Source organism: Pseudoglutamicibacter albus (assembly GCF_031458175.1).
GTDB classification, from domain to species: domain Bacteria; phylum Actinomycetota; class Actinomycetes; order Actinomycetales; family Micrococcaceae; genus Pseudoglutamicibacter; species Pseudoglutamicibacter albus.
The window spans coordinates 1,268,771-1,730,143 of sequence record NZ_JAVDXX010000001.1; the positions used below are offsets into that span (position 1 = coordinate 1,268,771).

Annotated in this window: 410 protein-coding genes, 5 tRNA genes and 10 pseudogenes (2 of these 425 only partly in view); 134 read left to right on the plus strand and 291 right to left on the minus strand. The window is 60.2% G+C overall.

The window, feature by feature from the left end; genetic code table 11:
- A protein-coding gene (gene glnA / locus J2S67_RS05530) for a type I glutamate--ammonia ligase (protein WP_310247037.1) crosses the window boundary here: on the plus strand, window positions 1-1,407 show its 3' portion. 18 nt of this gene lie to the left of the window's left edge; the window shows 1,407 of its 1,425 coding nt (coding positions 19-1,425); its start codon lies off the left edge, out of view; its stop codon occupies window positions 1,405-1,407.
- 101 nt (window positions 1,408-1,508) lie between these two features.
- Here glnA (J2S67_RS05530) and J2S67_RS05535 read toward each other — a convergent pair whose 3' ends face one another.
- The 3 genes from J2S67_RS05535 to J2S67_RS05545 all read right to left on the minus strand — a co-directional run bounded on the left by J2S67_RS05535 (window position 1,509) and on the right by J2S67_RS05545 (window position 6,281).
- The gene (locus tag J2S67_RS05535; protein WP_310247040.1) at window positions 1,509-4,646 is read right to left on the minus strand and encodes a bifunctional [glutamine synthetase] adenylyltransferase/[glutamine synthetase]-adenylyl-L-tyrosine phosphorylase; all 3,138 of its coding nucleotides are present in this window, start codon (window positions 4,644-4,646) and stop codon (window positions 1,509-1,511) included.
- An 8-nt stretch (window positions 4,647-4,654) separates the two neighbouring features.
- On the minus strand, window positions 4,655-5,995 hold the full coding sequence (gene glnA, locus J2S67_RS05540; protein WP_035754497.1) for a type I glutamate--ammonia ligase: 1,341 nt from the start codon (window positions 5,993-5,995) through the stop codon (window positions 4,655-4,657).
- Window positions 5,996-6,098: 103 nt separating this feature from the next.
- Complete coding sequence (locus J2S67_RS05545; protein ID WP_035754496.1) at window positions 6,099-6,281, minus strand: hypothetical protein; 183 nt, start codon at window positions 6,279-6,281, stop codon at window positions 6,099-6,101.
- 135 nt (window positions 6,282-6,416) lie between these two features.
- Between J2S67_RS05545 and map (J2S67_RS05550) the strand changes: the two genes are divergently transcribed.
- A complete protein-coding gene (map, locus tag J2S67_RS05550; RefSeq protein WP_083285389.1) occupies window positions 6,417-7,334 on the plus strand; it encodes a type I methionyl aminopeptidase in 918 nt (305 codons plus the stop codon).
- An 80-nt stretch (window positions 7,335-7,414) separates the two neighbouring features.
- Here map (J2S67_RS05550) and nrdR read toward each other — a convergent pair whose 3' ends face one another.
- The 23 genes from nrdR to mraZ form a co-directional block, all read right to left on the minus strand.
- Window positions 7,415-7,903, minus strand: coding sequence for a transcriptional regulator NrdR (gene nrdR / locus J2S67_RS05555; RefSeq protein WP_035754495.1), 489 nt, complete (start codon window positions 7,901-7,903; stop codon window positions 7,415-7,417).
- Window positions 7,904-8,145: 242 nt separating this feature from the next.
- Window positions 8,146-9,492, minus strand: coding sequence for a histidinol dehydrogenase (hisD, locus tag J2S67_RS05560; protein WP_035754493.1), 1,347 nt, complete (start codon window positions 9,490-9,492; stop codon window positions 8,146-8,148).
- A gap of 67 nt (window positions 9,493-9,559) precedes the next feature.
- On the minus strand, window positions 9,560-13,123 hold the full coding sequence (gene dnaE, locus J2S67_RS05565) for a DNA polymerase III subunit alpha (RefSeq protein ID WP_310247048.1): 3,564 nt from the start codon (window positions 13,121-13,123) through the stop codon (window positions 9,560-9,562).
- Between the two features lie 130 nt (window positions 13,124-13,253).
- Window positions 13,254-14,171, minus strand: coding sequence for an RluA family pseudouridine synthase (locus J2S67_RS05570; protein WP_407682066.1), 918 nt, complete (start codon window positions 14,169-14,171; stop codon window positions 13,254-13,256).
- The gene (gene lspA / locus J2S67_RS05575; protein ID WP_070490518.1) at window positions 14,168-14,764 is read right to left on the minus strand and encodes a signal peptidase II; all 597 of its coding nucleotides are present in this window, start codon (window positions 14,762-14,764) and stop codon (window positions 14,168-14,170) included. The genes J2S67_RS05570 and lspA overlap by 4 nt, the downstream gene beginning before the upstream one ends.
- A 196-nt stretch (window positions 14,765-14,960) precedes the next feature.
- Complete coding sequence (locus J2S67_RS05580; RefSeq protein ID WP_035754490.1) at window positions 14,961-15,599, minus strand: DivIVA domain-containing protein; 639 nt, start codon at window positions 15,597-15,599, stop codon at window positions 14,961-14,963.
- A 167-nt stretch (window positions 15,600-15,766) separates the two neighbouring features.
- Complete coding sequence (locus J2S67_RS05585) at window positions 15,767-16,060, minus strand: YggT family protein (RefSeq protein ID WP_052048220.1); 294 nt, start codon at window positions 16,058-16,060, stop codon at window positions 15,767-15,769.
- Between the two features lie 148 nt (window positions 16,061-16,208).
- Complete coding sequence (locus J2S67_RS05590) at window positions 16,209-16,769, minus strand: cell division protein SepF (RefSeq protein ID WP_035754487.1); 561 nt, start codon at window positions 16,767-16,769, stop codon at window positions 16,209-16,211.
- A 56-nt stretch (window positions 16,770-16,825) separates the two neighbouring features.
- Window positions 16,826-17,599, minus strand: a complete 774-nt coding sequence (locus tag J2S67_RS05595; RefSeq protein WP_239446418.1) for a YggS family pyridoxal phosphate-dependent enzyme — start codon at window positions 17,597-17,599, stop codon at window positions 16,826-16,828.
- A 19-nt stretch (window positions 17,600-17,618) separates the two neighbouring features.
- The gene (locus tag J2S67_RS05600; RefSeq protein ID WP_310247055.1) at window positions 17,619-18,374 is read right to left on the minus strand and encodes a polyphenol oxidase family protein; all 756 of its coding nucleotides are present in this window, start codon (window positions 18,372-18,374) and stop codon (window positions 17,619-17,621) included.
- A 4-nt stretch (window positions 18,375-18,378) separates the two neighbouring features.
- Window positions 18,379-19,581 (minus strand): cell division protein FtsZ, encoded by a 1,203-nt coding sequence (gene ftsZ / locus J2S67_RS05605; RefSeq protein WP_035754483.1) that lies wholly within the window; start codon window positions 19,579-19,581, stop codon window positions 18,379-18,381.
- A gap of 276 nt (window positions 19,582-19,857) precedes the next feature.
- Window positions 19,858-20,865 carry a cell division protein FtsQ/DivIB gene (locus tag J2S67_RS05610; protein ID WP_035754481.1) on the minus strand — a complete coding sequence of 336 codons (1,008 nt, stop codon included), beginning with the start codon at window positions 20,863-20,865 and terminating at the stop codon, window positions 19,858-19,860.
- Window positions 20,862-22,328 carry a UDP-N-acetylmuramate--L-alanine ligase gene (murC, locus tag J2S67_RS05615; RefSeq protein ID WP_083285391.1) on the minus strand — a complete coding sequence of 489 codons (1,467 nt, stop codon included), beginning with the start codon at window positions 22,326-22,328 and terminating at the stop codon, window positions 20,862-20,864. Before murC ends, J2S67_RS05610 begins: the two co-directional genes overlap by 4 nt.
- 76 nt (window positions 22,329-22,404) lie before the next feature.
- Window positions 22,405-23,520: an undecaprenyldiphospho-muramoylpentapeptide beta-N-acetylglucosaminyltransferase gene (murG, locus tag J2S67_RS05620; RefSeq protein WP_035754479.1), complete on the minus strand. Its 1,116-nt coding sequence runs from the start codon at window positions 23,518-23,520 to the stop codon at window positions 22,405-22,407.
- A gap of 23 nt (window positions 23,521-23,543) precedes the next feature.
- The gene (ftsW, locus tag J2S67_RS05625; RefSeq protein ID WP_070490524.1) at window positions 23,544-24,821 is read right to left on the minus strand and encodes a putative lipid II flippase FtsW; all 1,278 of its coding nucleotides are present in this window, start codon (window positions 24,819-24,821) and stop codon (window positions 23,544-23,546) included.
- Between the two features lie 103 nt (window positions 24,822-24,924).
- Entirely contained in the window at window positions 24,925-26,463 is a 1,539-nt protein-coding gene (gene murD, locus J2S67_RS05630; RefSeq protein WP_083285393.1) for a UDP-N-acetylmuramoyl-L-alanine--D-glutamate ligase, read from the minus strand.
- Window positions 26,460-27,569, minus strand: a complete 1,110-nt coding sequence (gene mraY / locus J2S67_RS05635; RefSeq protein WP_035754478.1) for a phospho-N-acetylmuramoyl-pentapeptide-transferase — start codon at window positions 27,567-27,569, stop codon at window positions 26,460-26,462. Before mraY ends, murD begins: the two co-directional genes overlap by 4 nt.
- A 3-nt stretch (window positions 27,570-27,572) precedes the next feature.
- Window positions 27,573-29,063, minus strand: coding sequence for a UDP-N-acetylmuramoyl-tripeptide--D-alanyl-D-alanine ligase (locus J2S67_RS05640; protein WP_070490526.1), 1,491 nt, complete (start codon window positions 29,061-29,063; stop codon window positions 27,573-27,575).
- Between the two features lie 17 nt (window positions 29,064-29,080).
- Window positions 29,081-30,727, minus strand: a complete 1,647-nt coding sequence (locus J2S67_RS05645; protein WP_310247065.1) for a UDP-N-acetylmuramoyl-L-alanyl-D-glutamate--2,6-diaminopimelate ligase — start codon at window positions 30,725-30,727, stop codon at window positions 29,081-29,083.
- 8 nt (window positions 30,728-30,735) lie between these two features.
- Window positions 30,736-32,538, minus strand: a complete 1,803-nt coding sequence (locus J2S67_RS05650; protein WP_052048215.1) for a peptidoglycan D,D-transpeptidase FtsI family protein — start codon at window positions 32,536-32,538, stop codon at window positions 30,736-30,738.
- A 27-nt stretch (window positions 32,539-32,565) separates the two neighbouring features.
- Window positions 32,566-33,402 carry a hypothetical protein gene (locus J2S67_RS05655; RefSeq protein ID WP_070507111.1) on the minus strand — a complete coding sequence of 279 codons (837 nt, stop codon included), beginning with the start codon at window positions 33,400-33,402 and terminating at the stop codon, window positions 32,566-32,568.
- Window positions 33,399-34,418, minus strand: coding sequence for a 16S rRNA (cytosine(1402)-N(4))-methyltransferase RsmH (gene rsmH, locus J2S67_RS05660; protein ID WP_052048254.1), 1,020 nt, complete (start codon window positions 34,416-34,418; stop codon window positions 33,399-33,401). The genes J2S67_RS05655 and rsmH overlap by 4 nt, the downstream gene beginning before the upstream one ends.
- 345 nt (window positions 34,419-34,763) lie before the next feature.
- Entirely contained in the window at window positions 34,764-35,195 is a 432-nt protein-coding gene (mraZ, locus tag J2S67_RS05665) for a division/cell wall cluster transcriptional repressor MraZ (protein WP_035754472.1), read from the minus strand.
- 508 nt (window positions 35,196-35,703) lie between these two features.
- On the opposite strand from mraZ, the gene J2S67_RS05670 reads away from it, so the two are divergent.
- Together J2S67_RS05670 and J2S67_RS05675 are read left to right on the plus strand one after the other, a co-directional pair.
- Window positions 35,704-38,031, plus strand: a complete 2,328-nt coding sequence (locus J2S67_RS05670) for an adhesin domain containing protein (RefSeq protein ID WP_310247069.1) — start codon at window positions 35,704-35,706, stop codon at window positions 38,029-38,031.
- Window positions 38,032-38,098: 67 nt separating this feature from the next.
- Window positions 38,099-39,589 (plus strand): G5 domain-containing protein, encoded by a 1,491-nt coding sequence (locus J2S67_RS05675; protein WP_310247071.1) that lies wholly within the window; start codon window positions 38,099-38,101, stop codon window positions 39,587-39,589.
- Between the two features lie 21 nt (window positions 39,590-39,610).
- Here the strand turns inward: J2S67_RS05675 and J2S67_RS05680 are convergent, their stop codons facing one another.
- The 3 genes from J2S67_RS05680 to J2S67_RS05690 all read right to left on the minus strand — a co-directional run bounded on the left by J2S67_RS05680 (window position 39,611) and on the right by J2S67_RS05690 (window position 43,768).
- Window positions 39,611-41,500, minus strand: coding sequence for an ABC transporter ATP-binding protein/permease (locus J2S67_RS05680; RefSeq protein ID WP_310247074.1), 1,890 nt, complete (start codon window positions 41,498-41,500; stop codon window positions 39,611-39,613).
- 23 nt (window positions 41,501-41,523) lie between these two features.
- Complete coding sequence (locus J2S67_RS05685) at window positions 41,524-42,801, minus strand: hypothetical protein (protein WP_310247076.1); 1,278 nt, start codon at window positions 42,799-42,801, stop codon at window positions 41,524-41,526.
- A gap of 91 nt (window positions 42,802-42,892) precedes the next feature.
- Window positions 42,893-43,768 (minus strand): hypothetical protein, encoded by an 876-nt coding sequence (locus J2S67_RS05690; RefSeq protein ID WP_310247079.1) that lies wholly within the window; start codon window positions 43,766-43,768, stop codon window positions 42,893-42,895.
- Between the two features lie 743 nt (window positions 43,769-44,511).
- Here J2S67_RS05690 and J2S67_RS05695 point away from each other — a divergent pair.
- Window positions 44,512-45,318 (plus strand): DDE-type integrase/transposase/recombinase, encoded by an 807-nt coding sequence (locus tag J2S67_RS05695; RefSeq protein WP_310247082.1) that lies wholly within the window; start codon window positions 44,512-44,514, stop codon window positions 45,316-45,318.
- A gap of 183 nt (window positions 45,319-45,501) precedes the next feature.
- On the opposite strand, the gene J2S67_RS05700 is transcribed toward J2S67_RS05695, so the two are convergent.
- Both J2S67_RS05700 and dinB read right to left on the minus strand, forming a co-directional pair.
- Window positions 45,502-45,888 carry a DUF3040 domain-containing protein gene (locus J2S67_RS05700; RefSeq protein ID WP_070507117.1) on the minus strand — a complete coding sequence of 129 codons (387 nt, stop codon included), beginning with the start codon at window positions 45,886-45,888 and terminating at the stop codon, window positions 45,502-45,504.
- A 74-nt stretch (window positions 45,889-45,962) separates the two neighbouring features.
- On the minus strand, window positions 45,963-47,279 hold the full coding sequence (gene dinB / locus J2S67_RS05705) for a DNA polymerase IV (RefSeq protein WP_310247087.1): 1,317 nt from the start codon (window positions 47,277-47,279) through the stop codon (window positions 45,963-45,965).
- 108 nt (window positions 47,280-47,387) lie between these two features.
- Here dinB and J2S67_RS05710 point away from each other — a divergent pair, with 108 nt between their 5' ends.
- The gene (locus J2S67_RS05710; protein WP_035754461.1) at window positions 47,388-48,503 is read left to right on the plus strand and encodes a polyprenyl synthetase family protein; all 1,116 of its coding nucleotides are present in this window, start codon (window positions 47,388-47,390) and stop codon (window positions 48,501-48,503) included.
- A gap of 92 nt (window positions 48,504-48,595) precedes the next feature.
- Here J2S67_RS05710 and J2S67_RS05715 read toward each other — a convergent pair whose 3' ends face one another.
- Window positions 48,596-48,988, minus strand: a complete 393-nt coding sequence (locus J2S67_RS05715; RefSeq protein ID WP_310247091.1) for an Rv2175c family DNA-binding protein — start codon at window positions 48,986-48,988, stop codon at window positions 48,596-48,598.
- Between the two features lie 405 nt (window positions 48,989-49,393).
- Between J2S67_RS05715 and J2S67_RS05720 the strand changes: the two genes are divergently transcribed.
- Window positions 49,394-50,545, plus strand: a complete 1,152-nt coding sequence (locus J2S67_RS05720) for a LysM peptidoglycan-binding domain-containing protein (protein WP_310247094.1) — start codon at window positions 49,394-49,396, stop codon at window positions 50,543-50,545.
- Between the two features lie 185 nt (window positions 50,546-50,730).
- On the opposite strand, the gene J2S67_RS05725 is transcribed toward J2S67_RS05720, so the two are convergent.
- From J2S67_RS05725 to J2S67_RS05750, 6 genes are all read right to left on the minus strand, one after another.
- Entirely contained in the window at window positions 50,731-55,686 is a 4,956-nt protein-coding gene (locus J2S67_RS05725) for an NAD-glutamate dehydrogenase (RefSeq protein WP_310247097.1), read from the minus strand.
- A 54-nt stretch (window positions 55,687-55,740) separates the two neighbouring features.
- Window positions 55,741-57,504: a hypothetical protein gene (locus J2S67_RS05730; RefSeq protein ID WP_310247099.1), complete on the minus strand. Its 1,764-nt coding sequence runs from the start codon at window positions 57,502-57,504 to the stop codon at window positions 55,741-55,743.
- 9 nt (window positions 57,505-57,513) lie between these two features.
- Window positions 57,514-57,876 (minus strand): hypothetical protein, encoded by a 363-nt coding sequence (locus J2S67_RS05735; protein WP_310247104.1) that lies wholly within the window; start codon window positions 57,874-57,876, stop codon window positions 57,514-57,516.
- A gap of 11 nt (window positions 57,877-57,887) precedes the next feature.
- Window positions 57,888-58,856: an IS481 family transposase gene (locus J2S67_RS05740; protein WP_310247107.1), complete on the minus strand. Its 969-nt coding sequence runs from the start codon at window positions 58,854-58,856 to the stop codon at window positions 57,888-57,890.
- Window positions 58,857-58,910: 54 nt separating this feature from the next.
- On the minus strand, window positions 58,911-59,222 hold the full coding sequence (locus J2S67_RS05745) for an SAF domain-containing protein (RefSeq protein WP_310247110.1): 312 nt from the start codon (window positions 59,220-59,222) through the stop codon (window positions 58,911-58,913).
- A gap of 262 nt (window positions 59,223-59,484) precedes the next feature.
- Complete coding sequence (locus J2S67_RS05750) at window positions 59,485-60,027, minus strand: hypothetical protein (RefSeq protein ID WP_070507125.1); 543 nt, start codon at window positions 60,025-60,027, stop codon at window positions 59,485-59,487.
- A gap of 159 nt (window positions 60,028-60,186) precedes the next feature.
- On the opposite strand from J2S67_RS05750, the gene J2S67_RS05755 reads away from it, so the two are divergent.
- Together J2S67_RS05755 and J2S67_RS09855 are read left to right on the plus strand one after the other, a co-directional pair.
- Window positions 60,187-60,885 (plus strand): LysM peptidoglycan-binding domain-containing protein, encoded by a 699-nt coding sequence (locus J2S67_RS05755; RefSeq protein WP_310247113.1) that lies wholly within the window; start codon window positions 60,187-60,189, stop codon window positions 60,883-60,885.
- Window positions 60,886-61,229: 344 nt separating this feature from the next.
- Complete coding sequence (locus J2S67_RS09855) at window positions 61,230-61,439, plus strand: hypothetical protein (RefSeq protein ID WP_377648800.1); 210 nt, start codon at window positions 61,230-61,232, stop codon at window positions 61,437-61,439.
- A 170-nt stretch (window positions 61,440-61,609) separates the two neighbouring features.
- Here J2S67_RS09855 and secA read toward each other — a convergent pair whose 3' ends face one another.
- The 9 genes from secA to J2S67_RS05805 form a co-directional block, all read right to left on the minus strand.
- Window positions 61,610-64,300, minus strand: a complete 2,691-nt coding sequence (gene secA, locus J2S67_RS05765) for a preprotein translocase subunit SecA (protein WP_035754450.1) — start codon at window positions 64,298-64,300, stop codon at window positions 61,610-61,612.
- Between the two features lie 186 nt (window positions 64,301-64,486).
- Entirely contained in the window at window positions 64,487-65,131 is a 645-nt protein-coding gene (hpf, locus tag J2S67_RS05770; RefSeq protein WP_035754448.1) for a ribosome hibernation-promoting factor, HPF/YfiA family, read from the minus strand.
- 1,203 nt (window positions 65,132-66,334) lie between these two features.
- Complete coding sequence (locus J2S67_RS05775) at window positions 66,335-68,074, minus strand: LpqB family beta-propeller domain-containing protein (RefSeq protein ID WP_070490543.1); 1,740 nt, start codon at window positions 68,072-68,074, stop codon at window positions 66,335-66,337.
- Entirely contained in the window at window positions 68,071-69,882 is a 1,812-nt protein-coding gene (mtrB, locus tag J2S67_RS05780) for an MtrAB system histidine kinase MtrB (protein ID WP_310247121.1), read from the minus strand. Before mtrB ends, J2S67_RS05775 begins: the two co-directional genes overlap by 4 nt.
- A gap of 67 nt (window positions 69,883-69,949) precedes the next feature.
- Entirely contained in the window at window positions 69,950-70,630 is a 681-nt protein-coding gene (gene mtrA, locus J2S67_RS05785) for an MtrAB system response regulator MtrA (protein ID WP_035754442.1), read from the minus strand.
- 96 nt (window positions 70,631-70,726) lie between these two features.
- On the minus strand, window positions 70,727-72,007 hold the full coding sequence (locus J2S67_RS05790) for a hypothetical protein (RefSeq protein WP_310247123.1): 1,281 nt from the start codon (window positions 72,005-72,007) through the stop codon (window positions 70,727-70,729).
- Between the two features lie 22 nt (window positions 72,008-72,029).
- Window positions 72,030-72,395, minus strand: coding sequence for a chorismate mutase (locus tag J2S67_RS05795; protein ID WP_052048209.1), 366 nt, complete (start codon window positions 72,393-72,395; stop codon window positions 72,030-72,032).
- Between the two features lie 9 nt (window positions 72,396-72,404).
- Entirely contained in the window at window positions 72,405-73,544 is a 1,140-nt protein-coding gene (gene mnmA / locus J2S67_RS05800; RefSeq protein WP_070490546.1) for a tRNA 2-thiouridine(34) synthase MnmA, read from the minus strand.
- Between the two features lie 139 nt (window positions 73,545-73,683).
- Complete coding sequence (locus tag J2S67_RS05805) at window positions 73,684-74,922, minus strand: cysteine desulfurase family protein (protein WP_310247126.1); 1,239 nt, start codon at window positions 74,920-74,922, stop codon at window positions 73,684-73,686.
- 142 nt (window positions 74,923-75,064) lie between these two features.
- Here J2S67_RS05805 and J2S67_RS05810 point away from each other — a divergent pair, with 142 nt between their 5' ends.
- From J2S67_RS05810 to J2S67_RS05820, 3 genes are read left to right on the plus strand one after another with little or no spacing between them, the layout of a single operon-like run.
- On the plus strand, window positions 75,065-76,066 hold the full coding sequence (locus tag J2S67_RS05810; protein ID WP_310247128.1) for a J domain-containing protein: 1,002 nt from the start codon (window positions 75,065-75,067) through the stop codon (window positions 76,064-76,066).
- A 30-nt stretch (window positions 76,067-76,096) separates the two neighbouring features.
- Entirely contained in the window at window positions 76,097-76,603 is a 507-nt protein-coding gene (locus J2S67_RS05815; protein WP_052048208.1) for a tRNA (cytidine(34)-2'-O)-methyltransferase, read from the plus strand.
- 16 nt (window positions 76,604-76,619) lie between these two features.
- Window positions 76,620-77,189: an anti-sigma factor domain-containing protein gene (locus J2S67_RS05820; protein ID WP_310247131.1), complete on the plus strand. Its 570-nt coding sequence runs from the start codon at window positions 76,620-76,622 to the stop codon at window positions 77,187-77,189.
- Between the two features lie 114 nt (window positions 77,190-77,303).
- Here the strand turns inward: J2S67_RS05820 and J2S67_RS05825 are convergent, their stop codons facing one another.
- The 4 genes from J2S67_RS05825 to J2S67_RS05840 all read right to left on the minus strand — a co-directional run bounded on the left by J2S67_RS05825 (window position 77,304) and on the right by J2S67_RS05840 (window position 81,692).
- Complete coding sequence (locus tag J2S67_RS05825) at window positions 77,304-78,179, minus strand: PIG-L deacetylase family protein (RefSeq protein WP_310247133.1); 876 nt, start codon at window positions 78,177-78,179, stop codon at window positions 77,304-77,306.
- A gap of 12 nt (window positions 78,180-78,191) precedes the next feature.
- Complete coding sequence (locus tag J2S67_RS05830) at window positions 78,192-79,163, minus strand: electron transfer flavoprotein subunit alpha/FixB family protein (RefSeq protein WP_310247136.1); 972 nt, start codon at window positions 79,161-79,163, stop codon at window positions 78,192-78,194.
- A gap of 79 nt (window positions 79,164-79,242) precedes the next feature.
- Window positions 79,243-80,049, minus strand: a complete 807-nt coding sequence (locus J2S67_RS05835; RefSeq protein ID WP_310247138.1) for an electron transfer flavoprotein subunit beta/FixA family protein — start codon at window positions 80,047-80,049, stop codon at window positions 79,243-79,245.
- Window positions 80,050-80,219: 170 nt separating this feature from the next.
- On the minus strand, window positions 80,220-81,692 hold the full coding sequence (locus J2S67_RS05840) for a S1C family serine protease (RefSeq protein ID WP_310247141.1): 1,473 nt from the start codon (window positions 81,690-81,692) through the stop codon (window positions 80,220-80,222).
- 129 nt (window positions 81,693-81,821) lie between these two features.
- On the opposite strand from J2S67_RS05840, the gene J2S67_RS05845 reads away from it, so the two are divergent.
- From J2S67_RS05845 to J2S67_RS05880, 8 genes are all read left to right on the plus strand, one after another.
- Window positions 81,822-83,456 carry a coiled-coil domain-containing protein gene (locus tag J2S67_RS05845; RefSeq protein ID WP_310247144.1) on the plus strand — a complete coding sequence of 545 codons (1,635 nt, stop codon included), beginning with the start codon at window positions 81,822-81,824 and terminating at the stop codon, window positions 83,454-83,456.
- A 193-nt stretch (window positions 83,457-83,649) separates the two neighbouring features.
- Window positions 83,650-84,483, plus strand: coding sequence for a PspA/IM30 family protein (locus J2S67_RS05850; RefSeq protein ID WP_052048207.1), 834 nt, complete (start codon window positions 83,650-83,652; stop codon window positions 84,481-84,483).
- 149 nt (window positions 84,484-84,632) lie between these two features.
- Complete coding sequence (locus tag J2S67_RS05855; RefSeq protein WP_083285395.1) at window positions 84,633-85,601, plus strand: ABC transporter ATP-binding protein; 969 nt, start codon at window positions 84,633-84,635, stop codon at window positions 85,599-85,601.
- A gap of 4 nt (window positions 85,602-85,605) precedes the next feature.
- On the plus strand, window positions 85,606-86,370 hold the full coding sequence (locus J2S67_RS05860) for an ABC transporter permease (RefSeq protein ID WP_310247150.1): 765 nt from the start codon (window positions 85,606-85,608) through the stop codon (window positions 86,368-86,370).
- Window positions 86,307-87,500, plus strand: a complete 1,194-nt coding sequence (locus J2S67_RS05865; protein ID WP_310247153.1) for a sensor histidine kinase — start codon at window positions 86,307-86,309, stop codon at window positions 87,498-87,500. The genes J2S67_RS05860 and J2S67_RS05865 overlap by 64 nt, the downstream gene beginning before the upstream one ends.
- Window positions 87,497-88,102: a response regulator transcription factor gene (locus tag J2S67_RS05870; RefSeq protein ID WP_310247156.1), complete on the plus strand. Its 606-nt coding sequence runs from the start codon at window positions 87,497-87,499 to the stop codon at window positions 88,100-88,102. The genes J2S67_RS05865 and J2S67_RS05870 overlap by 4 nt, the downstream gene beginning before the upstream one ends.
- Window positions 88,103-88,209: 107 nt before the next feature.
- On the plus strand, window positions 88,210-89,835 hold the full coding sequence (locus J2S67_RS05875; RefSeq protein WP_310247159.1) for an inorganic phosphate transporter: 1,626 nt from the start codon (window positions 88,210-88,212) through the stop codon (window positions 89,833-89,835).
- 176 nt (window positions 89,836-90,011) lie between these two features.
- Window positions 90,012-91,049, plus strand: a complete 1,038-nt coding sequence (locus tag J2S67_RS05880) for an ankyrin repeat domain-containing protein (RefSeq protein ID WP_310247162.1) — start codon at window positions 90,012-90,014, stop codon at window positions 91,047-91,049.
- Between the two features lie 116 nt (window positions 91,050-91,165).
- Here J2S67_RS05880 and J2S67_RS05885 read toward each other — a convergent pair whose 3' ends face one another.
- Together J2S67_RS05885 and J2S67_RS05890 are read right to left on the minus strand one after the other, a co-directional pair.
- Complete coding sequence (locus J2S67_RS05885) at window positions 91,166-91,549, minus strand: VOC family protein (protein WP_310247165.1); 384 nt, start codon at window positions 91,547-91,549, stop codon at window positions 91,166-91,168.
- Window positions 91,550-91,613: 64 nt separating this feature from the next.
- Window positions 91,614-92,639 carry a DUF4272 domain-containing protein gene (locus J2S67_RS05890; protein ID WP_310247167.1) on the minus strand — a complete coding sequence of 342 codons (1,026 nt, stop codon included), beginning with the start codon at window positions 92,637-92,639 and terminating at the stop codon, window positions 91,614-91,616.
- A 115-nt stretch (window positions 92,640-92,754) separates the two neighbouring features.
- On the opposite strand from J2S67_RS05890, the gene J2S67_RS05895 reads away from it, so the two are divergent.
- The 3 genes from J2S67_RS05895 (at window position 92,755) to J2S67_RS05905 (ending at window position 99,332) form a co-directional block, all read left to right on the plus strand.
- Complete coding sequence (locus tag J2S67_RS05895) at window positions 92,755-93,651, plus strand: DUF4132 domain-containing protein (RefSeq protein WP_035754413.1); 897 nt, start codon at window positions 92,755-92,757, stop codon at window positions 93,649-93,651.
- Window positions 93,644-98,221: a hypothetical protein gene (locus J2S67_RS05900; protein ID WP_310247174.1), complete on the plus strand. Its 4,578-nt coding sequence runs from the start codon at window positions 93,644-93,646 to the stop codon at window positions 98,219-98,221. Before J2S67_RS05895 ends, J2S67_RS05900 begins: the two co-directional genes overlap by 8 nt.
- Window positions 98,222-98,732: 511 nt before the next feature.
- Complete coding sequence (locus tag J2S67_RS05905) at window positions 98,733-99,332, plus strand: hypothetical protein (RefSeq protein WP_310247176.1); 600 nt, start codon at window positions 98,733-98,735, stop codon at window positions 99,330-99,332.
- A gap of 295 nt (window positions 99,333-99,627) precedes the next feature.
- Here the strand turns inward: J2S67_RS05905 and J2S67_RS05910 are convergent, their stop codons facing one another.
- Together J2S67_RS05910 and J2S67_RS05915 are read right to left on the minus strand one after the other, a co-directional pair.
- A complete protein-coding gene (locus tag J2S67_RS05910; protein WP_310248749.1) occupies window positions 99,628-99,912 on the minus strand; it encodes a type IIL restriction-modification enzyme MmeI in 285 nt (94 codons plus the stop codon).
- A pseudogene (locus tag J2S67_RS05915) lies at window positions 99,895-99,999 on the minus strand (type IIL restriction-modification enzyme MmeI); the annotation flags it as partial. The gene J2S67_RS05910 and the pseudogene J2S67_RS05915, both read right to left, overlap by 18 nt.
- Before the next feature lie 61 nt (window positions 100,000-100,060).
- Between J2S67_RS05915 and J2S67_RS05920 the strand changes: the two are divergent.
- Window positions 100,061-101,286 (plus strand): annotated as a pseudogene (locus tag J2S67_RS05920) (IS3 family transposase).
- A gap of 11 nt (window positions 101,287-101,297) precedes the next feature.
- On the opposite strand, the gene J2S67_RS05925 reads toward J2S67_RS05920, so the two are convergent.
- The 4 genes and pseudogenes from J2S67_RS05925 to J2S67_RS05940 all read right to left on the minus strand — a co-directional run.
- On the minus strand, window positions 101,298-102,347 hold the full coding sequence (locus J2S67_RS05925; RefSeq protein WP_310247178.1) for a DNA methyltransferase: 1,050 nt from the start codon (window positions 102,345-102,347) through the stop codon (window positions 101,298-101,300).
- Window positions 102,316-102,813 carry an aminotransferase class III-fold pyridoxal phosphate-dependent enzyme gene (locus tag J2S67_RS05930; protein ID WP_310247182.1) on the minus strand — a complete coding sequence of 166 codons (498 nt, stop codon included), beginning with the start codon at window positions 102,811-102,813 and terminating at the stop codon, window positions 102,316-102,318. The genes J2S67_RS05925 and J2S67_RS05930 overlap by 32 nt, the downstream gene beginning before the upstream one ends.
- A 203-nt stretch (window positions 102,814-103,016) precedes the next feature.
- The gene (locus tag J2S67_RS05935; protein WP_035755400.1) at window positions 103,017-104,096 is read right to left on the minus strand and encodes a 2,3-butanediol dehydrogenase; all 1,080 of its coding nucleotides are present in this window, start codon (window positions 104,094-104,096) and stop codon (window positions 103,017-103,019) included.
- Window positions 104,097-104,259: 163 nt separating this feature from the next.
- Window positions 104,260-104,451: pseudogene (locus J2S67_RS05940) on the minus strand (FAD-binding oxidoreductase); the annotation flags it as partial.
- Here J2S67_RS05940 and J2S67_RS05945 point away from each other — a divergent pair.
- A complete protein-coding gene (locus J2S67_RS05945; RefSeq protein ID WP_310247187.1) occupies window positions 104,445-104,669 on the plus strand; it encodes a hypothetical protein in 225 nt (74 codons plus the stop codon). The pseudogene J2S67_RS05940 and the gene J2S67_RS05945 sit on opposite strands and share 7 nt — an antisense overlap.
- A 371-nt stretch (window positions 104,670-105,040) precedes the next feature.
- Here the strand turns inward: J2S67_RS05945 and J2S67_RS05950 are convergent, their stop codons facing one another.
- The gene (locus J2S67_RS05950) at window positions 105,041-106,054 is read right to left on the minus strand and encodes a type IIL restriction-modification enzyme MmeI (RefSeq protein ID WP_310247191.1); all 1,014 of its coding nucleotides are present in this window, start codon (window positions 106,052-106,054) and stop codon (window positions 105,041-105,043) included.
- 231 nt (window positions 106,055-106,285) lie between these two features.
- Here J2S67_RS05950 and J2S67_RS05955 point away from each other — a divergent pair, with 231 nt between their 5' ends.
- The 7 genes from J2S67_RS05955 to J2S67_RS05985 all read left to right on the plus strand — a co-directional run bounded on the left by J2S67_RS05955 (window position 106,286) and on the right by J2S67_RS05985 (window position 112,636).
- Complete coding sequence (locus tag J2S67_RS05955) at window positions 106,286-107,233, plus strand: ABC transporter ATP-binding protein (protein ID WP_310247194.1); 948 nt, start codon at window positions 106,286-106,288, stop codon at window positions 107,231-107,233.
- 17 nt (window positions 107,234-107,250) lie between these two features.
- The gene (locus tag J2S67_RS05960; RefSeq protein WP_035755410.1) at window positions 107,251-108,021 is read left to right on the plus strand and encodes an ABC transporter permease; all 771 of its coding nucleotides are present in this window, start codon (window positions 107,251-107,253) and stop codon (window positions 108,019-108,021) included.
- A gap of 15 nt (window positions 108,022-108,036) precedes the next feature.
- Window positions 108,037-109,197, plus strand: coding sequence for a sensor histidine kinase (locus J2S67_RS05965; RefSeq protein WP_310247197.1), 1,161 nt, complete (start codon window positions 108,037-108,039; stop codon window positions 109,195-109,197).
- A gap of 128 nt (window positions 109,198-109,325) precedes the next feature.
- Entirely contained in the window at window positions 109,326-109,928 is a 603-nt protein-coding gene (locus J2S67_RS05970) for a response regulator transcription factor (RefSeq protein ID WP_310247202.1), read from the plus strand.
- Window positions 109,929-109,985: 57 nt separating this feature from the next.
- Window positions 109,986-110,339: a cupin domain-containing protein gene (locus J2S67_RS05975; RefSeq protein WP_070507173.1), complete on the plus strand. Its 354-nt coding sequence runs from the start codon at window positions 109,986-109,988 to the stop codon at window positions 110,337-110,339.
- A gap of 70 nt (window positions 110,340-110,409) precedes the next feature.
- The gene (locus tag J2S67_RS05980) at window positions 110,410-111,351 is read left to right on the plus strand and encodes a hypothetical protein (protein WP_310247207.1); all 942 of its coding nucleotides are present in this window, start codon (window positions 110,410-110,412) and stop codon (window positions 111,349-111,351) included.
- Window positions 111,352-112,183: 832 nt separating this feature from the next.
- Window positions 112,184-112,636, plus strand: coding sequence for a trypsin-like serine peptidase (locus J2S67_RS05985; RefSeq protein ID WP_141742490.1), 453 nt, complete (start codon window positions 112,184-112,186; stop codon window positions 112,634-112,636).
- A 76-nt stretch (window positions 112,637-112,712) separates the two neighbouring features.
- Here J2S67_RS05985 and J2S67_RS05990 read toward each other — a convergent pair.
- The 3 genes from J2S67_RS05990 to J2S67_RS06000 all read right to left on the minus strand — a co-directional run bounded on the left by J2S67_RS05990 (window position 112,713) and on the right by J2S67_RS06000 (window position 117,424).
- Window positions 112,713-112,786, minus strand: a tRNA-Met gene (locus tag J2S67_RS05990).
- Between the two features lie 209 nt (window positions 112,787-112,995).
- Window positions 112,996-116,061 (minus strand): UPF0182 family membrane protein, encoded by a 3,066-nt coding sequence (locus J2S67_RS05995; protein ID WP_083289476.1) that lies wholly within the window; start codon window positions 116,059-116,061, stop codon window positions 112,996-112,998.
- A gap of 127 nt (window positions 116,062-116,188) precedes the next feature.
- Complete coding sequence (locus tag J2S67_RS06000; protein WP_310247212.1) at window positions 116,189-117,424, minus strand: YlbL family protein; 1,236 nt, start codon at window positions 117,422-117,424, stop codon at window positions 116,189-116,191.
- Between the two features lie 136 nt (window positions 117,425-117,560).
- Here J2S67_RS06000 and J2S67_RS06005 point away from each other — a divergent pair, with 136 nt between their 5' ends.
- Window positions 117,561-119,198 carry a zinc-dependent metalloprotease gene (locus J2S67_RS06005; protein ID WP_083285605.1) on the plus strand — a complete coding sequence of 546 codons (1,638 nt, stop codon included), beginning with the start codon at window positions 117,561-117,563 and terminating at the stop codon, window positions 119,196-119,198.
- Window positions 119,199-119,212: 14 nt separating this feature from the next.
- On the opposite strand, the gene J2S67_RS06010 is transcribed toward J2S67_RS06005, so the two are convergent.
- The gene (locus J2S67_RS06010; RefSeq protein ID WP_052048337.1) at window positions 119,213-119,791 is read right to left on the minus strand and encodes a M48 metallopeptidase family protein; all 579 of its coding nucleotides are present in this window, start codon (window positions 119,789-119,791) and stop codon (window positions 119,213-119,215) included.
- Between the two features lie 164 nt (window positions 119,792-119,955).
- Between J2S67_RS06010 and J2S67_RS06015 the strand changes: the two genes are divergently transcribed.
- On the plus strand, window positions 119,956-120,957 hold the full coding sequence (locus J2S67_RS06015) for a hypothetical protein (protein ID WP_035755415.1): 1,002 nt from the start codon (window positions 119,956-119,958) through the stop codon (window positions 120,955-120,957).
- A 29-nt stretch (window positions 120,958-120,986) separates the two neighbouring features.
- Here J2S67_RS06015 and J2S67_RS06020 read toward each other — a convergent pair whose 3' ends face one another.
- Window positions 120,987-123,095 (minus strand): ATP-dependent DNA helicase UvrD2, encoded by a 2,109-nt coding sequence (locus J2S67_RS06020; RefSeq protein ID WP_310247221.1) that lies wholly within the window; start codon window positions 123,093-123,095, stop codon window positions 120,987-120,989.
- Window positions 123,088-124,122 (minus strand): NAD(+) diphosphatase, encoded by a 1,035-nt coding sequence (nudC, locus tag J2S67_RS06025; RefSeq protein WP_310247223.1) that lies wholly within the window; start codon window positions 124,120-124,122, stop codon window positions 123,088-123,090. Before nudC ends, J2S67_RS06020 begins: the two co-directional genes overlap by 8 nt.
- A 106-nt stretch (window positions 124,123-124,228) precedes the next feature.
- Between nudC and J2S67_RS06030 the strand changes: the two genes are divergently transcribed.
- Window positions 124,229-125,440, plus strand: a complete 1,212-nt coding sequence (locus tag J2S67_RS06030; protein WP_310247226.1) for a phosphotransferase — start codon at window positions 124,229-124,231, stop codon at window positions 125,438-125,440.
- A gap of 37 nt (window positions 125,441-125,477) precedes the next feature.
- Here the strand turns inward: J2S67_RS06030 and J2S67_RS06035 are convergent, their stop codons facing one another.
- Genes J2S67_RS06035 through J2S67_RS06045 form a run of 3 tightly spaced genes read right to left on the minus strand, consistent with a single transcriptional unit; the run spans window position 125,478 to window position 133,008 of the window.
- Complete coding sequence (locus tag J2S67_RS06035; RefSeq protein WP_310247228.1) at window positions 125,478-129,167, minus strand: ATP-dependent DNA helicase; 3,690 nt, start codon at window positions 129,165-129,167, stop codon at window positions 125,478-125,480.
- Window positions 129,164-132,472 (minus strand): ATP-dependent DNA helicase, encoded by a 3,309-nt coding sequence (locus J2S67_RS06040; RefSeq protein WP_310247231.1) that lies wholly within the window; start codon window positions 132,470-132,472, stop codon window positions 129,164-129,166. Before J2S67_RS06040 ends, J2S67_RS06035 begins: the two co-directional genes overlap by 4 nt.
- A complete protein-coding gene (locus J2S67_RS06045) occupies window positions 132,466-133,008 on the minus strand; it encodes an MGMT family protein (protein WP_310247233.1) in 543 nt (180 codons plus the stop codon). Before J2S67_RS06045 ends, J2S67_RS06040 begins: the two co-directional genes overlap by 7 nt.
- A gap of 153 nt (window positions 133,009-133,161) precedes the next feature.
- Here J2S67_RS06045 and J2S67_RS06050 point away from each other — a divergent pair, with 153 nt between their 5' ends.
- Window positions 133,162-133,884, plus strand: a complete 723-nt coding sequence (locus J2S67_RS06050) for a 3'-5' exonuclease (RefSeq protein ID WP_310247235.1) — start codon at window positions 133,162-133,164, stop codon at window positions 133,882-133,884.
- On the opposite strand, the gene J2S67_RS06055 is transcribed toward J2S67_RS06050, so the two are convergent.
- On the minus strand, window positions 133,881-134,615 hold the full coding sequence (locus J2S67_RS06055) for a hypothetical protein (protein WP_310247238.1): 735 nt from the start codon (window positions 134,613-134,615) through the stop codon (window positions 133,881-133,883). The genes J2S67_RS06050 and J2S67_RS06055 overlap by 4 nt on opposite strands.
- A 242-nt stretch (window positions 134,616-134,857) precedes the next feature.
- Here J2S67_RS06055 and J2S67_RS06060 point away from each other — a divergent pair, with 242 nt between their 5' ends.
- The 3 genes from J2S67_RS06060 to J2S67_RS06070 all read left to right on the plus strand — a co-directional run bounded on the left by J2S67_RS06060 (window position 134,858) and on the right by J2S67_RS06070 (window position 137,468).
- A complete protein-coding gene (locus tag J2S67_RS06060; protein ID WP_070508087.1) occupies window positions 134,858-135,475 on the plus strand; it encodes a TetR/AcrR family transcriptional regulator in 618 nt (205 codons plus the stop codon).
- Window positions 135,476-135,577: 102 nt separating this feature from the next.
- A complete protein-coding gene (locus tag J2S67_RS06065; protein ID WP_035755427.1) occupies window positions 135,578-135,805 on the plus strand; it encodes a DUF3107 domain-containing protein in 228 nt (75 codons plus the stop codon).
- A gap of 13 nt (window positions 135,806-135,818) precedes the next feature.
- Complete coding sequence (locus tag J2S67_RS06070; protein WP_310247245.1) at window positions 135,819-137,468, plus strand: DEAD/DEAH box helicase; 1,650 nt, start codon at window positions 135,819-135,821, stop codon at window positions 137,466-137,468.
- Between the two features lie 22 nt (window positions 137,469-137,490).
- Here J2S67_RS06070 and J2S67_RS06075 read toward each other — a convergent pair whose 3' ends face one another.
- Window positions 137,491-138,372 carry a PHP domain-containing protein gene (locus J2S67_RS06075; RefSeq protein WP_310247248.1) on the minus strand — a complete coding sequence of 294 codons (882 nt, stop codon included), beginning with the start codon at window positions 138,370-138,372 and terminating at the stop codon, window positions 137,491-137,493.
- A gap of 71 nt (window positions 138,373-138,443) precedes the next feature.
- Between J2S67_RS06075 and J2S67_RS06080 the strand changes: the two genes are divergently transcribed.
- The gene (locus J2S67_RS06080) at window positions 138,444-140,042 is read left to right on the plus strand and encodes an aminopeptidase P family protein (RefSeq protein WP_377648879.1); all 1,599 of its coding nucleotides are present in this window, start codon (window positions 138,444-138,446) and stop codon (window positions 140,040-140,042) included.
- 109 nt (window positions 140,043-140,151) lie between these two features.
- Here J2S67_RS06080 and J2S67_RS06085 read toward each other — a convergent pair whose 3' ends face one another.
- Window positions 140,152-141,132 (minus strand): general stress protein, encoded by a 981-nt coding sequence (locus tag J2S67_RS06085; RefSeq protein WP_310247251.1) that lies wholly within the window; start codon window positions 141,130-141,132, stop codon window positions 140,152-140,154.
- A gap of 54 nt (window positions 141,133-141,186) precedes the next feature.
- On the opposite strand from J2S67_RS06085, the gene J2S67_RS06090 reads away from it, so the two are divergent.
- A complete protein-coding gene (locus J2S67_RS06090) occupies window positions 141,187-142,341 on the plus strand; it encodes an Mrp/NBP35 family ATP-binding protein (protein ID WP_310247253.1) in 1,155 nt (384 codons plus the stop codon).
- Between the two features lie 96 nt (window positions 142,342-142,437).
- Here J2S67_RS06090 and J2S67_RS06095 read toward each other — a convergent pair whose 3' ends face one another.
- Both J2S67_RS06095 and J2S67_RS06100 read right to left on the minus strand, forming a co-directional pair.
- On the minus strand, window positions 142,438-142,836 hold the full coding sequence (locus tag J2S67_RS06095) for a twin-arginine translocase TatA/TatE family subunit (protein ID WP_070508083.1): 399 nt from the start codon (window positions 142,834-142,836) through the stop codon (window positions 142,438-142,440).
- A gap of 59 nt (window positions 142,837-142,895) precedes the next feature.
- On the minus strand, window positions 142,896-143,588 hold the full coding sequence (locus J2S67_RS06100; RefSeq protein WP_141739897.1) for a hypothetical protein: 693 nt from the start codon (window positions 143,586-143,588) through the stop codon (window positions 142,896-142,898).
- Between the two features lie 236 nt (window positions 143,589-143,824).
- On the opposite strand from J2S67_RS06100, the gene J2S67_RS06105 reads away from it, so the two are divergent.
- Complete coding sequence (locus tag J2S67_RS06105; protein WP_035755433.1) at window positions 143,825-144,460, plus strand: O-methyltransferase; 636 nt, start codon at window positions 143,825-143,827, stop codon at window positions 144,458-144,460.
- Window positions 144,461-144,663: 203 nt separating this feature from the next.
- On the opposite strand, the gene J2S67_RS06110 is transcribed toward J2S67_RS06105, so the two are convergent.
- From J2S67_RS06110 to J2S67_RS06120, 3 genes are all read right to left on the minus strand, one after another.
- Window positions 144,664-144,831, minus strand: coding sequence for a DUF3117 domain-containing protein (locus tag J2S67_RS06110; RefSeq protein ID WP_070491469.1), 168 nt, complete (start codon window positions 144,829-144,831; stop codon window positions 144,664-144,666).
- Window positions 144,832-144,986: 155 nt separating this feature from the next.
- Window positions 144,987-145,328 carry a DivIVA domain-containing protein gene (locus tag J2S67_RS06115; RefSeq protein ID WP_310247259.1) on the minus strand — a complete coding sequence of 114 codons (342 nt, stop codon included), beginning with the start codon at window positions 145,326-145,328 and terminating at the stop codon, window positions 144,987-144,989.
- Window positions 145,329-145,435: 107 nt separating this feature from the next.
- Window positions 145,436-146,137, minus strand: coding sequence for an LOG family protein (locus tag J2S67_RS06120; RefSeq protein ID WP_310247262.1), 702 nt, complete (start codon window positions 146,135-146,137; stop codon window positions 145,436-145,438).
- Window positions 146,138-146,366: 229 nt separating this feature from the next.
- Here J2S67_RS06120 and J2S67_RS06125 point away from each other — a divergent pair, with 229 nt between their 5' ends.
- The 5 genes from J2S67_RS06125 to J2S67_RS06145 all read left to right on the plus strand — a co-directional run bounded on the left by J2S67_RS06125 (window position 146,367) and on the right by J2S67_RS06145 (window position 151,345).
- Window positions 146,367-147,128 carry an amino acid ABC transporter ATP-binding protein gene (locus J2S67_RS06125; protein WP_035755444.1) on the plus strand — a complete coding sequence of 254 codons (762 nt, stop codon included), beginning with the start codon at window positions 146,367-146,369 and terminating at the stop codon, window positions 147,126-147,128.
- A gap of 33 nt (window positions 147,129-147,161) precedes the next feature.
- A complete protein-coding gene (locus tag J2S67_RS06130; RefSeq protein WP_141742494.1) occupies window positions 147,162-148,067 on the plus strand; it encodes a glutamate ABC transporter substrate-binding protein in 906 nt (301 codons plus the stop codon).
- Window positions 148,068-148,254: 187 nt separating this feature from the next.
- Window positions 148,255-148,938 carry an amino acid ABC transporter permease gene (locus J2S67_RS06135; protein ID WP_070491473.1) on the plus strand — a complete coding sequence of 228 codons (684 nt, stop codon included), beginning with the start codon at window positions 148,255-148,257 and terminating at the stop codon, window positions 148,936-148,938.
- 2 nt (window positions 148,939-148,940) lie between these two features.
- Window positions 148,941-149,795: an amino acid ABC transporter permease gene (locus J2S67_RS06140; RefSeq protein WP_052048345.1), complete on the plus strand. Its 855-nt coding sequence runs from the start codon at window positions 148,941-148,943 to the stop codon at window positions 149,793-149,795.
- A gap of 56 nt (window positions 149,796-149,851) precedes the next feature.
- Window positions 149,852-151,345 (plus strand): MFS transporter, encoded by a 1,494-nt coding sequence (locus J2S67_RS06145; protein WP_310247269.1) that lies wholly within the window; start codon window positions 149,852-149,854, stop codon window positions 151,343-151,345.
- Between the two features lie 104 nt (window positions 151,346-151,449).
- Here J2S67_RS06145 and J2S67_RS06150 read toward each other — a convergent pair whose 3' ends face one another.
- The 4 genes from J2S67_RS06150 to J2S67_RS06165 all read right to left on the minus strand — a co-directional run bounded on the left by J2S67_RS06150 (window position 151,450) and on the right by J2S67_RS06165 (window position 155,697).
- Window positions 151,450-152,727, minus strand: a complete 1,278-nt coding sequence (locus tag J2S67_RS06150) for a citrate synthase (RefSeq protein ID WP_310247272.1) — start codon at window positions 152,725-152,727, stop codon at window positions 151,450-151,452.
- A gap of 242 nt (window positions 152,728-152,969) precedes the next feature.
- Window positions 152,970-154,169 carry a succinyldiaminopimelate transaminase gene (gene dapC, locus J2S67_RS06155; RefSeq protein ID WP_310247275.1) on the minus strand — a complete coding sequence of 400 codons (1,200 nt, stop codon included), beginning with the start codon at window positions 154,167-154,169 and terminating at the stop codon, window positions 152,970-152,972.
- 21 nt (window positions 154,170-154,190) lie between these two features.
- On the minus strand, window positions 154,191-154,514 hold the full coding sequence (gene fdxA / locus J2S67_RS06160) for a ferredoxin (protein ID WP_035755451.1): 324 nt from the start codon (window positions 154,512-154,514) through the stop codon (window positions 154,191-154,193).
- Between the two features lie 109 nt (window positions 154,515-154,623).
- Window positions 154,624-155,697: a DUF2332 domain-containing protein gene (locus J2S67_RS06165; RefSeq protein WP_310247282.1), complete on the minus strand. Its 1,074-nt coding sequence runs from the start codon at window positions 155,695-155,697 to the stop codon at window positions 154,624-154,626.
- A 209-nt stretch (window positions 155,698-155,906) separates the two neighbouring features.
- Here J2S67_RS06165 and J2S67_RS06170 point away from each other — a divergent pair, with 209 nt between their 5' ends.
- Window positions 155,907-156,254, plus strand: a complete 348-nt coding sequence (locus J2S67_RS06170) for a hypothetical protein (RefSeq protein WP_141739895.1) — start codon at window positions 155,907-155,909, stop codon at window positions 156,252-156,254.
- On the opposite strand, the gene J2S67_RS06175 is transcribed toward J2S67_RS06170, so the two are convergent.
- Window positions 156,199-156,654, minus strand: coding sequence for a hypothetical protein (locus J2S67_RS06175; RefSeq protein ID WP_141739894.1), 456 nt, complete (start codon window positions 156,652-156,654; stop codon window positions 156,199-156,201). The genes J2S67_RS06170 and J2S67_RS06175 overlap by 56 nt on opposite strands.
- Before the next feature lie 43 nt (window positions 156,655-156,697).
- Window positions 156,698-158,596 (minus strand): translational GTPase TypA, encoded by a 1,899-nt coding sequence (gene typA, locus J2S67_RS06180; protein WP_310247285.1) that lies wholly within the window; start codon window positions 158,594-158,596, stop codon window positions 156,698-156,700.
- A gap of 124 nt (window positions 158,597-158,720) precedes the next feature.
- On the opposite strand from typA, the gene J2S67_RS06185 reads away from it, so the two are divergent.
- The gene (locus tag J2S67_RS06185; protein ID WP_310247288.1) at window positions 158,721-159,353 is read left to right on the plus strand and encodes a hypothetical protein; all 633 of its coding nucleotides are present in this window, start codon (window positions 158,721-158,723) and stop codon (window positions 159,351-159,353) included.
- Between the two features lie 87 nt (window positions 159,354-159,440).
- On the opposite strand, the gene J2S67_RS06190 is transcribed toward J2S67_RS06185, so the two are convergent.
- The 10 genes from J2S67_RS06190 to J2S67_RS06235 form a co-directional block, all read right to left on the minus strand.
- Window positions 159,441-161,186 (minus strand): dipeptide ABC transporter ATP-binding protein, encoded by a 1,746-nt coding sequence (locus tag J2S67_RS06190; RefSeq protein ID WP_070491485.1) that lies wholly within the window; start codon window positions 161,184-161,186, stop codon window positions 159,441-159,443.
- Window positions 161,183-162,115, minus strand: a complete 933-nt coding sequence (locus J2S67_RS06195; protein WP_070491487.1) for an ABC transporter permease — start codon at window positions 162,113-162,115, stop codon at window positions 161,183-161,185. The genes J2S67_RS06190 and J2S67_RS06195 overlap by 4 nt, the downstream gene beginning before the upstream one ends.
- Before the next feature lie 6 nt (window positions 162,116-162,121).
- Window positions 162,122-163,051, minus strand: coding sequence for an ABC transporter permease (locus J2S67_RS06200; RefSeq protein WP_310247292.1), 930 nt, complete (start codon window positions 163,049-163,051; stop codon window positions 162,122-162,124).
- Window positions 163,052-163,187: 136 nt separating this feature from the next.
- On the minus strand, window positions 163,188-164,831 hold the full coding sequence (locus tag J2S67_RS06205; protein WP_310247295.1) for a peptide ABC transporter substrate-binding protein: 1,644 nt from the start codon (window positions 164,829-164,831) through the stop codon (window positions 163,188-163,190).
- Between the two features lie 328 nt (window positions 164,832-165,159).
- Window positions 165,160-166,989 carry an ABC transporter ATP-binding protein gene (locus tag J2S67_RS06210; protein WP_407682067.1) on the minus strand — a complete coding sequence of 610 codons (1,830 nt, stop codon included), beginning with the start codon at window positions 166,987-166,989 and terminating at the stop codon, window positions 165,160-165,162.
- Complete coding sequence (locus tag J2S67_RS06215; protein WP_310247298.1) at window positions 166,986-168,194, minus strand: ABC transporter permease; 1,209 nt, start codon at window positions 168,192-168,194, stop codon at window positions 166,986-166,988. Before J2S67_RS06215 ends, J2S67_RS06210 begins: the two co-directional genes overlap by 4 nt.
- Window positions 168,195-168,273: 79 nt before the next feature.
- Window positions 168,274-169,806, minus strand: coding sequence for an ABC transporter permease (locus tag J2S67_RS06220; RefSeq protein ID WP_070491494.1), 1,533 nt, complete (start codon window positions 169,804-169,806; stop codon window positions 168,274-168,276).
- A gap of 197 nt (window positions 169,807-170,003) precedes the next feature.
- Window positions 170,004-171,851, minus strand: coding sequence for an ABC transporter family substrate-binding protein (locus tag J2S67_RS06225; RefSeq protein WP_310247303.1), 1,848 nt, complete (start codon window positions 171,849-171,851; stop codon window positions 170,004-170,006).
- A 228-nt stretch (window positions 171,852-172,079) separates the two neighbouring features.
- A complete protein-coding gene (locus tag J2S67_RS06230; protein WP_070492334.1) occupies window positions 172,080-172,985 on the minus strand; it encodes an alpha/beta fold hydrolase in 906 nt (301 codons plus the stop codon).
- A 39-nt stretch (window positions 172,986-173,024) separates the two neighbouring features.
- Window positions 173,025-175,421 carry a hypothetical protein gene (locus J2S67_RS06235; protein WP_310247307.1) on the minus strand — a complete coding sequence of 799 codons (2,397 nt, stop codon included), beginning with the start codon at window positions 175,419-175,421 and terminating at the stop codon, window positions 173,025-173,027.
- A 511-nt stretch (window positions 175,422-175,932) separates the two neighbouring features.
- On the opposite strand from J2S67_RS06235, the gene J2S67_RS06240 reads away from it, so the two are divergent.
- The gene (locus J2S67_RS06240) at window positions 175,933-176,910 is read left to right on the plus strand and encodes a potassium channel beta subunit family protein (protein ID WP_310247310.1); all 978 of its coding nucleotides are present in this window, start codon (window positions 175,933-175,935) and stop codon (window positions 176,908-176,910) included.
- Between the two features lie 110 nt (window positions 176,911-177,020).
- Window positions 177,021-178,691 carry an APC family permease gene (locus J2S67_RS06245; RefSeq protein ID WP_310247313.1) on the plus strand — a complete coding sequence of 557 codons (1,671 nt, stop codon included), beginning with the start codon at window positions 177,021-177,023 and terminating at the stop codon, window positions 178,689-178,691.
- Between the two features lie 63 nt (window positions 178,692-178,754).
- Here J2S67_RS06245 and J2S67_RS06250 read toward each other — a convergent pair whose 3' ends face one another.
- Window positions 178,755-179,558, minus strand: coding sequence for a patatin-like phospholipase family protein (locus J2S67_RS06250; RefSeq protein WP_035755469.1), 804 nt, complete (start codon window positions 179,556-179,558; stop codon window positions 178,755-178,757).
- Between the two features lie 289 nt (window positions 179,559-179,847).
- Between J2S67_RS06250 and J2S67_RS06255 the strand changes: the two genes are divergently transcribed.
- Window positions 179,848-180,042 (plus strand): ZIP family metal transporter, encoded by a 195-nt coding sequence (locus tag J2S67_RS06255; protein WP_141739867.1) that lies wholly within the window; start codon window positions 179,848-179,850, stop codon window positions 180,040-180,042.
- 46 nt (window positions 180,043-180,088) lie between these two features.
- Here J2S67_RS06255 and J2S67_RS06260 read toward each other — a convergent pair whose 3' ends face one another.
- From J2S67_RS06260 to J2S67_RS06320, 13 genes are all read right to left on the minus strand, one after another.
- A complete protein-coding gene (locus J2S67_RS06260) occupies window positions 180,089-181,303 on the minus strand; it encodes a multidrug effflux MFS transporter (RefSeq protein WP_083289558.1) in 1,215 nt (404 codons plus the stop codon).
- A gap of 69 nt (window positions 181,304-181,372) precedes the next feature.
- Window positions 181,373-182,377 (minus strand): sensor histidine kinase, encoded by a 1,005-nt coding sequence (locus tag J2S67_RS06265; protein WP_083285517.1) that lies wholly within the window; start codon window positions 182,375-182,377, stop codon window positions 181,373-181,375.
- Complete coding sequence (locus J2S67_RS06270) at window positions 182,374-183,096, minus strand: response regulator transcription factor (protein ID WP_070492340.1); 723 nt, start codon at window positions 183,094-183,096, stop codon at window positions 182,374-182,376. The genes J2S67_RS06265 and J2S67_RS06270 overlap by 4 nt, the downstream gene beginning before the upstream one ends.
- A gap of 75 nt (window positions 183,097-183,171) precedes the next feature.
- Window positions 183,172-183,669: an OmpA family protein gene (locus J2S67_RS06275; protein WP_310247327.1), complete on the minus strand. Its 498-nt coding sequence runs from the start codon at window positions 183,667-183,669 to the stop codon at window positions 183,172-183,174.
- Window positions 183,670-183,713: 44 nt separating this feature from the next.
- Window positions 183,714-184,391, minus strand: a complete 678-nt coding sequence (locus tag J2S67_RS06280; protein ID WP_310247330.1) for a hypothetical protein — start codon at window positions 184,389-184,391, stop codon at window positions 183,714-183,716.
- A gap of 200 nt (window positions 184,392-184,591) precedes the next feature.
- Window positions 184,592-185,929 carry an NAD(P)/FAD-dependent oxidoreductase gene (locus J2S67_RS06285; protein WP_310247331.1) on the minus strand — a complete coding sequence of 446 codons (1,338 nt, stop codon included), beginning with the start codon at window positions 185,927-185,929 and terminating at the stop codon, window positions 184,592-184,594.
- Window positions 185,929-186,273, minus strand: a complete 345-nt coding sequence (locus J2S67_RS06290; RefSeq protein ID WP_070492347.1) for a bifunctional 3-phenylpropionate/cinnamic acid dioxygenase ferredoxin subunit — start codon at window positions 186,271-186,273, stop codon at window positions 185,929-185,931. Before J2S67_RS06290 ends, J2S67_RS06285 begins: the two co-directional genes overlap by 1 nt.
- A 139-nt stretch (window positions 186,274-186,412) precedes the next feature.
- A complete protein-coding gene (locus J2S67_RS06295) occupies window positions 186,413-187,051 on the minus strand; it encodes an ATP-binding cassette domain-containing protein (protein ID WP_070507727.1) in 639 nt (212 codons plus the stop codon).
- An 8-nt stretch (window positions 187,052-187,059) separates the two neighbouring features.
- Complete coding sequence (locus tag J2S67_RS06300; RefSeq protein WP_256174136.1) at window positions 187,060-188,364, minus strand: ABC transporter permease; 1,305 nt, start codon at window positions 188,362-188,364, stop codon at window positions 187,060-187,062.
- Window positions 188,361-189,728 carry an ABC transporter permease gene (locus J2S67_RS06305; protein WP_070507729.1) on the minus strand — a complete coding sequence of 456 codons (1,368 nt, stop codon included), beginning with the start codon at window positions 189,726-189,728 and terminating at the stop codon, window positions 188,361-188,363. Before J2S67_RS06305 ends, J2S67_RS06300 begins: the two co-directional genes overlap by 4 nt.
- Window positions 189,729-189,939: 211 nt before the next feature.
- Window positions 189,940-190,446: a 2'-5' RNA ligase family protein gene (locus J2S67_RS06310; RefSeq protein ID WP_035755487.1), complete on the minus strand. Its 507-nt coding sequence runs from the start codon at window positions 190,444-190,446 to the stop codon at window positions 189,940-189,942.
- A gap of 102 nt (window positions 190,447-190,548) precedes the next feature.
- Window positions 190,549-190,947 carry a GNAT family N-acetyltransferase gene (locus tag J2S67_RS06315; RefSeq protein WP_070492356.1) on the minus strand — a complete coding sequence of 133 codons (399 nt, stop codon included), beginning with the start codon at window positions 190,945-190,947 and terminating at the stop codon, window positions 190,549-190,551.
- A 36-nt stretch (window positions 190,948-190,983) separates the two neighbouring features.
- The gene (locus J2S67_RS06320; RefSeq protein ID WP_035755491.1) at window positions 190,984-191,352 is read right to left on the minus strand and encodes a DUF488 domain-containing protein; all 369 of its coding nucleotides are present in this window, start codon (window positions 191,350-191,352) and stop codon (window positions 190,984-190,986) included.
- Window positions 191,353-191,571: 219 nt separating this feature from the next.
- Between J2S67_RS06320 and J2S67_RS06325 the strand changes: the two genes are divergently transcribed.
- Both J2S67_RS06325 and J2S67_RS06330 read left to right on the plus strand, forming a co-directional pair.
- Window positions 191,572-191,943 (plus strand): hypothetical protein, encoded by a 372-nt coding sequence (locus tag J2S67_RS06325; RefSeq protein WP_052048352.1) that lies wholly within the window; start codon window positions 191,572-191,574, stop codon window positions 191,941-191,943.
- On the plus strand, window positions 191,927-192,223 hold the full coding sequence (locus J2S67_RS06330; protein ID WP_052048353.1) for an aspartate dehydrogenase domain-containing protein: 297 nt from the start codon (window positions 191,927-191,929) through the stop codon (window positions 192,221-192,223). Before J2S67_RS06325 ends, J2S67_RS06330 begins: the two co-directional genes overlap by 17 nt.
- Before the next feature lie 25 nt (window positions 192,224-192,248).
- On the opposite strand, the gene J2S67_RS06335 is transcribed toward J2S67_RS06330, so the two are convergent.
- From J2S67_RS06335 to J2S67_RS06385, 11 genes and pseudogenes are all read right to left on the minus strand, one after another.
- Complete coding sequence (locus J2S67_RS06335; protein WP_084590374.1) at window positions 192,249-194,210, minus strand: heavy metal translocating P-type ATPase; 1,962 nt, start codon at window positions 194,208-194,210, stop codon at window positions 192,249-192,251.
- 249 nt (window positions 194,211-194,459) lie between these two features.
- Window positions 194,460-194,726 carry a Txe/YoeB family addiction module toxin gene (locus J2S67_RS06340; protein WP_035755496.1) on the minus strand — a complete coding sequence of 89 codons (267 nt, stop codon included), beginning with the start codon at window positions 194,724-194,726 and terminating at the stop codon, window positions 194,460-194,462.
- Window positions 194,723-194,965, minus strand: a complete 243-nt coding sequence (locus J2S67_RS06345) for a type II toxin-antitoxin system Phd/YefM family antitoxin (RefSeq protein WP_035755498.1) — start codon at window positions 194,963-194,965, stop codon at window positions 194,723-194,725. Before J2S67_RS06345 ends, J2S67_RS06340 begins: the two co-directional genes overlap by 4 nt.
- A 366-nt stretch (window positions 194,966-195,331) precedes the next feature.
- Window positions 195,332-195,874, minus strand: a complete 543-nt coding sequence (locus J2S67_RS06350; protein WP_035755505.1) for a hypothetical protein — start codon at window positions 195,872-195,874, stop codon at window positions 195,332-195,334.
- A gap of 186 nt (window positions 195,875-196,060) precedes the next feature.
- Window positions 196,061-196,366 (minus strand): annotated as a pseudogene (locus J2S67_RS09900) (transposase); the annotation flags it as partial.
- Window positions 196,367-196,423: 57 nt separating this feature from the next.
- The gene (locus J2S67_RS06360) at window positions 196,424-196,684 is read right to left on the minus strand and encodes a transposase (protein WP_141742532.1); all 261 of its coding nucleotides are present in this window, start codon (window positions 196,682-196,684) and stop codon (window positions 196,424-196,426) included.
- Between the two features lie 384 nt (window positions 196,685-197,068).
- The gene (locus tag J2S67_RS06365; RefSeq protein WP_035755506.1) at window positions 197,069-197,323 is read right to left on the minus strand and encodes a Txe/YoeB family addiction module toxin; all 255 of its coding nucleotides are present in this window, start codon (window positions 197,321-197,323) and stop codon (window positions 197,069-197,071) included.
- Entirely contained in the window at window positions 197,324-197,584 is a 261-nt protein-coding gene (locus J2S67_RS06370) for a type II toxin-antitoxin system Phd/YefM family antitoxin (RefSeq protein WP_035755507.1), read from the minus strand.
- Between the two features lie 245 nt (window positions 197,585-197,829).
- Window positions 197,830-198,147: an Abi family protein gene (locus tag J2S67_RS06375; protein ID WP_070507741.1), complete on the minus strand. Its 318-nt coding sequence runs from the start codon at window positions 198,145-198,147 to the stop codon at window positions 197,830-197,832.
- A gap of 419 nt (window positions 198,148-198,566) precedes the next feature.
- Window positions 198,567-199,118, minus strand: coding sequence for a GNAT family N-acetyltransferase (locus J2S67_RS06380; RefSeq protein WP_310247351.1), 552 nt, complete (start codon window positions 199,116-199,118; stop codon window positions 198,567-198,569).
- 49 nt (window positions 199,119-199,167) lie between these two features.
- The gene (locus J2S67_RS06385; protein WP_070491079.1) at window positions 199,168-199,401 is read right to left on the minus strand and encodes a FitA-like ribbon-helix-helix domain-containing protein; all 234 of its coding nucleotides are present in this window, start codon (window positions 199,399-199,401) and stop codon (window positions 199,168-199,170) included.
- 135 nt (window positions 199,402-199,536) lie between these two features.
- Here J2S67_RS06385 and J2S67_RS06390 point away from each other — a divergent pair, with 135 nt between their 5' ends.
- Window positions 199,537-199,782, plus strand: coding sequence for a ribbon-helix-helix domain-containing protein (locus J2S67_RS06390; RefSeq protein ID WP_035755593.1), 246 nt, complete (start codon window positions 199,537-199,539; stop codon window positions 199,780-199,782).
- A gap of 105 nt (window positions 199,783-199,887) precedes the next feature.
- On the opposite strand, the gene J2S67_RS06395 is transcribed toward J2S67_RS06390, so the two are convergent.
- The 8 genes and pseudogenes from J2S67_RS06395 to J2S67_RS06430 form a co-directional block, all read right to left on the minus strand.
- Complete coding sequence (locus tag J2S67_RS06395; protein WP_310247354.1) at window positions 199,888-200,175, minus strand: HigA family addiction module antitoxin; 288 nt, start codon at window positions 200,173-200,175, stop codon at window positions 199,888-199,890.
- Window positions 200,172-200,471, minus strand: coding sequence for a HigA family addiction module antitoxin (locus J2S67_RS06400; RefSeq protein ID WP_035755514.1), 300 nt, complete (start codon window positions 200,469-200,471; stop codon window positions 200,172-200,174). Before J2S67_RS06400 ends, J2S67_RS06395 begins: the two co-directional genes overlap by 4 nt.
- A gap of 8 nt (window positions 200,472-200,479) precedes the next feature.
- Window positions 200,480-200,761 (minus strand): type II toxin-antitoxin system RelE/ParE family toxin, encoded by a 282-nt coding sequence (locus tag J2S67_RS06405; protein WP_239446555.1) that lies wholly within the window; start codon window positions 200,759-200,761, stop codon window positions 200,480-200,482.
- A gap of 501 nt (window positions 200,762-201,262) precedes the next feature.
- Complete coding sequence (locus tag J2S67_RS06410) at window positions 201,263-201,880, minus strand: DUF305 domain-containing protein (protein ID WP_310247361.1); 618 nt, start codon at window positions 201,878-201,880, stop codon at window positions 201,263-201,265.
- A gap of 48 nt (window positions 201,881-201,928) precedes the next feature.
- On the minus strand, window positions 201,929-204,163 hold the full coding sequence (locus tag J2S67_RS06415) for a copper-translocating P-type ATPase (RefSeq protein ID WP_407682068.1): 2,235 nt from the start codon (window positions 204,161-204,163) through the stop codon (window positions 201,929-201,931).
- A gap of 51 nt (window positions 204,164-204,214) precedes the next feature.
- Complete coding sequence (locus J2S67_RS06420; RefSeq protein ID WP_070507752.1) at window positions 204,215-204,541, minus strand: heavy-metal-associated domain-containing protein; 327 nt, start codon at window positions 204,539-204,541, stop codon at window positions 204,215-204,217.
- A 114-nt stretch (window positions 204,542-204,655) separates the two neighbouring features.
- Window positions 204,656-205,365: pseudogene (locus J2S67_RS06425) on the minus strand (sensor histidine kinase).
- Window positions 205,362-206,083 (minus strand): annotated as a pseudogene (locus tag J2S67_RS06430) (response regulator transcription factor). The pseudogenes J2S67_RS06425 and J2S67_RS06430 overlap by 4 nt, the downstream one beginning before the upstream one ends.
- Window positions 206,084-206,487: 404 nt before the next feature.
- On the opposite strand from J2S67_RS06430, the gene J2S67_RS06435 reads away from it, so the two are divergent.
- Window positions 206,488-207,063 (plus strand): CueP family metal-binding protein, encoded by a 576-nt coding sequence (locus J2S67_RS06435; RefSeq protein ID WP_310247366.1) that lies wholly within the window; start codon window positions 206,488-206,490, stop codon window positions 207,061-207,063.
- A 198-nt stretch (window positions 207,064-207,261) separates the two neighbouring features.
- On the opposite strand, the gene J2S67_RS06440 is transcribed toward J2S67_RS06435, so the two are convergent.
- Window positions 207,262-207,609, minus strand: coding sequence for a hypothetical protein (locus tag J2S67_RS06440; protein WP_310247369.1), 348 nt, complete (start codon window positions 207,607-207,609; stop codon window positions 207,262-207,264).
- Window positions 207,610-207,660: 51 nt separating this feature from the next.
- The gene (gene merA / locus J2S67_RS06445; RefSeq protein WP_310247371.1) at window positions 207,661-209,085 is read right to left on the minus strand and encodes a mercury(II) reductase; all 1,425 of its coding nucleotides are present in this window, start codon (window positions 209,083-209,085) and stop codon (window positions 207,661-207,663) included.
- A gap of 107 nt (window positions 209,086-209,192) precedes the next feature.
- On the opposite strand from merA, the gene J2S67_RS06450 reads away from it, so the two are divergent.
- The 4 genes from J2S67_RS06450 to J2S67_RS06465 all read left to right on the plus strand — a co-directional run bounded on the left by J2S67_RS06450 (window position 209,193) and on the right by J2S67_RS06465 (window position 212,464).
- The gene (locus J2S67_RS06450; protein WP_070507759.1) at window positions 209,193-209,582 is read left to right on the plus strand and encodes a heavy metal-responsive transcriptional regulator; all 390 of its coding nucleotides are present in this window, start codon (window positions 209,193-209,195) and stop codon (window positions 209,580-209,582) included.
- A 44-nt stretch (window positions 209,583-209,626) separates the two neighbouring features.
- Complete coding sequence (locus J2S67_RS06455; protein WP_310247375.1) at window positions 209,627-210,133, plus strand: flavin-dependent oxidoreductase; 507 nt, start codon at window positions 209,627-209,629, stop codon at window positions 210,131-210,133.
- Window positions 210,134-210,215: 82 nt separating this feature from the next.
- Complete coding sequence (cmtR, locus tag J2S67_RS06460; protein ID WP_310247378.1) at window positions 210,216-210,575, plus strand: Cd(II)/Pb(II)-sensing metalloregulatory transcriptional regulator CmtR; 360 nt, start codon at window positions 210,216-210,218, stop codon at window positions 210,573-210,575.
- A complete protein-coding gene (locus J2S67_RS06465) occupies window positions 210,572-212,464 on the plus strand; it encodes a heavy metal translocating P-type ATPase (protein WP_310247381.1) in 1,893 nt (630 codons plus the stop codon). Before cmtR ends, J2S67_RS06465 begins: the two co-directional genes overlap by 4 nt.
- Window positions 212,465-212,814: 350 nt before the next feature.
- Here J2S67_RS06465 and J2S67_RS06470 read toward each other — a convergent pair whose 3' ends face one another.
- Both J2S67_RS06470 and ychF read right to left on the minus strand, forming a co-directional pair.
- Window positions 212,815-213,303, minus strand: a complete 489-nt coding sequence (locus J2S67_RS06470) for an HXXEE domain-containing protein (protein ID WP_310247384.1) — start codon at window positions 213,301-213,303, stop codon at window positions 212,815-212,817.
- A 128-nt stretch (window positions 213,304-213,431) separates the two neighbouring features.
- Window positions 213,432-214,511: a redox-regulated ATPase YchF gene (gene ychF / locus J2S67_RS06475; RefSeq protein ID WP_239446572.1), complete on the minus strand. Its 1,080-nt coding sequence runs from the start codon at window positions 214,509-214,511 to the stop codon at window positions 213,432-213,434.
- Window positions 214,512-214,760: 249 nt separating this feature from the next.
- On the opposite strand from ychF, the gene J2S67_RS06480 reads away from it, so the two are divergent.
- Together J2S67_RS06480 and J2S67_RS06485 are read left to right on the plus strand one after the other, a co-directional pair.
- Window positions 214,761-219,521 (plus strand): lamin tail domain-containing protein, encoded by a 4,761-nt coding sequence (locus tag J2S67_RS06480; RefSeq protein WP_310247389.1) that lies wholly within the window; start codon window positions 214,761-214,763, stop codon window positions 219,519-219,521.
- Window positions 219,522-219,708: 187 nt separating this feature from the next.
- Window positions 219,709-220,920 (plus strand): DNA recombination protein RmuC, encoded by a 1,212-nt coding sequence (locus J2S67_RS06485; protein WP_310247391.1) that lies wholly within the window; start codon window positions 219,709-219,711, stop codon window positions 220,918-220,920.
- A gap of 16 nt (window positions 220,921-220,936) precedes the next feature.
- On the opposite strand, the gene J2S67_RS06490 is transcribed toward J2S67_RS06485, so the two are convergent.
- Window positions 220,937-222,022, minus strand: a complete 1,086-nt coding sequence (locus J2S67_RS06490) for a 4-hydroxy-3-methylbut-2-enyl diphosphate reductase (RefSeq protein ID WP_310247394.1) — start codon at window positions 222,020-222,022, stop codon at window positions 220,937-220,939.
- 3 nt (window positions 222,023-222,025) lie between these two features.
- Window positions 222,026-222,925 carry a hypothetical protein gene (locus J2S67_RS06495; RefSeq protein WP_035754325.1) on the minus strand — a complete coding sequence of 300 codons (900 nt, stop codon included), beginning with the start codon at window positions 222,923-222,925 and terminating at the stop codon, window positions 222,026-222,028.
- 126 nt (window positions 222,926-223,051) lie between these two features.
- On the opposite strand from J2S67_RS06495, the gene xseA reads away from it, so the two are divergent.
- A complete protein-coding gene (xseA, locus tag J2S67_RS06500; RefSeq protein WP_310247399.1) occupies window positions 223,052-224,425 on the plus strand; it encodes an exodeoxyribonuclease VII large subunit in 1,374 nt (457 codons plus the stop codon).
- 34 nt (window positions 224,426-224,459) lie between these two features.
- Window positions 224,460-224,738, plus strand: a complete 279-nt coding sequence (locus tag J2S67_RS06505) for an exodeoxyribonuclease VII small subunit (protein ID WP_035754326.1) — start codon at window positions 224,460-224,462, stop codon at window positions 224,736-224,738.
- Window positions 224,739-224,747: 9 nt separating this feature from the next.
- Here J2S67_RS06505 and J2S67_RS06510 read toward each other — a convergent pair whose 3' ends face one another.
- Both J2S67_RS06510 and J2S67_RS06515 read right to left on the minus strand, forming a co-directional pair.
- Window positions 224,748-225,977, minus strand: a complete 1,230-nt coding sequence (locus J2S67_RS06510) for a pyridoxal phosphate-dependent aminotransferase (RefSeq protein ID WP_070507771.1) — start codon at window positions 225,975-225,977, stop codon at window positions 224,748-224,750.
- A 112-nt stretch (window positions 225,978-226,089) separates the two neighbouring features.
- Window positions 226,090-227,049 carry a UbiA family prenyltransferase gene (locus tag J2S67_RS06515; RefSeq protein ID WP_070507772.1) on the minus strand — a complete coding sequence of 320 codons (960 nt, stop codon included), beginning with the start codon at window positions 227,047-227,049 and terminating at the stop codon, window positions 226,090-226,092.
- A 203-nt stretch (window positions 227,050-227,252) separates the two neighbouring features.
- Here J2S67_RS06515 and J2S67_RS06520 point away from each other — a divergent pair, with 203 nt between their 5' ends.
- Window positions 227,253-227,834: a 5-formyltetrahydrofolate cyclo-ligase gene (locus J2S67_RS06520; protein WP_310247405.1), complete on the plus strand. Its 582-nt coding sequence runs from the start codon at window positions 227,253-227,255 to the stop codon at window positions 227,832-227,834.
- 170 nt (window positions 227,835-228,004) lie between these two features.
- Window positions 228,005-228,742: a Flp pilus assembly protein CpaB gene (gene cpaB, locus J2S67_RS06525; RefSeq protein ID WP_239446604.1), complete on the plus strand. Its 738-nt coding sequence runs from the start codon at window positions 228,005-228,007 to the stop codon at window positions 228,740-228,742.
- Between the two features lie 352 nt (window positions 228,743-229,094).
- Here the strand turns inward: cpaB and J2S67_RS06530 are convergent, their stop codons facing one another.
- The 4 genes from J2S67_RS06530 to J2S67_RS06545 all read right to left on the minus strand — a co-directional run bounded on the left by J2S67_RS06530 (window position 229,095) and on the right by J2S67_RS06545 (window position 236,261).
- Window positions 229,095-233,042, minus strand: a complete 3,948-nt coding sequence (locus J2S67_RS06530; RefSeq protein ID WP_310247408.1) for a DUF4011 domain-containing protein — start codon at window positions 233,040-233,042, stop codon at window positions 229,095-229,097.
- Window positions 233,043-233,213: 171 nt separating this feature from the next.
- A complete protein-coding gene (gene guaA / locus J2S67_RS06535; protein ID WP_407682069.1) occupies window positions 233,214-234,803 on the minus strand; it encodes a glutamine-hydrolyzing GMP synthase in 1,590 nt (529 codons plus the stop codon).
- 34 nt (window positions 234,804-234,837) lie between these two features.
- A complete protein-coding gene (locus J2S67_RS06540; protein WP_083285529.1) occupies window positions 234,838-235,350 on the minus strand; it encodes a DUF3817 domain-containing protein in 513 nt (170 codons plus the stop codon).
- 2 nt (window positions 235,351-235,352) lie between these two features.
- Window positions 235,353-236,261 (minus strand): SURF1 family protein, encoded by a 909-nt coding sequence (locus tag J2S67_RS06545; protein WP_070491049.1) that lies wholly within the window; start codon window positions 236,259-236,261, stop codon window positions 235,353-235,355.
- 113 nt (window positions 236,262-236,374) lie between these two features.
- Between J2S67_RS06545 and J2S67_RS06550 the strand changes: the two genes are divergently transcribed.
- On the plus strand, window positions 236,375-236,611 hold the full coding sequence (locus tag J2S67_RS06550) for a YoaK family protein (protein WP_310247418.1): 237 nt from the start codon (window positions 236,375-236,377) through the stop codon (window positions 236,609-236,611).
- A 106-nt stretch (window positions 236,612-236,717) separates the two neighbouring features.
- Here the strand turns inward: J2S67_RS06550 and J2S67_RS06555 are convergent, their stop codons facing one another.
- The 4 genes from J2S67_RS06555 to groES form a co-directional block, all read right to left on the minus strand.
- Window positions 236,718-237,860 (minus strand): GuaB3 family IMP dehydrogenase-related protein, encoded by a 1,143-nt coding sequence (locus tag J2S67_RS06555; protein ID WP_070491053.1) that lies wholly within the window; start codon window positions 237,858-237,860, stop codon window positions 236,718-236,720.
- A 122-nt stretch (window positions 237,861-237,982) separates the two neighbouring features.
- Window positions 237,983-239,497, minus strand: a complete 1,515-nt coding sequence (guaB, locus tag J2S67_RS06560; RefSeq protein WP_370977523.1) for an IMP dehydrogenase — start codon at window positions 239,495-239,497, stop codon at window positions 237,983-237,985.
- Between the two features lie 205 nt (window positions 239,498-239,702).
- Window positions 239,703-241,298 (minus strand): chaperonin GroEL, encoded by a 1,596-nt coding sequence (gene groL / locus J2S67_RS06565; protein WP_035754340.1) that lies wholly within the window; start codon window positions 241,296-241,298, stop codon window positions 239,703-239,705.
- A gap of 75 nt (window positions 241,299-241,373) precedes the next feature.
- Window positions 241,374-241,670: a co-chaperone GroES gene (groES, locus tag J2S67_RS06570; protein WP_035754342.1), complete on the minus strand. Its 297-nt coding sequence runs from the start codon at window positions 241,668-241,670 to the stop codon at window positions 241,374-241,376.
- Between the two features lie 329 nt (window positions 241,671-241,999).
- Between groES and J2S67_RS06575 the strand changes: the two genes are divergently transcribed.
- Together J2S67_RS06575 and J2S67_RS06580 are read left to right on the plus strand one after the other, a co-directional pair.
- Complete coding sequence (locus tag J2S67_RS06575; protein WP_070508139.1) at window positions 242,000-243,331, plus strand: class I SAM-dependent methyltransferase; 1,332 nt, start codon at window positions 242,000-242,002, stop codon at window positions 243,329-243,331.
- A 35-nt stretch (window positions 243,332-243,366) separates the two neighbouring features.
- Window positions 243,367-244,515 carry a glutamate--cysteine ligase gene (locus J2S67_RS06580; protein ID WP_310247425.1) on the plus strand — a complete coding sequence of 383 codons (1,149 nt, stop codon included), beginning with the start codon at window positions 243,367-243,369 and terminating at the stop codon, window positions 244,513-244,515.
- 31 nt (window positions 244,516-244,546) lie between these two features.
- On the opposite strand, the gene tsaD is transcribed toward J2S67_RS06580, so the two are convergent.
- The 4 genes from tsaD to alr are packed head-to-tail and all read right to left on the minus strand — an operon-like array spanning window position 244,547 to window position 249,102.
- Window positions 244,547-245,755, minus strand: a complete 1,209-nt coding sequence (gene tsaD / locus J2S67_RS06585; RefSeq protein WP_310247428.1) for a tRNA (adenosine(37)-N6)-threonylcarbamoyltransferase complex transferase subunit TsaD — start codon at window positions 245,753-245,755, stop codon at window positions 244,547-244,549.
- Window positions 245,752-246,306: a ribosomal protein S18-alanine N-acetyltransferase gene (rimI, locus tag J2S67_RS06590; protein ID WP_310247432.1), complete on the minus strand. Its 555-nt coding sequence runs from the start codon at window positions 246,304-246,306 to the stop codon at window positions 245,752-245,754. Before rimI ends, tsaD begins: the two co-directional genes overlap by 4 nt.
- Entirely contained in the window at window positions 246,303-247,163 is an 861-nt protein-coding gene (tsaB, locus tag J2S67_RS06595; protein WP_310247435.1) for a tRNA (adenosine(37)-N6)-threonylcarbamoyltransferase complex dimerization subunit type 1 TsaB, read from the minus strand. The genes rimI and tsaB overlap by 4 nt, the downstream gene beginning before the upstream one ends.
- Window position 247,164: 1 nt before the next feature.
- Entirely contained in the window at window positions 247,165-249,102 is a 1,938-nt protein-coding gene (alr, locus tag J2S67_RS06600) for an alanine racemase (protein ID WP_310247437.1), read from the minus strand.
- A gap of 89 nt (window positions 249,103-249,191) precedes the next feature.
- Here alr and J2S67_RS06605 point away from each other — a divergent pair, with 89 nt between their 5' ends.
- From J2S67_RS06605 to sufU, 3 genes are read left to right on the plus strand one after another with little or no spacing between them, the layout of a single operon-like run.
- Window positions 249,192-250,550 (plus strand): UDP-glucose dehydrogenase family protein, encoded by a 1,359-nt coding sequence (locus J2S67_RS06605; protein WP_310247440.1) that lies wholly within the window; start codon window positions 249,192-249,194, stop codon window positions 250,548-250,550.
- A 17-nt stretch (window positions 250,551-250,567) separates the two neighbouring features.
- On the plus strand, window positions 250,568-251,929 hold the full coding sequence (locus J2S67_RS06610; RefSeq protein ID WP_310247444.1) for an aminotransferase class V-fold PLP-dependent enzyme: 1,362 nt from the start codon (window positions 250,568-250,570) through the stop codon (window positions 251,927-251,929).
- Between the two features lie 2 nt (window positions 251,930-251,931).
- Window positions 251,932-252,384 (plus strand): Fe-S cluster assembly sulfur transfer protein SufU, encoded by a 453-nt coding sequence (gene sufU / locus J2S67_RS06615; RefSeq protein ID WP_035754349.1) that lies wholly within the window; start codon window positions 251,932-251,934, stop codon window positions 252,382-252,384.
- Window positions 252,385-252,437: 53 nt separating this feature from the next.
- Here the strand turns inward: sufU and J2S67_RS06620 are convergent, their stop codons facing one another.
- On the minus strand, window positions 252,438-254,123 hold the full coding sequence (locus J2S67_RS06620; protein WP_310247448.1) for a bifunctional ADP-dependent NAD(P)H-hydrate dehydratase/NAD(P)H-hydrate epimerase: 1,686 nt from the start codon (window positions 254,121-254,123) through the stop codon (window positions 252,438-252,440).
- 58 nt (window positions 254,124-254,181) lie between these two features.
- Window positions 254,182-254,532 carry a holo-ACP synthase gene (locus tag J2S67_RS06625; protein ID WP_310247450.1) on the minus strand — a complete coding sequence of 117 codons (351 nt, stop codon included), beginning with the start codon at window positions 254,530-254,532 and terminating at the stop codon, window positions 254,182-254,184.
- A 161-nt stretch (window positions 254,533-254,693) separates the two neighbouring features.
- Between J2S67_RS06625 and galU the strand changes: the two genes are divergently transcribed.
- Window positions 254,694-255,587: a UTP--glucose-1-phosphate uridylyltransferase GalU gene (gene galU / locus J2S67_RS06630; RefSeq protein WP_141742476.1), complete on the plus strand. Its 894-nt coding sequence runs from the start codon at window positions 254,694-254,696 to the stop codon at window positions 255,585-255,587.
- 73 nt (window positions 255,588-255,660) lie between these two features.
- Here galU and glmS read toward each other — a convergent pair whose 3' ends face one another.
- Window positions 255,661-257,535, minus strand: a complete 1,875-nt coding sequence (glmS, locus tag J2S67_RS06635) for a glutamine--fructose-6-phosphate transaminase (isomerizing) (protein ID WP_310247454.1) — start codon at window positions 257,533-257,535, stop codon at window positions 255,661-255,663.
- A 173-nt stretch (window positions 257,536-257,708) separates the two neighbouring features.
- Between glmS and coaA the strand changes: the two genes are divergently transcribed.
- Both coaA and mscL read left to right on the plus strand, forming a co-directional pair.
- Entirely contained in the window at window positions 257,709-258,737 is a 1,029-nt protein-coding gene (gene coaA, locus J2S67_RS06640; RefSeq protein ID WP_310247457.1) for a type I pantothenate kinase, read from the plus strand.
- Window positions 258,738-258,814: 77 nt separating this feature from the next.
- Window positions 258,815-259,225 carry a large conductance mechanosensitive channel protein MscL gene (mscL, locus tag J2S67_RS06645; protein WP_035754357.1) on the plus strand — a complete coding sequence of 137 codons (411 nt, stop codon included), beginning with the start codon at window positions 258,815-258,817 and terminating at the stop codon, window positions 259,223-259,225.
- 121 nt (window positions 259,226-259,346) lie between these two features.
- Here mscL and glmM read toward each other — a convergent pair whose 3' ends face one another.
- The 42 genes from glmM to rpoB all read right to left on the minus strand — a co-directional run bounded on the left by glmM (window position 259,347) and on the right by rpoB (window position 297,344).
- The gene (gene glmM / locus J2S67_RS06650; RefSeq protein WP_310247462.1) at window positions 259,347-260,696 is read right to left on the minus strand and encodes a phosphoglucosamine mutase; all 1,350 of its coding nucleotides are present in this window, start codon (window positions 260,694-260,696) and stop codon (window positions 259,347-259,349) included.
- Between the two features lie 133 nt (window positions 260,697-260,829).
- Window positions 260,830-261,990: a polyphosphate kinase 2 gene (ppk2, locus tag J2S67_RS06655; RefSeq protein ID WP_239446712.1), complete on the minus strand. Its 1,161-nt coding sequence runs from the start codon at window positions 261,988-261,990 to the stop codon at window positions 260,830-260,832.
- A gap of 308 nt (window positions 261,991-262,298) precedes the next feature.
- Entirely contained in the window at window positions 262,299-262,790 is a 492-nt protein-coding gene (gene rpsI, locus J2S67_RS06660; protein ID WP_035758105.1) for a 30S ribosomal protein S9, read from the minus strand.
- A gap of 42 nt (window positions 262,791-262,832) precedes the next feature.
- Window positions 262,833-263,276, minus strand: a complete 444-nt coding sequence (gene rplM / locus J2S67_RS06665) for a 50S ribosomal protein L13 (protein ID WP_035758103.1) — start codon at window positions 263,274-263,276, stop codon at window positions 262,833-262,835.
- Window positions 263,277-263,594: 318 nt separating this feature from the next.
- Window positions 263,595-264,446 (minus strand): tRNA pseudouridine(38-40) synthase TruA, encoded by an 852-nt coding sequence (gene truA, locus J2S67_RS06670; protein ID WP_310247466.1) that lies wholly within the window; start codon window positions 264,444-264,446, stop codon window positions 263,595-263,597.
- 98 nt (window positions 264,447-264,544) lie between these two features.
- Window positions 264,545-265,888 carry a hypothetical protein gene (locus J2S67_RS06675; protein ID WP_310247469.1) on the minus strand — a complete coding sequence of 448 codons (1,344 nt, stop codon included), beginning with the start codon at window positions 265,886-265,888 and terminating at the stop codon, window positions 264,545-264,547.
- A 7-nt stretch (window positions 265,889-265,895) separates the two neighbouring features.
- Window positions 265,896-267,896, minus strand: coding sequence for a hypothetical protein (locus J2S67_RS06680; RefSeq protein WP_310247472.1), 2,001 nt, complete (start codon window positions 267,894-267,896; stop codon window positions 265,896-265,898).
- A 214-nt stretch (window positions 267,897-268,110) separates the two neighbouring features.
- The gene (rplQ, locus tag J2S67_RS06685) at window positions 268,111-268,683 is read right to left on the minus strand and encodes a 50S ribosomal protein L17 (protein ID WP_070490805.1); all 573 of its coding nucleotides are present in this window, start codon (window positions 268,681-268,683) and stop codon (window positions 268,111-268,113) included.
- A gap of 75 nt (window positions 268,684-268,758) precedes the next feature.
- Window positions 268,759-269,748, minus strand: a complete 990-nt coding sequence (locus J2S67_RS06690; protein ID WP_035758089.1) for a DNA-directed RNA polymerase subunit alpha — start codon at window positions 269,746-269,748, stop codon at window positions 268,759-268,761.
- A 167-nt stretch (window positions 269,749-269,915) separates the two neighbouring features.
- Window positions 269,916-270,323, minus strand: coding sequence for a 30S ribosomal protein S11 (gene rpsK, locus J2S67_RS06695; RefSeq protein WP_035758087.1), 408 nt, complete (start codon window positions 270,321-270,323; stop codon window positions 269,916-269,918).
- 52 nt (window positions 270,324-270,375) lie between these two features.
- Complete coding sequence (gene rpsM / locus J2S67_RS06700) at window positions 270,376-270,750, minus strand: 30S ribosomal protein S13 (protein ID WP_035758086.1); 375 nt, start codon at window positions 270,748-270,750, stop codon at window positions 270,376-270,378.
- Window positions 270,751-270,912: 162 nt separating this feature from the next.
- Window positions 270,913-271,026, minus strand: a complete 114-nt coding sequence (rpmJ, locus tag J2S67_RS06705) for a 50S ribosomal protein L36 (RefSeq protein ID WP_083285170.1) — start codon at window positions 271,024-271,026, stop codon at window positions 270,913-270,915.
- Window positions 271,027-271,161: 135 nt separating this feature from the next.
- On the minus strand, window positions 271,162-271,383 hold the full coding sequence (gene infA / locus J2S67_RS06710; protein ID WP_035758084.1) for a translation initiation factor IF-1: 222 nt from the start codon (window positions 271,381-271,383) through the stop codon (window positions 271,162-271,164).
- A 192-nt stretch (window positions 271,384-271,575) separates the two neighbouring features.
- Entirely contained in the window at window positions 271,576-272,394 is an 819-nt protein-coding gene (gene map, locus J2S67_RS06715; RefSeq protein ID WP_256173680.1) for a type I methionyl aminopeptidase, read from the minus strand.
- Between the two features lie 121 nt (window positions 272,395-272,515).
- On the minus strand, window positions 272,516-273,085 hold the full coding sequence (locus J2S67_RS06720) for an adenylate kinase (RefSeq protein ID WP_310247481.1): 570 nt from the start codon (window positions 273,083-273,085) through the stop codon (window positions 272,516-272,518).
- Window positions 273,082-274,389 (minus strand): preprotein translocase subunit SecY, encoded by a 1,308-nt coding sequence (secY, locus tag J2S67_RS06725; RefSeq protein WP_035758078.1) that lies wholly within the window; start codon window positions 274,387-274,389, stop codon window positions 273,082-273,084. The genes J2S67_RS06720 and secY overlap by 4 nt, the downstream gene beginning before the upstream one ends.
- 285 nt (window positions 274,390-274,674) lie before the next feature.
- The gene (gene rplO / locus J2S67_RS06730) at window positions 274,675-275,133 is read right to left on the minus strand and encodes a 50S ribosomal protein L15 (RefSeq protein ID WP_035758076.1); all 459 of its coding nucleotides are present in this window, start codon (window positions 275,131-275,133) and stop codon (window positions 274,675-274,677) included.
- Between the two features lie 2 nt (window positions 275,134-275,135).
- A complete protein-coding gene (rpmD, locus tag J2S67_RS06735; RefSeq protein ID WP_035758073.1) occupies window positions 275,136-275,342 on the minus strand; it encodes a 50S ribosomal protein L30 in 207 nt (68 codons plus the stop codon).
- The gene (rpsE, locus tag J2S67_RS06740) at window positions 275,342-276,031 is read right to left on the minus strand and encodes a 30S ribosomal protein S5 (RefSeq protein WP_070490819.1); all 690 of its coding nucleotides are present in this window, start codon (window positions 276,029-276,031) and stop codon (window positions 275,342-275,344) included. Before rpsE ends, rpmD begins: the two co-directional genes overlap by 1 nt.
- A gap of 8 nt (window positions 276,032-276,039) precedes the next feature.
- The gene (rplR, locus tag J2S67_RS06745; protein WP_035758070.1) at window positions 276,040-276,411 is read right to left on the minus strand and encodes a 50S ribosomal protein L18; all 372 of its coding nucleotides are present in this window, start codon (window positions 276,409-276,411) and stop codon (window positions 276,040-276,042) included.
- Window positions 276,412-276,413: 2 nt separating this feature from the next.
- Window positions 276,414-276,950 (minus strand): 50S ribosomal protein L6, encoded by a 537-nt coding sequence (gene rplF, locus J2S67_RS06750; RefSeq protein WP_035758067.1) that lies wholly within the window; start codon window positions 276,948-276,950, stop codon window positions 276,414-276,416.
- A 17-nt stretch (window positions 276,951-276,967) separates the two neighbouring features.
- The gene (rpsH, locus tag J2S67_RS06755; protein ID WP_035758064.1) at window positions 276,968-277,366 is read right to left on the minus strand and encodes a 30S ribosomal protein S8; all 399 of its coding nucleotides are present in this window, start codon (window positions 277,364-277,366) and stop codon (window positions 276,968-276,970) included.
- A gap of 79 nt (window positions 277,367-277,445) precedes the next feature.
- Window positions 277,446-278,015 carry a 50S ribosomal protein L5 gene (gene rplE / locus J2S67_RS06760; RefSeq protein ID WP_035758061.1) on the minus strand — a complete coding sequence of 190 codons (570 nt, stop codon included), beginning with the start codon at window positions 278,013-278,015 and terminating at the stop codon, window positions 277,446-277,448.
- On the minus strand, window positions 278,015-278,359 hold the full coding sequence (gene rplX / locus J2S67_RS06765) for a 50S ribosomal protein L24 (protein WP_035758058.1): 345 nt from the start codon (window positions 278,357-278,359) through the stop codon (window positions 278,015-278,017). Before rplX ends, rplE begins: the two co-directional genes overlap by 1 nt.
- Window positions 278,360-278,362: 3 nt before the next feature.
- Entirely contained in the window at window positions 278,363-278,731 is a 369-nt protein-coding gene (gene rplN, locus J2S67_RS06770) for a 50S ribosomal protein L14 (protein WP_035758055.1), read from the minus strand.
- 437 nt (window positions 278,732-279,168) lie between these two features.
- Complete coding sequence (rpsQ, locus tag J2S67_RS06775; RefSeq protein ID WP_035758053.1) at window positions 279,169-279,459, minus strand: 30S ribosomal protein S17; 291 nt, start codon at window positions 279,457-279,459, stop codon at window positions 279,169-279,171.
- Window positions 279,459-279,752 (minus strand): 50S ribosomal protein L29, encoded by a 294-nt coding sequence (gene rpmC / locus J2S67_RS06780; protein ID WP_035758050.1) that lies wholly within the window; start codon window positions 279,750-279,752, stop codon window positions 279,459-279,461. Before rpmC ends, rpsQ begins: the two co-directional genes overlap by 1 nt.
- Window positions 279,753-279,757: 5 nt before the next feature.
- The gene (rplP, locus tag J2S67_RS06785; protein WP_035758047.1) at window positions 279,758-280,174 is read right to left on the minus strand and encodes a 50S ribosomal protein L16; all 417 of its coding nucleotides are present in this window, start codon (window positions 280,172-280,174) and stop codon (window positions 279,758-279,760) included.
- Window positions 280,174-280,956 (minus strand): 30S ribosomal protein S3, encoded by a 783-nt coding sequence (gene rpsC / locus J2S67_RS06790; protein WP_035758044.1) that lies wholly within the window; start codon window positions 280,954-280,956, stop codon window positions 280,174-280,176. Before rpsC ends, rplP begins: the two co-directional genes overlap by 1 nt.
- Entirely contained in the window at window positions 280,957-281,322 is a 366-nt protein-coding gene (gene rplV / locus J2S67_RS06795) for a 50S ribosomal protein L22 (protein WP_310247496.1), read from the minus strand.
- Between the two features lie 44 nt (window positions 281,323-281,366).
- On the minus strand, window positions 281,367-281,648 hold the full coding sequence (rpsS, locus tag J2S67_RS06800) for a 30S ribosomal protein S19 (RefSeq protein WP_035758039.1): 282 nt from the start codon (window positions 281,646-281,648) through the stop codon (window positions 281,367-281,369).
- Between the two features lie 10 nt (window positions 281,649-281,658).
- The gene (rplB, locus tag J2S67_RS06805) at window positions 281,659-282,498 is read right to left on the minus strand and encodes a 50S ribosomal protein L2 (protein WP_035758037.1); all 840 of its coding nucleotides are present in this window, start codon (window positions 282,496-282,498) and stop codon (window positions 281,659-281,661) included.
- 34 nt (window positions 282,499-282,532) lie between these two features.
- Window positions 282,533-282,841 carry a 50S ribosomal protein L23 gene (gene rplW / locus J2S67_RS06810; RefSeq protein WP_035758034.1) on the minus strand — a complete coding sequence of 103 codons (309 nt, stop codon included), beginning with the start codon at window positions 282,839-282,841 and terminating at the stop codon, window positions 282,533-282,535.
- The gene (rplD, locus tag J2S67_RS06815) at window positions 282,838-283,443 is read right to left on the minus strand and encodes a 50S ribosomal protein L4 (protein WP_035758031.1); all 606 of its coding nucleotides are present in this window, start codon (window positions 283,441-283,443) and stop codon (window positions 282,838-282,840) included. Before rplD ends, rplW begins: the two co-directional genes overlap by 4 nt.
- Before the next feature lie 3 nt (window positions 283,444-283,446).
- On the minus strand, window positions 283,447-284,097 hold the full coding sequence (gene rplC, locus J2S67_RS06820; RefSeq protein ID WP_035758030.1) for a 50S ribosomal protein L3: 651 nt from the start codon (window positions 284,095-284,097) through the stop codon (window positions 283,447-283,449).
- Window positions 284,098-284,118: 21 nt separating this feature from the next.
- Window positions 284,119-284,427: a 30S ribosomal protein S10 gene (gene rpsJ / locus J2S67_RS06825; RefSeq protein WP_035758027.1), complete on the minus strand. Its 309-nt coding sequence runs from the start codon at window positions 284,425-284,427 to the stop codon at window positions 284,119-284,121.
- Window positions 284,428-284,902: 475 nt separating this feature from the next.
- Window positions 284,903-286,096 carry an elongation factor Tu gene (gene tuf, locus J2S67_RS06830; RefSeq protein ID WP_070506333.1) on the minus strand — a complete coding sequence of 398 codons (1,194 nt, stop codon included), beginning with the start codon at window positions 286,094-286,096 and terminating at the stop codon, window positions 284,903-284,905.
- 242 nt (window positions 286,097-286,338) lie between these two features.
- On the minus strand, window positions 286,339-288,453 hold the full coding sequence (fusA, locus tag J2S67_RS06835) for an elongation factor G (RefSeq protein ID WP_035758022.1): 2,115 nt from the start codon (window positions 288,451-288,453) through the stop codon (window positions 286,339-286,341).
- A 66-nt stretch (window positions 288,454-288,519) separates the two neighbouring features.
- A complete protein-coding gene (gene rpsG, locus J2S67_RS06840; protein ID WP_035758019.1) occupies window positions 288,520-288,990 on the minus strand; it encodes a 30S ribosomal protein S7 in 471 nt (156 codons plus the stop codon).
- Window positions 288,990-289,364 (minus strand): 30S ribosomal protein S12, encoded by a 375-nt coding sequence (gene rpsL, locus J2S67_RS06845; protein ID WP_035758017.1) that lies wholly within the window; start codon window positions 289,362-289,364, stop codon window positions 288,990-288,992. The genes rpsG and rpsL overlap by 1 nt, the downstream gene beginning before the upstream one ends.
- Before the next feature lie 451 nt (window positions 289,365-289,815).
- Entirely contained in the window at window positions 289,816-293,703 is a 3,888-nt protein-coding gene (locus tag J2S67_RS06850) for a DNA-directed RNA polymerase subunit beta' (RefSeq protein WP_239447246.1), read from the minus strand.
- A gap of 134 nt (window positions 293,704-293,837) precedes the next feature.
- The gene (gene rpoB / locus J2S67_RS06855) at window positions 293,838-297,344 is read right to left on the minus strand and encodes a DNA-directed RNA polymerase subunit beta (RefSeq protein WP_070490817.1); all 3,507 of its coding nucleotides are present in this window, start codon (window positions 297,342-297,344) and stop codon (window positions 293,838-293,840) included.
- A 393-nt stretch (window positions 297,345-297,737) separates the two neighbouring features.
- Here rpoB and J2S67_RS06860 point away from each other — a divergent pair, with 393 nt between their 5' ends.
- A complete protein-coding gene (locus J2S67_RS06860; protein WP_310248769.1) occupies window positions 297,738-298,928 on the plus strand; it encodes an acetyl-CoA C-acyltransferase in 1,191 nt (396 codons plus the stop codon).
- Window positions 298,929-299,064: 136 nt separating this feature from the next.
- On the opposite strand, the gene rplL is transcribed toward J2S67_RS06860, so the two are convergent.
- Together rplL and rplJ are read right to left on the minus strand one after the other, a co-directional pair.
- Window positions 299,065-299,439, minus strand: a complete 375-nt coding sequence (gene rplL / locus J2S67_RS06865) for a 50S ribosomal protein L7/L12 (protein ID WP_035758013.1) — start codon at window positions 299,437-299,439, stop codon at window positions 299,065-299,067.
- A gap of 125 nt (window positions 299,440-299,564) precedes the next feature.
- Window positions 299,565-300,080: a 50S ribosomal protein L10 gene (gene rplJ / locus J2S67_RS06870; protein WP_035758011.1), complete on the minus strand. Its 516-nt coding sequence runs from the start codon at window positions 300,078-300,080 to the stop codon at window positions 299,565-299,567.
- Between the two features lie 352 nt (window positions 300,081-300,432).
- Here rplJ and J2S67_RS06875 point away from each other — a divergent pair, with 352 nt between their 5' ends.
- The gene (locus J2S67_RS06875) at window positions 300,433-301,689 is read left to right on the plus strand and encodes an integrase catalytic domain-containing protein (RefSeq protein ID WP_176744705.1); all 1,257 of its coding nucleotides are present in this window, start codon (window positions 300,433-300,435) and stop codon (window positions 301,687-301,689) included.
- 253 nt (window positions 301,690-301,942) lie between these two features.
- Here J2S67_RS06875 and rplA read toward each other — a convergent pair whose 3' ends face one another.
- The 5 genes from rplA to J2S67_RS06900 all read right to left on the minus strand — a co-directional run bounded on the left by rplA (window position 301,943) and on the right by J2S67_RS06900 (window position 304,664).
- Window positions 301,943-302,647, minus strand: a complete 705-nt coding sequence (gene rplA, locus J2S67_RS06880) for a 50S ribosomal protein L1 (RefSeq protein WP_035758009.1) — start codon at window positions 302,645-302,647, stop codon at window positions 301,943-301,945.
- A 177-nt stretch (window positions 302,648-302,824) separates the two neighbouring features.
- On the minus strand, window positions 302,825-303,256 hold the full coding sequence (rplK, locus tag J2S67_RS06885) for a 50S ribosomal protein L11 (protein ID WP_035758007.1): 432 nt from the start codon (window positions 303,254-303,256) through the stop codon (window positions 302,825-302,827).
- 163 nt (window positions 303,257-303,419) lie between these two features.
- Window positions 303,420-304,154, minus strand: a complete 735-nt coding sequence (gene nusG / locus J2S67_RS06890) for a transcription termination/antitermination protein NusG (protein WP_310247516.1) — start codon at window positions 304,152-304,154, stop codon at window positions 303,420-303,422.
- A 72-nt stretch (window positions 304,155-304,226) separates the two neighbouring features.
- On the minus strand, window positions 304,227-304,451 hold the full coding sequence (gene secE / locus J2S67_RS06895; RefSeq protein ID WP_035758003.1) for a preprotein translocase subunit SecE: 225 nt from the start codon (window positions 304,449-304,451) through the stop codon (window positions 304,227-304,229).
- Window positions 304,452-304,591: 140 nt separating this feature from the next.
- Window positions 304,592-304,664 (minus strand) — tRNA-Trp (locus J2S67_RS06900).
- Window positions 304,665-305,120: 456 nt separating this feature from the next.
- Here J2S67_RS06900 and J2S67_RS06905 point away from each other — a divergent pair.
- Complete coding sequence (locus J2S67_RS06905; protein WP_310247519.1) at window positions 305,121-307,184, plus strand: S8 family peptidase; 2,064 nt, start codon at window positions 305,121-305,123, stop codon at window positions 307,182-307,184.
- A gap of 118 nt (window positions 307,185-307,302) precedes the next feature.
- On the opposite strand, the gene J2S67_RS06910 is transcribed toward J2S67_RS06905, so the two are convergent.
- Complete coding sequence (locus J2S67_RS06910) at window positions 307,303-307,680, minus strand: hypothetical protein (protein ID WP_141739754.1); 378 nt, start codon at window positions 307,678-307,680, stop codon at window positions 307,303-307,305.
- On the opposite strand from J2S67_RS06910, the gene J2S67_RS06915 reads away from it, so the two are divergent.
- The 3 genes from J2S67_RS06915 to J2S67_RS06925 all read left to right on the plus strand — a co-directional run bounded on the left by J2S67_RS06915 (window position 307,679) and on the right by J2S67_RS06925 (window position 309,678).
- Complete coding sequence (locus J2S67_RS06915; RefSeq protein ID WP_310247523.1) at window positions 307,679-307,909, plus strand: hypothetical protein; 231 nt, start codon at window positions 307,679-307,681, stop codon at window positions 307,907-307,909. The genes J2S67_RS06910 and J2S67_RS06915 overlap by 2 nt on opposite strands.
- A gap of 137 nt (window positions 307,910-308,046) precedes the next feature.
- Complete coding sequence (locus tag J2S67_RS06920; RefSeq protein WP_310247526.1) at window positions 308,047-309,246, plus strand: pyridoxal phosphate-dependent aminotransferase; 1,200 nt, start codon at window positions 308,047-308,049, stop codon at window positions 309,244-309,246.
- A gap of 135 nt (window positions 309,247-309,381) precedes the next feature.
- On the plus strand, window positions 309,382-309,678 hold the full coding sequence (locus J2S67_RS06925; RefSeq protein ID WP_070490196.1) for a PspC domain-containing protein: 297 nt from the start codon (window positions 309,382-309,384) through the stop codon (window positions 309,676-309,678).
- Window positions 309,679-309,824: 146 nt separating this feature from the next.
- On the opposite strand, the gene J2S67_RS06930 is transcribed toward J2S67_RS06925, so the two are convergent.
- From J2S67_RS06930 to J2S67_RS06955, 6 genes and pseudogenes are all read right to left on the minus strand, one after another.
- A complete protein-coding gene (locus J2S67_RS06930) occupies window positions 309,825-310,493 on the minus strand; it encodes an aminotransferase class I/II-fold pyridoxal phosphate-dependent enzyme (protein WP_310248772.1) in 669 nt (222 codons plus the stop codon).
- Window positions 310,494-310,812: 319 nt separating this feature from the next.
- Window positions 310,813-312,040, minus strand: a pseudogene (locus tag J2S67_RS06935) (IS256 family transposase).
- A gap of 273 nt (window positions 312,041-312,313) precedes the next feature.
- Entirely contained in the window at window positions 312,314-314,056 is a 1,743-nt protein-coding gene (locus tag J2S67_RS06940; RefSeq protein ID WP_065247003.1) for an ABC transporter ATP-binding protein, read from the minus strand.
- A 14-nt stretch (window positions 314,057-314,070) separates the two neighbouring features.
- Window positions 314,071-315,852, minus strand: coding sequence for an ABC transporter ATP-binding protein (locus J2S67_RS06945; protein ID WP_310248775.1), 1,782 nt, complete (start codon window positions 315,850-315,852; stop codon window positions 314,071-314,073).
- Complete coding sequence (locus J2S67_RS06950) at window positions 315,849-318,131, minus strand: ATP-binding cassette domain-containing protein (protein WP_310247533.1); 2,283 nt, start codon at window positions 318,129-318,131, stop codon at window positions 315,849-315,851. The genes J2S67_RS06945 and J2S67_RS06950 overlap by 4 nt, the downstream gene beginning before the upstream one ends.
- A gap of 37 nt (window positions 318,132-318,168) precedes the next feature.
- Window positions 318,169-318,690: an ECF transporter S component gene (locus J2S67_RS06955; protein WP_310247535.1), complete on the minus strand. Its 522-nt coding sequence runs from the start codon at window positions 318,688-318,690 to the stop codon at window positions 318,169-318,171.
- A gap of 238 nt (window positions 318,691-318,928) precedes the next feature.
- On the opposite strand from J2S67_RS06955, the gene J2S67_RS06960 reads away from it, so the two are divergent.
- Both J2S67_RS06960 and J2S67_RS06965 read left to right on the plus strand, forming a co-directional pair.
- On the plus strand, window positions 318,929-320,185 hold the full coding sequence (locus J2S67_RS06960; RefSeq protein WP_176744705.1) for an integrase catalytic domain-containing protein: 1,257 nt from the start codon (window positions 318,929-318,931) through the stop codon (window positions 320,183-320,185).
- Window positions 320,186-320,318: 133 nt separating this feature from the next.
- On the plus strand, window positions 320,319-321,287 hold the full coding sequence (locus J2S67_RS06965; RefSeq protein WP_310247537.1) for an IS481 family transposase: 969 nt from the start codon (window positions 320,319-320,321) through the stop codon (window positions 321,285-321,287).
- A gap of 34 nt (window positions 321,288-321,321) precedes the next feature.
- Here the strand turns inward: J2S67_RS06965 and J2S67_RS06970 are convergent.
- The 5 genes and pseudogenes from J2S67_RS06970 to J2S67_RS06990 all read right to left on the minus strand — a co-directional run.
- A pseudogene (locus J2S67_RS06970) lies at window positions 321,322-321,897 on the minus strand (aminotransferase class I/II-fold pyridoxal phosphate-dependent enzyme); the annotation flags it as partial.
- An 82-nt stretch (window positions 321,898-321,979) separates the two neighbouring features.
- Window positions 321,980-323,025 (minus strand): annotated as a pseudogene (tdh, locus tag J2S67_RS06975) (L-threonine 3-dehydrogenase).
- 143 nt (window positions 323,026-323,168) lie between these two features.
- Window positions 323,169-324,425 carry a CAF17-like 4Fe-4S cluster assembly/insertion protein YgfZ gene (ygfZ, locus tag J2S67_RS06980; RefSeq protein ID WP_310247540.1) on the minus strand — a complete coding sequence of 419 codons (1,257 nt, stop codon included), beginning with the start codon at window positions 324,423-324,425 and terminating at the stop codon, window positions 323,169-323,171.
- A gap of 66 nt (window positions 324,426-324,491) precedes the next feature.
- Window positions 324,492-325,199: a nitrobindin family protein gene (locus tag J2S67_RS06985; protein ID WP_070506346.1), complete on the minus strand. Its 708-nt coding sequence runs from the start codon at window positions 325,197-325,199 to the stop codon at window positions 324,492-324,494.
- Between the two features lie 179 nt (window positions 325,200-325,378).
- Window positions 325,379-326,023, minus strand: coding sequence for a hypothetical protein (locus J2S67_RS06990; protein ID WP_070506349.1), 645 nt, complete (start codon window positions 326,021-326,023; stop codon window positions 325,379-325,381).
- A 276-nt stretch (window positions 326,024-326,299) separates the two neighbouring features.
- Between J2S67_RS06990 and mshD the strand changes: the two genes are divergently transcribed.
- The 9 genes from mshD (at window position 326,300) to asd (ending at window position 336,188) form a co-directional block, all read left to right on the plus strand.
- Complete coding sequence (gene mshD, locus J2S67_RS06995) at window positions 326,300-327,277, plus strand: mycothiol synthase (protein ID WP_407682073.1); 978 nt, start codon at window positions 326,300-326,302, stop codon at window positions 327,275-327,277.
- Window positions 327,278-327,450: 173 nt separating this feature from the next.
- Entirely contained in the window at window positions 327,451-329,691 is a 2,241-nt protein-coding gene (locus J2S67_RS07000) for an RNA degradosome polyphosphate kinase (protein ID WP_070506354.1), read from the plus strand.
- Window positions 329,692-329,714: 23 nt separating this feature from the next.
- Window positions 329,715-330,686, plus strand: coding sequence for an NUDIX hydrolase (locus J2S67_RS07005; protein WP_256173696.1), 972 nt, complete (start codon window positions 329,715-329,717; stop codon window positions 330,684-330,686).
- Between the two features lie 121 nt (window positions 330,687-330,807).
- Window positions 330,808-331,116, plus strand: coding sequence for a GNAT family N-acetyltransferase (locus J2S67_RS07010; protein WP_035757991.1), 309 nt, complete (start codon window positions 330,808-330,810; stop codon window positions 331,114-331,116).
- A gap of 86 nt (window positions 331,117-331,202) precedes the next feature.
- On the plus strand, window positions 331,203-332,009 hold the full coding sequence (locus J2S67_RS07015) for a thymidylate synthase (protein WP_070490205.1): 807 nt from the start codon (window positions 331,203-331,205) through the stop codon (window positions 332,007-332,009).
- Between the two features lie 64 nt (window positions 332,010-332,073).
- A complete protein-coding gene (locus J2S67_RS07020) occupies window positions 332,074-332,646 on the plus strand; it encodes a dihydrofolate reductase (RefSeq protein ID WP_310247549.1) in 573 nt (190 codons plus the stop codon).
- Between the two features lies 1 nt (window position 332,647).
- Window positions 332,648-333,112 (plus strand): NF038396 family protein, encoded by a 465-nt coding sequence (locus tag J2S67_RS07025; RefSeq protein ID WP_070490209.1) that lies wholly within the window; start codon window positions 332,648-332,650, stop codon window positions 333,110-333,112.
- Between the two features lie 117 nt (window positions 333,113-333,229).
- Complete coding sequence (locus J2S67_RS07030; protein ID WP_070506359.1) at window positions 333,230-335,014, plus strand: choline/carnitine O-acyltransferase; 1,785 nt, start codon at window positions 333,230-333,232, stop codon at window positions 335,012-335,014.
- A 49-nt stretch (window positions 335,015-335,063) separates the two neighbouring features.
- On the plus strand, window positions 335,064-336,188 hold the full coding sequence (asd, locus tag J2S67_RS07035; RefSeq protein WP_310247554.1) for an aspartate-semialdehyde dehydrogenase: 1,125 nt from the start codon (window positions 335,064-335,066) through the stop codon (window positions 336,186-336,188).
- Window positions 336,189-336,315: 127 nt separating this feature from the next.
- Here the strand turns inward: asd and J2S67_RS07040 are convergent, their stop codons facing one another.
- From J2S67_RS07040 to J2S67_RS07090, 11 genes are all read right to left on the minus strand, one after another.
- Window positions 336,316-337,530, minus strand: coding sequence for a UDP-N-acetylmuramate dehydrogenase (locus J2S67_RS07040; RefSeq protein ID WP_310247556.1), 1,215 nt, complete (start codon window positions 337,528-337,530; stop codon window positions 336,316-336,318).
- Entirely contained in the window at window positions 337,527-337,976 is a 450-nt protein-coding gene (locus J2S67_RS07045; RefSeq protein ID WP_310247560.1) for a MaoC family dehydratase, read from the minus strand. Before J2S67_RS07045 ends, J2S67_RS07040 begins: the two co-directional genes overlap by 4 nt.
- Window positions 337,977-337,978: 2 nt before the next feature.
- Window positions 337,979-338,428 (minus strand): FAS1-like dehydratase domain-containing protein, encoded by a 450-nt coding sequence (locus J2S67_RS07050; RefSeq protein ID WP_310247564.1) that lies wholly within the window; start codon window positions 338,426-338,428, stop codon window positions 337,979-337,981.
- A 5-nt stretch (window positions 338,429-338,433) separates the two neighbouring features.
- Window positions 338,434-338,685: a hypothetical protein gene (locus tag J2S67_RS07055; RefSeq protein WP_310247567.1), complete on the minus strand. Its 252-nt coding sequence runs from the start codon at window positions 338,683-338,685 to the stop codon at window positions 338,434-338,436.
- A gap of 87 nt (window positions 338,686-338,772) precedes the next feature.
- Window positions 338,773-339,135 (minus strand): amphi-Trp domain-containing protein, encoded by a 363-nt coding sequence (locus J2S67_RS07060; protein WP_310247570.1) that lies wholly within the window; start codon window positions 339,133-339,135, stop codon window positions 338,773-338,775.
- A 66-nt stretch (window positions 339,136-339,201) separates the two neighbouring features.
- A tRNA-Met gene (locus J2S67_RS07065) sits at window positions 339,202-339,275 on the minus strand.
- 65 nt (window positions 339,276-339,340) lie between these two features.
- A tRNA-Thr gene (locus J2S67_RS07070) sits at window positions 339,341-339,412 on the minus strand.
- Between the two features lie 73 nt (window positions 339,413-339,485).
- On the minus strand, window positions 339,486-341,543 hold the full coding sequence (locus tag J2S67_RS07075; protein WP_377649026.1) for a DEAD/DEAH box helicase: 2,058 nt from the start codon (window positions 341,541-341,543) through the stop codon (window positions 339,486-339,488).
- 276 nt (window positions 341,544-341,819) lie between these two features.
- Window positions 341,820-342,323 carry a hypothetical protein gene (locus tag J2S67_RS07080; RefSeq protein WP_141739775.1) on the minus strand — a complete coding sequence of 168 codons (504 nt, stop codon included), beginning with the start codon at window positions 342,321-342,323 and terminating at the stop codon, window positions 341,820-341,822.
- A 180-nt stretch (window positions 342,324-342,503) separates the two neighbouring features.
- Window positions 342,504-343,793: a cystathionine gamma-synthase gene (locus tag J2S67_RS07085; RefSeq protein WP_310247573.1), complete on the minus strand. Its 1,290-nt coding sequence runs from the start codon at window positions 343,791-343,793 to the stop codon at window positions 342,504-342,506.
- A 31-nt stretch (window positions 343,794-343,824) separates the two neighbouring features.
- On the minus strand, window positions 343,825-345,156 hold the full coding sequence (locus tag J2S67_RS07090; protein WP_070506595.1) for a cystathionine beta-synthase: 1,332 nt from the start codon (window positions 345,154-345,156) through the stop codon (window positions 343,825-343,827).
- 66 nt (window positions 345,157-345,222) lie between these two features.
- On the opposite strand from J2S67_RS07090, the gene J2S67_RS07095 reads away from it, so the two are divergent.
- Window positions 345,223-346,290: a DNA-3-methyladenine glycosylase family protein gene (locus J2S67_RS07095; RefSeq protein ID WP_310247575.1), complete on the plus strand. Its 1,068-nt coding sequence runs from the start codon at window positions 345,223-345,225 to the stop codon at window positions 346,288-346,290.
- 44 nt (window positions 346,291-346,334) lie between these two features.
- Here J2S67_RS07095 and J2S67_RS07100 read toward each other — a convergent pair whose 3' ends face one another.
- From J2S67_RS07100 to J2S67_RS07115, 4 genes are all read right to left on the minus strand, one after another.
- Window positions 346,335-348,707 carry a PEP/pyruvate-binding domain-containing protein gene (locus J2S67_RS07100; protein WP_310247579.1) on the minus strand — a complete coding sequence of 791 codons (2,373 nt, stop codon included), beginning with the start codon at window positions 348,705-348,707 and terminating at the stop codon, window positions 346,335-346,337.
- On the minus strand, window positions 348,704-349,309 hold the full coding sequence (locus tag J2S67_RS07105) for a TetR/AcrR family transcriptional regulator (protein ID WP_310247582.1): 606 nt from the start codon (window positions 349,307-349,309) through the stop codon (window positions 348,704-348,706). The genes J2S67_RS07100 and J2S67_RS07105 overlap by 4 nt, the downstream gene beginning before the upstream one ends.
- A 211-nt stretch (window positions 349,310-349,520) precedes the next feature.
- Window positions 349,521-349,712: a hypothetical protein gene (locus J2S67_RS07110; RefSeq protein WP_310247584.1), complete on the minus strand. Its 192-nt coding sequence runs from the start codon at window positions 349,710-349,712 to the stop codon at window positions 349,521-349,523.
- A gap of 566 nt (window positions 349,713-350,278) precedes the next feature.
- Window positions 350,279-350,360 (minus strand) — tRNA-Tyr (locus J2S67_RS07115).
- A 266-nt stretch (window positions 350,361-350,626) separates the two neighbouring features.
- On the opposite strand from J2S67_RS07115, the gene J2S67_RS07120 reads away from it, so the two are divergent.
- Entirely contained in the window at window positions 350,627-351,118 is a 492-nt protein-coding gene (locus tag J2S67_RS07120) for a YajQ family cyclic di-GMP-binding protein (protein ID WP_070506601.1), read from the plus strand.
- A gap of 146 nt (window positions 351,119-351,264) precedes the next feature.
- Here the strand turns inward: J2S67_RS07120 and J2S67_RS07125 are convergent, their stop codons facing one another.
- The 5 genes from J2S67_RS07125 to J2S67_RS07145 all read right to left on the minus strand — a co-directional run bounded on the left by J2S67_RS07125 (window position 351,265) and on the right by J2S67_RS07145 (window position 356,176).
- Complete coding sequence (locus tag J2S67_RS07125) at window positions 351,265-351,477, minus strand: hypothetical protein (protein WP_035757955.1); 213 nt, start codon at window positions 351,475-351,477, stop codon at window positions 351,265-351,267.
- Between the two features lie 113 nt (window positions 351,478-351,590).
- Window positions 351,591-352,469 carry a zinc metalloprotease HtpX gene (htpX, locus tag J2S67_RS07130; RefSeq protein WP_035757953.1) on the minus strand — a complete coding sequence of 293 codons (879 nt, stop codon included), beginning with the start codon at window positions 352,467-352,469 and terminating at the stop codon, window positions 351,591-351,593.
- A 181-nt stretch (window positions 352,470-352,650) separates the two neighbouring features.
- The gene (locus J2S67_RS07135; RefSeq protein ID WP_176744675.1) at window positions 352,651-354,060 is read right to left on the minus strand and encodes an FAD-dependent oxidoreductase; all 1,410 of its coding nucleotides are present in this window, start codon (window positions 354,058-354,060) and stop codon (window positions 352,651-352,653) included.
- Between the two features lie 299 nt (window positions 354,061-354,359).
- Window positions 354,360-354,479: a methionine/alanine import family NSS transporter small subunit gene (locus tag J2S67_RS07140; RefSeq protein WP_070490250.1), complete on the minus strand. Its 120-nt coding sequence runs from the start codon at window positions 354,477-354,479 to the stop codon at window positions 354,360-354,362.
- Complete coding sequence (locus J2S67_RS07145; RefSeq protein WP_310247593.1) at window positions 354,476-356,176, minus strand: sodium-dependent transporter; 1,701 nt, start codon at window positions 356,174-356,176, stop codon at window positions 354,476-354,478. Before J2S67_RS07145 ends, J2S67_RS07140 begins: the two co-directional genes overlap by 4 nt.
- A gap of 138 nt (window positions 356,177-356,314) precedes the next feature.
- Here J2S67_RS07145 and J2S67_RS07150 point away from each other — a divergent pair, with 138 nt between their 5' ends.
- Window positions 356,315-356,758 carry a hypothetical protein gene (locus tag J2S67_RS07150; protein WP_035757947.1) on the plus strand — a complete coding sequence of 148 codons (444 nt, stop codon included), beginning with the start codon at window positions 356,315-356,317 and terminating at the stop codon, window positions 356,756-356,758.
- Window positions 356,755-357,300 (plus strand): HIT family protein, encoded by a 546-nt coding sequence (locus tag J2S67_RS07155; protein ID WP_070490254.1) that lies wholly within the window; start codon window positions 356,755-356,757, stop codon window positions 357,298-357,300. Before J2S67_RS07150 ends, J2S67_RS07155 begins: the two co-directional genes overlap by 4 nt.
- Window positions 357,301-357,362: 62 nt before the next feature.
- Here J2S67_RS07155 and J2S67_RS07160 read toward each other — a convergent pair whose 3' ends face one another.
- Genes J2S67_RS07160 through J2S67_RS07170 form a run of 3 tightly spaced genes read right to left on the minus strand, consistent with a single transcriptional unit; the run spans window position 357,363 to window position 360,546 of the window.
- A complete protein-coding gene (locus J2S67_RS07160) occupies window positions 357,363-358,460 on the minus strand; it encodes a polyprenyl synthetase family protein (RefSeq protein WP_035757941.1) in 1,098 nt (365 codons plus the stop codon).
- The gene (locus J2S67_RS07165; protein ID WP_310247599.1) at window positions 358,457-359,845 is read right to left on the minus strand and encodes a geranylgeranyl reductase family protein; all 1,389 of its coding nucleotides are present in this window, start codon (window positions 359,843-359,845) and stop codon (window positions 358,457-358,459) included. The genes J2S67_RS07160 and J2S67_RS07165 overlap by 4 nt, the downstream gene beginning before the upstream one ends.
- Entirely contained in the window at window positions 359,842-360,546 is a 705-nt protein-coding gene (locus tag J2S67_RS07170; protein WP_310247602.1) for a demethylmenaquinone methyltransferase, read from the minus strand. The genes J2S67_RS07165 and J2S67_RS07170 overlap by 4 nt, the downstream gene beginning before the upstream one ends.
- Window positions 360,547-360,719: 173 nt before the next feature.
- On the opposite strand from J2S67_RS07170, the gene J2S67_RS07175 reads away from it, so the two are divergent.
- A complete protein-coding gene (locus tag J2S67_RS07175; protein ID WP_310247604.1) occupies window positions 360,720-362,222 on the plus strand; it encodes an isochorismate synthase in 1,503 nt (500 codons plus the stop codon).
- Here the strand turns inward: J2S67_RS07175 and menD are convergent.
- The 3 genes from menD to J2S67_RS07190 are packed head-to-tail and all read right to left on the minus strand — an operon-like array spanning window position 362,219 to window position 365,866.
- A complete protein-coding gene (menD, locus tag J2S67_RS07180) occupies window positions 362,219-364,096 on the minus strand; it encodes a 2-succinyl-5-enolpyruvyl-6-hydroxy-3-cyclohexene-1-carboxylic-acid synthase (RefSeq protein WP_310247607.1) in 1,878 nt (625 codons plus the stop codon). The two genes, J2S67_RS07175 and menD, sit on opposite strands and share 4 nt — an antisense overlap.
- A gap of 21 nt (window positions 364,097-364,117) precedes the next feature.
- Entirely contained in the window at window positions 364,118-364,777 is a 660-nt protein-coding gene (locus tag J2S67_RS07185; protein WP_239446061.1) for a hypothetical protein, read from the minus strand.
- A 60-nt stretch (window positions 364,778-364,837) separates the two neighbouring features.
- Entirely contained in the window at window positions 364,838-365,866 is a 1,029-nt protein-coding gene (locus J2S67_RS07190; RefSeq protein WP_310247610.1) for an o-succinylbenzoate synthase, read from the minus strand.
- Between the two features lie 163 nt (window positions 365,867-366,029).
- Between J2S67_RS07190 and J2S67_RS07195 the strand changes: the two genes are divergently transcribed.
- Complete coding sequence (locus J2S67_RS07195) at window positions 366,030-366,908, plus strand: phosphatase PAP2 family protein (RefSeq protein ID WP_141739778.1); 879 nt, start codon at window positions 366,030-366,032, stop codon at window positions 366,906-366,908.
- A 128-nt stretch (window positions 366,909-367,036) separates the two neighbouring features.
- Here the strand turns inward: J2S67_RS07195 and J2S67_RS07200 are convergent, their stop codons facing one another.
- From J2S67_RS07200 to pdhA, 3 genes are all read right to left on the minus strand, one after another.
- Complete coding sequence (locus tag J2S67_RS07200) at window positions 367,037-368,650, minus strand: dihydrolipoamide acetyltransferase family protein (protein ID WP_310247615.1); 1,614 nt, start codon at window positions 368,648-368,650, stop codon at window positions 367,037-367,039.
- Complete coding sequence (locus tag J2S67_RS07205; RefSeq protein WP_239446102.1) at window positions 368,650-369,603, minus strand: alpha-ketoacid dehydrogenase subunit beta; 954 nt, start codon at window positions 369,601-369,603, stop codon at window positions 368,650-368,652. Before J2S67_RS07205 ends, J2S67_RS07200 begins: the two co-directional genes overlap by 1 nt.
- A gap of 161 nt (window positions 369,604-369,764) precedes the next feature.
- Window positions 369,765-371,003, minus strand: a complete 1,239-nt coding sequence (pdhA, locus tag J2S67_RS07210; protein WP_310247620.1) for a pyruvate dehydrogenase (acetyl-transferring) E1 component subunit alpha — start codon at window positions 371,001-371,003, stop codon at window positions 369,765-369,767.
- Between the two features lie 149 nt (window positions 371,004-371,152).
- On the opposite strand from pdhA, the gene J2S67_RS07215 reads away from it, so the two are divergent.
- Both J2S67_RS07215 and J2S67_RS07220 read left to right on the plus strand, forming a co-directional pair.
- Complete coding sequence (locus J2S67_RS07215) at window positions 371,153-371,623, plus strand: Lrp/AsnC family transcriptional regulator (protein WP_035757919.1); 471 nt, start codon at window positions 371,153-371,155, stop codon at window positions 371,621-371,623.
- A complete protein-coding gene (locus J2S67_RS07220) occupies window positions 371,620-372,081 on the plus strand; it encodes a MarR family winged helix-turn-helix transcriptional regulator (protein WP_310247623.1) in 462 nt (153 codons plus the stop codon). Before J2S67_RS07215 ends, J2S67_RS07220 begins: the two co-directional genes overlap by 4 nt.
- A gap of 9 nt (window positions 372,082-372,090) precedes the next feature.
- Here J2S67_RS07220 and J2S67_RS07225 read toward each other — a convergent pair whose 3' ends face one another.
- From J2S67_RS07225 to J2S67_RS07260, 8 genes are all read right to left on the minus strand, one after another.
- Window positions 372,091-372,900: an enoyl-CoA hydratase/isomerase family protein gene (locus tag J2S67_RS07225; RefSeq protein ID WP_370977347.1), complete on the minus strand. Its 810-nt coding sequence runs from the start codon at window positions 372,898-372,900 to the stop codon at window positions 372,091-372,093.
- A gap of 80 nt (window positions 372,901-372,980) precedes the next feature.
- Window positions 372,981-374,117, minus strand: coding sequence for a 1,2-phenylacetyl-CoA epoxidase subunit PaaE (gene paaE / locus J2S67_RS07230; protein ID WP_035757917.1), 1,137 nt, complete (start codon window positions 374,115-374,117; stop codon window positions 372,981-372,983).
- 1 nt (window position 374,118) lies between these two features.
- Window positions 374,119-374,646, minus strand: a complete 528-nt coding sequence (paaD, locus tag J2S67_RS07235; RefSeq protein WP_377649063.1) for a 1,2-phenylacetyl-CoA epoxidase subunit PaaD — start codon at window positions 374,644-374,646, stop codon at window positions 374,119-374,121.
- Complete coding sequence (gene paaC, locus J2S67_RS07240) at window positions 374,643-375,509, minus strand: 1,2-phenylacetyl-CoA epoxidase subunit PaaC (protein ID WP_310247627.1); 867 nt, start codon at window positions 375,507-375,509, stop codon at window positions 374,643-374,645. The genes paaD and paaC overlap by 4 nt, the downstream gene beginning before the upstream one ends.
- Window positions 375,506-375,835 (minus strand): 1,2-phenylacetyl-CoA epoxidase subunit PaaB, encoded by a 330-nt coding sequence (paaB, locus tag J2S67_RS07245; RefSeq protein ID WP_035757913.1) that lies wholly within the window; start codon window positions 375,833-375,835, stop codon window positions 375,506-375,508. Before paaB ends, paaC begins: the two co-directional genes overlap by 4 nt.
- Window positions 375,835-376,806: a 1,2-phenylacetyl-CoA epoxidase subunit PaaA gene (paaA, locus tag J2S67_RS07250; protein WP_070490274.1), complete on the minus strand. Its 972-nt coding sequence runs from the start codon at window positions 376,804-376,806 to the stop codon at window positions 375,835-375,837. Before paaA ends, paaB begins: the two co-directional genes overlap by 1 nt.
- A 258-nt stretch (window positions 376,807-377,064) precedes the next feature.
- Window positions 377,065-377,811: an amino acid ABC transporter ATP-binding protein gene (locus tag J2S67_RS07255; protein ID WP_310248783.1), complete on the minus strand. Its 747-nt coding sequence runs from the start codon at window positions 377,809-377,811 to the stop codon at window positions 377,065-377,067.
- 110 nt (window positions 377,812-377,921) lie between these two features.
- On the minus strand, window positions 377,922-379,478 hold the full coding sequence (locus J2S67_RS07260) for an ABC transporter substrate-binding protein/permease (RefSeq protein WP_310247634.1): 1,557 nt from the start codon (window positions 379,476-379,478) through the stop codon (window positions 377,922-377,924).
- Between the two features lie 397 nt (window positions 379,479-379,875).
- Here J2S67_RS07260 and J2S67_RS07265 point away from each other — a divergent pair, with 397 nt between their 5' ends.
- From J2S67_RS07265 to J2S67_RS07300, 8 genes are all read left to right on the plus strand, one after another.
- Window positions 379,876-381,369, plus strand: coding sequence for a hypothetical protein (locus J2S67_RS07265; protein WP_310247636.1), 1,494 nt, complete (start codon window positions 379,876-379,878; stop codon window positions 381,367-381,369).
- A 65-nt stretch (window positions 381,370-381,434) separates the two neighbouring features.
- Window positions 381,435-383,657: a S9 family peptidase gene (locus tag J2S67_RS07270; protein WP_310247638.1), complete on the plus strand. Its 2,223-nt coding sequence runs from the start codon at window positions 381,435-381,437 to the stop codon at window positions 383,655-383,657.
- A gap of 265 nt (window positions 383,658-383,922) precedes the next feature.
- Window positions 383,923-384,387: a hotdog fold thioesterase gene (locus tag J2S67_RS07275; RefSeq protein WP_070490278.1), complete on the plus strand. Its 465-nt coding sequence runs from the start codon at window positions 383,923-383,925 to the stop codon at window positions 384,385-384,387.
- Between the two features lie 78 nt (window positions 384,388-384,465).
- Window positions 384,466-385,779, plus strand: coding sequence for an AMP-binding protein (locus J2S67_RS07280; RefSeq protein WP_310247640.1), 1,314 nt, complete (start codon window positions 384,466-384,468; stop codon window positions 385,777-385,779).
- A gap of 144 nt (window positions 385,780-385,923) precedes the next feature.
- Window positions 385,924-386,613, plus strand: coding sequence for a TetR/AcrR family transcriptional regulator (locus tag J2S67_RS07285; RefSeq protein WP_310247643.1), 690 nt, complete (start codon window positions 385,924-385,926; stop codon window positions 386,611-386,613).
- Between the two features lie 23 nt (window positions 386,614-386,636).
- Window positions 386,637-387,347 (plus strand): hypothetical protein, encoded by a 711-nt coding sequence (locus J2S67_RS07290; RefSeq protein WP_310247645.1) that lies wholly within the window; start codon window positions 386,637-386,639, stop codon window positions 387,345-387,347.
- Between the two features lie 113 nt (window positions 387,348-387,460).
- Window positions 387,461-388,429, plus strand: coding sequence for an IS481 family transposase (locus J2S67_RS07295; RefSeq protein WP_310247107.1), 969 nt, complete (start codon window positions 387,461-387,463; stop codon window positions 388,427-388,429).
- Window positions 388,430-388,648: 219 nt separating this feature from the next.
- Window positions 388,649-390,295, plus strand: a complete 1,647-nt coding sequence (locus J2S67_RS07300) for a thiamine pyrophosphate-dependent enzyme (RefSeq protein WP_070490283.1) — start codon at window positions 388,649-388,651, stop codon at window positions 390,293-390,295.
- Between the two features lie 118 nt (window positions 390,296-390,413).
- Here J2S67_RS07300 and paaZ read toward each other — a convergent pair whose 3' ends face one another.
- The 4 genes from paaZ to J2S67_RS07320 all read right to left on the minus strand — a co-directional run bounded on the left by paaZ (window position 390,414) and on the right by J2S67_RS07320 (window position 395,657).
- Window positions 390,414-392,537, minus strand: a complete 2,124-nt coding sequence (gene paaZ / locus J2S67_RS07305; RefSeq protein ID WP_310247648.1) for a phenylacetic acid degradation bifunctional protein PaaZ — start codon at window positions 392,535-392,537, stop codon at window positions 390,414-390,416.
- Between the two features lie 218 nt (window positions 392,538-392,755).
- Window positions 392,756-393,610, minus strand: coding sequence for a 3-hydroxyacyl-CoA dehydrogenase family protein (locus tag J2S67_RS07310; protein ID WP_310247651.1), 855 nt, complete (start codon window positions 393,608-393,610; stop codon window positions 392,756-392,758).
- Between the two features lie 31 nt (window positions 393,611-393,641).
- Window positions 393,642-394,424 (minus strand): enoyl-CoA hydratase/isomerase family protein, encoded by a 783-nt coding sequence (locus J2S67_RS07315; RefSeq protein WP_239446046.1) that lies wholly within the window; start codon window positions 394,422-394,424, stop codon window positions 393,642-393,644.
- Between the two features lie 3 nt (window positions 394,425-394,427).
- Complete coding sequence (locus tag J2S67_RS07320; protein WP_310247654.1) at window positions 394,428-395,657, minus strand: thiolase family protein; 1,230 nt, start codon at window positions 395,655-395,657, stop codon at window positions 394,428-394,430.
- Between the two features lie 177 nt (window positions 395,658-395,834).
- Here J2S67_RS07320 and J2S67_RS07325 point away from each other — a divergent pair, with 177 nt between their 5' ends.
- The 6 genes from J2S67_RS07325 to J2S67_RS07350 all read left to right on the plus strand — a co-directional run bounded on the left by J2S67_RS07325 (window position 395,835) and on the right by J2S67_RS07350 (window position 401,636).
- The gene (locus J2S67_RS07325) at window positions 395,835-397,121 is read left to right on the plus strand and encodes a dicarboxylate/amino acid:cation symporter (protein ID WP_310247656.1); all 1,287 of its coding nucleotides are present in this window, start codon (window positions 395,835-395,837) and stop codon (window positions 397,119-397,121) included.
- Window positions 397,122-397,203: 82 nt separating this feature from the next.
- Window positions 397,204-397,668, plus strand: a complete 465-nt coding sequence (locus J2S67_RS07330; RefSeq protein WP_052048764.1) for a PaaI family thioesterase — start codon at window positions 397,204-397,206, stop codon at window positions 397,666-397,668.
- A gap of 11 nt (window positions 397,669-397,679) precedes the next feature.
- Window positions 397,680-398,390, plus strand: coding sequence for a lysoplasmalogenase family protein (locus tag J2S67_RS07335; protein WP_310247660.1), 711 nt, complete (start codon window positions 397,680-397,682; stop codon window positions 398,388-398,390).
- A 58-nt stretch (window positions 398,391-398,448) separates the two neighbouring features.
- Window positions 398,449-399,408, plus strand: a complete 960-nt coding sequence (locus J2S67_RS07340) for a 1,4-dihydroxy-2-naphthoyl-CoA synthase (protein ID WP_310247663.1) — start codon at window positions 398,449-398,451, stop codon at window positions 399,406-399,408.
- 4 nt (window positions 399,409-399,412) lie between these two features.
- Window positions 399,413-400,690, plus strand: a complete 1,278-nt coding sequence (locus J2S67_RS07345; RefSeq protein ID WP_310247665.1) for an AMP-binding protein — start codon at window positions 399,413-399,415, stop codon at window positions 400,688-400,690.
- 52 nt (window positions 400,691-400,742) lie between these two features.
- Window positions 400,743-401,636, plus strand: coding sequence for a 1,4-dihydroxy-2-naphthoate polyprenyltransferase (locus tag J2S67_RS07350; protein ID WP_310247667.1), 894 nt, complete (start codon window positions 400,743-400,745; stop codon window positions 401,634-401,636).
- 81 nt (window positions 401,637-401,717) lie between these two features.
- Here J2S67_RS07350 and J2S67_RS07355 read toward each other — a convergent pair whose 3' ends face one another.
- Window positions 401,718-402,158 (minus strand): hypothetical protein, encoded by a 441-nt coding sequence (locus tag J2S67_RS07355; RefSeq protein ID WP_310247669.1) that lies wholly within the window; start codon window positions 402,156-402,158, stop codon window positions 401,718-401,720.
- 61 nt (window positions 402,159-402,219) lie between these two features.
- Between J2S67_RS07355 and J2S67_RS07360 the strand changes: the two genes are divergently transcribed.
- From J2S67_RS07360 to J2S67_RS07375, 4 genes are all read left to right on the plus strand, one after another.
- Window positions 402,220-402,708 (plus strand): PLD nuclease N-terminal domain-containing protein, encoded by a 489-nt coding sequence (locus J2S67_RS07360; RefSeq protein ID WP_310247673.1) that lies wholly within the window; start codon window positions 402,220-402,222, stop codon window positions 402,706-402,708.
- An 11-nt stretch (window positions 402,709-402,719) separates the two neighbouring features.
- A complete protein-coding gene (locus J2S67_RS07365; protein WP_310247676.1) occupies window positions 402,720-403,004 on the plus strand; it encodes a hypothetical protein in 285 nt (94 codons plus the stop codon).
- A 192-nt stretch (window positions 403,005-403,196) separates the two neighbouring features.
- Window positions 403,197-404,168 (plus strand): phospholipase A2, encoded by a 972-nt coding sequence (locus tag J2S67_RS07370; protein WP_310247679.1) that lies wholly within the window; start codon window positions 403,197-403,199, stop codon window positions 404,166-404,168.
- Complete coding sequence (locus J2S67_RS07375) at window positions 404,169-404,531, plus strand: hypothetical protein (protein WP_310247680.1); 363 nt, start codon at window positions 404,169-404,171, stop codon at window positions 404,529-404,531. It begins immediately after the preceding gene.
- Window positions 404,532-404,656: 125 nt separating this feature from the next.
- On the opposite strand, the gene ccsB is transcribed toward J2S67_RS07375, so the two are convergent.
- The 5 genes from ccsB to J2S67_RS07400 form a co-directional block, all read right to left on the minus strand.
- On the minus strand, window positions 404,657-405,763 hold the full coding sequence (gene ccsB / locus J2S67_RS07380; RefSeq protein ID WP_052048785.1) for a c-type cytochrome biogenesis protein CcsB: 1,107 nt from the start codon (window positions 405,761-405,763) through the stop codon (window positions 404,657-404,659).
- A 73-nt stretch (window positions 405,764-405,836) separates the two neighbouring features.
- Complete coding sequence (resB, locus tag J2S67_RS07385) at window positions 405,837-407,504, minus strand: cytochrome c biogenesis protein ResB (protein ID WP_310247682.1); 1,668 nt, start codon at window positions 407,502-407,504, stop codon at window positions 405,837-405,839.
- On the minus strand, window positions 407,501-408,325 hold the full coding sequence (locus tag J2S67_RS07390) for a cytochrome c biogenesis CcdA family protein (RefSeq protein WP_239446037.1): 825 nt from the start codon (window positions 408,323-408,325) through the stop codon (window positions 407,501-407,503). The genes resB and J2S67_RS07390 overlap by 4 nt, the downstream gene beginning before the upstream one ends.
- Window positions 408,322-408,957: a TlpA family protein disulfide reductase gene (locus J2S67_RS07395; RefSeq protein WP_310247683.1), complete on the minus strand. Its 636-nt coding sequence runs from the start codon at window positions 408,955-408,957 to the stop codon at window positions 408,322-408,324. The genes J2S67_RS07390 and J2S67_RS07395 overlap by 4 nt, the downstream gene beginning before the upstream one ends.
- A gap of 18 nt (window positions 408,958-408,975) precedes the next feature.
- Window positions 408,976-409,644 (minus strand): histidine phosphatase family protein, encoded by a 669-nt coding sequence (locus tag J2S67_RS07400; protein ID WP_310247684.1) that lies wholly within the window; start codon window positions 409,642-409,644, stop codon window positions 408,976-408,978.
- Between the two features lie 200 nt (window positions 409,645-409,844).
- On the opposite strand from J2S67_RS07400, the gene J2S67_RS07405 reads away from it, so the two are divergent.
- From J2S67_RS07405 to J2S67_RS07415, 3 genes are all read left to right on the plus strand, one after another.
- Entirely contained in the window at window positions 409,845-410,396 is a 552-nt protein-coding gene (locus J2S67_RS07405) for a YceI family protein (protein WP_239446035.1), read from the plus strand.
- Window positions 410,397-410,490: 94 nt separating this feature from the next.
- Window positions 410,491-411,270, plus strand: a complete 780-nt coding sequence (locus J2S67_RS07410) for a hypothetical protein (RefSeq protein ID WP_310247686.1) — start codon at window positions 410,491-410,493, stop codon at window positions 411,268-411,270.
- 34 nt (window positions 411,271-411,304) lie between these two features.
- Window positions 411,305-411,988 carry a hypothetical protein gene (locus tag J2S67_RS07415; protein ID WP_310247688.1) on the plus strand — a complete coding sequence of 228 codons (684 nt, stop codon included), beginning with the start codon at window positions 411,305-411,307 and terminating at the stop codon, window positions 411,986-411,988.
- 80 nt (window positions 411,989-412,068) lie between these two features.
- Here J2S67_RS07415 and J2S67_RS07420 read toward each other — a convergent pair whose 3' ends face one another.
- The 4 genes and pseudogenes from J2S67_RS07420 to J2S67_RS07430 all read right to left on the minus strand — a co-directional run bounded on the left by J2S67_RS07420 (window position 412,069) and on the right by J2S67_RS07430 (window position 416,994).
- A complete protein-coding gene (locus J2S67_RS07420) occupies window positions 412,069-414,495 on the minus strand; it encodes an ABC transporter permease (protein ID WP_239446032.1) in 2,427 nt (808 codons plus the stop codon).
- A 4-nt stretch (window positions 414,496-414,499) separates the two neighbouring features.
- Complete coding sequence (locus tag J2S67_RS07425) at window positions 414,500-415,177, minus strand: ABC transporter ATP-binding protein (protein ID WP_239446030.1); 678 nt, start codon at window positions 415,175-415,177, stop codon at window positions 414,500-414,502.
- A 73-nt stretch (window positions 415,178-415,250) separates the two neighbouring features.
- Window positions 415,251-415,610: a peptidase inhibitor family I36 protein gene (locus tag J2S67_RS09870; RefSeq protein ID WP_377649102.1), complete on the minus strand. Its 360-nt coding sequence runs from the start codon at window positions 415,608-415,610 to the stop codon at window positions 415,251-415,253.
- Between the two features lie 234 nt (window positions 415,611-415,844).
- Window positions 415,845-416,994, minus strand: a pseudogene (locus J2S67_RS07430) (IS3 family transposase).
- Between the two features lie 141 nt (window positions 416,995-417,135).
- Here J2S67_RS07430 and J2S67_RS07435 point away from each other — a divergent pair.
- Window positions 417,136-417,831 (plus strand): DUF805 domain-containing protein, encoded by a 696-nt coding sequence (locus tag J2S67_RS07435; protein WP_310247690.1) that lies wholly within the window; start codon window positions 417,136-417,138, stop codon window positions 417,829-417,831.
- 79 nt (window positions 417,832-417,910) lie between these two features.
- On the opposite strand, the gene J2S67_RS07440 is transcribed toward J2S67_RS07435, so the two are convergent.
- From J2S67_RS07440 to J2S67_RS07475, 9 genes are all read right to left on the minus strand, one after another.
- Window positions 417,911-420,382, minus strand: coding sequence for a hypothetical protein (locus J2S67_RS07440; protein WP_070492027.1), 2,472 nt, complete (start codon window positions 420,380-420,382; stop codon window positions 417,911-417,913).
- Window positions 420,345-421,034 (minus strand): ABC transporter ATP-binding protein, encoded by a 690-nt coding sequence (locus J2S67_RS07445; protein ID WP_218078913.1) that lies wholly within the window; start codon window positions 421,032-421,034, stop codon window positions 420,345-420,347. The genes J2S67_RS07440 and J2S67_RS07445 overlap by 38 nt, the downstream gene beginning before the upstream one ends.
- A gap of 61 nt (window positions 421,035-421,095) precedes the next feature.
- The gene (locus J2S67_RS09875) at window positions 421,096-421,467 is read right to left on the minus strand and encodes a peptidase inhibitor family I36 protein (RefSeq protein ID WP_083285449.1); all 372 of its coding nucleotides are present in this window, start codon (window positions 421,465-421,467) and stop codon (window positions 421,096-421,098) included.
- Between the two features lie 235 nt (window positions 421,468-421,702).
- Complete coding sequence (locus tag J2S67_RS07450; RefSeq protein ID WP_070492021.1) at window positions 421,703-422,155, minus strand: hypothetical protein; 453 nt, start codon at window positions 422,153-422,155, stop codon at window positions 421,703-421,705.
- A 76-nt stretch (window positions 422,156-422,231) separates the two neighbouring features.
- The gene (locus J2S67_RS07455; RefSeq protein WP_070492018.1) at window positions 422,232-422,465 is read right to left on the minus strand and encodes a glutaredoxin family protein; all 234 of its coding nucleotides are present in this window, start codon (window positions 422,463-422,465) and stop codon (window positions 422,232-422,234) included.
- A gap of 117 nt (window positions 422,466-422,582) precedes the next feature.
- Complete coding sequence (locus tag J2S67_RS07460) at window positions 422,583-422,681, minus strand: 30S ribosomal protein bS22 (RefSeq protein ID WP_009882927.1); 99 nt, start codon at window positions 422,679-422,681, stop codon at window positions 422,583-422,585.
- Window positions 422,682-422,826: 145 nt separating this feature from the next.
- Complete coding sequence (locus tag J2S67_RS07465) at window positions 422,827-423,054, minus strand: helix-turn-helix domain-containing protein (RefSeq protein ID WP_070492015.1); 228 nt, start codon at window positions 423,052-423,054, stop codon at window positions 422,827-422,829.
- 217 nt (window positions 423,055-423,271) lie between these two features.
- Window positions 423,272-423,817: an ArsR/SmtB family transcription factor gene (locus J2S67_RS07470; protein ID WP_310247704.1), complete on the minus strand. Its 546-nt coding sequence runs from the start codon at window positions 423,815-423,817 to the stop codon at window positions 423,272-423,274.
- A 104-nt stretch (window positions 423,818-423,921) separates the two neighbouring features.
- On the minus strand, window positions 423,922-425,118 hold the full coding sequence (locus J2S67_RS07475; RefSeq protein WP_256173948.1) for an acetoin utilization protein AcuC: 1,197 nt from the start codon (window positions 425,116-425,118) through the stop codon (window positions 423,922-423,924).
- Between the two features lie 96 nt (window positions 425,119-425,214).
- Here J2S67_RS07475 and J2S67_RS07480 point away from each other — a divergent pair, with 96 nt between their 5' ends.
- Both J2S67_RS07480 and J2S67_RS07485 read left to right on the plus strand, forming a co-directional pair.
- Window positions 425,215-426,639: a TrkH family potassium uptake protein gene (locus J2S67_RS07480; RefSeq protein WP_310247709.1), complete on the plus strand. Its 1,425-nt coding sequence runs from the start codon at window positions 425,215-425,217 to the stop codon at window positions 426,637-426,639.
- Window positions 426,640-426,664: 25 nt separating this feature from the next.
- Window positions 426,665-427,303, plus strand: coding sequence for a potassium channel family protein (locus J2S67_RS07485; protein ID WP_310248788.1), 639 nt, complete (start codon window positions 426,665-426,667; stop codon window positions 427,301-427,303).
- Between the two features lie 13 nt (window positions 427,304-427,316).
- On the opposite strand, the gene proC is transcribed toward J2S67_RS07485, so the two are convergent.
- The 6 genes from proC to J2S67_RS07515 all read right to left on the minus strand — a co-directional run bounded on the left by proC (window position 427,317) and on the right by J2S67_RS07515 (window position 435,660).
- Entirely contained in the window at window positions 427,317-428,141 is an 825-nt protein-coding gene (gene proC / locus J2S67_RS07490; protein WP_310247711.1) for a pyrroline-5-carboxylate reductase, read from the minus strand.
- A complete protein-coding gene (locus tag J2S67_RS07495; RefSeq protein WP_239446019.1) occupies window positions 428,138-428,977 on the minus strand; it encodes a sugar phosphate isomerase/epimerase family protein in 840 nt (279 codons plus the stop codon). The genes proC and J2S67_RS07495 overlap by 4 nt, the downstream gene beginning before the upstream one ends.
- 8 nt (window positions 428,978-428,985) lie before the next feature.
- Window positions 428,986-430,002: a Ppx/GppA phosphatase family protein gene (locus J2S67_RS07500; protein ID WP_239446018.1), complete on the minus strand. Its 1,017-nt coding sequence runs from the start codon at window positions 430,000-430,002 to the stop codon at window positions 428,986-428,988.
- Window positions 430,003-430,010: 8 nt separating this feature from the next.
- Window positions 430,011-432,848: a type I DNA topoisomerase gene (gene topA / locus J2S67_RS07505; RefSeq protein WP_310247720.1), complete on the minus strand. Its 2,838-nt coding sequence runs from the start codon at window positions 432,846-432,848 to the stop codon at window positions 430,011-430,013.
- A gap of 226 nt (window positions 432,849-433,074) precedes the next feature.
- Window positions 433,075-433,899 carry a winged helix-turn-helix domain-containing protein gene (locus tag J2S67_RS07510; protein WP_310247722.1) on the minus strand — a complete coding sequence of 275 codons (825 nt, stop codon included), beginning with the start codon at window positions 433,897-433,899 and terminating at the stop codon, window positions 433,075-433,077.
- A gap of 129 nt (window positions 433,900-434,028) precedes the next feature.
- On the minus strand, window positions 434,029-435,660 hold the full coding sequence (locus tag J2S67_RS07515) for a DUF7059 domain-containing protein (RefSeq protein WP_310247724.1): 1,632 nt from the start codon (window positions 435,658-435,660) through the stop codon (window positions 434,029-434,031).
- 98 nt (window positions 435,661-435,758) lie between these two features.
- On the opposite strand from J2S67_RS07515, the gene J2S67_RS07520 reads away from it, so the two are divergent.
- Window positions 435,759-436,457: a GNAT family N-acetyltransferase gene (locus J2S67_RS07520; protein ID WP_052048754.1), complete on the plus strand. Its 699-nt coding sequence runs from the start codon at window positions 435,759-435,761 to the stop codon at window positions 436,455-436,457.
- A 206-nt stretch (window positions 436,458-436,663) separates the two neighbouring features.
- Window positions 436,664-439,063, plus strand: coding sequence for a DEAD/DEAH box helicase (locus J2S67_RS07525; protein WP_310247728.1), 2,400 nt, complete (start codon window positions 436,664-436,666; stop codon window positions 439,061-439,063).
- A 36-nt stretch (window positions 439,064-439,099) separates the two neighbouring features.
- On the opposite strand, the gene J2S67_RS07530 is transcribed toward J2S67_RS07525, so the two are convergent.
- From J2S67_RS07530 to nth, 9 genes are all read right to left on the minus strand, one after another.
- Window positions 439,100-439,561: an Rv3654c family TadE-like protein gene (locus tag J2S67_RS07530; RefSeq protein WP_052048752.1), complete on the minus strand. Its 462-nt coding sequence runs from the start codon at window positions 439,559-439,561 to the stop codon at window positions 439,100-439,102.
- On the minus strand, window positions 439,548-440,111 hold the full coding sequence (locus J2S67_RS07535) for a TadE family type IV pilus minor pilin (RefSeq protein ID WP_310247732.1): 564 nt from the start codon (window positions 440,109-440,111) through the stop codon (window positions 439,548-439,550). The genes J2S67_RS07530 and J2S67_RS07535 overlap by 14 nt, the downstream gene beginning before the upstream one ends.
- A gap of 32 nt (window positions 440,112-440,143) precedes the next feature.
- Window positions 440,144-440,389: a DUF4244 domain-containing protein gene (locus J2S67_RS07540; protein WP_035757832.1), complete on the minus strand. Its 246-nt coding sequence runs from the start codon at window positions 440,387-440,389 to the stop codon at window positions 440,144-440,146.
- Window positions 440,390-440,645: 256 nt separating this feature from the next.
- Window positions 440,646-441,296, minus strand: coding sequence for a type II secretion system F family protein (locus J2S67_RS07545; RefSeq protein ID WP_310247737.1), 651 nt, complete (start codon window positions 441,294-441,296; stop codon window positions 440,646-440,648).
- Window positions 441,293-441,973 (minus strand): hypothetical protein, encoded by a 681-nt coding sequence (locus J2S67_RS07550; protein ID WP_310247739.1) that lies wholly within the window; start codon window positions 441,971-441,973, stop codon window positions 441,293-441,295. Before J2S67_RS07550 ends, J2S67_RS07545 begins: the two co-directional genes overlap by 4 nt.
- Before the next feature lie 188 nt (window positions 441,974-442,161).
- Window positions 442,162-443,370: a CpaF family protein gene (locus tag J2S67_RS07555; protein WP_052048742.1), complete on the minus strand. Its 1,209-nt coding sequence runs from the start codon at window positions 443,368-443,370 to the stop codon at window positions 442,162-442,164.
- A complete protein-coding gene (locus J2S67_RS07560) occupies window positions 443,370-444,377 on the minus strand; it encodes a hypothetical protein (protein ID WP_035757829.1) in 1,008 nt (335 codons plus the stop codon). The genes J2S67_RS07555 and J2S67_RS07560 overlap by 1 nt, the downstream gene beginning before the upstream one ends.
- A 433-nt stretch (window positions 444,378-444,810) precedes the next feature.
- Entirely contained in the window at window positions 444,811-445,557 is a 747-nt protein-coding gene (locus tag J2S67_RS07565; protein WP_310247745.1) for an NUDIX hydrolase, read from the minus strand.
- Window positions 445,554-446,378, minus strand: coding sequence for an endonuclease III (gene nth / locus J2S67_RS07570; RefSeq protein WP_370991866.1), 825 nt, complete (start codon window positions 446,376-446,378; stop codon window positions 445,554-445,556). The genes J2S67_RS07565 and nth overlap by 4 nt, the downstream gene beginning before the upstream one ends.
- Before the next feature lie 335 nt (window positions 446,379-446,713).
- Here nth and acs point away from each other — a divergent pair, with 335 nt between their 5' ends.
- The gene (acs, locus tag J2S67_RS07575) at window positions 446,714-448,720 is read left to right on the plus strand and encodes an acetate--CoA ligase (RefSeq protein ID WP_310247747.1); all 2,007 of its coding nucleotides are present in this window, start codon (window positions 446,714-446,716) and stop codon (window positions 448,718-448,720) included.
- 175 nt (window positions 448,721-448,895) lie between these two features.
- Here the strand turns inward: acs and J2S67_RS07580 are convergent, their stop codons facing one another.
- Window positions 448,896-450,116, minus strand: coding sequence for a MarP family serine protease (locus J2S67_RS07580; protein WP_052048739.1), 1,221 nt, complete (start codon window positions 450,114-450,116; stop codon window positions 448,896-448,898).
- A gap of 270 nt (window positions 450,117-450,386) precedes the next feature.
- On the opposite strand from J2S67_RS07580, the gene J2S67_RS07585 reads away from it, so the two are divergent.
- On the plus strand, window positions 450,387-451,064 hold the full coding sequence (locus J2S67_RS07585; protein WP_070491989.1) for a Crp/Fnr family transcriptional regulator: 678 nt from the start codon (window positions 450,387-450,389) through the stop codon (window positions 451,062-451,064).
- 13 nt (window positions 451,065-451,077) lie between these two features.
- Here J2S67_RS07585 and J2S67_RS07590 read toward each other — a convergent pair whose 3' ends face one another.
- Genes J2S67_RS07590 through J2S67_RS07600 form a run of 3 tightly spaced genes read right to left on the minus strand, consistent with a single transcriptional unit; the run spans window position 451,078 to window position 452,847 of the window.
- Entirely contained in the window at window positions 451,078-452,088 is a 1,011-nt protein-coding gene (locus tag J2S67_RS07590; RefSeq protein ID WP_156961829.1) for an NUDIX hydrolase, read from the minus strand.
- Entirely contained in the window at window positions 452,085-452,579 is a 495-nt protein-coding gene (locus J2S67_RS07595) for a RidA family protein (RefSeq protein ID WP_052048736.1), read from the minus strand. Before J2S67_RS07595 ends, J2S67_RS07590 begins: the two co-directional genes overlap by 4 nt.
- Before the next feature lie 58 nt (window positions 452,580-452,637).
- Window positions 452,638-452,847: a hypothetical protein gene (locus J2S67_RS07600; RefSeq protein ID WP_035757824.1), complete on the minus strand. Its 210-nt coding sequence runs from the start codon at window positions 452,845-452,847 to the stop codon at window positions 452,638-452,640.
- A gap of 132 nt (window positions 452,848-452,979) precedes the next feature.
- Here J2S67_RS07600 and J2S67_RS07605 point away from each other — a divergent pair, with 132 nt between their 5' ends.
- Complete coding sequence (locus J2S67_RS07605) at window positions 452,980-455,406, plus strand: transglycosylase domain-containing protein (protein ID WP_310247756.1); 2,427 nt, start codon at window positions 452,980-452,982, stop codon at window positions 455,404-455,406.
- A 4-nt stretch (window positions 455,407-455,410) separates the two neighbouring features.
- Window positions 455,411-456,430 carry a metallophosphoesterase gene (locus J2S67_RS07610; RefSeq protein ID WP_052048733.1) on the plus strand — a complete coding sequence of 340 codons (1,020 nt, stop codon included), beginning with the start codon at window positions 455,411-455,413 and terminating at the stop codon, window positions 456,428-456,430.
- 9 nt (window positions 456,431-456,439) lie between these two features.
- Here the strand turns inward: J2S67_RS07610 and J2S67_RS07615 are convergent, their stop codons facing one another.
- Window positions 456,440-457,387, minus strand: a complete 948-nt coding sequence (locus J2S67_RS07615) for a phosphoribosylaminoimidazolesuccinocarboxamide synthase (RefSeq protein WP_310247763.1) — start codon at window positions 457,385-457,387, stop codon at window positions 456,440-456,442.
- Window positions 457,384-458,703: a phosphoribosylamine--glycine ligase gene (gene purD, locus J2S67_RS07620; RefSeq protein WP_052048731.1), complete on the minus strand. Its 1,320-nt coding sequence runs from the start codon at window positions 458,701-458,703 to the stop codon at window positions 457,384-457,386. The genes J2S67_RS07615 and purD overlap by 4 nt, the downstream gene beginning before the upstream one ends.
- A 131-nt stretch (window positions 458,704-458,834) precedes the next feature.
- Between purD and J2S67_RS07625 the strand changes: the two genes are divergently transcribed.
- From J2S67_RS07625 to purF, 4 genes are all read left to right on the plus strand, one after another.
- Entirely contained in the window at window positions 458,835-459,902 is a 1,068-nt protein-coding gene (locus J2S67_RS07625) for an asparaginase (protein ID WP_310247769.1), read from the plus strand.
- 127 nt (window positions 459,903-460,029) lie between these two features.
- Entirely contained in the window at window positions 460,030-460,410 is a 381-nt protein-coding gene (locus tag J2S67_RS07630) for a sterol carrier family protein (protein ID WP_310247771.1), read from the plus strand.
- Between the two features lie 75 nt (window positions 460,411-460,485).
- Window positions 460,486-460,875, plus strand: coding sequence for a hypothetical protein (locus J2S67_RS07635; protein WP_310247775.1), 390 nt, complete (start codon window positions 460,486-460,488; stop codon window positions 460,873-460,875).
- 5 nt (window positions 460,876-460,880) lie between these two features.
- A protein-coding gene (purF, locus tag J2S67_RS07640) for an amidophosphoribosyltransferase (protein WP_310247777.1) crosses the window boundary here: on the plus strand, window positions 460,881-461,373 show its beginning. It continues 1,025 nt past the right edge of the window; the window shows 493 of its 1,518 coding nt (coding positions 1-493); its start codon is at window positions 460,881-460,883; the stop codon falls past the right edge of the window.

The following is a 461,373-nucleotide window of genomic DNA, read 5'->3' on the forward strand; positions in this document are numbered from 1 at the left end:
GAAGTACTGACCTTCATCGAACAAGAGGAGGTGCAGTTCGTCGACATTCGGTTTACAGACCTGCCTGGCATGCAGCACCACTTCAACGTGCCGGCCTCGACGGTTGACGAAGACTTCTTCGTCAACGGCCAGCTGTTCGATGCGTCCTCGATCCGCGGTTTCGAAGGGATCGCGAACTCGGACATGCAGCTGATCCCGGACATCAAGACCGCGTTCGTTGACCCGTTCCGTGCGGCGAAGACCCTCGTCATGACCTTCTCGGTGGTCAATCCACGCACGGGCGAGCCGTACGGCCGTGACCCACGCGGCGTCGCGGAACGGGCTGAAGCCTACCTCGCATCGACCGGTATCGCTGACACCGCCTTCTTCGCATCCGAAGCCGAATTCTTCATCTTCGATGACGTCACCTACTCGACTGAACCGCACAACACCGGGTTCAGCGTCGACTCCGTAGAAGCTGCTTGGAACACCTCCGCTTTGGAAGAGGGCGGAAACCTTGGCCACAAGATGCGCACCAAGGGCGGCTACTTCCCGGTCTCCCCTAACGATAAGCAAGCTGACCTGCGGGATGACATCTCGCTCAAGCTCACCGATGTGGGTCTCAAGGTTGAGCGTGCACACCACGAAGTCGGTGCGGCAGGCCAAGCAGAGATCAACTACGAGTTCAACACGCTCGTGCATGCGGCAGATGACCTCATGAAGTTCAAATACGTGGTCAAAAACGTCGCTCAAGAGTGGGGTAAGACCGCAACGTTCATGCCGAAGCCGCTACAGAACGACAACGGTTCCGGCATGCACTGCCACCAGTCCCTCTGGAGTGACGGCAAGCCGCTGTTCTACGATGAGCTCGGCTACGCGAACCTCTCCGACACGGCCCGCTGGTACATCGGCGGCCTGCTACACCACGCATCGGCGGTCATGGCGTTCACGAACCCGACCGTGAACTCCTACCGACGCCTCGTCAAAGGCTTCGAAGCGCCAGTGAACATGGTGTACTCGCAAGGCAACCGCTCCGCCGGTATCCGCATCCCGATCACCGGATCCAACCCGAAGGCCAAGCGCCTCGAGTTCCGTGCACCGGATGCCTCCTCCAACCCATACCTCGCTTTCGCGGCCCAGCTCATGGCGGGCTTGGACGGTATCCGTAACCGCATCGAACCGGCAGACCCGATCGATAAGGACCTCTACGAGCTCCCACCAGAGGAAGCCGCAGACATCCAGAAGGCACCAGAGACCCTCTCCGAGGCGCTCGAAGCGTTGCGTGAAGACCACGAATTCCTGCTCGCAGGCGACGTCTTCACCGAAGACCTCATCGAAACCTGGATCGAGGATAAATACGAAAACGAAGTACGCCCTATGATGGCTGCCATCACGGCGCTGGAATACGAGCTCTACTACTCGCTCTAAACCAGGCATGTTGAGGGGCTAGGAACCATGTGGTTCCTAGCCCCTCAACAGTTAACCGCTGTGCTCGGCGCTGCTCGCCGCGGCGCTGTTTACCATGGCTTTCACCGTGGCTGTTCGCCGTAGAACAGCTCCTCGAAGACTTGCCGGGCCCGCCGCGCAACACGTAGCCACGCTTCTTCCAGTTCAGGCCCGGCGTCTTTGCCCCAGCCGATCCACGTCGCTACTGCAGAGATCTCCGAGCGGCTCGAGGGGAAAGAGTCCGAGGCCCGGCCCGTGCATGCCATGTTGGCAGCACGCACGTCAGTCGCTAACTTCCAGGCGGTCTCGAGGCTCTCGGCGTCCTCTTGGCTGATGAGCCCGGCCTGATGGCCTGCACGCAACGCCTCCAACGTGTTCGTGGTCTGTAAGCCCGGGTAGCGTTTAGCGAAACGTAGCTGCATCGACTGAACCAGCCACTCGACATCGCTCAAACCGCCTGGCCCCAACTTCACGTGCCGGCGTGGATTCACTCCGCGCGGCAACCGCTCTCCCTCAACACGTGCTTTGACTCGCCGGATCTCCTGGAGTTCCTTTTCTGAGAGGCCGTGCTGATACCGCACCGGGTCGATCAGTTCAACGAACTTAGCTCCAACTTCCTCATCGCCTGCGAACGGGCGGGCACGCAACAAAGCCTGCCGTTCCCAGGTTTCTGCCCACTTCTCGTAATAGTCGGCATAGGAGTCCAGCGAGCGCACGAGCGGACCGTTTTTACCTTCAGGGCGTAGATCGACGTCGATCTTCAGCCGGTGCTCTGCCAGGATCGGTGGCGTCAACGAACCCGAAAGCAGATGCCCCAAAGCTGAAGCCATACGGTTGGCCTGTTGTTTAGCCGCCTCAGGGTCACCCCCCTCGACAGGCTCGTACACGTACATCGCATCCAGGTCAGAGCCGTAACCGATCTCCGCGCCACCTTGCCGGCCCATCGCAATCACTGCGAACTGAGCGAGTTCGCCATGCTCGGCTACCTCTTGCCGCCGAGCAACATGCCAAGCCCCCATCACGGCGGCCTGATCCACGTTTGACAGCGCCCTGCCTAATTCTTCAACGTCGATCAGCCCAGAACCGTGAGCCAAAGCAACACGCAACAACTCCCGCCGCCGCGCAGTCCTCACCAACTGCATACCGCCATCGGCGGCGTCCTCATGCCTATCCAGCTTGGCTGAAACCTGCTTCCACAACCGCTCCCAGCTACGCGGTTGCAAATCAGAGTCGTTGCCGAGCCACGCGGTCGCCTCCGGCGATACCTCCAACAGATCCACAACCATCCGCGACGTCGACAAGATGCGGCACAACCGTTCCGCACCCGCCGGGGAGTCACGCAGCATAGACATGAACCACGGGGTTGAGCCCAACGCGTCAGAAAGCCGCCGGAAACCAAGCAGGCCGGCATCCGGGCTCACGCCATCGGCAAACCATTCCAACATGACCGGCAGCAAGTGCCGTTGCAGTGCTGCGGTACGCGAGATCCCGCCGGTCAGCGCTTCGATGTGGCGCATCGCTTGCTTCGGATCCGCATAGCCCAAAACCTTCAGACGCGCTTGAGCGGCCCCCGGGGTGAGCCGCACTTCATCATCCTGTAGGCCGGCGGCTGCGGCCAGCAACGGCCTGAAGAAAATCTTCTGATGCAGGCCACGGACACGTGCTTTGATCTTCCGCCACGCCGTCAGCATGTTCTCGGCAGTCACAACCTGCCGCTCATCAGGCGAGGCGACACCGCGGGCGAGCGCCCTCTGCTCGGCCTCCGATTTCGGCATCGCGTGTGTACGCCGCAACCGAACCAGCTGAATCCGGTGCTCCAAGCTACGCAAATACCTGTAGTCCGCGCTGAACTGGCGGGCATCATCGCGCGAGATATAGGCAGCGCTTGCTAACGCATCGAGCGCCTCCAACGTGCCACGCACCCGTAACCCCTCGTCCACGCGGCCATGCACAAGCTGCAGCAGCTGCACCGTGAACTCGACGTCACGCAGCCCGCCCGGTCCGAGCTTGATCTGCCTCTCAACCTCGGCTTGCGGAATGTTATCTGTGACTCGCTGGCGCATCTTCTGCACTGCTTCAACAAAGCCGTCGCGGCGAGAGGCTTCCCACACCATCGGCCAGATCGCCTCGATGTACTCGTCTCCGAGCGCGGTATCGCCTGCAATCGGCCGGGCTTTCAGCAGCGCCTGGAACTCCCAGTGCTCCGCCCAGCGCTTGTAGTAGTTCAGGTGCGAGGCCAGCGTGCGTGACATCGCGCCGTCTTGACCCTCAGGCCGAAGGTTGGCATCCAGCTCCCATAACGCAGGTTCCTTGCCGGTGGAACCCACGATGTGTCCCATCGCCTTCGTGAGGTTAGCCGCGATGTCCTCGGCGCGTTCAACGGCCTGCGTCTCAGCGCCTTCCTTTACCGAATGCACATAGATGACATCAACGTCAGAGACGTAGTTCAATTCTCTCGCGCCGCATTTACCCATCCCGATCACGGCCAACCGCACCTGGGTCACATCGGTGTCCGGATACGTGTCAGCCACGTGCCGGTAGGCGATCGCAAGCGCCCCGTCAACGGCCGCGGCCGCGAGGTCTGCAAGTTCAGCCGCAACCATCCGCACCGACTCTGCGGCGTCATCGGCGCACACGTCTTTCATCGCGGTGTCCAGAAGCTCCGCTCGATACGCCACGCGCAGTGCTGCGACGGTGGCGTCGTCGGCTACAGCGGCGATCGGAACATCGGATTGCGGGTCAGCGCCGACGGCGGTGAGCATCTTGGCGCGCAACCCACTGGGATCCGATGGCTCGTATTCACTTGGCCGGGCAATACTGAACGCTTCGGCTTGGTCGGGGTGGCGCAGCACGAAGTCGATGAGTGCCTCTGAGGCGCCAGCGAGCATGAACAGAGGCTGATTCCGTTGCGGATCTTCCACTGTCTCTGCCAGCGAGGGCACCCGCTCAAGTAACCGGATCACGTTCAGCAAGGCCATGTCCGGGTCAGCGGTAGCCCGTAGCGCTTCAAGCACCCTCACGTGATCGATATTCGTGAGCTCTTTAGACCTCAACAGTGCCCGCGCACGCTTCGAATCGTTGAATCCGGCGGCGCGAACCGCGCGGTCAATGGTAGAAGAGTCAATGCCGGGAGAGTCAACGGTCGACGAGCCAATCGCGGGAGAGGCAACGCTGGATGCCTCGACGGTGGATGGATGTTTATCCTCTTGTGGATGGGTCATGGATTCTTCTACAGCATCCCCAAGTAACGGCGCAGTTCAAACGGGGAAATGTCTTGGCGGTATTCGTCCCATTCGGCTCGTTTATTGCGCAGCAGCGCATCGAAAACCCACTCGCCCAGGATGTCAGCAACCAGCTCGGAATTCTCCATCACGTGGATCGCTTCATGCAGCGTGGAGGGCAACGGATCCAAGCCAAGCACGCGGCGTTCTCGGCTTGTGAGCGAGAAAATGTCTTCCTCGGTTGGGTCGCCGAGGTCGTATCGATCGCGGATACCTTTGAGTCCAGCACCCAGGATGCATGCGTAGGCCAGATACGGGTTCGCGGCCGAATCGATGCCGCGGTACTCGACGCGGGCGGATTGGCCCTTGTCTGGCTTATACAGCGGGACGCGCACGAGGGCGGAGCGGTTGTTGTGGCCCCACGAGATGTGGCTTGGCGCTTCTCCCCCGCCCCACAAGCGTTTATAGGAGTTCACAAACTGGTTGGTGACCGCAGTGAATTCCGGCGCGTGAGTTAATACGCCGGCGATGAACTGGCGTGCCGTGGTGGAGAGTTGATATTCCCGGCCACCTTCAAAGAATGCGTTACGTTCACCCTCAAACAACGAAAAATGGGTGTGCATACCGGAACCGGGGTGTTGTGAGAACGGTTTAGGCATGAACGTCGCATAGATACCTTGCAGTAGCGCGACTTCTTTAATGATGGTGCGGAAGGTCATGAGGTTATCCGCGGTGGTCAGCACATCGGTGTAGCGCAGGTCGATCTCGTTTTGTCCCGGCCCCGATTCGTGGTGGGAGAACTCAACGGAAATACCGACTTCTTCGAGCGTGGTCACGGCCTTGCGGCGGAAGTCTTGTGCGATGCCGCCGGCAACGTGGTCGAAGTAGCTCGCCGAATCGACCGGTTGAGGATGCCCGTTGGCGTCCATCTCATCGCTGCGCAGCAGGTAGAACTCGACTTCCGGATGCGTATAGCACGTGAACCCCATGTCTGCGGCCTCTTCAACCTGTCGCTTCAAGACGTGGCGCGGATCCGCCAACGATGGCTCGCCATCGGGGGTCAAGATGTCACAGAACATGCGGGAGGTCGGCTCGATGTTGCCTCTCCACGGCAACAATTGAAACGTTGTAGCGTCCGGTTGCAGGAGCATATCGGACTCAAAAATCCGGGAAAGCCCTTCGATCGAAGAACCGTCGAAACCCAGCCCTTCACGAAACGCGCCTTCGACCTCCGCTGGGGCGAGCGCTACAGATTTAAGCGAGCCCACAACGTCGGTAAACCACAACCTGACGAATCGGACATCGCGCTCCTCAATGGTTCTGAGGACGAAGTCTTGCTGACGGTTCACTCAATGCTCCTTCATTGCATGCCTGCTGCCGTGGCTGGCTTTCTAGGGTCTTCCCGGGCTTCGCGGACCTAGCGGGCTATTTCGCGGGTCTGGCTCCCCATTACTAGTCTTCGTCTTCTTCGTCCCATTCGCGAGTGCGTTCTGCCGCGATCTCGTAGGCGCGTGATGCTTCTTCCGCGCTACGGTAGGGGCCCATCCGCTGGGACCCGATGGACTGCGGGCCTTTCTCCACCTCACCGGTTGAGGTGTTGAACCAGTATTCGCCTTCCGGTGCGTTCTGTGTCATGATCTTCCCCTTCTCTTATGAGCCGCGCGGCCCCTTCCGGGACCACTTCACCGCAACATGGTTGATGCCGCGGCCTTGACCTTCCCTCTTCACATTACGCGGTTCTGCCCCACAGGTGGGTCCTAAACTGGTGACATGACTGATTCTTCTGCTGCACCGTCTTCGTCCGCTTCCTCCTCGCGCGCAACCGCGCCCATCGGGAATCTGACGAAAGGCCGGGTTTCTGCGCTCCGAAAGGTCCCAGGGAACATTCAGCGCCCTCCCTACGTGGGTAAGCCGGGGCCTGAAACCTGGGACGGCGGAGATGTTTATTCCCCGGAGGAAGTCGAACGGATTCGCGCGGCGGGCCGTATTGCCGCTGATGCCCTGCAACTGATCGGTGAGACGGTCAAGCCTGGCATGACCACGGATGAGGTCGATGCGATCGGTCACGAGTTCCTCATCAAGAACGGCGCGTACCCTTCAACGCTTGAATATCAGGGCTTCCCTAAGTCCACGTGCACCTCGCTCAACGAGGTTATTTGTCACGGCATCCCTGATGACACGGTCATCCAGGACGGTGACATCATCAACGTGGACATCACCGCATATAAAGACGGCATGCACGGCGACACCAACGCGACATTCCTTGTGGGAGATGTGGATCAGGAATCCCGCGACCTCGTTGAGCGCACACGCGAGGCCATGATGCGCGGTATTCGCGCGGTCAAGCCGGGGCGCCAGATCAATGTGATCGGCCGGACCATCGAGGTCTATGCCAAGCGGTTCGGGTTAGCTGTGATCCGGGACTTCACCGGCCACGGTGTAGGTGGCGCGTTCCACTCCGGACTGATTGTTCCGCATTACGATGCCGCACCCGCTTATGACACGGAGATGGTGCCTGGCATGGTTATCACGATCGAGCCGATGCTGGCGCTCGGTACGCACCGCTGGCAACAATGGGATGACGGCTGGACCGTGGTGACAGCCGACCGTAAACGCACAGCCCAGTTTGAACACACGCTGGTTGTTACCGAAGACGGCGCCGATATCCTCACGCTACCGACGCCGTAGTTCGGCCGTGTTTTAGGGAGCCGTGTTTTAAGAGAGCCGGCGGCGGTTCGGGCTTCCCCTCCCGAACCACCGCCGGAGATTTATGTGGCGGAGAGCGTACGTTGATGTGGAGGCAACGTTGTCTCTGGGTTTTCCCGCAACGCTTTGATCGCGTCTTCAAAATCTTCGAGGGTTTCAAAGCCTTGATACACGGATGCAAACCGCAGGTAGGCGACCTGATCGAGCCGGCGTAGCGGGCGAAGGATCGCAAGACCTACATGGTGCGCATCGACTTCCGCCCGGCCTTCCGCACGTATTGTCTCTTCGACTTCTTGGGCGAGCATCGCCAGGTCGTCTTCCGATACTGGCCGGCCTTGGCAGGCTTTCGAAACACCAGAGACGATCTTGGCGCGGCTGAAAGGTTCAGCAACCCCTGAGCGTTTCACAACCGAAAGGCTCGCGGTCTCTACCGTGGTGAAGCGGCGCCCACACGAACTGCATTGGCGGCGACGACGAATCGAATAGCCGTCTTCGGTTGCGCGGGAGTCAACAACACGCGATTCAGCATGCCTGCAGAACGGACAAAACACGCGGCTGACCTCCCTTCACAACAGTGCTCAGGCTGTCACCTCAACGGTCTGCACAGTCCAGACACTCGTTTCACACACGCAACGTGCATCACAATCATAACCGGCATTACGTGAATCACCAACATGTAATTACTACATCTAGTAATCCGCTACAAACACACCCACGGGACTTAGGGTTCTCATAGCGAAGCTGTTGGGGGTCACTGAGCTCCACCGCGGGCCCAGCGCTTCTCTATCGCTACTCAGAGCTCGCGGGCCGTGACAGCTTCGCCGTGTGCCGGTAGATCTTCTGCGGAAGAGAGCGCCAGAACATGCTCGGCCACTTCAGCAAGTCCTGCACGGTCATAGCGAATCTCTTGAATGGCCTTGAGGAAGGTCGTGACGTTCAGCCCGGACGCGTGACGAGCCGTCCCCATGGTTGGTAGAACGTGGTTGGAACCGGCCGCGTAATCCCCGAGGCTCACCGGCGAATAGGTTCCCAAGAACACCGCACCAGCCTGAGTGATGAGTGCGGCGTCTGCTTCTGGGTCTTCTGTAAGCAGTTCAAGGTGCTCGGCGGCATAGTGATTCGCGGCAGCGATCGCCGCATCGTGGTCATCCACAAGCACGATGCCGGACTGTGGGCCGGAGAGCGCCGTCAACACACGCTCGGCGTGCTTTGTTTTTTGCGCTCGTTCTCGCGTCTCGGTGCGGAATACATCCACCAGCTGCGGATCCCACGTGATGATGACGCTGGCCGCGTTCGGATCATGCTCAGCCTGGGAGATCGCATCAGCTGCAACGATCTTCGGATCGGCGGAGGCGTCCGCGACGATCGCGATCTCGGTCGGGCCGGCCTCAGAATCGATACCGACCTCGCCTTTGACCATCGCTTTCGCAGTCGCGACGAAAACATTGCCCGGCCCGGTGATCAAATCGACCGGCTCGAGCGGAGCATCCAGACCGGCGTCGGCCTCAGCTTCTAGGCCATAAGCCAACACACCGATCGCTTGCGCGCCACCCACCGCATACACTTCCTGGATCCCTAGAAGCTGCGCGGCAGCAAGAATCGTGGGGTGCGGCAACCCCGTTCCGTCTTTAGCCGGCGGGCTCACGAGCGCGATCGAACCAACACCTGCCTCTTGCGCAGGCACCACATTCATGACAACCGAGGACGGATAGACCGCCAAACCACCTGGAACATAGAGCCCGACGCGCTGCACCGGCTCCCACCGCATCGTGACACTCGCGCCAGGGCCAAAGTTGGTTGTGGTCGGGCCCGGCTTGTGATCAGCGGCGAACGTGCGGGCGCGCTCGATCGCGACCTCGAGACCGCGGCGGACTTTCTCATCGAGTCCAGCCAACGCGTTTGCCATCGCCTCAGCTGGAACGCGAAGGGAAGGCACGGCGACCCCATCGAACTGTTCGGTCAGTGCCGTGACAGCTGTAGCGCCGCCTTCGCGCACCATCTTGAGGATGTTTTCGACAACGCTCTGATGCTCCATGCTCGTGCTGGCCTCCAAACGGGGCAGGCCAGCGCGGATGCCGGCATCATCGGCTCCACGCAGATCGATCAGTGGGAGGACATCAGTTTCTTCTACGTTGCTCACCCTCCCAGTCTAGGAGCCGAAGCATGCGGTGCGCCCATGTGTCACACCGTGTGACACTTCCGCTGAGCTAGATGAGACAGTCCGGCCCTAGGAGCACCTTGAGGTCGCCGAACAGTGCTGCGTTCGGGGTGACCTTGTATTGGGAACCCAACCGCATCGTTTCAATCGTGGCGCTACCGATGAGTTTGACCCGCACTTCGGATTTACCGGGGTGGGTTCGCAGGACGTCACCGAGTTGGCGGATCACCGGCTCGGTGGCCTGGTGTGTTGGGATCTGAACCAGCAAAGGGCCTGAGCCGCCGTCAGCGGTGATGTCTGGGATCTTGAGCTCTTGCGCAGAGATCGAGATCGCCCCGTCATCGCGGCGCTGGAAGCGGCCCTTGACGGTCACGATGAGGTCCTCTGCCAACAAGGTCGCGATCGGCTGGTACGCCTGCCCAAAGAACATGACCTCGATCGAACCCGAGAGGTCTTCAATCTCACATTTGGCGTACGGGTTGCCCGAGTTCTTCGCAACACGCCGCTCAAGGTTGGTGATCATCCCGGCGATCGTGATGGTGTGCCCGTCTTGCGGGCCACGGTCGGAGACCACGGTTGCGATCGGCATGTCAGCGAGCCTGCCGAGCGCATCCCCCAGCCCCTGCAGCGGGTGGTCGGATACGTAGAGGCCCAACATTTCACGCTCGAGGCTGAGCTTTTCCTTCTTATCCCATTCAGGAATGTCAGGGATTTCAACATCGAGCGCGTTCGCCAGGCTCTCATCCCCGGACATGCTGAATAAGTCGAATTGATGTGCGGCCTCGTGGCGTTTGAGCGCCATCGCTTGATCCACAGCATCTTCGTGGATAGCGGTCAATGCACGGCGATGGTGGCCGAGGTCGTCAAAAGCGCCTGCTTTGATGAGGGATTCGATGGTGCGCTTGTTGAGCGCTTGCGGGCCGACTTTGTTGAGGAAATCGGAGAAGGACTCGAAACGTCCCTTTTCTTCGCGGGCCTCCACGATGGCTTCCACAACGTGGCTACCGACGTTACGGACCGCACCGAGCCCGAAGCGGATGTCACTTCCGACTGGGGCGAAGTTATTTTGGGATTCATTGACGTCAGGCTGCAGAACCTTGATGCCCATCCGGTGGCATTCGTTGAGGTAGAGCGCCATCTTGTCTTTATCTGTACCGACCGAGGTCAACAGCGCGGCCATGTATTCGGCCGGATAGTTGGCTTTGAAGTAGGCGGTCCAATAGGACACGAGTCCGTAGGCGGCGGAGTGCGCTTTGTTGAACGCATAGTCAGAGAACGGGAGCAGGATGTTCCACAGCGAGGTGATCGCCTCCTCGGAGAAGCCACGTTCGACCATGCCGTCATGGAATCCCTGATACTGGCGATCCAACTCTTCTTTCTTCTTTTTACCCATCGCACGCCGCAAGAGGTCTGCCTGGCCCAGCGAATAGCCTGCGACTTTCTGCGCGATCGCCATAACCTGTTCCTGGTAGACGATCAAACCGTAGGTGGTATCCAGGATTTCTGCGAGCGGTTCAGCCAGTTCCGGGTGGATCGGGGTGATCTCCTGCTGCCCGTTTTTACGCAACGCATAATTCGTGTGGGAGTTAGCGCCCATCGGGCCTGGACGGTACAGCGCGATGACCGCGGAAATGTCTTCGAAGTTGTCTGGACGCATGAGGCGCAGCAGAGAGCGCATCGGCCCGCCATCGAGCTGGAAAACACCGAGTGTGTCGCCTCGAGCCAGCAGCTCATAGGCCGCCTTGTTGTGGGTGTCGAGCCGTTCAAGGTCCGGGACCTCTCCCCCGTTGAGGCGGATGTTCTCCATCGCATCAGAGATGATCGTGAGGTTACGCAGACCCAAGAAGTCCATCTTGATCAGGCCGAGGGATTCACAAATCGGGTAGTCCCACTGCGTGATGACCTGTCCGTCTTGGAGGCGACGCATGATCGGCACAACATCGATGATCGGTTCCGAAGACATGATGACCCCGGCCGCGTGCACACCCCACTGGCGTTTGAGGCCTTCCAAGCCTTTCGCGGTTTCGAAAACCTTGCGGGCTTCCGGGTCAGATTCGAGCAGTTCGCGGAATTCGCCGGCCTCGCCGTAGCGCGCGGCATCTGGGTTCTCTACGTCCCACAGCGAAATGTCTTTAGCCATCACCGCTGGCGGCAAAGCCTTAGTCAGGGTCTCGCCCATCGCGAACGGGTGACCCAGCACGCGGGAGGCATCCTTGAGTGCCTGCTTTGTTTTGATCGAACCGTAGGTCACGATCATCGAGACCTTATCGGCACCGTATTTTTCGATCACATACTGGATGGTTTCGCCGCGGCGGCGATCGTCAAAGTCGACGTCGAAGTCCGGCATCGAGACACGTTCTGGGTTGAGGAAACGCTCAAAGATCAAGCCGTGCTCAAGCGGGTCCAGGTCAGTAATACGCAACGCGTAAGCGACCATCGAGCCCGCACCCGAACCACGCCCAGGCCCCACACGGATGTCGTGGTCCTTGGACCAGTTGATGAAGTCCGCGACCACCAGGAAGTAGCCGGGGAAACCCATACGCTCGATAATCCCGAGCTCGTATTCGGCCTGCTTCTGGGATTCTTCCGGAACTCCATCCGGATAACGGTAGTGCAGGCCGCGCTGAACCTCCTTGACCAGCCACGTGTGCTCCGTCTCCCCTTCCGGGACCGGGAACTGTGGCATGTATTTGCCGATCGATGGCTCAAAATCGACCTTGCACCGTTCAGCGATCATCAGCGTGTTATCGCACGCTTCAGGCAGCTCGCTGAAAAGCTCACGCATTTCACGCGGTGACTTCAAGTAGTAGCTGGAACCGTTGAACGCGAAACGTTTACCGCCCTGATCATACGAGGGCTCCAACAGGGTTGAGCCGGACTGGATCGCCAAGAGCGCTTCGTGTGCTTTCGCGTCTTCTTCGTGCGTGTAGTGAAGGTCGTTAGTCGCAACCAGCGGCAGGTTGAGGTCTTTAGCTAGACGCATCAGATCGCCACGCACGCGGTGCTCGATTTCGAGCTCGTGGTCCATGAGCTCGAGGAAATAATTCCCCTCACCGAAAATGTCTTTGTACTCCCCGGCCGCACGCAGCGCCTCATCGTATTGACCCAGCCGCAAGCGAGTCTGAATCTCACCCGATGGGCAACCCGTTGTTGCGATAACACCCTTGGAGTATTGGGAGATCAGTTCACGGTCCAGGCGCGGCCAACGCGAGAAAACCTGATCCAGCGACGCCTTCGAGACCGCCTTGTTGAGGTTGTACCAGCCTTCGTTATTCTCCGCCCACAGCGTCATGTGGGTATAAGCGCCACCACCGGAGACGTCATCGCCCTTTTGATCACGCGTACCCCACTGCACACGCGTGCGGTCGCTACGTGCAGTACCTGGAGTCACATACGCTTCAACACCCAAGATGGGGTTGATGCCTTTGTCTTTAGCCTTCCGATAGAAATCGTAGGCACCGAAAAGATAGCCGTGATCGGTGATCGCCATCGAATCCATGCCCAACCGTTGGGCTTCATCGAAAAGATCAGTAACACGGGCCGCACCATCCAACATCGAATATTCGGTGTGGGTGTGCAGGTGAACAAAACCATCGTCAAGACTTCCAGCCACACCACCATGGTAGCCAGCACTACGGCCCTTACCGGGGACGGCTCGGCATCAACCCACAAGTATCACCGAACAGTGTGGCGCGGCTCCCCTAGCGCTGTTCCTTCTACGCTCTGTTTCTTCTACGCGGCGTTCACTCTTCACGCAGAAGCTCGAGTGCATCCACAAGATCCTGCGGATACGGGGCATCCAGGTACATCTCTTCCCCGGTGACTGGATGTGTGAAACCTAACTCTTTGGCGTGCAGCCACTGGCGCGTCAGGCCCAGTTTTGCCGCCACGGTCGGGTCAGCTCCGTACTGCTGATCCCCCACGAGTGGGTGGCCCATCGCGGAGAAATGCACACGGATCTGGTGGGTGCGCCCAGTCTCAAGTTTGACCCGCAACAGCGAGGCGATCCCGAATGCCTCTTCAAGCTTGTAATGGGTCACGGCGTTGCGGCCATCCGTGACTACAGCGAAACGCCACGTCGCGTTCGGGTGCCGGCCAATCGGTGCATCGATGGTGCCTTCCATCGGATCAGGTAGCCCTTGGACCACGGCGTGATAGATCTTGGTCGGCGTGCGGTCTTTGAACGCTTGCTTGAGCCCGGCATAGGCGGGTTCGGATTTCGCAACAACCATGAGCCCCGATGTGCCCACATCGAGGCGCTGTACGATACCGGCACGCTCTTGCGCTCCTGAAGTTGCGATCGCAATACCCTGGCGTGCCAGCTGTCCCGTGACAGTCGGCCCCGCCCATCCCGGGGAGGGGTGCGCGGCGACCCCGACCGGTTTGTTGATCACCACAAGGTCGGCGTCTTGATACACAATCGGGATGTCCTGCACGGGTTCCTCCACTTCTTCAGCCGCTTCGATCCTCACCGTAATCTCAGAACCGGCGTCCGGGCGCATCGACTTCAAGCCACGCTGCCCATCCACGCTCACCTGTCCGTCTTGGATCATCTGAGCCGCGAGCGTTCGCGAGACGTCTGCGGCTTTAGCGACCACCACATCGAGCCGTTGTCCCGTACCTGCCACCGTGATGATGCGCGCATCAGATTCGTAACTCACGCGTCCTCCTGAGCGACTGTTTCCCCGCGTTCGCTGGGGCTTGCTCCGCTGGAGCTTCCCCCGCTAGAGCTGCTTTCGCTCAAGCTCTGTTCTTTCAGCTCCTTCAACGGCACGTTGCACCAGATCAACAACACGATCGCGACCACGCTGCATGTGATCAGGGAGTCTGCGATGTTGAAGATCGCGAAATTGCCAACCGAAATGAAGTCCACCACGTGGCCGTGTCCGAAAGCTGGTGGGCGGAAAAGCCGGTCCGTCAGGTTACCGAGCGTTCCGGCGAGCAACGAAGCAAGAGCGATGGTCCACAAACGCGAGCGTGTCTTGAACAACGTGATCACTACCGCCACGGAAACCACCGCCATGAAGACGGTGAAGACCCATGTGAAGTCCTCACCCATCGAAAACGCCGCACCCGGGTTCCGGATCGAATACCACTTAAACCACGGCTCGATGACCCAACGGATCTCGCCGATTCTCATCTGCGTTTCAACCCAATACTTGGTCAGCTGATCAAAGCCGTAACCGATCACCAGAATGATGCCCGCGATGATCGCGAGACCTCCACGGGATGCGGTGCTCTTCGACGTTGTCATAGGTACCCTTCTGGTGCCGGAAATCAAATGGATTCAAAAGCTCGATAGTTATAGAGCTACAGCCACAGGTATAAGGCTACAGATACAGTTCAAGGCGGTGACCCTGATCAGGGTCACCGCCTTGAAGCTGGCTTAGAACTAGATCAGAACAGTGTCCTTAGAACTGTGCCGATGCTGAGAACTGTCGTGCCGATGTTTAGATCTGTGCCGAGATTGGGGTCTGGCCGTCAAGATCAGATAGCTGGTCTGCGATGTAGTTACGCAGACGGCCGCGGTAATCGGCTTCGAAGGCCTTGAGGTCTTCGATCTCGTCTTCGAGCATGCTCTTCTTCTGTGCAAGATCATCGAGCGTGCGACGCTTGGTTTCTTCGGCGTCGTCGGTGGTCTTCTTAGCTGCTGCTTCAGCGTCAGAGACAAGCGACTGCGCCTGAGCCTGTGCCTCGGAAACGATGCGATCGCGTTCCTGAGCGCCCTGGTTGACGTATTCGTCGTGGAGGCGCTGGGCCATCTGCAGAACGCCTGCGGCCTCGTCTGCGGTGCCACCGCCAGACGTAGATACCGGGAACGTTGCCTCGGTTGCCGCAGAGACTGGCATGACAGGCTCTGGAACATCGTGGTCTGCGGTCTCCGAGGTTGCGGAGACTGGTGCAGGAACAACGTTTCCTTCCTGGCATTCAGCCAGCTGGCGGCGCAGCTCGGCGTTCTCATCATTCAGGCGACGAAGTTCTTCTACAACCTCATCCAGGAAGTCATCGACTTCGTCCTGGTCGTAGCCTTCACGGAACTTCGTTGGCTGGAAGCGTTTGTTGACTACATCATCCGGCGTGAGGGCCATCTGATCTCCTCGATTACTCGGGTACGGTCACCAGCGATACTTTCGCCAGTCACGATGAATAAAGACTTAGAAACGCCTGTGCTGCGGATCAGCTCGACGCTTGCTTGATAACAACTATATAACGATTTTCGCTTTTTTGCGATGTTGACCGCTATTAGCGTCACAGCCTACACAAATCCTACACCCATTTGGAACACAAGTCCCTTCACAATGGACACCACGAAGAACACGAGAATGAACGAAAGGTCCAGCTGGACGCCGCCGAAATTCACCGGAGGCATCGCCTTGCGAACCCACCCGAGCAGGGGTTCTGTGGTGCGGTTGACAGTGCTCGCGAATACAAGAGCGGCGCCCCGCGGGCGCCAGTCACGAACAAAAGAGTCGATGAAACTCACGACAATGCGCGCCATTAGCAGATACATAAACACGCTCAACGCCAGATAAATCACGCCAAAGATCACGCCGATTGCCTCCGATTATCTTTCGATCTCGTCCCTTGCGAGCCGTATCGCCCCACAAGCGCCACTGCGTAGCCACCGAGCGATTCGGCGGCTACTGACAAAATCGGTAGCTACCGAACAAGTCAGTAGCTACCGAGAAAGGTGAAACTTAGCTTTGGTTGAAAAACGCTGACTGGCTATCCCCAGTGAGTTCTTCACCCAAAATTTCAACGCCATGCGGAGTGAGCAAGAAGACCTTATTGGTTACACGCTCAATATTGCCGCGTAGAGCGAACACGAGTCCAGCCGAGAAATCAACAAGACGCTTGGCCTCAGACTCCCCCATGTCAGTGACGTTCATGATCACCGGAATACCATCACGGAAGCTCTCACCGATCGTCTTGGCATCGTTGTAAGAGCGCGGGTGAACAGTCGTAATCTGACGCAACTCAGTGTCCTCCTCCGGCGCGGACGCCGCGCGCTTGATGGGCGTCACCGGAGCGCGGAATTCTTCCGCAGCTTTCGGCGCCGTCTCGGGCTGTGCAACTTCTACCAGTTGCGGTTTAGCCGGTTCTGGCTTCACCTCTACTGGCTTGGATTTTACCTCTTGGCGCACCTGCTCCGAAACGGCGGGCTTAACGGTCTTCGCCGGCTCAGGACGCTTGAGGTCTTCATCCTCCGCCTCAGCCAGGCCTAGGTAGATCATGGTTTTGCGGAGGGCTCCTGCCATCGGATTCTCCTTAAGTAGATGCGTAGGTGCCTATGAAATTCAGGCACCTTTCAAAGCTAACGCACAGGTGAGCGAGAACCCAGCACATCCGACCCGATGCGTAGGTGTGTCGCCCCTGCAAAAATTGCTTGCTCTAGATCATGACTCATACCGGCCGAGATTCCACTCGCATCCGGGTGTGTTTCTTGAATTCGATGGGCCAGTTCACCTATCCGCTGAAAAGCTATCTCTGGCGCCTCATCTAGGGGTGCAACAGTCATAACACCACGCAACTGAAGACCCGGATTTTCAGCGATACTGTCGGCCAATTCGGGCGCATTATTAATACTTACGCCGCCGCGGCCATCATCGGGCTGGTCCTTCCGCACATCGACCTGAACGTAGCAACCAAGCGGTTCGAAACCTTCGTCCACCCGACGTTGCCCAGCCCTAGCCAGCGCCTTCACAAGTGAGGCACGATCAACCGAATGAATTTCCTGTGCATACCGGACCACACGATTAACTTTGTTGCTTTGCAACTGGCCGATGAAGTGCCAACGCAAATCCGGTGCATATTCGGCTAGTGCTGCGGCTTTAGGTGTAGCTTCTTGCTCGCGGTTCTCCCCCACGTTGCGTACCCCGAGGTCATACAGGGCAGCGACATCCGATGGTGGGAAGAACTTTGTGACCACAATGAGCGTGGGTTCCTCGGTTCGCCCCGCCTCCTTGGTTGCTCGCGTGATGCGCTCTTTGACTGCGCTGAGGCGGGTTGCAAGTTCTTCGCGGCGGGAATCGGTTGCGTTGAGGCTTGGTGTCTGCAGGTCCTGGGGTTGCCCGTGGGTGTTGCTCACTGTCTACCTCTTTTTATTCCTATTGAATGTTTCGCTGATAGATGATGGTCGCGTTGCGCTCGTGCTTGTTTTCTCCGCGGTAGGAGTACCAAGCGGAGTTCTCGAGTGTGCATTCGTCTGCCTCATGCACCAAGACTCCGTATTCTTCTAAGATGGCGCGGCTTGCTCGCGGCAGATCTAAAGATGGTGTTCCCCAGCTGGTGGTGGAAGCGATAACTTCCGATGCGGCCCCTGGCAGTGCGGCGACCGCATCGGTAACCATCGTTTGGGGCACTTCATAGCACCGCCCACAGATCGCCGGCCCGATCCACGCTTCAAGCTCGGCTGCATGTTGGTCGGTCAACGCTTTCAGGGTGTTCTGAATAACTCCGTCGATAAGACCTGTACGCCCGGCGTGAACTACTGCCGTAGCGGTGCGGCCTGCCGGGAGGCTCGCCGCGATCGCAATCGGTATGCAGTCTGCTGTCAACACGGCGGGGGCATACCGTGCACTGACATCGACCAACGCATCAGCTGTTGGCACATTGTGCTCTCGCTGGCACGTGTCAGCCCAAGCACCATCGGAATCAATGACCGCTACGAACGGGCTATGCACTTGCGACATGAAAGCCAGCGAACCCGGCTTCATACCAAGACGCTGTTCAACACGTGTCCGCGCGTGCAACACAAGCGCAACGGAGGGGCCCTCTACCGTATGTACGGCGAGGTTCCCCTCCGTGCGGCCTGTGAACGCTACGGCAACGTCCGGGTGAAGTGTGAACGTTTCGCAGCGCATTGGTTTACTTCAAGAAATCCGGGACATCCAGTGCGTCGCGCCCCGGTGGCATGACCGGTTCCACAACCTCTGGAACGTCGTTCTCTTCGTCTTCTTCTTCGATGCTGGCAGGAACCGGCAGGTCCTGTTCCTGTGTTGGGACCGGATGAGGCACCGCAGCGAGCGTCGGTGTTCCCGATGCCTGTTCATCAACGCGAGGTGGAACAGGCTGTTGGTTCGACTGGCTCACCTGGCTAGGCTGAGCCGGGCGGGAGGTCTTATCAACCTGGTCGAATCCGGCAGCGATGACGGTGATGCGCACCTGGTCGCCCATCGATTCGTCGATTGCGGAGCCAACGATGATGTTGGCTTCTGGGTGAACGACTTCCTGGACCAAGCGTGCCGCATCGTTGATCTCGAACAGGCCCAGATCCGAGCCGCCCTGGAAGGACAACAGAACGCCCTGCGCGCCTTCGATGCTTGCTTCCAAAAGTGGGGAGGCAATAGCCTGCTCGGCTGCCTCGAGTGCACGGTTCTCCCCGCTTGCGGCACCGATACCCATGAGCGCGGAGCCCGCGCCTTCCATGACAGTCTTGACGTCTGCAAAGTCGAGGTTGATCACGCCTGGGGTTGTGATGAGGTCCGTGATGCCCTGCACTCCTGAGAGCAAAACCTGGTCTGCGGCCTTGAACGCATCCAGCATGGTGATGCGTTCGTCAGAGATGGCAAGCAGGCGGTCGTTCGGAATCACGATGAGGGTGTCAACCTCATCACGCAACGCGTCGATGCCAGCTTCTGCCGAGTTCGCACGGCGGCGGCCTTCGAACGTGAACGGGCGGGTCACAACACCGATAGTCAAAGCACCCAGCGAGCGAGCGATGCGAGCGACGACAGGGGCCGCGCCCGTGCCGGTGCCGCCGCCTTCACCTGCGGTCACGAAAACCATGTCAGCGCCAGTGAGAAGATCGTTGATTTCTTCTTCGTGATCTTCTGCAGCCTGACGGCCAACATCCGGATTAGCGCCGGCGCCGAGGCCGCGGGTCAGTTCGCGACCAATTTCAAGGGTCACATCCGCTTCAGAGAGCATGAGCGCCTGAAGGTCAGTGTTGATGGCAATGAATTCGACGCCACGGAGGCCTTCCTCGATCATACGGTTGACTGCGTTGACGCCACCGCCGCCAACACCGACCACCTTGATGACGGCGATGTTTTCTTGTCCAACTGCCACGTTTTGGGTCCCTTGCTCGTAGGTATGTGCTCGTAAAAATAAGCTGACGCCGGAGCATCATGCGGTCCATGTGTATTGCATGGTGCTGAAGCGATCTCCGAGCCTATATATCGAGTAAACCGCCCACGCTAGGCCGCTTCAAACCTTGCGTGCGGCGTGTCGTTATGCCGGAGGGGAATTCATCCCTCAAGCGTCCATTTTGGCCGCTTTTCATTCCATATCTTTCAACCGTTGGTTGAAGCTCTTGGTTCTCGCCAGGCTACGCCACTCGTGCGATTATTCATTGCTCGTGACGGGTCGCTGAGGCGTTGAGACATCAATGACCTTGTCTTTGACGTCTTTTTGGTTGAGGAACGTTTCAACCAACGCGGCCTTCATAGGCCCGTCCTCAGGTCCGCCCCACACAATCTTACGCCCGTCACGCAACTTGAACGTCACGGTGTCCACTGATTTCGCTTCTGCCTGCTTCAACGTAGCCAAAACGCCACCGGGAAGTTCCGCAAGCGCCTGGACTACACCGTCGAAAATCTGATGCCCAGGGTCTTTCTCCGGAACACGCACCAGAGGCAGCTTATCGGCCTCATCACCAGATACTTCCTTGAGCGCCACGCCGTTATCGCCAACGATCATCTTCTTACCGTCGCGTTCCATGACAGCAACCTGTCGATGCTCAACAACCTCAACGCGCAGATCATGCGGACCATCCAGCTGGATACGGACATCCTGAATAGCGGGGAACTTCTTCAGAAGACCCGTGATCTCCCGGTTGTTAAGACTGCCGACCGGTTTCCCCTCCAGCGGCTTAAGCGCCTCAACGATCTTGGCGCTATCGGCAAGTTTCGAACCGGAAACGCTGACCTTTTCAACCTTGGCTAGCGGGCTGAACGACAACGCAACCATGCCGCCCACAAACAGCAAGCACGCCCCAACACCAGCCATCCGGCGCCACTTCTTCCGTTTGCGAGCCTGATCCTTCTTATGAGGCCGAATCGGCGTCGGAGCAGGTAACGGCGCCTCGCTCTGAGACTCTGGAACGAGCTCAGAGTCCACATCAGGCTGAGAGTCCGCCTCTGGCTGCGGTTCAGGTGGCGGCGGTTCAAACTGGGACACCGGAGCAACGCCGTCTGCCGCCGTGCTGTCTTGCGCTGTGCTTTCTTGCTCCGTGCTGTCTTGCCTAGCTCCGGGCTGCTCAGCGCTGTCTTGTTTAGCGCTGTCTTGCTCAGCGCTGCCTGTTTCCTTGGGACGGGCTACCGCGCTGAACTCAAGCTCGTCATCGGATTTCATCCTGTGTATGTTTCACCGCCCTCGGAATCTTCGTAGCCGTCCTCCTCGATGGCTTCCACGATCTGTGTGCCAAGAGCTGTGACATCACCGGCACCGAGCGTTAGAACCACGTCCCCTGGACGGGCAAGCTCCGCAAGCCGTTCGGCAACATCCTCGGGATCAACCAGCGCATACTCAACACCCACGTGGTCAGCGATCAACTGGGTGGTTACCCCCGGGATGGGGTCTTCACGGGCAGGATAGATGGGAAGCAACGTGACCGTGTCAGCAAGGGAGACCGCATCAGCGAAGCCGTGCGCGAAATCTCGCGTCCGGGAGAATAGATGCGGCTGGAACACAGCGTGCACGCGCCCCTCGCCTGCAACATCGCGGGCCGCGCCAAGGGCCGCGGTCACCTCCGTTGGGTGATGCGCGTAATCGTCATACACGCGAACGCCTCGCGCCTGTCCCTTGTAATCGAAACGGCGAGAGGCCCCCTGGAACTCTGAAAGCGCATCCGCGCACGCCTGCGGTTCGAAGCCGAGCAGAACACCCACCGAGATCGCGGCCACCGCATTCAAAACATTGTGCGCGCCAGGAAACGGTAGATCCAGCTGGGCCACACCACTTGGCGTTGTGACCTTAGCCGTGGCACCAATCCCGTGAGGTTGCATGCGGGAAACACGCACATCGGCGTCAGAGGTGAAACCGTAGCCAACCACTTTCGGGCCATGTCCAGAAGCCGAAACCTTAGCCGCAAGCTCGGCGCCGCCAGCGTCATCCAGGCACACCACCACAGCGCCGCCTTCCGGAACGCGCTGAACATGCTTTTCGAAAGCCTCCGCAACAGCCTCAGCGGTCCCATAATGGTCCAGGTGATCCGGCTCAATATTTGTCACCACAGCGATGCGCGGCTCATAGTTCAAGAAAGAGCCATCCGACTCATCAGCCTCAGCAACGAAAATATCGCTGCCTCCGGCGGCCGCGTTCGTTCCCAAACCACCCACCGTGGCACCCACCGCAAAAGAAGGGTCAGCGCCCAACGTGGACAGCATCGTCGTGATCATCGAGCTCGTGGTGGTCTTACCGTGCGTACCGGCAACCGTGACCGACCTGCGGCCCTTCATAACCAACGCGAGCCCCTCGGAACGATGCAGAACGCGCACGCCAGCCTCACGCGCGGCAACCAGCTCAGGGTTATCCTCACGAATCGCAGAGGACATCACGATCGTGTCCACACCATCAACGTGCTTGGGCTTGAAACCAACGAACGTACGAGCACCGGCGGCCTCAAGCTCATCCAGAACCGGCAGATCCTTCGCATCCGTCCCGGAAACCTCCACGCCCGCAGCAAGATACAGCCGCGCAACCGCAGAAACCCCCACACCTCCAATGCCCAAGAAGTGAACCCGACCCAAATCAGACAGATTCAGCTCGTCAACAGTTCGCTGTGTGGAACGGGTATCAGAACCCGAAGCATTCATGGTGTGGTTCCTCCACTCACGGCCCCTCAATCCACAATGGCTAAGAGGCCTCGAAACAATTTTGAGATGCCTAACTTCACTGAGAAGAACGCTGGGAAGCGTGCTGTGAAGCAATATCGACAATGGTTCTCGCCATCGTCTGCGCCGCGTCAGTAATACCAACGGTAGCCGCCGCGATACCCATCCGCTCAAGACGCACCGGATCATCGAACAGAGCCATCACGTTCTCAATCAGCCAGCCGCTAGTGAGCTCGGCATCCTCAACCATGAGAGCCGCATGGGCATCAACTAGAACTTTACCGTTGAGCGCCTGCTCACCGTTACCCACCGGCAACGGAACCAAAATACCCGGCAATCCCGCGGCCGCGACCTCACTCACCGTGCCAGCGCCGGCACGGCACACGATCACATCCGCGGCCTCATACGCCCGCTCCATCGCATCCACGTAAGCGAGCTGAACGTACGCGGCACCATCAGTGGCGCCTTGAGCCTCAATACCCTTACCCACACCAGTGATGTGCAGAACCTGCACCCCACGGCGCGTCAGCTCCTCAACAGCACCAGCCAAAGCCCTATTGAGATTCACAGCCCCCAAAGACCCGCCGGTAACCAACAGCGTTGGCGCCTCCGGATCCAAACCGAAACCACGCCGAGCCTCAGCCGCGCCCCCTGCACGGTCCAGATTCGCGATCGCCTCCCGCATCGGCATCCCCACATGCCTAGCGTCAGCGATCTTCGTCTCAGCGAAAGCCGTACCAACAAACGCGGCCTTCTTCGCGCCCATCTTATTGGCCATCCCCGCACGAATATTCGCCTCGTGGATCACCACCGGAACCTTAGCCTTGAACGCAGCCTTATACATCGGCGGGCACACATACCCACCCACACCGACCACCACATCGGCATCAACGCGACGCAGAATCTCCGCGGCACGGCGGCCAGCATCAAGATACTTACGCGGAAACTGCAGTGCCGCCTTATTCAGCCGCCGCGGCATCGGAGCCTTAGGGATCAACTCCAATTCGAAACCCGCATCGGGAACCAAGCGGCTCTCGAGCCCCTCCTCGGTACCCACTACCGTGATCCGTGCATCAGGGTGCATCCGGCGAACCGCACGAGCCATCGCCAACAACGGCGAAACATGGCCGGCAGAACCGCCACCCGCAAACACAATAGAAAGCTCAGAACTCACGCCTGACCCCTTCTCGCCCAACGCTAAACTCCGTCCTTCTCACTAGCGTCAGTTACAGCAACGCTATGTACAACAGCCTCACTACCGTCAGCGTCTTCCTCAGCCGCTGAGGCAGCTACAAACTTTGCACGCTGAGAAGCCATAATCTCAGTCCGTGCAATGTTCAACACCAATCCCACGCCAATCAACGTAGACAAAAGTGCCGAACCACCATAAGAAATAAACGGCAACGGGACACCGATCACCGGAAGCATCCCAGAAACCATCCCGATATTCACGAAAGCCTGGAAGCCGATCCACGCCATCACGCCGCCACACACAACCCGCGAAAACAGCGAATCCCCCCGGAAACCGATCCGGTAGATACACACGATCATCACCATGAACGCCGCGATAATCGTGAGCGTGCCCCACAAACCGATCTCTTCACCGATGATCGCCACAATGAAGTCATTCTGCGCTTCCGGGATGTAGCTCCACTTCAAACGCGACTGGCCTAAGCCCACGCCCGTCCAGCCGCCAGAAGCCAACGCGAAACGGCCCTGCAACGCCTGGAACCCAATCCCCTGCGCATCGTCCTCTGCGCCCTGACCCGCGAAAGACAAGATGCGCATCATACGGTTTGGGCTAGCAAAAACAGCGACCACCGTCATCGCAAGCCCCGCAGCCCCAAGCAAACCCATGACACGCCACGGAGCGCCCGAAACCAGGTACATCACCGCGAGGATCCCGGCGAGCACCAGTACCTGCCCGAGGTCCCGCCCCAGCAGCACCAAAGCAATCGCCATGCCCACCACCACAGCAACCGGAACCAGTGCATGCATCGGCTGATCCATCACACGACGTTTACGCTCAAACATCGTGCCGGCGAACAGAACCATGACAGGTTTGAGCATCTCAGACGGTTGCAAGGTCACCGGACCAAACTGGAGCCAGTTCTTATTACCGTTGACATTGACACCGATCACCAGAACCAACGCCAGCAACCCGAGCATCCCGATCATCGCAATCCACGCCAGACGCTTGAGCCACGCGGTCGGCATCGCCATCATCACGAACATGCCCACGATGCCCATCACACCGAAGGTCGCCTGTTTGATGAACAGCGAATACGGGTCGCGGTCAGCGGACACGAACTCGACGGCCGAGGAGGACAGCACCATCACGAAACCGAACGCCGTCAGCAACAGTGTGGAAGCGATCAAGACATAGACCGTGGTGCGCAGGCCCGCGGCGTCTGTGAGTTCGATGCGGCGCATCTGGCGGCGAAGGAACCCTCTACGTGGCTTAGCGGTGGCCATGGGTACCTCCTGCAGTTCTCCGGTATGGTGCCTCATCCGATGGTTGCTGTGCACGGCCGGTGGCCTTGCTCAGCTGGTTGCCTGTGTGTCAGCGCTCGGCGGTTTATTCGGGTGATTTACCGAGTGCCTCAGCGACAGCCTTCGCGAACGCGTGGCCGCGGGCCGCATAGGAGGCGAACTGATCCATGGACGCCGATGCTGGCGCGAGCAGGACGGTGTCGCCTTCCTGTGCAACGCTGAGCGCGTGGCTGACAGCTTGCTTCATGACGGCCTCACCAAGTTCTGGTGTGACCTTATTAGGCTTACCAGTTTCTCCCACCTGGGTCCGAAGAACGGGGACGTTGGGCGCGTGTTGAGTGAGAGCTTCCTCAAGTGCGCTCGTATCAGTGCCGATCAACACCACTGCCCGAAGGTGGTGGCTGTGCTGCTGAACAAGTTCGTGGTACTCAACGCCCTTGGCTAATCCGCCAGCTACCCACACCACGCTCGGATACGCAGCCAGTGCCGCATGAGCTGCATGCGGATTGGTTGCTTTAGAGTCATCGATCCACGTGACACCATCAGCTTCGGCGATCGTCTGGATGCGGTGCTCACCACGGTCATAGGCCCTCAAGCCAGCGGCAACACCTTCGGCGTTGATACCGGCAGCACGCGTCAGTGCCGCGGCAGCCAACGCGTTCGCGACAGTGTGATGGGCTGGACGCGGCCCCAGATCAGATAGCTGCGCAAGCTCTTGGGCCTGCGTGCGGCGCTCCGCGATATAGGCGCGGTCCACCAGCAGGTCCTCAACCACACCAAGCATCGAAACGGCCGGGCTCTGAGTTGTGAAGCCAATCCCCCGGCACCCTTCAACCACATCGGCTTCTTCAACCATCGCAAGCGTGACCGGATCTTCCGCGTTGAAGATCGCCGCGATCTTGGTGCGCTCATAGATTTTGGCTTTATCGGCCTTGTACTGTTCAAAACCGCCGTGCCAATCGACGTGATCCTCAGCGATGTTGAGCACCGTGGATGCCAGCGGAGAGATCGAATACGTATGGTGTAGCTGGAAGCTGGAAAGCTCAACCACCAAAACGTCATAGCCTTGCGGGTCCCGGATTGCATCCAAGACCGGCGTTCCAACGTTGCCGACCGCGATCGCACGGAAGCCGTCCTGACGTAGCATCTCCGCTGCCATCGTCACGGTCGTGGTCTTACCGTTGGTGCCGGTCACGCACAACCATTCCGCTGGTTCGGCCAACTCGCGGCCATCGCGTACACGCCACGCAAGCTCAATCTCGCTCCACACAGGAACCCCGGCTTCGCGCGCCTGAACCAGCAACGGGTGGCTCGGCCGCCAACCTGGGGAAACAATCACAAGATCAGGTTGTTCACCATCGACCGCAGGCATGGCCTCGACGTGCTCGGTACCGAGTTCAACCGATACCGCACCAACAATTTCCAAGGTCTGTTTGCGTTCGCGGTTGTATTCGTTATCAACACCATCGACGACAGCGACCTTCGCGCCGAGCTCAACCAAAGTGTCAGCGGCTGCGAAACCACTCGCGCCGATGCCGGCTACAACAACACGCAGCCCGCCCCAATCAGCACCCCACGAATCGAGGTGTTCAAGTCCTCCCAGCATGGGTAGCTGCTTGGTCATACTCTCACCAGCCAGTCCAGATAGAACAAGCACAAGCCCGCGATCACGAACAGGCCGCCCAAGATCCAGAAACGCACCACAACGGTGACCTCTTGCCACCCCTTGAGCTCAAAGTGGTGCTGGAGTGGAGCCATGAGGAACACGCGTTTGCCACCGGAGAGTTTGAAGTAGCCGACCTGGATGATCACGGACAGTGAGATCAGCACGAACATGCCCGCAATCACGATCAGTAGCAACTGGGTGCGGCCCAGGATCGCGAACGCCGCTACAGCGCCACCGAGCGCGAGCGAGCCGGTGTCGCCCATGAAGATGCGTGCGGGTTTGGTGTTCCACCACAAGAAACCAACGAGCGCACCGATCAGGATCACAGCCCAGATCGCAAGATCCATAGGGTCGCGGACTTCGTAGCATCCCCCCGCCATGGCACGATGCGTGCCGCAGCTTTGGGTTTCCTGCCACAACCCGATGAGGGCGTACGCTGAGAACACGAAGATCGAAATACCTGTCGCCAAGCCGTCGAGGCCATCAGTCAGGTTTACGCCGTTGGTGGTTGCGGTTGCGATCAAGTTAGCCCAGATCACGAACAGGACCCCGCCGAAGATAGGGCCTGCAAAGCTCAAATCAAGCCACGGGATATCGCGTGCCGCGGAGATCATCATGGAGCCAGGCGTGCGGCCCTGCTCATCCGGGAACATGAGCGCAAGCACCGCGAAAGACACGCCCACGATGCCCTGGCCGAGGATCTTCTGCCACGGGGTTAGCCCGAGCGAACGTTCCTGCCGGATCTTCGCGTAATCGTCAAAGAAACCGACCATGCCCATCCCGGCCATAAGCAACAGCAGCAAGAGGCCCGATGCGGTTGGTCCCGCGGTCGGCGAACCCAACAGCGCCAGAATCAGGTGAGTCAGGAAGTACGCGAGGATCGCGGCCGTCACGAACACGGCGCCGCCCATCGTGGGGGTTCCGCGTTTGGACATGTGGCTTTGCGGGCCGTCTTCGCGCACGAACTGCCCATAGCCGCGGCGAGTCAGCAAACGGATGAACAGCGGGGTGCCTGCGAAGGAAATGATGAGGGCTATGACGCCACCGAGTACGAGTCCGAGCATGTATCAGCCCTCCCGTGTCTGCTCAGCGTTAGCGAATTTTTCACCGAACCAGCGTAGTCCTGCCCCGTTCGAGGATTTGAAGAGCACGACGTCGCCTGGCTGGACGTTATCGTTGAGGAAAGTTTCGGCTTCCTCAGTGGTTTCGAACCAGTATGCCTCTTCACCCCACGAGCCTTCCTGGACCGCTGCGGAGTGGATCGGTTTAGCGCCGCGGCCCACAACCACCGTTTTAGAGATGTTGAGGCGTACCGCCATGCGGCCGAGCCGGTCGTGTTCGGTGATGGAGTCTTCGCCGAGTTCGAGCATCTCCCCCAGCACGGCCCATGTGCGGCGGGGCTCGCTGTGCGGGTTTCCACGTTCGATCTCAGCGAGCAGCTGGAGGGCTGCCATCATGGATTCCGGGTTGGCGTTGTAGGCGTCGTTGATGACGGTGACGCCGTCTGCGCGGTCAGTGCGTTCCATCCGGTGCCGTGAGATTGCCCCGAGTCCGGAGAGAGTGTCTGCGATCAGCCCGGATTCGATCCCGGCTGCGCTGGCCGCGGTCGCCGCGGCCAAAACGTTGGCTACGTGGTGGCGGCCAACTAGGCCAGAGGTGACTTGCCGGACGGAGCCGTCTGGGAACGTGAGGGCGACGACGGGGTGGCCGCTCCCATCCAGGTGCACGTTGGTTCCGTAGACGGCACCAGCGATGTTGTCCTCGCTGTCTCCAGCAGCGCCGAGGGATGCGGTTGCTGGGTCGCTTTCGGTGAAAGCCCAGACGGGTGCGTGTGCGGCTTCGCGCATGTTCCACACCGTGGAATCGTCCTTATTGAGCACCACAGCGCCCTCAGGGCCGACCGCTTCAACGAGCTCACGTTTGGTGAGAGCGATGTTTTCGATGCCGCCGAACTCGCCCACGTGGGCGGTGCCGACCATGAGGACCACGCCGATATCTGGTTTGACGATGTCGGCGAGGTAGGCGATGTTCCCGCGCTGGGTGGCCCCCATTTCGGCGACCAGGTACCGGGTATCTTCCGTCATCTCGAAGACGGTGAGCGGCAAACCTACCTCGCCGTTATAGGAGCCTTGCGGAACCACGGTGGGTCCTTTATGGCTCAAAATAGCGCCTAGGAGGTCTTTAGTGGTGGTTTTGCCTGCGGAGCCGGTGATACCGATCACGGTGAGCTCACCGTGATCGCGGACCGTTTCAACCACGTGGCGGGCAAGCACACCCATCGCGTCAACAACGTTGTTGACGATGACCATCGGCAGCGGCTGACCTGCGGCGTCGGTGACTTCGCGTTCCCCGAGGACCGCTACCGCGCCGTCGCCGATGGCGCTTGCAGCGAATTCGTGTCCGTCGGTCCTCTCCCCTGGCTTCGCTACGAACAGCGCGCCGGGGGTGACCTCGCGGGAATCGGTGGTGACTGAACTGACGTGCGCGTCAGTATTCACCGGGCCGTACAGGCGGCCTCCAGTGACTTCGGCAAGTTGGGAAATGGTGAGAGTGATCATTGTTCTGTGGACTGACTCTACTCGGTCTTGCTGGTTTGTTGCACGAGTGCGGCTCTTGCCTCTTCACGGTCGTCGATGGGGACCATGATTCCGCTGACTTCCTGGGCGGTTTCATGCCCGCGGCCGGCAAGCAACACAACGTCGTTTTCGTGGGCCATCTGGATGGCCTGGTGAATGGCTGTGGCACGTGGCGCGGCTTCAATGACCGTCGCGCCGGTGCGTGCGGCCGCTTGTTGCGCTCCTTCGATGACGGCGGCGCGGATGGTTGCCGGGTCTTCATCGTGCGGATCGTCATCGCTGACGACCACGATGTCAGCGTTTTCTGCTGCGATGCGGCCCATGATGGGGCGTTTGAGTTGATCGCGTTCCCCGGTTGCACCGAAGATTACGATCACTCGGCCTTCTTGCGTACGCACGGATGCGAGCGCTCGTTCAAGCGCGTCAGGGTTGTGAGCGAAATCGACGATTACAGCGGGGCGAGTTGATACGACCTCCATGCGCCCAGGGACGCTCGGGGTCAGCGGGGATGGCTCGGCAGCTATTGCTTCTTGTAGCTTGGCCGCCGGAACGCCAGAGGCGATAACCATAACCAACGCGAGCGCTGCGTTGGCGACGTTGAATTCACCTGGCATGTCCACGTGGGCGTCCAGGGTTTGGGACACACCGGCGCTGTCGGCTGGGCCTGTGAGCGTGAAACGGTAGCCGAGGTGCTCACGGCGGATATTTGTCACGTTCCAGTCGGCTTCCGCACCGTCCTTGGTTTCAGTAGCGTTCACCGAGAGGGTTTGCACCGGGATGCTCGCGGTTTCAGCGAGTTTCTTACCCCACTCATCGTCTACGAGCACAACCCCGCGACGCGCGTGTTGGGGGGTGAACAGCTCGGCTTTGACGTTGAAGTATTCCTCCATGGAGCCGTGTAAGTCCAGGTGGTCTTGGGTGAGGTTGGTGAACCCCACAACGTCGTAGAGCAGCCCACTGATGCGGTGAAAATCGATCGCGTGGGAAGAGACCTCCATCGCGATGGTGTCCACACCGGATTCGCCCATACGGGCCCGCAAAGAATGCAGCTGGGTCGCTTCTGGAGTGGTGAGTTTAGCCTCGATGGTCTCGGTTCCGGACTGGATTTCGATGGTCCCGATGAGCCCGGTGTGGTGCCCAAGTGCGGTGAGGAGGGAGCGCACCATGTAGGTTGTGGTGGTTTTGCCGTTGGTTCCGGTAACACCGATGAGGGCTGGCAGCGGCGCTGGGCTCTCACCTGAGCTGTTGGTGGATGAACTGTAGATGCTTGCGGCGAGATCCCCCAGCTGGGTGCGCAAGTTTTCGGTCACCACAACGGGTGTGCTCGTCGCGCTTGTCTGTTCAGCGCCAGCCTGCCCCGAAGCAATGATGTCTGCACCGGCGGCGTCGGTCACGATCGCGGCAGCACCGGCCTCGATTGCTTGGGCTGCGAAGCGTGCCCCGTGGGTTTTCGCCCCAGGTAGAGCCGCATAGAGGTCGGACTCCTGGACGGCACGGGAGTCAAGCGTTATCCCGGTGACTAGGGTTTCAGCTTCGGTGCTGCCGAGGGTGGCGTGTGGGAAGAGCTGTGCAAGCGTCACACCGGCTGTGTGGTTTGGCCGGAAGGCTCGTTCAGCTTGCGCCGCACTGGTGGGGGTCTCAGACACGGGTTTCCTTACCATGGATAGTTTTGTCGTTCGCCGGAGAATACTTTATATGCTTGCGACTTCGATTCCGTTGGCGCGAGCCCTCGGCTACGTACGGTGGCTTCCATGATGCGCGTGAATGTGTCCCCGACCGACCAGTCTTTCCAATTACCTTTCGGGTGGTGCATGGTCACGAGTACAAGGTACTGGGGGTCTTCGGCTGGTACCAGCCCGCCGAAGGCTTGCGAGTGTTGATCGAACTTTCCGCTGGGGCCCTGGGCCTGTGCGGTACCGGTTTTACCGGCTACCCGGTAGCCCGGCATCTTCATTGCGTACGCGGTGCCGTTGTCAACCACCGATTCCATGGTCCGCATCATGGTTTTCGAGGTTTCCGGGCTGATAACGCGGCGTTTGTCGCCGGTCGGCGCTTTAGTCTTATTACCTTCCGCGTCGACGTAATTTTCGACGATGGTCGGCGTGATTTGTTCGCCTCCGTTGGCGATGCCTTGGAACATGGATGCGGTGTTCATGGGTGAGAGCGAATAGCCTTGCCCGAACATTGTGGTGAGGCGTTGACGTTGGTCCCAGTTCTCTGAGTTCAGGAGGATCCCGGGGTTGCCGGGGCCGAGGCCTACGTCGAGGGAAGAGCCGATGCCGAGGTTCTTCATGAACTCGTAACGATCCTGATCGGTGAGCCGTTCGCCGATCATGACGGTTCCGGTGTTATAGGAGCGAGCGAAGATGCCGGCTCCAGTCATGTTAAAGGTTGCGTGCGGCATCGAGTCAGAGATGACTTCGGTACCGAACTTTTTCTTATTCGGCACTTTGAAGTTTTCCTCGGGTTTGAGTTTGCCTTGCTCATAAGCGAGCGCGAACGTCGGGACTTTACCCGTGGATCCCGGCTCGATCGCTTGGGAGATCGCCGTGGATGTACGGTAGTCGGCTTCGGTGTCGGCGGGATCGTTGGGGTCCATCGGTGTCGAGTCAGCCAACGCCAGAATGCGCCCGGTTTTAACGTCCATCACGATCGCGTTGACCCAGAGGGCGTTGAACTGCTTGCGTTTGGCCATCACGGCTTCTTGGGCGGCCCACTGGATGTCTTGGTCGATTGAGAGCTGCACGTCTTGGCCGTCAACGGCCTCTTTTTCGGCTAGTGCCGCACCGGGGATGCGGACCCCGTCTGCGGAGCGTTCATAGACGCGTTCCCCTGGGATGCCTTCGAGGTATTTCTGTTGTGAAAGCTCGATGCCGCTGGCACCTACGCCTTCCGCGTTGGTGAAGCCAAGCACTTGACCTGCGATGGGCCCGTTGGGGTATTCGCGGTGGGCGCGTTGTTCGCTGGTCATCCACGGGAACCCGACCCGTAGGACGGCTTCCCTGACTTTAGGGGTCACATTTTTCGCGATGACCGAGTACCCGTTCTTGGGTTGCCCCTCAACACCGAGCATGAGGTCACGAACTTTATCGGGGTCTTTGCCGAGCTCGTATGCGACTTCTTCCGCGGCCTGCTGCGCGGTGATCGTTTCCCTCTTCCCCGTTTCTGGGTCTTTGCGGGTGAACTCTTCGGTGACGAGGTTCTGGTTGACGATCAGGTCGTAGCGCACTACGGACATCGCGAGGACTTCGCCCTTGCTGTCGAGGATGCGGCCGCGGACCGGGTGCAACTCCTCAGTGGTTGTGCGTGAGGAGAGCGCGTCTGCTGCGGCCTGTTTGGAGTCGATTCCTTGAACCCAGATCATGCGCCCAGCAAGCACGAGCATGAGCAAGAGGACAAGCATGAGCAGCGTCCGCATGCGGTAGACGGAGCGAACCTCGGCCGTGCTGCGTGCCATGGATGACTCCCCTCGTGTGATTAGTGTCTAGTCACCAGCGTTATCTGAGCTGGTCTGCGGACCTGGAATGCTTCCGCCATTGAGGTCCTTACCGGAAAACGGCTTGGTGTTCTTTTTATTATCCCCGGCAGCTTCTTTGGCTTTCCCCTTCTTGGAAGGGGTGTCGCTGACCTTGCCGCGCTCCCCTTTCGCATCATCACGAGCGCCCTTCTCCGCCGCGCCGCTCTGAGGCGAACCCGCTTTCTCAGAGCCAGCCGCATCCGGGCTTGTCGGTGCGGGAGCCTGTGCGCCCTGGGCGGTGTTCTGTTTAGCCTTTAGTTCTTGTTGGGCGCGGGCGAGTTCGCGCTCGTTATAGTCAGGTTCGCGCGGGGCCTTGACGTGCGGGCCTTTGGCGAGATCGTTGCCCTGTTTCTTGGCTTCGGTCGCTTTGCCGTAGATCTCCTTTTTATCCACATCGATCGTGGCAGCACTTCCGGATGCGGTCATTCCCAGCTGTGCCGCGCGTGCCGCGAGGTTCTGCGGGGACTTCTTGTTGAACAGTTCACTGCTGCGTGCTTCATTGTCTTGCGTGAGCTTCTGCTCCTGCTTTTGCAGCTGCACGAGTTCGTATTGCCCTTTGGCTACCTTGACGTTGATGCCCAGAGCCGTCGCTACCGTCGCCGCCATGATCACAAGGCACAACAGGATGAAGCTCAACACTTTCTTGCGGGGCTTGTACTCGATAACCGAGAGCGGTTTCCGCGTTTCAGTGCGAACGCCCTGAGGGGTTTCGGCTACGCGAAGCTGACTCGCGGTTCCGCTGAATTCCTCGGTTTGCGGTTCCGCGTGGGCGGGTTCGGCCCTGAGCAGTGGTTGCGCGCTCATGAGTTCCTCCTAGAGCGATGGCTAAAGCGGTCTGTGTAGTGGTGGCGGCTGAGGGGTTCGCGGATGCGTTCGACCGCTCGTAGTCTTGCTGCGGCGGCACGGGAGTTTTCTTCGACTTCCCTTTCCGTCGGTTTCTCGTTGCCGCGGGTTATGAGCCGATATTGGGCTTTGTGTTCTTCGGGTTCGATGGGTAGCCCTACCGGCGCGGATGAGGTCGTTGCTTGCGCGAAGGCGTATTTAACGAGCCGGTCTTCGAGGGATTGATAGCTCATGACCACGATGCGGCCTCCGTTAGCGACGGCATCGAGGGCTGCAGGTAGCGCGGATTCAAGGACGGCCAGTTCGTTGTTGACTTCAACGCGGAGCGCTTGGAAGGTCCGTTTGGCGGGGTGTCCGCCCTTGGTTCCGCGCGGGTAGGCGTCGATGATGAGCTGGGCGAGTTGCCCGGTCGTCGTGAACGGCTCAGTTTCGCGTGTGCGCAGGATCGCGTCGATGATGCGGCGTGCATGGCGTTCTTCGCCGTAAGCCTTGAGCACGCGGGTTAGCTGCTGATGCGTGTAGGTATTGACGACCTCGGCCGCGGTGAGTTCCGCGGTGGTGTCCATGCGCATATCGAGCGGGGCGTCGTAAGAATAGGCGAATCCGCGTTCACGTTCGTCGAGTTGATACGAGGAGACACCGAGGTCGAACAGGATGCCATCGACGGCTTCGATGCCAGCGGTTTCGAGTGCCTCGTCGATGTTGTCGTAGGTGGTGTGGCACGGCACTAGCCGGTCGCTGTATTCGGTGAGGCGCTCTGATGCCATGACGAGCGCATTGGTGTCGCGGTCGATACCGATCACGTGGACGTCCGGGTTGCGTGCAAGCAACTGGTAGGTGTGGCCACCCATGCCTAGGGTTGCATCGATAACCCACGGTGTGCGGCCGGCGTCACGCGCGGCGTCGATTCCGGGTTGCAACAGATCGAGGCAGCGCTCAAGTAACACTGGGACGTGGCGCTCAGCTGCCGACTGCACGCGGCCTGATGCTGCGCCATCGAAAGCGTGGGCATTAACTGCCTGACTTCCTGCCGCGCGCTTGTTCTTTGTCACTGTATTGCCACCTCCCTACGGGGTCTGTTGCTTGTGCTGATGGTTTAGGTAGAAGTCTTGGTGTTAAAGGCCTGGTGTTGGCAATTCGCTGGTGAACATTCGTTGGTGAAGATGCTCCGAGGGGCTCGTTCCCCCACCGCGTCCCTGGCGGCTGGCCCGGCTCAGGGGAAGTTGAGTCGGGATATCCACTGGGTTTCGCGGGAGGAGAGCGCGCCCCTCGGTTTTCCGGTGTTTCTGATGCGTTGACTGGCTGGCGTGCCGGCAGGTGGATCAGAAGAATCCGGGTATCACTTCTTCATTTGTGTCTGAGAAGGAATCTTCCTGCTCAGCGAGGTAGGAGTTCCAGGCCTCGGTGTCCCAGATCTCCGCGCGGCTACCGGCGCCGATCACGGTCACGTCGCGATCGAGACCTGCGTAGGTCCGTAGCGGTTGCGGGATGGTCACGCGGCCCTGCTTGTCTGGCACCTCATCAGAGGCACCGGAGAGGAACACGCGAATGTAGTCCCGCGCTTGCTTGGAAGACATCGGGGCGGCCCGCAACTGCTCGTGGACCGCCTCGAATTCCTTCACGCTGAAAACGTAGATGCATCTTTCTTGGCCTCGGGTCAAGACGAGCCCTTTGCCCAACTCGTCACGAAACTTGGCCGGAAGAATGATGCGCCCCTTCTCATCAAGACGTGGCGTATACGTCCCAAGGAACATAACGCCACCCCTTTCCGAAAGTGGTGAGGTTCAGGGGGTCTGACTCCCTGAACTCCAGCTCGCTCCAACGCCCTCCACTTTACTCCACATCCCTCCCCCGTCAAGTGGTTTCTGGGTGTTTCATATATTTTCTGTGAATTGTCTATGCCTATTTTCCCGCGAGATTACGCGGTTTTTAGCGGCAGGGGTGAAAGTGGAGGATTAAAGGACGCCCAATCTACGCTGCAAGCGATAACCCCCAGTTTCACGCACAAAGAGCGGCTAAAGGTCGATCACGGGGGCGGCGGTGGATGGAAGTGGAGGAGGCCCCATTTGGGACTTGGGTAACACTTCAACCAACCTCCATGAGGGTTGGGTGACACCTCAACTAACCTCGCGGCAGATAGCGTCACTTTCCGGAAAGTGTTCATATCCACATGCGCCTTGTGAACGTATATGATGATTCATAGCTAAATCACAGCTTGAGGGTGTCGCGAGCACCGAAGAAGATTTCAATAAGGATTCATTGATGCGTACTCCACACAACACACGTGGGCTCAAACGTTCTGCGCGCTCGTCGTTAACTGCGCTATCTGTCATTGCTTTGACAGGTAGCTCGCTAGCGATTGCCCCTAGCTTCTTCTCCGCTGAGCCAGCCGCCGCAGCGTCTGCACTCTCGGGCGGAATCCGAGACAAAGCCGGCGCTGTGGAGCAGGAGCAACAGAAGCCCTCGGACCTGTTAGCCGGCTCGTGTGAAGTTTTCGGTGGCGGCTCATCTGGCAGTCAGGCCGGTTTCACATGGACAACCCTAGAGCCAAGCCAGCACAGCGCTGATAAGACCATATGGGGCTTGAGCCTCGCATTCGACAATTCGAAGGATCGAACGTTCGCAGCCTGGGGTTTTAGTAATTCTGGGCTCCTTAGTGGTGTCCTGGACCCCGGAACCATTTCCTCTATGGACGTCGGCCAGACTCTTTTTGGCGCTGAGGGACCGGTGACTGCTAAGGCCGATGAACAACTCGAGATCAAAGCCAGTCGTTCCCAAAGGAATCTGATCCTCAGCTCAGAACTGACCGGGGATAAGGTCAAGCAGTATGCACAGGCCGATGCTGGAAACCCCGTGCGTTATGCCTGGCAAGGAAAGTACACAAAAGATAACATTGACGGCCGCAAAGCGACTCAGGGCCAAAACGCTGGATTTACGGCTGTTGTGAATCCGTGGCCAAGCGAGAATGACAACTGCTCGCCTATTTCCGTGTCCTGGGAAAACCGGGAAAAGCTTGTGGTCACCCCGGGTGAAAAACTCAAGGTAGGCCGCATCAGTGCCGACGCCCCATCGATGCCGCGCATGGTTGTTGAAGCCTATGACTCTCAGGGCAAGTTTATCGGCACCAGCAACACTGAAGCTTCCGGTGGCCAAGCACGTTTGCGCGTCGAAGATAACGGAGACGTGTACTTCACAGTGCCTGAATACAAGGGCACGGAGCTCAACGCCCAACAGGGTGTCCGCTTCAGCGTTCTCGCCCTGCCACGCTCCGTTGAACAGCTGCAGGCTGCGATCGATGCGGACGCGGATAGTTACGGGCAGGCTTTCCAGGAATCCAATGCTCTGCCCCGATACAACAAAGCCAACGTCATCGACTCACACCAGTGGAGCCTCGACGATACCCAGTTCCATGACCCGAAATATGACAAGCGTGATGCCTCGATCATCTCTGGTGTTGAAAGTCCTCAAGGCCCGCTGGCTAAAGATCGCCAGTCAGTGACCTTCACCCAGGTACCGGACCTGATCAAGGACCTGGTGAAGAAGAAAGAAGACGGCGGTTTCGAAGCCGATGTCGAGCTTGATGAGAAGTACGTTTATGAAGGCTGGGACGCAACCCTGGACCCAGAAACCTATAACGTCACCGTCACAGCACCGAAGAACCCAACCCCAGGCACGTTCGCGCAGCCGCGGGTTGTGATCACATACTCCAACGGTTCCAAAGACGAGCTTCCGTTGCTGGTAGTTGTTGACCCGAACAACACGCAGGTAACGGACCTGGTCAAGCCTGCTATTGCACAAGGTAAGCCGAACCAGGACATCGATTCCCAGATCAAGACCAAGGCCATCATGAAGGGCCACAAGGCTGTGGCGCCGGCCAAGTACGAGGTCGATGATTCCTCTGTGCCTTCGGGCTGGACCGTGACCGTGGACAAGAACGGCAAGGTCACTGCGAAAGCTGACGACACCGTCCCGCTGGGAACCGTGATCTCCCCGAAGGTCAAGGCCACCTACCCGGACCACACCACCGACGAGGTCGAGGTGCAGTTCCAGGTTGTCAACGACATCAAGGTCCCGACCTACGGCACGGAAACCAAGAAGCCTGGCGAGAAAGCCAGCTTGAAGCCAACCCTGCCTGAGAAGGGTCTGAGCGGTAAGGAAAGCGACGAGGCACCAAGCCGTTACACCTTCGAAGACGGCACAACCACGCTCTCCAAGGACGGTTGGACCGTCACGATCGATGAGAACACGGGCGAGATCAGCACCGAGGTCCCGAGGGACGCAGAGCCAGGCGACCAGCTGGACATCCCTGTTCTGGCCCACTACGCATCGGGCGCTAAGCCTCAGGAAGCAACCGCTACGGTCTTTGTCATCAAGGGTGATGACATCCCGACCTACACCGTGGAATCCACCGGCCCCGGTAACTCTGTGGACCACCAGGTCAGCAACGCGCCGAAGGGCTCGACGTTCTCCTTCGGTAAGGACGGGGACCAGCCGATCCTCGAACAAGAAGTTGACGGCTGGAAGTACACGATCAACCCGGACACAGGAGTGGTCACCGCGACCCCCCCCTGCCGATTCCAAGCCAGGTGATCAGAAGACCATTAACGTCACCGTTGAGGCCCCAGACGGCTCTTCCCCGAAAGTGCCAGTCACCACGGTGGTCAATTTGAGCAACAACTGGGAAGCTGAACCGTCATATCCGGCGGAGACGGTCTACCCGGGCGGTACCGCGAAGCTGCCGGTCACGATTGATAAGCCGGAAAACGTCAAGGTTGCCGAGGACAACCCGTTCACGGTGGGTGATGTTCCTGCAGGCTGGACTGTAACGGTTGATGATAACGGCACGATCACCGCGACCGCGCCGGAGGATGCGAAGGCCGGAGACGAGGCGAAGATCCCCGTCACGGTGACCTACGCGGATGGCTCGAGGGACACCGCGGTTGCCGTGGTCAAGGTTGTGAACGTGCCGACGCGTGAGGTTCCGTTCAAGGTCGAATACAAATACGACGACACACTGCCTGCTGGCGAGTACAAGGTTGATACCGAGGGCAAGCCGGGTAAGGAAAAACAGAACAAGGACGGCACGTGGGAGCGCATTGAAGAACCTGTCAACGAGGTTGTTCGCGTGGGCACTAAGCCTGCCGAAAGCGCGAAGGACGTGACGTGGACCGTACCGATCCCGTTCCCTACTGAGGTTCGTGAGAACCCTGACCTGGCGCCGGGGGAAACCAAGGTTGTCCAGGAAGGTGAGGACGGCGAGAAGACGTTCACCGCTAAGTTCACCGCTAAGGGTGATCAGGCCGAGGTGGTCGAGGAGAAGACCACTAAGGAACCTGTCCCCCGCATTATCGAATACGGGCCTCGCCTGGGTACCCAGGAGTTGGTCACCACGGTGAAGAAGCCGGTTCCGTTCGAGACGGAGGTCGTGCTCGATGACGCCCTCGAAGCCGGCAAGCAAGTGGTCGAGCAAGAAGGCAAGCTCGGCGAGGACACCGTGACCTCGACGCAGAAGCTGGTTGACGGTAAACCATCCGGTGAACCTGTTGTTGAAACCAAGCGCACCGCGGAGCCGGTCAAACAGATCATCCGTGTAGGCACCAAATGCGATTGCGAGGACCCGTCGGACGGACCAACCGAGGAACCGAGTGAAAAGCCGAGCGATACGCCAACTGAGGAACCAAGCGAGGACCCGTCGGACGAGCCAACCGAGGAACCGACTGAGGGCCCGACTGAGGCCCCGAGCGATACGCCAACTGAGGAACCAAGCGAGGCCCCTTCCGAGGACCCAAGCGAGGCTCCAAGCGCGGCGCCGAGTGAATCGCCAAGCGAATCTCCTTCTGAGAAGCCGAGCGAGACTCCGAGCGACGGTCCAAGCGAAGGCCCTAGCGCCCCGGGCGGTGGAGACGGCGGTGACGGCGGTAAGCCGGGCCAGCCAGACAACCCAGCTCAGCCAGACAACCCAGCTCAACCAGAGACGCCGGGCCAGCCTGATGCGCCGGGACAGCCTGATAACCCGGGTGAGTCTGATGCGCCGGGTGGTTCGTCGTTGGCGCGTACCGGTATCGGCGCTGAAGGGGCGCTGGCTTCGGTTGCTCTACTGATGCTGGGTGGTGTCAGCCTGCTGGTTTTGCGTCGGCGCGCATCGTAGCGGTGAGATGCCCTGGCGCGCTTAGAGGGCGTTGCTTGGTGGCTGTTTGCTCGCGATGAAGGCTGGGACTACGGAGGATACGAGTCCGGCTACAACCCCGAGGCCTAAGCCTACGGGTACAAGCCACGGCTCTACTTGTGGTTTCCAGCCTTGCGCGGCAGACACCGCCACTACCCCGAGGACGCCTGCGAGTGCGCCTACCGCCCCGCCGATGAAACCGATCATCACTCCTTCGGTTACGAACCGTGCCGCGATTCCTTTTCGTGTGGTGCCTAGAGCTCGCCGCAGAGCGATTTCTGGGGCTCGGGAGAGCACGGTGAGGTACATCGAGGTTGATGCGCTCACAGCTGCGAGAATCAGTAGGGTGGCCGCCATGATCCCGACCAGCGCATCGAGGTCTGTTGAGACGCCCATGCGGAGGTTTCGTAGGTCTGCGACGGTCTGGACTCTGTAGCTGCCTGGGTCTGCGGCGTTCAACTGCATCGGTACGGCTTCTGCGAGCGCGGCTGGGAAGCCTTTATCTGTACGCATCACTAATTGCGGTTGCCCCAGGTGCAGTTGCGGTGCCAGAGACAACGGAACCAGCACGGCGTTGTTCAAGCCTGGGCGGCGTTCACCGGTTGTGAAGGAATCCACGACGGTCAAACGGTGGCCTCCCACCACCACCGTGCCGCCGGCTTCGCTGCCGGGCAGTTGCAGGGCTTCATGCGCATCGGGCCCTACGACCGCCACCGAGGTCACAGCAGGCATCCCGAAAAGATCAGCCGTGTGTTCCTTACCTAGGGTGAGGTCTTGGGTTTCGAAGAATTGGTCGTCAACGGCGATGATCTGCAGTCCCCCGCTGACGTTCACGTCTCCTGGTTCCATTCGGTATAGGCCGGTGGATTCGGTGGGTAGCTGGATCATGCGGGTCACCCTCTGCACGTGAGGGAGCTGCCTGAGCCGATGTTGATCCTGTGCGAGGTTCTTCTCTAGTTCCTCGCGTGCGTAGTCTGGGGTAGAGATCCACACTTCGTCGAACGCTGCGGCTTCGAGGCGTTCGTTGATCTGTACTGCGGCTGTCTGGCTGATCCCGACTGATGCGATCAATCCGCCGATGCCTAGAGCGAAAGCCAACACCAGGAACGCTGTGCGGATCCCGCGTAGCAGCACTTCGGTGAGGGATTCGGCCAGCACGTCAGCGACGCGTGTTCGTAGTGGCCCCTTGCGTGGTTTGGTTACAGGTTCGTTAGCGGCGGCTGGTGTGGTCTCGGAGAGGCCGGTGTCTTCAGCGATCCGGCCGTCCACGATGCGGATAACGCGGTGGGCGCGGGCCGCTACGTCTTCGTCGTGGGTGATGACGATGAGCGTGGCGCCCTGTTCCCGCGCGCGCTCAAGGTCTGCGAGCACCGCCATGCCTGATGCGGTATCGAGTGCGCCTGTCGGTTCGTCAGCGAGCACCAGTTCCGGCTGGGATGCCAGGGCGCGCGCAACGGCGAGACGCTGCCTTTCACCGCCTGAGAGCACACCCGCTTTATAGGTTGCGCGGTCTGCAATGCCGAGGCTGTTCATCGCTTCATATGCGATCTCTGACCGTTCCTGCAGGGGTACTGCGTGTGGAACCATCCCTAGGGCGGCGTTGGATAGCGCGTCCAAGTGAGGCAGCACGTGTGAGGCTTGGAAAACGAAGCCGATGCTTTCGGCACGTAGCTGGTCGCGGTCTTTTTCCGTTGCACTTGTGAGGTCCTTGCCTGCGAAGGTGTAGGAGCCTTTATTCGGGGCATCGAGCAAGCCGAGGATCTGCAGGAGCGTGCTCTTACCTGCCCCGGAAGGGCCCACGATGGCGACGTATTCGCCCGCGTCAATGTCTAGGTCTACGTCGAAGATACCGGCGGTGCTGTCCGGGCCGTATTGGCGGGTTACCCCGCGCATCTGAATGAGTCTTTGGCGTTCCATCAAAGCACCACGGTGTCACCAACGGCCAGGTCGTCTGATTCAACCGCGGCCCATCCGGCGGCGGTCCTCCCCACTGTGACCTTAACGCGGCGCGGCTCCCCCTTGTTGTCTGAGGCCTGTTTGACGGTTCCTTCCTTGTCAGTGTTTGCCTTGTTGGAGTCCTGTCCTCCAGAGCCCTGTTTATCAGAGCCTTGAGCGTTTTTGTGTTTCGTCCTTGAGCCCGATCCCGTGCTTTGGACGAGGACATAGTCTCCGTCGGCATCGTGGCGTAACGCGGTGACTGGCACAGCTTTTTGCGGTTTCACTTTGGTTTTCAGGCCTACGCGAACTTGGGTTCCGTTCTGGACTTTGTCGAAGGCCTCATCTTTGGTTGTGAAGATCACGTTATGCCCGGGGGTGCGGCCTTCTGAACCGGCTTGGAACTCTCCGACGTTCTCGACTGTTCCTGCGAACGTATCAGCGCCGGCGGTTATGTGGACTTCCGTGCCTTTGCTGAGCTGTTCGGCTTCTACAGCGTTGACGTGTGCGCTGATGGTCCGCCTGCCAACCCGCACCTTCGCCAGCGGCTGCTCAGGCCCTACAGTGGATGCGACAGCGGCGACACTCAGGACTGTTCCGCCTTTACCGTCGATGGCAGCGAAAGCTGAGACCGGGATATAGGGTTGCGTGCGCGGCGCGGGGGGCGCGTTCGTTTCGTCTTCTTCTGAGGAGCCCTCACCGGAGGCGCCATCTGAGCCAGGTTCTGCCGGGTTAGATTCCGGTGGTGGCTCAATCTCGCGTTGCGGCAGTGCATAACCGGCGCGTTGGAACATACCAGTTACGGCTTGGATAGTCGCGGAGTCCACGACGCCCGTGATCCGTACCGTGTAGCCGGAGTTTTGGAGGGATTCTTGGAACGCTACGACGTCGTCGCCCCTGTCTCCAGCGGCTAGGTCACGGTAGAGAGGTAGCTTCCCCTGCATCGCGAACACGGGCGTTCCAGCCACGGATCCAAGGAGCTGGCCGGCAACAACATCGTCGCCTTTCTTCAATGCTTGCTTGGTGACGGTGGCAGTTTCAGGAAGGACGGAAGGCACAATATTCTTCGTTTTGCCTTCGCCTACCGTTCCCAAGATAACCGTGTCAGGCACGATTGCCCGCTGTTCAACCACCGCGGTGGCCTGGATTCTTTCATCCGAGACTGTGGCCACCGAGTTTTTCGGGGCCGTAAGCGTACCGATGAAAAACGCAACAACAACCGCACCGATCACCACCGCGGTGATGATCAGGGTACGCACGGGGAAAGCCACCCGTGAAAGATGTGGTGCTCCCGCTTTCCTCATGCGTAAACACCTTTCTACTGTGGGGCTAACCTACTGTGGGCTAGTGCTAACCATTCCGTGCAATATATTCGCGGGCCGCAGACAAGATGCGGTCCTTCGCTTCTTTAGCTGGTTTAAGTTCAGCCTCATGTTTGTCGATGAGCGGCTGCTGATAAGAGGCCACAAGATCACCTAGGCGTTGGCTTGTTGAGGTCTGGTTGTTGCAGCGGGCCTCAATGCTGGCAAGCCGGATACTTTCCTTCGAAGTTTGAGCGCCTTCGGACTCTAGAAGTTTCTTAGTTTCAACGGATGCCCACTCTTCAGAGTTCTTCGGAGCCGTGAGCCCCGCATCCGTGACGCACTGAGACCACTCGTCATGGACTCGCTTCCACTCCTCATCCTTAACCGCAGCGTTGAAAGCCTGAGTGCTCAGCTCCTCAGCCCGCGCGGAGGATTCTTGGTCTATCTCTCTGAGCGCTTCCGTTTCTGCGTCTGCGTCAAAGTCCGTTTGGCATTCCTCGTAGGCTTCCTCCCAGGCCTCACCTCCCGCTGTCTCCTCTTGCTCCCAGGTCATGTCTACACTGCTGGGCATGGAACCCCACCCGTATTGGGCCGCGAATTTCTCATCCCACATGCCGAATGTGCGGTCATCGATGATCGCGTTTTCAGGACCAACAGCCGAAAACTTTTGACCCTTCTTAGCCATGCATTTCGAGGTGAAGATACGTTTAGCTTGATCTACCAAGGCTTGATCTGCAGGGTCGTCGTTCTGCAGATATGCAGAAAACGGTGTGAGGATCTGGGAAGACTGTCGGTCAAGTTTTGCCCGCGCGTCCGGATCCCTACCTTCGGTACTAGCTTCCGGCCCGCCGCACGCCGCAAGCGATACGCCTAAGAACACAGTAGCGAAACCGACCAACAGCCTTTGCCCAGATTTCATCATTACTGTTCCGCCTTATCGTAGAGCAGAAATTCGGTCACTCGAGGTTTCACCGAAGTGCAGATTTGTACTAAGCGCGCGCAGGTCGCTGTAATCATGATTTAGAGGCACGGTTCACCCGTAGCAACCAACGTTCTCACACATGAGACGAGACTTACCTCGTTTAATGGAGCTTGCGCGGTCGTTCGCCCACTTTGGAAGATTCCCTGATTTCCAGCTTCCCATCTTATTCCCATAATTAATGTGGTCATACAGAGTGGCTGCCTGAGTTGCAGTGACGCTAGTCCCCAAAGCCATCAGGTCAGAGCACCGACCGCAATACTGCGCATAAGAAATCTCGATGAAGGCTTCTTGTTCATTATGACTACCTCACAATTCGTAGAGCGATACCGATAAAGCACTGTCCTTTGTAAACCCCTTTGACAATGTAAGTTGATCGTAGACCAAGAAGTGGCGTGAGGCAAGTCACACAAGACTCTTTTTTGCCATGTCGTCGAATGGCGTTTAGCAAAATCTCTTACTCGTCTTGCGAGAGGGGTTTGAACATAGAAAAGGTGGGCTCGAAGGCTATGTTTGGTTTCACGACATCGTTCGCCCCTAACCACCCCAACCCACCCACAGATGTGCCACGACACCCTTCCAGGCATGTCTCACGACATCCTTCACCCATCTGTCACGACATCGTTCCCACCAGGGAGGGTGGGCCGGCATGCTGAGGTATGACATACACACGCAACAGAGCGATCGTGCTAGCAATCAATGACGGCGGGATGAGCGTCAAAGACGCAGCCACACATTTTGGTGTCAGCACCCGTTGGATCAGGACCTTGCTCAAACGCTTCCGTATCGGCGGGATTGAAGCACTCCACCCACATTCCAAACGCCCGCACACCAACCCCAACCAGACACCAGAAAAACTACGCGAAACTATCCTCGCGCTACGCCACCAACTCCTTCGAGACGGCCTCGACGCAGGCGCCGCAACGATCTATGACCTGCTACCCGAGCAGACTCGCCCCTCAACCAGCACCATCTTCCGGATCCTGAAAACAGCCGGGACAATCCAACCTCAACCACAAAAACGGCCCCGCTCCTCGTGGCAACGATTCCAAGCCCCCGCACCCAACAGCCTGTGGCAGTCCGACGTCACCCACTGGCCGCTAGCCGATGGTACCGACACCGAAATCATCTCCTGGCTCGATGACCACTCCCGCTACCTCACCCACATCAGCGTCCACCCCAGAATCACCGGCCACATCGTGGTCAACACCTTCCTAGAAGCCACCGAGACACACGGACTGCCAGCAGCAACCCTGACCGATAACGGACTCGTTTACACCCTCCGCTACGCCGGAAAACTCCGCCTCCTCGGCATCGGCCACGCCCACAACAGACAACGCATCATCCTGCTCGTCAACGGCCCCGAAGCCCCTCGCCATCAACAAAGCAACAGGCGAAATCATTGGCGCCTACACCATCGACCCCACCAAAAACTACCAACCCAAAAAACGGAACGATGTCCTGACACATCCACCAAAAAACCGGAACGATGACCCGACACATCAATACAGTCGCGACACATCAACGCTCCAGAACATAAAAAATGTCGGGACATCGTATGAACGATGTCCCGACACATTACAGTGGGTTCGAAGGCTATGTTCGAACCCACCTGAGAGTCTCTGGCGTGTGTGTCGGGGGCCTGCCGCCTAGCTCCTGACGTTGAGAGTTGGCGCTTAGTTTTGGTTGTGGCGGTTGTCCCAGTCTTTTTCAAGCCGCGCCATCAGGCTTTCGCCTCGCCGTTTAGTTGGCTGGCTGGGGCTTTCTGTGGTGACTTCTTGTTCAGTCTTTCGCATTGCGAGTGCGGCACCGGCGACCATGATCCCGAACCCTGCGATCCCCATGATCACGGTCACGATCAGCCCTGCGCTGATGCCGATACCGAGCAGGAGGAGGCCCAAGCCAGCGAATGCGATCAGCGCACCGAGCGCGATGTTGCGGGTGCTCAGCTTATTCTGCGGCGTCTGTTCAACGCGGCGCATTGTGCTCGAAAACTGTGGATCTGCGTGGAGTTGTTTCTCCATCTCAGCGAGCATGCGACGCTCACTCTCAGATAAACCCACGGCTTCCCCCTTCTTCGGACCACTCCTGGATTCCCATTGTACGCAGGCGGGCGCTAACAGTTCGAGCCGACTTCCTATCCGCCACTACGCTTTTCTTCACCTTCACCCCCTCTCAATAACGATGCGGGACGCACACTGTCCTTGAAACGCGCGTTAATCGCGTCCATCGTTTTCTCCGCTTGCGAACCCGCAGCCCGTGCCGCAGGTCCCGCATGCTCTCTCCCGCTACGTTGTTGTATCCCACTGCGTCCGGTCGCGTTGCCTTCGCTACCACCGTGTTCACGCCCGCTGTGGTCGCTGAATGCTTCTTCCCATTCGAACATGAGTTGCTCACCTTCCCATTCCGAGGCGAACTCCCCCGCCCGCACCCCGATCAAGCGGACGGGTTTCAACGGGCGTGGCAAAGCGGAAAGCAAGGATAGCGCCACTTCGCTCATAACTGAGGAAGAGTCAGTCGGGTCACTGAGGCGGCGTTGCCTCGAAACGGTCGTGAAATCATCCCATCGGACCTTCAAACCCACAACATAGAAACGATGCCCGGCAGCCCGGACACGCTCACCGACTTTGAAGGACAACTCCTTGATCCAGGTACGCAAGTGCGCTTCATCCGTGACATCAACATCGAACGTGTGTTCATGAGAAATCGACTTCTCGACCCTCTCGGTCACCACTGGGCGCGGATCGATCCCCTGCGCGAGCTTGATCAGATCCGGCCCATGCTTACCTAGCACGCGCATCATCCGGCGCGGATCAGCCTGAGCAACATCGCCGGCGGTCATGAGCCCTTGCGAATGCAGCTTCTGCTCAGTGGCTTTACCTACCCCAAACAGCTCACCCACCGGTAACGCTTGCATGAAACCTTCAACATCTGCAGGCGTGATCGCATACACGCCGTCCGGCTTCGCTTTATCGCTAGCCATCTTCGCCAGAAACTTATTCGGCGCAAGCCCCACCGAAGCCGGCAAACCCACCGCCTGTTTGATGCGCTCCCGCGCCACCTGCGCACAATGAAACGGGTTGGCATAGTGGCGCATAACCCCGGTGATGTCCATAAACGCCTCATCCACGCTCACCTGCTCAACCAACGGGGTCAGATCCTTTAGAACCTCCATGACGCGCGCCGACGCTTCACCATAGGCAGAGCGTGTGGGCGGGACAATCAACGCGTGCGGAGCCATGTTTTTGGCCTGCGCTACCGGCTGCCCCGAATGCACCCCATAGGCCCGCACATCATACGAAGCAGATAGCACCACGGCTCGCGGACTGTCTTGAGACACGATGATCGGGCGGTTCTGCAAGGTAGGGTCAAGGATCCGCTCGACCGAAACAAAGAACGCATCGATATCAACGTGAGCGATCACCCGCTCCGGCCTACGCCTCGCTTCACTCACCCGGCAACCACCTCCCATCAGTTCAGTACCTCACCTGGCCGCCCCGCTCCGCCTCGACAGGCGGCGGGACAGGCCCGCGTAAGAACCGCGCGTCGCTAGAATGGTGACATGACTGATTCTACGAAGGCATCCCTGGCAGGCTTGAGCCCAGACACCTCGCCCGAGCGCATCAGCGCGCTCTTCCGCGACGCCATCGAAGAACACGTCAAAACCTTCTTTGAACAGCAACGCCAAGACCTCACCCGCGTGAGCCCCCGCACTAACGATTTGATCGATGCGATCAGCGCTCTCAGCTCAGGCGGTAAGCGGCTCCGCCCCATTTTCGCGCTGTGGGGGGCACTCGCTGCGGGAGGCAGCCCAGATGATGAACGCCTCCTCACCCTAGGCACCTCACTTGAGCTGTTCCAGGCCGCCGCGCTCATCCATGACGACATCATCGACCATTCAGACACCCGCCGCGGCCAGCCCGCGGTGCATCGCAAACTTGAGGCGCTACACCGGGACAACGGATGGAATCGGTCTGCTTCAGAGTTCGGTATTGCAGGCGCGATCCTCGCAGGTGACATCGCGCTGGCCTTGAGCGAAACCCTCTTCAACCGCGCAGAAGCCGGGCCTACTGCTCGTGAGCTCTTCGACGAGATGCGCACCCAGGTCATGGCGGGACAATACCTTGACGTCTTAGCTGAGCAAACCGGCTCCCAGCTCTCCCCGGATGAGGCGGCGGAGAACTCCTGGACGATCGTGACGTATAAAGCGGCCCGCTATTCGGCCGAAAAGCCAACCCTGCTCGGTGCCGCACTGGCCGGTGCGGATCAAGAGCTCCTCGACGGGCTGTCCGATTTCTCCCTGCCGGCAGGGCAAGCGTTCCAGTTGCGCGACGACGAACTCGGCGTATTCGGCGACCCAGCCCAAACCGGTAAGCCTGCCGGAGACGATATCCGCGAAGGCAAACGCACTCTGCTCATCGCGTTGACCCGCCAACGGATCAATACCGAACAGCAAGCCTGGCTCGAATCCGTCCTGGGCCGCGATGACCTTGATGACGCCACGATCGAGAAGGTGCGCGAACTGATCCGTGACTCCGGTGCAGCAGAAGAACACGCCAGCCAGATCGATGCGCTCTACAACCAAGCGATGAACGCACTCGATGGCCTTGACATCCCAGCCCAAGCCCGCGAAGGGCTACGCTCGGTCGCATCCGCGGCAGTCCGCCGCCACGCCTAACAGCGCCGCTGCGCGCTTCAGTTCTACGAGTCAGCGATCCACGAGTCAGCTCAGCGTCACTGCTCAACTCAGCCGTTGCTGACCGGTGGCTACTACCAGGCCAGGGCTGATGCGCGGCGGCGAATCTCGCTCTTGCGCCCTGCTTCCAGCGTATCCATGGGGCTGCCTGGCAGGGTCTCGTCCTCCGTGAAGAGCCACGCGATGAGCTCTTCGTCGCTGTACCCGGCATCGGTGAGCACCTGAATGGTGCCCTTGAGCGAATCTAGGGGCACTCCATCGCGGAAAAAGCGTGCCGGAATCTTCTTCACGCCACGCTCTCCGATGGGAACAGCGAGGATCGCGCGAACATCGAGCAAGCGACGCAGCTCGCGCACATCAAGATCGGTGGACTCGACAAGGTCTGGGACGGTCGTCCACTCGCCTACCAGCGTTTCAAGGTCCTGTTCGCCATACGGCGCCTGATGATTCTGTACTGAATTCTGCACACCACCACTGTGGCACACACTCGCCCAAGAAGTGTTGTTTTCCACGATCCGGGCCCTGTGTTGCCGTGGCGAAGCCTGAGATGTCGTGGCGAAGCCTGTGTTGCCGCAGTCGATCGTGCCTCACCATTACACATGAGTCACAACAGTCACATTTGCCCCAGTCGCCACTTTTCTAACTTCTGTCACAGGTGCCTCTTGAGAAACTTTTACAACTTGGGTTTACATTAGGAACTTTGTTCTTGTATATTCACAGATGTCACATTTGCATCACGGTGTTGTCTGCGGGATAACAGAACAGCAACTGCTGAACCCGGGAGCTGCCCCTCCTGGCTTCTCACGGACACCACCTGCACGATGCAGAGAACAGTGCAGTAAGTAAGTCCCCACAACGTGAGGTCAGCAATCATGGCTCCAACGCCTCCGCGCCGCACAGCCGTCAATGGCGCTATCGCCACGGCGGCCCTGCCCATCATCACCCTCTCGACCCTCGGCTCCCTCGCGGGAACCGCTCACGCAAGCAACACCCCGGCATTCAAGCCGACGGTGCGTCCCGCAGCAGTCCCAACGCCAGCCAACGTCGCAGAAGCAAAGGCGCGCACCGCAACACTGGTTGCGGCGGCCAAGCCGAAAGCCAAGACCGTCACTGTTAAGGCCGGCGACACCGTGTGGGGCCTTGCATCCCGGCACGGCGTACCCGTGGAGCAGGTTCTGCGCCTGAACAAGCTCAAGGCCTCGTCTTTGATCTTCCCAGGCCAGAAGTTGACCATCAGCCGAGGTGCGAGCCTCCCTAAGCCAGGCGTTCAGAAGTCAAAGCCAGCAGGTAAGAAGCAGGCCACTCGCAAGGCACGGTCAACACGCGCCGGCTCTGCAGTTAAGACCTACACGGTGCGGGCGGGCGACACCCTCTCAGCCATCGCTTCCAAGAGCGGCGTGAGCCTCGCCACCATCTTCCGCGCCAACAACATGGGCGCCTCCACAATCATCTACCCGGGCCAGAAGATCAAGCTCAGCGGCACCGCGTCCGCCCCAAAGACCGCCGCGAGGACCGCGTCGAAGACCACCAAGCGGGCGGCAAACAACTCGTTGGTCTCCAATAAGTTCCTGCACTACACCTACGATGCGCAGACGCACGCCAACGCCAACGCATCCAAGCGCACACTGCTTGCGCGCCAGGTGCCTTCCCGCGCTCAGATGCGGCAGATCGTCGCCGACACGGCAGTCCGCTATGGCGTGGACCCACGATTGGCCCTGGCACATGCACAAATCGAATCCGGCTTTGATGCCCGCGCTGTGTCCCCTGCTAACGCTGTCGGCACCATGCAGGTTCTGCCATCCACCGCTAAATGGATGGGCAACACGATCGGCCGTCAGCTGGATCCGCTCGACCCGCACGACAACGTCACCGCCGGGGTCCTGTTCATCAAGTACCTGCACAACAATGCGGACAACCGCGACCAAGCCATCGGCGCCTACTACCAGGGCCTCGCCGGCATCAAGCGGTACGGAATGTACGCAGACACCAGGGACTACGTCCGCAAAGTCCGCGCGTTCATGTAACAAGCACGGGGCTCATGACTCGGCGTCTATGGAACGGACGCAAGCATGGGGCCCCACCAAGCCAACTGGGGCGGTAGATCCGGGGAAGATCAACCGCCCCAGTTGCCTTAACGGGCACAATATAACTGGGCGTGGCCAGCGAATACTCGCTGGCCACACCCAACACACGCCTGCCGGAACTAGCTTCAGCGGCCGATCATCGAACGCAAAGTTCGTGTAGCCACCAACAACGGAGCCATCTGGCCGCCGCCTACCTCACGCACCGCATCAAGCTGCTCGTGCGCCCGCTCAATCCGGCCAGCATCACGCTGCTCCCACGCAACCACACGAGCCTGCGCGGCAGACAGCTCCACGCCATCCGCATCGCTAACGTCCGGTGATTCGGTGCCCTCCGTCTCTTCTAGAACCGCGCGGGTCAAACCAAGCACCGCGGCATAAAGGTCATCACGCAGTGAGCTGCGCGCCAACGCTTCCCACCGTGAAGAGCGCGGCAACTGGCTGATCTGCGAGAGCAGATCGTCCACTCCGTAACGCTCATACACCGCGTAATAGACCTCAGCGGCTTCCTCAAGCTCCCACTCGCCCGTTGACGCCAACGCGGTGATATCCAGCAACGTGTAGGACTCAAAGTCCAAGCTATGCCGCTGCGCGAGCTCCTCAGGAAGCCCCGCCTCAACATCACGTTCAAACCATGCACGCGTGCGTTGGGCATCCACGCCACACACCATGCCCGGCAGACCCTCACGCAACCGAGCCACAGGATCAGCGAACTTCGCAAGGATCTCATCAACTGAACTATCCAGAGCCTCGTGCTCCAGAACCCACCGCGTCACACGATCCAGAAGCCGCCGCAAATCCACGTGCAACTGCAGCCACAGTTCATCATCGATCGTTGCCGGCAACTGGGCGATCGCCTCAACCTGCTCAGCGATGCCGTAAACCTCGTCCATCGCTAAGAAAGCCCGAGCCAGACGCGCCGCGTCCGCACCCGTCTCCTCCATCGCACGGAACGCATACGTCACGCCACCGATGTTCACGATGCGGTTAGCGACCATCGTCGCGATGATCTCACGGCGCAACGGATGCGCGGCGAGCGCTTCAGGGAAACGTTCAACCAGCTGAGGAGGGAAATACGCTTCCAGGACCTTCTGCATGGCAGGATCCTCCGGCAGATCAGAATCCACCAGAGCATCGATCAGCTGCATCTTGGTGTAGGCAACCACCACGGATGTTTCAGGGGTCGTTAGTCCCTCGCCCGCCTGCCTGCGAGCAGCGAACTCATCCGAGCTCGGCAGGTCTTCAAGCGCACGGTCAAGATCAACCGATTCTTCAAGGAAGCCCATCAGACGTTCATAGGCCGGCGCGAATTCAACCGCGACACCCCGCTCAGCAGCGAGCAAAACATTCTGCGCCTTATTCGTAGCCAACACGGTGTCGGCGACATTGTCAGTCATCTCTGCCAACAACGCCGGCCGGTCCTCAAACGCAAGACGACCATCACGGACCGCGCCGTCCATCAGAATCTTGATGTTAACCTCGCGGTCCGAAGACTCAACACCGCCCGAGTTATCGATCGCGTCAGTGTTATTGACCGTCCCCGCGAGTTGCGCGGCCTCAACGCGGCCTGCCTGAGTGAAACCGAGGTTACCGCCCTCAACCACCACGCGAGCCCGCAGTTGCGAACCATCGACACGGATCGCATCGTTAGCGCGATCCCCCACGTCAGCGTTCGTCTCCGATTCGGCCTTCACGTACGTGCCAACGCCACCGTTATAGATCAAATCAACCGGGGCCATCAGCACGGCCCGAATCAGTTCCTGCGGAGTGAGCTCCCGCACATCGGAAGCAAGACCGAGTACCTCACGCATCTGCTCGGTGACCGAAACCGACTTAGCGGAACGCGAGAACACGCCACCGCCTGAGCTGATCAAGTCAGGGTTATAGTCCTGCCACGAAGAACGAGGCGTGTTATACAGACGCACCCGCTCCTCAAACGAAACTTTCGGATCCGGATTCGGGTCAATGAACACGTCACGGTGATCAAACGCGGCAACCAACTTCGCGTGCTCGGTACGCATCAAGCCGTTACCGAACACGTCCCCCGACATGTCACCGATACCGATCATCGTGAAGTCCTCAGACTGCACATCCGTACCCAGCGTCTTGAAATGACGCTTAGCCGACTCCCACGCGCCACGGGCCGTAATACCCATCGCCTTGTGGTCATAACCAACCGAACCGCCAGATGCGAACGCATCGCCGAGCCAGAAACCACGCTCAGCGGAAATCTCGTTAGCGGTATCCGAAAACGCCGCCGTCCCCTTATCCGCGGCGACCACCAGATACGGGTCATCCCCATCGTGAGCAACAACCCGTTCAGGGTGAACCACCGAACGCGAGCCATCATCGGCGTACTCATAGTTATCCGTAATATCCAACAAGCTACGGATGAACTCCTGATACGCCGCCCGGCCAGCCTCAACCCAAGCACCACGATCCACAGCAGGATCAGGCAACTGTTTAGCGAAGAAACCGCCCTTAGCACCCGCAGGCACGATCACGGCGTTCTTGACAGCTTGGGCCTTCACCAGACCGAGAACCTCCGTACGGAAATCCTCCTCACGGTCCGACCAACGCAAGCCACCCCGGGCGACCTCACCAAAACGCAAATGCACACCCGCAACACGCGGGGAATCAACCCAGATCTCACGGAACGGACGCGGCATCGGAGCGAAACCCAACTCACCCGTTGCGATCTTCAGCGCGACAGTAGGTTTGCCCTGATACGCGTTCGTGCGCAACGTGGCACCCATCGCATCACGCATACGTCGAATCCACGTATCCGCATCCAAGGTCGCAACATCATCCAACGCCGATGCCAACGCATCGCGGGCATCCTGCTGGCCCTGCTCACGATCACCCGCTAAGTCCGGGTCAAAACGCGCCTCAAACAAGCCCAATAGCGCAGCCGTCACCGCCGGATACCGCAGCAAAGTGGTGGCCGCGAAGTCAACACTGTTCATCGAGCCGCACTGGCGCAGATACTGGACATAAGCACGGAAAATCGCGACCTGATGCCAGGTGAGGCCCTGTGCCGTGACCAAACCCTCCAACGCATCAGACTCCGTGCGCCCAGCAGCAACCGCCCGGTAGGCATCTTCAACCAACGGAGCGATCCGGGCAATATCAATCTCAGGGGCCAATGCGACCGTGAGGATATAGAGATAACGTTCCCGGGCACCCAAAGGCTCCACAACGTAAGGACGCTCCTGAATCACGCGGATCCCCAACGCCTCAAGATGCGGCATGATCGAGGACAACGGAGCCTGCTCGCTCAAGTACAGACGCAACTTAGCGATCGTTACGCCATCCGCCTCAACATCGAGCTCTTCCGGGTTATCAATCGTGTCCAAGCGCAGACCGATACCGGCAGAATCCTCATCATCTTCAACCCGCTCAAAAGCACGGACATCATCAAGGGCATCTTCAACCTCATACCGCACCCGGTAATCAGCCGGGAACGCCTCAGCCCACTGCTGCGCATGCTGCAGACCCTCCTGCGAACCATGCTCCTGCGTGAACACCTCAAGGATGCCCTCGCTCCACGAACGCACCGCCCGTGTTAGGCGAGCCTCAAGTGCCTGCTCATCAATCTCTACCGTGTCAACGCCTTCGCCAGCCTTGATCCGGTACGTCAACCGAACCACCGTGGACGGGGAATTCCAGACATCCAGATCCATCGCCTCAGCCGCGAAAGTCTCTTTAAGCTCTTCTTCAACACGCAACCGGACCGTAGTGTTGTAACGATCACGCGGCAAATACACCATGACCGTCACAAACCGGCCGAAAGCATCCCCCCGCACGAACGCACGCGTACGGCGCTGCTCACCCAACCGGGCAATCTTCGCCACAATCTCAGTGAGCTCATCCGTGCTCGATTGGATGAGCTCCTCACGCGGATACGACTCAAGAATCCGCAGAATCGACTTACCCGTGTGCGAGGTAGCCAAGAACCCCATTCGCGAAAGCACGCGCCGCACCTTAGAACGCACCACAGGAACATCAGTGACCGGTTGACGCAGAGCCTCAAACGTGTACAAACCAATGAAACGGTGCTCCCCGATCACCGAACCATCAGCCGCGAACTCTTTGACCCCCACATAGTCCAAATACACGCGACGATGCACCGTGGAACGGCGGTTAGCGGTAGTCAAAACCAGTGGATGCGGCTCGCGCGCCTTCTGAGCGGCCTTACCACTCAACGGACGGGAAACAGCATCCGTACGCCGCATCAGACCCAACGCCGAATCAACATCGCCACGCAAAACCTCACGGCCCTGGTCTTGTTCAAGTTCGTAATAGCGGTAGCCCAAGAACGTGAACGAATCATCATCCATCCACCGCAAAAACGCCGCGGCCTCACGCCGTTCCTTCTCAGGAACCGAAGGGATATCCCCCTCAAGCGCATCAGCTAGACGGCGGGCCTGCACACGCATCGGCTCCCAGTCCTCAACCGCGCTACGAACATCCTTCAAAACCGAGTCGACAGCTTGCTGCAGCTGCGCGCGCTGATCAGCATCCAGTTCCTCAGTCACCAACACCGCAGTCCACGACTCAATGACAGCTCGGGCGCCCTCAGGTGCCGCCAACATACCCAACGCGGGCAACGCCGCAGTGCTCTCAGACGCCGGCGCCGCATCCGAAAGCGGAACCTTCTTCAAACCAACCAGCGTGCCATCCTCAACCGAACGGTGCGCCATATAGGTCGGGTGGAAAACGAAACCAATCTTATTTGAGAACTCCACCACGCAGTTACTCACCGAATCAACGATGAACGGCATGTCATCTGCAACCAAGAAAACAACGGTGCCCCGCTCATGCGGCTCAACACTGACCACCGCAGAACCCGGCTGCCGAACCCGCCCCACTGACGCGTGCCGCTCCAGCAGTTCCCTCACCCGATCAAGACCGAACGCCTCACGTTCTTGCGCATCAATATCCGCGCCATAACGCTCAACAACATCATCGCCAAGCCAGCTTGTTTGAGGAACCGAGTCAGGCCGCACAGACGAGCCAGCCTGAGAAGATGAGCCAGACTGCGCAGATGAGCCGGACTGAGGAACTGACTGCGTGTTCGACACGCAACCCACCGCCTTCACATGTTTAGACGCACGGCCGTACGCAACGGCCTATTTTTATGTGCCCCGGGTCACAGATGGAGCCGTATTTAGCCTAGCCTTAAACCGCCTGCCACGGACCTGTTTTAAGGGAGTTTCCAGATTCTCTTCACACTCACACAAGCTCTGCGCAAACTCCCGTATCACTGCGCGCACCGGCGAGCGCGGCGCCGAGTGGCTCAACGCGGTCGCGGCCTCCAGTGCATGCTCTACCGCCTCGGCATCTTTCGGGATGAAAACCTCCGGTTGCATCGTCTTAGGCCCGAAGCGTTCCCACGCGCGTTTGACCCCTCGGACGGCCCCCTTGGACACCTGGTTCACCACAACAGAAATCCGTGCTTGCGTGAGCTCGGGCGCGTATGCGGCCGCCCGCATCAAACGCGGCAAACCTACCGCGTCCGCAGTACCGACCACCACCACGTCATCGGCGACTTCAAGGGCCGTAAGTGTGGCGTCATCACGTTGCGGGGCGAACGTGTCGAAGCTGACGTCGTGATCGTTATCCGCCGGTGCGGCGACATCCACAATCACAACCTCGGAAGCCTGACGCAGCGCCTCGAGGCTACGCTTGAGCGCGGCCTTACCGACCTCTTGCCAGCGGCTGGGCCGCGGAAGTCCCGTGGTGACGCGGAGTACAGCCTTCCCGATGCGGATGCGGGCATGCGCATCCGTGTCAGCGGTGGGTGAAAACGTGCCCGCTTCGACCGAACGACACAAACGCACGATCCCGGAGGTCTCCCCCAGCATCCCTAGGCGTGCGGCGATACTCGAGGCGCGCGTATCCGCGTCCACGAGCGTGACTTTCTTCCCGGCTAGCGCGGCTTCCGTTGCTAGCTCGATCGCTAGAAAGCTGCGGCCTGGCGCGCCTGCACCGCTCCATACCACGATGATGCGGCCCCGTTTATGCCCAGCCGCATGCTGTGAGTCGGCTTGATCTGTTTGGGTCTCTGGCTGGTTCAGCATTCCTGTACGCGGATCAACCACGTACAGCTGCGAAAGATCGTCCGGGATTCCAGCCACCAACTCATCGAATGACTTCTCTTCTAGTGGTGCGCGTGGTTTCAGCTCTTTCAGGCCGGCAGGTTTCGATTCTTCCGAGCTACTTGACGGTTGCGGAGAGGCTGATTCCTGTTGGGACGGAGCTGGCTCCTGTTCTGTAGAGGTTGGCTCCGGTTTCGTAGACACGGACTCCGGTTCCGACGGGGCTGGCTCCGGTTTCGTAGGCACGGGCTCCGGTCGCGACGGGGCTGGCTCCACTTTCGGCGGGACCGAATCCGATTGCGGAGAGGCCGAGTCTGGTTTCGACGTCACCGGTTCCGATTTCGAGGGGGCCGCGCTTTGGACTCCGAAACCTTTAAGGTCGACAACCTTAGGGGTCTTCAGCTTAGGTTCGATATGCCGCAGGCCCCGCCGTTTAGGTAAGGAACGGGGCTGTTCCGGTACAAGCCCGCCGGCACGCGATAGCGCTTCTGCGATCACTTCTGCCGAAGACGAGCGGCTCACCGAGCCGACACCAAGCCGGAGCAATCGCGAGGCCACCGCCGCATCGTTGGTGACCGCAACAGCACGGCCGCCGGCAGCGTGGACGGAATCGACCAGACCGCTATCGACCTCATCGAACTGGTCCACAAAAATCACATACCGTGCCAAGCCGGCCGCTAGGGTCGCTAAAAGCTCTGCCCCGTCAGTGCAGACCCGCACCACGGTAACCAGTCCGACCTCTGACTCCAAGCGGGCAAATACTTCAGGGGACTCGCCAAACAAAACAACGGAAGAACTCACAGCCGACCCCTATTCCTTGCCTGAAAGCGGGGCAGAAACCACGCTCACTACGTTTTCGCGCGCAACATGACCAACCATCGTGGCAACATCCTCACGCGGAATCAGGACTTCCAAGACGTGCCCCTGAGTGACACCGAAACCGGAATCAGCGCGATCAACTTTCACAACTCGCACACCAGAAAGCACGCGCTTCGGCTCGGCGTCCTCCTCAGCGTCCTTCGGGGTCACATACACATCCACCCCGCTACCGACCTTCACCCCCGCGGGGAGAGCGCCTTCCAACGTCAACGAAAACGAACGCAAATCAGCGGGGGCCTCCGATTCGATGGTGCGGCGAGGCAGCAACTCACCTTTCGAAACGAAATCACTCACCACCACACCGCCTAGCTGTAGTTCCCCGTGAGGTTGTGAACGCGTTGGGCGGGGGTTTGGCCTCCGATTCCGGTGTGGGGTCGGTGGTGATTATAGTGATGTAGCCAGGCTTCGTAGGTCGCTGCTCGGGCTTCGTCACTGTAATAGGTCTTAGCGTAGGCCCATTCTTGGGTCAGAGTACGGTTGAAGCGTTCGACTTTGCCGTTGGTCTGAGGCCGGTAGGGCTTGGTGAACTGGTGTTTAATCTTTGTCCCGAGCGTGTTGTTGAACAGGCGTGAGCGGTAGCAGGCGCCGTTATCGGTCATCACTGCCTGTACGGTGATCCCAGCTTGAGCGAAAAACTCCTGAGCGCGTTGCCAGAACCCGGCCGCGGTCTGTTTCTTCTCATCGGTAAGGATCTCTGAATACGCGAGTCTCGAATAGTCATCGATGGCGTGATGTAAGAAGGCATAGCCCCTGCCGTGTTTTCCATACCCACCGTTCTTGCGCGCCTCGGGTCCAAGCATACGGTGGCCACCACCATCGGGGATCCGCCCAAGTTTCTTGATATCAACATGCACCAGCTCACCTGGGGCTTGTTTCTCATACCGCGCGATGTGCGGTGTCCTGATGGGCAGTCCTGTTCCTCGATCGATATGGGCCAGTAACGGCATCTGGTACCGGGCCAAGACTCTACCAACCGTGGACCGTGGGATACCCAAGTGGTAACTGATCCGGTGTGGGCCCCACTGGCGGGTGAACCGCAGCGCAATAATCCGGCGTTCTCGGCGAACAGACAACCGGTTAGGACAGCGACGTGGCCTGCAGGACCGATCCGTCAGTGGGGCGCCGACGAGGTAGCGTTTGGCCCATTTCGATGCGGTAGCCGGTGAGACTTGGAAACGTTCGGCGGCTCGACGAATCGTCCAGCCTTCCTCGACGATAAGCACGGCAAGACGCCGGCGACCCTCAGCAGTCAAGGGTGCATTAGGGTGAGACATGAAGACCTCCGGGTCAGGCAGGAGTTGTGGTAACCCCATACTGCCCGGAGGTCTTCACCTACCGCGAACGTTCACAACCTCCCGAGGAACTACACCTAGCTTGGTGTCGCTTGGAACATACCGCTCACCCGGGCCAGCAAGCCGAACCTCAACCGGGACCACGTCCTTCTCAGTCAGGACGGTCCCCGGGGCAAGATCATGTGCTGCGACCATGTAGGTGTCCGTGCGGGTTACCGAACGCACCAGCAAGACGACGCCCAGAATAGATGCGACAACCAGGACGATGCCGATAACAAGCCTAGGGTCACGCCAACTAGCTGGTTGCCAGCGCATCACTGACGAACTATTGCCACTGCGGTCAGTCATTGTTCACCTCAAGCTCTTTACACCTGCGTGCTCGCGAGGACCGTGCGCGATGGACAGCCGCGCATCGCTTGGTAGCCATGCACGATGCTCCGCCGCGTGGTTCGATGCCTCGCGGTTCGATGCCTCGCGAGGTCGCTTACAAGCATGCTTAGACGATAACCAGCACGATGAACTACAACAACTACTGACAAGTAGTGCTATCCGGCATCTCGGACACAGGTCTCACACAGGTTCTCCTTGAGTAGGGTTCGACGGGATGCGTTTAGCTAGTCGATACCGCAGATACCGCCACGAGCGCCACCAACGGAACCAGCACAAGCGAGCGGGCCGCGGTCCCACCCACCTGGGCTTGCAGACGGATAAAGTCCGCCCCCACAGCAACGATGAGGCCACTGCCCACCACCCCGTCAGACAAGATGAAACGAACGCTCTGACGGTCCCTACCTATCGCACGTAGAGCCGACTTCCATGGAGCTTTGGTGCGGCGACACGAACCCTTCATGTCACGCTCGCGCACACCAGCGTTAGGCATAAGAACCTCTACCCAGGCACCGCCCTGATCCGGGAACATCCACGACTCGGTTGCAGTCTCAACACCGAACCACCCCACACCCACTGCCGCGACCGCGCCTGTAAACGAGTGCCCACTCGCATGAACTTTCACATGTGCGCCGGCGATCTCGGTGAGGAACCCTCGCCTCGCGTACTCCGCCCGCGCCAGCTCGCCAGCTTCGGCACGCATCTCTTGCCATTGCCCAGCCTGCAGCTCATGGGCCATGTCCTCGAATAGATCGTCAAAACGCATGTTCACAGGCTACTGAAAAAATTACCTCTTGACACCAACGCGAAACATCAAACAGAATCAAAGCACAACAAATTGGCGCCCATAGGGAGGCACCTCCCTACAGCACTCAATAGGCGCTGAGAAACACACAGTTCTCGAGTCTCAAAAGAGGGCAACGACATGAATCAGAAAGCCTCACGCATTCACATCACAGCCGCTTGGATCGCCCCAGTTTTAGGCCTCATCATCGGAGCTACCGGCCTTGCCTTACTCAACCCGTGGTTCCCAGCCGCAGAGTCAGCGGACACCCTCATTGCCCGCATCGGGGCCTGGGCCCTATGCCTCATCAGCGCTTGGCTTCTGTTCACCCACACGCTCGCCCTCCTCCTACGCGGCCTCAGCTCACTCGGCGTGAGCACCGAACGTTGGAGCCGCTGGGTCCCCCGCGCATCAGCTGTTGCCGCAGGCCTGATCCTCGCAGCTCCGGCAACATCCCACGCGGCACCCACGCCTGACACAACCGTGGTCACAACCGAAACCACCACGCACACCTCTCCCACACCCTTCAGCGCCGCCTTCCCGATCGACGACCAAGAGCAACAAGCACCATCAACGAAACAGCAGCAAGAGACCTTCACAATCAAGAAATCCGACCCCGTCCCCCTACCCCGCAACATGGGTACACCAGCTCGAAACGACACCGTGGTAGTCACATCGGGCGACACACTCTGGGACATCGCGGCACGCCACCTAGGACCCGGCGCAACACCACAACAAATCGCAACCGAAACCAACCGATGGCACCATGCTAACCGCGATCTCCTCGGAGACAATCCCCACCTGATCATGCCCGGCCAAGAGCTACACATCCCCGTCTAAACAGCGCAGCGCCCTGTACTAGCAATCCAGCCCTGTACTAGCAATGCATCCCTGCAGTCATCCCACTGCCCTCTACTGACACATCACAGCAAGGAAACAAAGGACTTCCCATGACCACCGCACCCCTTTGCGAACCAACCACAGCTGCCGCACTTGCAACCGCATCAACAGGTGCACCCGTGCCAGCACCACCATTATCAGCACAGCCATTAAGCACGGCACAGTCTTCAGTGCGGGCGGGTGCTCCGGCGCATCAGCATCTGGCACGAACGGTAGCTCAAGCGATCGCCGATGTACTCTCCGGGCGTCGCCCCTCCCTCGCTTTGGCCGGGTGGTTTGAACTCATGCCACTCAACAAAGTCCAAAACCGTGCCGGTTGGGAACGCGAAGCATCCCAAGCGAACGCAACCCCGTGGCCGTGGCGGACACTTTCACTCATCTCATGCCACGTCCAAGCCCAATACAAACACGAAGACACCCGCGCACTCCCCACGCTTGAATGTTGCGCGAGCATCCTCACCCCGCGCGGGGTAGCGCCATCGCCTTCACCCTGAAACCACACGGCCGCAGGTTGCGTTGCACCGACGTACACATCGGGTGAAAGCAAAGCTAAATCAACAGTGGGGTTTGCACACCAGGCTGGTGTGCAAACCCCACTGCATCAGAACCGCTACCTAGGTCAACGCTCTAACTCTGCGCCCTAGTTCGCTCATCCGTTTGGAAGCTAGTGGCGCTTGCGTGAACGCTTCTTAGCCTTACGTGCTTGTTTACCGGTCATCCTCGGCCCTTCCTTGGCAGCGCGAGTCCGGCGAGTACGCGCCTCCCCGCTTTCATCCGGCGCCGAATACTCGAGATCTTCCTGGCTCGTCTGGGCATCCATCAGGCCAGCACCGCGAGCCTCACCGGCGTCATGGCCCGGCTCCACCTCGGCATGGAACAAGAGGGAAACCGAATCCTCACGGATCGCTTCCATCATGGCCTCGAACATTTCATAGCCTTCGCGCTGATACTCAACCAGCGGGTCACGCTGAGCCATCGCACGCAAACCGATGCCCTCCTTGAGGTAATCCATCTCGTAGAGGTGTTCTTGCCACTTACGGCCGATCGAAGACAACACAACACGGCGCTCAAGGTCACGCATCGTGCTCGAACCCAAGTACTCCTCGCGGCGTTCATAAGCGACCATCGCATCAGAGACAATCTCTTCTTTGAGCATCTCCGCGGTCAAGCCACCCTTATCGCCGCCGGCTTCCTCAATGAGGTCCTCCGGGCTCAGCGTTACCGGGTAGAGAACCCGCAGGTTGCTCCACAACGCGTCGAGGTCCCAATCATACGGCTCACCGGCCAGAGTGGTTTCGGTGACCATCGCACCCACGGCGTCTTCGATGAACTGCTTGATCCGCTCACCCAAGTCTTCGCCTTCGAGGATCTGGCGGCGGTCAGCATAGATCGCTTCACGCTGACGGTTCATCACATCGTCATACTTCAGAACGTTCTTACGCTGCTCCGTGTTGACAGACTCAACCTGGCGCTGAGCGGACTCGATGGCACGCGAAACCATCTTCGATTCAAGCGCCATATCATCCGGCATGTTTGGCGAGTTCATGATGCGTTCTGCCATACCGGCATTGAACCGACGCATGAGCTCATCCGACATCGACAGATAGAAACGAGACTCACCAGGGTCACCCTGACGGCCGGAACGACCACGCAACTGGTTATCGATACGGCGGGATTCGTGGCGTTCGGTACCCAAAACGTAGAGGCCACCCAGCTCGCGCACTTCGTCGCCTTCGGCTTCGCATTCAGCCTGGATATGGTCAAAGACCTCATCCCAGACCGCTTGGTAGCCCTCAGGATCATTCTCTGCATCCAAGCCACGGTTCTTCATCTCCGTGACGGCGAGGAACTCAGCGTTACCGCCGAGCATGATGTCAGTACCACGGCCAGCCATGTTCGTAGCGACCGTGACAGCGCCTTTCTTACCGGCCTGAGCAACAACCGCGGCTTCGCGTTCGTGCTGCTTAGCGTTCAAAACCTCGTGGCGGATACCGCGCTTGGCAAGCTTTTGCGATAAGTATTCGGACTTCTCAACCGATGTTGTACCGACCAGCACCGGCTGGCCCAGGCGGTGGCGGTCCTCAATATCTTGAGCTACCGCCTCAAACTTTGAGATCTCGTTCTTATAGATCAAGTCCGGCTTATCCACGCGCTGCATCGGCTTATTCGTTGGGATCGGGACCACGCCGAGCTTATACGTGTTGTTGAACTCCGCAGCCTCAGTCTCAGCTGTACCGGTCATGCCGGAGAGCTTGTCATAGAGACGGAAATAGTTCTGCAACGTCACCGTTGCCAAGGTCTGGTTCTCGGCCTTGATCTCAACGTTTTCTTTAGCCTCGATCGCCTGGTGCATGCCTTCCGAATAGCGGCGGCCAGGCAGTGAACGGCCCGTGTGCTCATCGACGATCATGATCTCGCCGTTCATGACCACATAGTCTTTATCCCGCTTGAACAGTTCTTTAGCTTTGATCGCGTTATTCAAGAAACCGATCAGCGGAGTATTCGCGGACTCATACAGGTTGTCGATACCCAGGTAGTCCTCAACCTTGTCGATACCCGATTCCTTAACGCCCACCGTGCGCTTCTTGATATCGACTTCATAATCTTCATCCAGCTTCATGCCACGCACGAGCTTGGAGAACTCGCTGTACCAACGGTTCACATCCCCCTGCGCGGGGCCGGAAATGATGAGTGGAGTACGGGCCTCATCAATCAGAATCGAGTCGACCTCATCGACGATCGCGAAGTTGTGGCCGCGCTGAACCAGCTCATCCTTGGACCAAGCCATGTTGTCACGCAGATAGTCGAAACCGAACTCGTTATTGGTTCCGTACGTGATGTCCGCGGCGTACTGTTCACGACGCACCGCAGGCTTCTGATTCGAAACGATCACGCCCGTGCTCATTCCTAAGAAACGGTAGAGGCGCGACATCAGCTCGCCCTGATAGTTGGCGAGGAAGTCGTTGGTCGTCACGACGTGGACGCCCTTACCGGAGATCGCGTTGAGATACGCGGCCGCGGTAGCCACGAGCGTCTTACCTTCACCGGTCTTCATCTCAGCGATATTGCCCAGGTGTAGGGCGGCCGCACCCATCATCTGAACATCAAAGTGGCGCATACCCAGTGTGCGTTGTGAGGCTTCTCGAACCACCGCGAACGCTTCCGGGAGCATGTCATCGAGGCTCTCGCCCGCCGCGTAACGCTCACGGAACTGATCCGTCATGGAATGCAGCTCGTCATCCGTGAGTTCCATGATGGAGTCTTCGAGTGCGTTGATCTGTGAAACGTATGAACGCAGTCGCTTCAGAATGCGTTTATCGCCAGCTCGCAGAATACGTTCGAACAGATTGGCCACGTGTGTTCTCCCCCATGACAAAGCAACCGGAATCTACCGGCCTTTCGCCATCTTACGCGTTGAATATGTTTTAACCCCAAGCCAATGGCGGGAGATTCATGAAAAATCTCCCGCCACTGACTCAGGCGACAGTTATTAAAACTCTAGTTCCCCACTGCCACGGGAAGGCTAGACACGATGCTTGTGTTAGCTGCGGTAGGTCTTGCTTCCGTCCCGGGTTGCTTCCGTAAGGTTCTCATCCAGGGAAATAACACCGTAAGACCAACCGCGGCGACGATAAACCAGCGATGGCAGGCCGGTTTCGGAGTCAAGGAACAAATAGAACGGGTGGCCCACCAGCTCCATGTTGTCCACGGCATCGTCTTCAGTCATGGGGATGGCTGGGAAACGCTTGCGGCGGATCTCAACCGGAACATCGCCAACCTCTTCCTTACGCTGAGCTTCCTGCACCTGTTCAACCAGGGACTTATCACTTGCAGGAACAGCTTCCGGATCGATCGGCGGGTTCAACGCACGGTCATTGCGGCGGTGGTCCTTTGCTTTGTCGCGTGCACGGCGCAAACGCTCAAGCAACTTAGCGAATGCGAGGTCAAAAGCCGAGAACTTCTCGGACGAGTGCGCTTCAGCACGGACCGCCGGGCCAGGCCCGATCACGGTGACTTCGACAGTCATTTCAGAATCAGAGACGCGTGCGTTCGGTTGGCGTGAGACCTTGATATCGATGTTGTGGGCCCGCGGTGAAAGCTGTTCAACCTTCGCGGCACGGTCCTCGACGTATTCGCGGAACCGGTCAGTAACGCTGACGTTGCGGCCAATTACGTTGACATCCATGAGAGGTCCTCCCTCAATTCCGAAACAACACCCGGTGACGGTCTGACGGGAAGATTATGAACTCATCACCGCCGTTGACGCCAGGTGATGGGTTTGGCTGGAGGCTCATCCTCGAACTCAAGCCCATGCTTAAAGTTACCCCGGTCACACCCTGGAGCGCATCCCATGTGCTCGTGTTGTGGATCAGTTAAGCGGGTGGCTTATTTCTGACACTACGTTTGCCCCTCCCGGTGGACGCACCCAGGCGACACAGAAAGCCCCTTTGACGTTGAAGCCGTGAGCACGCAAGACGCGGGAAGCCTCGGCAAGCGTGGCACCGGTCGTTACTACGTCATCGAACAGAACCACATGCCTGGGAACCTTTCTGTAGGGACTGCGATGTTTCACGTGGGCCACGGCACGGTAATCGACAGCGAACTGTCCTTTCACTGCGTTCGCTCGGCCACTTCTACCCCGGGACTTCTGCGGACCCTGGTTGGCCAGCCCCAGGCTCGTCAACGTCCGCACCCGCAAGAGGTTCATGACGGGACCCACGTGAGAAGCACGTAAGAGCTCTTCAACCGGAGAGAACCCACGGGATCGCACCGAAGAAGCTTTCGAGGGTATCGGAACAACCGCAACAGGTCCCGCAACCGATTGCAAAAGGTTCCACGTCCGCTCAACGGCAGGCCCAAATCGTTCGATCAACCCCAGCCCACCACGCGTCTTTGCCGCCAGCAAAACATTAGAGACGATCCCGGAGTACGGTGCCGCACACACCACCGGGGCCGGAGAGCTCGGGGCTAGAACATCAAATTCGCGTAGATCATCAACTACCGCAGGGTGCAACAGAGCCTTGCCTAAGCGCGAGGAGCATTCCGGACACAGCGGGCCGGCATCGCTGGTACATCCCACGCACCGAGCAGGCAGAATCGCACGTGCTGCCTCACTCACTGCCTGGCGCATCGTGGTTCCGGCAGGCCCAAACCATACGGCATCAGCGGCCTCCCGCCACCGCGCTACACGACCGCCAGGGCTGTTGTTGAGTCGCCGCCTGCCGGTTGTTCCGCGCTTGTCGGTTCCACCGGTTCCGTCTAAGCGCCTGCTTGGTGCCGCCATGTACTCAGCATCGCGCACCGCACGCCGCACTCAACCGCGAGAAGGAAAAGATGTGGACAGAACACCGGGAAACCAGACCTGTGAATAGGCAAACGCAGCAACTACTTAGCCTGCGTAGGAAAGCTGGCTTCCGTCTCTGCGAACCTGCCGCCATCCGTTAGAGGTGCGCTGATAGAGGCCGTCAGCGTTCTCTGCATACACATCCTCGGGGCCCACACCCACCGTCAGGTGCGTTAGCCCCAGCAACGGTTGCCGCCACATGCTCGTTTCGTCGTTGAGGCCGATCTGCTCAACATCCACCCGGGCCGTGGAATCGGGTTTATACACAACCAGGTCGGCCGCCCCGATCCACTGCACGCGTGTCGGGTTCACGGTGGTCTTTAACCTCAGCGGGCTCGCTAAAGCTACCGGACGGTCAGTCTTGGTGCGTTGAATACCGGATACCTGCAAGCGTTCGCCATCAGCGTCCGTGAGCGTAAACGCAAGCCGTGCTCCGTCCGGAGAAACCCGCACCGAGGTCACAGAGGTGTTAGGTTTCATGTCCAGCTTCATGCGGACCGTTTTCCCGTTCGAGGAATCGTAGGCCACCACGCCCTCAGGGTCCGATGTCCACACCCACCCGAAGCTATCCATCGACGGCGCGGTCATGACCGGGCCGCTGGCGAGCTCCTTGTACGTTCTTTTCTCACCGTCCACGGCCAGAAGCCGGGTCTGTTGGGCCGCTAAGACCGCGTATTTGGTGTCATCTTCTGGCTGCATCGTCGGAGACGACAGCCCCGGGCCTAAAGTCGAATCCGTCTCAATGAGTGTGCTGTTGGAATCACGCACACGCACCAAAAGGTCGTTCTGAAGCCCCACAAGCTTATCCGATACCTCAGCTTCTACAACAGGTGGATTGCGTTCAGCATCAGCGGAAACCTTCAGCTCTTGCTGATCCACCGACATTGAGACCTGATTGACCGAGGACAATTCGTTCAAACTCAAGTCCAGTTGCCGCATCATGAGGCTACGTTGCCGGTCATCAGCGCCAGCAACAACACCCTCCGGAACATCAACCTGAGCCATGCCGTCCTGCACGGGCACAGCCTGCCGGGCAAGTTTCGCATCGCGCGGGAACGCGCTCGAGACCGACCCCTCAAGATAGGGCGCAGGGCCGTGCAGTAGCGCGGTCACTACAGCGGTAGCCATACCTTGACGGCGCGCGAACCACCGAACATCCGGCACCACGGCGGTGAACTGCGGGTTATAGAACGCGAGCTCTACAGGTTCGTAGGCGCGTTGGAACAGCTGCGATTCAACCACTACGCCATCGGGCACCTTCGAGATGCGCCATTCCCCGTTTTCTTTCAAAACCTCAAATTTGAGGTTACGTGGTTTAGGGTTCTCAGCATCGGTTTTCACACCGTAGGCGTCGATCGTGCGCAGCACGCGAGGGTTCGCTTCCAGAGCGCTTGCGCCCTCCCCGGAACGCTTCACCTCAGGTGTTGAGTCAGTGACGATGACTTCATGGGTCGGGTTCCATTCAGGCGCCTTCTCTGCAGTCAGGAAGCTGCGGGCCACCGCCCAGTCATCCTGTGAAGAGACACCCGCGGCGAGGAAACCCCTCACGATGGTTTCTGGTGAATCCCCCGGGGACGGGCCAGGCACATCGAAGGTATAGCTTTGTTCCCCGCCACTGCGTTCGCTCGGCTCCAACGTTCCGACAGGCCCCGCGGTGGGGATGCTCCCGCACCCAGCCAGGACGGTAGCGAGCACAACGCTCAGCACGGACATCAGCACGATGCGCCAGCCACGCGAGCCTGTGTTGCAGCTTGCGTTGTGGCTGGGTGAAATCAGCGAGGTCATGGCGCGTCACTCCCCTCAGGCGATGCCGGCTTCGTCGATGCTGCTGTGTGCTGGGCTGCTGTGTTCTGAGTTGGCGTGTTCTGTGTCGCTGTGTTCTGCGCGGTCGTCTTCTGTTCCGTCGCTTTCGCCTCCGCTGCTTTCTCCTCCGCAGCGGGCAGTTGGATCGGGTTGGTGTTGGTGTTGACTGCGGCTTCGATAGCGCCAATCCTCTTACCGTAGGGTCCCAGCGGCAGCGGGGAGACGGTGATTTTCTCGCCGAGGGTTTTAGGCAGTGTCAGGCGGAAGGTCGAGCCTACGCCAGGTTTACCCCATGCCTCGAGCGCACCGCCATGCAAGCGTGCGTCCGCCCGCGCAATGGATAGGCCAAGCCCCGAGCCGCCGGTCGTGCGTGCACGGGCTGGGTCTTTACGCCAGAACCGTTCGAAGACCCGCACCGCATCTTCTTCGCTCAGGCCAATGCCGTGGTCTCGTACGGCGACTGCAACCGCATCGGAGTTCTCAGCGATCAGCACCTCGATCGGGTTGCCTTCGCCGTGTTCGACCGCGTTGAGGATCAGGTTACGGATGATGCGTTCGATGCGGCGTGGATCCATTGACGCATAGACCCCACGCTTGTTTTTATCAGCACCCACGATGGTGACTTTGACGGGCGAGCCAGCTTTGTCTGCCCACGGTTGGGCTGTGGCCATCGCGCGGGAAACGACTGCTTCGACATCGGTTTTCGTCTCCGCCAGTTGCGCGGCGCCGGCGTCGAAGCGGGAGATTTCGAGCAGGTCATTCAGCAGGCCTTGGAAGCGTTCAACCTGGTCATAGAGCAGTTCGGTTGAGCGGGCGTTGACGGTGCTGAATTCGTCGCGGCTGAGGTAGAGGACCTCAGCGGCCATACGTACCGTGGTCAGTGGTGTGCGCAACTCGTGAGACACGTCAGATACGAAGCGTTGCTGCATCTGTGAGAGCGCTTCAAGCTGCACGATCTGTTCGGCGAGTGAATCCGCCATCCGGTTGAAGGACGTAGACAAACGCGCAAGCTCGTCTTGGCCTTGTACTTCCATGCGTTCATCGAGCCTACCGGCCGCGACCTTCTCGGCGGTTTGAGCGGCTTCCGCGACAGGCTGCAGCGAACGACGGGCCACATACCAAGAAATACCGGTGATGATGAGCAACAGAACCGCGCCGCCACCGAGCAGCACGCGTTGAACCAACACGAGGGTGTCAGCTACTTGCGAGAAGTCATAGACGAGGAATAGCGCGTAGTCGCGGCCCGGCGGGACGGTGACGCGTTTACCGAACGCAACCCCGGGTTTGATCTCGCCTTTTTCCCCGGTCAGCTCGACCGATTGCCAGTAGATGTCGGAGCCGCTGGAGACCTGGTTCTGTAGATCATCGGTGATAGCCGCCGATGCGACTGATGAGGTGTCCTGGCCTGGAACCCAGTAGGCGGAAGCACCTGGCAGGAGCCGGAACACGACGTCGCGGCGCACCGCGACACCGTCGCCTTGCATGCCGCGCAGAGTGTCCATCACGAGGGTGGATGCGGCGTTGGCGTTGGTGGTCGATGCGGAAGAGAACGCGGAGTCCGCTTGTGCGAGCCCGCGGGTCGCTTCAGCGGAAACCTGCTCAAGACGTTCTTCGAACAGGCCCTTGGAGATCTGGGCGCTCAGGAACCCGCCCACAAGAATCTCGGCAAGACCCACCAGGACCACAGTGATTCCCACGGTTCGGAACTGGACGGAACGCCGCCACAACCGCAAACCGAGGCCAAACCATCTGCGTGGATCCCATTTGGAGTGCGCGCTCGGATCGGGCACCACCGTGCTTCGGCGGCGCCTGCGCACTAAATAACGGTTGGGTAGGGCTGCTCGCCTACCCTTCGGTTTAGTTCTGGCCAGTCTTATAACCTACCCCTCGGACGGTCAGAACGATCTCTGGGTTTTCCGGGTCACGCTCAACCTTGGAACGCAGACGCTGAACGTGCACGTTCACAAGCCGCGTGTCTGCGCTTTCGCGGTAACCCCACACCTCATTGAGCAGGTCTTCGCGCGTGAAAACCTCGCCCGGCTTGCGGGCCATGGTGGTCAAGAGATCAAACTCCAGTGGGGTCAGTTGCAACTGCTCGTCCCCACGGAAAACCGTGTGACGTGCAACGTCGATCGTGATGTCTTTGACCGTGAGTTTGCTACCGTCGTGGCGTTGCCCGCCGCCACGCAAGCGTGCACGGACGCGCGCGAGCAGCTCCGCCGGTTTGAAGGGCTTAGGGATGTAGTCATCAGCGCCCGCCTCGAGCCCGCGCACCACGTCTTGCGTGTCTGATTTGGCGGTGAGCATGATGATGGGGACGTCGGATTCTTCACGGATTTCACGGCAAATCTGGATGCCGTCTTTCCCGGGAAGCATCAGATCCAGCAACACAAGGTCTGGTTCGCTGCGGCGGAACATCTCGACAGCTTGCATGCCGTGATGGCAGAAAACCGGCTCATGTTCATCGTTCTTCAAAACGATGCCGATCATTTCCGCCAATGCTTCATCATCATCAACGACGAGGACGTGTCCCTTCATCTCCCGCATTCCCTCACATCTGACGCATCGAATCCACCGAACCGTGGCCTATGTATCTCTTATCCTATGTGATCAGCACACAGAAACTCGGTTGGGTCAACCATGCGCGATGTCGCTAAATTTTTGCGCTAGATCGTTCAACCTGGTGAGCCCGCGGCCAAGCTGCAGGTCGGTGAGCTCGGGCGCCGGTCTTCCTTGGGCGGCACCGGGCTTGGTTGCCGCCGATGCGGGCGCCGCGGAACGGAAACCGTAGCTGGCTTGCAGGGTTATGCCAAGCAGGTGGCGGGGTTCCAGCCCGGCTTGCCGCAGCGGCTCCAACAGCTCGTCTGCTGTACGGGTGAAGGGCCGGGCCTTTCCATCGGCTAGCGGTTCATTCACGGCACTCTCGGGTAGAGGCACAAGCACGCGGCTACCGGTGTGTTCCCCATCGGCGAGCGCTTCGATGGTTTCCAGTAGGTTTTCCGCCGCGTGGGCATCCTCCGGCCATGAAACGGTTTCGAACCCGACCGTGACGCCGCCGTTGTTTGTCTCCACAGCCTTCGCAATGGTTTGCGCGCGCCCTCGCGCAGCCTCAGGAAGCCACACGGTCACCGTGTTCTCGCGAGCTAGGGTTTGCGTTTCGCTGCCGGTGGTCCGCGCTGCAGTTAGTGCCGCTGCCGCATCGGCCATGAGGGATTCCCACCATTGCTGGTCCAGGTGCGCAAGCCTGCGGTAGCGGGAGCTGGAACGCCACGAGCCTGCGAACGCGTGGTGCGCATCGGGATCGATGATCCGCACCACCGGCGTGGTGCCGGGCAGTGAAGCGAGTTGCGGCACTAGCTCCGTGATGCCTTCGCACCAGGCTTGCGCGATGTCGGTGCGGGCAGCGTGGTCGGAAGCTATGGGCTCGCCGTTCGGTAACGCCAGCCGGTGCATCACGGTGGCTGGCCCCATCACGGTGACGCTGCGATGCCCGAGCGGAGCGTCTTGGGCGTCATCCGCGGTGAGCTGGATGAGCTCACGCAAACCGTTACTCGCCCGGCGCATCGCGATCCCAGCTTGAGCGCGGGTTCCGGTCAGCCGCCATCCGTGCGCTGTGAGGTCCACCGGCAACCCGGACAGATGCGTGATGGTGCGCTCCCAGGCGGTGTCTGCCGGGGACTCCGGAAGAGGCAGAACGTGTGGGCCGGATTCGAGTCCGCCGAACACCTCGTTGAGTAGCTGTGTTGCCCGCAATGGTGTTGCACGTAGCGGGGTGTGAGTTTGTGCCTGGCCCGGTGTGCGTGCCTGGGCGCGCGCCTGGGTACGAACCTGCGGCGTGCACACAACACCCTGCCACGCAATGCCCTGCTCGGTGTCCGCTGAACGCTCGGGAGCCGTCGAAGTAGAAGAAGTCATGTTCACAATCAAGCCTGCCGGCTCAGTTGCGTTGTTCGGAGATCGCTTCGTGATGGCGGATCACTTCAGCGATGATGAAGTTCAGGAATTTTTCGGCGAATTCCGGGTCTAGCTGCGCGTCTTTGGCTAGCGAGTGTAGCCGGGCGATCTGGGCGGCTTCACGCCCGGGGTCGCTTGGCGGGAGTTGGTGTTCGGCTTTGAGGTGGCCTACTCGCTGGGTGCATTTGAACCGTTCTGCGAGCAGATATACCAGCGTCGCGTCAATGTTGTCGATGCTGCCGCGGATCCGCAACAGTTCCTGCATCACGGCAGGGTCAACAGTGTCAGGTAGCGAGGATGCCGCCGGGTCCCATTCGTTGGTCACGATGCCTTCGTGTTGATCGCTCATAACCTCACCCTACGCAGTGAGTGCGGCCGGATTCCACGTTGATGAATGGGCTGAGGCAATTGTTGCTTGCCCAATCACACGGTCCCCGGTGTAGAGGACCATCGACTGGCCTGGTGCTACCCCGTTGAGTGTTTCTTCCAGCTCGGCTTCTACGCGGCGGCCGTGTTCGTCGTCGGCGACCCAGCGGGCGCGGCCCGGTACAGGTTTTCCGTGGGCGCGAACCTGGACGGTGACGTCCATCCATGCGCCGCTGGCGGCCTCGGCAGGTTCCGCACCCGCGAATGAGACGCGAATGCCACTGAGCCGATCCACGGCGAGCGCCTCTTTGGGACCGACAACGACTTCGTTGGTTTTCGGCCGGATCGAGAGCACAAAGCGCGGCTTACCGTCAGGTGCTGGGTGGCCGATAGCGAGCCCGCGGCGCTGCCCTACGGTGAAGGCTTGGGCCCCTTCGTGTTCGCCTACTTGGGTGCCTTCTTGGTCGATGATTTTGCCTGGCTGCATCTCGATCTGTTCGGCGAGCCAGCCGCGGGTGTCGCCGTCTGGGATGAAGCAGATATCGTGCGAATCGGGTTTCTCTGCCACGCCGAGGCCGCGGCGTTCAGCTTCTGCGCGGACCTCCGCTTTGGTGGGTGCGTGTGCCAGCGGGAACCAGCAGTGCGCGAGCTGGTCCTCCCGCAGAACACCCAGAACATAGGACTGGTCCTTGGCCATATCGGCGGCTCGGTGCAGGGTTGGGCGGCCGTCACCGTCCTGATCCACGCGGGCATAATGGCCGGTCACGACCGCATCGAACCCTAGCGCGATCGCTTTATCAAGCAGAGCTTCGAACTTGATTTTCTCATTGCAGCGCAGGCACGGGTTCGGGGTGCGGCCGGCGGCGTATTCGTCGATGAAGTCATCCACCACATCGGCTTTGAAACGTTCGGAGAAGTCCCACACATAGAACGGGATGCCGAGGGTTTCGCATGCACGGAACGCGTCATTGGAGTCTTCGATGGTGCAGCATCCACGCGATCCGGTGCGTAGGGTTCCGGGCATGCGTGAGAGGGCGAGGTGGACACCCACGACGTCGTGGCCGGCTTCAACGGCGCGCGCCGCCGCTACGGCGGAGTCCACGCCGCCAGACATTGCGGCCAGAACCTTCATGAAATCCCCCTCAAAACTGTGGCCGGTCAATTCTGCTCAAGGCTGTGCGCAAGGGCAATTCTCTATTGTTTCATGCACCACCGGTGACGCCGTGATCTTTATAGGCGCTAGTGGCGTTTGTCTCTGGTGCATGCGCGAGCTAACCGGCGGCTCTGGCTTGCGCGATGACCCCGGGGAGGGCGTCGATGAGCGCCTGCACTGATCCTTCGGTGGTGAGTGAGCCCATGCTGAAGCGTTGCACATCGGTTGCGTCTTGTTTGCTACGGCCCATCGCTAACAGGACATGGGAGGGCTGCGCCATCCCGGCGGTGCATGCGGAGCCGGTCGAGGTCGCGAACCCGAGGCTGTCTAGGAGGAACAGGACCGAGTCACCCTGGGCGCCTGGGACGCTCAGATGCACGATGCCGGGCAACTGCTGCGCTGAATCCCCGCCACGTGATGCCCGGTTAGCGGCTGCCTGGACGCCGGATACGGTCGCGTTGGGGATGGTTGTGGTGATCGCGTGGACCAGTTTTTCCCGCAGACACTCCAGCCGTTCACTCTCTTGGTCGAGGCTTGCTTGCGCGGCGGTAGCGGCTGCGGCGAAGGCTGCCGCGGAGGCGACGTCGGCGGTTCCGGAGCGTAGGCCACGTTCTTGTCCGCCTCCGTGGATGTGCGGTGTGAGCTGGGCGGTGCGGCGCACGATGAGCGCCCCGATCCCCACTGGCCCGCCGAGTTTGTGAGCGGTGATGGCCGCGGTGGTGATAGCAGGATTGTTCAGCTGTGTAGGGGTGTGCCCAAAAGCTTGCACCGCATCCGTGTGGAAGGGCACACCGTGTTCGGCAGCGATGGCTGCGGCTTCTTCGACTGGCTGGATGGTGCCAACCTCGTTATTCGCCCACATCAGGGTCGCCAGAGCGGTGCGTTCCGGCGCGTGTGCTAGCGCGGTACGCCACGCATCGAGATCCACCACGGCATCCTCGGTGACCGGAACCAGCACGGGTTCGGCGCCGTGGTGTTGGGCGAGGTATTCGATCACATCAAGCACGGCAGGATGCTCAATCCCGGTATAGATGATGCGCGGCCGGGCTGGCTTGCCCACAGCTGGCTCCGGCTTGGAACCGGGCACTGCGTTGCGTTTGGCGTAGAGGCCCTTGATCGCGAGGTTATCGGCCTCGGTGCCGCCTGAAGTGAACACGATTTCAGCGGGATCAACCCCGGCGGCGTGCGCGAGCTCGATGCGCGCGGCATCGTGGATACGGCGAGCAGTGCGGCCCGCGGTGTGGAGCGACCCCGCGTTGCCGATAACCCCCATATGCTCGATGAGCGCGGCACGTGCCGGCTCAGACAGCGGGGTGGTTGCGGCGTGGTCGAAGTAATGGATCGGCTGATTCCTCACCCTCCCAGCCTAGCCCCGCTCCCCTGGCTGGCACTGCTGGCTCACTCCAGCCTGGTTCACTCCAGCCTGGTTCGTCCACCCTCGCTCCCCAGCGCTCACCGTGTTCCGCACCCGATGGGTGAGGTAAGGCAGAATATTGACTATGTCCGCCAGCCGCCGTCAAGCTTTTGAAACTCTCGGTCTACCCCCTAACGCTGACAGCCAAGCCATCCGTAAAGCGTTCCGTGCGCTTTCACGTACGCATCACCCAGACCTCGGCGGCGATCCCGAAACGTATCAGGCGATCACCACCGCCTACACGGTCCTGACCGATCCTGCCGCTGCGGCGCAAGCCGATGCCGCGGCTGCTAGAACCGCGACCGCACAGCCGCCAGCGAGTCCTTCTGCGCGGTCGAAGTCTTCGCCGTCTGCCCAGCGTCCAGCGCAGACCCGGCACGCATCGGGCGCTAGCGGCGCCGCTTCACGCGCCAACAGCACGGCCGCACACAACACAGACAACCGCTACACACCATCTGGGCCTGCTTCCCAGGACCTCACCTACGACGGCGCCCACCCTGCATTGAGTGAGCGTGACGCGCACACGCTCGTGCGGGGCTCTATCCGCCGTTGCAGCTTATTTGACCGCGCCGTCTACCGCGAGGCGCGCACCGCGGCCGTCATGGATCTTTTCGAACGCATCCACGAACACGTTCCTGCGGCCCGCATGGTGCTGGGCGTCCGCATCGACGGGACGGATATTGAAGCAGTGATTTTTGCTGGCCACCGTCTGCTCGCGGTTGATGTTGAGGCTTCTGTGGATGCCGAACACGCGTGGGATGGCACAACACTGCGAGCGAATGGAAAGCCCCTGGCTTATACCCCAGACCACGATGCGGTGCATGCGTTGGAACGCAAGATCGGCGGCAGCCGCGCTGAGGCGTTGCATGTGTTGTTCGTTCCGGGGCGTTCGGCTCAACATCCGGTGGTGAACCGGGTGGGCGCTACCGCGGGTGTCACGGGGCCTTCACCGATTGCGCGTGCCGCCGGCGAGGGGATTGCTTATCTTGCAGGTGGCCCGAACCCCAGTAGCATCAACCTTTCTGTGTATGGTCAGTTACTCCAGTTCGCAGGACGCGACACACACAAAAAGAACACCGTTCCGTGATCAAACCGTTACATTAGCTAAACTGGCGGCGTGCTACGCATCGTCTTCAATACTCCTGAAATCCCAGGCAACACCGGTAACGCAATCCGGCTCGCTGCCATCACCGGCGCCGAACTGCATCTTGTGGAGCCGTTGGGTTTCGATTTTGAAGACGCGAAATTGCGCCGCGCTGGCCTCGATTATCATGATCTGGCTGTGGTTACGGTGCATCCGGACCTGGATACTGCGTTGCAGAAATTGGGGCCGGGACGTGTTTTTGCTTTCACTACTGACGGACACACCCGTTATGACACCGTGACCTACCGCGAAGACGATATTCTCCTCTTCGGTAAAGAGTCCTCCGGGCTCACCGAAGAAGAAAAGAACCATCCGCGCATCACTGAACGTCTCACGATCCCGATGCAGCCGGCCCGCAGGTCTCTAAACCTCGCGAACTCGGCTTCCATCGCTGTCTATGAGGCGTGGCGGCAACACGGGTTCCCAGGTTCCCGGCCGCTGGATGCGGCACCTGCTGATCTCACTATTGGAAACGTTTAAGGAAAGGCTTACAACCATGAACCAACTGAATGAAGCCGACCTTGACGTACTCGGTGACTTTGAGGAACTCGACGGTTTTGAGGAACAAGAACACGGCCGTAGCCGCCGCAAGGCGCCTTCGGCGGGCAAGATCGCGGTCATCAGCGTCATCACGGTGGTTGTGCTCGCTGTGATCGGTTTCTTCTTCGCGGTGCGTGCCATGTGGCCGTCTTCTGAAAAGATCGCAGGCGAGGTCGCGCAAGAGGTCCTCGACGCCCCGGACGCCCAGACCCACACCGCTAAGTCGAAAGACGGCGAGATTGAGGTGGTCACTAGCGCGGAGCTGAACTCGTACGCGATCAAGGTCAAGGGTGTCCCTCACGCTCCGCAGAACAGCGAATACCAGCTGTATCTAAGCGATAAAGACAACGCGCTACGCCCCTCCACCTTGCTAGGTGGGCAGCCGAACGATGAGTGGGTCGGCGTCCGCAACGAACTCAACACGACGCGTGAAATCCACGTCACGATCGTCACTGAAGGTGGGCAGCAGCGCCCACCAGCCAACGATGTGGTTGCCATCCAGATCCCGGAAGGCGCCGGTAAGTAGCGCGATAGCGGAGGTGCTCGCTAGCGGCGCAGTAGAGGGCCAGTTGCGACGCGAGTGTAGCGGCAGGGCAGAGGTCCAGTATCGCCGCTGCTAAAGGCCGACTATCGGGACAGCTTAGAAACCGGCGATCGTCTCGGCGGAGTTCACGCACACCGCGTGGAACGACTCCGCCGCTTTCGCATCGTCCGAGGCGGTAAGCTGCTGGGCGATGTTTGCGGCTTGGTGCCGCACAAACTGTTGCATCTTCTCCACATCCGGGTGTTGGGATGCGTGCTTGAGAAGCGCTTGGATCTTGGTTTCGAGGCTCTCTGTGATGTCCACGGCCATGTTCGTTAGGTGCCCCGGTTGCCCGAAGTACCACAGGTGAGGCAGTTTGTGTGGCTCGAGGCCGGCTTCCAGCAGCTCCGGGTATGCGTAGGGGTTCTCCAGCGACGGATACACTGCATGAGTGACCGCTTGCCCTACAGCAAGGTGGTCAGGATGTGATTTCTGGAAGCTCGTGTAGTCCCGCTCAGGGTGGTGGGTCAAGATCAGGTCCGGGCGCACTCGGCGTCCGATCTCCACGATGTCCTTGAGCAGCTCATCACTCACGTGCAGATCCCCGTCCGGGTAGTCCCAGAACTCGACCGAAGCGATCCCCACAACCTCTGCCGCTTCCCGCTGTTCCTCCCGACGGCGGGATACAACATCATCGCTGCGGGCCTCATCGCTGAAACCGCCGGCGCCCCCGCCGGTCACCACGGTGAGGTGGATGTCGATGCCGCCTGCCGCCCACCGTGCCAGTGTTCCAGCGGCGCCGAAGTCAACATCGTCTGGGTGCGCTGTCAGCACCAGAACCTTCGATATACCCACCGGGGCGCCCGTGGCCGGGTCAAGCGCGACGGCGCCCGCTACCCCGGCACCCTCTACCGCGGTGCCCGTTACTCCGGGGCCCTCTGCCCCGGCCGTCGAATCCGCTGACATCGAATTCACCGACGCTGAAGCGTTCACGAGACTGCCCTACTAACCCTGTTGTTTACGGGCGCGGATAGCTTCAGCAGCTTGAGGTAGGACCGTGTTCAGATCGCCCACGATACCGAAATCAGCGATATCGAAAATAGGGGCGTCCATGTCAGTGTTCACCGCGACGATCGTGCCGGACTGGCGCATGCCCGCAACGTGGTGCACCGCACCTGATATACCGGCTGCGATATACAGGTCAGGCCGCACCGTGGCGCCGGTCTGCCCCACTTGTGTGTTGTGTGGGATCCATCCTTCATCGGTCGCATCACGTGTTGAACCGACCGCGCCGCCGAGGGCGTCAGCGAGCTGTTCGACCGGGCCGAAATCGCCGTCGGTACCGCGGCCGCCCGAAACCACAACTCGGGCCGAGGACACGTCGGGGCGTCCGTCGTAAACCACCGGGGTGCGGGAGATAATCTGTGCGCCTTCACGCCCGCCCGTGCTCAACGTAACCACCTCGGCGGTCTGCGCGGCAGCCTGCGCGGAAGCGGGAACGCCCGGAACCAGCGTTAGGAAAGCGGTCGCCGTGGTGGGGCGCACTGCAGAGCTCCACTCCCCCGAAAGCACATCCTTACGCACCGCAAGACCCGAGGCCGCGGTGAGTGGGCCTTCAGTTGCAGGCTCAACGGCGGAAACTTGAGTGATGAGCGCCGACTCCGTGAGAGCGGCCGCACGCGCCATGACTTCGGTTTCGATCGGCTCGATGCTGCTGAGCACCGTCACGGCCTCGCTTGCGCGCACGGCACCGACCAAAACATCGGCCTGCCCCACCGCAACAGAGCCCGACGGATCCTGTTCAGCCGCATACACCCGCTGAGCGCCCGCGGCACCCAACACCGCGACCGCATCGGCTGAGACGGCCGAACCCACGGCAACAGCAACGGGCCCTAAACCGGCCGCAACACCGAAAGCTTCCTGTTGGGAAGCCGAAAGCTGCGGCCCAACAGAATCCAGATACACAAGAACAGTCACAAGAAACTCCAGAAACGTCTAAAACCCGATACCGAGAAACTCTGCCGGCCGCAGACACCCCGCCTGCCGCGCACGAGGGTTAGAGCAGATTATTTTCAGCTAAATACTCAGCCAGCGCCTCACCAGCTGCACCATCATCAACAATCACACGGCCCGGTTTACGTGCCGGAACCGGTTCCGCAGCAGTCACAACAGCAGAGGCCGCAGACGAACCCACCCAGTCAGCAGACAAGCCGAGATCCGCAAGCGTGACCGTGTCCGTCCTCTTCTTCCGGGCGGCAAGCATCGACTTGAAGTTCGGGTAGCGCGGCTCATTAGCCTGATCCGTAACCGAAACCACCACCGGCCAGCCGCTAGCAACTTCAAGCACCTCGCCGATACCCTGGCGGCGGCCACGCAACTGGCCCGCATCAAGCTCAAGCGAATCCAGCATCGTCAGCTGCGGCCAGCCAAGACGCGCGGCGACCAGGGAAGGCATGACACCCATCTCCGCGTCAGTGGATTCCATGCCGAAAACCACAACATCCGGGTTCTCGCCCCGGATCGCGGCCTCCAAAACACGAGAGGTCGACAACGCATCAGAACCAGCCAACTCGTCATCCAGAACATGAACGGCCCGTGTTGCTCCCATCTGCAGGGCCTTCTTCAACGCGGCTTTAGCTCCGTCTGGGCCCATCGTCACAACAGTGACCGGGCACACCTTGTCCCCGCCAGCAGCCTCAGACAACGCGACAGCCGCCTCGATGGCGTTCTCATCCAGCTCAGACAAGATCGACTCCTCACGAACCAGGCGGTTCTCCGAATCGAACTGCCGCTCAAACTGAGCATCAGGAACGTACTTGACCAAGACCATCACATGCTGTGGGCTCGTCTCGGCTGTACTCATGTTTTCACTCCTGCTCGCAATGAACACAAACTGCTCTCGATGAACAAAAAACGGTGGCTTATACGATGCCTTCCGTAGTCCATCGTATAAGCCACCGCCCGCATCGTGGCATCCCGCAGCCAGAAAGTAGGCGTCCACGCTGGCTGATTGATGCGAATGCGCTCGTTGATTTATGCGTCAGCGCCACCCAATGTGACGTCCATGGTGTGTTCCTCGCCGTTGCGTTTGACCGTCACCTTGACGGTAGCGCCCTCCGGGTAGGAACGGATGGTCGCGGTCAGGTCAACGGCGTCATTCATGCGTTTATCGTTCACCTTGGTGATGACGTCATCCTTCTGGATGCCTGCTTTCGCAGCCGGTGAGTCAGGTACAACCTCGGAAACCACCGCGCCTTCCGTGAAGATCGTGGAACGGCCTGCGTTTGAAGGCTGGGCACGCGCCATCAAACCGAGCTGGCCGTGGGTCGCTTTACCGTTGCTCATGAGCTCTTGGGCAACACGCTGGGCGATGTCGCCTGGCACGGCGAAACCAAGGCCGATAGAACCGGATTGGGCGCTTGGCGAGTAGATCGCTACGTTCACCCCGATCAGCTCGCCCTTGTCATTGACGAGCGCCCCACCGGAATTACCGTGGTTGATCGAGGCGTCAGTCTGCAGCACGTTGATCGAGATACGCCCCGAAGGTTGCTGACGCTGTTCTTGCCCGGGGATCCGGAACTCCGGCAGGTCTTTATTGTTGGGGTCATCTTCCGGGGTCGATTTGACCGCCGAAGATGCGATCGAGATCGAGCGTTCACGGTTAGAAATAATGCCGGTAGACACCGTGTTCGGAAGCCCCAACGGCGCACCGATCGCGACCGCTTCCGAGCCCACGTTCACATCGTTCATATCAGCGAACTTGATCGGGGTGAATTTTGTATCCCCAGGGTTATCGATCTTCACAACCGCGAGGTCATAGAGCGGGTCTTGGCCCACCAATCTGGCTGGATAGGTTGTTCCGTCCGAGGTCTGGACCTCGATGGTCGCTTTATCTGAAGCACCGCTGAGCGTTGCGACGTGCTGGTTGGTGAGTACGTAGCCGTCTTCAGAGATGAACACACCCGAGCCTGTGCCGGACTGTTTGCCATCGCTTGCGGAGATCGTGACGACGGATGGCATCGCGGTTGCTGCCGCGAGTGAAACCGGGGTCGCGGACTTGGGGTCACCACCGAACTGTTCCTGATAAGCCTGTTGCGCGGCAGGACTGTTCGCTGCCGGGTTCTGTCCGGAGTCAGAGTGGTTGAGTGCAACCACACCCGCGCCGGCGCCGCCGCCTGCAACAGCACCCAGGATCAAAGCCCCCGCAACGATCCCCCAACCGGGACGCCGCGATGTGCCGCGTTCCTTCTTCTTACGCCCACCAGACAATTGCGACTCATGTGGCTGCTGGCCCACCTGCTGTGTGTAATACTGCGGCGACTGCTGAGCCTGTGTTGGTTGCTGGGTCTGTGTTGGCTGCTGAGCCTGCGTTGGATGTTGAGTCTGTCCCGGCTCTTGTTGCTGTTGCGGGCCGGGGCTTGGTGGAGGCGGCTGAGTATGTTGCTGGCCTGGCTGGTTCTGATTGCCGGGGTAGCCCTGTTGGCCGGCTGGATAAGAATTAGACATCTGCGGGCTTTCTCATAGAGATGATCAAAACTTCTAAGAACAGAGTAGCGATATCCCCTGAAAAGCGGCTGGACGGTCAATCCGCGGTTTCTTGAAGCTCACCGAAAGAATGCTTGATGAGGGGCCGTTATGTGGAAAACTTTGAATATGGCGCTTCTCATCGACATGCTTGATTCCTCGACCGTGACCGCGGCACAGGCCTTCGCATCGCACGCTGTTCCAGCTCAGTTCAACGCGGCGCAGGATGCCGTGATTCGGGATAGTTTTGAACGTACCGCTTCAAGTTCGTCTCTGTTCGGCTTGTTGATTTTCTTCATTATCGGGTTTGTGATCACGGCCGTTGTTTTCAACATGAAGGGTTCGAAGGCGCGCAGGGAGCGGCGTGAGAGGTGGCGGAACTCGCCAGGCTGGGGCGCTACCGGCCTGCCGGTGGGTGGCGTGCCGGAGGATGCGCCGCAGGTTCTGTCCGCTGAGCAGCTGGATGCTAAACGTAAGGACGCCTCCGCTGCCTTGATCGCCGCCGATGAGGCGGTTCGTGCCGCAGGCCAGGAGGTTGATTTCGCGGTCGCTGCCTATGGTGAGGAGAAAGTTGAGTCTTTCCGCGCATCATTGGATGAGGCCCGTGCTGATTTGTCTGCTGCGTTCGAGCGGCAGCAGTTACTTGACGATGACACCCCTGATTCCCCGCAGGATCAGAACGCGTGGCTTGAGGAGATCCTGCAGCGCACCAAACGAGCTATCGACACGTTGCAGGCTCGCGCTGACGAGTTCAGTCAGCTCCGTAACGTGGAGCATGATGCGCCGCAGCGTATCGATGAGCTCAATGCCGCGTTGATGCAGCTAGTGGGCCGGCTCGAGCAGGGCCAAGCGAATTTGGGTGGTATCGAACAGGAATACACCACGAGCGCTCGTGAGCGTGTGGATGGTGTTGTCAAGCGGGCAACGGGCCGTTTGGAAGACCTTTCTGCAGCGTTGAATAATGCCCGTACCGCGTGGGGTTCCGGGAACCAGCCGAGCGCGGCACTTGCGATTGTTCAAGCCGAAACCGCGCAGGTGGATGCCGAGGCCCTGGTCACTCGTGTTGAGACGGTCAAGCAACGGCTGGCTACCGCCCAGCAGGAGTTGCCGCAGCATATTCATCAGGCTGAGAAGGATATCGATGCGGCACGGGCGATGGTGGATGCTGGCCGTTCCGCGTTGCAGGGCCCGGCTGATCGTTTGGACCGGGTGATCAAGAAGATCTATAGCCAAATGGATGCTGGCCCGCATGATCCGATTGCGCTGACGGATGAGCTGGCAACCGCGCATGATGCGTTGAGTGATCCGCTCGGCCAAGCGCAGTCGGAAGATGAGAAGCGTGCGGGCGCTCAGGCGCGCCTGGATGATCTGGCGAACCGTGCTGCTGCCCGTATCGAGTCTGTTGAGGATTATGTTCGCGCGAACCGCAACAAGGTGGGTTCCACCACTCGCACGCGGCTTTCTGAGGCGCAACGGTTCTTGAACCAGGCGATGGATATGCGCGCTACTGACCCAGTGACGGCGGCTCAGCACGCTGACCGTGCGCTCAAGCTCGCTGAGGCTGCAGCGCGTAACGCCGAGGCGGAAACCGCCAGCCGTAGTGATCAAGATGACCCGCTTGAGAGCGTCTATAACATCTTCAACCCGACGTTCTCCGGTTCACGCAACGGGGTTCCGCGCATCACGTTCGGTTACGGTTATCCCAACGACAACCGGCGCAATTCCAGACGCCGCCGCCCGTACTGATGCAGCCCTGGGGCGTTAGCAACCGCGCATTGATATGCGTTGTTATGCGCGTTGACGCTGGCGATTTTCGCGCCGCTAGCGAACTTTGCGCCGCGGCCTCTACTCATCGATCAAGAAGCACACTAGTCTGAAATCTGGATGTTTCTCGTCTGATCATTCATCAGCTTTCCGCCACCATCATTGAAGGAGAACCATGGCAAAGAAACAGTCGATCCTTGGCCGTATTGGCCAGTTGGTCCGTGCGAACATCAACGCGATGATCGACAACGCGGAGGATCCGCAGAAGATGCTGGATCAGATGATCCGCGACTACACGGACAACATCCGCGAAGCTGAAGCGGCTATCGCGACCACGATCGGTAACTTGCGCCTGGCTCAAGAGGACCACCAGACTGACGTTAGGGCCGCTCAGGAGTGGGGCCAGAAGGCTCTCGCTGCGTCGAATAAGGCTGATGAGTTCCGTTCTCAGGGTAATTCCGCGGACGCTGATAAGTTCGATAACCTCGCCAAGGTTGCACTGCAGAAGCAGATGGCTGCTGAGAACGATGTGAAGGCCGCTGAGCCGGGCATCAAGGCTCAGGAGGATGTGGTTGAGCGGCTGAAGAACGGCCTGGCTCAGATGAAGAACAAGCTTGAAGAGCTGCGCACTAAACGCAACCAGCTTGTTGCCCGCCAGAAGTCCGCTGACGCTCAGAGCAAGGTCAACGAGGCTCTCGGCTCGATCGACATCATGGATCCGACCAGCGAGATCTCCCGTTTTGAGGAGAAGATCCGCCGCCAGGAGGCACAGGTTCGCGGCCAGCAGGAACTGCACGCATCCTCGATCGATTCGCAGTTTGAGCAGCTTGAGGACCTCGGCGAACAGACTGAGGTTGAGGCGCGTCTCGCTGCCCTCAAGCATGGCGCTGGCAAGGGCGCACCTAAGGCTGTTGAGTCCCAGGCTGGCGGCGGGCAGGCTAGCGGTGGCAAGATCGACGAGGACTTGACTCCGGAGCAGCTCGAAGCGCTGCGTAAGCTCGAAGGCTAAGCCCGGTATAGACACAGCCAGAAGGCCGGTTCCCTCATGTTTCGAGGGAACCGGCCTTCTGCTGTGTTCGCGGCCCATGACAACTGTCATGGGTAAGTGGTGACACCTGCTATGCGTGCGTTCCTCGCTGGCTCATTAGCGTGAATTGCATGAAGAGAACACACCTGACGAGGGAACAGAATTCTCCCGCTATAGAACTCACCCCAGCTATAGAACTGCGCGGAGTGAACAAAACCTTCAACGCGCGTTCAGGCAATCCCGTGCACGCTTTGAAGGACGTTAGCCTCACGGTCCAGCCCGGTGAGATCATTGCCCTGCTGGGCACTAATGGGGCCGGCAAGACCACGCTGGTGGACCTGATTCTGGGGCTCACCACCCCATCGTCCGGGTCTATCAAGGTCACGGGTCAGGCCCCTCAAAAAGCGGTGTATCAGCAAAAGATCAGCGCCCTCATGCAAACCGGTGGCCTGCTCAGCGACCTCACGGTCAAGGACACGTTGAAGATGATCGCTTCGACCTTCCCGCGCCATCTGCCTCTGGATGAGGTTATCGAGCAGGCGCATCTGGAACCGATCTATAAACGCCGCGTCGGCAAGTGTTCCGGCGGTGAGCAGCAGCGGATCCGTTTCGCGTTGGCGATTCTCGGCAACCCGGACGTCCTCATTCTTGACGAGCCGACCGCCGGCATGGATGCCGGCGCTCGCCATCGATTCTGGGAGTCCATGAAGCATCAGGCTGAGCAGGGCCGCACCATCATCTTCGCGACCCACTACCTGGAGGAAGCAGACCAGTTTGCCCAACGCATCGTGCTGATCAACAAGGGCGAGGTCATCGCGGACGGCACCACCGATGAGCTGCGAAACATGAGCTCCAACCGCACGGTGAGCGCCACGTTCCCAGGCGGGGTCCCGGAGTTATCGGGGTTGCCAGGCGCGGAAAGCGTTGAGGCTCACGGCAACCGTGTGCACATCACAACCCAGGATTCCGATGCGCTTGCCCGGTACTTACTGACCGAAACTGACGCTTGTGACCTTGAAGTGACAAGCCACGGCCTCGAGGACACATTCCTCGCCCTGACGCAGAACAGCGGCCAGACCCAGAACAACGAGGAGGACTAAGCACATGTTGAGCACTACGTTGAGGTTCACCGGGCATGAGCTGTTGCGTCTGCGCCGGGACATGACCACGATCTTCTTCAGCGTCGGGCTACCGATCTTCTTTTACCTCATCTTTGGCGCGTTGCAGAGCTACGGTGAGCAGGAGATGAACGGCGGTAACCTCGCCGCATACGTGATGCTGGGCATGGCTTTTTATGCTGGCGTGGTCGGTGCGGTTGGTGCGGCCGGTTCATCTGTGACGGATAGCCGTAGCGGGTGGGGCCGGCAGCTCGCTCTGACTCCCCTACGTCCGTGGCAGTTGGCTTTCGCTAACACGGTGAGTATCGCTGTGCGTGCGGTGTTGCCGATCGCCGCGGTATTCATTGTCGGGGCACTCACGAGCGCGAAAATGCAGCCCGAACAGTGGGCGTTGACGTTCATTGCGTGCGTTCTGTGTTCGATCCCGTTTGGTTTCTATGGCTTGGCGTGGACGCTCGTGGTACCTAAAGAAAACACGGTAGGGATCGCTACCGGCTCGATCGTGATCATCGCTTTCGCGGCTAATGTGTTCATGCCGTTAACCGGAGCGTTGCTGGACATAGGTCGTTTTACGCCGATGTACGGCGCGATGATGCTGGTGCGGTGGCCGTTGGCCGAGGGAGCGCAGATTGCTGGCACCGGGTTTATGTTCGAGCCGATGTGGCATGCCTGGGTTAGCATCTCGGTATGGACGGCGATCTTCGTGGGCTTCTGCCTGATCATGCGCCAGCGCGACAAGAACCGAAGCTGATGCGCCTATTCAAAGACTTCCAGTTCAACAACGCAATCTTCGGCTCAATATGGCTTGTTTTCCTCGCCTCCGTCTTGGTTCAGGTATATGTGAGCGGCGAGTTCAGTGCCCTCGACAAGGCGTGGATGACAGTCTGTGTGACCGTGTTTGGGTTGCTTTACTTCTATGCGTTCGGCTCAATGGACACGTTCCCAAGCGGTTGGGGCCAGTTTCCGCGCGCATTGTTGAGGTGGGGCATCCTGTTCGTCATTGCGCTGGCGAGCGTGCCCGTCATCAAAACGGGAGTGGTGACCTACGCACCGTATCTGGCGGCGGTACTGGGTTTCGCTGTCCCGTGGAAGAAGTCCCTCCCCATCGTAGTAGCTACGGGGGCGGCCGGCGCTTTCGCGGTATGGCGGCTATCGCCGCAAGATCTGGGCTGGGCATCTTTCCTGCTGTTCTTCATGCCCCTATTACTGGTTGGGGTGGGTGCTTTTTCTCAGTACGACGAGTCCCGCTACCAGTTGCAACACGAGCTTGACCTTGCGCAGCAGAGGGAGGACATCGCGAGCGATGTTCACGACCTTCTAGGGCACTCGCTCACGGTGATCAACCTGAAATCCGAGGTGGCCCGCCGGGCTCTACACACCAACGCTGAGCAGGCCGAAAGGGAGCTCAAAGAGATCAGCGAGCTCTCCCGGCTAGCGCTTGCCGAGGTTCGCGCAACGGTCACGCGCATGCGCACCCCAACCTTCGCTGGTGAGCTACAAGCCGCGCGCCGAGCGTTAGAAACGAAAGGCATCACCGCGCATCTTCCTGAACGCCTCACCCCGGTGGGTACTCACGAGAACGTGTTCTCTTGGGGGTTGCGGGAGTTGACCACGAATGTGGTCCGCCATTCTGGGGCGAACACCTGCTGGGTGAGCGTGAGCGCAGATAAGATGCAGGTGACTGACGACGGCAGCGGGTTCAGCACCGATACCGTGCAGAACCGCGCGGGCGGGCTGGCTGGGCTGCGTGAGCGGGTTGAGGCCGCTGGCGGGCGTCTCATCGTGCGCCGTGAGCACGGGCTGAGTAGGGTTCTGATCACGATGAGCGGCGATAGCGAACTGATGCGTGACGGCGCTGTGGTGCGGGAGGCGAGCGAGTGAACAGGATTCGTGTGTTGATCGCTGAGGACCAGTCGCTGGTACGCGGCGCGTTGGTTGCGCTGCTGGGTTCGGAGACGGACATCGAGGTTGTCGCGGAATGCGCTACAGGGACCGAGGCTATAGACCTCGTACAGCAACAACCCATTGATGTGGCGCTACTGGATATTGAGATGCCCGGCCTCAACGGCCTCGATGTTGCCGAAAAGTTGGCTGGGCATCCGTGCCGCTGCCTGATTGTGACGACGTTCGGTAAAGCCGGGTATGTGAAACGGGCGATGAAGGTGGGTGTGGACGGCTTCATCGTCAAAGACACACCACCTGATGAACTGGCTAACGCAATCCGGCGAGTGCATTCCGGGTTGCGCGTGATAGACCCAACCCTGGCGCGTGACAGCTTATTGGTACCCGATAATCCTCTGAGCGAGCGGGAATCTGAGGTGTGCCAGCAGCTGTTCCAAGGCAAGAGCGCGCCCGCGATCGCGAAGGCTTTGCATCTCTCCACTGGCACGGTGCGTAACCACATTTCCAGCATTATGGCGAAAACGGGTGCAGCTAACAGGTTTGAGGCCGCCCACCTCGCTAAAGCGAACGGTTGGATCTAGTCCGCACCAGCTTGTCACGCGGTGTTCACGTATTCCTGCCCTGTATTTCAACCGTCTGCGCCACGATATTGCCACTAGAGCATCCCAGCTCTGGGGAAAGGCTTTCTATGGCGCAGTCACTCAAACCTCGACAAGATTCTTCAGCGCTTCCAGGCAAACACGGTTTCTTAGGCCCAGACCGGTGGTGGCATCTGTCTTTCGGAACTCTCATGGCCGTCACGCTCGCGGTGTTTATGAGCTGGTCCTTCACCTATGTTGATCCGGGCGCGAACAAGGCCGTCCTCGTTCTGACGATCCTTTTCGGATTGTTCATGGCGTTCAACATCGGCGGTAACGACGTCGCGAACTCGTTCGGTACCAGTGTTGGCGCGGGAACGCTGACGATGAAACAGGCGCTCATCATCGCTGCAATCTTCGAGGTCAGTGGCGCGGTGCTCGCTGGCGGCGAGGTTACGGAGACGGTGCGTTCGGGCATCGTAGACCTCAACGCGATCGATCTTGCGCCGATGGACTTTGTGTTCATCATGATGTCGGCGCTGTTCGGCGCGGCGATCTGGCTTTTGGTTGCTACCCGCATGGGTTGGCCGGTTTCGACGACGCACTCGATTGTTGGCGGTATTGTTGGCGCGGCGCTCGCGTTGGGTTTCGCGACCGGCACCGGTGGCTTCGAAATGGTGCAGTGGAGCGAGATCGGAAAGATCGTGCTCTCGTGGGTGTTGTCGCCGCTGCTGGGTGGCATTGTTGCGTGGGTTCTGTTCGGGCAGATCAAGAAGCACATCCTGGTTTATAACGAGCAGGTGGATGTGAAGCTGCGTGAGCTGAAACGTGAACGTGCTGAACTGCGTACCCGCCACAAGAAGGCTTTTGAGCGGCTCGACGAGCTGCAGAAGATTTCCTACACGAACGCGATGGCCCGTGACGCTTCGGTGTATCAGCGTGAGGATTTGGATCCGGAAGAGCTCGAATCCGAGTACTACCGGGACCTGCATAGTGTGGAGGCGCGTGCTCGGGAGGTTCAGGCGCATCGAGCTTTGGAGACGTGGGTTCCGTTGCTCGCGGCGTTCGGTGCTGTGGTGATCGGCTCGATGATGCTGTTCAAGGGGTTGAAGAACCTCAATTTTGAGCTCAGCTCGGTGGGTAACTTCTTGATCTTGGGCATGATCGCGGCGACCGTGTGGATGGCGGTTTTCATTTTCGCGCGGTCACTGAAGAAGCGTGATCTTTCGCGTTCGACGTTCGTGTTGTTCAGCTGGATGCAGGTTTTCACGGCGTCCGCGTTCGCGTTCAGCCACGGTTCCAACGACATCGCTAATGCGATTGGCCCATTCGCGGCGATCCTCGATGTTCTCAAGACCGGTCAGATCAACGATGAGGCCGGAGTCCCGCCTGCCGTGATGCTGACCGCTGGTGTCGCGCTGATTGTCGGCCTGTGGTTCATCGGCCGGTTTGTGATCAAGACTGTCGGCTCTGGGTTGACGGAGATGCACCCGGCTTCTGGTTTCGCTGCAGAGCTTTCCGCGGCGGGCATCGTGATGTTGGCGTCGGTTATGGGTCTGCCGGTTTCGTCGACCCACATCTTGATTGGCGCTGTGTTGGGCGTCGGTATTGTCAACAAGGCCGCTAACTGGAAGCTCATGAAGCCGATCGCGCTCGCGTGGGTCATCACGGTTCCGGTCGCAGCAATCTTGGGCGCGGTGAGCGTGCTTGCCCTGCGCGCCGTCTTCGGCGCCTAACTAAGTAGTGTTCGTGCGCCGGGCAGGTTCCCAGGCCTGCCCGGCACGGATGTGTGTACAAGCAAGCGTTGGCATCAGATGAGGCCTGCCGATGGCTCGCTCACGGGGATCCACTACGCCATTCCCACCGCCGCTGCCCCTCCCCTACCTGGCAATCTGCTTGCTAGCATCAACGTATGGCTCGCAAGCGTAAAACCCTGCCGGAGAACTTCACTGAGATCCTCGAAAGCGGCGACCTCGATGCGATGAAGGCCGTCTACAATACGTGCCTGCTGGAGGCGACAACCGGGTATTACAAGCGCACAGCGCTCGCGTTGGTTGAATCCCCGCCAGAGTTGGTGCGCTGGCTGCTCGAGCAGGGTCTTGACATCGATATTCAGGACCACTTCGGCTACACGCCCCTGGCTGCTGCGGCGAGCAAATGGAACATCCCACGTATGCAGCTGTTGCTGGAGCTTGGCGCCAACCCCAATCCTGAAAGCAGGCACCTACCGCTCATGATCGCGGCGAACTCGTACCGCGTCGAAGCCGTACGTCTGCTCCTCGAGCACGGCGCCGACATCCACGCCCTCGAATGGCCGCACGGTCGCACCGCAGCTGACAAGGCCGTGGCTCACTCCTACGGAGGCTACAAGCTACCTTACATCGTGGAGACTTTGTCCTTCCTGCTCGACTCCGGCGCGCACCTGACCGACGACGGCCGCGGCTTCGTCAGGCAGATCGGTAAGGAACATGCCCAGACCGCACGGTTGAGGAAGGAGAGCACCGACGGGACCCGAGCCGTCGACGCCGCTATGGCGGAACTGTACCGGCTCTCCGGGGTTCCGCCGGTGCAACTGATCGAAGCGCACGATGGAACCAGCCGCATCGAAGTCCCTGACCTTCCGGTGCGGAAACAGTTCTCGTGGCTGTGGGATTACCTAGTTCCTATGGGCGGGCCCGCGGAGACCGTGCAGGGTGAAGTGGTGCGCATCGCGGGCAGGATAGGCGGCGAGCTGTTCAATAACGGCGGCGGGAACTGGGACGACGACTACCGCGCTATGTGCGATACCTGGTTGAACATCGTAGGAACGCGCGCGACGGCCATCGCGTCATTGAGGCGGGGGCTCCTTGACAAGAATGCGATCAAGGCGATCGAGGCCGCGTCAGTGCAGTACGTGATCGAGCACCCTGATCCGGTACCGAACAGCGATGATCTCCCCTACCAGCGTTAACCCGGCGTTGAGGATGCCCAGCGCAGGCGATCCTCTAGTACTTGCGCAGGCGCTCCAACGGTGCGCGGTCGGTTGCTGGGGACCATCTAGCTCAGGGTGAATCTTGCTTCCCCGCTTTAATCGGCCAGAGCTACCTCTAATTTGATTCGATCGGGATCCTCAAAAAAGACTGCATAGCTTTCACCTCCACCTGCATGGGGGTACCTGTCATCATACAACAAAGTGACCCCTTTGGTTAAAAGTTTTTCTCTCAGAAGATCAATTTCTTCAGGGTCAGTGCAAGAAAAAGCCAGATGGTTCAGGCCTATATTGCATCGGTTGTATCCGTTCGCCACATATTTATTTTGGGCTTGAACGAAAACAAGATACAGTCCGTCTTTCTTGTATGAGAAGCCTTCTTCCCATTCTTGGTATATGAAAAATCCCAGTGCCTCTAGTAGCCAGGAGTAGAATTCTCTACTCCTGGCTATATCACTCACATAAATTTCTATGTGATGCATGCATCAAACCTGCTTTTTGCTCGTCCAGGAATAAAAGCCAGCTCCGCTCGGCCTGTTTCGACCGTTAGGTCGATAGGTCTACTTCGTCCCAGTCTGTTTCCGGGTTGAACAGCCAAGACAGCGCACGGTGCCATTCGAGCAATGTGCCGGCGGTCGGGACGTCGATAGTAGCCTGCCGTTCAGGATGTGCCCGTTCATCGTCGGCGATCCACCGCATCGAACGAACAAACTCGTACTTCTCGCACATTTCGGTCAACGCGGCCAGCGAGGTCACATTCTCATAGACAGCGGCCTCACCGTTGTCTGCAACCCATGTGACTAGCGGCCCCGGGCTAACCTGAAGTTCACCCTCCGGAAGCTCCCAGAGGCCTACCACATGCGCGAGCATCTGCGCCGCTTCGACCTGCCACTCCAGCTGCGCCGCCAAGTTCCGTGCCTCCGCACCGGCAGGCGTCTCGGTTTGGGCCGTCGCTCCGGATTCGAGCAACTCAACAAACCGCGCTTCCATTGGTGTCAGCGTCTCAAACGCCCCAGGTAGCACGCCACGAATCGCTTCCAACGGCGCCCCATCCTCAGTAAAGAAGTGGCCCGCCAGCTCAGTAGCCGCAATGAGCGAAATGAACCGTTGAGCAATCTCGCGCTCTCCGCGCACCACAACCTCAAACTCGCTACGCACCGGAGGATGATGCTCAGGCAACTCCACACCGGTATCCCGTGTGATTCCTGCCCGCACACGCTGTGCCCGTTCCCAAGCCGCAGGATGATACGGCACGGAGCCTCCTGCGATGATGTCCTCGCCATGGACGTTCACTACCGCGCCGTCAGGCATCAAGAACACCGCATTAGTTCGCTCCGCCCAGTCCTCCAAGCCGCGCAGGTCCTCACGCTCGAACACATACTGGCGCCTCGTATCCGCGATGTGACGGATGAGCCCGAACATGCTCGGTGTCATCTCCTGACCGCCGCGCTCCCACACGTATCCGGTGAAGCCACGCCGCTGCTGTTCCATCTCCGGGGTATCGAAACTACGCTGTTGCGAATACGGTCCTTGGACCTCGTCTTTGACCGTCGCGAATGCAGTAATAGGCATGCCTGAACTTTATCCCAGCTCACTTCCCCCTGCTAGACGTAACAGCTGGATAAGCACGCTACGCTAGAGCAGTCCACCCGCCCCTCAAGGCTGTGAGTCAGGTACATTGTGACGCATGACCGTACCGCCAGATCTCACCTGGATTGATACACCCAACGGATACGCGCTGACCATTGCAGATGGCGTGATTCTGGCCCGCAATTCCAAAGGTAAGGTTTTGAAATCTGTGCCGGCCGCAGTGAAGAAAACTGAGATCTTTCTTGATCTCCAGGACCTGCGCACCTGGTTGCAGGACCACGATGCTGAGTGCGGGGCGACAGTGCAGAAGTGGCTAGTGCGCTCGTCGCCGGTTCCCTCCACCGTTCTTGCAGCGGTCTGGCCGGATGAGACATGGCAGTCCTGGCTACGCGGCCTGTTCATTCAGCCTGTTGACGAAGGCGGAACGTCTAATGCGGGGACGGCAGGGTTCTTGCAGGACGTCAACGCCGCTAATGATCAGATCAGTTTGCGCATCCTCAACCGAGACGGGCAGACGCGCACTCTCGTGTCCGAGGCGATCCTCATCCCCCACCCCACGTTGATTGAGGATCTGGCTAGTCTTCAAAAGCTAGCTGCGGGTCTAGGCATCCAGCAGCGCTTCGATCAGTTGCATCGCGCGGCATATGAACTGCCGGGCCCGCTTCCGGATGAGTCTGTGACTGCGTTAGACACGTGGGCAGGCGCGCGCTTCGATCAGGGCCTCTTTGCCGTCGCCCGCGCCCACGCAGCTGGCTACAGCATTCAAGGTGACTTCGCGGTGACCCACATCCACGAGGACGGGCGCCTGGTGCTGGCCCAGTATCGGATTGGGGCCGCGAACAACCGCACAGAAGAGTCGTGGACGGGTGAGCTCTCCTGGCTGGTTAATGGCAAGACCATTCCGGTGAGGGAGCTTGGACCCGTGGCATACAGCGAAGGTGTCCGCATGGCCACACGCATTCACGATGGTGGGACGGTGAAAGAAAATGACTGATGACCGCACTATCACCGAACACGGCGGCATCACGCTGCAGCCTAACGATGCATCGTTCCCGCTCCGCGCGGCAACTTTCGCCCATGCTATGCTGCCTGGCCGCAACATCGTCAAACTCATTCCGGAACCACTGTTGGAAGCAGAGACCCTCGCTCTTGCGGTGTCTGGCATCGAATTCAAGGGCAGCACTCGCGTAGGCCACATTCAGCGCCGTGGAACCGGGTTCCCAGCATGGCCTGTCCTCACCGACCCGAAGAATGCTCGGCACGCACTGAACCTTGTTGCGGACCTGAAACGAGCAACCCGCCTCGCCAAGTCGAAACCAGGGACCACCAAAGCAAATATTCTCGCACTGGCCACCACGTTGGAGGAGAGCGCGCCACACTTCCTGCCAACATTCCTAGAAGAGGCAGCACGCGCCTACCTCCGCGCAGGAAATATCCCATATGCTGCGCACATGTTCACTCGTGCACGCGAGATTGAGCGCCGCTATGCAGTGCCTATCGACGAAACACGGCACCGTGACGTCTTCCTAGAATTCGCTTACGCCGGGGCAATCAACCATAAAGAACTCACCGCTGAGGCGAGCAGTTTGTCCCGGAGGCTTGAGCCGGCTGAAGCCTTGGAGAGATTCCGAACCCTATGCATCGAATGTGCCCACAGCGGCTTGTCTCCCCACGCCAGCTTGAAGAAAGATGTAGCCAAGCTGGCAAAGGCCGCCGGACTGGACCCTGCTGAGGAAGAAGCCCGCCTTATCCGCGAGCTGCTACGCACCAGTTCGGTCGAGTACGCTGCCCCCAGTTTTTGGAAGAACTACTATCCCGCTATACGCAGGGCAGCACAGCACGATGCGGAACTACGCGAGCATCTGTTAACACTGCAACCGAGAAATGCAGAACCTGATGCCTGGATTGACCTGCTTCAGGCAACTGGCTCACTCGAATTAGTCAAGCAGGGCACCCACCCCGAGTTCGTTCCCCTCATTTTGACGTTCGCTTCACAGCACAAAAGCGGCCGCACACAAGCGAATGCGAAACTGGCGCCATTGCTTGCGGAACTTCTTCCACAAGCTGGATGCACCTCCATGGGGGTGGAGCGGGGAACGCTCAGTCAAATACCCCCTGAAGCATGTGAGCAACTTGCGGCCCACGGCGTGAGGTTGACCGTGCATAGTGGGCCCCTCAAGCCATTCATCAATGTGGCGAACTGGGCATACAGTGAAAACCGGGCCCCGCTTCCACACCTGATTGCTGATGAACAGTACCGGCAGTACATCATCAACGGCATCGACAAGAATCTCACGGACCCCGACGTCATGTCTGCTGTTGCCGCGGACCCTTACCTCCGTCCGCTGGTGATTGAACTCCTCACCGCGAAGGTCGAGCTTCTTGAAGCCAGCGCACCAACCGTAGATCGGCTGGTTGGTGCAACCCGGTATGTCCGTGGCTTCGAAGCAGTTGACGATGAACAAGTGCAGAACTTACTGGACCGTGTACGGACCTACCACAAGGATCCTGCCGAGGTACTGGCGGAAACACTGCGCCGGGGACTGCTCGAGGAGTTGGGGTGGCATGAGTTTGAGAAAGCCTACGGCTCTGTAGAGTCACACGATTTTTCCAATACAAACCGCGCTCAGGACTGTTGGCCGGGCGTGGTGGTCTATAACAACAACCAGGCGACATACGTGTCTGGCCGCACCACTCGGGATATCCCTCACGGGACTGATGAACCTATCATCGGGGCCACCGAGGTTGATGGACAGTTTGCACTGTTGACCTTGGACCGAGAAACCGGCGAAGAACACATCAACTGGCCTGCTTCCGGCGCGCGCCTCCCGGTTAAGCAGCATTCAGGCTCTGGACATCTTCCCGGCGGGTCTGTGCCCGTTCCGGGCGGTCGTCTTATCGACTCAAAGACAGTTATTCGCCCTGATCACCACACCTGGAATAACCGAAACGCGCAGTTCTTCGTAGAAGAAGACCGCATCTGGATTCTCCAGCACGATCGGACACTCGTTGAAATCGATCCGGAAACCGGTGCCGAAGGCCCTCAATCCATGCCGGAATGGATTCAAGAGCAATGTAAACGCCACCCCGACCTTATTTTTCAACCGTTCCATTCACAGTTGCGACCTGTCACCGAGGCGACCACCGATTCCCCTTTCTCCACTGCGCAGGGGTATCACCGGCACGCAGTGTTCTACAGCCCTAATTCCCCGGTTTTCGCGCTCATCGTTGACACGGATGGCACTGAGTACCCGATTACAGGCGAAGATGCACAGCGAGCATCGGGTGTCGTCCGCTTGCCTGATGGGCAACCGCGCATTCTGCTTCGCACAGATTGGGGCTACTCGCTCCTCCACCCTGAGGACGGAGCAACCACGCGTTATTACGGAGTAGATTTCAACACCGCTCTGTGGTGGCACCATACCCGGCCACGGGACCCTCAGCTCAGTTCGCGGTTGCGCACGATCACCGCAGACCACGTGCGTCCAGCTCTTGAGTACATCGCAGCGAACATAGCGGCAGCTGGAGATTCTAAGCAGCGGAGAAGGCTGTATGCAGAAGTCTCCAACAAGCTTGGCGTGAACTCCCCAGCCTTGTGCTCGGCGGTTATCCAGCATGCTCATAACGTGCTGGAGTCCTGGCCACAACCAGACGTTGCGGGTCCACTTGACACCCTGCCGGACGCACCCACGTTTGAGCAACATCACGCACCGCTTACCTCGCTTCTGAGCCGCTACTGGTTCCGGATCAAGGTCAAAGAAATTTGGGACGATACAGCTAAGCTGGGCCTTCACCAATACCCACTGTCCAAAACGAACACCACTGAGACAAGCGCCAATGAATCGCTTGATTTTGGCGCTAGCGGCACCCACGTCTGGTCTGAGCTGCTCGGCGCCACGGACGGTCTTCTTGCTCTAGCAGCGCTCCCAGACCGCACTGCCGAGGAGATTCAAGGCTTGAAGGAACTGTGGCTCGTGATGCGTACAGCCGGTGTAGTGGATGCTACTGACCTGGTCGTGGACGAGATTGAACCGCCCGAAGACGTGGCGGTGGACTACACCTTCAGCTATCCCTCATCCGTACTCATCAGCGACTACTCTAGAAGGCCCCTGCAGCTTCTGCGCAAAGCCAGCGACGGGCCCGTCGTGATCGATGGGAACACCTGCCCTGAGGTGAACCGGCGTGAATTTTCGCCTGGCCGTACGGATCTGGAGCCGATCTTTGATGCTTTACTCGAGCGTGTCACAGAAAACGGGCCTGCACCGTGGTCACCTGAGCCAGGAATCGCGTTCGCCGAAGCTACTGGAATGCCCGTGGCTAACGCACATTTGGTGATGGTGGGCTTCCCCAATTTCAACGCGGACTTTGTCAATTTCGTGCCCAAAGAGCTGCGCACAACAATGGGTCTGAAGGTGAATGAGGTTACAGAAGCTCGGGCGAGGCTCAACGAGTTCCAGGGGGACTTCCTGAGTGTGCTCGCCGCCGGTGTCCCCGAGGATCCCGCGGAACTGTTGGATCAAGGTCTTGATGTTCACGCCATGGCTGCTCGTTGGCCTGGAACAAGAACTGCCCTGGGTGCAGCGCCCCCTGAGTGTCTTGATCGCATACCAAAACACCTACCGAGCAAGACGGTGGAGTCTGTCCTGGCAGGTGAACATAGTGAAGAAGACTGGACAACCGAAGTCGCAGCAGTGCTCTGGCTGGCCCACGAGCTGGACCTATCCGATGCCCGGCGCGCCGCCCTTGCTGGCTACGTTGAGGAGTTGATCCACTCCCCTAGCGGCCTGGACGATGTCAACGCTGGCAGCATTTTTGATGATGCCGACTTGCAGCGGACCATGGGATTCACCATCGATGACGCTCTGCAGTCCAGCCGGTTCCGAGTCGAAGCGACCGACTGTACGCTCCGTGACCGTCTGCGCGTAGACCTCACGGGCATCGATGATCCGGAAGACCCAGACCTTCACTTAGCACGCCGCTGGTGTACTGAAAACTATGGAGATATGGGGACACTGACAGCTCTCAACCTGACGCTTTCCGGCAGGCTTTCCACCTATGCACAGTGGCTGCGTGGAAAATACGATGGCGGCGATCCGCATGATCCACTCGCTGTGGTCCCGCAGCTCGTGGCTAAAGCCAGCACCACGCTGGGTGTGAGTGAGGACGCTGCACGCTACTATCTGCAACTTTTGGCGTGGCCGGATCCGACGGATGCGAATGTGCGCCGCTGGAATAGCTGGCAAAAGGCGGAAATCACCGCGGCGGGCAAGGAATTGCTCGCGCTGGATGTCGTTGTTGAAGCGAAACGGTCACGTTCCAGACGCAGTTTCTTCCTCCAAGGTAGTTGGGTTGAAGCCGTTCCACCGCATCTACCGTTGGAGAGCTGGAAAGTAGAGCCCTTTGCGATGCGCCTCAACGCTGCCGGTAGCAAGTACGAACCTGGGCTGGGAGTTCCCCTCGCGCCGCTACCAGCGCCGGAGTGGTTTGCCGCATGTTGGGAGCGTTCCCAAGGCGAAGACGCCCCACGATTTTCGGAGCTGAAAACCACGCGAGGAAAACGCTGAACACCTGTAGGCGAGCAGCCAGACGCGAACATTGCGGGGTCACACATGAACCTGAAGTGTCCCAGGTCTTGTTCGGTTTGAGTAGATGGGAAAGTCTGGAATATGCCAAAGAAATTTGATCAAGATGCCTAGGATCGCGTGGTCCGCCTTGTTGAGGATCGCTTCTTGACAGAGAACCTTTCTATGCAAAATGCGTGCAAGATTGTGGCGCCGAAACTGGGTGTTTCATGGCACACCGCCAGGCTGTGGACACAGGCAGCTCGACGCGATAGACGCATTTTGAACGGATGCCGAAAGACTTGGCAGCTGAAATCGTCAATGGAAACTAAGGCACAAGCCTAGGAACAAAACTCGGGACACTTCAAGAACTCATCCTGCCTTAGATTTTCAGTATGCTTGATGAAAGTTCATAGCCGGCTGAAACTAGTTCCTCTGCCGCTTTAGAAATAACGCCGAATATGGATAGCTAAACTCGATAGGAGGTGCTGTGGCACCAGCCCACGACACCCCCATGTCTTACGACGAACATTCCGAGAAAAACAATGACCTCGGGGGTATACCGATGTTTCGCGGCATTGACCTTCCCGAGGCCTATCGCCTTCCATCTTATCACGCTCCCGCTGTGAGTCGTGAGACGTTGCAGGAGTGGTTCTCGCCTGCCAGGCTCAGCCGCTACCGGATCGAACCGGTCGACACCTGGTACGTGTGGAACACCAGGATCTCGAAAGCCTTCTTGGAAGACATCAGCCATATCGAGGTGCTCCTGCGAAATTTCATTGACGTGAGGCTACGCGCTGCTGCTGGCATCAGATGTTGGTGGGACTCCCCGAAATACCAGATCCGTGGCTTCCGGAATAACGTCCGGAAAGCCAAGAACCGACTGAAGCAAGCAGGGCTGGAAGCAACCCCTGATCAGATCGTCGCAAGTCTGTCACTCGACAACTGGCGCTTCCTACTCACACAACGTCTGGAAGCTACCGTCTGGAAATCCCTCACCGATCTGCGTAACGGGGGCATGCCCCACTACCCTGGCCGTAGTCATAGTGACTTCGAAGCAAACGTAGAACTCATCCGAAAAGTCCGCAACCGCGCTTCACATCAAGAACAGTAACCTGCGTTCACCACACCGGCACCGATGACATTTGTCATCCCCTATCCCACAGATTCTCATTTTTCTCATGCGTGCACGCCCTACCGCTTTGAGTCCGGGGTACAGATAAGCGTGGTCGGGTGCTAGTTCAAAATGGCCGCACGATCAGTGCACGGTTGAACGCTGGTTGAGTTTCCGGTCCACACGCAAGCAACGGCCGATGACGTCCAGGATTAAATCCACGGAATCGTAATCAACTTCGATGTCGGGTGTAGTCACCTTGCTACCTCCAGTTGCCTTCGGGCTACACACAGAATCATGCTTGATTGGAAGCCTGCTCGTAAAGCTTGAACAAGAGGGCCACGATCTCACTCTCGGGGCAGCCCGGTTCGAGCCCGTAGGCGCGTTCCACGGCAGCGTCGAGAGCTTCATGCGCCGCTTTGAGGTCGGGGTACAGGAAATCGCTCTTAGGGTCATACAGTTGTGCGATGGTGGCGCCGGAGTACTGTGCGCGGGCATCGAGCACTCCCTGCCCGAGCCGAGCAATCTCAGCGCGCTGTTGCTCAGTCACTTCCGGCCACACGAAGTTGTTGTAGACCATACCGATTGAATAGCGGTAATCGGACTTCAACCGTCCCGCTACCACTCGCATCCAGGCATTATGAGTACGTGATTGGATGACCCCGAAATGGTAACGAGTTGAAGCGTCCTGGGTTTAGTTCCTACCTCAGCTAAGGAAGGATTGAACTATGCCTAGAAAGTATTCCCTCGAGTTCAAGGAGAAGGCGGTCCATCAGATCATCGAAATGGTCCGCCTGGAGTCCTGCTCACTGCAACGCGCCTACACGGAGGTTGGTGAGCTGCTTGGAGTGTCTCACCATACGTTGCGGGCTTGGTACCGTGACAGCGCTTCAGTACGCGATGACTCTGGCGCGTCTGGCGGCGAAACGATGGAATAAGAGCTCAAGCGTCTGCGCCGCGAAAACCGCGAGCTGAAACGAGCAAACGGGATTCTTAAGACTGCTTCGGCTTTTTTCGCAGCGGAACTCGACCGACCCACGACCAAATGATCTCCTACATCGACGCATACAAGGATCAGTTTGGGGTCGAGGCCATCTGCCGAGTCCTCAAACAAGCAGATCGTGGATTCATTACTTCACGTGGCTACCGCAAAGCCACCACACGTGTTCCCAGTGCAAGGGCCTTAAGCGACAGCCTTCTCATCCCAGAGATACAACGTGTGCATGCGGAGAATTTCTCGGTTTACGGTATCCGCAAAATGTGGCACGCGATGAACCGTGAAGGCTTTCATATCGGCCGCGATAAGACCGCCCGATTAACGAAGCTAGCAGGTGTTTCCGGCCGCAGGCGTGGGCGAACGCCCGTGACAACGATTAGCCCGAAGACACCGGATCATCGCCCGGACCTAGTGCAGCGAAACTTTCGTGCACAAGCGCCAGGCAGGTTGTGGGTTGCTGACATTACTTACGTTCGCGCCCTGTCGGGATTCGCCTACACCGCGTTTGTCGTGGATGCCTACAGCCGAAAGATTGTTGGTGTTGCTACACGCTCGACGATGCGTACCGATGCGCTGCCCATGGAGGCCTTGGAGCATGCATTAACGACTGCAGGGCGAATCCATGGAAACCGGTTAATTCACCATAGCGATCGGGGCAGCCAGTACGTGTCACTGAAGTATTCCACCGCGCTAGCGGAATCCGGAATCCGTCCGAGTGTGGGAACAGTCGGCGATTCTTATGACAATGCACTTGCCGAAACAGTCAATGGCCTCTACAAGGCGGAACTGATTCATGCCCAAGGCCCGTGGACATCGGTCGGAGAAGTCGAACTGGCCACCTTGCGGTGGGTGCATTGGTGGAACACTAAGCGGCTTCACGAAGCTTTGGACTACGCCACCCCACAGGAAGTCGAAACCGAGTACTATCTCACCCAGCCCACCAACACAGGGCCGTAAAAGAAGCGGAACTAAACCCAGGACGCTTCGCGCGAAGATGCCAAACGATATTCCCGGACCGCTTGAACTCGTTCCATAGCGCGCGGCATAGCAGTGAGTTCCTCTGGTGTGGCTTCACCTAGCCACATGACCCAACGTTCGATACCTTTAATGAACTCTTGGGAACCGAACCATCGGTGGAAGAAACGCTCGGCTTTCGGCTCTGCTGCCAGGAACGCTTTCTTCTCGCCTGCGGTGAAGAGATAGTTTCCGTTATCGATCGGTTGCGAACCAATACCCGCCACCGGTACGTCCGAGAGCGGTTTGTTACGGCTCCATACAAAGACATCCGGGGCATCTTTGAGGTAGGCGTTCAGCTGGTCCGGATGTTCCAGCACGGGCTCCGCATCGACCGTCGAATAGTGGTAGAGACGCGTTGCGCCACCGCGTTTGGAGAAACCCACGATGACGACGAACACCGCCGCAGCACCGGAGGATTCGGTCGTCCAACGGAACGTGTCGTGGGCGAAGTCGATACGTACACCCAGGTCATAGATCGGCGACCACACATTCGCTACCTGCTCGCCTTGGCAGATCGAATTCGTCGATACGAACGCCGCACGCACAGGATGATCTCCCATGTAGCGGGCAGCAAGCATAAACCAGGCCGCCACGAAGTCAACGTTTCCCGCGTTGCGGGCTCCCCCGAATACACGGAGCACATCAGCTTTCTGCTCTTTGGACTGATAGCGCGCACCAACAAACGGCGGGTTGCCGATGATGCAGCTGCACTCGCACGGGTCGAGCACCTCAGCCCAGTCGATCTGCAACGCATTGCCGTGCACCACGTGCGCCGAGTCTTGTAGCGGTAGGTCCTCGATCTGGCTATAGACCACCGTCTCGGCCTCAGCATTAGCCTGCAGCTCAGCGATCCACATCGCAGTCTTAGCCACGTTCACTGCGAAATCATTAATTTCAATCCCGTGAAACTGCTTCAGGGAAACCTTCAACGGCGAATGCTGTTCAGATAACCCGAGCATCGTTTGATCGTTATGCAGCTCGGAAAGAATCTTGTTCTCCATCTTCCGCAGCTGAATATAGGTTTCCGCTCACGAATCCCGGTGTGAACGGACCGAATCCATCCCGCACGTTTTCGTCATCGCTGAACGACATGATGGTCGTGGTACGGCCGTGGAAGTTGCCGTGCATCACAATGATTTTGGCCTGGTCGGCGGCCACGCCTTTCACCTTGTAGCCCCACTTGCGGGCGGCTTTGATCGCGGTTTCGTTGGCTTCGGCGCCGGTGTTCATCATTAGCACGCGGTCGAGGCCTGACAGCTTCGTGATCGCCTCGGCGAACTCGCCAAAGCCGGTGGCGTAGAACGCTCGCGACGTGACGTCGAGCTTGCGCATCTGGGCGCAGGCGATATCGATGAACTTGTCGTTCGAGTGGCCGAAGTTTGCGGCCGAGTATGCCATGACGGCGTCGAGGTGGCGCTTACCGTCTACATCGGTGACCCAGGCACCCTTGCCTTCAGCGAGCACCACCGGCAGCGGGCCGTAGTTATTGGTGCCGTGTTCGTTTACGAGTTAAATTTCTGCGGATGCGCGCGAAGACAGTTCAGACATGCTCCAAGCCTAGTGTCACAAAACAGCCCCAGCAGCCCACCCGGACCCAAAGCGAACGCCCCGCAGCAGCAAAACTGCGGGGCGTTCAGCGTGCGCATCAGGATGCACGCACTTCGTTGGGACTATTCGAGACCCTCACCCGAGGGCGACACCAAAATTTTTACCGCGGTTTCGTTGCGGTTGATGAGGGTGTCGAAGCCCTTGTCGATGAGGTCGTCGAGGCCGATCTTGCCGGTGATAAATGGCTTCAGGTCGACCTTGCCTTCCTCAACCATCTTGATGGTCTTGGGATGCGTGTTGACGTACGCGATCGAACCGCGCATGTCGATCTCCTTCATGACCAGCTTGTGCATGTCGAAGTCGGCCTTGTGGCCCCAGATCGAGACGATCAGCAGCACACCGGTGGGACGCAGTGCATCCATCAGAGTGTCAAGCACGACCTGCACGCTGGTGGCCTCGATGGCGACATTCGCGCCCTTACCGTCGGTGAGTTCGCGCACCTTCTCGACCACGTCGACCTCGCGCGGGTCGAAGGCGTAGTCGGCGGCACCCGAGTCGAGTGCCTTTTGGCGGCGCAGTTCGCTCAGCTCAGACACCACGACGGTGGCTCCGATGGCCTTGAGCGCAGCACCGCAGAGCACACCGATCGGCCCGGCACCGCCGACGATAGCGACGTCGCCGGCTTTGGCACCCGAGCGCTCAACCGCGTGCACGGCTACCGAGAACGGCTCGATGAGCGCGGCCTGGTCGAGGGGAATATCCTTCGAAATCTTGTGCACCCAACGGCGCTCGACCGCGATTTTTTCTGACAGGCCACCGCCGCGACCGGCCAGGCCAATGAAGTTCATGTCTTTTGACAGGTGGTAGTCGTTGCTGTCGGGGCCAGTGTCGACGCCGTCAGCGATGATGTAGGGTTCGACGACAACGTGGTCACCAACTTCGAATCCTTCAACGCCCTCGCCCACCTCGTAGACAACGCCCGACATTTCGTGCCCGAGCGTGATGGGCGACTCTTCACCCGAGATGGGGTGTGGGTGCCCCGCGGGCGGGCAGAAAATGGGGCCGTCGAGGTATTCGTGCAGGTCGGTGCCGCAGATACCGCACCAGGCAACGTCAATACCGAGTGTGCCAGGGGTGACCTTCGGCTCGGGAATGTCTTCGATGCGAATGTCGTGATTTCCGTAGTAGCGTGCGGCCTTCATTACGACCTCCTAATTGGAAGATGAGTCGGCACGGATCACGCGCCGATCGGCGACGATAACGCCCAAGCTCAGTGTACTCCCGCAGCTACCTCGCTATCTTCAGGTTCGATGAGAAATTAACGAGTCGGCACCATCAACAATTCACAAATGCACTCAATAGTCACTATTCAGCAAATACCTTGCCCCTATTGAGAATGTTTTTCGGATCAAAGACGCGCTTGATCTGCCGCTGCAACTCATATTGCCGATCGCCCAGCTCGTCGCCGAGCCAGCGGCGTTTGAGCAGGCCGATGCCGTGCTCGCCCGAGAGCGTGCCGCCGAGTGCAAGTGCCGCCTGAAACATTTCACTTGCCGTCTCCCAAACGCGGCTGCCTCGGGGTCGGTGGTGAGCACGGCCCGCCCACCGGCCCGCTCGACCACTTCGAGCACCAGTTGCGCCTCACGCTCGGCATCGCTGCCATCGGTTTGGCTGCCATCGGTTTGAATGAGCAGATACACATTCCCCTGGCTGGCGGGGCTTCCTGCGGAGGCCGCTCAGGCCGACTAGCCGAAACAGGTACGGCGCGTGCTTAGTTTTTCTGGACTTCGGGGGGTTTCCAGGAGGAGGGTGATCTTGTGTAGGCCCTCTTCACCAAAATCGAAGTGGATGAAGTGGTCGCCGATCTCGTAGCGCCGCCACGTAGGGCTCCCGCAACCGATAGCTTCAGGTTCCCCGAAGGTGGCATCGGCTTGTTCTGGGGTGATATCTGGTGCCACAAATCCGTCAATGAGCGACCCCGACCAGGAGCCCACATTCCAGACATCTTCCGCGATGAATTGGAAGAAGATGGCTGTAAGGATCTCATCATCGAAGCAAAATTCCAGGCCCTTGCCCTCGAAAATCCAGTGGATGTCGGGGAGTTCTTCGTCTTCCCAGACTGTGTAAGGCGCGCCGACATCACTTGCTATCTGAGAGACCTTTGGGTCGTCGATGGTGCATCCGATGATCTCGTTGAAGGCCGCGATTGGACCGGTGAGCGCATTTGTATCCGTCGTGGAATGAAAGTTTCAAAAAACGACAAAGACGCGATCTTGTCGTGGAACCGGTTTAGATCGTTACGTCGCTTACGGTCCCCCACACCCTGTGCCGTGAGAATCCCGTCCAGCTCGGCCTTGAGCTCATCCAAAAACAACGGGCCGATCAACTTATGGATGTTCTGCGGCGACGTGTAATGCATCCCACCGGAACGGCGAGTCTCCGGGTTCAGCGTGGACTCGAAAACACCGCCGAAAACAGTCGGGCTGATCTGCGACCAGTCCGTGCCGTCGCTGACTTCCTCCAACAGCACATCGACGATCTGCTGAGTGAACTGCGGAACCTCAACATCCGCCTCAAACAGCCCAACATTCACGTACGGGAAAGCCTTCAACGCATCAGAAGCGTAAGGGGCACGCTCCTCCGGCCTGGTCCTCAGGTAAACAAAAAGCTCTGTCAACGGCGGACGAACACGGTCCGCAGGAACCGGTTTGAGGTAGTTATAGAAAGCATCCTTCGCGAAAAGCCCGGCGTCTTCAGCGAAAAGCAAGAAAACCAAACGAACACACAACACGTTGAGCGAATGCTTGGAATCTTCCGAATCCGGATCAATGTACTGGGCCCGCAAAAGGTCATAGACCTTACCGATCAGCTCGCCAGCATCAATCGACACCTTCTCTTCACGCCGGCGACGCTCCAGTTCTGGATCCACCAGAAAATCGAGCAGATACAACTGCTCCGGCAGCTCCTCCAAACGGAACTCTTCGTAGTTATGCTCCGGATCATCGGAGTCCAGATCGTGAATACGGAAACGGTCAAAGTCACACACGATGATCGTGTCCGGCCGTTCCGAATTGCGCAGAGAATCAGCGTAGTTCTTAGCCCTCTGTACCCGTTGCATCCGCTCACGCTGCTCAGCGGCGTAATTCACGTCCCCAACCATGGCCTGGACTCTCTGCCGGCCTCTAGTCAGCCTTCACATACACAACAGGCAGATGAGGCACCCGGTAGCGAGCCATCGGACGCGTCGTGGACATCCTGCCTAGAGCTTGATCGTATCGAACAACCACACCGCCACCGGTGACATTTGTCATCCCCTACCCCACACATCTTCATATTTTCTCGTGTGCGCATGCCCTACCGGCGGGCCAGCATGCCTCCATAGGGTTGAAACATGAGTTCAATCATCGAAGTAAGAAACCTCGTCCGGCGCTACGGAGACTTCACCGCCGTGGACGGCATTGACCTCGATGTTGTCCCTGGTGAAGTCTTCGGGCTCCTCGGCACCAACGGTGCGGGGAAGACCTCGACCCTCGAAATCCTCGAAGGGCTAGCCAAACCCACCCAAGGCCAGGTGCGGGTCTACGGTAAGAACCCCGTGAAGGACCGCAAGAAGATCCGCCCCTACCAGGCCGTGATGCTTCAAGAAGGCGGTTTCCCACCCGACCTCACCACCAAAGAGACCCTGAAGATGTGGGCCGGGACGCTGTCCACTCCCCTCCCCGTGGACGATGTGCTCGCGATGGTGGACATGACCGACCGCGCCGGCGTCCGCGTCTCGGCGCTCTCCGGCGGCGAACGGCGCCGCCTCGACCTCGCCTGCGCGCTCGTCGGCCAGCCGCACCTACTCTTCCTCGACGAACCAACCACCGGCCTCGACCCGGAGTCCCGCCGGCTCGCCTGGAACCTGCTACGTAAGGTCAACGAAAACGGCACCACCATCGTCATCACGACCCACTACCTGGAAGAAGCAGAGCAGCTATGCGATCGGCTCGCGATCATGCACCGCGGACGCATCGCAACCTCCGGCACACTCTCGGACGTGGTTGCCGGCCACCATTCAACCATCCGGGTAGGCGCCCGCCCTGACCTGCCCCGGTTCGAAGACATGTCCACCCACGATGGCGTCACCGAAATCCGCACCATGAACCTGCAACACGATCTGACCGAGCTGCTCGTGTGGGCCCGCCACAACGACGTCACCCTCACCGACATCGACGTACGTCACGCCTCGCTGGAATCCGTATTCCTCAGCATTGCCGACGACCCAGCGAGCTACTCAGCCGCACAAGCTGATTCAGCTGCTACACAGACCAACCCAACCGCCGCACGGGGCGCCTAACAGATAAGGAGACCACGATGACTACGACCGAAACCCGTACCGTATCCGCGTTCTCCCAATGGACCAGCCTCACTAAGGCAGAGTTCACCCTGTTACGACGCAACACCATGCAAGTCATGTACGCGATCGCGCTGCCGCTCGCCGTGCCTCTCATGTTCACGCAAATGGCTAAGCGTGAGGGCATGGGCGAGTTCCTCGGGATGTTCGTCGCCCTAATCCTCGCCATCGGGCTCACATTCGTGTCCTACTACAACACGCTTTCAGCGGCCGTGAATCGACGCGAAGAACAAGTGCTGACCCGGTTGAGGGCCGGTGAAGTCGGGGACGGCACCATCCTCGCTTCCCTTGTCAGCCCAGGTTTCTTCCTCGGCCTCATCATGTCAGTGGGCATGTTCGCCGTCGCAATCGCGGTGCTCGATCTCCCCATCCCCACCAACATCCCTCTGCTTGCCGCGTGCGTCACCGCAACCGTGGTGCTGTTCCTGCTAGCGGGGCTAGCAACAACGATTTTCACCCGCACCGCAGAGTCCGCACAGATCACCTCCATGCCCGTCATTATGCTGCTCACCCTCGGGCCCGGCCTCATCCCGATGCGCAACATCTTGAATGACACCCTGACCACGGTCACCGAGTTCATCCCGACCACCGCGATGGCCGACGTCATGTCTATCGCTTGGTTCGGCGGCGACCTCGCAGATGCCGGCAAACCGATGGCTATCCTTGTCGGTTGGATAGTATTAACCGCTATGATCGTGGCCACAAAGTTCCGTTGGTCCAGGAGAGGGTAAATCAGGAGAGGGCAAATGTGGCGATTTCGACCAGTTGAGTCCTTCGAGGTTAGCCGGAGCCGGCGCGCCTACCGGTCATTCCAGTGGACTCTCGTCATCTCGGCACCCATCCTCACCGTCTTGTCCTGGTGGGTGTTTGTTTATCCGCAACACCCCGAAGCAGTCACGAAAGCCCCGGCCTATGCAGCCATCGGCATCCAAACCACGATTACGGGCATCATCTACTGCGCCTGGATCATGAAGGGCATCGACCTGCGCTCCTCATGGAGCCAGGCCGTTGCCCTTCTGGCGCCCATAGCGCTCGCGCCGATCGCCTTCACATGGACGAACACTCCCGAAGCGATCCCTGCCGGACTGTTAGCCTCATTCCTCACCGCGGCGTCGCTCATCACCTCAATCGGCCCACTGTGGGCGGGAATCGTCCCCGTAGGCACCGCGATCGCCTACACCGTCATCACCGATGTCCCCAACCCGTTGTACTTCAGCTACATCATCTACGCGTTAGCCCTGTGGGTCACTTTCAAATCCTCCGTCTGGTACCTAGACATCCTGCGCACCATGGAGGAATCAGCCCGGGCCCAAACCACGATGCGGCTGGCCGAGGAACGCCTCCGGTTCGCCGCCGATCTGCACGACGTCATGGGCCAGCGCCTCGCAGCGATCTCGTTGCAAGCCCAAACGGCCAAGCAGTTGGTTCAACGAGGCTCCGACCCCTCAGCTCCGCTGGATGCCATCGTGGACCTGACCAACAGATCTACGACCGACATGAGGGCGATGGTTTCCACCTACCAGAAACCGGAATGGCGTAGCGAACTTCCCGGCGCTGTCTCCTTGCTTAAAGCAAGCGGCGCCCGAGTCACCGTGAACGGGAAGCCCCCTGCATCCAAGGAGACCGAGGCCGCGTACATCATCCGCGAAGCCACCACCAACATCCTCAAACATTCCAACGCCACTAAGGTCACCGTCGAGGTGGACGGGGCCGGCATGAGGATCACCAATAACGGGATGCCGCACAACAAGTCGCGTCGAGGCAGACCGGGGCAGAGCAGGCCGGGGCAGGCCTGGACTGGGCAGGGCTGGACTGGGCTTGCTGCCTTGCAACGCCGCCTCTCCCCCACCACGCTCTCAGCTAAAACAGTGGACGATACGTTCATTCTCTCGGCACAGTGGAAATAGGCATATGCGTCGGAATAAGGCGTGGCCACTCAAGTAAGCCCGGGTAAGCAGGCCTAGGCAAGTAAGCCTGGGCACTGACCGATGCTTAATGCGAACCACGATGAGGCGGAGACAGAGGCGAGGAGACCATGTTGCGTATTGCGCTCGTTGATGACGAAGACCTCGTCCGCTCGGCTTTAGCCTCGCTACTTTCCCTCAATGAGGAGCTCACTGTTGTAGACGAGTATTCCTCCGGGGAGGAAGCCATCGAGGCCATGGACGGGGTCGATGTAGCGATCCTCGACCTCCAGCTGGGTGGGATCAACGGCATCGAGACTGCCAAAGAGCTCATGGCTCGTGGGGCTGCTGGCGCGACGATGATCCTCACTTCACATGCCCGCCCCGGTTACCTCAAGAAAGCGCTCGAAGCCGGCGTGCGTGGATTCCTACCGAAAAACGCGCAGGCTGACGATCTGGTACGCGCTATTACCGACATCCACGCAGGTAAGCGCGCGATCGACCCTACCCTTGCCGCGGACACGATCGCCGCAGGTGATTCACCGTTAACTGCCCGCGAATCAGACGTTCTGGAACTCGCCGCGCTCGGATTGCCCGTCCACGACATCGCCGTGCGTGCCAACCTCGCAGACGGGACCGTGCGCAACTATCTGTCCAACATTCAAATCAAGCTAGGCGCCAGATCCAAGCACGAAGCAGCTGAGATCGCTCGCCGCCACGGATGGATCGGCTAACGGCTCACCCTGCCCGTCTAGGAAAGCCCGTCAGCATCACACGAGAGGAACCCAATCATGAGTGAATCCACACCTTCACAGACCGCTGCACTCGGGTACATCGACAACCTTGCACAGCACATTGAGTATTCTCCGAACTCAACTGCCTCGGCCAAGCTCATGCGCTCCGAAGGAGTGAACGTGGTGTTGTTCGCGTTCGATGAAGGAGAAGAACTATCCGAACACACAGCCGCGATGCCTGTGATTGTGCAGGCCCTCGAAGGTGAACTAGAAATCACTGCAAACAACCAAACGGTAACCCTGCACCCGGGCGGCATGGTGCATTTCACCACACGCCTACCGCACGCCGTTAAAGCGCTAACCAAAGCGAAAATGGTGCTTTACATGTTGAACCGCCCACCAGCAGAATAGAACAAGGCACCAACGAAACGACACAGCGCCCCTCACAAGACACACCACAAGACAAGCGAGAGAACACAGTATGAGTGAACAGCCAGAAATCAGTAGGGAGTACATCCTCAACACAGCCGCCGGGTTCCTGATCCAGCAGCTCGGAACACGCGGCATCACCGTCACACCACTTACTACCGAAGAAGGCCACATCCTCGAATTCGAGACTGGCGGCTCAGTATCGATGGATAACTTGGCTGACGAGATGCAACGCCTCCCGCAACAGGACTGGCAAGAAACCCTGCACCGGTGGCTCGATTTCTCCACGGCAGTCGCGAACACCAGCAGTGAGCCTGAGCTGAGCTCCGAAGAGCTGTCTGCTCGGATCAGGACCCGTATTTTCGAAAAATCTCAATTAGATGCCGATGGCTTCGAATACGCACGCACTTTCGGTGGCGACCTGCTGCAGGTTCTGTGCATTGACCATCCCACGCACGTGACCACGCTGACACAGGGTGCCGCCCAAGACCTTGGAGTGCCACTCGAGGAACTGTTCGCCCAAGGTCAACGCAACACGAACGCCGAACCCATCGAGGAGGGCTTCGAGAAGGACGGTGTGCATTTCGTGACCGGAGATTCGATGTTCATCGCATCCAAGGTCGCAGACATACCTGCCCTGTTGCAGCAACTGGGTGTTGAAGCGCCAGAGGGCCTGATGGTCGCGGTCCCTAACCGTTCAGCGATCCTGTACTCGCGCATCGACCCCGATGCGGGCATCAATAACCTCGTCCCGATTGTCCAAACTCTCAGCGCTCTGACCCCGGAAGCCGGTTTCGATGCTCCCGGCGGGATGCTGAGCCGAAACGTCTACTATTGGCTGCCGGACGGGACTTTCGAGCCGCAGCTGGGCGTACCGCAAGAAGCGCTTGAGGCGGCAGCCGAGAATGACCCGAACCTGCAAGCTCCTGAACCGGACACGGTCTTCGTGAAGCCGGGGCCTAGGTTCGCCGAACGTTTCCTAACGGAGGACTGATAGAGAGGTCTCATAGCCGCTTCTGCCCGGGGCACCGCCCCGGGCAGAGGTTTATCATCTCAAATCATCACCCTCAAGCCACGCCCAAAGTACATTCAAAGTTTTCTAACAGACAATTCATAGCTATTCTGAGACTGTCCGAATGCAGTACACAGGATAGGAAAACATGTTTAACAGAAAACCCTTTGTACGGGTAGGCATTTACGCGTTATGTACCGCCGTTTTCTCAACGTCGCTAACAGCCACCGCTCAAGCGGCACCACGGCAGCTAGATAACGAGAACGACCAAGCTGTATCCATCACAGCACCGGATCACCGCAACGCCAACGCTGAGTCATCCCTCCGCACTCAGTCGTCTGCCAACACTCAGTCATCTGCCAGCACTCAGTCATCGGCTACCACGACTGACCCGGCTGGGTACTGGACTGAAGAAAAGATGCGGTCTGCGATTCCAGCTGACCGTTTTTCCTCCGCTAACGCAGCCCTTGCCCCTCAAAGCAGTGTGCCGTTGAGGGCGCCAGCTAGCGACGACCTGCAGGCTTCCGGAAACAATAAAGAGGAGCACTATTCCCACCCGGTATCGCCTAGCAACTCTAGCTCGACAGAGATGAATTCCGCGCGAGCTTCTTCAGCGCCAGTGCCTTCTACCGCAGGCAAAGTATTTTTCACATATAAGGGAAAAGACTACGCCTGCTCAGGATCAGTTATTAACACTGCCAACAAGAGTGTTGTCTCTACAGCAGGGCACTGCGTACACGGCGGTAAAGGAAAGGGATGGCACTCCAATATCGCGTTCGCTCCGGCCTACAGGAACGGCAAGGCACCGCGTGGCTTGTGGAACTGGAAACGAGCCACCACTTTCCAGGGCTGGAGGCAACACTCTGACCCGTCACGTGACCAGGCTTTCTTCACCGTCCACAAACTGAGGGGTAAAACCCTAGTGCAGGCCGTCGGCGGAAACGGCATCTCCTACAACTTGGGCCACCGGCGGAACGGGGTCCGCATCTGGGGCTGGCCAGGTGAGAAGCCGTTCTACGGGGAACGCGCCCACTACTGCGATGGAAACACCTTCAAACGCCACCGGCTTCTCAACGATATGAGAATGTCCTCGTGCGCGATGAGCGGTGGCGCTAGCGGCGGGCCATGGCTTAGCAAGCGTACCTCCAAAGACCTTGGATACGTTTTCGGGGTGACCTCACGGGCAAGTATTTCTGGGCCACGCTACGTTTTGTCAACACCGTTCAACAACTCGGTACGAAACCTGCTCAACGACATTGGCAAATAGGCTAAGCCGCAGGAATACCTGACAGGAAAGCTGAAGGCCCTGGACCTAAGTACTAGGTCCAGGGCCTTCTTTCTCGTTGCGGGGAGAGGATTTGAACCTCTGACCTCCGGGTTATGAGCCCGGCGAGCTACCGAACTGCTCCACCCCGCGGCGTGCTTTCCACTATAGGGGAGCCACCATGTGTAAGCAAATCAGAAGTAAACAATCCACGAGTGCCGTTCATCACTCCTAACGAGCGGTGGGTGGGAACTCAACACGAGTTCCCACCCACGCATCAGATCAACGACGCCTCAGCATCGTGCACCCAGGCAGCCAGCTGAGCCTTCACAAGACTACTGATCGCCCTGCTGTTGATCCTGCTACTCATCTCCTTGCTGACCATCGCCCTGCTCCTCACCTTCCGGCTCAGCATCAGCGGCATCGTTGGCAGTCCCATTCAGCTCCTCATCAGCCGCGGTCGCGTCTTCAAGAGCCTTCTGCAGCTCATCCTGGGCCTTACCGTAAGCCGCGAAGTCCTGCTTACCGAGCGCATCCTCGCCATCCTTGATGGCCTTATTCGCGCGCTTCAAAGCATCCGAAAGTTTCGCGTTGGCATCAACCGGTGCAGAGCCGGACCCTTCACCGTCCTTGCCACCTTCGGAGTCTTCACCCTTGATCGGGCCGGACTCCCCGGTTTGGGCACCAGAATCGCCACCGAACACCTGGTCCAAGGCTTCAGACAACGAATCTGCGTAACCCACCGAATTACCGTAAGAAACCAGAACCTTACGCAGCGACGGATACGACGTCTCACCCGTGGACTGAACATACACAGGCTGGACGTAGAGAATACCGCCACCAACAGGCAGGGACAGCAAGTTACCCTTGATAACCTTCGTCGAGCCACCCGTACCCGAAAGCAAGTTCAGATCCTTAGAGATCAACGGGTTCGAGTTGAAGTTCTGCTGAGCCTGACCAGGGCCAGGAACAGTAGTCTGGGTCGGCAACTTCAACAACGTGATCTTGCCGTAATCAGCATTGACCTTACCCGGCGTAGAACCAGCATCACCGTTCGCGGCCAAGAAGCCATACATCACGTTGCGTTGGTTCCTCGAACCAGCCGACTGCTCCGGAATGAAGCTCGAAGTCAACGAGAACGAATCCTCTTTCTCCCCCGGCAGACGCAGCGACATGTAGTACGGCGGCTGCTTAGGTGGGTTCTCCGCTCCAGCAGTCGGATCATTCGGGACCTGCCAAGCATCGTTACCCTCATAGAAGTCATCAGCCTTCTGGACGTGGTACTTACCCAGCAGCTCACGCTGAACCTTGAACATGTCCTCCGGATAACGCACATGCTCCATGAGCTTCGGAGACATCTCGCTCATCGGCTTAATCGCGTTCGGGAACACACCCGACCAAGCCTTCAACAACGGCTCATCCGGCTCCCACGCATACAACTCAACCGAGCCGTCATACGCATCGACCGTGGCCTTGACCGAGTTACGGATGTAGTTCACGTTGTCAGCGAACTGGTCCGCGCCAGCACCCTGGCCACGCGTGAGAGTGTCCCGCACCGCATCACCCAACTGTTGCGAGGTCGAATACGGGTAGTTATTCGTGGTCGTGTACGCATCCACGATCCACTTCACCCGGCCATCGATGATCGCCGGGTAGGCGGAGGTATCAACCGTGAGGAACGGAGCGACCTTCTTCACACGCTCCTGCGGATGACGATCATAAAGAATCTGCGACTCCGAGTTCACATCCCCCGAAAGCATGATGTCCATCGACCCGAACTTGATCGCATACGACAACTTATTCAAGAACGAACCAACGTTCGGGCCACCATCACCCGAGAAGGTGTTACGACGCTCGCCCTGACCATCCGAGCCCGCCGGACGGTCCAGCTCACGAGGCTCCCAATCCTCAGGGCCACCCACAATCGAATACTTCGGCGAAGACTTACCGAAGTAAATACGAGGCTCATACGTCGAGTCATCACCCAAAACACCCTCAGACGGGATGTTCTCCAACATGAACTGCGGGTCACCAGTCTGCGACACCTTATTGCCATAAGCCGCAACCACACCATAACCGTGCGTGTACGTGATGTGCTGGTTGACCCACGAGTTCGTCACCGTCTGCGAATTCACAGCCAACTCACGCGCCGCAATCACAGTGTCCTGACGCTCACCATCGATCTCATAACGATCCACCGCAAGAGTGTTAGGGAACGTGTAATAGCCACGCTGCTGCTGCAACTGCGCGAACGTAGGAGAGACAATATTCGGATCCAACAAACGAATATTCGTAGTCGTCGCCACATCGCGAGTCAACGCGTTCTTCTCCGGCTGAGTCTTCGCGTCATAGCTCTCAAGCTTGACGTCCTCCAAGCCATAGGCTGCACGTGTGGCATCAATATTGCGCTGAATATAAGGACGCTCCATCGACTTCTGCGAAGGCTTGACCTTGAACTGCTCGAGTGCGGCAGGGAAAGCGAAACCCGCAACGAGCGCCACAACAGCCAACATCGCAGTCGCGATCAACGGCAGACGCCACTTACCGCGCAAACCAGCCACAACGAACAACGCCGCAGCAATCAACGCGGCCCCAGCAAGAATGAACTTAGTGGGGATCACTGCGTGGACATCCGAATACAACGCGCCCGGGACACGGCCCAACTGGTTCAAAACCGTGCTGTAAGACTCAAGCCAGAAACGCAGACCAAATGCGACCAGCACCAGCGCACCCGCAATACCCAACTGCAGGCCCGCCGCACGGGTCACCGAAATCTTCCCCGAATCCGAGAACGAAATCCCACCTGTCAAATAATGCGCCACCACGCCAGCGATACCGCTGATCAGCGTCACCGAAATCAGGAACGCAACCACCATCTCAAAGAACGGCAAAGACATCACAAAGAAAGAGATATCCAAGCCGAACTCAGGGTCCTTGGCGCCAAACGGAGTCCGGTTCAGCCACAACTGAACAATCTGCCAACCCGAGGTCAACGTGATGCCCGAGAAAACACCTAACAGAGCCGGAACCAAGATCAGCCCCAAACGGCGGAACATCGGGGTCTCTTCCAGCATCTTCACCGTCTGGCCAGCAGCCGAACCCGACTGTTTAGGACGCTTACGCCACGCATTATTCAAGTGAAGCCACACAGCCCCACCCGTAATCAACGCACCAATCACGAACAACGCGGCCTGCGTCAGAGTCCGTGTCCAAAACACGTCCGCGAAACCGAGCTGGTTAAACCACAGCACGTCCGTATAGAAATGGGCGAAAAGAATAAACAACCCCACCAGCGCTGCAACAATAATCAGTGCAGGCAACAACGCAGGGATCTTAGGGCTCTCATTCTGGTTCCGTGAACCGGAATCATTCTTACCATCCCCGCCAGAATCACGGGATGGGAAAGGGAACGCGGGGCCTGAGGTCACGACAATCCTTCAATCGAATACGAACAGCTGATCAGATGCCCAAACCAAACTCGGGATCAGACACATCCATTACCATTCTGCCAAACAGTGCCAGGGCCCACACGCCGCAGGGTAGATGACGGGGCAGCTAAGCCCCGCAACGTGGCGCCTCGGGCTCCTTCCCCTGCGCCACCGATTCAAGGATTTTCACGGCGTCATCCAACGTCTTCATCGAATACGCCTTGATCCCCTCCGGAACCCTGCCCTTCAGCTGCGCGCAATTCTGTTCCGGAGTCAAAAACACCTCCGCTCCCGCCTTCCGGGCGCCCACAATCTTCTGAGCGACACCTGCGATCGGGCCGACCTTGCCATCGATATCGATTGTCCCGGTGCCAGCAACCTTCGTATCCCCCGCCAACGAACCAGGCGTCATCTTGTCGATAATGCCCAGCGCCATCATCGTGCCCGCAGATGAACCGCCGATGTTCTCAATCGCATAAGAAACCTCGAACGGGAAACGCGGATGCGGAGAAATAAACACACCCAACGAAGGCTTACCCGTCTCCGCAGAAACCTTGGTCTGCGCTTGAACCGTCATCTTCTTGCCCTCACGGATGATGCCCAACTCAACCGAACCGCCATCAGCCCCAACTTTCGAAGCCTGGATCGCTTTCTGAACCTGTGTGACGCTCGAAACCGACTTCCCGTTCACCGCAACCACCGCATCGTTGGCCATCAACGTGCCCTCATTAAAGGGTTCAGCGAAACCAACAATCCGAGTCTCCATCGAAAAATCGATACCCAGATGCTTAACAGCGGCAACCTCAGCGGTGACCTGCGAGCTCGTCATCTGCAACTCGCTCTGCTGGCTGCGCTGCTCAAACGTGACACCCAAAGGGTAATAGAACTCCTGCGGCTGCATATCCGTCACCGGATCAAACCACGCGGCAACAGCCTCAAAGCCGGTAGGTTGCCGGCCCGGACCACCCGCGACAGACACCGTGGTCAATGCAAGCGAAGAATCCGTCGGATACGTCTTACGCCCATCGATCGAAATGATGTCGACACCCTCGATCTCACCTACCGTGTCCACCACCGGGCCTGGCTTCTCAATCATGAACGCCGTAGGCAAAGACAAAGGCACCGTCAACAAAACCATCGCAGCCAACCCGGCAAGCCACTGAACACGCGAACCATACCGTTCCTTACGCTGCCGGCGCATCGGAGGCCGCGGCTGGCCCGAACCAGCGCCGTGCAGGAGCCCCTGTGTTTCCTGCGTACGCTGTGTCTCCTGCGCGCCCTGTGTTTTCTGCTCACGCGGGGAGTCTGTTCCCTGCAAGCCCGGGCGGCCTGTGCCCTTCTCGCCCGGGAAATCTTCAGCCATGCCACTGCTCATAACTGAAAGACTACACAGCAAGGATTGACACGACCGCCAACGCGGGCCTACACGAGCCTGTGGCGCGCTGAGCCACAAGCGAAACCACCCGGTGCTCACGCCCATAGCCAGGTAGCGTAGGAGTATGGCTGACGATCCACGCTCACACGACGACCGCGAGAACAACGAGGACCGCGAACGCCGCGATGACCGCGACAACAACCGCGAGCACCCAGACCGTACCGGTCAAAACGGCGCTGACGGTTCTCAGTCTGGCACGGGCGGCGCTGGTAGCTCTGGTGGCGCGGGCGGCGCAGGTGCTAACGATGCGGGTAGCAACGGCAACAGTGATGCCAACGGCCCGAGCGATCCGCTGAGCCAGATGTTCAACCAACTCTTCGGCGGGGCCGCACCGCAGGGCTTCTCGATGCATATGGGTCCCGGAATGGGGGCAGGCATGGGTAGCGGCTCAGGTGACGATGACCCCCGTCAGCAACCCGATTTCAATGCGATCTTCGGGCAGCTCCAGCACATCTTCGGGGCCCTAGCCCAAGGCAATTCGGGTGGGCCCGTCAACTGGAATATCGCGACGGAATCCGCTGAGCAGGTCCTCGGTAGCGATGACCCGAAGGTCACGGACGAGGAACGCCACGATGTTGAAGAGGCCGCCCACTTGGCTGGCATGTGGCTCAACGAAGTCACTTCTTTCGAGGCACCAGCTGCTCAACCCCAGATTCTGCGCCGTTCCGAATGGATCAAAAAGACACTGCCTGGTTGGCAGCGCCTCACCGAACCTGTAGCTCGCCGCGCATCCGAAGCCGTAAGCCACTCACTCAACGATCAGATGCCGGAGGAAGCCCGCGCGCTACTCGGGCAAGCGGGATCGTTCCTGACCTCGCTCGGCTCAACCATGTTCGGCGCCCAGCTGGGCCAAGCCGTGGGTTCGATGGCGTCTGAAACTTTCGGTGGAACGGACGTTGGTCTTCCGATGGCCGGCCGCGGTTTCGCCCTCGTCCCGGCGAACGCGAAAGCCTTCGGTGAAGGGCTCGCCGAGCCTTATCTTGAAGTCCTGTTGTATCTAGCGATGCGTGAAGCCGCTACCGTGCGCCTGTTCAATTCGGTCGAGTGGCTCGAAGACCACGTGGTGGCACTCGTTACCGACTTCGCTGAAGGCATCAGCATGAATACCTCAGCGATCCACGAACAACTCGACGAGATCGACCCGTTCAACCCGTCCGCGTTCCAAGAAGTCCTGCAGTCCGGGATGCTGGAGCCAACCAAGACCCCTCAGCAAGAAGCAGCGCTGGCACGGCTAGAGACCACGCTGGCCCTGATTGAAGGTTGGGTTGATTCGGTAGTGACGCAAGCGGCTCACCGTTTGCCGTCCGCTCCCGCGCTACGGGAGATGATCCGCCGCCGCAGGGCAACCGGGGGCCCTAAAGAGCTGGCTTTCGCGGGGCTGGTCGGTTTGGAGATGCGCCCCCGCCGCGCCCGCGACGCCTCCGCTGTGTGGGAGTTCATCGCCCAGGAACGCGGTAACGAGGCCCGCGACGAAGCGTGGGCCGATATGGCGAGCCTCCCTACCGCTGAAGACCTCGACGACCCGACCGGGTATTTCGAACGCCGCGCGCTGCTCGATGCCTCAGACGAAGACTTCGACGCCGCCGTGAGCGCTTGGCTCGACGGCACCTCTGCTGATGGCGGCGATTCCTCCAATGGTGGCGACTCTTCCGATGGTGGCGCTAGCGACAACGACCAGGGCGAGGACGATTCCGAGAAGTAACCGCTAAATAGCGGCTAGGACTCCTCAGCTTTCCCTCCGGCGACATCAGGGGCGCCGCCGTCGCCGAGCCTGCGCGCCCACACGACGCCATCGAGGAAAGCCTTAGCCTCCGCTACTCGCGGAAGCTGATGCTCGAGCGCTTTGAACTGGGCCCCGTGCCCGTCATACGGCACTATCAGGTGCGCCATCTCGTGGCCAATCACGTAGTCGATAACCCACGGCGGCATGTGCTCAAGCATGTGTGAAATCCGGATGGCTCCCGTTGAGAGCGTCGCAGAGCCCCACCGCATCCGCTGATTCGTAACCCACCGGATCGAGGTCGGGATGCCCCGCCCATCGAACACGCTGTGGGCGATCTTTTCAGCGCGCCGCATCAACTCCTCATCCGTGCGAGCGGCCGGTGAGGCACGGGAGCTAAGCCGTTCCCGCATCGTACGCGCCCACGTCTCAACAGCGGTAGGGCTCATCGTTGCAGGGACCGCAAGACACAGGATCCCGTTCTCCCACCGCGCGCTCACGGTTTTGTGGCGGCGCGATGAACGACGCACCAAGACAGGTAGTTCATCCACGGTGATGTGGTGCTCGGTTCTCACTACACAACTCCAAATCCGCAAGGCATCGGGGAAAGTACATCCATTGTCGTTGATCCTCCCCCACGTTCGGTTGTGGACATCCGAACCTGTGGATGACTCGCTGGCCTGCTGCGCGAAACTGGCACGATAACCACACCAGCTCCCTCAATGCGAAGGACAGACCCATGACAGCGTTGCCTACAGCGAAAGCCCCCGAGCTAGACCACGCCCCAGCGCCTCATACCCGGGTTTTCGCCTACCCGGACGGCCGGATCACTCTCGGCGACGGACCAGAAACCACACAGATCACCGGCGTCAGCGCCGAGGAACTGGCATCCCTCAAACAGCTGCTTACGGCGCTGCCCAAACCTAAACTTCCTGCCCCAGGGCTACTTGGGGAGCGGCTCATCAACGACGCCCGTTACCTCCACAAAGCACCTGTTCAGCACCGCACAGCAGGCCGCCAAGAAAAAGCTGACGCAGAAGAACTACCGGGCGCCTATCAACGCCAACGCCGCAGCGTGTGGATTGACGGCCTCGACCGATGCGGGATGAGCGTCGCGTTCGGGCTCGCTGCCGCCGGGGTAGGCCGGATCCTCAGCGGCGACACCCAACGCGTGCAATCCTGGGACCTTGGAACCACACCACTACGGCTCACCGAACTCGGGCTCAGCCGCGCAACAGCCCTTCAACGGCAGCTGGCTCGGATACATCCGCACACCACCGTGATCGGTGCACTCGAACTCAGCCACGTAGCCCACTGCCTCGATGCGGTCATCTATATACGCAACGACGGCCTCACAACAGACGAATTGAGCCAGCTAGCAAGCCTCAACATCCCCGTGCTGCCCATCGTCTTGCTGCACGATCACGCACGCATTGGGCCTCTCATCCGCACCCCACACGCCGGTGATAGCGCTTCCCCGCTCTTATGTGCCGAATGCGTAACCAACACGTGGCCGCTACGAGAAGAACGCACCGAACTGAGCAGCCCGCACCTCAGCGCCCCAGAAACAGCGCAAACCAACGTCGTGGCGGCCATCGGCGTTCAGCACGCCCTCCACATCCTGGATGAGCGCATACCCCCACCGAGCACCAACCACAGCATCAGCATCGACGCTAAAACCTCCGCGATAACCTACCAGCCGGCCTCATGCAACTGCCCACGTCAACGGCACGCGCCGTGAAGGTGTCAGCGGCACGCGCCGTGAGGCTATCAGCGGTAGTCCGAGAGCAGCGACAAAATACTTTCGCCATGACGCCGCATCTTTGCAGCCCCAATACCTGGGACCTTCAAAAGCTCCTCAGGCCCGTCCGGCATGATCTCGGCGAGCGCCAGAAGCGATGCGTCAGTGAGCACAACGAAAGCGGGCATCCCGATCTCACGAGCGGTTGCGGTGCGCCATTCACGCAGCGATTCGTAGAGTTCCTGGTTGATTTCTGGCGCGCAGTTATCGCAGCGGCGCAGTTTACGTTCCGTTGCGCTGGTGAGGATGCCGTCGCATTCCCGGCAGCGCAGAACACTCGTGGGTTTGCGATGGGCCTGCCTTGTTGGCCTAGCGGAGGTGCCGCCTTGTGGTGTTGGCGCGATCCCGTCGAGGAAGCGTGTGCGCCGGCGGCGGCCACGGCCACCAGTGGTGCGGGAGCGAGCCCAGGAAATGATGAGCCGGCGCTGGGCACGCGTTACACCCACATACATGAGGCGGCGTTCCTCATCCACGCCCGCTTGGTCTTCAGCGAAAGAGATCGGCATGAGTCCTTCAGTCATGCCCGCGAGGAACACGGTGTCCCATTCAAGACCCTTCGAAGAGTGCAGGGACGCCAACGTGACACCTTCAAGCTGCGGAACGTGTGCTGTCTGAGCGCGTTCCATCAGCTCATCAGCGAACTGCTTCATCGTGATCTGTTCGCCCTCACCCAACGAGGCACCCATGCTCTCTGCCAGCGAGACCAGTGCGGACAACGATTCCCAGCGGTCGCGGACCGCACCTGTAGCCTGCGGGGCCTTAGCCGACCAGCCCATCGACCCCAACAAATCCCGCACCAGTTGCGGCGCCGGGTGATCCGGGGCCTGCCGTGCCGCCGTGCGAATCTGCGCCATCGCCTGCAGAACCTCAGAACGCTTAAAGAAACGCTCAGCGCCGCGCAACTGGAAGCTAATCCCGTGAGCGTTCAACGCACGCTCGAACGCCTCCGATTGCCCATTCGTGCGGAACAAAACAGCGATGTCTTTCAGCGCGACACCATCGGTCTCGTGCAACTGGCTGATCCGCTGGGCAATGAACTCCGCTTCCGCATCGTCATCTGCGGCCTCGTGAAACTCAGGCTGTGGGCCCGCATCACGTTGAGCAATCAACTCAAGCGGTTCAGCCCACACCGCGCCCCGCTGATCCAAGCCGCGCTCAACCCTACGGTGTGCGAGCAGACGGTTAGCGACCGAAACCACCTGCGGAGTCGAACGATAATCCCGCACCAAACGCACCTCACGGGCATCCGGATGCTTAGAACGAAAATCCAGCAAGAACCGCGGTGTAGCTCCCGTGAACGAATAAATCGTCTGCGACGGATCCCCCACAACACACACGTCGTTACGGGTACCCAACCAGGCGTCCAAAAGCCGCTGCTGAAGCGGGGAAACATCCTGATACTCATCCACCGTGAAATGCCGATACTGGCTGCGCACCTGCGCGGCAATCCGCTCATCATCTTCAAGGATGCCCACCGTCAACAACAAAACATCCTCAAAATCGATCATCCCGCGGTCCGTTTTAACCTCCTCATACAAGGCATACAAACGCGCCAAAGCCTGATGATCAACATTCCCAACCGACGGACGGTTCAACGCAGGCGACGCATAAGCCTCCGGCGTCAACATCGAAACCTTCGCCCACTCAAGCTCACCAGCAATATCGCGCACCGCCGCACGATCAGCCGAAACCCGCAACCGGCGGGCCGCTTCCATCACCAACGGAGCCTTATGGTCAATCAACGCCGGAAGCTGCCCGCCCACAGCTTGCGGCCAAAAATACTGCAACTGCCGCAACGCCGCCGCGTGAAACGTATGCGCCTGCACCCCGTGAGCACCCAAAGCACGCAGACGAGCCCGCATCTCCGCAGCCGCGCGCGCCGTGAACGTCACCGCCATCACCTGATTCGGAACATACGCACCCGTTGCCACCCCATACGCAATCCGATGCGTAATAGCACGAGTCTTACCCGTCCCCGCGCCAGCGATCACCGCCATCGGCCCATGAATATTGGAAGCAACCTCGTGCTGTTCGGCATCCAAGCGATCCAAAATCTCTTCAGGGCTCGGACTATGCACGCCCATCAGCCTCCCTCTCAGGCAACGCTTCCCCATACCAGTCCGCCAACAACGCATACGAGATCGAAGACGACCCCGGCAAACGCATCACACCACCAGCCACCGCTTCACGCAACTCATCACGACTGAACCACCGGGCCTCATCAATCTCATCAGGCTGGGTCACAACACCACACGATGCGGCCCGTGCCGTGAACCCAACCATGAGCGAACGAGGAAAAGGCCACGGTTGCGAACCCCTATACGTGATCTCGGTCAGTTCCAGCCCGACCTCCTCACGCATCTCCCGACGCACCGCGTCCTCAAAGGACTCCCCCGGCTCAACGAACCCAGCGAAAATCGAGAACCGTCCAGCCTCCCAGGCCGCGTTATGCCCCAACAAAACCCGGTCAGCATCATCAGTGATCCGCACAATCACCGCAGGGTCAAGCCGCGGGAACTCCTCATGCCCCGCACCACACACCCGGACCCAACCGGCGTCGATTGCACGCATCGACTCACCACACCGGGAACAGAACCGATTCGCGGCACTCCACGCCAGAATCGCCACCGACGTTGCCGCCAACGCCGAATCCTGCCCCGACAACTGAGCCGCAACCCGACGCACATCCGCCCACGCCACACCCGCAGGCACCGTGGTCTCAAGGCCGGATGCGGCCGGAACCGCAACCCAATCCTGGCCTTCCACGTGGCCAAGCCACACGGCTTCAGGCCAGGCAACCGGCGCATCGGCGGCAGATGCAACACCCGCCGTTTGCAGGACATCCGGCGAGTGCAGGTCACCAACCGTCAGCTGAGCAAGACGCACCCCGTCACCCTGCGCGGGACTGTCCGCCAAGACATCGCTGTCCACTAAGACGCTGTTTGCTGCCAAGACACTGTTATCCACTAAGACACTGTTGCGTTCTACCACCACAACCCGGGTCGCAGGATCAGTCACTGCAGCCTCAAGCCAGGCGTGCTCACGGCGGTCCATACCACCGCGATCCCACGCGAACCCCGAGAACGGAACTGACAGAAAAGACATACACATACCGTAGCCGGTACACCCGATGCGCCCAGCAAAAAATAGGTGTCCCTTCAGGGTGTCTCCAGTCAAGCAAAGAGCCTCATAACAACGTAACGTTATGAGGGTGAAACGCAGTACGCTCGACCTCGCCGCCATCGCCACAGCCGCAGTCCCCGGGCTTTCAGCCGTCCAAGCGGGCCGTTTACCGGAAGACTCTGCTGATTTCGATTCTGCGCTCATCGTGGACTCTCAAGGGAAACGGTGGCGCGTGACGAGCCCCCGCCACGCGGACGCGAGCATGAAACTTGAAACGGAGCAAAGCGCGCTCGACACGCTCACCGCGGCCGCGCGAGCAACCCTGCCGTTCTCTGTGCCGACAATCGCAGGCACCGTAGTCCAGGGGCAACTGCGTACCTTCGTTTACCACCACTTACTGGGGCACGTACTGGATTTGCAAGAGCTCGAAGCCGATGGCGGGCGCCAGCTCGCACAAGGCGTCGGCCAGGCGATCGCCGCGATTCACGGGCTCAAACACGAACTGGTTGAGGCTTCCAGGCTTCCGGTGTTTGAAGCTGAGGAATTGCGCCGCGGCTTGCTGTCTCAGCTGGACCACGTCGCAGAATCAGGCAAGGTCCCTCCCGAACTGTTGCGCCGTTGGGAAGAGATGATGGAAAACGTTGCCTGGTGGAGGTTCAACCCCACCGTGATCCACGGCGACCTTCATGAGGAACGTTTGTTCATTCACGAAGGGCGCTTGCAGGCGGTCACCGGCTGGTCTGCGTTACGCGTTGGTGACCCGGCCACTGACTTGGCGTGGGTCTTAGGCATCGATAACCCTGACACGGTGGATGCGATCTTCGAAGCGTACGGGCAAGCCCGCGGACAGCTGGGCGATGACGACCTACGTAACCGTGCAACACTTGCGGCCGAATTCGCGTTAGCTTCCTGGCTTTCCGGGGCACTCACTCACGCTGACCAGGCCCAAATCGACCAGGCCGAAGCCTCGCTGAACCAGCTGAACGAAAACATTCTGGCGGTCCAACGCTATGAAGCTGAGCTTCAACGTGCCGCGGAAGAAGCTGAACGCCGCCGCATCGAAGAAGAAAAACGCCAGGCAGAAGAGCGGCAACGCCAAGAAGAGGAACGGCGCCGCGCAGAAGAACAGCGCCGCCTGGAGGAAGAACAGCTGGGAGCGGCTGAAGATCTAGATACCACCGCAATCCCCGTTGTTGATGCGTCCGCAGGCCCTTCCGCGGATGAACGCGACACTCCACCCACGCGCACCGGGGAGACCACGGACGCCACGGAGACCACGGACACGCACGAGAAGCCTTGATCAACTGACGTGAGGCCCGGCCCTCGGCCCCGCCTTGCTAACTTTCAGGTCCCGCGCTTGGCCCTGCTCCCCCGCTCGTTTCCGGGTTCAGGGTGCGTTGTAGTGCGGCTTCGAGTTCGGCTTCTGTTGCGAGTTGTTCGTCTTCCGGCCACACGGTGGTGCCGTGCCCCACATAGTAGAACGCGGTCTTGATCTTCTCGATGGGTGTACCGGTGAGACGCGACCAGGCAAGCCGATAGACAGCAAGCTGTCTAGCTTTGGCTGGCAGTTCTTTTTTCGAGGGAACACGGCCAGTCTTCCAGTCGACCAGCAGCCAGCCGTCGTCCTCTTTATAGACTGCGTCGATGAACCCGCGGACACTGACTCCGGCGATCGCGGTTTCCACGGGAGCTTCGACTTGATGCGGGACCCGGCCGGCCCATTCCGAGGCGAGGAAACCTTCTTTGAGGGCATCCAGCGTCGCTGAATCTTCCGCATCGGCATACACGTCCAGATCCGGGATGAGTTGGTCATCAAGCCCGAAACCTGATGCTTTGTTGAAGTGCTCTTCGACCCATTCGTGGAACTCTGTTCCCTGCTGGGCGGCGATGCCAGGCCGATGAGGAACAGGCCGGACGAGGTTGCGGAAAGCGTTGTCTTGGTTCTGTTCCGTTTCGACTAACAGCGAGGCACGTACGTGGCTTGGCTTCCATGTGTGTTGCTGTTCAGACGCGGCGCGCTCCAGCAGCAACAGGTGTGCTTCTTCGGCCCATTTTCTGCCAGCCTCGGTTCTCATGTGTTCAGCGAGTGTTTCACCGTTCACACCGCTGATTTGAAGACCTCGCGCGGCGCTACGCACGTGATCCGCGGCAGCTTCCACTGCGGCGCGGCGTCCCGCGGCCGGTGCCGCAATAACGCGTTGCACTAGATTGTGGGGCACGGAGCCGCGTGGCTCTGAGCTCTGTGCGGCTTGCGCTTGTGACACGAGGTCTTCGTCGAGGGATGCAGGCTGAACGTGGCGGATGGTTGGGCCTTCGAGCGGATCGTAAGGCCACGCAGCCTCCACGATGGTGGCGGCTTCCGGATTTTCAGCGGCCTGCCCCTCTTCCGCCGTGAGGCCTCGCGCGATCTGGACGTTCGAGCCTGCCCCCTCGCTGTTGGCCATGTTCGTGAGTTCGGTGAAGAATTGCGAGGACTCGCTCGGTTTCTTGTTGGTGCCTTTGAACCGACTTGAGCTGCACAGCACGAGACTGCGGGCACGCGTCACACCAACGTATGCGAGGCGTCGTTCCTCATTGACTGCATGCTCGGCTACGGCGGTCTTGTATTCCGGGGCACCCTCTTTTTTCTTCTTACTGCTACTAGGTAGGGAGTTCAGGTCTGTGAGGTCGCGTTGATTCTCCACCCATTGTTGAGGGTCTTCTAACGCCGTGAACTGAGGCAGCCCATCGCGGTCGCCGCGCAACGGCCACGGGAACTCGCTGACGTCTGTAACCCAGTTCGTTGCCCTGTCGCTTGGGAAGTCTCCTTCGCGCATGCCTGGGAGTGCGACGACGTCCCATTCGAGGCCCTTTGATCCGTGAACCGTGAGGATCTGCACGGTCCCGTCGGTCGCGGGTTCGGGGGCTTGTTCGATGCCGCCTCCGTGATCGCTTGCGATGCTGAGCCATTCGAGGAACGCGGTGAGGTCTGGGGCTTCTTGTGCCGCTTCGAATGTCACGACGAGGTCCATGAACGCATCGACGTGGCGCCGCGCACTCGCTTCATGAGCGTATGGCCGGGCAAGCAGTTCGATGTCGAGGCCGAGGACTCGCTCGATTTCTGTGACGAGGGTCGGTAGATCTTCGTTGGCGAGCGAACGCAGGTAAGTGAGTTCTTCTTTGAGGCGGGTCAAACGACGATGCGCGGCCTCACTCAGCGTGCGTCCCGCTTTGGAGACCCACCCGGGTTGAGGAAGGTTGTGGAGCGCTTCGATGAGGCTTGCGCTTTCAACGATTTCGCCGGTGTCGGATGCGAATCCGCGGTCGCTTTCTTTGGATCCGTCTTCGGATTCGAAGTCGGCCGGGAGCTGGTGTTGGATTGCGTAGGCTCGCCGCTTGGCCCTGTATTCGGCGTAATCGTTGAGCGCCATGAGGTCGGCGGGACCGATCCTCCAGCGGGCGCCTGCGAGCAGACGCATGAGGGAGTCTGAACGGCCCGGGTCATTGATCACGGTGAGGGTCGCGATGATGTCTTGGACCTCGGGGGTTTCCGTGAGCCCCTTGAGCCCTACGACCTCGACCGGTATTCCACGTTCGCGTAGTGCTTCGGCGTAGGTTTCTTGGTTGGAGCGCACACGAGTCAGCATCGCAACACTCGGCCAGGTCCCGTGGCTTGCGTAATGCGTTTCACGTTCCGTCTGGATCGCGTCAGCAAGCCCTTCTGCTTCGTCTCGCTCAAGCAGGTAGGACGCTAGTCGCACTTCGGCGGTCTCGGCGTGCGCGTGTGCCCGAAGTGGCGAGACGTGGAGGCTGCCTCGGCTCGGCAACGTGATCTCACGCTCGCGACGGGCGATGGGCCCTGCAGCTCCCCCGCTCGCATCGGCTGTCGTCTCCAGGTCAGCTTCAGCCTCGTGATCACTGCCATGGTCTCCGCCGCGTAACGGTTTGGAGATGCGGTTGGCGGCATCGAGGATGCTGTGGCCGTTGCGCCATGCGATGGTCAGTTCCATCTGCGGCGCGGGTGTGTGCGTGCCGTCTTCTTCGGTAGTGCCGAAGCGGTGTTTGAAGGATTCAAGCTGGCCGGCTGATGCGCCTCGGAAGGAGTAGATGGCCTGGTTGGGGTCCCCGACCGCGGTGATGCAGTGTTTACTGTGACCGCGATTGCTGTGCCCGAAAAGCCGATGGAAGAGCTCCATTTGCGCGTGGGAGGTGTCTTGGAATTCGTCCAGGAGCACTACGGGGAAGCGTTCCCTGTAGGCTGCACTGATCTCCGGGAACCCGGCAAGGGTTACGGCGTGTTTGATGAGGTCGCCGAAATCGAGCAGGGACCGTTCCCGTTTGAGTGTTTGGTAGCGGCCGGCTAGGTCCGCGATGACGGCTTTGCTACGCAGCTTTCCGATCAGTGGGCTTGGGTTTTTCGTCCGGGCTGTGGCTCCTGGTGGAAGTTCCGCGATACGGTCGGCGTGTTCGTGGAGCCAGTCGACTGTTTCAGCTGGTTCAACGAGGTGTTCGGCGGCCTGGCCGGAATAGTTCAGGGCTGCTTCAATGAGTGTCGCTTTAGCGTAAGCGACGCCATCGAGGTTGCCGTCGTAGCTGTTGGCGATCCGGGTCATCAGCATCCACTGGTGTGCTTCGTCGATGAGTGTGGCGTCGGGTTCGATCCCGATGCGCATCCCGTGGTCGCGTACGAGTGCTTGCGCGAATGAGTGGTAGGTCGAGATCTCGGGGCCTAACCCGCTCTGGAGGCCTTCGATTTCTTCGCCTGTGCGGCGACGGAGGTCTTCAAGGCGTCCTCTCACGCGTTCGGCGAGCTCGCCTGCGGCTTTGCGTGTAAAGGTGAGGCCGAGGATCCCTTCGGGTTGTACTTTTTGGTTTGCCACAAGCCAGAGCACGCGGTCTGTCATGGTGGCGGTTTTCCCGGAACCGGCTCCGGCGACGACGAGCAACGGCTCCATCCCGGCCGAGATGACTGCGGCTTGTTCGCTGGTTGGTTCGTGTGCTCCGAGGGTTTCGGCAAGTTGGCTTGGCGTGTAGTTTTCGGCGCTCATGGGTGTGTTACCTGCCTTCCTGAAGAGCACAGTGGGCATGTTCCGGGGTTTGCGCAGGGGAATCCACCGGGCAGGTGCCGAGCCAAGAAGTCTGCGGCAGACATGATCGCTGCGGCTTCGCGCACGCGCTGTTCAGCGTCCTGGACTTGCTTTGTTTCCACGATGCTTTCCTGTTCACGCAGCGCAGGGCCTTTAGATGCTCCTCCCAAGCCGACGATGCGCCCTCCCCCTGGTCTGTTGCGATGTTCCTCGGGGATCTGAGTGAGCTCCATGAGTGCCCCGTGGATGACCGCTAACTGGTAGGTGCGTAACTGATCGTGGGTTTTGACTGCCTCTTGGGTGGGGAGGTTCTTACCTGTTTTGAGGTCGGTAATGGTGGGGCGGCCGTTGTCGTCTAGGTCGATGCGGTCGATTGAGCCACTGATGGAGATCGGGTGTTGATCGCCTTCAGCTGGCGGCAACGCTACCTTGAATCCGTGTTCCTCTTTCGCTGATTCCCTCGGTGGTGAGCCAACGTAGGCTGCGAATTTCTCGAGGATTTCCCGCGCGTATTCGTATTCGCGTTTGCTCTCCCAGTCGGAGTCGAAAGAGAGCTCTTCCCAGCTGCTGCTGAGTTCTCTCAGCATCGAATCCATGTTGGCTTCTGGGAAGCGTTCCGCGATCCGGTGGATCAGCGTTCCGAGGGATCTCGCGAAGTCTGTGGGTTTCACTCCTCCGGCGGCCCGCATGAACCAGGTTTGCGGGCGTTCGATCGCGTCTTCTACCTTCGAGCCGGAGACTTTGATCTCGTTTCCGGGTGCGATCACCGGATCATGTGAGCTCAATGGTGCCAAACCCCACCACTCTTCCGGTGCCGCACCCCGTACTGGCGCTGTGCTGTCCGCTGGCTCTTTACCCCGTTCTCCTGTTGTGCTGAGGTATCCCAGGACGGTCGCGGCGTCCTCGATCAGGTCCGCGCTCTCCCCTGCTTCTGCGGTGCGGCGCAGCACCGCAACAAGGGACGCAAGTGTGGCTGGCCGCGGCACTTGGATGGGTGTGAGTTTGCTGGCGTGTGGCCCGCGCATCGTATCGAGGAACGTGGATGGTGTGATGTCCTCGTCCATGACGGCGGTGACGTAGAGCTGTTCTCTGGCTCGGGAAACCGCTGAGGCGAGCTGGCGTAGCTCGTCTGCACGTACGGCTTTGAGCTTGTCTGCCAGGGTGGTGCTGTGCAGTGTTTCCGGCCCGTGTTCGAGCACTGCCGCAAGGTCTTGCGAACGCAAGAGTTGCCCGCGTAGCCCGGTGGATGGCCAAACGCCTTCTTGCAGCCCTGCGATGATCACGGTGTTGTATTCGGTTCCGGCGGCTGCCGCTGGGGTGAGGACTTTGACTCGCCCGCTTGAGGAGCCTCGTTGGGCAAGTGAGTCCGTGGGGACGTCATGGTCTTCGAGGCTTTCAATGAAACGGATCACGGACCCTTTCGGGTTTTGTTCCGCGAAACGTTCGGCGGCTTGGAACAGTGCCATCACTGCGTCGAGGTCACGGTGTGCTCGGCTGGAGCGCAGGCCGTTGTCTTTCAGTGCCGTGCTGCGCCAGGCTTCACCCATTCGGGCGTTCTCCCACAGTGACCACAGCACGGTTGCCGGTGTTGTGGGTCCGGTGAGGTGTTCTCGTGTTGCCGTGATCATTCCTTTGAGGCGTAACGCGGCGTGGCCAGCGGCACCCCAGCTTTGATAGTCCTCTTGCGTGTAGTCGGCGTCCAGGAGGTTTCCGAGGAGTTCGTCGCTCGTGGGCGGTTTGATGCCTGGGCCGTCCTCCTGGTTGTAGAGGTGGGCGTTCCTGAGGCGGTCGTAGCCGAGTAGGTCTTGGCGAATACGGCGGATGTCGATGCTCGTGACGTCTCCGTAGCGGCCCAGCAGGAGGAGTTCCACGGCCGCGGCGCGCGCCGCGTTGGTCTTGTTGGCTTCGTGGGTTCCGTTCCGTGGCCCGAGTTCCGTTGGCCGCAGCGCGATGCGCGCCATGTCAAGTAACGGCGCTACCGCGGCTTCTTCTTTCAACGGCCGTGATGCTGGCGGCAGTTCGGTCGCGATTCCGTTGAGTTCCAGGGCGCGCGCGAGCCGGGATACGTGTTCTTGGTTGCGCGCGATAACCGCGATTTCTTCGTATGGAACGGACCTGCGAATATGTGAGTCGATGACGTGCCGGGCCACCAGGCGGTGTTCATCAGCCACGCTGGAAACCAGTGAAACCTCAGCGCTGGCATCGAACTGTGCTTCATAGGGTCGCCGTAGCGCATCCGCTCCGATGGCGGGCAGCCGGTTCACGATGGCGCGGTACATGCTGTGGATGCCTGGGCTCATCCGGGCGGCGCTCATCTGGGTGGAGGTTTCCAGCACGGTCACCGCGTTCTCCCCGGTGCGTTGTTTCGCTGTTGAAATGAGGTCATCGACTAGGTCTGCCCGTGCTCCGCGGAAACCTTGAACTACGGTATCGGGGCATGCGAGCGCGATGACATCGCGGGCTCCGGCGCGGCTTGGTGTGTTCATCAGTAGGCTGATGAGCCGGTTTTGTGACGGGGTCGCTTCTTGAGCATCGTCAATGACGACGAGCTCAAGATCCGCGAGGAACCGTGCCGCGAACTCCGTGTTGGCTTCCAGCGCTACGATCGCCTGCATCATGAGCTCAGCGGGGGCGAAGGCTTCCGGGTGTTGGAGGCTTGCTACATCGCGGAACTCTTGAAGGAACTGGGCTGTCGCTTCCCATTCTGGGATCCCTAGCCGCCTGCCTGCCGCCTGGATTTCTTCGGGGCTTGCACTGAATTCGTCGGAGCGGTCCATGAATTCACGTAGCTCGCTACGGAAACCGCGAGTGCGTGGGGCATCGCCGAGGGAATCCGGCCAAGCTGGCCCGCCACCTTTTTCTTGGTGACCGGCCAGAAGCTCCTCGATAAGAGTGTCTTGCTCAGCACCGCTGAGAAGGCGGGGCGCGGTTGGCACCCCGGCGAGCGCACCGGATTCCCACGCTTGGGATAGAACGTCATATGCGAAACCTGCGAACGTGCGCACTACGGGGGAAGAGAACGTGATGTTGCTGCGCAGTGCCAGCTGGTCACGCAGACGGTTCGCGGCGGCACGGTCAGGAACCAAGATGATGCCCGCGGTTGTGTCCATCCCGGCACGTATCCGGTGGACCACGAGGCTCAAAGCGAGCTCGGTTTTACCTGTTCCTGGTTCACCGAGAATCACACGGGGACCGCAACCGGGGTTCTTCACGTACTCCGGCAGTTCGTACCATTCCGGCACCTCCGGCGGAGCTTCTTTCAGCATCGTGGTTCCTCCGTTGCTTCACTTGCGGCGGTTACGTTGCCGGCGGTTCCGCGCGCGTCTGTTTCGTCCGCACCCATTTCGTCCGCACCCATTTCGCCCGCATCCGTTTCGCCCGCGTCGATCGCTTCAAGCTGCGCAATCCGGTCTCTCAACGTGCTCCATTCGCGGCTGTCCGGATGCCAGAACGCCGCCTCACGTACTCCACGCGCGCCATAGGGTGTGCCTTCATCTTCCCAGTGCCGCCGAGCACACCCCAGAAGTTCAGGGATCAGCCCACCATCGGTACGCACATGCCGCCACCACGGGATGCCTTCCGGGGCACGGCGCATTGCCGCAGCTGCCCTCCGAGCGTTGGAAAGCCCCAGCCACGCCGCAACGGTTCCGTATGCCACCACCCTGCCGGCGGGACACGCTTCCAGGACCCGAAACACGGCCTCATCCACCACCTCGGGATCGCGCCTGCCCTCCCCAGACAGAAGCGCCCCACCCCGAGCAGCACTATCTGGCCGTGCCCGGCCGCCAGGAACGTTACTCATCGCGGCCTCCTCTCAACGCCCAGCTTTGATTCCACTCACACTGCATCACAGGGGTCTGACAGTTTGAAACTCCCGCGCCGCACAGCCTAAGAGAAAACCACAGCACGCAAACCACCCGCCCTCGCCGCGCAACAGCCCAGGTAGGTTAGATGCATGACCTCATCTTCTGCTCACAGTGCACCGCATCCTTGGCATGAGCTTCCGCGTGCCGCGTTCGATCTGGAGACGACGTCTCCGAACCCACACGAGGCCCGCATCGTTTCAGCGAACATCAGCATCATCAACGGCAAGGCTGAACTGATGCAGTCGCACAACTGGCTTGTGAACCCTGGGGTTCCCATCCCGCCAGAAACCACGAAGATCCACGGGATTTCTGACGCCGATGTTCAAGCCGACGGCCGCGATCCGGTTGAGGCTGTACGCGAGATGTCTGAGCTGTTATCGCAACTCTTCCAGACCATGCCGGTCATCGCGTTCAACGCCCCATATGACTTCACCGTGTTGCGTTCGGAAGCTCAGCGTCACGGAGTTGAAACCATTGATGCGAGCCCGGTCATCGACCCGCTCGTTCTGGACCGTAAACTGGACCGGTTCCGCCGCGGTAAACGCACGCTGAGCGTAATGAGCGAGTTCTATAACGTCCCGTTGAATAAAGCCCACACCGCCGATGCGGATGCCCTAGCCGCTGTTGGTGTGGCCGATGAGATTGCCCGCCGCTACCCTGCCGAAGTTCAGATCGACCCGTTGCTACTGCATTCGCAACAGGTTCAGTGGCATCAGGAGTGGGCCGCGAACTTCCAGGACTTCTTGCGCCGCAAGAACCCTTCGGCCCGCGTAGATGGGAGCTGGCCGCTGACCTACGGCGGAGCCGCCTAGGCGCCTGCGTCCAGGAGTGCTTGAGCGGCGCGTTCCCCGAGCTGTTCAGCTTGAGCCAACGTTTCGACGCGGCCTGCGGCTCGTTGCCGCAGTGTGCGGCTTCCGTTGGCCACTACCGCGTTGACTGCAGCTCGCACGGGCCCTGCCCCGGCTGCGGTTGCGCTCACGCGAGCTCCGTTCGTGCCCGCAGTTGCGGTTGCCAGGCATGCGAGCGGTGCGTGGATGTGTCCGTCCAGGTAGTTCGCGACGGCGGCTTCGCATGCCAGCGCAACATCCTGGGTTGTCAGTTGACTGTCTTTCTCGCGTTGGCGTGCCGCATCAAGGCTCCATCCTTCCGGTGCCGCCTGGAGCGGGGCGGGCATCAACACGCCTACGTCGATCGCTTCAGCGACCCGCTTCTCGGCTCCGGCATCGACTGCGGCCTGCAGGCCCATGACAGCCCACTGCGTTCCCTGCTCGGCACCCACGCGCATCAGCGCTTCACATTCGCTTTCACCGGCCTCCGGCGCGCACAAGACCACGCGGGCATCCGGCCGGGCGATCATCAGCTGGGCTTGCCGCAACCGCGTTGTCGTGAGGATACGGACACCGGTGGCAAGGCCGTCGATGCTCGTCGCTGCTGAACTCGTGAACTCGGCTTCCGCGCCCAGCCAGACGAGCGCCTCGCGCGCATCGAGTCCCGAGCTTGTTTGGCCAGAAGCCGTAGGGTCTGGACTAGCTAGATTCTCCATGCGGCCATGATCCCACGTACACGTTAACCTCATCCGCACGTGCGCAACACGAGGTTCCGCGAAACCACAAGCCCTCCACTGCCTCAATCCCGCCGCCTCATCGCCCCACCACTGCCTCAATCCTTCCGCCCCATCGCCGCCACCACTTCGTCGGCCCCACCGCTGCACTAGCTCCTCCGGTAGATTCGGTACATTGGGTTGCGAACCGTTCGCATCGGTCTGAGGCGGAAGGACACATCGACATGACTCAAGCAGCCAGGCGAATGCCTCGTGATGAACGCCGCGCACAACTGATGGGTGTTGCGCAAAGAACTTTCTCTCAGCACGGTTATTTCGCGGCGTCGATGGATCTGATCGCTGAGAACGCTGGGGTTTCTAAGCCGGTTTTGTATCAGCATTTCTCCAGCAAGCTGGACCTGTATGTGGCGTTGCTTGAACATGAGCTCGATAGTTTGGTTCTCGCTGTCCGTGAAGCGTTGAACGCGTCTGATGATCCGTTCACTACGGTGCGTTCTACGGTGGAGGCGTATTTCGATTTCGTGGCGCGGGAAGGTTCCGCACACGAGCTAGTTTTTGAGTCTGATCTATCGCATGAGGCCACAATTGCTCGTCGTTTGCGTCAGTTCCGCGACACGATCGGGCTCGAGATTGGCCAAAAGCTCGCTACGTTCACGTCTTTGGATCAGTTTGAGGCCACATATTTGGGGCTTGCTGTCACGGCGGCTGCGGAGCGTGCCGCTGGTTTGTGGCAGCAGACCTCGGATGAGATGACCCGGGAGCGCGCAAGCGAGCTTGTGTGGCGCTTAGCTTGGCGCGGAATTGATGGCTATCTCGAACACTCAACCACACAGATGCCGTAACGTAGGGAATAAGCACGATGCCTCCTACCACACGCGTGGTGGACATCGATGATATTGACGGTCGCTTTCGCGGCTGTGAGTCAGAGGCGAAAGGTTCTTCACATGGAAATTCGTATCGGCGTGAAACACGTGGCCCGCGAGGTTGGTATTGAAACTGATGCCAGCTATGACGATGTGGTTGCTCAGATTGAAGAGGCCGTCAAGAACGGTTCGCTGCTGCAGTTGAGCGGTGTCAAGGGCCGTAAGATCGCTGTGCCTGGCGATTCGATCGCTTATGTTGATTTCGATGGCCGCCGTCCCGGCCCGGTCGGTTTCGCCCATCAGGCGTAATAGAGAGTATTGAATGACTGAAACCACTCAGCAGACTTTCGCTGATTTCGATGTGGATGCTCGCATTGTTGAGGCTTTAGCTTCCAAGGAGATTGAGCACCCGTTCCCTATTCAGGCGATGACGTTGCCGGTTGCTTTGGGCGGCCACGACATCATTGGCCAGGCTCAGACCGGTACGGGTAAGACCCTCGGTTTTGGTATCCCTGCTCTGCAGCGTGTTGTTGCTCCGGGTGAGGATGGTTATGAGGATTTGCCGCATCCGGGGGCTCCGCAGGCTTTGATTGTGGCGCCGACTCGTGAGTTGGCGGTTCAGGTTGCGGATGACTTGACGTTGGCAGCGTCGAAACGTTCGGTGCGGATCGCCACGATTTATGGTGGGCGTGCGTATGAGCCGCAGATTGAGCAGTTGGCTAAGGGTGTCGATGTGGTGGTCGGTACGCCTGGGCGTTTGATTGATTTGAACCGGCAGCGTCACCTGAATTTGTCTGCTGTGCGGATTGTTGTTTTGGATGAGGCTGACGAGATGCTGGATCTGGGGTTCCTCCCGGATGTTGAGCGTCTGATTGCTGCTGTGCCTGAAGTTCGGCAGACGATGTTGTTCTCTGCGACGATGCCTGGGCCTGTTATTTCGATGGCGCGCCGCTACATGTCGAAGCCGACGCATATCCGGGCGTCCGCGCCCGATGAGTCTGCGAATATCACGAAGAAGGACATCCGGCAGCTGGTGTACCGCGCGCATCAGTTGGATAAGGATGAGGTTGTTGCGCGCGTGCTGCAGGCTGAAGGCCGTGGCCGCACGATTATTTTCACGCGAACCAAGCGCCAGGCTGACCGGATGGCTGAGGAGCTCAAGGACCGTGGGTTCGCGGCGGGTGCTTTACACGGCGATTTAGGGCAGGGTGCGCGCGAGCAGGCGTTGCGTGCGTTCCGCAACAATAAGGTCGATGTGCTAGTTGCTACGGACGTTGCCGCTCGCGGTATTGACGTTGAGGACGTCACGCACGTGATCAACCTGTACTGCCCGGATGATGAGAAGACGTATCTGCACCGTGTGGGCCGTACGGGCCGCGCCGGCCACAAAGGTACGGCTGTCACGTTTGTGGATTGGGAGGATGTTCCCCGTTGGGGCCTGATCAACAAGGCGTTAGGCCTTGATTTTGAGGAGCCTCGCGAAACCTATTCCTCTTCGGAGCACCTGTTTGAGGATTTGAACATCCCGAAGGGCACAAAAGGCCGCTTGCCTCGGGATAAGCGTGTTCTGGCTGGCTTGGATGCCGAGCACGTTGAGGATTTGGGTGGCCCGGATTCCCGTAAGTCCCGCGGTGGCCGCTCTGGCTCGGGGCGCTCCGGTTCCCGTCGCTCGGCTCGCTCCGGCCGTGGCCGTGGCGAACGTGGCCGTAGCAAGCGCGGCGAGCGTTCTGGTCGTGGTGAGGGTGGCCGTAGCGGCCGTTCCGGTGGCCGTCAGCGCCGCCGTACCCGTTCGGGCGAAGGCGCCGAGTCAACGCAACAGAACCCAACGCAAGGTAAGAACTCAGCGCAGGCCTCAGACGCAGGCGCGCAGGGTGATTCTGGATCGCAGCGTTCGCGTGGCGGGGGCCGTTCGCGGCGCCGCTCAGGTGGCCGTCAGCGCCGCCGCACCCGTTCGGGCGAAGGCGCCGAGTAGCGCCTGAACCTGCGGCGTGAGCTCAGCGCACCCATTCTGCAGGTAGTCCGGCGGTATAGGCGCTCCGGTTGGAGGGCGCGGCCTGGGCAAGGATTTTTTGTAGCTGTTCCGGCTCGGTGAGGTTTTCACCGAGCCGGTTCGGTTTTCCGGTGCCGTGATAGTCGGAGGATCCGGTGATGATGAGGTTGCGTTCGCGGGCTACCTTGTGGAGCCATTCCCGCCCGGCTTGGTTGTTGTCTCGGTGATGGATCTCAACCCCAGCAAGCCCGGCGTCAACGCATTCTTCAAGATCGGAGGCACGGATCACCCGGCCGCGTGCGGGGGCTGCGGGATGAGCCATCACGGGCACTCCCCCGGCGGCTCGGATCATCTCTACCGCGCGGACCGGGCTCGGGGCGGGTTGAGCAACGTAGTAGCGGCTCTTGCTTGAGAGCAGGTCACTGAATGCTGAGCTGCGGTCCGGGATGATGTTGGCGGCAACGAGCGCATCGGCGATGTGGGGGCGGCCAATCGTGGCGCCATCACTCGTTTGTGCGAGCACGTCCTCCCACGTGATCGGGAAATCCTCAGCGAGCTTCTCAACGATCATGCGCGCCCTTACTATACGCGAATTCCGTTGTTCCTCCATCGCGGCAACCAGTGCCGCGTCTTCCGGGTCCGGCATGTAGGCGAGCATGTGCACCGTGACGCCGGTATCCGGGACACGGCAGCTGACCTCGATGCCGCCGAGCCAACCGATCCCCATTTCAAGGGCGGCCGAGCGGGCGGCATCCCAGCCCTCGACCGCATCGTGATCAGTCAGGGAGATCACGTCAAGGCCGGCCGCGTGGCCTTGTTTGATGACGTCGGCCGGCGATTCGGTTCCGTCTGAAATCCACGAATGAGTGTGAAGGTCGATGCGCATGATCCTCAGCTTACGGCACAGCCCGCATGTTTCAGGATGAAACTGTCAGTGGCGAGTGACACGATAGAGGTGTGAGTAACGAGATCTCTGATTCGCAGTCCCCTGCCCAGCCACCCGCCGCAGCTGCTGGCGGTGCGGGCTCTGAGAAGCCTATTTCTGAGCAGCCTATTGAGGAAAGGGTTAACAACCGTTCCATGCGACCTAATTCTGAAGCTTTCCGTGAGTTCATGGCATCGAGCTGGGCAGAGTCGGATCACAGTGTGACCCGCTCGGCCTCAGCCGATTACGCCGCGAAACGTCGCGCCGCTTTGTCCGCGATGTTCCCGGGCGAGCGTCTGGTTTTGCCAGCCGGCCCGCTCAAGGTGCGTTCGAATGACACCGATTACCGCTTCCGTCCACATTCCGGTTTCGCTCATATGACCGGTCTGGGCACAGACCAAGAACCGGACGCTGTCTTGGTCATGGAGCCTGTTGAAGAAGGCGCCGGCGATGACGGCTCCCAGCACGTTTCCACACTGTATTTCCGCCCGATGGCTGGCCGGGACTCCAAAGAGTTCTATTCCAACGCACGCACCGGCGAGTTCTGGATCGGTGCCCGCCACACGCTCGAAACGATGGCGACCCAGACCGGTTTGCCGACCGAGCACATGGACCTGAAACTTGAGGATGCGATCACCGAGAACGCTGGACACCCAGCCTTCGGAGGTTTGAGTGTGCGTGTGGTCCGTGACGTGGACCCCACCGTGGATGCGCTCGTGGACACCTCCCGCATCAACACTGGCATCACCGACCTTGAAGCTGAGGATAAGAAGGACGCCAAGCTCACCGAGGCGCTCTCTGAGCTGCGTTTGATCAAGGACGAGTGGGAAGTCGAGCAGATGCGTGAGGCTGTTGCCGCGACGGCTTCCGGTTTCGAAAACATCATCGCCAACCTTGCCCGCGCCGTGGATCATAAGCGTGGCGAACGCGTTGTGGAGACCTCGTTCTTTGCTCGGGCTCGCGAGGAAGGTAATGACCTCGGCTATGACACGATCGCGGCCTCAGGCAACAACGCGACCACACTGCATTGGATCCGCAACGACGGCCAGGTGAACTCTGGTGAGCTTCTGCTGGTTGATGCGGGTGTTGAGGTCGATTCGCTCTACACCGCCGATGTGACCCGCACTGTTCCGGTGGATGGCACGTTCACCCCGGTCCAACGCAAGATCTATGAGGCGGTCCTGGATGCCGCTGATCAGGCGTTCGCGATCGTCAAGCCCGGCATCACGTTCCGGATGATCCACGATAAAGCCGCCGCTGTCCTGGCTGAACACCTCGATGCGTGGGGCCTGTTGCCGGTGAGCGCTGAGGAAGCGATCAAGCCGAGCGGCCAGCAGCATCGCCGTTGGATGCCGCACGGTGTGAGCCACCACCTCGGCCTCGACGTCCACGACTGCGCGCAGGCCCGCCAGGAGCTGTACCAGGACGGCATCGTGGTCGAAGGGATGGTCTTCACGATCGAGCCGGGCCTCTACTTCAAGGCTGAAGACCTCGCTGTACCTGAGGAATACCGCGGCATCGGCGTACGCATCGAGGACGACATCCTCGTCACCGCCGACGGCGCAGAATCCCTCACCAAAGACATCCCACGTACCGTGGACGAGGTCGAAGCCTGGCTCAAACGCAACTAGGCCGACGTAGCTGGGCCAACGTAGCTAGGCCCCGCCGTCCATGTCGCTCTGTGAAGTTGATCTGTGAAGTCGCCCCTTGAAGTCGCTCCGTGAAGATGGCGCGGCAGAGCTACTTCTGTTGCTCTTCCTCAGGCTTCTCTGAGGCTTCGGAATCCGTCGACGCTGACTCATTCGAGTCAGCGTCGACTGGTTTCTGCGCGGCGAGGTCTTCGCGGCGGACCCCGAACCGTGGACGCCCGTCTTCGAGGTCGGCGTAGAACGGATCGCTCGGAGCCGTCGATGCCGCAGACTGTTCAGCGCCTTGCTCACGGTTAGCGGCACTCCCCTGCTGGCCTGAAGCACCGAGACCCTGGCCATCCGTATTCTGGCCAAAAGAGCCCTGACCCGCAGAGCCTTGCCACGATGGACCCTGGCCCGCTCCGTAGCCTCCCGCGGCGCCCTGACCATTGGTTCCCTGACCATTGGTTCCCGGGCCATTGCTTCCCTGGCCGTAACCGCCTTGCCCGGCCCCGTTCTGTCCAAAGCCGCCCTGACCATAGCCACTCCGCCCAAAGCCACCCTGGCTGTAGTTCGGGCCGTCGTTGATCGGGAGGGACGCCGGGCGGTCTTGAAGCTTCCGCAGCAGTGCCTGGGCTTGCCCTGCAACTTGTGGATTCACGATCACGTCCCAGCTCGCCGGGAGCACCTGCCGGGTGGATGCGAAGTCGCGTTTGCCGCGGCGTAGAGCGTACTGGATGATGCCGAAGAGCATCCACATCACCGCACCGATCAGCACGGCCGCGAACATCAGCGTCGCCACGTTGGCGCCCTGAGGCGAGAACAGCATCATGATCAGCCCAAAGAACAGGCCCATCATCGCGCCCTGCATCGCGCCTTGCAACGCGACTTTCGGGTAGGTCAGCTTGCCGGAGACCCGTTCAACAAGTTTGAGGTCGTTACCGATGATGGAGACGTTGTTGACCGGGAAGTCGTTATCCGCGAGGAAGTCAACCACCTTCTGGGCGTCCTGGTAGTCGCTGAAACGTCCCAAGACCGGCCCGCGCGGGATACTCATGAACATGTTGCCGAAGCTCTGCGGTGTAGCTGTCATGATCACCAATTTACCGCTCCTTGTGTGTGCGTGGCCTTAGTTATCCTGGGAAGTATGCCAACAGCTGACTTTTCTGACCGAGGCAACCATTCTGACCGGGGCCATCTTTCTGACCGGGTTCGGGAAGCGCTCGCGTCAGTGCAGGATCCCGAGTTGCGCCGCCCGCTGGTTGATCTGGGAATGTTGCGTGACGTCACGGTCACCGATGACGGCCGGGTGAGCGTTACGGTCAAGCTCACGGTTGCTGGCTGCCCTATGAAGGCGCGGATCACCGATGACGTCGAGGCAGCTACGCGCGGTGTTGCTGGGGTGTCCGATGTTGATGTGGTCTTGGATGTCATGTCGCCTCAAGAGCGCGCCGAGTTGGTGGGCTCGCTCAAACGCACGGGCTCACCGTTGACGAGGCCGGATACGTTGACCCGCATTATCGCTGTGGCTTCGGGTAAGGGTGGTGTTGGTAAGTCCGCGGTCACGGTGAACCTTGCAGCCGCGTTGGCGGCTGAAGGCTATAAGGTCGGCGTGATCGACGCGGATGTTTTGGGTTTCTCGGTCCCCGGTTTGATGGGGGTCACGGACAAGCCGACCCGGGTTGATGACCTCATTTTGCCGCCGGTGGCTCACGGTGTAAAGGTCATGTCGATCGGCATGTTCTTAGACAGCAACCGGCCTGTCATGTGGCGTGGCCCGATGCTGCACCGGGCTTTGGAGCAGTTCGTGAACGAGGTGCATTTTGGTGACCTCGATTTCTTGCTCCTGGATTTGCCTCCTGGCACCGGCGATGTCGCGATTTCTGTGGGCCAGTTGTTGCCGCATGCCGGTGTTCTGGTGGTGACTACGCCTCAAGCCGCGGCCGCTGAGGTCGCGGAGCGTGCCGGGGCGATGGCGCATGAGGTGGGCCAGAAGGTGCTTGGCGTGGTGGAGAACATGTCCTTCATGCGGATGCCGGACGGCAGTGTCTCCCGCATCTTCGGCTCCGGTGGTGGTGAGATTGTGGCTGAGCATCTGAGCGAGCAGGTGGGCTACCCGGTTGCTGTACGCGCGCAGGTCCCGCTCGAGGAGCGTTTGCGGATCGGGTCCGATGAGGGTGTCCCGGTGGTCTTGAGCCCTGAGGCTTCTGAAGCGGCCGATGCGCTCCGGGCGCTGGCGCAGGAGCTCGCCTCGGCCCCGCGCGGGCTTGCCGGTAGATCGCTCGGCGTCACACCTCGGTAGCCACGCCCCGATAGCCAGGCCAGTGTAGCTACACCGGGGTAGCCACGGCGCCGCACCGCTAGCCACGCCACGGCGTGAGACCGCTAGCAGGACAGCCTAGGTTGCTTCGTCATCGAACGGTGCCGGCTGGTCCGCCGGCAGCCGATCCTGGCCTGCAACGTTCGGTAGGGCTTGAGGCTTCCATTGTGCCGAGGCTGGTTCTGTGTTGGTGCTCGTCGTTGCGTTAGCGGGAGCGTCGTCTTCGAAGAGGGCGTCGCGGATGATTTTGCGTGGATCGTATTGCCGCGGGTCGAGTTTGCGCCAGTCAACGTCCTTGACTTCATCGCCCATTTCCTCTTGGAAACGTTCCTTGGCGGTGCTCGCGTAATTGCGGACGCCCTTGATGAAGTCAGCGAGTTTTCGGGTGTACTCGGGCAGCTTGTCTGGCCCGAGGATCACAACGGCAAGAATCCCCAGAACCAGGAACTCTGCACCATTAATTCCAAAAAACTCCACGCCCGAAGCTTACCTGTTCACGCGATGCTTACGAATCTGACACGTATTCTAAGCGACCCTTACCGCGGCTCCATGAGCCTAGCGAATCCACGGGTGAGCCGCTCCAGCCCGCCAGCTCTGGAGGCTTCGAGGTCTCGGATCTTGTCCGTGGCTTGCGTGCGCACTTGGTGCACGAGGATCTTCTCGTGGATCGAAGGCAGGTCAGCCGCGATGACGAAACGGGCACTGTCGGTGCTCAGTTCGGCTTGCCACAGCGGCCCTCGGCCATCACGCAACCTGTGGATCGCTTGGTTGCTTGCGTCTGCGTCTTCTGATTGTGTACGGCTTTGGATTGCCGAGCCGTGGGCGTCGCGGGATTCAACGATCACCACAGTACCCGCGGGTGAGGAGTAGGTCTGCTGCAACTCGTATGTGTTGCCGATGTGGCGGCCCGATGCACTCTCCCACGTGAAACCGATAGTGCGCAGGTCGGTGCACAGCCAGCCGGCGTGACGTAAGTTCGTCACCTGTTCGGCGCCTAGAGCCTCGCCACGCGACGTGAAATGCGCCGCTGACGACGTCACCGGTTGCGGCTCCCGGACTCCCCCAGCAGCCCACGCCGCGACCAAGATTCCCAGCAACGCTGAGAACGTTACAAGCGCCCCCATGAGCGGAACCCAACGCCTAGCCGATCCAAGACCCCTCACCGTGTCCGTGTGCGCATCTCGGGAAGTGGCGTTGAAGGCGGCTTCGTGGCTAGATTCGCTCGTCACCTCTGTGCCACCTCCGCTCTAAATTGGATCCGGATCCTCCCTCATTTTGCCTTGTTCACCTGAGCGAAACCTGATAAAGAACTCAAGAGGAACTGCCCCCTCTTGGGTGTTGTTGCACGCCACTCCCCTTTGAGGTTGAGGCCCCGCTGACCGCTTGGACATAAGATGTCTTAGACGCCCTTGCAGTTCCGCGCCTGTTTCCTTCACTGCCCCGTTTCAATCCTCGGAGGGATTCCGTGTCAGTTTCTAAGCACAGCAGCTGGTCTTATACCGAGGCTCTTCCCCTCGAGGACGCTGCGCTGACCGCCGCGCGGGCCCGGGGCTTGGAACTCGGCGTGGAGTCAGTGACCCCGGCCGTGGCTCAACTGATCACAGTACTCTCCGCGAGCGCTGCAGTGGAGGCCGCGGTTGAGGTCGGAACGGGCGTGGGGATCAGTTCGCTCGCGATTCTGCGTGGAATGGCTCCTAGCGGAGTGCTCACCACGATCGATAAGGATTACGACCACCTCGAAGCCGCCCGCTACGCCTTCAAGGAAGAGAACATCCCCAGCCGCCGCGTGCGCACCATTAATGGCCGCAGCCAGGAGGTCCTCCCTCGGCTCGCGGATTCCTCGTATCAGCTGGTACTGCTCGATGGTGACCCTAACCGGGTCGCGAAAGAAGCTGTGGAGGCGCTACGGCTGCTTGAACCGGGTGGGCTTTTGATCATCAACGATGCGCTGGATTCAGACCGCGTGTTGGCACCTGCCGTACGCAAGCCTTCAACGATCGCGGCCCGTAAGGCTCAACGGTGGCTACGCGATCACGAGGACGTGTTCTCTGTGACCATTCCGTCTGGTTCCGGGGTCCTGCTAGCCGTCAAGCAACGTTAGCACCGCGTTAACTGCTAAGGCCGCGTTGGCCACTAACCTTGCGTTGGCTGCTAGCACCGCGTTGCCCGTTCGCCTCCGCACCCGCTGGATCTGACGGCTAGCCTACCCGCATGTCACCTAGCGGAGGCTGAATGTTTAAGCACTGGATGCGCCCACCGGTGTGGTGGACGCATCCAGCATTGCAAACCTAGTGACGTGAAGGCTTAGCCTGTTACTCCAACGAGCGCATCACGCATCGCCACGGCCTCATCGTCGTTGATCTCAAGGACCAAGCGGCCGCCGCCTTCGATCGGAACCCGCATAATCAAGCTCCGACCCTCTTTGACAACTTCCAACGGGCCGTCACCCGTACGCGGTTTCATCGCAGCCATTTTCGTGCGCTCCTCAGGTTCCATTGGGGTATCGCTCACCCCGTCGAAGTACGAGCCCCTAAAGGGTTACCTTGATTATCCCAGATAACCTGTGTCACAACCAATTGAAGGATAATCAGACCACACCCTAGATGCCTCTTGGTAACTTTTAGCCTCTAGTGCGCTGAGCTGCTTCGGCCAGATTTAGAAGCCTGGGAACGCAGGCGAGCGTTCTCAACCTCGAGCTCATCGATCCGTGCCGCGAGCTCATCGAGCACCCTATCGGTCACATCACAGCGGTATCCACGGAAGCCGATCGGCAAACGCAAAGCCTCAACGTCTGCACCCTGCGGGCTCTCAGGCAACACAACAGGCGGGAGCACCGGGTCAGGCTCAGGCAGGCCAAACATCGGAGGCGTGTCATCCAACGGTTCGGTTTTCTGGGACGGCCGCGGATACACGGCTATAGCGATCGCCGCCGCAGCCGCCACCGCAATGAACACCACAAAGAGCGGCATCAGATCAACCTCACAGAACGCAGCGTGCGCTGCCTCGACTTACACTCAAAAAATTTGCCTGCCGCGCCCGCTCGCGTCGGGCCCGCTATCTCTAGGATATGCGGTTGCTACGATGCGGCGTTCCCGTTACTGCCGCCCGCATCGTCATGCGGCTTCCCGGCTGGGCCGCGGGCGTGTGCAGTCACGAACTCAACGGCTTCTGCAACATCGTCGGTGATCAGCGGGCGCTGAATGTCTGATTCACTGATGGTTCCTCGTCCCAGAAGCACCTGTTGCATCCATTCAAGTAGCGGGCTCCAGAAATCCTTACCAACCAACGCGATCGGGTAGCCGCTAATCTTCTGGGTCTGGCACAAGGTCATGATCTCAAAGAGCTCATCAAGCGTTCCTACCCCACCAGGCATCACGATGCAGCCGTCCGTGTACTTCACGAACGTGACCTTGCGGCTAAAGAAATAATGGAAAGGAACCGGGGTGTCCACCCACTCGTTGAAGCCCGTCTCAAAGGGCAGGTTGATACCCAGCCCCACCGAACGCCCACCGGCTTCCGCTGCTCCACGGTTAGCGCCCTCCATGGTTCCCGGGCCGCCACCGGTCACCACCGCGAAACCTGCCTCGACCAGCTGCCGTCCGACCTCGCGGGCGGCCGCATACTCCGGGGTGCCTTCGCCGAGCCGAGCTGAACCGAACACGGCGATCGCCCCGCCCAGCTCATTCAGCGAATCATAGGCGGTCACAAATTCGGACTGCATCCGCAGAACTCGCCACGCTTCGCGGCCGCGATCGATCGGCGAAGAACGCTTGAGCATATCTCGGTCAAAGTGGTCGGCTTGCCTGCGGCCGGGCAACGGAACATCGCGATGGGAATGAGACCCACGATGAGATTGAGACCCACGGTGTGGCTGTTGATGCGGCGAACGGTCAGAGCAGTCCATGTCTCAACACTATCCAGTACGCACGCAACTGGCACGCTGACACAAAAAATTCAACTTCCATCTGAGTTGATATAGGTCACACAAAAACTGCTATTTTATTTTCATGACATCAACAGTTGAGACGGACACCACACCCGTTGTCTCCCTCAAAGGGGTCAATAAGCACTATGGCCCACTGCACGTTCTGCGTGACATCAACCTCGACGTTCACCGTGGCGAAGTGGTTGTTGTTCTTGGCCCCTCGGGTTCCGGTAAGTCCACCATGTGCCGGACTATCAACCGCCTCGAAACCATCGACAACGGTGAGATCCTCATCAACGGCAAGAAGCTGCCAGAGGAAGGCAAGGCACTCGCCAAGCTACGTGCGGACGTCGGAATGGTCTTCCAGTCCTTCAACCTCTTCGCCAACAAAACCATTCAGGACAACGTGACCCTTGGTCCCATCAAGGTTCGTGGCGTCAAGCCGGCAGAGGCTAAGAAGCAGGCCCTCGAACTACTCAACCGAGTGGGCGTGGGCAACCAGGCCAACAAGATGCCCTCCCAGCTCTCAGGTGGCCAGCAGCAGCGCGTCGCTATCGCACGCGCACTCGCTATGAAACCTGAGGTCATGCTCTTCGACGAACCAACCTCTGCTCTCGATCCGGAGATGATCACCGAAGTCCTCGACATCATGGTTCAGCTCGCTAAATCCGGTATGACCATGATCGTGGTGACGCACGAGATGGGGTTTGCCCGCAAAGCCGCTGACCGCATCGTGTTCATGGCAGATGGCGAGATCGTTGAAGAAGCAACACCGGAAGAGTTCTTTACCAACCCGCAAACCGACCGGGCTAAAGACTTCCTCTCTAAGCTCATCACCCATTAACCACCCCACCCTGGGGCCCAGAAAGGAACCATTATGGCTCTCATGTTCAAACGCCGTAGCACCAAGCGTGCCAGCGCCGTTTTCGCAACCCTGGCTGCAGCATCGCTGGCCCTCACCGCGTGCGGTGGCGGCGACAGCCAGGCTGAGCACGTGGACGTCGACGCTAAGAAGGACGTCAAGATCGAAGGCTCCAAGACCTTCGACAAGATCTCCAAGGACGGCAAGGTCGTCATCGGTGTGAAGGAAGACCAGCCAGGTCTTGGCTACCTCGATGCGGCAACCGGCGAGCGCTCCGGCTTCGACATCGAAATCGCGCGCTGGATGGCAGCTGAACTCGGCGTTGAGGCCGACAAGATCGAATACAAGGTGGTTGACTCCGCAAACCGCGAGCAGGCGCTCTCCAACGGCGACGTTGACCTCTACGTCGGCACCTACTCGATCACCGATAAGCGTAAGCAGCAGGTCGGCTTCGTTGGCCCGTACTTCGAGACCGGCCAGGGTCTCTTGGTGAAGAAGGACGATGACAGCATCAAGTCTGAGAAGGATTTGAAGGGTAAGAAGGTCTGCTCGGCAACCGGCTCGACCCCGCTGCAGAACATCGAAGAGAACTTCAAGGACACCAAGGCCGTGGGTATGGACAAGTACTCCGCATGTGTCTCTGCCCTCATGGACGGCAACGTTGACGCTGTCACGACCGACCAGGCGATCCTTTTGGGTTACGCATCCAACGATCCTGACAACCTCAAGGTTGTTGGCGAACCTTTCACTGAGGAGCTCTACGGCGTCGGTATCCCTAAGGGTGACACCGCGCTGTGCACGGCCCTCTCCGATGCGATGACCTCCGAGGACGGCAAGAAGCACTGGACCGAGGTCTATGACGCAACGCTTGGCAAGTCCGGCACCAAGGTTGAACAGCCGACCCCAGCCAAGTGCGACTAACACTGTGCGACTAACTCCCTGCGGCTAGTCGTGCGTGACTCATAAGGAAGGCGGCTCGGGCGCTGAAAACTCGAGCCGCCTTTCCTATGGACACCGCTACGCCGTGGGCTCACACGGACTCTCCCCCACCTTGCAGACCTTTCCCACCTTGCAGACCCCTCCTACCTTGCAGACAAGGAGCGCTTAGATGGATGCGCTAGCCGAGTTCTGGCGAGTACTCACCGAAAATAGCGACATATATATACGCGGCTTCCAGATGACCCTCTGGCTTTTTGTGGTCTCGGGCGCCGGTTCCCTCATCCTCGGCACCATTGTTGGTGCGATGCGGGTCTCCCCTGTGCCTGTGATGCGGGCGGTGGGTGCGTTCTATGTCAACGCGGTCCGTAACACGCCGTTGACGTTGATCCTCATGTTTTTCGCGCTTGGTTACCCCAAGCTCGCATCCAGCGATAGCTCGATTCTGCCTAAGTTGGATTTCGTTCAGCTCGCGATCGTCGGCTTGACGCTCTACACCGCAACCTATGTTGCTGAAGCGTTGCGTTCCGGCATCAACACTGTGCCGTTGGGGCAAGCGGAAGCCGCCCGCGCCGTCGGGCTCACGTTCGGCCAATCCATGACCCAAATCATTTTGCCGCAAGCGTTCCGGGCAACCGTTCCACCGATGTTCTCGGTGTTCATCGCATTGCTGAAGAACACGACGGTTGCAGCGGCTTTCGGTGTGGTCGAGGCCGGTACGATCCGCCAGTACCTCTCCGAACGCTCCGAACCGCAGCTGCAGGGCCTCATCTGGGTTGCCATCATCTTCGTGGCGCTCGTGATGATTCTCTCCGTAGTGCAGCGGTACTTCGAACGTAAGTGGAAGGTGGCATAACCATGGCGGCTTCAGTTCTCTACGATCAGCCTGGCCCGCGCGCCAAAGTCCGCAACCGCATCCTGGCGGTGGCCACCATCGTTGTGGTTGCAGGGATCGTGTGGTTCATCATCAGCCAGTTCGCGGCGGCTGGACAGTTCGCGCCCCAAAAGTGGGCGTTCTTGCAGTCGCCACGCATCATGCAGGGCTTTATCCAAGGCGCTGTGAATACGCTGACCGCGTTCGGGCTCGCGGCGGTGCTTTCGCTCGCGCTCGGGTTCATCCTCGCGGTCGGGCGGCTCTCAGATCACGCATGGGTGCGCGCAATCTTCTCATTCCTCGTTGAGACGTTCCGCGCCATCCCGCTGCTGATCCTCATGATGTTGCTGTACTACGGCCTACCAACGTTGGACATCAAGATGACGCCGTTCACCGCCGTCGTGATCGCGTTGACCGCCTACAACGGCTCGGTTCTGGCTGAGGCGATCCGCGCGGGCGTTGTTTCGCTACCGAAGGGTCAGGCGGAAGCCGCGTACGCGATCGGTATGCGTAAATATCAGGTCATGACGCTCATCTTGCTACCGCAGGCCGTGAAGTCGATGCTGCCGGTCATCATCTCCCAGCTCGTGGTGGCGCTCAAGGACACGGCACTTGGTTTCGTGATCACATACCAGGAGCTGCTGTATCAGGTGAAGCTTGTGGGCAACCAGATCTCGTTCGGCTACCCGTTGATCCCTGCAGCGATGGTCGGCGCCGTGATGTACATCGGTTTGTGCCTCATCCTCTCCGGTGTTGCCCGCTACGCCGAATACCGCATCAACAAGCAGCCAGGCACCAAGAAGGCTCGCGCGAAGATGGAGAACGTTCAAGTCACATAGCTGAATGCAGACGTTATGCCTGCGCTCTTATGTGAGCTGTGTGACATACTTTGTCCGTGACTAGTGACAATCAGGGATTCTCTACCGTTCAGCGCCACTTGCTTGTGGTGACGTTATTCCCCATGTTCATGACGCTTCTGAGCGTATCGATTGTCAACGTCATTCTCCCTTCCATCAAGCACACCTTCGAAGCTGATGATTCCCAGCTTCAATGGGTCGTCTCCGGTTACGCGCTAGCTTTCGGTGTGTTGCTGGTTGCGGCTGGCCGGACCGGCGATGTGTATGGCCGCGGCCGCCTATTCGTGGCGGGCCTGGCCGTGTTCGGGCTGGGTTCGCTCTTGGCGGGGCTAGCTCCGAACACTACGGTGCTCAACATTGCCCGCGCACTGACCGGACTGGGCTCCGGTGCACTGGGTCCGCAGATCATCGGGCTGATCCAACAGTTCTTTAGCGGAAGCAAACGCGGGCGCGCGTTCGGCCTCTTCGGCGCAGTCGTGGGTGTCTCCGTGGCGATCGGCCCGGTACTGGGCGGTGTGCTGATTGCTGTGTTTGGCGCGGAATGGGGTTGGCGCGCCTCGATCCTCATCAACGTCCCGATCGCGGCGTTCGCGATCCTGATGTCCAAGAAATGGTTCCCGGCAGGCGCTTGGGAACCTGTTCCCGCAGCTGATCAACCGGCAGGCATCCAGCGTGAGGGCGTGGAGGTTTCAGGTGACCGCGCGAAAGCTGACATCGACCCGGTGGGTATCACCCTGTTCGGTTTGTCGGTATTGCTGGTCATGTTGCCGTTTATGGAGGCCCGCGCCTCCGCGTGGTTCTGGGCCGCGCTGCCTGTAGGGCTCGTGTTGCTTGTGGGATGGGTTTTCTGGGAACGCGCCTATGAACGCCGCGGCCGCTCCCCCATGGTGGACCTCAACCTCTTCAAAACGCGTTCTTTCGCCAACGGCACCGCGCTAATCTCCGTACATTTCACCGGCATGCCGGCCATCTGGTTGTTGGTTGCGGTCTATATGCAGAACGGCCACGGCGAATCCGCGCTCGCGGCCGGCTCAATCGGCTTGCCAGCTGCGATCATCTCCGCGGTGACGTCCGCGATCGCTGGCCGGCACATCGTGCGTTTAGGCCGCATCCTGGTGCTGACCGCGCAGTTCGTGGTGCTCGCAGGCCTGCTCGGGAGCATCCTGGTGATCTGGATGATCGAAACCTGGGACATTTCAGTGTGGTGGCTCATGCTGCCGCTCGCGTTCACCGGCGGCGCCCAAGGTGCCGTGATCAGCCCGAACCAGACCCTCACACTGGCCGATGTGCCAGTCCAGTACGCGGGTTCCGCCGGCGGGGTCATGCAGACCGGCCAGCGCGTCGGCACCGCGATCGGGCTCGCGCTGGTCACGGGTATCGTTTTCGCGAGTGTGGCGGCAACCGGCAACTGGGACCACGCCACAATGATCGGTTTCGCAACCGTGTTCGTGATCGGTTCACTGGCTACCGCGCTCAGCATGTTGGATCTCTACCAGTCCCGGAAAGAACGCCGGAACCGCTACGGGGCATGACTAGCTCTCCACAAAACGAGAGAGGCGCCACCACGAAAATCGTGGTGGCGCCCTCTCGTTTATACGGTCTGGAGCGTTAGGCTCGCGCTCACATCAGGGGCCGACTACGCGTTCGGGTAGTCGCGCTGTGTGTAGCCGGTGTAGAGCTGACGCGGACGGCCAATCTTACGTTCTGGGTCCTGCATCATTTCACGCCACTGAGCAATCCAGCCCGGCAAGCGGCCGATCGCGAACAGGACGGTGAACATCTTCTCTGGGAAGCCCATCGCCTTGTAGATCAGGCCCGTGTAGAAGTCCACGTTCGGGTAGAGCTTACGCTCGATGAAGTAATCATCGTTGAGCGCCTTCTCTTCCAGGTTCATCGCGATGTCGAGCAGCTCGTTGGAGCCGTGCTTCTTGAGGATGCGGTGTGCGGTCTCCTTGACGATCTTCGCGCGAGGATCATACGACTTGTAGACGCGGTGACCGAAGCCCATGAGGCGGATGCCGGCTTCCTTGTTCTTGACCTTCTCCATGAACTCGGACGGTTCGAGGCCTTCGGTCTGGATCTGCTTGAGCATGTGCAGAACCGCCTCGTTCGCGCCACCGTGGGCCGGGCCGAACAGAGCGTTGATGCCAGCGGATACGGAAGCGAACAGGTTCGCGTCAGCGGAACCAACCATGCGGACCGTGGAGGTCGAGCAGTTCTGTTCGTGGTCAGCGTGCAGAATCAGCAACTGGTCGAGTGCACGCACCGTCTCCGGGTCCAGCTCGTATGGCTCAGCTGGGTTAGCGAAGCACAAGCGGATGAAGTTCTCCACAAGGCTCAGCGAGTTATCCGGGTAGAGCAACGCTCGGCCGGTCGACTTCTTCAAAGCGTATGCGGCGATGACCGGAACCTTTGCCATGAGGCGGATCGTGGACAGCTCGATCTGTTCCTCATCGAAGGGGTCCAGAGAATCCTGGTACCACGTAGACAGCGCCGAAACAGCCGAGGACAGCAGCGGCATCGGGTGGGCGTCGCGCGGGAAGCCGTCGAAGAAGCTACGCATCTCCTCGTGCAGGAGGGTGCGGCGGCGAATGCTCTGATCCCATTCTTTATACTGCTCGGCGTTCGGGAGTTCGCCCTTGATCAACAGGTAGGAGGTCTCCAGGAAGTTCGACTTCTCAGCGAGCTGCTCGATCGGGTAGCCGCGGTAACGCAGGATCCCCTGCTCACCGTCGATAAAGGTGATGGCCGACTTCGTCGACGCCGTGTTCATGTACCCCGGGTCATACGTGACTGCGCCGGTTTCTTTACGCAGCGGAGCGATTGCCAGGCCTTCGTTGCCTTCTGCCGCTTCCACAACGCCGAGGTCAAGCTGCTTCCCGGCATAGCTCAACTGTGCATTCGCATCAGTCATGTGGAGTGCCTCCTGAGTGAGATAGTTGACGTGCCGCGTGTAGCGCCGGTCACTTCCGGGCACACGGGTGGCTCCCTTATACCGTATCCTGTCCGCGCCACGGCTGCGAGCTGAGCGCGCTAATTTTGCCACAGGCTAAGCGCTCTTTTGCCGCACGCTAAGCACTCCAGCGCAATTCTGCAGGTACCCGTGTTAGTTCTTGAGGTGCCCAGGTTGGTTCAGACTGCCCGCCTGCATCGAGGTTACTTTAGCCGCTCTACCGCGGCTTGGATCCGTTCATCTGGTGCGGTGAGCGCGATGCGAACGTGCTGGGTTCCGTGCGGTCCATAGAACGCGCCGGGGCCGGCGATGATCCCGCGATCGGCGAGCCAGCCGATGGTGTCCCAACAGTCCTCACCGCGTGTGGCCCATAAGTACAGGCCGGCTTCTGAATGCTCGATGCTGAACCCGGCCGCCTCGAGCGCGTTCTTCAAGAGTTCGCGGCGGGCACGGTAGAGGTTCTTCTGCTGCGTAACGTGCGCATCGTCGGCAAGACCTACCGTCATCGCGTGCTGGACCGGGCCGGGGATCATCATGCCCGCGTGTTTGCGGGTGTTAATGAGATCCGGCATGAGTTCCGGGGCACCCGTGACGAACGCAGCGCGATATCCGGCGAGGTTGGACTGCTTGGACATCGAATAGATCCCCAGAAGCCGGGTGAGGTCTCCCCCATTGACGTCCGTGTCCAGGATCGAGGGAACAGAGTCTTCCCATTCGCCCCAGCCGAGTTCGGCATAACATTCATCCGAGGCGATGACCGCGCCGATCTCGCGGGCATCACGCACCCAACGGGCGAGCTCGTCGCGGCTGAGCACCGAACCGGTAGGGTTGCCCGGTGAATTCAGGTAGATCAGCTTCACGCGGGAACGTGTCGCGTCATCCAGCTCATCTAAAGAATCAGCTGAGACCGCCTCAGCACCAGCAAGCTTGGCTCCCACCGCGTACGTCGGGTACGCAACGCGCGGGCACACCACCACATCAGTGTTTCCATGACCAGCGGCAGCATCTGCGCCAGCGGCGGCTTTCTCACCACCGTGAGGCCCCAGCCCCAAGATGAGGGGCAGCCACGCGATGAACTCCTTGGAGCCCACCACCGGCATCACCATATCCGCGGACACATCCGTGGCGTTGCGGCGGCGGCGCCACCACTGCGCGATCGCCTCCCGTAGCTCGGCCGTGCCTTGCGTTGTTGGGTAGCCCGGCGAATTCGTGGCCTCGGCGAGCGCGTCCTGCAGGATCTGGGGTGTCGGGTCCACCGGGGTGCCGATCGAAATGTCGACCGCACCGTCGGGGTGGGCGTGCGCGCGCTCACGATACGGCGCTAGAAGCTCCCACGGATAGTCAGGAAGATGCAACCCGAACGATGCGGATGGCTGGGCTGTTGACCGCTCAGATGTGCTCATGTGTTCCTTGTCCTGAGCGGTTCAGTCTTGGTTTTGCGGAGGTAGCGCGTCGATGAACGGGTGGTCGAAATCGAAGGCACCCGAACGGGCCGCACCGCCTGGGGAGCCGATCTCGTCGAAGAAGTCGACGTTGGCTTTGTAGTATTCCGCCCATTCTTCGGGTACATCGTCTTCGTAGTAGATGGCTTCCACGGGGCAGACCGGTTCGCATGCGCCGCAGTCAACGCACTCATCCGGGTGGATGTAGAGCATGCGGTTGCCTTCATAGATGCAGTCCACTGGGCATTCGTCAATGCACGCCTTGTCTTTCAAATCCACACAGGGCTGCGCAATGATGTAGGTCACGCTGGTCGCCTTACCTTTCCACGACTGGGATAGCGGTTGAAACTGTTGAGCCTCAGTTTAGTAGCCTGCGCCGTTGATGCCTAAAGTTTCCCCCGGCGCTATGGTGCGCTCAGAGGAAAGGGTCAACCCGGCGTAGTGCTTGGAAACTTTGCCCGTGGGTGCCGACCAGTGCCGCGGGCTTGCCGTTGACGGCCAGGGTGATGCGGTGGTCGAAAGGGGTTTTATGGCGTTGATCAACCCACGGCAGAACTCCGTAGGGTTCCGACGAGATCCAGGTGATGTTTGGGAATTCGGCCAGTGCTGTGCGGAAGGCTTCCCGGCGGTCTGGGCTGAGGTAGTACAAAACCCAGGTGTGGAAGACCACGATGCGGGCCTCGCGGGGCGCTTGCCGTATCAGATCCGGGATCGCTTCAACGAGGTCACCGGCAATGATTCGGGCGGGTTCGGCCAGCGCTATCTGAGCGGCGGCGTGGAGACGCCGCCTGCGTTCCTGGTGTTCTGGCCAGATGAGGGTTTCCAGCCACGCGAGCTCCTCCTCGCGTGCGAGGTTGAGCGGGTTGAGGTCTGCCCCTGCACGGTAGCCAACCTCCGGGATATGGTCTGGAACCCAGTCCGCGTCGATAGCGCACGGCAGGGTTACAGTGGATGGCCCAGCGTCCGGGTGGAGCTCGACTGTCTGCCCCGCAGTGGTCGTGTAGGCGTAGGAGTAGCGGTCCGGGTAGAGGCACAACCCGGCGCTCGCGCCGGCTTCGATCAGGGCGAGCGGCGCCTGCTCGTCAGCGGGCCGGGAACCCGCATCGGAGGCCGCGGCTGTGTTGGCTCCAGAGGTCGCGGTTGCTGGGGCATCCAGCCGGTGGAGCCGCGAGAGTATCGGTAGCATCGCGGCGCATCGGTTCGCCTCATTCGTTTGCGTTGCCCGCTGCAGAACTTCAGGCTTGACTTGTTCCCAGTTCTTCAACAGCCAGGTACGGAACTGTTCGTAGTCCCCTACCGGGGCACCGAGTAGCCGGGCGGATGCGAAGACGAGGTTCGGTTGGGTCTTCAAACCTGGCAGCTGGGCGATCAACTGCAACACAGCAGGATCCTGGGCTACTCCCTGCGCCCATTGGTCATAAGTTGCGGAGATTCCCCGAGCCTCGGCCTCAGCAAAGTGGCGGTAGGTTTCCGCAATTGTGGCATGCATGCCCACCAGGGTAAGTTCCCTAGCCGTCTAGAACCCACCCGGGTGCAATATTTGTTCTTTTGGGAATATCTGCCCGCCGCGCATCGTGCGCCACCAGCCGCACCCTGCCGACGCACCGACACCGTCCTGACTCACCGGCACCGGCGATGCACCGGAACCGCCCCGAAGCATCGGCATGAGGCAAAGCGCGGCTGTGAGATGATCGCTGCATGGCTGATCTGTTTGATGCCCTCGGTGTTGGTGCGCGTGTTGTTGCACGCTATCGCTTGCCGGATGGCGTGCTGACGGATGCGCTGGGTGAGATCGTCTATATCGGGGCGGGCGAGGACTATGTGCCCGATGCCGACCGTCATGACGCGGCAGAGGCACAAACCCCTCACGCTGATGCGCCTGCCCTCGATACTGGCAAACAAGCGTCCGCTCCCGCTGGTGCGGGCAGGGTTGTTGTGGTGCGTACGCGGCGCGGCGATGTGGTGGTGCCGACCTCGCGCATCACTCACGCTAAGCCTGTTCCGCCTCCACCTCAAAGACGCGGGCCTCGCGCGCACGGCGGCTGAGGATTTTCAGCACGGCAAGCGAGGCGAGCACGGTGGCCAAGATCACGCCGATGAAGAGTGTCAGTGCGGCGATGTAGGCGCCGGGTGCGGCTTGGCGTGCGAACTCGTTGATCGGGGCGATCACAACGTTGGTTGTCGAAAGCGAGAGCGCCCCGATGGTCGCAAACGATATTGCCCCGATAGCTCCGGGTACCCAGGTGCGGCCGGCGAAGCTCCCCCACCACAGGCTCGCGGCGAACACTGCGAACGCTGAGAGCACGGAACCCCATGGGAGCACCACGAGCGTTTCGTTCACCAGGCCCGCCCAATAGTGGGTGTGCCACAGTACCGCGGAGATACCGGACATCAACCCCAACAGCACCGTCATGACCACAGTCACGATGGTTGACGGTCCCTTCACGGTTGGGCCCTTCACGGCTGGGGTTGACGCTCGGTCCGTGTGGTTAGTTCTTTGCACGTCTGCGGGCCTCGCGCATACGATCGGCGGAGTTGAGGGTCACTTTGCGGATGCGGATCGCTTCCGGGGTTACCTCGACACATTCGTCTTCGGCAGCGAATTCGAGGGACTCTTCCAGCGTGAGCATGCGTGGCGGGGTGAGGCCTTCGAAGGAGTCAGCGGAAGCAGCGCGCATGTTGGTCTGCTTCTTCTCTTTAGTGATGTTGACTTCCATGTCTTCGTTGCGGGAGTTCTCCCCCACAACCATGCCTTCGTAGACTTCCTGGGTTGGTTGGACGAAGAACGTCATGCGTTCTTGAAGGTTGATCATCGCATACGGGGTGGCGACCCCTGCGCGGTCGGAGATGATCGAGCCGGTGTTGCGGTATTCGATGTCCCCTGCCCACGGTTCGTAGCCTGCGGAGATGGTGTTGGCGATGCCGGCGCCGTGGGTCAGTGTCAGGAAGGTGCTGCGGAAGCCGATGAGCCCGCGGGCTGGCACGGTGAAAACCATGCGGACCCAGCCGGAGCCGTGGTTGGTCATCTCCTGCATGCGTCCCTTACGGGCTGCAAGCAACTGTGTTACGCCACCGAGGTAGTCCTCCGGGGTGTCGATCGTGATTTCTTCCATCGGTTCGTGGACCTTGCCGTCGATCTCGCGGGTCACAACCTGGGGCTTGCCGACCGTGAGTTCGAAGCCTTCGCGGCGCATCTGCTCCACGAGGATCGAAAGCGCGAGCTCGCCGCGGCCTTGGACCTCCCACGCATCCGGACGTTCGGTGGGTAGGACCTTGAGCGAGACGTTACCGATCAGTTCACGGTCGAGGCGGTCTTTGACTTGGCGGGCTGTGACTTTCGCGCCCTTGACGCGGCCTGCCAGCGGCGAGGTGTTGATACCGATGGTCATGGAGATCGCGGGATCGTCGATGTGGATCGCCGGTAGCGGACGTGGATCGTTGGGGTCGGTGATGGTGTCACCGATCATGATGTTCTCGATGCCTGCTACAGCGACGATCTCGCCCGGGCCGGCTTCTTGAGCTGGGACGCGCTCAAGCCCGCGGGTCTCCAGCAGTTCGGTGATCTTGACCGAACGCTGTTCGCCCTGATGGATCCAGGCGACGTTTTGCCCCTTCTTCAGGGTTCCGCCGTGAATACGCAAAAGTGCTAGACGTCCCAGGAACGGGGAGGCGTCAAGGTTGGTTACGTGCGCCTGGAGCACGCCGTCGTCTTCATAGGACGGCGCCGGGACGTGCTTCATGATGGTCTCGAAGAGCGGCTCGAGGTCTTCGCTGTTGGGAAGTTCACCGTCTGCTGGCTGTTCAAGCGAGGCGCGGCCGGCCTTACCGGACGCGTACACGACCGGTAGCTCCAGGATCGCGTCAATATCGAGGTCAGGGACCTCCTCGGAGATATCGGATGCCAAACCGAGCAAGAGGTCCATCGTTTCGGCAACAACGCCGTCGATGCGGGCGTCCGGGCGGTCTGTCTTGTTGACCACCAGGATCACTGGCTTACGTGCCTCAAGGGTCTTGCGCAACACAAAGCGAGTCTGTGGCAGCGGGCCTTCGGAGGAGTCCACGAGCAGGACCACGCCATCGACCATCGACAATCCGCGCTCTACTTCCCCACCGAAATCCGCGTGGCCTGGGGTATCGATCACGTTGATCGTGACGTCCTGACCATCCGAGGCCGGGCCGTTATAGAACACCGTGGTGTTCTTAGCCAGGATGGTGATCCCCTTTTCACGTTCGAGTTCACCAGAGTCCATCACGCGGTCTTCTTGTTCGCCGTGTGAAGCGAACGCTCCAGTGGTGCGGAGCATGGCATCAACCAGGGTGGTTTTGCCGTGATCAACGTGTGCAACGATCGCAACGTTGCGGAGGTCCTCGCGTGAGGCACGTGCCATAAGGGGTTCCTTGTCAGCTTGTTAGTGAGGCCGCCTTCCGGCAACCAGCGTCTATTGTCAACGTGCTTGCAAGTCTACTCTGGTGTTGCGCATCAGGTGCGGGATGCATGGCACGATTATTCCTATGATCACTTCTCCGATGACGTTGACCCGTAGCGTGTCTGGCTGGATTCTTGGCATCGTGGTGCTTGCTTTCGGCGCCTTTGCGGCGATCGATGCGTTTGCGCGCGGATTTTTCTATACGGGTGTTGCGACGTCTTTCGGCACGTTGGCGTTGGTGATGCTGATCACGTGGACACTGATTTTGCCGAGGCTCGTGGTGGAGCCGGAGGCGGTTGTGGTCCATAACGCGACGAATGTGGTGAGGATCCCGTGGGCTAAGTTGCGGGAGGCGCAAGATGTGTATTTTGTTGAGCTAACAGATACCGATGGCGTGGTTACGCGCGTGTGGTCGGCCCCTGTTCAGGGCATGGGTCAGCGGCGTAAGGCTTTGCGTGCCAAGGCCGCTGATGCCGATTTGTTGCGTCATGGTGTTGATCCGAGCCAGGTTGAGGATCGTGCCGCTAAGCTGCGTGAGGGTCAAGGCATTTCTGCTCAGGTCATGCGGTATAAGGACGCCCAGTTGAAGGCTGTTGAGGCTGGTGAACTTGATGCCGATGCGGTCAACGCTGAGGTCACGAAAACATGGCTTTCGCTTCAGTGGATCATGTTCGGTGTGGTTGCGGTGGCCACGGTTGTGCTGTTGGTTATCGCTTAGCTCGTGAGTTTAAACCTCGTGAGTTTAAACGCTCTGGGGTGTTGACCGGTCACCGGTCAACACCCCGAAACGTTTAAGGGCTAGGCGCTAGCTGCCGAATACGAAGTCTCCACCTGGGATCGCTTCGAGCAGATCGCGCGTGTATTGCTGTTGCGGATTGTCAAAGACCTCGTCGGTGGAGGCTTGTTCAACCACCTGACCGTTCTTCATCACGGTGACCTGGTCAGCAACCATCCGCACTACCGCGAGGTCGTGGGTGATGAACAGGTAGGTCAGTCCAAGCTCGGTCTGCAGGTCTGCCAGCAGGTTGAGGACCTGCCCCTGAACAAGCACATCGAGCGCGGAGACAGCCTCATCGAGAACCAGCACCTCAGGCTTGAGCGAGAGCGCACGTGCGATCGCGATGCGCTGACGCTGACCGCCCGAAAGTTCACCTGGGTAACGGTTTGCTGTCGCTTTCGGAAGCGATACCTGATTCAGGAGTTCTTCGACCGTCTTGCGGCGGCTGCGGCGGTTGCCGATCTTATGGGTCTCAAGGGGTTCTTCGATAGAAGCACCGATCGAACGCATCGGGTCCAGGGTTCCGTAGGGGTCCTGGAATACCGGCTGCACGCGGCGACGGAACGCGAGCAGATCCTTTTGCGGCCAGCTAGCAACGTCCTTGCCGTCGAAAGTCATGGTTCCGCTGGTGATGTCCTCAAGTTTGAGGAACATCTTCGCCAGCGTTGACTTACCGGAGCCCGATTCGCCGACCACGCCCATCGTGGTTCCTCGGGGGATCTGCAGCGAGACCTTGTCCACGGCCTTGAAATCGGTGGTTTTCAGGCCTTGTTCACGGATCTTGTACACCTTGGTGACGTCGGTGAATTCGATGAGTGGGTTCTCATCGGCTTGCTTGACGTCCGGGGTTTCCTCGTGGCGGCGCAACAGGGTCTTGTCTGCGCCCATCGCCGCGTCATCGCCCTCCTGAACACTTTGTATACGGCGGGAAGCAAGCGAGGGTGCCGCTGCGACGAGCCGCTTGGTGTACGGGTGCATCGGGTTGGCGAGGATCTCCTTGGAGTCGCCGTATTCGACAACTTGGCCCTTGTACATCACCACGAGTTTTTCTGCACGCTCGGCAGCTAGACCGAGGTCGTGGGTGATGAAGATGACCGAGGTCCCGTGTTCGCGGGTCAATTCGCCCAGGTGGTCGAGGATACGGCGCTGCACGGTGACGTCGAGGGCGGAGGTGGGTTCGTCAGCGACCAGCAGGCGCGGGTTCGCGGCCATACCGATGCCGATCAACACACGTTGCCGCATACCGCCAGAGAACTGGTGCGGATACTGCTTGAGGCGACCTTCAGGTTCCGGCAGGCCGGCTTCCTTGAGCACCTCGATGACGCGTTCGCGTGCAGCTTTTCCGCGTAGCGACGTGTTCGCTTCGATGGTCTCTTGGACCTGGAAGCCGATGTTCCACACCGGGTTGAGGTTGGACATCGGGTCCTGCGGGACGTAGCCGATTTCGCGGCCGCGGATGTCTTCGAGCTGCTTGCGTGGCGCCTTGGTGAGGTCGATGCCGTTGAAGGTCGCTTTACCGCCGGTGATGTTGCCGTTGGATGCGAGCAGCCCGAGGATCGCGGTCACGGACGTGGACTTACCGGAACCGGATTCACCAACGATTGCGAGGTTTTCGCCCTGAAAGAGCTCAAAGCTCACGCCACGCACTGCGTGCACTGGGCCCGCTTGCGTTGTGAAGGTGACTTCGAGGTCTTTGACGTCCAGCAGCGGAGTCCGCTCGTCCGGGTTCTCGGTGGCTGGCTGGGTGTTCTCGTTCATGTTCTGATCTTTCATCGGCGTGCCCTCGCCTTCGGGTCAAGCGCGTCTCGGACCACATCACCTAACAGCAGGAAGGATAGAACTGTGATGGCGAGTGCGCCTGCCGGATAGAACAGCAGGTTTGGCGCGGTGCGGATGACGTTCTGTGCCGTGGAGATGTCAAAGCCCCACGAAATAACCTCTGGCGGCAGACCCACGCCCAGGAAGGACAGGGTTGCTTCAGCGACGATGTAGGTACCCATGGACACGGTCGCAATCACGATGACGGGTGCCAGGGAGTTGGGGATCACGTGGCGGATGAGGTTCTTGCCGCGGGATACGCCGAGTGCGATGCCTGCGGTCACGAAGTCTTGCTGCTTGGCTGTGAGCACGGCGCCGCGCATGATGCGGGCGACTTGCGGCCAACCGAAGACTGCGAGCGTGAGCGAGAGCATCACCACACCGCGCCCGAATGGCGCGATCTGCATCATGACGATCGCGCCGAGTACGGATGGGATCGCGAAGAAGATGTCGCCGATACGGGAGATCACGGCATCAAGCCAGCCACCGAAGTAGCCGGCGATAGCACCGATGGTTGCACCGATGAGGGTTGCAAGCGCTGTGGCGAGCAGGCCGACTGTCAGTGATGCGCGGGTTCCGTAGATCACCCGTGTGTAGACGTCGCAGCCTTGCTTGTCGAAGCCGAACGGATGTCCCGGGCTCGGCGCTGCCAGCGAGTTCTTAAGTTCGCATGCTGCACCAGCCGGGTCACCTGAGGTGAACAGTTGCGGGAACAGAGCAACGAAGATGATGAGCGCGACGAGCACAAGGCAGATCCACGTGATGACTCGTTTGCGCATGTCACGCCAAGCGTCTGACCAGACGCTTGTCGGTTTTGCGGAGACGTCGACTTCGTCGACGTTCTGCAGCGGGGTCTCTTCAATGGGGGCTACATAACGCTTCATGGAGCATCACTTCCCGTAACGAATGCGCGGGTCAAGCACCGCATAGAGGATATCGACCAGCAGGTTGGCGAGCATGAAGATGATCACCATGACCGCAACGAAGGACACCACGGTAGGGCCTTCCCCTCGGATAACCGCCTGGTAGACGGTGCCACCAACACCTGGGATGTTGAAGATACCTTCGGTGACGATTGCGCCGACCATGAGGGACCCGAGGTCGATACCTAGGTAGGTTACAACCGGGATGAGGGAGTTGCGTAGTACGTGTACGCGGATCACTCGGCCACGTGAGAGGCCCTTGGCGGTTGCGGTGCGAACGAAGTCGGCGCCGACGTTTTCGGCAACGGATGCGCGGGTGAGTCGCAGGACGTTCGCGATGGACACGGAAGCGAGTACTGCTGCTGGGGCGATCATTTGCGTCCATGGTCCGTTACCGGAAATGGATGGCGGGATGATCTGCCACTGCACGCCGAGGAAGTACTGGACCAAGAAACCGACGACGAAGGTTGGTACCGAGATCAGCAGCAGCGAGACGATGAGTGCCACGCTGTCGGTGATACCGCCCTTGCGAAGGCCTGCGACGAGGCCGAAGGTGATGCCGATGATCGCTTCGAAGATGAGTGCGAGCACGGCAAGGGTCGCGGTGAGCGGGAATGCTTCCGCCATGACGTCGGAGACTGCGCGGCCTGTATAGGTTGTGCCTAGGTCGCCGGTGAAGACGCCGCCGATCCAGATGAGGTACTGGATCAGGACTGGCTTGTCGAGGTTGTATTGTTCGCGAATTTCTTGGATGACAGCCGGGGATGGCGCTTTGCCATCGAACAGGGCCGCGATCGGGTCGCCTGGCAACGCGAAGACCATCAGGTAGATGAGAAGCGTTGCACCAAAGAAGACCGGGATCAGCTGTAGCAGTCGTCGGCCGATGTACCAGAGCATGGGTGCCTCGGTTTCGGGGTTTGGTGTTCGGTTTCGGTTCGGTGCGGCTTAGACACGCCGACACCGCTGCGAGGGTTCCTTGTCCGCTCGCAGCGGTGTCAGACGTGTGCGAAGCCTCGTCACATGGGAGCTAGTTTTACTCGCTCTTGGTGACTTCGGTGTAGATCGGCACGGAGTTCCAGCCGAATTCAACGTTGTCTACCTTGCTGCTCCAGACACCATTGACGTTGTTGTACCAGAGTGGGATAGCTGGCAGGTCGTTGAGCAGGGTCGACTGTGCCTTTGCGTAGAGCTCGTCGGCCTTCTCTGGGCTATCAGCGGATCCAGCCTGCTCGAGGTAGCCGTCGAATTCCTTCGAGGTGTAGCGGCCGTAGTTGGAGCCGGCACCGGTCTTGTAGAGCGGCGAGAGGAAGTTGACCTGAGATGGGTAGTCCGACTGCCAACCAGAGCGCATTGCGCCGGTCATCTTGTCGCTGTCCTGATCGTCCAACAAGCCCTTGAAGGCTGGGTAGGACTTACCCTGAGCCTTGATGCCGAGGTTGCGGGAGAGCTGGTTGGAGAGGGCATCGACCCATTCCTGGTGGCCGCCGTCAGCGTTATAGGCGATGGTGAAGGTGCCTTCGTACTTGCTGATCTTGTCGGCCTCAGCCCAGCGCTTCTTAGCTTCTTCTGGGTTGAACTTCAGGACGTCGTTGCCTTCGGCGTTCTTACCCCAGTTGTCCCAGCCTTCAAGCACTGGGGAGGTGAAGTCGGATGCCGGGGTACGGGTGCCGTCGAAGAGGGTCTTAGTGATCTCTTCACGGTCGATAGCCATCGAGATCGCCTGGCGACGTAGCTTGCCTTCTTCGTCGTTCTTGAAGTGATCCAGGTACTGCGGGATCGTGAAGGACTGGAAGATTGCTGCTGGCTGGTTGACGTTGCGGCCGTCGAAGTCTGCCTTGTAGGTCGCGAAGTTCGATGGGTCGATCTGGTCGAGGATGTCGAGGCGATCGGCCTGGGTGTCAGCGTATGCGGTCTTCGGGGACTCGTAGAACGTGATCTGCACGCCGCCGTTCTTTGGCTCGCGTGGGCCCTTGTAGGAGTCAGACTTGATGAGCTTAACGCCCTGGTTGTGCTTCCAGGCGCCTTCGGATTCGAACTTGTATGGGCCGTTGCCTACAGGGTTTTCGCCGAACTTCTTCATGTCCTTGAACGCGGACTCTGGCAGTGGCACGAATGCGGAGTAGCCGATGCGCTTAAGGAAGTCAGCTTCTGGGTTGTTAAGTTCGACCGTGAACTCAGTGTCAGAAACCTTCTTCAAACCGGTGAGCTTGGCACCCTTCTTGTCTGCCGAATAGCCCTTGATGTTCTCGAAGAAGTACTGCCCGCCCTGCGCGTTAGCGACGTCTGCACCATAGTTCCATGCCTTGATGAAGGAATCGGAGGTCACTGGGCTGCCGTCGGAGAACTTCAGTCCCTTCTTCAGCTTCACGGTCCAGACGGTGTTGTCATCGTTTGGTTCGATGGACTCTGCCTGGTCCATGCGTGGGGTGCCGTCAGCTTCGAAGGAAACCAGGCCGGAGAAAACCAGGTCGACGATCTTACCGCCGCCAACCTCAGTGGTGTTGGTTGGGATCAGCGGGTTCTGTGGCTCCACGCCGTTAGTGGTGATGATTGCGTCTGGGTTGGCCTCCCCGCCACCCTTGGCATTGCTACCTCCGCCGCCACCGCAAGCGGCCAGGCCGAGTGCGGAAATTGCGAGAACAGAAAGAGCGGAGATCGCCTTCCGGTTGTTCTTCACGTTTACCTCCCAAATGAATGGCTTCAGGAGGCAAGCCTATGGAGGAGCCTGCCTCTGAGGCGCGAGTTAATGACTTATGTAGCCAACACTAATCCGTAGGTTACATGCAGTCACCTTATAGGCAGGGAGTATATGTGAAGGAACGCAACAGCGGCGAGTCTTGAATACGCGTGTTAATCAACAAGTAGGTGCGGCCCCAGGGTTCTGACGCGTTTCGAATACTCGAAAGCACCATGAACCCTGGGGCCGTACCTATTAACTATGGCGCGTCAACTATGGCACGCTGGCTGTTGCGTGCCTGGATCTCTTGAGCGTCAGGGGTACTCGTTTAGCCGAGCTTAAGGCGTGCACGGCGGCGCGCCGCCTGCAGCTCTGGGTCTGGGACCGGCGCCGCCGCGAGTAGTTCACGCGTGTATTCCTCACGAGGGTAGTGCAGCACGAGGTCAGCCGGGCCTTGCTCGACGACCTTGCCCGAGCGCATCACCACGACGTCGTCCGCGAGGTGATCCACAACCGCGAGGTCATGGGATACAAACAGGCACGCGAAGCCGAATTCATTCTGCAACTCGGTCAGCATCTCCAGAACCACAGCCTGAACCGAAACGTCGAGTGCGGATGTCGGCTCATCAGCGATCAGCAGGGTTGGATCCAAAGCGAGCGCACGGGCGATACCGACACGCTGCTTCTGCCCGCCTGAGAGCTCGTGCGGGTAGCGGTTGATGACGTCGGCTGGGAGCTTCACGGCATCCAGCAGCGTTTTGGCTCGCTCGATGCGTGATTTCTTGTCCCCTACCTTGTGCACAACCATCGGCTCGGTGATGCAGTCACCAATTGGGAACCGTGGGTCCAGCGAGGCGGCAGGGTCCTGGAAGATCACGCCCATCTTCCGGCGCATCTCCTTAGCTTCACGTCCGCGTAGTTTGGTGAGGTCCTTGCCACCGATGTGTAGCTCACCTTCCGCGATCGGCAGCAGGCCGAGCACAGCCTTAGCGAGCGTGGATTTACCGGAACCGGACTCCCCCACCAGGGCCGTGGTGCGGCCCTTTGCGACGTTGAAGTTAGCGCCTTCAACGGCGCGGAACTTACCGCGGCGAACTTTATATTCAACAGCGACGTCGTGGACAGAAACCACAACCTCATCGTTGGCACGTTCTTGTTCGATACGTGCGGTGAGTTCCGTGATTTCATCCCCCAAGTGGGAGCTGTCAATGTTGACGTCTTCGAGGCGCGGAACCGCTGCCAGCAGACGCTGAGTGTACGGGTGGCTCGGGTTCGTGAGAATCTCACGTGCCTCGCCCTGTTCCACAAGCTCGCCCATGAACATCACCGCAACACGGTCTGCGAGGTCCGCAACAACACCCATGTTGTGCGTGATCAGCAGAATCGCAACATCGAGGGTGTCTTTGAGCTCACGCAGAAGATCCAGGACCTCAGCCTGAACAGTCACGTCGAGTGCGGTGGTCGGTTCGTCCGCGATGATGACCTCAGGATCACACGCCAAAGCCATCGCGATCACGATGCGCTGACGCTGACCACCCGAGAACTGGTGTGGGTACTGTTTGATGCGCTTAGCGGCATCCGGGATACCTACGCGGTCGAGGAGCTCGATAGCTTTCTCAGTGGCTGCTTGACCGTATGCGACGTTGTGAACTTCCATCGCCTCGGTCAGCTGTTTTTCGACCGTGAGCACCGGGTTGAGAGCGGTCATCGGCTCCTGGAAGACCATCGCTACTTTGGTTGCGCGCATACGGCGCATCTTCTCGGCTGGCAACCCGATCACCTGGGTTCCCGCAACGTGCGCTTCACCCCGGATCTCTGCTGTGTCAGCGAGCAAGCCCATAGCCGAAAGGCTCGTTACGGATTTACCGGAACCGGACTCGCCTACGAGGGCCAGGACTTCGCCGCGGCGTACATCGAGGGTGACGCCTTTGACTGCCTTGACGTGCGATTCGCTGGTGATGAAGTCGACCTTGAGGTTGTCGAATGACAACACAACTTCACCGTCACGGCTCTTTCGGGCAGCAGTAGACGCAATTGCAGGCGCCGTGCTGTCGGACGTGGCTGCGCAGTCAGTTGCGGACGTCGCGTCAGCGTTCACTGATGCTCCGGAGACGGCAGTGCTGTCCACGGGCTTGTTTGGGTCCGCGTGCTTGCTCACTTCTTGTCTCCTTCTGGGGTGTCTGGTTTGACGTCGTCCAGTGTAGGCGTCCCTTGGTCAGACTCGTGCGCAATCGGCACTTCAGAGACCTCTTCGACCGTGTCCTTCTCAGACTTGGTGGTACCTGCGGTTGCGGTCTCGGTCTCCCATGCGCCACGGCGGTTTGCGCTGCCAGGGAAAATGAAGGACCACAGGGAACGCTTGCGGCGGCCTGCACCCTGGCGTGGGTCGAACGCGTCGCGCAGGCCGTCACCGATGAAGTTGATGGTCAAGGCGATCGTGAGGATCATCAGGCCCGGCCACCAGAACAGCCATGGGCGGGTCGTGAACGAGTTTTGGTAGGTGGAAATCAGCAGACCCAGCGAGGACTGTGGTGGACGTACACCGTAGCCGAGGTAGGACAGCGAGGTCTCGAGCAGCACGGCCGCGGCGATGGCCAGGGTCGCGTTCACGAGGATCGTGCCGACGGTGTTGGGGATGAGGTGCTTCATCACGATGCGGTTGGTCGATGCGCCCATCGCGCGCGCCGCGTCGATGAATTCGCGTTCACGTAGCGAGAGCACCTGGGAACGCACCAGACGTGAGAGGCCTGCCCACGAAACACAGCCGAGCAGGAGGCCGAGGAACCAGGGCGAGTTCACTGCCGACCCTGCGATGCGGCCGACGATCGCCGCGATGAGCAGCAGCGGGACAACGAAGAAGATGTCCGCGATACGCATGATGAGGCCGTCGATGAATCCGCGGAAGTAGCCGGAAATCGCGCCGAGCAGGGTTCCCAGTGCGGTCGAGACAACGCCAACGAGGACCGCGATGATGAGCGAAACCTGGGTTCCGCGCATCACGAGCGCGAAGTAGTCAACGCCGAGAGCGTCTTGTCCGAACCAGTGGGTTGCCGATGGTGCCCCACCGTCGACGATGTCGCCTTGTTCGATGTAGTCGAAGCGCCACCAGCCAGGGATCGTGATCCCGAATGCGGAGATTCCGATCGAGGTGATGGAGACAATGATGATGAACGCGAGAACGACCGCGGAGATCATCGCTGGCTTGTGGCGCAGGAAGCGCCGCAGAACCAGCTGCCCTTGGGATAGGGACTTGGTTTCTTTGCTCGCCAGGCGGGCATCTTCGATCGCGGAGATCGAGACGCGCTCATCGGTCGAGGCCTCGATGGTTTTATTGCTCTTGTTTTCTGGGGTGTTCTGAGTCATGTCCTATCCCCTTTCCGTGCGGGTCCGGTAGTGACGTGTGCGTGGGCATCCGCTGGGCGGTGTGCGTTACGCGGGGGCGTCATACTCGGATCCTCGGGTCGATGAGGGCGTAGATCACGTCAGCCAGGAGGTTGAAGAGCACGGCGATACCGCCTGTGACAACTACGAAAGCCATGACGGGGTTGGGGTCAACGTTGTTGAGGCCGGTCTGGAAGAGCTCACCCATGCCCTTCCAACCGAACACTTGCTCGGTGATGATCGCGCCGCCAATCAGGGCGGCGAAGTCCATCACCACAATGGTCACGATTGGGATGAGTGCGTTTCGGAATGCGTGGCGCAGGATCACGGTGCGCTCCGGTAAGCCTTTAGCGCGTGCGGTGCGGATGTAGTCCTGCGAGTTGATTTCCATCATGGTTGCGCGGGTGTAGCGCGAGTAGGAGGCGACGGAAACGACGGTCAACAGGATGGTTGGTAGCAGAATCTGCGAACCACGGTCGAGGGTTTGTAGCCAGAAGCCGCCTTCGAAGTTTGGCGTCTGGGAGCCGATCGTGGAGATCGGACGTGGCTTGGCTTCCAGGAATTCTGGCCACGCGTTGAAGATGTGCCAGATCATGGTGAGTGCCACACCTACGCCGACGGTTGCCAGCGATGCGCTGATGGCTTGGACGCGCAGGCGCCCACCGAGGAAGAAGCCGAGCAGCCACGGGACGGCGATCGCGAGCAAGAAACCGATGAACAGGATCAGCGCGGTTGGCTCGAGGAAGATGTTGTAGCCGGCGTAGAAGACGACCATGACAAGCACTGCACAGATGAGTGCTGGCAACAGGACGTGGCGGTGGCCTTCCTTGTTCTTGATACCGACGGCCGAGGAGGTCGCGAAGACAGCAACCCCGATCACGATGAGCGCGATGACCCACGGTGGCAAGGACGGGTAGCGCCAGAAGTCTTGTGCAGTGAAGGTGACCATCGCAACACCGACGATCACCGCGGTTGCGAGGAAGCTGAACAGGCGGCGTTTCCAGGCGCCTCCCATGAAGAGCTGGATCACGAAACCGGCTATGAGTGCTGTAAGGACCACTTGCATGGTTGAGAAGCTTGGGTCGGCTATCCAGTTGTTGTAGTTGATAGCCGCGTATTCCTTGAGCAGCACGGCCGCCCAGAACACTGGCAGGGAGAAGAACACGAAAGCGAGGAAGGTGACGATGTAGTCGAGGTCGGAGTACTGACGCACAGCGGTCAGAACACCGATGCCGATGCCGATCACGATCGCGAGGATCACAGAGAGCGTCACGAGGCGCAGGGTCGAGTCTGCTGCTGCCGCGAGGCGGGCTCCAACATCGTTTCCGTTGACATCAATACCGAGGTCGCACTGACCGATGAGGCAGGCCGAAGCGCCTTTGAGCCAGTCGAGGTATCGCAGACCCCATGGGGTGTCGAGTTGAAGGTTCCTGATGCGGGCTTCCATAGCCACGCGAACCTTAGGGTCGGATGCGAGTTCGCGCATCCCTGCTAGCGGGTCACCTGAGAATTGGATCAGTGCATAGACCACGAAGGTGGCTAGTAACAGGATCAGGACTGAGATACCCAGACGCCGGAGGATAAATGTCAGCACGGTCGAAGACCTTTCGGTTTCGTGCGAAGTGGACGGTAAGCATTTTTTCGGTAAGCGGGCCCGGAGTCTTTCGACTCCGGGCCCGCTTACCTTTGGCTACACGTTACGCCATTCAAGTGCCGAGCGTGCGCTCAGCGTTCATCTTGAGTTATAGGTCGGGCACAACGCGTTGCGATGTAGTTATAGAAGCCAGTGACTTACTTAACGTACTGCCACTGGTCAGCGTTCCAGGTAATACCGGACTGGGTCACAGTGTGCGCGATGTTAGCGATCTTTGGATCAGCTGCACGCATGCCTGGGTGCTGGAAGATCGGGATGCCGTAGAGGTTATCCCACAGAGCCTTCTCTGCTTCCTTGACTGCTTCAAGGTGTGCATCGTCAGCCGTCGCCTTCTTCATCTTGTCGAATGCGGCGTCAACATCGGCGTTCTTGAACTTACCGTAGTTCTGTGCGCCCTTCGAGTGGTAGATGTTCCAGCCGGAGGTCTTCTGGCCAGAGCCTGCCCACGCGAAGAGTGCTACCTCGTACTTACCTGTATCTAGGGTGCCGCCCGGATCGAAGAAGTCCTTGGCGGAGACGTCTTCAATCTTGAAGCCGGCCTTCTCGCAGGAGTTCTTGATCAGCTGGACCTGCTGGCTACGGCGTGGGTTCGGTGCAGCGTAGCCGATGCGAACGGTTGCGCCTTCCTTGCCCTTATCCTTCAGGAGCTTCTTGGCGCCCTCGACGTCGACGTCATCGTATTCGCCGTTGTAGGACTCGGAGATAACGCCTTCGTAGTTTTCGTCATCGCTGAAGATCTCGCGTGCGTTGAGCACGGTCGCATCTGGGTTGATGGGCTTGACGAGCTTGTCAACGATTTCCTGACGTGGAACACACATGGCGAAGGCCTTGCGGATATCGAGGTCCTCCATCACATTGCCCTTGCGGAAGTTGAAGTCCAGGTGCTCCCAGGTCAGCTGGTTACCCGAGTACAGCTTGGCCTCGTTGGAGCCTTCGAGGCCCTTGAGCTGGTCAGCGATGTCCGGGGTGGTCTGAGGTGCGATGACCTGAACGTCCTTGTTCTTCAGGCCCTGAACCATGGCGGAGTCATCGATGAAGCGGAAGGTGAGCTTCTCAACACCTGGCTTCTCGCCCCAGTACTTAGGGTTGGCCTTGACGGTCACGGACTCGCCCTGCTGCCAGGAATCGAGGATGTATGGGCCGCCGGAGACGTTGTCCTCTTCCTTCGGGAGCTTGCCTGCGCCGCGGTTCCAGCCCTTGTTCCAGAACTCTGCAGCCTTCTCGAGCTTCTTGCCGTCCTGGTCCTGGAGAGCCTTGATGTACTCTTCCGTGGACAAGTCACCGTTCTTAGCGATGACGTGCGCTGGGAAGGACAACCAGGTCTGCAGCTCCCAGTCTGGGTTTGGTTCCTTGAAGGTCACAGTGAACTTCTTGCCCTTAGGGTCACCCTGTGGGCCGTCTGGAACCATGTCTACGAGGTCGTTAGAGACGTTGTTGAACAGAGGTGCGGCGTTACCGTCGTCATCCTTCTCGGCGTCTGGGGAGGACAAGGTGGTCTGGGTGCCCCATGCGGAGATCGCGTCAGCTACGGTGATCGGCGTGCCGTCGGACCATACAGCATCCTCGTGGATGGTGTATTCGACCTTCATCGGGTCCTCGGAGATGAGCTTGTAGGAGCCCATGTCCTTGTTCTGGTAGATCTTGCCGTCCGTACCGTAGTACCAGAAACCTGGCATGTAGGTGCCGGCAACAGCGGAGGTGTACGTGGAGTAGGTATCTGGAGTCAGACCGTTGTAGCCGCCGTATTCGACGGAGCCCACAGTGATCTTGATTTCCTTGTTCTGGGTCTCTACGTCGCTGAGTTCAAAACGGCCCGAGCCTTCGAACTGCTTAGCATCGCCAACGGTCTGGCTATCGCCGCCCTTGTCGTCCTTCTTTTTATCCTGGCTACCGCCCGGGGAGCAAGCGGTCAGTGCCAGAGATGCAGCTGCGGTTGCCGCAACTGCCATGGAGATACGCTTCAGACGCATGTCCACTCCTGTCATTCTCAAATGGTGCATACAACTCGGCGGCGCCGGTTGCCGTGAGGATTCATGATCGTTGTTAGCTAGATCACGTGTTCAATACTATACAACCTGTTTTCAAAATGAATATCAAGGTAAATTTTCAGATTCTCCATGGTTACGCCCAGATGATGATTGAACGCGCGAATTGTGGTAAGACCACATGGATTTTTCTACGCCGCTGTGCCTTCTCATCGGCAGGAATCGCTTCTACTCAGCGGCTTCCTGTATGAGTCGCGACAGGATCTGTATAACCACGTCGGGGCGGTCCGCATGCACCCAGTGTCCGGCTCCTTTGACCATGACCTTGCGCATGCCCGGGAACAGTTCCCGCATCAGCGCAGTATCCTCATCCGTGATGTATCCGGACTCCGAGCCACCAACCCACACAACGGGACCCTCATACGGGTGGTCCTCAGATGTGAGTGGGAAGTCACCGACCTTACTCAGCCAGCTGCGCAGGCTCGCTACGTTGGGCTGCCAGGACCATCCATTGCCATCACGCTGAAGGTTCTGCAACAGGAAAGCCCGCACCCCAGGCTCCTCGACCTCTGATGCCAATGCCGCATCGGCATCAGCGCGTTTCTCGATACGCGGAAGGTCTAGATCAAGCACGCTATCCAGCAAATGTTTGAAGGGTGCTTTGTTGGCTTCATAGTCCGCAGGGCGCGGCGATATATCGATGACCGCGAGCGCGCGCACAAAAGGCGTGCCATCTGCGGCGGAGGCCCTGCCGCCCGATTCGCCGCCGTCTGCCGCGCAGCTACCGTGACGCAGCGCGACCTTCATGGCGACCTTGCCGCCCATCGAGTGCCCCACAACCACGGCAGAGTCAACGTCGCGGGTTTTGAGGGTTGCGACCACCGAATCAGCCATCTGGTCGTAGGAAAAATCGTCAGTCCATTCGGCAGCGCCGTGGTTCGGCAGATCAACTAGATAGGACGTCGCAACCTCAGATAGAGCTCTCGCAATCGAGATGAAGTTACGGCCCCGCCCCATCAGACCGTGCAGGAACACGACCGGGACGGGCCCCTCCCCCACAACCTGGACCGGGAGGTTAGCGTCAGGCAGGTTGGTATCGGTTAACTTCGCATCGGGTGCTTCAGACTCAGCCATGATGCCACCCTAGCTAACACGGCTACTCGCCGGGCCCTATTAGAGCCCGCGGCGCATCACCATGAGGCCTACGCCGCCGAGCATCCCCAAACCGACCACAGCTACTACAACACCTGCAGTCTGGGTTCCACGGTGAACCCACGGGATACCCACGGCTTCTTCCGCATCCCATGCTTCGGCCTGCTCCTTGGTGCGCGGGGTCACCTTACCCAGCGGCCCTTGTGGGCGGTTTTGCTGGCCATGGTGTTCAACCCAGCCGAAGTCACTTGCAGCCGGAGGCTCGATGGGATTGCCGTGTTCGTCCAGAACAGGCGCTGGGCGTTCGCCATCACCAGCGGAGCCGTCACGAGACTCAGGGTTGCTTCCATCCCCGCCTTGGCTTCCAGGGAAGAACGGTTCGAAAATGCTTGGCACATCGGAGCCTGCTGGATCGTTGGGCGATCCTGGAACGATGGTGCCTTCCCCTGCACCCTGGTCAGTGCCCCGTTCGCCAGGCCGTTCACCTGGAAGAGGAGCCTCACCACTTGGCTGTGCATCCCCTGCACCGCCGCCGTTCTCCGTAGAGTCCTCCGGCGTTTGATCTTCCTGAGACGGTGCAGGAGCTTCCGATGGCTGTGGAGCCTCCGGTTCTCCAGGAGAAACATCTGCCGGACCCGGGGCGGCCGATGGTGCCGGCGCGACTGGTGGCGCCAATGGGACAGCTGGCAGAGGATCCAGTGGCCGGCCTGGCGCAGTTTCAGGCAATGGCATAGGAGCCGGTTCGGCCGGGAACCCTGGTGCTAGCGGAATCTGAATCTGTGGTGCAGACGGAACACGGCCCAGGGGTGCGGACGGGCGGTTACCCAGAGGCGCAGACGGGCGGTGGCCCTGCTGCACGTTTGGACGGTTGCCCAGAGGCGCCGAAGGGCGGTGGCCTTGCGGCACTGAAGGGCGGGCACCCCACGGGCCGGAGGAATGCGGAGGATCAAACAGTCCTGGCCTGAACCATTCAGGTACGTCCAGCAGATCTGGCGAGAGCCGTGGCGGCCGCTGGAAACCACCTGGCGAGAAAGGCGGCGGCGGATCGATCGGCCGCATTTCCGTCTCATCCACTGGCTCGTTTGCGTCCGATTCTTCCGGGAACGGGTCAGTTGGTGCTGGGAATGGTTCTGGTTCAGCTGGAGCTTCCTCGCCCGGTGCAGGCTCAGATGGAGCTTCCTCAGTTGGGTCTGCTTCGCTTGGAGCTGGCTCGGATGGAGCCGTTTCTTCGCTTGGCTCGTCCTCGGATGGCGCTGGCTCAGCGGACTCAGACGTTGCAGGCTCGGTCGGCTCGGGGGTAGGCGCAACCTCGTCTGGCGTTTCCTCGGTTGTTTCTGCCTCGCCTGGTGCTTCCTCGGCCGTCTCAGGCTCGCTTGGAGCGAGTTCTTCGCCTGGCTCGTTCTCTCCCGGTGCTGCCTCACCTGGTTCAGGTACGCCAGATGGTTCAGCGATCGGGGCAGGCTCTTCCGCTGGCTGTTCAGGAGCAGGGAGTGTGAAATCTACCGTGTAGGAGCCATATGCGCCCCACGCAACGTTGGTCAACCCTGGGTTAGGGAGATCGTACTGCGGCAAGAGTGCTGGGCTAGACCACGTCAAGTTGGTGTTCTCTGCCTGCCCAACAAAAACCATCGAGTACTTGAAGTTGACGTGCTTGCGGCGCTCTTTGACCTTGCAGATGGAGTTACCCAACGCGCTCGTGAAGCAACCGTCATTGGCGCTCTCTGCGATCTCACCGATAAGTTTGTCTTCGGACGGCTTCTTATTAAACGTGCCGTTGAATGCCAAAACGTATTGCCCCTGGTCGTCAGTCCAGGTCATCTTGGTTTCAGCGAGGCCAGATTTGCCCGTGATCTCTTCATACTGCTTGAGCAGACGCACCTGCTCAGCTAGCGCGGCCTCGCGCCCAACACCAGGGTTGCGTAGCATGAAGCGGTCCATGCCCTTGGCAACCCAGTCATTGACATAGGCGCCAACCACCGTGACGCCGGCAGCAGGTGCCGCGTCCTGTTCAGAGACATCCCCTGAAGCCGGTTGAGTCACAACGCCCCTGAAGGTTCCTTGCACACGCTTATCAAACCTGCGCAACTGAACCCACTCGGTTGGCATGGAAGCCACCTGCTCAGACCAGTCTGCGTTATTAAACAACTGAGCAATGTAGGCAGAGTTTTCATCCAACCCGTCAAGCGGGATGGGGGTCAGCGCCGGCTTGACCGCTGGCTTAGCTGCAGACTGATATGCAGGAGCGACACCTGCCCTATCTGCACCCATTCCAGGAGCAGCATGTGCCGATTCGGAGCCGAAAGCCGGAGCAAAAGCCATGCCGGCAGCCAAAGCGAAAGCTGCAGACCCAACGGTGAACCGCTTGATGCGGCCAGCCGCCTTCCCCTCGCGCTGTAATTTAGTACCAGTCGCTTGCACACGGAGTTCTTCCTGGCCCGAATGCGAGCAAGGTCCTAGGGGCAACAACGGATGACTTTCACGCATACCCTTACCTCCTCGCCTCAGTCATTGGTGCGCAGACCAGTGTCACACATAGATCCTCTGTCAGTCATGAATCTTCGCGGTTTCGAGCACCACGAACCACACAGATCTCACACAGAGTTTCGCTTGGTAGTCAGGTTCTTCAGGCGCGCTTCGTTCATTTCTCTACAAGATTGCGTAGCGGCGCCTGAACTCGAACTGTGAAGTAACACCAGGCCTACTTCTATTGTACCGCGTCTATGGGGTCAAAAATAATTCGTCACAACACTGAGTTATTCGCATATCCGCATAATTAGCCACCATTGCCCCACAGATCGAATGTAAATGAGACATCATCCCGTAGGGGCGTATGTTTACTATGCATTTACGTACATATACGGCCATACAGTAGTTCTATAGCGGAGTCTGTGGGGGCATATATTTTCTCTGCTAAGAGTAGGCTTAAAACATGAGCGAGAACAGTATGGAATACAACCGTCTTGGACGTGCAGGCCTCAAAGTTTCCGAGCTTTCCTTCGGCTCATGGGTCACTTTCGGAGACACCATCGACACCGGGCTTGCTAAGGAATGCATGCAGGCAGCCGCCGATGCCGGCGTCAACTTCTTCGATAACGCTGAAGTGTATGCGGGCGGAAAGTCCGAAGAGATCATGGGGCAGGCCATCGAAGAACTTGGCTGGAGGCGCTCCGAGTACATCATCTCCACCAAACTGTTCTGGGGAATCTCAGATGGCAAGGTCAATCTGACCAACACCCTGAACCGCAAGTACCTCATGCAGGGCATCGACGGCTCACTCGAACGCCTAGGGCTGGACTTCGTGGACCTCATCTATTGCCACCGGCCCGACCCGGAAACCAAGATTGAGGAAACCGTGTGGGCAATGAGCGACATCGTCGCTAGCGGCAAGGCACTGTATTGGGGCACATCGGAATGGTCAGCCGATGAGATTCGCGCGGCCTACGAGATCGCCGAACGCCACCATCTGCATAAGCCCTACATGGAGCAGCCCCAGTACAACCTCTTGGAACGTACCAAGGTCGAGAAAGAATACGCGCGCCTATATAAGGACATTGGCCTGGGCCTGACCACGTGGTCACCGTTGGCTGGCGGCATCCTGACTGGTAAATACCTAAACGACATCCCGGAAGGCTCCCGCGCCGCTGGCCGGTATGGGAAGATCCTCGAATCCGCTATCGCAGATGAGACGCAGAAGGATCGAGTGCGCAAACTCGTTGAGATGGCCGCGCAGCTCGATGTGACTCCCGCTCAGCTCTCGCTGGCATGGCTTTTGAAGAACCCGAACGTCTCCACAGTCATCACCGGCGCAACCTCGCTTGCTCAGCTCAACGAAAACCTCGGAGCGCTCGATGCGAAAGCCGCCCTCACCGAGGAGGCTAAAGCGGAACTCGACCAGATTTTCGCCTAGCCGCGTTGTCCGGTAACTCGCAAACCCTGCCCAACTCCTGTAGGGTGAATCACATTTTCATAAGAGAATGATGTCAACGCATGCTTTCAACGCATGTCTGAGGATTTGAGATGAGTACCGAAACTCACGGTGGCGCTGCCACCGCGGCGAGTGCAAATGCCCCGCAAGAAGGCGAACTTAAAAAGACGCAGAAACCTGCTTGGGTTTTCGCGGTAGCTGTTGGTTCCGCAGTTGGTTGGGGCGCGTTCGTGCTCCCCGTCGATTGGCTCCATCAAGGTGGTGTGGTCGGCGCGGCACTCGGTATGGCTATCGGCGGTAGCCTTATCGCGCTCATTGCGTTGAGCTACGGCATCGTTATCAAGGCCCTGCCTGTCACAGGTGGCGAGGTCGCTTATGCCCTGGTTGCTTTCGGACGGCGTCACGCGTTCATTGTCGGCTGGTTCCTCACCCTCGGTTACCTCTGTATCGTTGCGCTGAACGCCTCTGCGATGGCGCTTGTCGCCAGGCGTCTAGCGCCCGGGATCATGGAGCAAGTCCACTTGTGGACTATCGCAGGGTTCAACGTGTATCTGCCTGAGGTCATCTTCGCGTCCGCGTGCCTCATCCTGTTTGGCTGGCTCAACATTCGTGGTGCGGCTTTCGGTGGCCGTGTTCAGTTCGTCGCGGTTGTCGTGATGCTGATTGCTGTTGTGCTCATCGTGATCGGTGTAGTCGCTATGGCTGGCCGCAACGAACTCAGTTTCGGCCCGGCTTTCCCAACGGATGTTCCACCTATGGCCGCGATCATCACGCTCGTTGCGATCGCCCCATGGGCGTTCATCGGTTTCGATAACGTCCCGCAGGTTGCAGGTGAGTTCAACTTCTCGCCACGTAAGGCCTTGGGCCTCATTCTGTTCGCGATCTTCGCAGCAGTTGCGATCTACGTCCTCATGATCATGGCGGTATCGCTCTCTGCCGGCCCGGGCATCGAAAATATCGGTGACGACACGTGGGCACCTGCCGATGTGATCGCCGGCGTCCTCGGCCAGTTCGGCGTGGTCCTGCTGGTCATCGGCGTCTCGATGGGCATCTTCACCGGCCTCAACGGCTTCACGATGTCCGCATCCCGTGTAGTGCTTGCCCTCGGACGGGCACGCATGTTGCCGGAAGCTACCGCGAAAATCAGCCCGCGCTTCCACACGCCGCACGTTGCGCTCATCGTGGTGGTTGCACTGTGCCTGATCACCCCGTGGTTCGGGCGTGCCGCGCTCAGCTGGGTGGTGGACATGAGCTCGGTGGGTGTCACCATCGCGTACTTCTATACGTGCTTGTGCGCGTTCAAGGTCATGCACCGCGACCGTTCCCTCATGCGTGCTGCTGGGGAGCGCGTACCGTTTTTGATTACGCTTTCCGGCCCGGTCGCGCTACTGGGTGCCGCGATTTCTGTGCTGTTCCTCTTGTTGCTGTTCTTGCCGTTCTCCCCTGGCGCGCTCAGCACGCCATCGCTCATTGCGCTGATCGTGTGGCTTGTTCTGGGTGTCGGGTTCTTCCTGGTCCGCCGGCCACGCTTCGAAGCCCTCACGGAAGAAGAAACCCGCGAGGTCATGCTGGGTGAACACCAGGACGTCTACCTGGACCAGGACCACATTGACGAAGAGGTAGAGCGCATCACCGGCGCAATCCCGATTGTGCCGATGCCTGGAGCCGACACCTCCAACATGGCACCGCACACTGCAGCGGCTGCCGAGACGCTGGCCGAGCAAGAACCGGATGACCCAGACCCTGCCAAGCCGATGAAGTAGCCGATGCATTAGCCTGCCACACACTACAACGTGGCAGGCTAATGCATGTGTCAACCTGTGGGACTATGGCGCGGGCTTAGAGACGAGCGCTTTCAGTTGTTCGGCTAGTTCCCGTGTTGCTTTCTCCCCCGCTTCAGCGGCACGCTGGAACTTGTTGAACGAGGTGAAGCCCACATCGTCCATTTGCGGGTCAATCAGCACATCCGGAGGGAACAGAGACAACCGAACTTTGATCAGTTGCGCCTGCATGATCTCGATGCCGCGCACCGCCTCCTTGAATGTGCCATTGATGAACCTGCCGGTCGGTACAGGCTGAGATTCCTTAGTCATATCGACCGCTTCCAGTGCGGTCGCATTCACCGCGACCACGTTCTTGGCGCCGAAGAAATGCGCCGCATCCACCGGAAGCTGGTTCAGCATCCCGCCATCCATCAACAGGTCACTACCGACCCGGACCGGCTCCAAGACCCCAGGGAACGCGGCCGAAGCGTGCACTGCAGCAAGCAGGTTCCCCGAATGCAGATAACGGGTGGTTCCGCTAGCGACATCCGTGGCCACAACAACCAGTGGAGTCTCGAGCTCCTCGAAGGTTTCGGGCAAATACTGGCCTAAGAAAGACCGCAGACGCTTAGTTGAGAGCACGCGGCCGCTGAGACCCCAGTTCAACACCTTCCACCAGTCCACGCTCTCACTGATCTCGCGGATCTTCGCCGCATCATGACCAGCGGCGATCAACGCGCCGATGATCCCGCCCATGCTCGTCCCGGCGATCACCTCCGGGCGCACTTCGAGCTGCTCCAGCTCATGCCACACCCCCACATGGCACAAACCTCGGGCACCACCGCCACCCAACGCTAAACCAAGCACACAAACCTCCAACAATCCTCGCTGTACACGAGACACGTTGCCGCACCGACAGCGACACATCTTCTTCTACAGTTCCGTATCAACACCAAAAACGCCAGCACCAATGAGAAATGCGACGCCGCCCCGCTGTGAACATGCGAAACTACACATATGCTGACCGCCACCATCTGGGGAATCATCGCCGCATCCTCGCTCACGATCGGCGCGGTCCTAGGGCTCGTCACCCCCCCTGGCCGCCGCGACTCATCGGCGTAAACAAGGCACCGGCAACGCAGGAATGGTGCTCGTCATGGGTGCCATCCTCGACGGCATTCCGGAACAAACCGTACTCGGTGTAGGAATGGGAGCCGGCAACGACGTCAGCATCGCATTGCTGATCGCGATCTGCCTAGCCAACATCCCCGAATCCGTCGGTTCAGCCTCCGACATGAAAACAGCCGGCGTCCCCACCCGACGAATCATGGGCAACTGCGTTGCGACCTAACTAAACTGCCGCCCAAGCTAGGTTCCCGACTTCTCGGCAAGGCCCCTCACGCATCGGGGTGGGTCCGCCGCACCCCCATCAACGCAACAAGCAACACGCACGAGGCCGTGACCATCGTGAGCGCCATCGGCAGTGCCGTAGCGCCATCACCGATGCCGGTCAACGGCGCGACCACCGCCGCCAGACCGAACTGAGCCGCACCCAACATCGCAGACCCCGCACCCGTGCGACCCGCTGAGGCTTCAAGCGAGAGCGCCACCAGATTCGGTAGCAAGAAACCGTTGCAACACACCACTACCGCGAAACCCGCCATGAGCGGCCACGCCGCCGCCTCGAGCAGCGTTACCGAAATGACGATCCACGCGACACCAGCCGCCTGTGTGCACCCCACGATAGTGACCCAGCGGCGCGCCGGAATCCGGTCAATAATCCGCGGATTCACGGCACTCGCCAACACCAGCGTGAGCGAGTTGAACGTGAACATGAGCGCATATTCACGCTCGCTAAACCCGTTCATGCGGATCATGATGAACGAACTAGCGGAAATATAGGCGAACATCACGGCAAAACCCGCAACGAACATGAGGGTCGGGAACACATAGGAGCCACGGGTCAGAAGCTCCCCCATGTTCGCAAACGCCTTCGCGATCCCTCCGGTATGCCGGTCCTCGCTACGTAGCGTTTCCGGGACAGCCCACCACACGCCTAGCGCAGCGAGCGCGAAAACACACGCCAACATCACGAACACTGCACGCCAGGACAACCACGGGATTAACACCCCACCCACCGCGGGCGCGATCACCGGTGCGATCGACTGAATCGCCATGATCGTGGACAACGCCTTCGCGATCCCCTTACCGCGCCCCACATCAGCGATGATCGCTTTCGAAAGCACCACCCCAGCAGCACCGCATACGCCTTGGAAGCATCGCGCGATAATCAGCACCACGATGCTTGGAGCCAGTGCCGAAACCAGAGAAGCAATCCCTGAGCCCACCAGGCCGAGCAGGAGCAACGTGCGCCGGCCACGCTGATCAGACAACGGCCCAATCACAAGCTGGCCTAGACCCATCGTGATCAGAAAGCCCGTGAGCGACAGCTGCGTCACTGACGCGCTCGCACCGAACTCGCGTGCAATCTGATCCAGACCGGGAACGTACGCATCGATCGCAAACGGCGCGAGCCCGCCGCACAACGCCAACACCGCAATCATGCGGCGCGGCAACAGGCGCGGGCGGCTCACAGAAGGTTCCTGACTCATCGGTGTCCATGCTACGACGCGGCGCAGCAGCGTAACGGCACAGCGGTGTAACGGTTCAGCGCCGGCGTGCTAAGCGACAGGTAGTCGCAACGTGACTTTAGAGCCCTGGCCGTGCCAAGACTCCAACGATGTGGATCCTCCGTGGCGTTCGATGATCGCCCGGACCATTGGCAGGCCTAAGCCGCTCCCCTCGGTTCCGCGCACCTCACGTGAGCGGCCAAGTTCCTCCCACACGGTCTCCAGCTCGTCCGCAGCGATACCGCGGCCCGTATCCGCGCAGTCGATATACACCGAACCGTCCGCTTCACGGCCGTGCATTTCGATGCGGGCGCCAGGGTCCGAATACTTCACGGCGTTACTGAGCACATTAGAAATGGCGAGGAACAGCAAGTCTGAGTCCCCTTGAATACGCGGCAACGGCCTCGGGGCGCGCGGGAGTGCGACCTCGATGTGGCGTTCGCGAGCACCCGGGATCTCCAACACGGTCTGGACAGCTTCTTCCACCAGCTCCGTCAAGTCCACGCTGCTCAGCTCAAGCTCGGCGTGCTCGACCTCGCTGATCTTACGCAGATCACTCAACAAGCTAGAGAGCCGCTGAGCCTGCGCACCAATGTTGTCCAGCTGCCGTTGCGAGGGCTCGTCCGCGAGAGCCGCACGGATCCCTTGAATAGGGTTCTTTAGTTCGTGATCCAGCCGCGCCATGAGCCGTTGCCTACGCTGCGTCTGCTCCTCGCGTTCGCGGCGAACCGCGCGCACCTCGCTGCGGCGCAACCAGGCCACGGCAAGCCAGCCGATCAGGAAAACAACGGTCACGGTGACGCCCAGAATCAACGGAACCCACGCCAACGTGGTTGCGACCGTTAAGACTTTCTTGCTGTCCACCGACGCCCAGATCAGGCTCGCCACCAGGCCCACCAGCACCGGCGCGAACACTACAACCAGCGTCCAGTTCAGTTTCCCGCGGCGACGCTGCGCGGGCTGAGAGTCCGGTGAGGACGGTCTGGAACGTTGACGCTGTACAGCTTTGGGCGCAGACGGGGACTCAGGCGCAGGTGGGTACGCTGGCTGGTTCATGCGCGCTCCACCTCAGCCACAAAACGGTACCCTTCACCGGAGACCGTTTCGATCATCGACTGCCCCGGAGCTACATCACCGAGAACCTTGCGGATCTCAGCCACGCGATGGTCCACGGCCCGCGTGGTCACGATCGCTTCGAAACCCCACACAGTTTCGAGTAGGCGTTGACGCGAGAACACCTCATCCGGGTGGCTCATCAAAAACTCGAGCAACGCGAACGCGCGCGGGGTCAGGGACTTCTCGCGGCCATCAACGAAGATGCGGCGTGCCGGTCGATCCAGCTTCAACGGGCCGGCAACCAGAGATTCAGCTGCACTGAGTGGGGCGCCGCCTTGCCCGCTGCGGCGTAGCACGGCACGGATCCGAGCCATCAGCTCGACCGGGTCGAACGGCTTGGTCAGGTAGTCGTCGGCGCCGTCATCAAGGGCAGCTGCGCGTTCGAAGGATTCGCCGACCTCGGTCAACAGAATCACTGGCAACCATTCGTCATCGGCCCTGATGCGCCGCAAAACTTCACGGCCATCAACCCGCGGCATCAGAACATCGAGGATGACCAGGCTCGGGCGGCGGTGCTCAATCTTACGGAGCGCGTCAGCCCCGTCCACAGCGACATCCACGTCCAAGCCGTTCCGGCTCAAAACGGGAGCCAAGTGTTCCCTGATGGTGGCATCATCATCAACTAACAAGATCTGTGGACGAGGCGACACGCCGCCCATAAAGTTCCTACCCTTCACAACAGCCAAGCGGGCCCACCACGCGGTACACACCACGCGATGAACCCAGCCTAGCCGCTAATAGCGGATCTCGACCCGCCGGTTCTTCTCACGGCCCTCGAAGTTCGGCTTCGACTTGGTGCCGTTACTTGCGACCGGTTTGGTGTCCGCGAAGCCTTTCGCCTCAACCTTGAGGTCCTTGCGTGCGGCCTTGATCGCATCGGCAACAGACTTGGCGCGTAGCTCAGAGAGCTTCTTGTTCCCGACCTTAGACGGCACGTTATCCGTGTGGCCGCCCACCGCGATCTTCGCATTCTTCGGCACGTCCTTGACAAGCTCACCGATGCGGTTCTTCGCGTTATCCGAAAGCTTGTGGGCGTCGATCTTGAAGAGGATGTCAGAAGACAAGCTCACAATGTCCTTGCCGTCTTCCTTCCGCTCAGTTTCAAGCTTCTTGATGCCCATATCCATCTTCTCGATCTTGGGATCGATGGGCTTGATCGATTTCGCTATTTCTTTATCGCTGAGCTTTTCGTGCTTATTGTCATCGGCGAGCGCCGGCTGTGCTCCCGCCACCAGGGCGAGTGTCACCAGCGAAGCCGCTATTCCTGTTACGCGCCTCAATCGATCTCAACCCCCTGAGCCATCTCCGTGTTGTTCCACATGTTGAAGTCCATGGTGTGCACGTCCTCAGGCGGAGCCGCGAACACGGACGTCGAATATACGCGCTTGCCCGGAGTCAGGTGCACACCCTGGTTGGTTACCGCGCCGGAGTTCAACCGCTCATGCTTGTTGAGATTCGTTTGGTCGATCGCATACTCGAACACATTATGCTGATTCCCCGCGACCTTCCACAGATTGAACCCACCATCGTCTTGCGCCGTTGTGTGGAGCGTGTAGCCGTAGACGACCTTGACGAACTTACCTTCGCGCTTAGCCTCGAGCATGTCGATGGTCAGTTTGGCGTCCTTATCCCCTTCCACGGTCACGCCTGTGGTGACTGAGAGGATCGGTTCTCGATTGTCTTGCTGCCCATCCGGGTTACCCTCGCCGGAGTCGTTGCCCTGTTCGGCGCCGTTGTCTGATGCGTTCGTGTTGTTCGAGGTGGAGTCACCAGAGGTGGTGTGGGCTTGCTCCTCCGAGTTCGTGTTCTCACCTTGAGGGCTCTGCTGCGCAGAAGCCTGGTTCGCGCTCTGGTCCTGACCCTCATCGCTCACACCCACCGAGCAGCCTGCCAAACCAATGGACGAAGCGAGCGCCAGGCCCAGAACCATCTTGCTTGCAGTTGACTTGTTCATGGCTAAACCTTTCGCCTCTATAGAACCTGCACGGAAAGCTGTGTGCCTCCGTCTTGTTTACAACGCTACGGCGAAGGACCCTTCAACCTATCGCAGATCTGTCGCCAACAACCCGGATCTTGTACCGAATTAGCGACAACGACGCAAAACTTCAGAATTCGTTTACTTGAGGATCGTTTGAGTCAGGTGTGGGGCGTCCCCTACGTTTTCAGAGGTGGGCGGGCAAGTTTCCGGAGCGGAACAGACGGATCGGCCAGCGCATCGGGCGGTACAACAAGCCCTTGATCAATGATCCGGCGAGCCGCACGCACCGTGACCCCGCCATCGACCGCTGCGCAACCAGCCATGGTCCCGTCCGAGTTGAGGAGGAACGTCGCCTGCGGAGACCCGTCCTCGTTGAAACGGTGAACAAACTGGGTTTCGCTCTCACGCCCGGCGACCAGCGAACCCACGCCTTCGACGTGAACCCCGTGGCGGTCCGACCAGAACCACGCGGCTGCGTGCACGGATTCGGCCGGGCTAGGCTCTTGCCCCAGGATCGCGGCGGCGGCTCTCGATCCGCTGTTCATCGCGTTCTCCCAATGCTCCGCGCGCGGCAACAGTTCACCCTCAGGGGTGCGGATGCGCGCGGCATCCCCCACCGCGAAGATCGCGGGGTTCGAGGTGCGTTGGCACTCATCGACGAGCACGCCGTCGGTGACTTCCAAGCCGAGGCGTTCGGCGAGCGCGGTGTTCGGGGTGATCCCGATACCCACCAGAACCTGATCCGCCCTCACCTGCGTGCCATCTATGAGGGTCACAACGCGTTCGGGGCCATCCAGCTCGATACGAGCCGGAGCGTCATGGATGACGTCGATCCCCTTCCCGGCATGCATCGCGTGCAGATGCTCGGCCAACACCGCCCCAACAGCGGACAGCAGCGGAGGGTTCGCCGGTTCCACGAGCGTCACATCAGCGCCGAGTTCCAGCAGTGTCGATGCTATTTCCGCACCAATCAACCCCGCACCCACAATGACCACACGTGTGCCTGGGGTGATGCTTTCACGCAAGAGGTCAGCGTCCGTGCGGGTACGCAGCTGAAGGACCTCTTCCAACTCACCGCCAGGGACCGGGAGCTTGCGGGCGCTACCGCCGGTACCCAGAACCACACGGTCAGCGGTGAGAGTTTCGCCATTGTTCAGCCGGACGGTGATCTGCGAGTTGCCAGGTGAGGCGGCTGAGTGTGCAACCGCCCCGGCAGAGTCTTCAGCCGCTTCGGCGGAGAGCCCTAGCGCTTCAGCGGAGTCCTCTACCGCCACGGCTTCAGCTTCGATGAGCTTCACGCGGTTCTCGTCGAACCACTCTCGTGGCTCGAACTGGATCTGTTCCAGCGTCTGTGTGCCTAGCAGGTAGCCCTTCGACAGCGGCGGCCGGTCATACGGCAGGCCACCTGGCTCCACCATCGTGATCTCACCATCAAAGCCACGGGAGCGCAGCTGGCGCGCCACCGTGAAACCGGCGACACCACCGCCGATGATCGCAACAGAATTCACTGGCATCAGTCAGCGTCAATAGCAGGCACACCCGGGTACAGGACCACGGTGTCGCCCTCAACCTCGACCTTGTGCGTCCGGGCATCCACAGTGGCCGGCAGACACAACGCCTTACCGTTCTTGAGGCAGAACCTGGCCGCATGCGCCGGGCACTCGACCTCCGTGCCCTCGACCCAGCCGTCGGCGAGGCTCGCTACCTCGTGCGTGCACTCATCATTGAGGGCATAAAACGAGCCATCTTCGGCATGGAACACCGCGATGTCCTCGCCGGTTACGTTCTCATCCCCCGGAACCAGGAACGCCTCTCCCTCAGGGATCTCGCTGACAGGGATTTTGACGGTATCGCTCATAAGTGCCTCTCCTCTGTACTCGATGGACTCAAGTTTGGTGCGGTTCTCTATTCGGTGCGGCGGCGAACGATGCGGTAGCGGGCCACTCGGTGGTCGCTGCGGTGCCGGGCCACCGGCGACCCGGCACCGGCCTCCAGAGTTAGTTGCGGTGCTCCACGAGGTTGCGGCGTTCAAGACGCAACGTGACATCCGCAGCCTTCGCAAGCTGTTTGGAGTGAGTCACCACGATCACGCATTTATTTTGCTGATGCGCGGCATCACGCAGAATCTCGATCACACCTTCCGCGGTTTCTTCATCCAGGTTACCTGTCGGCTCATCAGCGAGGATCACAGGTGCAGAGGAAACCAGCGCTCGTCCGATCGCGACACGCTGTTGCTGCCCACCGGACAAAGCCAACACGTTCCGCTGAGCTGCGGCCGCATCGACCCCAAGGCGGGTCAGGTCCTCGACCGTGGCTTTCGAGTTCACCAACCGCAGGTTCTCAATAGGGGTGAGGTAGTCAATCAAGTTGTAGTTCTGGAACACCAACGCGATCTGGTCGCGCCGGTGACGTGTGTAGCCTGTGGTGGCGATGTCTGTGCCGTTGAAACGCACAACACCGTCAGTGGGCGCATCGAGACCTGCGAGCAGGCTCAGCATCGTTGTCTTACCCGCGCCGGAAGAGCCGACGATCGCATAGAACGTGCCGAGATCGAAGTCATAGGTGACCTTGTTGAGCACCCGCTGGGCGGTGCTGCCGTACGTGTAACCGACGTGGTCTAGTTGCATGATGGACATGATTTTTCCTAACTACGTTTTGAAAGAATGCGTTTGGGGCGTTGGGTGATGAGAGGCAGAACGCCTACCGAAACGCCGATCAGCACGATGACGAAACCCCACGCAAGCGCGGCAACCGTGCCGCTTGCACTGGCTGTGAGGTGGATTGAGGCCAGCGCGTCATCCCCCGCCTGAGCGATGATTGCCCGCCCGAGATAGCCGGACAGAACCGTCCCAGCTACGGTTGAGATGACTGCGGCGACGGCGGCGAAAATGCTTGCCTCAATCCCGAACTGTGAGAGCACATTGCCCTTCGATTTCCCGAGCGACAGCAAGATGCCTACCTCGTGGATGCGGCCCCGTGCCCAGAACGTACTCACGAGCGTGAGCACGCACGCACCCGCGATGCTCAAGCCCAGCAACAGGACCGCCAATAGTTTGTCCACTCCGGCGATCGCCTGGAGAACCGGGGCGAACTGCGCAGAATTGTCCTCCAATGTAAGGTCTGGCGCGGCCTGATGAGCCGCTTTGAGAGCTTCCGGGAGTTCCTGGGCGTTATGGGTGAAATACCGGCCGGTGGTCAGCGGTGCTCCGAGCTTCCGTGCTGAGGCGAGGTCCACGAACACCTGGTTCTCTGAAGCACCCGCCGGCAGCCCGCTTGGGTTTTCTGTTTTCCCGTCAAAGATCCCCGCAACCTTCACGGTGACTTTCGTTGTGCCTTGAGCGAGGGTGAGGGTGGATCCCGGCTTGAGATTGTTGAGCTGGGCGAACTCCCGGTGGATCAGCGCTTGCGATGTGCCCTCACCCACGTGCGTTCCCTCAACCAGCTGATACAGCTTGCCCTGAAACCCCGGGTTCAACTCCGAATCACTGACTCCAGTCGCAGTCACTGCGCTAGCGAATTCAGGGTCCAATTGGACCCCACGCCCACCAGCGACCGGTTTAGCACCCTCAAGTTGCGGCATCGTCACCGCTTCCACACTGTGCTTAGCGATCTGCGGCAAACCAGCCAAACGTTTGAGCACCGACTCATCGATACCGGCCTGCTGGGCAGGCGGTTGGGAAGGCGGCTGTGCAGGCGGCTGGCCAGTACCGTTACCAGTATCAGTGGCATTACCAGTATCAGGGTTAGTGCCGGGTACAGCGCCGGCGGTTGCAGTGAAGCCGGCGCCAACGTTGGTGCTGATCGCGTCCTTGACGTCCGCCATCGAGGACCGAACGCCGGACTGGGCGACGAGCGCGGTGAACACGACCGCCATGATGAGTGTCATGAGGATGCTGCGCCGCGGTTTGCGGATCACGCTGCGGATCGCTCGGGGCCAAGGACTGCTCATTTGGTGTCCACGAGGATCGCGCGTGGGCTTTTACGCAGCATCGGTAGCGAGGTAACCGCGACAACCACCGCGACCACAGCCACACAGATGATCACCGCTTGGATCACCGAAGCCGTCGAGAGTCCCACCGCGAGGCTGTCGAGTGTTTGAACGGAGGCGGAGGATTCCATGTCCGCACCGAACTGACCAGCTTGAGCCATCTCTTGTTCAGCGGACTTATTGACGCTCGCGAGCGTCGTGTTCCCCATCCATTGAGCGAAACTGTTCGCCGCGAAATAGGCGACGATGAACGCTGGAATAGCGATCAGGATGAGCTCTGCGAAATACTGGGCGGTGATGTTGGCTTTATTGACGCCGATGGCGAGCAAGGTCCCGGTTTCTTTCTTGCGTTCGTTGAGCCATAGGAACAACACGAGCGCTACAACGGCGGCGGCGAAGATCGTCGCACCCACCGTCGTGTTGTTCATGATGCTCGTGACACCGTCCACTGCCCCAGTGATACCAGCAAGGTATTGGGTGGAACGTGAAAGCTGGTAGTTGTTCCAGTCGATCCCCTGAGCTGCGGCGGCCTTGACGACGTCCTCGAAGTTGGCGTCCTTGGCCACAAAGAAGTTCGCGTCCTGATAAATCTCAGTCTGAGGTGTGAACTGATACAGCGTCCGCGTTGTATCCAAGTCAGTGAAAACCGTGTTGGCGTACAGTTCGCTACGCACCGCGACTGGACGGGTGTTCTTGCCGGATACGATGCCGACAACCTCAGTCTTCACTTCTTTGGTGGATTGTTGCTGGTTATCTACGTCGTATTTGTTGCCCTTCAACGTGAGCGTGCTACCAAGTTTGAGGTTGTTCGCTTTCGCGAGATCTTCATGGATCACGGACTTGTGTTTGTCTTCAGACGTCAAGTGCCTGCCCTCGACGAGCTTCAACGAACCACTACGGAACGCGTTAGCGATCTCAGATTCGTTGACGCCCCACACGTTCACGGCATTACCGAACTGGGCTTCGCGCTGCTGGTCATAGTCAGCGTGGTCAGGCTTGAGAACCTTCGCACCCACAAGATCAGCAGTGACGTTCTGGCGGGCGACATGGGAGACCACACCATCCAAGCTCGCAAGCTTTTCAATATCGGCAGGCTTCACGTTGCCCGCCCCACGCGGGGTACCCATGTTGTAGTGAGGGTTATTCTCCAACACGAAGCCACTACCGGTCTTCGCGTCAATCTCTTGTGCGACCTGGTCCGCGGAGCGGGTCACAGCGCCCGCGGACATCACCACGGTCCCCATCGCCGCGAGAACAGCAAGGATAATCACGGTCTTGACTGGTTTTCGGGCACAGTAGCGCCACGCTCTTCCTAGAAACGACACAGTTTCCCTTTCAAGGTGAAAATGGTTGGCGCGTCCATGGCGCTGATCGCAAGACTAACCGCGAGGCTACCCACAGTGGGATGCATAGTGGTGAGCGAAATCTGGTTCGCAGAATGCAGCGCGCCGATAAGGTCCGAAAGAAACTTATAATTCGATTCTGAAACGAGTCTGAAGGTCCTCTGCACCCAAGCTGAGGGAACGCGAGGAAGTTTCAGTGAGCCCCGGCGAGCGCCCGATATTCCCGGGTTACTGGTTTCCAGAAGCCCGCCCGGTGCGCTAGCAGTTCTTTGAAATGCCGCGGGGTCACCTCATCCAGTGCCGCAACATATTCGGGCACGGTTTCGCGCGGCAGCCGCAGGCCCATCGTGAGGTGTGGGATCCAGTCCGTGCGGTGATCCTCCGGGTTAAGCACGCTGATCTCGCGGACTGCTTGCCGCATCGGCTCCCCCGTTTCCAAAAGCCATGCGACCGTCTGTTTGCGGCGCGTACCGAATATCACGGTGCCGACTCGTTGAAACTCCGCGGGGATCACGGCTGGTAAAACCTCGGCGGCGCGTTCCACGGCTGCCGGCGCCATATCGTGTGAAAAAGAGATAGTGATGTGTGGGGTCTGGTTTTGGCGCGGGAAACCGCGGGCTTCGAGGGCATCGAAAATCTCGCGCACCTGCCGCTCCTGCTCAGGCGGTAAATACAACAGAATGTTCTGCGGTGACGCCACGAAAAACCCCTCACGCATGCATTTTTGAGAAACTAGCTAATGTTGAGGATCTAGCAACTGTTGACGCCGAGCAACTGTTGGTGCTTACCCGCCGGCGCCGATCTAGCCGCGCAACACGCGTCGGTTGCGCATCACCATCGCGGTCCCTTTGAAGAAACCAAGCCGCTCATAGTAGCCAATCAGGTGATCGTCGCAGGCCAGATCGATCGAATACATGCCCTCGAGGCTGGCTACGATGCGGCGCACCAGCTCCTGCCCGATCCCCTGATTCTGATACTCCGGCAGCACCTCAAGCCACGGGATGAACGCGGTGAGAACACCGTCGCTAATCGCGTTGATGTAACCGACCACGCGCTCGCCATCGAGCGCCCACACGCGTCGGAACGAGCCATCCATGACATCCACGAGCTGTTGAGCACTCGGCGGGGTGGGCCAGCCGACGAAGAACCCCTCAAGCTGCTCGGCTTGAACCGCGCCTGGCTCATCACGATACGTAATCATGCGGTCGCTCTGCCTTCCTCATGCGTTGCGGTTTCCCTACGCATGCTCTTGCAACCAGGCCGCCAGAACCGGGACGTGAGAATGCTCAACATCCTTAGCCGCCGTCAGTAACGTCACGTGAGCGCTATGTGACAGTTCCTCCGCGAGTTCAGCGGCCGCATCGTTCTCATCAAGTTCGGCACTGTAGCGGCTCTTGAACTCATCCCAACGCTCTTCCGGCGCCTCATGAAACCAGGTGCGTAAGGCACTGCTCGGGGCCGCGTCCTTAGCCCATACGTCATAGTCGAGGGCCTCCTTCTTGATCCCGCGAGGCCACAGTCTGTCAGTCAAAACGCGGGTACCCTTAGTCGGCTCTGACTCCTCATAGACACGACGAAACGTCCACTTAGCACTCAGCGAGCTCATGATCACCTTCCCGCAGTGTTTTGACGCCGGAGCAGTTTTGTTGACGCCGGCACAGTCTTGTATCGGCACAGGCTTCAACCAGCGCTATGCCGGCCACTATCTACCTTAGTAGCCGTCCCCCACGTCAGGGGGTGGCGCGGCACAGCATAGGATCGAACCAGCTACACCCCACGCGAGGAAAACCTCCGAGCAAGGAGGGCACATGAGCAAGGAGGCCACATGGCGCTGAACATCGCTTTGATCGGATACGGCGGGATCGCCTCCCGTGTTGCCCCCGCGGTCCGGGACATGGACGACGTCCAGCTCGTGGGCGCGATCGTGCGCACGCCAGGGCCAGCAGCCGACGACGGTGTGGCCGAGCTCAGCCTGGACGAGGCACTCGCCGACGATGCACTCGCGGACGATGTACTGGCTGAGGGCGCGTCGCCGGAAGGGCTTTCCGGGCGGCCCGTGGACTTGTTCGTTGAGGCCGCCGGGGTTCCTGCCGTGGCTGAGTACGGTCCGCACATCGTCGGGGCAGGTAAAGACCTACTGATAACCAGCGTTGGGGCGCTCGCCGACCCGCGGCTACGGCGTGCCCTACGAGGGTGACGTAGCCGGGGCTATCGACAAGTTCCCAGCCAACCTCAACGTGGCTGTCGCGCTCGCGCACACAACGGGGATGTGGGATGAGACAGTCGTGAAACTCATCGCCGACCCAGCCACACACCAAACCAAACACACCATCACAGCTAGCGGCGCATCGGGCTCCTACCGGTTCGAGATCACCAACAATCCCCTACCGGATTCCCCGGCAACCAGCGGGATCGTCGTGAACTCGGTGATCACCGGGATCCGGACCATCGCAGGCACGTCCGGAGTCACCGTCTAGACCGTACCGCCTGCGCCGGGACCGGCTATGCAGCGCCGACCTCGTGGCTGTCAGCCCGTGACGAGTGAGTGTGCCCCGTGTGAACGTTCCCCGCATGAATGTGGATGTGCGGCTGGCGTGATGCCCGCAGGCCGTTGAGGATCACGAGGACCTCGGTGAGTTCGTGCGCGAGCACCACGGCGGCGAGGCTCATGACCCCGAAGAACGAAAGCGGCAGCAACAGCACGATCAGCGCGAGCGATACCGCGAGGTTCTGGTTCATGATGCGCCGGCCGCGGCGTGCGTGAGCGAAGGCCCGCGGAAGCAGGCGAATGTCCGTGCCGGTGAAGGCGATGTCAGCGGACTCGATCGCGACATCGGCTCCACCCACGCCCATTGCAATACCGATGTCAGCCACGGCGAGCGCTGGCGCGTCGTTGATGCCGTCGCCGATCATCGCGACGTGGTTGAGCGCTTGGACCGCGGCGACTTTGTCTTCGGGGCGCAGCTCGGCGCGGACATCCGTGATGTCGGCTTGGGCCGCGATCGCGTTCGCGGTGCGTGCGTTGTCGCCGGTCAGCATCGTGATCCCGATGCCCTGTTTCTTCAACGCAGCCACCGCATCGGCCGCTCCTTCGCGGAGCTCATCGCGCACACCGATCACCGCGGTTGGTTCGTCGTTGACGTGCAGAACCACGGTGGTCATGCCGTTTTCTTCAAGCTCGGTGGTGTCTGCGCTGAGCGGGCCGGGGCTGAGCCATCGTGGGCTTCCGATCGCGATGCGGTCGCCGTCGACCCAGCCTTCGATGCCGTGGCCGGCCTGTTCCGTGACGTCGGTTGCGGTGGGGACCACGGGTGCGGCGGTGGTGATCGCGGCGGCGATCGGGTGGGAGCTGTGTTGTTCGAGGGCGGCGGCCCATTCCAGGGCGACGTCCATGCTGACGTTCGGGACGGAGCGGACGGCGGCGACCTGTGGTTTGCCGCGGGTGAGGGTCCCGGTCTTGTCGATCGCGATGTGGCGGATGGTTCCGAACCGTTCGAATGCGGCACCGGATTTGATGATCACGCCGTATTTGCTGGCTCCGCCGACTGCGGCGATCACGGTGAGTGGGACGGCGATGGCGAGTGCACATGGGGACGCTGCCACGAGCACGGTGAGGGCGCGGGTGATCCACAGTTCTGGGTCGCCCACCAGCGAACCGATCACCGCGATGAGTGCCGCTAGGACGAGGACGCCCGGCACGAGCGGTGTAGCGATGCGGTCAGCGATGCGCGCACGTTCCCCGCGTTCGTTTTGCGCTCCTTGCACGAGCGAGACGATGGTCGTGAGCGAGTTATCGGTTCCTGGCGCGGTGGCCTGGATTTCCAGTGGCGTTGTGGTTGCGATGGAGCCGGCGCTGATGTGTTCGCCTTGTTCTATGGTGAACGGCATGGATTCGCCGGTGATGGCGCTGGTGTCGATGTCGGTGCGGCTGGTGATCAGGGTGCCGTCGGTGGGGACGCGTTCGCCTGGGCGGATGAGGATGTGGTCCCCTACCGTGAGTTCGGAGGTGGGGATGGTGATGGTGGTGTCGCCGCGGCGGATGGTCGCTTGGTCTGGTGTGAGGTCGAGGAGGGCGCGTAGGCTACCTTGCGCTTTGGCCATCGCTTTTTCTTCGAGGGCTTCAGCGATGGAGAACAGGAACGCGAGTGCTGCGGCTTCCCCGACGTAGCCGAGGATGACGGCGCCGACGGCGCTGATGGTCATGAGGAGTGCGACACCGATTTTGCCTTTGGTGAGGCGCTTGAGGGCATCAGGTACGAAGGTTGCCGCGCCGATGATGAGGCTGGCCCAGTAGAGGACCTGTTCGGCCGTTTCGTAGCCGAGTAGGCCGGTGATGAACCCGGCGACGAGGAGCAGGCCCGAGGTGAGTGGCACGAGGATTTCGATGTCCCGCCACCACGGGACTGTTTTGACGTCGATGCCTTCCATGACGATGTCGCCGCCGCAACCGCACGCTGAGCTCATATGACCCTTCTCCTTGTCGAGACCGGCTGATGAAACCGAACGGGGATCTGGTTCATGAATGGCCGGTTAACCTGTTTCCAGGCTAGCCCCGCAGAGGCGGGAAACGGGCATTTTTACGTGATGCGGGCCACAGTGTAAGAAACATGTGTAACTTACTTTTTCGGGCGCTTGGTAGCTGAAAATGACAGTGATTTTCAGGAGGGTTTTTGGGGGTGCGGTGCTGGAGTTTTGGTGCCTAGTGGGGCTTGCTTATTCGTAGTGAGTCCACATCCGCAAAACGTGGACGGTGCGAGCCTCGGCATTGACCTCATAAACGAGGCGATGCTGAATATTGATCCGCCGCGAATAGCAACCGGCTAAGTCGCCGATAAGTTTTTCGAAACGGGGTGGACTGGCGAATGGGTCTTCGGAGAGCAAGTCCAACAACATTCGCGCTTTAGGCTTTAGCCCCGACGACGCTAATTTCTTTGCGTCTTTCTGAGCCTGCTTCGAGTAAACCAAGCGCCAGTTGGTCACCAGTCAAGCTCCTCAGAGCCCGACGCGATCCCTTCCTCCCGGGCAGCAAGGATGGACTCAGTCATTCCTGGGATCGAGGCCAGAAACAGTGTTTCCTGAATCGCACGCCAGTCTTCTTCGCCCACTAGGACTGCATTGCCGCGTTGCCCTGTTATGGTCACCGGCTCAGACTCGTCATTCACTTGATCGATTAAACGGTACAGATTATTGCGTGCCGATGTTGCGTTTACAGCAGTCATTCGTCGATCACCTCAAGACCAACCGTACGCCTTTACGTACGGGAAGGCAATAGGCGCTTCTTGCAGGCAACACTGTCAACTCAGCACATCACTGCCACATCAGCACATCAGGTCCACTAGCCTTCCGCGATGCAGGGCGCGAGATCATTTTCTTTGACCGATATCAAGCGGCTAGGAAAATGAGACTGGACGCCGCACTCACAATACTGATGAGCGCGTTGAGCACTGGATAAGACACCATAAACCCTGCCGCAAATTCAGCCCAGCCGGGTGCGGAGCAGATGTGAGCGAGAGATTTCCTGCCTTCCGAACGTCTGCGTGGACGCGTTCATCAGGCTGTTGCCAACAGGTGCCGGCGCGCTTGACTCACCCCTGGAGCGAGGTGTTCTTCTCCTCCAGTTTCGTGCCGCCGCTGAGGCACCACTCCTTCCCAGCCGAATCTACGAACGCAACTTCTGTAATCATCTTCCGACCTTTGCCCTTAACAAGGAAGTCTGGGGCCTCATTCGACCGGTCAAGATCAATGAGGGCTCCCCAGTGGTACTTGGGGTGGCTTGGCACGACGAACCTACCGGGAGGAAGCGCTCCTAGCTCAAGAGGCCGGTTCTGGACACTGCCGTCCAATCGCTGGCTATAGACCTTGACATCGTAAATTGGCTTGGTCGAGCCGTTGTACAGGAAGATGGCCCAACTCTCTTCATTCTCGCGTTGAGACAGCCTCGCCCCGAGCGCGAAGACAAGTTCTGCCTGCTCGCGTTCAATTGCTTTCTTCCTATCTTCATCACGTTTTTGCTCAACCGCCAGCAACCGCGAGCTCACACGCCACGCGACAAACGCAGCAATCACGGCCAAGATGCCCCCGATTGATCCGACCCACTCAGCAAGCGACCCTATGTTCAATGCTTTCACCACCTTGATCCAAACCGCCCGACTAGCACTCTGCCAATAGTGTCAAACTAGGAAGGTTGGCAGGCAACACGTCTCGAATAGCGACTGGTGCCTGCTGACCCTCCCCTCACTTTACCCACTCTTCCGGTTTTAGAGTGCGTTGAGTCGGGCTGATAGGTGCCCGGAGTGGAGCAGGCAGCGCAGCGCTTAGTGCCCGAAGTTCCTGAACCCCAGCCCGATACCGCGCAGGTGCTCGAAGCGTCCGTTGATCGCTTCGACCGAACCGTTCGACGCGCCACCGCGATCGAAGTACGCCAGCACGTGAGCCCGTTTCCGCCACAACGTCCGCCCCAACTGAGCAAGCTCGTCCAGCCCTGCCGGCAGATCTCTGCGCAACAGGTTGACCACTGCCTGCGTGAGCTTCCGCCTGGCGAGCTGGACGACATGGAACGGATCCATCACCGGTACCGCGTCCGGTAGCGCCTTCGTGGTGGCGGTGTGGTAGCCGGCGAATCCGCCCATCGTGACGACCCTGACCTCGGTACGGAATGCTTGGGAGCGTTCCTGCAGTCACGTGGTCACGACATTCGTGGAACGTCCGCCTTTCACATCCAACAGACGGGCTCGACCGGTCCCATCGATCAGTGGAGTCAGGTCGAGGAAGATCGTCGCGAAGGAGTCCTCACCGTGTCCGCGCACGTGTTTCCAGCTGTGCTCATCGATACCCAGGACACGGACCCCGGCCAGATGCGCGGGATCGGCGTAGACGGGGGATCGTGCGGCATCGAGCTGGTGCTGGAAGATCGAGCGCCGACACGGGGGCGGACACACTGGTAGCGGGGCAGGCGTACGTGCAGGCGGGTCGAGTGGCCGGTGATCGGGACATCCGTCAGGCGACGGATGACATCGTCACGCAGGCGGCCTTCAGTGCCGTAGTCGGGACAGTAGTCTAGGGGTTCGCGTAGTGTGGCTTCGATGACAACTGTCACCGGTTTGTTCTCGATGTCAGTCATGGGGCATCTGCCTTGAGTCTTGTGCCTGCACGGCGCGCTCCCTGGTGCAACCGCACCGGCTTATTGGAACGCAACATGATTTTCCCACGGAACCATCAGTAAAGACGTTCCGATGGGCGCAAAGTTCGGTCCGGTGTGGGCATGGTGTCGGTACTCGGCAATCGCCACTCTGGCTGTGTAGGCATTCCAAGTGGCCGGCCGATCAGTAGTGATATCGGGCCTGAAGGATGATAAGTTCCTCGCCATCCACAAGGTAGACCAGTCGCTGCTCGCTGGTTATGCGACGCGACCATGAACCCTGCGCTCCGTATTTCAGCTGTTCGGGCTTGCCAATCCCGGTGAATGGGGCACGCAGGCAAGCGTCAATAAGTTTATTGATGCGTTTCAAGATCTGCCGGTCGGCTATCTGCCAGTGTTTGTAGTCCTCCCACGCCGATTCGTCCCAGACCAGACGCACTCAGTGCTCCTCGTCTGTACGATCCAGTTCATGAACTTCGACTTTTCCACTGCGGGCTCGTTCATATGCATCAAGCAATCGGCGAGCATTGGCCGGTGAACGGAACAGGTAGGCAGTTTCTTGCCAGGCTGCATACTCGTCGGCTGGCATCAGGATGGCGTTCCCTTTGCGGGAAACAATTTCTATAGCGTCACGGTCTTCATTGACCTGCTCGATCAAGGGAAAAAGTCTCTTGCGTGCCTCGCTTGCACTGATAGACATATTGAGGACCTCCCTCGATGGAATGAATGGTACAGCTTAACGGTACCAGTCACTGCCGGTGTGCATAGCGTGCCGCCGTACCGTACAGAGTTCGACAGCATGAGCATTCCTTTTGCAGGATCCCGTGCGAGGTGCCTGCCCCAGCCACGCATCTTGCACCGCACCTAGTGCTTCCGGTTTGCCGTGCCCGGACTTATCTACCCTGCCGAGCCGGTGATCAATAAAGAATCGGAATGCATTCACGATCATGCTGAGAACGTCACCGAGCCGGGTGCGCAGTTCGTGGTCGAATTCGTATAGCGCAATACATGTGCGAGGCTGGTTCCGGGAGCGAAGGTATCTAAGCGGATCTCACGGCCATCATCACTGAATTGCCACGCAGGTGGCACAGGACGATCACGGTAAATATGCCGATAGCCCGAGAGCCGATAGTATCCGTATCGCTCCAGGATCTGAGCCGCATACGCATCGTCACCGCAGTCCATGCCGCGCTCGCGTAGCCGGCGTACCTGTTCAGGGACTATCAAGAACGGTTTCGCATAGGTGCTGTGCGGATCTGTCATGTACCCACCATCCTGGTGTTCCCCGAGTTCAACGACTCCGGGCAGGAGTAGAAAAGAGAACAGACTTGCCTCTCATCGCGAGAAACAAGTCTGTCGTATTGATCCGAGTGTACACTTCGCACATGTTTCAGATCAAGCCCCCCGAACAGCTGGAACCCAGCGACGGCGGAGCGTCTGGCGTCGGGTTGACTACGACATCGTGCTCCGCTTGATACAGGCAGCTGTAAACCTGCTCTCCTCCCTTGTTCGCCGTATTACCTGACCTACCTGACGCAGGAAGGCCACACACGCCGCAAAACTTGTTATGTGACTCCGGTCGATGGCACTAAGAACCACAGTTCATCTCTTGCCTCCAGCAACTACACGTTAAACCGGAAGTCCACCGTGCTCCGGCACTGAGAACCACCTGCAGTCAGCGGCTACCAAGCCCGTCCGCGCAGGTCGATGTCTCCATCGGGCCACATCTCGAATGGGGCGATGGGCAGGACAAGGATCGGCGGGCCTGGCTCTTGCTCGACGGGTTCGCCATCACACCCGACCGACCTCTCGCGCGCACGGATCTTTTTCCACCCGCATGACGCGTAGAACGGGACGACCTGATCTCGACACCCCAAGTAACCGAACGCGACGCGGCCGCCATCGCGCATCGACTGCGCTGCCCAGCTCATGAGTTCGCTCCCGAGACGCGTCCCTCGTGCGTCAGCGGAGATCAGAACACCGCCGACTCCCGCGATCGCGAGGGTCTCCGTGCCAACCGTGATCTCGCGGCGCGCCCATCCCACGTGGCCTACGATGCGACCTTCGTTTCGCGCCATGATGTGGACATCATGTGGCGCATAGCCGTAGGGCTGCTGTGGATCCCATTCTCCGAACTCCTCGAGATATTCGCTGTCGAAGAGTTGCCGAAGCCCACGCAGATCGGCTTCAGTGAGCTCTTGGTGGGCGATGATCTCGATCGAATGACGCTTCACACTTCCACCTTCCACAGGTCTACGAGTTTGCCGCTGGTGTCGAGGATGATCATTCGAAGTTCGCCACCCGTGCTACATCGTCGCGCGTCGGAATCGGCAGCCCCTTGACCCCACCGCGATCCTGCGCCACATTCAGAAGAACCGCGCCTATGTGCGGCCGTCGGGCCGCCTTCGTTAGGATAGCGCGCACCTCGCCATCCATGGACTGCCCGTTCGCCTTCGCCTGAGCCGCGATTTGTGCCTTCACATGATCATCAAGACCTCGCACGACAATGGACGGCATCAGCACCACCCCCTTATGATATCAACAATGATGATCTGAATGGTACGCCTCGGAAAGAAAGAAGCGAGGCGACTGATGCTGAAGAAGCGACGTCTCGCTGGCCGCCACACTCAATTCCGTATTACGATTAAGGGTATGAGGACGATTAATGGGCAACAGGTTAGCGAAGAACAAATCGATGAGTGGGTAGCGGAAGCCGAGGACGGCTACGATGTGGAGACGCTTCGCCGTCGAGGCAGGAAACCTCGCCACGAAAATGCGGCTAAAGTTATCTCCATTCGCCTTTCACCCAGCGAAATTTCAGACCTGGATAAATACGCGGCCACTCACGGATGGTCGAGGTCCCAGGCAATCCGAGAAGCTTTACGGAATGCCGTCTAAATGGAAGTTCGCTCAAGCGCCACAAAACACGGGATCAAACCAGAACTGAACCAAGGTCAGCTACCACGCTCGAGATACCATCGGGGCGTAGCACCGTTCGGTTGGTCATGCCACTTGTAGCGGAGAAATAGCATCAACCGTATTCTTCAACGCGCGACGCTGCAACCGTAGCTCGTAGTTCGACTGAAGATTCATCCAAAACTCCTCGGACGTCCCGAAATACCGCGCCAGCCGTATCGCCATATCTGCAGTGATACCTCGCTTGCCATGCACGATCTCGTTGATCCGCCTCGGAGGAACACCGATAGACACAGCGACCTTATGCTGCGTGATCCCGAAACCTTGGATGAAGTCCTCCATCAGGATCTCTCCTGGGTGGATCGACTTGATCACGCGACTTGCAGTGGCGTGATCTTAGTTATCTGATCGGCCACACGCTCCTGCGCCATCTCAAGCTCATAACGGCTCTGAAGATTGAGCCAGAACTGCGGTTCCACTCCGAAATACCGCCCCAGACGCAACGCCGTGTCGGCAGTGATGGCGCGCTTGCCGTGCACGATCTCGTTGATCCTCCGCGGAGGGACACCGATAGACACAGCGAGCTTGTGCTGCGTGATGCCGAATCCCTCAATGAAGTCCTCCATCAGAACCTCGCCAGGGTGAATCGGCTCGTAGAGCTTCTCAGTCATTATGCACCTCAGTGGTAATCCTCGATAATCACGTTCTCCGGGCCAGCTTCAGTCCACACGAAGCAGATCCGCCACTGACTGTTGATACGAATGCTGTGCTGACCCTTACGGTCACCCTTCAACGCTTCAAGCCGGTTCCCCGGTGGAATGCGAAGAGAGTTAAGCGACACCGCAGCATCGAGCAGATGCAGCTTCCTGTTCGCGGACTTATGAATCCGCGGATCTATCCGAGGCGCCGCTTCACGCAACCACACAAGCTCCGTGTCACGGTCACCGAAAGATCTGATCACGAAGTCAGTTTATAACGCAAAGCGTCAATAACGCTACACGTTAAACCGGAAGTCCACGACGTGTCGTTGCTAAATACCCTTACCCTATGGACATACAGCAGAAGCTGCTAGAGATTGAGTAGATACAAGAAGTAAAAAGCGATAGCTAGGATCACAGTACGGTCTTCGAGACCGCGACGACGGCTGCTACCGCAGGCCTCGTTGCCTAACTGACACCAACGCCGTGTCCACTACTCGGGGAACGCCCCCAACATTAATGCTGCCCTGCCGGCAAACCAGGGCGGCCGCGTGAGTATCGGACAATAATGCGTAGTCCTCCAAGGGTCTGGACACAAGAGCTTTCCCCTTTCCTCAGTGGCGCGACCAGAGGGAGAAGAAACATCCATCCCGGTGCACCCGCTGCGGTGATAACGACCCATCGCCCGCAGCAGGTGGCAATCGTCACGGTTATCCCTCTTTTTCAGATTCCTGTCCTCGGGATCAGAAAAAGACGAGGACCTGTCATAGGTCAGTGAGCATCTGCTGCATCTGGGCGATCTCGGCCTCCTGGTCGTTGATAATTTGTTCGGCCAGGGTGATCGCATGCGGGTTCTGGCCGTCAGCAACCTCGTCACGGGCCATATCGACCGCACCCTCATGGTGGGCGGTCATCTGCTCAAGGTAGAGCCGAGCAGCCTCGGTGCCCTTGGCGTCCTCGAGGGCTGTCATGTCCTCCTCGCTCATCATTCCACTCATCCCGCCATGGTCCATCTCACCCATATCACCGGTGACCGGTTGCTGACCCCAGGCCTCGAGCATGGCGTTCATCCGGTCAATCTCCGGTCCTTGGGCGTCAATAACCCTCTGGGCAAACTCCACGACCTGGGCGGGGATATCGTCCTTGGCCAGGAGGATTTCACTCATCTCCACGGCCTGCTGGTGATGGGGGATCATCATCTGGGCAAACATGATGTCCGCGTCGTTGTGATCGGCGGAGATCTCCCTGTCCGCCTCAGTCGTCGCAGTGCTGGTGGCCGAGGTGGTGGCGTCGGTGTTGCCTGACTCGGTGGCCTCACCGCAGGCGGCCAGCGCCAGGGTGGAGGCCACGGCGAGAGCGGAAAGAACAAGGGTGCGCTTCATCGTGGAGCCTTTCAGGGTATATGGGGGGCAGTGGAGAGAAGTAGTGGATCAGTGGACGGCGGTGGATGCCGGAGTGGGCGTGGTGTGTTCCTCCTTCGACTCGGTCGGAGCCAGGTGAGCCGGATCCAGATCAATGCGGCGCAACAGTTGGGCATTCAGGGCCACCACGATGGTCGAGGCAGACATCAAGATCGCGCCCACGGCCGGGGACAGCACGAACCCGATCGAGGCGAGCACTCCGGCGGCCAGCGGCACGGCGAGGATGTTGTAGCCAGAGGCCCAGATCAGGTTCTGGATCATCTTGCGGTAGCTGGCCTGGGACAGCTCAATCATCGACAGCACTGCCCGCGGGTCATCACTGGCTAGGACCACCCCGGCAGATTCCATGGCCACATCCGTGCCGGCACCGATGGCGATACCGACCTCCGCGCGGGTCAGAGCGGGTGCGTCATTGACACCGTCGCCGACCATGGCCACGCTCAAACCTCGGTCCTGCAACTGCGTGACCTTGGTGTCTTTGTCCTGTGGCAGGACCTCGGCGAAGACCTCATCAATGCCTAAGACCTGACCGACCGCGTGGGCCACCTGCTGGGCGTCGCCGGTGATCATTGCAACTTTCACCCCGCGGTCCTGCAAGGCTTTCACGGCGGCGTGGGATTCGGGGCGGATCTTGTCCTCGACGGCCACCGCACCGATGATCTGACCGTCGCGGACAATATGGAGCACACCAGCCCCACGCCCGGTCCAGGCGCTGGTGGTGTCGGTGAGCTCGGCCGGGATGGTGAGGTTGAACTCGCGCAGCATGTTCGGCCCTCCCACGAGGATCTCAGCGCCATCGACAGTGGCCCGGACCCCTCGACCGGAGGCGGCGCTGAAACCAGTTGCACGGATTCGCCGACGGGAGGCCTCGGGGTGGGCGGCCGCGGCCTCCACGATGGCGCGGGCCACGGGGTGCTCGCTGTCGGCCTCCGCGGCGGCGGCCAGGGCCAGCAACTCGCCCTCGGTGACGCCGACAGCTGCCGCGACACCGGTGACCGCGTGCGCACCCTCGGTCAGGGTGCCGGTTTTGTCGAAGAGCACCACGTCGATGGTGCGCATCCGCTCGAGCGTCATTCGGTCCTTGATGAGCACCCCGGCTTTCGCGGCCCGCTCGCTGGAGATCGCAATGACCAGCGGAATCGCCAGGCCCAGGGCGTGCGGACAAGCGATGACCAGCACCGTGACCGTGCGCACCACGGCATCGTCCGGGCTGCCGATGATGGTCCACACCACCGCGGTGATCAGAGCGGAGATCAGCGCGAACCAGAACAACAACGCCGCCGCCCGATCCGCCAGGGCCTGGGCCCGGGAGGAGGACTCCTGGGCATCGGCAACCATGCGTTGGATCCCGGCCAGGGCGGTGTCCCCGCCGGTAGCCTCCACCCGGATGCGGACGGTGTTGTCGGTGGCCACGGTACCGGCGACCACCTTGTCACCGGTGTCGCGGAAGACGGGACGGGATTCGCCGGTGATCATCGCCTCATCGAATTCGGCGGCTCCGTCGAGGATGGTTCCGTCGGCCGGCACCCGGGCACCGGCCCTCACCAACACGACGTCGTCGACGACCAGCTCGGAGATGGCCACGGTGCGAGTGGTCCCGTCGATGACTTTCTCGGCCTCATCCGGCAGCAGAGCAGCCAGCGCGTCAAGCGCTGAGGACGCGGCCCCGAGAGCGCGCATCTCCAGCCAGTGGCCCAGCAGCATGATGGTCACCAGCAGAGCCAGCTCCCACCAGAAGTCCAGCTCAAAACCGCCCAGCCCCAGAGTGGTGACCCAGGAGGCAACAAACGCCACGGTGATGGCCATGGCGATCAGAAGCATCATCCCGGGTTGGCGGGATTTCAGTTCTTTCCATCCGCCCTTGAGGAAAGGCGTTCCGCCGTAGACGAAGATGATCGTGCCCAGCACCGGGGGGATCCAAGTGGATCCGGGGAATGCCGGGAGGTGGTAGCCGAGCAGGTGGGCGACCATGGGGCTGAAAATAACGACGGGAATGGACAGAATCAGCGACCACCAGAAGCGGTCCCGAAACATTGCGGTGCTGTGTCCGGCGTGTTCGCCGTGACCATGAACGTGGTGGTCTTCATCCAGGGCGGAGTGCGGGTGATCGTGGGGCATCGCCTGGCTGTGGGTGTCGGCATCTGCGTGGTGTTCGTGCCTGGCATGATCCGGGTGGTGGGTGTGGTCTATTTCCGGAGCGGGGTGATCACCATGGTGATCACCGGAATGGTGGGGAGTGCTCATGACGTTCCTTCCGCTCAACCCGGTCAGGGTCGAGATGATGGGTAAAACCGATCAGGATAAGACGGTGTAGCCGGCCTCCTCGATGGTCCGGCGAACCATCTCCGGAGGTACGACACCGGTGACCGTGACGGTGGAAACACCACCAGCAGCGAGATCAACCTGGACGTCGTCAACCTGGGGGAGGGCCTGAAGGGCCTGGGTCACGCTTTTCGCGCAGTGCCCGCAGGTCAGGCCAGTGACCTGGTAGCTAGGGGAGGCCCCTCCTGCTGACGAGTCGCTGGCGGCAGGGATGGAGGCGGTGCCGGCATCTGAGGCAGGTCCGCAACAGCTGCAGCCGTGGTTGGCCATCGGCAAGAGGCGGGGCGGGGAGGTGATCATGGGAAAGCTCCTACGGGTCGGTGGGATGCGGCGATGCCACTCCCTAGCGTATACCCCCCTGGGGTATTTTTTCAAGGAGTGGAGGGCACGGCCCTAAGGCGGGGCAGGGTGTGGTCACCGAGCATCCTCCTCACTGTCGGGAGGGGACAGCGGGAGGCGGAGGGCAAACACCGCTCCGCGACCGGGTCCGGGGGAGGTGGCGGTGAGAGTGCCGCCGTGGGCCTCGATCAATGCCTTGGAGATGGTCAGACCGATACCGGACCCGCCGTTGTCCCGGCTGCGGGCGGCATCCCCCCGGTAGAAGCGTTCGAAGATGTGTCCGAGCTGGCCAGGTGGGATGCCCTCGCCGTCATCGGCGACGTGGATGAGCGCGGTGGACGCCCCCTGGCGGTGGACGCTGATCCGGACCTGCCCGCCGGCCGGGGTGTGCCGTAGCGCGTTCGACAGGAGATTGCTCATCACCTGGCCGAAGCGTTGCCGGTCCACGACCCCGTCCTGGAGACCATCGAGGTAGACCGTGAGCACCGATAAGGGGGTGCCCATTTCGTGGGCCAGATCAGAGAGCATCTGGCGGCGGACCTGTTCGGTGTGTTCCAGCCGGTCGGCCATGGTGTTGAAGGCATGCGCCAGGGTGGCGACCTCGGGGCCTGCTCGGCATGGAATAGCTCCAGCGAGGGGTCCTCCCGGCCGGCCATCAACATATGATCATGGAACAGGGTCGGGCCCACCGTCGTGGCCACGGCCGCGGCCACCAGCAGGCTAATCACCACGACCAACACCTGGGCGACCAGGAAGCGGAAGGTCAGGCCGGGTCCGTGATTCATGCCTGCCCCACCCGGTAGCCCACGCCACGCACGGTGTCGATAAACCCCCGACCCCGGGTGTCGGTGCCGAGCTTGCGACGCAAGTTGCCGATGTGGACATCGACGATGCGTTCATCACCGACCCAGGTGGTGTCCCAGACCTCGGTGACCAGATCGTGGCGGGTCAGCGCCTGGCCGGGGCGCAGGGCCAGGGCAACCAGCAGCTCGAACTCCGTGCGGGTGAGCTCCACGGTCCTCTCCCCCACCCGCACCTGATGGGCAACGGGGTCAAGGATGAGGTCACCAACGATCAAGGGGGTGGTCACCTGCGGTGGGGTGGTGCTGGTGCGCGGGCGGCGCTACACCGCATGCACCCGGGTCACCAGTTCCCGGATGCTAAAAGGTTTGGTGATGTAGTCATCCGCCCCCAGGGTCAAAGCGCTGATCTTGTCGTCCTCGCTGCCACGCGCGGTGAGCATGAGGATGTAGCAGTCCGAGAAGGTGCGGATCCGTCGGCATACCTCCAGACCGTCGAGTTCGGGCAGCCCCAGATCCAGCACCACAACATCGGGGGAAAGCGACGGGCCTCGTCCACGGCCTGGGTGCCGGTGTGCGCCTGGCGGGTATCGAAGCCGGCCCGGATGAGGTAGGAGGCCACCATCTGAGCCAGGGGTTGTTCATCATCGACGACCAGCACCCGCCCCAGGGGCGTGGCGGTGGTCGGTGTGCGGTCAGCCATAGACCCCAGTATCGCTCGGGGCAGGGGGAATACCACCCTCGCTCAGTGCCCGGCGGGGAAATCTTCAATCAAATCTTCAAACATCACCCTTCAACCGCCGTCACCCCTGTGCCCCACCCCAGGCCGGCGGCATCGCCTCTCCTCGTCGGTTCAGCAGGCGTCACCAGGGATTTCATTGCCTGCACCGCATACCTGAGGCGGGTAGAAGGACATCGCCCACGGCTGTGGAGTGGTGTCCCGGTGGTGACCCAGCCCACCGAACTCATCCCCTTTTCACCCTGTTATAAGGCTGTGAGCAGGGTTTTTGATTTCTACTCCGTCAGGCGCCCGTGCAAGATAAAGGTATGGCACCGACCTTGAGGCGGTGTCTTCTCACAGTGTTACCACGGTCCAAGGAGATTGACGTGAAACGAGCAGCGATCGCAGCCGCCGCCCTTGCCCTCGCCCTCACGGGGTGTTCGGCCGCCGACCCGGAACCCACGGCCGACGGGACGGTGTCCCAAGATACATTCCTGACTACCCATGGCCTGGCCGACATGGACGCGGTGGAGATCATTGATCGCCTCGACCGGCAGAAGGTCACTGAGCGTCCCACGGATCTGATCGCCTCAGTGCGTGCCGATGAACTGCTGCTCTCGAGCGTTGACCAGGAAGTCGTGGTCGATCTTCCCGACAATCAGACGTATGTCTCGATCGCACCCTATCTCAACTCCACCCACGACTGCTTCTACCACAGCCTCACGACCTGCCAGGGGGAACTCGACAATAAGGATATCCAGGTCACGATCACCGATGAGGCGACCGGTGAGGTGCTGGTGGACGAGGCGACAACCACCTTCGACAACGGGTTTATTGGCTTCTGGCTTCCCGATGATGTCACCGGCCTGATTGAGGTCAGCTACCAGGGGCGTACCGGCACCACGGAGTCTTCCACCACCGACGACGGTGCTACCTGTTACACAGACCTGCGCCTGACGTGATAGCTCAGCAGGGTCCTCACCTGCGCCTGTCTCCCGTGTCACTGAAGTCCCCCACGGTGGCACCTACTTCTACCATTCCCACACCGGCCTGCAGCTTGATCGCGGCCTCCACGCCCCACTGATCATCCGTGACCCGCAAGACGCTGAAGACCAGGACGTCGAGTGGGCCATCGTGCTCGACGACTGGGTCAATTGCATTCAGGGCACTCCCGACGATGAGCTCGACAATCTCACCGGACCTTCGAAGCTCGCCCGAGCGGAAAGGCCCACCTGCGGTTTATCAACTCCGGCGGTAACACCATCTTCAAGGTGGCCCTCGGTGGTCACCGCATGACCGTCACCCACACCGACTGCGATCCCGGCACCGATGAGCCAAGGGTTGCCGAGGAAACCTCCGATACCTGCGAGGGCTCCGCCCGCGGCGAGGAGAGGCAGGCCGCAGCAGATCAGCAGCGGAAGCGCGCAACATGCCAACAGGAGCAAGCCCGTCCCAGCACCGACAAGCACGCCCGCGCGATGCGAGTCGTGGTCCTTATCGCCGCTCATCGTCTGTTCCTCTCCCAGCTGAGCGTTCCCCCCGATTGTCTGCTTGCGCGTTCACGCGCAGCACGACAGGAGCGACGGATCGGTAGTGAAGGCCTTGGCGGCGATCCGGATGCCCTCGGCCATGGTCAGGTAGGGGGCCCAGGCGTCGGCGACCTCGGCGACCGTCTTGCCGAGCACGTGGACCCCGGCGGCGGCGAGCTCGCCGGCGTCCTTGGCGACGGCGGTGATGCCGAGAATCTTCCCGGTGTCGGCGTCCACGACGATCTTGACGAAGCCGCGGGTGTCGCGGTTGACCAGTGCGCGGGGCACGTGGTGCAGCGGCAGGACGCGGCAGTCGCAGCGGATCCCGGCGGCGAGGACGTCCTTCTCGGTCATCCCGACCGCGCCGATCGCCGGGCCGGTGAACGTCACCCTCGGCAGTCGGGCGTAGTCCACGGCTCGGTCGGCGTCGGCGAACGCGTTCTCGGCGATGAGGGTGCCGTGGTGGGCGGCGACGTAGACGAACTCGGGGTGGCCGGTCACGTCGCCCGCGGCCCAGACCCGCGGGTGGGAGGACTGCATCCGGTCGGAGACGACCACCTCGCCGAGGTCCCCGGTCTCGACCCCGACCCTGTCGAGGCCGAGCCCGTCGGTGACCGGTCGTCGTCCGAGGGCGACGAGCACCTGGTCGGCGCGGAACTCCTCCCGCCCCCCGGCGACGTCCGCGGTGACGACGGCCTGCCCGGTCGCGGCGTCGCGGGACACCCGCGTCGGCAGCGCGCGGCGGACCACCCGGATGCCCTCGTCGGCGAACACCTCCTGCAGCGTCCTGGACACCTCCGGCTCCTCCTTCGACGCGAGCCGGGACCGGGCCAGCACGGTGACCTGGGAGCCGAGCCGGGCGAACAGCTGCGCCTGCTCCAGGGCGACGTAGCCGCCGCCGAGCACGAGCAGGGACTCAGGGAGTTCGGTCAGCTCCATCGCCGTGGTCGAGGTCAGGTACCCGGTCTCGTCCAGGCCGTCGATCGGCGGGGCCCACGGCCGAGAGCCAGTCGCGACCAGGTAGTGCCCGGCCTCGATCGTCTCGGTGCTGCCGTCGTCCCCGGCGACCTGGAGGACCGGAGCGTCGGGGGTGCCGGCGAACGCGGCGTCGCCGCGGCGGACGGCCCACCCGTAGGAGTCGGCGACGTCGGCGTACTTCTCGCCCCGCAGCGACTCGACCAGCGCCTGCTTCCCGGCGATCAGGGCGGGCATGTCCACCGGCCCCGCCGTCGTCGCGATCCCCGGGAACCGGTCGGCGGCGTCGGCCGCGGAGTGCCATGCGTCGGCCGCGGCGATCAGGGCCTTCGACGGCACGCAGCCGGTGTTCACGCAGGTGCCGCCGAGCGTCCTGCGCTCGATCATCACCACCGACTTGCCGAGCGTGGTCGCGCGGATCGCGGCGGCGAACGCACCGCCGCCCGATCCGATGATGGCGAGGTCGTACTTCGTGGGCATCGCAGCTCCTGTCAATACTTGGACTTCCGGTCTATCTCAGCCATACTGGACCTTCCAGTGCAGGGGAAGGTCAAGAGGACTTCTGCCGAAAGAACAGGGGGCCTGCGATGCGCATCGGGGAACTCGCCGAGCGGGCGGGAACGACGGCGAAGACGCTGCGGTTCTACGAGGAGCAGGGCCTGCTGCCCCCGGCCGAGCGCACGCCGTCCGGATACCGCGACTACGCGCCCGAGACGGCCGCCCGGATCGACTTCGTCCACCGCGGCCAGGCCGCGGGCCTCACCCTCGCCCAGATCCGCCAGATCCTCGAAATCCGCGACGGCGGCGCTGCTCCCTGCGAGCACGTGCGCGACCTCCTCGACGCGCGCCTCGCCGAGATCAAGCAGCAGATCGCCCAGCTCACAGCGCTCCGAGACACCATCGCCGAGCTCAGGCACGACGCCGCGCAGCCCGACCCCGACTCGTGCAGCGCGGACCAGGTCTGCCGATACCTGTAAACGGCAGAGCCGTTCGCGCCAACGCCACAACCCCGACATGCGCTATGAAAACCCGCTCCACCTCGGCGGAACAGGCCGCCAAGGACGGGCTCAACCTGATGTCCTCCACCCTGGTGTCCGAGACCACCGCCGAGACCCTGGGCGAAATCCAGGCGGATCAGATCAGCCGCTACCGCGCCGCGTGGAAGGAGGCGGGCCACGATTGGACGCCGCGCGTGTCGGTGTCCCGCTCCATCTTCCCCATCGTCGACGGCGTGGACATGCAGATGTTCGGCATGCAGGCCTCCGGTTCCGACCAAGTGGGCACGCTGCCTGACGTCGGCTCAACCACTTTCGGACGCACCTACACCGCCGAGCCGGACAAGCTCATTGAGCAGCTCAAAGCCGACGCCGCCGTCATATCCGCCGACACCCTTCTCATCACTATCCCTACCGGGATGGGCGTGGACGTCAACGTGAAGATCTTGGACAACTTCGCCACGCATGTCGCCCCCGCGTTGGGTTGGCAGCCGAACCACAAAAGCCCAGTTACCGGCTACCCCATCGACTAATTTCTACAGGTCGCAAGCTCTTCGCTCCAACTTCAGTTCAGTGTGTGTTGAATAGTTCAAGGAATACTGTATAGTTCAGCGTATGCTGACTATTACTTCGCGCCTCGACGTCATGAACCGGCTCGGCCGGGCTATGGCTGACCCGACGCGCTCCCGAATCCTGATGGCCCTACTCGACGGCCCGAGCTACCCAGCCGTGCTTGCACGCGACCTGGACCTGACCCGCTCGAACGTCTCGAACCATCTGACCTGCCTGCGCGACTGCGGCATCGTCGTCGCCGAGCCAGAGGGCCGCAAGACTCGGTACGAAATCGCCGATCCGCACCTCGCGGCAGCGCTCGACGCGCTGGTGAACGCGACGTTGGCTGTCGACGAAAACGCCCCGTGCATCGACCCTGAGTGCTCGGTGCCCGGCTGCGGCGTGAAGGGAGCGGACGCATGAGCTCGGTGTGTGGATGCGAACACGAACCCGCCGCGGAGATCGAAGAGCTCGATCGGCCGTGGTGGAAGGACCCCGAGCTGCTGCTACCGATCTTCTCCGGCGTAGCCCTCTGCATAGGCCTAGCGCTGGACTGGTCCGGGCTGGAGACACCCGCGACGATACTGTTCTGGGTCGGCCTGCTGCTGGGCGCATACACGTTCGCACCTGGAGCGATCCGGAACCTTGTCACGAAGCGCAAGCTCGGCATTGGTTTGCTGATGACGATCAGCGCGGTTGGCGCGGTAATCCTCGGCTTCGTCGGAGAGGCCGCGGCACTGGCGTTCCTATACTCGATCGCCGAGGCACTGGAAGACAAGGCAATGGACCGGGCCCAGGGCGGACTGCGGGCACTGTTGAAGTTGGTACCGCAGAGCGCGACGGTGCTGCGCGACGGTACGACGGTCGAGGTCGCTGCGAAGGACCTTGAGGTTGGCGAGCTAATGGTCGTGCGCCCCGGGGAGCGGATCGCCACGGATGGCATCATTCGGTCTGGACGTTCCAGCCTTGACACCTCAGCGATCACCGGAGAATCCATTCCGGAGGAGGTCGCGCCCGGCGACGAGGTGCCCGCGGGAGCGATCAACTCCGCCGGTGTGCTGGAGGTCGAGACGACCGCAGCTGGAACGGACAACTCGCTGACCACACTCGTGGACCTGGTCGAGCAGGCGCAGGCGGAAAAGGGCGACCGCGCCCGGATCGCCGACCGGATTGCCCAACCCCTCGTGCCCGGAGTGATGATCCTCGCGGTGCTGGTCGGCGTGATCGGCTCGCTGCTCGGCGACCCCGAGACGTGGATCACCCGTGCACTGGTGGTCCTGGTCGCCGCGTCGCCGTGCGCGCTGGCAATCTCCGTGCCGCTGACGGTCGTGGCCGCGATCGGCGCGGCCAGCCAGTTCGGAGTGGTCATCAAGTCCGGCGCGGCGTTCGAGCGGCTCGGCGGCATCCGTCACCTGGCGGTGGACAAGACCGGAACCCTCACCCGCAACCAGCCCGAGGTTACCGGCGTGGTCCCGGCAGACGGATTCAATCGGGCGCAGGTGCTTGCTTTCGCGGCGGCAGTTGAGCAGCAATCAACGCACCCCCTCGCCGCGGCGATCGCGGCGGCGGGGCCCGAAGCGCCCGCCGCCCAGGACATCAGCGAGGAAGCCGGACATGGCATCGGCGGCACCGTCGAAGGTCGACGGGTGCTGGTGGGCAGCCCCCGGTGGATCGACGCCGGGCCACTAAAGGCAGACGTTGAGCGCATGGAGTCCTCGGGCCAGACCTGCGTCCTTGTCACCGTCGATGACGCCCTTGCCGGGGCGATCGGGGTCCGCGACGAGCTGCGGCCCGAGGTGCCCGAGGCCGTGCAGACCCTGCACGCCAACGATGTGGAAGTAAGCATGCTCACCGGTGACAACACTCGCACCGCCCGGGCGCTGGCTGAAATCGCCGGAATCGACGACGTGCGCGCCGAGCTTCGCCCGGAGGACAAGGCAAGCATCGTCGCCGAACTCTCATCCAAGACGCCGACGGCGATGATCGGCGACGGCATCAACGACGCGCCGGCACTGGCGGGCGCTACGGTGGGCATCGCGATGGGAGCGTCCGGCTCCGACGCCGCGATCGAGTCCGCTGACGTCGCCTTCACCGGCCACGACCTCCGGCTGATCCCGCAGGCGCTGCAGCACGCCCGCCGAGGCAGCAGGATCATCAACCAGAACATCGTGCTGTCTCTGGTCATCATCATCGTGTTGATGCCACTGGCGATCAGTGGTGTGCTGGGCCTGGCCGCCGTCGTGTTGGTACACGAAGTCGCCGAAGTCATCGTGATCTTGAACGGCCTGCGGGCTGCACGAGCGAAACGCTGAGGCTGTGACCGGCAAGTCTTATAAGGGTTAAACCACGCGCCGAGCATACACACGTTGGACCAGGCGAGTCATTCGAGTTCACCACCTGGTCCTTCTCGATGCGTGCAGGCACGGGAACTGTGGGTGAACCTAATAGTTCAACGGCCCGATACCACTTGCAGATTCTTCACACGAGGTAGCGGAATGGGCCGAGGCCGAACGAAAACCGGAGTTAGAGACAGCGCTCTTCAACCTCCTCCCCCCAATAACGCGAAACGTCATTAACGCCTCGCGTTAAACGTTGAACTTGAACTCGACCACGTCGCCGTGGATACCAACCTCGCACGACATGCCGTTTTTTGCTTTTCCGGTCAGTTCTTGACCGCGGACACCCGACGGATCAGTCGTGCTACCACCTGGCATACTAGGGCAGCGGGCAGGAGCAATGCGACGCCGTTGACCGTGTCACGGAACCGCAGCTCGCACCCGTCCCGCTGAAGTTCTCGACGCGCCATGAGTGCCCCGGGGAGCATGATCGGCACCGCCGTCGCAACACCGGCGGTGTAACCACGCTGCGCGACTGAACCGCCGAGGTGAGTCACGACGTGGGCTTCCAGCCCGGCGACGACTGCCCGATAGGTCGCCGACTTACCGGTAGAGCGCACGCCGCGGCCACACGCCGCCGCCACCAGCATTCCCATCAGCCCCACGGCGATCCACGATTGCTGCGGCGTGATTCTGAGTTGTTCTATACCAGTTCGATCCGCGAGACGATCGCAGGATGCAGGAAACGCGAACGCCTCTTCGAGGTCGTGGATTACCCACGCCGCAAAAAACGCAGTCGGCCCCTTCCAACTCACAATTCAGCCTTTCCCTCACGAATGCAACTACGATGAATCTGCTGGCAGACGCACACGCCCACCAGCATCATTTCACAGCCGACAGAGTGTTTGAGGCCATGCAACCGTGAGGTCCAACCGGAACTCGACTAAACGTTAAATCTAAATTCGACGACGTCGCCGTCCTGCATAATGTATTCCTTGCCTTCAAGACGCACACGGCCCGCGGCCTTCGCGGCCTGCATCGAGCCCGCCGCGATCAGGTCGTCGAACGAAACAACCTCGGCACGGATGAACCCGCGCTGGAAATCCGTGTGAATCACGCCGGCCGCCTCAGGCGCGGTAGCACCCTGCTTGATCGTCCACGCACGCGTCTCCTTCGGGCCCGCCGTCAAATACGACTGCAAACCAAGCGCCTCATAGCCAGCCTTCGCAAGCTGCTCCAGACCAGACTCCTCAATGCCAGCGTCAGCGAGCATCTCCGCCGCATCGTCCTCATCAAGTTCCGCAAGCTCCGCCTCAAACTGGGCGTTCAAGAACACCGAAACCGCAGGCGCAACCGACTCCGCAAGCGAAGCCTTCAGCTCCTCGTCCGCAAGCCCATCGTCATCCAGGTTGAACACGTAAATGAACGGCTTAGCGGTCAGCAACTGCAGTGGCTTCAGCTCGTCCAGATCCACCTCATCGCGGGCAGAGAACAGGGTGCGGCCATCAGAGAGGATCTTCTCGGCCTGCTCAACCGCCTCAACGTAGGCCTTGCTGACCTTCTTGTTCGTCAGCTCCTTCTGCAGCCGCGGCAACGCCTTCTCCACAGACTGCAGGTCCGCCAGGGCAAGCTCAGTGGTGATGACGTCAATGTCCGATGCCGGATCAACTTCCCCAGCGACGTGGACAACATCGGAATCCTGGAAGCCGCGGGTCACCTGGCAGATCGCGTCCGCCTCACGAATGTTCGCGAGGAACTGGTTACCGAGCCCCTCCCCCTCGGACGCACCCTTCACGATGCCAGCGATATCAACGAAAGACACGGTTGCCGGCAGGATCTTCTCCGAACCGAAAATCTCCGCAAGCTGCGGCAGGCGCGAATCCGGGAGCGGCACCACACCCACGTTCGGTTCGATCGTCGCGAACGGATAGTTCGCCGCCAAAACATCAGCACGGGTCAAAGCGTTAAACATAGTGGACTTGCCCACATTCGGGAGCCCAACGATTCCAATAGTAAGAGCCACGCCCACCATTCTACGTGGCGCCGGACAGATAGACGCCGGACGCGTACCGGCGGGTGCGGGCTGCGTTGCGGCGGACAAGCTCCGGCGGCTGCACCTCGGCGAGTGCAGGTTGCGTTCACGTTAAAACCCTGTGACCGGCGGGGATACTCGTGTTCCCTAACCATCACGGCCGATTCACTGACCTGTTGCGTTGGTTCTGTAGAGCTTGGAGTGTCCCTGACCTTGACACTCCACCCGAAAGTGAAGGACATGAAACCTTCGAGGTTCACCTCTCGCCGCAACAGCAACACCAACAAGGTCCTTGCCGCAGCGGTCTTAAGTTTCTCGCTCGCATCCGCGCCCATCCTCGCGCCGGCCACCGCATCGGCAGCAAGCAGCGCCGCACACACGCTGCGGGCTGATCAGCTCGTCCAGCCAGACGCAGATACTGCGCCGCTCACCGTGACCGAACTCGATAGCGGCAACGACAACACCACGACGCGCGACTACCCTTTCGTCGAGCTGACCAACCCCGGCTCTAAGCCAGTCACGATCGGTAAAGACGGCCTCAACCTCAGCTATATCACCGAAGACACCACAAAGACGGCCAACGATGTTGAGCTTGAGGTCGATGCGCCCGTCACCATCAAACCTAACGAGAAGGTTGTGCTGTGGCTGACCCCGCAACGCGAGAACGCCTCCGAAGCGGCTGGCGAGGCATCCGCTGAGGCACGCGACGGCGCCAAGGCCTCCGGCAAGCCACAGGCAACGCAGGAAGACATCGCGGCTTTCAAGAAAGCGTGGAAGCTCAAAGACTCAGCCCGTGTTGAGATCGCGCACGGCCTGGAAAGCAAGGTAGAGAAGACGTTCGGCCTTCGCATCTCCGACTCGCAAGGTAAAGAACTCACCCGAGCGTTCACCTCAACAGAAACCGCCGAACCGAGCGATGTTGCAGAACCCGGCGAGACCGCAGAGCCGAGCCAGCCAGCAGAGCCGAACGAATCGGCAGCACCAACGGATGCTGAATCCCCAGCTGAGACCACGGAACCAACCGAGTCTGCGTCCGAGCAGCCATCCGAGTCCTCTTCCGACGGCCCGTCGGAGTCGCCGTCGGGTTCAGCGTCGCCTTCGGAATCTGCTGACCCGAGCAAGGAACCTGCCCCGGCGGCAGGTAACCTCGGCAAGCTGCTGATCACGGAGCTCGTCCCGGATTCGACCAACGTTGGTGGCTCGGATGGATACGAGTTCATTGAGATCTACAACCCCACCAACACCGCGATCAACCTGCGCGACTACCAGCTCCACTACCTCTATATCCTCAACGACCTCACCATCACTAACTCCGCTGAATGGCCGATGGAACCGCACGATGCGGTGGTTGAGCCGGGTAAAACCGTGGTCGTATGGATCAAAAACGGGCCTAACGACAACCTGAGCGCGGAAGACTTCGCGAAGCATTACGGGGTCAACCTCGAAGACTTCACCCTGGTTGAGAACAAGTCCGCCGGCATGGCCAACGGAAGCCCCCGCGGTATGGAACTGCGCACCCGCACGGGTGAGAAAGTCCACCGCGTCAACTACAACGTGACCGGCGAGAAAGACCCAGCCAAAGACATCGGCATCCACTACGCCGCCAACCCTGATGATCCGGGTAACGCGAACATCCTCGAAAAGAGCGCGGCAACCCCGGGCTCCATCAAGCCAGAACAAGCTCCCGGCAGCGTCATCGACATCCCGGAAGATGCTGAAGCCCCGGTCATCAAAGACCAGAGCCCTAAGTCACTGGACCCCAACAAGAACGGTGAACTGAAGTTCAAGATCACCGACAACGTCCAGGTACGCCGAGTAGAGCTCACCCTCTCCTCCAACGCCGATCCCGAACCGCAGGTCCACAACGTCACCAACAACGGCGACGGAAACTATACGTTCACCATCCCGAAAGCAGACCTGCTCGGTAAGCGCTACTTCGAATACACCGTCACCGCAAGCGACGGAACCAACGAAACCACCACCGAAAAGGTGCGTATCCCGCTCGATGGCGTCAACACGGATCCGATGCGGCTCAACGTCAAAGATGGTGAGTTCGTGCGCGGAACCGTCCCCATCTCGGTGGCATCTGACACCCCGGGCGAAAAACTCGGGGTCTGCGTCAACGACAAGCCACTCACCGATACCCACGCTTCACTCGAAAAAGCACCGACCTTCGCGTTCGAAACCTCCCAAACTGACACCTTCTTCCGCAACGGTGTGCTCGTCGACGGCGACGTCCTCCACATCTTCGACGAAGGCACCTACGCCGAATGGGCCACCGTCTCAACCGATGTGCCACTCACCTACGTGACCGCCGGAAAACCACTCCAGGTCGACATCGCCGCCGGCACGAAAGCCGCACCAGGCCCAGACCCGAACGAAAACAACGACGACTTCGTGGTCCGCAACGTCCGGCTCGTCCTCCCCGACGGCCGCACCCTCCGGGCACCAGGTTGGGAGGACCCCACCCAAATCATCCAGATGGGTGACTCTACCGGCAAAGTCGAAGTCCTCGAAGCGCTCTTCACCATCCCAGAAGACGCCTACAACGCCCAGGCCGCCCAATGGGACTCCACCACCGTGGCCGACGGCGAACACACCGTGTGCGGAACCAGTCCCGACGGCACCCGCACCGAACGAACCATCAAAGTCGACAACACAGCCCCCGCCATCACCACATCCGTAAAGGACGGAGAAGAGAAACGCGGCGGCTTCACCATCGACTTCGACGCAACGGATAAAGGCTCCGGACTCGACACGATCGAAGCCACCCTCAACGGCGAAAAGATCGACAACGGCACCGAACTCTCCAGCGTGACCATGCCAGCCGGCACCCACACCCTGGAAATCACCGCCAAAGACAAGATCGGCAACGTATCCAAACGGACCCTGACCTTCACCACCCCCGTTGAACAACCCAACGGAACCATCTCCAACCAAGCCGGCGCCATCCTCAACGTCTGCACCCCAGGCTCACTGACAGCCCGCGTATCTGACCCGAGCGGTGACCCACTCACCGTGTCCTTCCGCGAAGGCCACACCTCAAGCCTCGAAAACGAGACCCTCACAGCTGTGAGCGGAACCGTCAACAACGCCAACCAAACCGAACGGAACGGCGACACGCTCACTGCCGGGGGCACCACCACATCGGACACTGAGCTTCCATTCCACGCGTTCACCACCGCGGTACCGGAAGACGCCGGCAAGGACGCCCTCGTACGCGTCGCATGGGAAGGCACAACCGACCCCGGCGCCCGCATCCGCCTGCTCGTGTGGAACACGGCAACCAACGCCTACCAAGAAGTCGATGTGGCACTCACCGACAAGAAAACCGGCGAAGCCACACTCGAGGCGATGGTGCCGCTAGGTGAACACGCCGTAGACGGCGAAATCCGCGCCGTAGTCCAACACTCCGAAGGCTGGGCCGGGCCTAACCTCTCCGGACGCGACAGCGCCGTAGAGCCATACCACCCAGACGACACCCCACGCAGCGAATACGACTTCACCTTCGCGTGGGAAACCGACACCCAGTACTACAACGAGTCCTTCTACGACCACCAGATCGCCATCCACAACTATCTGCTGGAACGCCGCGAACCGCTCAACCTGCAGTACCTCTTCCACACCGGCGACATCGTCGATAAAGCCGAGCAACAGTTCCAGTGGGACAACGCCAACAAGGCCTACAAGATGCTCGATGACGCCGGCCTCCCCTACGGCGTGCTCGCCGGTAACCACGACGTCGGGCACATGAGCAACGACTTCACCGAATACTCCAAGAACTTCGGTGCCCACCGCTTTGCACACAACCCGTGGTATGGCGGCTCATACCAGAACAACCGCGGCCACTACGACCTCATCACCGCAGGCGGCCACGACTTCATCATGCTCTACATGGGTTGGGCCCCAGGCGATGAAGAGATCGCGTGGATGAACGAAGTGCTCAAGGCATACCCTGAACGCACCGCGATCATCAACCTCCACGAATACATGCTCACCACCGGTGGGCTCGGCCCGATCCCGCAAAGGATCTACGACGAGGTGATCACCCCGAACCCGAACGTCCGCGCCGTGATGAGCGGCCACTACCACGATGCCTACACGCGAGTGGACCGCTTCGATGACAACGGCGACGGCGAAGCCGAACGCACCGTAACCCAGATGCTGTTCGACTACCAGGCGCTACCCGAAGGCGGCCAAGGCTTCCTACGGCTCATGCACTTCGACAACAAGGGCCAGCACGTGAAAGTCCGCACCTTCTCGCCATCGCTGAAGCAATACAACGCCGAAGACGCGACGCTGGAGCCAGAACACCAAGAGTTCACGCTCAGCTACGACGCCTTAGGCCTCGAAGCGAGAACCAAGTCCCTCACCACAGCCAAGGCACGCGTGGACGTGCTCACCGCGAAGGAACTCGGGTCGGTAGAAAACGTCGAATCCGACACCGAAGCCAAGGTTTCCGTTGAAAACCTCAGCGACGGCGACCACACCATCTACGTTCTAACAACCGACCCATACGGCGCCAAGCACTACTCCGCGCTGCAACGCGTCACCATCCAAGGCGGCGACTGCGACATCGAGAAACCAGACAACCCAGGCACCGACGTCGAACCCGAAAAGCCGGGCGAACCGGGGAAGCCAGGCGAACCGGGGAAGCCGGGTAAACCTGGCGACGATGCGGCGCCGGGCAAGCCAGATGATTCGGGCAAGTCGGGCACACCCGCTAAGCCAAGCGCACCTGCTAAACCTATTGCGCCGGGTAAGCCGGGCGGGCCAGGCGGTCCGGGTAAGGCACCGGATGGTGACTCCGCGGGCGCCGGGGCTACGGGTAACGGGGCTACGGGTGCCGGCGATACCAGCCCTCGACAGCACCAACCGAACCGCCCCGCTGTGGCTCTCGCGGCAACCGGCGCTGATGTCACAGCCCTCGGCCTGGCAGCCGTAGCCCTCACGATGGGCGGCGCAGCCATGGCATGGATGTTGCGGCGACGCACACGCTGACCTAGCCACACAAGCTAGGCACAACCAGCCGGCTCCAGCTAGTAGCTAAGGCTGGCTACATAACCGATGCGGTGGTTCCCTCTAAATGGAGGGAACCACCGCTGCATTGCAGGAAAGCTCATGCCACGTTTCCGCAAAAACCTGTGCCGCGTTTCAAACTGTCAGGGGGTCTTGAGAAGCTAGAGGCATGGAGGCTATTTCAATTCTTTTGGCGGTTCTCGCGCTCATTATCGGACTTGTTCTTGGCGCGTTCGCCGCACTTCGTTGGGGCCCGGGTTCCGCGGAGCGAGGCGAGATCGAGCGGTTACGCTCCACCGTGGATCAGTTGCGCTCCGGGCTCGAACAAGCACATGAAGCCGAATCCCGTGCCCGCGCAGAGGCCGCGGGAGCACTCGGGCGAGCCGACGTTCTAGAACGCACCCAAGCTGAGTACGAAGCGCAGAAGGCCGAGCAGGAGAACACCGAGAACCAGATCCTGCGCACGCTGGCACCCATGACGACCAAGCTCCACGAGCTCGGGATCACCGTCAACAGCATGGAAAAGCAACGCAACCGGCACGACGCAACCCTCCAGGAACAGTTACGCCACCTAATAGAGCACGACCAGAAACTGCTCACCACAACCACAGCGCTCGCCGGGGCGCTCAAAGACACCTCCAAACGCGGCTCGTGGGGCGAGATTCAGCTGCGCCGCATCGTCGAGCTAGCCGGGATGACCCGCCACGTCGATTTCACCGAACAAGCCTCCGTACGCTCCCGCGACGAAGCACCAGGGGGCAGGCCAGACATGGTCGTGCACCTGCCAGGCAAAGGGAACATCGCTGTGGACGCTAAAGCTCCATTCCCAGACGCCGAAACCTTCAGTGACCAACGCGAATACGAGCTCACCACGGCCAAAGTGCTCGAAGACCGCATCAAAGAGCTCAGCAAACGCTCCTACCAGACCGTGCTCGAGGGTAGCCCAGATGTCGTCGTGTGCTTCGTGCCCGCCGAATCGATGCTGTCGCGTGCGCTCGATGTCCGGCCGCAACTACTCGACACCGCGTTTGCGAACAACGTTGTTCTCGCATCCCCCAACACGTTGCTTGCGATCCTCAAAGGGCTCGCCGTGTCATGGCGTCAACACCAACTCACCGACAACGCGAACGCCCTCTACAAGGAAGCGAAAACACTGCACGAACGCATCGGGATCGTGCTCGGGCATTTCAACGAACACGGTAAAGCCCTCAACCACAGCGTTGAAAGCTACAACCGGATCCTCAGCTCCATGAACGTACGGCTACTACCGAGCCTGCGGCGCATCCAAGAACTCGACCCAGCCATCGGGCCAACCAACGCCGAAAACAACCTCGCCGCCCTCGACGCCAGTGCCAACCCGACCCCGCACGTCAATGACTAGCCCTATGTCGCAAAGGCTATGTGGTTGGGCGTGCGCCGCGGCCACCTAGCACGCGGGAATCGTCGCCGTCCTCACGCAACTTCACGCGAAGCTCCTTCGGTAGCGAGAACAAGATGTCCTCCTCCGCCGTCACAACCGGCTCGACAACGTCATAACCGTACTCAGCCAGAAGATCCAGAACCTCCTGAACCAAAACATCAGGAACAGAAGCACCCGAAGAAACGCCTACCGTGGCAACGCCCTCAAACCAGGACTCATCCACCTCACGCGCAAAGTCCACCAGCTCCGCACGCTTAGCGCCGTACTGCAACGCGACCTCAACCAACCGGACCGAGTTGGACGAGTTCGTCGACCCGACCACAATCACCAAGTCAGCGCGCGGCGCCAGCTCCTTAATGGCAGACTGCCGGTTCGTGGTCGCATAACAAATATCGTCCGATGGCGGGTCCTGGAGATTAGGGAAACGCTCACGCAGAATCTCCACGATCTCCATTGTCTCGTCAACCGACAACGTTGTCTGAGACAGCCACCGCACCGAATCAGGGTTCTTCACCTGAACCGTGCGGGCCTCCTCAACGTCGTTCACGATCGTGGTCACCACAGGCGCCTCACCGTAGGTGCCCTCAACCTCTTCGTGTCCATCATGACCAATCAAGAGAATCTCTTGACCAGCCTTCGCGAAACGCACCGCCTCACGGTGAACCTTCGTCACCAAAGGGCACGTCGCATCAATCGTGCGCAAATTCCTCTGCGCCGCTTCCTCGTGCACAGCAGGGGAAACACCATGCGCAGAGAAAACCACCATCGCGCCCTCAGGTACCTCGTCGGTCTCCTCCACGAAGATCGCGCCGCGTTCCTCCAACGTCTCAACAACGTGACGGTTATGCACAATCTGCTTACGCACATAGATCGGCGGACCGAAATGTTCCAAAGCCTTCTCAACCGTGATGACCGCACGGTCAACACCCGCGCAATAACCACGCGGCTCAGCCAAAAGCACACGCTTTGGCCCACTCACCTCAGCCGCAGCCTCAACCTCTTCACGAGAACGGCGCACACGCGGAACCGGAGGTAACCCCAAAGAAACAGCAGCACTCGACATACTTCAGTATTCTACCGACCGCCGCCGAGCACGGCCCACCGCCAAACCAATCAGCCCCAACACAAGCAGCCCACCGCCGGCCGCAGTCACAGGCAGACCGATCGAAGACGTCACATCCCTAATACCCAGAATGAACGGACGCGCCAACGGCTCCGAAACCACACGAGCAGAGGTATCCAACATGCCGGTCAGCCCCAAAACCAACGCACCGAACGCCAATGCCACAACCCCGGCCGCCACGAACGGTACCGCTCGGCGCCGCGCAATCAGCAACGCAAGAATGAACGATGCGGCAGACACCACCGCGTATGCCTCCCAATGCGCGGACTGCTGCACCTGCATCGTCAACATCGGGATCCCGACCGCTGAAATAGGGATCTGCTCCGTAATACTGAACCGCATGCGCCACTGATCCCCAAACACAGCACCAGACTTAGGGATCACCGAACGTAGCCCCGGGACCTGTTCCGTCGACTGATCAAGCACCTGCTCAACCTTGCGGTTCACTTGCTTCGCAAACGGATCTAGAATCAACGGAATGTCGCCAGCGGAAGCATGCCCCGAACGCACCTGATCAACATAGGCTGCACGGGACTCATCCAGGCTTTGCAGCCACGCACTGTGTGCCTCCGGAGTATCCAAAACCGTATTGACAACCTTGCCCAACGGTTCTTCAAGCAGCCGTTCCAGCTCAGAGTTTTGCACGTTAATGTTCTGGAACAGTGTCTCGTTCGCGTTCTTCGTCAACCGTTCACGCACCTGCGGATCATCAATCACCGGCCCGTACAACTGCTTGATCTCGTCCGGATGCCCTAAGAACCCATCGACCCGGAAACCGGCCCACGCGAAAGCACCGCACACGGCAGCTACCGCCGCAAGGAAGACAGCCAAAACATTACGCACAGTTCAACATCCCATCTCAGGGTTCTACGGTGTGGATAAACAAGATCCTATCCACATGCTTAGCCGAACCCCCTCATAATCAGGTCTAATGGTGTGTATGCACCAACGGGAAGGAAACACACGGGCATGACCGAAACACCCGATGCGCCTCAACCATCCGGTGATCCTCAAGCACCTGGTGGGCCTCAAGCACTCGACGCGGCGCTGCAGCTTCCACATACCGAAGCCGTGCCCACCCCCGACCCGCAGCGCACCTTGGCACCCACCGCCGCGGAAACCACTGACGAAAATCCGTGGCCGCTCAGCTACTTTGCGCACAACCTTAAAACCCACATCGAACGTGTCTCCAATACGTGGGTCGAAGGCCAGCTCATCGAGGTCAACCATCGGCGCGGTTCTGTCTTCGCGACCATGCGTGACCTCGAAGAGGAAGCGTCCCTATCGCTTGCGATCTGGGGTGACGTCGCACGCTCGCTGGAAACCCGGCCCGACGTTGGGCAGCGTGTCGTGGCACGCATCAAGCCGAACTTCTGGCTCAAGACCGGCCGCCTATCGATGCGGGTCACCGACATGAAGCCCGTGGGCGAAGGCGAGCTCTTGCTCCGGCTTGAAAAGCTCCGTCGCTCACTCGCCGCAGAGGGCCTGTTCGATCCCGACCGTAAGAAACCGATCCCGTTCCTTCCGCAACGCATCGGTCTGATCACAGGCGCACACTCCGATGCGGAGAAGGACGTGCTACGCAACGCTGAGCTGCGTTGGCCGGCCGTCGCGTTCGAGGTCCGGCACGTCGCGGTCCAAGGCACCCGCAACGTGCCCGAAGTGCTCGCAGCGCTTGAAGACCTCGATGCAGACCCGCAGGTGGACGTCATCGTGATCGCGCGCGGCGGCGGCTCACTCGAAGACCTCCTCGGTTTCAGCGATGAACGCATCATCCGAGCCGTCGCTTCCGCCCAGACCCCCGTGGTTTCCGCGATCGGGCACGAGAACGACCGCCCCATCCTCGACGACGTCGCAGACCTGCGCGCATCCACCCCAACGGATGCCGCCAAACGCATCATCCCGGACGTCGCGGTAGAGAAAGCGACCATCCTCGAAGGGCTCACGCGTATTAACGCGGCGATGAACACGATGCTCGCCCGTGCCCGCACCGACCTCGAGGACCGCCGTTCCCGCCCCGTGCTCAAACAGCCTGAACGGATGGTCGAGGAACGCCGTACCGAGCTGAGTCAGTGGGAGGGCCGCCTCGAAATCTCGATGCGCACTGCACTCACCCATTCGCGTCAAGAAGTAACGCACTTACTCGACCGGGTCCGTTCGCTCTCCCCGCAGAAGACACTCGAACGCGGCTACTCAGTGCTCCAAGACAGCACCACCGGGCGCGTCATCATGCACACCGAGCAAGCCCCCGAAGGCAGCGAACTCACCGCGAGGCTCAGCGATGGGACACTTCTGCTCACTTCCGCAGGCGCACGGATCGCTTCTGCAGATACACAGGACTAACCCAAACCAACTACAACCGATGTGAGGTCACCACATGACGGAAAACCCAACCGAACGCCCAGACGTCTCCACGTTGTCCTATGAACAGGCCCGAGCCGAGCTCATCAACGTCGTGCAGCGGCTTGAAGCCGGCGGAGCAACGCTTGAGGAATCCCTCGAACTGTGGGAACGCGGTGAACAGCTCGCCCAACGCTGCCAAGCATGGCTCGACGGCGCGCAAGCCAAACTCGATGCCGCTAAAGCCCGCCGTGAGGAACAGGAAGAAACAGCGGCGCCGGCTGCCCCATCCGAAGATGGAACAACCGGCGCCTAAAACCTGTACTTAGAAACGTACGCCGCGCTCGCGTAGGCCTTCGAGGTATTCCTCGATCCGGTCTAGAGCCTCGTTGAGCAGGTTCACGCCCGGCAAGAACACGAGCCGGAAGTGGTCCGGGTTCGGCCAGTTGAAACCGGTGCCCTGCGTGACCAGGATGCGTTGCTGCCGCAACAGGTCCAGCGCGAACTGTTCGTCATCCTTGATCGGGTAGACCTCCGGGTCAAGACGAGGGAACAGATACAGCGAACCGCTGGCCTGCTGAACGGAGACACCCGGGATCGCTTTCAAACGGTGATAGGCCACATCGCGCTGATCCAAGAGGCGGCCACCGGGCAGAATCAGGTCATTGATCGACTGGTAACCGCCCAACGCGGTCTGGATCGCGTGCTGCGCTGGAACGTTGGCGCACAAACGCATGTTCGTGAGCAGGTCGAGGCCCTCGATGTAGTCGGAGGCAGTGTGTTTAGGGCCGGAGATAGCCATCCAACCGGACCGGTAGCCACACACGCGGTAGGCCTTCGAAAGCCCAGAGAATGACAACGTCACAACGTCATCAGACAGCGACGCCATGTTATGCATCTGGGCGCCGTCATAGGTGATCTTCTCGTAGATCTCGTCCGCGAAAACCACGAGTCCATGCTTGCGGGCAAGCTCCAAAATACCCTCAAGGGTGTGCTTTGGATAGACAGCACCGGTCGGGTTGTTCGGGTTGATCACCACGATGCCCTTGGTGCGTGGGGTGATCTTGTTCGCCATGTCCTCGAGGTCCGGCAGCCACCCTTCTTCCTCGACGCACATGTAGTGGATGGGCTTACCACCCGCCAGCGAGGTCGCGGCGGTCCACAACGGATAGTCAGGGGCCGGGATCAGGACCTCGTCACCCTGATTCAGCAACGCGTTGAGGCTCAACTGGATCAGTTCAGAGACACCGTTGCCGAGGTAGATGTCATCCACTCCGATGCTCTGGATACCTTTGGTCTGGTAGTACTGGCTCACAGCGGTGCGGGCCGACAAAATGCCCTTAGAATCCGAGTAGCCTTGCGCGTGCGGAAGGTTGCGGATCATGTCAACCAACACCGCATCGGGCGCTTCAAAACCGAACGGCGCGGGGTTGCCGATGTTCAGTTTCAGGACCCGGTTGCCCTGCTCTTCGATGCGTTGCGCTTCCTTAAGTACAGGCCCGCGAATGTCGTAGAGAACATTGTTGAGCTTGGCTGACTGTTTGATTTCCGACATTCTTCCATCCAATCATGAAGAAAAAGACGCCGATCACGAACGTGATCGACGCCTCTCAAAGATTACCCCGATATGTCACACACCGGAATAACCCACGCGTGCGTGCTCTGCTTTATGCCCTGCGGCGACTCATGATGCCGTCCAAGTCCAGCGCTTCCTGGAGACGTTCACGCTCAGCACGTTCACGCTCAGACTTACGGATCGAGGTAACCTCTTCAGGCTTCTTCTCTTCCTCCGCCTGGAACGGTTCGGCCTTCTCGCGGTGAGCCTCAGGCTTAGACGCGTAGCCAGGGGCCGGAACCTTGTGCGGAACCCAGCCTTTACCGGCCTTAGTCGCTTCAGCCACGCGCTGTGCTTCCTCCGAGCCTTCTTCGGTCTCGGCGTCGGCTTCTGCCTCGGTATCGGCATCAGCGTCTAGTTCATCCTCAGCGGCGGCAGCAGCTTCTGCCGCCGCCTTTTCAGCCTCAGCTTTACGCAACGCCTCAGTATCAGCTACGAAATCGAACGGAACTTCCGAGGCGGATACTTTCGGCGCCGGTTCCTCAACTACGTCCTGTTCCGCGCTTTTCTCGGCATCTGAACCAGTAGCAGACTGCCCCTGAGCGTCGCTATCCTCCTCAGTGTTGCTGTGCTGTTCAGGCGCGGCTGTTCCGCGCTGGGCTGACGTGTTCTCCGTGCCTGCGGCGGATGCGGAGCTTTCTACATCCATTTTGGACGCATCGGACGTATTCTGCTCGGTGGATTGTTTCTTATCTTCCGAAGACTCAGCCTTGATCGCGGCATCCGAGTTCTGCGCAGGTTTACCCTGCTCGTGCTGCGCGGCAACCTGTTTCGCTGCGCGCTTCCACGCTTCTTGACGGCGCTCCTGAACAGCCCACGTACGTAACGTGATCAACGTTCCGAAAGCGATCAGGAAGCAGACGAGCGGCCACCACCAGCTCATCGGCGTCAGTGCGGCGAGCCCCACGAAAACTGGCGCGCCCACCAAAGCTAGGGCACCAATCAGTGCTGCGCTAAATCGTCCCCAACGGATCTTGAGGCGTCCTTGTGAGCGCTGTGCATCTGCGGTCATGCGCCCTCCTCGGTAGATTGAAGATAGGTCGAAAAGCTTTTCTCAAATAACGCTAACGACATAGAACACAAGAACACGGGAGTTCATCCGGTGTGTTGTTACTAAACTACAGCAATGTAAGTGCAATTCCGCAAGTTTGGCGACAAACTATTGTCCCAAGATGTTCCCGGAGCTTTCCTGTGAAAAAACACAGCAAAAGGGTGATGCGATCACTGATCCGCTCTGCGCGTCGCCTACGCGGCGGCGAAGCTAGGCGGTCAGCAGCCTCCGGTTTTGCGGCCCATGCCCCAGACGTGTTGCGTCTTGCTCGGCGCGTAACGCCGGGCGGAACAGCGCCAGTGGTCCTCGCCTACATTGCAGCTGATACCGAACCAGATGTCTCCCTCGCCATGCGCGAGTTATACGATGCAGGCGCTTGTGTTGCGGTTCCTCGCAGCCTGCCAGGCGCTCGCATGAGCTGGGTGCGTTGGGCGCCGGACCTCCCCATCACGACGGGAACGGTCGCACCTGTGCCGGAACCTGCCGGCGGGAAGGAACTGACACTCCCCCGGCATCCGATGCTGGTCATATTGCCCGCCTTAGCCGTTGATGCCGCAGGCGTACGGCTGGGGCAGGGCGGAGGATTCTATGACCGTTTCGTTGAAACCCTCCCACAAGGCTCAGTCTTGATCGCTGCTGTGTTCGAGGACGAGCTGTATCCGGCTGGCGATGTACCCGCCGAGCCGTGGGACGCGGTGGCCAACTACGCCTGGACCCCGGAAGGCCTTCACCAGCTGGGCCGCTGACCCATTGCGGCGAACCCAGCCGAATTCACGCTCGCGGTACCCAACCGTTTCCCGTACCGGTTCCTGTGTTTCTACTGTTCCAGTATTCACACCACATGCACCCCGGGGCTTCATCCACATTTTCGGCGCCACACCTACCCTGGCTAGCGGTGGCGGCCAGGCTGGTGTGCATGAAGCTGATTTCAAACCATCGGTCACCGCAGTCTGGCTCGCGAACCCACACCCCACGCACCTCTGCGGGGCGCCTAGCTAAGCCCCGCCGCACGCCGGCGGAGTGGTGGCATTCGCATCGGCGGCTCGTGGCCGCGGCGAGCGCTTTCGGCTTTGTTGGGCTTGGATTGAGCATTGTGTCGGATCACGCGCCGCAGCGGGTCAGTGTTGTTGCGCCGGCTCATGATGTTGCGGCAGGGAAAGCGCTGACTTCCGGGGATCTAACAACCGTGGAACTGCTGGGTTCTGCACCGGAGGGGGCGTTGACGCAAGCGTCTGTGATTGAGGGGCAGTCGCTTACGGTGGATTGGCCTGCTGGGGTGCCGTTGCACGAGGCGGCGATTGCTGGCTCTGAGATGTTGCGTGAGGTCTCCCCTGGGCATGCTGCTGTGGGTGTCTCGCTGTCGCACACGGTCTCCGCGGGCTTCTTGAGGCGTGGGGATCAAGTTGATGTTGTGTTGACGCGTGCAGATGAAGTGGGCGATGTGCACACCGAGGTGATCGCAGCACGCGCCAAGGTCTTGTGGGCGGGTTCACCGGATACCGCTGCCGATTGGCTCCCTTTGGGTAAACAGGACTCCGAGGGAGCGATTGTGGTGCTGGAGGTCAAAGAAGATCAAGCCCCGGTGGTTTCGGCGGCGCATCAGCGCGGAAGTGTCACGTTGGTCATTCGCCGTCCAGGAGGGAAGGGCGACTGACGTGAACGGAGTGATATACGGGTGCATCGAGGGTGCCAGGCACGCCGAGTCTAGGTTCACCGGGACCAGGTCCACCGTGGCCGGGCACGCTGGATCTAGGTTCGCCCGGGTCAGGTTCACCGAGTCTAGGTTCGCTTCTGACTCCAGTGCGGAGGCATCTCCGCTAACAACGCCGCGTCCCCAGGTTGAGGGTCTTCGTCCTGGCTACGTTGCGAAGGCGCCACGACGTGAGAAACTCCCTTACGTTGCGCGGGATCAGCGGGTAGGTCAGCATCCCAGGACCCCACAAGGTCGGTCGGTTTCCCACCCAACCGTGTGGGTGGGACTACCGCGACTCTACGGCGCCGACCTGTCACGATTCCTGCCCGTCCGAGCCCGGCCCGTCCGATTCCTGCCAAGGAATGTGAACCTCAGGAACCTCAACTCCAGGCACGTCAACACCGAGTTGCGAGGCGATGTCACGAGCCACCGCATCGGGGTCTTTGAACACGTCGATGGTCCACAGCTGGACCGGCTTCCACCCACGGTTCTCAAGCGCTTCAGGGACAATACGTGTGCGGCTACGCACCGACTGTTGCGCATACTCCGGGGAGGAATCCACGCTGATCGCAAGCGGCGCAGTCTTGAGCCACACCGGCCCATACACCGCCATGTCCACGCCGAAACCAGGGTGCTGGATCACGATGAGGTCATAGGCCTGGAGCCGTTGAGACAAGTCCGCCATCAACGCACCCACATGCCACTGCTGCCCCTGGGCCGCATCGGCAGAATGCTGTTCCCAGCTTGCCGCGAGCGTTGGCGTTTCGGTCTGGGTAGCGGTCTTGAAGGCAGGCCGCAACAGTTGGTATGTGCGCGGCTCTTCAACCGAGCGCATCAAGCGAGTCAACAGCTCCATCCCGGAACGCGCCGGGGTCTTGTCTTCGAGCGGGCCGCTGTGGGCCACAACCATGCGCTCTTCAAGCTCCTCAAGCGGCAGAGCACACACCAGATACAGTCGCGAACGTGCAGCCGAAACGCTCGTCATCACATACCGCAAACCGTTACGGCTATTCAGCTCACCAAAATGCTGAGGCTGGCGCCCCTGCGGGCTGTTAGCGAAACCCAACGAGAAAATCACGCTATCGCGCCGCAAACCATCAACACGGTCAGCCGAGGTCACAATAAACGGCTCATACCGCCGCTGGAAAGCGGGCATCGCGTTCGGATGATGCGGAAGCGCATTGCTGATCCCACGAGCCAACTGCTGGGCATGCTCGGCGGTACCGGCGATCACGGCAAGGGAACGGTGAGGATGCTGAGTGAGTTGCTCAAACACCAGCCGAACAACCTTCTCAACCTCAGTCGGGGTCGAGGTCACGGTGCCGCGGCCCGCTGGGGCATGCGGATGTTCAATCCGGATCAGCTCAACACTGGACTCGGCGGTAGCCGGAGTTGGATAAGCCTTCATTCCTTGCTCGTATTGAGCGCTCAACGTCTCGATGAAACGCTCATCCAGAACACGATTATTGCGTCTCAAACTACGGCGCAACGTCACCCGGTTCAAAGCCTCGAACGCGCTCAACGGGGTGTCTTCTCCCCTGCCTGCGTTGAGGGGCTTATCAACCTCGACGTTCAACCGCAGCGGCACACCCGTGTTCGGATCACCGATAGCCAGAACCTGATCAACGCGGCTGATGGTCGTCAACGAAGACTCAAGCGCCAGCGACTCCGCATCAAGCAAGATCGCGGCATCGAAACGCGACCAGCGCGGCAAAACGGTCGGCAAATACAGCGGGGCTCCCACCCAGACAGGGGTCGCCGAACCCACAACCGCCGGAGCGAGTGCCGCAAGTTGCTGCGGGGTCGGATCCCCCACCTTCAGCAACGCACGCATATCGCGGGCACCTACCCGGTGATCAGCGATCGCAGCCTTCCACCGGTACGCGAGTGCCGCAGCCACCCGATCCGCGCCCTGAACAATATGGAGAGCATCCGCGCGCTCGAACTCCTCGCGGATCTTCTCCAGCTCCTCGGAGCTCTGCAACGCCAGATAGTCGTCTCCGGAAATCATCGCTTCCAGGACCGACTGCCACCATGCAAGCTCAACCTCTTGCTCCAGAGCATCAAACTTCACATGGCGTTGCGCGAAATCATCCAGGAGCTCACCCAGCCCCTTCTCGCGCAACGTCTCCATCAACAGTGTCCGCTCCGGCAAGGTTTCCAGGTCAGACTTCTTCTCTTGCAGCAACGCCAATCGCTGCTGCAACGCATCCGTGGGAAGGGAATCCAGCCGGGCCTCGTGATCGGGCAGCACCGACTGCAACTGGTTCAAGCTACTCAACACGTTGCGGAATGTCTGAAGAACCCGCTCAAGCCCCGCCGGGATCGAAGGGTACCGGTTGTCAGTGGCAAGGCTCTCCCACTCAACCCGTTGCTCACGCACCTGAGTGAGCGCCGTATGCAAGTCATCGATGTGCACGCCAGGGCGCACGTATTCCTTAGCGACGCGACGCAGACGAGAACGGGTCATCGCAGACATCTCAACGCCGCGTTCACGACGCCACTGCGAAGGCGCTGTTGCAGCGATCAAGTCATCGACCGGTTTATCGAAAATATCCGGTTCGAACAGGTCCAAACTACGCCGCACCGCAACCAAAAGACGCAACGTATCGCCCCACTGAGCGAAAGACTCAACGGGCTTGATCCGCGTCGAAGCCGCGGTGTTCTCAAGAGTCTCGCACAAGTCCGGGACCGAATCCGCAAGCTCATTGACCAAAGCAACCGCCGCCTCGGCCTCCCCACGGTTACGCAGCCGCGAGCCATACCAGGGGCTATCCAGCGACTCTTGAGAGAAGCCACCCAGCTCAGCCACACGCTGCAACTGCTCGACCACCGGCGCCCTGTCCGGCATCGCGTCCAAAACCGAGCGCTTCAAACGCACAGTGGTTGCCGGCGCGTTCTCACCGGAAGACAAACGCGCAAGCTCCTGCATCGCATCCAACGGGGAGGCGCCCCACCGCGAACGCACCGAATGCAACGAACGGATATGCTCCACCAGATCGCCCCGGTAAGCGCGAGCCACGGCATCGTTCGCCGAAGAATCAGCTCCGTGGGTGCGTTCGTTACGCAAGATCGCGTCCGTGAGCCGTTCACGCAGCACTTCCGGATCGGCGTTACGGTCAAGCTTCACCAGCGTCGTGTCAAGGCTCACGCGGGCGAACCTCTCCGTGACCTGCTGGATCGTGGACTCCCGCTCAGCAACGATCAGAACTCGTTTACCGTCAGCCGCCAAGCGAGCCGCCGCGTTGACAGCCAAGTTGATGCGTTCCGAACCCGGTGGCGCACTCACCGTGACCGACTTACCCTTAGACACCGCATCCAAGACCGCGTAGGCGTCGTCATCCACATCGGTAACCAGAAGCTCATCAGCTGGGTCCCGATCATCAGCGCCCGGGGTCAGGACATCATCCACGAGGCTCTGCGCCTGCTGGGGAGCGACCCCTTCATGCTGGTCAGCAACGAGCTCGTGATACCCGGTATCAACCTCCTGAATGTCAGCGACCTTCGTCGCCAAATCGTACGAAGCGCCCGCGTCCTCATCGACCGGGGCGAACTCATCGAGCAGAGCCGCGATGATCGGGTGGTTCACCGAAACAACAGATGGGTCCACCGGATCGCTAGCGGTCGCAATCGTCGAAACGCACACGCGGTCTTCAATCACGATGTTCGTGTTGGCTTTCGCCGCGATGTCACGCAACAGGTTCACCGGCCCCGTTGGGTTGAAACGCGCGGTCCTGTACCCGGCGTTCAACACATCATCAGGATGGATATCAAGCCCGTAGGACGTATTCAGAAACCGCAGAAGAGTCTCATTAGGCACCGCACGGCCCATCAGCTGCAACTCTTCATCGTCAACACCGTCACGGCGCTGCAACGAAACACGGCCCAGCATCAGCGGCGAGGAGTAATACTCTGTGCGGCCCGAACGCAGCGTACGCCACGTGACCAAACCAGCCGCAACATAACCCACGTCAACGCCGCGGGACTCAGAAATTTCACGCACACGCGTAGCTATAGCCCGCACCGTGGAACGCGCTTGCTTGTACTGGACCGGGTCACGCAAAAGCGTGGACAAGCGGGTGCGGCGACCCGTGAGAAACTGCGCCAAACCAGAGCGGTGGGCATGCGTCAGCTCAACCGCGTTCTTCTCCGTGGGAACAAAACGCAACAGCGAATCCGTACCAGCCGAACCACTCAACGACTGAACCCAGTCACGAAAACGAGTCTCGGGGGTCTGCTGTACGCTCACCTGATTACTCACTCCATCCTCCATGGCACGTCAATACTCCACGGTAGTTCACGCGAGCCAGCAGAACGCGCAACGCCGCGGCAAACACATGCATCTACAACACAAGCGGTTGCCGCGGCGAAACGCTCACAACCCCAACAAGCGGGCCCACAACCTGCCCAGTGGGGGCTTCTCAGGCGAGGATTACTCCCATTCGATAGTTCCCGGTGGCTTCGAAGTCACGTCAACCACCACGCGGTTGACCCCATCGACCTCGTTCGTGATGCGGTTAGAGATCTTCGCGATCAGCTCATACGGCAGGCGCGCCCAGTCCGCTGTCATCGCGTCCTCACTCGTGACAGGACGCAACACAATCGGGTGTCCGTACGTGCGGCTATCCCCCTGGACACCCACCGAACGAACATCCGCGAGCAGCACGACCGGCATCTGCCACACTTCACGATCCAGGCCGGCGTTCGTCATCTCCTCACGGACAATCGCATCGGCCTCCCGCAACAGATCCAGACGCCGCTTATCCACCGCACCAATGATGCGGATACCAAGACCTGGACCGGGGAACGGTTGACGGTGAACAATCTCATCCGGCAAACCAAGCTCAGTACCTACCGCACGGACCTCATCCTTGAACAGTTCACGCAGCGGCTCAACCAGCTCAAATTCAAGGTCTTCCGGCAAACCGCCCACGTTGTGGTGGCTCTTGATGTTGGCAGCACCTTCGCCGCCACCGGATTCAACAACGTCCGGGTACAGCGTGCCCTGGACCAAGAACGCGACGTCCTCACCTTCAGACTCAGCGATAATCTCCGCTTGGGCACGCTCAAACGTGCGGATGAACTGCTCACCGATGATCTTGCGTTTGGTCTCCGGGTCAGTGACACCCTTGAGTTTGTCCAAGAACACCTCGGAAGCGTCAACAACCTTCAGCACGGCCCCACCGTGAGCCTTACCGAACGCCTGCTCGATCGCTTCCGATTCACCAGCACGCATCAAACCGTGGTCAACATACACGCATGTGAGCTGATCCCCCACAGCGCGCTGAACCAAAGCCGCAGCAACCGCGGAATCAACGCCACCGGACAAGCCACAGATAGCGCGCTTGGTGCCGATCTGTTCGCGGATCCGGGCAACCTGATCCTCGACCACAGACTGCGCAGTCCAGTCCGGGCTCAAGCCAGCCGATTCGTACAAGAAGTTCTTCAAAAGCTGCTGACCGTGCGTGGAATGCTGGACCTCTGGATGCCACTGGACACCGTAAAGTTTGCGGTCCTCGTCAGCGAAAGCAGCCACCGGTGTGCGCTCCGTGGACGCCAGAACTGCGAACCCCTCAGGCGCCTCGGTCACGGCGTCCCCGTGGCTCATCCACGCGATCTGCGCATCCGGCAAGCCATCAAAGAGCGTGCATGTCTCGCCCTTGGACGACACGGCGGTCGAGCCATACTCGCGCTGGTTGGTGTGCGAAACCGTGCCGCCCAAAGCGTTCGCCATCGCCTGGAAGCCATAACAAATACCCAAGGTTGGCAAACCGGTCTCAAACAAGCCCTCAGGAACCTTCGGCGCGTCGTCGGCATACACCGAAGACGGACCACCGGACAGGATCAGGGCAACAGGGTTCTTCGCCAGGATCTGCTCGGTCGAAAACGTGTGCGGAACAACTTCCGAATACACGTTAGCCTCACGTACACGCCGAGCAATCAGCTGCGCATACTGGGCCCCATAATCGATCACGAGCACCGGGCGCGGATGCGGGGGATTTACTGCAGAAGTCACGTTCAAAGCCTATCGCGTTTACAGTGCACGATGCGCACGTTCAGTACCGGCGCAGCTGTTGCGGATTCTTTTGAAGCTCCTCAACAACCTGCTGGTGAACCTTCTTCTCCATCACAAACGAAAGGAACGGAACCACCCCGCCCAACGCGATCAGGATCAACTGTTTCAAGTCCCACCGCATGCGGGACCACAACATGAACGTCGCCAGCAAGTACACAACATAGAGCCAGCCGTGCACAATCAACACCGCAATCGAAACGTTGAACGCATCGACCACCATGCCAGGCTCAGCCAACGTGAACACGTTCGCCTCACCCGTGCGCAGCATCGTGCCGCCCGCATACGCGATCAAGTTGAACGCGTACTTCAGCACCATCTCAACAACCAACAGCAACAACATGACACCGGTCGCATACGCGGCGATACGGAAGAACACCGCCGCGCCACGGATCTGGGTCTCAGTCCCGCCGAACCCCTGCCTACGTTGCGGCATCGGGTCATCCTCTGGAATAGGAACATCCTCCGGACGTGGAATGCCATTCTGCTCAGTCATCTCTACCCGTTCTCTCTACTTTCCGGCCCAGCAACACCCGGCGCTGAATCATCGCCTGTCCCGGCCTCCGGCTGGGTTTCGGTTGCGAGCCGCTGCCGCGCTTCAGCCTGAGCCTGTGCAACGCGGGCATCCTGCCGCTTCTGCCAGGCAGCCATCTCGGCCTCAAACTTCAATTCGTTCTGATAATCATCGCGAACCAGGCGCCACCACACAAACAGTGAGAACAGAGCGAACACAACCCACTCAACGCCATAGAACACGTTGAGCCAGTTCAAACGGTTCTCCTGCAAATACCCCGGCGCAACATACACGTGTTTCAGCTCATCTACCCCGGCCTTGACATCGTCCGGGCTCTGTTCAAACACCACCACGAAACCGGCATAAGCATCCCGGTTCCACATGTTCGACAAACGGGCCGCCGAGACGTCCTTCAAGACCGGCAGACCATGCATATCTGCCGAGCGGCCGGAAGCGATCGGCGCTTCAGATGGCAATAAACGGCCCGTGATGGTCACCTCGGTTGCGTCCGTGGCAGGCGGCACCTCCGTCTCGCCAGGTTGCCACCCCCTCACAACCGGCATCACATCAGAGACACCGTCGACCTCGAAAGCCTGAACAACCCAGAACCCCTGCTCGCCCTCAAAGAGCCGGTCCTGAACATAAGCCTGCGTGCCTTCGATGTAGCGGCCCTTCATCGTCACGATTTGATCAGCGTCCGCGTGAGTCATGTCCTTGCCCGGCTCAAAATGGCTCTCAAGCGGGACCGCTGTCTCTGACTTCTCTTGCGTGGTCGGCGCGTAGTCCATGGCCCGTTCAAACTGCCATTTACTGAGCCAAACGAACCCGGTTGACACCACCAAACACGCAAGCAGCAGTGCCAGCCATTTAGGTTGAAGCGCAGTCTTGAACACGCCCCTTATCTTATCGAGCACCCCGTACGAGGCTTTAAACGCGCGCCCGCGCCTGTGTCTGCGCCGCACGCCACAGCCGCCGAGAAACAAAGAACCATTGTTAGAATCCAGCCGTGCCCATCTCTATCCGCAGACGTCACATCGCGCACATGCTGATCCTCACGTTCAGCTCAGGAATCATCGACGCGATCGGGTTCCTCGCGCTCGGGCGCGTCTTCCCCGGCAACATGACCGGCAATGTCGCGATCTTAGGCGTTACGCTCTCGGGAGCGTCCGAACTCTCCGCGCTACGGCCTGCGCTGGCCTTCGGGTTCTTCCTCTTCGGCGCCGCTATCGCCGGCGCGCACTAGCCGTAGCCGACCGCGAGAAAGCCCACCAGCGAAATGTACTGACCAGTAGCTGTACTGACTGGCAGCTGTACGGACTGGCAACTGTACGGACTGGCAGCTGTACGGACTAGGAACTGTATGGGGCCAGCACCATGTCGACGTGCTGGAAGTGTTTGAGGTCCACGTAACCGGTCGTGGCCATCGAGGAGCGCAGCATTCCGGCGAGGTTCGAGGTTCCGTCCGTGTGATGCGATGGCCCGTAGACAACCTGTTCGAGCGGGCCAACCGTGCCAACAAACACGCGGTCTCCGCGCGGCAGACGTTCGTGGGCGGCCTCCATGCCCCAGTGCCAGCCGTGACCGGGCGCTTCCTCGGCACGAGCCAGGGCGGTACCCAACATCACGGCATCAGCACCACAGCCCAAAGCCTTGACGATGTCACCCGAGGTCGAGACGCCGCCATCAGCGATGACGTGCACGTAGCGGCCACCGGATTCATCCAGGTACGCGGTGCGTGCCGCAGCCACATCGGCGATTGCGGTCGCCATCGGTACGTGGATGCCCATCGCACGGCGGGTTGTGCCGGTAGCGCCGCCACCGAAACCAACCAGAACACCCGCCGCCCCGGTGCGCATCAAGTGCAACGCCGGGGTGTAGCCGGCAGCCCCACCCACGATCACCGGAACGTCGAGCTCGTAAATGAACTGCTTGAGGTTCAACGGTTCACGGCCCTCAGACACGTGCTCTGCCGATACCGTGGTCCCGCGGATCACGAACAGATCCACGCCAGCTTCAAGCACCGTGCGGTAGTGCTCCTGGGTGCGCATCGGCGTCAAAGAACCAGCAACCACTACCCCGGCTTCACGGATCTCCGCTAGGCGCTCATGGATCAGCTCAGGACGGATCGGGGCCGCCAACAGTTCCTGCAGGCGGCGAGTCACCTTCGGGTTGGAGCCGCGTTGCTGAGCCGATTCAAGCGAGGCGATCTCCTCGAGCACCGCTTCAGGGTTCTCGTGGCGGGTCCAGATACCTTCCAGGTTCAGAACCCCTAGGCCGCCCAGCTTGCCCAAAGCGATCGCCGTCTTAGGTGACATCGCCGAATCCATCGGCGCCCCCATGAACGGCACATCGAACGTGAACGCGTCAATCTGCCACCTGGTCGACACGTCCTCCGGGTCACGTGTACGACGATTCGGCACAATTGCCACATCATCGAGGGAATACGCGCGGCGGGCGCGACGATAACGGCCGATCTCAATCTCGCTAGTCACGATCCAAGGCTATCAACAGCCCAGCGGGAAAGCCCTTAAATAACGGTGGCGGCCCCAGCTCAGGGGCCACCACCGGTAACAGGGTTGAAAGCGTGCGGTAACAAGCCCTGTGGGCTTGTTCCTTAGCCGCGGCGGTAGTTCGGGGCCTCGACCGTCATCGCGATGTCATGCGGATGCGATTCCTTCAGGCCAGCTGCGGTGATGCGGACGAACTTGCCCTTCTCCTTCAGCTCGGCGATCGTGTGGCCGCCCACATAGAACATGGTCTGCCGCAGGCCACCCACAAGCTGATGCACAACCGCGGCGAGCGGGCCGCGGTACGGGACCTGACCTTCGATGCCTTCCGGGATGAGCTTCTCATCACTTGGCACATCGGCCTGGAAATAGCGGTCCTTCGAATACGAGGTGTTCTTCCCGCGGGTCTGCATCGCACCGAGCGAGCCCATGCCGCGATAGCTCTTGAACTGGCGGCCGTTGACGAACACCAGGTCGCCTGGGGATTCCTGGGTTCCGGCCAGTAGCGAGCCGAGCATGACCGAGTCAGCGCCAGCAACCAGCGCCTTGCCGATGTCACCGGAGTACTGCAGGCCGCCATCGGCGATCAACGGGACACCGGCCTTGCGTGCTGCCTTGGATGCCTCATAGATCGCGGTGACCTGCGGGACACCAACGCCGGCAACAACGCGGGTTGTGCAGATCGAGCCCGGGCCAACGCCCACCTTGATCGCGTCCGCGCCAGCGTCGATGAGCGCCTTCGCGCCCTCATAGGTTGCAGCCTGCCCGCCGATCACATCCACGTGAGCTGCGGCAGGGTCCTTCTTGAGGCGAGCGATCATGTCCAGAACACCCTGGGAATGCCCGTTCGCGGTATCCACCACCAGCGCGTCCACGCCGGCATCAACCAACGCCATCGCACGGTCATAGCCCTCGCCAAAGAAACCGACAGCCGCGCCAACACGCAAGCGGCCCTCGTCGTCCTTGGTTGCCAGCGGATAATCCTCGGCCTTATCGAAGTCCTTGACGGTGATGAGGCCCATGAGCTTATTGCGGTCATCAACCAACGGAAGCTTCTCGATGCGGTGCTGAGCCAGCAGCTCGAGCGTCTTCTCACGCGTGGTGCCCACAGGGGCCGTGACGAGCGGCATCGGGGTCATCTTCTCGGAGACCTTGATGCTTGGCCAATCAGCGCGCGGCACAAAACGGGTGTCACGGTTGGTGATGATGCCGAGCAAGGTGCGTTCCTCATCCACCACCGGCAGGCCGGAGACCCGGTAGCGGGCGCACAGCGCATCGAGGTCAGCGAGCGTGGCTTCAGGGCTGACGGTGACCGGGTCACTGATCATCCCGGATTCAGAACGCTTGACCGTATCGACCTGGCGTGCTTGATCGTCGATGGATACGTTGCGGTGGATGATCCCCATGCCGCCCTGACGCGCCATCGCGATCGCCATCCGCGCCTCGGTCACGGTGTCCATCGCGGCGGAGATGATCGGCACCTTGATGTCGATGCGGCGGGTCAGCTGTGTGGTCGTGTCCGCCTCGGAAGGGATCACATCGGTTGGCCCTGGTAACAGCAGGACGTCATCGTATGTGAGGCCTTCGAAGGCAAATGGGTTGAAGTCATCGCTTGAGCTCACGGACGCACCTTTCAACGGCAGGTGATGGTTTGTGTCCATCTTAGAGTGTCGCGCGTTGTTGCGGGCAAGGCCGTGATGTGTACAACTTAAACGGCGGTGGCCCGCCCGAGTTCGTCTCGGGCGGGCCACCAGATCTTTCGGCCGGCTTTCACGCTGGTGTTGTGGCTAGCGCTTGAGCCGGTTGCGCCGGGCCGGGAGGAAGGGTTTAGTCTTCGTCTTCCTCGGCTGGCTTATCCACAACCAGGGTTTCAGTGGTCAGCACAAGCGCTGCGATCGATGCCGCGTTGCGCAGTGCCGAGCGGGTCACCTTGACTGGGTCGATCACGCCAGCTGCCAGCAGGTCTTCATAGACGCCTGTCTTGGCGTTGAAACCGTGGTTGGCTGGGGATTCAGAGACCTTCGCTGCGATGACGGATCCATCGAAGCCTGCGTTGGCTGCGATCTGCTTGACCGGGGTCACCAGGGCGCGGCGGACGATGTCAACACCGGTTGCGGCGTCGCCTTCGAATGCCTTGAGGTTCTCGTCTTCATCGAGCACGTGGAGCGCATCGACCAGCGCGGTACCGCCACCGGCGACGATGCCTTCCTCAAGCGCTGCACGGGTCGAGGACACGGCGTCTTCGATGCGTGCCTTGCGTTCCTTGAGCTCAACCTCGGTTGCGGCACCAACCTTGATGACGCCAACACCGCCGGCGAGCTTAGCCAGGCGCTCCTGGAGCTTCTCCTTGTCCCATTCGGAGTCAGAGTTCTCATACTCTGCCTTGATCTGGGCTACGCGTGCGGCCACCTCTTCGTCATCGCCTGCACCGTCGACCAGGGTCGTGTTGTCCTTGGTCACGGTCACGCGGCGGACCTTACCGAACACCTCTGGGCCAACCTGGTCCAGACGCAAGCCGAGGTCCTGGGAGACTACCTGGGCTCCGGTGAGGATCGCGATGTCCTGCAACATCGCCTTGCGGCGGTCGCCAAAGCCCGGGGCCTTCACGGCAACAACGTTGAGGGTTCCGCGCAACTTGTTCACCACGAGGGTCGAAAGCGCTTCGCCTTCGATGTCTTCAGCGATGATAAACAGCGGCTTGGATTCCTTCAAGACATGCTCAAGCAACGGAACGATGTCCTGCAGAGCGGAGATCTTGCCAGAATTGATCAGCACGTAAGCGTCTTCGAGGACTGCTTCCTGACGTTCAGCGTCGGTCACGAAGTGCGGCGAGAGGTAGCCCTTATCGAACTGCATGCCTTCGGTCACATCCAGCACGGTCTGGGTCGTGTTGGATTCTTCGATGGTGATGACACCGTCGGTGCCGACCTTCTTGAACGCCTCTGCCAGGAGCTCGCCGACCTCATCGGACTGCGCGGAGATCGCGCCGACGTGGGCGACGTTCTCGTCCTGAACTTCACGCGCGTTCTCCAGCAGGCGGGCCTCAACGGCCTCGACTGCGGTTTCGATGCCGCGCTTGATTTCACCTGGTGCAGCACCTGCCGCAACGTTGCGTAGGCCTTCTTTGACCAGGGCCTGCGCCAGAACGGTTGCGGTGGTCGTGCCGTCACCGGCGATGTCGTTGGTCTTGGTGGCTACTTCTTTAGCCAACTGCGCACCCAGGTTCTCGTATGGATCCTTGAGCTCGACGTCGCGAGCGATGGTCACACCGTCGTTGGTGATGGTTGGTGCGCCCCACTGCTTGTCGAGGACCACGTTGCGCCCGCGCGGGCCGAGTGTGACCTTGACGGTGTCCGCCAGGCGATCAACGCCGGCTTCGAGGGCCTTGCGCGCCGCGTCATTGAACGCAAGCTGCTTTGCCATTCGTTTTACTCCTTCATAGCCTCAACCGGGTTACGGGAGGCCGCTAGATCAAGAGTTGTGAGAAACCGGGAAGGGTTACTTCTCGACTACTGCGAGCACGTCACGAGCGGACAGAACGAGGTATTCCTCGCCGCCGATCTTGACTTCGGTGCCGCCGTATTTGGAGTAGATCACGACGTCGCCTTCCTGGACGTCCACTGGGATGCGGTTGCCCTTGTCATCCACGCGGCCTGCACCAACGGCAACAACCTTGCCTTCCTGAGGCTTCTCCTTGGCGGTGTCTGGGATCACCAGGCCGGAAGCGGTGGTCTGCTCGGCTTCGAGCTGCTGGATGACGATGCGATCTTCGAGGGGCTTGATAGAGATCGACATGGGACCTCTCCTTTGCGTAATAGACCTGTAGGTGTACGGGCCATACAACGCGTCCTCCGGGCGTCGTCGCGGGTGTCGACCGGAAGCAGCTGATGGCTTGCGCACTCGGATTTAGCACTCTCGGCTTCCGAGTGCTGATGTCTTCCACTTTAGGAAGTTATCTGGCACTCGGTCAAGATGAGTGCCAATTGTTCGCCTTGAGCGTGCTCGCCACGCCCTCTACTACCCCACCCGATGCTCTGCTACACCTCGCCCTGCCGCACCTCGCCGCCATCACCTCCTCGTTTCCCCTACGCCGCATTCCGGCACATTCGTGACAAGCTGGAGGCATGGCATCCAGCAAAAAAGAAGGCTCCATCACGTCTAACCCGGCGGAGCCGGTCGCCGCGGCCTTCACACCTGAAGGCCAAGAGCTGCTCTCCCAGCTGACCCCGGATCAGGCTGCGACCAAGAAGTTAGCAACCGAGCTGACCTTGAGCCTGCGCAAGGCCGGGCATCCAGCGGGCCTGGTTTCCGCCGTCGTGCATCAGCTTGCCTTACGTTTCAAGGCTCGGGCTAAGTTCGGGCCATTCGCTGAGCGGATGATTCTCACGCAGGCGGGCCTCGAACAGGCAACCCGCCTACCTGTTGCTGCGCGCCATGCGGGCCGGATGCGCGATGCCGGTGTGGGGCACGTTGCGGACCTCGGTTGCGGTTTGGGTGCGGACGCGATGGCGATGGCCGCGCTGGGAATCGATGTGACCGCGGTCGAGGCCGACGAGGTCACGGCAGCCGCGGCGACCGTGAACACCGCTCCGTTCCCTAACGTCACGGTGGTGCATGGGCTCGCTGAGGAAGCCGATATTTCTGCCGCCGATGCGGTATGGATGGACCCTGCACGCCGCGAAACCACGACTTCGGGCACGCGCCGCCGCTGGAACCCTGAAGCGTTCTCTCCCCCGTTGTCTTTCGTGGAGACACTGGCTGACCGTGGGCTTCCGATGGGGGTCAAGCTCGGGCCTGGGATCCCGCACGAATCGATCCCTGAGACCGCGGAGGCGCAGTGGGTTGAGCACAACGGCAGCGTGGTCGAAGCCACGCTGTGGTTTAACGAGGCGCGGCGGGCGCAGGTGCGGAGGGCCGCGCTGGTGTTGAAGGACGATCAGACTGCAGAACTGACCTCGAGTGCCGCCCACCCCGACCTGGATTCAGATGCTCTCGCGCTCGGCGAGGATGTGCCCATAATCGAAACCGACAGCAACCTGTCACTTCCCGTCCTCTCAGACACAGCCACGTACGGAACCTATCTTCACGAACCTGCCGGCGCAGTCATCCGCGCCGGGCTCGTAGCCGATCTGGCCGTACAGCTTGAGGCGACCGGGCTTGACCCGCACATCGCCTACCTCACCGGCGACACCGCCTCCGCGACCCCGCTGGCCAACAGCTACCGCATCGACATGGTCATGCCCTACAAGATCAAGGCGCTGCGCAGCTGGGTACGCGACAACCGCATCGGGCAGCTCACCATCAAAAAGCGCGGCCTGGACGTCACACCGGAAGAGTTGCGCACGATTCTGCTGGGCAAAGGCCACGGCGACGGCTCAGCAACGCTTGTGCTCACGCGCATCGGGAAGCAACGAATCGTCTTCGGATGTGAGCTCATCCCCGGCTCCGCCGTATGATCGTCTAATTGCACGCCACCGATGCGAGGAGACCTATGGGCATCGAATTCACCCCGTCAGAGCCCTCGACCCTGGGGATCGAATGGGAGATCGCGCTCGTAGATCGCGACACCGGGGATTTGCGCCCGGAAGCCCCACGCATCCTTGACGAGCTTGGTCAGCAGGGCCGCATCAACCACCCGGACGGCGCGCCGCGGCTCACGCGCGAGCTGCTACAGAACACGGTCGAGTGCGTGACCGGCGTGCACCACACGGTATCCGATGCAGTCGCGGATCTCGCTTCCACGGCGCGTGACGTGAGCGATATTTTGGATCCGCTCAACACTTCACTGTATTGCGCAGGCTCCCACCCTTTCGCGGAACCGACCCTGCAAGAGGTTTCCGATAAGGACCGCTACGCGACCCTGATTGATCGCACCCAGTGGTGGGGCCGGCAGATGGTCATTTACGGCGTGCACGTGCATGTTGGGATCGATCACCGGGATAAGGTCCTGCCGATCGTTGATGGTCTGATCAATAAGCAGCCGCACCTTTTAGCGTTGACGTCCTCTTCGCCGTTCTGGGGTGGGGCTGACACCGGCTACGGTTCGCAACGATCGTTAATGTTCCAGCAGTTGCCCACCGCGGGGCTGCCGTTCCATTTCTCTCAGTGGTTCGAATATGAGTCCTATGTTGCGGATATGCTGCACACGGGCGTGGTGGATGTTTTGGATGAGATCCGGTGGGATGCCCGCCCGGTCCCTAAATACGGGACCGTTGAGATGCGGATTTGCGATGGGCTCCCGGATTTGGATGACATAGCCGCGGTCGCCGCCTACACCCAGTGCCTCGTCACGGAGATGTCGGACGCCCTGGATGCCGGATGGGACATCCCGGTCATGACGCCGTGGTTCCGCGTCGAGAACAAGTGGCGTGCGGCCCGCTACGGCCGTGAAGCGATCATCATCCTGAATTCGGCTGGTGATGAGCTGCTGGTGACCGATCAGATCGCTCAAGATGTTGAACGGCTCGCTCCGATCGCTGAACGCCTCGGTTGCGCTGAGGAACTCAACCACATCACGACGATGATGCAGCAGCCGTGCGAATACGAACAGCAACGCAACGTGGCTGAGGCCAACGGCGGCGACTTAGCCGCGGTTGTGCAGGATAACTCGCAGCGCCTGCACGCCTCGCTTGACCGCTAACACGCCGGTGGCGCTGACAGGACGGCGCGGCCTAGTCGGCCTGGCCGCCCGCCCGCATCGACGCTGTACCTTCCATGGACGCCGCGCTTTTCATCGGCACCGTGTTTTTCATGGACACTGCGCTTTTCATCGACACTGTGCTGACGGGTAGTGAGGTGTCGGTTCCGAAGTCGGTTCCGGTGGGTTCTACGCCGTTCATCACGAGTTGGGCGCCGAGTGCGGCGATCATCGCGCCGTTGTCGGTGCACAGCGAAAAGGGTGGGATGCGTAACTGGATTCCGGCGGAGGCGCAGCGGGCGGCTAGCAGTTCGCGCAGGCGTGAGTTTGCGGCGACCCCGCCACCCAGAAGCAGTGTTGTGAGCCCGTGTTCTCGGCACGCCATCACGGCTTTGGATGTGATGACGTCCGCGACGGCTTCCTGGAACGAGGCGCACACGTCTTCGATGACGAGTTCTTCCCCGGTTGCTTCGCAGTGCTCAACATAGCGTGCTACCGCGGTCTTCAGTCCGGAGAAGCTGAAGTCATAGCGGCGCGGCCCCGGTTCTTCCGCGGTTCCCATGAACTTGCCCGTTGTGAGTCCACGCGGGAAGCGGATCGCTTTCCGGTTGCCTTGGGCCGCCAGCTTGTCGATCACGGGTCCGCCCGGATAGCTCAACCCCAGCAGGCGGGCGACCTTATCGTAGGCCTCCCCCGCGGCGTCATCGATAGTTGACCCGAGCATCGTGATGTCAGCAGTCAGCGAATCCACTTTGAGGATCTCGGTGTGGCCGCCCGAAACCAGCACCGCGCCGAGGTTCGGAGGTAGCTCTCCACCATCGAGCACACCGACCCCAACGTGCGCAACCAAATGGTTGACCGCGTACAGCGGCTTGCCGGTAGCTAACGCGAGCGCTTTCGCGGCAGAAACACCCACCATCAACGCACCAGCCAGGCCAGGTCCAGCTGTCACGGCGACCGCATCAACATCATCGAGCCTAAGCTGCGCGGTCTCTAAAGCAGCACGCAGCGTCGGGACCATCGCTTCAACGTGGGCGCGCGAAGCGATCTCCGGGATCACTCCGCCGAAACGCACGTGCTCATCCACCGAGGATGCAACCGCATTAGCAAGTAGCGTGGTTCCGCGGACGATGCCCACGCCCGTCTCATCGCAACTGGTCTCAATACCCAGAACGACCGGGCCTGAAACTGTAGCTGCAGAGCCCCCTGGGGTATCGAGGGCCTCAGGTTTCACGGTGTTCATAGCTTCCCTCGGATGTCTTTCTGCATAATCAGGGCGTCTTCGCCGGCACTCGGCTTGCCGGGTGCACTCGGGTGGCCGGGCGCGCCACCTGGATAGTATCCGCGGCGGCGGGCGATCTCTTCAAACCCGTTGCGGTGATACAGGTGGATCGCGCGCTCATTCGAAGCGCGGACCTCGAGCATCATGTGGGTCGCGCCCCAGTCACGCGCCCGGGACTCCATGAGCCACATCAGATACCGCGCGACCCCGCGGCCCGCATGCTCCGGCACAACCCCGATGGTCTGAATATCTGCGATATGCGGGCTGTATTGCAGGCCCGCATACGCGATCAGCGCGCCAGCACCCAGCTCGGCCACGCCCCAGTATTGCCGCCATTCGGGGTGGGAAAGCTCCTCGCGCATCATGCGTTCATCCCAGCGGTCCAGCAGGAAAAGTTCGGCTTCGAGCGGCATGAGTTCCGCGGCATCGCCCGCATCCAGCTGGCGCACGATATAGCCTTCCGGGGCTCGCGCCAGCTCAGCTTCGGTAGCGGGGGCTAAGTCGGTGCTCATCGTTGGCGGCCTTGCATCGCAGCCGGGACCACCGCGTCAGATTCGCGCAAATACCGCGCGACGGGCGGGGCGGTTGGCATGCCAGCGGCATACCAGGCGCGGGCCAGATAGGCCGCGGATACCGGCGAGGTTTCGGCTCCGGAGAGCACCGGGATACCCGCCTCGGCTAGCTCTTCCCCGCGAACACCCGCCCCGGCTCCACCTACCGGATAAGCGGCCGGTAGCTCGTCCGGCTTGGTCACGTGCGGGCCATCGACACGCGCCCCGTTACGGGCGTAGGTCGCCCAATACAGCTCACGACGGCGGGCATCCAGCGCCGCTGTCAGCACCGGGCCGCTTCCTGCCGTAGCGTCCTCGCCCGGCTCTTCCCCTGTTGCGGCAGCGGTTGCTGGCTCTTGCCCTGCCGCGGCAACGGTTGCTTCAGCAGGGCTGGACTCAGCAACGCTAGCGAGGTTGCCTTCAGCCAGCAGTTGGGCGGCGAGCCCGTCGAGCGAGCACACGCCGTAGGCTTCTATACCCCACGCGAAGGCGAGGGTCTGGCCGGCGGCGATCCCGACCCGCAGACCCGTGAAGGGGCCTGGCCCCTCCCCGACTAGGACGGCGTCTGGGCGTTCCCACCCGGCCTGGGCGAGCAACTGTTTGCACACGGGGATGAGGTCTTCGGCGTGCCGGGTCGTGGAATCCGTGACGGCCTCCGCAATAACCTCAACGCCCGCAACGTGCTGCGTATCCACGGCGCTTTCAGCATCCACAGAGCCTTCAGCACTCACAGCGCCTTCAGCACTCACAGTCACGCACGCGACGGAAACCACCGATGAGGTATCCAACGCCAGGATCTTCTTGATGTCGTCGCGCATTTCAGCCCTCCTTCACGGTGTCAGTGAATTCGGCGAGCGCGGCGCGCAGTCCGGTGGTTGCCCCCTCGTTCCAGCGTGGGCCCACCCAGTTGAGGGTCACGATGCGGGGTGCGGCGGCTTCTTCTTCGTCTTCGACTTCCCACGGGGCCGGGGTCTCGCTGTCGGGTTGTGCGGCCGTGTTGCCGCCGATGGGGCGCTCGAGTGTGATCTCGAGGCGGGATTCGGAGAGGCCTTCGGCGCGGTCGCGGCCCCATTCGACGACTGTGACGGATTCGTCCACGGTGTCGATGAGGTCGAGGTCTTCGAGTTCTTCTGCGGATCCGAGCCGGTAGGCATCCACGTGGACCAGCGCTGGCCCGTCGGTCAACGATGGGTGGATGCGGGAGAGCACGAATGTTGGCGATGTGATGCCTTCGCGCACGCCGAGGCCTTCGCCGAGGCCTTGGGTGAAGGTTGTTTTTCCGGCGCCGAGTTCCCCGGTCAGGATGAGAACATCGCCTGCTTGCAGTTCGCTTGCGAGTGTGCGGGCTAAGCACTGCATCGCCGCTGGGGTTGGAATAGTCAACGACAGTGAGCTGTCGTCTGCTGTCTCCGCACGGCCGCCGCAAGCACCGGCTGTGTCATCGCCAACAGCATCGCCCGCGGCCGCACCATCTGCGGGGATCATGCGGCGTGGGACGCGGTCGGAGATCCCGGTGACGGTCTCGTAGTTGATGGTGTGGGCGGCTTCCGCCCATTCTTCAACGCCGGGTTCACCATGTGCTGGGTCACCGAACACCACGGCGTCTTTACCGACAAATTCCGCTGGGTCTGCTTCCCCGCCGAGGTCGATCACGAACTGATCCATTGCGATCCGGCCCACCACCGGATACCGCACGCTATCGATTGTCACGTGGGTGCCTTCGGCGATCCGTGGGATGCCGTCGGCGTAACCGACGGGAACCAGGCCCAGCGTCGTCGGTTTCTCTGCCCGCCAGCGCAGGCCGTAGGACACACCTTGGCCCGCATCGACCCGTTTAGCTGCGGCCACATGCGCAACCAGGCGCATGACCGGCCGCAACCCCAGCTCGGCCGAGGACACCCCTTCAAAAGGAGATAAACCATAGAGGCCCAGACCGACCCGGACCATGTCATAGATCGCATCCGGGCGCGTGAACGTCGCCGGGGTGTTCGCGATGTGACGCACTTCAGGTTTCAACCCGGCGTCCGCGACCACCGCGAGCGCGTCCTCGAAAGCCTGGGTCTGCACGTCGTTGGCGGGGTGTTCTGGCTCATCGGCCATCGCGAAGTGGGAGAACACACCCACCACGCGGATGTCCCCGACGCGTTCGGCCGCGGCGGCGCGCTCTACAAGATGTGGCCATTCGGCTGCGGTGCACCCGTTGCGGCCTAAGCCGGTATCGATTTTCAGGTGAATCCGTGCCGTGCGCCCCACCGCGCGTGCCGCCTCGATCATCGGGTCCAGTTCCCAACCGGATACCCCCACGTCAATGCCCTGTGCCACGGCCGCCTCGAAGTCGGTGTCCGATGTGTGGAGCCAGCACACCATCGGCGCCTCGATGCCCGCGGCACGCAGCTCAAGCGCCTCGCTCACGTGCGCGGTCCCTACCCATGTGGCGCCTGCATCCAGCGCGGCGCGCGCGCACTCGATCGCGCCGTGCCCGTAGGCTTGCGCTTTGACGATCGCCATGATGTGCGCTTGCCCCACCTGTTGACGGATCCTGGCGACGTTGGCGGCCAACGCGCCAAGGTCAATCTCGGCGCAGCGTTCAGGGGCAGCCGCTACCGCATCGTGGGCATGTAACCATTGCGTCACCGGAGCCGATGCCGGGGCCTGCGCCGCGTCATCGGCGCCAAACGTAGCGGTGCCAACCGCATCGGACGCATTATGATCCGCACCCGCGGGGCTGGAGGTGGAGGAAAAGCTGTGGGAACACACCCTTCTAGCGTAGACCTTCACCAGGTTCGGGCTTGGGTATGCGACTCAACGCCTAAGATCATAGGTAGCCAACTGTGAGGAGAACATTCGTGCAGGATGCAGCACAGCCGCGGAAGATTTCAGTGATCGGTGCGGGATATTTGGGGGCTACGCATGCCGCTTGCATGGCGGAGCTCGGCTTCGAGGTGGTCGGCGTTGATGTTGAGGTTGAACGTGTTGAACGTCTCAACGCCGGGGTGCTTCCGTTTCATGAGCCGGGTCTGGATGAGATGCTGGCCCGCCACGTACGTGAAGGCCGTTTGCGTTTCACTACGGATTATCAAGAGGTCGCCGATGCGGATGTTCACTTCATCGGTGTTGGTACCCCGCAGCGGGAGAACGATCACGGCGCGGACATGCGTTATGTCGATGCCGCGATTGATTCGTTGGGTGCCGTGGTTTCGAAGGACACGCTGATTGCTGGTAAGTCCACGGTCCCTGTAGGTACTGCGGCGCGTTTGGCGAAGCGGTTGAAGAAGCTGGTGGCTAAACGCGGCTTGGACATCAACGCGGAGTTGTGTTGGAACCCTGAGTTTTTGCGTGAAGGGTTCGCTGTTGAGGACACGCTGACCCCTAATCGGTTGGTATTCGGGGTGCGTTCCCAGCGGGCTGAAGACATCCTGCGTGCGGTGTACGCGAAGCCGTTGGCCGACGGCACGCCTCTGGTGGTGACTGACTTCGAGACTTCCGAGCTGGTGAAGGTCGCCGCGAATGCGTTCTTGGCTACCAAGATCTCCTTCATCAACGCGTTCTCTGAGATCACAGAGACCGTGGGTGGGGACATCAAGACGCTCGCGGATGCGATCGGGATGGATCCGCGCATCGGGCGTAAGTTCCTCAACGCCGGCATCGGTTTCGGTGGCGGTTGCTTGCCTAAAGACATCCGTGCTCTCCAGGCGCGCGTGTCCGAGCTCGGCCTTCCGCACACCATGCGGTTCCTCGACCACATGGACGAGATCAACCTGCGCCGCCGCGAACGCGCAATCTATCTTGCCGAGCGTGCGGTGGGAGGCGACCTGCACGGGGCACACATCACAGTGCTAGGTGCGGCGTTCAAACCGAATTCGGACGACGTGCGTGACTCCCCCGCCTTGGATGTTGCCGCCCGCCTGTATTCAGCTGGCGCAGACGTGTCTGTATATGACCCGCAAGGTATGGAGAACGCGGCTAAACGCTTCCCACGCTTGCGGTACGCGGACTCCGCCGAAGATGCCGCACGCGGTGCGAACGTTGTGCTGTTGCTGACCGAATGGGATGAATTCAAGAACCTCGATCCGGTTTCCTTCGGTGAGGTTGTTGCGGATCGTTACATGATCGATGGCCGCAACGTGCTCGATCCGCAAGCATGGACTTCCGCAGGGTGGACCCTGGACCGCATGGGGCATAAGAGCGAAGGCCACAGCGAGTAGAAGTAGCGAGGAGCGTCATGACTGAACATGATGTCAACACCGGATTCGATGTCAGCACCGGATCTGATGTCAACACTGGATTCGAGGTCAATGCGGTTCGGGCGGATTTCCCGATCCTGAACCGTAAGGCCGCGGATGGTTCCGGTTTGATCTATCTGGATTCTGGGGCGACCTCCCAGCGCCCACAACAGGTCATGGACGCTGAGACTGATTTCGTGTTGGGGTCTAACGCTGCGGTCAAGCGTGGCGCGCATCAGCTCGCTGAAGCCGCAACGAACGCGTACGAAGACGCACGTGAGACCATCGCCGACTTCATCGGCGCTGCATCAGCCAACGAGGTCGTCTTCACCAAGAACGCGACCGAGGCCCTCAACCTCGTCGCCTACGCGTTAGGCAACGGAGACGACTCGACCCCGCCCCGGCTCCGCGTTGGCCCCGGGGACGAGATCCTCATCACCGAGATGGAACACCACGCGAACCTCGTACCGTGGCAAGAGCTCGCCCGCCGGACCGGCGCCACCTTGCGTTGGATACCACTCACGGATGACTTCCAACTGGATCTGACAGACCTTGAAACGCTACTGACCGAACGCACCAAAGTATTCGCGTTCACGCACCAATCCAACGTCACCGGAACCATCACCCCGGTAGCGAAACTGGTTGCCGCGGCGAAGAAAGTCGGCGCGCTCACAGTGCTCGATGCGTGCCAGTCCGTCCCTCACATGCCCGTGGATGTTCAGCAGCTCGATGTTGATTTCCTCGCGTTCTCCGGCCATAAGATGCTCGCCCCCACCGGCATCGGTGTTTTGTGGGGCCGTTACGAACTCCTCAAAGACCTGCCTCCGTTCATGCTTGGTGGTTCGATGATCGAGATCGTCACGATGGAGCACACCACATATGCTGAGCCTCCGGCACGCTTCGAAGCAGGAACCCCACCCACAGCGCAAGCCGTTGCGCTCGCCGCCGCGTGCGATTACCTCAACGCGCTGGGCATGGATAACGTCGCCGCGCATCAAGCCCAGCTCGTGGAGCGCGCGCTCACGGGTTTGAGCCGCATCGACGGCCTCCGCATCATCGGCGCGGGGCTGAGCGTGCCGGGCGACGGCGAGGACGGCACGGGCAACCAATCCGAGCGGCACCGTACTGGTGCGGTCGCGTTCAGCATCGAGGGTTTGCACCCGCACGATGTGGGGCAGGCTCTCGATTCCCAGGGTGTGCTGGTGCGTGTGGGGCATCATTGCGCGTGGCCGCTGCACCGCCGTTACGGGATCCACGGGAGCACGCGCGCGAGCTTCAGCGTCTACAACACGGTGGCTGAGGTGGACGCTTTCGTTGAGGCCGTGCAGAAAACCATCGACTACTTCAACAGTTTCCGGTGACCATGAACCTCAATACGCTGTATTCAGAGCTGATATTCGAACACGATAAGCACCCCAAACACGCGGGCTTACGTGAGCCTTTCGACGCCGATGTACACCACGTGAACCCGGTGTGCGGCGACGAGATCCAGCTGCGTCTGAAACTCTCCGAAGACGGCGCAACAGTCGAGGACATCTCCTATGAGGCGGCTGGTTGCGCGATGAGCCGCGCTTCCGCCTCAATGATGGCGGACCTGTTCATAGGCGAGCCGGTCAGCGACATCGAGGAGATGACCGCTCATTTCGATGAGGTGCTTCACTCCCGCGGGAAGGTTGAGGCCGAAGAGGAGATCATCGGCGACGCGGTCGCGTTAGCTGGTGCCGCGAAGTTCCCCAACCGGGTCAAGTGCGTGCTCATGAGCTGGAAGGCGTTCCAGGCCGCCTACGCAGAAGCGCTCCTATTCCGTCAGCAGTGATCCCCCGGGCGCTGTAGTTCACGGCGCTGCGTGAGTTCACGGCGCTGGAAAGGCTATGCGGCGCTGTATTTCAGGCCGTGCACGACCGCGGCCGCGGCACACAACTGTGCAATGCGTTCCAGGCTGAGTTCTTCGCCGCGGGCCGAGGCCCGAGCGGCGTGGGTTGCGAGCATCGCGCCCAGGACACCGGCGAGCTTATCTCCCGAACCTGCGCGAGCGAGCGTCGCAGCCGCGGATGCCGCGAGGAACGTGACGCCGCTCGGCGCAGCAACCACCGTCGCTGAGCCTTTGAGCAACACGACCGCGCCAACAGCTGCCGCCAGATCCCGCGCTGCGGAGACCGGGTCTTCAGCCGGGTCCGCGGCGTCTATACCCAACCGTTGCACAAGCGCTAGAAACTCTCCCGCGTGAGGCGTCAACACGTGGACCTTAGTGCTGACTTCAGCTCCGGCATCCGTGTCAGTCCGAGCCGCTATCGAGGGTTCCCATACCGCGAGCGCTGAGGCGTCCACGATCACAGGGCCCTGGGTGCCCCGCATCACGGCGAGCGCCGGTTCGAGGTCTTCGGGCTCTTCCCCGAGCCCCGGGCCTACGACCCACGCGTTCACCTTAGAGGTCACCGCAGGCCACCCGTTCGATGCTGATTCTGCCGAGCCGGCCGGCGAAGCAAGCTCAGCCCTGTCGATGTTGACGACCTCCGGCAGAGTCTGCACCACAGCCTGGCCAGCAGCCCCACGCCCTGCGGTTACGAGCATCCCGATCCCGCCGCGCCCGGCATCGTGCGCTCCGATGGCGGCCGCTGCTGTAGAGCACAGGACCGCGGCCCCGGGATAGGCGGGCGAACCTGCGACCATGCCGAGGACTCCACGCGAATATTTGTGGTCGCCGGGGCGTGGCGCCAGGAGCTCGCTCTCAGCGTCGGCGGGGGTTATAAGCCGCGGCATGAGGTGAGTATCCTGCGGGGCCTGTAGCCCGATTTCCACGAGGTAGATGTCGCCGGTTTTCTCACGCGCCGCCCCGGCCACGAGCCCGCGTTTGAGTGCGCCGAACGTGACCGTGATGTCCGCGAGCGGCACCATTTCATCCGCGTTGCCGGTCTGTGTGTTGAGCCCTGAGGGGCAGTCGGCTGCGACAACCAGCGCGTCCAGGGTTTCCCCGTGCACCGCCCAGGTCTGCGCATCCGCGTCCCAGCCGGGAATCGGCATCCCGCCTTTCGCGCCGATCCCCAGTACTGCGTCCACGATCACATCCGCGCAAGCTAGATGCTGAAGCACCTCGTTATGCTTCGTCGCACCAGAGCCCTGCGCTGCCTCACGTTTGTGATGCTTCACGACCTCGACCCCGGCGGCGGCTGCCGCGGCTGCGGCACGTTCGTGCCAGCGGTCCGCGACCATCACGGCCACACATCGTGCCCCGCGACCGGAAAGCTCGGCGAGCGCATAGAGTCCGTCACCGCCGTTGTTGCCGGGGCCGATCAAACCCACGATGAGCGCCCCACGCAACTGAGAACCCGTCCCGGGCATGGACGGTGCCGGCTTTGTGAGCGCGGCTAACGTTTCAGGCCCGGCCACGGTCGGTTCCGGAAGGGCGGGCCGGTTGGTGACGGCCCGGGCGATGTGCACGGCAAGCCCGTAGGCCGCCTGTCGCATGAGTTGATCGGGGTTGCCTGCGGCTTCGCATGCGGCGAGCATCGGGGCTTCTGCCGCTCGGACCGCGTCGGGGCTATAGAGCAGGTGCATCGGTGTACCTTCCGGGCTGGGAGCCTGTCTCGGGGCCTGTCTCGGGGGCCTGTTTGTTCTAGCCTTCGGCGATCACGTACGCGATCGCTACGTCGCCGTCGTGGGTGAGGGATATGTGCCAGCTTTTGACACCGAGCTGGTCGGCGACCTCTTTCACGCTACCGCGCACATCGAGCACCGGGGCGCCGGAGTCCAGTGTGCACACTTCGCAGTCATGCCACACCATTCCCCCGGGGGAGCTGAGAGCTTTCGCGACCGCTTCCTTCGCGGCGAAACGCGCGGCCAGCGAGCGGGTCCGCACCTCACGCTCGCTGGGGCAAAACAGGCGTTCAACCAGTGCCGGGGTGCGCTGGATCAGCTTCTCGAAACGCGGAACGTCCACAACGTCAACACCGATGCCCACAATCATGTTTCGATGCTATCGCTGTTCACACACGCTTTGCTCGCGCGCCATCGGCATCCGAGGCTCGCGGCGCTAAGCAAGCTGGCCCCTGCTGAATGCCTGTGAATACCACCACGCATACAGGTTTTATTTACCTGCCGCTAACCTTCGCTGGTTTAATGCGGAACATGAACCAGTTCAAAGTCCGCAAAGCTGTCTTCCCTGTGGCAGGCCTCGGAACCCGTTTCCTCCCGGCTACGAAAGCGATGCCTAAAGAGATGCTGCCGGTTGTTGACCGGCCAGCTATCCAGTATGTCGTTGAAGAGGCAGTGAACGCGGGGCTCGATGATCTCCTCATGATTACTGGGGCGCCTAAGCGTTCGCTTGAGGATCATTTCGATGCCTCCCCTTACCTCGAAAATCAGTTGCAGCTAGCGGGTAAGAAGAAGCTCCTTAAAGCTGTCCAGCAGGCTGCTGAGCTCGGCGATGTCCACTACATCCGCCAGGGTGAACCTAAAGGCCTCGGTCACGCGGTTGGCCGCGCAGCTCTGCATGTGGGTGATGAGCCGTTCGCGGTATTGCTCGGTGATGACCTCATTGAGGAGTCCTCTACCCTGCTGCGTGACATGATCACTGTGCAGTCACGCGTTGGCGGGTCAGTGATCGCCCTCATGGAGGTGGATCCGGAAGATATTTCCTCCTACGGGTGCGCTGCCGTCGAGGCAATCCAGGACGAGGAGTTTGTTCGCGTGACTGACCTCGTGGAGAAACCAGCTGTTGCGGATGCGCCGTCGAACCTCGCGGTCATCGGCCGTTATGTTCTGCACCCAGCGGTTTTCGATGTACTTGAACGCACCGCTCCCGGCCGTGGCGGTGAAATCCAGCTGACCGATGCCCTGCTTGAACTCGCCGCGATGCCAGCTGAAGAAGGCGGCGGCGTGACCGCGGTCATCTTCCGTGGCCGCCGCTACGACACCGGCGATAAGCTTTCCTACCTCAAAGCAGTCATCGAGATCGCGTGCCAGCGCGAGGACCTCGGCCCGGAGCTACGGGAGTGGCTCAACGAGTTCACGGCTTCATAGCCGGTCGGCGCCGGGTTCGCTGCGTCGGACGCGTTCAGGTGAGTGCGTTCAGCTGAGTGCGTGAATTGGGACGTTATTCGACGGTCACTGACTTTGCGAGGTTGCGTGGCTGGTCAACGTCCAGGCCCTTGGCGGAGGCAAGCTCCATCGCGAAGATCTGGAGCGGAACCACCGTCAAGAGTGGGGCGAGCAGGGCCTTGGTCTCTGGGACACGGAAGACCCATTCAGCATAGTTACCTACGGCCTCGTCGCCTTCCTCAGCGATCACAAGGGTCTGGGCGCCGCGGGCGCGGACCTCCTGGATGTTGGAGACCACTTTCGAATGCATCGAGTGGCGGCCCGATGGGGACGGCACCACAACGAACACGGGCTGGCCTTCCTCGATCAGCGCGATCGGGCCGTGCTTGAGCTCACCAGCGGCGAATCCTTCGGCGTGGATATAGGCGAGCTCTTTGAGTTTGAGCGCACCTTCCATCGCTACCGGGTAGCCCACGTGCCGGCCCAAGAACAGTACCGCTTCGGTCTCGGCCATGCTGCGAGCGAGCTCGCTGATCTGGTCCTTCTGGGCCAGGATCTTCTCGATCTTGTCCGGGATCTCCGCCATATCGGCCAGCAGGTCAGCGACTTCGCCGGAGAACATGTTGCCGCGTAGCTGCGCCAAGTACAGGCCCAGCAGATAGGTCGCCGCAACCTGGGCGAGGAACGCCTTGGTTGAGGCCACCGCGATCTCCGGGCCGGCGTGGGTGTAGAGCACCGCATCGGATTCGCGTGGGATCGATGAGCCGTTCGTGTTACAGATCGCGAGCGTACGCGCGCCCTGTTCCTTCGCGTACCGCAACGCCATGAGGGTGTCCATGGTTTCCCCGGACTGGGAGATCGTCACGATCAACGTGGATGGGGTCACGATCGGGTCGCGGTACCGGAACTCATGGGACAACTCGACCTCAACCGGGATGCGGCACCAGTGTTCGATCGCATATTTAGCGACCTGGCCTGCATAAGCGGAAGTACCGCACGCGAGCACGATGATCTTGTCGATACCCTTGAGCTCGGCCTCGTCAATACGCAGCTCATCGAGTTTGAGGTGCCCGCGGGCATCCGTACGCCCCAGTAGCGTGTTCGCGACCGCTTCCGGCTGATCGAAAATCTCTTTAGCCATGAAGGACTCAAAGCCGTCCTTCGATGCCGAGGCCGCGTCCCAATCGACCGTGAACTCAGTGCCTTCAGCAGGGTTGCCGGAAAAGTCAGTGATCTCGTGGCTGGTTGGGGTGATCGTGACCACCTGGTCCTGATCCAGCTCAACCGCACGCTTTGTGAAGTCGATGAAGCCCGAAACGTCAGAGCCGAGGAAGTTCTCACCCTCGCCCAGGCCCACGACCAGTGGCGAGTTACGGCGCGCCGCAACCACAACCCCCGGATGTTCAGCGTGGATCGCTAACAGCGTGAACGCGCCTTCAAGCCGGGAAGCGGTCATCTGCATCGCCTTCGTGAGGTCCCCTCCGGCCTCGTTGCGGTACACGTCCCCCAGCAGGACCGCGGCCACCTCGGTGTCCGTCTCCGACTTAAAGCTGTAGCCGGCCTCCAGCAGGTGCTTTTTGAGCGCATCGAAGTTCTCGATGATCCCGTTATGGATCAGCGCGAGCCGCCCCTCATCAGCCACGTGCGGATGTGCGTTGACATCGCTCGGGCCGCCGTGGGTAGCCCAACGGGTGTGGCCGATGCCAGTGCCCGATGCCGGCAGAGGATTTGCTTCAAGCTCGGCCAACAGGTTGCCCAGCTTGCCAGCTTTCTTCCGGTATTCGACCACATCGCCGGCATCGACTGCGACACCTGCGGAGTCATAGCCCCGATACTCCAGGCGTTTGAGCCCCTCAAGCACCACATCGAGGGCGTCATGCTTGCCAGTGTTTTCCGGCCCTGGGCCGGCGTATCCGATGATTCCGCACATGCGAAAAATTTATCACCTCTCCCCCGCCGCTTTTAATCGAACGCCCCTGTCAACCGAACACCCTTGCTCACCGGTGCGCGGCCACAGCGGGCTACCTAGACCAGCACTCTTACCGGCGCGAGTTGCTACACCGTTTTCAACACGCGCGCGTTAAAGATGACACAATGAAGAGGATGACCACCGCCCAGGACCTCATTGACGAAGCGTTAGAAGACGCCTCGCTAGAGAACGAGAACACCGCCAACGCCGCACACAGCGAGAACGCTGGCGGCCGTTCCCCGTTCGTGGGTTTGGACCGTGCCACATGGGCGCGCCTAGCCCACACGATGGAGCAACCGTTCAGCACCGAGGACGTCCAACGCCTCAACGCGCTCGGTGATCGCCTCGACCAAGACGAGATCCGGGAAGTCTATCTGCCGCTCTCACGTTTGCTTTCCCTCTATGTCGAAGGCGCGGCGGCTACCCATTCGGCGACCAACAGGTTCCTCGGAGAGCATTTCCGGCGCACCCCGTTCGTGATCGGAGTCGCAGGTTCCGTAGCTGTCGGCAAATCCACCACCTCCCGCGTGCTACGTGAGTTGCTGAGCCTCTGGCCAGGCACACCTAAAGTGCAGCTCGTGACCACGGACGGATTCCTCTACCCCAACGAGGAGCTCATCCGCCGCGGCATCATGGACCGCAAAGGCTTCCCCGAATCCTATGACCAGCGGGCCCTGATGCGGTTCATCACGGAAGTGAAGTCCGGGGTACCCAACGTCAAGGTCCCCACGTATTCGCATCACTTCTATAACATCGTCCCGAACGAATTCACGGTCGTGGACCAGCCGGATGTGCTGATCGTTGAGGGCCTCAACGTCCTCGCCCCACCTCGCCTGCGCGGGGATGGGACCGTGGGGCTTGCGCTGAGTGACTTCTTCGACTTCTCCATCTATGTGGACGCGCGCACACGAGACATCCGCGAGTGGTACATCAAACGTTTCATGCGTCTTCGCACCAAAGCGTTCAGCCTGCCGGATAACTACTTCCACCGTTACGCCCAACTCAGCGACCAAGAAGCGATCGATACCGCAACCAGCATCTGGACGCGAATCAACGAACCGAACCTGACCCAGAACGTGCGCCCAACCCGAGGGCGCGCCCAGCTGGTGCTCACCAAAGACTCAGACCATTCGGTCCATCACATGCTGTTGCGGAAAATCTGAGTGAACCTGACGCAGATCACACGCCAACAGTTCGCGGTTGCCTCCCAAAGCACTCGTCATGCATTTATACTTTTAGCATGATCCAAGGATTCAAAGATTTCATCTCCAAAGGCAACGTCATGGATCTTGCCGTGGCTGTCATCATCGGCGCCGCTTTCGGTAAGGTTATCGACGCCCTCGTAGGCTCGGTCATCATGCCTGCTATCGCGATGCTGGTCGGCACCCCGAACTTCGATGACTGGCTGGTCTTCGGTTCCGTCAAGATCGGTGTCTTCCTCACCGCTGTCGTGAACTTCCTGCTCATCGCTGCAGCTGTCTACTTCTGCATCGTGATGCCAATGAACAAGATGATCGAGCGCCGCAACCGCAAGCTCGGCATCGAGCCAGAGGACGAGGCAGTCGACCCACAGATTCAGCTGCTCACCGAGATTCGCGACGCCCTCAACGGCACCGCTCGGGGTTCAGCTGGGGACCACGTAGCCCGCTAAAACTCACCTTCTGAATAAGATTCACCTTTGACGATGTAACGGTTAAACGGTTGGGGCCCGGAACCATATGGTTCCGGGCCCCAACCGTTTAACCGTTAGCTTCCGACAGCATACTGTCCATCTATCCGAGTGGTAGCGCTGTCTGGACGGTCTGGGCCAGGTGCCGGGCCTCGTCGGTGGCTTGCTCTTCGGTTGCGGCTTCAACCATGACGCGCACAACAGGTTCGGTACCCGATGGACGCAACAGGACGCGGCCGGTGTCACCGAGGCGTTCCTCGGCTTCAGCAACAGCCTTCTGAATCTCAACGGAAGAACCAACCCCGGCCTTGTCAACGCCGCGCACGTTGATCAGAACCTGCGGCAGAACCGTCACGGCATCGCCGAGCTCCTTGAGGGTCTTACCGGTCGCGGCAACCCGCGCAGCCAGGTGCAGGCCCGTCAGCACGCCGTCGCCCGTCGTCGCGTATTCCTGCATGATCACGTGGCCAGACTGCTCACCACCCAGTGAGTAGCCGTTCTTACGCATCTCCTCAAGAACGTAACGGTCCCCCACCGCGGTCTCAACAACCTTGATGCCGCGTTCCTTCATCGCTAGCTTCAGCCCCAGGTTGCTCATGACCGTGACCACCAAAGTGTCGTCCTTGAGCTTGCCGGCCTCATGCATCGCGATCGCAAGGATCGCCATCTCCTTATCCCCGTCGATCACGTTGCCCTCATGGTCAACGGTCAAGCAACGGTCGGCATCGCCGTCGTGGGCCACACCCATATCCGCACCGTGCTCAACAACGGCCTTCTGGAGCATCTCCAGATGCGTTGAGCCGCAGCCTTCGTTGATGTTCACCCCGTCCGGGGAAGCGCCGATCACCACGACCTCTGCGCCAGCGGCACGGAACGCGTCCGGGGAACAACCGGAAGCAGCGCCGTGGGCCGCATCGATCACAACTTTGACGCCGTCCAGACGGTTCGGCAACGTCTGTAGCAAGTGCATCACGTAGCGGTCTCCCGCATCAGCAAAGCGGTATACCCGCCCCACGTCGCCGCCCTGGGGACGCAGAGGCTCCAACTGCATCCGGGATTCGATCGCGTCCTCTAGCGCGTCATCGAGTTTCTGCCCGCCGCGGGCGAGGAACTTGATCCCGTTATCCGGGGCGGGGTTGTGGGAAGCGGAAATCATGACGCCGAAATCCGCTTCTAGGTCTGCAACCAGGAAGGCCGCTGCGGGGGTTGGGAGTGTGCCGGCGTCATAGACTTCCACGCCAGAGGCGGACAGCCCCGCCTCGATCGCCGCGGAAATGAAGGAACCAGAGATGCGAGGGTCTTTAGCGACCACAGCGACCGGTTTCCGGTTCCCTTCGATGTCGTTGAACCCTAGAACAACGGAAGCTGACTGAGCGAGGCTCATCGCCAGTTCCGGGGTTAGGAGTTGGTTAGCTCTGCCGCGCACACCATCGGTGCCGAATAGTCGAGTCATGTATCTATCCTACGAGTACGGCGGAGTGTTCTTGACCCCGCCGCATACGAGCACACCGCGAGCGATGCTGTTGACAGCATCACCCGCGGCGTGACAAAGAATTGTCTAGCGGCCCGCTCACACGAGCTACTGATTAGTTATCTGATGCGAAACCGTCGATGAGCGGGAACTCACCCACTGGGCCCTCATCTGCTTCGAATACACGGTCAGCGGAACCCACGATCAGCGGATCCGGTTCGTAGACAACCTCAGGGTCCTTACCTGGGTAATCGACCGTGTTCAGGACGTGACGGATCGCTTCGAGGCGGGCACGCTTCTTGTCATTGGACTTCACCACGGTCCACGGGGCGTCTCCGGTGTGGGTGTAGAAGAACATCGCCTGCTTAGCCTCGGTGTAGTCGTCCCACTTATCCAGGGAGGCCAGGTCCGTTGGCGAGAGCTTCCACTGGCGTACCGGATCGGTGCCGCGGGATGCGAAGCGGTGCAGCTGCTCGGCACGGGAGACCGAGAACCACAGCTTGACCAAACGGATACCGGAGTTCACGAGCATCCGTTCAAGCTCTGGGGTTTCACGCATGAACTCAACGTACTGGCGTGGGGTGCAGTACCCCATGACGCGCTCAACACCGGCACGGTTGTACCACGAGCGGTCGAACAGCACGATCTCACCACCGGATGGCAGGTGCTGGATGTAACGCTGGAAGTACCACTGGGTCTGCTCAACCTCGGTTGGTTTCGCGAGTGCAACAACGCGGGCGCCGCGCGGGTTCAGGTGCTCGGTGAAACGCTTGATCGCGCCACCCTTACCTGCGGCGTCACGGCCTTCGAAGATGATGACGAGGCGCTCGTCGTTATCCTGCATCCAACGCTGCATCTTCAGCAGCTCGATCTGCAGTTTGCGCTTCTCTTTTTCGTATTCGCGGCGGCCGAGCTTCTTCTCGTATGGGTAGCCCTGGCGCCATGCGTCGTCATCGAGCTCGAGCTTCGAGATCCTGTCTTCGGCATCGTCCTTAATAGGGTCGAAGCGGGTCTCGCTCTTATCGAGCTCTTTGTAGTCCACGTCATCTCCAAACTGCTTCAGGAACTCATCTTTTTCCTCACGACGGTTGGTCGTACCGCTCACGGTGTACAGCGCTTCTTCGCCATTGAGCTCGCGGTTCGGTTCCGCCGTCATCGCGGCCTGTTCCTTCGAAGCATCCGATGCGTCAGCTGGCTTCACGTCTTTATCCTCGACCGTGTTCGCCTCGCTCTGGGCTTTGGAGTTATTGCTGCTGCCTTTTCGTGAGGTAGCCATGCGATTCCTTCTTCAGGGTGAATGATGCAAACGTTGGCAGGATAGACCACTCCCAACATTCCCATTTTACGTTAGAAAAGGGCTACTTTGCGTGTTTCGTAAGGGCCATCACAGGCGTCCCGCGTCACGATGGGCGGGCAGGCAGAGCCGTCTGGACGCACAGGTGGGGTTGCCAAACATGCGCGCGGACAGAGCCGGCTGGTTGCCGTGCGGGGTTAAACGAACGGGGTTAAACGAGCGGGTGGCCCGCCCCAAAGGGACGTGCCACCCGTGCATACACACTCCAGCGGGAGGTGTGTGAGCGAAAATTAACGCTTCGAGTACTGTGGCGCCTTGCGGGCCTTCTTCAGACCAGCCTTCTTCGACTCGATGACGCGTGCGTCACGGGTCAGGAAGCCAGCCTTCTTGAGTGCTGGGCGGTTGTTCTCGCGGTCAATCTCGTTGAGCGCACGAGCGATACCGAGACGCAACGCACCGGCCTGGCCGGATGGGCCACCGCCGTGGATGCGAGCGATCACATCGTATGCGCCTTCGAGTTCTAGAACGGTGAACGGATCGTTCACTTCCTGCTGATGCAGCTTGTTCGGGAAGTACTCGGCGAGTTCACGGCCGTTGAGGGTCCACTTGCCGGAGCCAGGGACAACGCGAACGCGTGCGATCGCGCGCTTGCGGCGGCCAACAGCGGAACCAGCAACGGTCAGGTTGCGTGGGGTTGCTTCGGTTGCTTCTGCAACCGGCGCGGATTCAGTCGTGTAGGTCGAGGGAACCTGGCCCTCGGTGAGCTCTTCGTTCTGAGCCACTTTAGTCTCCTTAGAAGATGTCCGTTATCGGGTGGCCCAGTGTTACTGGGAGACCTGCGTGATTTCGAAGGTCTTAGGCTGCTGAGCGGCGTGTGGGTGCTCTGCACCGCGGTACACCTTCAGCTTGGTCAGCTGCTGCTTACCCAGGCGGGTGTGAGGCAGCATGCCCTTGACAGCCTTCTCCACTGCGAGCGTCGGGTTCTTCTCCAGAAGCTCAGCGTAGTTGGTGGAGCGCAGACCGCCCGGGAAACCGGTGTGGCGGTATGCGCGCTTCTGTTCGAGCTTGGCGCCGGTGAGGGCAACCTTCTCAGCGTTGATGATGATGACGTAGTCGCCCTGGTCATTGTGTGGGGCGAAAGTCGGCTTGTGCTTACCGCGCAGCAGGGTTGCGGCCTGGCTTGCGAGGCGGCCCAAAACAACGTCCTCAGCGTCGATGATGTACCAATCGCGCTCGACGTTTTCGGCCTTAGGAGAGTACGTACGCACTGTTCTTTTTGCCTTCGGTTGAATACTGGTCAGACGGTCTCGAGCTGGTTGTCGTGAGGTAACCAGGGTTCGCACCGCCGTGCGGATGATGCGCCGGCGCACACGCGCTACGGGTGAGGGCCGTAGCCGGTTCGCTTACTCTCTTGCGCTGTTCACAGACCAGAGGTCCTGCAACTGGACCGTCACGTAAACAGGTGGTGTCAAGAGCGCACTGCGCAACAACTATCGAGTTTAGCTTAAACTCCTCGCCGATGACCAACCTATGGTGACCAGCATCTCCTAGCTCGGCTATCCTGAGCCACCCCCCACACCGAGCCCCTATTCCTGATCCCTGCGTGCGCGGGTCGCATCTGCGCGGGCCGCCGCCGCATCGTCATCAGGGTAATCAACACCTACCAAGACCAACGCGTGCCCGGCGGCCATCTTGGTGTTCGCATCGCGCACCCGCTCCCCTAACCGTTGTGCAGGCCAGGCCACGGGGCGCGCGCCCTCACCCACACTGATGAGCGCACCGACGATCGTTCGGACCATGTGGTGGCAGAACGCGTCCGCGCTCAGCTGAGCCTCAACGAAGCCATCCGGCGAGCGCGTCACGCTGATCTCTTGGAGGTCACGGATCGTAGAGGAATGCTCGCGCGGCTTACAGAACGACAAGAAATCGTTGAGCCCCAAGAGCTCCTGAGCGGCTTCGTGCATCGCCGCTGGGTCGAGTTCGCGTGGATGGAACAGCACGTCGTTGCGGCGGAGCGGATTCCAACGATGCGGCCCGTCAGCGATCAGGTACCGGTAATGCCGGCGCAGAGCGGAGAACCGCGCGTCAAATCCAGGCGGTACCATGCGGGCTGAGTCGATGATGACGGCTCGGTCCGTGGCGCGGGCGAGCACCGCGTTGAGGCGCCGCACCAGGGTTTCCTCGATGCGCGCCGATCCGTCCCGTACGGTCAGTTTGGCGGTCGCTTCCGGGGAGAGGTCGCAGTGGATCATCTGCCCGAGCGCGTGTACCCCGGCGTCCGTGCGCCCCGCAACCACCGTGCGCACCTCGGTTCGCGTGATCGTGAACAATGCATCTTCGACAGCTTGCTGCACACTCGGCTGATTCGGCTGCCGAGCCCACCCGCTGAAAGGCGTGCCGTCATACGAAAGCCGAATCGCGAACCTCTGCATATCCATCAGCCCCATCCTAGCCGCGGTGCCACTAACCGAACGTCAACGCATAGATGGAAGTACACGGCACGGCCAAATAGGGCCGTCGGCTATCCTGCCCTCAGCTATTTCAGCTTAGCTGAGATCTTCTTGCGGAAGACCAGCAAAATCGCAAGCCCTGCGAGGACGACCACCGCCAGCACACCCATCGTGATAAACCACGCCGAGGACGGGCCGCTATAGACGACGTGTTGATGCGGCTCGGTCAGGTCATAGCCTTCACCCGGTACCTCACCCTTGACCCCGTGCATGAACGGAAGCTCAACCTTGAGCCGCGGCGTGGTTTCAATGGTGGTTTTCAGGTCATGTTCCGGGGCAAACCGTACATACGCCGCAGTTTCGGGCCACAGGCCACCCTTGCGGCTCTCGCTCATCGTGAACGATGCGAAGGTCGCCTGAACCTTTTCAGTGAGCTCTTCAGGGTCCTTCCCTTCCCACGTGAAAGTGAAGACCCGCTGCTCGCCTTTCTTCTGCGATGTCAGAGAGCCGTTGTCCGGCGTTAAAGCCTCTTCAAACTTCTCGCTTCCTCCGCCTAACTCGGACTCGGGAACCGCAACCGACACCTCAAAGGAAACCTTCTCCCCCGCGCCCGGTTTCAACACCGCCGTGACGCTCGTTAGGTTCATTCCTCTCGCATCACTGGCGCGGAAAGCGTTATCTGCATCCCTCTTGCTGAGAAGTGTAAAAGTTGCCCCTTCAGTGAAGCCGAGATCCTTCATCCTTGAAGTGTCGATGTACCTCTGTCCCCCTGTTCCAGGGCCGGGGGCCGATACGTACGGGAATAGCACGTGCACTGGCGGGCCTCCGCAGATGCGCGAGCAGTCCGTCTCAAGCGTGTATTCGTAGCCGCGTGCAAATAGGCCTTGCGGCTCCTCCAATTCCGTGATGCTAACTTCAAGGTTCTTATCTGCCAGCAAGGAACGTAACGCATCCTGGAGTTCCGCATCGTCCCTGACATCCATCACCACGGCGATTTCTTCTCGCCCCGAGCCAAGCGTGATGATGGGTTTCACCCTCCGAGCGCCTTCCGGCATCGCGGAGTCAATCCACTTCTCACGCACCTTCTCCGCGTCTTCGCCGCCCCAGTCTAGTCGATAGACGACCGCGAGCCGGTAGCCATCAGCTCGCTTCTCGATCAGCGGGTAGATGTTTCTGAAACCGTGTTCGCTGATCTTGGACGCATAGATTGGCGACTTCGACGTCTTGCTCGCCGCACTCCTTGCAGCTACGGCCATGCTGCGAGTTCCCTTACCGTTGGTATCCGTTTCTCGAGAGGTCTCGATGTCCACCGCGCACGCCGTCAACGCCAGCGAACACAAAGCCAACAAGACAACGAACAGCACTGACCAACGACGTCGACTCTGGTTGGCCTCAAGGTGCCGAGCAAGGGGCGGGCGGAATGCATTCATGCAAGACTCATTTCTCCGGCGGGGCGGGAGGAGATGACGGCCCAGCATCTTCAGTTGGAGGCGCTGGAGGTGCTGAAGGTGAGGGCGGCGCGGGAGGCGCGGCACTGTCAGCTGGAGGTGCAGGAGGCGCGATGCTATCAGCTGGTGGAGCCGGAGGTCCGGCATCACCCGCTGGTGGTGCCGGCGGATTGTATTGCGCACGCACCGTGTTGTAGGCATTCACCTGGGAACTGCGTCCGTCTCTGCTGTCCAGCCTCGAACTCTTCACCTTAGCTGCGATCTTCTTGCGGAACATCACCAGCAGCACAATCGCTGCGATGGCGATGAGCAACAGCACACCCATCGTGATAAACCAGGCCAATGTCGGGCCGCTATAGGTGAACTCGACTTCGCCGCCGTGCAACTCAAAGCCGTCCGCTGGTACTCCACCCTTCACCCCGTGCATCAACGGAAGCTCTACCTTGAGCGTCGGGGTGGAACTGATCGTGGTGTTCAGGTCTCGCTCAGGGGCGAAGTCAACCTGAACTGTCGATTCCGGCCACAACCCATCCCCACGCTTCTCGTACATCATGAAAGAGCTAAACGTCACCCAGACTTTTCGTTCAAGCTCCTCACGGTTCTTCCCTTCCCACTTCAAAGTGAAGACTCGTTGGTCATCCTTCTTCTCCGAGGTCAGAGAACCGTTGCTTGGGGTAAAGGCCTCCTCTAGCTTTTCAACCTCTGCGCCCAGTTCCGTTTCTGGAACCGCTACCGCAACTTCGAAGGAAACCTTATCCCCTACCCCGGGCTTCAACAGTGCAGTGATGCTCGTCAGTTTCATGGGCTTCGCGTCAAGAGCATGAAACCTCTTCTTTAGTGACAGCTCCTCGAGACCAAGAAAAGTTTCCCCTTCCGTGAAACCGAGCTCATTAAGCGTCTCCTGGTTGTAATACTTGTAGCCCCTTGTAACCCCGCCGGGGGTTGAGACAAATGGACGAAACGAAATCGAACGCCCGCCCTCACATATCTGGGAACAGTCCGCCTCAAGCTTGTATTCGTAGCCGCGGCTGAACAGCCCCTGCGGCTCATCCACGTCTGTGATGCTGATGTCAAAGTTCTTATCCCCCAACAAAGAACCTAGAACGTCCTTGAGCTCAGTCTCATCTTTGACGTCCATCACTACAGCAAGCTCTTCTCGATCAGTGCCGTACGAGTCGCGGAGCTCGACCTTCTGGGCGCCGTCCGGCATCACGGAGTCAATCCACTTCTCGCGGGCCTTTCGCGCCTCTTTGTCTTCTTTGTCTTCTTTGTCTTCAGAATCTAGCCTGTACAGGACCGCAAACCGGTAGTCATCAGCTCGCCTTTCAATCAACAGGGTGATGCCTTCGAAACCATGATCGGTTTTTTTATCCTCCCGGAACGGAGTCCTCGGAGCCTTAGTGGACTCATTTCCGACCGACAATGTCCCGCCGCGGTCCTCGGGCCATACACCATCGGCCTTGTTCTTGCTCACAATCTTGTTATCAACTAGCGCCTTGCGCACCCATTGCAATAGCTGCCCGCTTGAGACATTCTCCTCCAGCGTGAATCCGTGACGCAGCTGCGCGTTGAGGGTCTCAAAATCAACTCGCGCAGACGGGTTCAGTCCACCAGCATCCAACGCGTTATTGAGAACTTTCTTATAGTCCTCAATATCCTTGAATGACATCGTGACGTTGACAGTGAGTTTCCGGCCCTTCTTCTTGACACTGTCAACCTTGGTACCCCCAGGCGCAGCTTTCTTGAGTGTCTTCTCAATCTTCTTCACATCGACCTTGCCGGCTTCTTTCTTGCTCAGCTCAGCCACCACAGTCATACTGCGGGTCCCCTTGCCGTTGGCGTCCATCTTCTGGGTCGTTGTGATATCGACCGAGCACGCCGTCAGAACCAGCGAGCACAATGCCAGCAGAACCAGGAACAGCGTTGGCCAACGACGTTGGCTTTCTTTCGAGTGCGCGTGCGAGGCAACGCTTGCTTTCAGTGCGTTCATGCGGGCTTCTTTTCTGTGTTCTTGAGGTGTCAAGGGGTCTTGAGGTGAAGACTGACCGAGAAGAGTGATGCTTGTCTCAAGCGTGATCTAGGCACCCAGGATATAGTGCCTCACGTTAAAAACATAAGTCCCCGCACCGTCTTACGATGCGGGAACTTATGTGTGGTCTAAGCGGCGCTTAGCTCAACGTGGAAAGGCTTAGGCCTGGAAGGACTTACTTGTCTTCCTTGGCCTCAGTCTCTTGTGCCTCATCAGCCGGAGCCTCGGCGGCTTCAGTCTCGGTGGCCTCAGCCGGGGTTGCGGCTTCGTCCATCTCAGCTACGTTGGCTGGCGCGTCTTCCTGGGTCTCCACCTCAGGTGCTGCCTGCTCGGTAGCCTTCTGGGCTTCCTTCACAACAGCCTGCTTAGGGGAAACCGGCTCCATGACGAGCTCGATAACAGCCATCGGCGCGTTATCGCCGGAGCGGTTACCGATCTTGGTGATACGGGTGTAACCACCGTTGCGCTCTGCCATAGCCGGAGCGATGTTGGTCAGCAGCTCGTACACAGCGTTCTTGTTCGTTGCCGAACGCGGAGCGATCGCAGACTGCACGCGGCGGCGAGCGTTGAGATCGCCAGCCTTAGCAGTCGTGATCAGCTTCTCCGCGAACGGACGCAGACGCTTGGCACGGGTCAGCGTGGTCTTCAGACGGCCGTGAGTGAAAAGCTCACCTGCCATGTTGGACAAAATGAGGCGCTGATGCGCCGGGCTACCGCCGAGGCGTGGGCCCTTAGTTGGGGTTGGCATAGTCGTAAATCTCCTTGAGTGAGGCCTGACCCGTTACCGCGGGTGAGACCATGCGAGACGCTTCAGAGAGCGAACTCAGAACTCTTCAGTTTCGTAGTCGTCATCCGCCAGAGGAGCTTCGTATCCTGCTGGTGAATCCTTGAGTGCAAGGCCCAGCTCGTCGAGCTTGGACTTGACCTCGTCAATCGACTTTGCGCCGAAGTTACGGATGTCCATGAGATCCGCCTCAGAGCGGGCTACCAACTCACCAACGGTGTGGATACCCTCGCGCTTCAGGCAGTTGTAGGAACGCACCGTAAGCTCAAGATCTTCGATCGGCAGTGCCATGTCAGCGGCTGCCTGCTCATCCGTTGGGGATGGGCCGATCTCGACGCCTTCGGATTCCTTGTTGAGCTCGTGCGCCAAGCCGAACAGACCAACGAGGGTCACGCCGGCGGAGGCTACAGCGTCACGTGGAGACATCGACGGCTTGGTCTCGACATCGAGAATGAGCTTGTCAAAGTCAGTGCGCTGCTCAACACGGGTTGCGTCTACGCGGAACGTCACCTTGAGAACCGGCGAGTAGATCGAGTCAACCGGAATACGGCCGATTTCGGAATCTTCACGCTTGTTCTGAGCGGCGGACACGTAGCCGCGGCCGCGCTCAATGGTGAGCTCCATATCGAAGTTTCCGTTTTCGTTGAGCGTTGCGATCTCAAGCTCTGGGTTGTGGATCTCAACACCTGCAGGTGCAGAGATGTCACCAGCGGTGACAACGCCAGGGCCCTGCTTGCGCAGGTACGCAACAACTGGTTCGTCGTGCTCAGAGGAAACGGAGAGTTGCTTCACGTTGAGAACGATCTCGGTGACGTCCTCCTTGACACCCTCAACGGTCGTGAACTCGTGCAGAACACCCTCGATGCGCACGCTGGTTACAGCGGCACCTGGGATGGAGGAAAGCAGAGTACGGCGCAGAGAGTTACCGATCGTGTAGCCAAAACCTGGCTCAAGCGGCTCAAGGGTGAAGCGTGAACGGGTCTCAGACAGCTGATCTTCGGTCAGGGTCGGGCGCTGTGCAATTAGCACGGATGTTGTCCTTTCAGCGAGCGTCCGCTATATGACGCTGCAGATGGCGACTGGGTGAATGAGGAACTGTTGCTCCCCACTCCGGGGGAAGAACATCGGATCTTCCGGGACAGGACACCACAACACATTTTGTACTGCATTGCGTTGTCCAGCGCGCAACCCGCGTACTAGACGCGACGACGCTTCGGCGGGCGGCAGCCGTTGTGCGCAACCGGGGTGACATCCTGAATGGAGCCAACCTCGAGGCCTGCTGCCTGAAGCGAACGGATTGCGGTTTCGCGACCCGAACCCGGGCCCTTCACAAAAACATCGACCTTGCGCATGCCGTGGTTCTGCGCTTCCTTAGCGGCCTTCTCGGCAGCCATCTGCGCAGCGTACGGGGTCGACTTGCGCGAGCCCTTGAAACCCATCTGGCCCGAAGAGGCCCAGGAGATCACAGCACCGGTCTGGTCGGTGATCGAAACGATGGTGTTGTTAAACGTGGACTTGATGTGCGCATGACCCTGCGCAACATTCTTCTTGACTACGCGACGCGGCTTACGTGCCGCGCTCGTGGCCTGACCCTTTGGGGGCATTTTTACTCCTACCTGAAAGTCTTCTCTAAATTGGGCGAGCTAACCGCGTGGATTAGCGGGCCTTCTTCTTACCGGCAACGGTCTGCTTAGGACCCTTGCGCGAGCGAGCGTTGGTCTTGGTGCGCTGACCGTGGACCGGCAGGCCCTGACGGTGACGCACACCCTGGTAGGAGCCGATTTCAACCTTGCGGCGAATATCGGCTGCAACCTCACGGCGAAGGTCACCTTCAACCGTGTAGGAGCCCTCGATGTGGTCGCGCAGCTTCACGAGCTGATCGTCGCTGAGATCCTTGATGCGCGTGTTCGGGTCGATGCCCGTTGCTTCGAGGGTCTCGGCGGCACGGGTCTTGCCCACGCCATAGATGTAGGTGAGTGCGATGATTGCGCGCTTATCGCGCGGAATATCAACACCGGCGAGACGAGCCATAGTGGTCTCTTCCTTACTGTGTTCAGGAGGTGTTCGGCAATACCCTCCGCACCTTCAGGTGCGGCCCCGGCCTCCTGGTAGCCCGAGGGTAGACGGTAGCGGTACTACCCGGTACTGCTTATTTTCAATGTGTGGCGTGGTGCCGTGCGTCGACTGTTTCGCTTAGCCCTGGCGCTGCTTGTGGCGAGGGTTGGAGCAAATAACCATAACGACGCCGTGACGACGAATAACGCGGCAGTCGTCGCAAATCGGCTTCACGCTCGGATGGACCTTCACGTCGGTTGTGTCCTTACGTTTCTGATTGATCAGTTTTTAGTTGTTCAAACATCACGTCAGACTGCAAATTCCTCTTCAGACACAGACCAACGGCGGACCCTTCCGCAGGGTTCGCCGTGACTGGATCTTCGGAGATCACTTGTAGCGGTAGACAATCCGTCCACGGTTGAGGTCATACGGGGTCAGTTCAACGACCACGCGGTCCTCGGGAAGAATTCGGATGTAGTGCTGGCGCATCTTTCCAGAGATGGTCGCCAAAACTACGTGATCATTTTGCAAACGAACACGGAACATCGCGTTTGGCAGGGCCTCCGTAACGGTGCCCTCCAGCTCGATGACTCCTTCTTTCTTACCCATATCCTCCGCTAACGTCCGAACCCGCCAACACCACGAGCGTGATGCCAACGGATAGCGATGATTGACCAGCTACTTTGCACGTTAAATGCGTGGCAAAGCAACCAGCTATCCATCCTAGCCCACTAGCACATATTCAAGCAACCGCGTGTGAGGCGGATCGCCCTCGCGTGCCGGCCACTACTGGCGCGTGTGCTAGGCCTGAACCGGCGCCGGGGTGACGCCGTAGCGAGCTAGGTCAGCGGCGCCGCCGTCTTCTGCGGTCGATACCCAGATTCCGCCACGGTGGATCAGTACCGTGTGTTCCCACTGCGAGGCCCGGCCACCATCGGTAGTGACCACGGTCCAGTCATCGGCCAACGTCTTGGTGTCCAAGCTTCCAGTGACCAGCATCGGCTCGATTGCTAGCGCCATGCCCGGCTTGATGCGCGGGCCGCGGTAGTCCGCGGCGTAGTTGAGAACATCCGGGGCCATATGCATCTCGGAGCCGATCCCGTGGCCGCAGTAGTCCTCGAGGATCCCTAGATCATGCCCGCCCTGTTGGTGCACCGACGCCTCGATCGCCTGCCCGATCTGCCCCACGAAACGGGCCGATGCGGCCGCAGCGATGCCAGCCCACATCGCCTCATGCGTGATGTCAGACAAGCGTCGGTCCGCCTCCGATGGCTTACCGATCAGAACCGTGCGTGCAGAATCGGCATGCCAACCATCGACGATCGCGCCACCGTCGATCTTCAGAACATCGCCGTCCTCAAGGACCTTCTCCCCCGGGATCCCGTGAACAACCTCTTCATTGACGGAAGCGCAGATCGTGGCCGGAAAACCGTAATACCCCAAGAAGTTACTTTTCGCCCCGTGGCGGTCAAGCACTCCGCGGAACACCTGATCCAGCTCCAGCGTGGTCACTCCAGGCTTAGCTGCGGCGACCGTCTCATCGAGTGCCTCACGTAAAACCACACCCGCATCAGCCATCCGCTTCAGCTCCGCCGGCTTCTTGTATTCAATCGAGCGCACCCTAGCGCCCCTCCTCCATACTCCAGAAACGAAACAAACAAGCGGCGCCCGGCCCCGCAAACGAGGACCGGGCGCCGCCCAAACAATCTCTAAACCTTCAACGCTTCAGGCCTTCTGAAAATTAGGCCTTCAACGCGTTCATGATGCGTCCGGTGACCTCATCGAGCTCACCGAGGCCATCGACCTCACGGACCAGGCCGCGTTCACGGTAGGCCGCAACCACATCGGCGGTCTGCTCCTTGTAGACCGTCAAACGGTGGCGAATGACCTCTTCGGTGTCATCCTCACGGCCCTCGATCTCTGCACGCTTCAGAAGACGCTTAACCAGTTCGTCCTCATCTGCTGCCAGCAAGATGACTGCATCAAGCTCCTGGCCTTTGGCCTTCAAAACCTCATCGAGGAACTCAACCTGAGCAACCGTACGTGGGTAGCCATCCAGCAAGAAGCCATCCTTGACGTCATCCTGGGCCAGACGGTCTTCAACCATCGAGTTCGTGACCGAGTCCGGAACGTAGTCCCCGCGATCCATGTACTTCTTCGCCTCAACACCCAGCGGGGTCATTTTTTTCACGTTGGCCCGGAAAATGTCGCCGGTCGAGATCGCTACAACACCCAAACCCTCGGTGATACGTGCAGCCTGAGTACCCTTACCTGAGCCCGGAGGGCCAACAATCAACAAACGCTTTGTCATCGCAGAAGTCCTTCGTAGTGTCGTTGCTGCATCTGAGCGTTGATCTGCTTGACCGTCTCAAGACCAACACCAACCATAATCAGCAGCGAGGTACCACCGAATGGGAAGTTTTGGTTTGCCCCGACCGAAACCAACGCAACCACTGGGATGATCGCGATCAACGCCAAGTAGACGGCGCCAGCAAACGTGATACGGGACGAGACGTAGCTCAGATACTTAGCGGTCGGCTCGCCCGCGCGGATGCCCGGAATAAAGCCGCCGTACTTCTTCATGTCGTCTGCAACATCAACCGGGTTGAACGTGATGGAGACGTAGAAATAAGTGAAACCGAACACCAGCAGCAGGTACAGAACCATGTGCAGTGGCGCCGAGGTGGTAGCGAGGTTAGCGTTGATCCACTCAACCCAGCCAGGCATATTGCCCTGCGGGTCCTGGTTGAACTGGACCATCATCATCGGCAGCGTCAGCAGCGAGGACGCGAAGATCACCGGGATCACGCCGGCCATGTTGACCTTGATCGGGATATACGTGGAGGTGCCGCCCACCGTGCGGCGACCAATCATTCGCTTGGCGTACTGAACAGGTACGCGACGCTGCGACTGCTCAACGAAGACCACACAACCCAGAACCACGAGGCCAAGGATGATCACGACGATGAAGATGAACCAGCCCTTCTGCTGAAGGATGTTCATCATCGAACCTGGGAAGCCAGCGACGATCGAAACGAAGATCAGCAAAGACATACCGTTACCGACACCGCGTTCGGTTGCCAGCTCACCGAGCCACATGATGAAGACCGTACCGGCGGTGAGCGCGACGATCGCAAGCGAAATAGTCCACAGAGTGCTCTCCGGGAAGATCTCTACTGGGCAACCCGGGAACAGGTTGCCGGTGTTAGCGAGCGTGACCAACGTGGTGGCCTGCAAAAGGCCCAAACCGACCGTGAGGTAACGCGTGTACTGAGTCAGCTTCGCCTGGCCAGCTTGGCCCTCCTTATGGAGGGCTTCAAAGTGCGGGACAACCACGCGCAACAACTGCACAATAATGGAGGCAGTAATGTAGGGCATAATGCCCATCGCAAGGATCGAAACCTGCAACAGTGCGCCACCGGAGAACAAGTTAACGAACTCGTAGAGACCACCCGTGGTCTCTGAGATCGCTAGACACTGGTTGACCGCGGAATAGTCCACACCTGGGGACGGAATGAAAACGCCGATGCGGTAAACGATGATAATGCCGATCGTAAACAGCAGTTTGCGCCGCAGATCTGGGGTTTTGAAAACCCTTGATATTGCGCTCAGCACGCGTGGACTCCTTGCATGTGGACTATCTAGCTGCGTTCTTAGGACACAACTGTCCAGAACACAGTAAAGCTCTTGGGATTCTACCGCTAAGTGTAAGCCGGGGCTAATTTATCACCTGATAATTTCCAGGGAAACTCTTTGCGCAAGCGCGAAACGCGGTCCCTCGGCACACGGGGCAGAAAACATAGGTGAGAAAGGGGGCCTCTCCCGACTTCTACGGAAGAGGCCCCCTTGACAAAGAGCGCTATGTGAGAGTCATCCGCTCACACAACACCCAACGAATCATTAGACGGTGGTAGCGGAACCGCCAGCTGCCTGAATCTTCTCAGAAGCCGATGCGGAGAAGGCATTGACCTTCACATCGAGCTTCACGTTCAGTTCGCCGGTGCCAAGCACCTTGACTGGCTGGTTCTTGCGTACCGCGCCCTTAGCAACGAGTGCCTCAACGGTGACCTCGCCGCCCTCTGGGAACAGTTCCTCAAGGCGGGTCAGGTTGACAACCTGGTACTCGGTGCGGAATGGGTTCTTGAAGCCGCGGAGCTTCGGCAGGCGCATGTGCAGCGGAAGCTGACCGCCCTGGAAGCCTGCAGGTACCTGGCGACGAGCCTTGGTGCCCTTGGTACCGCGACCTGCGGTCTTACCCTTGGATGCTTCACCACGGCCAACGCGAGTCTTGGACTTGCGGGAACCTGGTGCCGGGGCAAGATCGTGGATCTTGATCGGGTTCTCAGTGTTCTCAGACATGGTTACTTGGCCTCCTCGACCTCAACCAGGTGCTTCACCTTGTTCACCATGCCAACGGTTACTGCGTCTGCGGTGCGCTCAACCGTGTGGCCGATGCGCTTGAGACCCAGCGAGCGGACCGTCTCACGCTGTGCCGGGGTGCGGCCAGCGACGGAACGAACAAGGGTGATGTTCAGCTTTGCATCAGACGGAGTCAGGTTCTTCATAATTAGGCACCTGCCTTCGCGTTCTGCATCTTGCGGATCATCGCGCTTGGAGCAACCTCATCGAGGGCCAAGCCGCGGCGAGCAGCGACAGCTGCTGGCTCTTCAAGCGACTTCAGCGCAGCGATGGTGCCGTGCACGATGTTGATCTGGTTCGTGGAGCCCATCGACTTGGACAGCACGTCGTGAATGCCAGCGCATTCGAGTACTGCACGAACCGGACCGCCAGCGATAACACCAGTACCCTCAGCGGCCGGGACAAGGAGAACGACGCCTGCAGCGGCTTCGCCCTTGACGCGGTGCGGGATGGTGGTGCCAACGCGTGGAACGCGGAAGAAGTTCTTCTTAGCTTCTTCCACACCCTTCTGGATGGCTGCTGGAACTTCCTTGGCCTTACCGTAGCCGACGCCAACCATGCCGTTGCCGTCACCTACTACGACAAGAGCGGTGAAGCTGAAGCGACGACCACCCTTGACAACCTTGGAAACACGGTTAATGGTTACGACGCGCTCGAGGAACTTGTCTTTGTCTTCGTCCTGGCCACGGCGGTTGTCACGGCCACGGCCGCGATCTTCGCCACGTCCACGGCCTTCACCGCGACCGCGGCCTTCGCCACGTCCGCGACGCTGACCGGCGTCTTTCTGCTCTTCGCCCTGGGTTTTGTTCTGCTCTGCCACAGGGGCTTCGTTCTTCATTTCTTCACTCACAGTGCCAGCCCACCTTCACGCGCGCCTTCGGCGACCGCGGCCACGCGGCCGTGATACTTGTTACCGCCGCGGTCGAAAACCACGGCTTCGATACCGGCTGCCTTCGCGCGTTCAGCGATGAGTTCGCCAACACGCTTAGCCTTTGCGGTCTTGTCACCCTCGAAAGCACGAATATCGGCTTCCATGGTGCGGGCGGACGCGAGCGTCACGCCGCGGCCATCGTCCACGATCTGCGCGACAATGTGGCGCGCGGAGCGGGATACGACGAGGCGCGGACGGACAGCGGTGCCCACGATGTGCTTGCGCACACGAGCGTGACGACGGCTGCGGGAGGCAGCCCGGGAGCTCTTCTTTGTAGCCAGAGCCATAGTCACTTACCTGCCTTTCCGACCTTGCGGCGGATGACTTCGCCCTCGTACTTGATGCCCTTACCCTTGTAAGGATCTTGCTTACGGAGCTTGTGGATTTTCGCGGCGGCTTCACCGACGCGCTGCTTGTCGATACCCGAAACGGTCACCTTGTTGGTGCCTTCCACGGTGTAGGTCACGCCTTCGGCGGCCTTCACCATGATGGGGTGCGAGAAGCCGAGCTGGAACTCGAGATCCTGGCCCTTGGCCATAACGCGGTAACCGGTACCGGTGATTTCGAGTTTCTTGGAGTAGCCCTCGGTGACACCTACGATCATGTTGTTGATCAAGGTGCGGGTCAGGCCGTGCTGGCCGCGGGTTTCACGCTCGTCATCCGGACGTTCGACCTTGACGGTGTTCTCTTCCTGAGAAACAGTCAGCATCGATGGAACGGTGTGGGAGAGTTCGCCCTTTGGGCCCTTCACGGAAACCTCTTGGCCGTCGATCTTGACCTCGACGCCCGAGGGAATGGTGATCGGAAGACGTCCGATACGTGACATAGTGTCTTCCCCTTCCCTTACCAGACGTAAGCGACGACTTCGCCGCCAACGCCCTTGGACTCTGCCTGCCGGTCGGTGAGAAGACCGGAAGACGTGGACAGGATCGCGATGCCAAGACCACCCAATACCTTAGGCAGCTCAGTGGACTTCGCGTAGACGCGCAAGCCCGGCTTGGACACGCGGCGTACGCCTGCGATGGCGCGCTCACGGTTTGGGCCGAACTTCAGGTCAATCTTGAGGTTCTTACCAACGCGGGCTTCCTCTTCGGCGTAGTCGGCGATGTAGCCTTCAGCCTTGAGGATTTCCGCGATGCGGACCTTCAGCTTGGAGGACGGCATGGTGACGTCCTCATGGTGTGCAGAGTTCGCGTTGCGCAGACGCGTCAGCATGTCTGCGACCGGATCTGTCATGGTCATGTGGGCTTGTGCCCTTCCTCGTCGGGGTTTCCTCGCTGCCTGTTAGGGCTTGTTGCTAAGGACCTTCGACGTAGTTGGTTTAGTTTTCGTTCTTGAACGGGAAGCCCAGCGCCTTGAGCAGTGCGCGGCCTTCTTCGTCGGTCTTAGCGGTGGTCACAAGGGTGATGTCCATACCGCGGGTGCGGTCGATCTTGTCTGGATCGATTTCATGGAACATAACCTGCTCGGTCAGACCGAAGGTGTAGTTCCCGTTGCCGTCGAACTGTTTAGGGTTCAGACCACGGAAGTCACGGATACGTGGCAGTGCCAGCGTGACGAGGCGGTCAACGAACTCCCACATGCGGTCGTTGCGCAGGGTCGCGTAGGCGCCGATTGGCATGCCTTCGCGCAGCTTGAACTGTGCAATCGACTTGCGAGCCTTGGATACAAGTGGCTTCTGGCCGGTGATCGCGGTCAGGTCGCGTACTGCGCCTTCGATGACCTTCGAGTCACGTGCGGCTTCGCCAACGCCCATGTTCACAACGACCTTCACAAGGCCTGGAACTTCCATGACGTTCTTGTAGTCGAACTGCTTCTGCAGTTCGTCGCGGATCTCGTCGCGGTACTTCGTCTTCAGACGCGGCTGGATCTTGGTAGTGGTCTCAGTCATCACAGATCCTTCCCGGAAGCCTTGGCGTAACGAACGCGGACGGTCTTTTCGCGGCCGTCCTTGGTTACGGTTTCGAGGCGGAAACCAACACGGGTTGGCTTCTTGGTTTCTGGGTCAACGATCGCGACGTTGGATACGTGGATCGGTGCCTCTACCTTCTCGATGCCGCCGGTCTTGGAACCGCGGTCAGTCTGGCCTACTCGGTTGTGCTTGGTGACGACGTTGACGCCTTCAACAATCACGCGCTGCTCAGACGGGATAACCTTCAGAACCTTGCCCTGCAGCCCCTTGTCCTTGCCGGACAGGACCTGTACCAGGTCGTCTTTCTTGATCTTTGCACCCATGAGTCAGAGCACCTCCGGCGCCAGCGAAACGATCTTCATGAAACGCTTATCGCGCAGCTCGCGGGCGACTGGCCCGAAGATACGCGTACCGCGTGGCTCGTTGTCGTTCTTGAGGATTACGGCTGCGTTTTCGTCGAACTTGATGTACGAACCGTCAACGCGGCGACGTTCCTTCTTGGTACGGACGACGACGGCTTTGACGACGTCGCCCTTCTTCACGTTTCCGCCAGGGATCGCGTCCTTGACGGTGGCGACGATGACGTCACCAATTCCTGCATAGCGACGGTTGGTTCCGCCGAGAACGCGGATGGCCAGGATTTCCTTGGCGCCCGTGTTGTCGGCGACCTTCAGTCGCGATTCCTGCTGAATCACTAGTCTCTCCTGTGTCTCGCTGGTTCTTCGTACTCGAAGCCTTGCGGAACGGAATGAATGGACTTCTCAGACCATCGCTTACCCCTGAAACCATGCGTCGGGCAGGTGTACTGCTCCAGTGGAGGGATTCAAGGCCGAGGCTTTCGGTCTGAGCCCGTGCTTGAATTACCTAAGCCGCCGATGGTGTGGCTGGCTGATCTTCAGTGTCAGCTGGTCGGAGGTGGATAGTCTCCGTTCACGTGCCTTTCACGGATGTTTCAGACCATGGGTCTTGCTTCACCTGTTTTAGGGCGCGCGTAGCCGGCTAACGCACGGACGTTCCAGTCTAACAAAAAGAAGGCCGGAACCGTAATCGCGTTATCGCGCTCACAGTTCCGGCCTGTCCGGGTCAGCGTGCTACTGCCCCGTTAGCTATATAAGCTGCAGACGAGCCTGGCTTACTTCGCCTTTTCGACGATCTCAACCAGACGCCAGCACTTGTCCTTGGACAGTGGGCGGGTCTCAGCCACGATGACCAAGTCGCCAACACCAGCGGTGTTGTTCTCGTCGTGGGCCTTCACGCGCTTGGAACGGCGCATGACCTTGCCGTAGAGGGCGTGCTTGACACGGTCCTCAACGTTGACCACAACGGTCTTGTCCATCTTGTCGGACACCACGTAACCGCGCAGGGTTTTGCGGTAACCGCGGGCTTGTGCCTCTTCGGCCACAGCGTTCTCCTTTTCGCTCATCACTTAGCGTCCTCCGCCTTCTTGGATTTCTTCTTGGTCTTCTTCTTCTCGTCAGCCTGGGTTGCGACGACATCCTCGCGGATGCCGAGCTCGCGCTCACGAAGAATCGTGTAGATACGAGCGATGTCGCGCTTGACGGCCTTGAGACGACCATGCTGCTCGAGCTGACCGGTTGCAGCCTGGAAACGCAAGTTGAACAGTTCCTTCTTTGCGTTTGCAAGCTCCTCGTTCAGACGAGCGTTGTCCATGCCGTCGAGCTTATCGACTGCGAGATCCTTAGAACCGATAGCCATTGGGATCATTCACCACCCTCGCGGCGCACAATACGCGCCTTCAGCGGAAGCTTGTGGATTGCCAGGCGAAGAGCTTCGCGTGCGACCTCTTCGGAAACGCCAGCCAGTTCGAACATAACGCGGCCTGGCTTGACGTTTGCAACCCACCACTCCGGGGAACCCTTACCGGAACCCATGCGGGTTTCGGCAGGCTTCTTGGTCAATGGACGGTCTGGGAAGATGTTGATCCAGACCTTACCGCCACGCTTGATGTGGCGGGTCATCGCAATACGTGCAGCTTCGATCTGGCGGTTGGTGACGTATGCGGGAGTCAGGGCCTGGATGCCCCACTCACCGAAAGTCACCTCGGTGCCACCAGAGGCCATGCCTTTACGGCCTGGGTGGTGCTGCTTGCGGTACTTGACGCGACGTGGAATCAGCATCAGGCGTTGCCTCCTTCAGCTGCTGCTGGAGCTGCTGCACCACGATCGTGACGACGGCGGCGCTCGCCACCGCGGCCACCACGGCGGTCGCCGCGACGGCCACCACGGCCTGGTGCTGCTGCCTGCTGTGCAGCCAGTTCCTTATCAGTGACGTCTCCCTTGTAGACCCAGACCTTCACGCCGATGCGGCCGAAGGTGGTCTTTGCTTCGAAGAAGCCGTAGTCGATGTTCGCGCGGAGGGTGTGCAGTGGCACGCGACCTTCGCGGTAGAACTCGCGGCGGCTCATTTCTGCGCCACCGAGGCGACCGGAGCACTGGACACGGATGCCCTTGGCGCCGGCGCGCATCGCGGACTGGATGGCTTTCTTCATTGCACGGCGGAACGCCACGCGGGAGGCAAGCTGCTCAGCGATTCCCTGAGCTACCAGCTGTGCATCGGTCTCTGGGTTCTTGACCTCGAGGATGTTCAGCTGAACCTGCTTGTTGGTGAGCTTCTCGAGCTCGCCGCGAAGACGGTCGGCTTCCGCGCCGCGGCGGCCGATCACGATACCCGGGCGTGCAGTGTGGATGTCCACGCGTACACGGTCACGGGTGCGTTCGATCTCGACCTTGGAGATGCCGGCACGATCCATGCCGTCAGTCACCAGCGAACGGATTTTGACGTCTTCCTTGACGAAGTCAGCGTAGGACTGACCCGGCAGCTTCGAATCGGCGAACCAGCGCGACACGTGGTCGGTGGTGATGCCGAGTCGGAAGCCGTTTGGATTAATCTTCTGACCCATTTACTTCTCCCCACCCTTCTCAGGCGTGGCAACGACCACGGTGACGTGGCTGGTGCGCTTGTTGATGCGGAATGCACGGCCTTGGGCGCGTGGCTGGAACCGCTTCATGGTTGGGCCTTCGTCTACATAGGCTTCGCTGATGTAGAGCTCGTCCTCGTTGAACGGCAGACCCTGCTGATCGGCCTTCTGGCGCGCGTTCGCGACAGCGGAGGCGACAACCTTGTACACAGGATCCGAAGCGCCCTGCTGGGCGAACTTCAGGATGGCCAGTGCCTCGGTCGTCTGCTTGCCGCGGACAAGATTGACGACGCGCCGGGCCTTCATCGGCGTAACGCGCAGGTGGCGCGCAATTGCCTTGGCTTCCATTGCTTTCCTTTCCTAAGGAAGGAGCTGCAACCTCTGACCTATGGTCAGCGGCGCTTGCCCTTCTTGTCGTCCTTCACGTGGCCGCGGAAAGTACGCGTCATAGCGAACTCGCCGAGCTTGTGTCCGACCATCGACTCAGTGATGAACACTGGGATGTGCTTGCGTCCGTCGTGCACAGCGATCGTGTGGCCGAGCATGTCCGGCACGATCATGGAACGGCGGGACCACGTCTTGATGACGTTGCGGGTACCTGCTTCGTTCTGGTTCAGAACCTTCACAAGAAGGTGCTGATCAACGAAGGGGCCCTTCTTAAGGCTGCGTGGCATCTAAGAGCTCCTATCGCTTGTTCTTGCCAGTGCGGCGACGGCGCACAATGAGCTTGTCGCTGGACTTGTTAGGACGGCGCGTGCGGCCTTCCTTCTTACCGGCTGGGTTGACTGGGTGACGGCCACCGGAGGTACGGCCTTCACCACCACCGTGTGGGTGGTCAACCGGGTTCATGGAGACACCGCGAACGGTTGGGCGTACGCCCTTCCAGCGCATGCGGCCGGCTTTACCCCAGTTGATGTTGATCTGCTCAGCGTTACCGACTTCGCCGACGGTTGCGCGGCAGCGTACGTCAACGTTGCGGATTTCGCCGGATGGCAGACGCAGCTGTGCGTACTTGCCTTCGCGGGCTACCAGCTGAGCGGATGCACCAGCGGAACGAGCCATCTTGGCGCCGCCACCTGGGCGGAGCTCGATCGCGTGCACAACGGTACCCACTGGGATGTTGCGCAGCGGCAGGTTGTTACCTGGCTTGATGTCAGCGTTCGGGCCGGACTCGACGCGGTCGCCCTGCTTGAGACGTTCCGGCGCTACGATGTAGCGCTTGGTGCCGTCCACATAGTGCAACAGTGCGATGCGGGCGGTGCGGTTCGGGTCGTACTCGATGTGCGCGACCTTCGCCGGTACGCCGTCCTTGTCTGCGCGACGGAAGTCGATCAGACGGTACTGGCGCTTGTGGCCACCACCCTTGTGACGGGTCGTGATGCGTCCGGTGTTGTTACGGCCACCGGTCTTGTGCAGCGGGCGGAGAAGGGACTTCTCTGGCGTGCTGCGCGTAATTTCTGCGAAGTCGGCAACGGACGCGCCACGAAGGCCCGGCGTTGTCGGCTTGTATTTGCGAATTGCCATTTATTGTTCCTCGTTAAAGTGGTCTCCGGTTGCCTTAGGCGACCGGACCGCCGAAGATGTCGATGGTGTCATCGCCCTGGAGGGTGACGATCGCGCGCTTGGTGTTCTTGCGCTGTCCCCAACCGAAACGGGTACGCGTACGCTTACCCGGGCGATTGCTGGTGTTGACCGATGCAACCTTGACGCCGTAGATCTCCTCTACTGCAGCCTTGATTTCGGTCTTGTTCGAGCGTGGGTCCACCAGGAAGGTGTACTGACCCTCGTCGATCAGGTTGTAGCTCTTCTCCGAAACGACCGGAGCGACGATCACGTCGTGGGCCGTGCGACGGTTGATGTTAGTCACTTGGCGTCCTCCTTACCGGTGAAGGCGTCGAAGGCAGCCTTCGTGAAGATGACGTCATCAGCGCGGAGCACATCGTAGGTGTTGAGCTGGTCCGCGAACAGGGCGTGAACGTTCTCAAGGTTACGCACGGACAGAGCTGCGACGTCGTTGGCGCGTTCAAGCACCACGAGCAGGTTCTTCCGGGTCGTGAGGGACTTGAGGTTTTCGCGTGCCTGCTTGGTCGACGGGGTGTCGCCCGTGATGATGTCCTCTACGACGTGGATGCGATCGTGGCGGGCACGATCGGTGAGGGCGCCGCGCAGTGCAGCTGCCTTCATCTTCTTAGGGGTGCGCTGGGAGTAGTCGCGTGGCACTGGGCCGTGTGCGATACCACCGCCGCGCATCTGTGGCTCGCGGATGGAGCCCTGACGTGCACGGCCGGTCCCCTTCTGGCGGAACGGCTTGATGCCGGAGCCGGAGCGTTCAGCGCGGGTCTTGGTCTTGTGCGTACCCTGGCGGCGTGCTGCCTCTTGCGCAACAACTACCTGGTGCAAGAGAGCAACGGAGGCCTCGGTATCGAAGATCTCTGCTGGGAGATCAACCTTTACGGTTTTGATAGCCATTGGTTAGGCTCCCTTCACTGCAGTGCGAACCAGGACAACCTGGCCACGCGGACCTGGGACTGCGCCCTTGATGAGCAGGAGGTTGTTTTCTGCGTCAACACCGTGAACCGTGAGGTTCAGGGTGGTCTGACGCTCAACGCCCATGCGGCCCGGAAGCTTCTTGCCCTTGAAGACGCGACCTGGGGTCGACGCCTGGCCTACGGAGCCTGGCTTGCGGTGGTTCTTGTGCTGACCGTGGGATGCGCCTGCGCCGGAAAAGCCATGGCGCTTCATTGCACCTGCGAAGCCCTTACCTTTGGTGGTTCCGGTGATGTCTACCTTGGAACCGGCTTCGAACTGTTCGACGGTCAGTTCCTGGCCGAGTTCGTAGTCTGCGGCGTCAGCGGTACGTACTTCAGCTACGTGGCGGCGTGGGGTCACGCCTGCGGCCTTGAAGTGGCCGACGAGTGGCTTGGTGACCTTGGTTGGGTCTACCTGGCCGTAGCCGATCTGGATCGCGGTGTAGCCGTCGCGCTCTTCGTTGCGCAGCTGGGTGACGACGTTAGCGTCAGCCTTGACGACGGTGACCGGGATCAGGTTGTTGTCTTTATCCCAGACCTGGGTCATGCCGAGCTTCGTGCCCAGCAGGCCCTTGATGTTGCGGCTTGCGGTCATAGTTATCTCAGCACCTCCCTATTAAAGCTTGATTTCGATGTTGACATCCGCTGGCAGGTCGAGGCGCATGAGCGAATCGACGGCCTTTGGAGTTGGATCCACGATGTCGATGAGGCGCTTGTGGGTGCGCATCTCGAAGTGTTCGCGGGAGTCCTTGTATTTGTGTGGGGAGCGAATCACGGTGAACGTGTTCTTCTCCGTTGGCAGCGGCACTGGGCCGACGACGGTTGCGCCGGCGCGAGTGACGGTATCCACGATCTTGCGGGCGGAGGTGTCAATGACTTCGTGGTCGTATGACTTCAGCCGGATGCGGATTTTCTGTCCCGCCATGCTGTCTTCCTTACGTTGTTAGCACTGTTATTGATGTGTGCCTCACGGGTCACAGCGGTGGCAGCTAGTTCCAGGAAGGTCTGGTTCTCTATGCGCTTGCTGTAACCGGCACGCCCGGTTGCGAGCCAAATCCTAAATACTTCAGGGTTCCTTGCCTCGGCCGAGCTCCGATCCACGCACTCGGGCGTGTCTTCACCGGTGTGGTGTTATCCGCCGTCATTTGTGCAGGGACCGTGTTGGCATCTTGGTTCTAGGCCCAAAAAGCCAACTTATCTAGTGTGGCACATCCTGTGTTGATTCACAAAATAATGTGATGGGCTCAACGTCGGTTGCCTCATTTCGGGTGTGGGCGGCGGGGACGCGAAAGGGGTCCGACTCCCCTTGCGGAGAATCGGACCCCTTTTCGTTATGGCCTTTCGTTATGGCTGATTCACATCATGATGATGTGGCCTACGCCAGATCAGTAAGACGGGTCCTACTTGATGATCTTGGTGACGCGGCCCGAACCAACAGTGCGGCCACCCTCACGGATAGCGAAGCCGAGGCCCTCTTCCATAGCGATTGGCTGGATGAGCTCGACGGTCATCTCGGTGGTGTCACCTGGCATAACCATCTCAGTGCCCTCTGGGAGGGTAATAACACCGGTCACGTCAGTCGTACGGAAGTAGAACTGTGGGCGGTAGTTCGAGTAGAACGGGTTGTGGCGGCCACCCTCGTCCTTGGAGAGGATGTACACGTTTGCCTCGAACTCGGTGTGTGGGGTGATCGAGCCTGGCTCGACAACAACCTGACCGCGCTCAACGTCTTCACGCTTGAGACCGCGGAGCAACAGACCACAGTTCTCGCCAGCCCATGCTTCGTCGAGCTGCTTGTGGAACATCTCGATACCGGTAACGGTGGTCTTCTGCAGTGGGCGCAGACCAACGATCTCAACCTCGGAGTTGAGCTTGAGGGTACCGCGCTCTGCACGGCCGGTAACAACGGTACCGCGACCGGTAATGGTGAAGACATCCTCGATTGGCATCAGGAATGGCTGATCCTTCTCGCGGACTGGGTCTGGGATGTACTCGTCAACAGCGTTCATGAGCTCCATGATGGAGTCAGCCCACTTCTCGTCGCCCTGCAGCGCCTGGTAAGCGGAAACGCGGATGACTGGAGCCTCGTCGCCGTCGAAGCCCTGGGAGGACAGAAGTTCGCGAACCTCCATCTCAACGAGGTCGAGGAGCTCTTCGTCGTCAACCATGTCGCACTTGTTGAGTGCAACGAGCAGGGCAGGAACGCCAACCTGGCGTGCCAGCAGAACGTGCTCGCGAGTCTGAGCCATTGGGCCGTCGGTAGCAGCAACCACGAGGATTGCGCCGTCCATCTGAGCAGCACCGGTGATCATGTTCTTGACGTAGTCAGCGTGGCCTGGAGCGTCAATGTGTGCGTAGTGACGCTTCTCGGTCTCGTACTCCACGTGGGAGATGGAGATGGTAATACCGCGCTGGCGCTCTTCCGGAGCGGAGTCAATGTTTTCGAAGTCATAGCCGACGTTGGTGTCAGACGGGAAGCGGTCTGCCAATACCTTCGAGATAGCGGCGGACAGCGTCGTCTTGCCGTGGTCAACGTGGCCGATGGTGCCGACGTTTACGTGCGGCTTAGAGCGGTCAAACTTTGCCTTTGCCACAGATTCCTCCTAGAACTGTTTTCAGCAAACTTCCTACTGCTCACTCTTTTGGTGAGCAAGCTATCAATCAGTTTACTGATGGCGTGTTGGTTTATGAAAATTCAGCGGGATCCAGTGAGATCTGCCTCACCTTAGCGGTGATCCCTGTTCGTCCGCCGGCCAGCCTGTAAAGCTGCTCCGGCGGTGAACGAGTGGGCGGTACTACTCGCGGCAGTGCCGCCCACTCGTTCTACCCACAGGAATTACTCGCCGCGGGACTTCTGGATGATCTCGTCCGCGACGCTCTTCGGCACCTCGGCGTAGCTGTCGAAGACCATCGAGTACACGGCGCGGCCCTGCGTACGGGAACGCAGGTCGCCGATGTAGCCGAACATCTCCGAAAGCGGAACCTGAGCCTTGACGACGCGAACGCCCTGAGCGTCATCCATCGACTGGATGGAGCCGCGGCGGGAGTTCAGGTCACCGATGACATCGCCCATGTACTCTTCTGGGGTGCGGACCTCAACGGCCATGACCGGCTCGAGCAGAACCGGGTTGGCACGCTTCATGGCTTCCTTATAAACCTGGGAGCCTGCGATCTTGAACGCCATTTCAGACGAGTCAACATCGTGGTATGCACCGTCGAGCAGGGTTGCCTTGACGCCGACCATCGGGTAGCCAGCCAGGACACCGAGTTCCATGGCTTCCTGGATACCCTGGTCAACGGATGGGATGTATTCGCGTGGAATACGGCCACCGGTGACGGCATTCTCAAACTCGTAGATGGTGTCGCCTTCGACCTCGAGAGGTTCGAAAGTGACCTGGACCTTTGCGAACTGGCCGGAACCACCGGTCTGCTTCTTGTGGGTGAAGTCGACCTTCTCCACGGTGCGGCGGATGGTTTCGCGGTATGCAACCTGTGGCTTACCGACGTTCGCTTCAACCTTGAATTCGCGCTTCATGCGGTCGACGAAGACGTCGAGGTGCAGCTCGCCCATGCCGCCGATTTCGGTCTGGCCGGTTTCGTCGTTAAGAGAAACGGTGAAGGTTGGGTCTTCAGCGACGAGCTTCTGGATCGCGTTGGAGAGCTTCTCCTGGTCGCCCTTGGTCTTCGGCTCGATAGCAACGAAGATCACTGGCTCTGGGAAGGTCATCGATTCGAGGATGATCGGAGCATCGGATGCGCACAAGGTGTCACCAGTGGTGGTGTCCTTGAGGCCGATGACCGCGTAGATGTGGCCTGCTACGATCTCTTCGACTGGCTGTTCCTTGTTCGCGTGCATCTGGAACATCTTGCCGATGCGTTCGCGCTTACCCTTGGTCGAGTTCAGGATCTGAGCACCGGATTCGAGGCGGCCCGAGTAGACGCGGATGAAGGTCAGGGTGCCGAAGAATGGGTGGGATGCGATCTTGAACGCGAGAGCCGAGAACGGCTCGTCGACGGATGGCTTACGGGTCAGCTCAACCGTCTCGTCCTTCGGGTCGGTACCGTGCATCGGTGGAACGTCCAGCGGCGATGGCAGGTAGTCGACGATGGCGTCGAGGATTGGCTGAATGCCGCGGTTCTTGAACGCGGAGCCGCAGAAGACTGGGTAGGCTTCGTCGGCAACGGTCAGCTTGCGGATACCGGCCTTGAGCTCAGCTTCGGTGATTTCCTCGCCTTCGAGGTACTTCTCCATGAGCTCTTCGTCAGCTTCTGCGACGTCTTCGACGAGCTTTGCGCGGTATTCCTCAGCCTTGTCCTTCAGATCAGCTGGGATCTCTTCAGTGGTGTACTTCTGGCCGAGGGATACGTCACCCTTCGAATCAGCTTCCCACTTGAGAGCCTTCATGCTGACGAGGTCAACAACGCCAACGAAATCGCTCTCAGCGCCGATTGGCAGCTGCATCACGAGTGGCTTAGCGCCCAGACGGGAGACGATGGTTCCTACCGTGTGGTAGAAGTCAGCGCCCATCTTGTCCATCTTGTTGACGAAGCAAATGCGTGGAACGCCGTACTTGTCTGCCTGACGCCACACGGTCTCGGACTGCGGCTCAACGCCTTCCTTGGCGTCGAAGACAGCGACAGCGCCGTCGAGAACGCGCAGGGAACGCTCAACTTCAACGGTGAAGTCAACGTGGCCTGGGGTGTCGATGACGTTGATCTGGTTGTCATTCCAGTAAGCGGAGACTGCAGCGGAGGTAATGGTAATACCGCGCTCCTTCTCCTGCTCCATCCAGTCGGTCGTCGATGCACCGTCGTGCGTCTCGCCGAGCTTGTGGTTCACACCCGTGTAGAACAGGATGCGTTCCGTAGTAGTGGTCTTGCCCGCATCGATGTGGGCCATAATGCCGATGTTGCGGACCTTCTTAAGGTCGGTGAGCACGTCGAGTGCCACGGTGTCTCCCTTACGGTTGAGGTGTCAATACCCGGTGGCGAGGATCGCCACCGGGTAGAACGTGGATTACCAGCGGTAGTGAGCGAACGCCTTGTTGGCTTCCGCCATCTTGTGAGTATCCTCGCGGCGCTTGACTGCTGCGCCGAGGCCGTTGGAGGCGTCCAGGATCTCGTTCATGAGGCGTTCGGTCATGCTCTTCTCGCGGCGGACCTTCGAGAAGCCGACCAGCCAGCGCAACGCGAGCGCAACCGAGCGACCAGGCTTGACCTCAACAGGGACCTGGTAGGTTGCGCCACCGACGCGGCGGGAGCGAACCTCAAGTGCAGGCTTGATGTTTTCGATGGCCTTCTTGAGGGTGGCTACCGGGTCGTTACCGGTCTTAGCCTGGGTGCCTTCAAGTGCGCCGTAGACAATGCGCTCTGCGGTGGACTTCTTACCGTCTACGAGCACCTTGTTGATCAGCTGGGTGACCAGTGCGGAGCCGTATACCGGATCGTTGACAATTGGACGCTTGGGAGCTGGACCCTTACGAGGCATTACTTCTTCTCCTTCTTAGCGCCGTAGCGGGAACGGGCCTGGCCGCGGTCCTTGACACCCTGGGTGTCGAGTGCGCCGCGGACGATCTTGTAGCGGACACCTGGCAGGTCCTTCACACGGCCACCGCGAACGAGCACAATGGAGTGTTCCTGCAGGTTGTGGCCCTCACCTGGGATGTAGGCAGTTACTTCGGTGCCGCCTGCGAGGCGGACACGAGCAACCTTACGAAGCGCGGAGTTCGGCTTCTTAGGGGTGGTGGTGTACACGCGGGTGCACACGCCGCGGCGCATTGGGTTACCCTCAAGCGCCGGGGTCTTCGACTTGTTCTTGTGTGGAGCGCGACCCTTGCGCACCAGCTGCTGAATTGTAGGCAATCTATGTCCTTACGTTGCTGATCGGACTGTCCGCTTGCCCACCCGGTTGCCTCACTATGTAAAGCGCGGCGGGCGATGCGTGCGGTTATCGTTTTCTCGCGATCTCTAAACCGCTTGGTCCGAGGCGTGCGAAAGTGTGGAGTACGTCATTCAACCTGCGAACGACACGGACTGAGTCCACTTCTCCACACGAAAACTCTGATCATCCACTATATCAGCATTTTCGTTCTCGCCACAATCTGCACGTTCGCGGCCGCCAAGCCCATATCCGCAAGCGTGCATGCCACAAGAGTGCCAGCGCCGCCCCAACGCCAACGCAACACGACATGGCCGGAGAATAAACAGCTCTTAACGCCGATGCGGCAGGCACCTCCCCTACGGAAGGCACCCGCCGCATCGTACTTGTTCTCAGCTAACCGGCGCTTACGTCACCAGCCAGCGAGGCTAGAGATCAGTTGAAGTCCTGACCGAAGTTGCCGTACTCCTCCATCGAGATCGCGGAGAACTCGCCACCGAACGCTTCCATCCCCTGATAATCGAAACCAGAGAAAGCGGATGGGCCGGAGTAGAAGGAAGCCTTCGCTTCCTCAGTCGGCTCAACATCAACCTGGGTGTAGCGATCCAAGCCAGTACCGGCAGGGATCAGCTTACCGATGATGACGTTCTCCTTCAGACCCAACAGCGGATCAGACTTAGCCTCCATAGCGGCCTGGGTCAGAACGCGCGTGGTCTCCTGGAAGGACGCGGCGGACAGCCACGACTCGGTAGCCAGCGAAGCCTTGGTGATACCCATGAGCTCGTCACGGCCCGATGCCGGGCGGGCGCCTTCAGCGACAGCCTTACGGTTAGCAGCCTGGAAGACCGCACGGTCAGCCAGCTCACCAGGAAGCAGATCCGTGTCACCCTGATCAATCACGGTGATGCGGCGCAGCATCTGGCGAACAATAACCTCAACGTGCTTATCGTGAATACCCACGCCCTGAGACTGGTACACAGCCTGAACCTCACGGACCAGGAACTTCTGTGCCTCACGCGGGCCAAGAACACGCAGAACCTGCTTCGGGTCAATAGCACCCGCAGCCAGCTGCTGGCCAACGTCCACGTGATCGCCTTCCTCAACCAAGAGGCGGGAACGACGCAGAACAGGGTAGGCCTCTTCCTCAGAGCCATCATCCGGGGTCACGATAACGCGCAGGGCGCGCTCGGTGTCCTCGATCGAGACACGACCAGCAACCTCGGTGATCGGCGCCAAGCCCTTAGGCGTACGCGCCTCAAAGAGCTCCTGAATACGAGGCAGACCCTGGGTAATATCGCCAGACTCAGCAACACCACCCGAGTGGAAGGTACGCATCGTCAACTGGGTACCAGGCTCACCAATCGACTGAGCCGCAACAATACCCACGGCCTCACCGATATCAACGAGCTTGCCGGATGCCAGCGAGCGGCCGTAGCACAACGCACACGTACCAACCGCGGAATCACACGTCAGAACCGAACGGACATTGACCTCGTCAATACCGGCATCGAAGAGGCGCTGAATCAGGACATCGCCCACGTCCTCGCCGGCCTCAGCCAACAGCTCACCGTTGGCGTCCACAACATCCTTGGCAAGGGTGCGGGTGTACGCCGAGTTCTCGACCGTCTCATGCAGAGTACGGACACCGTTGACCTCATCCGCGATAGCGACCTTAAGGCCACGGCGGGTACCACAGTCATGCTCACGCACGATGACGTCCTGAGAAACGTCAACCAGGCGGCGCGTCAAGTAACCCGAGTTAGCGGTCTTCAACGCGGTATCCGCAAGACCCTTACGGGCACCGTGAGTAGCGATGAAGTACTCAAGAACCGTCAAACCTTCACGGTAGGAAGACTTGATCGGGCGAGGAATAATCTCACCCTGCGGGTTCGACACCAGACCACGAATACCGGCAATCTGGCGCAACTGCAGCCAGTTACCGCGAGCACCGGAAGTCACCATGCGGTTAATGGTGTTGTACTTCTCCATGCCCTCCTGCATCTTGGAGGCAACCTCCTCGGTGGCCTGAGTCCAGATGTCAATGAGTTCGGTACGGCGCTCATCATCAGCGATCAGACCCATCTCAAACTGAGTCTGAACCTTCTGAGCACGCTCCTCATACGGGGCCAGGATCGCGGCCTTGTCCATGTGAGAGGTCACGTCAGAGATCGCAACCGTGACACCCGAGCGGGTGGCCCACTCGAAGCCCTTGTCCTTGAGGTTATCGAGGGTACGAGCAGTATCGACCTTCGGGTAACGCTCAGCGAGGTCATTCACGAGGTCACCCAAGGTGCCCTTGGTAGCGACCTCAGCGAACCACGGATAGTCCTCAGGCAACGTGTCATTGAACAAGGCGACACCCAGAGTGGTCTCCAGAAGCGCCGGCTTGCCTTCAACCCAACCCTCAGGGGCAGGCTGCGAAGCCGACGGAACAAAGTTATCCACCGCAATCGTGCAGACCGCGTTCAGATCAAGCTCGCCCGCATCGAACGCCATGATCGCTTCAGCAACAGAAGAGAAGCTACGGCCCTCACCAACAACACCCTCACGGCGGGTAGTCAAGTGGTTCAAACCGATGATCATGTCCTGCGCAGGCAACGCAACCGGGCGGCCATCCGAAGGCTTCAGAATGTTGTTCGAAGACAACATCAGGATGCGCGCCTCAGCCTGAGCCTCAGGGCTCAACGGCAAGTGCACAGCCATCTGGTCACCATCGAAGTCAGCGTTGAACGCTGCACACGCCAGTGGGTGCAACTGCAGAGCCTTACCCTCAATGAGCTGCGGCTCAAACGCCTGAATACCCAGGCGGTGCAGGGTTGGTGCACGGTTCAACAGAACCGGGTGCTCAGCGATGATCTCTTCAAGAACATCCCACACCGCAGGGCGGAAACGCTCAACCATACGCTTAGCTGCCTTGACGTTCTGAGCGTGGTTCAGATCAACCAGGCGCTTCATCACGAACGGCTTAAACAGCTCAAGCGCCATCTGCTTAGGCAGACCACACTGGTGCAGCTTCAACTGCGGACCAACCACGATGACCGAACGGCCAGAGTAGTCAACACGCTTACCCAGCAGGTTCTGACGGAAACGACCCTGCTTACCCTTGAGCATGTCAGACAGCGACTTCAGCGGGCGGTTACCCGGGCCAGTCTGCGGGCGGCCACGGCGACCGTTGTCAAACAACGAGTCAACCGACTCCTGCAACATGCGCTTCTCGTTGTTCACGATGATCTCTGGAGCGCCCAGATCCATGAGACGCTTCAAGCGGTTGTTGCGGTTGATCACACGACGGTAGAGGTCGTTGAGGTCCGAGGTAGCGAAACGGCCACCATCAAGCTGAACCATAGGGCGCAACTCCGGCGGAATCACCGGAACAGCGTCAAGGACCATACCCTCAGGCGAATTATCGGTCGTCAAGAAAGCGTTAACAACCTTCAGACGCTTGATCGCGCGAGTCTTACGCTGACCCTTACCGGTAGCGATCACCTCACGCAGCGCCTCTGCCTCTTCCTCGAGGTTGAAGTTCTGCAGGCGCTTCTGGATCGCCTCAGCACCCATCAAGCCCTCAAAGAACAGGCCATACTTGGCGCGCATCGTGCGGAACAGCGACTCGTTACCTTCAAGGTCACCCACCTTGATGGTCTTGAAACGCTCCCACACCTCGGTGAGACGCTCAATCTCGGCGTCCGCATTCTTACGGACGTTCGCCATTTCCTTCTCAGCGGCGTCGCGAGCCTTCTTCTTCTCAGCAGCCTTAGCGCCCTCACCCTCAAGGCGAGCGAGCTCTTCCTCAAGCTCCTTAGCGATCTCAGCGATATCAGCGTCACGCGTGTTAGCGATGTTCTTGATCTCAACATCGTGAGCAGCCTGCAAGTTCGGCAGCTCCTCGTGACGGCGTTCCTCATCAACCGAGGTGATCATGTACGCCGCAAAGTAAATAACCTTCTCGAGGTCCTTCGGCGCCAAATCAAGCAGGTAACCCAAACGCGAAGGAACGCCCTTGAAGTACCAAATATGCGTCACAGGAGCAGCCAACTCGATGTGGCCCATACGTTCACGGCGAACCTTAGAACGGGTCACCTCAACGCCACAACGCTCACAAATAATGCCCTTGAAACGGACACGCTTGTACTTACCGCACGAGCACTCCCAGTCACGCGTAGGACCGAAAATCTGCTCACCAAACAAGCCATCCTTCTCAGGCTTGAGTGTGCGGTAGTTAATGGTCTCCGGCTTCTTAACCTCGCCGTAGCTCCATTCGCGGATCTGTTCAGCCGTAGCCAAACCAATACGCATCAATCCGAAAGTCGATTCGGTGGACATAAGTCCTTACTCTCTTTCGTCAAAAAAATTGAAGTCTTCATCAGGTGGTTCACCAGCCCAGCAACACAACCAGACTGGACAAAGGTCCGTAGCCGGTGGCGGGCACCCCAGCCCGCCACCGCATCGAGCGCTACTTAGACCTCATCAACCGAGCTCGGCTCAACATTGGACAAGTTGATACCCAGCTCCTCTGCGGCCCGGAAGACTTCCTCGTCCGCATCGCGCATCTCAATCGTCTCGCCGTCGGTCGAAAGAACCTCAACGTTCAGGCACAGCGACTGCATTTCCTTCAACAGAACCTTGAAGGACTCCGGAACGCCAGGGGCAGGGATGTTATCGCCCTTAACGATCGCCTCGTAGACCTTCACACGGCCGTGGATATCATCCGACTTGACCGTCAGCAGCTCCTGCAGGGTGTATGCCGCGCCGTACGCCTCAAGCGCCCACACCTCCATCTCGCCGAAACGCTGACCACCGAACTGGGCCTTACCACCCAACGGCTGCTGCGTAATCATCGAGTATGGACCGGTCGAGCGAGCGTGGATCTTGTCATCAACCAAGTGGTGCAACTTGAGGATGTACATGTAACCCACGGAGATCGGCTCCGGGAACGGCTGGCCGGAGCGGCCATCGAACAGGGTCGCCTTACCGGAGTTATCGATCAGACGCTCGCCGTCACGGGACGGCAGAGTGTGGTCCAGCAGACCCCGGACTTCCTCTTCCTCAGCACCGTCGAAGACCGGGGTGGCAACCTTGATCGGAGCCTGCTCACGCGGCAGGTTCGGAAGGTTCTTGATCCACTCAGGTTCACCTTCGATGTTCCAGCCCTGGGATGCGGCCCACCCGAGGTGCAACTCCATGACCTGGCCCAGGTTCATACGGCCCGGAACACCCATTGGGTTCAGGATCACGTCGACCGGGGTACCGTCAGCCATGAACGGCATGTCCTCAACCGGGAGGATCTTGGAGATGACACCCTTGTTACCGTGGCGGCCAGCGAGCTTGTCACCAACCGTGATCTTGCGCTTCTGTGCAACGTAGACACGGACCAGCTGGTTCACACCTGGTGGTAGCTCGTCGTCATCGTCGCGATCGAAGATGCGGACGCCGATGACGGTACCGGACTCACCGTGCGGGATGCGCAGCGAGGTGTCACGGACTTCGCGAGACTTCTCACCGAAGATCGCCCGCAGCAAGCGCTCCTCCGGGGTCAGTTCGGTTTCACCCTTAGGTGTTACACGACCCACGAGGACGTCGCCGGCTTCTACCTCAGCACCGATGTGGATGATGCCGCGCTCATCGAGCTGCGAAAGCACTTCCTCGGACACGTTCGGGATGTCGCGGGTGATCTCTTCAGCGCCGAGCTTGGTGTCACGGGCATCGACCTCGTATTCCTCGATGTGGATCGAGGTGAGGACGTCGTCGGAGACCATGCGCTCGGAGAGGATGATCGCGTCCTCGTAGTTGAGGCCTTCCCAGGACATGAACGCAACGAGCAGGTTCTTACCGAGCGCGAGCTCGCCCGCCTGGGTTGCTGGGCCATCAGCAATGAGGGCCTGAGCTTCCAGCCGGTCCCCTTCCGTGACAACGACCTTCTGGTTGTAGCCGTTGCCCTGGTTGGAGCGGGCGAACTTCATGATCGGGTAGTTCGTCTGCGTACCGTCATCGTTCATGACGGAGACGAGGTCAGCCGAAACACTTGTGACAACGCCTGGCTTCTTCGCCAGAACCGCGTCGCCGGAGTCAACCGCGAGGTACTTCTCCATACCGGTACCCACGATTGGGGAATCCGGCTCCAGGAGCGGAACGGCCTGACGCTGCATGTTCGCGCCCATGAGCGCGCGGTTGGCGTCATCGTGTTCGAGGAACGGAATCAGTGCGGTCGCTGCGGAAACCATCTGGCGTGGCGAGACGTCCATGTAGTCGATCTCGTTCGGAGCGACCAGGACTGGTTCGCCGCCGCCACCGCGTTCACGGCAGAGAACGAGGTCTTCTTCGAAGGTGCCGTCTTCTGCCAGCGGCGCGTTTGCCTGCGCGATCTGGTATTCGAGCTCTTCGTCTGCGGTCAGGTAATCGACGTGCTCGGTCACCACGCCGTCAACAACGCGACGGTACGGGGTTTCGATGAAGCCGAAGGAGTTGATGCGACCATAGGTTGCGAGCGAGCCGATCAGGCCAATGTTCGGGCCTTCCGGGGTCTCGATCGGGCACATGCGGCCGTAGTGAGACGGGTGAACGTCACGGACTTCCATGCCTGCGCGGTCACGGGAGAGACCGCCTGGGCCCAGAGCCGAGAGGCGGCGTTTGTGGGTCACGCCAGCCAGTGGGTTGTTCTGGTCCATGAACTGCGAGAGCTGGGAGGTTCCGAAGAACTCCTTGATCGCAGCAACCACCGGGCGAATATTGATCAGGGTCTGCGGGGTGATCGCCTCGACGTCCTGGGTGGTCATACGTTCACGTACAACGCGCTCCATACGGGACAGGCCGGTGCGGACCTGGTTGTCGATCAGTTCGCCGACCGCGCGGATGCGGCGGTTGCCGAAGTGGTCGATGTCATCGACGTTGATCGGGATGTCGGTCTCTTCGCCCTTGCGTACACCCTTGATGGTGCGCTCGCCTGCGTGGAGGGCGACGATGTAGCGGATCATCGCTACGATGTCGGCCTCGGTCAGAACGGAGGACTCTGGGGTGTCCATCGGCATGTCCATGCCGAGCTTGCGGTTGAGCTTGTAGCGGCCCACCTTAGCGAGGTCGTAGCGCTTCGGGGTGAAGTACATGTTCTCGAGCAGGTTGCGTGCCGCTTCAACGGTCGGCGGCTCGCCTGGGCGCAGCTTGCGGTAGATGTCCAGCAGCGCTTCTTCCTCGGTGTGGACGGTGTCCTTCTCGAGGGTGATGCGGATCGACTCGTAGTCGCCGAACTCTTCGAGGATCTGGGATTCGGTCCAGCCGAGGGCCTTGAGCAGTACCGTCACGGACTGCTTGCGCTTACGGTCGAGGCGGACACCGACCTGGTCGCGCTTATCGATTTCGAGCTCGAACCAGGAACCACGCGACGGGATGATGCGCGCGGAGTAGATGTCCTTATCGGAGGTCTTGTCTGGGGTGCGCTCGAAGTAGGCACCTGGGGAACGGACCAGCTGGGACACAACGACGCGCTCGGTTCCGTTGATGATGAACGTTGCGTTGTCGGTCATGAGCGGGAAATCGCCCATGAAGACCGTCTGCTGCTTGATTTCGCCGGTCTGGTTGTTCATGAACTCGGCACGCACATAGAGCGGTGCCGAGTAGGTGGCGTCGCGGTCTTTGGCTTCCGCGATCGTGTACTTAGGGTCCGCGAATTCTGGCTCGGAGAAGCTCAGGGACATGGTGCCCTGGAAGTCTTCGATGGGTGATATCTCTTCGAAGATCTCGGCCAGCCCTGGTACTCGTGGGACGCTGGTGTCCCCTGTTTCTTCTGCCTTCGCTACGCGCTGCTGCCAGCGTTCGTTACCGATGAGCCAGTCGAACGATTCGGTCTGCAGTGCTAGCAGATCCGGGACGTCGAGGGGCTCGTGGATTTTCGCGAAGGAGATGCGGCCCGCTGCGGCGGCGGTACGAGCCGATGTAGCGGTTGAGTTCTGAGAGGTGCTCGAGGCGACCAAAGGTTTTCCTTCCACAGACCGTCATGTTTCCGGGTGCGGCTTTGCCCTCGCTATGCGTATTCTCTATGCGTTGACTAGCTGGTGAGGCTAGGAATTCGCGTGAGGTTGTAAACGCCTGATGAGACGTTAAAACATCGACCCACCGCTATATGAAGGTCGATGTAACAGGACAAGAAGAGCCGCAACGATCCATCTTAGCGCAGTTCGTCAAGCGTGTCGAATAGTATTTTGAGCTCGCGTGCGTGATACCGAGCACGATGCCTGCCGGGCTTGCGTGGCTAGCACACCTTCGATCGTGAGATGCTGGTCACATTCGTGTGCGTTTTTCTTACGATGGAGGTTCATATGTCCGGTGGCGTGACTGGCGATTCCACCCCTGGTGGCTTGCAAGGTATGGCGGCTTTGAGCGGGCGCGACGCGGTGATCATTGGTGCCGCGCGTACGCCTTTTGCGCGTCTTTTGGGCGAGCTCAAGGATTTTTCTGCCGCTGCGCTGGGTGGGCGCGCTATCGAGGCTGCGCTCGGCAGGGCCGGGGTCGGCGCGGAGTGTGTCGAGGCCGTAGTGATGGGGCAGGCGGTTCAGGCTGGATGTGGGCAGAACCCCGCTCGGCAGGCAGCCCTTTCGGTTCCGGGCCTACCTGCATCCGCTCATGCTGAGACGGTCAACAAGGTGTGCCTTTCTGGTCTTTCCGCGGTGATTCACGCCGCCCGCCTTGTTCGCCTAGGTGAAGCTGATGTTGTGGTTGCTGGCGGGATGGAGTCGATGTCGAATGCACCTCATCTTTTGCCGGGCTCCCGCACTGGCTGGAAGTACGGGGACGTAGCCGTGGTCGATTCGCTGGCTCATGATGGGCTTACGGATGCGGCTGATCAGGTCTCGATGGGCTCGCTGACTGATGCCGGCAACGTGACTCGCGAGATTTCGCGGGCTGAGCAGGATGCGGTGGCCGCCGCCTCCCACCAACGAGCGACTTCTTCCCGTGAGCACCTGCAGCAAGAGATCGCCCCTGTTGAGTGGGAGGATCGCCGCGGCCGACAGCATACTGTCACAGATGATGAGGGTGTGCGTGAGGATACGAACGCTGAGGCCTTGGCTCAGCTGCGACCGGCATTCTCGAAAGAAGGAACCATCACTGCCGGGAACTCCTCTCCCCTATCGGATGGAGCAGCGGCCGTGATCGTGACTTCGCGCATCTGGGCTGAACAGAACGACGCGACCATACTGGCGACCATCGGCGAGGCAGGCCAGGTTGCCGGGCCGGATAATTCTCTGCACTCCCAGCCGGCCCGAGCGATCAAGAGGGCCCTCGAACGTTCCGGCATCGATCAGGGCGCCCTCGATGTCATAGAAATCAACGAGGCTTTCGCATCCGTGTCCGTGCAGTCCCAACGCGAGCTAGGTGTGGACGCAGAGGACGTGAACGCATGGGGTGGCGCGATCGCCTTGGGCCATCCACTCGGGGCGAGTGGCGCACGCCTCGTTGTGACAGCGTGCTACCAACTTGAGGAGAACGGCGGAGGCACCGCGGCCGTCGCGCTGTGTGGCGGCGGAGGTCAAGGCGAAGCACTCTTGCTGCACCGCTAGTCTGCCGCCCCTACCTCCCCCCATCATCAGCCAGGGCCCTTAACAAGGTTTGGCCCGTGCCACCAAATAGTGACACGGGCCAAACATTCATTCACTGTGAGCGGCGCACTGTCACGCCGCGGCGAGTGAAAGGAAATTACTTGAGGGTGACGGTTGCGCCAGCGCCCTCGAGAGCTTCCTTAGCCTTCTCTGCATCTTCCTTGGAGACGCCTTCGAGAACAGCCTTAGGAGCGCCGTCAACGAGCTCCTTAGCTTCCTTGAGGCCTAGGGAGGTCAGGCCGCGAACTTCCTTAATAACGCCAATCTTCTTATCGCCAGCGGCTTCGAGGATGACGTCGAATTCGGTCTGCTCTTCAGCGCCGCCTGCGGCACCGCCTGCAGCAGGAGCTGCAGCAACAGCAGCTGCGGTGACGTCGAAGGTCTCTTCGAACTGCTTAACGAACTCGGAGAGTTCGAAGATGGTCATTTCCTTGAACGCGTCAAGGAGCTCTTCGGTGGTGAGCTTCGCCATAGTGGCGTCCTTTCGTCGATGCGGAGGCTTTGCTCCGCGTAAAAGCTTGTCGGTTGAAACTGTTGGGCTCAAGCGTCCCGCGCCGCAACGGATGTTGCGGGACAACGGATGCTACGGAACCGTGACTACTCTGCAGCTGGGGCTTCGGCGGTTTCGCCGGCCTCTTCGCGCTTGAGACGCAGCGCATCGATGATGCGTGCAGCAGCGGATGCTGGTGCCTTGAGGACACCGGCAACACGAGCCAGCTGGTGTTCGACGGACTCGAGAGCAGCAAGATCCTTGATCTGCTCAGCGTCCATCTTCTGGCCGTCGTAGTAGCCGCCCTTGATGATGAGCTTCTCGTGGTCCTTAGCGAAATCGGTGAGGCTCTTAGCGGCTGCAACTGCATCTCCGCGTACAAACGCGATAGCAGTTGGGCCGTTGAGCATGCCCTCGAATGCGTCGACACCGGCGTTCTTAGCAGCGATCTCGGTCAAGGTGTTCTTGACGACTGCGTACTTAGTGTCTGGGCCCATGGAGCGGCGAAGCTCCTTGAGCTGTTCCACGGTGAGCCCACGGTATTCGGTCAGGACTGCAGCCGAGGACTCCTCGAAGTCCTTGGTGATCTCCGCTACGGCGATCTCCTTGACGTTCTTAGCCATGACACTCCTTCCGGGGTTCTAAGATGGTTCATCCCGGTTGGTTGCCCCGAAAAGCAAAATAGCCCTGGCACATAGGCACAGGGCTACACGGTGAACATCGACGGCGCTGATCGCCTCGGTTCGTGAAGAATCTGTCCCTACGTGGGCTGCCCTGCAAGTGCGGGAACCTTCGATGAGCGCACGCGCCCATAACCAACGGTCTTTGGTACAGCGTCCAGTCTAACGCAATGGATCACGATGCGCCAATCGGCGGCGTACCTTACATATATTGATCGCGTAGCTACAGTCGTGCCTCACATACTTTGAGCGCGTACTCCTACGCTGAACAAGTATGAACAAGGGTGTGGTCTCAATGTCGACACGTATCGAAGTCACCAAACAACTCAAACGGGCCTACAAAACCGCGACGAGGTCCGAGAAGTCTGTGATTCTGGATCAGTTCTGCGCAACCACCGGGCTGTCCCGAGTATCAGCCAGACGGTATCTCACCAGCCCACACCTGGGCGTGAAGAATGTGACGAAAGTTGATCGTCGTCGGCATCGCCCGACGAAGTACTCGGCAGCCTCGAAACGGGTGCTGGTGTGGCTGTGGCGGGTCATGATGTACCCGTGCGGGAAATACATGTGTCAGATGCTCCCCGAATGGATCAGCCGGCTTGAAGCACATGGCGAACTCAGCCACGGTGAACACGACTACACGCCTGCGGTACGTGCCGAACTGCTTGAGATGTCTGCCGCGACGATCGACCGATATTTACGAGAGCACCGGCAGTCACTGGAGTTGAAAGGGATCTCTGCCACCCGTTCTGGCGCGCTGTTACGCACCTCGATCATGATCCGGAAAGCCGGCGACGAGGCAGAGCATGAGCCCGGCTTTCTGGAGTGTGACACGGTCGCGCACTGCGGCCCCACACTGAAAGGTGAATTCGCCAGAACTTTGACCGCCACTTGTGTGCAGACGGGATGGACCCACCTGGAAGTGTTACGGAATAACGCACGTGTACACATGCTCGCCGCCCTCACCCGCATGGAAGCTGCGTTACCGTTTGATATTGCTGGGCTCGACTGCGATAACGGGTCGGAGTTCATCAACGACCAAGTGATCGAGTGGGCAGGTGACCGGAAGATCTTCTTCACAAGAGCCAGGCCTTACAAGAAGAATGATCAAGCCCTCGTCGAGTCAAAGAACAACCATATTGTCCGTAAATACGGTTTCTACTACCGTTACGACACCCCAGATGAGCGGGACGTGCTGACACTGTTATGGCAGGCAGTGATGCTGAAGATGAACTTCTTCACCCCCACCAAGAAACCTGTCGGTTGGAGCGTGGACGGGCAGGGGCGTAGACGGCGCGTGTATGACGACCCGAAGACCCCGTACCAGCGTCTGCTCGACTCTGGGCTGCTCTCTGTAGCTCAAGAACGAGCGCTGCGGGCGCAGTACGCGAAGCTCAACCCGGTCGAACTCACGCGTGACATTGTCCGGTATCAGGACATGCTCATCACCAAAGCCAGTTGGAAGACTGAGGTCCTCACAGCTGAGGTCGAAGACGCGAAACAGAACCGACGGAAACGACAAACCGGTGGGGTGAAACTCCATACTGCCTAAGCAGGGCTACGCAATCAATCTCTGTGAGGCACGACTAGGGCTACGCGATCAACTTGACATGAGGCACTACGATCGGCAGACGCCGGTAGCGCAACCAGCCAGCACTCTTCCCGATCAGCGCTCCCCGCGATGCGCCACCAGGGCCCGTATCCCTAGCTTCAGGCTAGAGGGACACAGCATTAAACACGTTGTCCCCGGCCATTCGCATGACCGGGGACAACGCTATGTTTCGTCGGCGACTAGCCGCGTGGTGCTAGCTGCGGACAGTGACGGTTGCTGGGTCCAGTGGAACGCCAGGACCGAAGGTCGTAGCCAGGGTGGCCTTCTTGATGTAGCGGCCCTTGGAAGCGGATGGCTTCAGGCGGTTGATTTCCTCAACAGCAGCCTTGAAGTTCTCTTCCAGAGCGTTCTGGTCGAAGGAAGCCTTACCAACGATGAAGTGGAGGTTGGAGTGCTTATCAACGCGGAAGTCGATCTTACCGCCCTTGATGTCACCAACAGCCTTAGCAACGTCCATGGTGACGGTGCCAGTCTTAGGGTTTGGCATGAGGTTACGCGGGCCGAGGATCTTACCGAGGCGGCCGACCTTACCCATCATGTCTGGGGTGGCTACTGCGGCGTCGAAGTCGGTCCAACCGCCCTGGATCTTCTCCATGAGGTCATCGGAACCAACGAAGTCTGCGCCAGCTTCACGAGCTGCGTCAGCGTTCGGACCAGCAGCGAAGACCACTACGCGGGCGGTCTTACCGGTGCCGTGTGGGAGGTTCACGGTGCCGCGAACCATCTGGTCAGCCTTACGAGGGTCAACCGAAAGGCGGAATACAGCCTCAACGGTTGCGTTACCCTTCGAAGCGCTCGTGGTCTCCTTGATCAGAGCCAGAGCCTCTTTCGGCTGGTAGAGCTTGCCGTCTTCAATCTTGGCGGCTGCTTCCAAATATGCTTTGCTGCGCTTTGCCATCTGCGTCTTTTCTCCTTGTGCAGTTGTGGTACCCGGGCCGCGCTCGACCCTTCCCACTCCCCTTCACGGGGCATGATGCTTATATCTGTAACGGGTTCAGTCCACGCTCACACTGTGTGTTTGGTTCGCGTGTTTGAACCGCGCGCCACACGCGAGGGCGTGTAGCGAGAAGCGCGATTACTTCTCGACCTCGATACCCATCGAACGGGCGGTGCCTGCGATGATCTTGGACGCAGCGTCAACGTCGTTAGCGTTGAGGTCCTTCATCTTGTATTCAGCGATTTCCTTGACCTGATCCTTGGTGAGCTTACCCACCTTGTCAGTGTGTGGAACGCCGGAGCCCTTAGCAACGCCAGCTGCCTTCTTGATCAGCTGGGACGCTGGTGGAGTCTTGGTGATGAAGGTGAACGAGCCATCTTCAAAAACCGTGATCTCTACTGGGATGACGTTACCGCGCTGGGATTCGGTCTCAGCGTTGTAAGCCTTGCAGAACTCCATGATGTTGACACGGTGCTGGGCAAGTGCCGGGCCGATTGGTGGGGCCGGGTTTGCCTGACCTGCCTGAATCTGGAGTTTGATCAGGCCAGTGACCTTTTTCTTCGGAGCCATGTATGGTCCTTCTCTCTCAAACTTCACCCTCGCACAGGAGCGTACGAGGGCCGGTTGGTCGCCGTGGCGCGGCGACCGGATCGTCGGTCCCGGCTAAGCGAGCCGGGGCGACGAAAACTTTTGTGTTGTGGAACGAGTCGAACGTGAGCTACTTAAGCTTGGACTAGTTGACTTTGGTGACCTGGTTGAACTGCAGCGTGACCGGGGTTTCGCGCTCGAAAATGGAAACCAGGACCACGAGCTGGCGGGTTTCGAGCTTGACCTCGGAGATGGTTGCTGGCATCGATTCGAATGGGCCGTCGTTGACGATGACGGCCTCGCCAACCTCGAAGTCTGCCTTGACCTCGGTGACAGGAACCTTCGCTTCTTTACCGGTCTCTTCAGCTTCCGCTTCAACCTCGATGGTGTGCTCGAGCATCGAGTACACCTCGTCAAGGCTCAACGGGGTTGGGTCATATGCGTTTCCGACAAAGCCGGTCACGCCTGGGGTGTGGCGTACAGCACCCCAGGATTCATCCGTCAAGTCCATGCGGACCAACACATAGCCCGGGATGCGGACGCGACGAACTTTTTTAGAAACCGTGTTCTTCACGACAACGGCTTCTTCCATTGGAACCTGGATCTCGTAGATGTAGTCCTCCATATTCAGGGTCTGAATACGGGTTTCCAGGTTGAGTTTCACGCGGTTCTCGTAGCCTGCGTACGAGTGGATGACGTACCAGTGGCCCGGTTGCCGACGTAGTTTCGAACGGAACTTGCGACGCAGTTCGGTGAGCTCATCGGTTTCGGCTGCAGCATCGCTGTCCGCATCCTGGGCAACGTCGACGGAGGCGTCGACGGTCGAGTCAACCTCGGTGCGTGGCTCTGACTCGTTAGCTTCCAGTTCCTGCTCGGACACTCGCTCCTACTTTCTGCTTGGTGCGCTCTGCGGCTGACCGCGCCCGGTTGCGCGCGGCTCATTCGAGCGTAGTTATCGGGTAAACGACCAGACGGCGACCTTACCGAACACGAAATCCAGCAGACCCACCATGATCATGACGATGACAACGAACATGAGTACAACAAACCAGTAGTTCACCAGTTCCTTGCGGGTTGGTGAAACAACCTTGCGCAGTTCCTGGATTACCTGGGCAAAGAACAGAGAGATCGCACCGAAGAAGCCGCGCTTCTTGCGTTGTGCCGTGGTTTCCGTCACTGGTTCACCTTCCGATCTGCACGTGTCAGATCCTTCGCTCAGATCCCTTACTCAGATCTCTTGCTGAAACAACATGGCCCCGCGGCCCCGATCCTGGGGTGCGGGGTCCACGCCGTCATCGCCGGGCGTTTGCCCAAACGCAGGGCAGACAGGACTCGAACCTGCAACCTACGGTTTTGGAGACCGTTGCGCTACCAATTGCGCCACTGCCCTATGAGCCGTGTCCACCGATTTTAGCCACCCACCTAAGCGCGCTGATCCGCAAACGGTGAACACCGAATGTCCAGTCTATACCGAACACGCGCGATAAGTCGAACTCATGCGCTCAGTACACACCACAGACAGTTACCTGTGAGTACACCGTGCACTCTCGATGCACCCCTCATGCAGTTACTGAGGATCGTATAAGAAGTGCGAGTTAGGTCTTCCCAATAGATTTATTCACGTCTACCGTTGATGCACCGTGAGCGATCCACAGTGCTCCCTCCCCGAACACGAAAGACGATCATAGTGACTTTATCCACACCGCGCCCTCGCCGGGTCCACGCCCGTCGCGCGTCGCGCACTCGATTGCTTGGAACTCTTGGCGCATGCGTTGCGACACTGACTCTGGCTATCCCCCCGACGATGGCGCACGCGGCCCCTGTCGCATCGCAGCCTGAAGCATCCGTGCAATCGCAAAGCGTCATTGTTGCTAAAACCGACAAGCAGTCTCATGAGGATTCGCAAAAGGCTCAGAAGAACCTTGAACGCAAACAGGAGGCGATCGAGAAGCTCAACGCCGATGGCTATGACCGCTTCATCGTGACCTACAAGTCCTCGGCTCGTGCCACCAATCAGGCGGCGAAGCGCTCCAAGGCCTGGGAGAAAGCCGGTAAGTCCTACGGAGTAAATGCCGAGGAAGTGCGCAAGACCGCGACCGGATCACACGTGATCGATCTTGGGGATCAGCGCCTCAAAGGTAAGAAGGCCGATAACTTCATGGACAAGCTCGCCGCTGACCCTGCAGTTGAATCCGTTGAGCCGGATATCCGGTTGTACCCGGTGAGCCTTGAGCCTCGCGATCAGGACTGGTCCAGCCTGTGGGGTCTTCACGGCACCTACGGAGTGGATTCGCAGGAAGCGTGGAAGTACACGCAAGGTGAGGGTGCGGTTGTCGCCGTATTGGACTCCGGCATCACCCGCCACCCTGACTTGGATGCCAACATTCTGCCGGGCTATGACTTCATCGCCGATCCAGAAACAGCCACCGATGGCGACGGGCGCGATAGCGACCCGACCGACAGCGGTGACTGGCAAGTAGCTGGAGAATGCGGCGAGCCCCGCGGACGTGATTCCTCCTGGCACGGAACCCACGTAGCCGGCACCATCGCGGCAGTTGCAGACTCGAAAGGTGTTGTGGGCGTAGCGCCAAAGTCTAAGGTCGTGCCTGTGCGTGTGCTCGGTAAGTGCGGCGGACGCTTGTCTGACTTCGCTGACGCTATCGCCTGGTCAGTCGGAGTAGACGTGCAAGGTGCCCCTAAAAACCAGAACCCAGCTGATGTGATCAATATGTCACTAGGTGGTGGCGGAACCTGCATGCCGAGCTACCAGCGTGCCATCGACCTCGCTAACAGCCGCGGAGCCGTGGTTGTTGTGGCTGCGGGTAACGACACCACGAACGCCGCGAACTTCCAGCCAGCTAACTGCCAAAACGTAGTGACCGTTGGTGCAACCAATAAACAAGGCAAGCCAGCCCACTACTCGAACTTCGGTGACACCCTGGACGTATCTGCACCCGGCGGTGAAACCCATACTCGCGGTAGCGGAATCCTCTCCACCGTGAACTCCGGCAAGACCCGTCCCGTTGGCCCAAGCTACTCGGAATACCAGGGCACCTCGATGGCTACCCCGCACGTTGCAGGTGTTGCCGCACTCATGAAGTCCGTGAACCCAGAGATCTCCCCAGCTCGTATCGAGAAGATCCTCAAAGAGACCGTGAAGGCACCGAATGGCAAGTGCCCGCGTCCGTGCGGCGCAGGGATCGTCGATGCTGGGCGTGCGGTCAAGGCTGCGGCCGGAAACAATGCGCCAGCTCCAAAGCCAACCCCTAAACCGTCAACGGAGCCAACGTCTCAGCCGAGCCCAGAACCAAGCACGGAACCAAACCCTCAGCCGACCCCTGAGCCAACCACCGAGCCAACCACCGAGCCAACCACCGAGCCAAGTAGCTCGCCAACCACGGCACCAAGTCCAAAACCAACAACGGAGCAGTCACCTGAGCCTGAGCCTGAGCCTGGGCGTCAGCTGATCCGTAACGGCGGCTTCGAGGAAGGCCTCGGGCCGTGGTCCAGCAACGCTCGCAACATCCTGGCCCGCAACAGCACTCATGCTCGCTCCGGTGACCACTCGGCTATGTTCAACGGCAACGGCCGCCCCTCGAGATACACGCTGGAACAGAGCGTGACCGTGCCCGCTAAATCCAATGCGGTTTTGAGCTATTGGCTCAAGGTGCGTTCGAACGAACTGATGCCCGCGGTGAGCGACACCCTCACCGTCTCGGTGTGGGACGGCAAACGCTGGACCACCCTGAAAGCTCACTCCAATGCCGAGAAGGGTGGAGGCTACCGCCAGCACCACATCGACCTCTCCCGGTTCGCTGGTCAGCAGATCAAGCTACGCTTCATCGGCCGCGAAGGGCTCTTCTTCGCTACCGCGTTCAACCTTGATGACGTAGAGGTGACCGTCAAATAAGAGACCCTCTACCGTGCAGGCGGTAGAGCACCATAAAACAAGAGAGCAAGATGCGGCCGGTCTGGAGCATTCCAGGCCGGCCGCATCTTTATCGGTTCGTTCCTCTTACAGGCACCGCCTACTGCATGCGTGCTTGCGAATCCGGTTCAACCGAGGTGACCTCCGGCAGCTTTTCCAAAGCCTCGCTCACCTCATCCAACCGGGTCTCTTTGAAACCAGGCTCCAAGCTGTAGACGAACGAGCCATCGAACATCGTGAGCCCCGGCTTAGCCGCAACATCGAACTTCTCAAGGGCCCGAGCCACCTTCTTATCCACCTCGTCGCGGTCAGAACCCTTCTTAACTTGCAGGATCAACCCGTCAATAGTCCCCCGACCAACCGCTGGCGGACCAGGATGCCGCAGCGAAGGATCGTTCTTTGGGCCGCGCATCGAAGGAAGCCTGCTCGAAGACGGGCCGTCCTGAGGACCACCCGAAGTAGAAGATGAAGGGGGCATGGTCGTAGACTCCTCTGACTCGCTGGCTGAAGGCTGCGTTGACTCATTGGCTGAAGGCTCCGCCGAACCTGTTTCCGCGGGCGATGCCGACTCGGTAACCGACTGCTCAGCCTCATTCTGGGAAGGGCCGCTAGAGCATGCCGCTACGACTGATAAGGACAACGCGAGCACACACGCGGGAATAAGCCGCCGCGCCGCGCCCGGCGTTCTAGGATTCTCGCGGCTGTAAAACTGAGGCGTCATTTCTGAATGCATGCCTCATTTTCCCACTCGCCTCGCTAGGATGGAAGCGCCCCACATTATCTCTATCTGGTGGCTCGGAAACGCCCCAACGCAAACCCGAACCGCATCATTGAAGGACTGTTCATGCCAGCTCGTCTCTCAGCCAGACTTTCCGCCATCGCACCATCGGCAACCCTCGCGGTAACCAACCGCGCCAAGGACATGAAAGCACAAGGCGAGGACGTCATCGGATTCGGTGCCGGCGAGCCGGACTTCCCAACTCCCGACTACATCGTTGAGGCCGCAGTTGTTGCTGCCCGCGACCCGAAGAACCACCGCTACACCGCAACCAACGGCCTCATCGAACTGCGAGAAGCAATCGCCGCGAAGGCCCTGCGTGATTCAGGGCTCGAGGTTGATCCGGCCAACATCGTGGTCACCAACGGCGGCAAACAAGCGGTGTTCAACACGTTCCAGGCCCTACTGAACCCCGGTGATGAGGTCATCATCCCCGCCCCCTACTGGACTACCTATCCCGAGGCGGTCAAACTCGCAGGCGGGGTGCCCGTCGAGGTCTTCGCTGGCCCTGAGGCCGGATATAAGGTCACGGTCGAACAGCTTGAAGCCGCGCGCACCGATTCAACCCAAGCGGTCCTGTTCGTCTCCCCATCCAACCCGACCGGTGCCGTCTATACGCCGGAAGAAACCAAAGCGATAGGCGAATGGGCCCGCGATAACGACATCTGGGTTATCACCGACGAAATCTATGAACACCTCGTCTACGACGAAGCCGAGTTCACATCCATCGCCGCTGTAACGGAAGGCCTTGAGAAGGTTGTCATCCTCAACGGTGTAGCTAAAACCTACGCGATGACCGGTTGGCGTGTGGGTTGGCTCATCGGACCAAGCGACCTCATCAAGGTGGTCTCAACGTTCCAGTCGCATTCAACCGGTAACGTCGCCAACGTGTCCCAGCGGGCAGCGATCGCGGCAGTCTCCGGGACGCTCGATGAGGTCCACACGATGCGAGAAAGCTTCGATCGCCGACGCAAAGCCATGGTCGAAGCCCTCAACCAGATCAACGGCTTCCACTGCCCTACCCCAAAGGGTGCGTTCTACGCTTACGTGGATGTGCGCGAAGCCCTCGGCAAAACCTACGCCGGGCAAACCCCCACCACCTCGAGCCAGCTCGCCGAACTCATCCTTCAAGAAACCGGTGTAGCGCTCGTACCAGGCGAAGCGTTCGGGCCATCGGGCTTCCTGCGCCTCTCCTACGCGCTCGGCGACGACGACCTCGCCGAAGGCCTCCGCCGCGTCCGTGACTTCATCAACAGCGCTGCCTAGTCTCTGGGAACGGCTTCACAGCCAGACACGAGTTTCACCGAACACGACAGCAACCTTTCACGAAACCGACTTTTCAGGAAACCGACTTTTCAGGAAGTGCTCCACATGGATCCGATCTACAGGTGGCTTAGAGCCATGCCGATACGCCGCGGCCCCCGCCGGATGCTGGGTGGCGTGTGTGGCGGCATCGCACACAAAACCGGTTGGGACGTCGGGATGGTTCGGCTCATCACGCTCATCGCGTTGATCCTGCCGGTCATCTCGTTACCTGCCTACCTCATCGCGTGGGTCCTCATCCCGTGGGGCGCCAGCGACGAGGCCGCCGAGCGAGCTGCGCGACGCCGCAAGACCGTCGCCATCCCGCCGCGAGAATACGATCCGTTGGTGCTAGAAAAACTGATGAACTGGGGCGCCAATAAAGTGCGGAAATAACTCAACGCGAATAAGAAAGCGCGGCACATGCTTAAGAGCAGATGCCGCGCTTTCTTGCTCGTTAATGCCGCGCTTTTCCGTCAACGCTGCGTTCCCGTCAGTGCAGCGGTCTCTTCAGTGCCGCTTTCGCGCCGGCGCCAAGCCTTCTAGATGGCGGCCTCAACCGCTGTGCGGGCCGCCACGAATGCGTCCACGCACGCCTCGATGTCCTCGGGCGAGTGCGCCGCTGAAAGCTGAACGCGAATGCGGGCCTCACCGCGCGGAACCACCGGGAAACTGAACGCCGTGACATACACGCCGTGGTTGAGCATCTCGTCGGCGATCTTGGACGCGAGCGCGGCATCGTGGAACATGACTGCGATGATCGCATGCTCGCCCTCAAGCAGCTCGAAGCCCTCCTCGTCCATGCGGCGGCGGAAGTGCGCGGCATTCTCGAAGAGTTTCTCACGCAAGTCAGCTGCCCCCGAAACCAAGTCCAGGGCAGTGATCGTTGCGGCAACGATCGCTAGGGCCAGCGAGTTGGAGAACAAATACGGGCGGCCTTGCTGACGCAAAATATCGACAATCTGCTGACGAGCCGCAACATAACCGCCCGATGCGCCACCCAGGGCCTTGCCGAACGTTCCGGTGTAGATGTCAACGCGGTCAGAAACCCCCGCATGTTCAGGAGTTCCTGCGCCGGTCTCCCCCATGAAACCGACCGCATGCGAATCATCGACCATGACCAAAGCGCCGTACTCGTCGGCCAGGTCGCACAAGTGGTCACGATGGATACAAGACCCCAGTGCGGAGCAGGGCCATCGAACAGCTTCGATACCGGCTATGAACTGGGATTTCCGGCTGCCGCGGACGTTTGGAGATTAGCCTGCTGTACCGCTGAGTATCTGGCACGTCGCTACCCGGCTGGCGTCCGTAGAGGGGGTGAACCAGTCGGGATCTCGCGCGCAAGAATAGACGCGGGGTCTCGACAAATGATGCGGGTAGCACCTCTACCTGTAGACGATACCGCTTGCTATTCGTTCTTGCAGGTGGGCCGACGACCATCTGCACTCCTAGTCAACTACAAAGCTTTTAGCAAGTTGGGGGTCAAGTCCCTTGTAGTGGTGTAACGGTGTTTTCCTCTCGTTTGGGGTTTTAGCCTGCGAGTGCGGGCATGTCGGCATCGGTCGTGGTTGTGGGTGTGGTGATCAGGTTGAGGCGGCTCTTGGCGAGGACTTCCAGGCCGAGGTAGCGGCGGCCTTCTGCCCATTCATCGGTTTGCTCGGCCAGGACGGCGCCGACGAGCCGGACAATCGCTTCCCGGTTTGGGAAGATCCCAACCGCATCGGTGCGGCGCCGGATCTCGCGGTTCAGCCGTTCGGTGGGGTTGTTCGACCAGATCTGCTGCCAGACCTCGGTCGGGAAGCTGGTGAACGTGAGAATGTCAGCGCGGGCGGCATCGAGGTGGTCTGCGACGTCGGGGAGTTTCTCGGCGGTGTAGTCCAGCAGCCGGTCGAACTGGGCGTGAACAGCATCGGCGTCAGGCTGGTCATAGACGGAGTGGAGCATGGCCTTGACCGCCGGCCACAAGCTCTTGGGAGTGATGCTCATCAGGTTCGCGGCGTAGTGAGTGCGGCAACGCTGCCAGACGGCACCGGGCAGGTTCGCCGCGATCGCTTCCACGAGGCCTTGGTGGGCGTCGGAGGTGACCAGCCTGACCCCGGACAGTCCTCGGGCGACCAGATCGGCGAAAAACTCGTTCCAGGCCGGGCCGGTCTCGCTCGTGGCGACCCGCATCCCTAAGACTTCGCGATGCCCGTCGGCGTTGACCCCGGTCGCGAGCATGACGACCGCGTTGACCACACGACCTCCCTCGCGAACTTTCATCGTCAACGCGTCGGCGGTCACGAACGTGAACGGCCCAGCATCGCCTAGTGGACGGTGTCGAAACTCGGCGACGTGCTCGTCCAACTCGGCGGCCATGCGAGAGACCTGGGACTTCGACAGCCGGTCGATTCCCAACGTCTTGACCAACTTGTCCATCCGGCGAGTACTGACTCCAGCGAGATAGCAGTCGGCAACAACAGTGATCAATGCGGACTCGGCGCGCTTGCGACGCTCCAGCAGCCACTCAGGGAAATAGGTGCCCTGGCGTAGTTTCGGGACCGCGATGTCCAAGGTCCCAACACGGGTATCGAGAGGCCGGTGGCGGTAGCCGTTGCGCTGGGCACGTCGGTCAGGATCTGGGCGGCCGTACTCGGCACCTGCAACCGCATCAGCATCCGCAGACAGCAACTCGTTGATCACAGTCTGCAACAGGTGACGCCTCGGCAAGCAGTTCGCCAAGCAGCCCGGCAGGGTCGACAATATGGGTAGCGGTCATCGTGTGGCCTTTCGCGAGTGAGTTGTAGGGGACGAAACTCGAGGATCACACGGTGACCGCCCTGCTGTCCAGCACGACCACCCCGCTACACCACTATGAGGGACTCAACTCCCTTGGTGATTAGTAGCGCCCTCGCTCATCAGCGAGATGCTGTTCGCAAATGATCCCACTAGCGCCATGTTCGCGACAGCACCACGTGTGCCAAACGTGTCGAGGTACTCCGATTCGAGCTGTGGGTTTAGGGCTTGGCGCCTGACACCGGGACCGCGTCCGCTAATCTGAGGTGTGTCTCAGCTGCCAACGATACGACGCATCGGCGGCAGCCACGAAATCGTGGAACCGTCCGGGCCGACTAGACAATTCCTTAGGCGTGCCGGTTTCGGCGACGATAGCACCGTCCGCTAAGGGTTCGAGGAAGACCACCTGATCGGCGCTATCTATGGTGGATAGTCTGTGCGCTACCACGATCACAGTGCGGCCCTCAGATAGTTGACTGATGACGTCGCTAATCGCCGATTCATTCTCGCCGTCCAGCGCCGAGGTAATCTCGTCGAGCAGCAGTATCGGAGCATCCTTGATGAATGCCCGAGCGATTGCCACTCGTTGGCGCTCACCTCCAGACAGGCTCTGCCCGGCAGGCCCCACTTCGGTATCCCAACCGTGAGGCAGCGCCTCAATCACCCGATCAAGTCTCGCCTTGCGAGCTGCTTCTTCCAACTCGGCGTCCGTCGCATTGGGACGGGCAATCCGCAGATTCTCCCGGATCGTGGTGTCAAACAGGTAGGTGTCCTGGAACACCATCGAGGTCAGCTCCATGATCCGCGTGGTTGGAATCTCGCGCACGTCCACCCCGCCGATGGTCACGCTACCGGCGTCGACATCCCAAAACCTTGCGGTGAGACGCAAGATCGTCGACTTCCCGGCCCCTGACGGCCCCACTAGTGCGGTGACTGCTCCCTGCGGGGCGGTGAGCGAGACATCGTCTAGGACAGGCCGGCCTGACTCGTAGGAAAACGACACTCCTCGGAAATCAATCGACGTCCCACGCGGTTCCCGTGCCTGCTCGGAATCAGGTTCGGCAAGTGGCGCGGCATCAAGGATTATTCCCATCTGGCGCAACGCCACTGCGGCGTTATCGACCTCAGATGCGTAGAGCGCGGCTTTTGTGAGCGGCAGCAGCATGCGCGCACTGACCGCCGCGATCACCAGATACGCAATCGGGTCCAGACGCGCTCCGGTCACGAACGACAGCCCCAAGGCGAGCACCACCGCGAAAGTCACGTTAGCGATGAGGTTGAATCCTTGGGCAGGTCGGCCCTTGATCCGAAGCCCGGCCAACGTCGCCTCAGAGTCGGCTTGCAGAGTCTCTTGTACGGGGTCCCACGACGTCGCGGCACCCGTGGCTCGAAGCACCGGTTGTAGCCTGGCGAACTCAATCAACCGGCCGGCTGCGGCGGCCGAGGTACGGTCTTCCATGTCATTGGCTCTGGTTGTTGCCGCCGACATTTTCCGCCACGTGAGAATAAACGGCAAGATCGACACTGCCATGACCACAGCTAACGGCCACTCAATGAATGCGGTGGCAACGAGCATCACCAACGGCACGATGAAGGCGTTGCAGAGGTTCGGGATCACCATTGATGCCAGATGCGACAGGGTGTTGATCTCCTTGGATGTCGCATTAGCCACGTCCGCTTCGCGTTTGGCATTAAACCACCCAAGCGGCAGCTGCAAGACATGATCTGCTACGCGATCAATTAAGGTATCGCATACTTCATAGACGCTGATCCGATAGGAGCGGTACATCGCGAAGGTGTCGACCGTCACCGTGATCGCGCCGAGGATGGCAACGACGACGAGCCAGGTGCCAAGGGTTTCAGAGCGGGAGAATAATGCCCGAAGGAAGGGGATCATCAACGCCAGTGTGATGCCTTGTAGGACAGCGGAGAAGGCGAACCAGCCCACCAACGTACGCAACTCGGCCCTGTTGACGACCCTGATCATTAGGTTCCACATGAGCGTGTTTCTCCTTAGGCCATGTAATGGAGTTCTTGGGCCCGCCACATCTCGCTATAGGTCCCCGCTTGGTCGACCAAGTCCTCGTGCCTACCACGCTGAGTGATGTGGCCGTCCTCAATCACGAGGATCTGGTCGGCGTCTCGGATGGTGGCGAGTCGATGCGCGATGATGATCACCGTGCGCCCGGATGCCAAGGTGCTGAGCGCTTCGTGGATCGCACGCTCCGACTGGGGGTCTGCTTGCGCGGTGGCCTCGTCGAGAATCAAGATCGGCGCATCCTGCAAGTATGCTCGCGCCAGGGTGATGCGTTGCCGCTCACCGCCCGAGAGGAAGCCACCAACCTCGCCAAGCACGGTGTCATACCCCTCGGGCAGACGCATAATGCGATCGTGGATGCATGCCGCACGGGCTGCTGCCTCGACCTCGGCGCGCGTTGCCGACGGTTTCGACAGCGCGATATTGGTATGGACCGAATCGTTCGACAACGTTACGTCCTGTAGGACGATCGCGACGCGGGAAAGTAGCCACGAAAAACTCGCCACGCGCACATCCACACCGCTGATGCGTACCACGCCATCATTGACGTCGTAAAAGCGCGCAATCAGCCGGGCCAGTGTGGACTTCCCTCCGCCCGACGGGCCCACCAGAGCCGTGACCGTTCCGGGCTCAGCCGTAAAGGAGACACCGTGCACAACGGGCACGTCAGGCTCGTAGGAGAAGGAAACCTCACAGACCTCAACTTGGCCGGGGTTTGGGCCCTCTTCTTGGGTGCGGCTGCCTTCGGGCATGGGTTTCTCGGAAAGTAGCTCTGCCGTGGTGCGAGCCGCCAGCTGCGACTCATAGATATGCTGCATCAGACCGACTAGCACCGTGAACCCCTCCGGGATACCGGGAGCGATCAGGAAGAATGGCAGCGTCGCCGACAGCGTGCTCCAATCCTGTGCGACGAATAGCGCCGCCAGTAACGCGACCGTGACGAAGACCGTGGCTGGACGCAGTAGCGAACCGAGCAGACTAATCGCTCTGCCGGAGCGACGAACCCAGTCGAAGGAGATGGCAGAAAATTGCTGGCGGGCGGCGTTAAAGCGCGTTCGGGTCGCATCGGTGGCCTGGAAATTCTTGATCTCCTTAATGCCCTCAAGCATTTCGACGGTGGCTGCGGCCAGTGCGGTCTGGGCATGTCCGAATCGCTCGGTGATATCGCTATAGCCGCGCATGGTCGTGCTGACGATGATCATGATCGCTACGGCCCACGTTCCAAAGAGCGCGAGCGCCAGTCGCCAATCGACCCACACGAGATACCCGAGGCCTACGACCATCGAGACCACGGCGTTGGTGACATCACCGGGAACATGCGCAACGAGAGTATGGATGGCTGCGGTATCGTCACACACCATCTTGCGGATGGCCCCGTGCGGCACCTGCGAGACCCTACCCAAGGGCAAACTGCCCAGCGCTTGGACCACATTGCCGCGCAACCGATGTCGGAGCTTGGCTTCTGCCTCGTGGGTGACACCCAATCCAAACAGGTAGAGCAATTGGCCCACGAACAGCGAAAGCACCGCTATCACGGCCCAAACCCACGGCTTTCCGGTCCAGCCGGTGCGCACCTGCCCGTCAAGCCAGATCGCGGCCATGTTGTGTAAGGCGACGAACGGCACCAGCGTGACGATAGCGCTTAAGGCTGTGAGGACTGCGGAAAGGACCATCGCGCCCTTGGCCGGGCGGATTAGTGCGGCGACGGAAATACTCACATCAGGCTCCTGTCGAGTCGAGTCTTTCGAAACGTTCATTGGCGCCACCACCACAGCAACGCAGTAACGGCCCAAAGGAGGCCCACCAGGCACCAATCTCGCACCTGCCACGGTGTGTGTTGGAGTTCCGTGCGCCGCGGATAGGCGCCAAAGCCACGTGAATCCATCGACAGGGCAACCCGTTCGCCGTGCTGGACGGCGAGGATCGCCAGCGGCACGAGGGAACCCACCCATCGAATTGCGGGCGCTAACGGCCCCCATGATGCCCCAATACCCCGCAATGCCCGCGCTGTGCGCAACAGCTGGAAATCTTGCCGGAAACGAGTGACGAAGGCGACAGCCGCAGTTCCCGCCGCAGTGACCCGATAGGGAAGCTTGAACGTCGTCGTCAACGTGCGAAGCAGCGCTTCCGGATGAGTGCTGATGCCTGAAAGCAGCATGAGGGACAACAGTGCCCCGATACCGCTCGCTGCCGCAAGCTCGCCACCGTGATTGTAGAGTGGGCTGACCTCTTCAATGGTGTAGTTGTAGCGGAACACCGGCAGTAGCACAGCTGCGATGACCCAGGGTGCTAGCAGTGACATGACCGTTCGAGCGCGACTCGCTCTCGCGGCTACCATGGCCAGGCTCGCTGCGATGAGCACTCCAACATTGACGGCCGGGTCCTTGCATACGAACACCATGACCATCGCCGGGATTAGCGCCAATAGCAACGTCACAGGATTGAACGATGAGAAGAGTCCACGGGGCACGGACGGCGAAGGCGGGTTCGCTGGTGCTGCGGATGCGGCGTTTTCACGAGTTTCGCTAACGGCAGCAGGTAGCGCGATGATGTGGCTGCAGCGTGATAGGGCAAGTTCTAGGTCGTGGGTGGCCATGATGACGGTTCTGCCCTCAGCGCGCAGTTCGTCGATGAAGGCCATGAGTTCGCAGGTATTCGCCCAGTCCTGGCCGTACGTGGGCTCGTCAAGGACAATCACATCGCGACGCTCGGCGACCATCGTAGCCACCGATAGTCTACGAATCTGGCCGCCTGAGAGAGTCAACGGGTGTTGGTCTCGATACTGGGAGAGATGGAATTGCTCCACAATAGCCTCGGCTTTAGACGCGGAAACATCCCCCGTGGAGATTTCGCCAGCCACGGTGGAACAAACCATCTGATGTTCCGGGTTTTGAAACACGTAGCCGACCTGGTGCCGCCCTCGCCGCACAACCTCTCCGCAGACCGTAGCGCGTTGTGCCTTTGATGGTATGAGACCCGCCAGCGCCGCGAGCAGGGATGTTTTGCCTGCGCCATTCGGCCCTATAAGGGCGATAAACTCGCCACCCCGTAGCCGCATAGAGATAGCTGGGGAACGTCCGGGAACACAGAAATCTGCCAGCTCTACCGTGGCGCTGCCTCCACCGTCGAGCGTGTCAATCGCATCGATGGTTTCCCATCCTGCTTCGGTGCGCCGCTGATATTGCACCGAATCACCACAGATATCCGTGATGCGGGGAACTCGAATGCCCGCCTGCTCGCAGGTCAAGGCGTGGTGCGGGGATTCGTCGCGTAACGCACGGGGCAGCCACACTCCGCACGCCTCAAGTTCCGCGGTATGGCTGAGAAAAACCTCATGTGGAGTTCCCTGCGCGATCACCGCGCCCTGCGCGTTGAGCGCTATGACGTGATCGCACAGGGGTAGGACCGGGTCGAGGTCATGGTCGATCACCACGATGCCCACGCCATCGCTAACCAGCTGTTGGATGACGCTGTAAAACTCGTCCGTGCCTTGCGTGTCAATCATCGATGTTGGCTCATCGAGGACTAGTAAGCGGGGCTGCATAGCCAGTGCTACCGCGATCGCTAGGCGCTGGCGTTGGCCGCCCGATAATCTCCATGGGCTCTCCCACAGCTTGGTCTCCAGACCAACCGCAGCCAATGCCTCGCGTACCCGTCGATCAATCTCAGGAACAGGCAGGCAGAGGTTCTGCAGCGCAAACGCGACATCGTCATACACCGTACGGGTAATGACTGCGGCATCCGGATTTTGTCCCACGTAGGCGACATTGGTAGCGATCAACTGGACCGTGGCGTCGGCGATTTCGGCGCCGGCAATTTGAACGCTGCCGGAGTATTCGGACGGCAGACAGTGGGGCACAAGGCCGCACACGGCTCGGACGAAGGTAGTTTTACCGCATCCAGAGGGCCCAATGACGGCCGTTACCTGACCGCTCAGGTGGACCAGGGTTGGACGTTGCAGCACCCACCGGTCCTGACCCAAGTAGTGAACGGAAAGATCCTCAACCGCCAGGAGCGCCCGCGCGGACTCGCTCACAGACCGTTGCTCGCTGCTCAAAGTGGAGGCCAGCCTTTCACTCACGATGGTCTACGCCTACGCCTACGCCTGCATTGTTGAGCAAACGGGTTAGTCCGACGACGGCCAAACCGCCAATGACGGACGACGTGACTCCCACCAGCACAATCAGTCCCGATACCGAGATTCCCACCGCGTGCTTGAGCAGCGTGAGGTACAACAGGCTGTTAAATGCCCCGAAGAATGCGGCGGAGATCAGATACGCCCACCACGTCCACTTCCGGTACAGCATCAACGCCATGGGAAACTCAACCAGGAGCCCGCCAATGACGTTACCGACAATCGCGGCAGGCCCAGTGGGAGTAGTAAATGCGCTCACAACTCCGATGATCAGCGCGGCCAGCAGTGAAGCGCCCGGCCTTCGCACAACGGCCAGAGGAAGGAGGTAGGGAATGACCCAAAGTCCGAGAAGGGACACCCCGAGCCAGACTGCGCTCTGCGAAGCCGCACCCGCCGGCGCGATGTAGTTCAGTGGGATGAGGATGATGAGGCCGACCACTGACAGGGAGGCCACCATCATGAGATTTCGGGTACCTAGAATTGAGTCGGTTAATCCTCCGCGAGCTGAGCGTCGAACTGTACCGGATCGGTCTGTCACAGCAAACCTCCTTCCACTTAGGTAAGCCTAACCTAACTCCCGACCGGGGTCAAGTCCCCGGCGTACCTTACATATATTGATCGCGTAGCTACAGTCGTGCCTCACATACTTTGAGCGCGTACTCCTACGCTGAACAAGTATGAACAAGGGTGTGGTCTCAATGTCGACACGTATCGAAGTCACCAAACAACTCAAACGGGCCTACAAAACCGCGACGAGGTCCGAGAAGTCTGTGATTCTGGATCAGTTCTGCGCAACCACCGGGCTGTCCCGAGTATCAGCCAGACGGTATCTCACCAGCCCACACCTGGGCGTGAAGAATGTGACGAAAGTTGATCGTCGTCGGCATCGCCCGACGAAGTACTCGGCAGCCTCGAAACGGGTGCTGGTGTGGCTGTGGCGGGTCATGATGTACCCGTGCGGGAAATACATGTGTCAGATGCTCCCCGAATGGATCAGCCGGCTTGAAGCACATGGCGAACTCAGCCACGGTGAACACGACTACACGCCTGCGGTACGTGCCGAACTGCTTGAGATGTCTGCCGCGACGATCGACCGATATTTACGAGAGCACCGGCAGTCACTGGAGTTGAAAGGGATCTCTGCCACCCGTTCTGGCGCGCTGTTACGCACCTCGATCATGATCCGGAAAGCCGGCGACGAGGCAGAGCATGAGCCCGGCTTTCTGGAGTGTGACACGGTCGCGCACTGCGGCCCCACACTGAAAGGTGAATTCGCCAGAACTTTGACCGCCACTTGTGTGCAGACGGGATGGACCCACCTGGAAGTGTTACGGAATAACGCACGTGTACACATGCTCGCCGCCCTCACCCGCATGGAAGCTGCGTTACCGTTTGATATTGCTGGGCTCGACTGCGATAACGGGTCGGAGTTCATCAACGACCAAGTGATCGAGTGGGCAGGTGACCGGAAGATCTTCTTCACAAGAGCCAGGCCTTACAAGAAGAATGATCAAGCCCTCGTCGAGTCAAAGAACAACCATATTGTCCGTAAATACGGTTTCTACTACCGTTACGACACCCCAGATGAGCGGGACGTGCTGACACTGTTATGGCAGGCAGTGATGCTGAAGATGAACTTCTTCACCCCCACCAAGAAACCTGTCGGTTGGAGCGTGGACGGGCAGGGGCGTAGACGGCGCGTGTATGACGACCCGAAGACCCCGTACCAGCGTCTGCTCGACTCTGGGCTGCTCTCTGTAGCTCAAGAACGAGCGCTGCGGGCGCAGTACGCGAAGCTCAACCCGGTCGAACTCACGCGTGACATTGTCCGGTATCAGGACATGCTCATCACCAAAGCCAGTTGGAAGACTGAGGTCCTCACAGCTGAGGTCGAAGACGCGAAACAGAACCGACGGAAACGACAAACCGGTGGGGTGAAACTCCATACTGCCTAAGCAGGGCTACGCAATCAATCTCTGTGAGGCACGACTAGGTGTAGTTCCTCGGGAGGTTGTGAACGTTCGCGGTAGGTGAAGACCTCCGGGCAGTATGGGGTTACCACAACTCCTGCCTGACCCGGAGGTCTTCATGTCTCACCCTAATGCACCCTTGACTGCTGAGGGTCGCCGGCGTCTTGCCGTGCTTATCGTCGAGGAAGGCTGGACGATTCGTCGAGCCGCCGAACGTTTCCAAGTCTCACCGGCTACCGCATCGAAATGGGCCAAACGCTACCTCGTCGGCGCCCCACTGACGGATCGGTCCTGCAGGCCACGTCGCTGTCCTAACCGGTTGTCTGTTCGCCGAGAACGCCGGATTATTGCGCTGCGGTTCACCCGCCAGTGGGGCCCACACCGGATCAGTTACCACTTGGGTATCCCACGGTCCACGGTTGGTAGAGTCTTGGCCCGGTACCAGATGCCGTTACTGGCCCATATCGATCGAGGAACAGGACTGCCCATCAGGACACCGCACATCGCGCGGTATGAGAAACAAGCCCCAGGTGAGCTGGTGCATGTTGATATCAAGAAACTTGGGCGGATCCCCGATGGTGGTGGCCACCGTATGCTTGGACCCGAGGCGCGCAAGAACGGTGGGTATGGAAAACACGGCAGGGGCTATGCCTTCTTACATCACGCCATCGATGACTATTCGAGACTCGCGTATTCAGAGATCCTTACCGATGAGAAGAAACAGACCGCGGCCGGGTTCTGGCAACGCGCTCAGGAGTTTTTCGCTCAAGCTGGGATCACCGTACAGGCAGTGATGACCGATAACGGCGCCTGCTACCGCTCACGCCTGTTCAACAACACGCTCGGGACAAAGATTAAACACCAGTTCACCAAGCCCTACCGGCCTCAGACCAACGGCAAAGTCGAACGCTTCAACCGTACTCTGACCCAAGAATGGGCCTACGCTAAGACCTATTACAGTGACGAAGCCCGAGCAGCGACCTACGAAGCCTGGCTACATCACTATAATCACCACCGACCCCACACCGGAATCGGAGGCCAAACCCCCGCCCAACGCGTTCACAACCTCACGGGGAACTACAACTAGGGCTACGCGATCAACTTGACATGAGGCACTACGGATAGCCGTCCATCGAGAACACACCATCGGTCACGATCACGGTGCGGCGAGCGCCCGCGCCATCGTTGAGGGCCTTGGCCGCTTCGAGTTGGGCTCTAAGGTCTTCCATATCGCGGTTGGCGTAGCGGAAGCGGGCTGCTTTAGAGAGCCTGATCCCGTCGATGAGCGAGGCGTGGTTCAGGGCGTCCGAGATGATCGCGTCCTGTTCGCCGAACAGCGGCGCGAACACGGCACCGTTGGCGTCAAAGCAGGAAGAGAACAGGATCGCGTCATCGGTTCCCAACCAGTCAGCGAGCTTGCCCTCGAGCTCAAGGTGTTGGTCCTGGGTTCCGCAGATGAACCGCACCGATGCCATACCGAAACCGCGTTCGGTCAAGGCTTCACGTGCGGAGTCGATGATCCGCGGATCATCGGCCAGGCCAAGGTAGTTGTTGGCGCAAAAGTTCAGCACCTCACGGGCTTGGCCGTTCGCGCTAGCGGTGATGTGGGCTGACTGCGGGGTCGTGATGGTCCGCTCCCGTTTGGTCAGGCCCGAGGCCTCGATCTCATCCAGTTCAGCCTGCAGATCAGCAAGCATCGCCTCACGTGCATTCGTCATAATTCCTCAACCCTTCCCCTCAACCTCATCGTTTCCAAGCAGTGTGTCTAAGTAGAGTGTCTTAAACGTTTCGCCAATCCAGCAAGACCTTGCCGCGTTGCCCCGAGCGGGCAATATCGAAAGCCTCACGCCATTCGGAGGCCGGAACCACATCGGAGATCACGGAAGCGATCCGTTGCCTGAACAGCTCATCGCTCTGCAGCATCGCGGTCATTGCGTACCAGGTCTCATACATCTCACGGCCATACACGCCCTGCAACGTGAGCATGCGCGTCACAATACGGCCACCATCCACGCTCCACGCGCCGTTAGGCAAACCCAAAAGTGCAATACGGCCGCCGTGGTTCATGTTCTCGATCATTTCCGAAAGCGCCGGCTGGGCTCCTGAGATCTCCAAGCCGACGTCGAAGCCTTCAAGCAGACCCAGGCTGCGCTGCACATCGGCGATCTTCTCGCGACCTGCAAGAACCCCTGCATCCGCGCCCATGCCCTCGACACGCTTGAGGCGTTCCTCGCTCAAGTCAGTGACCACAATCTTGCGTGCGCCAGCATGACGGGCGATAGCGGCGGACATCAAACCGATCGGGCCAGCACCCGTGATCAGGACGTCCTCGCCCACGAGGCTATTCAGAAGCGCGGTGTGGGTCGCGTTGCCCAACGGGTCATATATCGCGCCCAGCTCCGGGGTTACGAAATCATCCGTGTGAATCCACACATTCGATTCGGGGTCACCACATACTCAGCGAACGCGCCATCACGCTGCGCCCCTACCGACTGCGTGTTGATGCACATGTGGCGGCGCCCCGCACGGCAATTGCGGCACATACCGCACACCACGTGCCCCTCACCGGAAACCCGGTCCCCGACCTTCACATCGGTCACGTAATCGCCGGTCTGGACGACCTCGCCATAGAACTCATGCCCCGGGATCATGGGTGGGGCGATCATGTCTTGGGCCGCCTGATCATAGGCCTCGATGTGCAGGTCTGTACCGCAGATCCCGGCCATCGCAACACGAATCAGAACATCGTGCGCGCCCGGGGCAGGAACGGGGCGGTCAGTGAACTCGAAACCGGCGTGCGGGCCAGACTTATACAGGGCCTTCATGAAGTCCTCCCAGAAGAGAAAGGGCGCGAGCCGAAAGGATACGAACCGTAAGGGCGCAAGCCGTAAAACACGGGCCGAGCGCATAAAACGGTGCGGCGGCAGTAGGAATAAGACTAACGCGCGCGCCGGCGTCTGGGGAGGCCTTATCCGCGCAGATCCTTACCCATGCCGGGACCCAACCGGCCCACGTCCTTCGGGCGGCCCACCACATTGCCAGCGTTCGGGGGCACAATCACGGTCTGTAGCGCCTGATAGGTCTGCTCGCCGTCCACCACAGTCAGCTCCGTATCGACACCGACGTTCCGGCGGATCACGGCCAGCGCAATCGGGCCGGCATCGTGATGCAAGACAGCACTTGTGAGCGTACCAACCGTGCGCTCACCCGCCTTCACTTCAGCGCCGGCCGCAGGCAACGTGTGTTCGGAACCGTCCAGGTCCAAGAACACGATGCGGCGCGGCGGATGCCCCAAGTTGTGGACGCGAGCCACCGTCTCTTGTCCCTTATAGCAACCCTTGTTCAGGTGCGTTGCCGCGCGCAGAAGGTCCAGTTCGTGAGGGATCGTCTTATAGTCCACTTCTGTCCGGATACTCGGATTCCATGCCGCGATGCGGACTTGTTCATACGCCATCAGACCGCCGATGCGCAGCCCGGCGTCCTGCACCGCGCTCAATACCTCCGGCATACGGGAGCGCCGAACCAGCGAGAAGAACCATTCACCATCAGAACCAGGATGCTCACCGCCGACCGGACCATACGGCCAACCACCAACACACACTTCCGGCCACGGATCCCGCAACACCGGGCCCCACGCGTCCTCAAGCTGTTCTACCACCCCGGTTTGCTGTCCACCGGCATCAGCGAGCCGTTCACGCAACACACAACGCGCCCCCACCACAGCCCATTCGGAGGTCACATCAGCGACCTCAACCTGGCTCATGAAACGCATCTTGCCCAGCCACTCGACCAAGCTACCGACATAGCCCGGTTCGGTGAGAAGCCACGTGGCTTCGCCGTCATCGTGGACACGCACATCAAAGTCGATGCGGCCCTGAAGATTCAAGAACAAAGCCCGCACCGCCGCGTTCTGAACCGACTCAACGCCCTGGTTGGACTCGTCCGGGGTCGGCACACTCGGTGCCAGGGTGTCGAGTTTTTGGGAAGCCAGCGAGTTCAGCCACGTGAGACGATCCGGGCCGCTCACCCGGGCCACACCCCACGAGGACAAATCAACGACCGCGCGGGCTTCATCCACGTCGCGGCCCTCACGCAAAGGCGAGCCATAGTGCAGAGCAATGCCGGCGTCCACACCCGAGGCGCGCACTGCGCCTTCAAGGCTCAAGAACACGGAATCCGGGGTCGGCTCAACCGCGGAAAGATCAACAGGCTGCGGGTCTAGCATCTACACAAACTCAGCATGTCAACAAACTCAGCTTCTACACCAGCTCGGCAACAACGCCTACTCGGCCTAGTCAGTGCCTTCGCCGCCAGCTGATTCCTCAGTCCCCTCAGCAGCGTCGCCGTTGCTAGAGCCGTTGTTGTCGGCGGCGTGTCGGCGGCCACCCGGGGCAACGCGCTTCAGTTGGGCGGAACCATGCGCCGCGAGCTCCTCACCGGCATCGCCTGCGACGTCCCAACGCCAGAACAGCATCTCGTTGACCAACCCGTAAATGCGGGTCGCCCGATCATACGGATGCGCGTACTGCGAACGTTGCACACCTGCGGTTTCGAGGAACACCTGCGGGCCAGCGATGTGCCCCGAATACTGTTCGGTGATCCCACCGGGGTGCGCGATCGTCACGTTGAGGGCAAAGCCCTCCCGGCCGTCCCGTTCAGTGCGTAGCTTCTCGACGTCTTCCGCGTTACGCAACGCAGGAACCACGTCACCCGGGATCAGGCCAGGCCCGCCGTCCGATTCAGTCAGCTCACGTTCCAGCTGCCAGAAACCGGTCTCCACGGCGATCGGGCGAATAACCTGGCCCTCGTCATCAGCTAGCCACGTCTCTGCACGGTATTCAACAACCGGCAAACCAATCTGCTCAAAAGTGACGCGCTGGAAGAACCGCTGATCATCAGCGGCACCCTCTCCCAGCATCCCGTAGCCTTCCCAGCGGCCCAAAAGCCACGAAAGCGGGACAAGCTCCGGCGTGAGATCGACGGGAAGCTCAAACGCCATAAATTACTTCTGACCCCGGAACAGGTAACGCACGGTGCCGATCGCGAAGCTCAACATGCCCAAGCCGGCAGCACCGATCAGGCCGTAGAAGAAAATCTCATAACCCAAGTAATCGTTCATGCCTCTAGTCTAGCCCCGTTCCCCCACCAGGCCAGAAACCGCCCGCAACTATGACCGCTCTAATAGATCAAATACCGGGTCACAAGCGCAGTGGGCATACCCATCACGACCACGCCGCACGCCCCAGCGATAGCGAATGTCCACATCGGGATCTGACCCAACGCCTTAGGCCGGCTCAAGGTGATCAGCCAGACACCCAGCCCCACACCCACCACGGCGAGCGCAACCGAAACCCACAAAGCTGTCGAAACCGAGGCACCATCCAAGCGGATCTCCCTGACCCACACAAACCAGCCGGAACCCAACGCCACGACCAGTGAGGCGCCAATGCATTCGGCGAGCACCGCTACCTTCTCGCGAGATTCCTCAACAGAGAACAGTTGCAACACGAAACTCAGCAGCACACCGACTGCCGCGCCCATCGGCCACCACGCCAACCCGTGCTCCTCCGGAAGCAACAGCATCATTCCCAGCGAAGCCGCCATCGTCACGAACATCACGATCCGAACCGTGGAACCACCCACGGCATGCTGGCGGCGCGGCCACAAAACACACATCGCGAGCAATACCAACGCGGTCGTGAACAAACCCGCGCTCGATTCCATCTGAGTTGAACCTGACTCCGCCCCCAGGCTCAACAAAGCCGGGGCCGTAAGAACAACCCACACCAGCCCGGACAGAATCAGTAGCAACGGATAACGCACCCTTCCATCATGCCGCATCGAACCACGCCGCCCCAGTCAATCCACCACAAATGAGCTAAACCAGCACAAAACGGCGGGCACGAACCCGCTAGGGATGACTTCGCTGGGCATGAACAGGCATGTTCAACGCGCCGCAACTCGATTAGCGTAATGACTATGAGCACGCATGAATCCCACGCTGCACACGATCAGCACGCCTCAAACAACCAGCACGATGCACCCGGCCAGCAGGCTCCTGCCGCACAGGACGCTGACGCCGCCAACACCGATTCCACGATGTGGACGCTGTCCCGCTTTGATGGCCGTCCGTCTGATGCCGTGTTGGATGGCATCATCGCGGTCGCTCGCGCGGCTGAGGACGCCGATGGTCACGAACCGTTCAACGAACAGACCCGCATCGAGCTGCGCCGCGGCGAGGACGTGTGGGGTGTGATCGTCTCAACGGACCAGGCAGCATCGACCGATCAAGCAGCAGGCCCGGCGAATGCAGAGTCTCAGCCGTGTGAGAGCGTGGTGGCGGCCGCGATCGTGACCGGCGCGCCGAGCGAACCTGCGACCGTTGAGATGGCTGTGCATCCGAACAACCGCGGTTTCGGTATGGGCCAGGACCTCGCGGACATGCTCGCCTCCCAGATTGAGGGCCGCACCGTCAACGTGTGGGCTCACGGGGATCACGATGCGGCACGCACCCTGGCGGAGCGTGTCGGTTTGGAGCGTGTGCGTGAGTTGTGGAGCATGCGGCTATGCGACCCTGCGTCGCTGCCTGCCACCCCTGAGGTTGCTGGTGTGAGCATCCGGGCTTTCGACCCTAACAAGGATGCCGATGCCTGGCTTGACGTGAACGCGGCGGCGTTCGCGTCGCATCCGGAGCAGGGCAAGCTCACGCGTTCGGATTTGGATGAGCGGCTTGCTGAAGACTGGTTTGATCCGGCAGGTTTCCTGCTGGCCACCGACGACGAGTCCGGTGACCTGCTGGGTTTCCACTGGACCAAGGTGCACGCGGCTCACACGGATGAGCGCAGGACTGAACACCCTGCAGTCGGTGAGGTCTACGTGGTGGGTGTTTCACCGGATGCGCAGGGCCGCGGTCTGGGCAAGGCGCTCACCCTGGCGGGTTTGAACCATCTCAAAGACGAGGGACACCAGACGATCATGTTGTACGTGGACGCCGATAACGCCCCGGCGGTCGCACTGTATGACAGCCTCGGTTTTGAACGCTGGGACGTAGACGTGATGTATACGAAAGACGCCTAGAAACTACTTTCAGGTAACAGTTGGCTGACATCTGCCCCAAGATCTCACCTATATCGCCTTTCTGGAGAAAAACACCGCTAAACGAGCGGTATCCTGAAGGTGATTCCACCCGCTCTGCATGAGTCTGTATAGCTCGTGAAGAGCAGGGCCGATCACTGCACGACACCCATGCCATGCCCGGCGTCGAACAGGCCCGGCATCACAAGGAGGATCGCGTGGAGAATCACGCCGGAACCGTACCTGCGAGCAAACCGAAGCGTGTCAAGCCGACCGCTGACCGGATAGAGGCCCCAGAGGTCTCCGTCCACACTACTCCGGACGGTGATTTTGGCCTGGAGCGGTTCCTGGACCGGGAAATGTCGTGGCTGGATTTCAACCTGCGCGTGCTCGAACTGGCCGAAGACCCTGACCTGTTCCTGCTGGAGCGCACCAACTTCCTTTCGATCTTCGGTTCCAACCTTGATGAGTTCTTCATGGTGCGTGTTGCGGGCCTCAAACGGCGCATCGCAGCCGGCATGGCTGTCCCATCGATGACCGGGTTGAGTCCACAGGACCAGCTCGAGACCATCCTCGAGCGCGCTCAAGAGCTTCAGCAGCGGCACGCGCGCGTGTTCACTGAGCAGGTTCGGCCGGAACTGACTAAAGAGAAGATCACGATCATCCGGTGGGACGAACTCACCGATTCGGAACATCACCGTTTGCGGGACTGGTTCACCGAACAGGTTTTCCCTGTTCTGACTCCGTTGGCGGTGGACCCGGCCCACCCGTTCCCCTACATCTCCGGGTTGTCGCTCAACCTCGCTGTTTTGGTGCGGAACCCGCAGACGGGCAAGCACCTGTTTGCTCGCGTCAAAGTCCCGGATGTTCTACCCCGCTTGGTCCGTGTTGATCCGCCGTCTCATGACCCTTCGGCTGGGGTGCGTTTCGTCCCGCTCGAGGAGATCATCGCAACCCAGCTCGACATGCTTTTCCCCGGCATGGAGATCATGGAGCACTACACGTTCCGTGTGACCCGTAACGAGGACCTCGAGGTTGAAGAGGATGATGCGGAGAACATTCTGAAAGCACTCGAGAAGGAACTGTTGCGGCGCCGTTTTGGTCCGCCGGTTCGCCTCGAGATCGATGAAGAGATGTCCGATGAGGTCCGCACTTTGCTGGTGCGTGAGCTTGGTGTTGAGGACTCTGAAGTGTTCGCTCTGCCCACCCCGCTGGATCTGCGCGGGCTTGGCGCGCTATCCCAGGTTCAGCGCCCGGACCTTCGCTATCCGCGGGCTATCGGCCGCACGTCACGATTCCTGAACGAGGCCGAGACCGCGATGGAAGCGAACGTGGTTGAGGCCGTCAAGGAACGCGACATCCTGTTGCACCACCCGTACGATTCCTTCGCGACCTCGGTGCAGGCGTTCTTGTCCCAAGCGGCAGCAGACCCGAAGGTTGTTGCGATCAAGCAGACCCTCTATAGGACCTCTGGTGACTCCCCGATCGTGGATGCGCTGATCGATGCGGCGGAGGCCGGCAAGCAGGTTCTTGCGATGGTTGAGATCAAGGCGCGCTTTGATGAGCAGGCCAATATTTCCTGGGCCCGCAAACTTGAGCAGGCGGGCGTGCACGTGGTCTACGGGATCGTGGGTTTGAAGACTCACTCGAAACTTTCGCTCGTGGTGCGCCGTGAGGGTCATCAGTTGGTGCGTTACTGCCACATCGGTACCGGTAACTATCACCCGTCCACGGCCCGTTTCTATGAGGACCTTGGCTTGTTGACGTGTGATCCTAGCGTGGGTGAGGACGTCACGCGTTTGTTCAATCAGCTCTCCGGTTACGCGCCGCGTACCACCTTCGATCGCCTCTTGGTTGCTCCGCGTTCGCTGCGCTCTGGGTTGCTTGAGCGTATCGAGCAAGAGATCAGGAACAAGCAGGCGGGCAAGGACGCTCGTGTGACCATCAAGGTCAATTCGATGGTGGATGAGACGATCATCGACGCGCTCTACCGTGCCTCGCAGGCGGGTGTGCAGGTCGATGTGATTGTGCGTGGTATCTGTTCGTTGCGCGCCAATGTTCCGGGCTTGTCGGAGAACATCCGGGTTCGTTCGATTCTGGGCCGGTTCTTGGAGCACTCTCGCGTGTTTGCGTTCCATAACGATGGCGACCCGGTGGTTTATATCGGTTCGGCTGACATGATGCACCGCAACCTTGATCGCCGTGTTGAGGCACTGGTCCCGATCAAGAATGAGGACGATAAGCGCGGCTTGATCGAGTTGATGGACCTGTATTTGTCTGATGAGACGTCATCGTGGCATCAGCAGCAGGACGGCACCTGGAACCGTGTTCATAAGGATGCCGACGGCAACCGTCTGATGGATATTCAGGAATACTTGTTGAAGACCCGAGCTCGTCGAGGAACACCGAACGCATAATGTCAGCATCAATTTCTTTTCCTGTGCGCTCTACTGAACCGATCGGCGAAATCGCCGAGAGCAACCCCGATATCGTTGCCGCTGGTGTTGTGCCGTGGCGTATCGACCCCGATGATGGTTTGCAGGTCTTGTTGATTCACAGGCCTAAGCACAAGGATTGGTCGTTGCCGAAAGGCAAGGTCGATGATGGCGAGACGATCGCTGAGGCTGCGGTCCGTGAGGCTAAAGAGGAAGCCAACCTCAAGGTCACTTTGGGGATCCCGTTGCCGTGCACCCATTACTTTGTGGGCAAGAAATCGAAGGTTGTGTACTATTGGGCGGCTCACGTGGAGAAGCTGCGGCGGGTTAGCCCCGACGGCAAAGAGGTCGATATTGCCCGCTGGTATTCGCCGTCGAAGGCTTTGAAGAAGCTCACCAACGATGCGGACAAGGCCCCTATCAAGGCCGTGGTCGATGCGTATGAGCAGGGGCTTTTGAAGACGACGCCATTCCTTTTGGTGCGGCACGCGAAAGCGAAGCCGCGCAACAGCTGGACCCGCTCCGAGGGTGAGCGCACATTGGCTCGAACTGGTTTCACGCAGGCACGTGCCTTGGCTCGCATGCTGACGGTGTGGCAGCCGGAACGGTTGGTTTCAAGCCGTTGGACTCGATGTGTTCAGACGGTGCAGCCGTATGCGGCGGCTATGGATATGAGCATCAAGAAGCAGACCGCTTTGACCGAGCACGCCGCTGACCGTGACCCGGATAAGGCTCAACGGATCCTGTTGAAGCAGTTCAACAACCCGAAGTCTACGTTGGTGTGTTCGCATCGCCCCGTGATGCCAACCCTGTTGAAGGCTCTGAAAACGGTGACGCCTAAAGAACTGCGGGAGTTCTTGCCTCAAGAGAACCCGTACCTGGCTCCGGGGGAAGCGATCATCTTGCACCGGGCGTTGGATGCTAAACGCCGGTGGCGTGCCGTTGCGGTGGAGATCCACAAGCCGTTCGAAGACTGATTCGGCTCACGAGTGTCTGCTCGAGCGACTCGATCGCTTCAAGCGTGTGCTTGGTAGGCTCGGAGGTGAAGCACCCACAGCGTTCGTGGCGTGTTTTGCGCCGTGTTGAAAGGAACCTGCCATGCCGCAACCTCCACTGATTCAGCAGCACACGCTCCGTGTTGAGCAGGACGAGGTCCAGTCTCGTTTCAATCTGTACGATGGCGATGATTTCATCGGGTTCATTCAGTACGAACAAGACGGCGACGTGTTGAGTTTCATCCACACGATCATCAGGGAAGAGTTTTCCCGCCGCGGCTATGCACGCGCGCTCACCACGATCGTCCTGGAGCGCTTGTGGGCGTTGGGCCTCAAAGTCGATCCAGTGTGCACCTACACTGCCGACTACCTTGAGAAGCACCCGCAGTACGCCGTGTTGCGTGCCCGCTAAACCCAGCTTCCACAGCCAGGCATGGGGCGTATCGTTGTCCACAGCCTTCCGTGTTTTTGGTTACTCCCTGCGTAGAATCGAGTCTCATGACCGTCCCCACGCCATATGAAGACATGCTCAAGGACGTCCTGGAGAACGGGACCCCGAAATCTGACCGGACCGGTACCGGGACAATCTCTGTTTTTGGCCGTCAGATCCGTTACGACCTCAGCAACGGCACTCTCCCACTGATCACGACCAAGCGCGTGCACTTCAAGTCAGTCGCTTTGGAACTGTTGTGGTTCTTGCGTGGGGATTCGAACGTGCGCTGGCTGCAGGAACGGGGCGTGCGCATCTGGAATGAATGGGCTGATGAGAACGGCGAGCTCGGCCCTGTCTATGGCGTCCAGTGGCGTTCGTGGCCGACCCCCGATGGCGGCCACATCGACCAGATCTCCGAGGTCATGCAGCAGCTGCGCGATAACCCTGATTCGCGCCGCCACATCGTCTCTGCCTGGAACGTCGCTGAGATCAAGAACATGGCCCTGCCGCCGTGCCACGCGTTCTTCCAGTTCTATATCGCCAACGGCAAGCTCTCGTGCCAGCTGTATCAGCGTTCAGCTGACACGTTCCTAGGCGTGCCGTTCAACATCGCTTCCTATTCCCTCTTGGTGCACATGATGGCCCAGCAGCTGGGCTTGGAACCTGGCGAGTTCGTGTGGACGGGCGGGGACGTTCATATCTATGAGAACCACATCGAGCAAGTCAAAACCCAGCTTGAGCGGGAGCCCTACGAATACCCAACGCTGCGTTTCGCACGGAAGCCGGAGTCTATCTTCGACTACGAGCTTGAGGACTTCATCGTGGAGAACTACCAGCACCATCCAGGTATTGCCGCGCCGATCGCGGTCTGAACGGGCACACTACCGGACAGTTCCCAAACCTGACTGTTTCCAAGGACGTTGAACACACATTTCAATGCATCACCATTTCTCTGAAGACTTCCTCCCGCACGAATCGGCACGCCAAATCGGTATGATCTGGGCTCAGTCAGCTGAGCGTGTGATCGGTGTAGACGGCGATATTCCGTGGCGGTTGCCCGAAGACCTCGCGTTCTTCAAACACGTCACCGAGGGCCATCCCGTAATCATGGGACGCAAAACCTGGGAGTCCATCCCGGCCGCGTTCCGTCCGTTCTCTGACCGCACCAACATCGTGCTGACAACCCAGGCGGAAACCCGCAACCAGGTTTCCGCCGCCGGCGGGCACGCTGTGGATTCGATCGCTGAAGCGCTCGACATCGCCTATAACAGCGAAGGTAGCGAGCAGGTCTGGATTGTTGGTGGCGGGGCGATCTATGAAGCCCTAGAGCCGATGGCGAACCTCGCCGTGGTCACAACCGTTGACACCCAGGTTGAAGGCGACACGCTCGCTCCCGAGCTCGGTGTGGGGTGGGAACACGTGACCTCAAGCCCGGCAGGTGAGGGCTGGATCGAGAGCGAAAAACAACAGCTGCGCTACCGCGTGGATGTGTACCAACGAAAAGGCTGACATGAATACGACCCCGGAGAAAAACACGACCCCGGAAGGCCCAGCGGGTAGCGCGTCAGTGAACAACGACGCGGCGAGCGCAGAAGCTGACGCTAGCGAGGATCTGGTTCTGGGCACTCCACGCCCGGAGCTGCATTTCCTGCTGGGCTACATGTTGTTCCCGGTGCTCGCGCTCGCGAGCGCGGCGGCGGGTGTGTGGGCTGTGATCGTTGGCAACAAGATCGCGGGCGTGATCCTGTTAGTGGTTGTGGTCCAGGCGTTCGTGTGGGCTGCTGTGCGCAGCATCAGTATCCGGAAGAAACTCGTTGCCGAACGGATGGAAGCGGTCGAGGAGTTCTATACCGGTCAAGAAGCAATCGACCGTTGGCATGCGCGCGAAGCCGAACGCCTCGAAACCGAACGCGCACAAGCTGAAGAGAAACAAGCGGCTCAAGAACAGGCCGAGCAGAAACAGCGCGATTCCTAAGGGATCGGGCTTCTTACGTCCTGCGATTCCTAAGGTCCCGGGTTTGTTAGGGGCCGCGTTCCATAAGGATTCAGCACAGTGCTGTAGCGAAGATCTAGCTGTAGGAGGCTTCGAAGCATGACCAGGCATCCCGGGATCATCCCGCATCCTGCAACACTGGATCTGAAGCCGCTCGAGGTCCCGCCGTTGGACGGCACTCTCGATGCGTATGAACATGCGCTCCGCGCGGTGCTCGAAGGCGCTGAACTGGAACACGCTCACGAAATCGTCGAGAAATTCCGCACGGGCGCCGGCCCTAAGCTCGATGCCGCTCTGCGTGAGCGCGCCGAGGCCCTCGCCGCTGAAGGCACCAACTGGTTGCACGAGGAATGGTATTCCAGCTACCTCACCGTCCGTGAGCCGCTGCCTCTGAGCACCAATGTCTGCTTCCAGCTCGCTCGCCCCCGCGAGCACACATCTCTAGGCTTAGATGGAGCGGTTGAGTTCATTCAGCGCGCAGCTATGGTGCACCTGCAGGTGGCCTCTGGGAATCTGCCGGAGGATGTGGACGCCCGCGGCAACCGCATCACGTTGAATCAATGGTTCGTCTACGGTGGCTCAATACGCCTCCCGTTAGAGGGGGAAGATCAGGTCTTCCCATGCACGCTAGATGAGGCGAACCGGGAGATCGGCGTTTTCGTCAACGGTCGCCTCTTCGCCGTACCTATCACTGACAGTGCCGGCAAGCCGGCTTGCGCCGAAGCGCTGCGGGCCGCGTTGGAGAACATTCAAGCAGCGACAACGAAACCCCCAGAGCTCGATTTCAACGCCCCTTCCCTGCTGGGTTCCGGTGTTCTTGACGATCTGCTTCCAGACATGCTGGAGCACAGCGGCAACCATCTGGTGTATGACCGTCTAGCCGACATGCTCTTCACCGTTGAGCTATTGACCGACGGCGGCGCCACAGATACCCAGCGCATCCGTGAGGCAACCTTCACCCCGCGCGGGGCATGGGCGTATAAGCCGTTGAGCTATCAGGTGAGTCTTCCCGACGAGTGGGCCGCGGTGCATGTGGAGCACTCCTGCATCGACGGCGCCACGCTGGTCACCGCCATGAAACGCCTCCAGACCGTGCAGTTGCCGGCGGAAACCTCAGAAGAACTCACACGGCTCGATGCCGAGGAGCTTGTGTGGACGCTCGATGAGGCGACCACGGCGCAGCTCCGTGAGCGGGTTGCCGCCTACACGGAGCTGGCCTCGAAGTTCACGGTGCAGATCGTCACCGCGCCGCATCGACCACCTGCGCACATGCCGTTCAAGATCAGCCGTGACGCGGTAGCTCAGCTGACCATGCACATCGCGCAGCAGCTCACTTATGGTCGCATCCGCGCGGTCTATGAGGCCGTGGATATGCGTGAATACCGTGCTGGCCGCACCGAATGTCTGCGTTCCGCTACCGGCGAGGCCGTTGCTTTCGCTCGCAAACTCGTTGCGGGCACCGCGACTCATGAGGATCTACTCGCGGCCGTCAACGCACACCGCGGCTGGGTCAAGCGCTGCAAGTCCGGTAACGGTTTCGACCGCCACATCCAAATGATGGCGACGATCGATGCCAGCGATCCGTTCTTCACCGATGACGCCGTGCTGGCCGCGCGCCGGGACTTCCTCTCCACGACCTCGGTGGGTGGCCCCGAGCAGATTGTGCGTTACTGCTTTGTACCCACCCGGCCGGAGGGTTTCGGCATCTCCTACACTCCGTTGCCGGAAGCCACCGAGTTCTGTGTCTCGTGGAATGTGGATACCGCGGAGAAACCCGAGGAGTTCACCGCGAACCTCATCAAGGCATCTGAGATGCTGTGGGAGTTCCTGCAGCAGCGAGGCTCTGACCTGCCCTGGCGAGCCGAACGCCTGCCGGGATCATAATGCGAAAGATTCGGGCTTAGCGCCGGCGTTCTCGCGTAGCCTTGAAGCTATGACTTCTAAGGCTGTAGGTTTTGTCGGTTACCGCGGCATGGTGGGTTCGGTCCTCATGCAGCGTATGCAAGATGAAGGGGATTTCGCCGGTATTGACCCGGTGTTCTTCTCGACGTCCCAGGCGGGCGCGGCCGCCCCATCGTTCGCTGAGGGCGCGCCAGCGCTCAAGGACGCTCACGATATCGATGAGCTCGCCAAGTTGCCGATCATCGTCACCGCGCAAGGTGGCGACTACACGAGCGCCGTGCACGGCAAGCTGCGCGCTGCCGGCTGGGAGGGCATCTGGATCGATGCGGCGAGCACGTTGCGGATGGAAGACGACTCCATCATCGTGCTGGATCCGGTCAACCGGAACGTGATCGACCGCGGCCTTGAGACCGGCGTCAAGGATTTTGTGGGCGGTAACTGCACCGTATCCTGCATGCTCATGGGCCTAGGCGGCCTGTTCCGCAACGGCCTGGTCGAATGGGCGACCTCGATGACCTACCAAGCGGCCTCGGGTGGCGGCGCGCGCCACATGCGTGAGCTGCTGACCCAGTTCGGTGATATCAACGCATCCGTCAAGGAGCTGCTGGATGATCCGGCGTCTGCGATCACCCAGATCGACACCGAGGTTCTGCGTAAACAGCGTTCCGGTGCACTCGACGCAACCCAGTTCGGTGTCCCGTTGGCGGGCAACCTGATCCCGTGGATCGATTCCGACCTCGGCAACGGCCAGTCCCGCGAAGAGTGGAAAGCCGGCGTGGAGACCAACAAGGTTCTGGGCACCACGGCTGAGAACCACATCATGGTCGACGGCCTATGCGTGCGCATCGGCGCGATGCGGTCCCACTCGCAGGCGCTCACGATCAAGTTGCGTGAAGATGTGGGCCTCGACGAGGTCGCCCGCCTGATCGGCTCCGATAACGAGTGGGCCACTGTTGTTCCGAACGAGAAGGAAGCGACCATGCATCAGCTGACCCCGGTCGCGGCGTCCGGAACGCTGAACATCCCGGTGGGTCGCTTGCGTCAGTTGGAGATGGGCCCGCAGTACATTTCCGCGTTCACGGTCGGCGACCAGCTGCTGTGGGGCGCGGCAGAGCCGCTGCGCCGCATGCTCCAGATCGCGCTCGGCAACCTGTAGAGGGCGATCTATAGGCGGTCGTTGCTGTCCTTAAACGTGTGAGCGCTCAGCCGCGGTGGCTGAGCGCTCACACGTTTAACGCGCTATGCGGGCTTCGCCTCAGGCGTCGCGTTTTAGGTGTCGCGTTTCAGGCGTCGAGCGAGGTTCCGATGAGCAAGGGCTCATGGTGGAGTTCGATCCCCCATGCTTCCTTGACTCCGTCGCGTACCGCACGGGCGAGCGCCACGACGTCGGCGCACGAGGCACCACCCTGGTTGGTGACGGCGAGTGTGTGCTTGGAGGACAACGATGCGCGGCCGCCAGCGATCTCCTCGCCCGGCTGGCCTTTCATTCCGAAGCCCTTGTGGTAGCCCGCGTGGTCGATGAGCCACGCCGCAGACAGTTTGACGTAGCCGTCTTTGCCCGCCGGATAGCGCGGAGCATCCGCTGGCAACGCGGCAGTGAGCGATTCCTCGACAATCGGGTTCATGAAGAATGAACCGCACGAGTTCGTGTCTGGGTCCCCCGCCTCCAGGACCATGCCTTTAGAGCGGCGCAAACCCAGCACGGCGGTACGGACTTCAGCCAGCGAGACCCGGGTCCCGAGCCCGACGTTGAGGGCGCGAGCGAGCTGATCATAAGCGACAGGCAACGCTTTGCCTCGTTTGAGCCCGAACGTCACGGCCAACACAACCCAGCGAGGCGAACCGTTCTGGGTTGCGCGCTTCAGAACGGAGTTCCGGTAGGTCAAGTCCAGCTCGGAGGCCTGCAGGGTCACGAGCTTGCCTTCGTGCCGGTCCCACGCCTCGATCGAGAGCAGCGTGTTGGAGACGTCGGCACCGTATGCGCCCACGTTCTGAACCGGGGTCGCGCCTGCCGCACCAGGGATACCGGAAAGAGCTTCAAGCCCTCCGAGCTCGTGTTCAACGGTCCACGCGACGGCCTCGTCCCACGGATGCCCTGCTTCGATCGTCACCGGAACAATGCCATCCCCGGCGGCGGCTTGGGTGGCATCAGAAGTACCAGCCCCTTCACCACCGACAGCGGCGTCTTGACCCGGTTGATCTTCTTCGCCCACGGTGATGCCGCGGGTTGCGATCTGCAGGACGGTCCCCCGGTAGCCTTCGTCAGCGATCACCAGGTTGGAGCCGCCGCCAACAATCAGCAGCGGGGTTCCGGCGGCGTCGGCCTCTTGGACTCCTTCGAGGATCTCGTCACGCGTGCGGGCCACGATGAAGCGGTCGGCTGGCCCGCCCACGCCCATCGTTGTGATGTCACTGAGCGTCGTGATCTCGCTGAGATTCCGCTGGCCCTCTGGTTCTTGCTGGCCCTGCTGCTGTCCCTGTTGCACCTGCTTGCTCATGCGGCCTCGGAGCGTCCGGAGACATTCACGATCGCTTGCGCGCGGTTGAGTACTTTCTCGCCGTCCAGGGTCACTTCGAGGTCCACGCGGATGCGGTCTTCGTCCACGACCTTGCCGACCGTGGCAACCACATCGAGGGTTGCGCCGACGGCTTCAGCGGGGTTCGTGCCGGCCCCATCGGCTACTGGGACCATGCCGGTGAAGCGGGTCTGGTAGTCCTCGATTCTGCCGGGGCACCCTGCCCAGTCGGTTACAAGTTGGACGGCAGCGCCCATCGTGAGCATCCCGTGCGCGATCACCCCGGGTAGCCCTACTTCGGTTGCGAAGCGGTCGTTCCAGTGGATCGGGTTGAAGTCGCCTGATGCGCCAGCGTAGCGGACGAGGTCGGCGCGGGTCAGTTCGATCTGTGTGCGGCCGAGTTCTTGGCCCGTTTCGAAGGCAGTCATTCTTAGTCGTCCTCCCCGCGGATCATGAGGGTTGAGCGTACTGTGCACACGGTTTCGCCGTTGGCGTCTGTGAGCACGGTTGATGTGGTGACCATGCCGCCGGTTCCGACGGCGCGGGCGCGGTCCACGGTCACGGTGGCGGTGAGTTCGTCGCCGGCGACGAGCGGGCGGACGTGGGTGAAGCGTTCGTCTGCGTGGACGACGCGGGAGAAGTCGATGCCGGAGTTCGGGTCGGTGATGTAGGCGGCTTCGGCGCGCTGTGCGATCACGACCGCGAAGGTTGGCGGCGCTACGAGGTCGGCGTGGCCGGCGGCTTGCGCGGCTTTCACATCGTAGTGGTGTGGATGGGTTGCTTTGACTGCGCGTGCGAAGTCGCGGATTGCTTCTCGGCCGACCGAATATGGTGCGGCGGCAGGGTACGTGTGGCCCTGCAGGTCTGCATTCACGCCCATGTGGCTCACCTTCCGCGCCGCGGTCCGGCGCTGTTCATTTTCTGTTTGAGTGCTCGGCGGCCGTCTCGCATGCGTGATCCGAATCCGATGAGGTGGGCGATGATGCCGATCATGAGGAATGCGGATGCGGCGGTGAACAGACCGGTGTTGTCTTGGATGGCGCCCATGATGAGGAGCACGAGGCCGATGAGGACCGCGGCGATGGTCGCGATCAGCATGGCCTTCGTGAGTGTAGAGGCGGAGTCCCAGTTGAGCATAGTTACCAGTCTAGTGGCCGATGCGCGGCGCGGGGTGAGCTGAAGTGCGCGGCGGGGTCTGTATGAAGCAGGGCCTGCCGCTTGAAGTTAGCTAATCGAGATGCCGGTGGGCTTGGTGCCCTGCTCTGGTTGGCCGTGGGCGTCGACGTACCATTCCATTTCGAGTTCGAATTCGCGTTTGATGCGTCCGCTACGGCGGGTTACATCTTTGGCCTCGAGCTCGACCTTGAGGGTGTGCGGGAGCTGCAGGGCTTCTGCGGTCACGCCGTCGGAGACGGTGGCTTCGCCTGTGCGGATGCGCGCGGCGAGCCCTTCGAGGAGATCGGCGAGCTGTTCCCGGCTCATCGTTTCTTTCGCTTTGATGTTCAGAGGTTGCGTGCCTTCGCTCTGCGTCTCGTCGCGCCCTCCCCTATCAAGGTTCGACCCTTGGCCCGTAGCACGGTCAGTCATGGTTACCCCCTTTCCCTAAGGCTATAACAGAAAGACCCCCAGCCTGAGGCTGAGGGTCTTTGTTTGTAGCGGTGGCGGGACTCGATCCCGCGACCTCACGATTATGAGTCGTGCGCTCTAACCAGCTGAGCTACACCGCCACGAATGAGAAAATCCCGCCGGCCCCGACCCGAACCGGAGGGGGCCTTGCGGGATTCTCATTCAGAGCCCCCTATGGGAATCGATCCCATGACCTCAGTCTTACCAAGACTGCGCTCTACCACTGAGCTAAGGGGGCAACAGATGAAGACTCTACCAGGGTTTATTCTCAACGCCAAAACGCATCGAACTCTTCACCTGTAGCCGGACATTTACCGGCCGCGACGCTTCCACTTAGGCGCGCCTTTGTCTTTGGAATCCTTGAATTTACGGGCAGCAGAGTCCTTCTTCTTGTGCTTGAAACTGCCCTTGCGGTCGTCACGGTCCCAGGACTTTTTACCGCGGGAACCGGAAGCGTGACGATTCTCACGGCCACCATGCTTCCCTCCGTGGCCGCCCCGGTCTTCGCGGTGCTCATCGCGGTACCCGCCCCGACGCTCACCGGAGTTACGACGGTCCTCACGATACCCGCCCCGACGCTCAGCGTGTGGGCGGCCCCCACCGCGTGATGCGCGGGATGGTCCGCCGTGATCAAGCTGGATGTCGATGCGGCGCCCGGCCACCCGGGTGTCTGCCAGCAACTCCAGGGTTGAGTCCGGCATATCCGCTGGCAGGTCCACGAGTGTGAAGTTTTCACGAATGTCGATGTGGCCGATGTCGCTGGACACGAGCCCGCCTTCGTTGGCGAGCGCGCCAACGATAGCGCCAGGCATGGCGCGGTTGCGGCGGCCAACAGCGAGTTTATAGGTGACCTTGTCGCTGTCGTCCCGGCTTCCACGGCTGCCACGGCTACGGGACTCGGCGGCACCGCGCTCGCCGGCCACCGCATCGTGCTGTGCGCGTTCGCGTTTGGTGCGTTTCTTCTTCGCTGGCGGCGTGGTCGGAATTTCCTCGGTCAGCAGCGGCTGCCCGCCCTGAGCGAGAAAAGCGAACGCAGCAGCAACCTGCACGGCGTCGACGTCGTTCTCTGCAACGTAGTCGGTCACGAGTTCGCGGTACGGGGTGAGATCTTCTTGCTCGAGCGCAGGCGTGAGGCGCTCAGCGAGCCGGCCCAGCCGGGACGAGTTGACGGCATCGATCCCAGGGATCTGTGCTTCTTCGACAGTTCCGCCGGTTGCGCGTTCGATGTGCTTGAGCAGGTAGCGTTCCCGCGGGGTCATGAACAGGATCGCGTCCCCGGTACGCCCTGCGCGGCCTGTGCGGCCGATGCGGTGGACATAGGATTCGGTGTCGTGCGGGATGTCGTAGTTGAACACGTGAGAGATGCGTTCAACGTCGAGCCCGCGTGCGGCAACGTCGGTCGCAACGAGGATGTCGATCACGCCGTCGCGGAGCTGATCGACCGTCTTCTCGCGCTGGGCCTGCGGGACGTCGCCGTTGATCGCCGCGGCACGGAAGCCGCGCGCCTTGAGTTTGGTTGCGACGTCTTCGGTCGCCTGGCGGGTGCGCACGAAAGCGATCACGCCGTCGGTGTCTTCGGTTTCCAGCAGGCGCGTCATGACGTCGAGCTTGTACTGGTGCATGACCTGGATGTAGCGCTGACGGATGTTCGCGCCAGGGGTCGATGCGGTGTCCACTGCGATGTGCTCGGGGTCGCGGAGGTAGGTGTCGGCGATGCGGCGGATCTGCTTAGGCATGGTCGCGGAGAACAGCGCGACCTGCTTGTCTTCCGGCGTGGATTCGAGGATCGTGTCCACGGCTTCGGCGAAGCCCATGCGTAGCATTTCGTCGGCTTCGTCGAGGACCACGTAGAGGAGGTTGGAGAGGTCGAGTGATCCGCGTTCGATGTGGTCGATAACGCGGCCTGGGGCGCCCACCACAACCTGCGCGCCGCGGCGCAGCGCCTTGAGCTGTGGGCCGTACGGTGAGCCGCCGTAGACGGGCAGGATCGTGAGGTCGTCGAAGTAGCGTGCGTAGGAGGAGAACGCTTCCGCTACCTGGAGCGCGAGTTCGCGGGTTGGTGCGAGCACGAGGATCTGCGGGGTTTCGGCTGGCCCGTTGACGTCGTTGATTTCGGCGATCTTGGTGAGCGCGGGGATCGCGAACGCCGCGGTCTTACCGGTTCCGGTCTGTGCGAGTCCCACGACGTCGCGGCCTTCAAGCAGGGTCGGGATGGTCGCGGCTTGGATAGGTGAAGGGCGTTCGTAGCCGAGGTCTTCCACCGCTGCCAGAACGCGGGGTTCGATGTTCAGCTCAGCGAACGTCGGGCCCTCCGGCTTGGTTTCGGTGCTGGTGTTTTCGTGGGTTTCAGCCATGTCAGTTTGAGCCATCTCGGTGGCCTCCTGTTTCTGCGGGAGGCGTCAACCGTGCACTCGTGGGGTGCGCGGGACGCGGGCGTTACGCCCGTGACCGGCTCACTCCCTCCACGACACACAGTGCCGCGCATCGGGCGAGGCACACAAACCACATGCGAATAGACCCCGTTCGAAGGGGCATGCATTTAATGAGGGAAAGCCGGATATCGGCGGATAATCCAGTCTACCCCGCAGCCTGCCGCGGAGCCCATAAAGGAGGCGGGACTCACAAGAGTCCCGCCTCCGGCTGGTTTATTTATCCTCTGATGCTTCCTTAGATGTTGCCGGTTCCGTTGATGCGGGTGGCCGCTCTGAATCTGCGGGAGAACTCTGGTCCTCCCCGTCTTCTGACGGGTTGGTCGGGAACTGGTACTTGTCCTTATAGGCTGCGACGTTGATGCGTTCGATCTCGCGCCCATTCTCAGCGACCTTCACAACGAATGAGCTTCCCATTCGTAGGTCGGGGAGGTTTTCGAATGTCAGTTTGCTGAGGTCACGGTCCGCGTATTTTTCGCGGTATTTCGCCATGACCGGCTGGATGTTCTCAGTGGTCGCGACCTCTTCGCCGACTGAGCACGCTTTCTTCGCGTCGTCAGCCACTGCAGCTGAAATGAATTCCTCAACGGCTTCCTCAGGCGAAGCTGCACCTTTACCGCAACCGTTTCCAAACGCATCACACCCGGTCAGCCCTGCCCCAACAGCAAGGAGCACACCAGTACTCGCGAGTAGTTTCCTTGCGTTCGCTGAATAAGCCATTAAAGAACCTCCACTGCCCGTTTCAACAGCTATAGCGAGAACAGTAATGCGCCCGCCTACCACCCACAAGCGGTTTTAGATAACAATTCGGCCGCACTCACCGGGCAAGCGTTCACCGGGCAGCGTTCCCGGGCAGCGCGCACCGGATACTTTCACCGGCGGCGCGCACCGGGTGCTGGCTTATAGCCGCGCGAAGGCCTGTTCGAGGTCTGCGATGAGGTCTTCAGCGTCCTCGATACCGACCGATAGCCGCAGCAGATCGTCCGGCACTTCTAGTTCGGTTCCCTTGACGGAAGCGTGGGTCATCTCAGCCGGATAGTTCATGAGGGATTCGATCCCGCCCAGCGATTCCGCGAGCCTGAACAGTTCCGTGCTCTCCGCGACAGCCCGTGCCGCATCCGCACCGCCTGCCAGCCGGAAGGAAACCATGCCGCCAAAACGCTTCATCTGGCGTGCCGCAACATGATGCCCCGGATGATCCGCAAGTCCCGGATACAGAACCTTCGTGACTTCCTTACGGCCCCGCAACCATTTCACTACCGCTTCAGCGTTATCGCAGTGACGTTCCATCCTCACCGCGAGTGTCTTCGCGCCACGCGTGGTCATGTACGCATCGAACGGTGAAGACTGGTTGCCCGCAGCGAACTGGATGAACCGGACCTTATCCGCCAGCTCCTCCGAGTTCGTGACGACTGCGCCGCCCACCACATCGGAATGCCCGCCAAGGTACTTAGTGGTCGAGTGAACCACCAAGTCCGCCCCGAGTGCGAGCGGGGACTGCAGGTACGGGGAAGCGAACGTGTTATCCACCACAACGATCGCACCAGCCTCATGCCCAGCAGCTGTCAACGCCTCGATGTCCGCGATCTTCATGAGCGGGTTCGATGGCGTCTCAATCCACACCATCGCAGTCGCATCCTCACGGATCGCCTGCACAGCGGCTGCCGTGTCCGTCATGTCCACGGGGGTGTGGCGGATGCCGTTAGGGCCGTGGATCTTATCGATCAAACGATGCGTGCCGCCATAAACATCGTTACCCATCACGATGCGGTCCCGCGGCGAAAGCAAGCTCCGGATGATCGCGTCCTCAGCACCCAAGCCCGAGGCGAAAGAAATACCGTAAGCGCCACCTTCCAGGGCGGCGATCTGCTCCTGCCAGTTATCGCGGGTCGGGTTAGTGCCGCGCGAATAGTCGTAGCCCAAACGCAGGTTACCCACCGAGTGAGGATGGTACGTCGTGGACATGTGCAGCGGCGGGATCACCGCGCCCGTGATCGGATCAAACTCTTGGCCTGCGTGCACGGCGCGGGTCGAGAAACCCAAACCCTGCATGTCCTTGGCCCGCTGCTCAGAAACACCCTGCTCAGCGGCACCCTTCTCAGCGGTGCCCTGCTCCGTGGCGTTGTGCTCAGTGTGCTTGTGGTCGGTGGTCTTGTGTTCGTTGTTGTGGTCTTTTTTGTTCTCGCTCATTCCACGCTCCATGCAATCTCAAAGTTTCAATTCAGGTTAGGACGTCGATGGCCTCGCCATCGCGTAAGAGCACCACGCCAGAGTTGACGCGTAACAGCTCGTGCAAACATTCGGCTGGTTGACACCACCCGATCGTGGGCATGTGTTGCCCCACCGCGTGCGCGGCATCAATCGAGGTTTCCGGGGATGAGCCCGCATCCAGCGCGGAGAGCACCGATTCGCGCGTGACCGACCCCACCAATTCCCCTACGCGGGCCGGCCAATGCCCTCCCCTAACAACAGGCAAAACGTTCACACCCGCGGCATCCAGCGCTTCCTTCGCTTCAGCGAGCGTAACGCCTTCGTCTACGCCGCGCACCCCTGGCAGCTGTTGTTGCGCACCAACAGTGGATGCCTCATCAGGCACCTGGATGCTGTAGCCGTTGGCGAGCATCCAGGCGTCATTGAAGAACTTACCCATGTAGCCGCGGCCGGAATCCGGAAGCACCACAACCACGACCGCGTCCTCGGGAAGATCACGGGCCGCATTCAGCGCGGTGACCACGGCGAGCCCGGAGGACCCACCCACCAGGAGGCCTTCTTCCTTAGCCAAGCGGCGCGCCATCGCAAACGCTTCGGCATCGCTCACGGCTTCGACCGCATCGGGTATCTCGGGATCATAGTTGCCCGGCCACATGTCATCGCCCACACCTTCGACCGCGTACGGGCGGCCCGTACCGCCGGAATACACCGAGCCATCCGGGTCAGCCACGATCACCTGGACCGCGCCATCGGACACTTCTTTGAGATATCGGCCTGTACCCGTGACTGTGCCGCCGGTACCCGCACCCATGACCACGTGGGTGACGCGGCCTTCGGTATCAGCCCAGATTTCGGGGCCGGTGGTTTCGTAATGTGACTCCGGGGCGGCCGGATTAGAGAACTGGTCCGGCTTATAAGCGCCGTCGATCTCGCGTTCCAGACGGTCCGAAACCCCGTAGTAGGACTCCGGTGAATCAGGTGCCACACCGTTCGGGGTAACCACAACCTCTGCCCCGTAGGCCTTCAAGACGGAGCGTTTCTCTTCCGCGACCTTCTCCGGGGTCACGAATACCGTCCGGTACCCTTTCAGCTGCCCCACCATCGCAAGCCCCACGCCAGTGTTGCCGGAGGTCGGTTCAACGATCGTTCCGCCGGCAGTGAGTTTCCCGGCTTCCTCGGCTTGTTCGATCATTTTCAACGCAATACGGTCTTTGATCGAACCGCCCGGATTCAAGAACTCGAGCTTGGCGAGCACGGTCGCTTTAAGGCCGTCCGTGACCGAGTTGAGTTTGACCAGCGGGGTGCCACCAATGAGGTCCAATACGGAATTCGCGTAACGCATAAGTCCACGGTACCGGCGCCTCACGCTTGCCGCGAAACTGTCAGGGGTGCATGCCACAGTATCTATATGAGCGTTCCTGTATCCGGTGAGGGTATGACCCCCGATGCTGAGGCCAGCTGGGTTCCGCCTGTCCCGTTGGAGTGGCGTGCCGTGGTGTCCGCTTTTCAGCATGGGCGGCGTGACCCATCGTTGCGGATCACTGCGCACGATGCGTGGCGGGCTGTGCGTTATCCGTCCGGGATCGCTGAGGTCAGGATTGTGCCGGAAGGTGTGAGTGCGTCCGCGGTTGCTGGCGGGGCGGTGCGGGCGCGGTCGGCGCAAGAGAACCGGGGTGCCGCCCGTGGCGCGGGTGGGCCGTTGGCACGTCAGGTCAGGTTTCAGGCGTGGGGCCCTGGTGCAGCGGAAGCCCTACAGGATGCTCCCGACTGGCTGGGGCGCAGTGATGACTGGAGCGAGTTTGATTCTTTGACTGACCTTCCCGCGTTGGTTCAGCGGATGCGTTCCGAACGTCCGGGCCTGTTGTTGGGGTCTTCTGGCGCGTTACCTGAGCATCTCGCGGCGGCGATCTTGGCGCAAAAGGTCACGGCGCACGAGGCGTTCGGGGCGTGGTTACGACTTGTGACTCGTTTTGGGGACCCCTCCCCCGGGCCGATGGGCCGAACCGGTGAACTTTTCGTTCCTCCCACCGGGGCTGAGTGGACACGGATCTCGTCGTGGGAGTGGCATCAAGCGCGCGTGGATAGTAAACGACGCAATACTCTGGTGCGCGCTCTTGAACGTGAGTCGGCACTGCGGCGGCTACAAGCCACTGTCCCGGCGGGTGGGCCGAACAGTGGTCTACTGCGGATCGAGTCTGCGTTACGCAGCATCCCGGGGGTTGGTGTGTGGACGGCCGCGGAGGTTCTGCAACGCAGCCACGGTTCAGGCGATCACGTGTCTTTCGGGGACTACCATGTGGCACACAACGTGGGGTGGGCGTTGACCGGCCGCCGAGCCACCGACCGGGAGATGGAGCAACTTCTGGCCCCGTGGACTGGGCACCGGCAACGGGTTGTGCGGCTGCTAGCGGAAGGCGGCGCAACCAAACAACGCATGGGACCCCGGCTCCACGCGAACGATCACCGCTGGCACTAGACCCGACCGACGCTGGTGGCGGGCGGCTCTGGTGGCGGGCAGCGCTAGCTTTTCAACCGGTAGCCGGCCGGTTGTGCGCCCTCACCCGTAATGGTGCCCTTGGTCCCATTGACAGTGATCATCTGTCCATTCTTCAGTGCGCTGGTCGCTCCGCTCGCGCCCATCACGGCGGGAATGCCGTATTCACGAGCAACGATGGCAGCGTGGGAGAGGCGACCTCCAGTATCGGCTATGACAGCGGCCGCCAGGCCGAACAATGGCGTCCAGGATGGATCCGTGTAGTGGCACACCAGGATGTCTCCCGGCTGGAGTTGGTTGAAGTCTTCAGGCCCTGTGATGACCCGTACAGGGCCCGTGGCCAGTCCGGGACTTCCTGCTGTCCCGGCAAGCTTCGACGCTTTGGTTTGATCGGTGTGGGTCCACCACGCTGCGGCGGCATGTGGCCGTGCGGCTTCGCGTTGGCTGGCGATCAGTCGCGTCTGATGAGCGGGCGCGTCCCTGACCAGTGTGTCCTGGATTTCGGTCAACGTAAGGTACTTCAACTGCTCGACAGTTTCGAGGGCTTCACGCCGGTGCAGTCGGTTTGCGATCTCATCGGTCACACGACGCGCGATCACGTACGCCTCCTCAATGAGGTATACCGATGCTTCACGAGCGACGTGACCGTTCCGCCAGGCCTTCAGGGTACGGGCGAACCCGCGGCGGGCAAGGGCCGGTAACCGGCCCTTGATTTCCTCGACGAGTTCTTGATGGGAAGGTTTATCAGCAAGGCCACGCGGCGAACGGCGCACAGCCTCCAGCGTTGCATCAAGGCTAGCGGGGTCTTCTCTCCAAGACCTATGAGAAAAGGGCAGGTACAGCTGTGCAGTTCGGGCGCCATACTCGTCGAGGAAACGCCGCCGCATGTCGCGATAGGTAGAGGAATTTGGCTCGAGGCTTGCGAGCTTATGGAGTTCCTTGTCGATCACCACCGTAGTGTAGTCGAGGTCCCCGAGTAGGTCGTATGCATCGAGGTCTCGTCTCCTGGCCAGAGCCAAGTAGTAGCCGAGTTTGAGCGCTGTGAGTTGTGCAGGCCCGACGTAGTCGAGAAATCTCACCCGCGCTATGTCACTGACCAGACCCAAAATCTTCTCGAGGAGTGCCAGGAGTTCTTGGTCTGCAACCGGGGCGAGTTCCGAGGGCAGAGAGCTATCTAGTTTCCTGCGGTAATCAGCTTCCACGGCGGGCCAGTCAGCCGGGTCTGGGGATCGGTATCCAAGGAGGCGGACCAGCCGCCAACCCACACGGATGTCGGGGTAGGCAGCTGTGATAGTTCCATCGGGTTTCATTTCAAGGAGCTGCTCGATGGGGGTCGCAGTGATACCGATGTTCGCCATCCCGGCCTGCAGTTGCCGATGCATAGGAAGGATCGCGCAAAGGTCGAGGGGGTACGGCCCCGGGTAGTGTTCGACGAGGTCAGTGTGGAATACACGGGATGCCCTACCGATCCGTCGGCCAGAGACGGTTTGTTGTGGAACCTGTTGTGTAGCCGTCTCGGTGCTCGCAGTAGTGGTGATAGGTCGAGCTTGAAGTAGCCACAAAGTGGTGTCTGTGTAAGCCCATTCGAGGTCCATGCCTGCACCGTAAAGCTCTTGCACGGTTTCCCCGAGCCGGGCGAGCTCAAGCACTTGGTCATCAGTGAGACAGAGGCGGTGCCGGTCATCTTGGGGAACGTCAGCGATGCGGGCGGAAGAACCATGGCGGTCGATGCGGGTCTGTTTTGCCCCGAGTCGCCGCTCCAGAACACTGCTGCTCGTTGCACGGTATTCGTCTGGGGTCACTGCTCCTGAGACCACGCTCTCCCCTAGTCCCCAGGAGGCGTTGATGAGTGTTTCTTCTCCGCCGCTGACTGGGTCGCAGGTGAATAAGACTCCTGCAGTGTCGGCGTCGACGAGCTTCTGAACAACCACAGCTAGAGCAACGTCATGATGCTCAATACCGTGACGGCGTCGATAGTCAACGGCTCGAGCGGTCCAGAGCGATCCCCAACATTTACGGACCGCATCCAATACGTCGTCTGTGCCGAAAATCCCAAGAAAGGTGTCCTGCTGACCAGCGAAAGATGCTTCGGGGAGGTCCTCTGCGGTTGCCGAAGATCGCACAGCCACCGCTACGTTCTCACCCCACGTGCTCAACTGGTTGCCGATTTCCCGAGCGATGGCGTCTGGCACGTTTTGACCTTCTACTGCTGCCCGGACGGCGCCTGGTCCTTGTGAGAGAAGCGCATCTATATTTAGGTCGGCGGTTGCTTCGCGGTATGTGTCTGCAGACAGAACGAAACCTTCCGGGACGGGCAGTCCCGCTCGTTCCAACACACCGAGGTTCACTGCTTTACCACCGCCAGTGGCCAGGGTCGCTTCAGTGAACGGGATAATCATGAGGCTTCCCTTGCTGAAGAAGTATCCACCATTGCAACGAGTGCGAGTTCCAGCTGTTGTGTGAGTCGCTCCGGTAGCGCCGGTCCGTCTTGCTGCCACGTCCACTGCGCCACGGGCGCGAAGTACGCCGATGCAAGCATTATCACCGCGGCCTCCCTGTCCACGGGACGAAACTCGCCTGAGGCGAGACCTTCGCTGACGATCGATCGCAGCAAAGCCATCAAGGGTTCACATGAGGAGGACACATCTGCTTGATTCAAGGATGAGATCCGAGCTATGCACATTTGCCCCGCGGGTGCCTCATTCTCTACGTACCACTCACCGGCGGCGCTAAACACTCGTTGCAAACGAACCGCGGCACCGGCGCCTGGAGTGTCAGCATCTGTCATGGCCGCCATCACTTGTTCACCCAAGAATGACAAGACATCCTGCTTGGTTGCGAAGTAGGTAAAGAACGTGCCTTTACCTATGTCTGCGGCTTCTGAAATCTGGGAAACCGAGGTTTGCTCGAATCCTTGCTTCAGAAACAGCTGCATTGCAGCTTCGACGATCCGTTTCCGGGTCGCCTCTTTACGACGGGCGACACGATCACTCGAACTCATGAAGATAGAGTAACAAGAAACTTGACCGCGGTCATTCATGTGGGAATTAGCCTGTTTTATGAGGTGCCGCTGCGTGTGTTGGGGTTAGCGTGTTTAGCGGGGTTTGAAGATGGTCCAGGCGGCGGTGATAGTGAGCGGGGCCTGCTGAGCCTGCACGTCGTTTTTACAGGGTTTGCTTTGGCCCGGCAGGATAGCTGTGCGGTTGAGAGTCTTAGCCGTTGTCTTTTCGTTCCAAGACCAGCATGCCGTCGTGGGTTGAATTAGAGTCCACTGTCTGAATGGCTTTCGAACTCCCCGGACCGAAGTAGGAGCGTTTGTCTTCGTAGGCAGAGAACGTGACGAAGAAGTTTCCGGCGTCAAGCTCCTCATTCGGGGCGTGGATGTTTTCGTAGCGTATGCCCAACGAAAGCAATCTGCCCTGCCTTGCTTCCCTCTTTCGCTACCTCAGGCAAGGGTCCGGGGCCGGCACATTCCGAGCAGGTCGTTTCGGGGTCGCGGGCATATACGGCCGTTTTGGTGAGGGGCTGGCCGAAGGTTTGGGTTTCGCAGATTCTTTGCCGCTACCGGAAGTGTTTTCGTCTTTCGCTTCCTTATCGCTCGAGCTCGCTGACGGTACCGCTTCGGCGGGCTTCGCATCGTCATTTGCTCCACAACTCGCCAGACCGGAGGCAAGAGCCAGAGTCATTGCTGTGGCGATGGAGCTTCGTTTCAGGTTTGTCATGATGGCGCACCTTAGACATGTGTTTATGTTTAGAACCTAAAGTAGCCAAGCGCACTCAAAAGCACCATAGAAGAACAAAACCTTACCTGCCTACCGCGTCACACGAACGTACGAGATGCTCTCATGTGGCTTCTCAACACCAGGTTGAAGCACGCCCTCCGCGACGCGTCGCCACAGTCGTATCAACGCCTTTTGGGCATAAAAATGTCGGGACATCGAGTGAACGATGTCCCGTCACATTACAAAAGTGGCAGATGAGGGATTCGAACCCCCGAAGGCAGTGCCAGCTGATTTACAGTCAGCCCCCGTTGGCCGCTTGGGTAATCTGCCATATTCATTTATTTCGCTTGCCCGCCCGTTCATGGGCTGTTCAAGCGAACGATTCATAACCATACCAAACCATCCCAGCCCCCACCAATTCGGGGCCAACCCCAACCAGCAGCCGCCACCGGCCGGCCGTGGTGGAACCCGCGGCAGCACCGGCCCCAGCTAGGCTTGAAAGCAAACACCTACTCAATAACACAGCCCAGCTTCAGCTGGCATAACCATCCAGCCCAGCTTCAGCTGGCTCAATCAACTCACCCGAGGAGGCCACGATGGCTAAAGACTCAACGTTCGATGTTGTCAGCAAGGTCGATAAGCAGGAAGTCAGCAACGCACTCAACCAGGCGCAGAAAGAAATCGCGCAGCGCTACGACTTCCGCGACGTCGGCGCCGAAATCGATTTCGCTGGCGAGGGCAAGCTCCTCATCAAGGCCAACGCTGAAGAACGCGCCAAGGCAGTTCTGGATGTTTTCCAATCCAAACTCGTCAAACGCGGCATCTCGCTGAAGTCGCTCGAGGTTGGCGACCCCTACGCGTCCGGCAAGGAGGTCCGCATCGACGCGAGCATCAAGGAAGGCATCGATCAAGCGACCGCCAAGAAGATCTCCAAACTCATCCGCGACGAAGCCCCTAAATCCGTCAAAGCCACCATCCAGGGCGACGAACTCCGTGTCTCCTCGAAGTCCCGCGACGACCTGCAGGCCACCATCGCGCTGTTGAAGAACTTCGAAGACGCAGACCTCCAATTCGTCAACATGCGCTAAACATGGATTAAACGAAACCGGGGTGAGGTAGCCAAGCGATCCCGAGAGGATCACGAGGCGACCTCACCCCGATGTTTAACGCCACAAACACTACACGGAACACGTCCACCATGAAGGCGACGCGGGCGTCTGACAATAACCGGGCCTTAGGCGGCGTTGCGGGCTTCCTGGCGGCTGTTCATCAGACGTGTAGCCAGTTCCGGGCGGCCATTGCGGCGCAACAGCGAATACAATGCGCTGAAGCTGTAAGGGTAACCCGAACGTTCCGGGATCGTATCCGGCTCCGCATGGGTATCCAACAGGAATTCAACGTCCTCAACAACCGCTGCGTCGTACTCCGCTCGCTCCTGACGATTCATGGCTGATAGACCTCCTTGAGTCACTTCACTCCATGCCTGTCTGGCATAACGGCAGAAACCGCGTCAATGTTCCCACCGCATCATTCGTGTGACTAATCACACAGATGTTTTGTTCATCCCCAGGGTTGCCCCATTTCCTCCGCTTGTGCACGCAAACGCTCTATGCGGTCACGCGTTGGTGGGTGGGTGCTGAACAAACCTTTGATCTTGCCAAATGGGTTGGCAAACATCATGTGCGCAGCAGACTCCGTACGGGGAGTCTCCTGCAACGGGGCATCCTGGATGCCCTGTGAAATCTTGAAAAGCGCGGAAGCCAAAGCCGCCGGGTCCCCCGTCAGCTCCGCGCCGGTCGCGTCCGCATCATATTCGCGGGTCCGTGAAACAGACATCTGGATAATCGAAGCCGCGATTGGGGCGAGGAACGCCATAGCGAGCATCGCCAGAATATTGCCACCATCACGGTTACGGCTATTGCCTCCAAAGAACATGAGGAACTGCGCAATCGATGTGATGACACCCGCAATAGCGGCCGCGACCGAAGAAATCAGAATGTCGCGGTTATAGACGTGCATCAACTCGTGCCCCAAAACGCCACGCAACTCGCGGCGGTTCAACAACGTCAAAATACCCTCAGTGCAGCACACCGCCGCGTTCTCCGGGTTACGGCCCGTCGCGAACGCGTTCGGGTTCATAGTGGGCGAAACATACAGCCGCGGCATCGGTTTACCCGCACGTTGAGACAGCTCACGCACAATCGCATACATCTCAGGCTGCTCCGCCTCCGAAACCGGGCGGGCCTGCATCGCGCGGATCGCGATCTTATCCGAATTCCAGTAACCGATCGCTGTGCTCACCACACCGAAAGCCGCGAACCCAAACAGCCACACCGAATTGCCGGTACCGGCGCTAATCAAGCCGCCAATCATCAGCAAAAGACCAAACATGCCTCCGATGAGGAGAGCCGTTTTCAAGCCGTTGAACGAGGACTTCACGCTAAAACTTTCGATCGTTGCAGTGTTATACCGGCAATCTTGTTGCCGGTTACACCCGGGTTCCGCTCACGCGGTTTAACCCGGCTGTAATCATTACAACGCATCAATGTTCAAAAACGTTCCCAAAAGCCTGAATGAAAGCTGGGAAGATCCGATGACGAGCCGTAGAAGCGGCTGAGGTCTATTTGAGCGACTGCCCCTTGCGTGCGATCTCAACCATCTCTTCGCGTGGAACAACCTTGATCCGTTCGCGGTCCCCCTTGCCTGCGGCGGCCCACTCTTCACCGAGTTTGCGTTCGTGCGCATCGAGGGCAAGCCAGCCTTCCCACGTGGTGAACTCAACGCCGCGCTCACGCAGCAAATCCACCACGGCGTCTTCGGAAGGGTTCGATGCCGGGGCCAGGTTCTCATGGTCCTCCAGCAGGTTGCCGATCGTCTCCAGGGCGTCACCTTTGGTGTGGCCGATCAAGCCGACCGGACCTCGCTTGATCCATCCGGTCGTGTAAACGCCGGGGACCACGGCGCCGTCCTCGTCCAGCACGCGGCCGCCTTCGTTGCGGATCACGCCGCGTTTCTCATCGAACGCAACCTCTGGGATTTCGGTGCCGAAGTACCCCACCGCCCGATAGACGGCCTGGACTGGATAGTCGATCATCTCGCCGGTGCCGCGCACGTTACCCGTGCCATCGAGCTCCTGGCGTTCCATGCGGATACCTACGACCTTGCCGTCCTCCCCCAGGATCTCAACTGGGGCCTGCAAGAAGTGCAGGTGCAGGCGCCGCGATGCGGTCTGCTCTTCCTCTTCCTGCTCAACAACCCAGTTCGTCAGCGTGTTGACCATAGTCTTGACCTGGTTATTGGTCCGGATCGCCTCGTCCGATGCGTCATCGAATTCGAAGTCCTCCGGGTACAGGACAACGTCCACGTCACGGGAATGGGACAGCTCACGCAACTCGAGCGGAGTGAACTTGACCTGTGCCGGGCCGCGGCGACCAAAAATATGCACGTCAGTGACCGGGGACTTCTTCAGACCCGCGTGCACGTTGTCTGCGATCTCCGTAACCAAGAGGTCATCGGCGTGCTTGGAGAGCACACGCGCCACATCGAGAGCCACGTTGCCGTTACCGATCACCGCGATTTCCTTGGCATCCAGCGGCCAGTCGCGTGGCACGTCAGGGTGGCCGTCGTACCACGAGACCACGCGCGAGGCGCCGAAAGAACCCTCGAGGTCGATGCCCGGGATGTCGAGAGCGGCATCGTCATTGGCGCCGGTGGCGAAAATCACCGCGTCATACAGGTCGCGAATGTCAGAAAGGGTCAAGTCACGACCATAGGTCACGTCCCCGATGAATCGGATATCGCCGCGGTCCAGGACCTTATGCAGGGCGTTGATGATGCCCTTGATGCGTGGATGGTCAGGTGCCACACCGTAGCGGATCAGCCCGAACGGTGCCGGATGCTGGTCGAATAAGTCGATGCTGACCTCAAAATCGCGTTCCGCTTTGGTGAGGATATCCGCGGCATAGACACCGGCCGGGCCGGCACCGATAATCGCCACACGCAGTGGACGCTGGCTGAGGTGTTGCTTCAACGTCAATCCTTTCGGCAATGTCCCTCGTGCCGCGCACCGGGTTGGCGGGCACGCTTGTTGCGGCTCGTCTTGCTGCGTTCTACAAAGCTGCGGTCCACAGCGTTGCGTTCTGTAGCGCGCTCTTGCGAACCGGCGCGCACGCGTGATGCGCGGGGTGAGGGAGGGGAAAACATCCGCGCACTATTCTAATGGGCGGGCCTCACGGAACGATCCATCCCAGCCGTTGGGGGTGCAACTGCCCGATGCGGTCCGTCCCCCGCAGCCCAGCGCGCATCGGGCACGGACTGATCCCGCCCAGGTTAGAGGTCGTCTTCTTTGGCTTCATCAGGGCGAACCATGAGGTTCACGATGGCGGCCGCGAGCCCGCCCCACACTGTCACGATCGAAAGAATCAGAAAACCGATAGCTGCCGGTGTCATGCTGTTGCCCCTTTCTGGTCGCCGTTGTCAACAGCGTCCTTTCCAGCGTCGTCTTTGCCTGCAGCACCTTCGTCGCCGGCGTCTTTTTCTGCGGCGTCGCGGCGAGTGTACTCTTCGAACTCTGGATCGAATTTGTCCTTGGACTTAGCCGACCACGGGATGAGGCTGAGCAGGATGGCGGCCACGACCAATGCACCCGCCATGCCCCAACCGAACACGTAGACGAACCATTCAGGGTATCCGTTGGCTTCGGCATACGAATTGCGGATGAGCTTCACGAATTCGGAAGCCAACAGGTAGGTCAGAAGGATCGGCAGCAGGCCGCCAACGAGGAACATCCAGAACTTACCGACCTTGAACGAGGAACGGTGGTTGAGGTGTTCGGCAAGCACCGGCAGCTTGCGGGAGAACCACGCAACCGCGATCAGGGTTACGGCGGCGACGAATGTGATGCCGAAGCTGTTGACGAACTTATCGACAACATCCAGTAGCGGCAGGCCCGTGGTGGAGGCGAACAGCAGGGTCGATGCGATCGACAGCGGAAGCAGCACGGCCAGCGTGGTCTGGACGCGGCCCCAACCGAGCTTGTCTTGGAACGCGGAGACGATGACTTCGAGGATCGAGACCATCGAGGTCACGCCCGCGAAGGTCAGGGAGCCGAAGAACAGCACACCCAAAACTGGGCCCATGAACGCGTTGGATGCGATGGTTGGGAACGCTACGAACGCGAGGATCGGGCCGCTCGTGACGGCTTCGCTCACGCTCACCCCTTGCGCTTGGGCCATGAACCCGAGGGCCGCGAAGACACCGATCCCGGCAAGGATTTCGAAGGACGAGTTCGCGAAGGCGACCACCAGGCCGGAACCGGTCAGATCCGTCTTACGTTTGAGGTAGGACGAGTAGGTGACCATGATGCCGAACGCGATCGACAGCGAGAAGAAAATGTGGCCGTAGGCGGTGATCCACACGCTCGTGTCTTTGAGTGCTTCCCAGTTGGGTGTGAAGAACTCGTTGAGCCCGGTTGCAGCCCCCGGGAGCATGAGCGACTGGATGACCAACAGAATGAACATCACGGTCAACAGCGGCATGAAGATGTTGTTGGCTCGACCGATGCCCTTACGAATGCCGGCGCTCATCACGATGATAATGAAAACCCACACGAGGATCATCGGGATCAGCACGCCCATAGGGAACGAGGTGGAAAGGCCAGCTTCCGGGGCTTCCATCTGCAGGTATTTCTCGAGGAAGAACTCTTGTTCGCTACCTTTACCCCATGCGAGCCGCGCCGAGTAGACGGTATATACGGCAGCCCACGCGACGATCGCGGCGTAATAGATGCCGATGATCACGCAAATCAGGACCTGCCACCAGCCGAGCGCTTCAGTGCGTTTGTTGAGCCGGCGCATCGCAAGCGGCGCCGAGCCACGGTATTTGTGCCCGATCGCGTAATCGAAGAACAGCAACGGGATACCCGCGGTCAGTAGCGCGCACAGGTATGGGATGAGGAACGCGCCGCCACCGGATTCGTAGGCGACCGATGGGAAACGCCAAATGTTGCCCAGCCCCACGGCGGAGCCGATCGCGGACAGGATGAAGACGTTGCGGGAACCGAACGCTTCACGTTTGGTGCGTTTGTTCCCTGCATTACCTTTGTTCCCCGCCATGCCTGAAGCGGGACTGGTGCTTGCTTGAGACATGCGCCATACATTATGACGATTCCACGCGGTGTTCTACTAAACGACGCTCTATTTCGCTGTTTCTCTGCGGTGGCGCTGTCTGAGATTCTTTTCGTCATTCGTGCCCCACGCGTGCCCGTAACGTGACAAACTGGAAGTATGTCTGAGCTGTTTTCGCAGTCCTACCGGAACCTTGTGACCGACCATTTCGAAGGTGAATGGGAACCAGATGACGGCCTGAGTGAGCAAGAATACGCAGACGCTTTGGCTGAATCTGATGTCTCTGTGTTGCCTGCCGCGTTGGAGCAGTTTTACCGTTCCGTGGGCGCTGTCGAGGACATCATGGAGGCCTACTATTTCGTGTGGGATCCCGATGAGCTCGAGATCCAGGACGGTTACGTGTGCTTCATGGAAGATGAAGACGACCGTTACACGTGGGGTTTCCCCGTCGAATCGTTGAGTGTCCCTGACCCGCTGGTGTTCCGGCGTTTCAACGCTAAAGACTCCTGGGCTGAAACCGGGGCGACCATCTCCGAGTACCTCCTGGATTATTTCGAGTGGGTGTTCACCGAGGTTGAGCCGGCGGTGGAAGAAGACCTGTGACCGCTACTCCACATGGTTCCGCGCGGGTATGGGCCTCGCACGCTCCAGCCGATTACGCGTGCCCGTTCTGCGAGATCGTTGGCGGCGTGCGGCCGTTTTCGGAAGGTAACCTGTGTGTGCCGAGTGATTTGGTGTACCGGGATGAGGTGGTCTCGGTCATCATCGGTTGTGATGGTTTCGGTGAGCACGCCGGGCACGCGATGGTGATCCCTTCGGGCCACTATGAGGCGCTGTATGACTTACCCGACGATGTGAACGCGGCCTTAGCTGTCATGACCCGCCTGGTAGCGGTCGCGATGAAGCGCGCGTGGGCCCCCGAAGGGATTTCAACGCGCCAACACAACGAGCCGTCCGGTAATCAGCACGTGTGGCACTACCACCAGCACGTGTTTCCGCGTTGGGCCGCAGATGACTTGTACCGGCAGTTACGCCGCCGGTTGCCGGTTGACTTCCGGGCGCTCAAAGCCCGCGAACTCGCCGCCGCGTTACGCGAAGTCCTCAACGAAGAAGGCCGCGACAGCAACGGAATCATCACGGGCTAAACGCGGTAGTTTTCGCGGCGATAGGCCCTCGCGGCATGAGCTATAGCGAGGCCATAGCGAGGCTAGCCTTCGCGGGTCACCACCGCGTCAGCGAACGCCTCAAGCGCCGAACGCACCGTCCCGTGCGGTAGCGGGGCAAGCGCCTCGATTGCTTTACGCGACCAAGCGCGGGCCTCATCCCACGCCCGTTGCGTTGCCGGGTGAGCAGCCAGCGCGGTAACCGCGGTCTTGAGGTCCTGATCGCTAGTGAGGTCGCCATCGACCAGTTCAACAACCCGCTGAGCTTCCGCATCGCCGGCAGCGGCATCTTGACGCGCATACAGGACCGGGAGCGTATCCACGCCCTCACGCAGGTCCGTACCGTTGATCTTCCCCGAGGCCTTCTCTTGGCCCATGATGTCGATGACGTCATCAGCCAGCTGGAACGCGATCCCAACCTTCTCGCCGTAATCGACCAGCACATCGCGCAGCTCGTCACTCGCGCCACCATAGAACGTGCCGTAATAGCCGGCGCACGCGATCAAGGACGCCGTCTTATCGGACAAAACCTGGATGTAGTGCGCGATGGGGTCCTCCCCCTCGCGCACGCCAGCGAACTCGTGCAACTGGCCTAAGCACAAACGCTCAAACGTGCGGGCCTGAACCTCAACAGCGCCCGGACCAAGCTGAGCCGCAAGCACCGAAGCCCGCGCAAGAATCAAATCCCCGGTCAGGATCGCAACCGAATTCCCCCACACATGCTGCGCGGTCGGGGCGCCGCGGCGCATCGGGGCATCATCCATGACGTCATCGTGATACAGCGTCGCAAGGTGCGTCATCTCAACAATGCAGGCGGCCTTAACGACCTCATCCGTGATCCCCCGCTCCCCCAAGAGGGAAGACAAAACCACCAAAAGCGGACGCACACGCTTACCGCCCGCCTCAGCGAGGTGACGCGAAGCACGGTCAATAATCGGATCAGAATTCGCGACCGCGTTCAACAGCATCTTCTCGACCCGCGCGAGAGCCTCGAAAACCTGCGGCGCGAACTCGACATCATCCGCTACAGCACGGAAACCCTGCGGCAACTGGATAGTCGTAGCAAGAGCCTGGGTCTGCGGATCCAAGTCAACCGACTTCTCGACGTCATGGCCAGCAGACGTCCAAGAGGATTCTGTCACGATACTTTCAGCCTTACTTCTTCCGGAGAGAATTTCGCCGAGTGTTTCCCCGAGTTCCGCCCCGGAGTGCTCGCAGTATTGCGCACGGGAGGCACAACACGTTCTAATGCTTGAACTACTCTATCCACCAAAGCCGGTGAATTCCGGTCAGACAAGTTACCCATGGCGCGTACAACAAAACGCATCAACGCATTCGAGCCCATCCCCAACCGGACCGCGGTACGCATGATCTTCGGGTTACCCACCATGTGAGCGAAAACCTTGCCCGCACCATAATGTGCACCAAAGTGCTGCTGAATCAGCTCAGGATACCGCTGAAGACCGGCATCGAACGCCGCGAGCACCTGAGCCGGCGTTCCGCCACGGTAGCGGGCCGCGATCACCGCGTCATCAATCACATCAGCTGCGATCCGAGCCGACTCCATCGCCGCATCGATCCCCTCACCGTTGAACGGGGAAACCAAACCTGCCGCGTCCCCCAGCAACACAGCCCCCGGAACCACGTGCGGGGTGCGGTTGAACGCCATCGGAAGTGCCGCCCCGCGCACCACACCCACCTGGTTTTCCGGAACGAAACCGCGGGTCGGCTCGTGTTCCTGCATGACTTCGACCCACTCGCTCAACGTTGAGCGCAAGTCGATGCTTCGGAAATCCTTAGCGGTATCCAAAATCCCCAAGCCGACGTTCGCGGTGCCATCTCCCACACCGAAAACCCAACCGTAGCCGGGCATCAAATCCCCGTTACGGTCCGGTAGCTGAAGCCAGGTCTCCATCCACGGTGAATAGGACATCGGCGAGGTGTAGTACACGCGCTGAGCCACACCCATCGGGCGGTCGGACCGCGGCAGGATCCCCAGCGACTTCGCGACAGGGGAAGAGTTACCGTCCGCGGCCACCACCACATCGGCGGCGACCGTGAACGGCTCACCATCACGCCTACCTTCAGGTGTGGTTCGCTGAACCGTGACCCCGACAACGCGGCCCGCGTCATCGCGGACCGCGCCGCGCACCGTGTGGCCCTCCAGGACCTCAGCCCCAGCCGCTGCCGCCATGCGCGCCAACTGCTGATCGAAATCGGCGCGGGTACGCGTCAAACCATAAGACGGGATGTCCGAGCTGAACCCCTCAAACGAAACCGTCGATGCGCGCCCACCAGCCACGAAACGCAGGCCTCGGGTGCGCTGCCAGCCGTCGGCCTCATCGTGAGCCATGCCAAGGTAATTCATTTCCCGCACAGCACGAGGGGTCAGGCCATCCCCGCAGACCTTCTCACGCGGATAGCGCGTCTTCTCCAAAACCGTGACGCGATGCCCGGCGCGAGCCAAATACGTGGCGGCCGTGGCACCTGCCGGACCACCACCGGCGATCACAACATTGAGGGTCATGAATCTTGGGCAGCCTTAAACCCGCGGTGGATCGCCACAATACCGCCGGTCATGTTGCGGTACTGAACCTTCTGCCAGCCTGCATCCTCAATCCAGTGCGCGAATTCGTCCTGAGCCGGCCAGTCACGGATCGACTCCGCCAAGTACTGGTACGCCTCAGCGTTCGAGGACACCTTGGAGGCAACCCACGGCAGAGCCTTCATGAGGTATTCCTTATACACCACACGGAACGGGGTGAACGTCGGGTCAGAGAACTCCGCGATCACAAGGCGGCCACCCGGCTTAGCCACACGCAGCATCTCACGGAGGGCCTTGTGCGGGTCATGGATGTTGCGGATGCCATAAGAGATCGTGACAACATCGAACGTGTTGTCCTCAAACGGCAGGTTCATCGCGTCAGCCTGAACAAAGTTGATGTCCGGGCGGCGGCGGCGCCCCACCGCGAGCATCCCTTCCGAGAAATCCGATGCCACAACATCGATCCCGGCATCCGCGTACGGTTCCGAGCTCGTGCCGGTACCTGCAGCGAGGTCAAGGACCTTCTCCCCCTGCTTGGCATCCACGGCGCGCACCACAACACGGCGCCAGTATGGGGTCAGCCCGAACGTGAGCACATCGTTAGTGAGGTCGTAGCGTTCGGCCACGCCATCGAACATGCGGGCGACCTCATCCGGGTTTTTCTGCAGAGTAGCTCTCATCACGCTAGCTATTGTCTCTTACGACTCGCACGCAGTCGAAACCATCGGCCCGGTGCGTTAGCCCGAAACTAGCTGAACGTTCACACCACACAACCCCTGTGATAGCACCAAAGATGGGGTGCGGCGGCAAAGAACATCCAGCTCGATTGTGGCGGACTAATACAATGAGTGCCGACATGACTACTTCCGTGAACACTGACGAGCCTGCGTTCAGCCTGCCGTCCCTCCCCCACTTGCGCGTGATCACCCGCGCCCGCGGCACCCATCCGGCGATGGCCGCCCCAGCAACCCTCGCCGATGTTGCAGGCCCGTGGGATCACGTGTGGGCCCGCGGCGAAACCTCGATGGTCGGCGCCGGCGAGGTTCTTCGCCTGCAGGCTCGCGGGGATGGCCGCATCGGTGCGTTGGCATCCGCGTGGCGCGCCTTGAGCTCCGCCGCCACAGTGGACGATGCGGTCGCGGCCTCCGGCACGGGCCTCGCCGCATTCTCCTCGGTGGCTTTCTCCCGCGCATCAGGCCGCGACTCGGTGCTGATTGTCCCGCGTGTGGTGTGGGGCCGCAACGGGGACCTCGCCTGGATCACGGTCATCCTCGACCCCGAAGAAGCCGACGCGCTCGGGCCGGACCCGAGCCGCGACGACCTCGAAGCCTACGCCGCACAGGTGCGCCGTGAGACAGCTAGCGCGGCGGCCAGCGATGCTCGCGCGTCCGACGGTGTTGTGTTGGCTGGCAGTGCTGGGGCGCGCATCGTCGATGATGCACACACAAGTGAGGCCCGTTTCCAAGACGGAGTCCGCGAAGCGATCCAGAGGATCCGTTCCGGTGAGTTAGCGAAAGCGGTGCTCTCCCGCGACGTCACCGTGGACGTGCCAGGTGGCGTTCAGGTAGTCCCCACGCTGCAGGCGTTGGCGGCCCGCTACACCGACTGCTGGGTGTATTCCGTGGACGGGATCATTGGCGCTACACCCGAAATGCTGATCGAAGCGCACGAGGGCATCGCGCGCGCCCGCGTGCTCGCCGGAACACTCGACCGCGCGAACCACGGTGAAGACGGCGCGTTCCAGCTGGCCAATGACCAGAAACAGATTGAAGAGCACCAGTACGCGATCGACTCCCTCGTAGAAGAGCTCGAACCGTTCGTGACCGAACTGCACTCCCCCGCCGCCCCGTTCGTTTTGACGCTACCGAACGTGTGGCACCTCGCCTCGGACGTGCGGGCACGCATCGGCGCGAGCGAAACCGGCCCCTACAGTGTGCTGGACCTGCTGCGTGCCGTGCACCCTACCGCGGCGGTGTGCGGGACTCCGCGTTTGCATGCGGGGCGTATCATCCGTGAGATCGAGCGTCTTGACCGCGGAGCGTATGCCGGCCCCGTCGGGTGGGTTGACGCCCGCGGCAACGGCGAATTCGGTATCGCTTTGCGATGCGGGGTCCTGGAAGGCTACGGCCCCACCGAGCCGACGGCCGCGCACGTCGGCCAGGGCACGTTCCCGACCGAGGTCACACTGACACGCCCCGGCGATGGTGACACTGGCGAGCCGGTTCCGGAGCGGATCCGTTTGTGGGCCGGGTGCGGGATCGTCGCGGACTCTGAGCCCGCCGCCGAACTGCAGGAGACATGGGCGAAGATGCGCCCGATGTTGCAGGCACTCGGCGTAGCCGCCCCCGCCCGCAACTAGGCGAGCGCTTCGGCGGCGGCCGCGGCGAGTGCGCGGTGTAGTTCGCGTGGCTTTTCGCGTTCCGTATCCACTACCAGCAGCCGGCAGCCGTGCGCCGTGCGTCCGGCGTCGAGCCATTCACGCACGTGTTCGTGTGAGCTGACCCGTTGCGCGTCCCAACCGTAGGCGAGCGCTAGCTCGACCGCGTCGAGGCCGTGTGGGACACGGAAGAACCTGTCGACGGCTTCCTGGTAGCCTCCGCGGGCAGCGACAGTGCCGTGCTCCAGCGTTGAGAAGATGGTGCCTCCGCCGTCGTCGGCAACCACAACATCGAGCTGGGGAACCGCTTCGAGCGAGGGCACCAGCATTCCCGCCGCCCCATAAAGGAACGTGACATCCCCCATGAACGCGAGCGTGCGGCGGCGTTCGGCGAGCGCGATCCCTGCGGCGGTGGAGATAGTGCCATCGATGCCAGCGAGCCCGCGGTTCGCATACACGCGCGGGCCGCGGCCCCGCCGCGGGGTTGCGGCGATGTCCATGTCTCGCACCGGCCGTGATGACCCGATCACGGCTGGCCCGGATAGCCCGGACCACACGTCGGCTGCCAGCGATGGGCCCGTGAGCCTACCCGTGACGTGTTCGCGTTCCGCGACCACCATGTTCACGGCCGCCACGACACGTTCATCGGCCTCACGCCACGCCTCGACCCAGCCTTGCGGGCCTATACCCGCGAACTGGGCGGCTTGAGCGAAACTACGCACGGGCGTCTCGGAGCGTTTGGACAGTTCGCACCACGCGAGCGGACCCGGGGCATAGATCGCCGAGTCGATGTCATCACGGGCAAGTAGAGCGTTGATTGTTCGTGAGAGAGTCGGGCGGCCAAACAAGACCACCGCCTCGATCTGGTCCGCGAACGCCGCCAGCGTGAACTGGTATGCCGTCAACGCGTTCTCGCCGTGGCGTGCATTCGAAGAGGGCTCCGCTAAAAGCGGCAGGTCTAAAGCGTGAGCGAAATGCGCGGCTTCCTCCCCCGCATCATGCCCTGCAACCACAACAGTCCTGCGGTGAACATCGGGGCGTTCGCTGCCTGTACGGTGTACCGCGCTCTCTTCCGTGCCGCGTGCTGTATTCCCTTCCGTGCCGCGTTCAGCGCTGTGTTCAGCGCCGTGTTCCGTACGCCGTGCCGCGGCGCCCCTGAGTGTTTCTCGAGATAGGGCGCGCGGGACCGGTACTGCGGCTGCGAGCGCATCGATCTCGAGTAGCTCAACAACACTGAGTTCGGGGTGTTGGCGGGCGGCACGCTCGGCGGGTTGCTCCGCGCCAGTGATCATCGCGTCATTCGGCGGGTAGAGCGGGTCTTCGAATGCACAGTTGATGTGTACCGGGCCCGGAGCGTGCTGCTTGTTGCCAAGCGTCGCCACCAAGGCTTCAGCTACTGCGGCTGTAGGGTCCTCGCCCGCCGGAATGTGCACGCTTGAACGCGTGTGGTGCGCGAAGATACCGGCCTGTTGGGTAGTTTGTGATGCGCCCGTACCGTGCAAACGTTCGGGCCGGTCGGCTGTCAACAGCACGAGCTTGACGCCCACGTGCGCGGCCTCCACCAACGCCGGAAACAGGTTCGCTACAGCGGAACCGGACGTCGTGACAACCGCAACCGGTGCGTTGGAGGCCAAAGACAGCCCGAGCGCGAGGAACCCCGCCTCACGCTCATCGAGCCGCGCATGCACCGACAGCACACCGTCGCGCTCGGCCTCGGCGAGCGCATACGCCAACGGCGCCGAACGCGACCCAGGCGCCACCACAACATGCCGCATCCCGGCGGAGACACATCCCTGGACGATCAGCCGCGCAGACTCAACAGCAGGCACAGACGGCCCAACAGACATAGAAGGCATAACCCCAGTGTATGAGCGGGGTTATGCGTGCGGAGGCACTCCAGGTACCTGTTTCTGGGCCAGCAGCTCCTGGACTTTCCGCGGTGTCGGCTCCATGCGGGCGATCGCTTCCCACTCGGGGTGGGACCCCGGCGGCGCAATGCCTTCCAGCCCGGGCCGCATCGGGATCAAGAACAGCCTACGCCGCGGACTGGGGAAGGCATCCATCGCATCAAACAGCATTTTCGCGGGCACCAGAGGCCCTTCGGTGAGGGAATAACGAAGCCGGCCATGCTGATCGTAGATGTTCAACATCCAGGTACCATCGCCACGTGGCGCCCCGTTTGGCTCGCGATCCTGGACCAGCCAGAGCACCACCTGGTCGAGGTCACGCCACGGCAGCTTGGCACCCAAAGGTGCCCCGCCGGTGAAATGCAATTCGTTGCCGCAAAAATGCAGGGTACGGTGCCGTGGAGCAACGAAGAACCCGCCCACAAGCCCGCAGAGGATCATGATGACCATCCAGACCCCCGAAAGACCCACTCCGGCAAGTCTGAGAACGCCGATGACAAGCACCGGGACCGTGACCACCACAAGGAGCACTGTGGTAACCGGTGAAGTGATCATGCGGCGGCGTTTCGCATAGTCCGCGGCGTTCGGGACCGGGGCGGGCCAATCAATCCAGATGGTCGGGGAAGTCATAGCTCGATTTTATCCCGCTTTCGTGTGCGGTAACGAGACCCTCATCAACGCTCACCAACGCTAGATCATTAGCTGCGCATAGCAGGCCTCAAGCCGATCCATCCACCACGCGCGCCGATGCGCGCCGACTGCCAGGGCCTCCAGCTTCCCGCGATCCGGAACCACCGGCCCCACCGGCAGAACACCGCCGCGAGGTTTCAGACCAGGCGTGAGCACGTCGTCGGCAAAGAGCGCTCCTGTACCCAGCCCGCACGCATACTTCAACTCCGGCAACGCTGTCGCCAGAGCGATCCCACCAGCTAAACCCACCGAGGAATCCAAAGCGGAAGACACCACAGCATCCAGGCCGGCCTGCTCCACGATCGAAAGCGCGGCACGCACACCACCCAGCGGCTGAACCTTGACGATAATCACCTCAGCTGCGCCCATGCGCGCAACCTTCAACGGGTCATCGGACTTACGCACCGCCTCGTCCGCGGCCAACCGCACGTCCACGCCCCGGGCGTCCAGCGCCTCCCGCAACTGGGCTAACCCCTCGATCCCCTCGACGGGTTGCTCCGCATACTCAAGATCGAACTCCGCGAGCCGGGTCAACGCATCCACCGCGGTGTGATGATCCCAGCCCTGATTCGCGTCCACCCGAATTCGGGCCCCCGGAAGCTCACGGGAAACCGCGACAACCCGGGCAACATCCTCATCGACTGACTGCCCGCGCTCGGCGACTTTGACCTTGACCGTGCCCACACCGTCGAAACGCGCTAGAACCTCAGGTACCCGGCCCGCCTCAACCGCAGGAACGGTCCCGTTGACCGGCACCACATCACGCACCGGATCGGGCCAACCACACCACGCGGCCTCGATCGCGGCAGCAAGCCAGCGGGATGCTTCCGCCGGCCCATATTCGAGGAACGGCGAGAACTCACCCCAGCCTGCAGGCCCTTCAAACAACAACACCTCACGCTCCACGACCCCGCGGAAACGCACATTCATCGGCAACCGCACCACCACCGCCGCGTCCTTCAGCTCCTCCAGCGAAGGAAACCCCACTTTCGCACCCCACGGCATGTTATTCCCCCGAAACTCACTCATAAAAAACACGATATCCGGCGGCGATGGCTCGCCCGGCGCACTCTATCCAAACTCACACCCGCAAGGCATGCAACACCCGGCGCGGCATCAGCTTCCACCCAGAAGAACGTGACACTCTAGGAACATGCCTAACCTCTCGACAGACACCGCACATATTCGTGCCGTGTCACAATCGAGGCTTTGGCCACGCGCCCTAGCAACCACCGTGCTCAGCCTCGGAACCCTAGGGCTTTTCTCGCTCACATACTGGCTTTTCATCAAGACAGTCCGCGGTCAATGGCTCGACGAACGCGCTCTACTCGGTGCGCGCCGCTTCGTTCAAGAAACCCCCGCGCTACACAACGAACTCGGGTGGTTCACCTATATCCCCCTCGCGATCGCTATCGGTGGGGTTGCAGTAGCCATCGCCCAAGTATTCATCCGCCGTTCCGTGATCATCCCAGCGATCGCACTGACTTCGGCAGGCTTCGGGATCGTATGCGTGCGGATCCTCAAACAAACCCTCCTCGAACGACCATTCACCGGCGTCTCCGAGGCATACATCAATAGCTTCCCCTCCGGGCATTCAGCACTCGCAATCGGCGGGATGTTCGCTGCTTTGCTGTCGATGCGGGCACGCTCACGCACATGGTTCAGCATCATCGGCGCCCTCATCGCCGCTGCTGGTGGCTCCGTGACCTTCATCATGTCCTGGCACCGGCCAGCAGACATTGTGGGCTCCTACCTTGTGGTGGGCTTCTTCGCGATCCTCGCCGCGGGCATCATCGGGTGGATCGACAACGACCGCCCCGCCGTCACGTTCTCCGCGATCGCATGCACCGTGACGGGGATGGGGCTTGCCGCGCTGACTGCTGCGGCCATGTTGTTGCCGGAGTTCGTGAACGTGGCCCAGTCCCGCCCGCTCACCACAACAGCCGACGACGCCGCGGCTATGGCCAGCCAACTGTTCACCCTGCTCGCGGTGGGCCTCATCGTAGGCACCGCGCTCGCACTCTTCGGTGTTATCGAACGGCTCGCGATGCCCGCCCGCACTGCCCGCTGAAGGCGGCAGTACGCTCACACATAAAACTGCGGGCCCTGTAAAACTGCGGGTCCTGTAGAACTGCGGGTCCTGACACATGAGGTGTCAGGACCCGCAGTCGTCTCTTCGATGCTCAAGCACCGTAGCGGCTAGAGGCTTGCCAGGGCCTCCGCCGGGTTCTCGATCGCGTCGGCAACGTAGCGGAGGAACGCGCTCGCGGCACCGCCATCGCATACGCGGTGGTCAAATGCCAGGGTTAGCTCCATGATCGAGCGGACCGTGATCTCACCGTCAACTACCCACGGGCGCTCCTTGATTCGACCCAGTCCCATGATCGCGACCTGCGGATGGTTGATGATCGCCGCGGAACCATCCACGTTGAACACGCCGTAGTTGTTGAGGGTGAACGTGCCACGCATCAACTCGTTCGGGGTGCACTTGCCGTCGCGGGCGGTCGCGACCAGCTCACCGATCGCGGCATCCAGTTCGCGTGCCGAAAGCTTCTGCGCATCCGCTACCGCTGGCACCACGAGCCCACGGTCCGTCTGCGCCGCAATACCCAGGTTCACCCCTTCGAAACGAACGATCTCCGAGGTGCCGTCTTCCGCCTCATCGATGCGGGCGTTGAGTTCTGGAACCTGCATCAACCCAGCCGTGACGAAACGGCCGATCAGCGAAAGCACACCCGGAACGCGGCCTTCCGCGTTCGGTTTGAGCTTCTTGCGCCATTCAAGCAGCTCGGTTGCGTCCACATCGACCCACACGGTCGCTTCCGGAATCTCACGGCGCGAACGCGACATCGTCTCCGCAACAACCTTCCGGACCCCGGTCATCGGGGTGCGGGACTCGACCGTCAAACCGGTACGCGCATCGACCTCGCCAGCGCCTGCACCCTCCGATGCGGCCGGCGCCTTTTCGCTGCTCGGTACAGCGGCGCCCAGGATAGCGCCCGATGTGTGCGGTGCGGACTGCGCGCCAGATGCGGACTGTGCCCCGCCGTCGATCGCTGCCTGAACGTCTGCGCGCATGATCAGACCGTCGGCCCCAGAGCCTTCCAGGGCGGCGATGTCCACGCCGTTGTCACGAGCCAACTTACGCACCAGCGGGTTGATGACTCGCGGCGCCAACCGCTCGCGCTGTGTTACCTGGGGCTGTGTTGGCTGGGGCTCATGCTGTGTTGCCTGGGGCTCGGTGTGGTCCTGTGCCGGAGCCGAGCTTTGGTTGACAGGCTCCGAGTCCCGGCTCACAGGTGCCGTGCCTTGGTTGACAGGTTCCGAGCTTTGGCCCGTAGCAACCGGAACCTCGGCGCGGTGACGGCCGCGACGGCGGCGGCGAGCGCCACCTTCGTCTTCGCTCGTTCCGTAGCCGATCAGTACGTTTCCGGAACCCGTTCCGGCGCGTTCTTCTTCGCGGTAGGACTGCGCACCTTCACGCAACACCTCAACGCCGGAAGCCGCGCCGGCATCAGCGCCGCCGCTACTAGAACCGGCGCCGTCGTCATCAGCGCCGCCGTCCGTGGTTTCGCCCGGCTCGCCTACGGTGATGAGCGAATCGCCCACGACCATCGTCTCGCCAGGTTCTCCATAGAGTTTCAGGACTGTGCCTTCGAACGGGCACGGGATCTCAACAACGGATTTAGCTGTCTCGACCTCGGCGACAATCTGGTCGATCTCGACCGTGTCGCCTTCGGCGACGTGCCAGGCCACCAGGTCAGCTTCGGTGAGGCCTTCCCCGAGGTCCGGGAGAGTGAACGTCTGTGCCATTAGTCCTCCCACGTCATCTCATCGACGGCATCAAGGATGCGGTCCACGCTTGGCAGCTGATACTTCTCCAGCATCGGTGATGGGAACGGGATGTCGAAGCCCGTGACGCGCTTGACTGGCGAGGCGAGCGAGAAGAAGTTCCGCTCCTGGATGCGCGCCACAAGTTCGGATGCGATCGATGCGAAGCCCGGTGTTTCAGCGACCACCAGCGCACGGCCTGTCTTACGGACCGACGCGTCCACGGTTGCGTCGTCGTAGGGAACGATGGTGCGCACGTCGATGACTTCGAGGTCGAAGCCCTCCTCAACGGCTGCTTCCGCGGCCTTCATCGCGGTTGAAACGGAAGCGCCGTAGGTCACGATGGTCGCGTCCTTACCTTCGCGTAGCACGCGCGCGGTCCCGTTGCGGCGCTCTGCTTTCTTCGTTTCGTATTCGTTCTTGAGGGCCTCTAGGTCGGCTTGTTCACGGCCGAAGTAGAGCTTCTTCGGTTCGAAGAACACCACTGGGTCATCCGAGTCGATCGCCTCACGCAACATGAGGTAGGCGTCCTCAACACCGGACGGGATGAAAACCTTCAAACCCGGTGTGTGCGCATACAGGGACTCCGAGGAGTCGCAGTGGTGCTCTACACCACCCACACCACCAGCGTGCGGTACGCGGATGACCAGCGGCAGGCGCACGTGGCCGCGGGTACGGTTGTGCATCTTCGCGATGTGGCTCAGAATCTGCTCGAGTGCCGGGTATGCGAACGCGTCGAACTGCATCTCGATCACTGGGCGCATACCGTTCATCGCCATGCCCACCGCCATACCGGCAATGCCGGATTCAGCTAGCGGTGTGTCAAAGCAGCGTTTATTGCCGAAACGCTCCTGCAGGCCATCGGTGATGCGGAAGACGCCGCCGAGCTTACCGACGTCTTCACCGAACATCAGCACCGCATCGTCTGCTTCCATCGCATCAGCGAGCGCGGTGTTCAAGGCCGCTGCGAACGATGTGGGGCCAGCCGGGCGCGGATCGCGGGCTGGCGGGACCGCCGGCTCGTCCTTGCCACGCACCGAATCCGCTACACCACCGAATTCCGCCTGCTTTTCCTCAGGGGACATTTGCTTGGGGCTCACTTGGCCTCACCTTCCTGGGAAGCAGAGTCACGTTCCAGCTCTTCGGCGAGCATTGCGGCTTGCTCGGCGAGCTGTGGGGTCTGCTCAACGTAGACGTATGTGAAGAGATCCTTCGGGTCAGGGGTGATCTCGCGGTTCATCGCGTCGCGAAGCTCCTTGGCTACCTGCTCGGCGTGAGCCTTGATCTGCTCGGCTTTATCGTCATCGAGCAGGCCCTCGTTACGCAGGTACGCTTCCATACGGACCACGGGGTCTTTCGCTAGCCACTCCTGGACCTCGTCAGACTCGCGGTAGCGCGTGTCATCATCGGCGTTGGTGTGCGCCTGCATGCGGTAGGTCTCCGCCTCGATCAGCAGCGGGCCGGAGCCTTCGCGGGCGATCGTGACGGCACGGTCCAGCACGGCCAAAACCGCGGCGAGGTCGTTGCCGTCCACGCGCTCCCCTGCCATGCCATAACCGACAGCCTTGTGGGCAAGCGACGGCGCTACGGACTGTTGTGAGAGCGGAACCGAGATCGCGTAACCGTTGTTCTGGACAAAGAAGATCACAGGCAGGTTGTACACGGCCGCGAAGTTCAGCGCCTCGTGGAAATCACCTTCCGAGGTCGCGCCGTCACCGCACAGAGCGATCACGACCGTGTCTTCACCGCGCATGCGTGCCGCGTGAGCAACACCCACGGCGTGCAGCAGCTGGGTTGTGAGAGGGGTGGACTGAACAGCGGTGTTGTGGTCGTACGGGTTATAGCCCTGATGCCATTCACCGCGGAAGCCCGTCATGACTTCCTCCGGGACTACGCCGCGAGAAATCACGGCGACCGTGTCACGGTAGGTCGGGAACAGCCAGTCGCGCTCCTCAAGGGCTGCCGCGACTGCAACCTGGCACGCTTCCTGGCCGTGGCTGGAAGGATAGACCGCCATCCGCCCCTGCCGCACAAGCGCTGCGTTCTGGTCGTTGATGCGGCGGCCGATGACGAGCTTTTCATACGCGTCAAGCAACCGGGCACCATCCGGCAGTGGGTATTCATGGCCCGGGGCGATCCCTTGTTCCTCTACCGGGCGCAACCGCCCTTGTTCGTCCACCATCTGGACGCGCCCACGTGTGGGTAGCAGGTAGTCTTCAACGGAAATACCGAAGGAGTCCGATGCGCGGGAGACCGAGTCCCCTACGCGCGTTTCATCGAGCGGCTGAGTCACCTCAGCCCCCGAGCTTGTGGTTTGGCTCACATGATCAGTCATGGTCTATATGATGCCTGCTTGAGCTTTTCGTCGCCATGTGTGCGAAAATGATCAGAGGATTTGTCGCTCCGCAGTGCGTGCTCAGAAATTTGTCTACGCAACTTGGCGGTTGTTGTCATTTTGTCTAGTGCTTCAAGGAGCTGTGTGCAGTGGCTAAAAACCCAGCGTTTGCTCCCGCTTTAGACGCGGTGGATGCAGCTATCGTCTCCGAACTGCTCAAAGACGGTCGGGCCTCGGTTTCCGCAATCGCAAGCAATGTGCATATCTCACGGGCACACGCGTATCAACGGATCGCAGGCCTGCGTGAACGCGGCGTGATCACCGGGTACACGGCAACCGTGAACCATGCCGCGATGGGTCTGCGTTCTTCCGCATACGTGTCCCTCAAGCTGCGGCAGCATTCGTGGCGCACCCTGCAAGAGCAGCTCCGCCAGATCCCGGAGGTCCACCATGTGGCCCTCGTGGGCGGAACGTTCGATGTGATGCTTCTGGTGCGCGCGGCCGATAACGAGGCGCTGCGGCGATTTATTTTCGAGGTGCTCCAGCCGATGCCTGAGGTCATGGACACCCAAACCCACTTGATCTTCGAAGACCACGAACCCGAGACTCCCGCCACATGACCACTCAGCCTATGAACCCTGAAGATTTCGGGGCGCTCATTTCTGCTGTCTCTCAAGCGCACTCCGAGTTCGTGTATTCCGCCGAGGTTGTGGCCTCCCACAATGACCTCACTCCCGCCCGCTGGCAGGTGATCTCCGCCGCGGCCCAGACCCCAGCGACTGTCTCTCAGATCGCCCGGGTGCTCGGGCTCACGCGCCAGTCCGTCCAGCGCGTAGCCGACGATGCGGTCAAGCTAGGGCTGGCGGCCTACCGCACCAACCCTAAGCACGCCCGCGCTTCTCTCTTGGCGCCAACCAAGAAAGGCCGCGCCGCGGTTCAAGCCGCGCAAGCCGCCCAAGCGGAATGGGCCGCTGAAGTAGCCGCGAGCCTCACCGCTGAACAAGCGCAGCAGGTGTTGGGCGCCATCGAGCTCATCTTGGAGGCAAGCCAACGCCACTGGGAGGAAAACGACGGCTAGCGCGGGCTGTTACCAGCTCTCGCGTGGCGGCGTCGGCTTGAACTCCGGCTTGCGTTTCTCCTGGAAGGATTTGAAGCCTTCCTGGTAGTTATCGGTGGTGCGCAGAACTTCCTGCAAGCGGGCCTCTTCGGCAACGGATGCGTTGAAGCCGAGGTCTTCGTCCCGGATCTGGAACACGAGCTGCTTGGATGCACGGTAGGAATCCAGCGCACCCCGGGCCACACGCCCGGCGGTCTTGCGCGTGAATTCGAGCACCTCATCGGCCGGCAAGGACCGGGAGAACAAGCCTTCGCGCACGGCCTGCTCACCGGAGATCAGCTCGCCCGTGTAGATCAGGTCCAGGGCACGATGCGTGCCCAAGCGAGTCACGAACAAGTGGTGGCCGCCCGAATCAAGCAAGGCACCGAGGTTAGCGAACGGGGAACCGATTTTCGCGTCCTCAGCGACGTAGACGACGTCGCAGGATGCCGCGAGTCCCAAGCCAACACCGAGGCATGCGCCTGTGACGACGGCGAACGTCGGGACCTGTAGCTCGTGGATCGCGTCCATGACTGGGGCGGTGAGCTCACCCAGGTAGTGGTTGACGTCGTCTTTGAGCGGATCAACCTGGGAAATGTCGCGGCCTGCGCAGAACGCGCGGCCCTCACCGCGAAGGATCACGGCCTGCACCGAACCGGAGCTGACCTGCTCGGAGACCGAGGCGAGCGTGGTCTTGAGTTCTTCAAGACCGGCCTCGTCGATCGAGTTCAGCTTCTTCGGGGCATCCAGAACAATCTCGAGAACACCTTGCTGGTTGCTCTCGGTGCGAATCATCGACATGTCGTGTAGTGGACCTTTCGGTTATGAAAACACGGGTGGAAAGCGGACGGCCCGCCGGGTGGGCGGGCCGTCTAGGTTGATTAGGCGTCGAAGTCGACGGCGACCTTATCGGTCGTTGGGACGGACTGGCAGGTCAGGATGTAGCCGGCATCCAGTTCGTCTTGTTCAAGCGCGTAGTTCTCGGCCATGTCCACGTTGCCGCTGACAAGCTTGGCGCGGCACGTACCGCACACGCCACCCGAGCAAGCGAACGGGACGTCCGGGCGGGCACGCAGTGCCGCGTTGAGGATCGTTTCGCGCGCTTCGATCGGCGATTCCACGGTGCCTTTGAGGCCGTCGACCTGGAACTCGATCTCACGGGTCGGCTCGCCTTCTTCGATCTTGACTGGCTTGCCGTGCTGGCCGGTTGGGTCGCCCACCTGGCCGGTCGTGAACAGTTCGAAGCGGACGCGTTCGGCCTCGACTCCCTGCTCTGCGAGGTTGTCGCGGACCATCTGAACCAGTTCCATCGGGCCGCACAAGAACCACTCGTCTGCCAAGTCGGTGCGCAGAACCTTGTTGAGCAGCAGTTCAAGCTTCTCCTGGTCCAGGCGGCCGGTCAGTAGCGGCGAGATCCTCTGTTCACGGGAGAGCACGTGGTGCACCGCCAGGCGGGACGGGTATTTATCCTTCAGGTCAGCCAGTTCCTCAACGAACATCACGTCTGAGGAGGAACGGTTCGCGTACACGAGGTCAACCTGGGAACGGTCGTCTGCTTCCAAAACCGAGCGGGTAATAGCCATCACAGGGGTGATGCCGGAGCCCGCCGCGATCGCTACAAGGTGCTGGGCCTCGCCTGGACGGACCAGATCCTTCTTGGACACGAACGTACCCTGCGGGCTCATGACGTCAATTTCGTCACCTACAGCCAGTGTTTCGTTGGCCCACGTAGAGAACAGGCCGCCCTGGTCCTTCTTGATACCCACCTTGATCTCCCCGCGCACAGGGGCCTGGGAGATCGAGTAGGAGCGGCGCAGCTCGACGGGGGTGCCGTCATAGGACGGGACCATGGCGCGCAACGCTACATACTGGCCGGGCGCGTAGTCGAACTCATCTGCGATTTCCTCTGGAACATCGAAGGTGACTTCAACAGCGTTGGCCGTCAGGCGGCGGATCTCAGAAACCTTGAGCGTATGAAAACGGGCACGTTTACGTGTAGTGGAAGCAGCTTCAGTCATGTCAGTGCACCTTGAAGTAGTCGAACGGTTCGTGGCAGTCATTGCACTGGTACAGCGCCTTGCATGCCGTCGAAGCAAAACGAGTAAGTTCGCGGGTGTTCAGTGAGTGGCAGCGTGGGCATTTGACGCTCAGCCCGAGCATCACTTTGCCGCCATCTTTCGATAACCCGGCTGGTGGAGCGATACCGTATTCAGCGAGTTTCTTCTTGCCTTCTTCGGTCATCCAGTCGGTGGTCCACGCTGGGCTCAGCGTGAGTTCGACGCGCGCGCCGGCATAGCCTGCTTCGCGGAACGCGAGGCGCAGGTCATCGGCGATCGTATCCATGGCCGGACAGCCGGAGTAGGTTGGCGTGATGGTCACGACGGCGGTGTCGCCGTCGAGCTCAACGTCACGCAGGATACCGAGGTCATGGATGCTGAGCACCGGGATTTCCGGATCGTTCACGCTGGATGCGATGTTCCAGAGCGTGTCCTTGTCGGCCACCGTGTCTTGCTCGATTGCCGGCGCGCTACGTCGATCAGTTGTCACCACTTAACTCCTGGGTGTCGGCGGGCCAACACCTGCATTTCCATCAGGATGTAGCCCAAGTGTTCAGAGTGGTTGCCGGAACGGCCGTCAACCAGGGCACCTGGCTCCCCTGGGACCTCGAGCGAGGCTTCTTCGAGGACGGCCTTGATGCGGGTGTCCCACTCTTCGCGGAGGGTTGATGGCAGTACGGCGATGCCCTTTTCGGCGAGACGTTCCTGCAGTGGATGGTCGATGAAGATCTCTTCGACGTGTGGCCACAGTACGCGGAACGCGTGGACCATCTTTTCGTGCGACTCTTCGGTTCCCAGGCCAAGGCGCAGGGTCCATTGTTGTGCGTGGTCCACGTGGTACTGGACTTCGCGCAGGGACTTATCAGCGATCGCCGCGATCAGCTCGTCTTCGGAGTTCACCAGCCGCGAGTACAGCAGTTCAAGGTAGACCGAGAACAGTAGCTGGCGTGCGATGGTCACGCCGAAGTGACCGTTGGGTTGTTCAACCATGACGAGGTTACGGAAGTCGTCTTCGTCACGGAAGTATGCGAGCTCGTCTTCGTCCTTGTCCCAGAACTTACCTGCGAAGGTCAGGAAGGAGCGGGCATGGCCCAACAGGTCCAACGCGATGTTGGCTAGGGCGATGTCCTCTTCCATTTCTGGGGCGTTGGAGACCCACTTCTGCAGGCGTTGCGAGAGGATCAGCGCATCATCGCCAAGCCAGAGCGCGTATTCGGCGACGTCTTCGGAGCTTGGGGCTTCCTTGAACGCGATGTCTTCCGGGCGCAGAGCGTGGCCTGGGGTGACGCGAGTAGCGGAGGCGACGGAGTCGCCGTAGCCAGCCAGTTGCTCATCGAGTTCCTCAGACTTCACAGGTGCTTCACCCCTTCAGACTCGGTGTAGTACATGGCGTGGCGGTAGTCCTTGCCCTTTGGCGATTCAAAGAACGCGCCCTTGTCCTGCGGGTCCGAGGCAATGATGTCGTCGGACTGAACAACCCACAGGGATACGCCTTCGTTGCGGCGGGTGTAGAGGTCGCGTGCGTTGCGGACCGCCATATCGGCATCCGGTGCGTGCAGGGATCCGGCGTGCACGTGGGAGAGGCCACGTGACGAACGGACGAAGACCTCCCAGAGAGGCCATTCGTTGGTGTCTGCGAGCGATGCGCCGGTTGCGTTCGTTGGGTTCTCTGCGCTCATCAGGCTGCCTTCCTCACTTTTTCCTGCTGCTTACGTGCGTATGCTGCAGCGGCCTCACGTACCCAGGCCCCGTTCTCGTGTGCCTGGCGACGGTGCTCGAGGCGCTGGGCGTTAGCTGGGCCACCGCCCTTAACGACGCGCCAGAACTCGTCCCAGTTGAGTTCCTTGTGGATCCACTTGCCGGCTTCTTCGTCGTAGTGCAGGTCTGGGTCTGGCAGGGTTAGGCCCAGGAACTTGACCTGTTCTGCGATCATGCCGACGAAGCGCTGGCGCAGGTCGTCGTTGGAGAAGCGCTTGATGTTCCAGGCCATGGACTGCTTGGAGTGCTTCGAGTCAGCATCTGGTGGGCCGAACATGCACAGTGCTGGCTCGTAGAAGCGGTTGATGGCGTCCTGGGCCATCTGCTTCTGCTCTTCGGTTCCGCGGGCGAGCGCAAGCAGGGCTTCGAAGCCCTGGCGCTGGTGGAAGGACTCTTCCTTGCAGACGCGGACCATCGCGCGGCCGTATGGAGCGTAGGAGCAGCGGCACAGTGGAACCTGGTTGGCGATCGCCGCGCCGTCCACGAGCCAGCCGATAGCGCCGATGTCGCCCCAGTACTTGGCTGGATAGTTGAAGATCGAGGAGTACTTCGCGGTGCCGTCGAGCAACTGCTCAACGAGCTCATCGCGTGGAGTACCGAGGGTTTCTGCTGCCGAGTACAAGTAGAGGCCGTGGCCGGCTTCGTCCTGGACCTTGGCGATCAGGATGGATTTGCGCTTGAGGCTTGGTGCGCGGGTAATCCAGTTGCCTTCAGGCTGCATCCCGATGATTTCGGAGTGTGCGTGCTGGGAGATCTGGCGCACCAGCGTCTTGCGGTAGGCCTCGGGCATCCAGTCGCGCGGTTCTACACGTCCGTCTTGTGCGATCAGGGCCTCAAACTCGGCTTGCGGATCAAAGTCCTGGCCGGTTTGCTCGGTCACGGTGGTGCTCATGATCAGCTCCTGCTTCCGATGAATAAGGGTATGAGGGGCCAGTTAGATTTACTGACCGTTCGTTCAGGATATGTGATAACACTCTCACAAGGCAAGTTATTTCGCTGTGCTCAGGCGGTGCTAACACTGTTAATAATCGCCGCCTAGCGTGGGCCTTGTAAACCATGCGGTGGCCTTATAAACAACGATGCGGTGGCCGGCACACGCTAGGTGTGCCGGCCACCGCATCGTCATGTGGGCCGCTTGTCGCGGACCTTGTTAGAGGACCTTGGCGAGGAAGCTCTGGGTGCGTTCCTGTTGCGGGTTACCGAACAGCTCCTCTGGCGGGCCTTCTTCGCAAATGACGCCGTCGGAGAGGAAGAGCACGCGGTCGGAAACTTCGCGGGCGAAGCCCATCTCGTGGGTCACCAGGATCATGGTCATGCCTTCTTGCGCGAGTTCGCGGATCACCTGGAGCACTTCCCCAACCATTTCGGGATCGAGTGCGCTGGTCGCTTCGTCGAACAACATGATCTGCGGTTCCATAGCGAGCGCGCGGGCGATTGCTACGCGTTGCTTCTGGCCACCGGAGAGTTCCTGCGGGCGGGCCTTCGCTTTGTCCCCAAGCCCTACGCGCTCAAGCAGTGCCGCGGCTTTTTTGCGACCCTCCTGCTTATTCACTCGTCCCAGCTCAACCGGGGCGAGCATCACGTTCTCTTCAACCGTCATGTTCGGGAACAGGTTGAAGTGCTGGAACACCATACCGATGTTCTGACGAACCTTGTTGATGTTGACCTTGGGGCTGGTGATGTCTCGGCCGAGGACCTTGACGGTCCCGCCCGTGGTTTCTTCAAGCCGGTTGAGGCAACGCAGGAACGTGGACTTACCGGAACCCGATGGGCCGATCATCGAGATGACTTCGCCGCGCTTGACGTTGAGGTTCATCCCCTTAAGCACTTCGTTCTTGTCGAAGGCTTTGCGCAGGTCGGTGACCTCGATGACGGTTTCGGCCGCCGCATCGGACACAGTTGGTTCCAGCGCGGCTGCCTCCGCCGCCGCATCCTGTGCCGCTGCATCCTGTACGGCTGCCTCGTCTACTTTTTTCTCGGTTGCTTCATTGCCGTGTGGTTGGGTACTCACTTGTTCACCTTCTTATCCACGAGGTCAGCAATCCACGTGAGGATGGTGATGACCACAAAGTACATAATGCCGACGATGATGAGGGTTTCAGTCACGCGGTAGTTCGCTGCGTAGATCTGTTGTGCCTGGTAGAGCAGCTCTGCGAAACCGATGGTCAGCAGCAGCGAGGAGTCTTTGAGCGTGATCACGAACTGGTTGATGATCGAAGGCGTCGAGATCTTGACTGCCTGCGGGACTACAACCCGGCGCATCGACTTACCCCATCCCATGCCGAGGGAACGCGCAGCTTCCATCTGGCCTGGGTCCACGGCTTGGAGGCCACCGCGAACAATCTCTGTGAGGTAGGCGCCCGCGTTGAGGGCCAGCGTTGCGACACCGGCAACGAAGACGTCGCCCTTCACATCGAAGAGCTGTGGCACACCGAAGTAGAACAGGAACGCCCACACAAGCAGCGGGGTTCCGCGGAAGATCGCGACGTAGGCGCGTGCGATGCCGCGCAGCACGATGCTGCCGGAGATGCGCATGAACCCGAAGATGAGGCCCAGCACCATCGCGATCACAAACGAGACGCCGGTGATGACCAGGGTGTTGATGAGGCCCTTCTGAAGTGCTGGCCAGGACTGCTTGAGCAGGCCGATGATGTTGCCGGCGTTTTCAGCTTCCTGTGGGTCGAGGTACTTGCTCATGATCTTCTGGTATTCGCCAGAAGCCTTGAGGTTGGCAAGGCCGCGGTTGAAGGCCTTCAGCAGGTCCTGATTCTGACCTTTCTTGACCGCAAACGCGTAGTCGCCACCCGGGATCTTTGGGGTCACGATTTTCAGTCCGGAGCCCTGGGTGATGCCGTAGCGCAACACCGGGTCGTCATCGAAGACACCTACTGCGGAGCCGTTCTTGACGGACTGGACCATCGCGGCGGACTGGTCGAGAGGCTTGATTTTGAAGCCGTATTCTTTAGCGAGCTTCTTGGCGGCGCGTTCACCTTCGGAGCCGCCCTTGGCGACAACGGTCTTGCCTTTGAGGTCTTCATACCCCTTGGTTTCGTCATCGTCTTCATTGATCGCCATCACAGAGCCGGACTCGTAGTAAGCATCCGAGAAGTCGAAGATCTTCTTACGTTCGTCCGTGACACCCATACCGGCGATGACGCCGTCGGCCTGGCCGGAGGTCAGGGATGAGACCGCGGCCTGGAAACCAAGCGATTTGAGATTGACTTTGAAGCCTTGGTCTTGAGCGATCGCATCCAGCAGCTCCATGTCGATACCGATCATCTCGCCGGTTCCTGGTTCGCGGAACACGAATGGCGCGAAGGTGGTGTCGGTTGCAATCGTGAAGGTCTTGCCTTCCACGGAATCTTCGCCTTGTTTTTCAGCAGGCGATGCGGTGGCCGGCACGGTTGCCGATGGCTGGAGTCCAGTGGCGGCGTGAGCTGTTGCGGCTGGCACCAGGATGGCTGCTACTAGAGCGACAAGCATCGCCCAGATGGTCATCCGCGTCAGCGGGAGCTTGCCTTCCTGACTCTGTGCCCCGGTTGCATAAGAGTGCGAGTAACTCATATCGGGTCCGTTTCTTTTGTCTCAAGTTCGATCCGTCGCTAAAGCGCGGCGGCCCTACACCCGAGGCGATGACGAACCAACGGCATTCACCCGTGGGTGAGGAAGGTCACAAGGATGCAAGCCTAGCGGCCCTGAGGCTCTCAATCCACTTGAGATGATGGTTATACCGGTTTTCTAGCCGTCCATTGTCGGTCGATTTGACACCGTATTGAGGCTCGAGAGAAGAGGTCCGATGCCAGGAAATCCGTGGGATGCAGCACTGCATGGAGGGTGGCTCTTAACGCCTGCTAGCAATTCTTGCGTCATCGAGCCTCGTAATATTCAAGCTGCCGTGTGGTTCGCTCGTGGTTCTGCGCATTATCGAGTCCAGGAGCAAGATTCGCTTTGCAACACTTTGATGGCGTTTGCCTCCTGGTGCATTGCTGGCAAGGCCGATGCGCAGGTCGATGCGCACGTCGATGTGCACGCGACGCACAGCTGCGTCTCTTTCACGGGCCGAGCCTCGGAGGTGGAGGCAGCCTGGGCACGGCTCCTTCGGTTGGCTTCTGGGGATGCCGAGGTCGAGGCCGCAACCGAGGCTTCCCTTCAACGGGTCTCGCTCACGCATCATTGCCCGCAGCACTGGGTCGCTGATGCGGCGATCCGCACGGGCTTCACGGAATGGACGGCGCAGGCCCTCCCGGGCGTCGAACCACAACGGGACACTGCCCCGTCAACCTCCGTGGTGACCGAACTTTTCGGCCCCGGCGTCGCTCGCCTGTGCACGTTCACGGGACACGATGCGCCCGGGGAGCACAACCTCGTGAGCCTCAGCAGCCCCGCCACCACCCATGCAGATGATGCGGCTACGGGGTCGGTTTTGCGCGGCGGATCCAGTACGACTAGCACTTCTGGAAACCTCCAGAGGGCAGGGCTGTTCGCGATGAAGCCCACGAAGGTAGCGTTCACAGCGCTACTACCCCACTCTGAAACCGGGTTCGCCGCCGCCCACGTGATCCGCACCCAGCTCAACGCCTACCTGGCACAACAGGCCACGGGCCAGGCCGAGCTTGAGATCACGGCGCTCGGCGACACCCTCGGCGTCACCGCACTCACGCCCGCCCCGGTAACGGATGCGGAACGCGCCCAGCTGGTTGAGCACGCCTTCACGAATCCATCCGATGGCCTAGCCGCCGAAGCCGCAGCCAGGCACACCGGGGCCGCCGAAGCCGCCGGCGAGCGCGGTGCGTTCTCCGGTCCGTCTTTCTCACCTGAGCGGGCGTTCAGTTCGCGGCCGTTTGAGCCAGTAGTCAACGCGGATGCTGTTGTGAAGGTTGTGGGGATGGCTCGCAAAACCGTCCATCTGCCGTTCAGTAGCACCACTGCCCCGGAAGGCCGGGACTGGGTCAGGTCTTTAGAGTGGCGGGTCGGGTCTTTAGAGTGGCGGGTCGGGTCTTTAGAGTGGATTGTGCCGCCGCTGCACATCGACGAGTTCCCTACCGAATACCGGGGATGGGACACGGATGTGCTCGCGACCATCGGGGAGGACACGTTCGCGGTGGCCCGCATGGAGCCCGGCAGTACGTCTGAGGTTGAGTCGTTGCAGGGTTTGTCCATCAAACTCCCGGGTGCTGTGATCGAGGATGAGGCTGGCCCGCATACGTGGTTCGATGCCGCGATGCGGCCTGTTGTGTGCGCTCCGGAGACCTTCCATGGCCAGTTGCGCGAGGACCTGGATAAGATCTTCGCCCGCGCCCCGCGGTTGAAGGGCCCAGCGCCCGATGCGGTCGTTGCCGCGCGTGCGCACGCCGCGCAGGGTAGTCGGCGGCGCAAGCGTGCACTCATCGGCGGGGCTGTGGGCGTGGTCGCGCTCTCGGCTTCATGCATCGTGGGTCTCCTGACTCTCGTGTAGCCGCGCGCTATGCCGTGAGCGGAGTTGGTTGACGCCAGTGTGCGTGAACTTATTGGATTAGTCCTATGACTACGAATCCTGAATCTTCTACGCCGGAAGCCACCACCGCGCCGGAAGTGACCGCCGCAACGGAGAGCGCTCCGCAACCGCCGGTAGCGGAGAAGCGGCCCGTTTCGGTCACGCATCACGGCCACACTCGCACGGATGAATACGAATGGTTGCGGAACTCGGAAGACCCTAAGGTCATCGAGCATCTCGAGGCTGAGAACGCATACGCCGATGCCGTCACCGCTGCGCAGAAGCCTCTGCGAGACGCAATCTATGAAGAGATCGCGGCACGCGTCGTACAGACGGATGTTGCGGTCCCGAAGCGTTCGCGCGGCTGGTGGTACTACGCTCGGACGGTTGAGGGATCGGCGTATCCGATCCACGCACGCGTCAAGGCCGCGGACACCGGGAACCTAGCCGCGGACTGGACTCCGCCTGCCCTCAAGCCAGGCGAGCCAGTCGAGGGCGAAGAGATCCTCGTGGACGGCAACGCGCTCGCCGAAGGCCACACGTTCTTCGCGCTCGGCGGGCTCGATGTGTCCCTCGACGGCACCAAGCTGGTTTACGCCGCGGACTTCACAGGCGATGAACGCTTCACCGTGTTTATTAAGGACCTCACGACGGGGCAGTTGCTTGCCGACCGCATCGAGGGCGCGTTCTATGAGCCGGTTTTCAGCCCGGACGGGCAACGCATCGTCTACACCGTGGTGGATGAGACATGGCGCCCGCACCAGATCAAGGTCCACACGATCGGCACGGATACGGCCGAAGACACGGTCTTGTATCAAGAGGATGACGCCCAGATGTGGCTCGGTGCGGCACCGAGCGATGATGAGCAGGACCTCGTGATCGTTGCAGGTAACTCCGAATACGCCGAGACCTGGATCTGGGAAGGCATGAAGGCTGGAACCGAGCCGCGTCTTCTGGTTTCGCGCGAAGAGCGCATCCTCAACAGCGTGGCACCGGTGACGGTCGATGGCCGCCGCCAGGCCCTCATCCTCCACGACGCGGACGCCCCGAACGGACGCCTCGACATCGCGGACCTCGCAACGGTCACGGACCGCTCCACGTGGCGTCCGGTGATCGCCGAGCACCCCGAGACCAAGCTCAACAGTCTAGAAACAACCAGCACCCACGCTGTGCTTTCGGTCCGCGCTGAGACGACCCCACGCATCCGCATCTTCCCGCTGACCGCGCTCACCGATCAAGCTCTCGCCTCTGGTGCTGAGCTGGAGTTCTGGGAGCCGCTTATTGAAGAGGCGGGCGATGCCCCGGTTGCGGTCGAAGCGAGCTCGAACAGCTTCGAAGCGCCCGTGATCCGCTTGCAGAAGGCCAGCGATACCACCCCAAATCAGACCTACGATGCGGACCCGGCCGCGCGCGAATGCCGGCTTCTGCACACCGCGCCGGTCAACAACTACAACCCAGAAGACTATGTTGCGACCCGCGAGTGGGCCACCGCCCGCGATGGCGAGCAGATCCCGCTCACTGTCTTGCGGCGCCGCGATGTGAAAGCCGACGGCACGGCTCCGACGATCGTGTACGGCTACGGCTCGTACGAGATCTCGAACGACCCCCGCTTCGGGTACATGGTCCCGAGCCTTTTGGACCGCGGCGTCGTGTTCGTGACCGCGCACATCCGCGGCGGCGGCGAGCGCGGCCGGCACTGGTACCTCGATGGGAAGAAGCTCAAGAAGGAGAACTCCTTCAATGACTTCGTGGACGCGACCCGCTGGCTCATCGAGGCCGGCTGGGCTGATCCCAAGCGCATCGCAGCATTCGGTGGTTCGGCGGGCGGCCTGCTCATGGGGGCTGTGCTGAACCAGGCGCCGGAACTCTACCAGGCGGTCTTGGCAGCGGTTCCGTTCGTTGACCCGCTGACCTCGATCCTCGACCCAGACCTTCCTCTTTCAGCCCTCGAATGGGAAGAGTGGGGCAACCCGATCGAGGACGAAGAGGTCTACCGCTACATGCTCGGCTACTCCCCTTACGAGAACGTTACGCAGCAGGACTACCCGCTCATCGCGGCCCGCACATCGCTGCATGACACGCGCGTTCTCTACGTTGAGCCAGCCAAGTGGGTTCAGCGTTTGCGCGAGCACACGACCTCCGGCAAGCCAGTGCTATTCACGTGTGAAATGCATGGTGGACACGGTGGGGCCTCCGGGCGTTACGAGCTGTGGAAGGACCGTTCGTGGGAGTACGCGTTCATGCTCAGCGCGATCGGCATCACGCAATAGGCACGATGCGCGCCTAGTGAGCTCAGCCCGCTGATTTACGTCTGGCCCGGCAACGTGATTTTTGACACGTTGCCGGGCCAGTCTTAAGATCGAATAACCGACCGTTCGTTCAGGCTGGATGAATGAGCTTGCCTTAAACCCACCCCGAACACGGCCGGACAGCCTACGCGCCGCCCGCCGGCGCACACCGATTCCGTACACCGATCCAACATCCAGCGTTGCCGAACCAGCGCTTGAATGTATACCGATGTGAAAGAGTGCGTCGATGACAGAAACGAACACCGAGCTCGGCTCGCGTCTGGCTAAGCACCACAAGATCCTTGAATTCGATCACTGCACCCACTGGATGGGGATCGAGCCAATCAAAGTTGAGCCCGGCTACGCAGAAGTCGAGATGACGCCCCGCAAAGAGATGCTCAACGGTTTCGGCATCGTCCAAGGCGGAATGCTCTTCACCTTCGCCGACGTCGCGTTCGCTATGGCCTGCAACGAACCAGCAGGCTCCGAAACCAGCTACACCGTCGCCCAGGGTGTCGACGTGAACTTCCTCAAGCCAGGCCTACCCGACCTTCCGCTGCGGGCCGTCGCCCGCGTCGTGAACCAAGCCGGCCGCTCCGGGCTCTACGACATCACCGTGACCCAGCAGCGTGCCGACGGTTCAACCGAAACCATCCTCGAGTTCCGGGGCCGCTCCCGCACCATCAACGCAGCCCCACCAACCGTGCGCTAACCAACCCGCGCCAGCCCGCCCCACCACAGACTTTTACAGACCTAGAAGACGCCCCTATCTCCCCGCCAGGAGGACACCATGTCAAAGATCGCTCTCTCCGATCAGGGTCAGCTGGACCCAGAAGAGAAAATGAGCGCGGATCAGATCCGCGAAATCCAGACCGAACGCACCGCCAAGATCCTCAAGTACGCGTACGAAAACGTGCCGCTGTACACCAAGAAGTTCGATGACCAGGGCGTACACCCTGACGACTTCAAGGAACTGTCCGACCTCGCGAAGTTCCCGTACACAACCAAGGAAGACCTCCGCATCACCTACCCGTTCGGTATGTTCGCTGTACCGATGGAGCAGGTCACCCGCATTCACGCATCCTCCGGCACCACCGGCCGAGCAACCGTGGTCGGCTACACCAAGAACGACCTCGACACGTGGGCACGCCTGGGTGCACGCTGCTTCCGCATGGCTGGCGTCCGCCCAGGCATGAAGGTCCACAACGCCTACGGCTACGGCCTGTTCACCGGCGGCCTCGGCGCACACGCCGCGATCGAAGCGGTCGGCGCAACTGTCATCCCTATGTCTGGCGGCCAGACCGACAAGCAGATCACGCTGATCGAAGACTTCAAACCAGACGCGATCGCATCGACCCCGACCTACCTGCTGACCATCGGGGACGCGATGCAGAAGAAGGGCCTCGACCCACGCAAAACCTCGCTACGCTACGCGATCCTCGGCGCTGAGCCGTGGACCCAGGAAATGCGCGACGAGCTTGAGGACATGTTCGATCTCAAGGCATCCGACATCTACGGCCTCTCCGAAGTCATGGGCCCAGGCGTCGCCGGCGAAAACTACGAACTGCAGGACGGCTCCCACATTTGGGAAGACCACTTCGCCCCAGAAATCATCGACCCATTCGATGAGCGCCGCCAGCTGGCAGACGGTGAAGAAGGCGAACTCGTCTTCACGACCCTGACCAAGGAAGCCCTCCCGGTCATCCGCTACCGCACGCACGACCTCACCCGTCTGCTGCCGGGCACCGCACGCGAAGGCCACCGCCGCATCGGCCGCATCTCCGGGCGCTCCGATGACATGATCATCCTGCGCGGTGTGAACCTGTTCCCGTCCCAGATCGAAGAGCTCATCTTCAAGGTCGAAGGCCTCTCCCCTCACTTCCAGCTCGAGATCACCCGACCAAAGCGCATGGACGAACTCACCGTCAAGGTCGAACGCCGCGACGACTGCACAAGCGACCGCGCAGACGCTGCAGGCAAGGAACTGCAGCGTCTCATCAAGATCCACATCGGGTCTTCCTGCCGCATCGACGTCGTCGATCCAGCCACCCTGGAACGTTCGATGGGTAAGCTCAAGCGCATCTACGACCTGCGCAACCAGTAAAACCCTGCCCTACCCGCTAAGGTAGGTCACAGAGGAGGGGTGGCTTCCGTTCCAACGACGGAAGCCACCCCAACACGCTTAAAGCCCACGGCTACCACCCACACGGTTTCCACCCACACGGGCTAATGACCAAGGACGGCACACATGACGAGCACCCCCGGAACTGACCCCCGCTCCGATTCCCGCTCCGATTCCCGCTCCGAACTCTCTTCAGAGCCAGCGGCGGGAACCGGCGCGCGCCGCGGACGCCCCGGCTACGACACCGCAACGGTGCTTCGCATCTGCGTCGACATGTTCACCAAACACGGCTACGACGCAACCAGCATGGGGATGCTCGCCGAACGGCTCGGCATCTCCAAGTCAGCGATCTACCACCACGTGCCATCCAAACTCGACATCCTCCGCCAAGCCCTCGACGCCGCGCTCGATCCGCTCGAAGAAGCGTTCCAGCAGCATCTGGCCAACCCCGAACCCACAGCGCTAGCGACGCTGCGAGCGCTCATGGCCGAAACCATCGAGGTCCTCATCGAGCGCCGCCCCTACGTCCTGCTCCTGCTACGGTTGCGCGGCAATTCCGAGATCGAAGTCGCAGCGATGCAGCGCCGCCGCAAGCTCGACCGGCTCACCGCAACCATCGTCGAGCAAGCCATCGCCGAAGGCAGCATCCGAGGCGACCTCAACCCCGGCAACGTTGCCCGCTACATGTTCGGTACCATCAACTCGCTCGTTGAATGGCTGCGTGTGGATGACACGATGTCCACCGAGAGCGCCAAACGCGGCGTCATCTCACTGCTATTCGAAGGCCTCGAAACCTCCCGGCCAACCCTGCAATAGCCCACTCGATAGAATGGACCCTTGTGGATCACCTGATTTCTGAGCTTTCCGGCGCGCCCGCCGGTAGCGTGTCCTCCAACTTGACCCTGCTGAACATCGGTTTCCTCGTCTTCGTCGCGATCGGCAACCTCATGCTTGCTCACCGCAACGAACTCGGTTGGTGGTTCAGCATGCTCGGAACGTTCTTCGGTTTCATCGCGGTGGCCCTCTACCCGGGTAGTGCCAACTGGATGCTCTTGCTCGGCGCGGTGCCGCTGTTCGCCGTTGGCGCGGTGGGTCTTGCTTTGTGGGCTAAGCATCCGCTGGCAGGTAAGTTCACCCGCGCGGTACCGGTCGCGAACTTCTCGATTATGGGCGCGATCATGCTACTCATCTACACGGGCGTGGTAGCGCTTCTGCAGTTCGGCCCAGACCTTGCCTATCCGCAACTGATCTTCTCCGAAACCATGCACATCGCGTGGCTGAATTTCGCGCTCAACGCCCTCATCATGGCGGGCCTGCTTGGTGTCGCTTTCGGATCACGATGGGCGTGGTCGCTCACCGCGATCGGCGGCATCGGCATGACCGTGGCCTCCGCACTGTTGCCACACCTGACCGGTGGGCCGCAGCCGCTGCTGAGCCAACTGTTCGGTATGGTCTTGGTGACCATCAGCGCGATCTATGCGTGGCTCATGTGGTTCCGCCCAACCCCAGAACCCCTCCCGCAGCCGGAAGACGAAGACGACGAAGACTAATGCGGCCTTCGCCGCTAGTTGTAGTTCCTCGGGAGGTTGTGAACGTTCGCGGTAGGTGAAGACCTCCGGGCAGTATGGGGTTACCACAACTCCTGCCTGACCCGGAGGTCTTCATGTCTCACCCTAATGCACCCTTGACTGCTGAGGGTCGCCGGCGTCTTGCCGTGCTTATCGTCGAGGAAGGCTGGACGATTCGTCGAGCCGCCGAACGTTTCCAAGTCTCACCGGCTACCGCATCGAAATGGGCCAAACGCTACCTCGTCGGCGCCCCACTGACGGATCGGTCCTGCAGGCCACGTCGCTGTCCTAACCGGTTGTCTGTTCGCCGAGAACGCCGGATTATTGCGCTGCGGTTCACCCGCCAGTGGGGCCCACACCGGATCAGTTACCACTTGGGTATCCCACGGTCCACGGTTGGTAGAGTCTTGGCCCGGTACCAGATGCCGTTACTGGCCCATATCGATCGAGGAACAGGACTGCCCATCAGGACACCGCACATCGCGCGGTATGAGAAACAAGCCCCAGGTGAGCTGGTGCATGTTGATATCAAGAAACTTGGGCGGATCCCCGATGGTGGTGGCCACCGTATGCTTGGACCCGAGGCGCGCAAGAACGGTGGGTATGGAAAACACGGCAGGGGCTATGCCTTCTTACATCACGCCATCGATGACTATTCGAGACTCGCGTATTCAGAGATCCTTACCGATGAGAAGAAACAGACCGCGGCCGGGTTCTGGCAACGCGCTCAGGAGTTTTTCGCTCAAGCTGGGATCACCGTACAGGCAGTGATGACCGATAACGGCGCCTGCTACCGCTCACGCCTGTTCAACAACACGCTCGGGACAAAGATTAAACACCAGTTCACCAAGCCCTACCGGCCTCAGACCAACGGCAAAGTCGAACGCTTCAACCGTACTCTGACCCAAGAATGGGCCTACGCTAAGACCTATTACAGTGACGAAGCCCGAGCAGCGACCTACGAAGCCTGGCTACATCACTATAATCACCACCGACCCCACACCGGAATCGGAGGCCAAACCCCCGCCCAACGCGTTCACAACCTCACGGGGAACTACAGCTAGTCGGTCTCTGCAGCATGGCCTGCTCTCACGACCTAGCTTGTTCCTGTAGCGCGGCTTGTTGGCAATATTTATTGCACGATTAGAAATCTCTACAAGTTAAACCTCGTCACACAAGACACGATTTCACCTTTTTGCCTCAAAACCTGCAAAAGTGTCTGTAACGCAAGAACCACCTGTGCCATGTGGGCCGGTGGCAGGAACACCTAGTGGGAGGTCTCTATGTCCAAGCCGCAGGCAGTTGAGCAATCTGCTGGCCACCTCATCGTCGAATCACTCAAGGCCCACGGTGTAGAACGCACCTACGTGGTCCCGGGTGAAAGCTACCTCGATGTGCTCGACGGGCTCTACAACTCCGGCATCGAAAGCATCGTGTGCCGCCACGAGGGTGGGGCAACCTACATGGCTGAGGCGGAAGGCAAGCTCAACCAGGTCCCCGGTGTCGCGATGGTGACCCGCGGGCCGGGCGCAGCTAACGCACACGTCGGCCTGCACACCGCGTGGCAGGACTCGACCCCGCTCGTATTGTTCGTTGGTTTGATCCCGTTCCAGCACCGGGACCGCGAAGCGTTCCAGGAATTCGACCCTAAGGCGTGGTTCGGTACCGGCGCCAAGCGCGTCATGGTCCTCGACCACCCGGAGCGTGCCTCCGAGATCGTAGCCGAGGCGATGTTCGCCGCGGTTTCTGGCCGACCCGGCCCGGTCGTCGTTGGTCTTCCGGAAGACGTGATCCGCGAGAAAGTCTCCGTTCCGGTGCACCCACCGATCCCGGTGGCAACCGGCGGTATGACGGTTGAGGACTGGAAGTCGCTGAAGTCCGCGCTGCTGGAATCGGAGAAGCCGCTGTTCGTGTTCGGCGGTAACGACTGGAGCGAGGAAGGCGCTAAGACCTTCACCGCATGGCTTGAAGACCACCAGCTCGCCGCGGCCGCTGAATGGCGTTGCGAAGGCCTCGTACCGTTCTCTTCCCCGTCCTATGTTGGCCCGATCGGCTACGGACGTCCACGCCCCACCTATGACCTCCTCGAAGAGACCGACCTGCTCGTATTCGTCGGAACCGTGCCGGGCGACGTCATCACTGACGGGTTCAACATCCGCCAGAACTGGGAGCAGAAGAACTTCATCGTCTCAATCGACCCGTCGCTGCGCGGCCGCTCCGGCCCAGTGACCCACCAGATCGTCGCTAAGCCAGACACGTTCGTGCGCGACCTCGTCCGCATGGATCTGGATGTGAAGCCTGAATGGAAGGCGTTCACCCAGCGCATGCGCGGCGAACAAGAGAAGTTCGCTACCCTTCCAGAGGCCTCGACCCGCAACGAACAAGCCACGATGGATGCCCTCATGGCGCACCTGGTCCCTGCACTGCCGGAGAACGCTATGGTGACCCTCGGCGCTGGCGAGCACACCAACTGGGCGCACCGCTACTTCCCTACCGAGTTCTATACCGCGATGATCTCCGCACGCAACGGCTCGATGGGGTATTCGATCCCGTCCGCGGTGGCCGCCAAGCTGGATAAACCAGAGCGTTTCGTCGTGACCATCGCAGGTGACGGCGAGTTCCTCATGAACGGCCAAGAGCTCGCAACTGCTGCCCAGTACAACGCCGCGATCCTCGTGGTTGTGATGGACAACGCCGAATACGGCACCATCCGCACCCACCAGGAACGCCAATACCCAGAGCGTGTATCCGGTACCCAGTTGAAGAACCCGAACTTCGCGAAAATGGCGGATGCTTTCGGCGGTAAGGGATTCCTCGTTGAAACCAACGACCAGCTCCCAGAAGCCGTCAAGAACGCCGTGGAAACCGTTGAAGGCGGGCAGTTCGCGCTGATCCACCTCAAGGTCCCGCAGCGCCACAAAGCCTATTAAGCGGCGAAGCCGTCGCGCTTATTAAGCGGCGAAGCCGCGGTGCCTACTAAGCGGACTTGAACGTATAAGGGGCGTGCCAGCTAGCTAGCCGGCACGCCCCTTTCGTATCTAGGGAAGGTTACTTCCAGTCTTTATAGGTCGTGTTTTCCTTCTCGACCAGGGTCAGCACATCGTAGGTTGCCACGATGTCACCGTTCTGGTTGTGTAGCACGGCATCCCACGCGACCTCGCCGTATTCGTCGGTCACGCGTGGGGTGATGCGCTTGGCAGTCAGGGTCACACGCACCGAGTCATCGATGCCCACTGGGGTGATGAAGCGGAGGTTCTCGAGGCCGTAGTTAGCCAGCACTGGGCCCGGCTTAGGCTCCACGAACAGGCCCGCCGCCCAAGAGACCAAGAGGTAGCCGTGAGCGACGATGCCCGGGAAGAACGGGTTGGCTTCCGCCGCTTCGTCGTTGGTGTGCGCGTAGAAGGTGTCACCGGTCGTGTTCGCGAAGTCGGTGATCTCCTGGCGGGTTGCCTTACGCAGACCCGATGCGAAGCCATCCCCCACACGAAGTTCGTTGAGCGGGATGCGGAATGGGTGGCGGTACTTGTCCGAACCGCCGAACTCCGGGTCGCCAGCCAGGCGCTGTTCCGCCCCGGTGTGCCACACGCCCGTCACGGCGGTCAGCATGTCTGGGGATCCCTGCAGTGCGGTGCGGGACATGTGGTGCTTGATAGCGCGCACGCCACCGAGCTCTTCGCCGCCACCAGCGCGGCCCGGGCCGCCGTGGATCAAGTGTGGAACCGGGGAGCCGTGGCCGGTCGAGGTCTTCATCGTGTCACGGTTGAGCACGTGCACACGGCCGTGGTGGCCAGCGATGCCCTTGGAAACCTCGGCGACGATCTCCGGGTTGTTCGAGCACACGGTCGCAACCAGGGAGCCCTCGCCCATCGCGGCCAAACGTACCGCGGAAGCTGCGTCTTCGTATTCGGCGATCGAGGAGACCGGGCCGAAAGCCTCAACCGAGTGGAGCTCAGGGGTCTCGGCGTCCTCGAAGTCGAGGATGACTGGCGACATGAACGCGCCGTCCTCAACCTTGCCGCCTTCGGCAACCAACGCATCGTCAGCGCTTTCCGGGGTTCCGTAGGCGACCTTCGCGCCGGCGTCGATGAGCTTCTGGACCGCGCCACGGACGTCCTTGAGCTGATCCATCGAAACCAGGGCACCCATACGGGTTTCCTCAACGCGCGGATCGCCGACCTTGCCGCGCTTATCCAGCTCAGCGCCAAGCGCCTTCACAACTGCGCCCTTGAGGCCCTTCGGAACGAAGATGCGGCGTACAGCGGTGCACTTCTGGCCGGCCTTAGCGGTCATCTCAACGGCAACGGCCTTGACGAAAGCCTCAAACTCAGGGGATCCTTCGGTCGCGTCAGTACCGAGGATCGCTGCGTTGAGCGAGTCAGTCTCCGTGGTGAAGCGGACCCCGCCGCGGGTCACGTTCGGATGCTCACGCAACGCGTGAGCGGTGCTGGCCGAACCCGTGAACGCGACGATGTCGCGGTAGTCGAGGTGATCGATCACAGTGCGTGCCGATCCCGTGATGAGCTGCAGCGAGCCCTTCGGGAGCAGCCCAGAGTTGATCATCTGGCGCACGACCTCAACGGTCAGCTGAGCCGACGGGGTTGCTGGCTTCACGATGGTCGGCATGCCCGCAACGAAGGCCGGAGCGAACTTCTCAAGGAAGCCCCACACCGGGAAGTTGAACGCGTTGATCTGCACCACCACGCCCGGCAGGGCCTGCATGATGTGTGTTCCAAGGAAGGAGCCGTCACGCGAGAGGACCTCGACGGGGCCTTCTTCGATCACGTTCGAGTTCGGCAGCTCGCGGCGGCCCTTGGATGAGAACGTGTAGAGCGTACCGATACCGCCGTCGATATCGATCATGCCGTCACGAGCGGTGGCACCCGTCGTGAGGTTCAGGCGGTCCATTTCTTCACGGTTGGCCTGAAGGTACTGGGCGAGCTGCTTCAGAATCAGTGCACGTTCGTGCAGCGTCAGCTCGGAGAGGTTCTTCTGCCCCACTGTGCGGGCATGGTGGATCATGGCTTCAAGGTCGAGGCCCTCTGCGGAGACGGAGCCAATAGCCTCACCGGTCGATGCATCATATACCGGGGTTGCTTTGGCTTCAGCAGCCGGGGTCCACCATTCGTCGCAAGCGTAACTTGGCAGAACGTCGGTCACCGTGGAAGTGCTCATAAGGATGCAACATCCCTTTCCTGAACGATCGGTCAGTTTTCCTTACCAGACTACCAGCGCATGAGTCGCAGATCACTCACAAGGCGAAACTTCTCTGGCGGCGCAAACGCACCGTCACAGCGCCGTTAAACAACGATGCGGGCCCGGTTACTACCGGACCCGCATCGTTGATCAGTTGTTAGCTAGCACGCGCTCACGCGCCCGCCGGGAGCGTTCGTTTATTTCTTGCTCCAGTCGTAGAAGCCCTTGCCGGACTTCATGCCGAGTTCACCGCGCTCAACCATGTCACGCATGATCTGCGGCGGAGCGAAACGCTCACCTAGGGTTTCTTCGAGGTATTCGGCGATACCAAGGCGCACGTCCAGGCCCACGATGTCGGTGGTCTTGAGCGGGCCGGATGCGTGCCCGTAGCCGAGCACCATCGCGTTGTCGATGTCCTCGGCGGATGCCACGCCGGCCTCGACCATGCGCATCGCTTCGAGCGCTAAGGCGACACCGAGGCGCGAGGACGCAAAACCTGGGGCGTCCTTGACCACAACCGCGGTCTTGCCGAGCCCTTCGGTCCAGCCGCGTGCCGCGTCCACGAGCTCTTCGTCAGTCTGCTGGCCTACAACAACCTCGATCAGCTTGGACGCTGGAACAGGGTTGAAGAAGTGCAGGCCCAGGAAACGGCCCGGGCGGGCCAGTTCCTTAGCGAGCCCGTCGATCGAGAGCGAGGACGTGTTCGAGGCCAAAACCGCGGTCTCGTCCATGTTCTTCTCAGCCTCCTGGAGAGTCTGGACCTTCAGATCCCAGATCTCCGGAACAGCCTCAACGACGAGCTCGCGGCCTGCAAGGTCAGCCTTGTCCGTGGAGACGCTGAACTTAGCCATCCAGTCATCAACGCTGCCGTCCAGGCCGCGGTCGATCGACTTCTGGACCGAGGTAGCGACGCGTTCAGTTGCCGCCTTGGCCGCATCGTCATTCGCTTCGATGACGATGACCTCGCTGCCGGAGGTCAAGAAACCATGCGCGATGCCGGCCCCCATACGGCCGCCACCGATCACACCAACTTGTGCTGGAAAATCGCTCATCTACGTTGCAACCTTCTACTTCTTGTGCGGTCTACTTCTTCTTCTTGCGATCAAGGAACGCTTGCATGCGGTCGAACTTCGCTTGGGATTCGAACAGGATCGCTTGGGCGAGCTCATCGACGGCAGGGTGGGCGTCCCGCGGCATCGTGAACACGCGCTTGGAGATCCGGACCGCGAGCGGGTCTTGCTTTCCGATGCGGTCGGCGAGCGCGTGGGCGCCAGCCATGAGTTCGGATGGCTCGTGGAGTTCGGTCACGAGCTTGAGTTCGAGCGCTTCCTCTGCGTTGAGGATGCGGCCTGCAAGGATCAGTTCGAGCGCGGTTGGTTCGCCCACGAGTTCTTTGAGCCGCCACAGCGCACCCGCCGCCGCGGTGATACCGAGGTTGGTTTCTGGCTGCCCCATCTTGACTTTAGGGGTCGCGATGCGGAAGTCGGCCGCGTAGGCGAGTTCGGCGCCGCCGCCGAGTGCGAAACCGTCGATCGCTGCGATCACTGGCATCGGGAGCCGGTGGATACGGGAGAAGATCTGCGAGTTGATGCCGGCGAGGGCGTCTTCGCGGCGGCGTTCGCGTAGCTGGGCGATGTCGGCGCCGGATGCGAAGATACCCCTCTGGCCGGTTTCTTCGTTGGCTTCTACCCCGGTGATGATGAGGATCTTCGGGGTGCGTTCGAGGTATCCGCACAGGGTATGGAACTCGTCGACCATGGTTTGGTCGATCGCGTTGAGAACCTCTGGGCGATTCATGCGTGCTACAACGCGGTCTTCGCTTTCGGTGATCTCAAGGGCCGTGAAGCCCGTTGCGTCGAAGCTCATGGTTTAGACGGCCTCCACGATGATCGCTTGCCCCTGGCCTACGCCGATGCACAGGGTTGCTAGGCCGAGTTTGCGACCTTCGGTTTCGCCGAGTTCGCGGTCCATGCGCCCCAGGAGGGTGATGACGATGCGCGCGCCGGAGGATCCGAGTGGGTGGCCGAGTGCGATCGCGCCGCCGTCACGGTTGACGATCTCTGGATCGAGGCCGAGTTCACGGATTGAGGCGAGCGACTGGCTTGCGAAGGCTTCGTTGATTTCGACTGCTTTAAGGTCGGAAATCTCAAGGCCGGCTTTTTCGAGTGCCTTGCGGGTGGATGGGACTGGACCCATACCCATGATTTCCGGCGCGAGGCCGGCGGCGGCGTTGGATACGACGCGTGCGCGTGCCTTGAGGCCGTATTTCTTGACGGCTTCTTCGGAGGCGACGATGATCGCGGATGCGCCGTCGTTGAGGCTCGAGGCGTTACCTGCGGTCACGACTTCCCCGCCCTTGACGACAGGGCGCAGCTTGGCGAGCACCTCTGGGGTCGAGCCTGGGCGTGGGCCTTCGTCGGTGTCCACGACGGTTTCATTGCCTTTGCGGTCGAATACGGAGACCGGGACGATTTCGTCTTTGAAGCGGCCGGCTTCGATTGCGGCGAGCGCTTTTTCGTGGGATGCGGCGGCGAATACGTCGGCGTCTTCGCGGGAGATGTTGTACTGGCGTGCAACTTCTTCCGCGGTTTCTGGCATGGAGTAGGTGAATTTGCCGTCGCGGGAGAGTTCACCGGAGAGGAACTTAGGGTTCGGGAAGCGCCAGCCGATCGAGGTGTCGTGGACCTTGCCTGGGGTTGCGAAAGCCTTAGCTGGTTTCTCCATGACCCATGGGGCGCGCGACATCGATTCAACACCGCCGGCAACCACGATGTCGGCGTCACCGGCCTTGATCATCTGGGTTGCCATCGCGATCGCGGACATGCCCGATGCGCACAGGCGGTTGACGGTGATGCCTGGCACGGAGTCTGGGTAGCCGTTGAGCAGCCATGCCATGCGGGCTACGTTGCGGTTTTCTTCGCCTGCACCGTTGGCGTTGCCGAGGATGACTTCGTCGACTACCTCTGGGTCGATGCCTGCACGCTCGATGGCTTCTTTGATGACGAGGGCTGCCATATCGTCGGGACGGACAGAGGACAGTGCACCTCCGTAACGTCCAACGGGAGTACGTACGCCGCCCACCAGCATCGCTTCAGTCATGGTTCTCCTTTAGTAGAGGGTTCACACCTTGGGTAGAGGATTCACTGCCACGGTGTCATGGGTGTTTTCTTCAAGTGTTTCACGAGCCGCGGCGCAGTGGGAGATCTGTGACTATTCGGCATCAATGTGAGTAGGCTGACCGCAGGCGGCTCGTTGCTCCAATTGTTAGAAGGAATCATGTCTGTGTTGCGTCGAATCCCTTTGCTGGTGTGGGTGTTGCTCGCTATTGCGGCGAGCATCGCGTTTTCGTTACCGACCTATGGTGAGGGGGCTGAGCGGGCCTCGATTATGCCGGGCTGGCTTGCCCGGGTTTTCATGACGTACAACTCGCTGTTTTCGGGGATTCTGACGTTCGCGATCCCTCTGATCATTCTGGGCCTAGTGTTACCGGCGATCGCTGAGTTGGGTCGTGGAGCGGGCAAGCTTTTAGGGATGACGGCTGGGATCGCTTACGGTTCCACGATCGCTGCCGGTTTGTTGGCTTATGCGGTGGCTCATTCGGTGTTCCCGTTATTCTTGGGCGGTGATGCCCCGAGGATCGGCGAGGCGAGCGCGGACATTAACCCTTATTTCGCGATTGTTCAGCAGGCTTCCGAGGAGCCGGTGGTTCCGGAGATCGTGTTGCCGCCAGCTATTGAGGTTTTGCCGGCGCTGGTTTTGGCGTTCATTCTGGGTTTGGGGCTCACGGCGATCAAGTCGAATGCTTTGCTCGATGCGGCGATTGATTTCCGCAAGATTGTGGACAAGCTGATCCGCAACATCATCATCCCTGGCCTCCCGTTGTTCATTTTCGGTATTTTCATGGACCAGACCCTTTCGGGCGCTGTGGGCGATGTGGTCAGAAACTTCTTGCTGGTTGCTTTGGTCGCGTTAGTTTTGACGTTGGCGGTTCTGGTTCTTCAGTATCTGATCGCTGGTGCTGTTGCGGGGCGCAGCCCGCTGCGTTCGCTGTGGAATATGCGGTCGGCGTATGTGACGGCTTTGGGGACGGCTTCGAGTGCCGCCTCGATTCCGGTCACGATTGAGGCAGCTAGGAAGAACAAGATTTCGGATCCGGTGTGTAACTTTGTGATCCCGTTGTGTGCAACGATCCACCTTTCGGGTTCGATGGTGAAGATCGTTCTGTTCTCGTTGGCTGTCATGATGCTTTCGGGTGTGGACACCGGGTTCGGGCAGTATTTGCCGTTCGTTTTGATGTTGGGTGTCATGATGATCGCCGCCCCGGGTGTTCCCGGTGGCGCGATCGCTGCCGCATCCGGTTTGTTGGGTTCGATGTTGGGCTTCAACGAGGCCCAGATCGGGTTGATGTTCGCTACCTACATCGCGCTGGATTCCTTCGGTACGGCAGCGAATGTGACCGGCGATGGCGCCATCGCGATGATCGTTGACCGTTTGGCTCGTAACCGCTCGGACAACGCAACGGTGGAGGAGCCGGAGGAGCCAGAGTTCGTCGAGGAGCAGTGAACCGCCGATGGGCCAGGCCCTGCCGAGGAGTAGTAGTTCACCGAGAAATAGCTAGGCCTCTGCGCCGCCTAAACTAGGTTTCATGGCTTTAGAAGATTCCAAACACCGCGATCTCCATATCACTCGTTCGGGTCTTGAGGTGTTGCACACTCAGATCAATGGTGATATCGAGCCGGCCCCGTATAACCAGTTGTTGGGGGTGCGTTTGGTGGATGCCCGCGAGGGCGCAGTGGAGCTGACATGCCAGATGAAGCCAGAGTTTCTGAACAAGATCGGTTCGGGACATGGCGGTTTCATTTCGAGTCTTTTGGATAACGCGTGCGGCCTGGCCGCGGATACGGTATCCCGACCGGGGCACGCTTTCACGACGATGGATCTGCATGTGCGGATGCTTCGGCCTGTCACGTTGGCCTCGGGTGTGTTACGTGTTGTGGGTGAGGTGGAGAAGTCTGGCCGCTCGGTTGCGGTGACTACTGGCAAGCTATATGCAGAAGACGGGACGCTGCTGGCTAGCGCGACGTCGAGCCTGTTCGTTTTGGACGTCTAGGAGCGTTCTGAATGTCGCTTATAGCCATTGTCTGTTTCGTCCTTGCCGGGGTTGTCGCGGTTGTGGACTGGATTCTGACTCCGCGTACTGATGGTACGTGGCGTTGGGTCACGAAGGCCTCGGTTCCTGCGTTGCTGACGGCGAGCGTGGTGTTGACGGGGTTGGCTCGTCCACACCCGGCGTGGGCGGCAACGTTTGTGGCGGGTGCGCTGTGTTTCGCGTTGCTGGGCGATCTTTTGCTATTGGACCGCGGGCGTTTCTTGTATGGTGCGTTGGCGTTCGCGGGGGCGCAGACCGTTTTGACGGTGACGTTGGCGTGGCGTGCGTGGGCTGGGCCGGTTCAGCAGAACTCTGTGCCGGGGGTCCCCGAGGGCGGCTGGACTGGCCTGGGGGTTGCCGCGGTAGTGGTGGTGGCTGGCTTCCTAGCTGTGGGGATTCGGTTGATTCGGGCCGCGCATCGTGACCGGCTGGGCCTGGTGGTCACGTTCTATATCGTGTTGATTTCGGTGATGGTTATGGCGGCTTCCTTGCATGTTCGTCAGCCTGGTGGCTGGTGGGTTATCGGGGCGGCCCTGTTGTTCTATGTTTCGGACGCGCTGCTGGGGTGGAAGCAGTTTGTGAGCCGGGATCAAACGAACTCGGTGGCTGTGATGGTCACGTATCACCTCGCTATATTCGGGTTCGCGTGGTGGGCGCTACTGCAGTCTGGGGTCACGGTCTAGCCTCTGCGGCTTTTCTGCGCGCCCGGCGGCTGTGTGTTGTGTCAACTAGACTGGGCGTGTGACTGATCAAGATTCCGTTTTGCCTGAGAAGGTTTCTGACGTTTTCGACCCGAACGCGTGGCGTGTTGTTGAGGGTTTCGATTTCCAGGACATCACGTATCACCGCCAGGTTGAGCGGGATGCCGAGGGCGGCATTGTGCGTGATCTGGGTGCGGTCCGGATTGCGTTTGACCGTCCTGAGGTGCGTAACGCGTTCCGTCCGGGGACGGTTGATGAGTTGTACCGGGCGTTGGATCACGCTCGGATGACTGGCGATGTGGGAACCGTACTGCTCACGGGTAACGGCCCGTCGCCTAAGGACGGCGGCCATTCGTTCTGCTCGGGTGGGGATCAGCGTATTCGCGGCCGTGATGGTTACCGTTATGCCGCGGGTGAGACGCGGGAGACGATCGACCCTGCGCGCGCAGGCCGCCTGCATATTCTTGAGGTTCAGCGTCTGATCCGCACGATGCCGAAGGTCGTGATCGCGGTCGTCAACGGCTGGGCTGCTGGTGGTGGTCATTCGTTGCATGTGGTTGCGGATTTGACGATCGCCTCGGCTGAGCACGGTAAGTTCAAACAGACGGATGCCACTGTTGGTTCGTTTGATGCCGGTTATGGTTCGGCGTTGTTGGCGCGCCAGATTGGGCAGAAGAAGGCGCGCGAGATTTTCTTCTTGGCTCGCGAGTATTCGGCTCAAGACATGGTGGATGCCGGCGCGGTGAACGCCGCGGTTCCGCATGCCGAGCTTGAGAAGGTCGCGTTGGAGTATGCCGCGGAGATTGCGCGGCAGTCCCCGCAGGCTATCCGCATGTTGAAGTTCGCGTTCAACGCGGTCGATGACGGCATCGCGGGTCAGCAGGTTTTCGCTGGCGAGGCCACCCGCCTTGCCTATATGACGGATGAGGCCGTTGAGGGCCGGGACGCGTTCCTTGAGAAGCGTGACCCGGACTGGTCGGCTCACCCGTACTATTTCTGATCCGGTGTCTGTCTTGCCTGACGATGCGGGGCATGCGTTCGCAGATGCTGTAGCGGACGTGCGTGCAAGGCTCGCCGCCGCGCTGGATGGTACTGGCCCTGCGGTCGAGATCGTTGAGGCGCCCGCTGGCTCCATTACCGGCACCGCTGGCACAAGCACGGAAGCCGGTATCCCGTTCGTGGTCGAGCATCCGGAAGATGCGCCGGAGGGTACGGCGGCGGTGATCCGCACATCGGGCTCTACCGGGATGCCGAAGCGCACCGCTTTAGGCGCTGAGGCACTCAAGGCTTCGGCTGCCGCGACTTCTCAGCGGATTGGTTCGGGCCATTGGTTGCTTGCTCTGCCTTTGCATTATGTTGCTGGGCTTGCAGTGGTTTCGCGTGCCGTACTCGCGGGCACCACGCTGGTGACGATGGACCTGCGTTCGCGTTTCACGGTTGAGGCGTTCACCGAAGCGACAGAAAGGCTTGCCCAAACCGCGCGCTCCCAACCGGCACACCCACAAGCGACAGGCTCAGCAGACGCGAACGCCTCTTCCTCGCACCCGCTGTTGACATCGCTCGTACCTACTCAGCTGACGCGCTTGTTGGAATCACCCCAGGGCGTAGAGGCGCTCAAACGCTACACAGCGGTTCTGGTGGGTGGAGGCGCTACCCCGCCGGCCACGCTCCAAAGGGCACGCGAGTTGGGCGTCCCGGTCGTTTTGACGTACGGTTCGGCAGAAACCTGCGGTGGGTGCGTGTATGACGGAAAGCCGTTGCCGGGTGTTTCAATCTCGATCGATTCCGCGGGCCGCGTGAGCCTTGGTGGGCCGCAGGTCGCCGCGGGGTATATCGGGGACCCTGAACGTACCGAACAGCATTTCGCGACCTACTCCCTCGATGCCCGGCTAATGCAAACGCGGCCGATGCGTTGGTATGTCACAGATGACCTCGGCACGTTGCTGCCTGATGGAACGCTCCAGATCCGTGGCCGGGTCGATGACGTCATCAACACCGGCGGCGTTAAGGTGTCTGCTGCTCGGATTCTCGCGGCGATCGAGTCGGTGCCGTCGGTTCGGGAAGCCATCGTGGTTCCGGTCCCCCATCCTGAGTGGGGGCAAACAGTAGGGCTCATCTATTCCGGGGATTCAACCGAGGAAGAGATCGCAACGGTTGTGAGGCGGCAGGTTTCAGCGGTTGCTGTGCCCCGCGTCGTGATCCAGACTGATGCGGTCCCGCGGTTAAGTAATCACAAACCGGACCGTCAAACCGCTGTTTCGCGTTTAAGCGCGCTAGTCTAGCTAGCGGGCGGGTATGTCCGCCCGCTCTCCTATCGAAAGGACCTCGTTCTTCGTGGCCACTGCCTCACAATGGATCTCTGGCGCCCGCCTCCGGACGTTGCCGATGGCTGTTTCACCGGTGCTGGTGGGTGTCGCGGCTGGTTTTGCGGCTTCGGGTACGGTCAAGTGGATTCCGGCGTTGCTTGCCCTGGTGGTCTCGCTGCTGCTACAGATCGGTGTGAATTACGCCAACGACTATTCCGATGGCGTGCGCGGCACCGATAACGAGCGTGTGGGGCCGTTCCGGCTCACCGGATCTGGTGCAGCGAGCCCGCGCGCGGTCAAGTACGCCTCGTTCCTATGTTTCGGGCTCGCGGCCCTGGCGGGCCTGGGGCTTGTGTGGATGACACAGACGTGGGTTTTGTTGATCGTGGGGGCGCTCGCGATCGCGGCCGCGTGGGGTTATACGGGTGGTAAGAACCCGTATGGTTACCTGGGTTTAGGCGAGCTTTTCGTTTTCATTTTCTTTGGGCTCGTAGCAACCGTCGGGACAACCTACACCCAGTTGGGTTATTTGTCTGGGCATTCCTGGCTTGGCGCGATTTCGGTTGGGTTGATCGCGACCGCCTTGCTGATGGTCAACAACATCCGCGACCTACCGACTGACCGTGTTGCTGGGAAGCGGACGTTGGCGGTGCGTCTTGGGGATCGTCTTGCGCGGTTGGTCTATGTTCTGATGATCGTTGTTTCGATCGTGGGGCCGGTGGCACTCGGGTTTGTCACGAACGTGTGGTTCTTTGTGGTGTTATTGACGTTCGTGGTTGCGTTCAAGCCATGTGCGGCGGTCCTGACTGCCGAAGACCGCCGCGACCTCATCCCTGCGTTGGCTAAAACGAGCCTGATCCAGGTGGTTTTCGCTGTGCTGTTCTCGCTTGCGCTCGTGTTGCATAAGCTTTTGATGGCCTAACCGCGGGATACGGCGACGGCCGCGGATCAACGAGGAGTTGATGCCGCGGCCGCGCAGTTTAAGGCTGTTTATACGTGTAGTTCAGCGGTCTGCGAGGTCAGTGGTGTCGGCCTTGTTCTGGCGGGATGCACTCTCTGGCAAGCCTTCGTGTTCTTCGACGCCACTGTGCCGCATGCCATCGTCTTCTTTGCCGTCGCTATCCCGCATGGTGCCGCCTTCTTGGGCGTCGAGGTATGCATCTTCAACGTGTTCGTCGCTTGAGGCGTCGGCTTCAGGCGCTACACCGGCGGTTTTGGTTTCGGCTTTGCGCCGGTTGAGTGCGCGGCGGAATTGTTGGCTCGCTTCAGCTTGTGCTTTGTTCATGAAGAGGAACGTCACGGCGAACGAGAAGACCGCGCCTACCACTACGGACGCGATCGCCCCACCGACCGGCCAGCGGTTGAACGCGAAAAAATAGTACACGAGCATCGAGACGCCGATCAGGATGACGGCGCGGATCAGACCCATCCAAAAAACCTTCACCGCTCTAGTCTATAGGTGAGCGGCGGGGTGCCCGTACTGGGCGCAAACTAGAATGAACGGTATGCGTTGGCTCGTCTTCATCGTTCCGCTGGTTCTTGTTTTCATTCTGTACGCGTTGTTCAACGCGATCGGCACGCCTCAGCATCGTGTGCGTTCGTTACCGAAGGGTGTGTGGATCGCTGCGATCATCGTGTTGCCGGTGGTTGGAGCGGTGCTGTGGTTGACGTTGGGCTCGGATAAGACCGCGCCGGCGCCTACTCCTCGCGGGCAGGGCCCGGATGATGATGCGGCTTTCCTTGAACGGTTGAACCTTGAGCGTGACCGCAAGAAGATGCGGCAGGATGCGTTGCGCCGCGAGAAGGAACTTGAAGCGCGTGAGGCCGCGTTGCGTGAGCGCGAGCAGGCCGCCGAACGTGATCGCCAGCGCGGCAACACCGGAGCTGTTAACCCTGACCGTGATAGTTCAGGCCCTGGCCAGAGCGACGACGGCCAGCCAGGCAGCGGCCAGCCAGGCGACGTTGAGGATTCCGATGGCGGTGAACGGCCATGATCGCGCTTACCGTGTTGTTCCCTTCTGTGTGGTTGCCGTTCAATCCCACCCATTACGATGGGCCGGTCACCGATAGCCAGCCGACGTGGCTGCCGGTGATTTTGGGGGCTGTGGGCGTTCTGGTTTTGATCGCGATTTTCGCGACGTTCATCGTGTGGCTGATGCGCGGTGACCGCCGCGATAAAGAAGCGGGCCTGCATCTGGAGGAATCCCCGTTCTTTGAGACGCGGGAGAATCCATACGAGGAACAGTTCCGACGCAAAAACCATACCGACCAAGGCAACTCAGACAGCTAGTTATTCGATGGCCCTGTCCGACTAGCAACACCTTTAGGCGTTATGAATCTAAGCTATTTTAGAATTGGCTTTGATTAACTATAGTTTTCACGATTCTTGCTGACTAACTCTGGTTTCCTTTGAGGCCCAGCGGTAGCGTGATCTGCATCACCAGCAGGTGATGTGGATTACTTACCAAACTAAAGAGGCATCATGAAAAAACCTTCTCGAGTCTGGGCAGTCCTATCTATTACAGCGCTCAGCACTTCTCTGGCGGTCTTGCCTTCCGCTCAGGCGGAACCCATTAATCAAGCGGAACCAATCAATAGTGTTCAGCAAGAATCATCCAATGGTGTCCAACAAGAAGACACCATCACCCTGGCCCCTACAGATGCTAGCGGGCTCGCGGAAGACCTGGCGATCTTCGAAACCATGGTCAGCGAACCTAAAGCGAAAGTTTCCCTGCAGTACGATCTACCCGACGGCTGCACAGTGAAAGGGAACCTTCCAGCGAAAAGCGGTAGCGTGAAACTCACATGCAATGGGGAAACAAAAGAGTTCGCACCAGTAGTTCTGGGAGCTGACGGCAGCAAAATCCCATGGACGTTGACCTCGACCCCCGAAGGCCTCGGCCTAACCTACACTTCAGAGAAAGCCGAAGCGCTAGCCACCGGTGTCATCAGTGACGACAGTGAGCTCATCATCAAAGAGGCGTCAGCTTCCATCAAGAAGACGAACAAGGAAATGTCTGGCTCCGTGTCATTCTCGTTCGATAACACCAAGGCGTCTGAGCGCCTGCGCACATCGGTGGGGCCGGATCCTCGCACCACGTCTGCCGGTCTCGTGACTGTCCCTAGCCACTACAGGTACTGCCCACACTGGTGCAAGCCGAAGTCACTTCACGACTATTGCACCTGGTCACCTGATCAGTGGTTCAAAGCAGACTTCCGTGGCCCTTGCGCGATTCATGACCTGGGGATCGAGGAAACCAGGAAGAAGCCGATGAACCTTGAGCAGAAGCGTAATGAGCGAAGGATGCATGACTATCGTTTCGGCGCCAACCTGCGGACCAACTGCGCATACTTCTATCCCGCTGGCACGCTAGGCAGAAGTCACTGCAACGGGGCAACCCACATCTATCAGTCAGCTGTATTGACTGCGACCGCAAACTGGGACGGCAGCTAAGTGAATTCTAAAACGATAGCCGCGCTTCATTTCGCGCCGGCTGTGTATCATGTGTTCCTACTGATTGTCATTCTGAGCTCTGCGCTTCCGCCTCGGGGCCTCATGCTCGCACTCTGGGGTATCTCGCTGGTTATCCCGCTCATTGCGGTAGCGCTCATGACGCGCGATAAGACCACCTATGCCCCGGCTCTTGTGGCTACCGTGGCAGTCCTGGCGGTTCTGCGGTGTGCACTCTTCGTTGCAGAACAGGTCCTTTATGACGCCTACTTCGTCACTCCTGTGGACCTCGTTCTCTCGGTATCACTAGCGGTCATCGGCATCGTGATGGTCCGTAAGCGCAAGTCCATTCCTCACGCTGCATAACCCAAGAGAACACGCAATACACACAACGTGTGGCCGGAGCTTCCAGTACGGAAGCCCCGGCCACACGTCGTTACTGGTGCGAGCTAAGCGCGTCGCGTCAGCAGCCCGCGAGCGGTGAAGGGTTTCTAGATCCCTGCGTAGGAGTGCAGGCCCGCGAACACGGTGTTCACCACTGTGAAGTTGAAGATGATGCATCCGTAGCCGATGATGCTCAGCCATGCGGAGCGGTCGCCGGTCCAGCCGCGAGTTGCTCGCGCGTGCAGGTAGCCTGCGTAGACAACCCAGATGATGAAGGTCCAGACTTCCTTGGTGTCCCACCCCCACGGGCGGCCCCACGCTTCGTTAGCCCACACCGCCCCGAGGATCAGGGTCAGGGTCCATGCCACGAATGCGACCGCGTTGATGCGGTAGGCGACGTTCTCAAGGGTCACGGCGGAAGGAACCAACCGCAGCCACGGGAGCTTGTCCTCACGGCCGGCGATCAAAGCAGCCTGGCGGCGGGACTGAATGAGCTGCAGAACAGCCATCGCGAAGGTCAACGTGAACAATGCGCAAGCCAGGACCGCGATCGAAACGTGAATGATGAGCCACGGCGACTGTAGCGCCGGCTGCAGGTGCTGAACGGGAGTTGGAAACGCCATGGTGGCCGAACACATCATCGCAACGACCAAGCCAGAGATGAACACACCCATGAAACGGATGTCCTTGATCATGAGCGCAACCAGATACACCGCAACAACCACGAGCGCGCCCGTGGTCATGAACTCGTACATGTTGCCCCACGGGACGCGCTGCGCTGCGATCGAACGCGTCACCACAGCGGCCGCATGGATCGCGAACGAAAGCCACATCAAAGCGATAGCAACCCGAGCCAAGCGACGGGTTGGTGCTTTCTCGTCATAGTCCATGTCGTCATCGACGAGCTGACCATCCACCGTCGCGTTGCGGTGCCGGATACGGCCGGTTTCTTCCTTGTCTTCACGTTCGGCGAGCGCGACAGACCCAGCGGAGCCCTTGTTTGCTGCCGCGGCGGCTAAGGCACGCTTCTCCTGCTTAACAAGGGACTTCTCGATGTCCTGAATCGTCTGGGAGGAACGCACCAAGTCGTAGGCGAACACCACGAACGTCACCGAGTATGCCATCGCCGCCAAAAGCATCAGCAGCTCGGAGGTTGAACCCAAAGAAAGGTTCAACTCCCCTTTAGGGGTATACGCGGGGAGATAAGAAAACATAGTCGTCACAGTCATCCGTTCTCTCGGTGATCAGCACCCTCACTCAGCCGCTGAAACGCCTCAGCTACTGCATTCACTCAGCGAGCGTGTACCGGCCGGAAACAGCCTTCACCAACGCTTCCGCTTCAGTCTGCAGGCGCGGGTCTTCACCGCGCGCTAGGAGTGCATACTCAATTCTACGCTTGCCGGCCTCATCGGGGTCTGAAACCTTGAACCATACGCGGCGGCGCGGAATGAACAGAGAGGCCAATAGGCCGGCCACAGCGAGCATCGAGAACCCGAGCAACCACGGCTTGCCCGGATCATGGTGGACCTCGATGCCGATGAACCTCTTCAGCCCATCAAACCGGATGGTCCCTTTACCTTCCGGCAGCTTATATTCGCGGTTCTGCGGGTTCAGTCCCAGCACGATGCCGCCGGCCTCTAGTTTGCGGGAGTTCAGCTGGGTCATCTTCTCGGTTTTGAGCACATACACGTTCTGCGGGGCGCCGGTCTCAAGGCCGAGGTCGCCATAGTAGGAGTCCAGGTTCAGGGATGGTGCGAGCGCTTCCGGGTCGCCTGAATAGGCAACCCCGTTCTCGCCCATCACCGTAGTTGGGAGGAAGAAACCCTGGAAACCCAGCTGGGTTGGCTTGGCGTCAGGGACCTTCAAAACCACGAGCGACATGTAGGACGGGTCCTGTGGTTGGGCAACCACGGGGCCGGAGAATGCGACATTGCCTTCCCCGTCTGTCACGGTGATCATCGGGGCGTAACCGTTACCGAGCAAGTAAATGTCCGTTCCGGCTACGCGGAGCGGCTCATTGACTTTGAGCTTTTCGGTGACCCATTCGGCATCGGGGCTGTGGCGAACATCCAGGTTCGCTTCATAGTCGATCGGTTGCCCGTATTTGCCGTCCGCTCGTTCTTGGCGGTCAAACTGGATCTTGAAATCCTTGAGTTTCAGCTGGAACGGTTGCAGGTTTTCAGCTTTGAACCGTTGCCCGGGGGAGAACTGGTCATAGGCGATCAACGTGTTCGTGAACCCCTCCCCTTGCACGATGATGCGTTGCCCGTTGTATCCGAACAGGCCACCTACCGCCACGGCGATCAGCACGCCGATCAGCGAGACGTGGAACGTGAGGTTGCCCCATTCGCGTAAGTAGCCGCGCTCAGCGGCAACCGAGACCTGCCCCTTGTTTTCCTCTATGGAGGTCCGGTAGCGGCGTTTACGCAAGATGCTGCGCAGGGTTTGCGCGATCTCTTCGCTATCGCCTTGGTTGGCTTTAAGCTCGATGACGCCGTTGACTGGCATCCGGTTCAGACGGACTGGGGTGCGTGCTGGCGGGCGTACGGTTGCCCGTGCGTGTTGGCGGGCGCGCGGGATCACGCAACCGATGAGGGAAACGAACAGCAGCAGGTAGATCGCTGAGAACCAAACGGATGTGAAGACGTCGAAGAGCTGAAGTTTGTCGAGGATGGGGCCTGCGACCTCGTGCTCTGCGATGTACTGGGCCACGCTCTGCGGGTCTTGGTTGCGCTGTGGGAACAGGGAGCCTGGAACCGCGGCTACCGCGAGCAGCATCAGCAAGACCATCGCGGTGCGCATGGTTGTCAGTTGTGTCCATGCCCACCGCATCATGCCGATCGGGCCGAGAGCTGGCGCCAACTGTTTCTGCTGCTTCGCTTGCTTCTTGGCCGTAGCTTTCTTCGTGGCGGCCTCGTTTGCCGCAGCTTTCTTCGCTGCATCCTTTTTGGTCACAGCGGCAACCTCACTTCGTTAGCGAACCAGTTTTGCAGTTCGGTAATCCACGTGTTCCACAAGCCTGAGGCCATCACTATCCCTAGGAGTATCAGAATCACGCCGCCGGTACGCATCACGGCGAGTTGGTGTTTGCGGAAGAAGGACACCGCACGGGTGACTTTGGAGAGGCCGAGCGCAACGAGCAGGAACGGGATGCCTAGCCCGAGGCAGTACACGAATGTGATCAGCGCGCCTCGGGGGACGTTCGCGTTGGGTCCGGTTGTCAGGGCTAGTGCGGCAGCCAGGGTGGGGCCCATGCAGGGTGCCCAGCCGAGTGCGAACGTCATCCCTAGAAGGGGTGCACCCCATAGCCCGGCGGGTGGGCGTTTGGTGATGCGGCGTTCGCGTTGCATGAAGCCGAAGCCGCCCATGAACACAACACCCAGCAGGGCGACAATAACGCCGAGCGCTTGGGTGACCCATTGGCCTTCGTGCATCATCCAGATGTAGGCGCGCGTGAACACGGCCCCGATTAGCACGAACACTACGGAGAAACCCAGCACGAACAGGCCGATGCCTGCGAAGACGCGGCCGCGTTTGTGTTGGTTGAGTTCCATGCCAGTCAGCCCGGTCACGTACCCCATGTATCCAGGCAGAAGCGGTAGCACGCACGGGGAAAGGAATGAGATGAGGCCTGCGAGTGCGGCTATGGGTAGCGCAACCAGTAGCGAGCCGTCGGCGATCGATGCGGCTGCTTGGTTACCTGCTGTTGATGCGGCCGTTGTTGCCGTGACCGCGGTTGCTGGGACTGCTGTTGCCGCCAGTGCGGTGTTGATCATGTGGCGTCTGCGGGGGTCTCTTGCGCGGTTTTGATCAGCGCGCGCAGCGTGGATTCTTCAACAACGCCCAGCACCCGTGCCGATACGCGGCGGTTTGGGTCTAGTACGAGTGTTGTGGGCACCGCTTGCGGCGGAACGTATTGGGATAGCGCGAGCAGTACGCCGCCATCGAGGTCGCAGACGGATTCGTACGGGATTTTGAAGGTTTTATCGAACGCTTCTGCGGCGGCTCTTTCGTCGCGTACGTTGATGCCGAGGAAGGTCACGCCTTTGTTCTTGAATTCGTCTGCCACGGCTTTCAGTGCTGGGGCTTCCACGCGGCACGGGGAGCACGCAGCGTACCAGAAGTTCAAAACCAGCACGTCGCCTTCCGCGTACGTTGCGGCGTCGATGTCTGTTCCGTTGAAGGTTGTGCCGGTGAATTCGACTGCTTCGCCGCGGTCTTCGGGTGCGTATTCGCTCACGGAGCCGTCGCCAGCAACATAGCCTTTCCCGCTTCCTTCTTTGTTTTGGTTGGCGAGGTCGCTGGATTCGGTGGAGCATGCGGCGAGCCCTGCGGCTGCTGTTGCGAGCATGAGCCCGAGTACGGCGCGGCGGCCGTAGCGGGGGTTCGGGGTGTGTGGAGCGTTCATTCCGGTGTGATTCATGGTTTATGCCCCTGGAACGTTGACGGTTCCTGGGAGGAGTTCTGCTGCTGGCTCTGAATAGGTGAGGTCTACGGCGGCACCGTTGCGGTCGAAAGAGATGGAGGTGACCGAGGCCAGAGTGCATTCGCGGCGGAATGCGTTGAACGCGAGTGAGCGGCCTTCGGTTGCTAGCCGGGTGACCCAGATGGGTAGCTGGTGGGATACGACCACGATGTTGGCGCCGGGCCCGTGTTGTTGGATTGCATAGTCACGGTGTTTGCTGATGGCTTGGGCCATGCGAGTGGCTTGGTGGGCGTAGGGCTCTCCCCACGATGGTGTCAGTGGGTTGCGTACGAGCGGCCAGAGGCGTGGCGTTGAGAGCAGGGTGTCCTTAATGTTGCTGTATCCCTCGAGTTGGGATTCGGCTTCGATGACTCCTGGTTCGGTTGTGATGGGTAGGCCGAGTGCTTGTGCGATGGGGGCCGCGGTTTGTTGCGCGCGGATCAGTGGTGAGCTGATGAGCGAGACGAGGTTGGTTCCGTGTTCTTTTTGTTCCGCGAAGTGTTCGGCGACCAGGCGGGCCATGTTGTGACCGCGTTGTGAAAGTTCGTATCCGGGCAGGCGCCCGTAGAGCACGCGGTGAGGGTTTTCGACTTCACCATGGCGGACAAGGTGGACAACAGCATGGGACATAATTCCCATTGTCTCAGAGGGAACGCTCAGGTGGAGATTCAGGGAACGCTCAGGTTGTTTTTCTTAGCTCTCCAGGGCTTGAAGCTCTCCTCCAGGTGGACAGGTGAGCTTCACCGAGCTAAAGTAGTTGATATATCAATAGTTGATCTATCAAGTTCTGTTTGGTCTTCTGAACTCGAACTTATGAAGGAGAGGCCGCCATGAGCGCACTTCCATTGAACCTGACACCTGGCACCTGGAATCTGGATGCTGCACACACTGAGATTGGTTTCTCGGTTCGCCACGCGGCAATCGCCCGCACGCATGGCCGCTTCACCGCCGATTCCGGTGTGCTGACCGTGGGTGAGAGCTTGGAAGACACCAAGCTAGAAGTAACCCTCGATGTCGCTTCTGTTAACACGTCAAACGAGGGCCGTGACGAACACTTACGTTCTGCCGACTTCTTTGACACGGCAACCCATCCGAAGGCTCACTTCGTTTCCACGAAGATCAGCGGCGAGGGTAGCGCCTTGACCGTTGATGGCGAGTTCACTCTCCGCGGCACCACCAAGCCTTTGACTCTTGAGGTTGAATTCGCCGGCGTGGTAACTGATCCGATGGGCGCTACCCGTTGCGGTGGCGAGGCGACCGCGGAGCTGAGCCGTAAGGAATTCGGTTTGACGTGGAATGCCGCACTCGAAACCGGCGGCGTCATGGTTGGAGACAAGGTCCGCCTACAGATCGATGCGGAGTTCATCAAAGACAACGCATAGTCCAACAGCTGCGCATATGCCGTAACTGCGGCGTTTTTGCCTCGAGAGTTACGGAAGGTTCAAGGGGTTTCGCTCATACCAGTAGCATGGAGGTATGAGCGAAACCCCTGACGTTAACCGAAGTAGCAATCCTGAGGGACCCGCTGGCGGCACCCCGGATGAGCCTCGCTACGGAGTCCGGCGCGAGGATGTTCCTCCGGGCAGTTATCCCCCACCGGTGAATCCGCAGCAGCCTATGCCTGAGCAGAGTGCGTCTGAGCCGCGGCAGGGTAACTACAACGCTATGAACGGCTGGGATTCGAATCCGCAACCTGGCTGGGGGCAACCAGGTTCCGGTTATGACCAGAACGGCTGGCCGGTCAACAACTCTTGGCAACAACAGCAGCAGCCGATGCGCCGGCCCGGACTCATGATCGCCGGTTGTGTGCTCGCGTGGGTTTTGTCCGCGCTCGGTCTTCTTTCAAGCTTCGGTCTGTTTATGGTTTCGAATCTCTCGCCGCAACAGCTTGAACGCGTCCTCGTTGAGGAGATGCCGGCGGAGCTGATTGATGAGTTCCACCGCAGTGTGGACAGTATGGGTGGCTTCGATGCCTTGTCAGGGCTGATGCGCGGATTGGGTATCGGGCTCCTCGTGTTTTGCGCGCTGCTTTCTGTTGCCGCGATTTTCATTATCACTGGCTCCAACGCGTGGCGCATCGTCGGGGTGATCTTGGCTACAGTAGCTGGAGTCTTGGCTCTTTTCGGCTTCACAGAAAATCCACTTGTGGCCATCCTGTGGCTCGCGGCGACCGTCATCATGGTTGTTGGGTGGACTACCCCGGCAACAAACACGTGGATCCGGCATCAGACCCAACTTAAACGTTCACGCCGCTAGACAACGTTCTTCGGAACCGGAGCTTTGAGAAAACATGACGAACACACCTGACACTCCTAACTCCTCTGACCCGTACGGTGAACGCCAACCGCACATGCCGAATCAGGTGCCGCCTGCTCAGCATGCCCAGTATGTTCCGCAGGATCCGCATATGTACCAGGCGCATCAGGGTGCGTATGCTCCGCAGGGGCCTGGCTGGGGGAATTATTCGAGTGACTCGATTCCGTCTAGCCCGCCTAAACGCCCTGCGAGTGTTGTGATCGCTTCGATCGCTGCGTGGATTTGGGGCGCTTTCTATGTCGTGGCCAGCATTGCAATCTTCGTTTACGCGAGTTCCGCAAGCTACTCGGCTTTGGAGCACCTAACGAAGGATGAAAACATACTGGAAGCGGCGAGGCGGGGTATTTCTGCCGAGCAGTTCTTGGAGAGTATTAGGATCATGCTGTTTATCGGCTCCGCTTTTAGTATTGTCACCGCTTTGTTCGCGTTGATCACTGGCGTGCTGGCTTTCAAGGGCAGCAACGGTTGGCGAATTTTCGGCATTGTCGCCACCTCACTCATGTTGCTTCCGTTCATTGCTACCACGATTCGGGATCCACACATAGTCTGGTTGCTATTTGGAATCCTGCCGCTTACTTCTCTTATCTGTTGGTCGGTTTCCGGTTCTTGGTATCGGGCGGTCAAGGACTATAAACGGTTGAGCCTCTACCGTCACTGAGAGCGTTGAGAAGGTTAATCGATGGGTGGCGTTCCCCCGAACTAGAGGTGGCACGCCACCCATCGTTTTTGGGTCAACCTTCAGGAGTGAGCGTTGTTCTTCCGACTTGATAGCCCCACAATAAGTAGGCCCACAATCGACCCTAGAACCAGTGCTGCCGCAGCATACAGGATAGTCATCCAGTCAATGGTGAAAGGCAACACATCACCCATGAGTTGTGAGATCAGAGCTGCGGTTCCAAGGCCCGTAATCAGCCCCAGCACGAACGCCTTGACCGCAATACTGCCGATGCTCCATCTGAGCACCCAGCGTTGCCACGAGGCCGGCAGGCCCAGCGTCCAGAACGTTGAATTCAATGCTTCCAAGCTCTTCGCATTAGTGCGGCTCACCATGATCACGATCACACAGGAGCCGATCAACGCGGACGCCAAGCTGAAATACACGTTGCTTGGCGTGCTCGCTTCTTGCTTGAGAGGAACCTGCAAGAGATCGCGGGAAATCCGGCTCTCTAACGCCTCTGCCAGCAGTTCTTTCTGCTGCGATTCAGACAGATCAGTGAAGACCCACCTCAATCCTTCAAGCGATAGCCGATGCTTTTTAGCTGTCTTAGTAAGCATGAATGCAGCTGCGTTTGCTTCCCAGTGCTCGCCGAAATCTGCCTGAGCTGCGGGGAGTAGCTCACCATCTGGAATGCTCTCAGAAAAAACACGAGCTTGAGATCCGTCTAGAAACGCCGAATCACGTACAAGCAGACCCCCCTTATCCAAGGTGGCGGCTTCCTCGCTGCTTAGCGCGCGACCAAGAATCCTCCCAAGATCGTCCGCATCATCAACAGCGCTGATACCGTACGACCCATCGACGCCCTCTATGATGTCGAACTGGCCTCCTGTGTTTGTCACTGCCACCGGCTCCTTGAGCCCGAGCTTATGCGCGAGGTCGTTGACTGTCTTCTCGCTAGCTTTAAGCCCGTTCGGGTGCTCCTGTTCTACACCGAATTGATCCTCAGGCAAGAGTGAGATCAATGACTTGTTATGGGCGGCCGTGATGCTTTGAGCAAAAGTCGAGCTGAACATGAGATTACCGATAGCGACACTGAGCAGAGCGATAGCAAAAACTGTCAAGGCTCGGTGGTACGTAGCTAGTCGCTGCGCGAGCGGCCGTGGTTTGATAGGGAATTTTCGGCTCACATAACCAGTAATTACCAACGACAAGAACAAAGACCACACAGCTACCGGCAGCGGCGCCCACGTTTCGAGGACATCAATTCCTAGTTGCACCGATGCGACACCCACGCCTACCAGCGTGAGAACTGCTGCAACACCCGTTCCCCATAGCAATTTCTTGGAAGAAAATACCCGTTGGGCTCTGTCCGCGGAAGCGCCCACGGCAACGGAGCGGCTTACTCGCGGACGCGTGATAATGCCACCCGCTACGAAACTGACGATCACCCCAACTGCGATGACGGCCAACCACTTGGTTGGGATCTGCGGCCCTGGGCCTTGAATACCTACGAGATCAGCCAGCGCCGGAGCTACCAACCAAGCAACACCAACCCCCAACGCCATACCCAGGACAGATGCAAGGGCGACAGCAAGCCCGATCTTTCTGAATGCGGTTTTCCACAAAGGCGCTGGATTCACACCCAGCGTATACAACTGGTTATTCACCGGTGCTAGAAGTTTCTTAGACCAGGCCCATAAGAAAGCGACAAGGGACATCGGCAAAAGGAGTGCGAATACACCAAATACAAAAGAGTATTGATCGGCTATCCCAAGGTGGGGGCGGTCCTCAACAAAAGAACGAGGTAAGAACCCGGCCCCCAACGTGACACCGTCAAGTGACTCGAGTTGCGCCGCCGTCTTCTCATCGAGATGTGTATAAACATACTCCTCCAGTGCCTCACGGTTAGTCATAGCGCTGGAATACAACGTTGTCGATATGGCCGCAGCACTGATCTCCGATGCCGCGGGGTCGATCGTGTTCCACGTGCCAGGGAACGCCAGAAGCCTTTCTACTCCGGGCAGGAATCTATTTTTGGCTTTACCAACAACCGTCAGGTTTACATTTCCTCCTAACCCGGTTACCGTTTCACCCTCCGAAAGATCGGATTCTCCGGCAACTACGACCTCGCCAGGCTTATCAGCCCACCGCCCAGAAGTGAGGCTATACCCAAACTCCTGACCAATGTGTGGCCAATCCCCCTCGCTCATGGCCCTACGACGCTCTCGATCAGTATCCAAATACAGGTCAGCAGAGGTGGCTATTGCAATCAGGCCGTCCCCTGGCCGGTTCAACGCCGACCGCACAGATTCCTTCTCTCCGGCATTTGAAAAAAGAGGTATCTCTAGTCGTGCTGTTCTGTCTCCAAACTGCATCTGGGCGTCATCGGCAGGTTTCATTGACATTTGTCTGTCAGCTGTGGCCACCCAGCTCAGCATGCCTACCACAACGGCTAGCACCACAAGCACAAAGCGATATCGGCCCTTTTTACCGAGGATCTTCTCCACATACCTACCCACCACGAACCTCACCTGCCTCTATACGCCCGTCAACCAGGGCATAGCCGGTATGGCAGTACTCATTCATGATCGGGTCATGGCTCGTAGCGATCACCGTGCTACCAGCTTCCGCTAGGTCACGGAACAGTCCGAACATTGCATGAGAGTTCTCAGTGTCCAACGCAGCTGAAGGCTCATCAGCAAGCAGAACGCGCCGCTCGCCGCTCAGCGCGCGCGCGATACCGACGCGCTGGCATTGGCCGCGGGAAAGCTCAGCTGGGTAACGGTCAAGTAACTCTCCCAAGCCCACGCGAGTCAACGATTCCCTAGCCATAGCTTCAGCATCGCGCTGCGAAACACCCGCTGCAGACAACACGAGCATCACGTTCTCAGCAGCCGTCAGTTCCTGGATCAACAGGTCGTCCTGGTGCACGAAACCGACCACGTTACGCCGCAGGTCCAGAACCTGCGCCTCACTGGCCTGACCTACATCGACACCAAGAACATCAATTCGGCCCTTATCCAGAGGAATCAAGCCAGCAATGGCACGTAAAAGGGTCGTTTTACCTGAACCGCTCTTACCTGCTAATCCAACAAACTCTCCGGCCGAAGCCTGAAGATCAATACCTCGCAAAACGTGTGTGCGCTGAGCGCCTACACCCAAATACTTGTGGACGTTTTCCACAGTCACAGCAGTCATCATGCCTCTTTAAAAAGACCGGGGTGCAGCTTGCTAACTGCACCCCGGAAACCAGTAAAAACAGTTAGCAGCCGCGATCCGTCCGCCAGGACGTAGCGGTATCATTAGCGAACCATCCGATAGAGTTTTGGATCGAATTTTGCCGCATGGTGTAACACTTACCTTTGCCATCCGCGTGCTCATACCAAGCAGCGTTCCGGCTAGTGCGGTTCATCCACGAGCTCATCTTGTCATTCGCTCCGCTTGAGAGGTTCATCACCTTTAACCCCGCTCGGCGAGATCCTAGAAGTCCTCCGAAGTCCCTATGTTCGAACAAGCAAGCTAGATTGGTGCCGCAGTCTTTAGCTGCGGCTTGCGCGGGTTGAGCGAAACCGATTCCGGCTGCAACCACGGCTAGAGCGGCACAAAGCTTTTTCATCTCCATGTCGTCATCCTTTTGAGCATGGCCTCACGAGGAGGCAGTGTCTTAAAAACACCTATGTGGTGTTGAGAAGATATTCCTATGTGACCTATATCACTGTCAATAGGGAAACACAGAATTTTTTTATGCAGGACCCAGGCTCGACATCTTGCCCGTTTTAACCGCTAAATCCCGGCCTCAAACGCTACGCTTGCGCTTATGAGACCGGGACGAACCAGACCTTCTGGGCCGCCCCCTTCATTCGGTCCGGACGTTTTGTGAGTCGTCGGTTTCGATTTGATGGGTGCATTGCCGAGCGTACTCGACTGGGGTAGGTAGCCGAGCGAGGAGTGTCGGCGGTGATGGTTGTACTCGTTTTTCCAGTCGCCGATCACGACTTGCGCGTGCAGCAGCGAGTAGTAGCTGTTGATGTTGAGGCACTCGTCGCGGAGCCGGCTGTTGAACGACTCGACGTACCCGTTCCGCCACGGCGATCCCGGTGGGATGTAGGACAGGCCGGTGCGGGTGCCTGCCCAGTCGGCCATCGCTTCGCTGATGAACTCCGGCCCGTTGTCCGACCTGAGCACAGCTGGAGCGCCGCGGACGGCGACGAGATCCTCGAGATGCGCGGTGAGCCGGTCGGCGGTGATCGACCGCTCGACCAGCCCGCCGATGCATTCCCGGGTGTGCTCATCGACGATCGAGCAGATCTTGATCGGCCGGCCCTGCTCGTCGGCGTCGAACTGGAAGTCCACCGCCCACACCACGTTCGGTGCGTCCGCTGTCGCCGGGCCGACGGTCGAGGACCCGACGCGTTTGCGACGCCGCCGCTGCAGGACGCGGAGGTCCTCGTCACGCCAGAGGCGTTGGATCTTCTTGTGGTTCACGACCCAGCCCTCGGCGCGGGCATCGTGATAGGCGCGCCGGTACCCGTAGCGGGGGTGCTTCTTCGCCCAGGCTCGCAGCCAGTCCCGCAACGCTTGGTCCGGGTCTGCGGTCGTGTCGCCCTTGAGCGGCCGCCGGTACGCGGAGCGGGACAGCCCGGCCAGACGGCACGCCATCCGTTCACTCACCTGCAGTGTCCTGATCAAGTGAGCGACGGCGGCGCGGCGCCTGCCCGGGCCTAGAAGTTTCCCTCAGCCAACTCCTTGAGCGCGGCCTTCTCCAACTCCGCCTCGGCGATCAGCCGCTTGAGCGTCGCGTTCTGCTTCTCGAGCTCCTTCAGGCGTTTCGCGTCATCGGCCTTCAACCCGCCGTACTGGTTACGCCACCGGTAATACGTCTGCTCGGACACCCCGAGTTCCCGGCACACCGCCGCGACATCCGCGCCGTCGGCGAGCATCCTGTCGGCCTGCCCGAGCTTGCGGACGACCTGTTCCGGGGTGTGACGCTTTCTGCTGTTCGACATGATCTGACCATTCTCCCTGCCCGAACCCTCGGGCGACAGGACGACTCTCAGAACCACCGGACCTACGAAACGGGGTCAGCCCACCCTGACCCGTACGGTGAACGGCAAGCGGATGTGCCGCATTCGTCTGCGCATGAGCCGGTGCCTACGCAGCCTTCGGGGCAGGGCCAGCAGAGCTTCGGATGGGATGGAGCACCGCAGCAACAACCGCACATGCCGAATCAGGTGCCGCCTGCTCAGCATGCCCAGTATGTTCCGCAGGATCCGCATATGTACCAGGCGCATCAGGGTGCGTATGCTCCGCAGGGGCCTGGCTGGGGGAATTATTCGAGTGACTCGATTCCGTCTAGCCCGCCTAAACGCCCTGCGAGTGTTGTGATCGCTTCGATCGCTGCGTGGATTTGGGGCACCTTCTATGTCGTGGGCAGCATTGTCATCTTCGTTTACGCGAGCTCCGCGAGCTACTCGTCTTTGGAACGCATAGCGAAGGATGAAGACATACTGGAAGCGGCGAGGCGGGGTATTTCTGCCGAGCAGTTCTTGGAGAATATTAGGTACACGCTGTGGATCACTTCCGCTTTTAGTATTGTTATCGGTTTGTTCGCGTTGATCACTGGCGTGCTGGCTTTCAAGGGCAGCAACGGTTGGCGAATTTTCGGCATTGTCGCCACCTCACTCATGTTGATTCCGTTCATTGCTGCCACGATTCGGGCTCCGCACGTAATCTGGCTGTTATTCGGAATCCTGCCGATTGTTTCTCTTGTCTATTGGTCGGTTTCCGGTTCTTGGTATCGGGCGGTCAAGGACTATAAACGGTTGAGCCTCTACCGTCACTGAGAGCGTTGAGAAGGTTAATCGATGGGTGGCGTTCCCCCGAACTAGAGGGGCACGCCACCCATCGTTTTTGGGTCAACCTTCAGGAGTGAGCGCCGCCTCGATTTCGTGATAGACCGACAATCAAGAGTCCTGCCACGGTGCCGATGATGAGCGCCGCGGCAGCGAACACAATAGTCACCCAATCGATGGTGAATATGAGAGCACTACTCTGAGTGGCGGCAACCAACGCTGCAGGACCAAGCCCCGCGATGACTCCAAGCACGAACGCTCTCACTACAATGATGCTCATGCTCCACCGTAGAACCCAACGATGCCACGAGTCAGGCAAACCTAAGGTCCAGAATGTTGAGCGGATTGCCTCTAAACTCTTTGCGTTAGCGCGGCTCACCATAACCACAATCAAACATGAGCCGATCAGCGCAGTGGCCAAACTGTAGTAGACAATCTCTGGCATCTCTTGCTCCTGCATGCGTGGAATGAGGAGTAACTCACGCGGAACACGTTGCTCGACCGCTTTTTCGATGAGCGCCTTCTTCTGAGGTTCTGACAGTTCAGTAAAAACCCACCTAGTCGCACCCAAGGGGCTTTTGTATTTTTCGAGAGTCTCAGTCAGAATAATGGCGCCTGCTTCTAGCTCCAAGATCTCACCGAAATCAGATACCGTAGCCGGCAACGTACGTCCGTCAGGGAACACTTCCGTTAGAAGTAGTGCTTCAGAACCTTGCAAGAAGCCCGGGTGACGCACGAGCATGCCTCCACTCTGCAAGACTGCTCTCTCCTTGGCATCCAAGGTTCTACCTATTAGACGCTCAAGTTCTTCAGCTCCGTCAACGGCAGAGACACCGAAGGCGCCTTCCATCCCCTCGACCCAGTCGAGCGAACCGCTGCCCGTAAGCAGGCGAACCGGTTCAGCAATACCTAGATCATGCGCAAGTTCAATAACTTTCTTCTGGGTAGTCTTCTGCCCGAGATCATTCGATTGTTCAACACCCACTTGGTCGCTACGAATCACATCCAGCACATCTTTATTCGCGGCAGTGTTGAAACTCTTCGAGAATGTTCCACTGAAAATCAACATCCCTGACGAAGCCGTCAGAAGAAAAATGGCTATAGCGGTTGTTACGCGGTGACGGGCCGCTAGCCGTCGAGCGAAAACCCGAGGTTTAAGAGGGACTTTCGCCGAGATGGTGCGCACCACGAGCAAGGCTAGAAACAGAGAGAACGCGATGACTGGAATGGGGGCCCACACGTCGAAGATGTCTGGCCCAGTTCTTAGACCAATCAGCACAGTGCCACCGATGACTATTACGGAAGCTAGCCCCGTCATCCAAAGGGCGATTCCAGAACCGATGAAGGAACTACCCCGATGTTTCCGGCCCCCTTCCACCGCTACCCTATTCTTAGGATACGGATAGGTCCACACCGCTCCGGCAATGTAACAGACTGCTATACCCGTGAAAATAAGGCCGAGCCATTTCCACGCAACTTGAGGTCCAGGACCTTGAATACCAGCAAGGTCCGCAAGGAAAGGGGCCATCAGCCAAGCAACGCCGACCCCGAGCATGCTCGCGACACCAGCGCTCAGAATGACACCGATGAAGCTCTTCCTAACTGTTGCTTTCCATAAGGGAGTCGAGTTTACACCCAACGTATGCAGCTGACTTTTGACCGGTGCTAGCGCTTTTCGCGACCATGTCCAGAGGAACAGCACTACCGCACTAGGCATCAGAAGCGCGAATACACCTAAGATGAAGGAGAAGTTCTCAGCGAAACCTTGGTGTGGCCGATCCTCAACAGCAGAACGAGCCAAGTAGCTCTCACCTAAAGTGACGCCTTCAAGGGAGTCCAGCTGCTCTTTCGTTTTCTTATCAACATGCCTAAGAACATACTCTTCAAGGGCATCCTTACCTGTGATGCCGGTTGAGAACAGCGTGGTGTTGATCATGGCACTATGGGTCTGTGCCGCTGCGGGATCAATCGTGTTCCAGGTACCTGGGAATGCCAATAACGTGTCTGCTTTTGGACTGAACCTCTCGTCAGCCAGGCCAACCACCCTCAGCTTGATGTTGTGGTCCATTGCGGTCACTGATTCACCAATCGACAGACCCGAATCTCCAGAAGCAACAATCTCGCCGGGTTTGGAAGGCCAGCGCCCAGCGGTGAGGTTATAGCCAAACTGCTCACCAATCTGAGGCCAGTCCCCTTCCAACATAGTCCGGTAGCGTTCTTTACTAGCATCTAGATAGATGTCAGCCGTAGTTGATATAGCCCTAACCCCTTCATCGGGACGGTCAAGAGCAGAGCGAATCGTGTCTTTCTTCCCCACACCTGTGTGCAGAGGCACCTGAAGTAGAGCCTGCGCGTCGCCGAAGAGATGTTGCGCTTTATCGGCAGGTTTCATTACCAGTTGGCGGTCAGCTGTTGCGACCCAAGACAGCAGACCCACCACAACCGCCAGGACAACAAGAATGAACCGATACCGGCCCTTCTTACCCAGAATTTTCTCCACATACCTACCCACCACGAATATCACCAGCTTCAATACGCCCATCAACCAAGGCATACCCTGTGTGGCAATATTCGTTCATGATCGGATCATGGCTCGTGGCAATCACTGTGCAACCAGCGTCAGCAAGATCCTGGAACAATCCAAACATTGAATGTGAATTATCCGTATCCAGCGCAGCCGAAGGCTCGTCTGCCAGAAGAACTCGCCGCGCCCCGCTCAAGGCACGAGCAATTCCCACACGCTGACACTGTCCGCGTGACAACTCAGACGGATACCGGTCTACCAGCTCATCTAATCCGACGCGTGCTAAAGTTTCGGATGCCAACCGCTCGGCCTCACGTTCGCCAACCCCGGCCGCGGCCAACACCAGCATCACGTTCTCAGCAGCCGTCAACTCCTGAATCAACAGGTCATCCTGATGCACAAAACCAACTATGCTACGACGCAAACTAAGAACCTGCGCCTCACTGGCCTGACCTACATCTACACCAAGAACATCAATCCGGCCCTTATCCACAGGAATCAAACCAGCAATAGCACGCAAAAGCGTCGTCTTACCCGAACCGCTTTTACCCGACAACCCAACAAATTCTCCAGCCGAAGCCTGAAGATCAATACCCCTCAAAACGTGAGTCCGCTGAGCCCCAACACCCAAATACTTGTGGACATTCGCCACAGACACAACAGTCATCATGCCTCTTTAAGAAAAACGGGGTGCAGTTTACTAACTGCACCCCGGAACCGGTTAAGAACAGTTAGCAACCGCGGTTCGTCCGCCACGAAGAAGCGGTATCGTTAGGCGGCCACCCAACAAAATTGTTGATTGAATTCTGCCTCATCGTATAGCACTTCCCTTTACCGTTTGCGTGCTCAAACCAAGAAGCATTCCTGGTAGTTCGGTTGATCCACGAGCTCATCTTGTCGTTTGCTTTGGGCGAGATGTTCATCAAACCGAGCCCCGCTCGACGAGACCCCAAAAAGCCTCCATAGTCGGCATGGGCATACAAGCAAACTAAGTTACCACCGCATTTTTTAGGAGCAGCTTGTAGGGCAGCTTGCGCAGGCTGAGCAAAACCGAACCCAGCGGCCACTACTGCGAGAGACGCACAAAGTTTCTTGATCTTCATAGCGTTCTTCCTTTACCACAGGCCTCGTGCTGAGGCAGTGACTTAGAAACACCTATGTGGTGTTGAGAAGATATTCCTATGTGATGGAAGTCACTGTCAATAGGGAAACACAGAAATTTTTTATGCAGGACCCAGGCTCGACATCTTGCCCATTTTAACCGCTAAATCCCGGCCTCAAACGCTACGCTTGCGCTTATGAGACCGGGACGAGCCAGACCTTCTTAGATCGGAATCGCTAGCTTTCTTGGCCGGGTACACGGACAAAGAAGTTCGAAGAGATCGCCAGTAGTTCACGCATGAGTTCATACTGGTTGCCGTGCATGTTCCAGATCTCATCCTCGCCAGCCGCCTCGGGCCTCTCATAGATCGACTCAGTGGCGTTAACGTCAGCTAGCCAGCCGTTATCGTAATAGTCCATGAGCGGCTCCATAGCCGCACTGAAAGCCTCAATTGCTCGAAGCCCCTCCGCAGCTTTCACATAAGCAGCTCGCGCTTTCACAAGATTCTCTTGTGCAACGCTCAAACGCTCGAGGCTCGCTCGCTGTTCCGGCGTCGGTTGCGACGAGCCAACCCCAGTAGCTCCGGCATCGCCAGGCGCACTGTCAAAGGATGCAGCACCAGACGGCGCAGCAGAGGGGCCAGCAGCAGAGGGCTCATCGGCCAAGGGCGCAGTGTTGTTCTCGCTCATAGATTCAGTCTCGCACAAGTCGCTTGGCCACTGGCTGACCCGGCCACACCAAATGAGGCGGTTGCCGATGGCGCTACTATTCGCTGAGGATTCTTCGCAGCCGCTCCGGATCTATGTGCCAGAAATCGCGCTGCACGCCATCCACCATGAGCACTGGTATCTCTTCCGCGAAACGGTCCATGAGTTCCGCATCAGCAGAAATATCGACGTCCGTCCACGCCACCCCACGTTCAGCGCAGACCTCCTCCAGCGTGGCCCGCGCAGCCTCGCACAAATGACACCCCGGCTTGGTGTACAACTCAACCTTCATACTGATTCCCCTTCCTCACCCACGCCCGCGTCACTACTGGCCATTAAACATCCCGACCGTTAAACACAACGTGGGCCACACCCACAGGGTGGACCCACGTAGAAAGCTCAAAGCTACTTACTTCTTATTGCGACGCTGGTGGCGAGTCTTACGCAACTGCTTACGGTGCTTCTTCTTCGACATACGCTTACGGCGCTTCTTAATGACGGAACCCATCGATGCTCCTTTCCGTCCCACATCGGCCTGACAAGAATCGTGGCACCGCGCGGGCACCATTCACCCTAGTTTACAGGAAGTTCATCGCGGTGCGACTCGACGCCTCAACGCTACCCCTGCGCACGAATCAGCGCCTGCGCACGAATCAGGCAGTACCCGTCTGGCGATTCCCCTGAAAGTTCTGCGTCATGGCCTGGCCAAGATAGTGCTGCACAGCAGACTCCGGAACGCGGTAAGAGCGACCAAACTGAACCGCAGGCAACTCGCCAGAATGAACCAGACGATACACAGTCATCTTGGATACACGCATTACGTCCGCGACCTCTGCAACGGTCATGAAACGAGCATCAGAGAAGTTGCTGGGTTCAGTCATGAAGTGGACCTCTGCTTCCTAGTGAAGTGACAAAGCCGCGCCGCTGACCAAAAGAAACGAAAACGAAGCGTTCCACCAACATCAGGGCGACTCTACACAACAGTTTACGTTGCAGAAGTGCCAAGTGTGAATTCAGTTATCTGGTGTGTCGGATGAGAAAACCCTTAGAAAGCCTTCCAATCTGCGCCTGAACCCCGCGTAAACATGCGGGAATCCGCTACTTACGGCGCCCGAAGCGCTGGAAAAACGTCTGTGCCTTCTCCGTCACAGACTCGATCTGACGGCCCACATTCTGCACAATCCGGTGAGCCGCATCATCAGCAACGCTCTCGGCCTCACCCGCGGCCCTACTCTCAGCATCGGCGACCTCAATCTCAGCGCCTTCAGCGACCCCAGGGTGCTCGATACTCTCGGCCGACTCTTCTACCCCTTCCGCCTCGCCGGATTCGATCGCATCCGAGCCTGTCCCCGCCGCCGCATCATGAACGCTCGTGAGCCACTCCAGCGCACCCAGCAGCGAATCCGGCACCAGAGAATACAAACGCCGTTGCCCGTCAGCCCGCGTCTGGACCACGCCCGCATCACGTAGCACCTTCAAATGCTTCGACACCGTCGGCTGGCTCGCCTCAACCGAGGCCACCAAATCAGACACACTCAACTCATCCGCTTCAGACAACAACTCCACAAGCTGCCGTCGAGTCGGATCACTCACAACATGAAAAATATCCTGCACCACACACCCAGCATATTCCTGGGTAGGCATGGAAAAGGGAGGGCGACACGCGTGCCACCCTCCCAAAATTCAAATCACTGGGGTTATTTTCCCATCAAGTTACCCAAAAACACTGGGTTAATGGAACTGCAGGGTTAATCGAACCATGGATCCAACCCCAAGCCAGGGAACGCTTCCTTGCGAGTAGCCATGATCGCACGATCAACCGGGTCAGCCGGGTCATAGCCCATCTCCCAGCCACGCCACCACAACTCGGCCTCATCCCCCATCTTCTCCGGGGCATCAACCCCATATCGCTCCGAAATATAATCACGGAACTTCTGCGGCACCGGCGTCTGAACATCCAACGGCTTACCCGCTGCCACCGCAACCAAATGCGTCCACGCTCTCGGCACCGTCCGCGCAATGTCATAACCGCCACCACCCGTGGCAAGCCAACGGTTCTCCGTTAGCTCCTGCGCAAGGTAAGCAATCTCAATCGCTGTCTGCCGCTGGCCATCAATACTCAAACGCAGGTTAGTCAACGGATCCAACTCATGCCCGTCACAACCATGCTGGGAAACAATCACCTCAGGCTCAAAAGCACGCGCAACAGCCGGAACAATCGCAGTGAACGCACGCAACCAGCCGTTATCCCGAATACCAGCCGGCAACGCGACATTCACCGCCGAATTCGGTGCATTCGGCCCACCCGTCTCGTTCGGGAACCCCGTCCCCGGAAACAGTGAACGCCCCGACTCATGCAAAGACACCGTCATCACACGCGGATCATCATAGAAAATACCCTGCACACCATCACCATGGTGAGCATCCACATCGATATACATCACCTTCTTCACACCCGAGGAAAGCAAACGCAAAATAGCTGCCGCGGCATCGTTATAGATACAGAAACCACTCGCACTGCCCGAATGCGCGTGATGCATACCGCCACCAAAATTCACCACCGGCACACCCGAATCACCCAAAACCAGGGCAGCCCCCATCAACGAAGCCCCATACAAGCGCGCAGCAGCATCATGAATATCCGGGAAAATCGGGTTATCTTCCGTACCCAAACCAAAAGCCTCATCCGCGTGCCCCTCACCCGCACGCTTCACCGCCTCAACATACTCAGGCGTATGAATCTGAAAAAGCTCATCATCAGAAGCCGAATACGAAGACGAAAACCGGCCACCCACCTGCTCCATCACATCCAACTGCTCCAACAAATCAGCAGTCATCCGCATCCGCTCAGGATTCATAGGGTGATTGTCAGAAAACCGGTACGCACTCATATGCCGGTCATAAACAACAGTCACCGAAGGGTTCGCTGAAGACATCACACTCATCACCTTAACTGTCATGGCCCAAGGTGGTTCAATGGAACCGGTAAGCACGCCTATTATGACGCGCGCGAGCGTACCGCACCCCCGCAGAAGGCCTCCATGACACCACGCTACATCCGCAACCCCCAGGACGGGCAACACAATGTCCTGTTACGCGGTATGCAACAAGCGCGGAACCACACCAACCGGCTCATCGCGAGCTCCCCCGCCCGGCTCACCATCCTCGTCTTCGCCGTCGGCATCGCCTTCTTCACAACCCTGCTCTCGCTACCCATCGCATCACGCACCGGCGAACCAACCCCACTCGCTGACGCGATGTTCACCGCCGTATCCGCGTTCTGCGTCACCGGCCTCACCACCGTCTCAACCGCCGGACACTGGACCTTTTTCGGCCAGCTCGTCATGATCATCGCCGTGTTCGTGGGCGGCCTCGGCATCATGACGCTCGCCTCAATGCTTTCGATGGCGGTGTCCCGCAAACTCGGCGTCCGAGGCAAACTCATGGCGCAAACCGCGATGTCCCAAACCGCGTCATCAAAACTCGGCGAAGTCGGCTCCCTACTCCGCGTCGTCATCACAACAGCAGTCAGCATCCAGTTCGTGATCGCGCTCTGCCTCACCATCCGGTTCTGGGTCCGCGGCGAAGATTTCTCCCGCGGGCTCTGGCACGGCATCTTCTACGCCGTATCCGCATTCAACAACGCCGGATTCACCGCCCACGTTGATGACCTCGCCAACTTCAGCCACGACCTGTGGATCCTCTTGCCTCTCATGATCGCCGTGTTCACCGGCGCGCTCGGCTTCCCCGTCATGCTCGTGCTCGTGCGCCACCACTTCCACGCGCACAAATGGAACCTCCACACCAAGCTCACCGTCACGACCGCACTCATCCTCTTGGTCGTCGGCTGGGTCATCTGGGGCGGCATCGAATGGAACAACAAAGCCACCATCGGCGACCTGCCAGTCGGCGACAAGATCATCTATGCCCTCTTCGCCTCCATCATGACCCGCTCAGGCGGCATGGCGTTGGTCAACCAAACCGACCTCCACCCCGCAACCATGGTCGTGACCGACGCCCTCATGTTCATCGGCGGCGGCTCCGCATCCACAGCGGGCGGCATCAAACTCACCACATTCGCGATCCTCTTCCTCGCGATCCTCGCCGAAGCCCGCGGCACAGAACACGTCCACGTCTACGGGCGCCGCCTCCCCGAAGCCGCTCTGCGCATCGCGATCGCCGTGACCGCACTCGCAGCAAGCATCATCACGCTCGGGATCACCCTCATCCTCTTCGCGAAACCCGACGCACCCCTGGAACACGTACTCCTCGAATCCATCTCCGCATTCGCTACCGTAGGACTATCAACCAACCTCTCAGCCGAACTACCCGACTTCGGCAAATACGTCCTCTGCGGACTCATGTTCACCGGACGCCTCGGAACCGTAACCTTCGCAACCGCACTCACCCTGCGGCAAAGCCGCCAGCTCTACCAGCTACCAGAAGAAAGGCCAATCATTGGCTGACCAGCAAACGCCCAAGCACTCCCCCGTGCTCGTGATCGGGCTCGGACGGTTCGGCGCCGCCGTAGCCGAACAACTCGTGAGCATGGGCCGCGAAGTCCTCGCAGTAGAACGCAGCCCCGAACTCGTCCAAAACTTCGCCGACCGCGTCACCCACGCCGTCGCAGCCGACGCCACCAACATCGAAGCCCTCCGCCAACTCGGCGCAAGCGACTTCACCTCCGCGGTAGTCGGCGTCGGAACCTCCATCGAATCATCCGTGCTCACCACCGTGAACCTCGTGGACCTCGGCGTGGAACACATCTGGGCTAAAGCCATCACCCCAGCCCACGGGAAAATCCTCTCCCGCATCGGCGCAACCAACGTCATCTACCCAGAAGCCGACGCCGGGGTACGCACCGCCCACCTCGTAGGCGGCCGCATGATCGACTTCATCGAATTCGAAGACGACTTCGCAATCGTGAAAATGCAGCCACCCAAAGAAACCCAAGGATTCACGCTCGCCCAATCACGCGTACGCGAAAAATACGGCGTGACCGTACTCGGGGTGAAATCCCCCGGCGAAGAATTCGCCTACGCCGCACCCGACACCCTCATCACACCGCGAGACATGCTCATCGTCTCCGGACACGTAGACCTCATCGAACGCTTCGCCGGGCGCCCCTAACCAGCGCGCAGCTTCAGCCGGCCATTTCAGCGGCGCGCTCAGCGCACGCTTTCTGCCCTGCCACGACGGCCTCGCTGAAACCCTCGCGCCCCATCGTATTAATCGCGGCCTCCGTTGTGCCGCCCGGGGAGGTCACCGCGCGCCGCAACTGCGCGGGCTCACGCTCATCTTGGGCCAACATCGCACCAGCACCAGCAACCGTGGCGGCAGCAAGCTCACGGGCGAACTCAGGATCCAAGCCCAATTCGACTCCGCCCTGGGCCATAGCCTCAGCCAAGAAAAACACGTACGCCGGGCCCGAGCCCGAAACCGCCGTCAACGCATCAATGTGCGATTCCGGGATCTCAAACACCTGGCCCGCACCCTCGAAAATGCTAGAGACCAAACGTACGTGCTCATCCGTGGCGTTGGTTCCGCGCACCAAACCCACCACACCAGAACCATACTGAAGCGGCGTATTCGGCATAGTACGGATCACAGGCTGTCCCTTAGCCACGGCCGCCTCAAGCTGTTCCACACTCACCGCGGCAGCAATCGAAACCACCACTGCATCCGGCTTGAGCTGCGGGGCAAGCTCCCCCAAAACATCAACCATCATGTGCGGCTTGACACCCATCAACACGACATCCGCGTCAGAAACCGCCTGCAGGTTAGCCCGCTCATCTTCGCGCTGGGACAACGCCTCAATGCCCTGATTCTTCCTCCACGCTTCAGCGCTCTCAACGCTGCGTGTGGTCACCACCACCGAATCCTTCGAAACACCAGCCTTCAGCGCGCCCTCAAGGATCGCGCCATTCATGTTCCCAGTTCCGATAAAAGCAATCCGCGTATCAGTCATGGGCCCAGTATGTCATTCGAGGCAGGGCGTTGCAGGTGGGTTCGCGTGAAGTCCAGACATTGGGCCAGGACCTGCTCAACACCATCGGGCTCTTTGCGCCAACGCCGCGTAGTGACCTCAACCGTGGCGGAGCCGCGCCAACCTGTTTCCCCCAGGTATTGCAGGGTCTCAGCGACCGGTTGGGTGCCCATCCCCGGCGGAAGGTGCTCATCCTTACCGTTGTCGGTGCCATCGCACACGTGCAGGTGGGTCAACCGGGAACCTAACGCCTGGACTGCGGCCAGAGAATCCGCACCGGCAATCGCGGCGTGCGAGAAATCCCAGGTCACAAAGTCATAGTCCAACGGGACCGGATCATAATGCGGACGATACATTTTGCTGTTCTGCTGCCCCGCGGCACGCCACGGGTACATGTTCTCCACCGCAATCACTACGCCGTATTCCTCGTTGGAGCGGCGCACACCTTCGGCGAAACCCGTCGCATACTTACCCTGCCAACGGAACGGCGGATGCACCACAATTGTGCGGACCCCCAGCTCATGCGCCAACAGAACAGAGCGCTGAATCTTCTTCCACGCACCACCCCACACTTGTTGCGTGAACAGCAGCGTCGGCGCGTGAATCGCAGCGACCGGCACCTGATACCGCTGCATCAAGGCATACAGCTCATCCCCGGTGCGGGTCGTCGAATTGCCGGTCACCAGAACCTCGATGCCGTCATAGCCAAGATCCCGCGCCAACTGGAACGCCCGCTCAGGCCCCTTCGGGAACGCGCACGTAGTGGAAAGATAAACCGGAACTCGTTCGGATGCAGATGACGATGGGTCAACAGACAACGTAACTCCTAGCGTGCCGGCGGGACCAGGTGAAGGTTCTCCTTGAGGGCATCAACATCACCCACACCAGCGTACTCGTCATCGATCACATCGTGATCCCGCAACAGGCGATCAAAGCGGTGCATCAAAAGGCCTTCGCGCAACGCCCACGGGCAAATCCGGACCTGCTTGACCTCCAGCTTCTCCATCACCATCTCAGCGGCGACAGCACCTGCCAACAGCTGCGGGGCGCGAATCGGAGACACACCATCCAGGTGTGCCCGCTCATCGAAGGACAACGAGACCAGCTTCTCAGCCCATTTGCGAACGTCCTTCAACGTCAAGGTGCGCACCAAGAAGGGGCCGTCCGCCTCCGATGCCGCGCCACTCATACGCGCCAACGTGCGGAACGTCTTCGATGTTGCGACCACCAAATCAGGCTCGACCTGATCCGCGAACTGACGCAACGGCTCCTCGATGACCCCGGCGATATATTCGCGCAAACGCCCCACGAGCGCTTCTTTGGGTGGGTCGCCCGGCAGAAAGTCCTTAGTCAACCGAGCCGCACCCAACGGCATCGAAACCGCCAAATCAGGGAACTCGTTACGGCCGATCGCAACCTCAAACGAGCCGCCACCGATATCCAAAACCATCAGATCTCGCACACCCCAGCCGAACCAGCGGCGGGCAGCGAAGAACGTCATCGCCGATTCTTCCTCCCCCGTCAGCTCCTGAAGCTTAACCCCAGACAACTGCTCAACCTGGCGAATAATGTCCGGGCCGTTCAACGCCTCACGCAGCGCGGAAGTACAAAACGCCAAAAGGTCTTCGGCCCTGTGGCGGCGGGCGAAATCCACGGCCTCATCCACGAAAGACAACAACGCCTGCCGGCCCTCATCCGTCACCGCGCCGCGCGGATCAAGATAGCGCACCAACGAAAGCTGCTGCTTATAGGAGGCGAACGCCGTGGGGCGGGCACCCGGGAACGCATCCACGAGCAATAAGTGGACCGTGTTGGAGCCAATATCCAAAACACCTAAACGCACGGCGCAGCCTACTCGCTCTTCTTCTTAGCGGTCGAGGTTCGCTTGGTCGCGGTTGCCTTCGTTGCCGTGGTTTTCTTTGCAGCCGTGCTCTTGCGTGCTGCCGGTTTCTTCGCCGCAGCGCCCTTCTTCGCTGCCGTCTTCTTCGTGGCAGTGCCGCCCTTCGCGGCGACCTTGGCGCGCTTCTCCATGAGCAAGTCAACCGCTTGCTCCTTGGTCAACTGCTCAACAGTGGTGCCACGAGGAATCGTCACGTTCGTCTTACCATCCGTGATGTAATCACCGAAACGGCCTGACTTCACAACGATCTTCCCGCCCGAATTCGGGTCCTCACCGAATTCAGCCAACGGCGGCTTAGCGGCCCCGCGGCCACGCTGCTTAGGCTGAGCATAAATCTCACGGGCTTTCTCCTCAGTGACCGTGAAAATCTCTTCCTCGCTCTGCAGCGAACGGTAATCCGTGCCCTTCTTCAAGTACGGACCAAAGCGACCATTCGCTGCCACAATCTCCGAACCATCGGAATCCGTGCCCACATGCCGCGGAAGCGACATCAACTTCACGGCCTCCTCGAACGTGACCGTGGCAGGGCTCATGCCCTTAAACAAGCTCGCCGTCTTAGGTTTCTTCTTAGCCGGCTTCTTCTTAGGTTTCGGGTTCCCGTTCTTGTAATACTCGGTCGGGATCGAATCGTAATAAGCCTGAAGTTCTTCCTCCGTCATCTCCGGAATAACCTCAGTCACATACGGTCCATAACGGCCGTCCTTAGCCACAATCATGTGTCCAGTCTCCGGGTGGCGGCCCAGCTCGCGGTCCCCCTCAACCGCGGCATCCATGAGTTCCTGGGCCTTCTGCGGCGTCAACTCATCCGGAGCCAAATCCTCCGGAACGTTCGCACGCAACGGCTCCTTGCCCGGCTCAGCATCCTCAGGCAGAGACTTCTCAAGATACGGACCGAACTTACCCACACGCAACGTGATGTCATCGGTGATCTTGATCGAGTTGATCGCCCGTGCATCAATCTCTCCCAGGTGATCCACCACGCTCTTCAAACCGGCATCTGCGGTGTCACCGAAGTAGAACGAAGACAACCAGTCCTCATTCTTCAACTGACCGGCGGCAATCTTATCCAGATCGTCCTCAAGACGAGCCGTGAAATCGTAATCCACGTACTGGCCGAAATGCTCCTCCAGCAAACGGATCACCGAAAACGCAGTCCACGAAGGAACCAAAGCCCCGCCACGTTTAGTGACGTAACCGCGATCCATGATCGTGGAAATCGTTGGCGCATACGTCGACGGACGGCCAATCTCACGCTTCTCAAGCTCAGCCACAATCGAGGCTTCCGTGTACCGGGCCGGAGGCGTGGTCTTATGCCCCGCCGCCTCGACGTCCTGGCTCGTCAACGAATCCCCTTCAGCCAGCTTCGGCAACCGGACCTGCTGACCCTTCTCCTTCGCCTCCTCGCTCTTACCTTCCTCATAAGCAGCAAGGAAACCCTGGAACGTAATCACCGTGCCCGATGCCGAAAACTCAGCCACCCGGCCATCCGCGGCCTTACCTTGAACCTTGACCGTGGCCGTCGAACCCTTCGCATCAGCCATCTGCGAGGCAACCGTACGCTTCCAGATCAGCTCATACAAACGGAACTCATCCGGGCTCAAAACCCCCTTGACCTGAGCCGGGGTACGGAACGAATCACCTGCCGGACGGATCGCCTCGTGAGCCTCCTGCGCCGCCGCATTCTTCGACGAATACACGCGCGGCTTCGGCGCAACATGATCCGCTCCGTACAGCTCCGTGATCTGCCGGCGAGCAGCGCTAACCGCCTCAGACGAAAGGCTCACCGAATCCGTACGCATATACGTGATGAAACCGTTCTCATATAGACGCTGAGCAACCTGCATCGTCACCCTGGACGAGAAACGCAACCTACGCGAAGCATCCTGCTGCAGAGTCGAGGTCGTAAACGGCGCAAAAGGACGACGCGTGTACGGCTTCTCCTCAACCGAGACCACCGAACACGTCGCCCCAGCCAACCCCTCAGCCAAAGACGACGCATCGGCTTCCTTCAAAACCAGCACATCGGCCTTCGCCGCCGCCGGACGCAACTGGCCCTCATCGTTGAAGTCACGGCCCGAAGCCACGCGGCGGCCATCAACCTGCGTCAAGCGTGCACGGAACGCCTCACCCGTACCAGCAACGAACTCACCGGAAACATCCCAATACTCGGCCGGAACGAACGCCATCCGTTCACGCTCACGCTCAACCACCAAACGCGTAGCAACAGACTGCACACGGCCCGCCGAAAGGCCCGGCCCCACCTTGCGCCACAGAACCGGCGAAATCTCATAACCGTAGAGACGGTCCAAAATACGGCGGGTCTCTTGCGCATCCACCAGATCCATATCCAGATCCCGCAGATTCTCAAGAGCACGCTGAACCGACTCTTTAGTGATCTCTGTGAACGTCATCCGGTACACCGGCACCTTAGGCTTCAAAACCTCCAAAAGGTGCCAAGAAATCGCTTCACCCTCACGGTCAGCATCCGTCGCCAGATACAAAGCATCAGCATCTTTCAGCTCACGCTTCAGATCCGTGACCCGCTTCTTCTTATCCGGGTACACCACGTAATACGGCTCAAAACCATGATCAACGTCCACAGCGAACTTACCCACGGAGGTCTTCTTCAACTCCGCAGGCAACTCTTTAGGTTGCGGCAAATCACGAATATGCCCCACAGACGCATCCACGACGAAGCCATCGCCCAAATACTTAGCGATGGACTTACTCTTCGCCGGGGACTCAACGATCACGAGTTTTTTACCGGTTTTATTCTTAGTGGCGGGCACTGCTCTCCTTGAAACCCGACATGTTCAACACACCGAACGGTGCGCTACTCAACAGTTCCTAACCCTAGCGTGCCAAACCGATCTCGCGCTTGTCACCACACATTCACGTGTCACCACGAGTTAATCTGTAGCGCTGAATCTAGGGTTGCGGCCCTGGGTTTACGGTTGCCGTACTGGGTTGCGTTTGCGGCCCCGAGGTTCGTTCTGAGCAGCCGCGTTCGCCGCGTCAGAACCCGTCTTCACCAGGGAACGGCTGCGTGCGGTCCGGCAAGCCTGACAGTAAATAGTATGTACGCCGGCGCGGAACGGCCGGGTCATCAGCTTCACGCGAACGAGCCGTGAACTCCTTCTCTAATTCGTTGATGCGCCGCAAAAACTCTTTCTCGTTCTCCTCATCTAGGAACAGCGACCCGAAATACATGTACGCCGATGCCGGGATCTCTGAATCATGGCGGCGGTTCTTCTCCCGGAACTCGATTTCCGCGACCAGTTTCTCCCGGTAGGTATCCAAACGGGTTTGCGCATAATTAGTCAGCTGCGAGTACTGCCCACCGCGGGAGGCCGTCACCACAGAATCCCCCATAGCCCGCCAATGCCGTTCACGGCCATCACTGTTGGCCCCTTTAGGTGGTGAAACCCGCTCCACCAGACCGAAACGCTCCAACTCACGCAAGTGATAACTCATCGCCGACGGGGTGAGACCCGTCAACTCCGCAAGCTCAGTAGCCGTACGCGTAGCCCGCGAACCTATCAGCTCATCGATCACCAAAACCCGCGCCCGATGCGTCAACGCCTTAATCGCTTTCGGGTCCGTCACCACAATCTGGCGGCCACCACCAGCCTTGAGCCCTGCAGCAGGAGTCTCTGCAGCAGGGGCCTCTGTGGCAGGGGTTTCTGTGGCAGGAGTTTCCTCCCCGGTAGGCTCCGGCGCATCGGTGTTTGCTGCATTGGTGTTTGCCGCATTGGTGTGTGTCGCGGCGGTGTCTGCCGCAGCGGTGGTTTCAGCGGGGCTCGCTGATGTCGGCTCAGGAGCTTCAGGAGTAGGTAGCACGGATATCCCCCTGGCAACAGTGAGAAAGCCAGGAAGTACCCAGCACAAACACAATATGCAGAAAGAACTACAGATTAAATAATTATCTCACATTGTGGGATGGGTCACAGAAATAGCTCCAGACTCCGCTCATTCGATCACCAAGAGCCCTTGCCGCACCAACGTGGCCGCAAAATCAACCAAGTCCCGAACCTGCCGTTGCGTGCCGTGCTGGCCGGCTGCCGCATCGGCATCGGCATCGGCATCGAGAGCATCGTCCGTCATGAGTTCAACGACAGCGGCGGCTAATGCACCCACCGGAACATCACCATCGCAGGCTGAAACCAAACCAGCCTGTTCCGTCGTCAACGCATGCGTACGCCGCAGCCCCGAGCCCTGCCGCAACACGATCATCTGCGGATGCGGATCCAAAGGCCGCCCATACGTCTCAGTCGTCACATCCTCGGCAACGACAGCCCGCGCTGAGGCCACATCGAGCCCCACCAACGCATCGGCCGCATCAATCTCACGCTTCAACCACGGCCCCAAAGGGGAATCCACCTCACGCAAAACCTCCTCAAACACGCGCCCCACACCATGCGCACGCCCCACCTCCGGGCGCCTCAACCACACATAACCGAACCCCACGCCCTCAACATCACGCGAGGCGAAATCCTCAAGATACTCACCGAAACGACGCTGCGCTGCCACCGGATCCCGGTCCTCAGAGGCATCCCGCAACCACATCTGCGCATAATCGGCAGGCGACTCAACATCACGCTGAATCACCCACGCCTCAAGCCCCTGAGGAGTCCAGTCATCCAAACGCTGAGCCCAATGAGCACCAGAAGGGATCTCCCAGTTCGCCAACATCTGAGCCGTACCGCCCGGCGCTAAAACATCACCCAAGCCGCGCCACAAAGTCTCAACCAGCTGATCCCCCGGCAAGCCCCCATCCCGGTACGTGAAACGGTCCTCCTCCGATTCCCCCACCGTGCGCGGAGTAATCACAAACGGCGGATTCGACACCACCACATCAAACTGCCGCCCAGCCACAGGCTCCAACAACGAACCCTGCAGCAAAGTGAGGCGCGCATCCATATCAGCGGGATCGATACCCAACTGCTCATAGTTCAGCAACGCATTGAAACGCGTGAACGCCAACGCACGCCCCGAAAGGTCAGTCGCCGTGACGTGCCCGGCATGCCGCAACAAATGAAACGTCTGAATACCGCACCCAACACCCACGTCCAACGCCGTATCAACGTCACGGCGAACCGTATTGGCCGCCAACGTCAACGACGCCTGACCAATCCCCAACACATGGTCCTTACGCAAAACACCCTCACGATGATGCGCCCCAACATCCGAAGCCACCCACAGCTCAAGCCCATCATCAGCCGCATGCGGGCGAAGATCTACGGCTGCCCGCACTCCGCCACCCGGGGCCGGCTCCACCAAGCCCAGCCGCATCAAACCCTCAACGCCAACACCCGGCATCGCTGCGCTCAGCTCAGCCGACTCAACCACACCACCCAACACGAAAACCCACACCAACGCCGCCAACCCGGCATCCGAACCGGCGGTCGGCGCGCCGGCGGCCCGGGCCTGCTCGACAGCCCAGCGGGCAGCCGCCGGCTGCTCACGAACCAGCGCATCCATCGCGTCCTCGCCCACCAACGCAACCACCGCATCGAACGTGAAGCGTGCCGCCACCAAATCAGCGCGCAAAACATCAACATCAGAAACGGAAGAAAACACTGGGAGATCCGGAGAAACCATGACAACAGTCTAGGTAAAAGCTGTGAATTATTGCCGTTCACGGGACATACATTTCAGCGCACTCCTCGTTACCTACCAGTAGGTTGTAGGCTCAACACATGAACGGTATTGCAAGCGATGAGCTCATCGGCACCTGGGTCAACGGCTGGGCCGAAGCCCGAGGCTTCGACACCTACCACGAAGGACCAGTCCACGCCTACCGCCGAACAGGTCAAGACGAAGCCCACTGGGAATACGTAGTCCACGAACCCGACAACGAACTGCTGAAAAAACTCGCACACATGATGCGCGAACACAGCGGTCAACGCCTCACCGTCTTCACCGAAGACCCAGACAGCATGCCCGAGAAAGTCCACGAAGTCGGGCTCAAAGTCGTAGCCAACCGCGAAGTCATGATGACCAGCCCCATGGCCGCGCAAGACGTCGAACCACCCATCACCGAAGACAGCCTCGTCTGGCATGAAAAACGCGACGGCGCCCACACCTGGGTCTCCCTCCACCGCCGCGAAGACGGAGCCGTTCTCGCCTCCGGACACATGGCGGCCATCGGCGACTACGCAGTCTTCGACCGCATCGTCACCGCACCAGACCAGCGCCGCAAGGGCTACGGAACACTCGTGACCCGCTACCTCGCATCCGTCGCAACCGAAACCGAAGCCGAATACGGCCTCCTCGTCGCCTCAACCGACGGCTACGAGCTCTACCACCACCTCGGCTGGACCCTACTCGGCGCGATGCTCGCAGTAGAAACCCCAGAAGAAGCAGACGACGCCGCACGCACCGACCACACCAACTAACGCGCGTGAGCTGACCTGCTGAGCTGCGGCAATACGTTTCGGCGCCGCCCCTCCCGCACCTTGGGAGGGGCGGCGCCACGGCTTTAAGTCCACATCCGTGAAACAAGACGGTTGTTGCGCGGCTGTGGGTTGGCTGGCCGCGAGTTGGCTGGCCGTGAGGCGGGTGGGGCTCTGTGACGGCGTGGCTGTGGGAAGATGCAGGGGATATGAAAGATTTCCGGACACTGGTTCCCCTGCTGGGCCGCGGCGATGAACCCGAGACGCTACGGCACGTCCGAGTCATGCCCTCCCGCGAAGCCGAATATGCTCCCTGGCCCGAGTGGCTGCACCCGGATGCCCGCCATGCCTGGGGTGAGGCCGGAATCCATCAGCCCTACCGGCATCAAGTCGAAGCCGCCAACCTCATCCACACCGGCCACGACACCATCATCGCCACCGGAACCGCCTCAGGTAAATCACTGGCCTACCTCATGCCGGTGCTCGATGCGCTGACCCGCGGAGCACGCATCGACACGACGCATCACGATGCGGGAGCCAGAGCGCCCCACAACGCTGCCGCCTCACCGGCGGCCAGCGTCCTTTCGGGTGGTCGCGGCGAAGCGACCGCCCTCTATATCGCACCAACCAAAGCGTTGGCCGGCGACCAACTCACCAGCATCGAGGAACTCGGCGTACCCGGTGTCAGGGCCGCAACATACGACGGCGACACTCCACCCGAAGAACGACGCTGGGTACGGGACCACGCCAACTTTCTACTCACCAACCCAGACATGCTCCACTACGGGGTCCTGCCCAACCACACACGGTGGGCGCCGTTCCTACGGAAGCTCACGCACATCGTGGTGGACGAGGCGCATTCATATCGCGGGGTTTTCGGTTCCCACGTTGCCGTTCTATTGCGGCGCCTGCTACGGATCGCCGAACATTACGGCGCGGACGTGCGGGTGGTCGGGGCGAGTGCGACGAGCGCTGAACCCGCCGCGACGTTCACGCGCTTGACGGGGCGGGAAGCGTGCGCGGTAACGCAGGACACTTCGGAGACCGGGGAGACGACCGTGGTGTTGTGGGAGCCGCCGTTGACCGATCAACGGGGTGAGAACGGCGTGTTCTTGCGTCGCTCCCTCGTTGCTGAAACCGCTGACTTGCTGGCAAACCTCGTCTCTGGGCATGTACGGACCCTGGCGTTTATCCGCTCCCGGAGGGGTGCCGAGGCGATTTCCGCTTCGACTCGCCGGCTTCTAGAAGAGGTCGATGATTCCCTGCCGGGTCGCATCGCGGCTTATAGGTCAGGGTATTTGCCGCAGGAACGCCGCGCTTTGGAAGACGCGTTACGCTCGGGTGAGCTACTGGGGGTCGCATCGACGTCCGCGCTTGAATTGGGTATCGACATCGCGGGTCTGGATGCGGTGCTGGTGGCGGGCTGGCCGGGGACGCGTGCCTCGTTCTTCCAACAGATTGGGCGTGCCGGCCGCGGCGGGCAAGAGTCTTTGGCCACGTTCATTGCAGGCGACGACCCGCTCGATGCGTTTTTGGTTCATCACCCGGAAACGTTGCTGGATTCCGGGGTTGAGGCGAGTGTTTTTGACCCTTCGAACCCCTATGTTCTGCAGCCACATTTGGCCGCGGCTGCCGCTGAGCTTCCCTTGACAGTCAACGATATGAGCTTGTTTGGGGGTACCGCGCGGGAACTGGTTGAGGATCTGGAGGAACGCGGTATTTTGCGTCGCCGCCCATCGGGGTGGTTTTGGGTTCACGCTGAGTCTGCTCACGAGTTCGTGGACCTGCGTTCAGTGGGTGGCGGCCCGATGCAGGTCATCGACTCCCAGACGGGTGCCGTGATCGCGACGATGGACTCTTCACAGGCGCACTATCAGGCTCATGAGGGTGCCGTGTATTTGCATCAGGGCAAGCGCTATGTGGTTGATGTTTTAGATGAGGAGAACCACGTGGTCCTCGCTACCGCGGCTGAGCCTGATTTCTATACTCAAGCCCGCGATGTCACGAGCGTGAAAGTCCTGGATGTGACGCATGAGGAGAAATGGGGCGAGATAGGCGTCTACTACGGGGACCTACTGGTGACAACGCAGGTGGTTTCTTTCCAACGTAAAGCGTTGATTTCTAACGAGATTTTGAGTGAGGAGCCACTTGAGCTTGAGCCGCGTGAGCTGTTCACCAAAGGCGTGTGGTTCACGATCCCTGAGCCGCGCTTGCATTCGGCTGGAGTTCAGGCTGGCGCTATCCCTGGTTCGTTGCATGCCGCGGAGCATGCCGCGATTGGTCTGTTGCCGTTGTTGGTCACGAGTGACCGTTGGGACATTGGCGGGGTCTCTACCGCGATGCACATTGATACTGAGTCGCCCACCATTTTCGTCTACGACGGCCATGCGGGTGGTGCGGGTTTCACCGAGCGTGCTCACGCGATGGCCCCGTTCTGGCTGGAGGCTACACGGGATGCGATCCGCACGTGCGAGTGTTCTTCCGGATGCCCTTCCTGTGTTCAGTCCCCTAAGTGCGGTAACAAGAACAACCCTCTAGATAAAGCCGGTGCGATCGCTCTGCTGAGCGAAATCCTGCGTTTTGTACCCGCTCACCGTAAACGCCGCTGAGCGCTGTTTGCTCCCCCTTCCGTATTCTTCCGTGTTTCATTCCGCTCCCTCGATTGTTGGTGGTCCGGCGTAAGACTCAGCTTGCATCGCGGGTAAGGGCCATCCTTTGAACCATCCGCTCCTGTGAGCTTTCGTGACGATACGAACCGTGGCCCCTTCGCCAGCCAACAATGTGCATGTGGTGAGTTCGGACTCGTGCTTGGCAGCTATCGTTGCGGCGAGCGCGCACGGGTTTCCTGCTGAGATGACTCCGCGGTGTGCGTCTGCGGCGGCGAGCGCGGCGAGGTCTGCCGCGGTTTTAGCTCGCGCTTGGTCCGCTGCGGAGACAGCCCACATCGCAACGCTGAGCGCTGCCAGCAGGCCGAAGACCAAGAGGCCGATCACCAGCGCAGTAGCGGCACCGGTTTCCTGCGTCCAATCTTCGCGTGGGCTCTCCTTGCGGGAGCCATCTTCACGCGGTTGTTGTTCACCGGTTCTCAGCGGTTTATTTGAGCGCATCGCTGACTACCTCTTCAACGCGTGCTGTCGCGGTGGCTTCCACCGGGATTCCAGGGCCAAGGAGTTTCCATAGTTTGACGGTGTTCTTCACCTCAACGGTGACCCATTCGTTACTGCGTTGGACTCGGTGGGTCGCACCAGCGCCCGCTACTCGCGCAACGTCGACGTGCGCTCCCCTCGCTTCTTCCCTGGCCGCGATTCCAGCCGCGTGTTGGGCACGCACCTGCGCAGTCCCCACCGTCGCGACGGCCCCGACAAAGGCCAGCAACAGTACGAGAGCAGGCAGGAGGACAGCGAACTCCACTGTGACCGACCCCCGCGCCGCGCACCCCTGCCCGGAGCAGCGCTGCACCGCGTAACCCTGCGCCGCGTAGCCCCGTGCAGGATGGTTCCGCGTTTGCCGCATCGGGTCCGGCACTGCGAGCGTTTCCAACGGCTGCTTTACCATCACGCTGCGTGGGTGGGCGTGTGTCCCGCTCGGGTAGGCCCCTGTGCCGCGTGGGTGGATCTGCGCGCCACGCTTGCGGGTCTGGTCGGATGACGAGTTCATTGTGTCCTCCTGCCTGCTTGATGTTGTGCCGTCTATGAGCCGAGGGCCTTGGAGATCAACCCCATCAACATTCCCTTGACTTGGCCTCCGCTCAAGATCGTCACCAGCAGCCCCGCAAAACCAACGGCGGCGAGCGTGACGATCGAAAACTCAGCGGTCGCGATCCCTGCTTCGGGGTCGAGAATCTGCCGAGGTTGCGTCCTTCGCTGTGACTGCGGCTGTGTGTGCCGCAGTGGTTGTGGCTGTGGCGATGCGGTTGCGGTGCGGTTCTTTTCCATGTGGTCCTCCTGACCGTTTGAGGTGTCGTGGATCGTGTTTACTACCGGGAACTACCCGGTTCTTATCGGGTGTTGCCCCGATGTTTAGAGTCTTCCGGCTGCGGTGATACTTCTGGGTTGTGGAAGAGAATCTGTGGATGGCCCCACCTGGAATTCAGAGCCGTGGACAACGGAACTGTGTCTGCACTGGCACCTGCACCTACCCGCCCCGCATATCTGCCGGGCCTAGCACACGCCGTGAATGAAGAATGTGGCGTTATTGGCTCCACGGTTGGAGCGCGAGGGCTACCGGGATCACCCCGAGGCATATAAATGCGGGGAGGGCGCAGAGCCCGAGTGGGATCACCACGCGCACACCGAGGCGTTCCGCTTGGGCTTTCATCCGGTCTTCGTTCGCGGCGCGTTGATGTTTACTCGACTGTCTCAACAGTTCGGCCACGGGTGCTCCGGTGCTCCTGGAGACCTGGATGAACGAACCTAGCTGTTGAGCGTTTGGTGCGTAGCTGAACGCTTTTTCGCCTTCTATGCCCCACGCCAGGGCGGTAGCGACCCGGTTGAGCCCTAACGCGTTGCCGGTCGAGTTATCCAGCGTCGTCAACGCGTACTCGAGGGACATGCCTGATTCGATGCATAAGGCGAGGGCCTCGGCTACCAACGGCGCATATTCGGCATCCCCAAAATCATCCGCTAACGAACTCGCCGGATCGCGCGGCAAGTGATTCGTAGAAGTCCGAGCCGAAGGGCTAGCAACCTGTTCGCTGCCCCTGGGGTGCGTCGTGGTTAGGCGTTGCCTCCCGTTGGATCGCGGGGCCCACGCCATGATCGCCACAGCCAGCATCCCGGCACAGATCCATGCGCTCAGCGTCATCGTGGAACCTGGCTGCGCTGTAAGGATCAGTGTTGTCATGAGCCGGCCTCGGTGGTGTTGTAGGACATTTTTCGGATGAGGTGCCGCGACCATATGAGGGATGCGGCCCAGAGCAGGCAACCGGCGAAGAGGCACACGTGCCCTGCTGTGGTTGTGAACAGGGTCCCTACCGGGTCAGCTCCTAGTAGTTGCGCCATGAGGAGTCCACCCAGCGGCAAGAGTGCGAGAATGCGGCGGGTCGTCTGGGCAGCGGCTATCCCGGTGACTTGGCTGCGGATAGCCGCCGCCCGGGCTTGGGCGTGTGATGCCAGCGCTTCAAGCAATTCAGCATGAGCAATCCCGGTGGCTTCTGCCAACTGCTGGGCCCAGTACACGTGCCGCAGCATCGCCGGTAGTTCATGCTCATCCGGGTTCGTTCTCTTGAGGCCTGTAAGAGTCAATGGGGCGCCAAGAGCTATGCGCGATGCGGTCATTGAGGCGGCGTGATGCCACGCCTCTAGCTCACGCGTATGAGCCCGTGTTGAAGCGGGGCCGGCAGTTGCTTGGGTTTCAACCGCGAGTGCAGAGGTGAGGGCTTCCCACGCGTAGCGGTGGTGCGCGCCTGAACGCATGAGTGACGCGAGCGTTGAGATAACCCGTTGGGCGACGTCATAGGTGACTGCGAGCTCTTCGCTGGGTTCCCCACCCGCTTCTTCTTGCCGATCTTCGCGTGGCACTGCACGCCGCGATGTAGCCGAGGGGTGTTCAGATGCCTTGTCTGTTGATGTCTCCGGGTCGATGGATGAGGTGGCACGGGAGGCCGCGCTCGTTCGAAGGGAGGTTCCTGCCGGCGAGCGCCTGGCGCCCCACCCCTTCCATGACAGTATGCTGACGAATAGGAGTGTTGCGGCAATCCACGCGTACATCACGGCCGCTCCGCCTTCCCGGGGATCCACAGCCCGTCGGCACCCAACCCAGGTGCATCCACGCGTTGAGGGGCACCGGTTTCATCGGCGACATAGTGGACGTCAATCTCGAGCGAACCTTCTTTAGTGAGCCGTAGCGAACCTAGTGCGGACGGGCCTCGTCCGCGATCTGTTCGTTCCACGTGGATCACTGTGGCGATCGCGCTCGCTGCCTGCAGTGCCGTGGTGCTCGGGCGCCACCCGGCGAGCGACCCTAACGCGATCAGGCGTGCTGGGACATCGTTGATCGAGTTCGCGTGTACCGTAGCGCCCGCGCCGGTGTGTCCGGTGTTCAACGCCATGAGGAGGTCCTGGATTTCCGCGCCACGGCACTCGCCGACAATCAGCCGGTCCGGCCGCATACGCAGCGCCTGCCGTACGAGTTCTTGCAACGTGACCTCGCCCGTTCCTTCCGCGTTGGGTTGCCTCGCCTGCATCGAAACCGTATGCGGATGGTGGGGCCGCAGTTCACGCGAGTCCTCGATCATAATGAGCCTCTCGCTGGCCACACATTCGGCCAGCATCCCGGAAAGCAGAGTTGTTTTTCCTGCACCGGTGCCGCCGCTGATCATGAATGTTTCCCTCTGTTCAACCACCCGTTTCAGTACGGGAACCCAGGCTTGCTGCGGCCCCGCCAACATCTCGCCGAGCCGCGCTTGCGCCGGGCTAGGGACGCGGATCGATAAAACAGGCGCATCAACGATGGGCGGCAACACAGCATGCACTCTGTAGCCGTCCACCACCGCGTCGCCATACGGGTGGGCAGTATCCAACGCACGCCCTGCCCTGCCAAGCACCCGCACCGCTATACCCACAACCTCCGCAGGTTCCAACCACACCCCAGTTCGCTCTAAACCTGCCGTTTCATCGACCCAAACACAGCCATCAGAGGTCACCAGAACATCGCTCACCCCAGGCTTCTCCGCGAACTCCGCGAGCGGCCCCAAACCAGTCAGATTCCGTTGAACCGTTTGCGCAGCCTCACGTAAAGCACCCGGCCCACGCACCACCCCGTCCGAAGACAACAGGCTCGCGATCACCGACGGATCGGCCCGCTCACCCCGCTCGAGCAACTGCTCCCGCACATGGTTCGTCACCTCGTGCGAATACCCACCCCAGCCCCCGTGCCGCAGCACCGTCCGGCCATCCCGTTCACGTGGCGCCCCCATCAGGCTGCCCTCCTCGAACCACCGGCAACCATGTGTCCAATACTTCGCCCCTCTTCCATCTGCGGGATCCACAGTTTCCGAGCCAACGCCCGGGCACCCGCAACAACCCTGCGTCCCTGAATACTCCCAGCCCACGCCGCACCCACCTTCGCGGCCTCCGTACGAGAATCACAGCCACGCGGCCCAACCCCCACAACACTCCAACCAGGACCCACCACAAGACCACCCGCCCCACCACCAGCCGCCGCCCACGGCCTCTGCAAACACACGATGCGCTCGCCGTGCCGCCTCGCGCCGCCCGCTGCGCTCAAGGCGCGCAGAGAGACCGGTCCGCGATCGACGAGCACCACGTCCACGGCTCTCGAGAACGCGGCGACGGCAAGAGAAAGGCTCTCCTCCCCCAGTTCGCCGCCCGTATCGGGTGGGAAGGTGACAAGATATGCGCCCGCCAGCCGAGGCAATAGTTCAAGCGTGCTGGCCGCTGGGCCGTCTTCGATCGCGGCCAACACCGCCGGCCAGCGCAGTCCGCCCGGGGCGGCCCAACACGTGTCCGAGGACGGATCCGCGTCCAGGATCGCAACCGACCAGCCGTGGTCCCCCATCGCTTTGGCGGTACCCGCAACGACCGCCGCGCTATTGCGCGATCCGGGGCCATCGGCGATCTCGATAACCTGCCCCATGACCGGGCCGTGCCGGCTACCCCACACGATCTTGCTCAACAGTTCAGCACCCGCAGGCATCACGATCGGATGCGCTCCCGGATGCCTGGCCGCCGCCGCATACACCGCGGCGGAATCAATCCCAACGAAACATATCTCGGCGCCGCTGGTTACCGGGGGTGCCGCCGTGCGAGCACCACTCACTTCCACCAGGTGCGCCACAACATCAGGGTTGCCGCGCAACGTGCGCGCATCGTCTGTGTGTGCGTCGGTGAGTTCAAGTCCCAGCCCGTGCACCACCACGGCGGCTTCGCCCCGAACGTTACGGCGCGGACGGCCTCCGCCCATGCCACTGTTCCTCGCCGCCACGCCGCCCAGATTCTCCGGCCCTTTCGGCTCAGCTGCGGGATGCCACATCACGATGGGCTTGCTGGCCGGTGCACGCCGGTGCCGGTGGGTCTGAAGCATGCGTGTGGGTGCCGCACTTGTGCGCGGGTCCGCGCCAGAGGCCCGGCCTTGATCGGGGCCGGCGCGGCGCGCTTGAGACGCGCGCCTTTCCCGGGGCGGGCGGTGAGAGCGAGCATCGCCTGAGGTGTTGGTGAGAGTCCACATGCACCCAGCACAACGTATGTGCCACCCGAACGGCGCTGCACATCAAAAACTGTGGAAGAAGGGCGCTATCGACGCGCGTGTGGATTCCGGGACTAGCAGGTCCGCAGCGCCCTGCGCCCTTCACGCGAGCCCACGCCAATAACCGCCGTGGTCGCTACGTATACCTGTTTCAGGTTTTAGGCTTGACCTTCACGGGGTTGGCTGCCGGGCGCATCCACCCGGTTTCGAGCCAGCCGGCATCGGTGAGGATCGAGGTGAGAACGGTCGCGGTGAAGCCCCACAAGAGGCCCTGTTGCAGGCGGTAGGCCGGCATGCGGAACGGTTCTCCATTACGTTCGAATTCGGTGATGCACCGTACATCTTCACTCAAGAGGTCGGCCACGGGTGTGCGGAAAACATCAACGGATTCATTCACATCAACCGGGGCGACCTTGCTTGGTCTCTCCCACACCGCCAATACCGGGGTGACCTCGTAGCCGGACACGGTCGGTGTTACCGGTAGGGTCCCTAGAACCGTGACTCCTTCAGGGTCCAGCCCGGTTTCCTCAACTGCTTCACGCAACGCGGTATCGGCCAGTGTGGCGTCGCCTTCTTCCCAACCGCCACCCGGGAACGCGATCTGCCCTGCATGCGAACGCAAGCCGTCGCTGCGGCGTAGCAACAAGACATCCAGATCAGCGGGCACTACCTCGGAAGAATGCACCGCAGGCACCGAGTCAAGAGCACCAAACAACACCAGCACAGCCGCCCGCTTACGCACCGGGAACTTACCGCGCAACCGCGCATACATCGGCAACCGTTCAACATTTCCTTCTGAACCGCTTCCACCGGGCCCGCCTTCGAGGCCTGATTCACCCCCGCGCACGCCTGCATACATATCGACAACGGCCTGGAGTTGTTCGCGTACTGTGCTCATGCGTTCAGCCCGTACCCCATCGCGCGCAGCTGCCGGCGCGAATAACCTTCAACCATCAGCCGGTGCAGCTCTTCACGGCCCGGGGCGAGCTCGTACTTCAAAAGCTTCTTCGCCTCTTCCGGGTCGGTTTCCCCTTCGCCATACGATGGGCACCACTGCGCTACGGGGCACGCCCCGCACGCTGGCCGTTGGGCGTGGCAGATGCGGCGGCCGTGGAAGATGAGGTGGTGGGAAAGGTTGGTCCAGTCTTTCTTTTCGAACAGCTCCCCCACTTGGTATTCGACCTTGACCGGGTCGGTTTCCTTAGTCCACGCGAAGCGGCGGGCGAGCCTGCCAAAGTGGGTGTCCACCGTGATTCCGGGGTGCCCGAACGCGTTACCCAACACCACGAAAGCCGTCTTGCGGCCCACACCGGGCAGGGTTACGAGGTAGTCGAGATCGTCCGGGACCTCACCGCCGGTGTCTTCCATGAGGGTCCGGGCGAGGTTCTGGATGTTCGCGGCTTTGGTTTTATAGAAGCCCGTGGCCCGCACCACGTCTTCGACCTCGCTCAGGTTCGCGCCAGCCAACGATGCCGCGTCCGGCCAACGCCGAAACAGCTCCATGGTGACTTGGTTGACTTTCACGTCAGTGGTTTGCGCTGACAAGACAGTCGCTACGAGCAGCTCGAAGGGGTTCTCGAAGTCCAGTTCCGGAACCACGTACGGGTATTTCGTTGCCAGTTCGCGGTTGATTTTCCGGGCACGTCTCTTGCGCCCCAATGGGGTTTCGCGTTCCCACATCCGTTCCCGCTTCTCGGCAGGGGTGAGTCTGCGTGCCATGCCGGTGGTATCCCTTCCTTGGCATGCGCTGGCGGCATGCTCTGGTCTTGCGTTGCAGTTTCACGTTCCGGTTTCATACTCTGAGAGCATGATGCGTCTCACTTCACCCTACCGGTAGGCCACCGCTACGTCCCGCCTGATGCTCGTCTTGCACACCTGCCCGGTAACGGCCCCGTAGGCCGCTGCCTAGTGCGTTCTGTTTTGTGTCTGCTGATTTGCTCCTGAGAGAAAGCCCGTGTATCTCTATTTATAGGGTGACCTGCCTCACATAAGATGGAAGCTAAGTGATCCAGATCACCAACTGTCTTATCGCTTACTTGTCCTGAGGAGTCTCCATGTCAGAGAACACGGCAATGGATAACCTGAGCCATGAGGATCGCTCGTTCCCTCCTGGCCCGGATTTCGTGAAGAACGCCGTCGCACACGCAGACCTTTACGAGCGCGCCGCGCAGGACCGCTTGGGCTATTGGGCGGAACGTTCGCGTGAGGCATTGACGTGGGCTGAGGATTTCACCACGGTTCTCAACGATTCTGAGGCGCCTTTCTATAAGTGGTTTGAGGACGGCAAGCTCAACGCTGCGTATAACGCTGTGGACCGTCACGTTGAGGCCGGAAACGGTGATCGTGTAGCGATCTATTTCGAGGACGAGACCGGCGCGACGTCAACCTACACGTACGCCGAGCTCGCTACGGCCGTGAAGAAGGCCGCCAACGCGTTCAGTGAGCTGGGTGTTGGTTCTGGGGACCGCATCGCTGTCTACATGCCGATGATCCCGGAGGCCGTGATTACGATGCTGGCCTCAGCCCGCCTCGGCGCGATCCACTCGGTTGTGTTCGCTGGTTTCTCTGCGGATGCTTTGCGTTCGCGTGTGGATGATGCGGAAGCCAAGCTGGTTGTCACCGCTGACGGGAACTGGCGCCGTGGGAAGCCGAATCCGGTCAAGAAGGTTGTGGACGCCGCTCTTGAGGCTGATGGCCACACGGTGACTAACGTTGTGGTTGTACGTAACAACAAGGAAGAGCCTGAAACATGGGTTGATGGCCGCGATGTGTGGTGGCACGAGGTCGTGGAGAACGCTTCGGATGAGCACACCGCTGAAGCGTTCGAGGCCGAGCATCCGCTGTTCATCCTCTACACCTCGGGAACCACAGGTAAGCCGAAGGGTATTCTGCACACCACCGGCGGCTACCTGACTCAGGCCGCGGTCACCGCGAAAGACACGTTCGATCTGCACCCAGAGACTGACGTTTACTGGTGCACCGCGGACATCGGCTGGATCACCGGCCACTCGTATGTCACCTACGGCCCGCTCATCAATGGCGCCACGATGTTGATGTACGACGGCACGATGGACACCCCGGATAAGGGCCGTTGGTGGGATCTTGTTGAGAAGTACAAGGTCACCATCATGTACACCGCTCCAACCGCTATCCGTACCGCTATGAAGTGGGGCCGCGAGATCCCTGACGCCCGCGACCTCTCGTCGTTGCGCGTGCTCGGTTCCGTGGGTGAACCGATCAACCCGGAAGCGTGGATGTGGTACCGCGAAGTCATTGGCGCGAACAACGGCGCCGGTACGGATGGCGCGCCGGGCCCACGCAAGGAATACCCCGCCCCGATCGTGGATACGTGGTGGCAGACCGAAACCGGCGCCCACATGATCAGCCCGCTACCGGGCGTCACGGCAACCAAGCCTGGCTCCGCGCAGACCCCTGTTGCGGGCGTGACCGTCGATGTTGTGGACGATTTGGGCACCCCGCTCGGCAACGGCGAAGCCGGCCTGCTAGTGATCAGGGAACCGTGGCCGTCCATGTTGCGCGGCATCTGGAACGACCCAGAACGCTATAAGGAAACCTACTGGGACCGCTTTGGCGACATGTACTTTGCAGGCGATGGTGCCAAGAAGGACAAGGACGGCGACCTGTGGCTCATGGGTCGTGTGGATGACGTCATGAACGTTTCCGGGCACCGCCTCTCCACCACCGAAATCGAGTCTTCACTCGTCGCTCACGAAGCGGTCGCTGAAGCCGCGGTGGTCGGTGCCGCGGATGAGACCAAGGGCGAGGCGGTTGTCGCGTTCGTGATCCTCAGCGGAGACGCCGATTCCTGGCCTGAAGACATCACGGAACAGCTGCGCCAGCACGTCGCTACCGACATCGGCGCGATCGCCCGCCCGAAGGCCGTATTCGCAGTACCTGAACTTCCAAAGACCCGCTCCGGCAAGATTATGCGTCGCTTGCTCAAGGACGTCGCTGAAGGACGCCCAGCAGGTGATTCCTCGACGTTGGCGGACACCACGGTGATGAACCAGATTTCCGAATCGATGCGGAATAAGGGCTAATTCCTCACCGGGGTACCCCGACGCGCGTAAACGGCGTGGCTGGAAACTTCCCCGCCAGGCCACATAAAAACGATGCGGTGGACAGACGAACTGTCCACCGCATCGTCCTTTAAAACTTGCTGCCTTGTTACTCGCAGGAATCCGTCGGTTGATACTGGCAGGAACCGGCAGGAACCTACTCGCAGGTGCCTGTTGGCACGGCGGCGGTCCGGTTCGGGGCTTCGGCAACGATGGTTTTGAGTTCATCGTTGGTGATCGCATAGCCAACGTTGTCTTCATCCTTGGACTTAGCGAAGATCATTCCACTGAACTTGCCGTCATCATCCACGAGCGGGCCGCCAGAGTTACCGCGTTTGACGTCAGCGGCGAGCTGGTACACGTCCACAGAAGATGAGCCGTTGCCGTAAATGTTAGGCAACTGGGCCGCCGCGCGTTGCTTCACAGCGGCATGCGAAACCGTGTACGGGCCGCCGGCAGGGAAGCCCATGAACGTAGCGTGATCCCCAGCGCGCAGGGTTGGCCCCATCTCAAGCGGCTGCATTCCGAGCCCATCCACCGCGATCACGGCGATGTCTCTGCGTGGATCGAAGGTGACCGTCCGGCCCGTGAGTGCGCGACCATCCGGGGTCTCGACAACGGGTTGTTCGATGCCGCGCACAACGTGGGCGTTAGTGATCAAACGGTCTGGCGCGATCGCGAATGAGGTGCCTGTCTGGTTCACGCCACACGCGCTCGCGATACCGGAAACACGCGCGATGGAATCTTTCGCGGAGTGCTGCTGCTCAGTAGTCTGGGCGCCTTCCGGGATTGAGGCATGCGGTGACGCTGCAGGCGACGGATCCCCTGGGGCCGGGCCGGAAAGAGAGAGCTTCGGAACGGAGATTTCCGGCAGCTCGAGCGCGGCCACCGCCAAGCGAGCCTCGCCGAATGCGCGCTCCATAACCTCCGGCGTGGTGTCACGCACCGACTGAACCACTTTGGAATTAGCTAGCTGCGGCGAAAGCCACGGCATCCCCAACGCAGACCACGTGAACGCGAGAGCTGAAATAGTGATCCAGGTCGCCACGAAATACAACACGGAACCACCCAAGCGGTCCCACCAACGCGGGCGAGGACGGTCCATCCAACGCCGGATCTGCGCCGCCGTCGCTTCGCCGAGCCCCTGGCCGAGCGCCAACAAGACAGCGAATGTCAAGAATAGGCCGGCGGCACGCCACGCGGGGTCTTGAATCCAGCGGGCCATCAATGGGACGCAGAAAAACGCCGCGGTAGCCCCAGCCAGAAAACCCGCTGTGGCACCTAAAGAAACAAGGAACGCTTTACGCCAACCGGTCCATAACTGGGCGATGATCAGAATGATCAGAATCCAGTCGATGAGGTGCAGACCTAGAAACACCGCACCCCCTCCATGCGTCGCTACGTTCCTACGGCGCCACACGATTTCAGTCGCGGCGCTCAGTAATGTGGCACGGCACGCAACTTTACACGCACCTGCCGTGCTGAACATCCTAACTAAGCACGCACGGCCAACCTCACCTTCTTTGCAGAACGTTATGTAATTGTTTTCAAAATAGTGAGGCGCGGCCGAAATCTGCTTGCAAGACGTGTCATGCGGCACAATAGTATTGAACGAAGGCCATAAATCTGCAATTTCTGAAGGAGACCCATGGACATCGAGGTCCTTCGCCGGGCGCCGCTGTTCGCGCATCTGAGCGACGAAGCTTTCAACGTTCTGACCGAAGAACTCACCCAGGTCGATCTGACCCGTGGCATGTCCGTCTTCCACGAAGGCGATCAAGGCGATCAGCTCTACGTGATCATTTCCGGCAAGATCAAGCTTGGTCGCACCGCCGCAGACGGCCGTGAGAATCTTCTGGCCCTCCTCGGTCCGGGCGAACTGTTCGGCGAGATGGCGTTGTTTGATCCGCATCCGCGTAACGCGACAGCTACCGCCGTAACCGAGACCCACCTCGCTGGCCTGCGCCACGAAAACCTGCGCCGTGCACTCGCCACCAACCCTGAGGTTTCCGCGCAGCTACTGCAGGCGCTGGCCCGCCGCTTGCGCCGCACCAACGATTCGCTGGCAGACCTCGTGTTCTCCGATGTTCCAGGACGCGTGGCGAAAGCCCTCCTGGACCTCGCGGACCGTTTTGGCCGCCCGACTGCGGACGGGATCCTCGTTCCTCACGAGCTCACCCAGGAAGAGCTCGCTCAGCTGGTTGGCGCTTCCCGCGAGACCGTGAACAAGGCTCTGGCCGAGTTTGTGCAGCGCGGCTGGCTACGGCTTGAGGCTCGCGCCGTCGTAATCCTCGATGCCCAGCGCCTCCGCCAGCGTTCACGCTAGGCATCCAGGAGTCCTAGGTGTCCCGGCGCTGTTCAGCCGGATGGTCTGTCACGAGTTTGAGTCCCCACTCGAATCCGCCAACCATCCGGTGAATCAGCTCCATACGCCCGTGCGACCATGCACGCGGTTGTGACATGAACGCCACCAGACCGCGCGCATGGTTCACTTCTTCCATGACGGCCTGGATTGGCGGGGCTACAGCCTCAGACCAAGGTGCCGCGTTCTTCGTAGCCGAGTTCATCGCAGCCGAGTTCTCCATTGCTGCGCCGCTAGGGTCCGCATTGCCAGGCCATGTCCTGCCAGGCTCGATGCTGGATGCGGGACCGTCCGGTTCTGCGATCTGCTTGGCGGCCTCATCGCGGTCTACCGAGACCCACGCACCCCAGCCGTCGCCGCCTGGGGGTAGGGAGACTTCCTGACCTACCGGCAAAGCGATAGCGAATACGGTGCTCTCGACCCTGCGCAGAGCATAATCGGCGCTTTCCCACCGGCACACGAACCTCAACAGATCAGTGCGCAGTCCCCATCCGCGATGCTCAATCCATTGGGAAAACCGCGTGCTGTCCGCCTGGATCTCAGACCGTGCCGTGGTCCATTCAGCGCTACCGAGCGAATCCACGATGTCCACATCCGAGACCCCTGCAAGCAGGATCCCTGTCTCGAGGAACAACCCCCGTACCGCGGCCATCACCGAGCGGCGCGCACCTGCAACGTCATCGGTACCGATCCTGGCGGCCCATTCGCGTGCGGAAGGCCCAAACCATCGCACGTTGTCGTCATCGACCGGCTCGACCAGCGCCGATGGCGGCGCGATCGACCCCAACGGCGAGTCCGGTTGCCGCTGCGTAAGCCATGTGACCAGGCCGTGGGATTGCTGATCCAAAACCATGACCTGGCTCGCGTGCCGTACCCTCACCGGATGCGGATGCTCAAGCTCAAACCAGTTCCGGGCCGCGGCCCTCTCCCACCGTGGAACCGGATACACCCGGCGGTTCAGCGCCAAGGGGCGGTACAGACGCTTCAATCGAATGCGACGGTGACTTCGACTTCAACGGGAGAATCCAGCGGCAGAACCGGAACGCCAACCGCTGAGCGCGCGTGAGTGCCCGCTTCCCCGAAGATCTCACCCAACAGTTCGGAAGCGCCATTGACTACACCCGGTTGCCCCGTGAAGTCAGGAGTTGAAGCCACGAACCCGGTGACCTTGACAACGCGAGTCACACGGTCCAAGGAGCCCAGTTCCGAACGGATCGCAGCCAACGCGTTGATCGCCGCGGTACGAGCCAAGCCATACGCCTGCTCCGCGCTGACCTCGCCACCGACCTTGCCGGTTGCCGGCAACTGGCCGTCCACCATCGGCAACTGGCCTGAGGTCTGGACCGTACCGTTGAACGTCACCGCAGGAACATAAGCCGCCAACGGCTTCACAACCTCCGGCAACTCAATCCCTAACTCGCTCAGCCTCTGCTCGAAAGAGCCCTGCTTCCCGCTGCCTTCTTGACCTGCAGATGCCATCACAATCCCCCCACTCAACTCAGCTATATAGCTACGTGTTTATGTCAGTCCCGAGCGCTTACTCAGCTTCGAGTGGACGCTTAAAGTAGCCCACCAAGTTCACTGCCGGTGCGGAAACAATCTCAGCGCCGGTCGCCGGAGCCGCGGAACCAGCGGCAGGCATCGAAACAACCTGCACCAGTTCCCAGCCCTGCTTGCCGAAGTTATCCAAAATAGCTTTGGTGTTATGCACCATCAAAGGTGCCGTGAAGTACTCCCACTTAGTCATGCCTCTAAGCCTAACCCGCTCAACTACTTGTACGTGAGCGCTTCCGTACGCATGCAAGCTACATCCACAGACTCGTGTGAATACATCCACAGTCTGACCCGCTTCTAAGGTCCCTCCGGTACGCTAGAGCCTATGTCCCAAGGTAAGTCCCTCATGAGCACGTCTACCTCAACCGTGCGTAGACTCATCGGATTCTTGCTCGCAAGCGTCCTCGCTGGCGCGCTCACGGCAGGCACCCTGGTGCCTCTCGTGGTATTCACTGGCACAGCGACCAACATGGCTTCTGACGCTTACGCATCGATCCCGTCGTTCCCTAAGACCACGTCGGTGCCTGAGTCCTCGGTTGTTTATGACCGCAACGGCAAGGTCGTGGCGAGATTCTTCGCCCAAGACCGTAAGCCAGTCAAGCTCAAGAATATTTCGCCTTGGATGCAGAAAGCGATCGTCTCCGTTGAAGACGAGCGTTTCTACGAACACGGTGGTGCGGACCCGCGCGGTATCTTGCGTGCAGCTGTAGCTAACTTGGCGGGCGCTGGCGGCCAGCAGGGTGCGTCCACACTGACCCAGCAGTACGTCAACAACCGCAATATCCTCAACCAGATCGCTGACGGCGTTCCAGCTTCCGAGCTGACTATCTCCGGCAACAAGTCCGTTGCCGATAAGGCTCGGGAAATCAAGTGGGCCAACGAGATCGAGCAGACGATGAGCAAGGACGAGATCCTCGAGGGCTACCTCAACCTCGTCTTGTTCTCCGGAACCACCTACGGTGTCGAAGCCGCCGCGCAGCGTTTCTTCTCGATCCCTGCGAAGAAGCTCAGCATTGAGCAGTCCGCGATGCTCGCTGGCATGGTTCAGCGCCCGGGCTACTTCAACCCGCTCACTAACCCTGAAGCGACCAAGCAGCGCCGCGATGCCGTGTTGAGCCGTATGTTGCACAACGAGGCGATCACGAAGGAACAGTACGACAAGGCTGTCAAGAAGGACTTGGGACTGAAACCTTCTGACACCAAGTCAGGCTGCACGGCCGCGAAAGAAGCCCCATACTTCTGCACGTACGTGTACTGGGAAATCTTGAAGAACCCGGAGTTCGGTAAGACCCAACAGGACCGCGAATACCTGCTCCTCAACGGTGGTCTTCAGATCCACACAACCTTGGACATGAAGCTGCAGAAGGCAGCGAATAAGCAAGTCCGCGAGGCAGTTCCAGAAGGCGATAAGGGCGGCTTGGGCTCCGCAATCGTCTCGCGTGACAACAAGACCGGCGACATCCTCGCGATGGCTCAGAACACGCGTTTCGGAACCAGCGAGAAGAACCCTGCCGCCTACACCGAATACAACTTCACCACTGACCGCTCCCACGGCGGCTCCGGTGGCTTCCAGGGTGGTTCTACCGCTAAGCCGTGGACTGCGATGGCCTGGATCGAAGCCGGTAAGAGCGTGAAATCCACCGTCAACGCGTCCCGCCGTGACTACAGTGGCACGTCGTGGGATGCCTCGTGCCTGCCGGGCAAGCGGTACAAGATCTTTGAAGAGTGGGACGTCGGTAACGCGATCGCGAACCAGCACAAGAACATGCCGATGAATAAGGGCCTCTACTGGTCCATCAACTCCGCGACCGTCGCTGAGGCCTACCAGTTGGACTTGTGCGACATCACCTCCGTCGCTGAGCGTATGGGCTTGCTCGAGGGCCAGGTCACAACGCAGGGTGAACCTGCTGACGCTAAATCACTGGCGTCCTCCGGCCCTTCGTTGGTTCTTGGCGCTCAGCCCGTGACACCTCTGGCCCAAGCACGCGGTTTCGGTGCCTTCGCTAACAAGGGCATGATCTGCAACAACCGTGTCTTCACCAAGATCAAGGGTGCTGACGGAACCAAGTACAAGGTTCCTGAGCCTGAGTGCAAGCGCGTCTTCGAAGAAAACGACGTCTCCACTCTCAACAGCATCCTCACTAAGATCGCCCGCGAACGCGTGGTCATGGGCCGGTTCAGCGCCCCTACCGGCGGTAAGACCGGTACTAACGACAACGCGACCTCAACCTGGTTTGCCGGCTACACCGAAGGCATGACGACTGTTGCCTGGATTGGCCGTAAGGACGGCACAACCCAGCTTGGTCTGAACAACGGCATCAAGCTGCGCGGTATCCCTGTTCGCAAGGGTGACTCGATGACGCACGCTGGCCCGATGTGGGCTAAGTACATGGCTCAGGTGTACCAGAACTACGATCACGGTCGGATCCCGAACGAGGTCAAGCAACCGCACGCCTCTTCCTCCGATGACTCTGATGAAGAGGTAGACAGCATGCCGGCTCCGTCCTCCCCGAGGCCGTCCCTAGGCTCAGCGCAGGGCGAGACGGCTTCGGTTGAGTCCTCCTCATCTTCAGACTCGACGCAGTCCTCGACGACGGCATCGTCGTCCGGCTCCTCTGCCCCTGCTTCCTCGCGCAGTGAGTCACGTGGTGCCTCACGCAGTGAGAGCTCGAACCCTCCTCGTAGGAACGAGCAACCGGCTAGGGAGAACAACAACGGCAACAGGGGTAATTCTGGCCAGGAGGACGACTGATCCTGTGCCACGACTGAAACGTTGTGCCGTCTATGCCAGCGGCGCGGCGGTAGCTTTGAGCTCCGTCATCGCCGCGAAGGCCGCGTGGAATGCGCTGGATTTCCAACTCGAAGAGCACGCCGTGCCCGTTCTGGAACCGGGTGCCCGGCCGGTCCGTCTGCTACACATTTCGGATATCCACATGGCTCCCGGGCAAAGCGCGAAAGCTATGTGGTTGCGTTCCCTGGCTGACCTGGAACCGGACCTTGTGATCAACACGGGCGATAACCTCGCCCGCCACAACGGCGAGGGCCCGCTCATCGAGGCGCTCGCACCGCTGCTTGAGCGTCCCGGCGCGTTCGTTCCGGGTTCGCACTGCTACCACACCTCGCGGCTGAAGAATCCGCTCTCCTACCTCAACAAGAAGCGCCTAACGGGTGAAAAGATCCGTTATGCACGCAAGGACGAACTCGATTGGCGGCGGATGCATGCCGCATTCGAAGACGCCGGCTGGGTCAACGCCGCGAATGCGAATGGTTGGATCAAACTCCCCGCAGCGAAGACATCGGGTGGTGCGGGCTCTGAGCCGCACTCAGGGTCAGGATTTAGGAATGCTCAGGAGGCCGCGTCGGCTACGCGCTGGGTCGCGGTCTCCGGGGTTGATGACCCGCACATCGGGCTGGATCAGCCCACGGGCTGGCCGGAGCCGACCATGGAACAGACCATCGGGACGGTCGCGTTCCGTTTAGGGCTCACGCACGCCCCCTACCGGAGGGTTCTGAATCAGCTCACGACGGCGGGCGCTGACTTGATCTTGGCTGGCCACACCCACGGTGGTCAGCTTGCCCTACCGGGTTTCGGCGCCGTGGTTTCCAACGCTGATATTCCGGCGGGCCGCGCGGCTGGGCTGGGTGTGTGGATCGCAGGCCGCAAGCGCACCTATTTGAATGTTTCCCAAGGTATTGGGGCGAGCCGCTTTGTCCCGTTCCGCACCGGTTTCAAACCGGCCGCCTCCCTCATCACCCTGGTTGCCCGCGAGGTTTGATCTCGCTGCTTACGCGTAGGGCTCTGACAGCGGGGTGAATTCGCGGCCGGTGAGGCGCTCGTACGCTTCGACATAGCGCCGGGAGGTCGCCTCAACAATCTCGTCTGGCAGCGCTGGTGGGGCGGTATCGCTGGCTTTGTCCCAACCGGAGGCTTCAGAAGTCAGCCAATCGCGCACGAACTGTTTATCGAAGGACGGTTGCGACTGACCCGGCTGATATTCCGCGGCGTCCCAGAAACGTGAAGAGTCTGGGGTGAGAACCTCGTCGCCCAAAACCGTGCGGCCTGTGACGGGGTCTTGACCGAATTCGACCTTGGTGTCGGCAAGGATGATGCCGCGTTCGCGCGCGATCTTCTCGGCCCGCGTATAAACATCCAGGGTTAGCTCGGCGAGCTCTTCGGCTGCCTCACGGCCAACTCGGGCAGCCATCTGCTCGAACGTGATGTTCTCATCGTGCTCCCCAACCTCAGCTTTAGCGCTCGGGGTGAAGATCGCTGGCTCCAGCTTGGAGCCGTCAACCAGGCCCTCGGGCAGCTCGATGCCGGTCACGGTCTGGGTCTGCTTGTATTCAGCGAGCCCCGAGCCGGTCAGGTAGCCGCGGGCGATGCACTCGATCGGGTACATATCCAGCTGCTGGCAGATCATGGCGCGATGCGCTACAGGCTCCGGCACGTCCGTGGAGAGTACGTGGTTGGCAACGCCTGTGAGTTGTTCGAACCACCATAGGGACAGCTGGGTCAGCACCTCACCTTTATGGGTGATGGGCGTGCTCAGCACGTGGTCGTATGCGCTGATGCGGTCGGAGGCGACCACCAGGACGCGGTCGGTGATGTCTGGATCTTCCGGGACGTAGAGGTCACGCACCTTACCTGAATAGGTGTGCTTCCAGCCTTCCAGTTGGATCGGATTGGTCGTGTACCCGCGCGCTGCTTGATGGTTCGTGCCCGTCTCACTCACTGTGCGTCTCCTTCCTTGGATGCGCCTTGGCCTACGCCGACGCTCGGGACGGTGATCTCGCCGCGGGCGGCTTTCAGCGCGATGTCGCTGCGGTGTTGCGCGCCGTCGAAGCTGATCTTGCCTACGCCTTCGTATGCGGTTTCACGGGCTTCGTTGAGGTCTTCGCCGAGCCCTACGACGGCGAGGACGCGCCCGCCTGCGGTGATGAGCTCGCCATCCTTGTTGAGTGCGGTTCCGGCGTGGAGGACGGACACGGCATCGTCAGCTTCAGCGGCCTCAACGCCGGTAATGACATCGCCTTTCGAGGAGGACTCGGGGTAACCGGCCGAGGCCAACACGACCGCCACCGCGGTGCGTTCATCCCATACGAGCGGCTCGATCGTATCGAGCGTGCCACGCGCCGCAGCGAGCAGGATGCGCCCCAACGGCGAGCGCAGCCGTTGTAGTACCGGTTGGGTTTCTGGGTCGCCGAAGCGGGCGTTGAATTCGATGACACGCAGCCCGCGGCTTGTTACGGCAAGCCCGCAGTAGAGGACTCCGACGAACGGGGTTCCGCGGTTCTTCATTGCCGCCAGCGTCGGTTGAGCGACGCGTTCCATGACCTGGTCGACAAAGTTCTCCGGTAGCCACGGCAGTGGCGTGTAGGCGCCCATGCCGCCGGTGTTGGGGCCTTCGTCGTTGTCGAAGATGCGTTTGAAGTCTTGCGCCGGTTCGAGTGGGACCGCGTTGGTGCCGTCGGAGAGCACGAACAGCGAGACCTCTGGGCCGTCGAGGAATTCTTCGATGACTACGCTTCCGCCGGCTTCAAAGCAGGCTTGGGCGTGGGCGAGCGCTTCGGCTCGGTCGGAGGTCACAACAACGCCCTTGCCTGCCGCGAGACCATCATCCTTGACGACGTAGGGGGCGCCGAAGGTATCGAGCGCATCGGCGGCTTCTTCAGCGTTGACAGCAACCCGCGCCATCGCGGTGGGGACCTCGGCCTCGGCCATGATTTCTTTGGCGAAGGCTTTGGATGCCTCAAGTTGGGCCGCGGCCTTCGATGGGCCGAACACCGGGATGCCGGCGGCAACGAGCGCGTCGGCGGCACCTGCAGCGAGCGGGGCCTCGGGGCCAACGACCACCAGATCAACCGCGAGCTCACGCGCGAGCGCTACGCACGCATCGGGATCTGTGGTGCTCAGTTCGTGGACGGGCACATCCGCGGCGATTCCGGCGTTACCGGGGGCGGCATGCACCTCGGTAACGGAGTCATCACGCAAAAGCGCACGGACAAGGGCGTGTTCGCGGCCGCCTGGGCCAATTACCAAGACCTTCACAGTTATCCATCCTATAGATTCCGCGCCGCATATTCTCGGAGTAGCGCAGTGCATTACTGCAGTGCACTACCCCGGTTGCCCGGCGGCGCCGTGGCCCCGCCCTGCAGTAACTGGTGCACTACCCTGGCTGTATGACTTCAGATGCTTTCACTCCTTCGGATCCGCACTACAACCCGGACCGTTCGATCACTGCCGCTGACGCCGTTGAGTTGGCGCATGTGACCCGTAACGGTGCGGTGGAATCCAGGCACCTCGGTGTCCTTGCCGTGGTGGGTCCTGATGGCGATCTTGTGGCTTCGCTCGGTAACCCTGAGGCTCTGATATTCCCGCGTTCTACGCTCAAGCCATTCCAGGCTTTCGCCTCCTTGCGTGCCGGCGCTGAGTTGGACGATGAGGAGCTCGCATTGGCGTGTGCGTCTCACCAGGGTGGGGTGCGGCATCAGGAGTTGACTGAGCGGATGTTGGCTGAAGCCGGGCTGGATGCGGGGGCTTTGAAGTGCCCGGATGCGATGCCGCGCGATAAGGATGCCCGCCGCGAGAGGATCAAGCAGGATGCCGGCCCGGATAAGCTCGCGTTCAATTGCTCGGGTAAGCACGCCGGGTTTTTGAAGGCAGCGGTCGCTAGTGGCGCGGACACGGGTTCGTATCTTGACCCGGAGCATCCTGTTCAGCAGGATGCGTTGCGGCTTCTGGAGGTTCTGAGTGGCGCCCCGTTGGGTGTGGTGGGCGTCGATGGGTGCGGCGCCCCGGCCCCGCAGCTCACGGTCACGGCTTTGGCTCGCGCGGTTTCCCGCTTATCCTCAGGCACGTTGCCTTCGGATGAGGGTTTCACGGATGAGGATGCGGCGTTGTGGTCCCGGATTGCTCCGGCGATGCTCACCCACCCGTGGGCTGTTCACGGCGAGGGTGAGGAGAACACTGTCACGATGCAACGCACGGGCGTGGTCGCCAAACTGGGTGCTGAGGCCGTGTTAGTTCTGGGCACCAAGGATGGTTATGGCCTTGCGTTGAAGATGCTCGATGGCAGTGACCGCGCGAACACCCGTGTTGGCTTGGATGCGTTGGTTGCGTTGGGGCTTGCTGATCCCGATGCGGTTGCGGCCGCGCTCGCTGAGTTGGATCGGCCTGTTTTGGGTGGCGGTGCCCCGGTGGGTGAGGTCCGTAGTTCTGCCGCGGTGGCCCGATTGTGCCGGGGCTGAGCGCCCGGTGACTGGCTTATGTCGTGAATGAGTGCGCTCGGTCACATGAAACGCCTATGCTGGGGTTAAGGTAACTCGGTCCTGGTGGCCGCATACGGCGGTTGCCAGGGGCCTTGGGGAGGTTCGTGTGGCACAGAAACGTAAGATCTCGGTTGAGCAGGGCGAAGCTGCTGTTGCTGCGTGGCGCAATGACCGTCAGAGCCTTGATAAGAAGACAGAAGCGATCGCTGTCCGTTATGTTTTGCAGCTTCTCACGGAGAAAGCTCCGGGCGGTTCGGTTGAGGTGCGCGTTCCACCGCATGGGGCCATCCAGTGCATCGAAGGTACCTCGCATAAGCGTGGGACCCCGCCGAATGTTGTTGAGATGACCCCGGATACGTGGCTTCAGTTGGCGACCGGTTCGCTCGAATGGGCCGATGCCGTGGACCGCGGACTCGTGGATGCATCCGGTACCCGCAGCGATTTGAGTGAGTTCCTGCCTTTGTGCGAGGCCTCCCTCAGCAACTAGCGGTCCGGCATGCGGCGTTGCGCTCGCGTGCGCTCCCAACGCCGCATGCACGCACAACTGGGTAGGCTTGTCTTTATGACTGAAAAGCCGATCGAGAACCCTGCATCTTCCGCGCGCCCAGCTGACATCCCAGCCGACGGTCTAGCTGAGGCAGGCTCCGCTACTGAGGCTCAGCAGCCGGTTGAGTTTGAGGTTCGTGTTGCACCTAAGCCTGGCGCGTTCATGCTCACCGGCGGTGTGCTCGGTGTGATTCTCGCGTTGATTTCGGCCTGGTTGCGTGGTGGGACCGAGGACCACTCGATGGGGGCTGTTTTCGGTTTCCTCGCTGTACTGTTCGCGATCGTCGGCGTCGGGGTCGGTGCGATCGTCTTCTTGATTTTCGACCGCGTGGGTCGTAAGCGCACTCAACACATCTACGCAGTCAAGGAAACCGACCAAGAAACCGGCAGTGGTGTGACAAAATAGGCCGCATGGCTCGTGGCAACGGAATGCTCAATCATGACCTCCTCCCTGATGAACGCCCCGCACAGGAAGAATGCGGTGTTTTCGGCGTGTGGGCGCCGGGTGAGGACGTAGCGAAACTCACCTATTACGGCCTCTACGCTTTGCAGCATCGAGGGCAAGAGTCCGCCGGTATCGCGGTTTCCAACGGCGAGCGCATCAATGTCTATAAAGACATCGGCTTGGTTTCGCATATTTTTGATGAGAACACTCTCAACGCGTTGTCGGGCCACATGGCGGTGGGTCACTGCCGGTATTCGACGACGGGCGCGAATAAGTGGGCTAACGCTCAGCCCACACTCGGGCCGACCCCGTTCGGTACGGTCGCTCTGGCTCACAACGGCAATATCACGAATACGCGTGAGCTCTCCCGTTTGATCGGTGAGCTGCATGGTGAGGAAACGCGCGGCGAGGTCCGGGCGGGTAACACGACTGATACCGCGCTGATCACCTCGCTGTTAG

Bases quoted from the DNA above. Each gene is read 5' to 3' on its own strand.
- J2S67_RS07595 (WP_052048736.1), bottom strand. From the start codon at position 452,579: ATGGCATCTGCAGGTCAAGAAGGCAGCGGGAAGCAGGGCTCTTTCGAG.
- merA (WP_310247371.1), bottom strand. From the start codon at position 209,085: ATGCCCACGAAGTACGACCTCGCCATCATCGGATCGGGCGGCGGTGCG.
- typA (WP_310247285.1), bottom strand. From the start codon at position 158,596: ATGGCACGTGCCTCACGCGAGGACCTCCGCAACGTTGCGATCGTTGCA.
- J2S67_RS07030 (WP_070506359.1), top strand. From the start codon at position 333,230: ATGACCAGGCATCCCGGGATCATCCCGCATCCTGCAACACTGGATCTG.
- murD (WP_083285393.1), bottom strand. From the start codon at position 26,463: ATGACCAAGCAGCTACCCATGCTGGGAGGACTTGAACACCTCGATTCG.
- J2S67_RS06465 (WP_310247381.1), top strand. From the start codon at position 210,572: ATGAGCTCGGTGTGTGGATGCGAACACGAACCCGCCGCGGAGATCGAA.
- J2S67_RS07545 (WP_310247737.1), bottom strand. From the start codon at position 441,296: ATGACAACACTGATCCTTACAGCGCAGCCAGGTTCCACGATGACGCTG.
- J2S67_RS05690 (WP_310247079.1), bottom strand. From the start codon at position 43,768: ATGATGAAATCTGGGCAAAGGCTGTTGGTCGGTTTCGCTACTGTGTTC.
- J2S67_RS07285 (WP_310247643.1), top strand. From the start codon at position 385,924: ATGACGAGCACCCCCGGAACTGACCCCCGCTCCGATTCCCGCTCCGAT.
- J2S67_RS07605 (WP_310247756.1), top strand. From the start codon at position 452,980: ATGTCCCAAGGTAAGTCCCTCATGAGCACGTCTACCTCAACCGTGCGT.
- J2S67_RS07315 (WP_239446046.1), bottom strand. From the start codon at position 394,424: ATGAGCTTCGACGCAACGGGCTTCACGGCCCTTGAGATCACCGAAAGC.
- J2S67_RS06085 (WP_310247251.1), bottom strand. From the start codon at position 141,132: ATGACAGCTACACCGCAGAGCTTCGGCAACATGTTCATGAGTATCCCG.
- J2S67_RS06520 (WP_310247405.1), top strand. From the start codon at position 227,253: ATGCGATCACTGATCCGCTCTGCGCGTCGCCTACGCGGCGGCGAAGCT.
- J2S67_RS06960 (WP_176744705.1), top strand. From the start codon at position 318,929: ATGTCGACACGTATCGAAGTCACCAAACAACTCAAACGGGCCTACAAA.
- J2S67_RS06375 (WP_070507741.1), bottom strand. From the start codon at position 198,147: ATGACAGATCCGCACAGCACCTATGCGAAACCGTTCTTGATAGTCCCT.
- J2S67_RS07260 (WP_310247634.1), bottom strand. From the start codon at position 379,478: ATGAGTTACTCGCACTCTTATGCAACCGGGGCACAGAGTCAGGAAGGC.
- J2S67_RS07635 (WP_310247775.1), top strand. From the start codon at position 460,486: ATGACTGAAAAGCCGATCGAGAACCCTGCATCTTCCGCGCGCCCAGCT.
- J2S67_RS07045 (WP_310247560.1), bottom strand. From the start codon at position 337,976: ATGACTGCCTTCGAAACGGGCCAAGAACTCGGCCGCACACAGATCGAA.
- J2S67_RS07175 (WP_310247604.1), top strand. From the start codon at position 360,720: ATGACTACTTCCGTGAACACTGACGAGCCTGCGTTCAGCCTGCCGTCC.
- rplP (WP_035758047.1), bottom strand. From the start codon at position 280,174: ATGCTGATTCCACGTCGCGTCAAGTACCGCAAGCAGCACCACCCAGGC.
- rplO (WP_035758076.1), bottom strand. From the start codon at position 275,133: ATGTCTGAGAACACTGAGAACCCGATCAAGATCCACGATCTTGCCCCG.
- J2S67_RS06985 (WP_070506346.1), bottom strand. From the start codon at position 325,199: ATGGCGTTTGAGCTTCCCGTCGATCTCACGCCGGAGCTTGTCCCGCTT.
- J2S67_RS05955 (WP_310247194.1), top strand. From the start codon at position 106,286: ATGAGTTCAATCATCGAAGTAAGAAACCTCGTCCGGCGCTACGGAGAC.
- J2S67_RS06320 (WP_035755491.1), bottom strand. From the start codon at position 191,352: ATGAGCTCGCTGAGTGCTAAGTGGACGTTTCGTCGTGTCTATGAGGAG.
- J2S67_RS07190 (WP_310247610.1), bottom strand. From the start codon at position 365,866: ATGAGTGAGTTTCGGGGGAATAACATGCCGTGGGGTGCGAAAGTGGGG.
- J2S67_RS09875 (WP_083285449.1), bottom strand. From the start codon at position 421,467: ATGAAGATCAAGAAACTTTGTGCGTCTCTCGCAGTAGTGGCCGCTGGG.
- J2S67_RS05580 (WP_035754490.1), bottom strand. From the start codon at position 15,599: ATGGCCCTCACGCCGGATGATGTAGTCAACAAACGCTTCCAGCCAACG.
- J2S67_RS07440 (WP_070492027.1), bottom strand. From the start codon at position 420,382: ATGGGCGTATTGAAGCTGGTGATATTCGTGGTGGGTAGGTATGTGGAG.
- rpsS (WP_035758039.1), bottom strand. From the start codon at position 281,648: ATGCCACGCAGCCTTAAGAAGGGCCCCTTCGTTGATCAGCACCTTCTT.
- J2S67_RS07015 (WP_070490205.1), top strand. From the start codon at position 331,203: ATGACCGTCCCCACGCCATATGAAGACATGCTCAAGGACGTCCTGGAG.
- J2S67_RS06300 (WP_256174136.1), bottom strand. From the start codon at position 188,364: ATGAGCAGTCCTTGGCCCCGAGCGATCCGCAGCGTGATCCGCAAACCG.
- J2S67_RS07460 (WP_009882927.1), bottom strand. From the start codon at position 422,681: ATGGGTTCCGTCATTAAGAAGCGCCGTAAGCGTATGTCGAAGAAGAAG.
- rpsM (WP_035758086.1), bottom strand. From the start codon at position 270,750: ATGGCTCGTCTCGCCGGTGTTGATATTCCGCGCGATAAGCGCGCAATC.
- rplB (WP_035758037.1), bottom strand. From the start codon at position 282,498: ATGGCAATTCGCAAATACAAGCCGACAACGCCGGGCCTTCGTGGCGCG.
- J2S67_RS05750 (WP_070507125.1), bottom strand. From the start codon at position 60,027: ATGCGTTTTGACGATCTATTCGAGGACATGGCCCATGAGCTGCAGGCT.
- J2S67_RS06450 (WP_070507759.1), top strand. From the start codon at position 209,193: ATGCGCATCGGGGAACTCGCCGAGCGGGCGGGAACGACGGCGAAGACG.
- tsaB (WP_310247435.1), bottom strand. From the start codon at position 247,163: ATGCGCGACGACATCAAGAAGATCCTGGCGTTGGATACCTCATCGGTG.
- J2S67_RS06510 (WP_070507771.1), bottom strand. From the start codon at position 225,977: ATGTCGGAAATCAAACAGTCAGCCAAGCTCAACAATGTTCTCTACGAC.
- rpsJ (WP_035758027.1), bottom strand. From the start codon at position 284,427: ATGGCGGGACAGAAAATCCGCATCCGGCTGAAGTCATACGACCACGAA.
- J2S67_RS05855 (WP_083285395.1), top strand. From the start codon at position 84,633: ATGAAGAGAACACACCTGACGAGGGAACAGAATTCTCCCGCTATAGAA.
- J2S67_RS07470 (WP_310247704.1), bottom strand. From the start codon at position 423,817: ATGCCTACCCAGGAATATGCTGGGTGTGTGGTGCAGGATATTTTTCAT.
- J2S67_RS06055 (WP_310247238.1), bottom strand. From the start codon at position 134,615: ATGGAGAATCTAGCTAGTCCAGACCCTACGGCTTCTGGCCAAACAAGC.
- J2S67_RS05740 (WP_310247107.1), bottom strand. From the start codon at position 58,856: ATGTCTCACCCTAATGCACCCTTGACTGCTGAGGGTCGCCGGCGTCTT.
- J2S67_RS07320 (WP_310247654.1), bottom strand. From the start codon at position 395,657: ATGACTGAAGCGATGCTGGTGGGCGGCGTACGTACTCCCGTTGGACGT.
- J2S67_RS07100 (WP_310247579.1), bottom strand. From the start codon at position 348,707: ATGATTATCCCGTTCACTGAAGCGACCCTGGCCACTGGCGGTGGTAAA.
- J2S67_RS06485 (WP_310247391.1), top strand. From the start codon at position 219,709: ATGGAGGCTATTTCAATTCTTTTGGCGGTTCTCGCGCTCATTATCGGA.
- J2S67_RS06115 (WP_310247259.1), bottom strand. From the start codon at position 145,328: ATGCCGCTCTTTGTGGTGTTCATTGCGGTGGCGGCTGCGGCGGCGATC.
- J2S67_RS06385 (WP_070491079.1), bottom strand. From the start codon at position 199,401: ATGCCGTCCATTGTCGTGCGAGGTCTTGATGATCATGTGAAGGCACAA.
- J2S67_RS05710 (WP_035754461.1), top strand. From the start codon at position 47,388: ATGACTGATTCTACGAAGGCATCCCTGGCAGGCTTGAGCCCAGACACC.
- J2S67_RS06335 (WP_084590374.1), bottom strand. From the start codon at position 194,210: ATGAGCTCAGCGTGCGGTTGCGGCGGCGACATCGTCATGGAAGGCATC.
- J2S67_RS07205 (WP_239446102.1), bottom strand. From the start codon at position 369,603: ATGGAAGCAGACGATGCGGTGCTGATGTTCGGTGAAGACGTCGGTAAG.
- J2S67_RS05840 (WP_310247141.1), bottom strand. From the start codon at position 81,692: ATGTCTAATTCTTATCCAGCCGGCCAACAGGGCTACCCCGGCAATCAG.
- nudC (WP_310247223.1), bottom strand. From the start codon at position 124,122: ATGTCTTTTCTGTCAGTTCCGTTCTCGGGGTTCGCGTGGGATCGCGGT.
- J2S67_RS05895 (WP_035754413.1), top strand. From the start codon at position 92,755: ATGACCGTACCGCCAGATCTCACCTGGATTGATACACCCAACGGATAC.
- J2S67_RS06065 (WP_035755427.1), top strand. From the start codon at position 135,578: ATGGAAATTCGTATCGGCGTGAAACACGTGGCCCGCGAGGTTGGTATT.
- J2S67_RS06680 (WP_310247472.1), bottom strand. From the start codon at position 267,896: ATGAACGCACTGAAAGCAAGCGTTGCCTCGCACGCGCACTCGAAAGAA.
- J2S67_RS06190 (WP_070491485.1), bottom strand. From the start codon at position 161,186: ATGAAAGATCAGAACATGAACGAGAACACCCAGCCAGCCACCGAGAAC.
- J2S67_RS07145 (WP_310247593.1), bottom strand. From the start codon at position 356,176: ATGTCTCAAGCAAGCACCAGTCCCGCTTCAGGCATGGCGGGGAACAAA.
- J2S67_RS07025 (WP_070490209.1), top strand. From the start codon at position 332,648: ATGAATACGACCCCGGAGAAAAACACGACCCCGGAAGGCCCAGCGGGT.
- J2S67_RS06150 (WP_310247272.1), bottom strand. From the start codon at position 152,727: ATGACTGATGCGAATGCACAGTTGAGCTATGCCGGGAAGCAGCTTGAC.
- J2S67_RS05925 (WP_310247178.1), bottom strand. From the start codon at position 102,347: ATGGAGAACAAGATTCTTTCCGAGCTGCATAACGATCAAACGATGCTC.
- proC (WP_310247711.1), bottom strand. From the start codon at position 428,141: ATGACTGATACGCGGATTGCTTTTATCGGAACTGGGAACATGAATGGC.
- rpsQ (WP_035758053.1), bottom strand. From the start codon at position 279,459: ATGAGCGAAAAGGAGAACGCTGTGGCCGAAGAGGCACAAGCCCGCGGT.
- acs (WP_310247747.1), top strand. From the start codon at position 446,714: ATGTCAGAGAACACGGCAATGGATAACCTGAGCCATGAGGATCGCTCG.
- J2S67_RS06255 (WP_141739867.1), top strand. From the start codon at position 179,848: ATGGGTGCCATCCTCGACGGCATTCCGGAACAAACCGTACTCGGTGTA.
- rplC (WP_035758030.1), bottom strand. From the start codon at position 284,097: ATGACCGCAAGCCGCAACATCAAGGGCCTGCTGGGCACGAAGCTCGGC.
- J2S67_RS07095 (WP_310247575.1), top strand. From the start codon at position 345,223: ATGAGCGTTCCTGTATCCGGTGAGGGTATGACCCCCGATGCTGAGGCC.
- J2S67_RS05610 (WP_035754481.1), bottom strand. From the start codon at position 20,865: ATGAAATCCGATGACGAGCTTGAGTTCAGCGCGGTAGCCCGTCCCAAG.
- sufU (WP_035754349.1), top strand. From the start codon at position 251,932: ATGAACCTCAATACGCTGTATTCAGAGCTGATATTCGAACACGATAAG.
- J2S67_RS07330 (WP_052048764.1), top strand. From the start codon at position 397,204: ATGGCTTTAGAAGATTCCAAACACCGCGATCTCCATATCACTCGTTCG.
- rpsE (WP_070490819.1), bottom strand. From the start codon at position 276,031: ATGAAGAACGAAGCCCCTGTGGCAGAGCAGAACAAAACCCAGGGCGAA.
- J2S67_RS07525 (WP_310247728.1), top strand. From the start codon at position 436,664: ATGAAAGATTTCCGGACACTGGTTCCCCTGCTGGGCCGCGGCGATGAA.
- J2S67_RS06860 (WP_310248769.1), top strand. From the start codon at position 297,738: ATGGCGGCTTTGAGCGGGCGCGACGCGGTGATCATTGGTGCCGCGCGT.
- J2S67_RS07140 (WP_070490250.1), bottom strand. From the start codon at position 354,479: ATGACACCGGCAGCTATCGGTTTTCTGATTCTTTCGATCGTGACAGTG.
- J2S67_RS07625 (WP_310247769.1), top strand. From the start codon at position 458,835: ATGACTTCAGATGCTTTCACTCCTTCGGATCCGCACTACAACCCGGAC.
- cmtR (WP_310247378.1), top strand. From the start codon at position 210,216: ATGCTGACTATTACTTCGCGCCTCGACGTCATGAACCGGCTCGGCCGG.
- J2S67_RS06070 (WP_310247245.1), top strand. From the start codon at position 135,819: ATGACTGAAACCACTCAGCAGACTTTCGCTGATTTCGATGTGGATGCT.
- mraY (WP_035754478.1), bottom strand. From the start codon at position 27,569: ATGCTCGGACTCGTACTCGGTGGCGTCATAGCCCTCATCATTTCCTTC.
- J2S67_RS06400 (WP_035755514.1), bottom strand. From the start codon at position 200,471: ATGACTGAGAAGCTCTACGAGCCGATTCACCCTGGCGAGGTTCTGATG.
- J2S67_RS06345 (WP_035755498.1), bottom strand. From the start codon at position 194,965: ATGACTGCTGTAAACGCAACATCGGCACGCAATAATCTGTACCGTTTA.
- J2S67_RS07565 (WP_310247745.1), bottom strand. From the start codon at position 445,557: ATGAGCACAGTACGCGAACAACTCCAGGCCGTTGTCGATATGTATGCA.
- J2S67_RS06040 (WP_310247231.1), bottom strand. From the start codon at position 132,472: ATGCTGAAAGAAGCTCCGCCGGAGGTGCCGGAATGGTACGAACTGCCG.
- rplQ (WP_070490805.1), bottom strand. From the start codon at position 268,683: ATGCCAACCCCAACTAAGGGCCCACGCCTCGGCGGTAGCCCGGCGCAT.
- mtrA (WP_035754442.1), bottom strand. From the start codon at position 70,630: ATGAAGGGACACGTCCTCGTCGTTGATGATGATGAAGCATTGGCGGAA.
- J2S67_RS07405 (WP_239446035.1), top strand. From the start codon at position 409,845: ATGAGCGCACTTCCATTGAACCTGACACCTGGCACCTGGAATCTGGAT.
- ppk2 (WP_239446712.1), bottom strand. From the start codon at position 261,990: ATGGCTACCTCACGAAAAGGCAGCAGCAATAACTCCAAAGCCCAGAGC.
- J2S67_RS05845 (WP_310247144.1), top strand. From the start codon at position 81,822: ATGTGGAAAACTTTGAATATGGCGCTTCTCATCGACATGCTTGATTCC.
- J2S67_RS06245 (WP_310247313.1), top strand. From the start codon at position 177,021: ATGAGTACCGAAACTCACGGTGGCGCTGCCACCGCGGCGAGTGCAAAT.
- J2S67_RS06920 (WP_310247526.1), top strand. From the start codon at position 308,047: ATGCCAGCTCGTCTCTCAGCCAGACTTTCCGCCATCGCACCATCGGCA.
- J2S67_RS06000 (WP_310247212.1), bottom strand. From the start codon at position 117,424: ATGGCTGAAGATTTCCCGGGCGAGAAGGGCACAGGCCGCCCGGGCTTG.
- J2S67_RS06505 (WP_035754326.1), top strand. From the start codon at position 224,460: ATGACGGAAAACCCAACCGAACGCCCAGACGTCTCCACGTTGTCCTAT.
- J2S67_RS05745 (WP_310247110.1), bottom strand. From the start codon at position 59,222: ATGACTGACCGCAGTGGCAATAGTTCGTCAGTGATGCGCTGGCAACCA.
- J2S67_RS06060 (WP_070508087.1), top strand. From the start codon at position 134,858: ATGACTCAAGCAGCCAGGCGAATGCCTCGTGATGAACGCCGCGCACAA.
- paaE (WP_035757917.1), bottom strand. From the start codon at position 374,117: ATGACTGAAGCTGCTTCCACTACACGTAAACGTGCCCGTTTTCATACG.
- J2S67_RS06325 (WP_052048352.1), top strand. From the start codon at position 191,572: ATGGCGCTGAACATCGCTTTGATCGGATACGGCGGGATCGCCTCCCGT.
- map (WP_083285389.1), top strand. From the start codon at position 6,417: ATGACTGATTCTTCTGCTGCACCGTCTTCGTCCGCTTCCTCCTCGCGC.
- J2S67_RS06015 (WP_035755415.1), top strand. From the start codon at position 119,956: ATGACAGCGTTGCCTACAGCGAAAGCCCCCGAGCTAGACCACGCCCCA.
- glmS (WP_310247454.1), bottom strand. From the start codon at position 257,535: ATGTGCGGAATCATCGGATACGCCGGCCCAGGGCCGGAAAACACTGGC.
- J2S67_RS06270 (WP_070492340.1), bottom strand. From the start codon at position 183,096: ATGGGCGGCGTGTCGCCTCGTCCACAGATCTTGTTAGTTGATGATGAT.
- J2S67_RS07075 (WP_377649026.1), bottom strand. From the start codon at position 341,543: ATGGCTCAAACTGACATGGCTGAAACCCACGAAAACACCAGCACCGAA.
- J2S67_RS06045 (WP_310247233.1), bottom strand. From the start codon at position 133,008: ATGAGTAACGTTCCTGGCGGCCGGGCACGGCCAGATAGTGCTGCTCGG.
- J2S67_RS07120 (WP_070506601.1), top strand. From the start codon at position 350,627: ATGGCTAAAGACTCAACGTTCGATGTTGTCAGCAAGGTCGATAAGCAG.
- mnmA (WP_070490546.1), bottom strand. From the start codon at position 73,544: ATGAAGGTTCTGGCCGCAATGTCTGGCGGCGTGGACTCCGCCGTAGCG.
- J2S67_RS06125 (WP_035755444.1), top strand. From the start codon at position 146,367: ATGACATCAACAGTTGAGACGGACACCACACCCGTTGTCTCCCTCAAA.
- J2S67_RS06195 (WP_070491487.1), bottom strand. From the start codon at position 162,115: ATGAAGCGTTATGTAGCCCCCATTGAAGAGACCCCGCTGCAGAACGTC.
- J2S67_RS05545 (WP_035754496.1), bottom strand. From the start codon at position 6,281: ATGACACAGAACGCACCGGAAGGCGAATACTGGTTCAACACCTCAACC.
- J2S67_RS05980 (WP_310247207.1), top strand. From the start codon at position 110,410: ATGAGTGAACAGCCAGAAATCAGTAGGGAGTACATCCTCAACACAGCC.
- J2S67_RS06120 (WP_310247262.1), bottom strand. From the start codon at position 146,137: ATGCTCAAGCGTTCTTCGCCGATCGATCGCGGCCGCGAAGCGTGGCGA.
- J2S67_RS06230 (WP_070492334.1), bottom strand. From the start codon at position 172,985: ATGGCTGAGTCTGAAGCACCCGATGCGAAGTTAACCGATACCAACCTG.
- rpsH (WP_035758064.1), bottom strand. From the start codon at position 277,366: ATGACCATGACAGATCCGGTCGCAGACATGCTGACGCGTCTGCGCAAC.
- J2S67_RS07275 (WP_070490278.1), top strand. From the start codon at position 383,923: ATGACAGAAACGAACACCGAGCTCGGCTCGCGTCTGGCTAAGCACCAC.
- J2S67_RS07085 (WP_310247573.1), bottom strand. From the start codon at position 343,793: ATGAGCGAGAACAAAAAAGACCACAACAACGAACACAAGACCACCGAC.
- J2S67_RS07555 (WP_052048742.1), bottom strand. From the start codon at position 443,370: ATGGGGGCGCCACGTGAACGGGATGGCCGGACGGTGCTGCGGCACGGG.
- J2S67_RS06215 (WP_310247298.1), bottom strand. From the start codon at position 168,194: ATGACTCAGAACACCCCAGAAAACAAGAGCAATAAAACCATCGAGGCC.
- J2S67_RS07585 (WP_070491989.1), top strand. From the start codon at position 450,387: ATGGACATCGAGGTCCTTCGCCGGGCGCCGCTGTTCGCGCATCTGAGC.
- J2S67_RS06915 (WP_310247523.1), top strand. From the start codon at position 307,679: ATGGTCGTAGACTCCTCTGACTCGCTGGCTGAAGGCTGCGTTGACTCA.
- J2S67_RS05905 (WP_310247176.1), top strand. From the start codon at position 98,733: ATGTCTTACGACGAACATTCCGAGAAAAACAATGACCTCGGGGGTATA.
- menD (WP_310247607.1), bottom strand. From the start codon at position 364,096: ATGCCTTCTATGTCTGTTGGGCCGTCTGTGCCTGCTGTTGAGTCTGCG.
- rpsG (WP_035758019.1), bottom strand. From the start codon at position 288,990: ATGCCTCGTAAGGGTCCAGCTCCCAAGCGTCCAATTGTCAACGATCCG.
- J2S67_RS05965 (WP_310247197.1), top strand. From the start codon at position 108,037: ATGTGGCGATTTCGACCAGTTGAGTCCTTCGAGGTTAGCCGGAGCCGG.
- J2S67_RS06625 (WP_310247450.1), bottom strand. From the start codon at position 254,532: ATGATTGTGGGCATCGGTGTTGACGTTGTGGACGTTCCGCGTTTCGAG.
- J2S67_RS05670 (WP_310247069.1), top strand. From the start codon at position 35,704: ATGCGTACTCCACACAACACACGTGGGCTCAAACGTTCTGCGCGCTCG.
- J2S67_RS06050 (WP_310247235.1), top strand. From the start codon at position 133,162: ATGACCTCATCTTCTGCTCACAGTGCACCGCATCCTTGGCATGAGCTT.
- J2S67_RS05590 (WP_035754487.1), bottom strand. From the start codon at position 16,769: ATGGCAGGAGCCCTCCGCAAAACCATGATCTACCTAGGCCTGGCTGAG.
- J2S67_RS07325 (WP_310247656.1), top strand. From the start codon at position 395,835: ATGTCTGTGTTGCGTCGAATCCCTTTGCTGGTGTGGGTGTTGCTCGCT.
- J2S67_RS05640 (WP_070490526.1), bottom strand. From the start codon at position 29,063: ATGATCACTCTCACCATTTCCCAACTTGCCGAAGTCACTGGAGGCCGC.
- ygfZ (WP_310247540.1), bottom strand. From the start codon at position 324,425: ATGCTAGACCCGCAGCCTGTTGATCTTTCCGCGGTTGAGCCGACCCCG.
- J2S67_RS07395 (WP_310247683.1), bottom strand. From the start codon at position 408,957: ATGAACGCTCCACACACCCCGAACCCCCGCTACGGCCGCCGCGCCGTA.
- rplA (WP_035758009.1), bottom strand. From the start codon at position 302,647: ATGGCAAAGCGCAGCAAAGCATATTTGGAAGCAGCCGCCAAGATTGAA.
- J2S67_RS07295 (WP_310247107.1), top strand. From the start codon at position 387,461: ATGTCTCACCCTAATGCACCCTTGACTGCTGAGGGTCGCCGGCGTCTT.
- J2S67_RS06720 (WP_310247481.1), bottom strand. From the start codon at position 273,085: ATGACAAAGCGTTTGTTGATTGTTGGCCCTCCGGGCTCAGGTAAGGGT.
- J2S67_RS07455 (WP_070492018.1), bottom strand. From the start codon at position 422,465: ATGAAGGTTGAGTTGTACACCAAGCCGGGGTGTCATTTGTGCGAGGCT.
- truA (WP_310247466.1), bottom strand. From the start codon at position 264,446: ATGGATATGCAGAGGTTCGCGATTCGGCTTTCGTATGACGGCACGCCT.
- J2S67_RS06925 (WP_070490196.1), top strand. From the start codon at position 309,382: ATGCCGATACGCCGCGGCCCCCGCCGGATGCTGGGTGGCGTGTGTGGC.
- cpaB (WP_239446604.1), top strand. From the start codon at position 228,005: ATGAAGCTGATTTCAAACCATCGGTCACCGCAGTCTGGCTCGCGAACC.
- J2S67_RS07125 (WP_035757955.1), bottom strand. From the start codon at position 351,477: ATGAATCGTCAGGAGCGAGCGGAGTACGACGCAGCGGTTGTTGAGGAC.
- J2S67_RS06225 (WP_310247303.1), bottom strand. From the start codon at position 171,851: ATGACAGGAGTGGACATGCGTCTGAAGCGTATCTCCATGGCAGTTGCG.
- J2S67_RS07535 (WP_310247732.1), bottom strand. From the start codon at position 440,111: ATGAACTCGTCATCCGACCAGACCCGCAAGCGTGGCGCGCAGATCCAC.
- J2S67_RS07370 (WP_310247679.1), top strand. From the start codon at position 403,197: ATGAAAAAACCTTCTCGAGTCTGGGCAGTCCTATCTATTACAGCGCTC.
- J2S67_RS07415 (WP_310247688.1), top strand. From the start codon at position 411,305: ATGACGAACACACCTGACACTCCTAACTCCTCTGACCCGTACGGTGAA.
- groL (WP_035754340.1), bottom strand. From the start codon at position 241,298: ATGGCAAAGCAGCTTGCGTTCAATGACGCGGCGCGCAAGGCCCTCGAA.
- lspA (WP_070490518.1), bottom strand. From the start codon at position 14,764: ATGACAACGTCGAAGAGCACCGCATCCCGTGGAGGTCTCGCGATCATC.
- mscL (WP_035754357.1), top strand. From the start codon at position 258,815: ATGATCCAAGGATTCAAAGATTTCATCTCCAAAGGCAACGTCATGGAT.
- J2S67_RS07465 (WP_070492015.1), bottom strand. From the start codon at position 423,054: ATGACTGAACCCAGCAACTTCTCTGATGCTCGTTTCATGACCGTTGCA.
- J2S67_RS06265 (WP_083285517.1), bottom strand. From the start codon at position 182,377: ATGAACCAGCCAGCGTACCCACCTGCGCCTGAGTCCCCGTCTGCGCCC.
- rplD (WP_035758031.1), bottom strand. From the start codon at position 283,443: ATGGCTATCAAAACCGTAAAGGTTGATCTCCCAGCAGAGATCTTCGAT.
- coaA (WP_310247457.1), top strand. From the start codon at position 257,709: ATGACCACCGCCCAGGACCTCATTGACGAAGCGTTAGAAGACGCCTCG.
- paaZ (WP_310247648.1), bottom strand. From the start codon at position 392,537: ATGAGCACTTCCACGGTGACCGACGTTCTGCCAAGTTACGCTTGCGAC.
- J2S67_RS07560 (WP_035757829.1), bottom strand. From the start codon at position 444,377: ATGGGCGGAGGCCGTCCGCGCCGTAACGTTCGGGGCGAAGCCGCCGTG.
- rplF (WP_035758067.1), bottom strand. From the start codon at position 276,950: ATGTCACGTATCGGACGTCTTCCGATCACCATTCCCTCGGGCGTCGAG.
- J2S67_RS05720 (WP_310247094.1), top strand. From the start codon at position 49,394: ATGGCTCCAACGCCTCCGCGCCGCACAGCCGTCAATGGCGCTATCGCC.
- J2S67_RS06110 (WP_070491469.1), bottom strand. From the start codon at position 144,831: ATGGCTGCGATGAAACCGCGTACGGGTGACGGCCCGTTGGAAGTTGTC.
- J2S67_RS05900 (WP_310247174.1), top strand. From the start codon at position 93,644: ATGACTGATGACCGCACTATCACCGAACACGGCGGCATCACGCTGCAG.
- J2S67_RS05790 (WP_310247123.1), bottom strand. From the start codon at position 72,007: ATGACTTCTTCTACTTCGACGGCTCCCGAGCGTTCAGCGGACACCGAG.
- glmM (WP_310247462.1), bottom strand. From the start codon at position 260,696: ATGACTCGACTATTCGGCACCGATGGTGTGCGCGGCAGAGCTAACCAA.
- J2S67_RS06260 (WP_083289558.1), bottom strand. From the start codon at position 181,303: ATGAGTCAGGAACCTTCTGTGAGCCGCCCGCGCCTGTTGCCGCGCCGC.
- J2S67_RS07080 (WP_141739775.1), bottom strand. From the start codon at position 342,323: ATGGCTTATTCAGCGAACGCAAGGAAACTACTCGCGAGTACTGGTGTG.
- J2S67_RS06415 (WP_407682068.1), bottom strand. From the start codon at position 204,163: ATGAGCACTCCCCACCATTCCGGTGATCACCATGGTGATCACCCCGCT.
- J2S67_RS05600 (WP_310247055.1), bottom strand. From the start codon at position 18,374: ATGCGCTGCGAAACGTTCACACTTCACCCGGACGTTGCCGTAGCGTTC.
- J2S67_RS06005 (WP_083285605.1), top strand. From the start codon at position 117,561: ATGGCTGACGATCCACGCTCACACGACGACCGCGAGAACAACGAGGAC.
- J2S67_RS07055 (WP_310247567.1), bottom strand. From the start codon at position 338,685: ATGCTCAACTGGGACTCCGCCTCTACACTCACGAAGGCCATGCTGATC.
- paaA (WP_070490274.1), bottom strand. From the start codon at position 376,806: ATGAGCACCACCGTGACCGAGCAAACCGGCCAGGACTTTGATCCGCAA.
- J2S67_RS07480 (WP_310247709.1), top strand. From the start codon at position 425,215: ATGACACCACGCTACATCCGCAACCCCCAGGACGGGCAACACAATGTC.
- J2S67_RS05795 (WP_052048209.1), bottom strand. From the start codon at position 72,395: ATGAGCGATCAACACGAAGGCATCGTGACCAACGAATGGGACCCGGCG.
- J2S67_RS07360 (WP_310247673.1), top strand. From the start codon at position 402,220: ATGCGTTGGCTCGTCTTCATCGTTCCGCTGGTTCTTGTTTTCATTCTG.
- rplJ (WP_035758011.1), bottom strand. From the start codon at position 300,080: ATGGCTAAGAACGTCAAGGAGATCGCCGTAGCGGAGATCACCAAGGAC.
- J2S67_RS06170 (WP_141739895.1), top strand. From the start codon at position 155,907: ATGGCTGATCTGTTTGATGCCCTCGGTGTTGGTGCGCGTGTTGTTGCA.
- J2S67_RS06315 (WP_070492356.1), bottom strand. From the start codon at position 190,947: ATGATTACGTATCGTGATGAGCCAGGCGCGGTTCAAGCCGAGCAGCTT.
- rpsK (WP_035758087.1), bottom strand. From the start codon at position 270,323: ATGCCCCCAAAGGGTCAGGCCACGAGCGCGGCACGTAAGCCGCGTCGC.
- J2S67_RS07265 (WP_310247636.1), top strand. From the start codon at position 379,876: ATGGCGTTTGCCTCCTGGTGCATTGCTGGCAAGGCCGATGCGCAGGTC.
- J2S67_RS07010 (WP_035757991.1), top strand. From the start codon at position 330,808: ATGCCGCAACCTCCACTGATTCAGCAGCACACGCTCCGTGTTGAGCAG.
- ccsB (WP_052048785.1), bottom strand. From the start codon at position 405,763: ATGTTTTCTTATCTCCCCGCGTATACCCCTAAAGGGGAGTTGAACCTT.
- J2S67_RS06940 (WP_065247003.1), bottom strand. From the start codon at position 314,056: ATGTGGAACCTAATGATCAGGGTCGTCAACAGGGCCGAGTTGCGTACG.
- J2S67_RS07220 (WP_310247623.1), top strand. From the start codon at position 371,620: ATGACCACTCAGCCTATGAACCCTGAAGATTTCGGGGCGCTCATTTCT.
- J2S67_RS07270 (WP_310247638.1), top strand. From the start codon at position 381,435: ATGACTACGAATCCTGAATCTTCTACGCCGGAAGCCACCACCGCGCCG.
- J2S67_RS07335 (WP_310247660.1), top strand. From the start codon at position 397,680: ATGTCGCTTATAGCCATTGTCTGTTTCGTCCTTGCCGGGGTTGTCGCG.
- tsaD (WP_310247428.1), bottom strand. From the start codon at position 245,755: ATGAACACCGTGAAACCTGAGGCCCTCGATACCCCAGGGGGCTCTGCA.
- J2S67_RS05910 (WP_310248749.1), bottom strand. From the start codon at position 99,912: ATGGTCTACAACAACTTCGTGTGGCCGGAAGTGACTGAGCAACAGCGC.
- J2S67_RS05885 (WP_310247165.1), bottom strand. From the start codon at position 91,549: ATGCATCACATAGAAATTTATGTGAGTGATATAGCCAGGAGTAGAGAA.
- J2S67_RS06575 (WP_070508139.1), top strand. From the start codon at position 242,000: ATGGCATCCAGCAAAAAAGAAGGCTCCATCACGTCTAACCCGGCGGAG.
- J2S67_RS05950 (WP_310247191.1), bottom strand. From the start codon at position 106,054: ATGGTTGGGGACGTGAATTACGCCGCTGAGCAGCGTGAGCGGATGCAA.
- J2S67_RS07400 (WP_310247684.1), bottom strand. From the start codon at position 409,644: ATGTCCCATGCTGTTGTCCACCTTGTCCGCCATGGTGAAGTCGAAAAC.
- rplL (WP_035758013.1), bottom strand. From the start codon at position 299,439: ATGGCGAAGCTCACCACCGAAGAGCTCCTTGACGCGTTCAAGGAAATG.
- J2S67_RS05970 (WP_310247202.1), top strand. From the start codon at position 109,326: ATGTTGCGTATTGCGCTCGTTGATGACGAAGACCTCGTCCGCTCGGCT.
- J2S67_RS06875 (WP_176744705.1), top strand. From the start codon at position 300,433: ATGTCGACACGTATCGAAGTCACCAAACAACTCAAACGGGCCTACAAA.
- rplE (WP_035758061.1), bottom strand. From the start codon at position 278,015: ATGACTGAGACCACTACCAAGATCCAGCCGCGTCTGAAGACGAAGTAC.
- J2S67_RS05975 (WP_070507173.1), top strand. From the start codon at position 109,986: ATGAGTGAATCCACACCTTCACAGACCGCTGCACTCGGGTACATCGAC.
- J2S67_RS05850 (WP_052048207.1), top strand. From the start codon at position 83,650: ATGGCAAAGAAACAGTCGATCCTTGGCCGTATTGGCCAGTTGGTCCGT.
- J2S67_RS06580 (WP_310247425.1), top strand. From the start codon at position 243,367: ATGGGCATCGAATTCACCCCGTCAGAGCCCTCGACCCTGGGGATCGAA.
- pdhA (WP_310247620.1), bottom strand. From the start codon at position 371,003: ATGACTGATCATGTGAGCCAAACCACAAGCTCGGGGGCTGAGGTGACT.
- J2S67_RS06620 (WP_310247448.1), bottom strand. From the start codon at position 254,123: ATGCACCTGCTCTATAGCCCCGACGCGGTCCGAGCGGCAGAAGCCCCG.
- rplK (WP_035758007.1), bottom strand. From the start codon at position 303,256: ATGGCTCCGAAGAAAAAGGTCACTGGCCTGATCAAACTCCAGATTCAG.
- J2S67_RS05820 (WP_310247131.1), top strand. From the start codon at position 76,620: ATGAACCAACTGAATGAAGCCGACCTTGACGTACTCGGTGACTTTGAG.
- J2S67_RS07225 (WP_370977347.1), bottom strand. From the start codon at position 372,900: ATGTCGATGATTCGCACCGAGAGCAACCAGCAAGGTGTTCTCGAGATT.
- mraZ (WP_035754472.1), bottom strand. From the start codon at position 35,195: ATGTTCCTTGGGACGTATACGCCACGTCTTGATGAGAAGGGGCGCATC.
- J2S67_RS07445 (WP_218078913.1), bottom strand. From the start codon at position 421,034: ATGATGACTGTTGTGTCTGTGGCGAATGTCCACAAGTATTTGGGTGTT.
- rplV (WP_310247496.1), bottom strand. From the start codon at position 281,322: ATGGAAGCCAAGGCAATTGCGCGCCACCTGCGCGTTACGCCGATGAAG.
- xseA (WP_310247399.1), top strand. From the start codon at position 223,052: ATGACCGAAACACCCGATGCGCCTCAACCATCCGGTGATCCTCAAGCA.
- J2S67_RS07600 (WP_035757824.1), bottom strand. From the start codon at position 452,847: ATGACTAAGTGGGAGTACTTCACGGCACCTTTGATGGTGCATAACACC.
- J2S67_RS06185 (WP_310247288.1), top strand. From the start codon at position 158,721: ATGATCACTTCTCCGATGACGTTGACCCGTAGCGTGTCTGGCTGGATT.
- J2S67_RS06075 (WP_310247248.1), bottom strand. From the start codon at position 138,372: ATGCGCATCGACCTTCACACTCATTCGTGGATTTCAGACGGAACCGAA.
- J2S67_RS06140 (WP_052048345.1), top strand. From the start codon at position 148,941: ATGGCGGCTTCAGTTCTCTACGATCAGCCTGGCCCGCGCGCCAAAGTC.
- J2S67_RS07185 (WP_239446061.1), bottom strand. From the start codon at position 364,777: ATGACTTCCCCGACCATCTGGATTGATTGGCCCGCCCCGGTCCCGAAC.
- J2S67_RS06135 (WP_070491473.1), top strand. From the start codon at position 148,255: ATGGATGCGCTAGCCGAGTTCTGGCGAGTACTCACCGAAAATAGCGAC.
- J2S67_RS06480 (WP_310247389.1), top strand. From the start codon at position 214,761: ATGAAACCTTCGAGGTTCACCTCTCGCCGCAACAGCAACACCAACAAG.
- groES (WP_035754342.1), bottom strand. From the start codon at position 241,670: ATGTCGATCTCTATCAAGCCCCTCGAAGATCGCATCGTCATCCAGCAG.
- J2S67_RS05655 (WP_070507111.1), bottom strand. From the start codon at position 33,402: ATGAGCGCGCAACCACTGCTCAGGGCCGAACCCGCCCACGCGGAACCG.
- J2S67_RS05755 (WP_310247113.1), top strand. From the start codon at position 60,187: ATGAATCAGAAAGCCTCACGCATTCACATCACAGCCGCTTGGATCGCC.
- J2S67_RS06910 (WP_141739754.1), bottom strand. From the start codon at position 307,680: ATGCCCCCTTCATCTTCTACTTCGGGTGGTCCTCAGGACGGCCCGTCT.
- J2S67_RS05650 (WP_052048215.1), bottom strand. From the start codon at position 32,538: ATGGCACGCAGCACGGCCGAGGTTCGCTCCGTCTACCGCATGCGGACG.
- J2S67_RS07000 (WP_070506354.1), top strand. From the start codon at position 327,451: ATGCCCGGCGTCGAACAGGCCCGGCATCACAAGGAGGATCGCGTGGAG.
- J2S67_RS05880 (WP_310247162.1), top strand. From the start codon at position 90,012: ATGGCTCGCAAGCGTAAAACCCTGCCGGAGAACTTCACTGAGATCCTC.
- J2S67_RS06290 (WP_070492347.1), bottom strand. From the start codon at position 186,273: ATGAGCGATACCGTCAAAATCCCTGTCAGCGAGATCCCTGAGGGAGAG.
- J2S67_RS05835 (WP_310247138.1), bottom strand. From the start codon at position 80,049: ATGAGTACAGCCGAGACGAGCCCACAGCATGTGATGGTCTTGGTCAAG.
- J2S67_RS05890 (WP_310247167.1), bottom strand. From the start codon at position 92,639: ATGCCTATTACTGCATTCGCGACGGTCAAAGACGAGGTCCAAGGACCG.
- rplX (WP_035758058.1), bottom strand. From the start codon at position 278,359: ATGGGTGCAAAGATCAAGAAAGACGACCTGGTACAGGTCCTGTCCGGC.
- J2S67_RS05935 (WP_035755400.1), bottom strand. From the start codon at position 104,096: ATGAAGGCCGCACGCTACTACGGAAATCACGACATTCGCATCGAAGAC.
- J2S67_RS06240 (WP_310247310.1), top strand. From the start codon at position 175,933: ATGAGCGAGAACAGTATGGAATACAACCGTCTTGGACGTGCAGGCCTC.
- J2S67_RS06515 (WP_070507772.1), bottom strand. From the start codon at position 227,049: ATGACCGCAGATGCACAGCGCTCACAAGGACGCCTCAAGATCCGTTGG.
- J2S67_RS09855 (WP_377648800.1), top strand. From the start codon at position 61,230: ATGCCACTCAACAAAGTCCAAAACCGTGCCGGTTGGGAACGCGAAGCA.
- rpmC (WP_035758050.1), bottom strand. From the start codon at position 279,752: ATGGCTATCGGTTCTAAGGATCTCGCAGTCGATAAGCTCGACGGCATG.
- J2S67_RS05865 (WP_310247153.1), top strand. From the start codon at position 86,307: ATGGACGGCGATCTTCGTGGGCTTCTGCCTGATCATGCGCCAGCGCGA.
- J2S67_RS06285 (WP_310247331.1), bottom strand. From the start codon at position 185,929: ATGCCAGTGAATTCTGTTGCGATCATCGGCGGTGGTGTCGCCGGTTTC.
- J2S67_RS07020 (WP_310247549.1), top strand. From the start codon at position 332,074: ATGCATCACCATTTCTCTGAAGACTTCCTCCCGCACGAATCGGCACGC.
- J2S67_RS07310 (WP_310247651.1), bottom strand. From the start codon at position 393,610: ATGAGCGATTTTCCAGCACAAGTTGGTGTGATCGGTGGCGGCCGTATG.
- J2S67_RS07280 (WP_310247640.1), top strand. From the start codon at position 384,466: ATGTCAAAGATCGCTCTCTCCGATCAGGGTCAGCTGGACCCAGAAGAG.
- J2S67_RS05535 (WP_310247040.1), bottom strand. From the start codon at position 4,646: ATGACCCATCCACAAGAGGATAAACATCCATCCACCGTCGAGGCATCC.
- J2S67_RS05875 (WP_310247159.1), top strand. From the start codon at position 88,210: ATGGCGCAGTCACTCAAACCTCGACAAGATTCTTCAGCGCTTCCAGGC.
- J2S67_RS07165 (WP_310247599.1), bottom strand. From the start codon at position 359,845: ATGACCCTCAATGTTGTGATCGCCGGTGGTGGTCCGGCAGGTGCCACG.
- J2S67_RS09870 (WP_377649102.1), bottom strand. From the start codon at position 415,610: ATGGAGATGAAAAAGCTTTGTGCCGCTCTAGCCGTGGTTGCAGCCGGA.
- murC (WP_083285391.1), bottom strand. From the start codon at position 22,328: ATGAATGCTTCGGGTTCTGATACCCGTTCCACACAGCGAACTGTTGAC.
- J2S67_RS06455 (WP_310247375.1), top strand. From the start codon at position 209,627: ATGAAAACCCGCTCCACCTCGGCGGAACAGGCCGCCAAGGACGGGCTC.
- J2S67_RS07450 (WP_070492021.1), bottom strand. From the start codon at position 422,155: ATGAGCGAGAACAACACTGCGCCCTTGGCCGATGAGCCCTCTGCTGCT.
- J2S67_RS07060 (WP_310247570.1), bottom strand. From the start codon at position 339,135: ATGACTGACCGTGCTACGGGCCAAGGGTCGAACCTTGATAGGGGAGGG.
- ftsW (WP_070490524.1), bottom strand. From the start codon at position 24,821: ATGGCCACCGCTAAGCCACGTAGAGGGTTCCTTCGCCGCCAGATGCGC.
- J2S67_RS06165 (WP_310247282.1), bottom strand. From the start codon at position 155,697: ATGCATGCCACAATTGCGGAAACCTACCGCCACTTTGCTGAGGCCGAG.
- J2S67_RS06390 (WP_035755593.1), top strand. From the start codon at position 199,537: ATGAGGACGATTAATGGGCAACAGGTTAGCGAAGAACAAATCGATGAG.
- rpsC (WP_035758044.1), bottom strand. From the start codon at position 280,956: ATGGGTCAGAAGATTAATCCAAACGGCTTCCGACTCGGCATCACCACC.
- J2S67_RS06370 (WP_035755507.1), bottom strand. From the start codon at position 197,584: ATGTCTATCAGTGCAAGCGAGGCACGCAAGAGACTTTTTCCCTTGATC.
- J2S67_RS07390 (WP_239446037.1), bottom strand. From the start codon at position 408,325: ATGATCAACACCGCACTGGCGGCAACAGCAGTCCCAGCAACCGCGGTC.
- paaB (WP_035757913.1), bottom strand. From the start codon at position 375,835: ATGAGCGCAGAGAACCCAACGAACGCAACCGGCGCATCGCTCGCAGAC.
- J2S67_RS06965 (WP_310247537.1), top strand. From the start codon at position 320,319: ATGTCTCACCCTAATGCACCCTTGACTGCTGAGGGTCGCCGGCGTCTT.
- J2S67_RS07040 (WP_310247556.1), bottom strand. From the start codon at position 337,530: ATGAGCAAGCAGGTGCAACAGGGACAGCAGCAGGGCCAGCAAGAACCA.
- J2S67_RS06955 (WP_310247535.1), bottom strand. From the start codon at position 318,690: ATGATGGTGGCCTCCCTGTCAGTGGTCGGCCTCATCATCCTCATCCCA.
- rimI (WP_310247432.1), bottom strand. From the start codon at position 246,306: ATGAGCACCGACTTAGCCCCCGCTACCGAAGCTGAGCTGGCGCGAGCC.
- nth (WP_370991866.1), bottom strand. From the start codon at position 446,378: ATGGCACGCAGACTCACCCCTGCCGAGAAGCGGGAACGGATGTGGGAA.
- J2S67_RS06035 (WP_310247228.1), bottom strand. From the start codon at position 129,167: ATGAGCGCCGAAAACTACACGCCAAGCCAACTTGCCGAAACCCTCGGA.
- rplR (WP_035758070.1), bottom strand. From the start codon at position 276,411: ATGGCTCTGGCTACAAAGAAGAGCTCCCGGGCTGCCTCCCGCAGCCGT.
- J2S67_RS07530 (WP_052048752.1), bottom strand. From the start codon at position 439,561: ATGCGCTCAAATAAACCGCTGAGAACCGGTGAACAACAACCGCGTGAA.
- J2S67_RS06945 (WP_310248775.1), bottom strand. From the start codon at position 315,852: ATGAACGTTTCGAAAGACTCGACTCGACAGGAGCCTGATGTGAGTATT.
- J2S67_RS05860 (WP_310247150.1), top strand. From the start codon at position 85,606: ATGTTGAGCACTACGTTGAGGTTCACCGGGCATGAGCTGTTGCGTCTG.
- J2S67_RS05680 (WP_310247074.1), bottom strand. From the start codon at position 41,500: ATGCGCGGGGTAACCCGCCAATACGGCCCGGACAGCACCGCCGGTATC.
- J2S67_RS07475 (WP_256173948.1), bottom strand. From the start codon at position 425,118: ATGAGTGTGATGTCTTCAGCGAACCCTTCGGTGACTGTTGTTTATGAC.
- J2S67_RS07050 (WP_310247564.1), bottom strand. From the start codon at position 338,428: ATGGGCGTGAATGCAGACCTGCAGGGCCACACGTACCCTGCCGCCGCA.
- galU (WP_141742476.1), top strand. From the start codon at position 254,694: ATGAACCAGTTCAAAGTCCGCAAAGCTGTCTTCCCTGTGGCAGGCCTC.
- J2S67_RS06410 (WP_310247361.1), bottom strand. From the start codon at position 201,880: ATGAAGCGCACCCTTGTTCTTTCCGCTCTCGCCGTGGCCTCCACCCTG.
- J2S67_RS06295 (WP_070507727.1), bottom strand. From the start codon at position 187,051: ATGTCCATCATGCAACTAGACCACGTCGGTTACACGTACGGCAGCACC.
- J2S67_RS07090 (WP_070506595.1), bottom strand. From the start codon at position 345,156: ATGCGTTACGCGAATTCCGTATTGGACCTCATTGGTGGCACCCCGCTG.
- J2S67_RS05960 (WP_035755410.1), top strand. From the start codon at position 107,251: ATGACTACGACCGAAACCCGTACCGTATCCGCGTTCTCCCAATGGACC.
- J2S67_RS06200 (WP_310247292.1), bottom strand. From the start codon at position 163,051: ATGCTCTGGTACATCGGCCGACGACTGCTACAGCTGATCCCGGTCTTC.
- J2S67_RS07150 (WP_035757947.1), top strand. From the start codon at position 356,315: ATGTCTGAGCTGTTTTCGCAGTCCTACCGGAACCTTGTGACCGACCAT.
- asd (WP_310247554.1), top strand. From the start codon at position 335,064: ATGACTTCTAAGGCTGTAGGTTTTGTCGGTTACCGCGGCATGGTGGGT.
- J2S67_RS07200 (WP_310247615.1), bottom strand. From the start codon at position 368,650: ATGGCACAGACGTTCACTCTCCCGGACCTCGGGGAAGGCCTCACCGAA.
- J2S67_RS05810 (WP_310247128.1), top strand. From the start codon at position 75,065: ATGTCCGCCAGCCGCCGTCAAGCTTTTGAAACTCTCGGTCTACCCCCT.
- J2S67_RS06850 (WP_239447246.1), bottom strand. From the start codon at position 293,703: ATGTCCACCGAATCGACTTTCGGATTGATGCGTATTGGTTTGGCTACG.
- J2S67_RS07300 (WP_070490283.1), top strand. From the start codon at position 388,649: ATGTCCAAGCCGCAGGCAGTTGAGCAATCTGCTGGCCACCTCATCGTC.
- mshD (WP_407682073.1), top strand. From the start codon at position 326,300: ATGTGGACGCTGTCCCGCTTTGATGGCCGTCCGTCTGATGCCGTGTTG.
- J2S67_RS06610 (WP_310247444.1), top strand. From the start codon at position 250,568: ATGACTGAACATGATGTCAACACCGGATTCGATGTCAGCACCGGATCT.
- J2S67_RS06280 (WP_310247330.1), bottom strand. From the start codon at position 184,391: ATGAACAAGTCAACTGCAAGCAAGATGGTTCTGGGCCTGGCGCTCGCT.
- J2S67_RS07105 (WP_310247582.1), bottom strand. From the start codon at position 349,309: ATGAGTTCGAGTGATCGTGTCGCCCGTCGTAAAGAGGCGACCCGGAAA.
- J2S67_RS06440 (WP_310247369.1), bottom strand. From the start codon at position 207,609: ATGAGCGGCGATAAGGACCACGACTCGCATCGCGCGGGCGTGCTTGTC.
- J2S67_RS07410 (WP_310247686.1), top strand. From the start codon at position 410,491: ATGAGCGAAACCCCTGACGTTAACCGAAGTAGCAATCCTGAGGGACCC.
- J2S67_RS07520 (WP_052048754.1), top strand. From the start codon at position 435,759: ATGAACGGTATTGCAAGCGATGAGCTCATCGGCACCTGGGTCAACGGC.
- dapC (WP_310247275.1), bottom strand. From the start codon at position 154,169: ATGAGCACATCTGAGCGGTCAACAGCCCAGCCATCCGCATCGTTCGGG.
- hpf (WP_035754448.1), bottom strand. From the start codon at position 65,131: ATGGATGTCAACGTAATTGGCCGCAACGTCAGCGTTACTGACCGGTTC.
- J2S67_RS06090 (WP_310247253.1), top strand. From the start codon at position 141,187: ATGCCAACAGCTGACTTTTCTGACCGAGGCAACCATTCTGACCGGGGC.
- J2S67_RS07515 (WP_310247724.1), bottom strand. From the start codon at position 435,660: ATGGTTTCTCCGGATCTCCCAGTGTTTTCTTCCGTTTCTGATGTTGAT.
- J2S67_RS07540 (WP_035757832.1), bottom strand. From the start codon at position 440,389: ATGGAAAAGAACCGCACCGCAACCGCATCGCCACAGCCACAACCACTG.
- J2S67_RS05775 (WP_070490543.1), bottom strand. From the start codon at position 68,074: ATGACCTCGCTGATTTCACCCAGCCACAACGCAAGCTGCAACACAGGC.
- J2S67_RS06130 (WP_141742494.1), top strand. From the start codon at position 147,162: ATGGCTCTCATGTTCAAACGCCGTAGCACCAAGCGTGCCAGCGCCGTT.
- J2S67_RS06540 (WP_083285529.1), bottom strand. From the start codon at position 235,350: ATGACTGAGCAGAATGGCATTCCACGTCCGGAGGATGTTCCTATTCCA.
- J2S67_RS06490 (WP_310247394.1), bottom strand. From the start codon at position 222,022: ATGTCGAGTGCTGCTGTTTCTTTGGGGTTACCTCCGGTTCCGCGTGTG.
- J2S67_RS06675 (WP_310247469.1), bottom strand. From the start codon at position 265,888: ATGAATGCATTCCGCCCGCCCCTTGCTCGGCACCTTGAGGCCAACCAG.
- J2S67_RS06420 (WP_070507752.1), bottom strand. From the start codon at position 204,541: ATGATCACCTCCCCGCCCCGCCTCTTGCCGATGGCCAACCACGGCTGC.
- infA (WP_035758084.1), bottom strand. From the start codon at position 271,383: ATGGGTAAGAAAGAAGGAGTCATCGAGCTGGAGGGCACCGTTACGGAG.